The following is a 461,373-nucleotide window of genomic DNA, read 5'->3' on the forward strand; positions in this document are numbered from 1 at the left end:
CCAGCAACACCATTTGATCAATCAACTGCATTACCTGTTCAAGTTTACTTATGGCAAGGTAATGAGTTGCGTAACTTCTTCGAAGGCCGTACTGCCGCTGCGATTATCGTACTACTTGCACTAATGATTGGTTTAAACAGTCTTGCAATTTGGTTACGTAAAAAGTTCGAAGTGCGTTGGTAATAGAGGATAAATAATGAATACTATTGATATTACGAATTCCTTAGAAAAGGATAAGTTAGTGAACACTGAACAATCTCAATTTACAGATAAATCGCAGAATCATGGCACTTCGTATGTTTCGCATTTTGAACCACAAACTTCAAAAAAGCAGAACTCAACTGAAATCAAAATTAGTGCGCAAGATGCCCATGTTTATTATGGTGATTTTGAAGCGATTAAAGGTATTGACCTCGATATTTACAAGAACGAAGTTATTGCTTTTATTGGACCGTCAGGTTGTGGTAAATCGACCTTTCTTCGTACGATAAACCGTATGAATGACACCATTGATGGTTGTCGTGTGACAGGTAAAATTACACTCGATAACCACAATATTTATGATCCAAATCTTGATGTCGTATTATTACGTGCTCAGGTTGGTATGGTATTCCAAAAGCCAAACCCGTTCCCTAAAACTATTTTTGATAACGTAGCTTATGGCCCTAAACTTCATGGTCTAGCACGCGATAAATATGATCTTGAAGAAATTGTTGAAAATAGCTTACGTAAAGCAGGTCTATGGGATGAAGTGAAAGATCGTTTGAATCAACCGGGTACTGGTTTATCAGGTGGTCAGCAACAACGTTTATGTATTGCTCGTACAATTGCAGTAAGTCCTGAAGTGATTTTGATGGATGAGCCATGTTCTGCGCTTGACCCAATCGCAACAGCAAAAATCGAAGAATTAATTTCTGAATTATCAACGCAATATACAATCGTTATTGTGACTCACTCAATGCAACAGGCGGCACGTGTGTCTGATCGTACTGCTTATTTCCATTTAGGTGATTTGATTGAAGTTAACTCAACTGAAAAAGTCTTTACTCAACCTGACCATCAGTTGACGGAAGCTTATATTACTGGACGATTCGGTTAATTAGTCATTCATATAAAAAAAGAGCTATGTGCTCTTTTTTTATTTTATAAATGAAAATGACTCTATTTTGCAAAAACGCTATTGAATTTTAATCAAAACGACCACATCTTAAGGCTATAAAAGATAACTTATGAGCTTAGAATTTTATGTTATTCCATTTGCCTAAACTCCCTGCAGAAATACGTGTTAGTCATTTAAATGCACGTGTAAATGAACAGAGAAAAAAAATTGCACAAACAACTGCAAGCCGTTTAGAACTTTTACAATTGGCTCAACAACTTGCTAAAGAAGCTAAAATTCGCCGTAAAAACAATCAGAAAATCTTTGTTTTAGATTTTAAGGGTGATATCCAAGCCTCAGCAGTTGAAAACTTGCGAGAAGAAATTACCCTCATTTTAGCAACTGCTAAAGCTGGCCGTGACCGTGTTGTGGTTCGCCTTGAAAGCCCTGGGGGCATGGTACATGGTTATGGTCTAGCAGCAGCTCAATTGGTACGCTTACGCGATGCAGGTTTCCATCTGACGATTTGTGTAGACAAAGTAGCAGCAAGTGGCGGCTATATGATGGCATGTATTGCAAATGAAATTATTGCAGCGCCGTTTGCTATTGTGGGTTCAATTGGTGTGGTTGCTCAAGTTCCAAACTTTAACCGTCTTTTAAAACAACATAATGTGGATTTCGAGCTTTACACAGCAGGGCAATATAAGCGTACTGTCACGATGTTTGGTGAAAATACCCCTGAAGGTAAAGCGAAGTTCGAAGAAGAGCTTCAACAAACTCATGTGTTATTTAAGCACTTTGTAGAAAAGTACCGTCCACAACTTAATGTTGATAAAGTCGCTACAGGTGAGCATTGGTATGGTGAAGATGCGCTAGAGCTAAACCTTGTTGATAAATTACAAACATCTGATGAGTATCTATTGGCGTTATTACCACAACATGATGTTTATGTAATTAATACACGTAAGAAAGCGACTTTAGGTGAAAAGTTAGGTTTACAAGCAGCTCAAATGGCAGATAGCTTGATTCCGGCTGTAATGAATAAAGTTGCAGACACGTTGGCCAAAGCCAATTCAACCTTAGTACAAATGCGTGATACTAGATTTTAATTAAGCTAAATTTTGAAATAGAGAGTGCCTGTAAGGGTGCTCTTTTTTTTATGTGAGTGATGAGAGAAATTTGATTAATATTTGTTTAAGTTTCTATTGTAAAAGTTATAGTTAACTTTTCACTTCTGAGTTTTTGTGATGTCAAAAACATGGCCACACATTGATATTCTCATACGTATTTTACATATCATTATTATGCTTGGTTTTATTGGTGCTTATTTCACAGGAGATAATGAAGATCTGCACCAAGTCCATATGATGTTTGGTTACTTACTTCTTATTAGTATTACTGCGCGAGTGATCTGGCATTTTTTGAGTCCACGTATTTCAAGTACAACACCGTTCGGTATTAAAAAGCGAAGTAACATAGCGATAAATGCGATTAAAAAATCCTTAAGTCATTCAAACTTTAAGAGTATTTTTTCTAAAAATTCAATTCATTCAATCAGTGTTGCACTTTTTCAAACTTCAATTGTACTTATATTTCTCGTGATTCCAATTGTGGTGGGGTTAGGGTATGCGACTGAGCATGTTAATTTTTCTTTGAAAGACCTACACGAATTTTTTGCAAACTTGTTTTTAGCTTTGGTTTTATTGCATGTTTCAACTCTTATTCTAAATAGCATTTTTGCAAAACGTTTTCAGGGCTGGAGTATGCTAAAAATGACCTTGTCAGATGCGAAAATAACTAAATTCGCTGCTTTATTTCTTTTGATTGTAATAGGCACTTTTAGCTTCTTTTACTTACAAATGTAAATGATGGCCTTAATATATGAGAGATTTAATAAATAATCGAACAGGGTGAAATTTAAGGTTGATATGGGCTTTATGAGAAATAGATATTTTAATTAAAAGTCAAAAATAATTATTGATAAACATGCTTTTTGAATTGTGATAAACACATGGTTTTGATATTTTAAACAGCAATAAAATAGCTTTTAGATGAATCATTTAAAAAGTTAGACATTTAAAAATATAACTGAAATTCAGGATAGGAAATAATGACAAGAATAATTGTGGCATCCAAAGAGGGTTTGGACGTTCTACAAGATGGTCAGCTCAATAAAGTGGTTTTAAACCAACCAGCAATCATTCAAATTGGTGTAAGTCAAAAAGATATAGCATCGATGGAAAAGCAAGGTGGAAGTCTTATCATCCATTTAAAAAATGGTGAAACCCTTGTTTTAGAAAATTTCTTTAATGAAGCAACAAATACAACAGACCATTCACTTGTTTTTCCGACTGAACACGGAAAATTTGTTGAAGCCCAATTCGACGCACAAGGTAAGGTGATCGACTATACAGGTTTAAACCATGTCACAGATTTAGCCTATACAAGCACTAGCCAACCAGCTTCAACAATGGCGGTTGATGATTCTCCAACTTTTTCGATGGGCAATGTGTTAAAAGCTGGTTTAGCAGTTTTAGCTGCTGAAGGTTTATATTTGTGGGCTTTTGATAAAGATGACAAAGATGATTCTTCAGGACCTGTAGATATCTTGGCACCTGCTGCACCGACTGCTACAGTTGCCGATGATACCGTTACGGTTACTGGTAAAGCAGAAGCAAATGCAAAAATTTATATTAAAGATGCTGCTGGTAATACGGTCGCAACGGGTGTTGCAGATGCAAGTGGTAATTTTACAATTAAACTAGATAAGCCTTTAGCAAATGGAAATAAATTAAATATTTTAGCTGAGGATGCTGCGGGTAATATTTCTAAACCAGGTCTTGTAACTGGTACTAAAGACACAATTGCGCCAGATGCTCCTCAGGCTCAATTAAATGAAGATGGTTCGATCTTAGATGGTAAAACTGAAGCGAATGCTACTGTAAATGTCTATGATGCTAGCGGAACATTATTAGGAACTGTAAAAGCAAACTCAGAAGGAATCTTTTCTTTAAAGCTAACTCCACCTTTGACGAGTGAAGCTGGTGGTAAAGTCATTGCTCAGGATGCTGCCGGAAATAAATCTGAAGCAACACCCATTTTTGCAGGTAAAGATACTATTCCGCCAGCAGCTCCTTTAATTGAAGTAAATAAAGAAGGAACAGTGGTTGAAGGAAAAACAGAGGCTAATGCAAAAGTTCAGATAAAAGATGCTGATGGTAAAGTCATTGGAACTGGTACGGCAAATGCGCAAGGTGAGTTTCAAATTACGCTTTCTTCTGCCTTAAAAGAATCACAAAAGGCGACAATCATTGTTGAAGATGCAGCAGGGAATAAATCTAAGCCTTTAGAAGTCACTTCTGGCTATGACACCATAGCGCCAGATAAACCTACAGCTCAAGTGAATGCAGACGGAACTTCAGTTACTGGTACAGCTGAACCCAATGCAAAAATAGAAATCAAAAACTCAGCAGATAAGGTTATTGGTACTGGAACAGCAGATGCGAATGGAAAATTTACAATCGCGATTTCTCCTGCTTTAACCGATAGCTTAAAAGGTTCAGTAATAGCAACCGATAGTTCTGGAAATAAATCTACTGCGCTGGAAATTGTTGGGAGTGATAAAGATACGATTCCACCTGCTAAGCCTGTGTTAAGAGGTTTAGATGATGATGTAGGGCCTCTAAAAGGAGCAATTACAGCAGGTTCTGAAACCGATGATGCTAAACCAAAATTTACTGTTCAAGTTGAAGCTAACGCAACCTTAACTATTTATGATAATGGAGTCGCAATTTCCATTCTTAAAGTTGGTCAAGTAGATGCAAATAAATATTGGTCATTTATGCTTGATAAAGATTTAGCCATTGGTAAACATACGATTACTTTCGTGCAAACAGATGTAGCTGGGCTGACGAGTGAAGTGAGTTCACCATTTACCTTTTATGTCGTCGCACCAAAAGTGGCGAGTACGAGTGAAGTTGTCAGTAGTGATGTAAATGAAGTGGTTCCTTCTGTGGCGGATAGTGTCGGATTAAATACATTAAAGTTAGCGCAAACTACAACCAATGAAACGACTAGTCAGCAGCAAAAATCTGTGGCATTAGATGATTTATTAAAAAGTTCTTCAACGGATGCTTCTGACCCAATCGCAAAAATTTTATCTGCAACAGACTCTAAACCTGTAGTGAATGAGCAGAGCGAAGTAAATAATACAGCGAGTGATGTCACAACGAATCTAGAACAGCTTCTACCAAATACGACTTCTTCAGATTTATCAAATCTGTTAGATCAAACTTATTCAGTCGTCTAAAAAATTTTTAAAAAAAGCGCTCATTGAGCGCTTTTTTTATTTATGAATTATTTATTTTAGGTGTTTTTATAAGAGCTACGAATCCATAGAGAATTGCACCGATCGTTGCTAATAACATATCTTTATGGGCATCCCACATGTCGCCTTGTTGGCCATTATAATTTTCGGCTTGCTCTGGCGATAAGCCAATCGCAATTACCCACTCAATGAGTTCATAAAAGACACTAGATGCCATGACGAATTGGATCACAAGTAAAAACAGAGTAAAAGGTCGAGCTGTCGGTAACCAAACTTGAAAAACTCGATAAATAAGAGGGTAGAGTAAAACTCCATAGGCAAGATGAACTAAACGATCATACATGTTACGAGACCATCCCATGTATTGATCTAGATTAAAATTGAATATGTATTGAATCCAGTCATTGTATGGAACATATGAGTACAGGTAGTGTGCACCGATAATATGGATGAGCAAAAAACCTAAATAGAAAGTAAAACTTAAATAATCGAGACCAATCTTTTTAAAAATAATAAATAAGAGGACTAACATAAAAATTGTACCCACCTGATGAAGTAAATAAGCTTCAAATTCAAGGGGCTGAATGCCAGACAATATGATGGCAATAAAAATAATGCCAAGAGCAATATAGTGTTTAAGTTTGAATTGTTTTTCGATCATTTTAGAAATATAACTTTATTGTGCTTTATATCAGTGTAATAAAAAAGCGAAGCCGAAGCTCCGCTTTTTATGAAGTTTTTAATTAGATTTTGCTAATTAAATCGTTAATTTGTTTAGCTTGTTCAGCTGCATTACCTGTGTAAGTTGCAGGAGTAAGTTCAGCTAAACGTGCGCGCTCTTCGCTTGGTACTTGAGAAAGTTCATCGCCATTTACGAAGTTAACCATCATGTCGCGAGTCATTGCTTGACCACGAGTTAATGCTTTTAACTTTTCATATGGTTTTTCAACGTTATAACGACGCATAACAGTTTGAATTGGCTCTGCTAAAACTTCTTGAGCTTGATCAAGATCTTCAAGTAAACGGTTTGCATTGAGCTCAAGTTTACCAACACCTTTTAAACACGCATCAAAAGCAATTAAACTTTGCGCAAAACCAACACCCATATTACGAAGTACAGTAGAGTCAGTTAAGTCACGCTGCCAGCGAGAAATTGGTAATTTTTCGCCTAAGTGTGCCAATACAGCATTCGCAATACCTAAGTTACCTTCAGAGTTTTCAAAGTCAATTGGGTTAACTTTGTGTGGCATAGTTGAAGAACCAACTTCACCATCTTTCAATCTTTGTTTGAAGTAACCTAAAGAAATGTAACCCCATACGTCACGGTTAAAGTCGATTAAAATCGTATTAAAGCGACGTAACGCATCAAACAACTCTGCCATGTAGTCATGTGGTTCGATTTGTGTCGTGTACGGGTTGAATGTTAAACCTAAAGATTCAACAAATGCTTGAGCATGTGCAGCCCAGTCAACATCTGGGTAAGCTGAAAGGTGAGCATTGTAGTTACCTACAGCACCATTGATTTTGCCGAGTAGCTCAACATTTTCAAACTGTTTAATTTGGCGAGCTAAACGGTATGCAACGTTCGCCATTTCTTTACCCAAAGTTGTTGGGCTTGCAGTTTGACCGTGTGTACGAGACAACATTGGTTGTTCAGCGTGAGCTGTTGCTAAAGTAGAGATCGCATTTAAAATTTGCTTCATGCTTGATACTAAAACTTCGCGGCCGTTTTTAAGCATAAGTGCATGAGACAAGTTATTGATGTCTTCTGAAGTACATGCAAAGTGAATGAATTCACCTGCATTTTGTAATTCAGCGATACCTGCGATTTTCTCTTTTAAGAAATATTCAACAGCTTTTACATCATGGTTAGTTATACGCTCAATTTCTTTAATGCGGTTAGCATCTTCTTCAGAAAAGTTGCTAACAATTGCATCTAAAGCTGCATTTGTTTCATTTGAAAAAGGAGCAACTTCAACAATTTCTGGACGGTTAGAAAGTGCTTGTAACCAACGCACTTCTACAGTGACACGAGCATGAATTAAACCAAACTCAGAAAGAAAAGGGCGTAGCGCATCACATTTGCTGGCATAACGTCCATCTAATGGTGATAGTGCGGTTAAAGCGTTCATAACGATTCCTTAATGTTGGAATAAACATAAAACAAAAAATAATCTCTTTACAGCCTTAGATGACTTGATACTGTAAACGAGCAAGTGCCTGAATATCCTGTAGCAATTTACGTTTGCTAAAAATCATGTTCCACGAACTACCACCGAGTTGTCGCCATAAATGGGCCATTTGTAAGCCAGTAAACAGACAAGCACGGATGCGGTTAGTATGGTTGGTATCTTTAAATGCTTCTGCATTACCACGAACGAGAATGCGAGGGTTAATCTGCCCAGCAGTATCAACATAGGTTTGAGCCAAATTGGCTAAAATGCTTGGATGTAAGTAGTTATTATCAAAAAAAGAAAGCTGTTTTAAAATCTTTTGCTGAGCTTTTTCAATGATTGCGACGTATTCAGGATTGCTATAGACCTTCTTTTCTAATTGCAAAAGGGACATCGCATATGACATTGGAAGCTTGGCAGTGCCCATTTTTGGAAGACGAGATTTGGGCATATTTGTAAAAGGTTGAGTAATACAATTTTCGAGGGTTTTAAGCCCCAAAGAAATATCTGCCAACTGATTGAAAAAATCTAATGTTTGAACACCATTGTTGACTGTAGGGCGAATATTTAAACTCGCTTTGATTAACAGCTCAAAATAGAAGTTACCACTTTCACCAATACTCTGCTGACCAGTTAAAGCTGTCATGTGCGTGAGCTGGGTAGCCTGGAATACCCCAGCCAAGGCAAGGGCACGGTTTTGGCGAACATTCAAGGCTTGTGATTGTTGAAATGGTAACTCCACCATGTCATTCATTCCCTTAAATAAAATTTGGTGTAGGGGCATTTGTATGGTGAATGACACCCCCGCCTAAGCAAACTTCATCTGAATAAAATACAACGCTTTGACCCGGTGTAACAGCGCGTTGAGGTTCATCAAACTCAACTCGTACACCGTGTTCACTATTTTCATCAATAAAAACTGTACATGCCTGATCAGGTTGGCGATAACGTGTTTTAGCTGTACAGCGTAAACCTTCAACAGGAATATTCTGTTCACCAGCCACCCAGTCAATTGACTCACTCCAAAGCTGCGTGCTTTGCATGAGAGGGTGTTCATGTCCCTGACCAATAACGAGGCGATTATTGGCAATATCTTTATGTAGTACGAACCATGCACCTTCCGCTGCACCTTTCAAACCACCTAGACCAATTCCGCCACGTTGACCGAGCGTATAGTACATCAGACCGTGATGTTCACCAACTTCTTTACCTGTATCAAGTACAATTTTTCCAGGTTGAGCGGGCAAATATTGTTTAAGGAAGTCATTAAATCGACGTTCGCCAATAAAACAGATTCCTGTAGAGTCTTTTTTCTTAGCTGTAGCAAGATCAAGCTCTTCAGCAATTCTGCGAACTTCTGGTTTTTCAATCTCACCTACTGGAAATAGGGTTTTGTTAATTTCTTTACCATGAACAGCATGCAAGAAATAAGTTTGGTCTTTGTTATTGTCTACACCACGTAATAATGGTGCGTATGCTTCGCCTTGCGAGTTGTATGCAGTTTCACCACGGCGAGCATAATGACCAGTCGCGATAAAGTCTGCACCTAAAGTCATGGCATGATCTAAAAATGCACGGAACTTAATTTCTTTATTACATAAAATATCTGGGTTTGGGGTACGTCCAGCTGCATATTCAGCTAAGAAAAGTTCAAATACGCGGTCCCAATATTCCATAGCAAAGTTTGCTGTGTGGAGTTTAATACCGATTTTATCTGCTACTGCTTGAGCATCGGCTAAATCTTCCATTGCCGTACAGTATTCCGTGCCGTCGTCTTCCTCCCAGTTCTTCATGAAAAGACCTTCAACTTGATATCCTTGTTGAAGTAAAAGTGCTGCAGAAACAGAAGAGTCTACACCACCAGACATACCGACGATGACACGTTGTTGCATAGGACTAGGCATCCAAATGAGAAGTTAATGAGGGAGAGAAAGGGTGCTCATAAATAAGCGATAAAGGATAATGGTGACCTTTCATGGCATCTTCAACTGCTTTGAGTACGAGTGGACTACGAGCACGAGCAGATTCTTTGAGCTCATCTGGTGTCATCCACACAGCAGCTACAATACCTGTATCGAGTTGAGGATTATTTTCAACTTGAGTCACATGTGCTAGAAAACAGAAGCGGTAATAGGTACGGTCCGGAAACATGGGCGGGGTATATGTATAAATACCAAGCAAGGCATCAATTTCAACATGATGACCTGTTTCTTCAAGTGTTTCTCTAATGGCTGCTTGAGTTAATGACTCACCGCATTCCACATGACCAGCAGGTTGGTTAAATACTGTGTGTACAAAACCTTCGCTATGTTCTTCTACAAAAAGATAGCGTCCGTCTTTTTCTACGACTGTAGCAACAGTGACATGAGGAGTCCATGCGGCCATAAAAAAGCACCATGATTTAAAAGACGTATGATACGAAATTTAGGGGTTTTTGGCTATGGTGATCTGCTAAACGATATGAGCAATACTACAAAACCATATCGTTTAAAAAATCAGAATTTTATTGCTGATATTTCATAGAGCTAATTAATCTTGCTCGGCTTGAGCCGCTTTATGATTATTTTGTACTTTTACATAATGTCTTGCCGAATAAGGAAGAAATGCTAATTCTTTTTCGGTTAGTGGTCGCACTTGTTGTACAGGGCTTCCTACATATAGGTAACCACTTTTTAAGACTTTACGCGGTGGAACCAAACTTCCAGCACCAATCATTACATCATCTTCAATAATCACATCATCTAAAATAACAGTATTGATTCCGATTAAAACTCGGTTGCCAATGGTACAGCCATGTAAAGTCACATGATGTCCAACCGTCACATCTTCACCAATAATAAGAGGTGAGCCATTAGGTTTTGCATCATTTTTATGGCTAACGTGCAACATACAATGGTCTTGTACATTACTGTTTTTACCAATTTGAATACTATTTACGTCACCACGAATGACGGCAAAAGGCCAGACAGAAACATTTTCGGCTAAGCTGACTTCACCGACTACAACGGCCATGTCATCGACATAACATGTTGGATCAACTTGAGGACGGTGTTCAAGATAAGGACGTATGTTCTTTGCCATGAGTAGTATCAAAATAAAATTTAGATGAATTATAAAATAAAAAAGCACTCAGGCTAAATAGCATGAGTGCTTAATTCAACTATTCAAAAATTAGAATAAGTTGCTGAAGAATTGTTTAACATGGTCGATTAAGCGTGCAAAGAATCCTGCTTCTTCAACTGGTTTTAATGCAACTAATGGCTTTTCAGCAATTACTTTGCCGTCAAGGCTAGCAACAAGTTTGCCCACAACTTGGCCTTTTTGAAGCGGTGCATTTAAGTTAGGTTGAACAACTAACTGTGTTTTAATGCCGTTAGCTTTGCCTTTAGGCATAGTCACACTAAAGTTTTCTGCCAGACCAATTTGAACTTCATCTTCTTTACCAAACCACACTTTTGCTTTTGCAAGAACTTGATTGGCTGGTTGAATATTTGCAGTTTCAAAGTTTGCAAAGCCCCAAGACAATAATGTACGTGTTTGGTTAGCACGTTCATTAACGCTATCCGTTCCGAAAATAACGGAAATGAGACGCATCGGACCACGTTTGCTTGAAGTTGTTAAGCAGTAACCCGCTTCATCTGTATGACCTGTTTTTAAACCATCTACGCTTGGGTCTGTGTAAAGCAAGGCATTACGGTTACCTTGTTTAATACCGTTAAACGTAAATTCTTTTTCAGAGTAGATTGGGTAATATCTTGAGCTGTCTTTAATAATATGTTGCGCTAAAACAGCCATATCTTTAGCTGTTGAATAATGACCTTCTGCCGGTAAACCAGTTGAGTTAATGAACTGGGTATTTGTCATACCGATACGTTTTGCTTCCTGATTCATCATGTGAGCAAACGTGCCTTCATTTCCGGCAATATGTTCAGCCATTGCTTTTGATGCATCATTACCTGACTGGATAATAATACCGCGAAGCATTTCTAGAACAGTTGCTGTACCATTTAAAGGAACATACATACATGATTCAGAGCTACTTCCTTTACACCATGCAGACTCGTTCATACGAACCTGCTCATTTTCAGTCAGTTCACCTTTTAATAATTTTTGTTCAATGATGTAGCTTGTCATCATTTTTGTCATTGAAGCAGGTGCAAGCTTTTCGTTTTCATTTTTAGAAGCGAGAATTTGTCCTGTCTCATAATCCATTAATACATAAGACTTATTATTTAATTCTGGCGGAGCTGATAAGACAGTTGCTGCATAAGAAAAACTTGGTAAGAGGAGGAGTGCAGCAATAGCGCTTTTTCGAGTCATTCTAGGTAATTCCAATATCTTGTATGAAGCAGAAGAACCTAGCATTTTAGGATAAAGCAAAGCCGACTTCTATGGGGGAAGTCGGCTTTTTCAAACAGTATTGTAACTCAAGAGTTTTTTACTAATTTAGTTTTGCGATTGATAAGCTTTCACGTCTTGACAAACTAATGTGTTTTGCTCGTTACCAGCAGCTTTTGCATCATTACGCGCTTCTTTTAGGACTTTCTTGAAACTTTTGTCTTTAGCACGTTTCTCTAAAGCTGCAACTGGATCGGCTTCATTTGGTAAATAGTCTTTTACTAAACGTTCATAACCTTGAGCAAAATCAGCATCTTTTTTCCCAATAAGGCTTGGGCAAATTTCAGAAAGTACTTGAATTGCAGCTAATTCTTCAGGAGTTATAGTTTGCTGTGGAGTTACTTCAACAACATTTTCATTTTCGGTTTTCTTTTCAGCTGTTTTCTTCTTATCAGCAGCAAAACCAACTGTTGCCATGCTCATAAGTAAAACCAAAGAGAGCGATTGAACTAAGCTTTTCTTCATAAACATCGATAACCCAAAATAAAATTTTTAAATATGTCGATAGCTTAACCAATTTACAGGTTAAAAAAATGGAAAAAATGTATTATTATGTTGGTTTTCTGCTTAATACCAAGCAGAAAACCTCAGTAAATAAACTTCTACCCTAAACGAGTAAAAACCTATTCTTTATAGTTGACGATCTCTTCACAGAGTTCGTGTTGTTCATGATGGTCCATTTGTTTTGAAGCTTGACGTGCTTCATTTAACAGGGTTTTAAACTCTGCATCATTTTGTAGAGCAGAGAGGGTAATTGATTTATTCGAATACCCTTGAAGATACGTTGTGATAATTTTTTGAGTATTTGACTCAAGTTTTTTATTTGTCCCTACGAAAGCTGGACAAATTTCCTGTAAGACTTGCGTTGCCGCAATATCATCTTTAATTAAGCTATCAGCTTCTTGTGTTGAGATATCCTCATCTGCAAAAACCGCTTGCGTACACAATGTGATACTGATCCCCAATACCTGAAAAAAAGGAGCAAAAGTTTTCATTTTTTCACAATTTTATAATGCTATGGAGGCATAAATATATATAATTCAACAAATAATTCAATTGTGAAAACCTTTAGGTTTATTTGTAGAGAAAGATTTTAGTGAATATTTTGATAGCGAATGATGACGGTGTTTTTGCGCCAGGTATACAGGCTTTAGCTGAAGCATTAAAACCGCTTGGACGTGTGGTTGTGGTTGCACCAGAAAGTGAAAGAAGTGGTTTTTCAAGTGCATTAACACTAGATCGACCATTGCGCCCAATTCAAATTGCCGAAGATGTATGGGCTGTGAATGGTACGCCAGCAGATTGCGTTTATTTGTCTATGAATGGTTTGTTTGATTTCGAATTTGACTTGGTCGTAAGTGGAATCAATAGTGGTGCGAACTTAGGTGATGATGTTTTATATTCTGGAACAGTCGGTGCTGCATTTGAAGGGCGTTTAATGAAGCAACCTGCAATTGCCGTTTCTTTAGCTGGTCCTGATGTACGCGCTTATAATGTTAAAGAAGATTATGCTCAGGCTGCACAGTGGGTACATGATTTTATTGCAAGCGGTTTACCAGCATTGCCTCCACGACACATCTTTAATATCAATATTCCTGATGTGCCGAAGTTAAAAGGAGCACAAATTACGTATCAGGGACGTCGTGCTCAATCTAAACCTATTACCAGCCATGTCGACCCAAGAGGACGCCAAGTTTACTGGATTGGATTAGCAGGCGAGGCGGTTACAGATCCGGAGCGTGTTTCAAGCCAGATTCAATCAGATTTCTTTGCGGTAGCAAACGGTTATGTCAGTGTTACACCTATTCAAATGGATGCTACAAATTACGCCGTTTTAGAAGACCTTCAGGGCAGTTTGAGTCAATAATTGAGCTCGAATGTTATAACTTTGTGAATAAAGAAAAAGAGGAACGTGTTTCCTCTTACTTTTTTGGTACTCTTAGCCGAAATGATTTGTAGCATTTAGTGAGGGAGATCAATGCATTTAATTGGGCAACAAAACAGAGTGCATATCCAAAAAGACAAAATAATGAAAATTATGTTGTTGTCTGTGGCTGTAGGTTTTACCGTAGCTATGGCAGGCTGTGCTTCTAAACCACAAATTAATAATAGTTCTCGCTATGCAATGGCTCCTAACTATTACACAGTTCGTTCAGGTGATACTTTAAGTGGTATCGCAATGCGTTATGGTCTGGACTACATCAGTATTGCTGAAATGAATGATATTCCTGCGCCATATCGTATTTATGTCAATCAATCGTTACGTTTGAAGAAAGGTTCTTCACCAAGAACGGTATCTACACAAGTCATGGCACAGCCTGAGCAAATTAAGCGTCAAACGATTGCTTTGCCAACTACACAGCCTGTTACTCCAGTAACACAGCCGTCTACTGTACCGTCAACAAATACGACAGTGGCATCAGTTGCACCAAATTCGAGCTTACGTTGGATAAAACCGACGAATGGGCCAGTGATTCAAGGGTTTAATTTGGCAAATAATGTCAAGGGAATCCGTTATGGTGGAAATCAGGGTGACCCTATTTATGCCGCAGCCGATGGTCAAGTTGTCTATGCAGCTGATGGCTTAAAAGAATACGGAAATCTGGTTTTAATTAAGCATATTGATGGATATATCAGTGCGTATGCCCACAATAGCAAGATGTTTGTGAAAAGCGGTGATAATATAACTGCTGGACAAAAAATTGCCGAAATGGGATCTACTGGCGCATCTCAAGTCATGCTCGAGTTCCAGATTCGTTTGGATGGAAAACCGATTAATCCTGTAAATCTTTTACCAAAATAGCTAATGCAAAAAACTTAGGTTTCCTCGTATAATGTAATTGGTTGCTTTCATTACAACAATAAGCATTTTTTATAAATTTAAAATTAGATTTGAGGAAACCTATGTTAGATCAGCTTCGTGCGATGGGTGTTTTCGCTTGTGTGGTAGAAAAAAGTTCATTTAGTGGTGCGGCACGTGAATTAGGAATTACAACAAGTGCGGTGAGTCAGCAGATACGCTCGCTTGAGCATGAAATGGATGTAACTCTATTACATCGCTCCACTCGTAAACTTAGTTTGACAGAAGCCGGACAGGCTTTTTTTTCAAGCTGTCAAGAGATGTTGGCGGCTGCTGAAAGGGGAAAAATCCGAATTAATGAATTGAGGGATGACTTAATCGGGGATTTGCGTATTGCGACAACTCCTGATTTAGCAGTTCAACACCTCATTCCTGCATTATCTCACTGGATGTCGGCTCATCGCGGTTTATCTGTGCATTTCGAAGTTGGGCATCGTTATATCGATTTAATTGAAGAGCGAATTGATATTGCAGTCCGCATGAGTTCTACTCCTGTAGAAGAGAGCAGCTCGATCATTCCGTTGGCTTTTGTAGATCAGATTTTGATTGCTTCTCCTAGTTATCTCAATCAATCTAGTCCAATTGTGCATCCTAATGATTTAAGAGATCATGAATTGTTGTCGATTAATGTCATGAATGACTCACGCCATTTCAATTTTCAACATGTAAAAACAGGTGAAACGCTCAATATTGAAATGCAAAGCCGTTTGCAGAGCAATAATTTACAAGTTGCAAAAGCGTTATGTCAGCAAGGGCATGGTATTGCACGAATTTTATATTTAGATGCTCAGAAAGAACTAAAAAATGGTTCTTTGATTGAACTCATGCCAGATTGGAAATTACCAACGTTTACATTGTATGCAGAGGTTGCCAAGCATGATCAACAACCAATGAAAATTCAACGTTGTGTTGAAGCACTTAAACAATATTTTAGCCAGTTAGCAGGAGGGCGAGCGATTCAAATCGTTCGTTAATTTTGCAAGTCTAAAATAAAAAAGGGCCTGTATTTTACAGGCCCTTTTTTATTACTTCTGTTTTAAGGTAGCAACCTCTTCTGCATTTTCTTGTGGCAGATCGTCAGCTGTAAGTTCTTCATGCTTCTTAATTTTTTTCTTATTTTTCTTTTTCTTTTTTGGCTCTTCTTCAATTTCAGCACCATCTTCAATGGCTTGCCAATATTCAAGTTGTTCCATTACTGCTGCATAAATTGAATTTTTGCTGTATTTACCCTTCTTATCGAGCGTACCGACCGGACGAGCCATCAAAATTTCAAGTGCTTGATCAATCGTATCAATGGCATGGATATGGAATTGACCGCTGCGAACAGCATCAATAACATCTTGACGTAACATCAAATGCTGCATGTTTTGGCGAGGAATAATGACACCTTGCTTACCTGTCAAACCTTGTAGCTTACATGCATCATAGAATCCTTCAATTTTTGCATTTACGCCGCCAATAGGTTGAACTTGTCCTAATTGGTTCATAGAGCCGGTAATTGCCCATGATTGATCAATTGGTATTTGGCTAATCGCAGAAATCAACGCTGAAAGCTCAGCAACAGTTGCACTATCGCCATCCACTTGACCATAGCTCTGTTCGAATGCAAGCGCAGCGGAGAAGTGTAAAATCTGTTCACGGCCAAAGTGAGCTTTCAAGAAGCTAGACATCAGCAGCACGCCTTTCGCATGAAGTGAGCCACCAAGTTCTACACTACGTTCAATATCAAGAATATCGCCGCCACCTTGATAAACAGATGCTGTTAAACGTGAAGGTAAACCAAACTCAACATCCGCATAATGAATGACGGAGAGGGCATTGATCTGACCTAAACGGTATCCCGACGTTTCGATTAATTGTGTACCACGTGAAAGATCTTGCCAGTAAAGCTCTCTTAAATAGCCTAAGCGATATTGGCGATGTTGTAGAGCGAGGTTAATGTGCTGATCGGTTACCAGCTTCTCATTTGCTTTAAATGCATGATGATGTGCTTCACGAATCAGGTCACCTAAGGTTGAAGCATGTAACGACAGTGAACTTTGGTCTTCAGCCTGACGACTTGAATCAGTAAGTAAAGCTGCTAAAGCACTACGATCAAACGGAAGCAATTTATCCGCTTGTACATAGTCAGCAATGAGCTGCATGTAGGCTTGTTCATTTTCGTCATTACGTTGTAATGTATCAGTAAAATCTGCACGAATTTTAAATACACTACCAAGCTCTGGTTCTACTTCTAAAATTTCATAATAAATTTCAGGTTCTGCCATAAGAACCACTTTAATATCAAGCGGAACCGCGGCAGGTTCTATCGAGATAGAGCCTGTTAACGTCAGCATATGTTCAAGAGAAGATAACTTAAGTTGGCCTGATTTTAAGGCTCGCTTTAAACCTTGCCATGCATAAGGCTGTTCAAGTAATTGCTCGGCCTCAAGCATTAAAAAACCACCATTCGCTTGATGTAGAGCACCTGGACGAATGAGCGTGAAATCTGTAGTAATTGTGCCGTTATGGGTGAGCTGTTCAACATGGCCGAGTAAATTATAGTGCGTTGGGAAGTCTTCAAAAATAACAGGAGCGCCACTATTTGGTTTATTTGAAACAATCACATTGGCTTGATAACGTGCTGGAACACGATTGAACATTGATGGAGTAAAATCATCTTCATCTTGTTCTAAGATCAGTTCAACATTATCAATAATATCTTGGGCATATTGTTTTAAGTAATCTTCGAGTCCTTTCACTTGGCCATATTTATTTAAAATAAGCTCCATTCTTGGCATAACAACTTGCGTTGCAATATCCCGATTTAACACAGACACTTTGTCGCGTGCATCATCTTCTAAATCACCTAAATGTAGACCAAGGCGATCCAGCTTTTTATCCATATAGCGAATATTGGCAGCAATTTCAGCGCGTTGCTTACTATTTAATGCATCAATATCTGTTTGGGTAAGTTCTTGAACCTGATCATCTTTGACTTGTACAGGAACAAAACCGTGTTTCTCATTACGAGAAATGAGTTTTAAATCGAGTTCTTCACCTTCTTTGGTTAGTTCAACAAGCGCTTGTTGTTGTACATCACCTGTTTCCTGACGAATACGTTCAATACGATTGTGATAAGTCTCTGCACTGAAACGGCGTTCAAGTTGCTTTAAAATAATTTGCCAAGTTTGATCATGTGCTTGTTGAAACTTAGTTCCTTGACCTGCTGGAAAGCGTAGAGCAATAGGTTGACGTGCTTGTTTGAAATTATAGACATACACCCAGTCATCAGGCGTTGGCATTGTTTTGGCGTGCTGCTGTAACAAACGTTTAATCATAGTACGTTTGCCTAAACCAGCAGTTCCTACTGCAAAAATGTTATAGCCAGAGTAGGGTAAAGAAATTCCCGCCTCTACAGATGCTTTGGCACGATCTTGACCTAAAAAATTATTAAGAGGTTTGATGCGTTTAGTTGAAGCTGGAATTTTTTCAAAATCGGGGATATGTGTAAGTTGTTCAGGTTTTAAAACGGTTTTATCTAAGGTCATTTTTATATCAGGTTGCTCAAAAGCTGAAGGAAATGCATTTACTGTGACGTTTGTGTTGGTTGTTTTAGCGAGTGATAAAGTTGAAATAGTCACTTGATCAAGTTTTTGTGTCACTGTTGATATCCAGCAAAAGAAAACGAAGGTTGAAGCCTAAAGGTATACAGGTTTAGCATAAAATATCAAGCAAACTTGCGGTTTTTATCGCCAAAACAAAAATGTTTGCATAAAGAATCTTGAAAGCAATTGTAAGAAGGGTTTGAATAGGCACATTTATAATTTATGGAAAATAAAAAACGAATGACCACACAAGCTTCGGGTTGGGTCTCGGCTTTTAAAGCATTTTTAGATCGCCGTGCATTAATTATGCTGTTTCTGGGTTTTTCTGCCGGAATTCCAATTTTATTAATTTTCTCTAGTCTCTCTTTATGGCTTGGAGAGGCGGGCATTGATAAAAGTGCAGTCACTTTTTTTAGTTGGGCGGCTTTAGGTTACTCTTTTAAGTTCGTTTGGGCTCCTCTTATTGATGAGTTACCTGTACCAGTCTTAACTAAAATGTTAGGACGAAGACGAGCTTGGTTGTTAATTGCACAGTGTTTGATCGTTCTTGCTATTTGTATTATGGCTTTCTCTGACCCGGCTTTGGGTCAGAGTTATCTGGTTCAAATGGCAGTGGGTGCAGTATTGCTTGGTTTTTCAGCAGCAACACAAGATATTGTAATTGATGCCTATCGTATTGAATTAGCAGAAACAGAAATGCAAACAGTGTTGGCCTCTACCTACAATGCTGGTTATCGAATCGGCATGATTGTGGCTGGAGCAGGGGCATTATTTCTAGCTGCACATTTAGGGACTGCAAAAGGTAATTACATTTACGAAGCTTGGAAAATGACTTACTTAACCATGGCAGCGGTTATGTTAGTCGGTATTGTAACGACTTTGCTCGTTCGTGAACCTCAGGTAAATCGCGTCTATAAAAACTATAAGAGTAGTGATTATTACCGCTTAGTTTTTGTATTTTTTATTGCTGTTATTTCATTTGTAGTCACCTATATTTATTCTGGGCAGATTACAGATGCAATCTCACAAGCTGGAAATATAAAAGACAACGCAGCATTATTTGGTTTAGAAGCTTTAAGATTTTTAACGGCTACCGCTTGTGCCATTTTTGTGGGTTATTTACTGGTTAAATTTGGTGTAGTTAATCAGCAAATGGCGAAAGAAACATGGATTGCACCCATTTTAGATTTCTTTAAACGTTATGGTGTCAAACTTGCATTAGTTTTATTACTTCTCATTGGTTTTTTCCGTATTTCAGACATCATTGCTGGTGTCATTTCCAATGTGTTTTATCAGGATCTGAACTTTAGCAAAGAAGAAATTGCCGAAGCAGTCAAAATCTATGGTGTGTTATTCAGTTTAGTCGGTGGATTCTTAGGGGGACTTTTAGCACAGCGCATAAACATTATGAAGCTGATGTTTGTGGGTGCGGTGTTAGCAAGTTCTACAAATTTAATTTTTATTGGGCTCGTAAAATCTGGTCAGCCATTAGATATGGTTGATGTAAAAGTTGGTGGTCAAAGCTATCAAGTTAAACCAGATGAAGTAGGCTTATGGAAATTAGAAGTTCCAAGTTCTGCTTTTAGCGGAACAAAACAAATTGAAGTGAAAGCTGCTTATGCTGCACAAAATACTGTGCCGCCTGTAGTGCGTACTCAGCCGTTACTAACCACCGAATTGGCAAAATCACCTCTACAAATTTTACCAGTTATGGGAAATGATCAGGTTTCATTAAAAGATGGAGAGGGAAGTGTTGTTGTTCGAGGCCAATACTTTGGGCAAGCTTTAACTCCTGCACAAAAAATCATAATTAGTCTTGATGGACAAAATTTTGATGCAAAAATGACTGACCAAAAAGGTGTTTTTAGTACGACCATCGATGCTAAAAAATTAGTAGCATCAACCAGTAAAGAGCTTAAGGTCGCTGTAGTAGAGGGCGAACAGAAAATACTTTCTGCATCTCATCCATATGCAGTGAGTGCGAATCTAAAAGCGACAAGTGAATTAGATGTGAATATTGAGCCGCTCCCTTACATCGATCCTCTTTCTGGCCAAACAGTTGAAGTCAGCGGTAAGGTAATTAAACCATATAGTTCTTTATGGCTCTATTTTGCCATTATTGTCGACAACTTAGCTTCTGGCTTGGCTGGTGCAGCATTTATTGCATTCCTTTCAAGTTTAACGAGTGTGTCATTTACAGCTGTTCAATATGCGATCTTTAGTTCACTCATGACGCTCACACCAAAACTTTTGGGTGGATATTCAGGTACCATAGTGAGTAATATTGGCTATCCAAAGTTCTTTTTGATGACCACTCTTATTGGTATTCCAATCTTGATTTTAGTGGTTTGGGTTGGAAAGCTTTTAAAAGATCATCAAACTCATGAATCAGAAAAGGCAGGTGAATAAACATGCGAATGCTTCATACAATGTTGCGAGTAGGCAATTTAGAACAATCTTTAAAGTTCTATACCGAAGTATTAGGAATGAAGTTACTTCGTAAGCGTGATTATGAAGAAGGGCGCTTTACACTGGCATTTGTTGGTTATGGTGATGAAGAAACCAATACTGTGCTTGAGCTTACCCATAACTGGGATACATCAAGTTATGAGTTAGGTAATGCCTATGGTCATATTGCGATTGGTGTTGACGATGCCTATAAAGCGTGTGAAGAAATTAAAGCACGTGGCGGCAAAGTTGTGCGTGAAGCGGGCCCAATGAAAGGCGGTGTTACCGTTATCGCATTTGTTGAAGATCCAGATGGTTATAAAATCGAGTTGATTCAACAAGATGCTAATGCGACAAATAACTAAAAATTGACTATGACGCTTTAAGATTTAGGTCTTAAAAGTCTAGCTTTATTTTTTTAGCCCAGTATGATGAACGCTTGACCAGATGGTCAATTTATCAACTGGGTTTTTTATTATCTAAAATAATCATAGGATGTGGCTATGTTGAAGTTATTGGCACTTGATCGATTTACAATTTTGTTAGTTGGAATGGTACTGCTAGCAACATTTTTTCCAGTCAGTGGTCAAGCAGCGCAATATTTCAATACACTGACTACTGTCGCGATTGCAATTTTATTCTTTTTGCATGGTGCAAAGCTGTCTCGTGAGGCTGTAATTGAAGGCGTTTTGCATTGGAAAATGCATTTACTTGTCTTCGCATTTACTTTTTTTATTTTCCCCCTGCTGGGTCTGTTAGCTAAACCGATTCTGTTACCTCTACTCGGCCAGCAGCTGTACTGGGGTTTTCTGTTTATGTGCTTTTTACCCTCTACAGTTCAATCTTCTATTGCATTTACATCAGTTGCAAAAGGGAATGTGGCTGGAGCGGTTTGTAGCGCATCTTTTTCCAATTTGATTGGTATGTTTATTACACCAGTGTTGGTGAGCTTTTTTATTTTAGGCCAAAGCCAACATGGGTTCGATCCGACTGCTTCAATTATACAAATTACATTGTTGCTGTTAGTGCCATTTATTTTAGGGCAAATATTACGTCCTTATATTTTTCCTTATATGGCAAAAGTTCCAAGTATTGTTAAAGCATTCGATCAAGGCTCGATTTTGATGGTGGTGTATGGCGCGTTCAGTGGGGCAGTGGTTGCAGGTCTTTGGCATCAGGTAAACTGGAAAACCTTGCTTATTTTAGTGGTTGCTTGTTCAGTTCTTTTAACGGTCATTATGTTATTAGCACTGTATCTACCTCGTGCTTTTGGATTTAACCGAGCAGATCAAGTCACGGTTTTCTTTTGTAGTTCAAAAAAGACGTTGGCAAGTGGTGTGCCGATGGCGCAAATCTTATTTATTGGTCAGCCTTTAGGCATGATTGTGTTGCCTATTATGATCTTTCACCAAATCCAATTAATGGTTTGTGGGGTAATTGCAAATTACTGGGCTAAATCTAAAGATTAATTCGCAAATAAAAAATATTTGGCGTATAATCTTGTCCACTTGTTGTGCTTAGCTCTAACCCTAGAGGTTTCGGTGGGCCAAAAGAATGGTCTGTTGTGGTGTTGATCTGCTCATTTTGAGCTTTCCTCGATTTATATTGAGAGTGATCAATTGCGATGACAGCTTAAGCCTTTCTACAATTAGGAGTAATCGACGATGCGCGCCGATATTCACCCAAAATATGAAAAATTAGTTGCAACTTGTTCTTGCGGTAACGTAATCGAAACTCGTTCTGCTTTAGGTAAAGAAACTATCTACCTTGACGTATGTTCAGCTTGCCACCCTTTCTACACTGGTAAGCAAAAGAATGTAGACACTGGTGGTCGTATCGACAAATTCAAACAACGTTTCTCTGGTATGTCTCGCTCTATCAAGCGTTAATACTGAAAAACGAAACAAAAAACGGGCTTTATGCCCGTTTTTTGTTTATGAACGACAAGACCATTATTGGTCTTGTACGTCTGTTAATCGATCAAGTCCTTTCTGGAAATAACGACCTTGTAAGAAACGTGCTTCCACATTCCAAGCGTTAGCAAATAAGTTCATATCATTAAGATCGGCAAGTAAAATCCCAACAGGTTTTACAGTCAAATAATTTAGAATCTTTTCTTGTAATTGCGCTAAACCAGCATCTGAGTTTAATAGCTCTGTCTTCTTCGATTGCAATTTTAAATATTGAACATCAAGTTGTTGCAATATCGATTCACTATACATAGAAGATGTGAAATCCCGAATTGAAATTTCTGCTCCGTGTTGGCGTAGGCGGGCTATAAGTTGCTGTGCAATTGCAAGATGTGGCTGAATCGCTTGCTCTGAAAATTGTAAAATCAACGGGCTTTCTTGCTTACTACCAATAATGGTGAGTAATTTCGAAATGAGTTCAGGGGCTGATTTATCTTTGAGTAAGATATCAATATTCAAGTTAATAATCAGCTTGGCTTTCGGGTACTGCGTAATGAAATTATGTAGCTGCTTGCAAGCCTCGACCAAAATCCAACGGTCTAATTGAATCGAAAGTTCACTATCATCTCGCAAAGCGGCTAAATCATTTAAATCATGCCACTGTTCATCTGCAATAAAACCACTCGTCACTTCGTAGTTATGGGTTTCTTGATCATGCTTATCATAAATCTGCTGATATTTTAAATGAATTTCACCCCGTGCTAGCTGTTGCTTTAACTGCTGCAATAACGGTGAGGGCATTGGAGCATCAACATCATGAAGGCTTAAATCAAGTGACAGAGACGAGCTGATAGGTTCAGAAGGGATAAGATCGATTGTTGGCGTTATCTCAATTTCTGGCTTGGCTTTAGGTAAGGCTTGCTGATTTGTGTGATCAAGAAGCTTTGCAAAGCTAGCTTCATTTAATGGTTCTGTAATTTGCGCATAACTCAGTTTGAATTGTACTGAGTAATTAAGTTCATTAACTGTTAATAAATGCTCTTTTTGCAAACTTTGCAGACTAGCCAATTGGGAGTTAAGGACTGTACTGTTTTCGGCTTGCAAAACGCCAAGATAGGCTCCAAGTTCAAGATTGAAAATCGGCATTTGAGCCTGTTCTTTCAGAAAACTTTGCAGCTGATTAAAATATTGCCCTGGTGTTTGCCAGTCTAGTTGAAACACTCGTTCTGGGCACTGATTTAGTCTGAATAAAACCAATGCATTTGCTTGAGCAGGGTGTGTTGATAGTTGTCGATTAATTTGTTGCCAAGGCGCAGTGGACCCGTAACTTTTTTCAGAAAATGCTGTATTTGCAGGTGTTTGTAAATCCAGTTGATAGTCAATGGTTAACTGTACGGCGTCTTCTTCTTGACTCGGAATAAATTCAAGTTTTAAAGCATTATTACCTGAAATTGCTGCATGTTGACTCTGGATTTCAAAACGGGCCTGATCAAATTGACCTAATGAAATCTTCTTAAATCTTTGTTTAAAAATATTTAAATCATTGGGTTGTAAAACATCTAAGATGGGCAGGCCGATAATCTCTTCTTCTTGCTTAAAGCCAAAAAGGTTGAGGTATTCTGTATTTGCCTTAACGTGCATGCCTTCTTGAAAGAGGGCAACTGCTTTATGACTGTTATTAACCAATGTTTGTGTATGAGAATGAATAGTTTCCAATTCATTGGTCAGGCGTTGTTCAGTTTGCAATAAGTGGCTATACGACAAGGTCCGAATAAGCGTGATATAAAAATAATCTAATGGCTCTAATGGAACTACGTCATAAATACCTTTATGAATATAGGCTTGATATTGCTGAGGTTGATAATCTTCAGGTTGCAATAATAAAACAGGTAAATGTGGCTGCTCAGATGCTTGAATAAGGGAGAGTGTTTGTTCAATTTTTAGGTCATAAGCACGACCAAAAATAATAGCATCCCAAGGCGTATTTAACTGTTTTTCGAAACTTTTTAGATCATCAAGTAATAAAGCATGAACTTGATAATTATTCCCCAATAATAAATTTAAAATCTGGTTATAACGTAGCTGGTTGTCATCAATAATGAGTAAACGTGTTTCAGTACGTTTTAACTTTTTAGATAATAAAGAGTTTCTCACTTTAGTGCTTCCCATAAATCTTGACTGCTAGAGTTGCTATTCTTTTTCATCATGAACTGATCAAGCAGATTTTGTTGCTGCTCATTCAGAAGTTCGAAATGAAATTGAATAAAACTTTGAGTAATGAGTTGTGCTTTGAGTAGATACACTTTGATTTCTTCTGTCCCCAATCGTAAATGAATTGTTTGTTGCTCTCTAAAAATTTGTGACCCCGGTAAAATCAACGTATTTTGTATTTCTTCTAGATTTTGTGTTTGTAGTAATAGTGCAGGATGATAATTGCGTGTATGACGCTCAGCTTGAATATGCACTGCACAAGGGAACATCGCCTGTGACAAAATCTCTAGACCTAACTCTAGGGATTTTTCTGTCGACTGTTTAATCCAGCGGATTACGCCACCGCGCCATTGTCCATGCAAAGTTTCTTTAACTAAAATATATTCACCGGTTCTTAGATTTTTCGGTGCTTCCCCAGACCATTTAATACGATATCCATTGACACTAATATCGAGAACAGTGGTTTGATAAATGGTTTTGCTTTCACGACTTAAGCGTTGATAGGATGTGGTTTGTTGTTCTTTTTTCTCTAAATTTGATAAAACTTTAGACTCACTTTGTAAGTTGTAATTATTGTTAAGCTGTAGCGTTTCTTCAAAGTTTTTTGCTTTGGCAAGATAGAAATGAGCTGTACTTAAACCGAAACAAATTTGTAGTTCTGCATTGTATTCATAACGTTCGTGACGACGTTGAGCAGTTGTACCCAAAATCGTTTGAACATGAAACTTTAAAGCCGGGCTTAAATAAAACTTTTCATTTTTAGAAATATATTGCGCATTTTTATGCATGGTTGCAGTGACATGCTCAAGTAAAGCTTGTGTGCCTATGAAAATGCTTGGACTAAAATTAGAGCTGCGTTTGGTGTTATAGACTGGTGGATGGTCTTTACTAGGGTCAACCACATATTTCGTTAAGGCTGTATCTTTCGGCAAAATTTGAATCATTCTTGCCCAGTCAAAACTACATTGAAATAAGGCTTGAATTTCTGATTGGCGAATCTGGTTCGTATTTAAAATATCGAGCAAAATTAGCTGAGCATAAGCTTGGGTAATATTTGCTAGAGGGTGGTGGATACCCTGAATATGATTAATATTGATGAGATGATATTTATGTTGAACAGCGGTTTCGTAGAGCTGATGTGCAACCAGCCACTGTCCTTTAAGAGGCTCACTATAGAGCATATGCTGCTGATATAAGAGACTCGTTAATTGTTGCAGTGCATGAAAAGTTGATAAGGTACGTGCCGTTTGCAAATTCTTTTTTTGCTTATAGGCAAATAGAGAAAACTTTTGATGCTGTAATTGCCCATGGCTATTTTGTGCAATATTTAAATAAATACTGGCGAAATAGCAACGCATCAACATCGCTAACTCAATAATATGTTCGTTACGGTCTGTACTAATCACACCTTGGTTAAAAAAGTTTTTTTCTAGACTCGCAAGAACGTTATTAATGGTGGGATGAAGCGTTTGTATAAGATCAAAACGTAAGGTTTCACTACATTTTAATTCATTGAGCTCTAAAATGGCGGTGAATAATGCTTTTGACGTATCGCCGAGTTGCATAATAGAAAGGGTAGTGACCCATTCATTAAGATCTTTAATATTGGCTTCACAAAAGCTTAACCGCTCACGAGTGAGTTCGGTTTGATTGTGAAAAATGTCCGATAGTGCATTATTCATCATCACTTATTATATAACTCAAAATGTTGTTGCCCCAAAAAGCGGTGTTTTATTCTTTTCGCCCGCAATTTCCCTGACGAGTTTAGGAACCAAATACCCCGGTAGGTTCGCTAACACATCACGATATATATCATCTATCTCAGATGGTATTAAATCAAAATGTTGTGCACCTTTTACTTTATCTAAAACATGTAAGTAATAAGGCATAACGCGAGCTTCAAATAAACGATAACTTAAATCAATTAATGTCTGTGCAGAATCATTAACGCCTTTAAGCAATACTGCCTGATTAAGTACAGTAATGTGCTCGGCAGATAACTGCAACAATTTTGAACAGGTAAAGTCATCGAGTTCAGAAGCGTGGTTTGAGTGTACCACCAGAACTATACGCAGCCTACTGTTTTTTAATAAAGAAATCAGCTCTTCGTCGATCCGGTTTGGAATCACAATTGGAACTCGTGAATGAATTCTCAGAATCTTAATTTGTTTGAGAGATGATAAACGTTCTAGCCAAAGTGCGAATTTACGGTTAGAAAGCGTAAGGGGGTCTCCACCACTTAAAATGATTTCATTAATGTGCGGATTCGCTTCAATGTAATTTTTAATATTTAACCAATCATCATTTTTCGGTAAATTTTCTTGATAGGGGAAATGACGACGGAAACAATAACGGCAATGTACGGCACAAGCACCCGTCAAAGTCAGTAAAAAACGTGATTTATATTTATGTAATACACCAGGTAATTGATTTGCTGCTTCTTCACCCAAAGGGTCTGTTACAAATTCAGGATGTTCTTCAAGTTCTAAATGATGAGGTAAAACCTGTAGCAAAAGCGGGTCAAAAGGGTTTTTAGCGTTCATTTTTCCGACGAACGCGCGAGGAACACGCAATTTAAACTGTTCAGAAGCCAGAATCGCACCTGATAATAGCTGATCAGAGGATAACTCGAGTAGGCTTAGCAACTCCGACGGATCAGTAATAAGGTCACTCAGTTGTGATTGCCAGTTTTGCTCTTGGTATAAATAGTTTATCATTTGACACGATTAAGATAATGCAACAACGCATTATATCGCATAGTTGACTTGTTAAGTTTGGAGTGTGCCTTTCATGGCCTATTATTCTACAAATGATTTTAAAGCAGGCCTTAAGGTTATGCTTGATGGTAACCCATGTTCAATCATGGAAAACGAATATGTAAAACCAGGTAAAGGTCAAGCGTTCAACCGTGTAAAATTACGTAACCTTAAAACTGGTAAAGTATTAGAAAAAACTTTCAAATCAGGTGACTCTTTAGAAGCTGCTGATATTGTTGAAGTTGAAATGGAATACCTATACAACGATGGTGAAATGTGGAATTTCATGGATCCTGTATCTTTTGAGCAAATCGCTGCAGACAAAACTGCAATGGGCGATGCTGCAAAATGGTTAAAAGACGATTCAAATGAAAAATGTACAATTATGTTGTTCAACGGCGTACCTTTAACTGTAAACCCGCCGAACTTCGTTGTATTAAAAATTGTTGAAACTGATCCAGGCGTACGCGGTGATACATCTGGCGGCGGCGGTAAACCAGCTAAGCTTGAAACAGGTGCGGTTGTTCGTGTTCCGTTATTTGTTCAGCAAGAAGAAAGCGTTCGTGTAGATACTCGTACTGGCGATTATTTAGAGCGTGCATAATAGTTAAAAAATACACTATTATCGAAGGGATGATGTAAATCATCCCTTTTTTTATGCGAAAGTATAAGAGGAAAAAAATTAAAGGAGGAGTACAGTCACAAGGATTTGATAGAACAGTACATAACAATATAAAAATGCTGTAGTTATTTATTGAGAGGTTAAGAATGGACACAATGCAAGCGAAATCTACGCTTCCCTCCAAGCTGGTCTGGAGCCTAGTGGCAATTATAGGTGCAATTTCTTTTGGGATGCTGGCACTCAGTCGTGGTGAACATGTTAATGCGGTTTGGCTTGTACTGGCTGCAGCATGTGTATATAGCATCGCATATCGATTTTATAGTCTATTTATTGCAACTAAAGTATTTGAATTAAACCCAAGACGTTTAACCCCAGCCCACCGTTTAGCCGATGGGCTGGATTATGTTCCCACCAATAAATATGTACTTTTTGGTCACCACTTCGCTGCGATTGCAGGAGCGGGGCCATTAGTCGGGCCAATTTTGGCTGCACAAATGGGTTTTTTACCAGGGACAATCTGGCTACTGGTCGGTGTGGTTGTCGCAGGTGCAGTCCAAGACTTTTTAGTTTTATTTATTTCAACGCGTCGAGACGGTCGTTCGCTTGGTGAAATGGCAAAACAGGAACTGGGTTCTTTTGCTGGTATCGTTGTAATGCTTGGTGCGCTTGGGGTAATGATTATTATCCTTGCAGTATTGGCTTTAGTTGTGGTTAAAGCACTTGCCCATAGTCCATGGGGTGTTTTTACGATTGCAGCGACGATTCCAATTGCATTATTTATGGGCGTTTACATGCGTTTTATTCGCCCGGGACGTATTGCTGAAGTTTCGATTATTGGCTTCGTCTTAATGATGCTTGCAATTGTTTACGGTGGACATGTTGCAGCCGATCCTTACTGGGGTGAATTTTTCACCTTAACAGGAACACAGCTGACATGGTGCTTAATCATTTATGGTTTTGTCGCATCAGTCTTACCTGTCTGGTTATTATTAGCACCGCGTGATTATCTATCAACATTCCTTAAAATTGGTGTCATTCTTGGTTTAGCAGTCGGCATTATCATTGCATTACCTGAACTGAAAATGCCAGCAGTGACTCATTTTATTGACGGTACTGGCCCTGTTTTCTCGGGTAGCTTATTCCCATTCCTATTTATTACCATTGCCTGTGGTGCGATTTCTGGTTTCCATGCGCTTGTATCAAGTGGTACAACACCAAAACTCGTCGATAACGAAGCAGATATTCGTGTGATTGGTTATGGCGGTATGCTCATGGAATCATTCGTCGGTATCATGGCGATGATTTGTGCAACTGTCTTAGACCCAGGCGTGTACTTTGCAATTAATGCTCCTGCGGCTGTACTGGGTACAACTGTAGAAACTGCGGCAGAAGCTGTGCGTAATTTAGGCTTTGTCGTTACTCCTGAAATGTTAACGGTGTTGGCACAGGAAGTCGGAGAATCTTCGATTTTATCTCGTACGGGTGGTGCGCCTACCTTCGCGATTGGTATGGCACATATCATTTCGGAAATTTTCAATAGCCGTTCAATGATGGCGTTCTGGTACCACTTTGCGATTTTATTTGAAGCGTTATTCATTTTAACTGCTGTAGATGCGGGTACACGTGCTTGTCGTTTCATGGTGCAAGACACGGTTGGTATTGTTATTCCTGCGGTTAAAGCATCAGGTTCATTCTTTGGTAACTTGGTCGGTACGGCTGTTGCAGTCGGTGGATGGGGCTTCTTCGTCTATCAAGGTGTGATTGATCCACTCGGTGGTGTGAACTCCTTATGGCCTTTATTTGGTGTTGGTAACCAAATGTTGGCTTCAATGGCCCTCATTTTGGGTACAGTCATTTTGTTTAAAATGAAAAAAGAAAAATATGTTTGGGTGACGATCATCCCAACAATTTTCTTATTCATCACCTGTATGACTGCGGGCTGGCAAAAGATTTTCCATGAAAATCCTAAGATTGGTTTTTTAGCGCAAGCACATAAGGTCTCTGATGCGATTGCTCGTGGTGAAATTATTAAACCAGCTAAAAGTATTGCTGAAATGCAAAACATTGTAATGTCGAATCAGATTAATGCTGTGCTTTGTGGTTTCTTTATGATCGTTGCGATTGTGATGGTAATTGCTTCAATTGGTATTATACGCCGTGCTTTAGCAAGCCCTAAACCAACAGTAAATGAAGCACCTGCTGTATATGCCGATCCGGAAGTGGTCACCCCACGAGGAGAGTAATGATGAATTTTAAATTTGCAAAAAATGGAACTGTCATTATTGCGAAAATCATCAAAATGACGGTGCTCTCGCAAAAAGAGCTGTTACTTTCTCCAAAGAACTGGTCGCGTATTGCAACCTTGTGGCAGCGTTTGCAGCAAAGCTTTCGACTGATGGTTGGGGTTCCAGACTATCAGACTTATGTGGAGCACATGAAAGCCCATCATCCTGATTTAACACCAATGGATGCAAAGACTTTCTATCGTCATTGTGTCGATGCGCGTTATCCATCGGCAGGCGGTACTTTAAAGAAATGCCCATGTTAAGTTGAGCTTGATATTCAGCTAAACAAAACGGTATGTGGTTAAACCATGTACCGTTTTTCTTTTTTTGGAAATGAAAAAAGGTTGCTTAAAGTCTGCTCATTTGTATTTTTTTCAATTGAAAATCACTTGTTTTGCTTCTGAAAAATGAATATGATGCTTTCCATTCTAGGTGTATAGCTCAGTTGGTTAGAGCGCTACGTTGACATCGTAGAGGTCTCCAGTTCGAGTCTGGATATACCTACCAAGATTTAAAGTCATATAAACTCGAATAGCTTTACATGACTTAAAAAGCCCTGAACTATAATGGTTTAGGGCTTTTTTTTTATTACTGAATATAAATTTATATAGCCCTTGCATGATTTTAGGGGCCATAAATTCATATGGCTTCAGTCACTTTCTTTCTATAGGAACTTGGAGAGGAACCAGTCCAACGTTTGAATGCACGAGTGAAATTACTTAGATCAGTAAAACCGAGTAAAAATGTAATTTCTGTGACGGATAGAGTGGGTTGCCTTAGATAAGAACAAGCAAGTTCCTGGCGGATGTCATTCAACAGATCATGAAAAGTTGTATCTCGTTGAGTAAGACGGGATTGCAAGGTTGCAGGACTCAGATGTAATGCATTAGCCACTAAGTTTTTGGAGCATTCACCTGAAGGGAGTAGTTCGATAATCTTTGCTCTCACGCCTGCTACTACATCTTGATGATCTAGTTTTGCTAAATAGCTAGCGGCAAGATTGTCATTAAATTGTGCTAGCTCTGGACAAGAGCCCGGTAAAGGTTCATTCATATCAGCTAGAGGTAAAACTAAACACGCATCTACCTGATCAAACATTACTGGAGAACCAAAGAAATTCAGATAGGGTCCATCACCCTGATCTGGTTTTTTGTGTACCAAATCAAGCCTTAATGGTTTGAAATCAGATCGATATAGTAGTCGGATTGTACGTATTAAAAATGCGAACCAGACATCTTGTGATTCGGCACAAACTGGTGCGAGTAAACGTGTAACTAAAAGCAATTCATTATTATTCTGCTTGATTTCTATGCTAGCAGCTTGTGATACAAGTCTGAAATATCTTTGTAAACGTAAACAGAAATCCATCAATGTTGAGCTGGCCAATAGACCATAGCCAAGAGCATGTAAATTAGAAGCATGGATGAATTTAGCTACAGTTAGACCAATGTAAGGGTCGCCAGTCACCTCTACACTAGCTTTAAATAGTCGGGTCACATTATTAAGTGTTAATCGTTGCAATGGATCATTCGCGATTTGCTGATTCACACCTGCAATTTGAAAGACACGATTGCTATCAACGCCCATATATTCTAATGCTTTAGCTAATGCTAAACCGTAACCAGCAATTGATGTTACTGGCTCGATGGAGTCTGAACTATTTCGAGTAAGTTCAGTTGGTATAGCAGACTGGGTATCCATATCCATAATAGGTGCTATTGTTATTGTCTTTTTCATTCTATACGTCGATTTAATTGCTAAGCAACATTTAATGAGTCAAACCGCATCAACGACCTCGTCTATAGCTATATAAATAAATCATCTTTCATTATTAAACAGACCAGCGATTTCATCAAACAGACAAGCATCACTTCAATTGGTTATCTACTATCGTTTAAAAGAGCCCAATCTTGGTTAGGTTTTATACCTGTCGTCAATAATGACGAGCTTTTCAAGCTTTGTAAGGAGACAGCATGAGCGATGAACTTTTGGTTGAGATCACAGGTACTGTGGCTACATTGACCCTCAATCGTCCAAAGGCAATGAATGCCCTTAATCTTGCCGTACTCGGTAAGCTCGAACAAATATTGCCTGAACTAGCAACTAATCAAGATGTACGAGTAGTCGTGCTCACAGGTACTGGTCCAGCATTTTGTGCTGGTGCTGACCTCAAAGAGGTATTGGGAGGACAACAACTTTCTCCTGGTGAGCAGGACTTTCTTGGTCGTGCAGCTGTTGTATTCAATTTGCTACGTGAATTTCCAAAGCCGGTTATTGCTGCACTCAATGGTGTAACGATGGCTGGCGGATTAGAGATAGCTATGTGTGCAGATATAGTTTTGGCAGCAGAGAGTGCCAAGATTGGTGATGCACATTCTAACTTTGGTGTTTATCCAGGCGCAGGCGGTGCAGCAATACTTCCACGTTTAGTCCCACTCAATGTTGCCATGTATTTACTTTACACAGGTAAAACACTTTCTGCTGCTCAGATGTATCAATACGGCTTTGTTAATGAAGTACATCCTGATGATCAATTAACCGATGCAGTTAATAAATTAGCGCAGCAGTTGTCAACCAAAAGCCCGATCGTACTGCAACGAATGAAACAGGTAGCAAGACATACAGCTGATAAAACTCGTGAGGATGCCTTGTTACATGAGCAAGTAATGCTAAGAGAGCACTTACGTTCTTACGATATTCAAGAAGGGTTACGTGCTTTTAGTGAGAAGCGTGCACCAGTATTCAAAGGCTATTAAGGATAAAAGCGATGAGCAATATTTATGTAGTTGGTGTTGGTATGACCCAATTTGGTCGCCTGCTCGATAAAAGTATTTATGACTTAGTGGATGAAGCTGTGGGGTTGGCGATTAAGGATGCAGGTTGTACTACAGGCGATATAGGAACTGCTTTTTATGCAGGTGCTACCAATGGAGCATTACAGGGACAAACATGTATCCCTGGACCAATTGCAATGCGCCGTAAAGGGATTACAGGTATTCCTGTATATAGCGTTGAGAATGCATGTGCATCTGGTTCTTCAGCATTTAATTTAGCTGTTCAGGCGCTTAAAGCTGGTAGCTGCAATGTAGCTTTAGCAGTTGGTGCAGAGAAGATGAACGTAGCGGATAAATCTAAGATGTTCGCAATTTTCGACGGCGGTTGGGATGTAAGTACTGTTGAGCAAAATAAAGAGATTCTATTCGCACTCGGTGAGGGGATTACGCCGCCGCCAGGTTCAATTTCCGAGCGTCCCTACAGTGTCTTTATGGATGTTTACGCAGCCTTTTGCCGAAATCACATGAAGAGATATGGCACAACTCAGCGTCAGATTGCAGCAGTTGCAGCTAAGAATCACCAAAATTCTGTATATAACCCATTATCTCAATATCGTGATCCTTTCACTATTGAGCAAGTATTAGCTTCGCCACCAATTACCTATCCACTGACTATGATGATGTGTTCCCCGATCAGTGATGGCGCCGCTGCTGTAGTGCTGTGTAATGAAGACGGCCTTAAGTCTTTAAAACACGCTGCTAATCGTGCAGTGAAAGTATTAGCTAGCGTCGTGCAGGTAGGTGTTGAACGGACAATAGATGAGCCTGAAAAAATAATTTCTCATTTAGCTGCGAAGAAAGCTTACGAATTAGCTGGGGTATCTCCTTCAGATGTGGATGTAGCGGAAGTACACGATGCTACAGCAATGGGGGAAATCCTAAATGCTGAATCATTGATGTTGGTACCGTTCGGTGAAGGTGGCCCTGCGGCAGAGCGCGGTGATTTCACGGTAGGTGGGCGTATTCCAATCAATCCATCGGGTGGCTTGGAATCTAAGGGACATCCTATTGGAGCAACTGGCTTAGGACAAATTCATGAGTTAGTTACCCAGTTACGTGGTGAAGCAGGACATCGACAAGTGGATCAAGCTCGCATAGCTATTCATGAAAATGGTGGTGGCTTATACGGTATTGAAGAGGCAGTTGTGGCTGTCAATATCTTGGCGAAATAATAAGGAGAAATTCAATGAGTCATGTATTCAAAACTCAAGAGCAAAAATTAGCAGTAGATGGGTTACGTCGTTTTCTAGATGCAGAAATTGAACCTGTAGTGAAGGAATATCGAGATCAGTTTATTCCAAAGGAAAAGATGCAAGAGATCATGCGCCAGTTGGTTCAGTATGGTCTGGTTGGTGGTGTGATTAGTGAGAAAAATGGTGGTTTAGGTGGTAATGGAGATGACTGGCTGACTGGCATGATGTTATTTGAAGAGTTGGCATACACTTCAATTGACTTATCTACTGTGACATTGATCAATACATTCGGTGCTGTTTTGTTGGAATCAGTCGCGCCAGCACATTTACGCGATCGTTACTTGCCTGGCCTACTTAGTGGAGAAACCTTCATCAGTATGGGGATCTCTGAACCAGATGTTGGCTCCAATGTCATGGAGATTAAAACACGTGCCCGTCGTGACGGCGATGATTACATCATTAATGGTGAGAAGACATGGATTAGCAATGGCATGTATTCAGACTTTCTGATTTGTACTTGCCGTACAAGTGATGATCCGAAGAAAGGACTAACACATTTCTTGTTAGACCGAAAAGAACATCCTTATGAAGTGCGTAATATTCACAAAATCGCCATGAACAGTCAGTCGACTTCACAGATTTTCTTGTCAGATGTACGTGTTCCTGCCAGCAATATTATTGGTGGTGAAGGAGATGGCTTGAAAAATACGCTACGTTTATTTGAACGCTCTCGTGTCTATGTAGCAGGTCAGGGATTAGGTATTGCACGACGTTCGCTAGAAGAGTCTGTACGTTATGCGCAGGAACGTCGTCAGCACGGCAAAGTGATTGCTGGACATCAATTAATTGCAAGCATGCTTGCTGATATGGCAACAAAAGTTGATGCCTCTCGTCTCTTGATTCACCGTGCCGCACAAATGATTGATGCTGGTGTTCCTGCTGAAATGGAAGCTGCTATGGCGAAATATTACGCTGCTGAAGCTGCGGTAGAAATTTGTCGCCAAGGTGTGCAGATCCATGGAGCTAACGGCGTAACGACCGAGTTCCTAGTAGAAAAATTAGCACGTGAAGCCATTATTGTTCCGATTCCAGAAGGTACATCACAGATTCAGCAATTGATTATTGCTCGAGCACTAACTGGTGTCGGTGCATTCTGATCCTAAAGGGAATTTAAAGCAAAAATTAAAGGAAATCTAAAATGCAAATTAAAGACAAAGTAATTGTAATCACTGGTGGTGCATCTGGTTTGGGTTTAGCAACGACCCGATACATGGTTGAAAGCAAAGGTGCAAAGGTTGCTATCTTCGATTTGAATGCACAAGCAGGTCAAGTTGCTGTAGATGAATTGGGTGATGCAAACGTACTGTTTGTTGCAACTGATGTTTCAGATGAAACTTCAGTACAAAATGCCGTGAATGCAGTGATAGACAAGTTTGGTGCTATCCATGTATGTATCAACTGTGCTGCTATCCCTACACCAGTAAAAGTATTAGATCGTGATGGCAAGGCCACATCGTTAGCTAAATTTGCTCAAGCGACTTCGATTAACCTTAATGGTGTGTTCAACGTAATGTCTAAGTGTGTTGAGCAAATGGCAAAGAATGAACCAGAAGCTGCTGAAGAACGTGGTGTCGTCATTAATATTTCTTCTGGTGCAGCCTATGAAGGTCAGATTGGTCAATGTGCTTACTCAGCAACTAAAGCTGCTTTGATTGGTATGAATATGCCAGCAGCGCGCGAGTTAGGGGCAATTGGAGTACGTGTAAATACCATTGCTCCAGGACTATTTTCAACTCCTATGGTTCAGAGTTTAGATGAAAAGATTGTGAATGCCTTACTCAGTCAAGTTGAAGCTCCTAAACGCTTTGGCGATATGCGTGAGTTTGCTCACTGCTGTGCTTTCATTATTGAAAATGCTTATGTCAATGGGGAAAGTATTCGCCTGGATGCTGCTAGTCGATTACGTGCTCGTTAGTTAGATACTAGGAAATCATCATGAAAATGGACTTCAGTTGGATTATGCAGCTACTCGCTCAAAGCTATGGCGATCAGCTCGCATTAGTAAATGTAGAGAGAAATCGACGTTTCAGCTACAAAGAGCTGCATCTTGTCACTAATCGTATTGCAAACATGCTACGCGATACTTTGCAGGTGAAATCCGGAGATAAATTATTGTCTATTTTAGACAACGATAATCTCAGCTTGATGCACTTGGCTGCTAGTTTTAAGCAAGAAGGTACATTGGTATTTACGAATTACCGAGATTCGCTTGAAGAACATACTTGGCAGGTAGAGTTAATTAAACCCAGAGTAGTTTTTCTTGAAACAGCTAATCTGGATCGCTATTACGACATGCTACGTCTACATGGTTGCCAGATTATTGTCATGGACTCTATTGTTGAGCCTCGTGAAGGAGTACATGATTTTTGGGCATTATTGGAAACTTCTTCATCAGCTAATACGAATGTGGAATTAGATACACACGATCATTTAGCTTTGATGCGTTTTACCGGTGGGACGACGGGTCGTGGCAAGTGTGCGATGTATAGCATGGATAACTTACTGAGTACATGTGACAGTGTATTTACTCACTCTGAATTTGGAATAAGTAAACATACTCGGTTTTTACATTTTGCCCCACTTTCACATGGCAGCATGTTGTTTTATTTAGCGACATTATTTGCAGGTGGTACTACCTATACACAAAACTTGCCTGATTTGGTGCAATGGCGACGGGTGGTGGAATCTGAAGGAATTACACATTCTTTCTTAGTACCTACCTTGTTATATCGTTTACTTGATATGCAGCGTAGTGATCCGAGAGATCTATCTTCATTGAAGACTATTGTTTATGGTGCGGCTCCAATGAGTCCAACTAAACTTTCGGATTTGGTGGAGTGCTTTGGATCTATTTTTGTCCAAGGATATGCAGCTACAGAGCTGGTGATGTTTATATCGACATTAAGTAAATATGATCATCGGACTGATAATGAAACAAGTATTCGCCGTCTTTCCTCAGCAGGCAGGGTGTCACCTGGGGTAGCTGTATACATTGTAGACGAAACTGGTCGTCCATTACCTTTAGGTGAAACTGGCGAAATCATGATTCGATGCCGCGGAGTGATAAAAGGATATTACCAAAACCCAGAGGGTAACGCTGAATTTGTTAATGGTGCTTGGAAGTCTGGTGATCTTGGTTATATAGATGATGATGGCTATCTTTTTATTGTCGATCGTAAGAAAGACATGATTATTAGTGGTGGTTTTAACATCTATGCAGTCGAGGTTGAAGCTGCTTTAGCATCACATCCAGCAGTATTGATGTCAGCTGTAGTGGGTATTCCTCACGAGGAGTGGGGGGAGGCTGTTCATGCCGAGGTGGTTTTACGTTCAGGTTGTCAGAGTACAGTAGAAGAACTGATTGAACATGTTAAAAATAAGCTTGGTCGCTATAAAGCACCTAAGTCTATTTCATTGGTAGATCAATTGCCTGTTTCGACAGTCGGGAAAGTAATCCGCCGTATAGTGAAAGATAAATACTGGAGAAATTCAGGTCGTAAAGTGAACTAGTTTAAAACAGCAAGTTTTCTGGAAGTCTTTCAATTGATTTTTAGTCTTGTTAATCGAGGTGTCCCATGATTCATCCATTATCACCTTTAGGTGTAATTCATACGGTTATTAGTCTGGTGCCAATCATTGCGGGCATCTATGGTTTTATTCGCTATCACATGATCGATACGTCAAAGCTCTCGGGTAAAATTTATCTTATCAGTCTGGCATTAGCAGTAATTACTTCTTTCGGGGTATCGAGTACAGGCGGTTTAAATGAAGGGCATGCTGTTGGTGTCCTGATTCTTATTATTGCTTTCGGTAGCCTGTTAGTACCCAAAATAAAATTTCTTGGAAAGCTCCGACCATATTTGTCTGTATTGGGGCTATCGTTGAGCTTTTTCTTGTCACTCGTACCTGGTGTAAATGAAACACTGACTCGATTACCTGTTACGCATCCTTTGGCAAGTGCACCGCTGGCGTCTCCGATACCTCAAGTATTATCCGTGCTCTTCATTCTTTTTATTGTGGGGTATATAACGCAGTGCGTAATGATTCATTGGAATAATAGTAAAAAAGTATAGCCATACTGTCGTGGTTTGCGTTGACCAACTATAAGTAAAAGGGACTGAATTCACAGCTTTACGGGCTCAGTCCTATATAAATACTTAATGCGTTGAAAAGGATTTCTTATGAAAATTTCACAAGGTAAGTCTGGTGCGGATTTAAATTATCCGTTTCAGGAAGCTCCTGCACTGGGAGAGATGATAAGCCTTGTACCTAGTGTTCGCTGGATCAGATTACCTGTAATTGGTGAATTGGGTCATATCAACGTATGGGCAATAGCTGATGGTGAAGGCTGGACAATTGTGGATTGTGGGTTGTTCACACCTGAAACAATTGAAGCATGGGAAAAATTACTTGTTCAAGGGTTAGAAGGTCATCCTGTAAAGCGTGTAATAGTGACACATATGCACGTTGATCATATTGGGATGGCAGGTTGGCTCACACGGCGTTTTAATTGCTCACTCTGGATCACCGCACTTGAATATCAAGGGTGTGCTGACTCTTTGAAAGGAGTAGATCTTGATCAGGGAGTCGCATTTTATCGTAAAGCAGGCTGGTCAGATGAAATGCTGGCTGAGTATTGTGAACAGGCGAATGATTTGATTCGTTATGTAGATACGTTACCGCTTCAATTTAGAGCACTAATCGAAAATGAACAGTTAAAAATTGGTGAGTATATTTGGGAAGTTGTGACTGGTAGAGGGCATTCACCACATCACGCATGCTTGTGGTGTAAGGAACTCGGGCTTTTTATTTCTGGTGATCAAGTTTTACCTACTATTTCATCAAATATATCTGTTGTACCAACAAATCCGAGTAATGATCCTCTTGGCCACTGGCTTGACTCAATCGAAAAGCTTAAGAATTACATACCAGATAGTGTTTTGGTTTTACCAGCTCACGGTTTGCCTTTCTATGGTTTGCATTCACGACTGGCACAGCTTGCTGTAGGGCATAAGAATGGTCTTCAACGATTACGCAATGTATTAGATCAGCCTGCTCGAGTTATTGATCTTTTTTCAGTGCTATTCCGATATAGAAAAGAGTATTCGGTTTGGTTATCACAACTTGCTACAGGTGAGTGTATAGCTCATTTAAATCGATTACTTGCACAAGATGACATTGAGGTGATTCAGGATAGTGAGGGCGTTAACTGGTATATAAATCGATTAAAGGGCCAAATTTCTAAATAAAATTAAAACTTTATTTGGATGGTAGGAGGATTATTAATAAGACATAAAACGTAAGGTAGAGAAAAACTAACAGTGAGCTAATTCCAAAAAGAACAGGAAAATTAGAGCTCATGATGCATAAATAAATCCACTTATTTACTTTAAATTTCACGTGAAAATTAATTCATGTGAGGGATAGTCACACTCAATCATATGGATATGGAGTTAATATGAACAGCCAATTATTAAACTGGGATGCAACAAAAAAGTACATTCTATGGGTACGAAAAATAGGAACGAGTTTAGTCTTTATTGTCTCTCTAGCAGATACAAATGCCGCTAGTTTTGAGCTTAATAAAGACTGGAAGTTCGATACAACGACTAATTTGAGTATTGGATCAAGTTGGAGTACGCAAGATGCTGATAACGCATTAGTTTATAAACCAGATGCAAACTCTATTGGAAAAAATGGTTCAAGTATTGATGTTAACGGCGATGGTGGTCGTATTAACTTTGATAAATATGATCCAATTTCACAAATTATTAAAGGTTACACTGAATTTCGTTTAACAGGCCAACAACAAGGAGCAGTGTTAAGTACCAAATATTGGTATGACCATGCTTATGAAACAGGAAAAGGAGATTTAGATCCATTTGATGATTCAGAATGGCCACGACTAGCTAAATTTAAAGGTATAGATCTTTGGGATGCTTATATTTGGAAAAATTTTGCTTTGGGAAATGGCCAAACGGTGAATTTCAAATTGGGTAAACAAGCTTTAAACTGGGGCAAATCTCAATTTTTCCAGAATGGCATAAACTCTGTAAATTCATTAGATTATGCTGCTATAAATCGTCCTGGAGGCGATGCTAAAGAAAGAATCATTCCGACAGAAATGTTTTCTTTTGAAGCTGGAATAAATAAAAATCTCAAACTTGAAGGCTTTTATCAGTTGAAATTTAGACCTTCTGTACTGGATGGTTGTGGAACCTTTTTTGCAACAGCAGATTTTGTGCCTGAACATTGTAGCCCGATTATCATTGCAATTACGCCAGGTGATAAGCTTACGACGACTGCTTTAGAGCAAGGGACTGTTATACCTCGTACCGAAAGCCGTTATGCAAAAAATAGTGGACAATATGGTGTTGCTTTAAAACAAATAATACCTAAATTAAATAATGCCGAACTCGGTGTTTATTTTGCAAATTACCACAGTCGCGAGCCTAATTTTGACGGTACCTCTGTAACTGCACCAGGGGTAACCAATTATGATACGGCACAATACAACTCAATATATCCTGAAAACGTGAAACTATATGGATTGAGTCTTTCTGGAAAAGTTGGGACTACTGCATTATTTGGTGAGTTGAGCCATAAGCCGAATCAACCATTACAATTAAACGGTACTGATATTGTATATGCACAATTATTAGCAAATGACACACCACTAACAGAACCAGGTACAAGGGTTAACTTGGGAGAACATATACAAGGCTATGTACGATTACCTGTAACTCAATTTTCGTTAGGTGCAAGTAATAATATTCCCAATGTTTTAGGTGCTAATGCTTTCTCATGGATGGCTGAGTTAGGCGTTAATCATATTGCAGATATTGGAAACAGCCGTATAAAGAGATCCAGTGCTTTTGGGCGAAGTGAGTTGTCATCAGGTCCGTATAACCCTGAAACTGGCGCGAACAAATGTATTTCTTATGGTATGGGAAATCTTTCGAATGATGTTATTGATAACATGAATCAGAAGTACTGCAATAAAGATGGCTTTTATACAGAATGGTCGTATGGGTACCGCTTACGTGGGGCTCTTACTTATAAAAATTTATTACCTGAAACAGTTATTACACCTAGTTTGACATTTCGCCATGATGTAAATGGTTATGGACAGAATTTTCAAGAAGGACAAATGAGTATCATGGCTGCTGTATCGGCTGTCTATAAACAAAAATATTCTACTGAGCTTGCCTATGTAAACTACTTTGGCTCGAATGATTATAGTGTTATGGATGATAGAGATTTTCTTTCATTAGTGTTTAAAGTAAATTTTTAAACTAGCAAATAAAGAAAATTAAATTAGTAAAACTAGTAATAGTTTCTAGATAGCCCACCTTAAATTGTAACCTCTAAACACTGTAACCTTTCATCCTTTCTGAAAGGTTACACCCTCAAAGCCTTATTGTATAAAGTTGTAACCTCAGTAACCTTTGTAACCTCTAAAATTTAGCTGTTTCTTAAATTAAAGTGAGAAGATAGTTATTGATATAAAGCTGCAGCAAAGACAGTAGGAATATTTTTGTATCATAGCTTGTATCATTAATATTACTTGTTTTTTTAAATGATTAATTATCAACATTTTATGTGGTTGTTTGGTATTGGATATACCTACCAAGATTTAAAGTCATATAAACTCGAATAGCTTTACATGACTTAAAAAGCCCTAAACTATAATGGTTTGGGGCTTTTTTATTGGTTTTATAATTTAATTTCACTTTCTATAATAGTTTAAAAAGAGAAATTTCATTTCCTAAAGCAAAATTGGAAACAATGTTTCACTCTACTACATGAAATAAGAAAAGATAAAAAAGAAATTTTATCTCACTAATAAGGAATTCCCGAAAGTTGATAAGAAATCCCTTATTAAAATTTAGATAATTAATAGAAGGTAAAATAATATTTACTACTAATAAATTCTCAAGTTAATTTTTAAATCATTTGTAATGGTCTCTAAAAGAATTATAAGCTTTTTTAGCATCATAGATTTCAAAGCCTACTTTTTTAGATTCTGTATTTAATTCTTCAGAATTAAATAAGTTAAAATACTGATTAAACCACTTTTTATCCTTTGTATAATTCCAAGATATTTCAGAATTTTCTTTAATATATCGATTAATTAATTCATTAAAAGCAAAAGAATTAAATGCTTTTATACAATTTAAGCATACACTACTTGCTGTCTGTAAAAAATTTACATCTAATGCAATAGGCTTTTCAAAAAAGTTTTTATGTGAATCGATTCCAAGCTTAATAGCATTCTTCGAACCAAGTAAACCAGCTCTATGTACAATGCAATGTCGCAAATGACATAATTGATCAAACATGTCCAGACAGTTACTTAAATCTTTTTGGCTACCACTTGCTTTTTCACTGGTGTTAATAGCAATTCCTAAAAATGAATTAACAGTTTTCTTAATATTATCTTGAGAAATGAAAGAACAATTCTCTAATAAAGCTTCAGGAAGTAATTTACTGTTATGATGAATAGCAGCTGCATAAGTTAATTGTTGCTCTAAACAGTTTTTTAAAGCAATATTATCAATTAAAATAGTACGTCTAATTATTCGCCTAAAATATGATTCTACATTTGATACAAAACCTAATAAAAACAAATTATAAATATCTCTATCATCTTGGTTTGATATATCAAGTATCTCAGCTCTTTCTATTTCACCTAGTTTAATTAAGAAAGATTTATTTTTACGAATATAAATATCGATAGGAGAGAATTTGTCATCATCATGATCAGCAAATAATTTGTCAGTATTAAAAACTGTAGAGCGAGTATCGCCGTTAATTTTAATAAAAAGAGGGGATTGCTTAGCCATTAGTATAAAAACTCCTCCATACCTCTTTTTGCTTCTTCAATAATGATAGAAGCCCTTCTTTCACCAACACCTCTGGCTTTTCTCAACTCTTGTGCAGGATTTGATGATAAAATGATATCAGCTACAGTCTCTATTCTAGTTTCTTCTGCAATTTTACGTTTTAGCCAAGGAGACAAGGGTAAATCAATAACTTTTCTAGATATAAGTTCTTCAAATGTAGATTTATTAATTAGTTCAGATCCACAAAACATGCAAAATTTTTGATCAATATCTCTTCTTGGATTTCCACATTGGCCACAACTAGGCAATTCTAAAGATAGATTTTCCAATTGTTCTTTTGGTATAAATTCAGCGAAAGAATTTTTCCTGTGAGGATGCTTCTCTTTTGGATAATTTATATATTCTGAAAAATTATTAATATAGCCACTTCGACCTAGTTGGTAAGCTCCCTCATTAAGCAATAGGGTAAAATGGGGTATGTAACGTTCATATACTCTTGGAATGTCATCAGCTTGTTTCCCATGTCTCACGGTACCAGCCCTTAATAGTAATCCAGTTTCTTCTAGTAATCTTATAATGATTGATAAGTCCCTATTTACCTTAGTAGAGTCAATATGGTCTTGGAGAATTCCTAGACAAATTTGTTGTTTTTCTTTATTAAGTGCTTCTTTATTAACTCTTGATATTTCTGAAACAATTTTTGTGAATATATCAAAGCCAGCTTGTACATAGTTTTTATACTGGGGCTGTTTCGTCGATAATGCTTTAAATTCTTGTAAAATTGTATCAGCTTGTTCTCGTATTACGGTATTGACTCTACTTTGATTTGTATGTTCATTAGTAAGGTTATAAGTATTTAAAAGATTTATGAACGCTCGGGGTACTCCAAATGCAGCGAACATAAAACATTTCTTTACATCATCTTTAATTTCATTTGAGAATCTTTTTTTATAAATTTCTTCAAAAAGATTTATATACTCATCATCCATTATTGAAGGCCAACAAGAAATACTCTCTGCATCTTGACCCACATGGAATCTAGGTCCAAACTCTGTATTAGGATAAACTGAGGCTTTAGGTGATATTTTTGATGATTTTAATGCTCTGAAAATATCAAAAAATTCAATCATATAATCTTTTGTTAATACGAGTGCCGCATCATCACATAGTAATATACAATGCTTTTTATTAACTTTTTCTAGTATTTTTTCAATGTAATTTGATACAGAGTGCACTGAAATTTTTTCTAAAAGAATATCTTGCCATTCCCTTGTTTGCTGTTTTTCAATTTGCTCACAAAAAATAGAAATATCTTCCCAGTCGATCCCTAAGAAATTATCAGGTTTTGGAGTTTTAATTTGATCTAAAGTCTCATTAATAGCTATTAAAATTTTTGATAAAACCCAACAGTGAAAATATTGGATGGCAATTGAAGTTGAATTTTTGAGAGGTTCAAGTCGTAAATATTTTGAAAAACTAACATAGATAGGAAAGCTTTTTGATTCTTCTGATAGAGATTTTTTATAAGCAATCTTCATATGATGTGTTTTACCAACGCCTCTAGGACCAATAATTAATTTTGATCCTCTCCCAAGTAATTTGTTAACAACATCGTTATAGAATTTTGTTTCAACTGTGATTTTTTCAAGCTCATCAAAAGTCATATGATCAGCTCTATACTCTAACTCTTCATCACTGTTTTGGTTCATAAATTGCCCCCAGATCTATTCTTTACTAATTAATTGATGAAAACAGTGGTACCATACAATGTCTTTAGCTATCATTCCACGTTAGTCAAAGAAGTTACTTGCTGTTATGAATAAAAAAATTGCACTGGGTCAGTTTTATACTCCGTTAACCTTATCTAAGGAAATGGTTAAGCTGGCATTAGAGTTGCTTGATAGTGATCCAAGTGAAGCGATTGAGCTGGCAGCAGGTGAAGGAAATTTAATAGCAGAACTTCGTAAACAAGTACCTTTTTGTAAAATTAGTGCCGTTGATTTAGATTTAGAAAATACTAAACTGTTAAAAAAACATGATACAGAATTTAAAGTTTATAATGCAGATGCATTGATGCCATTAAATTTTTTAGGTGAAGAGAAATTTATTTTAGGACTAGGAAATCCTCCTTTTTTGTCAAATATTCTTGTAGATAAATTTATACAAGAAATATTATCTAAATATTTGAATTTAGATTTTAAGGTTGGTAGTACTGTAAGAGCGGAATATGTTTTTATTTGTCAGTATTTATCTATTATAAAAAATAATGGGTTACTAGCTATTATTTTACCTGAATCAATTATATCTGGTTCTCGTTCTAAAAAGTTTCGCGAAGGTCTTCTGGAAAATTGGAGGATTGAAAAGATATTAGAAATACAAGGAAATCCTTTTGAACAGACTGAAGCAAAAACACATATTCTATTTATTCGTAAAGCTATACCAAATAAATCTAATATAAGTATTCAACGTCTAAATTTTTTAAATAAAGTTGAGGTATTAGGTGATATAAATATCGAACTATTAGAAGAGAGAATGGATTTTTCTTTCTTTATTAATAGTATGAATTATTCAAAACAAAGGAAATTAAGTGATTTTGCTGAAATTTCTAGGGGTAAACGGTCACATAAAGAATTAAAAGAATTAAATCAACCCTATTTACATACAACTAATCTTGACTCGAATCCTAATGAAGCAGTTCAAAAAATTGAGAATAATATAACTTATACAACAAGAGGAGATGTTGTGATGTGTAGAGTGGGCACAAGAATTGTTGGAAAATCTATTGAATATATGGGAGAAAGGATTGAAATAAGTGATTGTTTGTACAATATTAAATTTAAGGAAAATGTTATAAAGAAAGAATTTATGGATTATATTAATTCTCCGTCAGGTCTTGCAAGCCTAAAAGCTATAGCTAAAGGGGTGTGTTCTAGATATATTACAAAAAAAGATCTTGAAAACTTTTTATTCTAAAAATTAATTAAATCTTTAAGAAATTAAGTCGAAATTTCAGAATTTTACTAGAGAACAGTCATTTTATTAGTTCTCAAGTCTTCACATTTATTCTTCTTAAAAATGTTTTCTTCCAGCTACATTTATGGAAGTATTATAATTTTTATAAACCCTCATTTAACAATAACTATCTTATTATTTATCCTTACTTTTTAATGATCTAATTTAAAACAAATGTCATTTTGTGTGCTTGACTGCTAAAGGGCAGAGCACTATCCTTTGCCTGCTGGCCACATTGCCAGCCGGCTTTGACAGGCTGTTCTTCAAGTACATTGAAAAAACTCGTTTTTTTAATGTAGACCCGTTCGTCTCCCTTTTGTTGCGGTAGGACGGAAGGGGGACGCCTTCGTGCGTGCTGGGTTCTTGAAGCCAGTCTGTCAACCCTCTTTCGTTCTGCCACCATAATTCTATCAATGTCTGGCAGAACTCCCAATAAAAAGGAGTTGGCTTTGTACATTCTTAATTTCTTGGCAGCCTTTGCCAAAAGCTATAACGACACGACTTAAATCATATTTATCAGCTTGATTACCTTTAGGGTTTTCAGGCTTTAAGTCATTACGGCTAAAAACTTATTTCAACAATAAAACTTGAGATGTACCAAGCACAGTCTTACGGCTTTGCTATGCCTTTTTTTCTCCCAAAAAGTATCTCATTTAGAAACAACAAGAATTTATAACGGTAAAAATATGCCAAATTTAGAAACATCTTCAAAAAAATTAAAAGTGCTACATACAGCAGTAGATCTATTTAATACCTATGGATTTCACAATACAGGCGTAGACCTAATTGTCAAAAAATCCAAAATTCCCAAAGCCACTTTTTATAACTACTTTCACTCAAAAGAACGCCTTGTTGAAACATGCTTAACCCTTCAAAAAAGCCGACTGAAAGAAGAAGTGCTGGCAATTGTCTATTCACACCGCTACCCAAACACTGTCGATAAAATCAAAGAAATTGTCTGCTTACATGTCGATGTGAATAGCTTTTACCATCTTTTATTTAAAGCCATTTTTGAAATAAAACAGCTTTATCCAAGAGCCTACGGCATGGCAGTTGAATATCGAAAATGGTTGCTTCGAGAACTTTTTGATCTGGTCTTTAGTCTGGAAAGCAGAGCACTCAAACCCGATGCCAATATGGTTCTAAACCTGATAGATGGTTTGATGTTACAGACTTTAAGTTCAAACAGTTTGGATGAAAGAGATATGGTGTTGGATTGGTTTTTAATATGAAACTGCTCAGATTAAACAAGGCATTCCAATACTTTCACCATGTTCTGAAGCAACAACATAAAAAAAGAGTAAGCCTAATGATTACTCTTTTTACATCACAAAGTTTTTATATTCCAATGTATAAAAATAGACCGAAAATAGCTGCCGCTAAAATGACATACATCACTTTTACTTCAAAGTGGAATAGAGCAATGAATGCAGCAATTGCAATTAAAGCCGCTTCATAATTGAAAGATTGGCCAAATCCATGCGGCCATAAAACATGGTAACTAAAGAACAGTGCCAAATTTAAAATCACGCCAACTACGGCAGCAGTAATTGCAGTTAATGGAGCTGTAAACTTAAGCTCGTTGTGCGTTGATTCGATCACAGGCGCACCTGCCAAAATAAATACAAATGAAAATAGAAAGGTAAACCAAGTAACAATAGTCGCTCCGATTGCGCCTGCTAAAAATAAGTGTTCTGAACCTAATAAGGCATGGTTAAAGCCACCAAGAAAACCGACAAAAGCAACGACCATAATTAGAGGGCCTGGTGTACTTTCACCAAGTGCTAAACCATCAATCATTTGTGTTGGACTTAACCATCCATAATAGTTCACAGCACCTTGATAGACATAGGGCAGTACCGCATACGCACCGCCAAAAGTAAGTAAAGCTGCTTTCGTAAAGAACCATGCCATTTGGGTATATGCATGATCCCAACCGAAACAAAGACCAAGCCCCAGCACCGGAATAAACCACAGCAGCGCTGCAATAATCAGAATTTTAGTCAGATGCGACCATCTGAACTTTGCATGATCGGGTGTTGGTGTGTCGTCATCAATTAAAGCAATACCATAATCTTTTTGGCTATTTTTATGTCCAGCATTGCTAGAAAATAGCTCAGGATACTTCTTACTTGTAAAATAACCTGTGAGTCCTGCTGCCAAAACAATAAGTGGAAAGGGTAGATTTAAAATAAAGATGGCAAGGAAAGCGAGAGCAGCAATTAACCACAAAAATTTATTTTTGAGTGATTTACTACCAATTCGATAAGTCGCATGAAAAACAATAGCGACTACCGCGGGTTTAATTCCATAAAAAAGGCCAGCAATGACGGGAACATCACCGAATTTAATGTAGATCCATGATAATCCGATCAAGATAAACAGCGAGGGGAGGACAAATAAAACACCCGCAACTATACCTCCAACGGTACGGTGCATAAGCCAACCAATATAGGTCGCTAACTGCTGTGCTTCTGGGCCGGGTAACAGCATGCAATAATTAAGCGCATGTAAAAAACGTTTTTCTGAAATCCAGCGCTTTTGTTCAACAAGCTCTTGATGCATAACTGCGATTTGTCCTGCTGGCCCGCCAAAGCTGATAAATCCTAATTTGAGCCAAAACAGAAATGCGCGCCAGAAGCTGACAGGTTCAACGGGCGAGTCCAGTGAATTTTCTTTTTCTTGTATCATGAGCATTCTCTTTTTAAGTCGGCATATAAGCCATCAAAGATATAATTGGCCAATTCGAATAATTGGTCGTCGTTGCTGATCTGACTACGTAAACCTTGAATTACTTTTTCTATGCCTATTGCTTCTGGTGGTTCAAAACCGCCTACATCAAGATAGTGCACAATTTCCGCAATCTTTTTTAATGCAGGTGTTTCAAGTTCAAAACTATGCAAGAGAACTTCAAACGTAACGAAGTTATCAATATGCGTGAAAGCGGCACCATCAAAATCATAACCAAGCGCATGTGCGGGGCACTCAGAAGGAGACTCTAACCATATAAGCTGAGAGGATTCATCAATAAAATTTTTGATGAGCCAAGCTGACGCTAATCTGTCTATCCATGGATGCTTGCGGGTAGCCCAGACTCGATTTTGATAATCTTTCTTTAGAAGCCTCTTTATCTTTGCTTGAGTAAAAACGGGTTCATTGATTTCACCAAGGCGAGCAATAGAATGTTCGAGTGAAACCAGTTCATTAAGCGTTTGCCCTTGGATTTCGCTAGGGTAATAATCAATTTCTACAAGAGCATCAAAGCTCTTTCTTAATTTGCGGACTTGTTTAAGTAATTCTTTTTTTTCACTTTCATTTTGATTCTGATTTAAATCAACAAGCTGTTTACGTATAGCTTCATATTCTTCATTACGATTAAAAAGTGAAACAATTTCAAGGTTTAATGGCGCTTCTGTTTGAAAGATATAAGCTGAACCTTGCTCGGAGATTACATCCTGCGCGATAGCTTCAAACTTTTCAGAATGCGTAATGGGTAATAGATACACTCCATCACGAATAGTTGCGGCTCCGCTTGCTTTGAGTGAACGCCAGACTCTCATACGAGCGGTTGAGTTCTGAGTAGGGAGTGAAGATATGAGTAATGATATATTCATGTTATATACTCAACATATTTTGTTGAGTATATAACAAAAATATTTAACTAGTGTTAATCGTGATTAGAGCTTTTTTTATATACTTATAAGAAAAAAAGCGATCTACTGAGAGATAGCTTTGTATGACTGAAAATGCTCTAAGTTTGAAAAATGTTGCCTCAACGACTCTAAGAAAAGTTCAACCTTTTTTGGAATTTTTGAGCCATAGGGGGTGGTTGCATAAAAATGAACCGTTGATGAAAAGATGTCTTCTGAGCAATTAATAATAACGCCAGCATCTTCATATTTTTTTGCTAAGAAATCGGGAATAAACAAAATACTCTGGTTCTTTTGGCAAAAATCTAAAAGAATTTCTATATTATTGCAGATCAGTTGAGGGCTTGAGTTAATAATCTTATCTTTTAAATCTGATCTTGAATATAACGATATATTATGTTTTCTTAGTTCTTCTATGCTTTCAGGTTTTTCATGTTTATTTAAAAATGTCGTTGTTGCATAGAAGCTTCTTTTATAGCTATTTAGAATAAAAATATTTTCCTCTTTAATATCTTCTTCAATTTTTAAAACAATATCGAATTTATTTTCATTAATGTCTATTGATTTCTCTGAAAATAATAGGTCAATTTCGATGTTAGGATATTGGTTTAGAAAATTGGAAATAATTTCTGAAAAGCATGTCTGAATAAAAGCATCTGGAACGTTGATTTTTAATATACCTTCAGGATATTTTTGATCATAGATGAAGTCAATAGCAGCTAAATCTAACTCTTTAACAATAACTTTACACCGTTGATAAAACTTTTCCCCTGAGCGGGTGAGGTCCATCTTTCTAGTGTTACGAATAAACAATGATGTACTGAATAAACTTTCTAAATAAAAAATTCTTTTAGAAACTTGATCTCGAGTAATACCTAATTTTCTAGAGGCATTACTGAAGTTTCCACTTTCAACAACGCTAATGAAAGTATAAATACAGTCTAGTTTATCCATTAAATTTTGAAAGGCTAAATTGGCGTGTAGCTAAACTATATTATGAATTTTTACTTATCAATCATTGTATCTTTTAAGGATACAGTTTGTATTTAAATAGGTGTCTAGTAGTTTACGCTTATTTTTGATTTTATATAGTCTACTTATTAATTTTTTGGTGGATCATATAAATAATCATTTTAAATATCTAAATTAAAATCATGGTTCTTATAAATATTAATATTTTTATAACTTTGTAGGGTTGTTAAAAAATCGAAATACCAATGAGGTAAATAGATGAGTGACTTAATTAATAATAATCCTGTGTGGGTAAAAAAGATCTTATCAATTCATGGATTGCTCCCACTTCTTCGACTTGCATTAGTTTCAGCCTATTTAGTCGGTGGAATGAATAAATTAATTGGATTTCATGCGGCGATTGAAGAGCAAGCGAGTTTCGGTTTACAGCCTGCTTGGCTCTGGGCAGCTGCAGCGATTTTTATTGAAATTGTTGGCTCGCTCTTGGTTATTTTTAATCGTTTTGTCTGGTTGGGAGCGGGGGCTTTAGGCTGTTTAACCGCAATAGCGATGCTGGTTGCCAACGATTTTTGGAATCATACAGGTCCAGCATTTTTTAGCACATTTAATAGTTTCTTTGAACACCTCGGTCTCATTGCCGCTTTAGTGATGGTCACCATTCTTTCTAATCAACAAACAAAGTCACAATAAGTTGTAGTACTTAATTCTTACGGAGTCTTTTATGCGTAAATCATTATCAGCCTTGCTTTTAAGCACAATGCTAGTTGGCACAAATGTTGCCATTGTTCCTCAAGTTTTTGCCAAAACAACAACCAGTGTAAAAAGTGAAGCGCCCGGTGTAGCTCCTCAATACGATACAACGCATGTATATGTTAACCCCGAAGACTTCGATAAATTTACCGATAGCTTAGTCGCGACTTTTGGCGGGACCAAATCTAAACAGGGCGTTTTTCAGGTGACGCCAACACCAAGCCAGACCATTTCCCAGCTTGTACTGACTCCAGTAGGAACACTGTCTGTATTTGGTTTTAAAACTCCAATTCCACATCCTTTTGGCTTAGAAAGAACAGGCTATTTAGTCAAAGATATGGATGCAGCCGTTCAGTCTGCCAAAGCAAATGGGGCAGATGTGATTGTTGATGCATTTCCTGACCCAATCGGGCGTGATGCAGTCATTCAATGGCCGGGTGGGGTAAATATGCAGCTTTATTGGCACACGACTAAACCTAGCTATAACAAATTAGAGACCGTTCCAGAAAATCGTATTTATGTTTCAAAACAAAGTGCAGACTCTTTCGTTAAAAAGTTTGTCAATTTCTCGCACGGCAAAGTGGTTTCAGACAATCCGAAAGCGGCTGGTGTAGAGATTGGACGCCCAAATGAAACGTATAGACGTATTCGCGTTGAATCTGATTTCGGCAAAATGACAGTGTTAGTCACAGATGGTCATCTTCCATATCCATATGGGCATGATATGACGGGTTATGAAGTCAAAAATTTATCTGAGACTTTAGATAAAGCCACAAAAGCGGGTGTATCTGTACTGGTGAATGCCTATAAATCAGAGGGTCGTGAGGCAGCGATGGTGCAGTTCCCGGGCGGTTATATTGCCGAAATTCATGCTGCTACAAAGTAATTTATTCGCTTAATGATTGTTAGAAACTAACGCTCATATTGCCTAGGGGCAGTGTGAGTGTAAAAGACGAAGTCTCTGCAATGACCTGTTTATTACCGTGGATAACCATATGGCTCAGCCTATTTCTAATGATAGAAAATATCGAATTAAGTGCTCAGAAAATTATCTTAAAATTATAAAAATGAGCGTCTTGCTTACGGGTAGTTTATTTCTTTATGAATTTGCTCATGCAGAAAATGAAGCTTCAAACACAAATGCATGTCCAGCTCGCCCAAAAATCTCAACCAATCGTTGGCAAGAAAATTGGGATGTTTTAAAAAACTCGTGTGTACCAAAGAAAATAGGCGATGATTTCAAATATATACCCTTTGGCAATAATAATTATTTGTCATTGGGTGCGAATATTCGTGAGCGTTTTGAAGTCAATAATAATGCGAGATTTGGCAGCGGAAATAATCAAGCCGATCGCTATCTAATTCAAAGATTACAGGTTCATGCCGATGCACGTATTGGTGATCATTTACAATTATTTACTCAGTTAACTGATGCACGAGCGTTTGATAAAAAGAATATTAGTAGTACCGATCAAAATAGACTCGATGTAGAGCAAGCTTTTATTGCGTGGGTGAGTCCTTTAAATAATGGAACTTTTAAATTTAGAGTAGGTCGCCAAGAGATGGCTTTTGACTTACAACGCTTTATTTCAAATCGCGAGGGGCCAAACGTTAGGCAAGCTTTTGATGGCATTTGGTCGGGTTATGAATATGGCGATTGGAGAGTTTTAGGTTATCTCACCAGACCTGTTCAAATTGAAAAAGATTCAACTTTTAACGACCACTCGAAACGTAATTTAAGTTTTAGCGGCTTTCGCGTAGATAAACAAAATGTGTGGGGAGGTGAGTTATCTGGTTATTACTCACGTTATGAACGAGATAATGCATCTTTTACAAGCGTTAAGGGTAATGAAATTCGAGACTTATATGATGCTCGTCATATGGGTAAAAAGAATAATCTTGATTGGGATGTTGAAGGCATGTTTCAGCATGGAAGGATTGGCGGACAAACTATTCAAGCATGGGGACTCAGTAGCATTACAGGATACACGTTCGCTGACCAAGCTTGGTCGCCGCGTTTAGGTGTCCAGTTTGATATTGCCACAGGTGATAAAAACGCCAACGATAATGAACTCAATACCTTTAACCAGCTCTTTGCAAACGGCTCATACTTTACTTTGGCGGGTTACAGTGGCTACAGCAATATTATTCACATAAAACCATCTCTGACACTTAAGCCTTCCGATAAACTTACTCTGTTAAGTGCTTTAGGTTTTCAATGGCGTGAAACCACCAATGATGCAGTTTATTTCCAAGGTAATAACAGCATGGCAAACACAGCAGGCCAAGGCTCTAGCTGGACAGGTGCATATATTCAACTTAGAGCAGATCAAAAAATAAATGCTAATTTGTATGTTGCAGCAGAAGGAGTGCACTTTGAAGTCGGAGATACCATTAAGAAAGCAGGTGGTAAAGACGCAAATTATTTAGGTCTTGAGCTTAAATATGCATGGTAAAAATAGAAGAGAAAAATATGAGCACAGATTTAAAGCAAACTAAAATTGGCCATTATCAAAATCTAGACATCGAACTCGTGACTTGGGATTGCACCAGGGCCGAAGTTGATCTTTCTTGTGCTTGTATTTTTGAACATGAAATGAATAATCGTTCTTTTTCGGGCGGTTTGGCACATTTAGATGATGCTCTAAATGGAAGACTAAATGTAATACGAAAAAATAATTGGTTCAGCGCGAAATTGAATGATGTTCTTTTAATAAATCAAACGCCTTCAACCATACAAGCCTCTAAAGTGTTACTTATCGGGATGGGGGCACCAGAAGAGTTTACGGTAGAGCGAATCGAGATTGCGATAAAAACTGTTGTAAAGACAGCGCATCAACTGGAACTCAATAGTGTGGCATTTGCGCCGAGTATTTTAGATACAGGTCTGAATCCTCCCGCTGGTTTAAATGAACTTATGCTAAGAATTTTAAAAGAAGAGTTAGACAAACATCATCAGCTTTATTTGCAAAAATTAGTCAAAAAATCTGAAATTGAAAGATGGGTTTTTGATTCAGGTTTTCAAAACTATGATGTTAAGGCTGAGCAATATATAGCGTCTTTTACCAAAGTTTTTACTCAAGATTAATTCTGATTTTAAGAAAGAATTCGCAAAGCGTTATCAAAAAAAAGATGTTTTAATTTAACTGCATCAGCCTGAATGATGCAGTTAAAAGTAAAGATTAAGAAATTTCTAAAATTTTCTGGGCGATATATAAATCTTGGATCGATAGCCCTGAACTGTCATAAATTGTGATTTGTTTCTGAGACTGCCTACCTTGGGCATTTGCTAAGAGCACATCACCTATATTTGTTAAAGTTGTAGACTCAGGAGCATGTTGAAATTCACCAATAAGTTTAGACTGTACATCAAGATCACAAAATAAACCACTATGTGCAAATAACTCTGGCGGAAGTTCTTGTTTGCCTTTTTTATCGGAACCCATCGATGAAATATGAGTGCCGACTTTGACCCATTCTGCTTTAAAAAGAGGAGTGTGCGAAGAGGTTGCAGTCACAATAACATCAGCCTGTTCACAAGCTTCTTTTGCATTCGTAATATTAAGCTGAATACCTAAGGGTTTGAGTTCTTCTGCCATTTTTTCAGCTTTACTTGAGTCGCGTCCAACTATCAAAATCTGTTCGAAATTTCTAATTTTTGCTAAAGCCTCGCATTCATATTTGGCCTGATTTCCTGTACCCAATATAGCCAATACTTTTGAATCTTTTCTTGCCAAGATATTGGTCGCAACTGCATTAGATGCCGCTGTACGGAATGTATTGACTTTGCCTGCTTCAATGGCTGCTGCCATTTTTCCATTGGCTTGATTAAATAATAAAATGAGTGCGTTATGTCGAGGCAAACCATTTTTAGGGTTATCTTCCCAAAAAGAACCAACTTTAAGGCCAGCCAAGTGCTGGGTCGCCGATGACTTAACGCTAAAGGTATTTTTACTATTGGAACCTTGACCGTGAACCACAGGAAAACTTTTAGTGTCAGGTTGAATTGCAGCAATTAAAGCTTGGTAAATGGCGTCATAAGCTAGTTCATGATTGATGAGAGCAGCAGATTCAGACTCAGAAATAAATCTCATCATATCTCCAAAAGTTTATTTAAATTAAGACACGAGCAAGCCGAGAGACGAGTAGCATGTAATGCCTATCTATGACGCTTTAAATAACATCATAGATAGGCACTAATTTTTATTAAGCAGATAAAAACTCTACATATTTAGAAATATCGACGTTTCCACCACTAATAATGATGCCTATACGTTTGCCTTTTAACTCGTGCTTTAAATTACGCGCAGCAGCAAATCCGAGACATCCGGTCGGTTCAACGACCATTTTCATTCTTTCAGCGAAGAACTTCATACAGCTAATCAGGTCTTCATCTTCTACTGTCAAAATGTCATCTACATTCTTTTGAATAATAGGGAATGTTAATTTGCCTAAATATTGAGTTTGAGCACCATCAGCAATGGTTTGTGGCGTATCAATATGAACAATTTCTCCTTTTCTTAAAGACATTTGTCCATCATTTCCTAGAGCAGGTTCAACACCATATATTTTACAGTTAGGCGAGAGCTGGCGAGCAGACAGGGCAGAACCTGCCAATAAGCCACCACCACCTAAACATACAAACAGATAATCTAAGTCACCCACTTCTTCAAATAACTCTTTTGCAGCCGTTCCTTGTCCAGCAATTACATGAGGATGGTCATAAGATGGAATGAGTGTCAGGCCTTTTTTTTCAGCTATTTCTTTTCCAATTTTTTCCCGATCTTCTGTATAGCGATCAAATTCAACAATATCGGCGCCGTATTCTCGTGTTGCTGCCATTTTTGCAGCAGGAGCATCTTGGGGCATAACGATTATGGCTGGAATACCAAGAGTTTTTGCTGACAGTGCAATCGCTTGTGCATGGTTTCCCGAAGAGAAAGCAACCACGCCCGCTTTTTTTTGAGCATCATTGAATTGCAAAAGCGCATTCATTGCACCACGAAATTTGAAAGCACCAACACGCTGAAAATTCTCACATTTAAAAAATACTTCTGCTTCAAACTCATTGTTCACAGTACGTGAGGTTAAAACAGGAGTCTTATTTGCAAAACCTTTTATACGTTCAGCAGCGGCTGAAACATCTTCATAAGTGGGAAGGGTTAAATTTTTCATAATTAAACCTAATGCTATTCAATGTTTTTGGATGCAAGATTTACTATTGCTCAAGCAACGCACAATATATGGACCTTGTTTAGATAAAATATATATATTTAGATTAAATGTCTAATTTTATTTTCTAATGTGATAACAATGAGATATAAGATTTTGATTTACATTAAGTTTAAAATTAGATAAAAAGTCTAAATTACTATTGCATGCTTTACGCTAGGGTTTGAAATAGTAACTAAGTCATTTGGAGGAAATACATTGGGCAATCGTGATAAACATTTACTCACTCAGCTAGATACAATTGCAAAGGGATTAAGTGAAACGCTATCTCCTTTTTGCGAAGTTGTGGTCCATGACTTAACAAATCCTGAACATGCCATACTTTCAATACACAATAATTTATCTGGTCGAAAAGTTGGAGATCCAGCAACTGAATTAGGATTGGCTAGAATCATGTCTCCAGAATTTCCAAACCTTATTTCAAATTATGCAAATCAGTTTGCAGATGGCCGTCCCGCAAAAAGCACGTCTATTGGAATTAAAGATGAAGAGGGCCAGTATGTGGCTGCTTTATGCATGAATATTGATTTAACCCTATTTAGAGGGATGCAAAGTGCTTTAGAGCATTTCACTAAAATTGAAACTGATAACATTGTTGAAAATTTGGAGCCGAGTGGCACTGAAGCAATCCGGAAATATATCGATCAATTTGCCTCAAAACATGCCACTACACCGCGTATGCTAAAACTCAATGAGAGAAAAAAATTAATACATGAGTTAAAGAATAATGGTTTGTTAGATATTAAAAAGGCTGTCGAGACAGTTGCGCAACATTTAGGTATATCAAGAGCAAGTGCTTATTTGTATGTAAAGGAAAATTAAAAGATTTTCCATCATTTATAAGATTGAACATAATGTTTTTGAAATTGGTATTGCGTAACCTTTGTGCTTTTTAAAAGGTTATTCTGCCAATTTTTCTGTTTTTATAAGTTGTATCTTATTTATCAAAAAACAACTTGTTTCTTCAGCATGACTCATTTAAATAATGAAATAGGAACACAACACACATCTATGTTGCTTTAGTAGGAGGTCGTTATTTGAAGTTATTTATAATTATATTTATTGCAATTTTTTCTAGTATTGGACTGATCTGCTTAATTGCTCTACTCAAAAATCTAAAAAACAATTCGTCATCTGGCGAACACGATGATTCATCTTCTTCAACACATCATTTTCACGATAATAGTTCTAGTCATCATAGCTCAAGCTATTCAAATGATTGTTCATCATCTTCAGATTCAGGTAGCTGTGATAGCGGCGGCGGTGGAGATTAAAAAAAAGCCCTTTTATGCAAAGGGCTTTTAATGATTTAAGGTAAATCGAACCAGATAAATTGACTATCTTCAGTTGCCTGAATTGTTGCTTTACCTTCAAACACGAAAGCATCGCCTGCTTTGACTTCTTGATCACCAATACGGATTACGCCTGAAATCACGTGAACATAGTTCACTTTTTTAACTGGCTCAACGTTTAGCTCATGTCCTTTTTCCAATACAGCTGACTTTATCTCTGTATTTTGGCGAATATGCATCGGTGCATTTGCATCAGGCCCTGCAATTAAATGCCATTTGTTTGGATCATTACGTGGGTCAAGGCTAATTTGCTGGTAGTTTGGCTCAGCTTCTTTTACGTCTGGAATAATCCAGATCTGTAATAAATGTACAGGCGTATCAGTGTTGTTGATTTCACTATGAGCCACACCTGTACCAGCGCTCATGAGTTGCCATTCACCAGCCTTAATTTGGCCTTCATTTCCCATCGTATCACGGTGTGAAATTGCACCATCTAGCACACAGGTTAAGATTTCCATGTTGTCATGCGAGTGTGTACCAAAACCATTATGTGCATCAATTCTGTCATCATTAATCACACGTAATGCACTAACACCCATATATTTAGGATCGTACCAGCTACCAAATGAAAAGCTGTGATAAGACTCTAACCAACCCGCTTTTACATGTCCTCGATCTTCACCACGATGTAGATAAGTATTCATGATTTAATCTCCCAAATTTTTTATTTATCTCTTGAGAAATATATTAATGTTCTATGGAGACTAGAAAAATAGGCTAACTGCAACATGTCGTTGCATAATTGATATGGTTGTAAAGTTTTTTATTGATCAATTTTTTAAGAATAAAAAAACCTGCCATGAAGGCAGGTCTTTTAAGGAATATATGGATTACTCAAGGAATTTAACAGTTACGCCAGAACGTACTTTATTTCCTAAATCGTTTGCATCCCAGTTTGTTAAACGGATACAACCGTGTGATGCTGTTTTAGAAATTAAAGATGGGTTTGGTGTTCCGTGAATACCGAAAGATTTTTTACTTAAACCAATCCAGATATTACCTACTGGAGCATTCGGGCCAGGTGGTAAAGAAAGAGGTTTTAAGTTTTTACCTTGTACGAAGTTCGAAGGTGAATAGCTATACCAAGGGTTACGAGCCACACCAACTACCTTGTAAGTACCGGCCGGAGAAGGCGTATCAGTACTGCCAATTGTTGCAGGAAATGAGGCAATCATTTGGTTCCGGCTATTGAAGAGATACAATTGTTTTGCACCTTTATGGGCAATAATCAAATGAATATCTTCTGGTAAATCATTGCGTACGTTTGGAACAATGATTTTTTCACCCGCTTTTTTGAATGTCGCAGTTGGGTTAATTTTCTTTAAGAAAGCTTCATCAATATGAAACTTCTCACCCAACATTTCGGTTACACGTGTGTAGTACAAACCTTTCATTTTAGCTTGTAATGCGTAGTCAGAAGGAATCGACTCAGCATATGGGCCTTTTAGGTCAGCATCAGAAATTGTGTATTCAATAAATGCGGGCTTGGTTTGTTTAGCAACCAATGCATCCCAAGTTTCTTTGGTCAGGTCACCAGTAGGTGATAAACCATTCATTTGTTGGAATGAAGAAATTGCTTTTAATGTATTTTTACCGCTCATGCCGTCAATTGCACCTGGCGAAGCATGTGCGTTATTGAGCATTACATGGGCACGGGCATAAACTGGAAGTTGGCCTTTACCAATATTTTCAGACCATTCTGCCGAGTTTAAGCTATCTAAAGTCCATGATGCAGCGGTTGTCGCAGGAGCCGTAGACGCAGCACTGCTTTTAGCAACAGCTGGAGTAGACGCCGCGATGCCTGATTCAGCATTTGGATCTTCAGTTTTCTGTAAATTTTGTAATGTTGTTGACGCTCGGTTTAAGTCATTTTGTTCTTGAGCGGTAATTTGTGTCGAAGCTTGAGCTTTTACAGTTGAAGCTGCATCTACTGCTAAAGGATCAATCGGATCTTCTACAGGAGCTGATACCTTTTTAGGGTTCAGGGGTTGCTCAGTTGTTGAAGCAGCAAAAGCAACATTAGCAATAATACAACTTAAACTCATAGCGAGTAATGAGCGAACAAACATGTAATTCAACCTTAAGAATTTTCATATAAGCAATAGGGGATTGATCTAATCTCAAAGTGCATAAAATTACCATTAACTCATTTCTATGAGCCCAAGATTGGTAATTTAGTGATTAAAAGAATATCCAATGACCCCAATGTAACATGTTGCAAGTATTGCAGAAAACCCCAAGGCTTGCAGTAGACTTTTGTGTAAATATGCATTTTTTAGTAGATTGACGAGTTTTTTGTGTGAAATTGAAATTATAAAAATGTCTCTGTTTTTGATATGATGCTGCCACATAAAGAAGATAGAGATTGGTAATGACGACTTTGAAAAATGATCGTTTCCTCCGTGCTTTGTTACGCGAACCTGTAGATACCACACCAGTGTGGATGATGCGTCAAGCAGGGCGTTATTTGCCTGAATATCGCGAAACACGTTCACAAGCAGGTGATTTCCTATCTTTATGTAAAAATACAGATTTTGCTTGTGAAGTGACTTTACAACCTTTGCGTCGCTATGATTTAGATGCAGCAATTTTATTTTCAGATATTTTAACTATTCCAGATGCACTTGGTTTAGGACTTTATTTTGAAACTGGCGAAGGCCCTAAGTTTCAAAAGACCGTACGTACTGAACAAGATGTCGCAAATTTACCAAAATTAAATGCAAAATCAGATCTTGATTATGTGATGAATGCGGTAAGTACAATTCGTTCTGCTTTAGGTGGTCAAGTTCCACTGATTGGTTTCTCTGGTAGCCCTTGGACGCTTGCAACTTATATGGTTGAAGGTGGTTCAAGTAAAGAATTCCGTTTTACCAAGCAGATGATGTACGCTCAACCAGAAGTTTTACATGCTTTGCTTGATCATTTAGCAGACTCAGTCATTGACTATTTAAATGCTCAAATTGATGCAGGTGCTCAGGCCATCCAGATCTTTGATAGCTGGGGCGGGGCATTAGCACACCGTGAATATGTCGAATTCTCTTTAAACTACATGAATAAAATCATTGCAGGTTTACAACGTGAGAAAGATGGTCGACGTATTCCTATCATCGTGTTCACAAAAGGCGGCGGTCAATGGTTAGAACCAATGATCACAACAGGTGCTGATGCTTTAGGTTTAGATTGGACGACACCATTAAATACGGCTCGAACTACAGTGGCTGGACGTGTCGCTCTGCAAGGGAATCTTGATCCGGCTGTTTTATACGGTTCAGCTGCTTCAATTGAGAAAGCAGTGAAATTGATGATAGACGATGCCTACGCAAATGGCGAAAAGACCGGTTATATTGCTAACTTGGGCCATGGGATTACTCAATGGGTAGATCCTGCGCAACCAAAAATCTTTGTAGATACAGTGCATGAGTATAGTGCTAAATATCTAGGATAGTTTTTGTGCAATATCTAACTTTACCGTTTCAATTTATCGGCAAGGCTGTTTCGGCAGCCTTGTTTGGTATTTTATTGTTAATTGCTTTTGCTTTAACAGCGCCGATGGGAAGCCATGAATACATGGGGTTCTATCGTTATGATTATTTACTGACCTATGCACTTTTAATCCAGATCTGCTTACTCTATTTAAAACTGGAGTCATGGGAAGAAGCCAAGGTCATCGCTTTATTCCACGTTATGGCGATGGTTATGGAAATATTTCTAACGCATCCTGCGATTGCATCGTGGCAATATCCACAGCCCGCCGTATTTAAAATTTTAACTGTGCCTTTATTTGCAGGTTTTATGTATTCGGCTGTAGGTAGTTTTTTTGCACGTTCAATACGACTGTTTCAAGTGTCTTTTGAAAAACTTCCAAGTTTTGGAGCTATGCTCTTACTGGCATTTTTCTCATATATAAATTTTATGAGTAAATTTTTTGTTCCAGACATTCGCTATATTTTATTCGCGATTAGTATTTTTATTTTTTGGAAAACAAAACTTTATTTCCAGTTAAGTGAACATAAATTTAAAATCCCGATGTTACCTGTTTTGTTTACACTCGCGTTTCTGATCTGGATTGCTGAAAATATAAGTACATTTTATAAAATCTGGCTTTATCCAAGTCAGGTCGATGCTTGGCATATGGTCGGTTGGGGCAAGCTAGGGTCGTGGTATTTATTATTACTTTTAAGTTTAGTACTGGTGCTTAAAATACTAGGCAACAGGGATAATCAAGGTAACTGGAATTTAAGATAATTTTTCTTTTGCACTTTTTATCATATTGTTTATTTTTTAATTGCTAAATCACAGCCTTCTAGTTATCTTTAATATCGTGTAATAAGAATTACACATAACAATACAACACATAAGAAACAATCAATAATGATTTTTGGAGATTTACATCTATGTTAAAAAAATTAGCTTTAGCTGCGTTATTAGCAGCTGGTTCAAGTGTTGCAATGGCTGACAACGATGTGGGTTGTGGTGCAGGTACACAAATATGGGCTGGTAAAAAAGGAGTAGCGCCTAAAATTCTTGCTGCAACAACAAACGGTATTTTTACTAACCAATTATTAGGGATCACTTTCGGTACTTTAGGCTGTCGTCAAGGCGGGACAGTAACAGCGCAAGTTGTAACATTCACAAATGAAAATGCAGAAGCTTTAGCACGTGATATGGCTGTAGGCCAAGGTGAAAGCCTAAACGTACTTGCTGAGTTAATGCAAATCAAACCTCAAGACAAAGACCGTTTCTTTAAAGTTTCAAAAGCAAACTTTGGTGAAATCTATTCTGCAAATAACCAAAATACCCTTCAAGTTTTAGCATCACTGCAAACTGTAATGGCTAAAGACGACGTTTTAAAAGCTTACGTATAAGTTTGAAACTGAAAACCCTGTCGTCTGGCAGGGTTTTTCTTATATTTAATGATAAAAATTGATGAGCTTAATGAAGTCATTTGTTTTAGTTTTTGCCTCTTTGGCAGTGAATACTGCATATTCAGCAGATATAAATCCATCTATTCAAAAATATTGGTCAATTGCAGAACAGAAAAACTTAGATCAAGACATTACATGGCAAAGGCTCATGTATGCCAATAAAGACCATAAAAGTGATGTCACTTATTCTGGCTATTTCATGGCAGAAAATGGGAAAAATAATTTAAAAGAAGAACTGAAAGCTGACATCTCGGCATTATTTATGCCTGCTCAAGATAATCAGTCGATTCGCTGTAAATTTCCAGCACGCAGTCAATGGCTCATACAAAAAGTAGGCATTCAAGAAAGTGAATTGCCTCAAGTGAAGTGTTCAGAATTTGAAAACTGGATTGGACAGATTAAGCCTCATAAAGCGACATTAATTTATGCGACAGATTTTATGGGCAATCCGAGCTCCATGTTTGGGCATACTTTATTGCGTTTAGACCCGAAAGATCAGCAACAATTAAATTTAGTTTCCTACGCTGTAAATTATGCAGCAACTGTGGCTGGAAACGACAACTGGTCATATGCATGGAAAGGCTTAACAGGGCAATATCCGGGTGAATATTCACTGATGCCTTATTACCGTAAAGTAAAAGAGTACGGTGATTTTGAAAGCCGTGATTTATGGGAATATGAGCTAAATTTAACACCTGAAGAAACACGGTTTTTAGTAAGCCATATTTGGGAAATGCAACATGTGAGCTTTCCTTATTACTTTGTGAGCGATAACTGCGCCTATCGATTGTTAGGGTTGGTTGATTTAGTAAAACCTGAGTCTCACCTGCAAGAGAAATTCACTCACGCTTCTATCCCGATGGAAACCATTAAATCGATGCAGCAGCAAGGGCTCACCAAAGCTCCTGTATATCGACCAGCTTTGGAAACTCAGCTATTAGCACAAGCTCATCAGCATGGCGAATCTTTGGCGAAGGTAGCTCATCAAATTGCGATGATGCCCACTCAGCAGTCTTCTCAGATTTTAAAATCATTTAGTGAGCAAGATCAGGCTAAAATTTTAGAGATGGCTTATGATGATTTATATCTTCAATTTACGAGCCGTAAAATAGAAGAAAGCGTTGCTCAGCCACAGTTGCGCCAGCTGTTAGCACTCAGAAGCCAAATTGATTTAGACAAACAGCGTCAAGAACCTAAAAGACCAACAAAAGAGCCAACTCAAGGTCACAATGCACGTAATATTTCAGTCAAAGCTGGTGAGGTTCAAGGTGAGAAGTTTATCGAACTTGGTCATCGCCAAGCTTATCATGACTTGATAGATCCTCAAGGAGGATACCGTGCGGGAACTCAATTACTCTTTTTAAATGGTAATGCACAGTGGCGAGATGACCATTTAAAGCTAGAACGTCTTGATCTGCTAGAAGTAAATTCTTATAACCCGATTCAACCTTTTAAAACACCGCTGAGTTGGGGATTTAATTTAGGTTGGCGTCAGGAAGCGATTCATGATGGTACTTTTAGTGAAGAAAAACAGCATGGCGTAGCGAATTTTAATGCTCAGGTTGGATATAGCTTTGCTGACTATGAGCGCAAACATGTTTGCTATGGGCAACTACAAACCTACTTACAAGCCGGTTCAAATCTAGATAAAGGGTGGCGTGTGGGAATGGGCCCGACTTTAGGTTGCATGAATCAGTGGTTTGAACACTTCAACTCTGTAGTGCAAATTGAATTACCCTATTGGGAAGATCAAAACCAATGGAATTTGAGAGTAAATACTCAGTGGCAATATGTGATTAATAGTAATAATACTGTTCGATTAAATTTGGATTATGAACAACAGAATCATCGAGATTGGATGAAATCAAGTCTAGGATATGTTTGGTTCTTTTAAATAGCATTACGAATAAAAAAAGGGAAAAATGAATGAAATCATTTCTCCCTTTTTTGTTTTAGCAAAGGATTATTTCTTTATTGCATTCAATACTGCATACGCTGCTTTAATGCGTTCTTCATTTGGAATACGTTTATTGGTTAACATGACTAAACCAATATTTTCTTTAGGAATAAACACGACATAGGTGCCAAAACCGTTGGTTGAACCAGTTTTGTGGAACATCTTGACTGAAGGTTCTTTTGAAATGGCAGTCACTTTATTAGGCTTCATCACGATTTGTTCTGAATTACTGTCTAATAAAGTCTGTAAAGGTGCTGGATAAGAGAACTCTTCCCAACCTAATGCTTGATACATCGTGCCTACTTGGTAGAAACCTTGATGTGTTTCATTAATTGCGCGTTGAATATCTGCCGGATATTTTTGTGGGTTGAGGTTGGCATTAACGAAACTCAGCATATCCGGTAAGGTCGATTTAACACCGTACGCAGGTGCATCTAGCGGGCCAGGGTTAACTCGAATCGGCTGATTTTCTTGGTTATAGCCAAATGCATAGTTTTGCATTTGAGTCTTAGGCACATTTACATAGCTATGTTTTAAGCTAAGGTCTGGAAAAATGGTTTTTTCCAAGACTTGGTCGAAAGGTTTATTCATAGATAAAGCAACAACTTTTCCAAATAAACCAATGCTTGGATTTGAATATTGTCGATATTCACCGATTGAGTTTTTAGGCTTCCAGTCTTTGAAAAAAGTTAAAACTTGCTGATCTGTTTGGACTTCATCTGGAAACTGTAAGCTAAGGTTGCCACTTGTATAAGTAGCAAGTTGAAGTAAGTTAACTTGATCAATCGGTGTGTTTCTTAATTCTTTCCAATATTTTCCGGGTGTGTCTTTAAAAGAAATTGTTCCTTTTGTTTTGGCATATCCACCAGCTGTAGCAGTAAATAATTTACTAACAGAACCGAGCTCAAAAATGGTACTGTTATTTACGGCTTTTTTATCTTGAACGGATTGTAGACCATAATACGTTTCATACTTTTTATTATTTTGGATGATGCCAACAGCCATCCCAGGCACATCATATTTTTCTAATAACGGTTTAAAATTTTGATCAACCAGTTTATTAATTTCTTGCTCTTTTGGTGTATTCCCTGCATAAATTGAGGTATTAAAAATAAAAAGAGGGGATAAAAGTAAGCAAGAAATTTTGTTAAATTGCATGATTAACTCATAAATTATTTAAAATTAAAGATGTGTACTTTTATAACAAAAATCACATAATTTGATTGTTATGTTTTATAGAGTAAGTGCTTTATCTAAATATAAAAAAAGCCCAACTGAGTCGGGCTTTTTTGCAGTAGTTACCAGATTAGTAGCTTTCTGGTACTGCACTTAAGAATTCACGGCGTGCTTCTTTGTCAGTTTTAAAATCTCCGACAAAAGAAACTGTACGAGTTGTAGATTCCTGTTTACCTACACCACGCATCATCATACACATATGTGCTGAATCGATAACGACAGCCACACCACGTGCGCCAGTCACTTCAGCTACAGCCTCAGCGATTTGCTGAGTTAAATTTTCTTGAATTTGCAAACGACGAGCAAACATCTCGGTAATACGTGCAAATTTAGATAAGCCAAGAACTTTGCCTTCTGGTAAATAGGCAACATGAACACGGCCATAGAACGGGAGGAGATGATGTTCGCAAAGCGAATAGAATTCAATATTCTTCACCAATACCATTTCATGGTTATCTGATGGGAAAACAGCATTATTGGTGACTTCTTCTAAAGTTTTACTATAGCCAGAAGTTAAATATGAAAAAGCTTTAGCCGCACGCACAGGCGTATCTTTAAGGCCGGGACGATTAAGGTCTTCACCGACGGCAGTCAGAATGTTTGCGTACGATTGCTGCATTGACATAAGGCGTATAAATTTACTCTATTAGACAAGCTCGGCATTGTATCAGAAACATGCCCTGATGTTCATAACTCGTCGCACTATATTTATCCTGTTCGGCACGCATTAGATAAATGGTGAATAAATTTCATGTTTTTTATCGTTAATAGTCAATTATTTGAGCATGAAATGTGCAACTAATAGAGGTAAGTTATAAATGATCGCCTGATGGCATCATATTTGCAAATATGCCGTACTATAGAGCATAAGGATAAAACATGTCAGAACGTCCAATCACCTTTTTTTTTCGTGGTAGTCAGCAACAAGTAGAAAATGTATTACCCACCATGACAGTCTTACAATTCTTGCGAGAATATACTCAATCGGGTAAGACTCGGCAGACTGGTACAAAAGAGGGCTGTGCTGAGGGCGATTGTGGTGCATGTACAGTAGTGATTGGTGAGTTGGTCAATGACAATCTGCAATTGCGCAGTGTGAATGCGTGTATTCAGTTTTTACCGACTTTAGATGGTAAAGCCCTATTTACAGTAGAAGATCTGCATAATTTATTGCCTACACAAGATGGAACACTTCACCCAGTACAACAGGCAATGGTGGATATGCATGGTTCACAATGTGGTTTTTGTACGCCCGGTTTTATCATGTCCTTATGGTCAATGTACGAAAATGAACAACATTCTCCAAGCAAAGATAAAATCAGTGATTATCTTTCTGGAAACTTGTGTCGCTGTACAGGCTATCGCCCTATTTTAGATGCAGCACAAAAAGCATATGACTATCCACGTGTTGTATTAGAACGTCAAAAAGTACTTGATGTATTAAAAGAGATCAAAGCATTACCTGCATTGCATTTGAATGATCATGATCAGCAATTTTTTGCACCAAAGACTTTGCAGGATTTTGCCGCTTTACGTTTGCAATTGCCACAAGCGCGCATTGTCGCTGGTAGCACAGATGTCGGTTTGTGGGTAACCAAGCAGGGGCGTGATTTAGGCGATATGCTTTATATTGGTCAGGTGGAAGAGCTTAAAAAGATCGTAGTCGCAGACCATGCTTTAACGATTGGGGCAAATGTCAGTTTGAGTGATGCACTCATCAAAATTTCAGAGTTTTATCCTGACTTTCAAGAATTACAGCGCCGTTTTGCTTCCATGCCGATTAAAAATGCAGGAACCCTAGGTGGAAATATTGCCAATGGTTCGCCTATTGGCGACTCAATGCCGGCATTAATTACCCTAGGTACACACTTGATTTTGCGTGTAGGTAAGCAGACCCGTGAAATCGCCTTGGAAGACTTTTATCTCGATTATCAAAAAACAGCATTACAGCTTGGTGAGTTTGTTGAAGCAGTTGTTATTCCGCTTCGTGAAGGGCAGACGCGTTTTAAATTTGCCAGCTATAAAATTGCTAAACGTTTTGAGCAAGATATTTCTGCGGTATGTGCGGCCATTTCATGTGAGTTAGATACTTATCATGTCGCTCACAATGTCAGAATTGCTTTTGGTGGCATGGCGGCTATTCCCAAACGTGCAAAATATGCAGAAGCCATATTGGAAGGTCAGCAACTTACAGCAGAATTGATAGCTAAGGCTCAAGAGGCATTGTCGCAAGACTATCAACCTTTAGATGATGGACGTGCTAGCTCGGCATATCGATTACACGTCGCGAAAAACTGTTTACAGCGTTTTTATATAGAAAAAGTCCTGTCTCAAACGATTACTCGTGTGAATGACTTGATTGCTATGGTGGAGATCTAACATGAACCAAACCATTGACTTAAATATTTCTAAAAAATCAGCTAAAGCAGGCGACTCGATTCCACATGAGAGCGCACATTTACACGTAACGGGGCAGGCAACTTATATTGATGATTTACCTGAGCTTGAAAATACCCTGCATCTGGCGGTCGGATTTTCAAATTGTGCCAAAGGTAAAATTAGTAAATTTGATTTGGATGCAGTACGTCAGGCTGATGGTGTCCATGCAGTTTTTTCGGCAAAGGATATTGAGGTTGAAAATAATTGGGGACCAATTGTTAAAGACGACCCAATTTTTGCCGAAGAGCAGGTTGAATTTTATGGACAAGCTCTGTTTGTGGTTGTTGCTGAGAGTTATCAGCAAGCGCGTCAGGCAGTTCGCTTAGCAAAAATTGAGTATGTGACCGAAACTCCAATTTTAACGATTCAAGATGCGATTGAAAAAGAATCGTGGGTGTTACCACCTGTTGAATTTAGCCATGGTGAAGTTAAACAGGCATTTCAAAATGCAGCCCATCAACTTTCTGGGGCGATTGAGCTGGGCGGGCAGGAGCATTTTTATTTAGAAGGTCAGATTTCCTATGCGATTCCACAAGAAAATCAGAGCTTAAAAGTCTATTGCTCAACACAACATCCAACCGAAATGCAGCTGCTGATTTGCCATGCATTAGGCATGAATATGCATCAGGTCAGTGTGGAAAGTCGCCGTATGGGTGGTGGTTTTGGCGGTAAAGAGTCGCAGTCGGCACAGTGGGCATGTATTGCATCTTTGGCAGCACAAAAAACAGGCCGTCCGTGTAAATTACGTTTAGATCGTGATGATGACATGAGTGCTACAGGTAAACGTCACGGTTTTGCTTATGAATGGTCTGTAGCCTTTGATGACAGTGGTGTTCTGCAAGGCTTAAAGGTGCAACTGGCTTCAAACTGCGGTTTTTCCGCTGATCTTTCTGGGCCAGTAAATGAACGAGCAATTTGCCATATTGGCAATGCCTATTATTTAAATGCAGTTGAGCTACGTAACTTGCGTTGTAAAACCAATACTGTTTCCAATACGGCATACCGTGGTTTTGGTGGACCGCAAGGCATGTTTGTCATTGAAAATATTATTGATGACATTGCTCGTTATTTAGGTTGTGACCCAGTTGAAATTCGTCAACGCAATTTCTTTGCCGAGCAGTCCGGTTCTGGACGTGACCGTATGCACTATGGGGCAGAAGTCCGTGATAATGTTGCGCCAAAATTGGTGGCTGAATTATTACAAAGTAGTGATTATGCAAAACGCAAACAGAGCATTCATGCCTTTAATCAGAACAATGACATCATTAAACGTGGTATTGCGTTAACCCCATTAATGTTCGGTATTTCGTTTAATGCCGTGCATTACAATCAGGCGGGTGCACTGGTCTATGTGTATATGGATGGTACTGTCTCTATTACCCATGGCGGTACGGAAATGGGACAGGGTTTATATACTAAAGTAAGGCAGGTTGCCGCTCATGAGCTGGGTTTACCAATCGATAGCGTTCGTTTAATTGCAACCGATACTTCTCGGGTGCCAAATACTTCGGCAACTGCAGCATCGAGTGGCGCAGATCTAAATGGTAAAGCTGTTCAAAATGCCTGTATTAAAATTCGTGAACGTCTGGCAAAACTTGCAGCAGAAATAAGTGACAGTGACGCTGACCAAATCCACTTTGAAGATAGTATGGTTTCAACCGCGAATGGTCATTTATGGACTTTTCCTGATTTGGTTCAACGGGCATATATGGCGCGTGTACAACTCTGGGACAGCGGTTTTTATAAAACGCCAGAAATTCACTATGATCAGGTCAACCATTTAGGGCGCCCATTTTTCTATTATGCTTATGGTGCAGCGGTTAGTGAGGTTGCAGTAGATACCTTAACTGGGGAAATGAAAGTATTACGTGCTGACATTTTGCATGACGTCGGGCGGTCAATTAACCCTGCAATTGATATAGGGCAAATTGAGGGTGGTTTTGTTCAAGGGATGGGATGGCTCACGACAGAAGAGTTATATTGGCAGCCACAAGGACCACACGCAGGCCGCTTGTTTACCCATGCACCTTCAACTTACAAAATCCCGACCAGTGTGGATATTCCTCATATTTTTAATGTCAAACTGTTTAATAATCAAAATCAGGCAGACACCATCTACCGCTCTAAAGCAGTAGGTGAACCTCCATTTATGTTGGCATTATCTGTTTTCTCTGCAATTCGTCAGGCGGTACTGGCGGCTATTCCAGAAAATGCACCGCTCGTACTCAATGCTCCAGCAACTGCCGAAGAAATTTTACGTGCAATTGCGATTGGACGAGGACAAGCTTTGGCTGACCGCCCACAGGCTAAAATGTAGAAGATTATGCAACATTTACAATGGTGGACTGATTTTGTGGCGTGGCAAGTCGATGCGTTGCCTATGGTATTGGTCACAGTAGTTCGCGCTGATGGTTCAACACCACGAGAAGTTGGTGCAACCATGTTATTGCGGTTTAATTTGCAAGAGCAATGGCAGCAATCCGATACGATTGGTGGTGGGCATCTAGAGTTTCAGGCTATTGATATTGCTAAAGCAATGTTAAAAGAAACGGAAACTTGTGTGAGGCGTATTGAACGTTTTAACCTCAGTGCTCGGCTTGGACAGTGTTGTGGCGGAGTAATGTGGTTATTGTTTGAAAAAATATCACCTGCTGAGATCGCATCGGATTTATCTGTGAGTTTGCAAGCATGGCGAGCTGGAAAGCAAATATGGCGTACGGTCTCACACCAATATGCGTCTACTTGGCAGACTATGGATAGGGAACAACAACCGAGTTTCGAGTTTCATCCTACCAATAGTGAAGAATGGCAATTTGGCCAGCAGATTCAACCTTATACCATGCAAGTACTGATTTGTGGAGCAGGGCATGTGGGGGAAGCAATTGTTCGCTGTTTATTGCCTATTGGTGTCAGAGTGAAATGGATTGATCCGCGTGATGATATTTTCCCAACAGACTTACTGGAACAGGTGCAATGTTTAACGACTGATACATTAGACGCCGAAATTGAGCATTTTGACCGTTCAGGTGCAGTTTTAATTTTAACTCATGATCATCAATTAGATTTGCAACTGTGTTTTACAGCCTTGAAACCTGCGACAAAACCATTTGCTTATGTTGGGATGATTGGCTCAAAAAGTAAAAGGGCTATTTTTGAGAAACGTATGCAAATACGTGGTTATACTCAGGAAACATTACAACGCTTGGTTTGCCCGATCGGGATAGAAGGGATTTCATCGAAACAACCTGCAACGATTGCAGTTGCAGTGGTTGCTCAATTATTGCAGGTGTTTGATGTAAAGAAATGATCTTTTGAGATCATTTCTTTTGTTCGAACTTTGGATTTTTTTCTGCACGTTTAAGCAGTACGAGAACAGCACCTGTGCCACCTTGATTTTCTGGAGCACTTACAAAAGCCAAAACATCGCGGTGCTGACGTAACCATCCGTTGACATAGGTTTTTAAGACCGCTTCAGGGCCTTTACCATGTACAATCTTGACAACATTTTGATTTTCATCTTTTGCCATCTGAATAACTTGTAAAACTGCGCCACGTGCTTGCTCAATCGTACATCCGTGTAAATCTACCGCTTCAAACCAGCGCATTCTTCCAGCTTTTAAGTCTTCGAAAACTTTATGCTGAAGTGTGGCAATGCGATAGCTTAGCGTTGCTTGACTTGCGACAGGATTTAAAGCAGCTTGTGTATCAGATAGTTCGGCATGCTCAGTGTCACGGCCACCTTCGGCAGCTGCACGTTTAGCTAATGTTTGAGCATCAACTTTTTTTGCACGAGGAACTCTTACATCAGCAATATTACTATTATTGATGGGTTTAACACCTGCTACAGCGCTTTGAAACAGATTTGCATTTTCCAATTCTTCAGACTCAGCCTGAGGTTGTTTGGTCTCAGGCTGACTTGCGATTTTGCTTGAATGAGGATTGGAGATTTGCTTTTTAAATTGCTTCAATAACTTTTGTTGCTCTTTAGAAAGCGATGAATCTTTATTACTCATATATCTTCATTAAACCGTTTGAGGTTGTCCAAAAAGAGCAGTAAAAGCTTGATCTGGACGTGGTTGTTTCATAAAACTTTCGCCCACCAAGAAACTGTGAATATCATGCTCTTGCATCATACGCACATCATCTGGTGTCGCAATACCGCTTTCAGTAATTAATAAACGTGAGGCCGGAAGTAATTTTTTCAAACGGATAGATGTATTTAAATCCACATCAAACGTTTTTAAATTACGGTTATTCACACCTAATAAACATTGCTCAGAAAGCTTTAAAGCGCGTTCCATTTCTTCTTCGTCATGAACTTCAACTAGTACATCGAGTTGATGTTCAAACGCAGTTTTAGACATTTCTTCGAGTTGCTGGTCAGATAAGCAAGCAACAATTAATAAAATACAGTCAGCATGCAAAGCACGTGCTTCAACTACATTATATGGATCGATCAGAAAGTCTTTACGTAAAGCAGGCAGGGCACAATGACTGCGGGCAATCGCAATATTCTCATCTGCACCCTGAAAGAAATCCACATCGGTCAATACCGATAAACATGCTGCTCCAGCTTGTTCATACTGCTCTGCAATTTCGGCAGGATTAAAATCTGCGCGAATAATTCCTTTTGATGGAGACGCTTTTTTGATTTCAGCAATTACACCCGGACGTTTATGTTGCAAAGCATTTGCAAAGCCACGCACTGGAGTCGCAGCTTTTGCTAATTCTTCAACATCTTGCAAATTACGTTGTTTTAAACGCGCAGCAAGTTCCTCATGTTTACGGTCAACAATTTTACCTAAAATGGTATTTTGAATATTAATCATGAGAAGTCCTTAATCTGCCTGACATTGTTTTAATGTTTTGGTAAATTCAGCCAAAACACTCATTTTTTCTAAAGCCTGTCCGCCATAAATAATATCTTGTGCGAATGTAACAGCCTGAGCATAAGTCTTGGTAATACCAGCCACATAAATACCAGCACCCGCATTAAGCGCAATCATGTTTGCAGCTTTTTCACCAATATCGGATTTATTTTTGCTTAAAGCATCTTTAATCAATTTTAGACTTGCCGTTGCATCAGCGACTACCAAACCACTTAAGGTTTGTGACTCAATTCCGACATCTTCAGGATTAAGCGTCCATTCAGTAATTTCGCCGTCTTTCAGTTCGGCAACAGCAGTAGGAGCAGCAAGACTGATTTCATCAAGACCATCTTTTGAATGGACAACCATCACGTGTTCAGCACCGAGTTGCTTCATAACTTCAGCAATTGGGCGGCAAAGTTCATCTGAAAATACACCAATGACAAAGCGTTTCACGCCCGCTGGATTCGTAAGCGGCCCGAGTAAATTGAAAATACTGCGGACACCAAGTTCGCGACGTGGCCCAGCAGCGTATTTCATTGCTTTATGATGGTTTGGTGCAAACAAGAAACCTATACCCATTTCACGGATACAGCGTTCGGTTTGTTGCATATCTAAATCAAGATGAATACCTGCTTGTTCAAGTAGGTCTGATGAGCCTGATTTACTTGAAACACCACGGTTACCATGTTTTGCAATGGTTGCACCTGCCGCCGCAATCACAAAGCTTGAAGCAGTAGAGACATTAAATAAGTTTTGTCCATCGCCGCCAGTACCCACAATATCAACTAAATGTTTGATATCACTGACATCAATTTTAATCGCAAATTCACGCATGACACGTGCAGCTGCAGTCATTTCATCAATACTTTCACCCTTCATGCGTAAGCCCATCATTAAAGCACCAATTTGTGCTTCAGTTGCCTCACCTTGCATGATGCTGCGCATGATGTCTTCCATTTGAGGCTGAGTCAAATGAATGTTTTTGGTAATGTGGTTGAGCGCCTGTTGGATATTCATAGTCATGATTTACAGCATTAATGATTAAAATTTTTAGGTGAAGTTGATCAAGAGTGGAAGGTTCGGCTTGTTGCGTTCCATGATTCACTAGCTACGGGGAGCTATGTTAGCAGAAAATAATCAAAGATTTTTGTTGTTCGATCATAGTTTTAAAAATTTTGCTCGTTTCTTACTTTAGTTTGATTAATAAACAGAATTTATTTATGGAAAAAGGTTTTAGTTTATTGTGAGTTTTTATGATAAATAATTAACCATTTGGTATATATTAAACGCAAATATACCTAGGAAAAATGTGTATAAATCAATCAAATTAAAGTGGATATATTAGGGCAATCTTTATTTTGTCTACTAATAAATATGTATCTAAATAACTTGAAATATCTAGGGACGTTAAAAAATAAGCGCTCATTTATTTTTGTATTTGTTGCACTTTTTCATCCATTAGAAAGCTATGCACAAGAAACTGTAGAGCAACCACAAAACCAAGCTAAACCAGATAAAGTAGTTCGTGTTGCAGTAACAGGCTCAAGGATTTCAAAAGCACAAAAAGATGGCCCGACCAGTGTGACGGTAATCACGGCAGCCGATATTGAAAAACAAGGTTTTAGTAATGCATTTGATGCACTCAATAATTTGACGCAGAACACGGGTTTTGTACAAGGTGCCGATTATGGAAATACTTTTACACCTGCGGCTAACGCTATTAGCTTAAGAGGCTTAGGACCTAATCATACTTTAACTTTGATTAATGGACATCGGGTTGCAGACTATCCTGTACCTTATGATGGCTCTGTCAATTTCGTAAATTTAGCCAATATTCCAACTGCCATTATTGATCGGATTGAAATATTAAACGGTGGTGCCTCTGCAATTTATGGTTCAGATGCAATTGCTGGTGTGGTGAATATTATTCTGAAAAAGAAAACAGACGGCACACAGTTTAATATCAAGGCGGGTGGAACAAAAGAAGGTGGTGAAAACTTACGTTTACAACTGAGTGGCAGTAAGACTTTAGACAAGCTCAGCCTTGTTTATGGGGTTGAACTCAGTGGCCGTGAACCGATATGGGCAGCCGATCGAGATTTTATGAAGAGCCGAACTCGTTTAGGAGAAAAACCAGACACGATTGTGGGTCGTAAAAATGCTGATACTGGTAAATATCTTTCAATTGGTGGGTGTCAGGCCTTTAATGGTTTATTTAACGGATCAGTCAATAATATTGGACAAGCAGGGGCGGACAATTGTGCCAGTGGTTTGGCTCGACCGACTTATTGGACTGTTCAAACTCAAAATCGCAGTCAAAATGGTTATCTCGGTTTAGATTATGAGTTAAATGATAAAACTCAATTATTTGCAGATTTTTTGATTGGGGCAAACCAAATTGAAAATAATACCCGTAGTCCGACATGGACTTCTTTAGCTGCAACGAGTGGTTATTTCCTAAATCAAGACTCGGGAAATTATGAAATTTGGAATCGCCGTTTTGCACCTGAAGAATTAGGTGGGGTAGAACGAATAAATAAAAAATGGAAAGAACTTTCTTCTAACTTAAATTTTGGAATTCGAGGCGATATTGGAGAGACGAGCTGGAGTTATGAAGCAGCCTATAATGGTTCCATTTATACTAGTCAGCTAAACCGCCAAGGCTTATTACGCTCGAATGTTGATGAATATTTCTTAGGTAAGCAACTTGGTACAGATGCAGATGGTATTCCTATTTATTCCCCTCATTTAGATCGTTTAAGTCGACCACTCACAGCAAGTGAATTTGAAAGTATTTCGGGCACAACAAAAGAAAAAGATAAATCGTGGGCACAAAGTTTAACCTTAAGTGCAAATGGTGATGTGTTTAAGTTACCTGCGGGAACTGCCAAACTTGCAGCAGTGGCTGAAATTGGGCGTCAAGGCTTCTCGATTAAGCCAGATGAGGCGATCGAAAATGGTGAATATTATAATTTAAGCTCTAGTGGCGAATATGGAGGAACACGGACCCGCCAAGCACTCGGCGCTGAATTATTTTTACCCTTAGCAAAACCGTTAAATTTAACCCTGTCCGGACGCTATGACCGTTATGCTTTGTCAGATAACAGCATTGATAAGCTAACTTTCGGTTCGGGCCTCGAGTTTAGACCACATCCGACTTTATTGGTGCGCGGTAATTACGCGACCAGCTTCCGTGCACCAGATATGAACTATCTGTTTTTAAACAAGCAAAAAGGTTATTTCGCAAGTACCACCGATTATTTACGTTGTAGCCAAACGGGACAACCTTTAGATAAATGTAGCTTTAAAGATTACGCACCTGGGGCGAACTACACTTTAACCGGAAACAAAGAGCTGAAACCTGAAGAAGGTAAATCTTATGGTGCAGGCTTTGTATGGTCACCCACCAATAAATTTGATATTAGCGTCGATTACTGGGATATCAAAATTGATAATCTTGTGACCAACTTAAGTGAGGACAAAATTCTACGCTTAGAAGCAGATTGTCGTTTAGGTAACCAAGATATTAACTCTGCAGCCTGTATTGATGCATTAGCACGTGTGGAGCGTAACCCTGCAAATGCAGTTGTCGACCCAAATGTGATTAAGAATATAAATATCGTTCCGATTAATGCTGCATCAGACCATACCCGTGGGATTGATTTCACTAGCAGATGGCGCTGGAAAACAGACAGCTTTGGTAACTTTCTCTGGACAATCAATTATAGCCGTGTACTAGAACATGAATATCAACAATCAAAAGATGGCGAGAAAGATGACTACTTAAAAGATTTAACTATTCCGGATTGGCGTGACCGTTTTAATACCAGTCTCAGCTGGAGCTTTGGTGATTGGGCATCAACAGTATTAGTTAATCGTTATGGCAAAATTCCAAACGGCGACCAGACTGCCTATTTAAGCCCAACGTATTTGGTGAACTGGAGTGGTACTTATCAAATCTCTCCAAAAGCTTCTGCTTCAATCATTATTAATAACTTGTTTGACAAAGTGAAACGAGATGACACAGGCGGTTGGCCGTATTATCCGGTAGGATCATATTCGCCATTCGGCCGTCAAGGTTGGTTGGAGTTTAACTATAAATTTTAAGAATGATGTATGGATGCAGCGAAGTGGTACAGCATTTGCTGCATCTTTTTATTTAAAACTACAGAGGATAAAACCCCTTATGTTGGTCAAGCCTTCATTTAAAAAAAGATTACTACTTACAACATTATTATCTTTATCGGCAACACAGATTTTTGCATCGAATAACAGTGAACAAATCCCGATTGGTAAATTACCCGAGTGGGTCATACCCGAATCTTATGATTTATATTTTAAGATTGATCCCGCACAAAAAGGCTATACCGGTAAAACCACTATTCATTTAAAGCTGGCTCAAGCTACAGATCACATCTGGATTCATGGTAAATCTTTGACGGTGAAAGATGTGAATATCACATCGGCTGAGGGTACTAAAACCAAAGCAAAATATGAGCAAGCCTCCGAGGTTGATGGGGTAAGTAAAATTAAATTTGCCAAGACCTTGCCAGCAGGCCAGTATCAACTCGTTCTAGATTTTAATGCGGCGTATGACCAGCAACTTGACGGTATTTATAAAATCGAGTTTGAAGGTAAACCTTATGTCATGACACAAATGGAAGCAATTAGTGCGCGCCAGTCATTCCCATCATTTGATGAACCACGTTTTAAAACGCCGTTTAATATTCGTTTGACGATTCCAAGCAAATATTCAGGTTTTGCCAATACCCAACAAACGTCGGAGCAAGCAGAGAAGTCGGGTTGGAAAACACTCAGTTTTGCACAAACCAAACCACTACCAACGTATTTACTTGCACTGGCTGTTGGACCGTGGCAATTACAAAAAGGGCCAGATATTGGGGCGACCTCATGGCGTAAGCAGCCAATCCAGTTACGTGGTATTGCGCCTGATGCTAAAGCTGAAAAAATGCAGCATGCCTTATCTGAAACGCCAGCCATTTTAAAAACTTTAGAAGATTATTTTGCCTTTGGTTATCCATTTGACAAGTTAGATTTACTTGCAGCACCAGACTTTGCAGCTGGAGCCATGGAGAACCCGGGGCTAATTACTTTTAGAGACTATCTAATGTTATTAGATAAGGACTCACCAGTCTCTTTTGTACAGAATTCATTTAATGTCAATGCACATGAGCTGGCACATCAATGGTTCGGTGATGTCGTCACGATGCCGTGGTGGGATGATCTGTGGCTCAATGAATCCTTTGCCACATGGATGCAAAGTAAAATCACCCAAAAATTACATCCCGAATTTAATGCTGACCTAGAACGTATTGCAGATACTGCTGATGCGATGAAAAGTGATAGCTTGGTGAGTGTACGTCGTATACGTCAACCTATTTTAAGCAATGCCGATATTCAAACGGCTTTTGATGGTATTACTTACCAAAAAGGTGCGGCTGTTTTAAATATGTTTGAAAGCTACTTAGGCGAAGAGAAATTCAAACAAGGCGTACGCAATTATATTAATAAGCACCAATATGGTAATGCGACAGCCAATGATTTAATTAGCGCTTTAGCAGAGCAGTCTGGACAAAGTGAGCGCTTTGCCAAAGCGATGAAAAGTTTCCTTGATCAACCGGGTGTACCTTTAATCAATACTTCACTACAGCAAGAAGGCAATAAAGTCTTTTTAAATGTGAAGCAAACTCGTTATTTACCTGTGGGCTCAAAAGGAGATGTAAGAAGCCTCTGGGGCGTACCGTTATGTGTACGTTATGAAGTTCCAAATGCAGCCAGTAAGGTCCAGTGTGAACTGGTAGACCAAGCAGAAGCCAAGATTGAACTCAACGGCGCTAGCCTTGGCAGTTGGTATATTCCAAATGCAGATGCGGCAGGATATTACCAATTTAGTTTGCCTCAAAAAGAATTTACTCGTCTGACTGCGTCTACAGAGAAGCTTTCTAATAGTGAACAGTTGGCCTATGCCTATGCAATTTCAGCTGCATTTAACCACGGCGATATTAATTTATTGGCTGTCGTAGATGCTGCGAAGAAATTTGCCAATTCGAATAGCCGACAAATTAGTACAGCGCTGTTTTCTCAGTTAAGTACGATTCATCGTCATGTGTTGAAAACGGAAGCTGAACGTGAACATTTTAGAAAAGTCTTGGCCAATTTATATTTACCTAAATTAAATCAGTTGGGTTATGTAAACAAAAAAGATGAATCAGCCGAAGACAGTTTATGGCGTAGTGAGTTAGTTAAGTTTCTTGCTTTAGATATTCAAGTTCCAGAAGTCCGTGCACAACTTTTAAAACAGTCAGATACTCTCTTTGCTCAAAAACAGCTTAACTTTGCGCAAGTAACCCCTGAATTATTACCAACCATTTTAGCTGTACGTGTACAAGAAAAAGGCCAACCTGCTTTTGATCGTTTATCTGGAGAGTTACAACGCGTGACTCAACCTACACAACGTCTTGCGATTCTTACTGCCTTAGGTTCAGCAAATCAAGAAGCAACACGCCAACAAGCACGACAGTTGATTTTGAACCCGCGTGTTAAAGTCGGTGAAGTTCGTACTGTGGTTAACTCAATCAATAATTATGGAGGCGAACAAGGCGGTTTGTGGTCTTGGTTTAAAGTAAATCATGACGCCGTATTTGATCGTTTAGGTAAATCTTCGGCTGGGCGTTTTCCTGCAATGTTTAGTGGTGCGGCCTGTACCCAACAACAGGCAGTCCAGTTAAATGACTTTTTTGCACCACGAACTAAAGAATTGGTCGGGGTAGAAAGAGGATTGAAACAGACCAAAGAACGTATTCAACTCTGCGAATCTTTGGTGGCAAAACAAGATGGATCAATTGTGCAGCAGTTAAAGTTGTAATTGATTCAAGCATGAAAAAAGCCAACTGATCGCAGTTGGCTTTTTTATTCAGGGTTCTTATCAAATTACTTTTAAAACAATCTATTTACGGCAGCCTTATGCATAGATATCTAAAAAGTTTTTAAAGATTTGATGGCCATGCTGACTCAAAATTGATTCAGGATGGAACTGCACACCTTCAACAGGAAGTGTTTTATGTTTAACACCCATAATTTCTTCCATTGAGCCATCTGCTTCATTGGTCCAGCACGTTACTTCAAGGCAATCAGGCAGTGTTTGCTGATCAATCACCAAAGAGTGATAACGAGTTGCCGAGAATGGGCTAGGAAGATTACTGAAAATACCCTTATTGCTGTGGTACATATCAGATAAACGTCCGTGCATCACCGTTTTGGCTCTTACAATTTTTCCGCCAAAAGCTTGCCCAATACTTTGATGCCCTAAACACACGCCAAGCAAAGGAATTTTTCCGGCAAAGTGGTTAATGGCAGGAATTGAAATACCCGCTTCGCTTGGAGAGCAAGGGCCAGGACCAATAACCAGATATTTAGGTTGCCATCGTTCAATATCCTCTAATGTGACTTGATCATTGCGAACAACTTTTACTTCCTGATCCAACTCGCCAAAATACTGGACGATGTTGTAGGTAAAAGAGTCGTAATTGTCGATCATTAGAAGCATGATGAACTTAACCTCATGATAGTTAATATATATTTAATAAGTGACTAGAGATTTACTCACAATATTACTCACTTTTTCAAAAGCACTTTTATTTGATCAAATAAAAAGCCGCTTTCTAAGCGGCTAATATAGCAAAAAAAGAAGTAACCAGTTTAACTATTTCATTCGTTAGAAATTTGCAGAAAAAACGACTTTGAGAAGTGAGCCTTTTTGAAATGATATATAAGTACAACTCAGGCAAAATAAGATTTTTATTAGAAATAGAAAATTATTCTGCCTGAGTTAAAAAAAGAAGATTAAATCGCTCTCGTGTTATAAATCAGCCAGTCTAAAACATCGCCAGATAAGTGTTCAGCTAGTCTTTCCTGAACAGTTTGATGGTAACGATTTAACCAGTCTTTCTCTTCATTAGTTAGCATATCAACAACGATACAATCTAAATGAATCGGGCAAAGGGTCAGCGTTTCAAACTCTAAAAATTCACCGTAAGTTTTTTCAAATCCAGAGTGAAGTTTGTTAGCAACCAGATTTTCAATGCGAATACCATATTGTCCCTCATGGTATAAGCCCGGCTCGTTAGAAATAATCATTCCTTCACGTAACTTACTGTAGGCATGTATAGGCGCGTAATAAGAAAGAACTTGCGGACCTTCATGAACATTAAGCGCAAAGCCTACGCCATGACCTGTTCCATGTCGGTAATCTAGACCATGTTGCCATAAAGTATTACGACAAATTGAATCGAGTAGAGGAGCAGCTAAACCTTCTGGATAAATGGTTTTTGCCAAAGCAATGTGACATTTTAAAACCAAGGTGTAGTCACGTTTTTGTTGTTGTGTTGGCGTGCCTACAGGAAGAACACGAGTAATATCCGTTGTTCCATCTACATATTGCCCACCTGAGTCAATGAGTAAAAGTCCATCACCTTCGATAAATGAATAGTGCTCTTCAGTTGCACGGTAGTGGGGTAGAGCACCATTAGCATTAAAGCCAGCAATCGTTGAAAAACTTGGCCCAATAAATCCATCTTGCTGAGCACGGAAAGCTGTAATCTTTTCATCAATGGTGAGTTCTGAAATACTTTCACCATGATGAAGCGTTTTTTCTAACCAGTGAAAAAAGTGGCAAAGCGCGACTCCATCTTTAACCATTGCATGACGGATATGAGCAATTTCGCTTTCATGTTTACGCGATTTTAAAAGTGTACTCGGGTTGATGTCATATACAACCCGAATATCTTTTGCGATGGCTTGTTCATGAAAAATCGAGACTTTGGCTGGATCTAAAAGTACTGAAGCATCAGAAATATTTGCTAAAAACTTAGCTGTATCTTCGTAGTTACGAATTTCAATACCATCGGCTGCCAAAGCTTGCTGAATGCTTACATCAACTTTTTCAGCATCAATAAAAAGAACAGTTTGTTTTGCACTGATATATAAATGTGAAAGGAACACAGGGTTATATTCTACATCTTGCCCACGTGCATTTAAGATCCATGCAATATCATCTAAAGATGAAATAAAATGGCCCGCAATATTCTTACTATGTAAAGTTTCACGAATAGCCTGAATTTTCTCTTTACGAGATAGGGCATTTAACCCTTCAGGCATGAGATGAATTTTTTTTGATGGAAGTTCTTGGCGGTTTAACCAAATCTCTCCGACTAAATCTTGCTGGGTTTCGAGTTTATAATTATTAACTCGTGCAGTATGTTCGAGTGCCTTAAATTGCTGAATTGATAAAGTATGCCCATTTACCACAATGACTGATTCTGGTTTTAGATTTTTCTCAATCCAAGCGAGATGTGTTGAAGATTCATCACTTGTTAATTTTTGAAGATCAAAGCCAGTTCCAACAAGTTGTTGTTCAGCTTGTACCCAATAGCGGCCATCAGCCCAGAGTCCTGCAAAGTTTTGGGTCACGACGAGCGTACCAACCGAACCACTAAAACCGCTTAACCATTGCCTTGCTTTCCAGTAGTCTGGTAAATATTCTGACATATGCGGATCGGCACTCATCACAATCAAAGCATCAACATGCTGATTGCGCATGAGTTCACGAAGTTTCTCAAGTTTTTCTGGAACAGTTAAAACGCTCATATAGTTTCCAACTCAGGTTGAACTTTACTGGTACTTTTGTTCATTAATCTATTGATAGGTTTCTTTAATAAAAATAACACGATTGCGCCAATCACTAACGCTAAAACACATCGCATAAATAAGGTAGGTAAATGATTAATGCCATCTGCCGATACATGCCCGCCAATTAAACCAGCGATAAGATTACCTAAAGCTGAACCTGTGAACCATAGACCCATAATTTGACCACGTATAACATCAGGTGCAAGTTTAGTCATGGTAGATAGGCCAATCGGGCTTAAGCAAAGTTCGCCGATAGTAAGTAGAAATAAAGTACCTACTAACCAAAATGGTGAAACTAATCCACCTGCAATAGCAAAACGGCTTGCAAATGACATCAACAAGAAACCGCCTGCTGCCAGTAAAAGTGCAATAATAAATTTACTGATATAACTTGGGTCTTTATTTGACTTACCAAGTTTAGCCCAAAGCCATGCTGCAATTGGGGCAAAAATAATAATAAACAGAGCATTAATTGATTGAAACCATACTGCTGGAATCTCAAATCCGAAAACAATACGGTCTGTGTAATCTTGCGCAAATAGGTTAAAAGATGTTGGTTTTTGCTCAAAGGCAGACCAAAAAAGAGCTGATGTTGCTAATAAGACAAAGCAGATAATAATTTTAAATTTTTCATGTTTTTCTAAACCAAGGAAAAATAATAAATAGATAAAATAAGCGATAATTCCAACGCCGATTCCGACTGTTAAATAAGTTGCTACCGCGACTGGATTGATATGAATAACGCCAAAGAAAGTAAGAGCAATAACGAATGCAACAGATAGTAAAAATGAGAAAGCAATTTTTGGCGCATTTCTATTTTCTACAACAGGTTTATTCCAATTGTCAGTTTGCTGACGCAATTGGTTGAATGATTGTAGCTGAGGAATGGCTAATGCACGGAAGAGGAGTAATGCAATCAACATTCCAAGGCCGCCAATCCCAAAACCTAGATGCCAGCCATGATCGCGAGCCAATATACCTGTAATAAGCGGAGCAATAAACGACCCCATATTAATCCCCATATAAAAAATGGAGAAGCCGGCATCTCGTCTACTATCCTGAGCTTTATATAATGTTCCCACAATCACTGAAATACAGGTTTTAAATAAACCTGATCCAAGAACAATAAGGACTAAGCCGAAATAAAAAAAGAATTGATCAAAGATGGGGGTAAGCGCAATTGATAAATGACCTAATGCAATAATGAGGGAGCCATACCAGACGGATCGTGCTTGACCTAACCAGTTGTCGGCAATCCAACCACCTAAAACGGTCATTAAATACATAGAGCCTGCAAATAACCCAACAATTGCGGCGGCAGTAGGACGATCAAGACCTAAACCCCCATCATTGACCATCGCGACCATATAAAGAACGAGTAAGGGGCGAATTCCATAGTAAGAAAAGCGTTCCCATAGCTCTGTAAAAAATAAAGTTTTTAAGGGTTTTGGATGGCCGAAAAAAGCGGTGTCACATTGTTCGAGTTCATGCTTCATTTCAAATCCTTTGAAGATATTTGTAGTTTAATAAGCCAAACTTTTAGTTTGTTTAGTTATAAAAAAAAGTTATGTTTTATTTTTTAGATTTTTTTAAATTGAAAAGCAAGTTGGTCATGTATAAAAAAGGTATATAACAAATGGTAAAAAAACCTTTGGTTTCTTACTGCACCAAAGCTGACCAAAACCTATTTCACGGCAGAGAACTTGATAAGCGAAAGAAAACTAATTTTATAAAACTTCAGTATTTATTGAGGTAAGGAATGATTCGATCGGTGACTTTTTTAAATTTTTGAGAAGTATTTTTTGAAGAGATATTTGCATTAGAACTTTTGGCAAAGGCATGAATAGATATAGAAGAGGCAGCTAAAGGTTAAAATTTTATAAGTCATCTTTTATTATTTTCATTCATTGTAATAAGAAAGTCAGCTTTATATATTAGAAAGTATTATGATCATGAAGGACTGTTAGATATTGATGCGATGATTCATATTGGCGCAACAATTTTGCACTAAATTAGGGCGATTGCGAGCTATTCTTGTATGCCATAATTTGAAAATGTCTGAATATGGTGCATTTAACTATGCAAACAGTATAATGGGTTCAAGACAAGGGACCTAAATCATGGATAGTTATAAGCAATTCAATGTTTTAGGTAAGTCTTATAAAGTTGGTATGAGAATTGCTATATAAATACCAGCAATTAACACGCACTTAACAAGTGCAACAAAATTTCATTGGAGCAAAATGAGCATGGCGAACAAGGTCCTTCAACTCATACAAGAAAGTGGCGCAAAATGGGTCGATTTTCGCTTTACTGATACTAAGGGTAAAGAACAGCACGTAACTTACCCAGCTGATTCTATTGATGAAGATACTTTTGAAGACGGTAAAATGTTTGATGGTTCTTCAATCGCTGGTTGGAAAGGCATTGAAGCATCTGACATGATTTTACGTCCAGATGCAGAAACTGGTTTTATCGACCCGTTCTTTGCTGAACCAACTGTAGTTGTGACTTGTGACGTTATTGAACCTTCAACTGGTCAAGGTTATGAGCGTGACCCACGTTCGATTGCTCGCCGTGCAGAAGAATACTTAAAATCTACAGGTATCGGTGATACTGCATTCTTTGGTCCAGAACCAGAATTCTTTGTATTTGACGAAGTGAAGTGGGACATCGATATGTCTGGCGCTCGTCATACATTAATCGCTGAAGAAGCTGCTTGGTCTACTGGTAAAGATTACGAGTCTGGTAACTCTGGTCACCGTCCACGTGTTAAAGGCGGTTACTTCCCAGTTCCTCCAGTTGATTCTTCACAAGATATGCGTGCAGAAATGTGTGCAAAAATCGAAGACATCATGGGCCCAGGCCGTGTAGAAGTACATCACCACGAAGTTGCTTCTTGCCAGTTAGAAATTGGTGTGAGCTTCAATACACTTGTACGTAAAGCTGACGAAGTTCAACAGTTCAAATATGCTGTTTGGAACGTTGCTCACCAATATGCAAAAACTGCAACCTTTATGCCTAAACCAATGGTGGGTGATAACGGTTCTGGTATGCACGTTCACATGTCTATCTCTAAAGATGGCAAGAACTTGTTTGCTGGTGATGAATATGCAGGCCTTTCAGAAATGGCATTGTACTTCATCGGTGGTGTGATCAAGCACGCTCGTGCATTGAACGCAATCACAAACCCATCTACAAACTCATACAAGCGTTTGGTTCCTCACTTCGAAGCGCCAATCATGCTTGCTTACTCAGCACGTAACCGTTCTGCGTCTATCCGTATTCCATACGTTTCTAGCCCTAAAGGTAAGCGTATCGAAGCTCGTTTCCCAGACCCAATGATGAACCCGTACTTAGGTTTCGCTGCATTGTTAATGGCTGGTATCGACGGTATCCAAAACAAGATCCATCCGGGCGAAGCTGCTGATAAGAACTTGTACGATCTTCCTCCAGAAGAGGAAGCAAAAATCCCAACAGTTGCTCATAGCTTAGACATGGCTCTTGAAGCACTTCAAGCAGATCACGAATTCTTGTTAAAAGGCGGCGTGTTCACTAAAGAAATGCTTGATGCATACATCGAACTTAAAACTGAAGATGTACGTCGTCTTAACACGACTACTCACCCAGTTGAATTCGATATGTACTACAGCTTGTAATACATATTTTCATAAAAAAGCCTGCTTATGCAGGCTTTTTTATTGCTTGGAATGTTGATTGAATTCTCTACGTTTTTTATCAAAAAATTGGGGTAAACTAGGTGCGAGTTTTCATGTGAGCAGATTATGCGTAAACGACAACCAGTACTTAAACAGGAAAAGACTTTAAATCCTGAATTGAAAACATGGTTGTATGCGTCCGGTTCTCTGACTCAACAATTGACTGAACTTGGTGGTGGCCAGTTTAGTGTAAAGCCTTTTCAAGAACATTTTCAGCGTTTAACTTTTGCAGATAGTCAGTGGATGAAGATGTCTCATGCTCACACTTCGTGGGTAAGAGAAACCTATTTATATGGCTGTGAAGCAGAACCATGGGTTAAAGCAAAAAGTATTTTTCCAATTCAAAGTTTACAAAAAAAAGCCCGTATATTTCAGCACATTGGTTCTAAGCCAATTGGCTTTTTTCTATTCCAAAGAACAACACCACTTTGTGACCGTCGTGTCATTCGTTTGCCTGAGGGCTGGACACGACAAAGTTGCTATACTTGGCATGGATGTAAATTTATCGTCCAAGAAACATTCTTACCGGCTTTTGAAGCTTTTTTAAATCAGCAGCACGACAAGGAATTACTATGACGACTGCAACAGGTACAACATGGCGTCAGCGTTTAGAAGCTTATTATTATCTATGTCGATTTGATAAGCCCGTTGGAACAGAACTGGTGTTTTGGCCAACCATGTGGGCACTTTGGATTGCAGCAGAGGGAATGCCACCTCTACATATTCTTTTGGCGATGGTATTAGGTACAATTTTTATGCGTGCCGCTGGCTGTGCAATTAATGACTTTGCTGATCGTAAAGTGGATGGACATGTAGAGCGTACAAAAACACGCCCTTTGGCAACAGGGGTAATCCGTCCAAGAGAAGCGGTGTACGTATTTTTAGCATTAGTATTTGCCAGTGCTTGTACGCTTTTCTTTTTACCTATCGCGACGTTCTACTGTGCATTAGGGGGCTTGGCTTTAGCATTTATATATCCTTTCATGAAACGTTATACCCATTTACCGCAAGTCGTGTTAGGAATGGCATTTTCTTGGGGTATTCCAATGTCATTTACTGCAATGGGTAAGCCTTTAGATATAACGTGTTGGCTAATTTATTTTGGTAATTTGGCATGGACAGTGGCTTTTGACACTCAATATGCAATTACGGACCGTGAATATGATTTAAAAATTGGTGTGAAATCTACCGCTATCCTTTTTGGTCGGTATGACATTCAGATTATTGCGCTTTTACAAGCAACTAGTCTTGTTTTAATTGGCACTGCACTGTATTTAGAAAATATCTTATTTCCATGGGCGATCATTGCTTTAATTGTTGTTGCATTTGATTTTGTATATCAAACAATTAAAACCAAAGACCGTAACCCCCAAGCATGTTTTTGGGCATTCCGTCACAATCGCTGGGTTGGATTAATCATTTTTCTAGGAATATTTTTAAATTTCATATAGTAAAAATGACCGCAAGGTTGAAAAGTGTTCTATGCAGAGCACTTTTTTTATGTCTTAATATTCGTGCATAAAAAATATGCGGAATAAATAATACATAAAAAAGGATATTCTATGAAACGGTCAAAAATTGCTTTAGCTATAACATTATCGGTTTCAACATTATTTCTTGCAGCATGTAATGACAATGATGATGATTATATTGGTGTAAATCCCGATAAAACTTATGTGTCTGAAAAAGCCTATTCTAAAGATAGCTTAAGCGGTGCTTCATCTATAAAAATTATGACTTATAACATGGTCAATGTACAAGGAAAAACAGCTGAAGCAACTGCTTTGGTAATGTTCCCTAAAGTGACTCAGCCGAAAGATGGTTATCGCGTAGTGGTATGGGAGCACGGCACTGTAGGCGTAGGAGATAGTTGTGCTCCAAGCAATAATACGATTAATGCACGCTTCAAAATTCTAGCGGATACATTATTGGCAGCTGGCTATGTTGTGATTGCTCCAGATTATGAAGGTTTGGGTACGCGAGGCATGCATCCATACCTTAATTTAGGAAGTGAGGCTAAATCTGCAATTGCAGCAGTTAAAGCTGCGAAGGATCATTACGGTAGTCAGTTAAATAGTTCATGGATGTCAATTGGCCAGTCTCAAGGAGGCCATGCTTCATTAGGAACAGCTGAATTTGCTAATAACGACACTAACTACAAAGGAGCGGTTGCAACAGCACCAGCTTCTAGCCTTGGCGATATTATTTCTAAAATTGCTCCGCAAGCAATTAAAGACATTCTTGAGAAAGAGCAGGCTGGTACAGCACCTGTTGGTACGGCTGTAGAAGTGTATGCTGAGCTACTCGCGTATGCTGCATATACCACAGTAGGTATTACTGCTTATGAACCTAAATTTAATTATCGTGAAATTTTCCAACAACGTTCTCAGAGTGTAGCTGAGTTCGCAGAAGGCACTACTGGTGAAAATGGCGTATGTTTAACTGATTTGCATAATAAATTTGCAGATGACATTCGAGATTTTCTTGCGACTAATACTGGCAAAACAGTTTTAGATTATCCTGGTTTAGCTGGTAACTTCCAAGAAAACCCAACTGTAAAAAAATTCTTGGCGGATAACCAACCTGCAACCAAAAAAATTAATTCACCGGTCATGATTGTTCAGGGTACTGCTGATATGGCCGTACCATATCCTGTTACTTTTGCCTTACAAGAGGGGCTTAAAAAAATGGGAACTGATGTGACATTTGTGCCTGTTCTAGGGGCTGCTCATACTCAAGCGATTGTATGTAGAAATGCTGAAATTTATCAATTTGTTCAATCTAAGATGCCAGCTAAAACAAATATCGTGCTTGATCCATCAGTAATAGATGCTAGCCAAAGTCCTCACTGCACAGGTAAATTCTAAGATTTAATTATCTAATTAAAAAATTAGCTTTAAAAAAGAGCCACTTTATAGCGGCTCTTTTTGTTATATTGTTACGCATATTAAAATTGATATCGTTTGAGTTTGAAGTTAGTCATGAGCCAGCAACCTGTTGAAAAAAAATCTGTTCCTTGGTTATTAATGGGATTAGGTTTACTTATTCCTTTTTTAATTATTGGAATACTTTTCTTGGCTGCAAAAAGTGATGCTAAGACTAAAAAACAATATGAGCAGCAACGTTTAGAGATGGAAAAAAGAATAGCTGAAAAAGAAGCAGCAAGTTCTGAAAAGAAATAATAACAGTGCTTTTAATGAATATCCTTTTGTAGCTGACGTACACTTGGGATGTTTGTATAACGTCTTACTATATAACCTGCTTCTGTTAGCATTTGATCACGAATACGGTCTTCTTCTGCTTTTTCAAGATGGGTAGGGTCATCTAGCTCAATAATGGCAATTACTTCCATTTTGTCGTTAAGCACAACGAAGTCGGTTACTTTACGGTTGAACTGACTACGAATTTTATAGTCATTGCTGGTAATCAAAGCACTAAAAGCCACTTGTGCTAAAACATGATGACTTGGAAAACTTTGTTTTAAACGAATAAACATCTGAGTTTCAAAGTTTGTAATAACAGGGCGAGCAAAGAATTTTTGTTTTGGAAATAAATAAGGGCGTAAACAAACAACAAGAAAAATGCAGGTGCTTAAGCAACCTAAAACAATAAAAAATAAGTGACTCGATTCGAACATGTGAAGGCATCATACAAATAAAAACCCACTCATGATGAGTGGGTTTTTAATAATCTTGGCTCTCCAACCTGGGCTCGAACCAGGGACCTGCGGATTAACAGTCCGTCGCTCTACCGACTGAGCTATTGGAGAATCTGGAAAAGGATTTTAGGGAGGAAAGAGGGCTGGGTCAAGTCTTAATAACGGAATTAGTCAGAATATCTAATCGTTTGGTTTAAAAATATTCGAAACATTGATTTTATTAAAAATAATAGAAAATTATTAAATGATTAGATAAGAAAAAGCCCGCAATAGATGCGGGCTTTTAGAATCTTGGCTCTCCCACCTGGGCTCGAACCAGGGACCTGCGGATTAACAGTCCGTCGCTCTACCGACTGAGCTATGGGAGATTAGTAGATGGCTCTCCAACCTGGGCTCGAACCAGGGACCTGCGGATTAACAGTCCGTCGCTCTACCGACTGAGCTATTGGAGAATCTGATGCGCATTTTATGGATGAAATCTAAAAGCGTCAATAAGAATATTAAAGAAAATGAATCGTTTGCTTGATTAATATGCTTTTGTGGTATTAAAAATAAAAAAACCACCCAAAATAGGGTGGTTTTTTTAAAGAAATAAAATTATTTCTCTACGCCTGCTGGTTGGCCTGCAAGTTTTGCATTTGCATAGTCCCAGTTTACTAGGCTTTCTAAGAAAGTTGCGATGTATTTAGGACGTAAGTTACGGAAATCGATGTAGTAAGCATGTTCCCATACGTCAATTGTTAATACAGCAATTTGACCATGTGCAAGTGGAGTGTCTGCATTAGAGGTTTTAGTAATAGATAATTTACCGTTTACTTCGTCAGCAACTAACCAAGCCCAACCTGAACCGAATTGAGTTGTTGCAGCAGCAGCAAATTCTTCTGCAAATTTTTCGTAGCTACCAAAAGCTTCTTCAATTTTAGCAGCGATTGCGCCAGTAGGCTTACCACCACCATTTGGCTTCATAGAATTCCAGTAGAATGTATGGTTCCAAACTTGAGCAGCATTGTTGAAAATACCAGCTTTAGATGCATCACCAGCAGTTGCTTTGATGATTTCTTCTAAAGTTTTACCTTCAAGGTCAGTTCCTTTGATTAAGTTGTTTAAGTTAACAACATAGGTATTGTGGTGTTTATCGTGATGGTATTCTAAAGTTTCTTTACTGATATGTGGCGCTAAATCATCATAGCCATATGGAAGTGCAGGTAAAGTAATGGTTGTCATGTTCCTATTCCTTGCATTTGCTGGGTTATACAATATTAAGTGGCTCTATTGTAAATGATTCTGTTCACAATAGGGCATCGTTTTAAAGAACTATACACAATAAAGATCTAATTAATACGCATAACACAGATTGAAAAAAAGACTTAATTAAATCGGATTATTCAATTCAAAATATTCACTTTCAATAGCGAACTGTTGTGAAATTGCTTGTGCCAATCGCTGAACTCCATAGCGTTCAGTTGCATGATGACCACAAGCAAAATAGTGAACACCTAATTCTTTTGCTTCATAGAAAGTTCGTTCACTGACTTCGCCTGAAATATAAGCATCACAATTTTGCAGAGCTGCTTTAGCAATAAAATCTTGAGCGCCGCCTGTACAGAAACCTACTTTTTGAATGCTTTGTTTTCCAGCTGGTAAATGAATTACCTTAAAATCAAAACTGTTTTGTAGTTTTGCTTTAAATTCCGCCACAGAAAGTGCTTGCTCTAAATATCCAATATTACCAATCGGATGTTTCTCGGTTAAATCAAGTGGTTCTAAATTCTGTAAATTTAATTTCTCTGCAATGGCTGCATTATTGCCCAAAGTTGGGTGGGCATCTAACGGCAGGTGGTAAGCGACTAATGAAATATTATTTTGAATGAGTTTTTTAATGCGATTACCACGCATTCCTGTAATTGGATACGGTTCGCCTTTCCAAAAATAACCATGATGTACAAGTAATAGATCTGCATTTTGAGCAATTGCTGCATCAATCGCATCTTCGGAAGCAGTAACCGCACAAACGATACGTTTTACTTCAGTTGAACCTTCAATTTGCAGGCCATTTGGTGCGTAATCTTTAAATTCTGCTGCTTTTAAGGTTTGGTCGCACCACTGAATAATTTCATGCAAATTCGCCATGATATTTCCTGAATTGAGTAGTAAATAATTGCTAAAGCTATAGAAACATATTTTGTTGTGTAACTAAAGCTAGACAAATCTTTTTTGAGTTTTTTGTGTATATCGACATATTTAATTTAAAATGCTTAACTGAAAACTCTTTTTGTTCAATATATTAATTTAATTAAAAACTTCTTTTCGTAGAGGATATAAACGTGCGCCGCACCTTTACATGGTTACCTTGGGTGTTACTTATTATTGTAATTGCCAGTTTTATTGCATGGCAAAAATACCATCAACCGAAACCAACTGTTGCAGTTGATGGGGTACAAATGCCTGCCGAGAAAGTCGAGCCATTGGTTGATACTTCACGAACGGGCGGGGTGGTGTCTTATAGTGCTGCGGTAAAAGTTGCAGCGCCGGCAGTTGTTAATATTTTTACGACCCAGAAAGTTAAACAAAATCATCCATTGTTAAGTGATCCAGTATTCCGCGAGTTTTTTGGAAATCAGGTTCCTGAACAACAACAGCAAAATGAAAATAGTTTAGGCTCTGGGGTTATTGTACGTGCTGATGGTTATATTCTTACTAATAATCATGTGATTGCTCAAGCTGATCAAATTGTAGTGGCATTACGTGACGGGCGTCGTGCAGAAGCAACAATTGTTGGAACGGATCCTGATACAGATTTAGCAGTCATTAAAATCGATTTAGATAAATTACCTGTGTTGCCATTTAAGCTCAGTGGTAACGAAGTGGGTGATGTTGTCTTGGCAATTGGTAACCCATTTGGCGTAGGGCAAACGGTAACTCAGGGCATTATTTCTGCCACTGAGCGCTCTGATTTAGGCATTAATACCTATGAAGACTTTATTCAAACCGATGCCGCAATTAATCCAGGTAACTCAGGTGGTGCATTAATTGATGTTGCTGGTAACTTAATTGGGGTAAACACTGCTATTTTCTCTCAGTCAGGTGGCTCTTTAGGCATTGGCTTCGCAATTCCAGCTAAAATTTGCCAACAAGTATTAAACTCGATTTTGAAAGATGGTCGTGTAGTTCGTGGATGGTTAGGCATTAGTTTAGTACCACCTACACAAGACGATGTCTTGGCACCAAAACAGCAAATTGGTGTAGTTGTTGCTGATGTATTAAAAAGTGGTCCAGCGGCTTCAGCAGGTATAAAAGTTGGAGATAAGATTGTTCAGGTAAATAATGAACCAATCACATCGGCATCTCATTTGATTAATTACGTTGCCTTACAAGCGCCTAATAGCGAAATTAATGTAGTGGTTGAACGAGCTGGGAAGCAAGAAAACTTTGTAGTAACAGTTGGCGAAAGAAAAAACCAAAATAGTCAATCTCAATATATACCGTTACCTAAACAGTAAAATAAAAAAAAGCCTCATTACGAGGCTTTTTTATTGGCTTAAATTAAGAATGTGTCGGTGTCTGATGTTGATGTTTGAACTCAGTTAAAGCATCAATGCGGTACTGAATTAACATTTCGCCAATTTCAGCACCCTTAATATTTTCTGGTAAATCCTGAACTTTAATAGAGCGAACCACTTGCATTGCATCTAACATATATTGAGCTTGAGGATAAGGGCGATCTTCTAGACCTAGTCTTCCTCTAGCATCGCACTCACACGCCTGCACAAAAGCCTCGACTCTTTCAGGACGGCGTAATACATCAAGGCGTTGTAATAAACGCCATACCGTTCCTGGTTTTAAAGACATAATCTGATGACATTTTAAATGCTCTTTACACACCGATAATGCCAACTGTCGAGTTTGAGTTGGAACTTTTAAACGTTCGCATAGTTCGGTAACGGGTTTCACGCCACGTTCTTCATGCATGATATGGCGCGGAAGTTCATTAACTGGCGTTAATGCTTTACCTAAATCATGTACTAAAACAGCAAATCGAACATCAAGCGAGTAGTTTGATTTACATGCTTGTTGTAAAGACATTAGGGTATGTATGCCGCAGTCTACTTCAGGATGATATTCAGGGCGTTGTGGTACACCAAACAATGCGTCAATTTCAGGGAAAAGATGTTTTAACGCACCGCAATCTCGTAATGTCTGAAAATAAATATCTGCATGATCTTCTAGGAGTGCACGTGAAGTTTCTTTCCACACACGTTCTGGTGTTAATGCATCAAGTTCACCTGACTCGGCCATCGTTTGCATGAGTTGTAAGGTTTCAGGTGCAATATGAAAGCCATATGCAGAATATCGAGCTGCAAAGCGTGCGACACGTAAAACACGTAAAGGGTCTTCAGCAAAAGCTTCTGAAACATGTCGTAAGGTTTTATTTTCTAAATCAGTTTGACCGCCATAGGGGTCATATAATTTGCCATCTTGATCCATTGCTATGGCATTGATGGTTAAATCACGGCGAATTAAATCTTCTTCTAAACTTACTGTGGTATCAGTAAAAAACTGAAAACCGTGATAACCCTTACCGGACTTTCGCTCAGTACGTGCAAGTGCATATTCTTCTTTCGTTTCAGGATGAAGAAACACAGGAAAATCTTTGCCTACAGGTTGAAAACCTTGGGCGAGCATATGTTCAGGTGTTGCTCCGACCACAACATAGTCTTTTTCTTGATAGGGATGCCCAAGTAGAGAATCTCGGACGGCACCGCCTACTAAATACACTTGCATGAAAAAACCTCTATTCTTCAAGCAATCATGCTACAGAATAGAGGTTTTCTCAAGTCATTAGACAGGCTTTTCGTAAAAAGCTCTTTCTAAATTACTTTTCTTGTTGTTGGATTTCCGCAACAGTTAAAGCAGTCATATTGATAAGACGACGAGTCGTTGCTGTCGGTGTCAAAATATGAACAGGTTTTGCTGCGCCAAGCAAAATTGGACCAATAGTAACGTTGTTACCAGAAGTCGCTTTCAACAAGTTAAATGAAATATTTGCTGCATCTAGGTTTGGCATAATGAGCAAGTTTGCAGAACCTTTAAAACGTGAACCAGGGAATGCAAATTGACGAATGCTTTCGTCTAATGCTGCATCACCATGCATTTCACCTTCAACTTCAAGCTCAGGAGCTTGCTCAGATAAAATACGATAAACTTCACGCATTTTTTGAGCACTTGAATCAGTTTGGTCACTACCAAAACTTGAATGAGAAAGAAGTGCTACACGTGGAGTAATACCAAAGCGACGTACTTCTTCAGCTGCCAAAATAGTCATTTCAGCAAGTTGTTCAGCAGTCGGGTTAGTATTTACATAGGTATCTGCAATAAACAAGTTACGATCTTCAAGCATTAATGCATTTAACGTGAAGAAGTTGTTCATGCCTTCTTTAAGACCGATAACATTACGTACAAAGTCAAGGTGAATGTTATAGCTGCTGTAAGTACCACATAACATACCGTCTGCTTTACCGAATTTAACCAGTAGAGATGCAATTAACGTTGAACGGCGGCGAGCTTCACGTTGAGCATATTCAACAGTGATGCCTTTGCGTTGCATTGTTTGATAGTAATCTTTCCAAAACTCTTCATACATCGGGTTTTGTTCTTGATCAACAATCTCAATATTTACGCCATGTTGTAAACGTAGGCCTAATTTTTTGATATTTGCTTCAATTACAGCAGTACGACCTACTAAAATTGGTTTAGCTAAATCTTCATCAACAGCAATTTGTACTGCACGTAATACGCGCTCGTCTTCACCTTCCGCATATGCAATACGCTTTGGATCAGCTTTTGCTTGAGCAAAAATTGGTTTCATCAAGAATGCAGAGTTATATACAAACTCAGACAATTTTTGACGATATACAGCGAAATCTTCGATAGGACGAGTTGCTACACCTGAGTCCATTGCAGCTTTAGCAACTGCTGGTGCAATTTCTAAAATTAAACGTTGATCAAGTGGGCGTGGAATTAAATAGTCACGACCAAATGAAGCAGATTTTTCACCATATGTTGCAGCATCAGCTTCAACATGAGCCATACGTGCAATTGCATGTACACATGCAATTTTCATGTCTTCATTAATCGTAGTTGCGCCAACGTCAAGTGCACCACGGAAAATGTATGGGAAACATAATGCGTTATTTACTTGGTTTGGATAGTCAGAACGACCAGTTGCCATAATGACGTCAGAACGTACTTCATGTGCATGTTCAGGTAAAATTTCTGGATCTGGGTTTGCCAAAGCAAAAATAATAGGGTTCTCAGCCATCTGTTTCACCATTTCTTTGGTGAGAATACCAGCAGCAGAAAGACCCAAGAACATATCAGCGCCAGCCATTACTTCATGAAGCTGAGATGCTGAAATATCTTGAACATAACGTTTTTTAGATTCGTCTAAGCCTTCACGTGAAGTGGTTAATAGACCACGAGAATCGGCAACAATGATATTTTCTTTTTTAGCACCAAGCGCGCAAAGCAAGTCTAAACATGAAAGTGCTGCTGCACCTGCACCTGAAGCTACAATTTTGATTTCATCAATTTTCTTATTTACAAGTTGCAATGCATTGAGCAAAGCTGAACCTACAATAATACTTGTACCATGTTGATCGTCATGGAATACAGGAATTTTCATGCGTTCACGAAGTTTCTTTTCAATATAGAAACATTCAGGCGCTTTAATATCTTCGAGGTTGATACCACCGAAAGTTGGCTCAAGAGAGGCAACGATATCTACAATTTTATCTGGATCGTTTTCTGCAATTTCGATGTCAAAAACATCTACACCAGCAAACTTTTTGAAGAGAACGCCTTTACCTTCCATTACAGGTTTAGAAGCCAATGGGCCAATATTACCTAAACCAAGAACAGCTGTACCGTTAGTTACTACAGCAACCAAGTTTCCGCGAGCTGTATATTTAGCAGCTGTTGAAGGATCACGTTCAATCTCTAAACATGGCGCAGCAACTCCGGGTGAGTAGGCTAAAGCCAAATCTCGTTGGTTGACAAGTTGCTTACTTGGGGTAACGCTGATTTTCCCTGGGTTTGGATATTCATGGTAATTTAAAGCGGCCTGTTTTAAAGATTGATCGTCCATCTGAGTCTCTATTTGATACAAAAAAGCAAACTAGTCAAATCACTCATTCAGGGAGAAGGCAACTCAGTTCTTTTACTATGCTTTAATTTTTACCAATTAAGAGAATAGTAGACGAATTGCCAATAGCCCTGTAGTGAGCTAAATGCTAAAGAATATAACACTACTTCTTTATTTCTCACAGTCAAAAACGCTCATTTTTGGAAAAAGCAGCATATGTAAAAATAGAGAGTTGGAACAATTAATAAATATGTGAATCTGTTTGTAGATAAGGAATAATCTGCTCAGCTGGGATAGGGCGGCTAAAGAAATAGCCTTGTAAAAAGTCACATTGCTGTTTTTGTAGATAGGCAACTTGTTCTTCTGTTTCTACACCTTCGGCAACCAATTTAAGACCCATACTTTTACCCATTGCAATCATGGCATTTACAATCGCTTCTTGTTTGTGATCACCAATTTTAGAAATGAAAGCACGGTCAATTTTTAGTACATCAATTGGATATTCAGTTAGGTAAGCCAAAGAGGAGTAACCTGTACCGAAGTCATCTAAAGCAATTGAAATATCTCGTTGTTTTATCGCATGTAATAGCGTTTTGACGTTATCTGTATTGTCTAATAAAGCCGACTCAGTAATTTCAAGTTCAAGATCAGAACCTTGTATATTATACTTTTGCAAAACTTCATCTAGATCATTAAGTAATAAGCCACGATGTATTTGCTGAGCGACAATATTTACAGAGACTTGAACGTTTGTGTAGCCTGCGTTTTTCCATTCTTGTAATTGTTTTCCAACTTTATCTAAAACGACTTTGCCAATATCTGAAATCAGGCTACTACGCTCAGCAAAAGGTATAAACATATTTGGCATGACTAATCCTTTTTCAGGATGTTGCCAACGTATTAATGCTTCAAAACCTATAATAGATTGATCTAGTAGATTAATTTTGGGTTGGTAATAAATGACAAATTCATCATTTTGAATGGCTTTACGTAACTCTTGTTCTAAATCAGCAGTTTTATATGGATGTTCTGCTTTATTGCAATAGTAAGAAATGGTGTTGCCCCCTAAGCGCTTTGCTTCTGAAAGTGCTTGTTCTGCATGGTTATTAAGATGGTCAATTTGCCGACCATGCTCAGGAAAGCATGCCACACCGATAGAAGCTGTAATAAAATATTCGTGATTATCAATATAAAAAGGTGCATTGAGCGCTTGCAGGATGTTTTGGCAATATTGCTCAATATTTGGATGGATTGGAGAGATTTCATAAATAATTGCAAAATCGTCGCTATTTAAATAGGCAACCAAAATTGCATTAATATTGATTAAGCGTAATCGTTGTGCGAACTGTTTAAGAAGTTCATCACCACTATCATTATTTAAAAATTCATTAAAAGCACGAAACCGGTCAATGTTTACTCGTATTAATGCTAAATTTTTAATGTTATATGAAGGGTTTACGAGATATTGATGTAATTGATTGTAATAGTAAAGACGATTAGGCAAGTGGGTGAGACTATCGTAATTTTTTAAATAGGATAGATGTTGTTCCTGACGTTTTTGCTCAGTGAGGTCACGTGCAAATCCAATATAATTTGTAATTTGATGGAACTCATCTTTGACCACATTGATGTGTAACCACAAATAGACGCTTTTGCCAGAACTAAACTTTTCATCAAATTGACCCATATATTCCCCAGTTTCGAGGAGCTGTTGGGTAATTGAGGTGTGAAATTGTTGTTGTAATTCTTTTTGATTAATCGCAATGCTAAATAATTCTTTATTTAGAAGTTCCGATTTAGAAAATCCAGTTAATTTCTCGTAGTAAGGGTTAATATCAATATAGTTTAGGTGTTCATCTAAAATGAATATGCCTTCGGCTGCTTGTTCAAGCACAATTGCCGATAGTCTTAAGTGTTCTTGATCTTTTTTCTCTTGATGTATATCTCGGGTCATCCCAACCATACGAAGCGCTTTTTGTGTTTTGGGATCTCTGGTAATGACACGACCTACATCATGAATCCATCGCCATGAACCATCTCGACGTAAAATCCTGAAATTGATATTAAAATGATCTGTAATTCCTTCCAGATGTTGCTTTAAACGCTCGTTAAACAGTTTCTTATCACTTGGATGTACGCGGTCTAAAATAGTATTGAGATGAATAACGGTCGTTTGAGTCTGCTTTTGTTGATCGAAAAAGGTAATTTCTAATTTTTGATTTTCAATATCCCAGTCCCAAGGTCGAATGCCTGCCGTTTCATTTGCAAAAGCTAAATTGTAGTGGTGGCTTTCAAGTTGCTCATTCATTTTAGTGAGATCGTATGTGCGTTCACGAACTTTTTGTTCTAGTAAATGGTTATTAAATTGGAGTTGGGCTTCAATATCTTTCGATTTATTCACTTCTTGTTGAAGTTGTACACATAACTCTTCAGCCCAATGGGTATGTTGTTCTGAAATTTGAATGAGCTGTTTATTTCTAAATAATAGTTGAGAAATTTTTTGATAGTTACGTTGAGTTGCGTATGCACAGAGTATGGTAGCTATGAAAGCGATGTTATAGGCGAAATAAAAAGGCAGCTGAGTAATGGGTGTATGTGTAAATTGAGCGATTAATAACGGTAATGTACTGGGAATAAATAAGAGATAAAAGTATCGAGGTTGTTGAGTTAAAAAAGTCAGTCCAATGATATGGGCAGAAGTGATAAACAAAGCAATTAAAATATGAGCATCTGGTAGGGTAACTAGCTCTTGAGGAAGATAAAAATGAATAACCGTAACGGTTGCCCCTAATAAAATTCCTGAAATAAAACAAATGCTTTGTAAGATAAGATCAGCTTTTTTAATAAAATTAATAGTACGATAGTGCGTTAAAATATTTGGAACAAATAATAGGCAGATAAGAGATACAATAGTGAGGCCCATGGACCAGTTAAATATTGTTATTGAAGATAAAAAATAATAAGAAAAAATAGCGTATGAGATGAGACATAGCAGTATTAAGCTAACTAAATACCAGCGTATATATTGAATTGAAAGTTTTAGCTGCTCAATTTTTGTTTGATGCTGTAAATATTCTTCCTGAAGCCCAGACATAAGATTTTTCTATCCTATTTTTTTACATATATACAGAAAGAATCTGATTTATCAGTGATAAAGAATTTGAAATTTTATTCATACAATAAAAGTAAATTAACTTTAAATAGCGATTTAATCAATGTTCAATGAACTTAGGTGGATAAAAACCGATAATTTAAAATAGATAAGGCGACGACTGGCGCAGTTTCTGTACGTAAAACACGGTCACCAATACACCAGTTCATAAAACCAGCTTGATTGGCTTGAGTAATTTCATTCTCGCTTAAACCGCCTTCTGGTCCAATTAACAAGGCAAGTTCAGGTTGTATGCCTGCTAATACATCTTTTTGTTCTTTTTCTGGCGCTAAAACGAATTTAGATTGAGGAAGTTCTGAAGAACTTAACCATTCATTAAGAGAAATAGGTGCTAATACTTCTGGGACTAAGTTCAAGCCACATTGTTCGCATGCTGCAATTGCAACAGCTTGCCAGTGATCTAATTTTTTTTGATCTCGGTGGTATTTTAAGCGCATTTCACAGCGGTCGCTTGTAAGTAACTGAATTTGACTTACACCAAGTTCAGTGGCTTTCTGAATGGCATAATCCATTCGGTCGCCTTTACTCATGACCTGACCCAGAACTGCTTTAAATGGGGCATTACGGTTATTAGGGTTGAAATTCTCAATTGTGACAAACGCATTTTTTTTATTAATTTCGCTCAGTGTCGCGAGATATTCGCCACCTTGGCCATTAAAGAGAGTCGCTTGTTCTTGTAATTGTGCACGTAAGACACGCACCCAATGATGAAATACTGATTCAGTTAGTTGAATAGTTGAACCAACTGTAAGTTCAGTTTCGATAAAAAAACGATTCATTGGGTACGCCTTACAAAATTAATTTAAACCAAGATCAACAACGAGTTGACGAGTTGGTTCGACTTGATTCATTGAATAGAAATGTAAGCTTGGTGCACCACCTGCGATCAGGCGTTCACATAGCTTCACAACAACTTCATGACCAAAAGCTTTAATACTCTCGCTGTCATCACCATAGGCTTGTAATTGTTTACGGATCCAACGAGGAATCTCTGCACCAGTACCATCAGCAAAGCGAATTAAATTGCTGGCATTGGTAATCGGCATGATGCCAGGAGCCACCGGAATATTAACTCCAGCTTTTTCCAGACGCTCAATAAAATAAAAGTATGAGTCTGGATTAAAGAAGAATTGTGTAATTCCTGCATTAGCGCCAGCTTGTACTTTTTCAATAAAACGTTGGATATCTGAATCAAGGTTTTCAGCTTGAGGGTGCATTTCAGGATAAGCTGCAACTTCAATATGAAAATGATCACCTGAGTGCTCACGAATAAAACGTACTAAATCTTGAGCATAAGGAAGTTCGCCAAGCCCGACTTGACCAGAAGGTAAGTCACCGCGTAAAGCGACAATACGGTTAATGCCTTGGGTTTTATATAAATCTAGTAACTCAGCAATACGCGCTTTATCATCACCAATGCATGAAAGGTGAGGTGCAACTGGTGTACCTTTACCATTGAAATCGTCAATAGCAGCAAGAGTACGTTCGCGAGTAGAACCACCAGCACCATATGTAATCGAGAAGAAATCTGGATTTAATAGTTGTAATTCTTGATGAACAATACGAAGTTTTTCAGCACCGGCATCAGTTTTCGGTGGGAAAAACTCAAAAGAAATGGGTATACGTTTAGTCATGTCAAATCCTTGTAAACAGCGAAACAATATTTTTAGAAAAAAGGGCAGTCGGTTCACCGTCTGCCCTTAAGTTCTTAGTATTTGTAAGCGTCAGACTTGAATGGTCCCTCAACAGCAACACCTAAATAGCCAGCTTGCTCTTGAGTTAATTGAGTAAGTACACCACCAAAACCTGCAACCATTGCCGCAGCAACTTCTTCGTCAAGTTTCTTCGGAAGAACTTCTACACGAATTTTTGCAGCTTTTTCACTTGCAGGAAGGTCAGCAAATTTCTCTTGGAATAAGTGAATTTGACCTAGCACTTGGTTAGCAAAAGAACCGTCCATCACGCGTGATGGGTGACCAGTTGCATTACCTAGGTTTACAAGGCGACCTTCAGAAAGAAGAATGAGGTAGTTATTTTCATCTTCAGAACGATAAACTTGGTGAACTTGTGGCTTAACTTCAACCCACTTATAACCACGTAAATAAGCTGTGTCGATTTCTGTGTCGAAGTGACCGATGTTACATACAACTGCACCAGCTTTTAAGCTATCTAACATTGCAGCATCACATACGTGGTAGTTACCAGTAGTCGTTACAACAAGGTCAGTGTTGCCAAGTAAGTCGTGGTTAATATCTTCTTTTTTACCTGTTTGTACGCCGTTTTTGTATGGAGATACAACTTCGTAGCCGTCCATACATGCTTGCATTGCACAAATTGGGTCAACTTCAGTTACACGAACAATCATGCCTTCTTGACGTAAAGATTGAGCAGAACCTTTACCAACGTCACCGTAACCGATCACAAGCGCACGACGACCAGATAAAAGCATGTCAGTTGCACGTTTGATTGCATCATTTAATGAGTGACGGCAACCATATTTGTTGTCATTTTTAGATTTAGTAACTGAGTCATTTACGTTAATTGCAGGTACTTTCAAAGAACCGTCTTTCCACATTTCAATAAGACGTTGAACACCTGTAGTCGTTTCTTCAGTAATACCGTGAATGCGTTCTAAAAGAGCAGGGTATTTTTCATGAACAAGAGCAGTTAAGTCACCCCCATCGTCCAAAATCATGTTGGCATCCCAAGGTTGACCATTAACATTCACTTGTTGTTCAAGGCACCATACATATTCTTCTTCAGTTTCGCCTTTCCAAGCAAAAACAGGAATACCGCGAGCAGCAATTGCAGCAGCAGCATGGTCTTGAGTCGAGAAAATGTTACATGAAGTCCAACGAACTTCAGCACCTAATTCAACAAGCGTTTCAATAAGAACCGCTGTTTGAATGGTCATGTGAATACAACCAAGGATTTTTGCACCAGCAAGTGGTTTAGACGCTGCATAACGCTTACGTAAACCAATTAAAGCTGGCATTTCTGCTTCAGCAAGTTTGATTTCTTTACGACCGTAGTCAGCAAGAGAGATGTCAGCAACTTTATAATCTGTAAATGAAGCATTAACCGCGTTCATCAGGATCTCCTAGGGAAAAAATAGTATGGATCGTTCTGTTCGCGGATGCCGTTGTTGGTTAAAACGAGTGTTTAACCGATTGTCGAGCCTGGCAAATTGATCTTTAGTGCCGATCATTTGTCGCAGCATCCCTCGACTAGCGAAACATTGTACTTGGAAAAGCTTTTAGTGCCAATCCAGTTTTGTTTATTATCTGCCTAATTATCCTTATAGATTCAAATTATGGCAGTAAATATTCCCCAAGCTCTAGCAAACCTCGAAGCTAACTGTGGTGTTTTTGCGGTTTGGATGGTGCTTCAACATCATGGAGTACAAATTGATGTTGCTGAGTTGATTAAAGTTTGCCGACACGACGAAGGGGGTACCTATACTATTGCCTTAGCCGTTGCATTAAAGAAATTAGGATTTAACGTGTCATTTCATTCAGATGAAGATCCTAATATTAGCCCAAGTGAACGAATGAGCTATAAAGAAGCAAAGGTATTGAAAATACCGACAGGACCTGCGTTGAGCTATCAAGATATTCAAGCTGAAATTCAAAATGGCAAAATGGTGATTGTCTATTACGATACTTTAGAAGGTGTTGGAAATCAGTCTCTCATCTATTCTATTGACCCAAAAGAAATCTGCTTTTTTGATAATTTTGAACCGATGTCAGCAGCAGTTTTTGAAAAGCAACGTCAAGTAGAAGGGATTTGTTGTCAGGCTATCGTGATTGATGACCGTAATTTTCAGATACATTCGACTAAATTGAATTAGATTAAAAAGAGCCAGTAGTCTGCTGGCTCATATTGAAATTATTTTTGTTGATATTCTTGAATCACTTCTAAAGCAGCGCGAAAAGCTTCTTGAGTAGCAGGTGCGCCACAATATGGAAGGCTGTGCAATAAAGTTTCTTGAATCTCTTCAACTGTACAGCCATTGTTGAGTGCACCACGAACATGGCCTTTGAGTTCTGTGGGTGACTTAAGTGCAGTTAACATTGCCAAAGTAATTAATGAACGATATTTACGTGGTAATACGCCTTCACGCTGCCAAGTCGATCCCCATGCATGCTCGTTAATCCAGTCTTGTAAAGGCTGGGTAAAAGGTATGGTGTTTTCTTGGGCGCGTTTTACAAAAGCTTCTCCCATCACTTCTGTGCGAACTTTTAATCCATTTTCGTAATCTTGCTTAGACATTAATTTCTCCTAAAAATAAAAGCGTCGATTGACGCTTTTATGGCTGTTTATTAATTAATGCGAATCAAGTGTGATTGCAATAGTGAATTAGTGGAGGCATCAGTCACACAATTTGATGAGGGTTCGACAAAGGAAGGTCCTTATTTAAATCTTCATCAAATACATCTGTAAGCATGCTATCGAATCGAATTGCGTTGTATTGCAATAATTGTTGAGCTTCACTTTCAGTAATAAAACCTTCTTTTATTGCTTGTGCAATATTCTCTTCGAAAGTAAGTCCTGTAAATTTGCCTTTAGATTCAGCTTTTTTGAACTTATCCCAAAGTGGTTCAAGGGTTCGTAGAATTTGGAATGTATGTTCTAAACGTCCAGTCACATCATCGGCTTTAGTTGAATAAAATACGTGATGTTTAAGCTGCTCTCTAAAAGGATGCTCTTGCATCATAAGTTCAGCGACTTGCTGTTTTAACTCATCGTCAGGTTTTGAAATGACACGGCCAAGAGGGAAACAGATCCATTTTACAAATGCCGCTGGAAGTTTAGCTGGGAAGTTTTCAAATAATCCCCAAAATGCTTCCTGAATATTCAAGAACGCTTTTTGTAAAGCTAATTTAGCGTGAAGTTGTTCGGCTTCAGTTTTTTGGCCAGCTTCATAAAATTTTAAAATCGCAGTAGAAATAAAGAGGTGCGCGTGAATATCTGCCAAGCGTCCTGATAACATTTCTTTGCGTTTTAAGTCGCCTGCAAGTAAACCAAGTGACATATCCGAAACAAGCGCGAAGTTGGCACTAAAACGGTTAATTGTCTTATAGTAACTAGCAGTAAATTGATCTACTGATTGAGGAGCATCATTTGAGCCACCTGTCCAACCATAAGCAAATGATTTTGCCCCACGATTAAAGGTATAGGCTAAATGTTTAAATAATAAATCATCGAATTTTTGAACTGCATTAGCTTTATCCTCAGATTGAAGGAGTTGTAATTCTTCAAATAGATAAGGATGACAACGCATTGAACCTTGACCAAAAATCATCAATGAACGAGTCAAAATATTTGCGCCTTCTACCGTAATTGCAATTGGAATCGCTTGATAGGTAAGGGCAAGGAAGTTACGTGGTCCAAGTTGAATTGCACGTCCTCCAGCAATATCCATTCCGTGATTAACGACTTTACGCATCGTTTCAGTTGCATAATATTTTGCCATGGCAGTCATTACCGCAGGTGTTCCACCTTGATTTAGGCCACATGTCACTAAATAACGGAATGCTTCAAGCATGTAGGCATCGCTGGCAATTTCACTGGTCGCTTCTTGTACGCCTTCAAATTTACCTACTGAAATATTGAACTGTTGACGAATTTTTGCAAAAGCACCAACGGTTAAATAGCTCATTTCACCTGCTGCTGTTGCTAAAGCTGGAAGGGAAATACCACGACCAACACCTAAGCACTCCATTAGCATTCGCCAGCCCTTACCGGCATTTTCTTGCCCACCAATAATCCAGTCAATAGGAATGAAAACATCTTCTCCTTCTACGGTTCCATTCATAAATGGAGAACCTGGAAAATGACGCGCTCCTATTTTTACGCCTGCATGACTGGCAGGAATGAGGGCACAGGTAATTCCGTATTCTGTTTTGTTTTTATCGCCGAGTAACCCTTCAGGGTCATATAGTTTAAATGCAAGACCTACGACTGTGGCAATTGGTGCAAGGGTAATCCAGCGTTTAGAGAAATTCATACGGAGCCCAAGAACTTGAGCACCTTCATATTCGCCGTAGCAAACAACACCCGAATCTGGAATCGCACCAGCATCGGAACCCGCTTCTGGACTGGTTAAACCAAAACATGGAATTTCTTCACCTTTAGCAAGACCCGGTAAATATTGTTGCTTTTGAGCATCAGTACCGTAGTGCATGAGTAGCTCACCTGGTCCTAACGAGTTTGGAACCATACAACTCACAGCTGTGGTGAGTGAGCGGGAAGCAATTTTGCTCATAATACGGCTTTGAGCAAATGAGCTAAATTCTTTACCACCAAATGACTTTGGAATAATAAGACCTAAGAAACCTTTGTCTTTAATAAATTGCCAAACCTCTGGTGGAAGATCTTTTAAGTGATGATGAATTTCCCACTCATTGAGCATGCTACAAAGTAGCTCAACTTCATTATCAATAAAACTTTGTTCTTCTTCTGACAACGTTGGGTAGGGATATTTCTCAAATTGAGACCAATCAGGTGATCCCATAAACAATTCTTTTTCCCACCAACTGGTACCTGCCTCTAAAGCCTCTTGTTCAGTCGTACTGATGCTCGGCATTGAGTTTGCTAATGTTTTATATGCAGGTTTAGTAATCAGGTTAAGGCGTAATGGTGCAAATAAAATAATGATACTAAGGGCAATGACGGGAATACCTAAAATGAGAGCCCATGGCGTTAATATGAGTGCAGTAAATATAGCTACCGCAATCGTAATTACACTGCCAATGATTCGGTTCAGGTTAAAAAAGAAAATTGCCCATATTGCAAAAAGCTGAATGACAATGCTTAAAACAAAGAGTAGGAAAATCATACTTGCTCCTTGCTAGATAAGCCCTCAAGTTAGAAGTTACGAAAAAAGCGAGGAGAGATTTAAGGCTTAACTAGCTAATTTTAATGCTGTTTAAATTTAATTTTTTATATCGCAATTGATGTATATGCTAGAGCAGGGATATATCGTACTTTTAGGTATAAGATATTTTTCAGTGAAAGTGTAATGGCTTGTTTTATCGATTTGTCAAGAAATGTTATTGATTTTCTTATACAAATAAAAAGCCCTCTGTGTTAGAGGGCTTTTTATAGATATTTAATTTATTAAGCTTCGACGGTTTGAACAGCAATTTTTTTAGCTGGATCTACTTTACGACGAACTTCTGGTACTGGCTCACCGTGGTATTGACGATCAGCAAAATAACTTGAACGAACCATTGGTGCAGACCAAATATTTCTAAAGCCAAGTTTACGACCATGCTCTGCATAACGTTCAAACTCTTCTGGCGTTACAAAGCGGTCGATTGGTGCATGTTGTTTAGAAGGCTGTAAATATTGACCAATAGTCACATAGTCAACATCGTGAGCACGTAAGTCATCAAGCAATGCAATCACTTCTTCTTCAGTTTCACCAATACCGACCATCAAACCACATTTTGTTGGGATATCTGGGCAGTATTCTTTAAACATTTTTAATAAGGTTAAAGAGTGTTGATAGTCTGAACCTGGACGCATTGCTTTATATAAGCGAGGCACAGTCTCAATGTTATGGTTAAATACGTCTGGCGGACATTCAGTCATAATGCGTAAAGCAATATCCATACGTCCACGGAAATCTGGTACTAAAATCTCAAGCAATGTCGTCGGGCTAAGTGCGCGAGCTTCTTTAATACAGTCCACAAAGTGTTGTGCACCGCCGTCAAGTAAGTCATCACGGTCAACTGAAGTAATTACTGCATACTTGAGTTTCAGGTTAGAAATGGTTTCTGCCATGTGACGAGGTTCGTCAGCATCGAGTGCATTTGGACGACCATGTGCTACATCACAGAAAGGACAACGGCGTGTACAAATATCGCCCATAATCATGAATGTTGCCGTACCGCCACCAAAACATTCTGGCAGGTTAGGACAAGCAGCTTCTTCACAAACGGTATGGAGTTTTTGAGCACGTAAAGTCGTTTTAATACGCTGAACTTCTTCTGGTGCCGTCATCTTGACACGAATCCAGTCAGGTTTACGCGGCACTTCAACCGTAGGTACAACTTTTACAGGAATTCTTGCGACTTTTTCTGCGCCACGAAGTTTTACACCCTGTTCAGGTTTACGGTGTTCTGACATATCTAACTTTTCCACTCGTTTATAGAGACATTGACATTGTATTATAGCGAAGTTCTTCAGTTAATAGCGGAAAATAACTATTCATATAATAAATGTGGCTATTCAGAAATATAGGGTTGAGAAATACATAAATTCACCGCATATTAGTCATAATCTATTATAAAATATGGTCATTCAAGAGAGGAAGGAGCTTTCAATGCCACGTAAAAAAGAGGTCGTTAGTGGGAATTTCGTTAAATACGATGCGGTAGTTCTCGGTTCTGGACCTGCGGGTGAAGGCGCGGCAATGAAGCTTTCAAAAGCTGGTAAGCGTGTTGCAATTGTAGATGTGCGTGATCAACTTGGTGGTAACTGCGCACACGTAGGAACGATTCCAAGTAAAGCATTACGTCAAACAGTTTCTAGTATTATTCGCTATCAGCGTGATCCAATGTTTCAAAAAGTAGGTGAATGGAAACAATTCACCATGAAACAGGTTCTGCGTAATGCACACAAGGTGATTCAACAACAGGTTGATACACATACACGTTTTTATGACCGTAACAAGATTGGTGTCTTCCACGGTCGTGCATATATTCAAGATAAAAATACAGTTCTAGTTTTTAGCCATGAAGGTATTAAAGAAACAATTATCTGTAAGCAAATCGTGATTGCGACAGGTAGTCGTCCTTATCATCCACAAGGTCTCGACTTTGATCATCCTCGCGTGTTTGATTCGGACAAGATTCTTGATCTTGATTATTCAATTCAAAAAATTATTATTTACGGCGCGGGCGTTATTGGCTGTGAATATGCCTCAATCTTTATTGGTCTAGACCATAAAGTTGACTTGATTAATACTCAGCAAAAACTATTAAGTTATCTGGATGATGAAATTGCTGATGCTTTGTCATATCACTTACGTGAACAAGGTGTGTTAATTCGTCACAACGAACAAATGGATCATCTTGAAACGTTTGATGACCATGTTGTTTTACACTTACAAAGTGGTAAAAAGATTAAAGCCGATGCCATTCTTTGGTGTAACGGCCGTTCAGGTAACACAGAAGGCTTAGGTCTTGAGAACGTTGGACTAGTTCCAAACAACCGCGGACAGCTTTCTGTAAATGATCAATATCAAACTGAAGTTGAAAACATTTATGCTGCTGGTGACGTGATTGGTTGGCCATCACTTGCTTCTGCTGCTTATGACCAAGGGCGCTGTGCTGGCGCAAACATGAGTGGTGAAGATGCGAAGCCAGTACGTGATATCCCAACTGGTATCTATACCATTCCTGAAATCTCATCAATTGGTAAAAATGAACAGGAATTAACGGAAGAAAAAATTCCGTATGAAGTGGGTCAAGCTTCTTTCCGTCATTTGGCTCGTGCACAAATTACCGGTGATACAGTGGGCGAGTTAAAAATTCTTTTCCACCGCGACACTATGGAAATTTTAGGTATTCACTGTTTTGGTAATAACGCTGCCGAAATTATCCACATTGGGCAAGCAGTTATGCACAGCCCAAATAATACCTTGAAATATTTCGTTGAAACGACCTTTAACTATCCAACAATGGCTGAAGCATATCGTGTAGCTGCACTTAATGGTATGAATCGTTTGTTTTGATTTTAAATAAGTTTTCAATAAAAAAGCCTGCAAATTTGCGGGCTTTTTTATTTTCATTAGATCATAGGTTTTTTATATTTTTATGACAATCCAAAGGATGATTTTAGCTTTTCATCATACTAGTGTGGACAAAATGCTTGGTTAAAATATTCAAATAAATCCGGTGTTTGTTTCCATAGAATGATGGAAAGCACCAAAAGCGTGACTAGGATAAAAGTCATAATTGTTTTCAAAAGTAAGGTATTATGCGTCATGAATAACAGCCTCCTCATTCACAAAAAAGTGTACGATTACACCCACTATACTTAATGCTATAGAACATAGCCAAATTGCATTGTAATTACCTGTTAAATCGTGGTTAACACCGCCAAGCCAACCGCCAAAGAAAGAACCGACTTGATGGGTGAAAAACACAATACCACTTAGCATTGAAAGATATTTAACGCCAAACATATTTGCCACAATGCCGTTCGTGAGCGGAACAGTAGAGAGCCATAAAAGGCCCATAATAATTCCAAAAGCATATACCGTATAAATGCTTAAAGGTAATAACAAGAAGGCAATGATCGCGATGCCACGGCTGCCGTAAAGCGCCATTAATAATTTAGGTTTTGAGAAGCGGTCTCCTAACCAGCCAGCACCATAAGTCCCCACAATATTAAATAGTCCAACTAGGGCTAGAAACACAGTTCCTGTAGCTGCATCAAAGCCGTGGTCGATTAAATAACCAGGTAAATGTACACCTAAGAAAACAACTTGGAATCCACATACTAAGAAACCTAAAGCTAACCACCAAAAGGGTCTATGTTTTCTGGCAATATTCAGCACTTGTTTAAATGTAAGCTGAGGTTGTGCAATTGCTTTTGGTGTTTGATTGCTTGGTCCTTTTAACATCCATGCAAGCGGAATAATAAGAGCAATTAATAGCGCACTGACCATTAGGGCAGCTGACCATCCAACATTCTTGAGTAAGAGAAGGGTAGATGGCAGCATAATAAACTGACCGAAAGAACCTGCTGCACTTGCAATCCCCATTGCCATACTTCTTTTTTCTGGAGGGGCAGCTCGGCCTACTGCACTAAGTAAAACTGTAAAGGAGGTTGCTGATAAAGCTAAACCAATAATAAGACCTAGGCTTAAATTCAAAATGAGTACACTTGAACTAAAAGCCATTAATAGTAAGCCGAGGGCGTAAAGTAATCCGCCAACAGCAACCACAATTTTACTGCCATATTTATCTGCGATTGCGCCAGTAAAAGGTTGAACTGCACCCCAGATCAGGTTCTGCATGGCGATTGCAAGACTAAAAACATGTTGGCCCCAGCCAAACTCATGGCTCATTGGAACCAAATAAAGTCCAAAACCATGCCTAACGCCTAAAGAAAGAGCCAAAATAAGGGCACTACCAATCAGCATATAGATAAGTGGCTGGGAAAAGTTGTGAGCAGTTTTAGTCATCGTTAATGGAAAATTATAATAATGTGGTCATTTATTGTAGAAGATATATCGAAAAATATCGATATAGATGGCAAGAATATTTAAGAAGAATTAAAAAGTGGGTAATGTAAATATTTTATGATAAGAAATTTGAAGAAGCAGAGACCATTTTGATCTCAGCTTCTTATAAAAATTAAGCTGTTGAATTACGTTCAAGTAATGCTTGTTCAAAAAGAACTTGTTCTTTTTCTTTATGTTCAGTTGTGAAGCGAATCAAAATTACGCTACAGCCTGCGACCATAACCAGACCGCCTAAAATAAACAGGCAAGTTTGAACATCGAGTAAGCCTTTAAGTAAGAAACCTGCTGCAACTGCACCAACATTGCCACCCGCACCAATAATTCCTGCGACTCCACCTAATGCAGTGCGATCGATAAATGGTACGAGTGCGTAAGTTGCTCCACATGCCATATGCGTAAACAAAGCAAAAATAGTCATCGAAATAATTGCGAGCGCTACAGCATTCATTTGCGAGAAGAGTATTAAGAATAAACCTTCACCTAAAATCATGAGCACAAGCACTTTCGTACGGCCATCTAAACCTTTTTTGAGTGCGACTTTATCGGAAATGATACCACCTAGTGCACGAGCGAATAATGCCAACAGACCAAAGATTCCGGCAGTTAGTCCAGCCGTTTTTAAATCCATTTTAAACTGATCAACATAATACATTGCTGCAACGTTATGGATAAAAATCTCAATACCAAAACTTGCACCATATGCCAAAAATAAAATCCAGACACGATAGTTGCGAGCGGCTTGCATTAAAATGGCAGTACCACCTTTTTTACCACTTCCGACCTCAATACCTTGCGCGCGAACTTCTTTAAAGTTTCCTTGAGGGCAATCTTGAGTTAATTTCCAATAAAGAATGCCAACAATAACCATCATTACGCCAGGTACGATTAATGCCACGCGCCACCCCATGGTTTGTTCAACACCAAACATCACAATTGCACCGAGTAATAAAGGCATTAAAGCTTGTGTTGCTCCACCGCCAGCATTTCCCCAGCCAGCCGTTGCCGCATTTGCTGTTCCTACAACGTTAGGTGCAAACATGACACTTGTATGATATTGAGTAATGACGAAGCTTGCGCCAATCGCACCAATAAGTAAGCGAAAGAATAGAAAAGATTCATAGCTATTAGCAGCAGCTACTCCAAATACTGGAATGCTGCCAACTAATAGTAGAGTGGTGTACGTAATACGTGGGCCATATTTGTCGCAGAGTGGTCCGACAATAAGCCGCACTAAAATAGTAATAGCAACAGCAGCAATATTAATATTAGCAATTTGATCTTTTGTTAGGCCAAATTCACCTTTAATCACGGGCATTAATGGTGCACACGCAAACCATGCAAAGAAACATACAAAGAAAGCGAGCCATGTCATGTGGAAGGCACGCATTGCTGGAGTTGAAAAACTGAATAATTTAATTTCAGTTGCTTTTTTTGCATCTAATTGGATATTTGAAGACATACGCCGTCCCTCTGAACTGAACGAAATTTAATTTGCATGGCAATTTATTGCCTATCTGCAGACCGATCAGAGCGGACATCGTTGGCCGTCTTTGTTTATTCATTGAATCATCATTGATTCATCATGCTCTGAATAAAGCAAAGCTTGTGCCAAAAAATGAATTTTACTAAAAAGGAAAAATTACTTTCTAATTTTATTGAGTTAGTTTGTGAATAGAAAAATAATAAAAAATTGGAAAAAAATAAGAGGGTATTAATAAAAATTTTAAAAGGTTTCCACAGCTGTATTTTTTATAAAAAATGCTCATTTTTTTAGCATTTTGATTTAAAAAGAAGCAATTTTTAGGAGAAATAGAGTGAAAGAAAGCTATAAAAACTTATACAAGTCTTTATAGCTTTATGCAGGGTTAGAAGCGGTAACCAACACCGGCATAACCTAAAATTGGGTTAATTTCGATATCTGCTTTTGCATTGATTAATTCACCATACTTAGCATCATTTACTGTAATCGTCGTATCTGTTTTTAAGTGAGCATAGGAAACAGAGCCAACGGCATACCATTTATCATTAAAGTCGTAGGTGAAACCTAAAGTCGCTACAGGAGCAATAGCATCTGAAGCTTCAAGTTCTACTTTAGGATCTCCTGAGCTAGTTTTTCTTTCTAAAGCAGCACCAGCTTTACCATCTTTAATATTCACAATCATATGACCAGCATTGACTAAATCTTTCTCAATTTCTGGATTCATTTCTAATTCACTGAAATAAGCGTACATGACCCCTAGTCCAACATAGGGTCTAAATTTATTTACACCAGTTTTGCCGAAGTGATATTGAAATTCAAATGCTGGTGTCCAAGCACGTGCTGAAGCGGCACTCCCATGTCCTTCAAGATCTGTAATGAAAAGATTATTTTCAAGTTCCATAGATCCAAGAATTCCACCAGCAGGTTTAGCTGTGGCTGAAAAAGGCGCATAAATTTTCCCTTTACCTTGCAAGTCAACTTTAGGTGGAATCCCAGCTTTTAACTCTAATGAAAAATTATCTGTAAAAAAGTAATTACTCATTAACCCTAAGGTGGTGACATCATCAGCTTCCAAACCTGTTTTGTCAGCATCCCATTGACTTAGACCACGCACTTCAGCTGTTCCGCTTAGCCAAGAAGGAATCGTATCTGTACCTAAACCAATAACATCAATGAGCTGTTCAAGAACGACATTACTATTACTGTCTGAAATGTTGTCTTGAATCGTTTTAACTTTAATATCTCCGACTTTAGATTGCTCATTTTCTTTAACAGAAGTATTAATTCTAAAAGGCTGAGCATTACCAGTCGGTTTAACATATAAAGGACCAGCAGAGACTGAAAAACGTTTGAAGCCATCACCATCTTTTAAACTAAAATATGGCGAAGCGGCGTTAGTGATTGTTGGCAGGGCAAAACAGGCAGCTGTCATACAAAATAATGACTTTTTCATCATAAAAGGACTCCATGTCCGAACTTTTGTTTACTGATTTTTATTGAGCCAACCATACCGCGTTTTATTAAAATGATTGTTTATTAAAAATTAATAATTGTAATTTTTTTTGAAATAATTGTTTATATTTGGCAATATTTGTTAATTTTAAATACATAATAAATAATAAAAGGCTACATAAAGCAGCCTTTTATTTAAGTTTCTTAAACTATTAATTGAAGCGAGATAAGTCCTCTTCAGGGCGTGCAGTTAAAACTTCAATCCCTGTTTGAGTCACTAAAATAGTATGTTCATATTGAGCTGAAAGTTTATGGTCTTTCGTTACAACAGTCCATTTATCGCCTAATAGTTTAGTTTGCCATACGCCAGCATTTACCATAGGTTCAATCGTAAAAGTCATACCAGCTTCCAGACGCATACCTGTTCCAGCTTGACCATAATGTAATACTTGAGGTTCATCATGGAAAACGGTGCCAATACCGTGGCCACAATATTCACGTACCACACTAAAACGCTCTGATTCGACATATTTCTGGATTGCATGACCAATGTCCCCTAAATATGAACCATCTTTAACAGTTGCCATGCCTCGATACATCGCTTCTTGAGCAACTTTACATAGACGATTGGCTAAAATAGATGTCTCACCACCAACGATATACATCATGTTTGTATCGCCGTGATAACCATCTTTAATCACAGTTACATCAATATTTAAAATATCGCCGTTTTTTAACGTTTTATTTTCAGAAGGAATGCCATGGCAGACAACATGGTTAACCGAAGTACAAATAGAGTGCTGAAAAGCAGGGCGTCCAGGAGCGCCACCATAGCCGACACAGGCAGGAATAGCATGTTGTACATTTTCAATGTGATTACGGCAAATGGTATCAAGTTCAAGTGTACTTACACCCGCCTTGATATACGGCTTGATCATCTCTAGAACTTCAGCCGCCAGTCGTCCTGCAATGCGCATTTTTTCAATTTCATCTGGAGTTTTGATTAATCGACGTGGAGCTGTATAAGTACTGTTCATGATCTCTAAAAACTTTTGGTAATTTACAAGTGTCTATGGTATAAATAGCCGCCCATTTTATCAAATGCTTTTCGTGAATATCTTTTACGAACAAATTTGATAGGTGGAGTAAAAAATCCGCACATATATCGTCACATTACTCTGGGTGCCTGTAAAAGGGTGGAGAATGCGGATATATGGAGGCCTAACCCAACTTTTAAGGTAAAGAAAATGGCAGATTACAACGTAAGCATGCGTGACCTTCTTCAAGCAGGCGCGCACTTTGGTCACCAAACTCGTTTCTGGAACCCAAAAATGCGTCAATACATTTTTGGCGCGCGTAACAAAATTCACATCATCAACCTTGAGCACACTGTTCCTGCGTTAAATGATGCTTTGAACTTCGCTAACCAATTAGCAAGCAAAAAGAACAAAGTTTTGTTCGTTGGTACAAAACGTGCTGCTTCTAACATCATCCGTGAACAAGCTCAACGCGCTGGTCAACCATATGTAGATCACCGTTGGTTAGGTGGTATGTTGACGAACTGGAAAACACTTCGCCAATCTATCAACCGTTTAAAAGATCTTCAAACTCAATCTCAAGACGGTACTTTCGCTAAGCTTACTAAACGTGAAGCTTTAGAACGTGCTCGTGAGATGGAAAAACTTGAGCGTTCTTTAGGCGGTGTTAAAAACATGGGTGGTTTACCTGACGCATTATTTGTAATCGACGTTGATCACGAAGCGATTGCAATCAAAGAAGCGAAGAACTTAGGTATTCCTGTTATCGGTATCGTTGATACAAACTCTAACCCAGACAACGTTGATTACGTTATTCCGGGTAACGACGATGCGATCCGTGCAGTAACTCTATATGCTTCAGCTATGGCTGACGCAATTCTTGCTGGTAAAGAATACGCTCAATCTCAAGCGAACGCTCAAGCAAAAGGCGATGACGCTGCGAAAGACGCTTCTGAGGCTTAATGCGTTTTGACGCAGGCTTGTCATTTTTGCGACATGTAATGGTGGCAAATTAAGCGTCGAGAGTGCAAACGGCCCAGAGTTTCTTTGGGCCGTTTTTGTTGAAAAGATTTATTTTCTACCGATTTTAGGAGATCAACATGACTGCAATTACTGCAAGCATGGTAAAAGAATTACGTGACCGTACTGGTCTTGCAATGATGGAATGCAAAAAAGCATTAACAGAAGCGAACGGTGACATCGAGCTTGCTATTGATAACCTTCGTAAATCTGGTCAAGCTAAAGCTGCTAAAAAAGCTGGTAACATTGCTGCTGACGGTGCAATCACAATCGTTCAAGAAGGCAACAAAGCAATTCTAGTTGAAGTTAACTGTCAAACTGACTTCGTTGCTAAAGACGAAAACTTCTCTAACTTCTCTAAAGCTGTTGCTACTGCTGCTTTAGCTGCTGGTGAAACTGATGCTGCTAAAATCGCTGAATTAAAATTAGCAGACGGTCAAACAGTTGAAGAAGCTCGTATTGCGCTTGTTCAAAAAATCGGTGAAAACATCCAAGTTCGTCGTGCGAAAATCGTTGAAGGCGAAAACTTGGCTATCTACAAACACGGTTTAAAAATCGGTGTTGTAGTTTCTTATACTGGTGATGCTGACACTGGTAAAGGTATTGCAATGCACGTTGCTGCATTCAACCCAGTAGCTGTAAATGCTGAAGCTGTTCCTGCTGACCTTATCGCTAAAGAAAAAGAAATTGCTGAAGCGAAAGCGTTAGAATCTGGTAAGCCAGCTAACATCGTTGAGAAAATGGTAACTGGTTCAGTTGATAAATACTTGAACGAAGTTGCTCTTGATCGTCAAATGTACGTAATCGACAACGACAAAAAAGTTGCTGATGTATTAAAAGCAACAGGTACTACTGTTGCTAACTTCGTACGTTTCGAAGTTGGTGAAGGTATTGAGAAAAAAGCAGAAATGAGCTTCGCTGAAGAAGTTGCTGCTGCTCAAGCTGCTGCGAAGTAATTCGTATCACAATAAAAAAAGCCCCATTGGGGCTTTTTTTATCTCAGTTAAATTAAGGGTAGACAATGACAAATAAAAAAAATCTCAGTATTGGTGGTGTCATAATTTTATTGATTGCTGCATATTTTGGTCTGGATTTATCTGGGCATAAGCAAAATCAATCGCCATCATCAGTCATGCCCGAAGCTCAGCATACTGAAACTACATTTTCAAATAATGGGGTTGATACAATAAAAGCTGCTTATCAGCAGAGACAAAGTAATGTTCAAGTGCAGGGAAGTGGCCGAGTAAAAGCAATTTTAAGAGATGATAATGATGGGTCGAGACACCAGAAATTTATTCTTGTACTAAAAAATGGCCTTTCAATTTTAGTCGCGCATAATATTGATTTAGCACCTAAAATTCCTAATTTGAAAAAAGGTGATGTCGTAGATTTTTACGGTGAATATGAATATAACCCAAAAGGTGGTGTATTGCACTGGACTCATCGTGATCCACAAAATCGTCATGAAAGCGGTTGGCTCAAACATGATGGGCAAATCTACCAATAAAGCCGAATAAACAAATAAAGAGATTGTTTTTATAGAGCAATTTTATTCTATTCAGTTTCTTAAAACATGCTATGGTTTTTTTATTGAATAGATGAGACGTATTTATGCAGCGGGAGCAAGCCGATTATCTGCATGTGCGAGAGCTGGGCGGTTTAGAGTTACTAAAAGCACATTATCACCAAACACAATTTTCGAAGCATACTCATGAAGGGTACTGTATTGGTGTGATTGAAGAGGGAGCACAGTCTTTTTTTAGGACGGGCCAGCTGCATGTAGCTCCTAAAGGCGACATTATTTTAGTAAACGCTGACGAAATTCATACGGGTTCATCTGCGGTAGAGTCAGGTTGGCGATATCGAGCAATTTATCCTACACCTGAAATGTTGGCAGAAGTCAGCCAAGATTTTTTTGAAAATTCACGTGGGGCGCCATGGTTTCCTCAAGCTGTCATTCGTGACTTGGGTTTGGCTCAACAACTATGTTTACTCTTTGATTTATTAGAACAAAAAGATAATTTTTTACTTAAAGAAACGATGTATTTATCGACTTTAGCCTGTTTAATGAAGCGGCATGGTCAATCAAATCATACTTTTTGTGAGTTGCCTGAAGCATATTCAAAAATATTAAGAGTTAAAGAATTACTGGTAGAAATGCCTGAAACAAACTTTTCTTTGCAAGATCTGGCTGACATGGTGGGTCTAAGTGCATGGCATTTCTTAAGACAATTTAAAAAATATGTGGGCTTGCCACCTCATGCTTGGCTTGTTCAAGCACGCTTACAAAAAGCAAGACAATTATTAAAACAGGGTGACCAAATTGCGATGGTGGCACAGCAATGTGGTTTTTCTGATCAAAGCCATTTTAATCGTCACTTTAAAAAAGCAATGGGAGTGACGCCTACTCAATATGTAGCTAGCCTAAATAACTAGATTATTAAAAATTTATTTACAGCAATTTTATCCAATATAAATCAACGCTCATTACGCATTTTATAGAGAGATCTTTTATCTTGGATTTTATATATGAATATTCAGCTTCATCAGTTGGTGAGGTTTCCAAAAAATAAGCCATCCTATCTTTTTTTACATGGTGCAATGGATATTTTGCCCTTGTCAATTTCTGTTATTCCTTGGGCAATCTTGGCAGGCTCTATGGCAATTCATGCAGGTTTATCTTTTTATAAAGCCCTTGCGATGTCGGGAATTGTTTTTGCTGGAGCAGCTCAATTAGTTAGTTTAAGCATGGTAATGGAAGGGGCATCTACTTTTACAATTTATGTGACGATTTTCTTTTTAACGGCTCAGCATTTTATTTATGCACTAACTTTAAGAAATGACATTTCTGCTTTGTCTTTATCGAAACGGTTAAGTTTGGGTTTTTTATTAACGGATGAATTATTTGCGGTGTGTGCATCTGGTGAAAAAAGACAGCCAGAATATCTGTTAGGTGCAGGTCTGTCTTTTTATTTATTCTGGGTCGTTTTTAGCTTGGTTGGAATACTTTTGGCAACAGTGATTCCAGACTTACTAAATTATCATTTAGATTTTTCAATTGTGGCTATTTTTATTGCCATGATCGTGCCGCTATGTAAGGGGCTGCCTGTAGTTGCTGGTGTGCTAATGACTTGTTTAAGCGGGTTTTTCTTTAAATTTTATCAAGTTGAAGGAGCGATTTTACTTTCAGGATTAATCGGGATGTTGGTTGCTGTGTTAACTGAAAAAATAAGTAAGGAGCAATAATATGTCTTGGTTTATGATTTTAGGTTTGGCAGCAATCGTCTTTTTTAATCGTTATTATTTTTTAGAACCCACTGTTAAAATTAAATTACCGCTTATTATGAATAAGATGCTTAATTATTCTGCACCTTGTTTATTAACAGCAATTTGTATTCCAGTTGTTTTTTTTGATGGCGATAATTTAAAAGGAATTATTGATAATCCTTATATTTATGCAGCAATCTTTTGTATTGTGATTGCCCTTTATCTGAAGAAAGTGCTTTTAAGTGTTATCGCTAGTTTGGTTTTTTTCTATTTTATAAATTTTCTAATAAATTACTAAAATGTAAAAGCTGAATCGAGATGATCCAGCTTTAATTCAACAATTAGGATATAGCGTGTTTTTGTCTACTTTTCCATTTGGGTAAGATTTTTCCTAGATAAGCATCCATACACCAGACCGGGCCAATGAGTAAAAATTGTAAATCTTTAAAGAACGATGGCTTTTTACCCTCAACTTTATGGCCATAGAACTGTCCGATCCAAGCAATCACAAAAATAGCAATATAAAATCCTACTCCTACAGGTAGGGTGTAAATGAGCCATGCCATAACAACAAGTAAAGCTGCCATTGCAACAGCAAGTACAAGATCTAAACGAGCATAAAATACTAAAGTGAGTACAAGTAATAGAGCAGTGAGTAAGGTGCTGAAATGGGCAATGATTCCAATAATAGAAAATAAAATGGCAGGAACGCATAGCCAGTGAATTTGTTTATTGGTTGGGTTTTGATGGCTTTCGCTATATTCGTCAAACCATTCTGTAACGGATTTCATTAATGGCACGCTCCTTGTTTTAACTTTGATTTCTTTTTTCTAGATGTATTTTAGCCTGTTCTGGAGAAATTCGACAAGAAACCAACACTATTCAACTATAGCGACTTGGCAGTAAAAACTGAGGAAGGGGTAGAAGAAAAAAATAATGTGGCGCTGATTGAAAAAAGAGTTAATTCGAACTCAAAAAAGGGTGCAATATTTCATAATATTCTTTCTGTGTTGCTCAATGATGAAAACACCAAAAAAAGTGTAATTTTGAGATGGGTGGGAAAATTGTGTGAAAAAGCTCTATTCATCTACTCTAAAAACGCCATAAATAGCCCTTATTTTAGAAAAATGGTACTAGGGTAGCGAAAATTTATTAAAGTCGCTCTAAGCGCAATTTAGAAGCGAAATAGACTTTGATAAAATAAATGCAATTTTTTGTTTGAAAAATAATCAAAAGTGGGGTTGGAGAAGGGTTAAAAAAGATAATTTTTTTACCTTAACCTAGGAATTATTTTCATAGTTTAAAACATAAAAAAGCCGCAGAAAAAATTGCGGCTTTTTACATGAGCTCTAGAGTCTATAACTTATGAAGTTGGACCATCAACGCGCTCAATATTTACTTTTGCAGTTCCAGCATTGGTAATACCAAGACGTTTAGCTGCACCGTAAGATAGGTCAAGTACACGATTGCCATGGAAAGGACCACGGTCGTTTACTTTTACAACCACACTTTTACCATTGTCTTTATTCGTTACTCGAATGTAACAGTTCAACGGTAGGCTACGGTGAGCAGCAGTGAGGGCATTCATATCGAATGTGTCACCACTTGCTGTTTTGCGTCCATGGAATTGACGACCATACCATGAAGCCATGCCAGTTTGGCTAAACTTACGAACAGTGTTTGAAGCTACTGTGTTAAGTTTTTCAATCACTGAAGGCTCATCTTCAGGGATTTCAATTTTTGCTGCGATAGCTTGACGACGGATTTGATCGCCAGAACGTTCAGTGATTGAAAGACTGTTAATATTAGAAAAACGAGAATTAAAATTTTGAGTATCTTTACTCAATACACGAGCTGCTAAATTAGAACCATCTACATCACTATTTAATGATGAAGATTGCACCATTTCAGCGTGCAATGGGGCTATGCTTAAACTAGCCGTCAGTGCAAGAACGTATTTCAGCGATAACTGCATTTGTATAAACTCCTGAGAACATGTACTTTTTTCTTTCAGCGATTGACTGAAATTTAAAGTGAACATGTCTTATTATTCACTTTTGCAATTGCTACATTGGGGTGGATAATATTCATCGCTTACGGAGAGTGTCTAGTCTTTAACGAGAAATAGTTACAAAAAGGGCAAAAACTTACAGTTCTGGGTTAAAAAATGATCAAAAGTGTAACAAAATATTAATTTTGTGCGTATTGTGATCTATTTAACAAAAATATTTATTGACTTTTACATAACTCATAAAAAAGCTAGCCTATCGGCTAGCCACCTCAGTGCCTAATAACCATACAGCAGTAGCATACATACGGCTCTTATTATAGGTCGTAATCACTTGAAAATTCGGGTAAGTCAAATAGTAAATTGGACCATTATAGTCTTGTAATTGAATAACATTCACCATATCCAGATCATCAATTTTAACTAAAGGATTTAAAGGTGAAACCCCGAGTGTCTTTAATGCACCATATGGAAAAGGTTGAGTTAAATCTTTAGCAATAACACTGTCTGGATTTGAACCTGTGTAACGTGCCATAAACCCGATAGGTTGATCGCGTTGCCATCCTTGTTTTGCTAAGTAATTTGCGATTGAACCGATTGCATCTTCTGCAGAGTTTCTTAAATCGATGTGACCATTACCATCATAATCGACCCCATATTTACTAATATTACTCGGCATAAATTGTGGATAGCCAATTGCACCTGCATAGGAACCTACAATACTACTTGTTGGGTAACCTTCTTTATAGGTCCATGCAATAAGAGCAGCAAGTTCATCACCAAAATATTCAGCACGGCGAGGGTAGCCAAAAGCAAGTGTAGCTAATGCATCACGTGTAATAAATGAACCTTTATTTGCGCCATAACCTGTCTCAACACCCAAGATACCTAAAATAACAGCTTGAGATACACCATATTGTTGTTCAGCACGGTTTAAAGCATCTGCATATTGGTTTTTAAAACGGACACCACGTTGAATTGTTCCTTCAACCAAAAACATAGAACGATAGTCATACCAAGGTTTGCTTTCACCTGGACGAGTCATAATATTTAGAATGTTTGGTAAATTTTTTGCACCATTCATAGCTGCATCAACTTGATCGCCACTTAACCCATAAGCGCTCATCGTTTTTTGTTTAAAATTTACATAATCAGGATGTGTTGCAAAATCGTTGGCCTGAGCAAAGTGACTTGTACTGATTAAACCAGTACATAAAGCAAGCATTTTTAAAGTTTTATTTAAGTGTTGAGACAACATATCGTTTTAAAATTCCAGATTATCGATGTGTATGAATGGACATGACTAAACCAAAGGTGGCCATTAAAGTAATAATAGCTGTTCCGCCATAACTCATAAAAGGTAAGGGAACACCTACTACAGGTAAAATACCACTGACCATTCCCGCATTTACAAATACATAAACAAAAAAAGACAAACCAAAGGCGCCAGCAACTAAACGTCCATAGTTATGGAAGCTTTGTAACCCGATTTGGAATGTCCTAAAAATAATAGCAAAATAAAGAATAACTAAAATAAGTACACCGATGAGCCCAAACTCTTCGGAGTATGCAGCAATAATAAAGTCGGTATGACCTTCAGGCAAAAAGTGCAAATGTGATTGGGTACCTTCGAGAAAGCCTTTACCTGAAAAACCGCCAGAACCAATTGCGGTTTTAGATTGAATAATATTCCAACCTGTACCGAGCGCATCTGCCTCTGGATCAAGTAAAGTTAAAACCCTTTGACGTTGATAGTCGTGTAAAAGAAATTCCCAAGCAATTGGAATAACCACTGCAGCACAGGCTCCCGCAGCACCGATCATACGCCACGATAGTCCACTTAAAAATAAAACAAATATACCGCTTGCTAATACTAAAAGTGATGTCCCTAAGTCAGGTTGTTCTGCAATCAGTAAAAAAGGAATACCAATTAACATTAAAGATAAAACAACTTGTGAAAAACTAGGGGGAAGTGGTTTACGTGCTAAAAACCAGGCAATCATCATAGGCATGCCGATTTTCATGAATTCACTGGGTTGAACACTTCCGAAACCAGGAATATCAATCCAGCGCTGAGCACCCATTCGGACTTCACCAAATATCATGACTGCCAAAAGTGAAAATAAGCCAAATAAATAAAAATAGGGTGAAAAAGCTTGATAGACCTTTGGCGGAATTTGGGCTAGACCAAACATCACTAAAAAGCCAATACCAAAACTCATGGCTTGTTTACTCACTAACCCCACATCTTGTGCAGAAGCACTATATAGTACGGTTAAACCTAATAGCGCATTTAAGAGCAGAAATAGGCATAGCCAAGGGTCAACATGGAGTTGTTGCCACTTTGAAGGTTGCATAGCAGTGCTAAGACCATCTCGAGGAGCTTGGCGTAAAAATTTATATTGTGGGCTAGGAGACATGCGGCGTTAACTAAGGTCAATCAGTGCTTGGCGCATGCTAACATAAACTTGGTTAATGGCAATGTATATCAATATTTTGCAATAAAAAAACCTAGCTCGCGCTAGGTTTCCGATAGTCTATTTTTTATTAGTTAAAGAATAAACCATCATGATATTCAGCCATCGCTTTTAGTTCAGTGCGATTTAGGCTTGGAATCAGTTTGTCGATCGCAATGTGAACAGCTTTTGTTACAGCTGCTGCACCAATATCGGCTGCTTTACGCTTAATCATGCCAAGGTCTAATGTTTTATTAAAATCAGACATGAAGTGTTTAATCATGGCATCGCCGAATTGTTTATATAATTCAGCTAAAGCAGCTTTATTAATGTCATTGCCTGCTTCAAGTTCAGTAAAGTTATGCTTAAGGTTAGTCACTAAACCCGCATCTAAATTTACGCCTACTTTATATTGGCCTTGTGGGTCTTTAAATAAGCTTTTTTCAGAAAACTCTACTGATTGTTTAACCACATCATTTGGTGCTTTGCTTAGCAATTGCTTTAAAAGAACAGCAACAGTTGATTTGACATAGCCTGCTAGTTTTTCGGCAGTATCGCGCTTTTCACTTGCAGGAAAATGCTGAACTAACTGAATTAAGACATTATCAATAATCTCTTCATTAAGTTGTAAAGCAATCTTATCGCGAAGTGGATATAAAGGTTCGCTAGAATTCTTATTCGCAATTCCAGTTTGTATATCGTTCAATAAGCCTTCAGAAGGGGTAAAACCAAAAAACGGCATGGTGTATCCTCAAATTATTCGTTTTATTGTCGTGCCAATCGAATCGGTTTTGGCATCCATGAAAGATCCGATACTCGGCAAGGGTTAATATCAAGTCCGCCGCGACGAGTATAAGTTGCATAAACCATCAGCTTCTCAGGCTCTAGATTTTGCCAAATATCGGCAAAGATCTGTTCAACACACTGTTCGTGAAAGCCGTTATGCTGACGGTACGAGATAATATAAGCTAAAACACTACGATAACAAGGTTTTTTGCCTTTAAAACGAATAAAAACTGTACCCCAATCCGGCTGTCCCGTGACTGGGCAGTTACTTCTCAAAAGATGAGAATACAGCTCAATTTCAACTTCTTCACCAGACTCATCTCGTTTTAAAAGAGTTGCATTAGGATGTTGCTCTAAACGTTCTGGAGTAAGGTCATCAATACAAATGCCTTGAGGTTTAGAAATCTCTAAATCATCAACCTGAAATAAGGTTAATTCAACTTTTGCACCCGCAGCAGCTGAGAGATCTTTTTCAACCGTTTCAATGAATGGCTCTTTCGAATCAAATTGAGTGAAATTAAGACTATTGAAGTAAAGTTTTAATGACTTGGACTCAATTAAATTCGGTGAAGAAGCGGGCAGAGTAATTCTGCCAATCGCAACTTGTGGAATATCATGAGCGTTTAACCATGAGATTTCAAAAACATGCCACCAATCTTTACCTTGAGTAATGCCTTCAATATGTGAATAGCTTTCACGAGACTGAGCACGGGCAATTGGAAATAAAACATCAGGTTGATAATTAGTTGGATATTGGGTTTCTTTACCCAATAAAGACTGTTCGACACTCATTCACGCATTCCTGAACCACGAGCAAGTAAATAGTAAGCAATTCCGTAAAGTACAACACAGCATGATGTCACAATGATTAAAGAGAATGAAACATTCACATCACTATGACCTAAGATGCCAAAACGGAAAGCATTAACCATATAAACAATAGGGTTAATTAAAGAAAGTTTTTGCCAAAAAGGACCAAGTGCACTAATGGCATAAAACACACCACCTAAATAAGTTAAGGGTGTAAGAACAAAGGTGGGAATAATAGAAATATCATCAAATGATTTTGCATAGACTGCATTAATAAAACCACCTAATGAGAAAAGAACCGATGTAATTAAGACTGTATATATAGTTACGAACCAGTTGTGTATGAAAAGGTCAGTAAAGAACATGCTCATTGCAGTCACAATTGCACCAACTAATACACCACGGCAAATACCGCCAATTACATAGCCCCATAAAATGATATGGAGTGGAACGGGACTCATGATGAGTTCTTCAATACTTTTTTGGAATTTTACACTAAAGAAACTTGAAGAAACGTTGGCATAACTATTGGTAATGACTGCCATCATAATTAAACCGGGCACGATAAATTGCATATAGCTCACGCCACCCATTTGTCCAATGCGTGAACCCACCAAATTACCGAAAATGACAAAGTACAAACTCATTGTAATTGCTGGTGGCAATAGGGTTTGTGGCCAAATGCGTAGAAAACGGCGTACTTCTTTACGAACGATGGTCCAGAGAGCAATTTGCAGTTGGCTAAAATTCATTTTGCCTCTCCTTCAAGATTTTTCTCGACCATTTTGACAAATAATTCTTCTAAACGGTTCGATTTATTACGCATACTACGAACACGAATACCTTGAGATTCTAATAGCTGGAATAGGTCATTTAATGTATGCGCTCTATCCATCGTTACTTCTAATGTATTGCTATCAATTAAGTTAAACTTTACACCAATAATATTTAACTGAAGCGGCCCAATCGGTTCGGCTAAATCGAAGATAAATGATTCTTCATTGAGCTGATTAAGGAAGTTCTTCATGCTGGTATCTTCTTTAATTACACCGCGGTCAATAATCGCAATTTGACGACACAACATTTCTGCTTCTTCTAAATAGTGGGTCGTTAAAATAATAGAAGTACCGCCTTCGTTCATTTCAGTCAGAAAATCCCACATAGAACGACGTAATTCAATATCTACACCAGCAGTAGGTTCATCTAGAATAAGAAGTTTAGGCTCATGCATCATGGCACGGGCAATCATCAGACGACGCTTCATACCACCAGACAGCATGCGTGCTTGTATATTACGTTTTTCCCACAGGCCGAGCTTTTCTAAATAATGTTCGGCACGTTTTTCTGCAATCTTTTTATGGATGCCGTAATAGCCAGCTTGAGTGACTAAAATATCGAATGTTTTTTCAAACTGTCCAAAGTTAAATTCTTGAGGAACGACGCCAAGCTGCTGTTTTGCCAGAGATGGGTGGGTATCGAGATTGTGCCCAAAAATCTCAACTGTTCCTGAGGTTTTTTTCGTGAGGGAGCTGATAATACCAATGGTTGTTGATTTGCCGGCACCATTTGGGCCTAACAACGCATAAAATTCACCTTCAGGCACAGTGAGGTTAATACCTTTTAACGCCTGAAAACCATTACGATATGTTTTGGACAAATCTCTTAAAACCAAAGCATCAGTCATGAAATTCTCACATTATGAAAGAGGGGTATATTTTGAGCGATAATGATTAATAAACCAAGTAAAATAGTCGGAATTTTATAAAATTGAGATAAATTTATGAAGTTATTATATAAAAGCTGGTGCGCCCGGCGGGGATCGAACCCACGACCCCAGGTTTCGGAAACCTGTACTCTATCCAACTGAGCTACGAGCGCATGCGTGGGGCACATCATAGGAAAAAAACACTGGCAGGTAAAGCACGAAATACGTGCCAAGTGAATTTAATGCTTAATTAAACAGCAAGTTGTTTAATATTTATATACTTTCTTGAAGAAGCTGAATTGAATAGTTAATTGTATGTAAAGCACTGGCAAGTTCCTGAGGCGGAATCCGTGATTCCTGCAAACTGGTAATCCATTGCATTTGACACAGTTTAAGCTCTTGTATTGTTGTGGCTTTCTCTATTTTTTGAACTAGTGGTTTAGTCATTAGTCCACAATAACTGCTAAGCGTTTTCATCATTAATAGTTGTATTTCTTCGAAAGAGAGAATCTGAATGGGCGTTAATGGTTGAAAATATGTAGTACTGGACTGATCTAAAGTTTTTTGCTCGGAAAGCTGGATTTCTCCAACAAGATTCGGGGAATGTGCTATGGAGCTACCAATAATTTCTTTTTGCTTTTCTTCTACTTTATTTATTGGAGATGGGGATGTTTTTAAAATAATTTCTTCATCAGTTAATGTTTCTGTAGAGGCAGCTGGGGCAATGAGCTCTAAGTCGATAAGCTGTTGAATCAATTCTGGAGAAGCAATGCGCTTTTTAAATTCACCATTTAAGTTTTGAAAATCTTCATGGTCTATCAAGAGTAATAAACGTCTTTGTTTTGCATTTAAAACAATATTGCGTTGTTGAAGCGCAACTCTTCCTAAATTGGTTCTATAAAAACCAGCCATGATGTTTCCCCAATATAAAAATAAATCAGACTGTTCAATTTTCTGAGTTGAACAGTGCTGTTTTTAATAAAATATAAATGGGGTTAACCATAAAACTCAAAAATGACAATATGATGAAGAATTGATGAATATCATCTATTTAAGTCATTAAAGTACATTTTCTAATGCTTTGCGAAGGTAAATATCAAGCTCATCTTGGCGTAATAACCATTGAATATAGTCTTTAGGAAGTTCAGCAATTGCTGTGCCTTTATGCTTACCAAAGTTAACCGTTGTGGGGATACGTGCTTCTTCAGAAACTCGGTATAGCTCTTCAATATCTTGAATATTTAAATGATAGACAATATGCATCAAAATATTAGCAGTCAAAATAATATCGGCATCGGCACGGTGTGCACCTTTGAGCAATTCACGAGCTTTACTACTGCCTTGAGAAATCATATAGATCAGTGCTGAAATATTATGTGCTTCCGCTTCAGGCCAAACTTTACGTGCTAAAGCTAAAGTACAAATTGGTTTAATATTCGATACATCTACACCGCAACGTGCAATCGCGGCAATATCGTAATCAATATTGTGACCAATAATATAAGTCGTGCTCTCTGGTAATTTAAACGTTTTATAGTGAGGCTGGTTTTCTAAATCTGATTCTAATATATGGTGAACTGCCATAGCGGCGTAAGAAATAGGGGTACCGACTTGATAGAGCTGATCAAACAATTTGCTTTTATCTAAGGTGAGCTTGCCTTCATTAATTTCAATCGGGGCATACGCAATTTCAATAGGCAAACCATTTAGTGTATGTGTTTCTGTATCTAAAATAATGGTTTGCATAACTGGCCCTTTAAACAATCACGAGTAAGTATAAATGTTAACAGTTGGCTACTTACTTTAAAACATGGACTAGAGTCAGAAATTAGCGAGAATGACAATTCATGCTCAAAAATAGAGTCTTTCATGGATTAATTTTGCTCAAATATGACTTGCCAAACATTAAGTTTAGGCGTAATTGTTTTTAAGGCATTAGAAAATGTTGATTAAAAAACTAAAGCACAACAAAAATGGAACTTAAGGGAAGATATACCAATGAAAATGAAACTGCTCATGACCAGTGTTCTTAGCACAAGTTTATTGTTGACGGCATGTGGTGGAGGAAGTAGCGATGACAGCCCAGTAAGTACTAATCCATCTGGTACTCCAGCCAATAATATTCAAAACCCAGTGGTTAAAGTAGATGCTTACACAAGTACTAACTTAGGATCAGTTGCTGCTGAAAGTAGTATTTTGACCTATAAAATGTTAGGCCAAAGTGGCCAAGAAGTGCAGGCAACCAGTTTAGTATTCACACCAAATACTCCACCACCAACAGGCGGTTGGCCAATTGTAGTCTGGGCACATGGTACTACAGGTGTTGCAGATGCCTGTGCACCAAGTAAAGCAGCTTTAACAGACAGTACAAAAGATTTAATTAGTAAGTTACTTGCAGCTGGTTATGTTGTTGTTGCACCAGACTATGAAGGTTTAGGTACTTCAGGCCTACATCCATTTTTAAATGTTAAAAGTGAGGCTTTCTCAATTACAGATGCTGTGGTTGCAACGCGTAACTATTTATCACAGCGTAACTTATTAACTTCAAAAAAATGGCTTACAGTCGGACATTCCCAAGGGGGACATGCTGCGTTGAGCGCTGCACAATATGCGAGTCGTGCACAGCTAGACTATAAAGGTACAGTAGCCGTAGCACCAGCTTCTAATTTAGGTTTTATTTTAGTTGCAGGTGAACAAGCTGTTGCTAATGCAACTATAGATAAAAAGATTCCGATGTATGCACAGCTTGATACCTATACTGCGTTAGTTACAGCGGGTATTCGAAATACACAGCCAAGCTTTAATTATTCGCAGGTATTTACTTCACAAACAGAAAGTACAGCACAGCAGGCAGAAACGATTTGTGCGGGACCATTAGCCCAAGCTTTGGCAGTTAATATGCAAACCTACGCAGCAACTCATGGCGGCACACTGGACGGTTTTACGCGTACACAACCTAACTTTATGGCAGTACCCTTAGTTAAAACATTCTTAGATAAAGATTCTCAACCTTTACAGGCAAAAGTATCTACACCAATCATCATTTATCAGGGGCTAGCAGATACAACAGTTCCTAAAGTAGCTACAGATATTTTGATATCTAATGCCACTGTCGTAGGTACTAAAATTAATAGTTATGTGACTGGTAACTGGGACCATGGCACGGCGATGAGTAGTAATGTAGACAACATTGTTGGAAATGTTCAGACCTTGCTAACAGCACAATAGAGTTATTGATATTTAAAGTATTTTTAACCTTCTTGTAAGTTAAAGTGAATGAGGAAAAAATTTAACATATAAGCTTTAAAGCAGCTTTTTTATTGATTTATAAACAATGGCTCATTTTTTATAAAACTTGAGCCATTTTTATTTAAAACTGAGCTAACTTCATTCTGTTTAATTATAAAGTTCATGCTACAATATGTCGCAATCTTAGCACGGCTTAAAAGCCCTAATTTTATAGGACCCCCGCTAATGTTTGCCAATATTTCCATTTCTGAATTTGATCCAGAATTAGCTCAAGCAATTGCTTCTGAAGGTGAGCGTCAAGAAGCACATATCGAGTTAATTGCTTCTGAAAACTATTGCTCTCCTGCTGTGATGGAAGCGCAAGGATCAAAACTTACGAATAAATATGCAGAAGGTTATCCAGGTAAACGCTACTATGGCGGTTGCGAATATGTGGATATCATTGAGCAAATGGCGATTGATCGTGCTAAAGAACTTTTTGGTGCAGATTACGCAAACGTTCAACCACACGCTGGCTCACAAGCTAACTCTGCTGTTTATCTAGCACTTCTTAACCCAGGCGATACTGTTTTAGGTATGAGCTTGGCTCACGGTGGTCACTTGACTCACGGTGCTAAAGTAAGCTTCTCTGGTAAAACTTATAATGCAGTTCAATACGGTCTAAACGCTGAAACTGGCGAGATCGATTATGAAGAAGTTGAACGCTTAGCATTAGAGCACAAGCCACGTATGATCGTTGCTGGTTTCTCTGCTTACAGCCGTGTTGTAGATTGGCAACGTTTCCGTGACATCGCGGACAAAGTTGGCGCTTACCTTTTTGTTGATATGGCTCACGTTGCAGGTCTTGTAGCTGCTGGCGTATATCCAAACCCAGTTCAAATTGCTGACGTAACTACAACTACGACTCATAAAACACTTCGTGGTCCACGTTCTGGTTTAATCCTTGCGAAAGCGAATGAAGAAATCGAGAAAAAACTTCAATCAGCTGTATTCCCTGGTAACCAAGGTGGTCCATTGATGCATGCGATTGCTGCTAAAGCAATCTGCTTCAAAGAAGCAATGTCTGATGAGTTTAAAGCTTACCAACAACAAGTTGTGAAAAATGCTCAAGCTATGGCTGAAGTGTTAATCGCTCGTGGTTATGACGTTGTTTCTGGTGGTACAGAAAACCATTTATTCTTGTTATCTTTAATCAAGCAAGATGTAACTGGTAAAGATGCAGATGCTTGGTTAGGTGCTGCTCACATTACTGTGAACAAAAACTCAGTTCCAAATGACCCACGTTCTCCATTCGTGACTTCTGGTATCCGTATTGGTACTCCAGCGGTAACAACTCGTGGTTTCGGTGAAGCTGAAGTTCGTGAGCTTGCTGGTTGGATCGCTGATGTGATTGACAGCAAAGGTGACGAAAAAGTTATTGCTGACGTAAAAGCGAAAGTTGAAACTGTTTGTGCAAAATTCCCTGTATACGCACAATAAGTTGTAAATATAAAAAAAGCGCCGTATGGCGCTTTTTTTATATCAAGTTAATTAGATAAGAATTAACTTTTAAATTTTGCCGATGACTCGGCATCATGCCAGCCACCACCTAATGCACGGATTAAATTTACACTAGCCATCATTCTGGTGCCGTTAAGCTGTGCAGAAAGTTGCTCTTGTTGCAAAATAGTCCGATCCGAGTCAATCACATCAAGATAGCTAATCGCACCTTCTCGATAACGTAAATGAGACAATTGATTTGCATGACGAGAAGAAGATAGCGCTTGGCTTTGAGCCTGAATTTGCTGATCGAGAATTCTTTGATCAGATAAACCATTTTCAACTTCGCGAAATGCATTCAATACAGTTTGGCGATAATTCGCAACGCTTTCTTCATAGGCAGCTCGCGCTTGAGCGACTCCAGCTTTACGTTGCCCGCCGTCAAATAATGGCAAAGATAAAATAGTGCCTGCGACTGGACCAAGTAAGAATGTACGGCTCGACCATTTTCCTAAATCACCTAAAGTTGATGATTCATAACCGAAAGCACCTGTCAGGTCTAGTTTTGGGAAGAAAGCAGCACGTGCAATTCCAATACGCGCATTATCTGCTGCCATCGCACGCTCGGCAGCAGCAATGTCAGGTCGTCTTTCAAGTAAGGCTGATGGTAAACCTGCTGGCAGACGGAGGCTGTTTGCAGTTAAAGGTTGAATTGCCAAGCTAAACTCAGCAGGTGTTTTGCCTAACAATACTGCAAGCGCATGCTCTGCATTGGCTCGGTTACGAGCAATGTTCAGTGCATTGGTTTGGGCGGTGGCCAGTTCAGTCTGTGCGCGAGAAACATCTAATTCACTGACTAAACCATTTCTAAAACGTGTTTGAACTAAGTCACGTGTCTCGCCAAGCAGTTTAATAGTGCGATTATAAATTGCTTGTTCAGCGTCAAGCTGACGAATGAGAAAGTAACCTTGGGCAACATCTGCTTGTAAAGCTAAAAGTGCCGACTGATATAAAGCTTCTTGTTGCTGTACATCAGCTGTTGCTGCATTGACACTACTGGCGATACGACCAAATAAATCGAGCTCATATGAAACATTCGCTTGAGCACGCCATAAGGTTTGTGCAGATGTATGAGCGTTATCATCTAAACCCAATGAAGCAGGAGAGGGTTTTTGACGAGTTGGGCCAAAGCCAGCACCAATACTTGGTAAACGTTCAGCTTGTGCTGCCGAACGTAATGCACGTGAAGCCTGAATATTGGCCGCTGCCGCTTTAAGACTCTGGTTTCCAGAAATGGCTTGTTGTTCGAGCTCATTCAATTGAGCATCATTAAAAACACGCCACCACTCACCTCGAATCTGCTGATCGGCAGGTTGGGCAATTTTCCAATTATTGTCTTCAAGTTTTGGGTCAGACTCTTTAAATTTGACTGGAACTATCACTTTTGCAGGTTGATATTCTGGAGCCAAAGAGCAGCCTGCAAGCAGCAGGCTTCCCATGAGTGAGGACAATAATAGGCTTTGTTTTGCTGTAGCCATCAAATGTCCTCCTTAATGATCATGTGGGGTAGATAAAGGTGCTTCATGAACTGCTGCCGAATGCAATTTATGTTTACTGTTCAATGTGCGAATCAGGACATAAAAGGCAGGAGTCAGGAACAAACCAAACAGCGTTACACCGATCATGCCGAAGAACACCGCAATACCCATGGCATGACGCATTTCAGACCCAGCACCAGTTGAGGTAACAAGTGGGACTACACCCATAATGAATGCAATAGAAGTCATTAAAATTGGACGTAAACGTAGACGACTTGCTTCAACAGCTGCTTTAAAGGCAGTTGCTCCTTGCATTTCGAGTTCCCGTGCAAATTCGACAATTAATATGGCATTTTTACAGGCCAGCCCTACCAGCACCATCAGACCAATTTGGGTAAAGATGTTGTTATCTCCGCCTGTCAGCCAAACACCCGTCAGAGCTGCCAAGATTCCCATCGGTACAATTAGAATTACAGCTAAAGGCAAGGTTAGACTTTCATATTGAGCAGCCAGTACCAAGAACACGAGTAATACACTAATTGGGAATACCCAGAGTCCTGCATTACCAGCCAAGATTTTTTGGTAAGTTAAATCTGTCCATTCAAACTTAATACCACGTGGTAGAGTTTGAGCAGCAATACGTTCAACCGCAGCTTCTGCTTGGCTAGATGAATAACCCGGTGCAGGGCCACCGTTAATATCGGCTGATGTGTAACCGTTATAACGAACTACCATTTCTGGACCATAGGTTTGAGTTACATTCACCAATGAAGATAAAGGCACCATTTGTCCCGCACTGTTTCGGGTTTTAAGCTGCAAAATATCTTCAGGATTAGCACGGAAAGGGGCATCTGCCTGTGCTCGAACCTGATAAACACGTCCAAAGCGGTTAAAGTCGTTAACGTATTGAGAACCTAAATAAATCTGCATGGTGTTGAAAACATCAGTCACAGCAACACCTTGTTGTTTGGCTTTTACACGGTCCAGATCTACGTTCAGTTGAGGTACGTTAATTTGATAACTTGAGAACATTGGACCAAGTTCAGGGGCTGATTGTGCTGCTTTCATAAAGTTTTGGGCAGCATCATTTAAGGCTGAATAGCCTAACGCACCTCGGTCTTCAAGTTGGAGTTTAAAGCCGCCCATGGTGCCTAAACCCATCACGGGTGGTGGTGGGAAAACCGCAATATAGGCATCTTGAATGGCTGAATATTTCTGGTTGAGCGCACCAGCAATTGCATTTGCAGATAAGTCTTTAGCCTTACGTTCATCGAATGGTTTTAAGGTTACAAAGACAATACCGGCGCTTGAGCTGTTGGTGAAACCATTAATTGATAGGCCAGGGAAGGCAACTGCACTTTCTACACCAGGCTGTTTAAGTGCAGTGTCACTCATTTTACGAATGACAGCTTCGGTACGATCTAATGAAGCACCATTTGGTAATTGAGCAAAGCTAATCAAATATTGTTTGTCTTGAGCGGGAACAAAGCCCCCCGGAACAATATAAGAAATACCAACAGTTAAACCTAAAAGTGCAGCATATACACCCATTGCCGATGCTTTATGGGAGATAACACGACTTACGCCTTTACCATAGTTGTCTGACGCACGGGTAAACACACGGTTAAACAGCGCAAAGAAACGTCCGAATACACGGTTCATAATGCGTGTTAATGCATCAGGTTTAGCGTCATGTCCTTTCAGTAACATGGCGGCTAAAGCAGGAGATAGTGTAAGAGAGTTAAATGCCGAAATAACAGTTGAAATGGCAATAGTCATGGCAAATTGTTTATAAAATTGCCCTGTTAAGCCTGTCATAAAGGCAAGTGGAACGAACACGGCAACCAGCGTTAAAGCAATGGCAATAATCGGTCCGCTCACTTCTCTCATCGCGCGATAAGTTGCATCTCTTGGGCTTAAGCCTGCTTCAATATTCCTCTCGACATTTTCGACGACGACAATTGCGTCATCGACCACAATCCCGATGGCAAGTACCATCCCGAACAGTGAAAGCGCATTGATTGAGTAACCAAAAGCAAGCATGAGTGCGAATGTACCAATAATTGAAACTGGTACAGCAAGCAATGGAATGATTGAGGCACGCCATGTTTGTAAGAATAAAATAACAACCACAACAACCAGTGCAATCGCTTCAAGCAAGGTATGAACGACCGCTTTAATACTTGCACGTACGAACTGAGTCGGATCGTAAACAATGTCGTATTTAATTGAAGATGGAAAATCTTTTGAAAGCTCCTTCATCGTGCTACGCACTTGATCAGAAACTTGCAAAGCATTAGCGCCTGGCGCTTGGAAAATTGGAATTGCGACCGCTTGTTTATTATCGAGTAATGAACGTAAGCCATATTGTGAAGCTGCAAGTTCAACACGAGCAACATCACCTAAGCGAGTGACAGCACCATCAGGTGCAGTTTTTAAAATGATATCTGCGAATTCTTGCTCAGTGGTTAAACGACCTTGAGCGTTCACTGAAAGTTGTACAGGAGAATTAGTTGGCGATGCACCAATGGTACCTGCTGCAACCTGAATGTTTTGTTCGCGGATTGCACTCACAATTTCAGTGGCTGTGAGATTACGTTGCGCTACTTTTTGTGGGTCGAGCCAGACACGCATTGCGTAGTCACCCGAACCAAATAAACCGACTTCACCTACACCTTGTAAACGAGCCAAGCGATCTTTTACATTGAGCACTGCGTAGTTACGCAAGTAGGTCATGTCATAGCGATTATCTGGTGAAGTCAGATGCACAACCATGGTTAAGGTAGGTGAACTTTTTAACGTAGTGACACCTAAACGCTGTACGTCTTCAGGCAAACGAGGCATGGCCTGAGATACACGGTTTTGAACCAATTGCTGAGCTTTGTCTGGGTCAATACCGAGCTTAAAGTTCACTGTAATGGTTAAGTTACCGTCACTGTTTGCCTGAGACTGCATATACAGCATGTCTTCAACGCCGTTGATGGATTCTTCAAGCGGAGAAGCAACAGTTTCTGCAATTACTTTCGGGTTTGCACCTGGATATTGAGCACGTACCACCACAGATGGTGGAACAACTTCCGGATATTCTGAAATCGGTAATTTAAATACCGAAAGTAAACCGGCAAGTAGAATCAGTACTGATAACACACCAGCAAAGATCGGCCGATCAATAAAGAATTTAGAAATATTCATATGTGATTAACCTTTTGCCGGAGTTGATGTTTTTTCTGTTGGCTGAGGTTGAGGAGTAGTGCTGCTCGCAGTGATTTGTGCATTTGGCATTGGAACAAGATGCGGGGTCACAGGGTCACCCGGACGAATTCGCTGTAAACCATTCACCACAATACGGTCACCCGCTTGTAATCCGCTATTTACGATTTGCAAGCCATCTTGTTGTGTGCCAAGTTTTACTTCACGGTAAGCGGTCTGATTTTTAGCATCGACTACAACAACAAAGCGTTTATCTTGGTCGACTCCGACCGCAGTTGGACTAATCAGAATTGCTGAACGAGGTTGACCACCACCCAGACGGATTCGAGCATATAAACCCGGTAATAAAACTCCGTTTGGATTGTCGAAAGTCGCGCGAACACGAATCGTACCTGAGGTCGTATCTAGGTTATTGTCGATTGAGTTGATAACTCCTTCACGAGAAAACCCAGTTTCATTGGCAAGTCCCATATAGACAGGAACTTGTGCTGAATTACGTTGATTACTGATGTATTTCAGGTAAGTTTGTTCATCAACATCGAAAGATGCGTAGAGGCGGGATACAGACACTAAACTTGTTAAAACCTGTGCTCCATTACCCGCAGAAACTACGTTGCCCACAGTCACTTCGGCACGAGAAATTCGACCACTGACTGGTGCAGTAATGCGCGTGTACTCAAGATTTAAATGTGCAGATTGAACGGCTGCTCTGGCGGCTTGCAGGTTGGCACTGGCTGAGCGTGCATCATTTTCAGCTAGATCTAACTCTTGACGAGATACAGCATTACTTTGAATTAAACGTTGAATACGAGAAAGATTAGAACCTGTATAAGTCACTTGTGCTTCAGTTGAAGCAAGTTGAGCTTGGGCACGATTGAGTTCTGCTTCGAAAGGACGCGGATCAATGGTAAAAAGTAAATCGCCTTTTCTAACCAGACTGCCATCTTTGAAGTGTACGGAAATGAGTTTACCTGAAACCTGTGGCCGAATATCGACTTGATCAATGGCTTCTAAGCGACCGGAATATTCTTGCCAATCGGTAATGGTTTTGCTGATGACATTAGAAATATCAACAGTAGCAGCTTGTTGAGCTGTGGTCGGTGCAGCTTTTGCATCGGCATTTTCATGTAAAAACATAAAACTGCCACCTGTTGCCAAAATGGCGACAAAGATGGCAGACAGCGCAAACTGTTTGCGGGAAAATGACATGAGGTGCTCCTACTTATTTGGATACCTGTTTTCAGACTTTTAATTATGGTCCGTATGGGAGAAACAGGGTTTATGAGATGAACGGAGCATAAAAGTTTGTCAATTACGAATAAATATATTAAATTCGATAACACTATTCGTATTTTTATAACAATTGATGTGTTTGAATGAAAAAATGCATTAATTGATAGGAGTGTGCGTGTGGATCTATTTCATGCCATGAAAGTATTTAACAAAGTTGTCGAAACAAATAGTTTCAGTTTAGCGGCTGACAGTTTAGGCCTACCGCGTGCTTCTGTGACTACAACCATTCAGGGTTTAGAAAAACATTTACAGGTTCGTTTATTAAACCGAACCACCCGTAAACTCAGTTTGACACCAGATGGTGCGGTTTATTATGAACGTACTACACGAATTTTAGCCGATGTCGAAGACGTTGAATCGACTTTCCATGATTCGGAACGTGGACCACGAGGCCGACTACGTATTGATGTTAAAGCTTCAATCGGACGGCTTATTCTTATTCCCATGCTTTGTGATTTTCATTCCAAATATCCTGATATTGATTTGGTAATTGGAATGAGTGATCGCCCCGTAGATCTGGTACAAGATGCGGTGGATTGTGTCATTCGTATTGGTCAGTTGAAAGATTCAAGTTTGGTGGCACGTCGTATAGGAACAATTCAGTGTGTGACGGTTGCTGCACCCCGTTACTTGGCGGAACATGGCGAACCAAAAACTATTGATGATCTACAAAAACACCAAGTCGTGCATTACTTTAATAGTCGTACCGGACGCAATATCGACTGGGATTTTATGGTTGATGGGGAAATTCACAGCGTTGGCGTGAAAGGGCGCGTTTCTGTCAATGATGGTGATTCATATATTGATTTGGCGGTACAAGGTTTTGGTCTAATTCAATGTCCATATTATATGGTGGCAAAACATTTAGAGACTGGTGCGCTTAGGGAGGTATTGACTGAATGGTTACCAGCACCAATGCCAATATCAGTCGTTTATCTACAAAACCGTCATTTATCGCCTAAAGTCCGTGTATTTGTTGATTGGGTAGCCGAATTATTTGCAGGTTGTCCATTGCTGAGTGGTTGCTCAATGTCATTAGATCAAAAATGTGAATTTGCCAGTGCCAAAGAACATAACCATGAATACACCATCCGGACATTGGTTCAAAATGAAAATATGGCAGAGGCTTACACACTCAAAAACTAACTTAAAATTTGAGTGATTTTTCAACATTTAATGAGGTAATACGACCAGCTGTTTTGACATCTTCATAAATCCTTAATTTACTGGTATAGAAATTGCAATTATTTCGGCAGAAGAGTAATTTAGAAATTACTCAAGTTTTTATCACCTTATTTGGATTTTAAGGAGAAGCTTCAAGATGGCAAGCTTTATGAAAAAAATGTTCGTTTCAACAACCTTAGTTTTGGCTGCTGTTGCAACGAATGTTCAAGCAAAGGATTGGAAGGTGATTCGTTTTGGTACTGAATCCTCTTATGCACCATTTGAATATAAAACACCAGATGGCAAGTTAACTGGTTTTGACGTTGATTTGGGTAATGCTATTTGTGCAAAACTCAAAGCCAAATGTGTTTGGGTTGAAAACTCTTTTGATGGGATGATTCCAGCACTTAAAGCGAAAAAATTTGACGGTATTCTTTCATCAATGACGGTGACTGATGAACGTGCGAAACAAATTTTGTTTAGTAGCAAAATCTACAACACACCAACACGTATGGTTGCAAAAAAAGGCTCACCGTTATTACCAACAGCTGCATCATTGAAAGGTAAGCGTGTAGGGGTACAACAGGGCACAATTCAAGAAACTTATGCTAAAACCTATTGGGCAACAAAAGGTGTAACTGTTGTACCTTATCCAGTCCAAGATTTGATTTATCAAGACATGATGTCAGGTCGTTTAGATGCAACTTTACAAGATGCAATCATGGTTGATGGTGCTTTCTTAAAACAACCAAAAGGCAAAAACTTTACTTTTGTCGGCAGCAATGTGGTTGATGCAAAAACATTGGGTGTAGGCGCAGCGATTGGTTTACGCAAAGAAGATGCAGATTTGAAAGCGAATATTGACAAAGCTCTCGCAGCAATCATTGCGGATGGCACATACAAGAAACTCGAGAAAAAATATTTCTCCTTTAACATTTACTAATGATGTGAAAAATGTCGGCTTAGTGCCGACATTTTAAAATCTATTCTCATCTCATCAATATTAGATATTGTTTTTAAGGAGAAGATGAGTCATGTTTTTATCTGGCTATGGGCCACTCCTTCTCAGCGGAACATGGATGACCATACAGCTTGCGCTGTTGTCACTTTTGCTTTCTGTCATTATTGGCTTAATTGGTGCGAGTTCAAAACTCTCTAATATTAAAGCTTTACGTTATATTGCGACCGCCTATACCACGCTCATTCGTAGTGTGCCTGACTTGGTGATTATGCTGCTGTTATTTTATAGCTTGCAGTTAGGTTTAAACCAAATTACTGAAGCACTGCAAATGGACCAGATTGATATCAACCCATTCGTGGCTGGTGTGATTACTTTAGCGTTCATTTATGGTGCATATTTTACCGAGACCTTTCGTGGTGCATTTCAATCGGTTCCAACGGGTCAAATTGAAGCAGCAAAGGCCTATGGTATGACCCCTTGGCAGGTTTTTCGACGTGTTTTATTCCCTCAAATGATGCGTTTTGCATTGCCTGGCATTGGTAATAATTGGCAGGTTTTGATTAAGGCGACCGCACTTGTTTCTATTATTGGCCTGACTGATATTGTAAAAATTACACAAGATGCGGGTAGAAGTACCATGCAACTGTTCTTTTTCAGCATCGTCGCTGCTGCCATTTATTTGGCAATTACCACCGTGTCCAACCTGATTTTAATGTGGCTTGAACGTCGTTATTCTGCTGGTGTGAGGAAGGGACAATTATGATTGAAATCCTTCAACAATATTGGCAGGCATACCTTTGGACCGATGGCCTACAAATGACCGGTGTCGCGATGACTGCTTGGTTATTGGTGCTTTCTATTGGTATTGGGTTTGTGCTTGCTGTGCCTTTATCACTTGCACGAGTATCAGAAAATATCTGGTTGCGTGGTCCAGTTTGGTTGTTTACCTATGTTTTTCGTGGCACACCACTGTACATCCAATTGCTGATTATTTATTCAGGTATTTACAGCTTTGATTACGTCCATGAACATCAAACACTCGATGCATTTTTTCGAGAGGGCATAAATTGCACCATTTTGGCATTCGCGCTCAATACTGGTGCATATACGACTGAAATCTTCGCAGGAGCGATTCGTTCTATTCCACATGGCGAGATTGAAGCTGCCCAAGCTTTTGGAATGTCAAAATGGAAACTCTACACACGTATTATCATTCCGTCGATGTTACGCCGTGCTTTGCCATTTTACGGTAACGAAGTCATTTTGATGTTACATGCGACAACCATTGCATTTACAGCAACTGTTCCAGATATTTTAAAAATTGCGCGTGATGTAAATGCGGCAACCTATGACACCTTCAATGCTTTTGGGATTGCCGCGGTGTTATATGCGATGTTGGCATTTATTTTGATTTGGATATTTCGTAAGTTGGAAAAACGTTGGTTGGCATTTTTAAAGCCATCGAATCATTAGGAGACATAAATGGAACACGTTGCAAAACTAGTGATTCGTGATTTACACAAAACATTTGGCGATCATGAAGTACTGAAAGGGATATCACTTGATGCAAATGCTGGCGATGTGATTAGTATTATTGGTTCATCCGGTTCAGGTAAAAGTACCTTGCTGCGTTGTATCAACTTTTTAGAACAACCGAGCAATGGCACCATTAAACTCAATGGTGAAAAACTACGCACAGTCTTTGATAAAAAAGGCAATTTAAAAGTGGTTGATCCAAAACAACTACAAAAAATGCGTACCCAACTGATGATGGTATTTCAGCACTTTAATTTATGGTCTCACATGACAGTGCTTGAAAATGTCATTGAAGGGCCAATTCATGTGCTTGGGGTAAAACGTGCTGAAGCAGAAGAGTGTGCACGGAAATATCTACGTAAAGTTGGATTGCCTGAAAGTGTTGAGAATAAATATCCAGCATTTTTATCTGGTGGTCAGCAGCAACGGGTAGCAATTGCTCGTGCTTTGGCAATGGAACCGGAAGTGATGCTATTTGATGAACCCACCAGTGCACTTGATCCGGAGTTGGTGGGTGAAGTACTCAAGGTTATGCAGAGTTTGGCTGAAGAAGGCCGTACCATGATTGTGGTGACACATGAAATGGGCTTTGCACGTCATGTGTCTAATCAAGTGATTTTCTTGCATCAAGGGAAAATTGAGGAACAGGGCCACCCTGATGAAGTACTCAACAATCCGAAAAGTGAGCGTTTAAAGCAATTTTTGACGGGCAGTTTGAAATAAGCTGTTTATACCGAGTAAGGTGAAATTTTTATAAAAGAATTTTCATCTTACTCGGTTGCTTTTAAATTATATTTTATAGATGAGTATTTTTAGAAAACACATTAATAATCACAATACCTGCAATCATCAAAGTAAGACCAATACACGCCGCCAAGTCTAAATGCTGTTTGTAAAATATCCAGCCAATTGCAGAAATTAAAATAATACCCGCGCCCGACCAAATGGCGTATGCGATTCCGATCGGAATCGTTTTTAATGTCAGGGACAGTAAATAAAAAGCAATTGCATAACCCGCAACTGTAATAATGGATGGAATAGGAACAGTAAAACCTTGAGATGCTTTTAAAGCTGAAGTTGCAATGACTTCACAAGCAATCGCAATTGCTAAATAAAGATAAGACATGGGGAGCTGCGCCAGAATGAGTTTTAATCAATCTACATGAAATGTTGAAATGGTTTGGCAGTTTTAACGATTGTTTAATTTTTTTGGTACAAAATTACCAGTAAATCAAACTGAACTGATAAATTGATTTTATCACTAGCAAAGTGTTATCAGCTATTTATTCATTTATTTAATCATTGATCTGCATAGTCATAAAAAGAGGATCAGTAACTTTAGCCTGATCCTCGATAGTCTTTTAAGAAATAGATTCGCCGAGTATATTTAGACCCTTAAATTTCTCTAGCAGTTGCTCTTTATTCTCAATATGCGCAGGGTCTGGTTTTATGCAATCGATAGGGCAAACCGCCTTACATGTTGGCGCATCGTAAAAGCCTACACACTTGGTACAACGAAGTGGATCAATTTCATAAACTTTGCTCCCTTCAAAAATGGCGATGTTCGGGCATTCAGGTAAGCACATATCACAGTTAATGCAGTCACTCGTAATCAAAAGTGCCATGTTTAACTCGCTGAATAAGTCAATGTAGATGCAGTAATACTTTCTTTCGCATGCGGCAAATTGCGTACGAGTAGGGCATAACTGATATCAACATCTTGTGAGAGTGGAATTTCAACGAAATACCCCGAACCTTTAGCATCTGTAATTGGGTTACCTTTTAAATCGCGCATTTCGGTTAAGGTAAAGGTGATGTTGCCTTGAGCTGTCATGAGTTCAAGTGAGTCGCCAACTAAAAAACGGTTTTTAACTTCAATGCGAATATAATCACCGTGACGTTCTAAAACCTCTCCACAAAATTGTTGATAGTCAAAATGTGATGAACCATCAGCATAATTTTGATATTCACTGTGTACATGACGTCTTAAAAAACCTTCGGTGTAACCACGGTTCGCCAACCCTTCGAGCTGAGCCATTAAGCTTGAGTCAAATGGTTTACCTGCTAAAGCATCATCAATGGCTTTTCGATAAATTTGGGCAGTACGGGCACAATAAAAATAGGATTTAGTACGGCCTTCAATTTTCAGTGAGGCGATGCCCATTTTGGTTAAACGATCTACATGTTGTACCGTACGTAAATCTTTAGAGTTCATAAAATAAGTGCCGTGTTCATCTTCTTCAGCCGCAAACATTTCTTCATCATTACGTTGTACAAGCACAGTTTGATTCGAAGTTTTTTCTGATTGTGCTGATGAGCAGCAAGACTTTTCTGATGTGTTGAACTGAGTGAATGGAATCACATCGCCGTTTGCATCTTCTTGGGCTTCATGCAACTTATAGTTCCAACGGCACGCATTGGTACAAGCACCTTGGTTGGCATCACGTTTGTTCATATATCCTGAAAGTAGGCAACGGCCTGAGTAGGCCATGCATAGTGCGCCATGTACAAAAACTTCGAGTTTAATATCTGGTACGTGTTGCTGGATTTCTTCGATTTCTTCTAATGACAACTCACGAGATAAAATGACTCGGCTTAAACCGTAATCTTTCCAAAACTTAACAGTGGCCCAATTAATAGCGTTGGCTTGAACAGATAGATGAATTTGCACATCTGGAAAGTGTTCACGCACCATCATAATTAAGCCCGGATCAGACATAATGAGCGCATCTGGCTGCATCGCTACAATCGGTTCAAGATCACGAATAAAGTTTTTTAATTTGCTGTTATGTGGCTGAATATTTACCACAACATAAAACTTTTTACCCAAAGCATGCGCTTCATCAATCCCAATTTTTAAATTGTCATGATCAAAAGCATTATTACGCACACGTAAACTGTAACGTGGTTGACCTGCATATACGGCATCTGCACCATAGGCAAAAGCATAGCGCATGTTTTTAAGTGAACCTGCGGGAGAGAGAAGCTCAGTTTTCATAAAATAAAAGGCATAAAAAGTATATGGGTTTATTTTATTAACTCCGCATTTGGGATTCAACCTACTGAATTAGTAGGGATTTGACCACTATCCTTTTGTACGGGCAGCATATTTTTTGCTAGCTCTCCTAAGCGCATCAAAGCATTTAACATTTTGGGGTTTAGCTCGAAACACGCAGCTATACGTAAACAATGACTAAATCGTTTATCAGCCGAACACAAAATTCCCGGCATACATAAGATCTTTTCATCGATTGCCTGATGAAACAGTTCTAATGTATCTATTGATTCGGGTAGTTCTAACCATAAAATAAATCCTGCTTGCGGTCGACTGACTCGAGTACCGAGTGGAAAATAACGGCAAATATAAGATTTGATGGTGTCAATTTGTTGTTGATAGCGTTTTTTGAGCTGTCGTAAATGCAGATCATATCCGCCATTTTCTAAAAAAAGTCCCAACGTTTCTGTGAGTAAAGCTGGTTCGGCAACAGTGGTTGTAAATTTAAGCTGCTGCACAATATTACGGAAGCGTCCAGCTTCTAACCAACCAATTCGATAGTCAGGTGCTACAGTCTTGGTATAGCTACCACACACCAAAACCCATCCATTTTGGTCAAATGCCTTAATGTTGGGTAAGAGTGGTTCAGTCAGTTGCAATTCGGCGTACATTGCATCTTCAATGACGGGAACTTGAAATTGATTAGCAAGCTCTGCTAAGCGACGGCGGTTGCTTTCAGGCATGCTAAAACCGAGAGGATTGTGTCCTGTTGGAATAGTTAATATGGCTTGTACACTTTTAGATTTTAAGAGTTCTTCAAGAGCATCCAGGCACATACCTGTGTGCGGCGAGGTCGGCACTTCTACGATTTTTCGACCTAAATTATGAAGGAGTGGGTACAGATTGTGAAATGTAGGGATCTCAAGTGCAATGCTGTCACCCGCTTGAGTTGTTGCCATAATCGCGAGACTTAAAGCCTCCATCGTGCCGTGAGTGAGCACAATATCATCTGCTGAAAGAAACATACCAAGCTGTAAACTTCGCCTCGCAATTTGTGTACGTAAACGTATAGAGCCGGGCGGTAAAGTATAGCTTTTAAAAATGTCTGGCTGCGTCCGTAAAACTTGAGCAGTTAAGCGTTTTAAGCGTTCAATTGGGTAGAAATTTTCACCAGAAGGACAAGCTAAAGCCAAATTGATATAGGCTGGGTCCATTTGCTTTTTAACGATTTGTGCAAGAAAACAGCTAATTCCTGAAAGAGATACTTTTTCTTCACTGACATAACGCTCTTCGAGTTCTAGTAAGTTTGAAGGTGCATGACAAACATAGTAACCAGACTGTGGACGAACTGAAATTAAACCTTGGTCTTCAAGCTGACGATAAGCTTCTTTTACGGTGTTAATGCTGACCTGATAATGATTTGCGCAGTCGCGAATTGATGGTAAGCGTGAACCGATAGGCTGCCTGCCATTCTGAATTTGAAAGGTGAGGTCATCACTCACTTTTTTATATTTGTACATGTCAATTCATTAAAAAGCCAAAGCAATGGATACACTTTATCGTGATCTTTTATTTAACTCAAATATTGTGATTGCTTTTGATTGGTTCATTTAACACAAATCTAAACTTAAAAACTGTGTCTATTATTTTTCATATTAACTGATACTGTGACCATTAAAAATAAATCAGTAAGATCAAAAAATGGTAAGGACTTAAAAGCCATATTTTTTAATTTTAAAATCAGTAGGAGTGGTCTATGTCTGTTGTTGCATTTAAACAAGTTGATGTTTTTACTTCACAAGCATTTAAAGGTAATCCTGTCGCAGTCATTATGGACGCCAGTACCTTAACATCTGAACAGATGCAGGAAATTGCGAATTGGACGAATCTTTCTGAAACGACATTTGTGCTCCCTGCGACCGATTCGCAAGCTGATTATCAGGTTCGAATTTTTACTCCACAAAGTGAGTTGCCATTTGCAGGACATCCTACAATTGGTACTGCCTATGCTTTGCTTGAAGCGGGCCTCGTGACAGCTAAAGAAGGTAAGCTGGTACAGCAATGTGCTGCGGGTTTGGTAACGCTTACCGTAAGTGACTCAGGGCATATTTCATTTGAACTCCCTAAGCCTAAAATTACACCATTAGATGCAATGCACACTGAGAAATTAGCAGAAATTTTAAAATGTAAAATTAATACTCAATGGAACGCCACATTGGTTGATGTAGGCGCACGTTGGATTGTATTACAAGCGGTAAATGCCCAAGCTGTTTTAGATAGCCAACCAGACTTTGCTGCTCTAAAAGAACATGATTTAGAAATGAAAGTTGGTGGAGCGACGGTTTATGGTTTTTATGAAAATAATGATGAGCAAAAACATATAGAAGTCCGCTCATTTGCTCCTTCAATTGGAATAAATGAAGATCCAGTTTGTGGCAGTGGGAATGGCAGTGTGGCGTCTTTCATTCGTCACTATGGTATTTTACCAGCACAAAATGACACAGTTCTTTCTTCACAGGGGCAGGCTTTAGGCCGTGACGGACAGCTTCAACTTGAATTGCATCAGGATAAAATTTTAGTGGGTGGAACGGCTGTTACCTGTATTGATGGCACAATCAAGTTATAAAACACATATAAAAAAACCGAGGACTGTGCCTCGGTTTTTTTAATTAGAAAAATCTTATTTTTCTACGAACGCACGTTCAATTACGTAGTCGCCCATTTCACCCATACGAGGTGATTCAACTAAACCGTGTTGGTCAAGTAACGCAGCAACGTCTTTTAAGAATGCAGGGCTACCGCAAAGCATTGCGCGGTCAGTTTCACGGTTAAAACGTGGTAAACCGATTTTTTCAAATAAAGCACCAGTTTCAATTGCAGTTGTTACACGGCCTTGAGTGTGGAAAGGTTCACGAGTTACTGTAGGGTAGTAAACAAGTTTGTCTTTAATACCTAACTCTTCAAAGAATTCATTTTTTGGAAGCTCATCCAAAATTAAATCTTGGTAAGCTAATTCAGAAATATAGCGTGTACCATGAACAACGATTACTTTTTCAAAACGTTCGTAAGTTTCAGGGTCACGAATAATTGATAAGAATGGTGCAAGGCCAGTACCAGAAGATAAAAGGTACAAGTTTTTACCCGGTAAAAGGTCATCATGAACCAAAGTACCTGTCGGTTTTTTAGAAATTAAGATTTCATCGCCAACTTGTACTTTTTGCAAAATTGAAGTTAAAGGACCATCTTGTACTTTAATTGAGAAAAATTCTAACTCTTCTTCGTAGTTTGCACTTGCAATCGAATACGCGCGCATTAACGGTTTGCCATTCACTTCTAGTCCGATCATTACGAACTGACCATTTTTAAAACGTAAGCTAGTATCGCGTGTAGTTTTAAAACTGAAAAGTGTGTCATTCCAGTGGTGAACATGAGTAATGCGTTCGACGTTAAAAGCAGCCATTAAAGGTCTCGATCACGATTAAAAGAAAACAGATAGCTATTCTAATCTAATTTCATTCCCGATAAACTGAATATATTTAATTGTGTTTATAAGAAAAAGTGATGAACAATTCTGTCACCTTCCCCATAATTGGCCACATGTGTTCCCCATATCGTGAAAAATTTGGTATTCCACGCCAGCCTAATTTGGTAAATATTGAGTCTTATATTGATATGGTAGAACCTTATAATGACTTATTGGCATTTGAGGGAATTGAGCAGTTCAGTCATCTCTGGCTAGTTTGGCAGTTTCATGACAACAAAAATCAGAGGAGTGCCGATAAATTCCGTCCACAGGTTCGTCCGCCACGTTTAGGGGGGAATGAAAAAATTGGGGTGTTTGCTACACGTAGCATGTATCGACCCTCTCCAATCGGGCTTTCAGTTGTAAAACTGAATAAAGTGGAAAAAGTCGGTAAGTCTGTTCGAGTCTATATCACAGGAAGTGATTTATTAAATGGTACTCCAATTTTAGATATCAAACCTTATATTCAATATTCTGATGCAATTATTGATGCAGAAAGTGGTTATGCACATGCAGAACCTGAACGTAAGTCAGTCGTTTGGTCAGAAGCTGCGTTAACAGCGCAAAAATATTTTCTGCAAAATAATGAAATAGATGCTCAATACATTGATGAGCTTGAGCAAGTTTTAGCTTTAGATCCTCGGCCTGCCTATCAAGAAGATGCTGAACGAATCTATAAAATGAAATTTTCAGACTTTGATATTCATTTCAAAGTCGATCAATTTGTAGTTACTGTGATTGATGTGGTGAAGACTTCTTAGCTTGCACAGTAGAAATCTTTAAAACCAATGGATGTTGAGCCAAAGTAAACTAATAAAGATAGCCATATGAATGAGTTGGGCGGGAACGAAAGCAAGGGCATAGCGTAGCCCGCCCGAAATTGCAGAGTTCACACTTTTGGCAAGAGCATGAACTGCAAAGCCTCCTAAAAATGCAATTAATAAAGGTGTCATATGGCTGCTATCAGGTTCACCTTGCACAATGACTGCCGCAATAGCTGCATGTATTTCAAATAAAGATGCGAGCAGAGTACCTGCGATTAACCCAGCATCGCCTAAAGAGATACTTAAGCCATAAACACCAGCCTGAATGAGGGTGAGTGTGCCTACAATAATAAGGGCTTCTTTTAAGCTAAACATTCTTGAATCGAGTTCGGGCGAAGTTGTACTGGGCTCTGCTTTACGTAATAAAATGAAAGCCCAGATTGCTAAAACTGCCAATGCAATAAGGGTAGGAAATATAATCAGCTTAAACCAAGCAAAGCTAATCCCAATCACAATAATTAAAGTTTGAATGAGTGTTGAAACACATGACATTAATGCAGCGCCTGCATTTGTAGTTGCATTGGCTCTGCCAGAGCGTACTTCTAAACCTAAACTGGCAATGGTCGCTGTACTGGAAACAAATCCAGAAGCTAAAGAAGAGAGTAATAAAGCGTTTTTAGATGAGAGTAACCGTTTCGCAATATGGGCGAGTGCTTGTACAAATAAGATCAAAGTGAGTAATTTTAAAATAACATGCGGATTTAAAACTGGACCCCAAAAGGGTTTATTGGGTACTAAAGGCAGTGCTATTAACAGTAAGGCAAGTAGAAAAATACCATCACGCAATTCTGATTCAGTAATCCACTGACTGGCAATGCCATGCATAGACTGCTTTGCCAATAAAATAATGGTCATGATTACGGCGAGTCCAGCGGCCAATGAGATATTCCAAATGCAAAGTGCCCCGATAAAGTAAGTCATAATAAAGGCAAGTTCGGTAGTCACACCGGGGTCATTGGGCTGATTTTTAAGAGATACAATACTAATTGCCCCAATGAGAAGGGCACCTACAATTCCAATTTCAGTGCCGAATAAAAAACAGATGGCGCCTAATAGTGAACTAATTGCAAAAGAACGAAATCCGGCAAACGTTTTGTATTCATGTTTAAGCTTACTTCGTTCACGTTCTAAACCAATTAATAAGCCACAACCGAGCGCCGCAGCAATAACGGTAATGAATTCTTCAAATGAAGTTGTTTGTAATGACATTGTCATTGGAAGCTCCATGTTACTTCCTCTTTGGTTTATTGTTATAAGTAGATTTGAATCGTTTTAAAAATCATATATTCACGTTCAGTTTATGCTTTTTATTATAGTGAGCATAGTATCTTTTTCAGACAAAGCCACAAACACAGTATTTTTATAAATATGAACTATGACGCAAAAAAATATTAAGTTGAGAATTGGTTTAATTATTTGAAGTTAAAGAATATTTAAAATTTAGTTTTAGCAAATTTGTGGTGGGCTAAATTAAAAATATCTCTGCTATATTATAAAAATATATTGGGGATAACGCATGAATGCACATGTACAAATAGATACGTATTGGTGTCTAGAACAATTATTACAAGAAGGCCGTATTACAGAACGAGATAAATTACTGGTACAGTCAAGCCACCGCCAAAAAGACCAGCTAAAGTGGCATCCATTACAGTGGATTGCACATTTTAATTTAAAAGATCAGCAGTACACACACGCTCATTTAAGTTTAAACCGTTTATGTTTATGGTTTGCAGATCTGGTTCAGCTCCCTTTATTTGTGATAGATCCTTTAAAGGCAGATGTTAGTGCTTTAACGCAAGTAATGTCACAAGAGTTTGCTATTCGCAATCATATTTTAGCTGTGGAAATTCATGCTGATCGAATCGTGATTGGAACAGATCAACCATTTCAAACAGATTGGCTAAACAATTTAGAGCGAAGTCTAGCGCCTAAAAAAATTGAACGGGTACTGCTTAATCCCGAACAGTTGCAACGCTATTTGCGTGAATATTATCAGGTCAGTCGTGCGGTAAACTCTGCTCAAAAAGATGCAGCTCATGAACGTGACACTAAAAATGTTGAAGCGCTTTTGCAGCTTGGCGATAGTCAGAATCCAGATGCGAATGATCAGCATATTGTGAAATTGGTTGACTGGATTTTACAATTTGCATTCGAGCAGAGTGCCAGTGATATTCACATGGAACCGCGTAAAGACAATGGTAAAGTCAGGTTCCGTATTGATGGTGTGTTGCACACCATTTATAACATGCCATCAAATACGCTGACTGCCGTAATTTCCCGAATTAAAATTTTAGGGCGTTTAAATGTAGCGGAAAAACGTAAACCGCAAGATGGTCGATTAAAAACACGGACACCTAAAGGTCAAGAAACTGAACTCCGTTTATCAACCTTACCAACAGCATTTGGTGAGAAACTGGTCATGCGTATTTTTGATCCAGATGTGTTAGTACGTTCTTTTCATCAACTTGGTTTTGAAGAGAGTTTATTACAGCAGTGGCAGCAATTAACAAAAAATAGCCATGGGATTATTTTAGTTACTGGCCCCACAGGTTCAGGTAAAACCACAACGTTATATTCATCTTTAAAGCAGCTTGCAACTGATCAGGTCAATGTCTGTACCATTGAAGACCCGATTGAAATGTTAGAGCCTAGTTTTAACCAAATGCAGGTCAATAATGCAATTGAATTAGGCTTTGCAGATGGTGTTCGTGCACTTATGCGACAAGACCCAGACATTATAATGATTGGGGAAATTCGCGATCAAGATACAGCAAATATGGCCATTCAGGCGGCACTTACAGGTCATTTGGTATTATCAACTTTACATACCAATGATGCGCCGTCTAGTTTGACTCGGTTGCATGATTTAGGTGTGCAGCCATTTTTAACGGCAGCAACTATTTTAGGTGTGTTGGCACAGCGTTTAGTGCGACAACTTTGTCCGCACTGCAAGCAACAAACTTATATTAATGAGGATGAATGGCAACATTTAACATTTGACTACATTATGGACATGCCAGAAAAAGTTTATCAGGCAGTTGGGTGTGAACAATGTCGTCATACAGGCTATAAAGGGCGAGTTGGTATTTATGAATTTATGCCAGTCAGTCTTGAGCTTAAGCATCTTATTAGTAGCCATATGACCTTAAATGATTTGAGAACGCAAACTAAAAAAGAAGGTATAGAACCTTTAAGAATTGCAGGTGCTCATAAAGTGATTGATGGTCTTACAACACTAGAAGAGGTATTGCGGGTTGTGCCATTAAATTAACTTTTTCTTAAGATTCACCTCATCTATGCCTGTTGTACTTACGCTATTCCAAGATGTGGTTAAAAAGGTGATCTTATGAAAATGCTTAAAGCGATATTAATGACTACGGGTCTAACTGTTACTGGTGTAGTTATGGCAAATACACCTGTGAATCAGGCAGCAATTGCTCCAGCAACGCTAACAACTGTTAAGCATGCATTAACGGCAAAAGATAATACACCAGTTAAATTACATGGGCAGGTTGTAAAATCTTTAGGCGATGAAAAATATCAATTTCGTGACAAGACAGGTAGCATTACAGTGGATGTAGATGATGAGCTTTGGCAGGGTCGTCCTATTTCAGCAAATACAAATGTCACTCTAATTGGTGAAGTAGACATCGACTATAAACCTTTAAAACGTGTAGAAATTGAGGTCGATCAAGTTCAGTTCTAATTCATTGATCTCTGAATATACTACTTTTAGCCGCATTTAAATGATGCGGCTTTGCTTTTTTTATAAAGGCTTGGCAAGATTAAAACAGCATATAACAGGAAAAATAGATGAGAATTTTGCTTGCAGAAGATGATCGCTCTCAAGCTGAAAGTATTCAATCATGGTTAGAGTTAGATGGTTATCAGGTCGATTGGGTGGAAAGAGGTGATTATGCCCTTACGGCAATTGAGCAGCATGACTATGACTGTATTTTACTTGATCGGGGACTGCCGCAATTAGCGGGTGAGAAAGTTCTAACAACGATCCGTTATAAACAAAAAAATGTTCCTGTTATTTTTATTACCGCACGTGACAGCATTCATGATCGAGTAGAAGGACTAGATTTAGGCGCAAATGATTATTTGGTTAAGCCTTTTAGTTTAGAAGAGCTCTCTGCCCGAATTCGCGCTCAATTGCGTAAACAAACGTTAAGTCAGCAATCGATTTTAACGTGGGGTGATTTGCAACTTGATACACAAGCGAAAGTTGTATTAAGCGCTGGCAAGTCTATTGATTTAACGGCAAAAGAATTTCAAATATTGCGTAAGCTGATGGTTCATCCTGAACATATTATTACCCGTGATCAATTAGAAGAAGCACTCTATGCATGGGGTGAGGAAATTGAAAGTAACGCCATCGAAGTATTTATTTATCAGCTTCGAAAAAAAATCGGAAGTAGCTGCATTAAAACCATACGGGGGCTAGGCTACCGTATGGGAGATTTAAAATGAAATCGAATCGCTCATCCTTGCAGTCGCAACTGGTTAAAACCACCATGTGGAGTAGTGTGGTGGTGGGTTTGGTAGCTTTAAGCTTACTTACCATATTTTCTGTTTATCACAACATGTCAGTGCAAGACGAAATCATGGATGAGATTTCAGATACTTTGCTGGTTTCTGACCTTTCTAAACATTCTATGAAACAGTTTGATCAACTCAGTGATGAATTTGATATTCAGTATGAGTTATTAAGCTCTGGGCAATTACTTACTCATTCTCATAGTTATCAGCATGAACTTTTTGAACAAGGAAAGTTATCTGAAGGTTTTTCATATTTTTGGTTTGATGGTCAATTATGGCGTAGTCTGGCTGCACAACAAGAAGACTCTCAACTAGAAGTTGAAGTCTTTCAGCCAATGAGTACACGTATTGAAGAAGTACTCAAAGCACTTGCAGGATATAGCGGTCTTATGGTGTTGTTCTGGTTGCTGCAATGGGTCATTGTAAGTTGGCGTACCGAGCATCAATTGGCTGCGCTAAATTTACTTTCTAGACGAATTGCTCAAAAAACTGCATCAAATTTAGAGCCAATTCAAGAACCAGATGTTATTACCGAAATTCAGCCTGTGATTGATGCTTTAAACCAATTACTTGCAAGATTGCAAAGAGCATTAGTGGCTGAGCAGCGTTTTACAGCGGATGCTTCTCATGAGCTACGTTCTCCGTTGTCTGCCATACAAATGCGCCTTCAGGTTTTACAGCGTAAATATCAACATGTTCCAGAACTTCATCAAGACTTTGAGCGCATACAAGAAGACGTTTCAAGAAGTACAAAAGTACTTGAAAACTTACTGCTTCTGGCTCGCTTGGAACCCAATGAAGCAGAGCAGCCACAACTTCCTAAAACAGTTATCGATTTAAATTACTTATTGGCTAGAGTCATTGAAACTGTAACTTTAGATGCGAATGCTAAACAGATGTTGATAGAGACAAATACCTTATCGACAGAAACTAAAACCTTTGCGAATGAAGAATTACTGTTTATTGCTTTTAGAAATTTATTTGATAATGCCATTCGTTATAGCCCGACTTACGGTTCTATTCATGTCGAGATTAGTCAGGATGAACAGCAAATTAAGGTCGCTATAGAAGATACAGGAAATGGTGTAGATGACGAGGTATTACAGCGTTTAGGACAGCGTTTTTTTCGAGTATTAGGTACTCAGCAGCAGGGTTCAGGGTTGGGAATTTCAATTACTCGAAAAATTATTGAATTGCATAATGGTGAATTGCATTTTATGCATGCTGAACAGGGTGGTTTGAGGGTAGAGGTTAATCTTCCATTATAAAAAATAGCATGGTTACCCATGCTATCCATTTTTTGTTTTCCCACGAATATTATTGAAACGCGAGTGTATTTTTTATTTAGTTAAAATTAGACGATTGTTGCGAGTGAGGCGTAAACGATATTCCTCGCCAGCATGCATAATGCGGATTTCACGGCCTAATGCAAAGAGGTTGTTAGAATGTAACATTGGTAAGGCATGAGCTGTTTCATTGTTACGAGTAAATAAGCTAAAAGGTGCGTTCATTTGTTGTGCTCCGTGGTATGTTCTTGAACGATTTAAATGATAATCATTATCGAATAGATCTGTCAATGAGATTTTTAAGATTTTATAAAATGATAAAATTTGCTTACACTTGAGAAAAGTTTTAGAGAGTAAAAAAATGCCCAAACCAATCGTCGATGTCGCTATAGCAATCTTGATCCATCGTGGAAAAATACTAGTTGGATGGCGCGAAGAGCAGCAGCATCAAGGTGGAAAGCATGAGTTTCCAGGGGGAAAAGTTGAGCAAGGTGAAACACCCGAAGAAGCCTGTCGCCGTGAAATCTATGAAGAAGTGGGTATTGGTTTAAAAGATTGGCATCAATTTGATTATATTCATCATGAATATGACGACATTATTGTCAATTTACATTTATTCCATAGTTATGTGCCTGATGAACTATTAAATCTTATTCATCAACCATGGGCATGGTACACACGTGAACAATTACTTCACTTAAACTTTCCAAAAGCGAATAAAGACATCATAGAAAGATTGTATTGGCCGCATTTTATTAAAATTAGTCCTACACTGGCACCAGTCGAAAATGATGACACTTTAGTGTATTGGCGTAGTGAAAAAGATAGTTTTGATCAGGCAGATCTAGAAAAGTTAGCTCTTTTAGATACCGATCAGCTTTCAAAATTAATCGTGAATGTCGATGTTTGGCACAAGCTAAAACCTGAGTTAAAAACTCATATAAAAACAGTGCATCTTAAGCAATCCCAATTAATGAGTTTGCATAAAGGCGACTTGGAAGTGGGAGTGCGTTTTATTGCTGCTTGCCACGATGCGGTTTCTTTACAGCATGCTCAGCAAATTGGCTGTGATGCTGTTTTTATAAGTCCTGTCAAAGTAACAGAGACCCATCCAGATGCGAGCGCATTAGGGTGGGATCGTTTAAATGACTTGATTGAGAAATGCCAGATTCCCGTATTCGCTTTGGGAGGCATGAGTCCTGATGATTTAGTCACAGCACAGCAACAGGGTGCGTATGGCTTGGCGGGTATTCGTAATTTTTAATAAGACATAAAAGCATTAAAAGCTAGAGTGCTTTTAATGCTTGCTGTGCTTCTTGAACAGTTTTTTGATTATTACGCTGTTGCCCAGCTTTTAAAATAGTTAGCCAAAGCTGTTTTTTCATTGCTTGGCTCTGAGCAAAGCTTAAACCACGTCGTGCTAAAGACTCAGCATTAGAATATTGCTGTTTATGATTTGCAGTAAGTGCAAGAAATAAATAGGTCTCAGCTGCTTGCGGTGCTAAACGCTGTGCCTGAAGTGCATAGCGTTCAGCTTCTGACCATTGCTGGTTTTTATAAGCCTGCTGTGTTTTTTGCATTAAGACTTTAAATGCAGGTAACTGGCTGCCATCATCACTAAAATGTTGAGGCTTTTTCTGTTGAGGAACGATCACCTGTAAATTTTTGCGTTGAATTTCCGGATGATCATAAGGTGTAATTTTTACACCCGATGGAGTTTCCGTCTTTTTGACTGGAGAAGTAGGTGTTTTCTCTTTGGAGTCAGAATGATCAGGAAAAGTTGTACAGCCGACCATAAGAATAGCACCAATATAAAAAACACCTTTCTTCAACATATCCTAATTTCCTGTTTACGCTTAGTTGTTATAACTACCACTTGAAATCACGTGTGAGTTATTTGACAGATCTTGTTGCATCTGACTTTCACTTTCACGAATATAACTGTCGGTATTATCATCCTGAGAGTCAGGCGTTGTGTTATCACTTTGTGGCGTATATGTTGGATCAACTTGATAATAAGATGCTCCACATGGCGTAGCACGGTGCGGAACCGTATGTGTTAGCATCGGAATATACATAGCACCATCACAAGCCTGAGCAGATAAATCACCCGTTGCACGATCAATCCACTGCCACTGTACAGTGTCTGGTTGACGTATATTCACAGGAGTTTGACGTAACTGTTTCATCACGTTAGTCCATACTGGCAATGCACCAGATGAACCAGTTAACCCTGTTACTTTATTGTCATCTAAACCTAACCATACTACAGCGACATGGTTACCCGAATAACCAGCAAACCATGAGTCACGTGTATCGTTAGTCGTACCTGATTTACCCGCCAATTTTAAAGCTGGAGATAAGCTGCTATAGGCTGAACGACCAGTACCCGAAGACATGACCTGTTGTAAACCATAATTCATGATATAGCCAACAGCCGGATCAATCGTTTGTTGAACATTCAGGCCATAACGGTCAAGTAAACGACCATTCGCATCTACCACAGATCGAATTGCACGAGTTGGATATTTAAAGCCGCCTGTAGCGAAGTTCTCATAGATTCCGAGTACTTCCATTGGTGACATATTGACTGCCCCAAGGAAAATAGAAGGGTAGGCAGGAATCGTTGATTCAACACCAAACTTTCTTAGATTATTGGTAAATGTTGATAAACCAAACTCTTGACCTAAACGTACAGCAGAAAGGTTGTATGAGTTTGCTAATGCTTCGCTCAGACTTACTACACCATGTCCACCACCACTATAGTTTTTAGGTGTCCAGCTTTTACCGCCGTCTACAGGAACACTGATTGGAGCATCTTCAATTTGGCTTGCCCAGTTATAACGTCCAGATTCAATCGCACTTAAATAAATCACAGGTTTCAATAAAGAACCGACTTGGCGTTTTGCATCTAAAGCACGGTTAAAACCAGTAAAGTCTTGTGTAGAGCCAACTGCTGCAACAAGCTCACCATTTTCAGGATGTGCAATCAGTACAGCACCTTGTAGGTTTTTCAAACGTGCTGGGTTGCTGTTGGCTAAGCGATCTACTGAAGCTTTAAATGCGTTTTGAACTTGAGTTTGAGTAATTGGGTCTAAGGTCGTAAAAATACGTAAGCCCTGATTGGTTAAATCACTTTCTTGATATTCTGTACGCAACTGACGACGAACAATATCTAAAAAGTCGGGGAATTTTGCAGGCCCTAAACTTGGTTTACTTAATACATTTAAAGGACGTGCAATTTCATCTTCATATTCGGCTTGAGTTAAATAACCCATCACACGCATGTTGTTTAATACGGTATCGCGGCGTTTTTTTGCACCTTCAGGGTTTTTCCAAGGATTATATAAAGAAGGGCCTTGTACCAAACCTACTAAATAAGCTTGTTGTGCAACGCTAAGCTCACGTAATGGTAAACCAAAATAAAATTGTGAAGCCAAACCATAGCCATTAATTGAGTAGCTACCGTTTTGGCCAAGATTCACTTCATTTAAATAGGCTTCTAAAATTTCATCTTTGCTGTAATGCAGCTCGATGAGCAAAGCCATTAATGCCTCATTAACTTTACGTTTTAATGTACGCTCAGGTGTGAGATAGAAGTTTTTAACTAATTGTTGAGTCAGGGTTGAGCCACCTTGACGCTTTCCACCCGTGATATTACTCACTAGTGCACGAGCCGTACCGCGAATTGAAATACCATGATGATGATAAAAATTGCGGTCTTCTGTAGAAATTAAAGCTTCAATAAGTGGTTTAGGGACATTATTCAGTTTAATGAGTACACGGTCTTCATTGTGTTGAGGATAAATTCCTCCAATGAGTAACGGTTCTAAGCGTGCAACGCCTGTTGAAGAGGGTTTAGTACTTCGAACTTCAACAACTTGATCATTTGCAAAACTTAACTCTAAGACTTGTTCAGGTTCAACACTGTCGCCGTAGTCAAAACCACGTGTGTGAATATACATGTTGCTGCCTTGAGCAACATAACTTCCCGATTTGTCATAATTACTTGAAGTTTTGTAACCCAGTAGCTTCAATTCTTGAGTGAAATTTGCTTGGGAAATAGGCGCGTTGTTATAAATTTCCAGAGGTCGTGCAAACACTTTGGCAGGAATATCCCACCGTTGTCCTTCAAATTTTTCACGGATAATATTATCTAAACGAATCAGATAGATACTAAGAGCAATAAAAGCACCAATGACCAAAATGGAAAAGATTAGTGCAAAGAAACCGATACCACGTTCAAACTTCATAAAAATGAGATAAAACCCTAACAATGCCTGTAATGATGCGATAGCTTGTCATCAATTTGCAATGATAAAACTGTGAATAATTGGAAAACTTAGATTGAATTTTACAGCATCTTGTAGTTATGTTTTTTTAAATTAATCCGGTTAATGTTATTATAGGCAAGTATCGCAGCGGAGCTTACTCATTCGTGCAAATTTCACATAAGTCCTTCAGAAACGTCGGGTTAATCGGTCGACCAGATAAATCATCAGTTGTAGAAACACTATGTTTAATTCATGATCATTTATTGAACCTAGGTTTAAACCCCATTTTTGATCAGGAAACTGCTGAATTAGTGCCTTATGATCATGCACAGGTAGTAAGCCGTCATTTATTAGGTGAAGTTGCTGATTTAGTTATTGTAGTTGGCGGGGACGGTTCTTTACTCCACGCGGCAAGAGCTTTAGTTCGTTACAATACACCTGTTATTGGTATCAACCGTGGTCGATTAGGTTTTCTAACCGATATCAAACCGTCAGAAGCGATTTTTAAACTTGACCAAGTGCTTCAAGGGCATTTTCAACTTGATCGCCGTTTCTTGCTTGAAATGGAAGTGCGAACAAATGGCGAAGTCATTTATGATGCCATTGCTTTAAATGATGTCGTTTTGCATTCGGGTAAGTCGGTACACATGATTGACTTCGAGCTTAATATTGATGGTCAATATGTTTATCGTCAACATAGTGATGGTTTAATTGTTTCGACTCCAACAGGATCAACGGCTTATGCGTTGTCAGGCGGTGGACCAATTTTACATCCAAGTATGGACGCTATTGCATTAGTTCCAATGCATCCGCATACATTGTCATCACGTCCTATCGTAGTCGGTGGACAAAGCGAAATTAAGATTGTTATTCGCGAAAATCGGGTGTTACCGATGGTGAGTGCAGATGGTCAACATAGCATATCGCTCAATGTTGGAGATAGTTTACACATCCGCAAACATCCATTTAAACTAAGTTTATTGCATCCACCAGGTTATGATTTTTATATGGCCTGCCGTACCAAACTTGGTTGGAACCAAGATTTTGAATCTTTCCAAAGAGATGAATCATGAATATTGAACAAATGCTATCTATTTTAAACCCTGAGATTGTAGAGCGTTTAAAAACAGCAGTAGAAATTGGTAAATGGCCAAATGGCGTTGTTTTAACAAAAGAGCAGCGTGAAACTTGTATGCAAGCTGTAATTGCTTGGGAGTTAAAAAACTTACCAGAAGAGCAGCGTAGTGGTTATATTGACCGCGGTACGAAAGAAGAAGGTGAGGTTTGTGAAGATGATCACCACAAACATGAGCCAGAATTTAAACCAATTCGTTTTGTTTAAAACAGCATTTTAGAATAAAAGAATAAATCGTATTAGCATTTGCTATCGCGTCGGCGACATGGATGTCGCCTGTTGAGCAACAGTACAAGAACGTACTGTTTGCTCAACGAAAGATTTTTGTTACTTTTCATCTTTGAAAAGTAAGTATTGCCTATATGTAACCATATCGAAAAGACATAACCTATAAGGCTGCATGAACTAAATTTTATCTTTTAGCCCTGAATTTCTTGTTTCCCACAATACTTTTGCTTTCTGCATTGCCTCTTCAAAACTAGCAACAACGCCCATGGTATATAGCGCAATTCCCATTGTTTCTGTTACTGCCATTTCACCGTATTCATGGTGCTGCTGACCAAGCCATACTGCTTTGAAAGTTGCTAAATCTAATTCTTCTTCAGTTGGACTACGTTCAGGGGTGAGTTTTGGTAACTCGTGTTCATAAAGCTCACCATTTTTAATGCCACAAATGAGTGTTTTTGCATCTGGATTTCGTTCAAATTCACCGCCTTCACCCTTAATCACAGCACTATTTTGATAGCCTAAGCGCAGTGCACTATGTTGATGAGAGGTTCTATACGCTGGATGGAATATAGCTTGTAAGGTAGCTTTAGCATTAAAAGGATTAATGAGACGGGCTAAAGTATGAATCGGTGAGCGTAGGCCCATTACATTCCTTAAAGAAATTAGTTCACTTAAAACTGGTGAAATCACATCTAAAGGTAAGTATGCGAAATTTTGCTCTGCTAGTTGTGTTCGTACTTCTTGTTCAGAATGACAAATTTGATAACCCAGATATTCTAAAACTTGCTCGGTATAGACGCGGTTAAGCGTGTGGCCTGATGCACCATGCATAACAATCTTATAGCCATGCTGGGCAAGTGTGAGAGCTGCTAACAAAAACCATGGGTAATGTTTACGTTTACCCGCATAAGATGACCAGTCTAAATCAACTTCCAAAGGTTGAAAATTGAGTTGATCTCTAGTGGCTTGAACAAATCCCGCGAGTTCATCAATAGATTCTTCCTTAACACGAAGTAGCATTAAAAAAGCACCTAACTGAACATCAAGCACTTCACCTTTTAAAATCATGCTAAATGCTTGATAAGCTTCTTCATAGCTTAAAGAGCGTGAACCACTTTTTCCCTTACCTAAAATACGGACATATTGAGCGAATGGGTGTTCAGCATCTTTATAGATATTACGTTTAGTATTCATCGTGGTTCAAAAACAATAAAAATGATGGGATGTAGGCAGCTCAAAATGAAATGTCCACAAGTATTTAATCAATATGACATAAAAAACTGTCGAAAAAATATCAAAAGTGTTTCTTATACTAAAGTCTTAAGGCTGCATGGGTGTTTTTTGTGCGTATTAGCTAAAAATTTAACCGAATCATTATTTAATTCGAGTACACTTTCTCGTGCTTTTTTGAGCACTCATATCATAATTTTCTGTGATTCTCCTATATCTTCAGCTTTTTATTGAAAAAGTAAGAGGTTATTTCTAACTACTCAAAGTGGTTAGAAACTTCAGGTATTCTCCTGTTTTAGAAAACAACTTTTTTTGTTTTCATTGAGGTAGTAGGAAGGTTTTTTGTTTACAAAGAACCGTTTCCCTTTTGCGGTGTTCATGTGAAAGGTTAGGGCTGTGTATTCGTAAAGAATAGACGTTTCATTTTGGTATTTCCAACGGACTTGGAAATATAGATTGAAGTAAAGTTATGGCTAAAAAACCGATTTATAAATCACTTTATTTTCAGGTGATTATTGCGATTATTGCGGGTGTTTTGGTAGGGCATTTTTCCCCAAGCTCAACGCAAATTGTCAATGGTGTTGAACAGCATATCCCAGGTTTAGGTGAGAAACTCAAGCCATTAGGTGATGCCTTTATTCGTTTGATCAAGATGATCATCGCTCCAGTTATTTTCTGTACCGTGGTCAGCGGTATTGCTGGCATGGAAAGCATGAAGTCAGTCGGAAAAACTGGCGGCGTCGCGTTGTTATACTTTGAAGTTGTTTCAACAATTGCACTTCTGATTGGCCTTGTTGTAATTAACATTGCTAAACCGGGTGTAGGGATGAATATTGACCCTACAACTCTAGACACCTCGGGCATTCAAAAATACGTCAGTTCTGGTGAGTCACAATCTACCATTGATTTCTTAATGCACATCATTCCAGATACGGTTGTTGGCGCATTTGCAAATGGTGAAATCTTACAAGTCCTTCTTTTTGCAATTCTCTTTGGTTTTGCTTTACATAAGTTAGGTGATGCAGGACGTCCAGTTTTAAAATTTATTGATCAAGTTGCACATGTGTTCTTTAACATTGTGAACATGATTATGAAACTGGCTCCGATTGGTGCATTCGGTGCAATGGCATTCACCATTGGTAAATATGGCGTTGGTTCACTTGTACAATTAGGGCAATTAATTCTCTGCTTCTATGTTACGTGTCTACTCTTTATCTTCTTGATTTTGGGTACAATCAGCCGTATGAGTGGATTCAGTATCCTCAAAATGATTCGCATGATTCGTGAAGAGTTATTAATTGTACTTGGTACATCTTCTTCTGAATCTGTTTTACCTCGCATGTTGCGTAAACTCGAAATTGCAGGTTGTGAAAAGTCTGTAGTCGGTTTGGTTATTCCAACAGGTTATTCATTTAACCTAGATGGAACGTCAATTTATTTGACTATGGCAGCAATCTTTATTGCTCAGGCAACGAATACTCAGCTTGATATTCAACATCAGATTACTTTGTTATTAGTACTCTTAATCTCATCTAAGGGTGCGGCGGGTGTAACTGGATCTGGCTTTATTGTTATGGCGGCAACTTTGTCTGCTGTTGGACATATTCCGGTTGCAGGTTTGGCATTGATTTTAGGTATTGACCGTTTCATGTCAGAAGCACGTGCTTTAACTAACCTTGTTGGTAACTCTTTAGCGACAATTGTTGTTGCGAAATGGGTTGGTGCTTTAGATAAAGATAAGCTTAATGATGCTTTAAATAATCCAGATGAAGTCGACAGAAAAATGATGGAACCAAAAAGTCCTCAAGTCGCTGAAGGTTTAGATTAATTCAAAGAAACCTATATAAAAAAGGAAGCTAAAGCTTCCTTTTTTATTGGCTGACTGAAAAGTACAGTTTTAATGAGCAGCTATGCCATGACAGTTGCTAAAAAAATGATTAGCATGCACAGCAATGAGATTCGATAAAACAATAAAGCTGAAGGAAAATATTATGTTGGCATACGATGCAGATTTAGAATTATTCCGTGATAATTTTAAACGTTTTATGAGTGAGCATATTGCGCCTCACTACGACCAATGGGAACGCGAAGGAATCATGCCTCGTTCAGTTTGGAATCAACTGGGTGAAAATGGCTATTTATGTGTGGATGTTCCAGAAGAATATGGTGGTTATGGGGTTCCGACATATTATTCGTTAATGTTGGTTGAAGAGTCTGCACGTGCTGGTTTTTGTGCATTATCAACAGCTATTTCTTGCCACTCTGAAATTGCTGCGCCGTATATTTTACATATTGGGACAGAAGAGCAAAAACAATATTGGTTACCGAAAATGGTAACAGGTGAAGTTGTTGGTGCAATTGGTATGACTGAACCTGGAGCAGGCTCGGATTTACAATCAATGCGTACCAGTGCCATCTTGCAAGACGATCACTATTTATTAAATGGTTCAAAAACATTTATTTCAAATGGACAGCATGCTGATCTTGTCGTGCTTGCAGTAAAAACTGATCCTCAAGCACGGGCGAAAGGTGTGTCATTATTATTGGCAGATACACATTTGGAAGGCTTTAAAAAAGGCACAAATTTAGACAAAATCGGCCTACATTCTCAAGATACATCTGAGTTGTTTTTTGACAATGTGAAAGTACCTAAAAACCAATTACTTGGTCAAGCTGGGCAAGGTTTTGCTTATTTAATGCAAGAGTTACCTCGTGAACGTACTGCAATTGCATCTACTGCAATTGGGGCAATTCGCGGTGCGATTGATTTGGCAACAGCTTATGTAAAAGAGCGTCAAGCATTTGGTCAACCCATTTCACAGTTCCAAAATACTCGTTTTGTTTTAGCACAAGCAAAAATTGATGAGCTTGCAACAGCGGCTTTTTATGAAAGAAACGTTGCCTTATATCAAGAAGGCAAACTAGATGTAGAAACGGCTGCGGCATTGAAAAGTTTCAGTAGTGATATGCAAATGAAGGTTGCAGACAACTTACTCCAACTTTTTGGTGGGTATGGTTATATGACTGAATATCCAATTTCACGTTTCTTTGTAGATGCCCGTATCCAACGTATTTACGGTGGTACAAATGAAATTATGAAAGAAATCGTAGCACGTGGATTAATTGGCAAAGCCTAATTAAGCAGAGAAAAAACAGCCTGTCTTAGAACAGGCTGTTTTGTTTTTAACTATTTGGTCTTTTGTTGAATGACAGGATAGTCTTGTTGTTTCGGCAATTGCTGTAATGCATGATTCATCTTTCTTAAAAACTCATCTGCTTCATCTTGATGAAATGAATCTTCGGTGTATTCACTACGTTCTTGAAAGACGACACCACAACCAGTTATTTTCATATTTTCAGGATTAAATGACCAGTCATTTGGATTCTTTAAGTTAATGTTTAAATCACTTTCACAACTTTTCCATAAACGTAAAAACTCATTTGATAATTCTGCTTTAAATCCTCGTGCTGGATAGACCGAGAAACCTTTCATTTCGGGATTAGAAAACTGTATAAACATGTCTACTGGCATACCGCCCCAAATGATTGCTGTATTTTCTGGTAAAGCAATCCCTGATAAATTTTTCTCTTTTAAAGCATGTGTTTGCTCAAATTTCTGCCTGAAATTTTGGGACTTATAGGTGAGCTTGGTTTTAGGTGGGATTGGAATACCACGAACTTGATTACTGACAGTTGTCATATAGTACGGAGAATTATCCCTACCATTGCATCCTGCGATTAAGGGGCAACCGCCACAAGCCGTTAAACTAAAACTTGTAAGACCCAGTAAGCCTAAAACAATAATTTTATTCATTCTATTTTACTGTTGTTATGACATATTGGGTCAGTATAACCAATCTATGCATTAAGAGGACTATCTTTAAGAACAACGAAATAATCATCTTTAAATGTAATTATGTTTTTACTTGGCTGGCTGCTGTGATGGCCCATCAAATAAAGATTTACAGCTTTCTAGGTCTTTGCACGAAGCAAACATAAGGGCTTTGGGTAGACTTGCATACAAATTTGTAATGTGTTGTTCAGCAGGGTTATAAAAATGCCAATAAGTAAATTGATCTGAACGTTTATTTTCCAGAGCTTTAAAGAAATCTGTTTCGTTAAATTTATTATCAAGTTGAGTGCGAGGCCCACCTTGTTCATGTGTACCGACTGTGGTCAAAAGCATTGGAGAATTACTTTGTTTTTGACTTTGCCAATGATTTAACTGTTGAAATAACATGCCTTGATCAAACCAAAGAGAAGTGCTTGCAGCAAAGTAACGCTGGAATGCATCTGGCTTTTGAAAAAAATGATAAAGAACCAACAAGCCTCCAAAAGAATGTCCATATAGACTCTGTTGTTGACTATTAACTGGAAACTGTTTTGCAATTTCTGGTTTGAGTTCATCATTTAAGAAATTGATGAATTTGTCAGCACCACCATATTTATATTTACCTTGTGCCTGAAATTCAGCGGAAGGTTTTGGTGTGTAATCATAAGCGCGTTTTTGCACATCAAAAGTTTTTTGCTGAGGATATCCAACCGCGACGATCATGAGCGGGTCTAGGCCTAATTTTGCTGAACCTGCACCAATAGACTGGGCAATATTGGCAGCACTTGGGAATGCTGCATTGCCATCTAATATATAAAGTACTGGATAACCATGTTGGGGTGGGGCAACGGGTGGTTTATAAATTTGAATAAGATAATCATGGCCTGTATTTTTAGATTTAATTTGAAATTGCGCCTGATTATTTTGAAAAACGATTTTTGATTGATTTTGTGTAGAAGTTTGAGCCAAAACAGAGCTGCTTATTAATGAACTCAAAAGGAAACAACAAGGTAAAAAGAAAAATGATTTATGCATAATGGGGAATAATAAAATTTATTACACAAATGATAAATGAAAATCATTATCAAATAAAGCAATTCAAGGAATGTGTGCAAAAAGGTTAATGAAAAAAGCTCTTACAGCGATATTGCCTAACAAATCAAAGCAGACTATTGTTATACTCTCGTTCAAAAGATGATTTTACTGAGGCTGCATTCTAATGATCAACGATGATCAAAACAAAACGACTTCTCTTAGTTTAGAACAAATTCGCGAAGATATTGATAGCGTGGATCAACAGATTCAAGAATTATTAAATCGACGTGCAAGCCTTGCTGAAGCTGTTGCGAAAGCTAAATTTGCTTCCGAAGAGAATCCTTTGTTTTATCGTCCTGAACGTGAAGCGCAAGTATTACGCAAAGTAATGGAGCGTAACCAAGGTCCTTTGTCTGATGTAACCATGGCGCGTTTGTTCCGTGAAATTATGTCTGCTTGCCTTGCTTTAGAAGCTCCACAAAGTATTGCATTTTTAGGGCCAGAAGGTACTTTTACTCAATCTGCTGTACTTAAGCATTTTGGTAAAGATGCGGTTGTACGCCCACTTCCAACTATTGATGAAGTTTTCCGTGAAGTGGAAGCAGGGAGTGCGCATTACGGTGTAGTTCCAGTTGAGAACTCATCTGAAGGTGTTGTAAACCATACCTTAGATTGCTTTAAAACATCGAATTTAAATGTGATTGGTGAAGTTGAATTACGTATTCATCATCAATTTCTTGTTTCTGAAAATACACGTAAAGACAGTATTAAGCAGATTTATGCTCATCAGCAAACTTTGGCACAATGTCGCCAGTGGTTAGATGCACATTATCCGGGTGTTGAACGTGTTGCTTTAAACTCAAATGCAGAAGCTGCCCGCCGTATCCGCAACGAATGGCATTCGGCAGCGATCGCCTCTGATATTGCAGCAGGCATGTATAACCTTGAAATCTTACATAGCAATATTGAAGATAATCCGGAAAATACCACGCGTTTCTTAGTGATTGGCCGTGAAAAAATTCCACAAAGCGGCAACGATAAAACATCGTTATTGATTTCAGCACATGACCGTGCGGGTGCTTTACTAGAAATTTTAGCACCATTTGCAAAACATAATATTAGCTTAACAAGTATTGAAACTCGTCCAGCATTACCTGAAAAGTGGGCATACGTATTCTTTATTGATTTAGAAGGTCATATCGAACAAGAGAATGTTGCTGCTGCGATTAATGATATTCGCCCAATGGTGAAAGAGATTCGTATTTTAGGTTCTTATCCTGCTGCTGTTCTGTAATCACTTATGTTGGAATAATGACATGCATCAAGATAAGCATGTCATTATGCTTAAAAACAAATTGCTCAATGGTTTAAATAACTTTGAGCAAAAGCAAAGTTGAAGTTATGTCACAACCCCTATTTAAAAAAGTTGCATTTATTGGTTTAGGACTCATCGGGTCGAGTTTAGCTCGTGTTATTGTTGCAGAAAAGTTGGCCACAACTGTTGTTGCATCTACACGCTCACAGAAAACTTTAGAAGATGCAAAATCACTTGGCTTAATACAAGAAGGATTTTCTGATCCTGTTGAAGCCGTGAAAGGGGCAGATTTAGTCGTTTTAGCCTTGCCCGTACGTGCTACACAAAAAGTGCTTGAGCAAATTAAACCTTATTTGTCAGAAACCACGATTGTAACTGATGTGGGAAGTACAAAAGGTAATGTCGTTGATGCAGCAAAAGCTGTATTTGGTGAAAATTTACCAGCAGGTTTTGTACCGGGACACCCTATTGCAGGTAGTGAACACACGGGTGTTCATGCAGGTAAGGTTGACCTATTTGCAAATCACAAAGTAATTTTAACGCCGTTACCGACAAGTGCAGAATGGGCTGTTGATAAACTGATTCAACTTTGGTCAGCTGCTAAAGCTGAAGTCATTTGTATGGATGTTGCTAAGCATGATGAAGTGCTTGCGCATACGAGTCATCTACCACATTTAATGGCATTTAATCTGGTCGAGCAACTTGCAAACCGTGAAGATAATCTTGATATTTTCCGTTATGCAGCAGGTGGTTTTCGTGATTTCTCACGGATTGCGGCTAGTGATCCCCAAATGTGGCATGACATTTTCTTTGCCAATAAAACAGCGATATTAAATGCTGTAGATGGCTTTGAAAAGCAACTTACCGTACTTAGAAAATTGATTGAAAACGAAGATTCTCATGCATTAATGGGTTTACTCGGCCATGCTCAGGCAGCACGTCAGCATTTCAATCATATGTTAGCCAAAAAACCTTTAATGGAGAAAAATAAGGTGACACAGCAATTCAGTATCTTACCGGGAAATAAGGCTTTTAAAGGTAAATTTACCGTACCGGGTGACAAATCTGTGTCACATCGCTCCATTATGTTTGGTGCTATTGCCGAAGGCACTACGCATGTAACAGGCTTCCTCGAAGGTGAAGATGCTTTAGCAACTTTGCAAGCTTTCCGTGACATGGGCGTAAGCATTGAAGGCCCAAAGAATGGGGAAGTGACCATTCATGGCGTAGGCATGCATGGTTTAAAAGCACCTGCAAGTGCATTGTATATGGGTAACTCTGGTACAAGCATGCGTTTGCTTTCAGGTATGCTATCAGCGCAAAAGTTTGATTCAGTGATGACGGGTGATGCGTCACTTTCTAAACGTCCAATGGAGCGTATTGCTAAACCATTACGTTTAATGGGTGCACAAATTCAGACTACCGGTGAGAAAGGTACACCACCTGTCAGCATTACGGGTAGCCAGCAATTAAAAGGCATTCAATACGATTTACCTATGGCATCTGCTCAAGTGAAGTCGGGTATTTTACTTGCTGGTTTGTGGGCTGAAGGTGAAACTTCAGTCACTGAACCAGAACCAACTCGTGACCACACAGAGCGCATGCTTCGTGCATTTGGTTATGATGTTAAAACCGAAGGCAACAAGATTTCTCTTGTTGGTGGCGGTAAATTAGTAGGTACTGATATTCAAGTACCATCTGATATTTCATCTGCTGCTTTCTTTATGGTGGGTGCTGCAATTACTGAGGGTTCCGATGTTGTTCTGGAAGCTGTAGGTATTAACCCAACACGTACTGGCGTAATCGAAATTTTAAAACAGATGGGTGCTGATCTAACTGTTGAAAATGAACGTATTGCTGGTGGCGAACCTATTGCGGATATTCATATTAAAGGTTCACGCACGCTTAAAGGCATTCATATGCCAGAAGACCAAGTACCTTTAGCAATTGATGAATTCCCAGCTTTATTTATTGCAGCAGCTTGTGCCGAAGGCCAAACGGTACTAACTGGTGCGGCAGAACTTCGTGTGAAAGAATCTGACCGTATTCAGGTTATGGCAGATGGCTTAAAAATCATGGGTATTGACTGCACGCCAACTGATGATGGAATCATTATCGAAGGTAAGGGTAAGTCAGGTGATTGGTCACCAATCTTTGCTGGTGGTGAAATTGAATCACATCATGACCACCGTATTGCCATGAGTTTTAGTATGGCAGGTCTTCGTAATTCTGGTCCGATTACAATTCAGGGTACTGAAACTGTGGCGACAAGTTTCCCAACTTTCACTGAGTTGGCGAATCGTGCAGGTTTAACAATCGAAGTTAGCCAATAACTTTTGACCTAACACATTTTATAATTGCTAACACAATAGCAACGGCAGCAGCGGGCTAAAGGCTTGGCTGCTGTTTGTTTATTGCTTATGCTAAGCGCAGATAATGATAAAAGTGTTAGGACAAAGGATGAAAAAATTACAATTTATTGCCAGTTGCCCACAACATGGGGTGCTTGATCATCCACCAAATGAATGCCATATCACTCAAGAATATGTAGCGGCTTTACTGTTTAAACAATTGGGGCATTATGGTTTTGATGCACAGCACATTGTGCATGAGCATGAAAAGGTAGAAGTCAGTATCGATAATCATCTTTTACCCTTGTCGATTACTTGTCAGAAAACAGACCATGAAGGGCATTTGATGTGTGAAATCTCTGCTAATCCAGATGAAGAGCAAGACTGGTTTGAGAAAATTGAAACACAGAGCATCATTCGTCAGCTTGCACAGGCAGTTGAAAATAGTTTGAAAGCTGATCAAAGCTTTTCAGCATTTGAATGGAAAAACTAAGCAGGCGACTGTTAAGACTTATTCATGAAGTACGGCTTTTTAGAAAGTCGTATTATCTCTTTAGATTAAAGATAAAAATACAAAATCTTTCCTGAAATTCCTACCTATCTTTAATGCATTGTGTATATTGAAATTATTAAGATATTTACATAATTAGAGTGTGGTTTTCATGACACAAGTCAATATTGCAGCATTATCTCCTCAAGTGGTTTGGCAGCATTTTCAAACACTTTGCACTATTCCTCGTCCCTCAAAGCATGAACAGCAGCTTCGTGAGTTTTTAAAAAACTGGGCTGAAAGTCGGAATTTAGAAACATACGTAGATGAAGTCGGTAATTTAATTATCCGTAAGAATGCGACTCTGGGTAAAGAACATGTGTCTGGAGTCATTCTGCAAGGCCATTTAGATATGGTCACACAAGCCAACACTGGCACAGTACATGATTTCTTTAAAGACCCAATTCGCCCAGTTCTTGAAGATGGCTGGTTAATTGCTAAAGATACTACTTTAGGTGCTGATAATGGCATTGGGGTAGCTTTAGCCTTGGCAGTTTTAGACTCAAATGATATTGCTCATGGACCAATTGAAGTTCTTTTAACTGTTGATGAAGAAGCAGGGATGAGCGGTGCACGGCTTTTACAGGCAGGTGTGCTAAAAGGAAAATGGTTATTTAATATTGATACAGAAGAGTGGGGCGAGTTATATCTCGGATGTGCTGGCAGTATTGATGTTGAAGTAGAACAATCGCTCACGTATGAACCAATTTCTGAAAATTTGACGGTTGTAAATATTCAGATTGCTGGCCTTAAAGGTGGTCACTCTGGTGTAGATATTCATTTAGGACGTGGCAATGCCAACGTTATTCTGGCCCGCTTTTTAAATGAGTATTTAGCAAAGCTTGGTGGACGACTTGTTGAATTTACAGGTGGTACGGCCCGTAATGCTTTACCTCGAGAAGCAGTAGCAACCATTGCAATTTCATCTAATCAGTTACCAGAACTAGAAAAATTACTTGATGAATATCAAACAGCATGGAAAAAACAGCTACAAGGTATTGATGACAATCTGCAATTAAGTATTCAACCGAATAGCACGGAAGTAACCGAAGTCATTACTCAACAACAGCAAAACGAGTGGTTACAAGCTTTAGCAACAAGCCCTTACGGCGTTGCAAGTATGAGTCAAGCTTTACCAGACGTAGTTGAAACTTCAAATAATATTGGGGTGGTAAAACTAAATCGAGAGGGTGGAAAAGCTGTTTTAATGGTTCGCTCAATGGTGAACCAAGAAGCTCAAGATTTTGCAGAAAAAATTCAGGCACATTTTAGTCAATTTAATATCGCTTCTGCACTCACGCCCTTAGTTTCGGGTTGGACACCAAATCCTGACTCAGCTGCTCTAAAGTGTTTACAACAAGCCTATCAAAAGGCATTTAACATTGAGCCAAATCTTAAAGTGATTCATGCGGGTTTAGAGTGCGGGATTATTGCTGAACATTATCCAGATTTACAGATGGTTTCGTTTGGACCGGATATTCAAGGTGCACACGCACCGGGTGAACGAGTTAAGGTTGATACCGTAGAGAAGTGCTGGAAGCTACTAGTAACCGCTTTAGCATCTGTAGAGTAATTTTTTAAGAGATAAGAAGCTCAGTTATGAGCTTCTTAAACTTTAACTTTTATATGGAAATGATCTGGATTTAATTCTACAAACTCGATTTCACAATCAATAAATTTTTCAATCATGGCTGCTTGAGTACGAGTGTGTTCGCTAATACATTGTGCGGTGAATTCACCACCTTGACCTAAAGCTAAAGGTAGAAGCAATTGATCTGCCAAATACTCATCTACAACAGCCTGCGAAGATAAATATAGCTTTACATCTTTTGCTAAGTGATCAGCTATTTGCTCCGCACTTTTGCGCATTTCACCTAAAGCTGTAAAAAGTTGAGTGTGATATTGATGAGCAACTTTCACATACATTGTATTGCCTTGGCTAATTCCATTTAAATGAAATTGCTGCTGCGAGCTTAAGTTTAGTTTTTTACTTAATGTGGTTAATTCACGTTGTGCTATCTGTGCTTCTTCTGAAAGATTTAATACAGCTGCAAAAGCTTCATTGCCTTGCAAAGCACCACGATCTAATAAATTTAAGCTGTTTCGATCTTGCCATGGCTGAACAGTAATCTGAATTTCACCAGCACCAATTGGAAAAAAGCCAGCTTTATTTAATCTAAAATCGACGTTAATTCCAATCTTCGCTAGAGCAGGTAAAAAGCAGTGTTCAATAAAATCTGCTGTTGGTGCAAGTGGATTATGTGTACCCCCTGAAATGGTGAGTTCGGTAGCTTCATTTTGTAATAACAAAACAGGTAGAAGCGTTTGTAAAACCAGTGTTGTACTACCCGCAGAACCGATTTGAAATTGATATTTACCACTTTGAACATGCTGAGGTGCGAAATATAAACGTTGGCTATGTAATTCAGCACCTTCCACATAGGCTTGGCTAATTTGTTGAGATGCCTGTACACAGACCAAATGCTGGCGCATTAAACCTGGTTTTTTACGTCCTGCACGTATATTAATTAATTCAAAGGGCTGACCTGTAATCATTGAGAGGGCAAGGGCGGTTCTTAAAATCTGTCCACCGCCTTCACCTTGTGAACCATCAATTTGGATGGTTTTGGGCATATTTGCCAAAGCTTTATTCACTTCTGTTTTCCTTATTTTCTAATTTAATGAACATACTGTCAGTACATGGTAATGCGAAGTAACGTGTGACTTTGCTTTTGACAAAGATTTACTAGGTGCATAGTGCTGAGCCTGATAAGTGAATATCGATGCACGGCTCACATGCTGCCATAGCCGCCTGAATTATTTTCAATCCCTCAGATCGGAGTAACGCAGGATCTTGTACTCGCCCAGTATGTCCAAACTTTGATTGTGAAAATGATTTCACAAAATCTATTGTTTAATCGATTAGATCAATTTGCCAATTAGCAGCCTGAATTTTAACGTTTAAGTCACGGAGTTTCGCACTGATATCATCCGCCTGCTTTTGTAAGCTAGAAACAGGAATGACTTTCTTCCACTTAATTTCACGTGAGCTATAACGATCAGGTTCTCGATGTGTATTGGCAATCGCATCTATTAAAATCTTATGCTGTTCAGCATAACTATCGCGCAAGCTTAATAGGGACAACAATACTTTGCCATCTTCCAGTTTTGCTTGTGCATTGGTCAAATGAATACGACAAATCAATTGATTGCTTTCCTGAGTTAAAGCAAATACCTGTTTGATCAGTTCATTTGGATCTTCACTAGGTTCATCACCATCTTGTACCAATACATTGGCATTAATTCGTTGTTTTAACGAAGCAAGCTTTTTTTGTTGATCGCTTCGAAGTAAAAGTGCTTCTGCGAGTTTCATTTTATTTACCTTTTATTCAATATGTACAATCACTAAGTTTGAAATATCTTCTAATTGAATAGTAGTTTTTGCACATTCAGTAATGTCTTCTAAAGTTTCATCTTCATGCCAAGTTGTCATAAAACAATGATCGGCTGGTGGTTGATAGTTATAAAAAACTAGATATGTTTCATCTAGGACATCATCCCAAATAGAACACTCATATCCTGTAACCATCGCTTGAATACAATGTTTGGAATAGACAATCTTTTCACAAATCCAATTACGCCATTCAGGCAGAATTTGATCGGTTTTCACAACCAAGATGATGTAATAGGGCTGTTCAGGTAGAATCAGATGCTTTTCTTCATTTGCTTTGATTCTATAACTTCGAATATCTAAACAATCTTTTTCCATGATTAACCCTTAACACACACCACTTGTCGTAAGGTATACACTACTTCAACCAAATCGCTTTGTGCTTTCATTACATCTTCAATTGGTTTATATGCCGATGGAATTTCATCAATAACAGCTGCATCTTTACGGCATTCCACACCTTCAGTTTGGGCAATTTGATCTTCCACAGTAAAACGTCGTTTTGCTTCAGTACGACTCATAACACGACCTGCACCATGCGAACATGAACAGAAAGATTCCTGATTTCCAAGCCCACGGACAATAAACGACTTCGCACCCATTGAACCTGGAATAATTCCGTATTCACCTAAGCGCGCACGGACTGCACCTTTACGGGTGACCATCACTTCTTCACCGTAGTGTTCTTCCTTTTCCACATAGTTATGGTGACAGTTCACAGCTTCCAAACGTGCCTGAAAAGGCTTTGGTACAATCGTAGCCAAGGCTTTAATCGCAGATTGCATCATGATTTCACGGTTCTTCATTGCAAAGCGTTGAGCCCAACCTACAGCAAACCAGTAATCATCAAAATGTTCAGTTCCTTCAACCAAGTATGCTAAATCTTTATTTGGCAAGTTAATGAAATGCTTCTGCATGTCTTTACGGGCAAGTTCAATAAAATGATTACCTATAGCATTTCCTACACCACGAGAACCTGAGTGCAACATAATCCAAACATGATCTTGCTCATCTAAACAGATTTCGACAAAGTGGTTTCCAGTACCTAAAGTTCCCAAATGTTTGCGGTTGTTGGTGTTTTTTAAACGTGGGTGTTTTGCGCAAATATATTCAAAATCTGCAACCAGATCGGTCCAAGCTTGATCTACCATTTCTGGTGGAGTTTCCCATGACCCACGATCACGTCCGCGCTTAGTCATTCCATGTGGAATTAATCGTTCTAGTTCAGTACGTAGAGCATGTAAGTTATCTGGTAAATCTGAAGCAGTTAAGCTTGTACGGGTTGCCATCATTCCACAACCAATATCTACACCCACAGCAGCAGGAATAATTGCCCCTTTAGTTGGAATCACGCTACCAATAGTTGCTCCTAAACCGAAGTGTACATCTGGCATGACAGCCATCCACTTATAAATAAAAGGCATTTGAGCAGTTTGCAATAATTGTTGTTTTGAGTTGTCATCAACAAGCACGCCTTTAGTCCACATTTTGACTGGCATACTTTTTTCATTTTGCAGAACTTGATAAGAACGTTCTTGCTGCTTTTGTTCAAATTGAGCTTGTTGGTTAATTTCTTCAATGACAGACATTTTCTTTTCCTTTCAAAGCCTGCCTGCCAAGCGTTTGCAGGCAGGTGTTATTCACAAGATCCCAATGATGTTGTGTGCTCTGTACTATTGCACTGAGTGTGCCAACTTTTTAAAAATAATATAATTAAAATATAAGTTATTGAAAATAATATATAAAAATAATTAGTTTCTCAGTCTGACTAATTTCTTTTGGGGATTTTAATATTTAAAAGATATCTAAAAATATATTTAAATATCTTTTGGGATATATGTATTTAATAGGCCTTACCATTTTTATCGACTTTAAAAAGCTGTCCAGCTTCATTTAAAGTAAATTCATCAAAATCATTGGCTAAATAAAAATGACCTTTATAAAGCTGGCGAACTTCTTCAGTAATAGCTTGCTGCCCAGCTTTATCCTGATGTCGGGGGCTAAAGTGCGTCAGAATTAAATTGCTTAAAGATTGCTGTTCTGCAAATTCAGCCACCATTTTTGCTGAGCTATGCATTGGACCTTTGCCGACTTTCTCTAAAACCGTTTGCAAGTAAGTCGATTCGTGAATAAGGAGTTGAGCATCTTTGCAAGCATCAGCTAATAGTTCAGGTTGGTCATTATCACCACCTATAATTGCATGAACTTCTTGATTTTGTATTTTGATAAAGTCTTGAGCTTTTAAAGTTTGTCCCTCAAATTCAACATTGTAGCCTCGTTTTAAATGGCCCCACATATCACCTTGAGGTACACCAAGCTGAGTTAGAGCTTGGGTATCTAACTTCTTTTGAATCGATTTGATATAAATGCTAAAAGCAAAACTTGGAACACGATGGCTTAGTGGGTGTGCTTGAACAATGAATTCATCAGTGATCTGTTGTGGCTGCATTGCTTCATTTACATCAATAAATTGTAGTGAGTAAGGTAAGTGTAAGTCAGTAAGTTGGGCAGTGATTTCAAACCATTGCTGAATTTCTTTCGGTGCAATCACGATTAATGGTTTGCTACGGGCATTCATGCCTGCACTTGCCAATAAACCAACTAGACCATAACAATGGTCGCCGTGAACGTGTGTAATACAAATGGCAACTAGGTGTTGTAATGAAAGTTTGGCTTGTTGAACGCGGTGCTGTGTCCCTTCGCCGGCATCAATTAAAATCCAGTCCTTATTTTTGCTGTTACGAACTGCTAATCCTGAAACATTACGTGTCAGGGTAGGTACACCCGAAGATGTGCCTAAAAAAGTAAAATGAAGCATATTCTTGGAATTTTTTGGTCAAATGCGTATTGTATATTATAGACACTTATAAAATTTTATAGAAATTATGGCGGATGCAAAGAAAACAGTCGTTATTGGCTTTGTCGGTTCTACACTTGATCAGGGAAGAAAGCCAGATCGATGGCAACGTTGGCGTCCTACGATTAGCTTGTTAATGCATGAAGATTTGCTTATAGATGAATTGGTACTATTACATGATCGACAACATCATAATTTAGTTAAATCTATAGCAGCAGACGCAAAAGAAATTTCTCCACAAACTCAGGTTTCTGGACATAAGGTGAGTATTAGAGACCCTTGGGATTTTGCTGAAGTTTATGGTGCACTTTATGATTTTGTAAAAACCTATCCGTTTGATGTCGAAAAAAATAACTATTTATTGCATATCACAACGGGAACACATGTTGCCCAAATTTGTTGGTATTTATTGGTAGATGCACATTATTTACCTGCTCAACTTATCCAAAGTTCACCTAATCAGCAAAAGACCTCAGAAGGTGAATATAGAATTATTGATCTGGATTTGTCTCGATACGATGTTTTAAAACAGCGATTCGATGATGAACAAAAACAAAATTGGCAACAACTTAAAGCAAATATTTCTACTCATAATAAAGCGTTTAATCAGCTTATTGAGGAAGTTGAATTAGTTGCAACCCGCTCTAGTGCACCTATTTTAATTATGGGTGCAACAGGTGTTGGTAAGTCTCATTTGGCAAAACAGATTTTTCAATTAAAGAAAGATAAATTTCAATTAAGCGGTCGTTTTATCGATGTTAACTGTGCAACCTTACGTGGTGATAGTGCTATGTCGACCTTATTTGGTCACATAAAAGGTGCATTTACAGGAGCAGCTGCATCTCGTGCTGGTTTATTAAAAAGTGCTGACCAAGGCATTTTATTTTTAGATGAAATCGGTGAATTGGGACTTGATGAGCAAGCTATGCTGCTAAAAGCACTAGAGGATAAAAGCTTTTTTCCTGTTGGGAGTGATAAGGAAATTCAGGCCGATTTTCAACTAATAGCTGGTACTAACCGTGATTTGCGTAATGAGGTTCAAGCTGGCCGTTTTCGTGAAGATTTATGGGCTCGTTTGAATACGTGGACGTTCTTCTTACCAAATTTAAAAGACCGTGTAGAAGATATTGCACCCAATATTGATTTTGAGCTACAGCGTTTTGCTGCAATTCATCAAAGACAATTACGTTTTCAACGTGATGCTTTAGAAACATATTTAAAGTTTGCTAAATCAGTAGATGCATCATGGCAAGGAAATTTTAGAGATTTAGCAGCGAGCGTAACTCGTTTGGCAACTTTATCTCATGGTGAGTTAATTCGTCGTGAAGCTGTAGAAAAAGAAATTCAACGCCTAAAGCAACTTTGGATTACTCAGGATGAATCTTACAATGGTAAAAATACAGATATTTTGTTGAACTATTTGAGTCCTGAGCAGCTAGAACAGATAGATGAATTTGATCAGATTCAATTACGAGGTGTGCTCATAGTCTGTGAAAATTCAAAATCAATGGCAGAGGCGGGAAGACAACTCTTTTCAGTATCTCGTCAACAACGTAATACAACGAACGATAGCGACCGAGTGAAAAAATATTTGGCCCGTTTTGGATTAAGTTGGAATAATTTTTAGCAGTTACAGTGCTCATAAGTGATGGACATTGACTCAATCTATGCCCATCACATACACTTTATTTCATGATAATAAAGCGTGTAATGATTTGACGAAGCTGTTTTAAATAACCTGTAAAGAAGTGATTAGCGCCCGGTAAAATCGTAATCGGATGCTTTTGGGGTTTTGCCCATGCAATTGCATCTGAAAGTAAGGTGATGTCATCTTGCTCACCATGGATGAGTAGGATATCACCTTGAATTTCAGGGGTTTTATAGTGGCGTAAACCTACTACAGTAGCCGTTGGTAAACCGCATAAAATTAACTGTATAGGTCGTAATTCAGGATTAAGCTGGGCAAAGCATTTTGCTAGAACATGTGAGCCGAAGCTGAAACCACCTGCATAAAATGGTAGGCCTTCATGAAGCTTACGAACATGTTCAATGACAGCTAAGATATCTTCAGTTTCACCATGGCCTTCATCATGAACGCCTTCACTGCCACCTAGGCCGCGGAAACTTGGGCGGTAAACAATGCAACCATATTCATTAAAGATTTGGGTTAAAAGGGCAGGGACTTTATGTTGAGGGGTTCCACCTTGCAATGGGTGCGGATGACAAACAACCGCAAAGCCTTTGATTTCACCTTCAGGGTGGTCAACGAAAAGTTCAATTTTACCTACTGGACCCTGGATGAAAGTTTGCTCAGACATATAAGAACCGCTAAATAACAATACGTGATGCTATTTTACCGATAGTCGTCATTGAAAACACGAGTTAGCATTAAAAAATATCTACTGTTATAGTTGGTATTAAGAATAATTTTTTCAGGTTATGTATGCTTGCTTTAATTTCTCCTGCAAAAACTTTGGATTATGAAACAGCGTTACCTACAGATGAGTTTACTCAGCCTCGCTTGTTAGAACACTCAGCACAATTAATTGATGTTAGCCGTAAACTTTCTGCTTCGGAAATTGCGAGTTTAATGAGTGTTAGTGAAAAAATTGCCACATTAAATGTAGACCGATTTAGAGATTGGAAGCCCGAATTTGATTTTTCAAATGCTCGTCAGGCAATTTATGCATTTAAAGGTGATGTCTATACGGGTTTAGATGCGTACCATTTAAAAGATAAAGATATTGATTTTGCACAGCAGCATTTGCGTATGCTCTCTGGTCTATATGGTTTGTTACGTCCTTTAGATTTAATGATGCCTTATCGTCTTGAGATGGGCACTAAATTAAAAAATACGCGTGGTCATAATTTGTATGAGTTCTGGGGTGAAATTATCACAAACCAGATTAATGAAGATTTGGCAGCAATAAATTCTGAATTACTTGTAAACTTAGCTTCAGATGAGTATTACAAATCGGTCAATGAAAAGAAAATTAAGGCTGAAATTGTTAAGCCTGTTTTTCTTGATCAGAAAAATGGTAAATATAAAGTCATTAGTTTCTATGCGAAAAAAGCACGTGGTTTAATGGCTCGTTTTATGATTGAAAACCAATTAAATAAAGCTGAGGATATTAAAGCGTTCAACACCGATGGATACTACTTTGATGTTGAGAGTTCATCAGCAAAAGAGTTGGTATTTAAGCGCGATGAGCAAGTGGCTTAGCCTTACTAAAGTTAAACTCTCGTAAGCGGTAACTATCGTGAGGTGGCATGGATGCCACCGTTTCGCTGTATTACATGGATGTAATATCAGCGAAACAAAAGATTTTTGTTACTTTTCATCTTTGAAAAGTAAAATGCCTATACAAGTTGCACTAAAGTTACAACGGTAATTAAAGGCTGTGTTCTTGCAAGAAATAGATTATTTAAAGAAATAACCTGTTTCTGGTGAGCTTGCATTTGCCATACGTTTACGTGGCATACGTCCAGCTAAAAATGCTTCACGTCCAGCTTCAACAGCTTTTTTCATTGCAGAAGCCATCAAAATAGGATTTTGAGCAGCAGCAATCGCTGTATTCATCAGCACGCCGTCACAACCAAGTTCCATTGCAATAGCAGCATCGCTTGCTGTCCCAACGCCTGCATCTACCAAAACGGGTACTTTTGCATTTTCTTTAATAATTGAAATAGTGTGCGGGTTTAAAATACCTAAACCTGAACCAATTAGACTACCTAAAGGCATAATCGCAACACAGCCCATACTTTCAAGTTCTTGCGCAATGATCGGGTCATCAGAGGTATAGACCATAATCTCAAAACCGTCATCAATCAAAGTTCGAGCTGCTTTTAAAGTTTCAGTTACATTTGGATATAACGTCTTTTCATCGCCTAGAACTTCAAGTTTTACTAGGTTATGACCATCGAGTAGCTCACGCGCTAGCATACAAGTACGAACTGCGCTATCAGCATCAAAACAACCTGCGGTATTTGGCAAAATTGTATATTTTTCTGGTGGAATGACAGACAGTAAATTCGGTTGATCTGGATTTTGTCCAATATTCACACGGCGGATTGCGACAGTTACGATTTCTGCACCACTGGCTTGAATAGCTAAATCCGTTTCATTTAAGTCTTTATATTTTCCAGTTCCTACCAATAAACGAGATTGAAAAGAACGTGAACCAATAATGAGAGGGGTGTCTTGCATGGATAACTCCGACTTAGCCGCCGCCAACAGCGTGAATAATTTCGATACGGTCATGTTGAGCAATAGTAATTTGCTCTAATTTGCTTTTAGAAACGATTTGCTGATTGTGCTCGACAGCAAAGCGTTTTCCTTCAAGTGCCATTTCCTGAATGAGTTGCAACAGGTTTTGACAAGGCGTGTCCGTTAATTCGCCATTTAAATAAATTTGCATGATCACATTCCAATTATTTTGCGTATTTGAGAGCATTCCAAGCCAAAACGAGCCATCCAGCTATCATAAATGCTCCACCAATTGGGGTAATTGCCCCTAAAATTCTCGGTAATCCAAGTGCCATGATATAGAGTGAACCACAGAAAAATAAAATACCAATCTGAATCAATATGAATGGCAACTTAATAGGGAACGTCAGGATGACTTTGCCTAAAATACCAAGTGCTAGTAAGCCTAAAGCATGGTAGAAAAAGTAGTCGGTTGCAGTATGCCACCAAACAAGTTGCTCTGGACTCGCATGAGCTTTAAGACCATGTGCTCCAAAAGCACCCAACATGACTGCAAAGGCAAGATTAAGGGCTGAAATGGCAATCCACATAACAAAAAACGCAAATGAATAATGAAGGGCAACGTTATCATAGATTGGGTTGGCTAAACATAGCCAGATAAAACAAAAGGGCTAATCGCCCTTTTATTTTTAAACTTATTTTAGCTTGCAGACATGGCAATTTTAATTTTTTCCATTGCATTCTTTTCAAGCTGGCGAATACGTTCTGCTGATACATTATATTCGGCCGCTAACTCGTGGAGAGTAGACTTGTCATCATCTAACCAACGACGTTGTAAAATATTACGCGAACGATCATCTAACTGATCCATTGCATCATGTAAGGCAGATGTACTTTGCTCTTCCCAGTCTTCATTTTCAACTAAACGAGCTGGATCATAGCGATTATCTTCAAGATACAATGCAGGTGCAGTATGCGGAGTGTCATCGTCGTCGTCGCCTTGAGCTTCGAAAGCAGCATCATAAGCGGTTAAACGACCTTCCATCTCCAGAACTTGTTCTGCAGTAACATTTAAGTCATTCGCAATCGATTGAGCTTCTTCGAGCGTTAATTTTTTACTCGATTTTTTTAAACTACGTAAATTGAAAAATAATTTACGTTGTGCTTTGGTCGTTGCAATTTTGACAATACGCCAGTTACGAATAACGTATTCGTGAATTTCTGCTTTAATCCAATGGACGGCAAAAGATACAAGACGCACGCCCATATTTGGGTCGAAACGCTTCACGGCTTTCATTAAGCCTAAATTACCTTCTTGAATAAGGTCGCCTTGTGGTAGGCCATAACCTGCATAGCTGCGCGCAATGTGAACGACGAAACGTAAATGCGACATTACCAGCATTTTTGCGGCATCAAGATCTTGGTCATAATAATAACGTTCAGCAAGTTCTTTTTCTTGCTCGGCCGTTAAAATAGGAATCTGATTGACAGTACTGATATATGCACCAAGGTTTACACCGGGCGCAGACAATGACAGGGGCATCAATTGATTGCTGCTGTCACTCATGATTTCTCCTTGTAGGATCGGATGGGATAACCAATAAATTCATCTTAATTTGAATCAGCTTCATAATTAAGGAAAATTGGGTAGAGAAATGTAAAATTTTATGCAATTTCTAATCTTTTAGTTTATCAAAGAATCATTGAGTTTCAATTAAATAGTGAAATTCTCTTTCAGATATATGTGTTGTCTGACACATAAAATGATGTAAACCACAGTAACGAGTTACATCTATTTCACTATGAGGGTCAGAAGATTTTAATAAGAATAGCTGTTTACCCGATACTTTTTTGAGTTCGCGTTTTAGCATTAATAAAGGCATCGGACAGGGTTGGCCCAAAGCATTAATTTCAATGGGTGCTGTAGTAGAAGAAGTGTTGGTCATTCATCATCAAAACAACTAAAAAAATTATTCTAACAAATTTTTTTATAAATGCCGCACATTTTATAAAAGAAGAAACAACCAATTACCTATAAAAAATATTGTAATAAGCTGTTTAAAAAAACGACTAAAAATACGGGGAATAATTGAAAAAAATTCTATTAATTGTCATAAACCCGTGGTAAGCTCGAACCGTTTTAAGATTTACCACACACTTAAATTGGTTTAAAAATCTTATAACAAATGGATGTAACCGGAAATTGTTGATAGTTTTACAGAATGATTACAAGCTTTAAGATTATAAATATTTTAAACACTTGTTTGCTCTGCTGTTTGCAACACCGGAAGGTCCTTTTTTCAACATCTGAGGATTGACTTATGACAGCTCGCGAACAAGGCGTAGTAAAGTGGTTTAACGACACTAAAGGTTTTGGCTTTATTCAACGTAACGGTGGTGATGACGTATTTGTTCATTTCCGCGCAATCGTTGGTGACGGTCACCGTTCTTTACGTGACGGCCAACGCGTAGAATTTAGTGTAGTACAAGGTCAAAAAGGTTTTCAAGCTGAAAACGTTCAGCCTTTAGACTAATTCATCTTTTTGATGAATCATGGACGCTCCAATTTTTGAATTGGGGCGTTTTTGTTTATAATGATCTTCTCATTAGAGAGATTGTTTGTTAGAGCACGTATTTATGACATCTGGTTTTGAAACCTTGAATTTACATCCGCAACTTAAAAAGGCGATTGATGCTTTAGGGTTTAAGCAAATGACCCCGATTCAGCAAAAGGTTTTAAAATATACGTTGGGCGGGCATGATGCGATTGGTAGAGCGCAAACAGGAACAGGTAAAACTGCTGCTTTCCTTATTAGTGTAATTAATGACTTGTTACATAACCCGATTCAAGAGCAGCGTTTTCGTGGTGAGCCACGTGCTTTGATTTTGGCGCCTACGCGTGAATTGGCATTGCAAATCGAAAGCGATGCAAAGTTACTCACAAAATTTTCAGATTTACACATCGTGACACTGTTGGGTGGCGTAGATTTCGATAAGCAAAAGAAACAGTTGGATGCTAATTTTGTCGACATCATCGTTGCCACTCCTGGGCGTCTAATTGATTTTGTAGAACAAAAAGAAGTTTGGCTCGATCAAATTGAATTTTTAGTCATCGATGAAGCTGACCGTTTATTGGATATGGGTTTTATTCCTTCTGTAAAACGTATTGTGCGTTATTCCCCACGTAAGGAACAACGTCAAACGCTCATGTTCTCGGCTACTTTTAGTTATGATGTGCTTAACTTGGCAAGACAATGGTTGTTTGAACCAATCACTGTTGAGATTGAGCCTGAGCAAAAAACTAACAACGATGTTGAGCAGCGCGTTTATGTAGTCGCTAAACAAGATAAATATCGTTTACTACAAGATATTTTGCGTGAAGAGCCTATTGATAAAGTTATGATTTTTGCGAATCGACGTGATCAAGTACGCCGTCTTTATGATCATTTAAAGAGAGATGGATATCGGGTCGGAATGCTTTCAGGTGAAATTGCTCAAGATAAACGTTTAAAAATGTTAGAGCAGTTTAAGCAGGGTAAAAATAACGTCATGATTGCAACTGATGTTGCAGGCCGTGGTATTCATGTTGATGGCGTATCTCATGTGATCAACTATACTTTACCTGAGCAATCAGATGATTATGTACATCGCATTGGACGTACAGGTCGTGCTGGCTCACAAGGTGTAAGTATTAGTTTCTTATCTGAAGATGATGCTTTTTACTTGCCGGAAATTGAAAAAGCAATTGGTAAGAAATTGCCATTAACCCGTCTAGACGGTTATTGCTAATAAAAAAATCCCAATCAGTTGATTGGGATTTTTTTTGATTAATTAATTTTACAATAGAAGGTAAGGGTTGTTTGATAATCATCGTCTTTTGCAAGTGATGCATTTTTGCCAGTTAAGGTGCCAATTACACCAGCCGCTGCTTCAACCATTTGGCCAGTTTTTTCGCTTACAACATCTTTTAATACACCGTTGTATGTTGTTTTTTCATCTACCACAACAGGGCTGGTGCTTTTTGAACAAGTTTTTTGAGCGGCAGTAATCGCATTATTTTTTGCAATTAGATTCGTTTTACCAATACCTGTGACTTCAAATTGATTATTTTCTTTTTGAACTGCCAAAGTGTTCTTAGGCGTAGTGGCACAAGCACCTAGCAATAAAACAACACTACTCAACGCACTCGCTAAAATTATTTTTTTCATGTTTCACCTAATATCGCTAATCGTCAAAAGATCTCACTATTTGAACACAAGTTTTCTAATTGATTTTGAAGACGTTGTATAAGTTTTGATGTTTTGTCTTAAAAAAATGTCAAAGCACGAACTCGTTATTTTTATGTTCTAGATACAATGGTGGATTATCTGTAGATTATGCTAATCTATTTTGAATTTTTTGAGTTAGATCAATATTAATGACGGATTCAGCAATACAGATAATTCATCAGAATATTCACCAACGTCAATCTATTGGTCAATTGATTGAGCCTGCTCCAAATGCAGATCAATTAGAGTTGGCTTTTCAAGCTGCGTTAACTGCTCCTGACCACCATAGACTGAAACCAACACGTTTTGTCGTTGTCGAGGCTGAACAACGTGGTGCTTTTGGTGAAGTTTTAGCAAAAGCTTTGGCTGATTTAGGTGAAACCGACTCAGCACAGCTTGAGCGAGTGAAGCAACATCCTTTCCGCGCACCTTTACTCATTTTAGCGCTGACACAATTGCAAGATCATCCTAAGGTTCCACATTTTGAACAGATTTTAAGTACTGGGGCTGCCGTACAAAACCTTTTATTGTCTTTACAAGTTCAAGGTTTTTCTACCATGTGGCGTAGTGGTGCTGTTGTCGAATCAAACTGGTTAAAACAGTATTTAGGATTGCAACCGCATGATTTAATCTCAGGTATTATTTATGTGGGTACGGCAGCTAAAGCGATTGCACCGCGTGCAGATATTGAAAGTAAAGAATTCGTAAAAGTTTGGCAGGCATAAAAGTCTGTAGAAGTAAGAAATAGGATAATAAAGCATGACTGAATTTAAGTTTACAGATTTAGTGGAACCTGTTGCGGTCGATAAAAAAACAGCATTACGTATTACTGTTTTAGGTGGAGGCAGTTTTGGTACGGCAATGGCGAATTTAGCTGCACGTAATGGCTGCGACACCATGATCTGGATTCGTGATGCTGATACAGCTGAAGAAATCAATAAAACCCATATTAATAAACGTTATTTGCCAGACTTTGTTTTAGAGTCCTCATTGCGTGCTGTGTCAGACCTTGAACAAGCAGTATGTGATCGAGATATTATTTTAGTGGCCATTCCTAGCCATTCATTTCGTGATGTCTTAAAACAAATTGCTCCTTTTATTACTGCACAAGCGATTGTCTCTTTAACCAAGGGTGTCGAGGCTAAAACTTTTAGCTTCATGAGCGATATTATTCGCGAAGAATTGCCAGAAGTTCCTTATGGAGTATTGTCTGGACCAAACCTCGCTAAGGAGATTATGGCGGGAATGCCATCGGGTACTGTTATTGCCAGTGATTCTGAACTCGTTCGTTATGCTGTACAGCATGCTCTGCATAGTGCGTTATTCCGAGTTTTTGGTAGTGATGATGTGCACGGTGTTGAACTGGGTGGAGCACTTAAAAATATTTACGCCGTTGCAATGGGAATTGGTGCAGCTTACAAAATTGGTGAAAACACCAAGAGTATGATTTTAACGCGTGCTTTGGCCGAGATGAGCCGTTTTGCAGTTAAACAGGGTGCAAATCCATTAACATTCTTAGGTTTATCTGGCGTTGGTGACTTATTTGCAACCTGTAATAGTCCATTAAGCCGTAATTATCAAATTGGTTATGCTTTGGGTTCAGGTAAAACACTTGACCAAGCGAGTAAAGAATTGGGGCAAACCGCTGAAGGAATTAATACGATTGTTCAGGTGCGCGGTAAAGCAGAAGAACTAGACGTATATATGCCAATTACCAATGCTTTATATGAAGTTATCTTTGAGGGGGCGCCTCCTTTAAATATTGCCTTATCTCTCATGAAAAATGGGCACCGTAGTGATGTTGAGTTTGTTTTACCTCATCATGAAGTCTGAAGAAGAAATGTCATAAATTACGGTTATAATGCAAGAATTATTAACAAGGAATATTTATGCAACTGACATTAGTTCGTCATGGGGAAGCTGCTCCTCCAGTAAATGGTAATGATACTAAACGTCCACTTACTGCTCGTGGGCATGCTCAAGCTGAACAGACAGCAACATTTTTAAAAGATATTGTTAAGCCAGATATTTTCGTGGTGAGTCCGTTGTTGCGTGCTCAAGAAACATTAGCGCATATTCAAACTTATTTTAAAGATGTGCCTGTGCTGTTATGCGATAAAATTAAACCGGACGATAATGCGAAAGAAGCGGTTGAGTGGTTGTCTCAGGTTCCGTATGAGTCAATTGTAGTCGTGTGTCATATGAATGTAGTAGGGCATATTGCTGAACTACTGACTCATGAAAACTTTAATCCATTTGCACTTGCAGAAGCTCGAATTTATGATCAGGCTGTGATTGCTACTGGTTTATCAACACAAAAAAATAGTTTTGTACCCACAATATAATTAAAAAGGTCATTTAGCCCATTATGCTGTATTTATGGATGCCTGAAACCAATGGAATATGGCATTGGTCTAACGGAGAAAACTGGTTGCAGGCAGCAAGTCTTGATCAATTAATACAAGATCTGCAACTACATCAAGGAAAAGAAGCTATCATCTTTTTCCCTAGTCGCCATGCTCAGGTACTCCAGCAGCACATGGCAAAGTCTCATTACAAGCAACTCGGGGCAGATGGTGTTAAATATTTGCTTGAAGAATTTGTGACTTTGCCAATTGATCATATGAAAGTGGTTCATCATTTTCATGCTGATCAATTAACCGTATTGGGGGTGGCAAAAACAACAGTAGAAACATGGCAACATGCAATGGCTTTGCTGCCTATTAAGCTCGTTGCTTTATTGCCAGACTTTTTAATTTTACCGGAACCTCAAGATCAGCAAGTAGTCTTATGCAATATTGACCAGAAATTACTTGTACGTGAAAGTAAATGGGTTGGTAATTCTCTAGATGATCTGGGATTGTTTTTAGAGTTCCAGCCGGTTGAAATACACTATCAATATAGTGGTTTGACAGCAGAACAATTAGAAAGCTTGATGGCAGCATCAAGTGCTGAGCAGCGTTCAGAATTTATTTATCAATTTCAGGCTTTAGATAAACCTAAACAGCATCCTTTTAATGTTCTACCTAAGGCTAAAGGGCAAGAGCAAACGGTTTCAGGTTATTGGAAAGCATGTGCTGCTGTTATTTTAGCAATTATAGTGGTTCAGTTTAGCTATGACTTGTTGCGCTGGGTAAAGTTAAAAAATGTGGCTAATCAAACCGCTGAGCAGACTATAGAACAATATAAATATTGGTTTGGTTCTTCTAGTCGTGTAAATGAGCAGAACATAAAAAGCCAATTTGAAAGTCATTTACGCATGAGTAAGCAAGGTGATACACAAGCACTTTCTTTATTGAGTCGTGTTGGGCCTATTTTAATGCAAAGACAAATTTTAGCTCAGCAGTTAAATTATGATGCATCAATATTAACAATGGCATTAAAAGCAAAGTCCGCAGATGATTTGCAAGCTTTAACTCAGCAACTTAACCAGCAGGGATTCAAAGCAGAGCTCGGTAATGTTCAAGCCGATGGTGGTGGGGCAATCGGGGTGGTGAAAATACAATAATGAAAATGATAACTCAATTGCAAAACCGCTTTGATCAGTGGGTTGAACAGATCGTTCAATATTTGGATCGCTTAACTGTACGTGAACGTATTATGGTGGTCTTTACTACAATCTTTGTCGTTGTGGCTATTGTAGGAGCTTCACTTTGGAAAATGCATTCTTTGGCAGAGCAGCAACAGCAACGATTAAATGATTTAAAAGATTTGATGGTATGGATGCAGAGCAATGCGGTTACCATGAAACCCGCAAATGAACTTGAGTTGGGTCAATCGGAAAAAATACAGCGTGTAGCTCAGCAGCAAGGCTTAACGGTCACTTCTCAACAAAATGGTGAGCAGTTACAAATTGTTGTTACTCATCAGAATTATGCAATTTTAGCGAACTTTTTAACCCAACTTGCACAAATGGGCTTAAGTATTCAAAAAATGGAAATGGTTTCAAGTGACGGACAGATTAAATTAACAGCGACGGTTCAATAACATATTAAAATATGGTGTTCTTAAGCATGGTGTTTTGTGCTGCCTGTGCCTATAATATGCCTACCTAAAATCAGTAGACTGTGATTGGTATGTTATATTCACTTGCTCGCCCGATGTTGTTTAGTTTAGCACCAGAGCGTGCCCATGAATTAACATTATCTATGCTTGATAAAGCACATAAGTTCGGCCTGCTACGTCAAAGCGTAGAATCAAAACCAACAACCTGTATGGGAATTGAATTTCCAAATCCGGTAGGTTTGGCGGCTGGACTTGATAAGAATGGTGCACATATTGATTCTTTAGCCGGACTGGGTTTCGGTTTTATTGAAATTGGAACAATTACACCGCGTCCTCAGTCGGGTAATCCACAACCGCGATTGTTCCGTATTCCTGAAGCTAAAGCCATTATTAACCGCATGGGTTTTAATAATGATGGTGTTGATAAGCTTGTTGAGAATGTTAAAGCTTCGAAATTTAAAGGAATTCTAGGCATCAATATTGGTAAGAATGCAGATACGCCTGTAGAAAAGGCTGTAGATGATTACCTAATTTGCCTTGAGAAAGTTTATAATTACGCTTCTTATATTACTGTTAATATCTCATCTCCAAATACTAAGAACTTAAGAAGTTTACAAAGTGGTGATGCATTAACTGAATTATTGCAAACATTAAAAGAAAGACAACTTGAGCTTGCCGAGCAATATAACCATTATGTTCCTTTAGTTTTAAAAGTTGCACCTGATTTGACAGTTGAAGATGTTGAGTTTATTGCAGCACAATTATTGCAATTTAAGATTGATGGTTTAATCGTTACCAATACGACTTTATCTAGAGACGGTGTAGAAAACCTTCCTAATGGTAACGAATCGGGCGGATTATCAGGTGCGCCTGTTTTTGAAAAAAGTACCGAATGCTTACGTTTATTTGCCCAAACGTTAAAAGGACAAATCCCGTTGATTGGCGTGGGTGGAATTTTGTCGGGTGAACAAGCAGCAGTCAAACAGCAAGCTGGAGCAACATTAGTACAAATCTATAGCGGATTGATTTACACCGGTCCTATATTAGTAAAACAATGTGTTGCAGCCATGACTTAAGTGAATATGAACACAATTGATATCATTATTCTGATACTTTTGCTCATTGGGGGGCTAAACGGTTTGCGACAAGGATTTATCAAAGCCTTTGCGAACTTGGTAGGATGGATCATTGCATTAATTATGGGTGCAAAATATGCTGTCCTTCTTGCGCCGTCCATGTCTGGTTTGAGTCATGATCCGGTTGTTCAAAAAATTGCAGCTTTTGCATTTATAGCACTTCTGATCATTGTTTTAACATGGATCGTCACTGCATTTTTAAATGGCCTCTTGAAAAGTCTGAAATTGGGGCCATTAAATCGTTTAGCAGGTGGTGCTTTTGGTTCCTTAAAGGGCTTGTTGGTTGTGTTGATTACAATGCAAGGCGTTGGGCCTTGGGTTGAAAGTTCACCAAATTGGAAACAGTCCGTACTTATACAATTTTTACTGCCTTATGCACCTTTAGCGACTGAATTGTCTAAAGATGCTGCAAGTGAGGCATTTCATCAAATAACATCTGGAGGTAGTGCATCAAGCACCCCTTCAAAACCAATGGACGAATCGGAAGATTTAGAAAACCGATCCGACCATTCGACAAAGAATCCTTTTTATTAATTCCTAGCTTGTCTGCGAGGTTGCTATGTGTGGAGTTGTTGGTATAGCCGGTAAATCGCCAGTGAACCAAATGTTGTTTGATGCTTTAACGATGTTGCAACATCGTGGGCAAGATGCAGCTGGAATAGTAACCTGCCATGAAGGCCGTCTTTTCCTTCGTAAGGATAACGGTATGGTGCGTGATGTTTTTCATACTCGTCATATGAGAGCATTACTTGGTAATTATGGTATTGGCCATGTACGTTACCCAACTGCTGGTTCTGCTAGCAGTGCTGAAGCACAACCATTTTATGTGAACTCACCTTACGGTATTACACTTGCACATAATGGTAACTTAACCAATGCCGAAGATATTCATGATGACCTGTTTAAAACAGATTTACGTCATATGAATACGGACTCTGACTCAGAAGTTCTTTTGAACGTATTCGCACATGAGTTGCAGAAGAACGGTACTTTAAATCCTACACCAGATGATATCTTTCACACAGTTTCTCGTGTACACGAGCGCTGTCTAGGTGCATATGGCGTAGTGGCAATGATTACTGGTCATGGTTTGGTTGGTTTCCGTGATCCAAACGGTATTCGCCCACTGATTTATGGTTCACGTATGACTGAAAAAGGAGAGATGGAATACATCATCGCTTCTGAATCAGTTGCTATTACAGCACTTGGTTTTAAAATTGAGCGTGATATTGAACCGGGTGAAGCAATTTTCATCAATTCAGATGGTGAATTGTTCTCAAGACAATGTGCAGCTAATCCAAAATACCGTCCATGTATTTTTGAATATGTTTATTTTGCGCGTCCTGATGCCATTATTGACGGAATTTCAGTTTATAAAGCTCGTTTAAAAATGGGTGAAAAACTTGCCCATAAAATTTTACGTGACTGGGGTGAGGACCACGATATTGATGTGGTTATTCCAATTCCGGATACGAGCCGTACTTCCGCATTAGAACTTGCAAATATTCTAGGTGTGAAGTTCCGTGAAGGTTTTATGAAAAACCGTTATATCGGTCGTACCTTCATTATGCCAGGTCAGCAACAACGAAAAAAATCAGTACGCCAGAAATTAAACCCTGTAGAACTTGAGTTTAAAGGTAAGAATGTTTTACTGGTTGATGACTCAATTGTACGTGGTACAACCTGTAACGAAATTATCCAGATGGCACGTGATTCTGGTGCAAAAAAAGTATACTTTGCGTCAGCAGCACCAAAAGTAATGTATCCAAACGTTTATGGTATTGATATGCCTGCTAAAGCTGAGCTTATTGCTTCAGAGCGCAGTGTAGAAGAAATCCAGGAAATTATTGGTGCTGATCGTTTAGTTTTCCAAGAATTGGAAGACTTGAAAAATGCTGTACGTACTAGCAAAGTACCTGATCTAACTGAGTTTGATTGCTCTGTGTTTGATGGCGTTTATGTAACAGGCGATATTGATGGTGCTTATCTAAATAATTTGGAGCAGAAGCGTAATGATTCTGCTAAAAAGAAAAAAGATGGCTACATTGATGTGAATGTTGACGCTGCTTCTGTAGATTTAACAGGCATTAAAGAAGAATAGAAATAGCTGAAAAAAGCGGGTGTTTCCCGCTTTTTTCTTTTATGATGAAAACTAACAATGTAATTGGGAATATTTACATTGAAAGAAGTAAGCCACTATCTAATCGAAAATAAGAATATGGCATGGTCCATCACTATGTGTTTGGTTGCTGTGCTGCTTACTATTTTTATCTTAAATTTAATTTTAGGTTTACTCGTCCATTTTTTTGATTATAGTCAGCCCATTTGGTGGCATACCTTAAGTCCTTATTTCGTCGCGCTATTGCTTTTTATTATGGTTTGGTCGGTAGTTACTGAACTTTATATCTTGCGTAAAGGTGGACATTCTTTAGCAAAACAACTGAAAGCGCGTCGTTTAGTAAAAGAAGAAAGTACACCTGAAGAGCTTGAAGCATTAAAAATTACTGAATATTTGGCGCAAAATTTTTCACTTAAAGTTCCAACCTTATATGTTTTACCTGATGAGGTAGGCGTAAATGCGCTTACGGCAGGTTTTCACCCTAAAGATATTGTGATTATTTTGACATGGGGAGCTTTGCAAAATCTGGATAAACTTGAACTATATGGTTTGTTGGGTCATGAGTTTAATCAGATTTTATCGGGTGAAGCTGTTGAAAATACTAAATTAAAGATTTTATATAGTGGATTAACGACATTTAGTCAGTGGGGCAGTAAATTAGCAAAACAAGGCTTTAAACGATACAGCCCAGGTTATAAACATAAATTTGAAACAGTGTTTGTTGCAGTGGGTGGTGTCATTTGGCTAGCTGGAAGCCTAGGTGTACTAATTACCCGATTTATTAAATATTTAACTTTGAGTGGACGCACATTTCGTAATGACCAAAAAACAGTACGGTTATTAAAAAATAGTGCTAATACTCAGACTTTGTTGCGTATTTATGTCCACCATTCTGGTTCACAAATTCATAGTGCCTATTCTGAATCAATCGCACATATGTGTTTTGCTAACTCACTGAGTCCGCAAAGTTGGATGAATATTCACCCAAGTATTCGTGAGCGTATTTACGAGTTAAATCCGACTTTGCTACAAGATTTACAATTAGAAAATTTAAAAAAGCTTCGCAATCGACCGTTATTTAGTTTATTTCATTTTTTAGAAGAATCTGAAAAAGAGATTTATGTTCCATGGTCATCTCCACAGCCTTTGCCTTTATTAAGGTTGTCACCCATTAGTTTTGCATTAAATGATGCTATTAAGCCTCTTAGTAGTGATGTGCGTCGAAATAAAAAGCGTCCTGAGCTCATTCAGCGTGCACTTCAAACTGCTACGGGTTCACGTGAGGTAATGGTTGCTATTTTGATGATTCGCCAATATCGAGAATTTATCCCAAAAGATGCACCAGTTAGCCATGCCATTATTGATGCCTTATTAAATCTTGATGGACGTATCCATATTCAGATATTTCATGATGCTTGTAAAAACATTGGGCATATGCCAGCAAGCATTGCGCGACAATTTCTAACAAAACTAGCGCTCATTATTCAAGAAGATGGCGAAATTGGCTTGCTAGATGCACTTTTGCTGGAACGGGTTAAATATGAGTTGAATTTAATGCCGTTACATTTGCCAACAGCATTTGAAGAAGTAAAACCTCAAATTGTTCGTTTAATTGATGCCTTGCTTCATGTTCAGCAAATTAATAGTCCAAATCAGTTGGAAGTACGTGAACGTATTTTGCGTTCGCTACTTAATCCCGATGAAATGTATGTCTATGATGAGATTTCAGATGAGCCTTTAGATTTGGCTGAAATTTTAAATGATATTGCAGGTTTATTATTGCGTGACCGTCTTAGTATTCTTGCGATTGCAGAAATGTGCTTGTGGAGTGATCGTATTATCACACAAGATGAACTAGATGTACTCGAATTACTTTATTGGCGATTTGGCTTTGAAACAGAAGAAATTGTTGAGCAAATGCAAAAAAGAAATAGTGTGATGATTATTTAAAAGACATCTACGATTATAAAAACAGCTGAACGAAATAAAAAACTGAAAAAAAAACTCAAGCCCGTTAGAATGTAGCTTAAGCAGAGGTATTGATTCAAACATGATTGGGCAGCAAAGAAATATATTGGCGACTTTAGGAATTGATGTATGGATTCCTAAGACACAGGCGTGCCAAAAAAATAATGCTCAAAGCCTTTGGCGAGATCATGTTGTAGAAGAGCCAGAACCGATCATACTACCCTCTGTAGAACCCATAGTTCTTGAGCAGCAGCCAGCAAAGCCAAAAATTAACGATATTCCAAAAATTGAACCTGAAATTGTGGCGCCAGTTTCAATGCAGGCTCAACCTGTTATAGAACCTCGTAATGAAGTGCAAGCACCTGCCATTAAGATTGCATCATTTGAGTTGCAGGCTTTTTCTCTTGAAAAATGTGTTATTTTTTTAGATGTTACAAATTTAAGTGAAGAAGAAAAACAGCTTTGGAATAACATACAAAAAGCGAAAATAGGGCAATATGCTGAACTAAAATGGCCTTTTCCTTTAGCTGCGTATCAAGATCAGCGGGGAGCTGGTTCATATATACAAGGCTTCTTGGATGCTGTTGCAGCAGATAAAAAGATCTTATGTCTTGGTGAATGTTCTTATATTCAGCATGCCAATATCATCCATTTGGCAAGTTTAAAAGAAATGCTGGAGAAACCACTCCTTAAAAAAAGGTTATGGAAATTAATGCAAGATAACAACGAGTAGTAGGGATTTACATGAAAAAAGTTGTAGTTTTTAGCCAAATTGATGAAGAAATTTTGTCTCGATTACAACAGGATTATCATGTTGTAGTTCTTAACCCAAAACTGGGTGATATTAATGAACAAATAAGACAGCACGTTGTCGATGCCGATGGGATGATTGGTGCGGGACGAGTACTGAATGAAAAGAACCTTGCGCCTGCCCAAAAACTAAAAATTATTTCATCTGTAACAGTGGGCTATGACAATTATGATGTGGCTTATTTAAACCAAAGAAAAATCTGGTTAGCAAATACACCTCATGTTTTAACTGAAACGACAGCTGATCTTGCTTTTACATTATTACTAAGTGCTGCTAGAAAAGTACCTTTTCTGGATCATTGGACTAAACAAGGTGAATGGAAAAGAACGGTAGGGCCTCAGCAGTTCGGTTTAGATGTTTTTGGAAAGACATTAGGTATTATTGGACTTGGTAATATTGGTGCTGCAATTGCACGTCGTGGTTTTTATGGATTTAACATGAATATTGTTTACCATAATCGTCGCGAGAAGCCTGAATTGGCTGAACCATTAAATGCAGAATATCTTGGTCTGGATCAATTGCTAAAGCAGTCTGATTTTGTAGTAACTGCAGTTGATTTAAATAATGAATCGAAAGCCTTAATGGGCAAAGCTCAGTTTCAGCTTATGCAAAAGCACGCTATTTTTATTAATATTGCCCGTGGTTCAGTAGTTGATGAACAAGCTTTAATTGAAGCTTTACAGCAAAATCAGATCTTTGCTGCTGGTTTAGATGTGTATGAAAAAGAACCTTTACAAGATTCGGGTCTTTTTAAATTGCCGAATGTAGTGACTTTGCCTCATGTGGGATCGGCTACTGCTGAAACCCGTAAAAAAATGGCAAATCTTGCCTATAGAAATTTGGTTGAAGCTTTAGAAAATAAAACACCTAGATATTTGGTAAACCAAAACTTTATATAAGTGATTGATAACACTTCATTGCAAAACTAGTCGATTTCGAGTGATATAGTAAAAGTCTATTGATTGAAAACCAATTTTTGTGGTTTACATCAGTAGGCTTTTTTTATGGTTTAATTTTAATAGAGAAAACTTTTGAGATTTTTGCCAGTTATTTTAAGTGCGACTTTTATAGCAAATGCTTCGTATGCACAGTCTTTCGACCCTCAGCCATCTGCGAATCAGGTGGAAATTCCGAATATTGGAAGTGGAATAGGTTTGCTTGATCAACAAAAAGAAAAATTTATTGGTGAAAAAGTTTTCCGTGAAGTGCATAAACAAATGCCCGTTATCCAAGATATCTGGCTCGAAGATCAATTTTTTCAAGTATTTTCAAGTATTTTAAGTGAGACTCAACTGGGTCAGCCTATTGGTCTAGTTGTTATTAAAGATCCACAAATCAATGCATTTGCTGTTCCGGGCGGTCTATTTGCGCTTAATACAGGACTTATTGCTTCAGCTCGCAATATTGATGAAATTGCTGGGGTGATGGCGCATGAAATTGCACACGTATCCCAAAGACATTTTAGTCGTTCAGAGGAAGCCTTTAAGGGGCAAACGTTATTGAGTTTAGCTGGGCTTTTAGCAGGTGTTGCCATAGCTGCACAGGGTGGTGGAGATGCAGGAGCAGCAGTGATGTTGGGAACACAGGCTGCATTAATGGATAGCCAGTTAACATATAGTCGAAATCAGGAGCGTGAAGCGGACCGTATTGGCATGCAATATATGTATGCAGCGGGTTATAATCCGCAAAGTATGGCAGACTATTTTGAAACAATGCATCGTGCGACTAGTCGGGTAAGTTTTTTACCAGATTTCTGGCTGACCCATCCACTGACGACCGAACGCATGAGTGAAGCTCGACTTCGTGCGAACCAAATGCCTAAAGTCAAAAATCGCATATATGATGCTGATTTTGAAATTTTAAAATGGTACACAATGGTAGTTTCAAGTCAGGCTACCGAAAACCAACTACAGAGTTTAGCCTCACAAAAAAATATTGCGGGTCTTATTGCTTTGGCAGCTTTTTATGTAAAACAAGGTGATTATGCACAGGCGCAATCTACTTTAGATCAAGTCAAATCTAGTGGAAAACCTCTTGTTACACTTTTGCAGACCGATATTTATCTGGGGCAAAACAAGTTGGATCAAGCCTATACTTCAATTGCTTCTACACAAATGACTATGCCTGAAAATAGAGCTTTCAGTTATAAGTTGGCTGAAGTGTTGCTGCGCCAAGGAAAATTTTCACAGGTTCAAACTCTTGTTCAACGGTTTATCAATAAAAACCCAAGAGATATCCAAGGTTGGCAATTTTTGCAGCAGGCTGCTAATTTGGACAAGACAGGACCGTTGAGAGCAGTCAATGTTTTACGCTATCGAGCAGAAGCTGAATATTGGTCGGGGAGTGAAGAGAATGCGATTAAATCGATGTTGCATGCTCAGCGATTAGCAAAGGACAATCAAGCAATGTCGGCTAGAATAGACAGTAGATTGAAACAAATGCAAGATGAGCGAAGAATGAAAATTTGAAAATATAGCTTTCAAAAAATTCAAATATATAAACACGCCCAAACTAAAAGGAGCTTTTGTTTGAGGGAATATAAAATTTTAAGAGAAGAGATTAAGCTAATTTAGCTTTAATTTTTGCTGAAACTACAGAAGGATCGGCACGCCCGGCTATGATCGGACGTAGAGAATTCATCACCTTACCCATATCTTTCATGCTAGTTGCTTCTTGAGCAGAAATCGTTTGCTCAATGAGAGAATCAAGCTCTTCCTCAGTCATAGCTTCTGGTAGAAACTGAGATAAAATCTCAGCTTCGGCTTGTTCTTTACTAGCTAAATCATCACGACCAGCACCTTCAAAGGCTTTGATCGATTCTTTACGTTGTTTAATTTGCTTTTCAATGACCGCAAGAACCTGAGCGTCGCCAAGCTCTATGCGCTCATCGACTTCGATTTGCTTAATTGCTGCTTGTAGACTACGCAAAACCGTCACTGTTGCCATATCTTTGGCACGCATAGAAGTTTTTAATGCATCAGTAATTTGGTTTTTTAAAGTAGTCATAATTCAGCAGTCAATCACAAATTAATTAGTAAAGGCGAGTAGTACGTACAGATTCGCGAGCCAATTTCTTTTGGTAGCGTTTAACTGCAGCAGCTTTTTTGCGCTTACGTTCTTGAGTTGGTTTTTCGTAGAATTCACGTTTACGAACGTCAGCTAAAACACCAGCTTTTTCGCATGAACGTTTGAAACGACGGATAGCTACGTCAACTGGTTCGCCTTCTTTCAACTTAACTTGTGGCATGTAAAATCCTCTAGATTATGGATAAGATCAAGCACACTATTGTGCCGGATCACAAGTGAAGGTCAGTATTTTACTCATTTACAACTCATATCACAAGTCTATAATAGCGATTGCAATATTTTGACTCATATAAAAGGCAGTTTTGATGATTGTTTTAGGCTTGGAAACTTCTTGTGATGAAACAGGGTTGGCACTTTATGATAGCGAACTCGGCTTGCGGGGACAGGTTCTTTATAGCCAGATTAAACTTCATGCCGAATATGGTGGAGTAGTACCTGAACTTGCTTCTCGAGACCATGTTCGAAAATTAATTCCTTTAATGAATCAATTACTTGACCAAAGTGGTGTAACGAAACAAGAGATTGATGCTGTTGCTTATACACGTGGTCCTGGGTTAATGGGAGCCTTAATGACAGGGGCTTTATTTGGAAGAACTTTAGCTTTTTCTTTAAATAAACCTGCCATTGGTGTTCACCATATGGAAGGGCATATGTTGGCGCCTTTACTCTCAAGTCAACCGCCTGAATTTCCATTTGTTGCTTTATTGGTTTCAGGTGGGCATACACAATTAATGGCAGCTCACGGTATTGGTCAATATGAACTTTTGGGTGAGTCTATTGATGATGCAGCTGGCGAAGCCTTTGATAAAGTTGCAAAAATGATGAGTTTGCCATACCCAGGCGGTCCTAATATTGCGAAATTGGCTTTAAGTGGTAATCCATTAGCGTTTGAATTTCCACGACCAATGCTTCACCAAGGTCTAGATTTTTCTTTTAGTGGTTTAAAAACAGCTGTTTCTGTGCAATTGAAAAAATTGAACGGTGAAAACAGAGATGCTGACATTGCTGCGTCATTCCAAGAAGCAATTGTAGATACCTTGGTAAAAAAATCAGTAAAAGCCTTGAAGCAGACTGGACTTAAGCGTCTAGTTATTGCAGGTGGAGTAAGCGCAAATTTACGATTACGTGAACAGTTGGAAACTTCATTAGCTAAAATTAAGGCACAAGTTTATTACGCAGAACCTGCTCTTTGTACTGATAATGGGGCAATGATTGCTTTTGCAGGCTATCAACGCTTAAAAGCAGGCCAGCATGATGGTTTGGCTGTAACCACAACACCACGTTGGCCAATGACTGAGTTGTCTATTCCTGAGTAAAACTATTCATCTTCAAAGGTCTGTTGGTTTTCGACATCAATGTATTCGATATAGCCACGGCCTTGAACTTCATTGCCGAAATAATTACCGGTAAATATATAACTACTTGCATATCCTCGCCCATGACCGTAGCGGAGTGGGCAGTCAATTTCTGCCTGAATATTTAAAATAATTTGTTTGGCTTCATTTCGAGCAATCCACGAAAAGAATTTAGGAAGTCGCATCTTTTGCCCAGTCGGTGAGATGTAATCATCAACTTGGTGAGAAATAATATCAAAACTGACATCTGTATAAATTTCTGCCCGTCGATCAAGATATCTAATATGTAAAGTATAAGCTGCTGTCTGACCTGCAATATCTGCTTTGGTAAGAAGAAGTTGAGTGGTCTCATTTAAATTAATAATTTGATAAGTAAAAAAATCAAGCGGCAGTTTATAGGCTTCAGGAATAAGTTTATTTGTGATGGAATGAGCACCAACTGCTCGAGCATATTCATAAGTGCAGAGTCCCTCACTTTCAATACGTTCTGCTTGATAGCTTAAGAAACCTTTAAACTTTGCCAACAAACTAAAATGATCATAAATCGGTGTTTTTATAAACCACGAAACATGTGAGGTAACATCAATATCAAAGTCGAAATCAAGACCCTCGTAGTGCCCATTAATATGAATTTGTGGAAATTTTCCTTGAATTGAAATTTCTTGACCTAGTTCGATTAAGCTTCCATCTTCATTAATTTTTGTATCTTCAGGAATGATATAAGCCTTAAGCAAAGCTTTCTCTACTGCAGCTGTACTTGAAAAGAAAGTCGCTGTTTTTCTGGGATTTCCATGAATTATGTCATCATGATCAAATGCAAGAGCACCGGGTGTGCCTAATAAAATCATAATATTTAAATAGCGATGCGGCTCTGGCAAAAGTGGGAAAAAGATGCCGTAATGAGTCCAGCTATAATATTTTTCATCAACTCGGGGCTGAATAATATGAGACTGTGAAAAAGGAAGAGTTGAGTATTTTTCTGCTTTATCTATAACACTTTGCGCGAGCAATAAGCTTTGACCTAAAACTTTGCTGCCTATAGAAATTTTGGGCAATTGTTTTTTCATATATAAACCTAAATGAGGATAGGACTATCTTTGTTTTAGGTTATGAAAAACAACTATCAAAACTAAGCGGTTTTCAGGCCAAAGCTAAGGCTTTGCGGGACATTTTGTTTAATTGTTAGACAACTCTTTTAAGCCATTTAAACCAATCCAGTGCTTAGAAAACTGATATGCAGCACGTCCTGAGCGTTGACCACGCATTTGACACCAACGCAAACTTTCAGCGCGAACTTCATCATTAAAAGCCATATTTGCTTTATCAAGATAATGCTCTACGATTTCTAAATATAAATTCTGGTCCATTGGGTAAAAAGATAACCACAAACCAAAACGATCTGACAAAGAGATCTTTTCTTCAATCGCTTCTTGTGGGTGTAACTCAGTGTATTGTGGTACATCGACCTTGGTTACAGGTGTGTTTTCATGCATGAACTCTGGTAACAAATGACGGCGGTTACTGGTTGCATAAATAATAAAATTACTTGAACCAGACTGTAATGAACCATCCAATACACTTTTTAAACTACGGTAATTTTCATCTTCAGCATTGAAAGCTAAGTCGTCACAATACACGATGTATTTTTCAGGTCGGTTTTGAATGAGTTTCTGAACTTTAGGTAAGTCTGCTAAGTCATCACGCTCAATTTCAATTAAACGTAATCCTTGTGGGGCATACTCAGTCAATAAAGCACGCACAATAGATGACTTTCCTGTACCGCGCGAGCCAGTTAAAAGCACATCATTTGCGGGTAGACCATTTAAAAACTGCAAAGTATTTTGAATGATTTTCTCTTTCTGACGTTCAATGCCTTTTAAGTCATCCAGATAAATATTTTTGGGTGTATAGATGGCTTTAAGTTGCTGATTTTCCCATCTAAAAGCAGGTGCATTAAAATCTGTTTCTTGTCTAGGTTCAGGTAAGACCTGCTGTAACTGATTTAATACAAGTGATAATGTTTGAACTAAATTATCTGGTAAATCAATGGTAGCCATGGTAAGTCAATCATGTTAAACAGTAATTTACTAGGATACTAACACCGAAATTAACAGGCTGACAAAAAAGTTATTGTCTATACAGTTTATCGGTTTTGCAATTGATTGAAATCTTCAGACCGCGCATAGTGTTGTTGTGTCTATTCAGTAAAATCATCTGTGAAGATGAGGACGAAATATGTTTGAAAAAATACGCAGTGATATGAATCCGCATCAGGCCTACCGTATCAAAAAATTACAACGTCAGTTAGACATGGCTGAATCTTATGAAGAGTGGAAGTCTTTTGCATTAAAACTAGATGAAGAAACAGGGGTGCAAGAGTGGAAATTTGATAATAGTTCGCCTTACTTCGATGCAGAACTCATTTCTTATAGATACACTTTACTGAAAAGATATCGCCAGCAACATCGAACGCTCGATCTTATTTATTTACTCAAAGAAGGTCTAACTTACGATATTGCAAATATTGGTCACCCTATGTTGTTTGCTGCAACGCATGTGGGAACAAAAAAGTTAATTGAAGATTATATTGAAGAAGTTAGCCAAAGCTTGGCCTATATTGCTTCAAGTGAATGTATTACTTTCCAAAGAAAAGAAAAAATTGAGTTTTTTGAAAATTGTGAAAAAGCATATGGACAACCAGCCCTTATGTTCTCAGGTGGAGCAACTTTAGGTCTTTTTCACACTGGAGTCTGTAAAGCTTTAATTGAACAAGATTTAATGCCTAAAGTGTTGTCTGGCTCAAGTGCAGGAGCAATTATGACGGGCATGCTCGGAACTTCTGCCAGTGAAGATGTTCAAAATTTATTAAATGGAGAACAATTCTTTAGTGATGCTTTTCATTTTAGGAAACTTCGTGAACTCATTAAAGGAAATGGTGGAATTGCCGATGTGCACTATTTGAAAAAGTTCCTTGTCGAAAATCTGGGTGATCTCACGTTTGAAGAGGCTTTCAAAAAATCTGGTTTAAACATTAATGTGGCAGTTGCGCCATATGATGCAACAGAAAACCCGCGCATCATGAATGCGATTATGACGCCTAATGTTTTAGTGTGGAGTGCTGTGTTGGCTTCATGTGCTGTACCTGTGTTATTTCCACCCGTGCGTTTAACCAGCAAACGTTATGACGGTGAACACACGCCTTACATGGCAAACACAAAGTGGGTAGATGGCAGTGTAAGAAATGATTTTCCGCAAGAAAGAATGGCTCGACTTTATAATTTAAATTACACCATCGCCAGTCAGGTGAACCCACATATTGTTCCATTTATGCAAAATGATGCAGACCGCTTTCGTAAAGACGTTTTAAGTTGGCCTGAACGGATTTTAAGACGTCAAGGTAAAGTGTTATCCATGGGACTTATGGACTTTACACGTCAAAGACTCGGTTCTATTTCTCCGATTAGACGATTACTCGATCACGGCTATGGAGTAATGGGGCAGCGTTATTATGGTGATGTGAACATCATTGCTAAATATGGCTTGAGTCACTATACCTATACTTTGCAAAACCCACGTCCACATTTGTTTAAACGCTTACAGCGAGAAGGGGAACGTGCGACTTGGCCAAAAATTTCTTCGATTGAAACCCATGCTCGTATTGGCAAGACGATTCAACATTGTTTAGAAGTTTTGCGTTTTGAAGAAAAGCAACAACAGCCAGAGTCTTACTATGCTGAAGCATGATTTTGCTTCGCATATACAAAACTTAAAAAGTGTGACAAAACCTGCGAGTGCCGCTTTAGGGCGGTATCTATGGACATGCAGTATAGATAACAAAGACTATTGGTTAAAATATCATTTACCTGAAACAAATGTTCAAAGTGAGCAAGATTTCATCCATGAACAATTGTTTTACGAAGAAATTACTCATAAAAACTCCGCGTGGCTTTTACCTCATAACTTAATTGAAGTTAGTGCTATTCCTCAATTAAACCATTCTTTAGGTAAAGTTTTAATTTTACCCAATACTGATTTGTGGTTTGGTTCATTGTCTCATGAAGCAGATTTAACTGATGTATATCATAAGATTTGGTCCGCACTAGATAAGCTCGCAGAACTCCATGAATTTGGTTGGATTCATGGAGATATTAAGAAAGAACATTTTCGAAAGTGTGAGCAAAATCCTTATTTGATTGATTTTGAGAAAGCCCGACTTATATCAAGCTCGGATTTAAGAATGGATGCTACACCACGATATATGGCTCCAGAGCTGTTTAGAGGCGTTTCTAAGGATATACAAAGCGATTTATACGCATTTGGTATCGTTCTATATGAATGGTTAACTCAAACTCGCTTAGAAGCAGAGAGTTACTATGAGTGGGCAGTATTGCATTGTCAAAATTTAACCATTCAATTACCCGCGAAATTTATGATTTTCTATCCATTACTTTCGGGTTTATTGCAAAAACAACAAAAAAATAGGTTTGCAAACGTGTTTGAAGCGATGAATTGTTTAAAAGCACATTCAAACTTATAAAAATCATTGATCTAGTATCTGTATACAATTTACACGGTCAGTTTTTTTTAGAAAAAAAACACTTGTCACTGTTAGATCTTATCGCTAATATACACAGCCATCGGGGGCGTGGCGAAATTGGTAGACGCACTGGATTTAGGTTCCAGCGCCGCAAGGTGTAAGAGTTCGAGTCTCTTCGCCCCCACCACTTTAAGTTAAAACTTAAAGGTAATGTAGATGTTAAGTCATCTATGTTTTGGAAGAGGATTGGTGTAATGGTAGCATGACGGTCTCCAAAACCGTTCGTCAAGGTTCGAGTCCTTGATCCTCTGCCACATTTATTTTAAATAAATGTCCCAGATGGGGGCGTGGCGAAATTGGTAGACGCACTGGATTTAGGTTCCAGCGCCGCAAGGTGTAAGAGTTCGAGTCTCTTCGCCCCCACCATTAAAAGAAGCAAGACGATGTTCTTGCTTTTTTTATGATTAAATCATGAGTTGTTTAATCATAAATATAGAGGATTGGTGTAATGGTAGCATGACGGTCTCCAAAACCGTTCGTCAAGGTTCGAGTCCTTGATCCTCTGCCAATCATTTAAAAATGAAGCTCCTGTTTAGGAGTTTTTTTATTGCCTGAATTTCTAAAAGCTAAATTATTTAAAGTCTATTTTCATATTTTTTATTCTGTTACTTAATACGTCATAAGTGATGATCTTTCTATTCCTCAACAATTGATCCAATCGGTTGTAAGTTGTTGGTTAAGTAGGGAATATACTAAGTTTTTAGTTGCGCTATTAAGTTATTGTTTTTTGGTTTTTTATTAGAATTTATAAAATTTTTCTCATAAAAAGCTTGAATAGAAATTTATTTCATGTATCATGCTCTTAACTAGAAAAAAGTCTTGTTAGTAAATCTTCTTTAAAGTATCGTAGTTTTAGTCATAATCCTTCGTTTTTTAAGATCTTAACTCAATTTGTTATTCTTTTTTCAAAGTTATGTTAGTGTCATTATTAAATGATACTAAAATATTAGAAATCAGTAGGATATATCATGTCTAATACAGTAAGCGGTACAGTAAAATGGTTTAACGAAACTAAAGGTTTCGGTTTCATTCAACAAGACAATGGTCCAGATGTGTTTGCACACTTCAAAGAGATCTCTGGTTCAGGTTTCAAAACTTTACACGAAGGTCAACGTGTAACGTTTACTGTTACTCAAGGTCAAAAAGGCCCAAATGCTGTAAATATTATTCCACAATAATATTTCAGTAAGAAAAAAAGCACTATTTAGTGCTTTTTTTATTTTAGTCTTTTAAAAGAAATTTCGTTGTTCTTTTAGAAGCTATAAAAGCCCTCTATAAGAGGGCTTTTTATTTTCTTGTTAATATAAATTATTAGTAATAGAGATATGGTAGATTAAAAAATCTTTAAATAAAGAAATTTTATATTTCACGGAATTGCTAATGAACGTTCGCTTGTGTTATGCCAGTCAACGAAACGAAAAAAATGAAGATTTATTGCAAGATTTACGTGATATTTTGACAGAAGCACGAGATTTCAATGATTTGAATCAAATTTGTGGGGTGCTCTATTATGCAGATAATGCTTTCTTTCAATGCTTGGAAGGTGAACGGGAGGTAGTTGAACGATTATTTGAAAAAATTCAAAATGATCAAAGGCACTACAATGTTAAATGGTTGTGTACATATTCCATCGAGGAGAACTCTTTTCAGCGTTGGTCAATGAAATATGTACAGCGTAATACAAATATTGAATCTTTCTTTTTAAAGATGGGAGAAACTAGTTTTAATCCCATTCGTCTTGATGAGCAAAATTTAAAAATTTTCTTAAATGAATTATTAAGTGCTGAACAAACCAAAATTAATACAGTTAAGAAAGTAGGTATGGTTAAGCGTGGGGTGAACCCTTTTTAGCTATAACACCGATATGGATGGCCTTGAATTTAGGAATCATTTTAGTCATCACTAGGTAGACAATCACTGAACTTGCGAGCATCCATATCACTTCTAAACTTTGACTAATTACAAACATTGCCCAGTAAAAAAAACTAAATAACGCGAGACATAGTCCGCTACCTTTATAATACCAAGTAATAAATATTCCAAAAATTGCTGAAGAGAGCAGCAGGTTAGTCGTCTCATTCATTCCAAGGTAGTTAAAGAAAATAATCAGTAAGCATAAAGCTAACATTGATAGTAAATATACAAATATATTTTTTGCAATAAACATTTTCTATACCCTATCTGATGATTAAAAAAAGATCTTTCCTCTGTTTCCAGAGGAAAGATAGTACATATTAATTTTTTGAGATTCTTTTTCTATTATTAAGAGTTTTTATATTAATAAAGATAACGTTACCGTTTCTCCAGATCTCTTCATTAATATTCAGCTTTCTATTTAATAGTAAAGAGTGCTTATATGTACTGAAATTAATTATAGGAAAAACAATTAGTTGTGTTGTACTCTTTGACTTACATGGTTGTGAGAAATTACCTACATTTGTATAAAAAATATACAAATTTTACAAAATAAAATTAAATAAAAATCATATTTAACAAATAGTTATTTAATTTTATTGTTAAGGTGGGCTTTACATAAATAACAAAAAGTAACATCTACTTGATGAAGATAATTTTAAAAATGAAAAATATTAATTTGATGGCAGATACTTCGTTTGAATAATTTTTAACGATTGATAAAATATTTTATTCTTAAACTATATTTTTAATAAATAAAATTTATATTTTTAGATAATTTAAATACTTTTTTGTGAATTGAAATACTAATATATCTTTATAGTATCTATATATTTTAAAATAAGTTGCTTTTAAAATTTCTTAGAAAAATACGATTCAACATATATAAAGATAAACAGAATAGTTTTGCAAAGTTTGAATATTAACCAGTGTAGATATGACTACACTGGTCTGATGATGTGTGAGTGAGTTAATCTGAACGTGTAGCTAGCCAATGACTCATTTCTGGCCAAACCGCAGTAGGGGCTTGGCTTCCAGAAACGACACCCATATGACCACCAGGAACGACTTTAAAGGTTTTGTCTTGGCTGCTAATCAAAGTCATAAGTGGCTTAACAGCATCAGCGGTCACAATAATATCTGTGCTGCCGCCGACTGCGAGTACTGAACATTGAATATCTTTTAGATAGGCTGTAAGTTCGCCGAATTTAATTACGCCATTGGATAGTTCATTATCAATCCAGAAACGGAGGATAATGTCACGCATGACTCCACCTGGATAGGCGAGCATATTATCGATAAATGAACTTGAGGTTGCATGGTCGACAATAAATTCTCGGTTATCGAGGTTTTTAAAAAGTTCCCAATATGTTTTCAAATTTCCAATCGGGTCCGTTAATTTAAAGCCCAGCGTGTTTTGCCAACCATGAATATGAAATGCCTTACTTGGCACGTGGTGGCGAATACGAAATGGCGTATGTTTACGAACCCATTCGGCAGGTTTAGTCAGACTGCCATAAAGTTTCCCCATATAACCCGCTTTGTGAGTATCGATAGGGGAAGCGAGAATAATTAGATTCTTAATATCTTTATCTTTAAATAATGCGGTATAGCAGAGTGAAAGTGCACCGCCTAAACTCCACCCATGTAAAGAAAGCTGTTGCTGACCACTATGCTCGCGAACCTGCTTTAGCATTTCGGGCATAAAGACTTTAATGTAGGTGCCGAAATTGTATTTTGCTTGGTGATGGGTTGGCACACCCCAGTCAATTAAATAGACATCAAACCCGTGTGCCAAAAAGAAGCGTACAAAACTGCGAGTAGGAAACAAATCATAAATGAGCATGTTCACAGCTAATGGCGGAACAATCACTAAAGGAACACGGTGTTTAGGTGTAGAGATATCGGCTTCGTTTCTATAATGGCGTAAGCTAATAATTTCATGCTTATAGATCACGTCAAAAGGTGTTTTTCCTGACAAGGCAATTTCAGGACCTCTAAAAAATAGATCCGATGCATTGATCAGCATGTGAGGTATTTTTTGACCAGCACGTGTCTGAAGAGATTTTTTAATAGACTGTAGCTGTGGAATGTTCTGACGAACTTTAAGCAATAAACTCATTGAATATAAAACCTATAAAGATGTTGCCCAGAGCAATAAGGAGCTGGTCTTTTCAGGGATATTAAAGGGAATGAGTTCTAAGTTCCGTGACCCAAAAGACAGTATTTTCTGCTTAAGGTGTCAAGGAATAATTATTTTTCATTAAGAATAATTTGCAATAAATATTTGAAATTAATAATGAAATAAATTTATTTAATATTTTTGTATGAAACCTTTAAAAATTTAAGCTTTTTTTAAGAATAGTAAAAAGCCTATTGGTAGGATAGTTTTGTAAAGTTTATTTGTGTTTTTTTTACATATGAAAAAATAAAATATAATTATTTTACAATCCTTTAGGAATGTAATTAGAAAGTAGTTTATATGGAATTTGTTTTTAATGGTTTTTATACGCTAATTTCGGCGGTCATTGTTTTATTGTTGGGCCGCTTTCTTGTTAATCGAATTGATTTTTTAAAACGCTACAATATTCCCGAACCTGTAGCAGGTGGTTTGGTGGCCGCGGTCATTTCTCTACTTGTCCATACACTATGGGGATATAGCATTGTTTTTAGTAGCGAATTGCAAACCAGCTTTATGCTTGTATTCTTTGCTTCTATTGGTTTAAGTGCCAATTTTATGAAGCTTAAAGAAGGCGGTATGGCTTTGGTTATCTTTTTAGTCTGTGTTGCATCGTTCATTGTTGTGCAAAATGCGGTCGGCATGAGCCTTGCAACTTTGCTTGGCCTTGACCCATTAATTGGTTTAATTGCAGGTTCAATTACCTTAACAGGTGGTCATGGTACAGCCGGAGCTTGGGGTGAAATTTTAGAAAGTCAGCATGGTATTCAGGGTGCTTTAGCACTGGGTATGGCGAGTGCGACTTTTGGATTGATTATTGGTGGTGTAATTGGTGGCCCATTAGCGAAATTGCTTATCAATCGTTACAACCTTGCACAACCGAAAACCAATGCTGAAATACAACAGCGTGATGGTCATGTTGAACACAATTCGGATGACCTCGCGCCGTTTGAAAACCCACATCAAGTTCGTTTAATTACTGCTGATAATGCAATTACCACGCTGGGTATGTTTGCAGCGTGTTTAGCATTTGCTGAATTTATGACTGGCTTTAGTAAGGGAACTTGGTTTGAGTTACCAACCTTCGTTTGGGCGCTCGGTGGTGGTGTAATCTTAAGAAATATTTTAGAAAGCGTGTTGAAAATTGATATTTTTGACCGTGCGATTGATGTTTTTGGTAATGCGTCTTTGTCGCTTTATTTAGCAATGGCATTGCTTTCATTAAAGCTTTGGCAACTTGCAGATTTGGCTGGGCCTCTTGTTGTGATTTTAGGTGCTCAAACGATTACGATGGCGTTATATGCAGCATTTGTGACGTTCCGTGTAATGGGCAAAAACTATGATGCAGCGGTGTTGTCAGCAGGGCATTGTGGTTTTGGTATGGGCGCAACGCCAACAGCAGTAGCAAATATGCAAGCGATTACAAACATGTATGGTCCATCGCATAAGGCATTTTTAATTGTTCCGCTTTGTGGTGCGTTCTTTGTCGATTTAATTAATGCAACAGTGATTCAGCTCATGTTGAAATTCGTTGTTTAATCAAAAAAGCCCGTAAGGGCTTTTTTTACGAGTGCTTAATTATGAACATTAAAATAGAGATATATTTTTTTCATATGGGTACTCTAAATTTTCATTTTTGGACGATTTAAGCCATTTTGTTTTTAGGATACTTCTTCTCAAAACTAATAATCGCCCTTAAACCTAGTTTCACATAGAATAAATTGCAGATAAATAAAATGAGAAATGTATGAGCTCAGAAGCACATTCAATTAGCTTGGTTGCCCCCGTAGTTTTATTGGCAGCGGCCGTCATTGCAGTCCCTATTTTTAAACGTATTGGTTTAGGTTCAGTATTAGGTTATTTAATTGCGGGTCTGATTATTGGCCCATTCGGTTTTGCTTTTTTTCAAGATTCCACCGCAATTTTGCATATTGCCGAGTTAGGAATTGTGATGTACCTATTTGTGATTGGTTTGGAAATGCAACCATCGCATTTATGGAGTCTTAGACGCGAAATTTTTGGCCTTGGTACGCTACAAATTATCATTTGTGCGTTGGCTTTGACTGGCGTCGGATTATTATTTGGTTTTACGTGGCAAGTCGCTTTTATTGGTGCGGCAGGTTTCGTACTGACCTCGACTGCTATTGTGATGCAGTTGTTGGGTGATAGGGGTGACTTGACTCAGCCTCGTGGGCAAAAAATTGTAGCCATCTTACTTTTTGAAGATTTACTAATTGTACCTTTGCTGGCTATTGTTGCTTTTATGGCACCAAATCATGTGGTCGAAAGCACATCTGTGCGCCTAGAAAATATAGGAATTGGATTAGTCGCAATTGCAGGTCTGATTGCAGCAGGGTATTGGTTGCTAAACCCATTATTTAGGCTTTTGGCTGCCGCTAAAGCCCGAGAGGTCATGACTGCTGCGGCATTATTGGTAGTGTTAGGGGCAGCGTTACTCATGCAAGTCAGCGGTTTGACCATGGCAATGGGTGCTTTCTTAGCGGGTGTACTTTTATCTGAATCGACCTTTAGACATCAAATTGAAGCTGATATTGAACCATTCCGAGGAATCTTGTTAGGCCTGTTTTTCCTTGGCGTGGGCATGTCACTGGATTTATCAGTTGTCGCTCAGAATTGGCAACTGATTGTGAGTGGGGTAATTGCCCTGATGCTTGCCAAAGCGCTCATGATTTATATAGTCGCCCGAGTAACGAAAAGCTCTCATACTGAAGCGTTGGATCGTGCTTTACTTATGGCTCAGGGTGGAGAATTTGCTTTTGTACTTTTCTCTGCCGCGCTAAGTGCACAAGTTATTGATAGTACGGTTAAATCTAATCTTACTGCTATTGTGGTACTTTCAATGGTGTTGACCCCAATTGTCGGTATTATTTTCAAACGTTTTACTCAAACTAAAGCGGATGTTTCATTAGAAAACGTCAATATTGCCGAGGGTTTAAGCGGTAGTGTTTTAATGATCGGATTCGGACGTTTTGGACAGGTCACCAGTCAATTATTGTTGGCAAGAGGTGTCGATGTCACCATTATTGATAATAATACGGACATGATTCAAAACGCGGAAAAATTTGGTTTTAAAATTTATTATGGCGATGGCTGCCGCCTAGATATTTTACATGCTTCTGGTGCTGCAACAGCACAAGCGATTGTGGTGTGTGTGGACAGTAAAGAAACCACAAATAGAATTGTGGAACTTGTAACTCACGAATTTCCTTTAGCGAAATTATTAGTGCGCTCATATGACCGTGAGCATTCACTGCATTTAGTCAAACAAAAAGTGGACTTTATGATCCGTGAAACGTTTGAATCGGCGATTAAGTTTGGTGGCGTGATTTTGCAAGAACTGGGTGTAGATGAAGACGAAGTAGAACGAATTACCGAGGAAATTCGAGATCTGGATAATGAGCGTTTTGAAACTGAAATCGCAGCAGATGACGTAAATGCAGGGGTTGGTATGCAATATACACATACGCATCATCCAAGACCGACAGCTCCATTGATTCGACCAAAACGGGAAGGGCGGATTTTAAATAAAGAAGATAGCTCAGATAGTGATTCTTAATATATAAAGTTCAGTAGAAGCTCTCTTTAGAAGAACTTCTGCTGAACAATTTTATGATGAAAAGAGCTTCAAGTGCTAAGCTCGACTATAAGTGCTCTAATGCTGTGCCTTTAACTGGGTTTCTGCGCCAGTAATAAGGTTGCAAAAATCTAAGAAAAAGCTTCCATGGCGTGATCCACGCGATGCGTCGGTTGGCTTTTTTGTTTTGCATAATTTGCTTTGCTAAATAGGCACAAACGACTTCTGGTGAGTCAATCACAAAGAAAAATAAGCGCTTCATTTTTTTCCAGTTTTGGACGTTTCCATTGGTCCAAGACGAAACTAATAAATCGGTTGCCACCATGCCTGGGCTTAGTGTGCCAGTTAAAATTGGAGTCGATTTTGTCTCTTTATAAAGTGCTTTACTAAAGTAACTGACTGCTCGTTTGGTGGTTGCATAGGGAGTCATGCCAGCACTCCATTCGCCATTGCTTCCCCAACCTTCCATGTTGAAGATTTGACCATAACCTTGTTTAAGCATGCCTTTTAAAGCGACTTGCGAACCCAGCATCGTACCTAAAATATTGGTTGAAACAGCTGCGTTTAATTCATCAGGTTGAAGGTCAATAAAGTCTTTTGTTGGATGGCAGCTTCCTGCGTTGTTCACCCAAATATTTACATGTCCAAACCGCTCAATTGCACTATTCCATAGGGTTTGTACGTCGGAAATTTGAGTCACATCGCAGCATAGACCCATAAATTTTTCTTTATTGAAATGAGTGTCTAAGTGGGTGAGGGCATGATTTAAGTGCTCAGCGTTACGTCCAGCAATCACAACTGAACATTCCAGCTTTAAAAAAGCTTCGGCGAGTGCTAAGCCAATACCCTTTGTACTTCCTGTAATAACCACACAGTAAACTTCACTTTTAGGTAGACTCATTGAACGCTCTATATAAAATCTTTAAAAATAGTTAAATGAATGGCTGTAAGTTAATTTTGCTCACTTAATAAGATGAGATAAACAATAGATAAACTTATCATTGAAAGATTCATTACGATAGGGTTATAGGGCAAGATCAGGGTAGAAGGTATTAAGAAACCAATTAAAAGAAGTAAGCCAAGCAAGCCCCAAATGCTTAAATAGTGAATATATTTATGTGCAGTAAAAAGAAAACATAAACCAAAAATCATTTCGGCAATACCACTTGCATGGCCTGCAAGTTTTGCATGTTCAAGTGATAGTCCTGCCCATTGCCACACAAAAATTTCATCAGAATTAAGAAATAGGAATTTGGGAACGAGGCCTTGATAGATCCATAAAAAGGCCAGCACAAGGTTTATAAATTTAAAAATATTAATATTTTTCATGAAAATTACTTTAAGAGTTTAAAATTTTCTTTAGATTAGGTTGGAGCTATTATCTTTAGGTTTATTTATTTCTTCAAGCAATATGGATGAAATCTGCTTTTATTTAAGCTTTAATTAGAAATCAATTTTGGTCTATCTATATAACTCATTTTAGAAGTATGTGTTAGGGCTCTTAATTTTTATAACACAACTTTAGGTATTAAATAATGAAAAGAAAAAATACAAAAATTGGAGATTTATTTGCTGTTAAATTAGATAGTGGATGTAAAAAATATTTTCAATTAGTAGGTTTTGACTTAACTCAATTAAATAGTGATGTAATTCGAGTGTTTAAAACAGAATATTCTGCAAATACTGTCCCAGTTTTAACTGAAGTTATTAATAATGAGGTAGATTTCTATGCACATTGTATAACTGTTTTTGGTATTAAATTAGGTTTCTGGGAGAAAGTTGGGAACATGCCAGACGTTGGAAATATTGATGTGTTATTTCGTAGTAGCAGCGATAGTCCAAAAACAAAAATATCTAATAATTGGTGGATTTGGAAAGTTAATGAGCCTCAGCAATATGTAGGAAAATTAGAAGGGGAAAACAAATTTTCAGAAATTGGGAGTGTTATACCACCAGATAGTATTGTTTATAGGATAAAAACAGGTAGGTATGATTTCGTATATCCTGAATTTGAATAAAAAATGTAAAATTTATATTGTATTGATTTAATTTTTATTTTCATCTGGAAGGGCAAACATGACTGATTTTGAAAAGGATATTGAAGGTTGTTATTTGGGGGTAATTCCCATAAATATTTTAAAAGGACGATTAAACTTTAGAGATATTAGCGATTATCTATTTGCAAAAGAAATACTAAACATCGCAGAAAAATCAAAAAATAGCGATGCTGTACATATTGCATTTCTTATATTTGATGAATATGAATTACAAGAAGATGATTTCGGCTTATTGGATATCTTTTTTTCAGATTGGCATGATGCTCATGAAGATATCGTTTTTACAGTTAGTAGAATTAGAAATTGTAAGCTAGTGGAGTTTTTTAAAAACGCTATTAATTTTGTTCCAAGTTATATGATGGAAGATGACTTAAGGGTACTTGCTCGGAAAGCATTTTTTGGTTTAGGTACAAATATAAAATGTCCTAGGTCTCTGGAATATTTAAACCAGTATATTAACTCATCAGATACTATATTAAAAAAATTTGCTGAAGAGCAGCTTGTAATGTTTTATAAAAATAATGGATTTTGATTGTCTAATTAAATGAAAAACAATAATTATTTAACCAATTTCTAGCCAATATCACATTGACACTCTAAACCCTGCCGATTATCCTTTGCCTGCTGACCTACATTGTCAGCCGGCTTTGACAGGCTGTTTTTCATCTAGGGCACCAAGAAAGTAATTTTTTGGTGGCGAACTCGTTCGTCCCCCCTTCGTAGCGGTAGGACGGAGGTGGGACGCCTTGTGCGTGCCGGTTCCTAGATGACTGGTCTGTCAACCCGCCTTCGTTCTGCCACCATAATTATTTGACAGTAATTCGGTAGAACTTCTATTTCATCTAGGAGTCCGCCATGCGTACTATTTCTTCTTATTTTTTGGCCTTTGCCAAGCTCTCTCTATCCATACCACTTAACTGGTCTTTAAAACGGTTTAAACATTTATAGGTTTAGCCTTTAGATCGTTACGACTAAAAAATCATATCAACAATAAAGCTTGAGATAGGTTAGCGCATCCTTTTTGTGCAGCTTTCGCATGCCTGTTTTTAGCACTCATTTTAAGAGTGAAGGCCTTTCTATCTCTTTTATATACAACAAAAAATTATCTTTGAGCAGAATATTTATGCCAAATTTAGAAAATTCATTTAGAGCATTAAAAGTGCTCCACGCGGCAAGAGATCTATTTAATCAACATGGTTTTCATAATGTAGGTGTCGACCGAATTATTGCTGAAGCCAGAATTTCCAAATCCACTTTTTATAATGATTTTCACTCCAAAGAAAAGCTCATCGAGATGAGCCTTGCTTTTCAAAAAGATGCATTAAAAGACGAGGTATTTTCAATTATCCATTCATATCGTGAACTTATGTTGTTCGATAAACTCAAGAAAATTTTCTACTTACATGCAGATTTAGAGGGCTTTTACCATTTGCCATTTAAAGCCATTTTTGAAATTGAAAAGCTTTATCCAACCGCCTATAAGGTCGTAATTGACTATCGAAATTGGCTAATTCAAGAAATTTATAAACTACTTCTAACGTTAAAAGTTACGGCCTCAATTGAAGATGCTCACCTGTTTTTATTTGTTATTGATGGCGCTATGGTTCAGCTTTTAGGGGAAAATCAGGTAGATGACCGAGATAGATTATTAAACTATTTTTTGACTATGGTGTCTTAGGTCTAGCTCATTAAAAGTGAGGCTGTTAGAGCCTCACTTTATATAGGTACTTATTTTCCTTTTTTGGTTTTTAAATATTCTGCATAAGCTTCATCCGCAAAGCGTCTTAGAGAATCACCAATAGCTGCATATTGGTATTCATTCAAGTTAGCTAAAGATGCACGAGCAGAAGGATGCTGCACACCGAAGCCAGAACCCGGTAATAAAACCACACCTGTTTCATCAGCTACTCTAAATAAAAGTTCTGTCGGATTTTTATTTTTCATGACCCAGTCGGCAAACTCATCTCCATAGAGAGTACGTGAAGTGTTTTCAAGGTTAACCAAGGTGTAGTAGTCAACAGCATTTGGATCTGTTGGTACTTCAACACCAAGTTGTCGGTAAAGTGCTGCATCGCGTTCACGCACAACAGACTTGACCGCTTTTTTGTAACTCTGACGTGAGTCCATTAAATTAAACAAGGCAAATAAAACCATTTGAACTTGCTGTGGTGTAGATAGGCCCGCAGTGTGGTTTAAAGCAACATTACGGCTGTCTGCAACTAAACGGTCAATAAACTTAATGCTTGCAGGGTCGGTGGTTAAAGATGAGTAGCGCTCTTCAAGCTCTTTCTTTTCTTTCTTTGATAAGTTCGCAATTTGTTTATCAAGCACATTGTTATTTGAAAGTGCAATGACACCGAGTCGCCAACCAGTCGCACCGAAGTATTTAGAGAATGAGTAAACCAGAATTGTATTATCAGGACAGATTGCAAATAGCGATTTGAAGTTATCTGCAAACGTACCGTAAACGTCATCGGTCAAAATAATCAGATCAGGGCGTTTTTTAACGATATCTGCCAAAATCGCAAGCCCTTCATCACTCATTTTTACAGATGGGGGATTACTTGGGTTGACTAAAAAGAACGCTTTAATAGATGGATCTTCTAACTTTCTGAGTTCCGATTCTGGATATTGCCAACCGAGATTAGGATCTGCCTCAATGAGTACCTCTTCAAGCTGATAGTCATTAAGTTTTGGAATCTCAAGATATGGCGTGAAAATTGGGCTACCAATAGCAATACGGTCGCCATTTTTAATAATTTTATTTTCTTTTAATGAGTTAAAAATGTAGGCCATTGCTGCTGTTCCGCCTTCAACAGCGAACAAATCTAAGTCTCTTTTTTGCATGCCTTGTACGCCCATTTCCTTTAAGACGTACTCTTTAATAATCGTTTCACTCACTCTAAGCATTCTGTCTGGCACAGGGTAGTTACAGCCTAAAATCCCTTCAACCATTTCAAGTAAAAAAAGATCTGGGTCGAGACCTAACTGGTCACGTACATAAGACACGGCTTTACCTAAAAAGACCACACCAGGTTTGTCGCGGTTTTCCAAAATAAAATTATCAAAACGTGACTGGAGTCCAACAGGGCGCGGGAAACCACCTAGACCTTCTGGCATATATGAAAATGAAAATTCGGATTCGGTCGCTGAAAATAGACCGAGTTGAAAGAATGCTCTACGCGGAATAGTGGCAAGAAAGTTCGGATTACCACGCCCAGCATTTAACATCATTCGGTCAGTTCTGCTTTGAGCTAATTCTATTAAATTATCTTTAAGCTCAAATGGGCTGAGTTTTGCATATTTAGAATAATCGACTTTCCCCATGGGACGTCTCCTTAATTATAGTGAGATGAATAAAATTTCTAATTCAATGTACAAAGTTAGGCCAAGCCTACGATCAGTGGTCCGAGTAAGGTCAAGAACACATTTGCTAGGGCATAGGTAATTGCAAATGGAACGGTCGGAATTGAGTTTCCTGCTTTATCTAATATTGCCCCAAATGCAGGGTTTGCACTGCGTGAACCAGATAGCGCACCAGCCATCACTGCAACGTTGTTATAACGCAGAACATAACGAGCAAAGAGCATAGAAAGCAGCAGTGGAACCAGTGTTACGACAACCCCGATCATAAAGAGTGAAAGGCCACTTTCTTTAATGGTTTGAATGGCTTGTAAACCTGATTGTAAGCCGACGGCAGCAACGAATCCTGCCAGACCCAAATCTTTAAGAAGCTGAGAAGCCGCTAGAGGCATATTGCCATGCACCTGATTTCTGCTTCGAATCCAACCAAAAAGCAGTCCTGATAGTAAAGCTCCGCCACCCGCACCAAGCGTTAAGGGCACATCACCTAAACGAATCACAAACAGACCAATCACTAAACCGACTACAAGGCCTGCACCATGGAAAATCCAGTCTGTTTTTAAGCTTTCAGGTAAGGCTTTACCAGCTTCTTTCACTAAACGATCGAGGTCGCTTTTTGTACCGTATACGGTGACGACATCACCTTGGCGTAAAACAGTGTCGTCACTTAAAGGTTGTGGCTCATCGTTATGCTTAATCGCAAGTACATAAATACCGTGCTTTAAATACGCAGGCGTATTGGCCTTAATATCTCCTAAAGTACGGTTGAGGTATTTGGAATTTCTTAGGATGACATCGCTGGTATCCATAATCATTTCCATACCTTGCGATGACTGTAATTCGCTACCGATTTGCTCGGCAACTGAAACTACATTGGCACGGCGACCAACCAGTAAGACGACATCATCAGTTTGTAAGGTCAGTTCGGGAGCAACATCAATAAATTGATCTTTACGTTTCAACCGTTCAATCGTAATACTCGGCTCTTTTGCTTCAATTTCCGCAATAGTGTGTCCATTGGCTTGTTTAACTTTATAAATACGGCCAACAATTTCCGGCATTGCTAGTTCCTGACCCGGTGCAAGTTCAAAAGCACCTTTAAGTCGTTCACTTTGGGCTTTTAAAGCATCGTCGTGAATTTCTTTACCCATAAACTTAGGTAAGATATTCACACAGACAATAATTGCTCCCAATGAGCCGAAAATGTAAGTCACTGCATAGCCAATCGCGACATTAGCTTGAAGTCTTTGAATTTCTGCGAGTGGGAGATCGAGTCTAGAAATGGCATCTCCGGCAGTCCCAATAATGGCTGATTGAGTCATGCCACCCGCAGCGAGACCCGCAGCCAAGCCTTTATCGAGGTGAAAAATTTTAGCCATCACTAAAACAGTGACTAAACCACACACTGCCATGAATACTGCTAATAAAATTTCTTTTATGGACTGTGGACCCAGTGATTTAAAAAACTGAGGGCCACTTTCAAAACCTACTGCATAAATGAAGAGGGCAAACAAAATTGCTTTAACACCGTTATCGACAGGTACGCCAATAAGGCTTAAAACAACTGCGACGAGTAAGGAGCCTGCGACTCCGCCAAACTGAAATTTTCCAAACTGGAACTGTCCAATCCAGAAGCCGATTGCGAGTGATAAGAACAATAATATTTCGGGGCTGTGCTTTAAGACACTTTGTAACCATTCAATCATTTTGATCTCACTTTTATTATTAGATATATCTTTAATATATGAAATTATTTATTTTTCCTTTTTTAAAATACAGTATGAAAATTGCTTAAGCAAACCTTCAAATCTGGTGACTTTCTTAAGTTTAATTGTAGAAATAATATATTTAAAATGCTTGTGATCTAGATATATCGGTAATTCTGAGTGATTAAATCAACTTTTGTTTTTAACTTGGAGTAAAATTTAATTACAATAATATAAAGAATGTTTCATAATGTAAAAGAGCATATATACTAATTTTTGATTTAATTTTTTTATTAAGATATTGATATTTATTGGTAATTATTTTTTATTGTTGTTGGAGTTGTTAATTTATAAAAAATAATCTACTTAAAATTAAATTTTTGTTAATTGTGTCGCATAATTTGGTTTTAAGTGTTTTATGAGTATATTTAATTTAATCTTCATAATAATCTTTAAATTTTTAAATCTGCTTATATTTAAGTGAGTTTTTTTGGTATTTAATTTTTATATTTAAATAAATTTATCATATTAAAAAGAGAGCTTTATTGTAGTTTTAAATTTGAGAGCTAGTTTATCGATACTAACTTTTTTAATAAAAGATCTACTCGTTTGCATGACCAAAGTACCAATCTTCTGCGCTATTTTGCACAATCACAAACATGACATCCTGCTTAGGAATGCTAAATTTTTACAGGAACTGTTCTGTCATATGCTGCGTTAAATCTGATTCTTGTTGTGCCGTTTAGGGGGGCAAAAGTGATCTAGAGCAACATGAACTTTTCAATAGGGAAAGATGTTAAGCAATAGTTAGGGTTTACTCATTTGACGCTCAGATACTTGGGGCAAAAAGTGTATTATCTGAACTTAAGCTTATGACTTTATATAACTATTTTTATTTGATCACCGAATATGTACAGATTATTTAGCAGTTTCAACAATATATTGAACAGTACTTATGGTAATTTCCATTGTCTGATATAGCTTTTAGATTGATTTATATTTTAATTTATCTTAGTAATAAAAAGAGCTTTGTGTGACACAGTAAAACGATAAACCTTAGAGTATAACTATGAAGCTTAAAGAATTAGCAGGTTGTGAGGAGTGCGATACTGTCTATCGTAGAACCCCGCTTGCTTATGGAAAAAGAGCTTATTGCGTATGCTGCGGTGCTGAACTCTATCGGCACACCAAACCTTTTTCGACATTATTGGCTTTGATCTTAACGGCATTAATCGTATTTGTTATTGCCAATAGCTTTCCGATTGTAAAAATTGAATTACAGGGAAACACATCTGAAACCACCTTACTTGGAGCGGTTTGGGTGATGTTTCATTATGATCGGGCCTTTGTTGGTGTACTCATCTTAATCACTACCTTTATTGTGCCGCTTACCTATCTTTTATTACTTTCCTATGTACTGGGTACGGTAAGTGTATTAAAGAAAAGACCAACATTTTTGGTGATTGCCTTACGCACACTTTTTTTTATGAGAGTGTGGGGAATGGTTGAGGTGTTTTTAATCGGAATTTTGGTCACGCTTGTAAAGTTAATGGGAATGGTCTTGGTGATTCCTGAGATTGCGTTATGGGCGTTTGCGATCTTAAGTGTATTGTTGGTCTATATTACTTCCATAAAGGTGAGTGATATATGGAATGAAATTGATAGGTCACTGCCATGAAAACAATAAAAAATGTGACCCAAACCCAAAGCTCGCAGCAAGGGTCAGTGCTTAAGCAATATCCAAGAGCTAAAGATCTTTCATTAATTGTGTGTCACTGCTGTGGTGTTGTAAATTCTGCTCAAAATGAGAAAAGACGACTTAAGCAAAGTCCTCAAGTTTTACGTTGTATTCGATGTAATAGCGTGCTGCACTCACGTAAGCCAGCGAGTTTAAATCGAACTTTTGCTTTAGTGGTGGCTGCAACCATCCTCTATATTCCAGCCAATGTACTTCCCATGACGGTGACTGACTCACTTTTGGGAAGTCAGCAAGATACCATCATGAGTGGGGTTATTTACTTTTGGCAAAGTGGAGACTATCTGGTTTCAGTGGTCATTTTCATGGCCAGTATTTTTATTCCCATGTTGAAGCTACTGATTTTGTATTTTTTATTAGTGGCGGTATATCTTCAACAATCGGCAGGTTGGAAATTTTTACCCGAGCAATGCGTAAAATTATATCGAATTGTTGAGTTTATTGGCCGTTGGTCAATGATTGATGTATTTGTTGTGGCATTATTAACAGCACTCATTCAGATTCAATCGCTTGCTACCATTTTAGCAGGGCCAGGTTCGATAGCTTTTGGCGCGGTTGTAGTCTTAACCATGTTTGCATCGTTAAGTTTTGACCCACGTATTATTTGGGATAATTTCTACGTATCTCAAAATACAAATAAACCTTCTTCTTTTGCTTCAGAAAAACCAAAAATTATTCAGGCAGAACATCCGCCGTTGAATAATGATTCCATTAATCCCAGTCAATAAAAGAACAATGAGTATGTCTGAAAATGAAATAACCACTGGTAACTCAGATCATCGTGATCCGGATGTTGAACTGGATAACATGAATGATTTGCCAGAACCCCAAGAAAAGAAAAGTCGATGGAAGCCTTTATTAATATGGCTTATTCCATTAATTGCTCTTTTAATCGCGCTTTCATTGGCTATAAAGGCGTTACTGTCTCATGGCCCTACCATTGATGTGTCTTTTCGCACAGCTGAAGGGTTGGTTGCTGGTAAAACAACAGTTCGCTATAAGCAGGTCGATATTGGTGTAGTAAGGCAGATTGATCTTTCAGATGATCGTTCACATGTTATTGCCAGAATTGATTTACGTAAAGGCGCCAGTAACTTTGCAGCAAAAGATTCACGATTTTGGGTCGTGCGACCGCGTATTGGGACGAGTGGAGTTTCAGGAATAGACACCTTATTGTCAGGTTCATACATTGAAGTGGATGGCGGTAAATCAGAAGAGGATAAGTTTGAATTTACGGGATTAGAAGTGCCACCAGTCATATCTTCAGATGTTCCCGGAAAAGTATTTTTCTTAAATGCAGATGATTTGGGATCTTTAGATATAGGTTCTCCAATTTATTATCGTCGAATTAACGTAGGGCAAATTACAGCCTATAAATTATCTGATGATGGTAAATCTGTAGAGCTGCAAACTTTTATTCGTGCGCCGTATGACAAGTTTGTCACTACTGATGCACGTTTTTGGCAGGCGAGCGGGATTGATGTAACCTTAAATGCTTCAGGCTTTAATTTAGATACTCAATCTTTGGCAAGTATTGTCGCAGGTGGTATTGCATTTGGATTCCCTGAAAGTTCACATGCCACAATGGCAGCGAATCAGAGTCGCTTTAATCTTTGGGATTCAAAATCTGAAGCATTAAAAGAGCCTGACGGACAACCTCGTGGTGTGATTATGTATTTTGATCATTCATTGCGTGGGCTTTCTGTTGGAGCGCCAATTGATTTCATGGGTATTGAAATTGGTAATGTTAAATCAATTAATGCCGAGTTTTATGACCACTATAAACAGATTCGTATGCGTGTTGAGGCGGTTATCTATCCTTCACGTGTTGAAAATGGCCAAGCGCTTAATCCAAATAGTGAAATTTTCAAAGATTTTGTTGAACATGGCTGGCGTGCTCAAATGAGAACAGGCAATCTGCTCACGGGTCAAAACTACATTGCCCTAGATAAGTTCCCTAAAGCGAAACCAGCGACATTACAAATTTTGAGTGATGGCCGTGTGGTGATTCCGACTACACCAACCGAACTGAGTGGCTTACAAGCTCAAGTTTCTCAGATTGCTGATAAGTTAACGAAATTCCCATTAGTTGAGATTGGGCAAGATGTGCGTAAAACGCTCAACAATATGAACACCGCCATTGCCTCTACAGACAAACTGATTAAACAGTTAGATGGAAAAGTTGCCCCTGGTTTACAAGCAACCTTGGACGATGTTCGTAAAACTGTAAGATCGTCCGAGTCTATTTTGTCGAGCGATGCGCCGTTACAACAAGACGTACGTAAAGCATTGCAGCAAATGACACGTGCGGCAGCTTCACTACAGTTAATGGCAGATTATATTGAGCAACATCCCGAATCAATTATTCGTGGTAAGACACCAGAGGCCGATGATGAAAAATAAAAACACTCTATCTTTTCAACATCCTAAAGCAGCCAAATGGCTGCTTGGGAGCGGCCTGTTTTTAACGGCAGTTGCCATGACGGCATGTTCGAGTTCGCCAACGCCAAACTATTATACGATTTCCCCTAAAATTACTCCGGCAGTTAGCTCGAGTATTCGAGTCATTGAAGTTTTACCAGTTGGACTCCCTGACCGTTTAGACCGTGCGCCTTTGGTGCTGCAAGACAGTAGTGGCAAGTCTACGGTGTTAAACAATGAGCGCTGGACATCAACCATGAGTACGCAATTACGCGATACTTTGTCGGCGGGTTTGCAACAAAAATTAGGCGCAATTGACAGTTATAGCAGCGGCCTAGCTGGAAACAATCAGCCTTTATATCGAGTTTCTACAGACTTTTCTCATTTTGATATTGTAGATAAAAGCTATATTAATATTGCAGTGTCTTGGGTGGTGAAGCGTCAAATACCGCCTAGTCAATTAGAGTCAAATAATGCAAAAGTCATCACGAATGCAGGATCTCAGTTAAATTGTCGAATTGCTTTTCAGCAGCCGATTGATCAAAAAGCTAAAAAGATGGATGCGATTGTGAGTGCTTCAAGTGAGGCAATGACTCAAATAATTAATACGGTTTCTTCTTCAATTGTGGCGTTAGATTCAAATAAAAAATCGGTTATTAGCAATGGTGTTTGTTCGTAAAACGCATCGTTTTTAATCAACCCCTTTATTTGTGCACAACAGATAAAGGGGTTTTATTTTTAGTTGCCTCGATAGGTTGAGTAACCGTAAGGGCTGAGTAATAAAGGAATATGGTAGTGATTTACGCTTCCATCCACTTTAAAAATTACAGGAACCTCGGCAAAAAAAGTTTGTTGTTTGTTCTTTTTAAACCAGTCTTCAGTTTTAAAAGTAACTTTATAAACCCCTTGCTCTAATTTTTTATTTTCTGGATAGAGTGCAGTGATACGTCCATTTGAATTGGTCACTTGCTGATTGAGTTTAACCCACTGGTTATTGGTATTTTTTTCTAAAACCACTTCAACCTGAGAAGAGGGCAAACCCGTCTCTAGATTTAACACATGCACACTTAGCGGATTAGTTTGTGCAAATGTAGCTGAAGCAATAAATAACGAAGATAAAGCAATAAATGATTTAGGCATGTTGAAGCTCCTTATGAATGAAAAACGGTTTCAATGGCTTTGCTTGCGCATTGATTGTCATTTTGTGCGCCGCCAGCACCTGCAACTCCAATCGCTCCAATTACTTGGTTCTCAAAACGAACAGGCACGCCACCGCCTAACAAAAGTAAATTCGCTACGGTGGTTAAATTTTTTGCATCGGGGTTTTGGTTACTGTTTTGGCTTAAAACTAAGGTCGATGTTTTGGTAGATAAAGCGGTATAGGCTTTTTTCTCGGCAGCCATTAAATTATGCGGACCAACTAATTCATGCCGTTCGGCAGTTAAAGGATTACCGCCACGATCTACAACAACGACCGCAATGTTTTGATTTAATTTTTTGCATGCCTCTTTCGCACTGTCGGTCAACAGATGGGCAGTTTTTAGATCTAACGAATAAACTTGATTCAAAGCAGGGGGCTGTGCAAAAGTACTATTACCGAATAGCACGGCTGCTAACATCAGCCAGTTCAATTTTTTCATAATGATTGCCTCTATGTCGCTTTGAAAATCTTAAACAAATTGCTTAACTTCAAGCGTGACAATCACATTACAAAGTTGTCATCTTTCAAATGAGTCTCTACAAAATGCGTATCCTTATTATTGAAGACGAGATCAAGATCGCCACTTATTTGGTCAAAGGATTAAAAGAGTCTGGATATCAAGCGGAGTGTGTTTACTTCGGGCTTCAAGGTTTGGAAATGCTAAAGAGAGATCAATATGACTTACTTATTCTTGATGTGATGTTGCCGGACATAGACGGCTGGAGCGTATTACAAGTATTACGTCAGTTTTCAAAAATTCCGGTGATTTTCTTAACGGCAAAAGATCAGGTGATGGATAGAGTGAAAGGGTTAGAGCTGGGTGCAGATGATTACTTGGCTAAACCATTTTCCTATATTGAACTGTTGGCACGGATTAAAAGTCTGTTAAGAAGACAGCAATATTTGCAAGAAAATGAGCTGTCTGTTAGCGATTTAAAAGTGGATGTGGTCGCTCATAAAGTATGGCGTAATGGAAACTTAATTGAGCTGAGCAAAACCGAATTTAATTTGTTGCGTTACATGTTGCTCAACAAAGAACAAATCGTGACACGCAGACAAATTGGCTCCGAAGTTTGGAACATTAACTTTGACACCGATACCAACTTTATTGATGTCGCTGTACGCCGTTTACGAAGCAAAATTGATGAGGGATATGAATTAAAACTCATTCATACCATACGTGGTTTGGGCTATAAAATTTCGGTTAGCTTATGAACTTTACATTTCTACGTTCTCTTGAAGTCCGTATTACATTACTGGTCACGCTCTGTTCTGCCTTAATTTTATGTTCAGTCGGCTTTATGACCTATTTGGGTATTAACCAGATTTTATTAAAGCAACAAGATAAAGCTTTAGCAGACAGAATTAACCGTTTGGAAATTTTGCTGCAAGATAGCGAAAATGTAGAGCAAATCATTGCGCGTCCTAAGCTGTATCAAAACATGCTTGGCAACCAAGACAACTTGTTTCTGCTTATTCATAAAGATAAAACTTTAATTAATATCAATCCGCTTCACATTCAACTGCCTGAACTTGCACAGCGAGACAGTCTTCAATTTCAAGATTTAGTTAACAACTCATATCCAACACGCATTGCTTGGAAAACCATAAAAATTAATAACGAGCCTTATCTACTCATTGCAGGTAAACAGTGGTCGGAACGCATCAATATTCTTTTACCTTTTCAAGAAAGTCTCTTGATGTATGTGGTCGGCGGCGTGTTTGCAATCTTTGTGCTTTGTATTTTAGCGTGTCATTTAGGTTTACGATCGCTACAACAGCTTCGTAAGCAAACTCATTCTATTAACGTAAATCAGCTCCAGAAAAGATTAAACCTATCAAATTCACCATTAGAAGTTGAGCTACTTTCAAAAGATATAAATCACATGCTTGAGCGTATTGAAAAGGGCTATACACAGCTCAACCGTTTTTCTGAAGATATCGCTCATGAGTTCCGTACGCCTTTAAATAATTTGATTGGGCAAACCGAGATTGCTTTAACTGGCGAACGTTCGATTGAGCAATATGAAGATTTGCTGGTGTCTCATTTAGACGACTACCACAGATTAAAGCGCATGATTGATAGCATGCTTTTCTTGGCAAGAGCCGATCAGAAAATGGTTCTTGTAAACAAACAGGAAATAAACGTTCAAGACGTTATAGATGGCCTATGCCAGATTTTTGAATATCAAGCTGAAGAACAAGAGTGTCATTTTAGGTTTAACTTAGAAGCTCAAACCTTATTTGCAGATCCTGAGTTATTTCAAAGAGCTGTTTATAACCTTGTGTTAAATGCGCTGGTTCACGGTGGCAATAACCGAACTATTTATATCGCAACTAAAAATAAAATGATTAAACATAGGCAATGGGTGAGCCTGACTGTGGTAACGGGAGGTATTTCAATTGCTGAACATCAACTTGAGCATCTTTTTGAAAGATTCTACCAATGCCACTCAAGCCGAAGTGATGAGAATCAGACAGGTGGATTAGGTTTATCGATTGTTGCTTCAATTATGGATCTACACCATGGCCTTTATCGAGTTTATAACACGGTCGAGGGTGTGTGCTTTGAGCTTGATTTTCTGGTTGCAGATGCTGCAAAGAAATACAATTAAATCCTTATTAATGTTCCTTAATTTTTAAAATTCACACTTTGTTCACAGCCCTCTGACGTATGTTTAATCATATGAAATAAACAGAAGAGGGTAGTCATGAAATTATTATTTAAGTCACTGGTCATGAGCAGCAGCCTTGTAGCGGTTAGCTTAATGCTTCCTTTGAGCACTTTTGCCGATACCAATACTAAACCTGTTGCTGTTGATTCTATCGATATTAATAAATACGCGGGTAAGTGGTATGAAATTGCGCATTTACCTATGTTTTTTCAGCGTAATTGTGTAGCTAATACAACTGCAAACTATTCTATTAACGCAGACAAAACTGTTGGTGTTCTAAATAGTTGTACGAATAAAAGTGGAGAAACCATCTCATCTGAAGGTGTTGCTTACTCGCAAAATGAAGGCAACAGTAAATTGAAGGTGAGCTTTTTACCTTCTGGTCTTAGATGGATTCCTTTTACAAAAGGCGATTATTGGGTTTTAAGAGTTGACCCAAATTATCAGGTCGCTTTAGTGGGTGGCCCAAGCCAGAAATATTTATGGATTCTTTCTCGTAGCCCTCAACTTGATGAGGCGACATATCAATCTTATCTGCAAACCGCAAAAAGCTATGGCTACGACGTTTCTAAACTCGTTAAGACAACACAGTCTAAATAGTGAAATGCTGGTTGCGTAGATTCTTATATTTATCTCGTAACCGAGTGAACTTCACATAAAATTCATTGCGCATTTTCTAAATTAGAACCAAAAGAAATGCTTTAGATCAGGAAGAATCAATGTCTAAATTTTTTCTGCGCTGGATCGATAGCTGGTCAGATTCAGAAAATGCGCAAGTGGGTGCTTCTAGCGAATATGTCATTGAAAAGAACATTCAATGGTTAAGAATTATTCCTTTTATTTTATTACATATCGCTTGTTTAGCAGCGTTTTGGGTGGGCGTATCTTGGTTCGCTATGTTCTTCATGCTGGGGTTTTATTTTCTTCGCATGTTTGCAATTACTGCTTTTTTCCACCGCTATCTTTCGCATAAAACTTTTCAGACATCACGTATTGTTCAATTCATTTTTATACTGATCGGGACCATGAGTGCGCAGCGCGGACCTTTATGGTGGGCAGCACATCACCGTTATCACCATCATTTTACCGACACCGATCAGGACCCGCATTCAGCGAAAGCAGGCTTTTGGTATTCCCATGTAGGCTGGTTTTTAAATGAGCAGAATTTTGCTACTCGAAAAAAAGTCATTAAAGACTGGTTGAAATATCCTGAGCTGATTTGGCTGGACCGATTTAATTTACCTATTGTGATTTTGACGGCTTTAGCAATTTATGGTTTCGGTTCATGGCTTGCACAACATTTTCCTGAGTTAGGTACGAATGGCTTACAGCTTTTGGTGTGGGGTTTTGTGATTTCCACAGTTCTATTAACGCATGCAACCTTGTGTATTAATTCACTCGCTCATCGTTATGGCTCACGTGAGTTTAATACCCCAGATGATAGTCGTAATAACTTCCTACTTTCTTTAATTACCTTGGGTGAGGGATGGCACAACAACCATCACTTTTACGCTGGCAGTGTGCGTCAAGGTTTTTATTGGTGGCAGATTGATATCACCTTTTATGTACTCAAAATGATGTCTTTATTTGGTTTGGTGTGGGGGCTTAAGCCCGTACCAGACAAGGTTTATCAATATAAAAAGATTAAAGACTTATCGATAGAGAAAATTGAAAACGGTGAAGTGTTATGAAAATTGCCATTATTGGTTCAGGTATATCTGGACTTTACGCAGCTTGGAGATTGTCAAAACAACATCAGGTCACTGTGTATGAAAAAAATAACTATTTTGGCGGTCATACTGACACTCACGAGCTAGAGATAGAAGGCACTAAAGTCGCGGTAGATAGTGGTTTTATTGTGTTTAATGACTACAACTATCCGTTATTTACCGACATGCTAAAAAAATTAGGTGTAGAAACTCAAAGTAGCGATATGAGTTTTTCGGTGAATAATCTGGTCAGTGGACTTCAATACAATCCTTCAAAAAAATGGTCGCTCTTTACCCGTCCGCAGAACTTTTTAAACCGAAAATTTCTGCAAATGCTCTCAGATTTGCTACGTTTTTATGATGACAATAAAGATATAGATGTTACAGATATTGATCCAAATTTATCGATTGAAGAGTATTTAGACCTCCATAAATATAGTCATGAGTTCCGTTATGAACATCTTTATCCGATGTGCGGAGCCTTATGGTCAGCTCCCGTTGAGCAGGTAGGCCAAATTCCATATCGATTTGTGGTGAGCTTTTTTCAACATCACCGCATGTTACAGCTAAAAGAGCGGCCACAATGGCAAACGGTTAAACACGGTTCAGCAAGTTACATTCGTGCCATTCAAAAGCATTGCCCATCCATTGAGTGGAAGTTTGCAGAAGTAAAAGCTGTGAGCCGTTCACCAGAAACTGTGTTGATCGAAACTGTTGAAGGACAAACCCAATACGACTGGGTGATTTTTGCAAGCCACGCTGACGATAGCCTAAATTTAATTAAAGATGCGTCAGTGCTTGAACAGGAAATATTAAGTCAATTTGGTTATCAAGATAATCGAATGGTGGTTCACCGTGATCTATTAATTATGCCTAAAAGCCGTTTGCAGTGGGCAAGCTGGCATGTACATGTAACACCAAAATCTCAAGTTCAAAACGAATTATCCGACATACATTATGGTTTTACCTACTGGATGAATAATTTGCAGAATTTATCCTGTGCTACTCAGATTTTTTCTACGTTAAATCCGAATATGAAAATTAAAGCCGAAGACATCTTGGTTGAGCGTAAATATCGTCATCCTGTGTTTGATGCAAAAGCGATTCAAGCTCAATCTCGTTGGCACGAAATTAATGGACAAAATCGGACTTCGTTTTGTGGAGCGTATTGGGGCTGGGGGTTTCATGAAGATGGTGCCCGCAGTGCAGCACGTGTTGTAGAGCAACTCTTAGCGTTATAAAAATAGGTAAGGAGCTTTCAAATGTTATTAAATAAACTTGCTATTGCTCCTGCACTTATTCGTCACAGACGCTATAGCCCGAAACCGCATGAGTTTACATCGACCCTAAATTATTTATGGTTCGATCCAGATCAATTAGATGATATTACAAAAGATTGTTCACTTTGGTCGACCGATCATTGGAATGTACTAACACTATCTGAAAAAGATTTTTTAAATATGTATCGCGGTTCTATAAAGGATCGAGTCGAGAAAGCGATACTGCAAAATAACAACTCACATCTTCGGCCAGATTGGCAAATCAGAGTCTTGGCTTTACCTCGTTGTTTAGGTTTTAGGTTTAACTCGGTCGTATTTTATTTTGTTTTAAATAAAACTGGAAAACCCGTATTTATTGTCAGTGAAATTACCAATACCCCGTGGAATGAACGAAAAGTTTATATACACGACTGCTCAAAACAACAAAGAAATATGGGTGATTATCAGAGTTTTGATTTTCATTTTGAAAAATCATTTCATGTTTCGCCGTTCATGCCTATGCAGTTGACTTATCACTGGCGGTTTAGTTTTTCAGATCAGCAAAATGTCATTCACATGCAGCTCTTTGAAGAACAAAAACAACTCTTTGATGCCACTATGCGCTTTGAACTTGTGCCCATCACATTTCCTTCACAGCAATATCGATATGCTCTTATGAACAGCCTAGCGCCTTTTAAAATGTTGTTTTCAATATATTTACAGGCATTTAAGTTGTGGCGAAAAAAAGTTCCATTTTATCGCCATCCTAAAAAGATCAAGGTAGATAAGACATGATAAAAACATTTCTTTATGGTGAAGATGAGTCACTACCATTGTTACTCAAGAGTCTTCTTAAGCTACGTCATGGACAGATTACTTTTCAGGGCGCGTGGAGTGGTACGGTTGGCGAGGTTTCAGACTTACATGCTGTGATTGAAGTTCGCAATCCTTTGTTGATGGATCTGATTTTAAAAAATGGAGTTTTAGGGGCAGCGGAGGGTTATATCCGTGGTGACTGGAGCAGCGAGCAACTTGTAGAGTTGGTGCAGATTTTGGCACGTAATCGAGATGTATTGGACCAGTTCAACCAGAATGTTATTGCACAAGCAAGCCAGCTTTTTCTTAAAGCTTGGTATAAAAATAGAAAGAATTCTTTAAGCGGTAGCCGTAAAAATATTGCCGAGCATTACGACTTAAGCAATGACTTTTTTAAATTATTTCTAGATCCTTCTTTAATGTATTCGAGTGCATTTTTTGAAAATGAAAATATGACACTCGAAGACGCATCTGATTTAAAAAAAGAGCTGATCTGTAAAAAGTTAGATTTAAAACCATTGGATCATTTGGTTGAAATCGGAACCGGTTGGGGCGGTTTTGCTATTTATGCAGCTCAACATTACGGCTGTAGAGTGACCACCATTACCATTTCACAAGCTCAATACGATGAAGCGATTACTCGTGTAAATGATGCAGGCTTAGCTCATCGAATTGATGTGCAATTAAAAGATTACCGCTTACTCGAAGGAAAGTTCGATAAGCTGGTTTCAATTGAAATGGTTGAGGCCGTTGGTGCGCAATATTTATCAACATACTTTGATCAGTGTAAAGCACTATTAAAACCCAAAGGTCTAGCCTTTATTCAAGCCATAACCATTGAAGATTTTCGATATAAAAAAGCATTAAATACAGTTGATTATATTAAGCGCTATATTTTCCCTGGTAGTTTTATCCCTAGCATAAGTGTATTGACTCAAACCGCCTCTGAGAGTGGTTTAAGGCTAAAACAGTTAAATGACATTGGTTTAAGTTATGCACAAACAATTCATCACTGGCGAGCACGGTTTTTAACCGCACGAGAAGAAGTATTGGCTCTGGGTTTCGATGAAAACTTCATTCGCATGTGGGATTTCTATTTATGTTATTGCGAGGGTGGTTTTAAAGAAGGCGTGATAAGCAATGTTCACTTGTTGTTTGAGAGTGCTAGTTACTAACTCAAACAGCTCAAGTAAGGAGACTGCTGATGTTTTTGAATTTACTAATTCTAGATTTAATGATCATGTTGCTGAGCTGGTTACTTGCCACTCTAAATGGCCGAGCTGGAATTGTAGATGCTGCATGGAGTTTCTGTCTGGCAGTCAACATTATTGTGTCTTCTTTACTCATTTCAGTTGCTCCTGTTGAAGTGCGTTTGTTTATCGGTATTTTTAGCGGCTTATGGTTTCTAAGATTATTTTGGCATCTGTTAAGACGTTATCAATCCGAACAAAAAGAAGATGGCCGTTACGCGAGCATGCGTCAAGCCATGGGAAAGTTTCAGCATTTTGGCTTCTTTTTATTTTTTATCTTTCAAACACTTTTAGTGCTTTTGTTCTTCTTACCAATGTGGACGCTACTCAATGCAGAAGCAACTGAATGGAGTAGTGGATATAAAGTCACTTTAGTGATTGCGGCTGTCATCATGGCGATTGCCTTTATTGGAGAGCAGCTCGCTGATCAGCAACTATACCGATTTAAATTAAATCCAGATCATCATGGCAAAACCATGGATCAGGGTTTATGGCGTTATTCACGTCACCCCAATTATTTTTTTGAATGGTTACATTGGTTTGCCTATCCAATCATTGGTTTAGCGGCAGGCCAATATTTATTGTGGATTTATCCGTTACTGATGTGGCTGTTTTTATATTACGTCACGGGTATTCCATTTAGTGAAAAACAAGCAATTAAAAGTCGCGGTCAAAATTATCGTGATTATCAGCAAAAAACATCAATGTTTATTCCGCGAAAACCCAAAAAATAGGTGCGCATATGGATTTTATTGTTCATCAGTCTTTGAGAATTGTTGAAAGTGGTGTGCTTCCAGATCATGCAATTCGAGCTGCAATCCGTGCTTTAAGCAAAAAACGCTTAATTCAAGAAGGCCGTTATGACCCTGAACAAGGGGCACAGCGATATATGGATGTGCTTAATATGCTAAAACGGAGTGAAATCGCCGTTGAAACGGACAAGGCAAATGAGCAGCACTATGAATTACCCACTGAGTTTTTTCAGGCGGTGCTTGGAAAAAGACTCAAATATAGTGCGTGTTATTTCCCGACTAAAACCACAACTTTAGATCAGGCAGAGGAGCTTGCACTTCAGCTTTATTGTGAAAGAGCACAACTTAAAAATGGTCAACACATTTTAGAGTTAGGCTGTGGTTGGGGTTCTTTAACTTTGTGGATGGCAGAAAACTATCCGCGCTCACAGATTACGGCTGTTTCAAATTCTGCAACTCAGAAAAAGCATATTCTTCGGCAAGCAGAGTTGAGAGGTTTAACAAATGTTGAAGTGTTCACCTGTGATGTAAATGTACTTGAATTAGACCAAGCGCAGTTTGATCGTGTTGTGTCGGTTGAAATGTTTGAACATGTTCGTAATTACCAGCGTCTATTTGAGAAAATTCAGGGATGGTTAAAAGCAGACGGCTTACTTTGGTGTCATATTTTTTGCCATCGCTTTTTACATTATCCTTTTGAAGTGAAATCAGATTATGATTGGATGTCCAAGTATTTCTTTACTGGCGGTTTAATGCCGTCGACTTCCACTTTTTTGCATTTTCAAGAGCATTTAGAGTTGGCTCAACAGTGGCAATGGTCGGGTGAGCACTATATGAGAACAGCAAACGCTTGGCTTGAGAATATGGACAACCAAGAAGTCGAACTGAAACCACTGTTTAAAAAAATCTATGGAAAAGATGCCAATATTTGGTGGCAACGCTGGCGTATTTTCTTCATGGCTTGTGCTGAGCTATTCGGTTTTGAGCAAGGACAAGAATGGGTCATTGGTCACTTTTTATTTAAAAAGAGAGCATTGTAATTTCTACAGCCTATCCCGGCGATAAAGATATGATAAGAACTCGAAACGATGGCAAAGCGAGTCATCCATTAGCCCAAATGTTCAATCGATATTACTGGTTGCAGATTGGTCTGATTGCATTATCGATCGTGGTCGGGTTGGCTTGTAGTGCTTGGGTGATTAAGGGCTCTTTACTTAAAACCGCTTTAGAACAGGAAATGGAGCATTACTGGTTACGCATAGAACGTAATCCAAATGCTGATCTACCAGATACCAAAAATTTATATGGATATCGGTGGAATACAGAGGTCGCACCTCAACCTTTTAAAGACATGCGTTTAGAAAGTGGTGTGCATCGAGTATTTGTTGATGGTAAAGAACGGATGACGGTCTATGGTGAGCATAACGGTCAGCATGTTCTATTGGTATTTGGCGAAAGTAATGTCAATAAGCTGATCTGGTTATTTGGACTTGCTCCACTCATGTTCAGTTTATCTGTTCTATATAGCTTTTTATGGTGGTCAAACCGAAGAGCAAGACGCTATTTTTCCCCAATTACGCGTTTAGCAAATGCTTTAGAAAATATTGATTGGGCACATCAAGACACTCAAGCTTCTCCTTTTAAAGATATTAATACTAATGGCAATATGGAAGCAGAATATCTCAAACAAGCCTTGGAAAAATATCATCAGGTTTTAAGTGATTTTATTCGACGCGAAAGGGAGTTTACTGGAGATGTAAGTCATGAGTTACGCACTCCGCTCACAATCTTAAAGGGTAATGTGCAACTTTGTCAGGCGAAATATGGAGAGGATAAAGCCCTAGTTCGACTTCATAATACAATTGAAGATATGCAGTTATTAGTCGACACCTTGCTGGCAATCGCACGTAATACAGTAAAAAGCTTACCGTCTGAGAAGAATTTTTTATCTAGAATTGTGAAGGATTTAGTCGAAAGTTTAGATGCGGTCAGCGAGAGTAAGGGCATACATATTCATATTCAACCCGATCTTTCTGAACAGCCGCGTTGGTTATATCCCTCTATGACACAAATGGTGTTAAGCAATATTTTACGTAATGCGCTTAACTATTCTCAAGGTTCACAAATCGACATTATTCAACAAAAAAACAGCCTGATTATTGCAGATAACGGAATTGGAATTTCTTTACCTAACGATGTAAAGGTGCAAGAGCTCAGCGACACACAACTTTCCTTAAAGGCTAAAGGCCATGGAATTGGTTTGCAATTGGTACAAAAGCTTTGCAAACAATTAGGATGGCGAGTTGAGTTGTTTGATCGACAATATTATTTAACCACTCATCCTGAACTAGAGTTGGAGCCAACCACAGGCTTAATTGTTGTGGTCTATTTAAGTTAAGTCGCGGAATCTTCCAAAGCAATTTTTAAACCGACACCTGCTACTGTATGTAATAGCTTTGGGTCAAAAGGCTTATCAACCATTTTTCTTAGGTTATAGATATGACTGCGTAACGCATCGCTTTCAGGTTCTTCGTCGCCCCATAATTCCATCATCAGCTCTTGCTTGGTCACCACTTTTGGAGACTGACGCATCAAAATTTTTAATAGTTTAAATTGAATAGGGGGTAACTCGATATTATTTCCGGCACGAACCACGGTTTGAGTTGCGCTATCAAGAATTAAGTCGTGAATTTGAATTTTATGATGGGTGACTTCACCAGCTGCTCTTTTTATTAATGCACGAATCCGCATCACTAGCTCATTAAAATCAAAAGGTTTTACCAAATAATCATCTGTGCCAGCAGTAAAACCTTTAAGTTTGTCATCTAAAGTATCTCTTGCTGTCAGCATAAGAACGGGAATATCAACGCCTTGTTCGGTGCGTAGCCAGTTGCATAGGTCATAACCCGAGCCATCGGGCAGATTTATGTCGAGCAGTAAAAGGTGATAATGCTGAGATTTAAGAAAAGTCCGTGCAGCATCTAAATTACGCGCATGATCGACAACATAACCATGTACTTCAAGAAATTCGCAGACCGTTGCTGCAAGTTCGAAATGGTCCTCAACCATGAGGATAAAGTGATTACCCATGAGATTTTATTAAGCCATTAATTTAATAGTTGTTGTTTTAATTTAGCATTAAACGGTTCGCTACCAAACCAGATTTTAAAATATTGATTTGCATTCGGATTATTTAAAGAACCGAGTAGCTTCTGATTTAATTTTAGTTCTAGTTTTTGAGTTTCATGTTGATAGTAGAGACTATAAAGATCTCCACTCTTAATTGGTCTATATAGTTCATTAATATGATTAAGGGGGGATTTTGCATCAAAGCCACTAATATTCTTCTTCAAATAATGGCTTGCTGCACGCTTAAATGCCCATTCGGGAATATCGCGGTTATAGCTAAAGTCCATTTTGATGCTTTGGCTCTGCCAATTTTTTAGGCAATCTTCAGCAAAGTAACTGACATTTCCCACTTTCTTGCTCGTCACCATTAAAGGAGCTGAACTACATTTTTTTAGTTCAGCTGCATTCGCTTGAGATACGATTAAGATTCCAAGAAATATCAAGATTCGACTTTTTTGAACGGTAATATCCATTTATATACTCCTCCAAATATTGGTAAAGAACGGTAAAGGCCATTCGCCGGATCCCAATAATCTTGCTGGAAAATAATTTTTTGTTGCTCATTAATCTTAATTTGACTAATTCCATAAGAAGCCATGGTTTTTGAGCGACCTAACATTTTAAAGTCATAGCTCATGTACCAATGAATGTAGGCTGTATCTTGGTGATGAGTTGCACTAATGAGTTTTACAGTGACATTACTCACTCGGGCATTCATGCCTTCAAAATGCTTAATCAGATCTTTTTTCTGAGAGAACTGCGAGAGTGTATCGTTGATATAAAGTTGATCAGCGTAAAGATGACTCGCGTTATTCACAAAAGAAGGGGTGCCAAGTGTATTAAATGCGGCAACAAAACGATTGCCAATATCTAGCGCCTGTTGGTCATCTAATTCTATACCAGTAATTTTTTGTTCAGCTTTGCCATAGTCACCTGAGTAACTAGGCACACTTTTACATGCTGTTAAACCTACCAAGGTAAATAACCCTAGGGCTGTAGTTATAATTTTCATGTCTATATCCGAACCAACTTTATAAGATTAAATTAAAGAGCTGGTCGTGAAGTTTGCGTGAATTCTTGTTTTATGATTTGGGTTTAATGGAGAGCATTTTCTGTTTTAGAATTTTCATCAATTAGGTCTATTCAACTTAGACGTTTCTTTGGACGTCACACCGTTTAAAATTAATAAATAAGATAAGCTAGAAAAAATTTAATAAAGCAATTTTATTCTAGCTGTGCTTTACCCATAAGAGATATAGATAAGTTTTGCATAAATAGAAGGATTCAATAATGAAAACAATCGGCTTATTAGGCGGAATGAGTTGGGAATCTACAGCGCTTTATTATCAACAAATCAATAAAATGGTTCATCGTAAATTAGGAAAATTGCACTCTGCTAAGGTCATTATTAATAGTGTTGATTTTGAAGAAATAGCAGCCTTGCAAGCGAAGGGTTTATGGCAAGAAGCTGGCGCATATTTAGCTGAGCAAGCACAAAATTTAGAAAAGGCAGGAGCAGATTGTATTTTGGTGTGTACTAACACCATGCATAAAGTTGCTGCACAGATTGAAGATTCAATTACGATTCCGTTCTTACACATTGCGGATGCAACGGCAAAAGAAATTTTGAGTCAAAACATTGGTAAAGTTGCACTGTTAGGGACAGCTTTTACAATGGAGCAAGATTTTTATAAAGCTCGCTTGCAGGATTATGGAATTGATGTCGTTATTCCAAATGAAGCCGATAGAAAGATGGTTCATAGCATTATTTATGAAGAACTTTGTTTAGGCGTGATCAACCCAGATTCTCAGCAACAGTACATCGCTATTGTAGAGAGACTCATAGCTGAAGGCGCCCAAGGCGTTATCTTGGGTTGTACTGAAATTTGTATGTTGATTGGTGAGCTTAAATTCTCAGTTCCTTTATTTGATACGACCACCATTCATGCAAAAGAGGCGGTCAGTTTTAGCTTAAATGAAAATAAAAACTCTAATAGCGCCAATCTACATAAGTCTGCTGCAAATGCTGGGATTATTCTTTAGCAATATTTGGAATATCCTTTGTCATTAAACGTTAAGCTTGTGTCGTGAAATGTAAAGTGGCCCATATCCTAACTGTTGTAATTTTGGTTATTGCTTTTATAGGCACTCAATAAAAAACCAAAATATGGAATAGGACATGACGTTGACGAAAGCTATACGTTTCTATGGAACAGGAACGCCAGAAGTAATGCGCTATGAGGATGTAGAAGTAGGAGATCCAAAAGCTGGAGAAGTACGCCTACGTCATGTGGCAGTCGGTTTAAATTATGCCGATACATATTTTCGTAATGGAACCTATCAAATTCCAATGCCTAATGGCATGGGCGTCGAAGCATCAGGTATCGTTGAAGCTTTAGGCGAAGGAGTCACTCAGCTTAAAGTAGGCGATCGAGTTACTTATACAGGTTTTTTAAATACGTTAGGTGCATATAGTACCCATCGTCTCATTCCAGCAAATGCTTTAATTAAATTACCCGAAGAAATTTCTTGTGAAACAGCGGCAGCCATGACCATGCGAGGGCTGACCGCTGCTTATCTGATGCGCCGCATTTATGACTTTAAAGCGGGCGATTCAATTTTATTACATGCAGCCGCAGGTGGTGTTGGGCTGATCGTTTCTCAATGGGCTAAATTACTTGGCTTGACTGTTATCGGTACCACATCTTCAGAAGAAAAAGCTGCCGTAGCGCGAGCTCATGGTTGTGATCATGTCATTAACTACAGCCATGAAAATGTTGCCGAACGCGTACGTGAGTTAACAGGCGGCGTTGGTGTAAATGTCGTTTTCGATAGTGTCGGCCAAGCGACTTTTATGAGTTCATTAGACTCTCTCAAACGCCGTGGTTTGCTGGTCTGCGTAGGAACAGCATCTGGTCCAATCCCTGCTTTTGACCCAGTATTACTTGCCGTAAAAGGATCATTGTTTGTCACACGTCCAGCTTTGGCAGATTACATTGCAGATCCTGCCGAGAAGAAAGAGCTGGCAAATGAATTATTTGATCATGTTCGACATGGGCGAATCAAAATTGAAATTAATCAGCGCTATGAGCTAAAGGATGCTGTGCAGGCTCATCGTGATTTGGAAGCACGTAAAACAATAGGTTCATCAATCTTTGTAATTTGAAGGGATTTCTTATGCAAATTGAACAGTTAACTTGCAATATTGGTGCAGAGCTCAGTGGCATCAAACTTGCTGATGCGATTTATGATGATGGATTATTTGCTGAAATTCGCACACAACTACTTAAACATCGCGTGTTGTTTTTACGAGATCAGCACTTAACCCGTCAGGATCATGTTGCATTTGCAGAAAAATTTGGACAGTTAGAAGATCATCCTGCTGTAGGCAGCCATCCTGATCATCCGGGTTTGGTGCAGATTTATAAACATCCGGAAAGTCCCGTCGATCGTTATGAAAATGCTTGGCACAGCGATGCAAGCTGGCGCAAGGTTCCACCGATGGGATGTGTGCTGCACTGTGTTGAATGCCCACCAGTGGGTGGCGATACCATGTGGACCAACATGGTGATGGCCTATGAGTCGTTACCCAACGATATTAAGGATAAGATTGCTGACTTACGCGCTTATCACAGCATAGAAGCGAGTTTTGGTGCGGCTATGCCACTTGAAAAACGCTTGGATTTAAAAGCAAAGTTTCCCGATGCAGAGCACCCAGTGGTACGTACTCATCCTGAAACGGGCGAGAAAATTTTATACGTCAACGCGTTCACAACCCACTTCAGTAATTATCACACCAAAGAGCGGGTCAGATTTGGGCAAGATGCTAATCCGGGCGCAGCCGAACTACTGCGTTACTTAATTTCTCAAGCTTATATTCCAGAGTTTCAAGTGCGTTGGCGTTGGAAGCCTAACAGCATTGCCATCTGGGATAACCGCAGTACACAACATTATGCAGTCATGGATTATCCACCTTGCCACCGAAAAATGGAACGGGCTGGCATTATTGGTGACGCAACCTATTAAATCTATAGGTTAATAATTTTATCTAATTGAAAATTCTAAAAATACATAAGGAGATGCACATGCAATTCTTTGACGACTCATTGCACCCGGAAAATATGGAAAAAGTGGTAATCACGGTTGCACCGTATGGACCCGAATGGATGCCGGAAGACTTTCCCGAAGATATTCCAGTGACCATGGATGAGCAAATACAAAAAGCGGTTGAGTGCTATGAAGCAGGCGCTACGGTGCTGCACTTACATGTCCGTGAGCTTGATGGCAAAGGATCTAAACGCTTATCAAAATTTAATGAGCTTATCGCAGGTGTTCGTGAGGCTGTACCTGACATGATTATTCAGGTAGGTGGTTCGATTTCATTTGCACCAGAAAGTGAAGGTGAAGCGGCTCTATGGTTAAGTGATGACACCCGACATATGTTGGCTGAACTCACTCCAAAGCCAGATCAGGTCACGGTGGCAATTAACACCACACAAATGAATATTATGGAATTGCTCTATCCTGAATATTTAGAAGGGACATCATTGGCACATCCAGCGACTCAAGCAGCATATGCAGAAATGACTGTACCGGCAGGACCTGCATGGGTCACTGAACACATCAAGCGCTTATGTAAAAACAATATTCAACCGCACTTTCAGTTAACTGGTATGCATGGTCTTGAGACGCTAGAACGTATGGTGCGTAAAGGATTGTATATGGGGCCGTTAAACTTAACTTGGATTGGAATTGGCGGTGGTTTCGATGGCCCAAATCCATTTAATTTCTTTAATTTTATTCATCGCGTACCCGATGGATGTACTTTGACATCTGAGTCTCTACTCAAAAATGTATTGCCTTTTAATACGATGTCGATGGCAATGGGTTTACATGCTCGAGTGGGTAATGAAGACACGATCATTGATCATCACGGACGCCGTTTTTCATCTGTAGAGCAAATTAAGCAAACTGTTCGGATTGCCCATGAACTAGGCCGTGAAATTGCCTCAGGAAAAGAAGCCCGTGAAATTTATCGTATAGGGGTGCAATACAACAGTATTGAAGAAACCCTAATCGCAAATGGTATGGCACCCAATCGGAAAGCAGGGCAAAAGGGCGTGCCGCAGCGTAATTAATGTGACAAGGTCTAACGGAATTTAGACCTCAAATGTAGTGCAGCTTATTCGCTTTGTTTTTAAAAGTGCGTTGCTGCACTAGCTAAATAGAAATTATAAAAAATACAAGGAGGTCGTATGAATGCACATCAGTATTCAGATCAGATGAGCGATGTTGATACGTCAATCAGTATACCTCGTCGTTATGCATGGCTTGTTTTTGCTTTGACATTTGGTTTGCTCATTTCAGATTACATGTCACGGCAAGTCTTAAACGCAGTTTTTCCTTTACTTAAAAATGAGTGGTTACTCAGTGACAGTCAGTTAGGTTTGCTTAGTGGCATTGTCGCGTTAATGGTGGGTTTATTGACTCTGCCGTTGTCTTTAATGGCAGACCGTTTTGGAAGAGTGAAAAGCTTGGCTATTATGGCGGCTTTATGGAGTTTGGCGACTTTAGGATGTGCACTGGCTGAAAATTATGAGCAAATGTTTATTGCTCGTTTTATGGTTGGTGTGGGTGAAGCTGCTTATGGCAGCGTTGGAATCGCGGTGGTTGTGGCTGTTTTTCCAAGGGAAATGCGTGCAACACTCGCCAGTGCTTTTATGGCGGGTGGCGTATTTGGTTCGTTTTTGGGTGTGGCTTTAGGTGGTGTACTCGCACAGCATTTCGGTTGGCGTTGGGCTTTTGGAGGCATTGCTTTATTTGGTCTCATTTTGGCCTTTCTATATCCAATTTTAGTGAAAGAAAACAGAATAAACGCAACACCTCAAAATAAAATTCGTAGTAAAACCCAGCACATAAAAAGCCCTTTAAAAACTTTATATTCAAGTCGCTCAGTCATTGCCACTTACATTGGTAGTGGTCTGCAATTATTTGTTGGTGGCACAGTGATTGTCTGGATGCCGAGTTATCTCAATCGCTATTACGGCATGAGTACCGACAAAGCAGGTGTGATGGCAGCGGTCATTTTGCTATGTAGTGCAGTAGGCACAATTCTATGCGGCATGTTGTGTGATTATTTGGGTCGTAACTGTCCAGATCGTAAGGTCAGTTTAGCGATTACATACTGCTTGCTCGGTTGTGTTCTTTTATTAATTGCTTTTGCTATGCCTGCGGGACGTAATCAGTTACTTATCATCTGCCTCGGAATGTTTATTGCCCTAGGAACCAATGGGCCATCTAGTGCCATGGTGGCCAATCTCACACATAACTCAGTTCATGGTTCTGCGTTTGCAACGCTTACTCTGGCTAATAATTTTCTTGGTTTAGCGCTTGGTCCTTTAGTGGTTGGCAAAGTGTCTGATGTGATTGGTTTACATAGCGCATTTCAACTTATGCCATTGGTCAGTATTGCAGCAGCGGCCGTATTTTTTTATGCCAAACGCCATTATCACAAAGATATCGCACGCTTTGAACAGCAAGGAATAACTGAGCTTAAAAATCATTCAGGTAACCAAATACAAAAATGCGGGATGAATAACAAATGATAATTCGGCAATTACATATTGATGTATTTTTTGACTTTATTTGTCCTTGGTGTCTGATCGGAAAACGTCAGTTACTGATCGCTATAAATAGATTTTATCAGCTTCACCCAAAAGTCAAAGTTATTGTGCATTGGCGAGGCGTTCAGCTTATACCGGACTTAGCTGTTGAAGGTGTACCGTTTCAAACCTTTTATTTGAAACGGTTAGGTAGCTTGACAGCAGTTCGTATGAGACAAGAACAGGTCAATAAAGCTGCAAATAAAGTTGGGCTCAAGATCGATTTTGAGCAAATTAAACGGATGCCAAATACGGCCAAAGCTCATCGCTTATTTGATAAAGCTTTAAAGATAGGAACTCCTGAGCAGTACAATGCGTTGTTAGAACAACTCTTTGCTGCCTATTTTTATGATGGGTTAGACATTGGAAACACCATTACTTTATCCAGAATAGCAAAACAGTGTGGTTTTTCATCTGAACTTATAAAAAGTGCGCTTATTCAAGATCATCAAGATTTTATCTCTGCAAGTACAGGAGGTAATGGCGTGCCTTACTTTATTTTTGATAGGGCTTCTGCCTTAGTGGGCGCGCAATCAGCAGATGCGCTTTATCAAGCGATGCAAGAGGCAATGCTGGCACAAGGAGAGTTGATATGACCAACCGATTTGAAGTGCCTTTTGAGAAAATTCCCAATTCAGGTGAGCGGGCTTTTTTAAAAATTGGAGATAAAAATCTCGCACTATTTAACGTTGCGGCTCAGTTTTATGCAATCGATGACAGCTGTCCTCATCAGGGGGCATCGCTATTTAGTGGACGTCTAGAAGGACGAGTGATTCAGTGTTGTGCCCATGGTCTACGTTTTGATTTAACAAATGGCTGTTTGGTTAATTCTGCTCATCTTAAAGTTGCGACTTATCCCGTGGAAGTGGCCGAGGACAAGGTATTTATTGTGATGCGTTGTGGGGAAAATCATGAGTAGTTTAGTTTTGAAAAATTTTTCCCAGCGTACAAGAGAATTAGCACCAGGCTTTGTGGTCAGTTCGGTCGTTGCTGCGGCTGCCTGTTTTTTATCAGAGCACTATGGTGCGCCAGTCATGCTATTTGCACTACTGCTCGGCATGAGCGTGAATTTTTTAGCAGCTGAAAGTAAATGCAAGGTAGGTATCGAGTTTACCGCACGTAGTGTGCTTCGGATGGGCATCGCGTTACTCGGCATGCGTATAACTTTGGGGCAAATTACTGCACTCGGTTGGCAGCCTGTTGCGTTAGTCGTTACTCTGGTTATTGTCACAATCGCCGTTTCTGTCATTGCCGCTAAAATTTTAGGTTTCCAAAAACTATTTGGCATGCTCACTGGTGGATCAACGGCAATCTGTGGTGCTTCAGCCGCACTGGCGCTATCGGCTGCTTTTCCGAATCATCCGCAAAAAGAAAAAGCGACTTTATTTACCGTGATTGGCGTATCGGCACTTTCAACATTTGCAATGATTGTCTATCCGATGATTGCGAAGTGGCTAGAGTTATCTCCACAAGCAGCTGGTGTGTTTCTAGGTGCTACGATTCACGATGTGGCGCAAGTGGTCGGCGCTGGTTATAGCATGTCTACTCAAACGGGTGATACGGCGACTGTAGTTAAACTGATGCGTGTGGCAATGCTGCTTCCAGTAATTGTTTGTGCGGCTATGATTACCCGTATGCAAGGTGCAGATTCAACGGGGGAACGACCGCCATTACTACCTTGGTTTGCCGTTGGCTTTCTACTACTCGCTTGTATTAACAGTACAGGATGGGTGCCAACAATGGTTCAAAATGGAATTAATGATTTATCACGCTGGTTTTTAGTCATTGCAATTAGTGCTTTAGGAATGAAAACTCAGTTAAAAGAATTAGCATCTGTCGGCATTAAACCGATTCTTTTAATGATCGGCGAAAGCATCTTTTTAGTGGTATTGGTTCTTGGGCTTATGCGCTTGTGGTTTTAATTTCAAAAATTAGATTTTTAAGGAAGTTCTGGAGTGGTTCTCCAGCTTCCTTACATTTTAAATGACTTCATTTAGCCTCACATAAAGAGAAATTAATTGAGCAGGGCTTTATTATGACTACGCCACGTATTCGGTGACATACCAAATTGGCTAATGAACCAACGCGTAAAAGAACTCGGCATTGAGTAACCTAAAATATCAGACACTTGAGCAAGTGAATAATTTAGATTTTTTAAATAGCGAAATACGAGGTCTTTACGTACTTCATTGATTAAATCACTAAAACTCGTCTGCGCTTCTTCTAAGCGACGCTGTAAGGTCCGGACATGAATACCATGTGTTTGAGCGACTTGATCAATCGTAGCGCGGCCCATTGGTAAAAGAAGATAAATACTTTTACGAATATCAAAAATCATGGTCGACTCATTACTATTCTGTAAAATATCTAAATAACGCTGTGCATGGTTGGCCATAGCCAGATTTGCTTGAGGATTTGTTGTATCAAGTTCGGCCGCCGTACAAACAATGCCATTAAAGTCACTGCCAAATTCTAAGGCACAGCCAAAAATCCTTCGGTGTATGCTTAGATCATTGGGTGGATTATGGGTGAAGTGAACACTTAATGGTCGCCATTTTTGCATCAGTAACGCTGCACAAAAACGATGGGTAATTCCTAAAGCAAGTTCAGTGGCTTGGCGACTATATCCGCAAGTTGTGGTCACAACTTCTTCTCGAATAACCACCGTATCATCAATTTCCTCAATATATATTTCAAGTGAGTTATTGAGTAAATTTCTATAACGAACAATCGTTTGTAAGGCATCTCGTAAAGTATGCTGATAATTTAACAAAAGGCTAATTTCACCAAAATCTGCAATTTCGCGTTGCTCTGCCATATGTAAACCGAAAACATCGCAACTACTCATTTGGGCTGAGTCTTCAAGCAAGGTAATGGCTTTATCTACAGGAATGCGTTGTTTAAGATCATTTAATTGAGCTTGGCTAAGCCCAACACGTGATAATAAATGGTAGGGGTTTAGATCTAATTGTTGAGCAACTGCCAAATAATTTTTTAAAGAGGCCGTATGCGCAAGAGGTACCATTTTATTATCTCCTTGTTCTTAATCAGCCATATTCCTTACAGCTCATATCTAGTTATAACCAAAATATACACATTACAAAAGCTTTTATTTAAGAGCTTAATTGTTAAGTACGCTTAATGTGAAACTTCTTGTTTTGACTTAGTTGTAATTACAAAAATTATTTTAATGAATTTAAGAAATTTTAAAAAGATGTGTCGTCAAATGAAAAGTCCGTGACGCCTTATGTACACCATTAACTGAAATGAGCCTTTATTGTGAATGGAGTTTTATAAAAACTCTTATGCATCCTAGATGGCAAAGTTCACAGGCGTCAAAATGGAAAAAATACAAACCAGAGCAACAATTTTAATTATTCCGGGGTTACGCGATCACGTTCCCGAGCATTGGCAAACGATTTTAGAAACAAGACTAGCGAAGGTTCGCTCTGTACCACCTGTACAAACCAATAAACTCAATTGTGAAAATAGAGTTGCTGCTATACAAAAACAACTCGAACAAATACAAGGTCCTGTCATTTTAGTTGCCCACAGTGCAGGCGTGCTGATGACAATACACTGGGCTGCAAAATATCAAAGACCAATTCAAGGAGCTCTACTTGTGGCTCCGCCTGACTTAAACGAAAGCTGGCCAGAAAATTATCCAAGCCCAACTGTACTTCATCAAGAAGGATGGAGTCCTTTACCAGATCAAGAACTACCTTTTCCCAGCATTTTGGTTGCAAGCACCAATGACCATTTAGCTCGTTATGAAGCTGTCAGTGAAATGGCAGAAAAGTGGGGTAGTCGACTCGTAAATTTAGGTGAAGTGGGACATTTAAACCCTGCATCTGGCTTTGGCTATTGGCCTTTAGCTGAACAATTCATTCAACAGTTAGATCAGGTCGAACAACCTGCCTAGTACAAAAAATACCTGCTTATGTAAACGATTTAAAAGCCAATGGATGGCTTTGATTAATAAGCAATAAATAAAAAATCATATTTATAGGGAGATAATATGATGGGTCATTACGTCTATTTAAATCAAAGAAATAATCACGTTTTATATATTCAAAAAATAGGTGTTTCATTAAGCCTAATTTTATTCATGTTTAAAGCGAACGCAGCCAGTTTTGATATTGATAAAGACTGGAAGTTCGAGACAAAAACGACATTAAGCTTAGGAGCCAGTTGGAGTACGCAAGATCCATCTGTTTCATTACTTTATCGGCCTGACGCAAACAAAATAGGCAAACAAGGCGCTAGCATTGATGTGAATGGTGATGATGGGCGTATGAATTTTAGTAAATATGATGCCATTTCACAGATTATTAGAGGCATAACTGAAGTTAAGCTAAATGGAAAACAGCAGGGTGCGGTCATTAGCACTAAATACTGGTATGACCATGCTTATGAGACAGGACAAGGAGACTTTAAACCCTTTAATGATTCAGCGTGGCCAAGGCTCGCAAAGTTCAAAGGTATCGATTTATGGAATGCCTATATATGGAAAGATTTTGAACTAGGCAGTGGGAAAAGCATCAATTTCAAATTAGGTAAACAAACATTAAATTGGGGGAAATCTCAGTTTTTTCAAAACGGTTTAAATTCGGTGAGTGCCTTTGATTTTGCTGCAATTAACCGACCGGGTGGTGATGCAAAAGAAAGAATCATTCCAACCGAAATGTTTTCGTTCGACACAAGCATTAATAAAAATTTGAAAATAGAAGGGTTCTATCAATTTAAATTTAGACCTTCAGTTGTTGATGGTAACGGAACTTTTTTTGAGATTTCAGATTTTGTGCCCGAAAATGCAGGTCCAGTTCTGATTGCTGGAGGTGGAGATAAATTATCAGATACAGCAATTCGTTTACGTACCTATATTCCACGTGCAGAAAGTAGAAAAGCAAAGGATAACGGCCAATATGGTATTGCTTTAAAACAGACATTACCCAGTTTAAATAATGCTGAGTTAGGTATTTACTATGCGAACTACCATAGCCGTAATGCAAACTTTGATGGAACAGCTGTAACAGCAGCAGGACCTGAACATTTTAATACTGCGAGTTATTTTTCTATCTATCCTGAAAATATCAAAATGTTTGGATTAAGTTTGACTGGGAAAGTTGGAACAACAACCGTTTTTAGTGAATTAACCCACAAACCTAATCAACCTTTACAACTAAACGGCACAGACATTGTCTATGCTCAAGTGCTATCGGAAGGAACACCATTTGCGCCGCCGGGAAAAACTGTTGAATTAGGTCAATATATCCAAGGATATGTACGCTTACCCGTAACACAATTTTCGGTGGGAGCAACTGATAGCTTATTCAATATTTGGGGCGCAAACTCGATGACATGGTCTACAGAGTTTGCCTTAAACCATATTGCAGATATTGGTAATCATCGGATTGGACGGACAGGCGCATTTGGCCGTAGTGAGCTGTCAACAGGGGCTTATAATCCTGAAACAGGCGAGTTTAAATGTACGCCGTATGGTACAGCTCATCTTACAAATGCAGAAATAGACAATTTAAATGAACGCTTTTGTAATAAAAACGGTTTTTTTAATGAATGGTCATTTGGCTACCGATTACGTGGCGCATTAAATTATCAAGATATTTTACCCTCTACAGTGATTACGCCAAGTCTTAGTTTTAGACATGATGTTTATGGATATAGCCAAAACTTTCAAGAAGGGCAAATGAGTATAAGTGCGGCGTTATCTATGACTTATCAGCAAAAATATACAACAGAGATTGCCTATAATAATTTTTTTGGTTCTAATGAATTTAGCACCATAGATGATAGAGATTTTGTATCATTAACATTTAAAGCTAATTTTTAGTTCAATTATTTTATTAAAAAAAATATAGAAAGACTCGTTATAAATGATATTTAGACGTGGAGGATAACTTTTGAAATTTAGATCAAAAATTGATTGGTGGCTTTTATTAATATTTGTTGTTATCACTGCCAATATCCTTATGAAAATTTATGAAGCAAATCATCATTATTCTTTAGCTTCAAATTTTCCACATCTCTTCATTTATAGTTTAATCATTTTTCTTATTTGGCTCCCCATCTTTAATACTTATTATGTGTTAGAAAACAACACTTTAATGATTAAGAGTTTGGTATTCCGATGGAAAATTAATATTAATGATATTACCCAAATAGAGCCTACTCATAATCCACTTTCATCTCCAGCGCTCTCATTAGATCGACTCAAAATTTATTATATGAAAAATGGAGAAATTACTTCAGTGATGATTTCACCAAAAGATAAAGAACGTTTTTTTCAAGCCATAAACAAAAGACTCCATTAAAGTTGCTTGTTTAATTGCAAACATAAATTACGCTATTTCCATGACGACAAAAAAAATGGAGATAACCCATGGCGACACGTTTTTTACTGCCAATTTTTGGCACTACGGTTTTAATTACATTAGCTGGATGCGCTTCATCCTCTCAATATCCAATTACCGACAGTTATGGGCCAGACCCAAAACTTCCTGAACCTAAATCGAGCTTATTACCAACTGTTAATATAGCTCCAGCAGAAGGCTGGCCGAGTGGGGTAATGCCAAAACCAGCAGAAGGTTTAAAGGTCAAAGCATTTGCCAAAGGACTTGAACACCCACGTTGGCTTTATGTATTACCAAATGGCGATGTATTGGTTGCTGAAACGGATGCCCCGCCTAAACCAGAAGACAGCAAAGGGATTAAAGGTAAAATTATGTCTTTTGTGATGAGACGTGCAGGCTCATCTCATCCAAGTGCAAACCGTATTAGCTTACTTCGTGACACCAATGGGGATGGCATCGCTGACCAGAAAACAGTATTTCTTCAAAACTTAAATTCTCCATTTGGTATGGCATTGGTCGGTAATAACTTATATATCGCTAATACAGATGCACTGGTGCGTTTTCCTTATCAGGAAGGTGAAACTCAAATTACGGCCAGTGGAACCAAAGTGTTGGACTTACCGGGTGGCCCTTTAAATCACCATTGGACCAAAAATGTGATTGCTAACCCAGCTGGTACCAAGTTGTACATTACCGTTGGTTCTAATAGTAACGTTGCTGAAAATGGTTTAGATCAAGAAAAAGGCCGAGCACAAATTACGGAGTTTGACATCGCAAGTGGTCAGTCACGCCCATTTGCAACAGGTCTGCGTAATCCAAATGGTATGGCTTGGCAACCTCAAAGTGGAAAACTCTGGACGGTGGTTAATGAGCGCGATGAAATTGGGAGTGACCTAGTACCTGACTATATGACGTCAGTTCAAGATGGAGCTTTTTATGGCTGGCCTTATAGCTACTATGGTCAACATGTTGATGTACGAGTTAAACCACAAAATCCAGCAATGGTTGCCCGTGCAATTAAACCAGACTATGCTCTAGGCAACCATACGGCTTCTTTAGGCCTCACATTTTATGCAGCAGAACTCATGCCGCAATTTAGAGGCGGTGCATTGATCGGTCAGCATGGTTCTTGGAACCGTAAGCCTCACAGTGGTTATAAAGTTATTTTTGTCCCATTTAGAAGTGGTCAACCTTCTGGTCCACCGCAAGATATCTTGACTGGATTCCTCAGTGATAAAGGCAAAGCGTATGGTCGTCCTGTGGGGGTGGCAATTGATTTCTCAGGTGCTGTATTAGTTGCAGATGATGTGGGCAATACGATTTGGCGCGTTTCGCCAGTTGCAGAGACAACTTATGAAGCTCCAATGAAATATGCTATTGGAACCCCGCCAGGCACACCATAAAGTGTTTTAACAATGATTTATTAGCATGGGCGGTCTTTAGGCTTTATAGAGGCTCGCCCAAATGGCAATTATTTAATTTTTAAATAATTGAACAAAAAAAATACTAATTGGACTTTATAAGCCAACTTCTCAAAAATGAATATGTGAAAACGATAATGATGTTTAAGGAACAAACACATGAATACACATATTCGAATTGCCGTGGTCGGTGGTGGTATTGCTGGTCTGGCTTTAGCAAGTAATTTAAGTAAACACGCTCATTTAAATGTCCAAATGTTTGAATCTGCACCTCAGTTTTCTGAAATTGGGGCAGGAATTTCTTTTGGTGCCAATGCAGTCAAAGCCATTGAACTGTTAGGTTTAGCTAACGAATATCATGCAATTGCAGATAAAGTATCGCCACCATTTCAAGATGTTTGGTTTCAATGGCGCAATGGTTATACTGATGAATATTTATCTGCATCGATCGTGACAGGTGTAGGGCAGTCATCTGTTCATCGTGCTGACTTTCTTGATGCCATTATTCCTCACATGCCTACACAAAATGTCCACTTTTCTAAACGCCTAGAGGCTATTGAAGAACAGGATGATCAGGTGATTCTGCATTTTAATGATGGTAGTCAGCATGAGTGCGATTATTTGATTGGGGCTGACGGTATCCGCTCGGTAGCTCGCCAATATGTTTTAGCTTCTCATCATTTACCACCAGTTCATCCACGTTTTTCAGGAACTTGGGCATATCGTGGCATTATTTCTCACGCTTCATTTAAAGAAGCTTTGCAACAAGTAAATGGCGATACAGATTTAGCAGATATTCCCCAAATGCTATTGGGCAAAGACAAACATATTTTAACGTTCCCAATTCGTAAGGGGGAGCAAATTAATATCGTTGCTTTCTGCTCAAATCGCGAAGATACAATACTACCAGCCAATACACCGTGGACTAAGCCTGTCGATAAAGCTCAAATGCTTTCGGATTTTTCAGACTGGAGTGAAAGCTGCCAAACATTACTCGGTTTAATTGAACAGCCTACCATTTGGGCCTTACATGAAATTGAAGAACTTTCGACTTATCAAAGTACCTCAGGTCATGTCATTGTCATGGGCGACGCTGCACATGCCATGTTACCTCACCAAGGAGCAGGAGCAGGCCAAGGTCTTGAAGATGCATTGATTCTTGCGGCCTTATTGTCGACAAAACACTTACAAGCAGATCAGTTAACCGATGTGTCTTCAATATATGAAAAGCTCCGTTTAAAACGTGCTTGTCGTGTTCAGCAAACCTCTCGTGAGTCTGGCGAAATTTATGAGTGTTATTCAACTCAGTACCCAACGTTTGCCGAAATTGGCGAACATCTTGAGCATCGCTTTGATTGGTTATGGCAACATGACCTAGAACAGGATGTTGCAGAAGCACAGCAACAATTACATCAGCTAGGAATGGCAACCATTTAAATAAATTTTTGTTTTACACACAATTTGCTAAGGAAAGCAATTATGGAAAAACTAAATGCAAATCAATTGATTGATGACGCAAGATTAACACCATTACATTGGCGGGTGATCTTGCTGAGTGCGCTCATTATTATTTTTGATGGCTATGACTTAGTCATTTATGGTGTTGCATTGCCTAAGCTCATGCAACATTGGCAGTTAGATAGTATGACTGCTGGATTGCTGGGCAGTGTTGCATTATTTGGCATGATGTTTGGTGCAATGATTTTCGGTAGTTTGGCCGACAAATTAGAGTCCTATGGCTTTAGCCGTAAGCGTTTAATTATGCTGTGTGTCTTTATTTTTAGCGGTTTTACGGTGTTATGTGGTTTTGCCAACAGTCCTAAAGAGTTTGCCATTTATCGTTTTATTGCCGGCCTCGGTTTGGGCGGCGTAATGCCAAATGTTATTGCCATAATGACCGAGTTTGCCCCAAAGAAATTACGATCAACTTTGGTATCGCTCATGTTTAGTGGCTATGCAATTGGTGGCATGAGCTCAGCACTTTTAGGCATGTGGTTGGTTCCTAAATTTGGTTGGCAAATCATGTTTATTTTGGCGGGTATTCCACTCATTTCATTACCTATTATTTGGAAATTTTTACCCGAATCAATCGATTATCTAGTTCGCCAGAAAAAATGGAATGAGGTGCATGATTTACTTCAACAGCTAGCACCAGAACAAAACATAGCTGATCATACAAGCATCGTATTACACCAAGAAAATCAACAAACCGCCGCTCGTCCTTTGGTTGCTCTATTTACCGAGAACCGTGCTTTAGTCACTGTGTTTTTCTGGATGAGTGTATTTATGGCTTTACTGATGGTCTATGCGCTCGGTAACTGGATACCAAAACTTATGGTCGAGGCCGGATATGATTTATCAACCAGTCTGGTCTTTTTATTGGCGCTAAACTTGGGTGGGATGTTGGGTGCAATCGGTGGTGGTTACTTTGCTGATCGTTTTCACCTAGGCAAAGTCATTTGTTTACTCTTCTTAGCGGGTGCAATTTCACTTTACTTGCTGAGCTATGCTTTACCCATGGTCATTTTATATCTCTGTATTGCCATTGCAGGAGCGGCTTCTATCGGCGGGCAAATTTTATTGCTCGCTTATATGGCTCAGTTTTACCCTTCACCAATTCGCAGTACTGGCATTGGTATGGCTTTGGGCGTAGGCCGTATTGGGGCGATTTTAGGTCCGATTTTATGCGGCTGGCTTTTAAGTTTGCATTTACCCATTGAATATAATTTTATCGCGCTAGCCATTCCTTGTGTGCTGGCAACCTTAAGTGTTATTGCCATAAGTATTTGTAATCGAACCAAACGTGTAATGCTAAATTCAAGTATATCTCCATAAGAATTAAGCATTTTCATTCCTGTAAAAGGAACTAAACTCTAAGCAAAGAAGTTAAAGTCTTTGTTTAGAGTATTTAAAGGATCAGAACCATGGATTTAGGTTTGATTAAAGTTTTTGTCTGTATTTATGAGTCTCGGCATATTAGTAAAGCTGCTGATAAATTGAATTTGAGTCAGCCTTCTGTGACTTATAATTTGAACCGTTTACGCCGTCAATTAAATGACGAGTTGTTTACCCGAAGCCGAGGTGGGGTCGAACCTACAAAAGTTGCACATGAGCTTTATCCAATTTTTCATCAAGCGATTTTTAATATTGAATCAGCGATTGCTCAAGCACAGGAGTTTCATCCTGAAAACTCCAATAAAACTTTCCGAATCGGACTCTCTGACGCAGGGGAGATTTGCCTATTGCCTAGTCTTATGGCCTTTTTGCAGAAAACAGCGCCCTATATTCAAATTGAGATTGAAGAGATTCAGTCGTCTAAGGTTGAACAGTGGCTTATTGATGGCTTTTTAGATCTAGCCGTATTTAATAGTACACAGACCATAATGCCTAAAATAGAAACACGTACTTTATTTGAAGAAAGATATGTATGCATTGCTAGAGCTGACCATCCAAGGCTACAGCAGCAACTGACATTAGAGCAATATTTGCAAGAAGATCATGTTGCCATCAAGTCATCGACAGGGCATATCCAAATTGAACAATATCTAAAAACAATGGATTTGAAGCGACGAATTCGTTTAGAGGTTCCACATTTTAGTGTTTTACAAGGTGTTTTGCAGAGTTCAGATATGTTGGTGACACTACCATCGCGAGCAGCTCGACATTATTTAGCACATGGTAATGTCCAAATGTTTGAATTACCTTTCGCTATGGATTCTTTTAAAGTGAGCTTGAACTGGTTTAATCGTAGTGATGATATTATTGCCAGAAAATGGCTGATTCAATCTGTCGGTCAAATATTTGAAGTTTTATAAAAACTATTTACAGCTATTTAAAATTTCATTTTCAGATTAAGCGCTTTGATCTGAGAACTTAAAGTTCTTTCCAATTTATTATTAAATTTTGATAGCATTCGCGTTATACACAATAAGAATTGTATATGAATTATGACAGATCAATTAAGAGCAAAATTTGAGAATTTAGAACTGAACGCAGGTTTAGGGAAAATCAGCGCCTTTATTTCAATGTCACTCAGCTTACTTTGTCTGTTTGGTGCATTATGCTTTTTATTTCCCAGTGTATTAACGACTCCAGAACTCCGTCCTCTTTACGCAAAACATTATCATATTTTTTATTATGGCCTGATTACGGGCATTATTATTAGCGCTGGTTTTGGTGCATTTAGTGCAATTGTCCGTCAAAACAGATATGGCTTTTACGGACTATGTTTTTCACTTGTAGCAGCAGTTTTGGGCTGTGGTGTAATTGAGGCGCCGGTTTTACCAAGTGTACCGTTTTATGCAGGTATCGATTATTTTGTACTAACCTTATTCATTTTAGCGTTCATTTTTATTCCGCTTGAAGGTTTTTTTGCTAAAAATCTTGAACAGAAAATATTAAGGGTGGGCTGGGTGACTGATATGAAATATTTCATGGTCAGCCATGTTGGCATTCAATTATTTAGCTTTTTAACCGTCATGCCGATTCAATATTGGATTACGCATCTACCTGATAATCCAATTGTGCCTTATGTACAAGCTCAGCCAATTTGGCTGCAATTTATTGAACTATTAATTGTGGTCGACTTTACGGTGTATTGGTTGCACCGCGCTATGCATGAAGTTAATTTCTTATGGCGTTTTCACGCAATTCATCATTCGACTGAATATATGGATTGGTTAGCATCTTCTCGTTTGCATATCATTGAAGTGCTAATGACTCGCTTTATTGCGACTTTACCGATTTTTCTGTTAGGTTTTCATACTTCAGCAGTTTTTGCTTATTTAGTTTTTATTTCATTTCACGCTATTTTCATTCATTCTAATGTGCGTTTTCGTTTTCCATATTTGCGCTGGATTATCGCAACGCCAGAGTTTCACCATTGGCATCATTCTTCAGAAAAACCTGCCATTGATAAAAATTACGCTGCGTTTATTCCACTCTATGATGTCATTTTTAAAAGCGTATATATGCCTAGTCATTTGGCGAGTGTATATGGAACCGTGGGCTATAAAATCCCAAATAGTTTTGTAAAACAGTTTACGTGGCCTTTTAAAAAATATGTAAAACGTTTTTTGAAGCCTTGGCGTGATCAGTAAATCTTAAGTTTTAGCTTAATAAATGTAGAATGCTTAAATGATGACATGTTTAAGCATTCCTCTTGGCATCTGCCACTGCAAAATGAGCCATTTGGTCAGCATACGCTTTTTGAAAAGAAGGGCGTATAGTTGCTCTCTGAACATATGCGAGACAATGGGGGAATTCTGTCAACCCATCAAATTTATTCACCAAACGTAATACGTCAGCCATAACAATATCGGCAATAGAAAACGACTGAGCTAACCATTCACGCTCTGCAAGAAATGACTCCATATGTTGAAGGCGAGACTGAAGAAAGGCATCAAATTGTTTGTGTGCGGGACTATCTGTCTGAGCATTAGAAAATCTTAATAAAGCCCAAGGAAGGCTCGCCATTTCTACTGAATTAAGTGCTGCAAATAACCATTCTATAGCTTCATTACGCTGTTTCGGATCTGAAGGTAAAAGTACACGACTACGTTCACCCAAATAAAATAAGATAGCGCCACTTTCAAAAATTGAAATATCACCATTTGTTAACCAAGGAACTTGCCCAAAAGGTTGGTGAGAAAAATGATCAGCTCCTCGTTTATAAAAAGATACGCTATTTATTTGATAGGGCATTTTTGCCTCTTCTAATGCCCATCTTATCCTTATATCTCTTACAAAACCTCGTGGTAATTCTGGAACCCAGTCAAAAGTTGTCAAAATAAAATTATCCATAATAAATTTCCTTATATTTTATAATGATAAATAGAAAATCCTTTTGAGCATTTTATTTATTTAGTATCGAAGTTCAGCTCACGAGTGAATTTTGATATTAAAAATAGTCTAACGAATTTCAATAGACATCAATGTAGTAATCGGAAGTTAAATTATTTATTTAAGTATCATTTGTTTTAAATTATTTAAGTCAGCTTCATTTGAGGCTGACTTTTTAACACATCCTTATTTGCTTTTAATATTTTTAAAAATCATTAGAAGAGCAATTAGTGAAAGACCAATAATTAAACTCATATAAATATTGGCACTATTCATAAGTCCGATTTTACCCACAAAGTAGCCTGCCAGAATTGCTGGAACACTAAAAGCCAAATAGCTTTCAACAAAGAATGCAGCCATTAAACCTGCGCGTTCTTCGGGTAAAGCGAGGGGCATGACAGTACGAATTGCTCCCATGAAAGCTGTACCAAAACCCACTCCAGTAATAATAGAACCAATAAGTAGAACCACAGCACTTGTAAAATTGATCGCTAAAAATAAAACGGTTGCACCAATAATGATGGATAAGGTGCCCGTGAGCAAAATACGAAAATTGGTAGATTTTCTAAGAGTCAGAATCCCTGCCGCACCTGAAAGTGCGAGCGCCATAAACATACTGCCGTTTAGCCAAGCTGAAGATGTCTGAAAAATTTTTGCCAGTAAAGAGGGCATAAGTGATAAGAAAAAACCACTCACCATCCAAAGCGCAATATTAATAGGGCTAATACTTAATAGAGCACCTCTTGCTTGATGAGGAATAGCCATGTTGGGTTTTAAAGAAGCCAAAGCTCCAGATCTTTTACGTACAGTCTCAGGATTAAAGAAACTTAGAATAAGTTCAAATGCAAAGAAAACACATAAGAGTTCAAAAACCAAATGTAAGGGTTGAGCTGAAAATTGCAGAATAAAACATGTAATAAAAACGCCTACTGCCATGCCGACCATTGGAGCAATACTATTAATTAGGGAACCATGATGCTTACTAAAATCTAAAATTGCAGCTCCAATTGCAGAAACGGCAAGACCTGTTGCGATACCCTGTAGGCCACGCGCAATAAATAACATAGAAACATCTGAGGCAAAAAGAAAAAAACTCATTGAAGCGATTTGCAAAAAAATTGCTGAAATAATGACGGGCCGACGTCCGATATAATCAGATAAAGAACCAATAATGAGTAAAGAAGCAAGTAAGGTAAACGCGTAAGTCGCAAAAATTAAAGTTAAGATAACGGGCGAAAATTGCCATATCTGCTGATACAAACGATATAAAGGCGTAGGGGCACTAGACGCCGCCATAAAGGTCATAAGAGTGATTGTGTTTAAGGTCAATGCTACTGTTGAATCTAACTGAAAAAATGATCCAGACCGTTTTGAACTTGAATTGTTCATATAAGATGAATAACATAAAAGCGAATATTTAGCTTTTATACATGATTTTTACACTAAAGCAAATCATTAGCTTTAGTGTATTTTGTATATACAAATATTATTTTAATCGTTTTTATTGAAGTAGAGCTAATTAATGGCAAAAGTTGTTACTGGGTTACGCCCGGGTGGTCGTAGTGAAAGAATTCAAACTGCGGTACATCAAGCAGTAAAAGAGCTTCAAAAAAATCTGGAGCAAAGCCAAATTACTATACCCATGATTGCTGATGAAGCAGGTGTAACACCTTCTACAATTTATCGTCGTTGGGGAGATATCAATCAGTTATTTTCAGATGTTGCTCTTAATGAGCTGAAACCCGATATGGAGCCAAAAGATTTAGGCTCATTTCAGCTTGATATCACGACATGGGTCGAACAATATTTCGAAGAGTACTCTTCTGAAGTAGGGCAAACATTGCTACGAGATTTGCTATATGCAACTGAATCTTCAAACGCTCGAAAGTGCGAAACTTTAATTGTTCAACAACTTGATATTATTCAAGCTAGAGCTAAGGCGCGTAGTGAATTAACGATGGAAAATCAAGAAATTATCGAAGCTGTGATTGCACCTATGTTATTCCGCATCTTATTCACTGATCGTACATTAAGCTTAGACTATGTCCATATTTTATTAGAGCGGTTATTTAAGGCCCACTCTAATTTTAATTAATTTATCACAGCTTATTAGTGTAATTTTTTAACAAGAAATAGACATTTTCTCTTGTTAAAAAATTATATATCAATTTTTCTTATTATTTTTAAATTAAATTTTCATAATTTATAATTTACATGTTTTTAATAAAATCATTTATTTAATAAATGGTGGTCATGAATCAGTTAAACAAGTCCTTAAAGTCGATTTTATTACCTTTAATAGAGTTAAATTTTAATATAAACAATAATTTAATATTTGTTTTAATAAATATTATAATTTTTCAAATCTTAAAATAAAAAGTATTCTATACAAATTAATGCATGATTTTTGAATTTGACATTTTTTAAATTTATAACACAGGGTGTTTTTTATTCTTTACAATGGCTTTTCCTTGTTAAAGCGGCTTGTGGTGCTAGCTTTATATTTTATTTTTTTATCCCCATCGAAAAGGTATTTAGATAATGGATTTCAATACCCTTGACCAAGAAACGGTACAGAAAAAACAGAAATTTCACCAAATTTTGTATGTACAGGTCATTTTTGCAATTATTTTGGGCATTTTAATTGGTCATTTTTACCCAGAACTTGGCGAAAGTTTAAAACCGCTTGGTGATGCATTCATCAAGATCGTTAAAATGATTATTGCTCCCGTCATCTTTTTAACAGTTGTTACAGGCATTGCCAGTATGACAAACATGAGCCGTGTGGGCCGTGTAACTGGTAAAGCGATGCTTTATTTTCTGACCTTCTCAAGCTTGGCTCTTGTGGTTGGTATGATTGTGGCAAATATTATCCAACCGGGTAAAGGCCTTAACATCGATCCTGCTACCTTAGTCAACGACAAAGTAAATACTTATGTTGAGAAGGCACATGCAACAAATATTACCGATTTCTTCATGAATATTATCCCGCAAACCTTAGTCAGTCCTCTGGCTGGTGGCGAGATTTTGCAGGTTCTATTTGTAGCGGTGTTATTTGGTATTTCTTTAGCTGCTTTGGGTGACCGCGCACGCCCAATTACCGATTTTTTAAATAACTTAACAGCTCCAGTTTTCTACTTGGTTGGTATGTTAATGAAGCTTGCTCCAATTGGTGCTTTTGGTGCAATGGCTTTCACGATTGGTGCTTATGGAATCGAATCAATTGGTAATTTATTACTATTAATTATGACATTCTATATTACTGCGGTGTTATTTGTCGTAGTGATCTTAGGTGCAGTAGCTCGTTACAACGGTTTTTCAATTATTCATTTAATTCGTTATATCAAAGATGAACTTTGGTTGGTTTTAGGAACAAGTTCTTCAGAAGCAGCTTTGCCATCTTTAATGGACAAAATGCAAAAAGCAGGTTGTGAAAAATCGGTGGTAGGTTTGGTCATTCCAACAGGTTATTCATTTAACCTTGATGGTACAAATATCTACATGACTATGGCAGCTCTGTTTATTGCACAAGCGTGTAATGTAGATTTATCAATTAGTGAACAAATTGCATTGCTTCTTGTTGCAATGGTAAGTTCTAAAGGTGCGGCAGGGGTGACTGGTGCAGGCTTTATTACTCTGGCTGCAACTCTATCCGTTGTGCCGGCTGTTCCTGTCGCAGGTATGGCTTTAATTCTTGGTATCGACCGTTTTATGTCTGAATGCCGTGCATTAACAAACTTAGTTGGTAATGCTTGTGCAACAATTGTGGTGGCACGTTGGGATAAGGCTTTAGATAAAGATCTTCTTGATAAAGCATTAAAGAACCATAAAGCAGATTAACCTTACAAAATAAAAAATCTGTAGCTAAGGGCAATTTGGGAGAGTAGCCCTGCTACAGATTTTTTATTTAATAACTAAAAAATATATTTTAATTAAGCCATTCTAAAGTTCTGCAACATTACTTGTCTTTCAAGAAAGACCGTACTGTAATTAAAATCAAGTCGTAAAAAATTATGCTTTTAAGTGATCCTCAAACTCTTCACCTAATTGCATAGCTAATGAATTACCTGCTAACTCACAAGTGACCAAACCATATTCTTTTTTAAAACTAAAAGTAAAACCTTTCCCGTCAGCGAGATTTTTAACTGAATACCCTAACTTTTCTAACCAAATACGAAACGCAATCAAATTTTTAGCTTTAACAACCTTTTTCACGTGAGAACTCCTTCTATCCGTGGCATTACATCTTATTTATTAATAGGGTTTTAATTGGATTTTTTAAAGGGGTAAAACTTTTTTTTATTTTTCAACTTGTAAAAAAGTAAGAAAAGATTTCATTTTCATAAAATAATAAATTAATTATATATATGAAAAATAATAACTTTTTATTTAAAGAGCTGTCTTCTTGAGTGTTTTTGAAAATATAAATTCAACGTTATTTTTAGAATAGTGAGCAAATAAAAAACAGAGTAAATGTAAAAAATAATTACAGGCAACAGCTAATAGGCAAAAAGATACAGTTCTTAAAATGAAACCGTATCTTTTTTTTAAAGCTCAATTTTAGAAATTATCTTTAAGAGTACGTATATGTGCAAAGTCTTCAACACTTTCTGCGCGAAGAAAGGGATTGGTTGCCAATTCAAGTTCAATCGTACTTGGTAGCGTGATTAAACCTTGTTTACGTAGTTCTCGGACTTCTTGAGCTCGTTCTGCTAAGGCAAGATTATGCGGTTCTACCGTTAAAGCAAATTCGGCATTTGAAAGCGTGTATTCATGTGTGCAATAAACTTTTGTGTTGGTTGGTAATGCTGCTAGACGACTCAGTGAGTGATACATTTGTTCAGCCGTACCTTCAAATAAGCGACCACATCCCATTGCAAATAAAGTATCACCACAAAATACAGCTTCTAATTCTTCAATAAAATATACAATGTGCCCTAAGGTATGACCTGGAGTTGCAATAATCTCTACTTTTAAATCATTAAATTTTAGATGATCATCATGTTGTAAGGGGTGGGTAATTCCCGGAATCTTTGTGAGCTCATCACGGGGACCATAGACAGTAATATTTTGAGCAGCCGTTAAATCAGCAACACCACCTATATGGTCTTTATGCCAATGAGTAAGCCAAATTTGTTTTAAATTTAACTGATGCTTCTGACAAAATTGGGTGACTAGTTCTGCTTCTGTTGGGTCAACTGCTACAGCTTCTTGGGTTTCAGTATCTTCTAAAATCCAGATATAGTTTTGGAGGGCATTCTGCACATCAATAAAATGAATTCTATAACGCATTGTTTTATCCTGAAACTAAATCCAAAGAGTAAATGAATAATAATGACTAAGTCTGATCATACCAGAAAATGGTATTGAGCCATGTACTCAACTATCTTTAAGAAAAGAGTTGTATAAAACAAAAAAAGCCCTCTAGAAGAGAGCTTTTTTGTATGGATGACTTAACGGAGTTTAGCGAGCCAGTTTCCTAGCGTTTGTACAATCTGTACTAATAGTAATAGGATAATGACTGTTAAAATAACAACGCTGGTATCAAAACGTTGATAACCATAAGAAATCGCTAAATCACCAATACCACCTGCACCAACTGCGCCAGCCATAGCGGTTGCACCGATAAGACTGATTGTCGCTGTTGTAAGGTTTAAAATGAGCGAACTGCGTGCTTCAGGCAAAATAAAGCGATAGATAATTTGCCAAGGTGTAGCACCCATTGCTTGAGCAGATTCAATAATTCCTTCATTGACTTCAAGCAATGAAGTTTCAATCAGACGTCCCATATAAGGACCAACATAAATAGTCAATGGAACAATAGCTGCCCATGTACCAATTGAAGTACCTACTAACAGCTTAGTAAGAGGAATCACTGCAATAAGTAAAATAATAAAAGGGAGGGAGCGTAAAGCATTTACAATTGGATTAAGTAAATGATAAATCACTTTATTCGGTAAAATGCCCTCTGGACGGGTAACTAATAAAATAATTCCCTGAATAAATCCCCAAATACCACCAAACAAAAGTGCGAAGAAAACCATATTAAAGGTTTCTTGCAAAGCTGTAACGAATTGATCAATAGAAAGGGAGCTGTGCCAGAAAGGTTGAGTAAGTTCAGTTAACCATTGTACGATTAAATCTCTCATACTTGATCTCCTGATTGAACTACACCTACTTCATTTTGTTCCAAAAACTCAATAGCTTGTTTGATGAGCTGAGGATCACCTAAAAGCTGCACAAACATTTGACCAATGACTGTGCCATTAATTTCAGTCATATTAGCAAATAAAATATTTAAGCTAATATCGAATTGTTTAATTAGTGACTGAATTACAGGTTCTTGAGCAGAACGTCCTAAAAATTGTAAGCAGTAAATACTATGATGATGCTGGTTTTCGAGCTGATTTAAAATATTTACAGGCAACTGTTGATGTAAAACAGTTTGAATGAAGTTTTTAGTCGTTGGATGTTGAGGTTTACTAAAGATATCAATCGTTGAACCTTGTTCAATGACTTTACCTGCTTCCATCACAGCCACATGATCACAAATAGTTTCAATGACATCCATTTCATGGGTCACCATAACAATCGTGATTTTTTGCTCTTGATTAATTTTCTTCAGCAGTTCTAAAACTGATTTGGTAGTTTGCGGGTCTAGAGCAGAAGTTGCTTCATCACACAAAAGAATTTTTGGATGATTTGCCAAAGCACGGGCAATACCGACACGTTGCTTTTGTCCGCCAGAAAGTTCATCTGGATAAGCATCTTTTTTATGCTTAAGATCAATGAATTCCAATAACTCATTCAGGCGTTTTTCACGTTCTACCTTATTGTAATTCAGTAGGCGCATTGGCATTTCAATATTTTCAGCAACTGTCTTGGTTTGTAGCAGATTGAAGTGCTGGAAAATCATTCCAATACTTGCACGTTCCTGACGTAATGAGCGCGCATCCAAAGCGGTGAAATCTTTCTGATTAATAATGATTTGACCTTCTGTTGGTCGCTCAAGTAGGTTGATCAGGCGGATTAAGGTACTTTTACCTGCACCACTATAGCCAATGATGCCAAAAATACTGCCCTCTGGAATCTCTAAATTGATTTCGTCGAGTGCGCGTATGGTTTGACTTTTGAGCTGATAGTGCTTTGAAATGTTTTTAAATTGAATCATATCTTCAGAAACTATGCTGGAAAGAAAAAACAGGCAAAGAGAATTTGCCTGTTTCACGTTTGGGCTATTATATTACTATTTAGCTTCTGAGAGATAGCTGATTGGTTTGTCTACGTCAACTTTTGTTCCACCAAAGTGTTCTTCAATGTATTTTTTAACAGCTGCATTGTGGTAAAGCTTACCAACTTTTTGCAAGACAGGATCATTTTTACGTGATTCAGCAGTTGCTAGAACGTTGACACTAATTTTTGAGATTTGATCAATAGGTTCATAGAACATAGAATCTTTGAGTACGTTTAAACCTCCCTCGAGTGCTATGGTATTATTTAATACAACTGCATCAAATTCATTTTTAAGACGTAATGCAGTTTCCATTTTGATTGGTTTGATGTTGATCTTTTTGGGATTTTCGATAACATCAATTGGACTGCCCTGAATAGGATTAAAGTCAGCTTTAAGCTTGATTAAGCCAGCAGTTTGTAACAAGAGTAGCGCACGAGATTCGCTGGCAGCATCATCCGGGATTGAAATAATTGCACCTTCAGGAAGTTCTTCAATTTTTTTGTATTTACTTGAATAAATCCCCATTGGCTCAATATAAGTGGTAGAAACCGCTGCAATCTTATCCGGGTTTGAATTATTAAATGCAGTAAGATAAGAATAAGCTTGGAATGCGTTCAAATCTACTTCTTTATTTGCAATTGCTGTATTCATTGAAACGGAGTCTGTGAAGTTTTTCACTTCTAACTTTAAGCCAGCAGCTTGGGTTTCAGGTAAAGATGCGATATAACGCCAAATTTCAGCATCCGAACCTGTAGAGGCAATCACTACCGTTTGTACTTTGGTACTATCATTGTTTTGTTCGGCTTGTTGAGCATTTTCTTGTTTGCTACATGCTGTCAATAATACTACTGACATGCTTAAAAAAAGGCTGATCAGCTTTTTCATTTAAAAAAGTCCTGATTAAGATATAGAACAATAACGATTGATCTATATCAATATGAAAAGAGAGGAGTTGAAATTACAACTAGTCTAAACTCTGTGATCTTTTTCTGGGGTTCCATAATTTGCTTGCATATTTTGGCTATAACAGAGGGTAATTGTTTAATAAACAAAAACTGTTTCCCCAAACAGTTCATCCCCAACAGTAGCCAAACGAGCATTCATAAATTTAGAATATTAAAAAACTCTCTACAGTCATAATGTGTAGAGCAAGTCTTTATGGAAATTATTAAAACAGCAGTGTCTGATGACAGTTACAACGTTATGCTAATGATATCAATAAAAGTATGCTTGATATAGGGGGCTTCTTTTTATTTGTTGATATCTTTAGCAAAATTTTAAAGATTTATACGATTTTCTTATATCGTGATACGTAATAAAAAAGCCTCTATATAGAGGCTTTTTTATTAGCATTTAAACTTGTAGGTTTTTTAAGCTTTTTCACGTGCAATTGCGCGGTAGCCAATGTCATTACGATATTGCATACCAGTAAAGGTAACTTGACCACATACTTCTAGCGCATTAATTTGTGCTTCAAGAACGCTGTCGCCCAATGCTGTTACGCAAAGAACTCGACCACCAGAAGTCACGATATGACCATCTTCACGAGTTGCAGTACCTGCATGGAAAATTTTAGTATCTTCAGGTGATTGTCCGATACCAGAAATTACATCACCTTTGCGTACACTATTAGGATAGCCTTCAGCTGCGAGTACAATACCGATTGACTTGCGTTCATCCCATTCAGCTTCTTTTGGTAAATTACCAGCAATACCAGCTTCTACCAATTCAACAAGAGATGATTTTAAACGCATCATGATCGGTTGAGTTTCAGGGTCGCCAAAACGACAGTTAAACTCAATCACACGTGGTTGGCCTTGCTCATCAATCATTAGACCAGCATATAAGAAACCAGTGTAAACATGTCCGTCAGCAGCCATGCCATCAACAGTCGGACGCATGATTTCAGTCATAACGCGTTCGAAAATGTCAGAAGTTACCACTGGAGCAGGAGAGTAAGCACCCATACCACCGGTATTAGGACCTTGATCGCCTTCAAAAATACGCTTGTGATCTTGTGAAGTTGCCATTGGTAAAATATTTTTACCATCAATCATACAAATGAAAGAAGCTTCTTCACCCGCAAGGAATTGTTCGATTACAACACGTGAACCAGCATCACCAAATTTGTTGCCAGCAAGCATGTCATCAATTGCTGCAAAAGCTTCTTCGTTGGTCATTGCAACGATTACGCCTTTACCGGCAGCAAGACCATCAGCTTTAATTACAATTGGTGCACCATTTTTTTCAACATACGCTTTAGCTGTATCTACTTCAGTGAAAACGTCATAGAAAGCAGTTGGAATGTTGTGACGCTTTAAAAAGTGCTTAGCAAATGCTTTTGAGCCTTCAAGCTGCGCTGCATATTGAGTGGGTCCCCAAATTTTTAAACCTGCTTCACGTGCAGCATCTACTACACCATTAACTAATGGTGCTTCTGGACCAACAATAATAAGATCAACATTATTTTCTTTAGCAAAAGCAATGATTGCTGAGTTGTCTAAAATATCAAGTTGAACATTAACACATTTGTCTTCTGTTGCAGTTCCAGCATTACCTGGTGCAACAAAAACTTGAGTAACATTGGTATCTTGCGCAATTTTCCATGCTAAAGCATGTTCACGACCACCACTACCTAAAACTAAAATATTCATTTTTAATTTGTTCCTTAACTTTAATCCTTTTCATCTCCCTCTATCCCTCAAGTTGGAGAGTTAGCTCCATTATTGTGGAAAACCCTCCTGAATAAAAGGAGGGTTAGGGAGGACTAAATTTAAATTAGTGGCGGAAATGGCGCATACCAGTGAAGACCATTGCAATACCAGCTTCGTCAGCTGCTGCGATTACTTCTTCATCACGCATAGAACCACCTGGTTGAATAATGCATTTAATGCCAGCTTTAGCTGCATTATCAATCCCGTCACGGAACGGGAAGAATGCATCAGATGCCATCACAGCACCTTCAACAACCAAACCAGCATGTTCAGCTTTGATGGCAGCAATACGAGCTGAGTTAACACGGCTCATTTGACCTGCACCAACACCAATAGTCTGGCGATTTTTCGCATAAACAATTGCATTTGATTTTACATATTTCGCAACTTTCCAAGCAAAGATGAGGTCATCAATTTCTTGTTCAGTTGGTGCGCATTTAGTGACTACTTTAAGATCATCTTTAGTAATCATACCTAAGTCTTGATCTTGAACTAATAAACCGCCATTAACGCGTTTGTAGTCAAGTTGTGGTGCACGTGCATCAATTGCAGGTAATTCGCCACATACTAAAACACGTACGTTTTTCTTAGCGCCAGTAACTTCAAGCACACCATCAGCAATACTTGGAGCAATAATCACTTCAACGAATTGACGGTCAACGATTGCTTGAGCAGTTGCAACATCTAACTCACGGTTAAATGCAATAATGCCACCGAAAGCAGATTCTGGATCCGTTGCATAAGCTAAATCGTAAGCAGCTTTAATGCCGTCTAAAGAAACAGCAACACCACAAGGGTTAGCATGTTTTACAATTACACAAGCAGGTTTTGCGAATGATTTAACACATTCAAGTGCAGCATCTGTGTCAGCAATGTTGTTATAAGACAATTCTTTGCCTTGTAACTGTTTTGCCGTAGAAACGGATGCTTCTTTTGCATTTGCTTCAACATAAAATGCAGCAGATTGGTGTGGGTTTTCACCGTAACGTAGATCTTGTGCTTTGTTCAATTGAGTATTGAACGTACGAGGGAATAAATCAGCTTCACCTTCGGTCTTACCAACGCGAGCGCCTAAGTAAGAAGCGATCATGCCGTCGTATTGAGCAGTATGTTCAAATGCTTTAACAGCTAAATCAAAACGTGTTTCATAAGAAAGTGAACCAGCAGTTTTTAATTCATTGATTACGGTGTCGTAATCTGAAGCATTTACTACAATACCTACAGAAGCATGGTTTTTAGCAGCTGCGCGAACCATTGTAGGACCACCGATGTCGATATTTTCGATTGCATCAGGAAGGGTACAGTCAGGTTTTGCAACTGTCGCAGCGAATGGATAAAGGTTTACAACAACTAGATCAATCGGATCAATGTTGTGTTCTTCCATTACTGCTTCGTCTAAGCCGCGACGAGCAAGAATACCGCCATGAATTTTTGGATGTAATGTCTTAACACGACCATCCATCATTTCAGGGAAGCCAGTATGTTCAGATACTTCAACAACTGCGATGTTATTATCTTTAAGCAACTTGTATGTGCCGCCTGTAGATAATAATTCTACCCCTAAAGCTGCAAGGTTTTGAGCAAATTCGACAATTCCTGTCTTATCAGATACAGAAATCAAAGCACGTTTAATAGTCATGATGTTTAATTCAACAATTTCAAGTCTACGGATTAAAACCAATAAGCATAAAAAAATGCCCACGAAGTCGTGAGCATTTTATCATTTATTCACTCATTAAACCGTGAGCTTTTAACTTTTTACGTAAAGTGCCACGGTTGAGTCCAAGAATCTCTGCAGCACGGGTTTGATTACCACGTGTATATTCAAGAACTACAGATAAAAGAGGTTTCTCCATTTCTGCTAGCACCATGTCATATACCTGAGATGGTTGCTCACCTTGCAATTGTGCAAAATAATGACGAACTGCGCGATCCACGTGGATGCGAAGAGCAACATCAGATTGTGCAGTAAAAATAGGAGATTTGCTATTCATGCGAGTTAATCCGAAAATCAAATACTAACTTGGATAAAGTAGTATATAAATGTGGTCTAAAAATACGGAGTCCTGTTTTAGATCCTAAAACAGTGACTCTAAAACATAAGAACAATTAGCTTGCCATATTTCTTCGTATTGAATAAAAAATAAGCGTAACAATAGTTAAATATTTGTTACAGCTCCCTCAAAAACAAAAAAAGTTAGGCTATGTGCTTAAAGTAGAAAAGCACACATGCTTAACAGTATTTTTTTTGGATTGAGAGCGAGGAGTATATGAGTCAAAGCTTTCGTGGCGCGTATCATACCATTGTCTAGGAAAAAGTGAGCAAATTAACTGCATTTTTTTTTATTTTTTTTTCACTTTTTTTACATTTTAGGGGTGGACAATTTCTAATCGATAATTTAATAGGCTTTTTTTGCTTTTGTTTAGCTCAAATTGGAATCGGAAAGGAGTATCAGAGGGGATGCGCTGAATACCTCTTAAGTTTTCAACAAGATATTGTTGAGGAGTCAATATAATTTCTTCTGTTTTATTTGGCTCTGTTGAAAAACTCAACTTTAGGTTGGGAAGTTCAATACTTTTATCATTCTGATTAAGTAATATGCCTGAGAATTGCGTATGACTTGTGTCAACTTTGCGAAGCTTTAACTTTTCTATGTAAATAAGTTGATATTGTTCGGCTGACTTATTGCAGTGCATTATTCCGCAAACATAATTAAACGCATGGCTAACGGTTGGGCTTGCATGCATGAGCTTAGGATTAAACCAGAGAATTTGAAAAGTAAAAACTAAAATTAAAATAAGGTTAGCAGAACTCCAGAGCGTGTAGTACAGCCAACTATGCTTTTTATTATTGTCTTGTTCTTGCGAGGAATTTTGTTCAGCTAAATTAAGATTTGGTAGGGCGTTAATAGGTTCGTTATGAAAATAATTTAAGTTGTTGAGATAGGTTAAAAGATCAATATTCGAATTTTCAACTTTTTGATCAAAGATATCTAGCACGTGTGAATGTGTCATATATCTCGTTTGCATTGAGCCGTTGGCTAATGTAGATGAGTTAACTATGACAGGATTTTCAATATTAATCAGATGGGTGAGTGCATTAAAGCTTGAATCACATTTAGGGCAACAAACCATACCCTGAGCAACAGTCAATTGAGTAAGAGATACTTTATAAACTGTTAAACACTTAGGGCAGCGGGTTTGTTTTTCATTCATGAGTTAAAAGTCTCAATTTATTGTTTTACGTTTTCCTGAAATGCGACACCAGTTCTCTTCGCGCTTTTCGACATCTAATATATCAAAAAATTCAGAATAAACACCTGAAACATCAGCAACTTGCTCTTCAATTACACCTGCGAGTGCGAACTCACCCTCAGATTTAATTAAATTTGCAAACTCTGGTGCAAGTGCCATTAATGGACCAGCCAAAATATTTGCAACTAGAACATCTGCTTGCTGAGGTTTGAACTCTTGATCGAATTCTTCAGGAAGGCCTACATATAGTCCGTCTAATACCCCATTAAGTTCAGCATTTTGTTTTGTTGCTAAAACAGCTTGAGGGTCAATATCTGTGGCATATACTTTTTTTGCGCCTAATAATAAAGCGGCTACACCTAAAATGCCTGAACCACAACCATAATCAATCACGATCTTATCTTTAACGTCAGTTTTACCTAGCCATTGTAAGCATAAGAAGGTACTTGCATGGTTACCTGTACCAAACGCAAGACCTGGATCTAACTTAATGTTAGTTGCATCAGCTTCTGGTGGCTCTATCCATTCAGGTACGATCCAGAACTTTTCCCCAATTTGGATTGGTTCGTAATAATCCATCCATGCGCGTTCCCATACTTGGTCTTCAAGTTCTTCGTGACGTATAGGAGCATCTGGAAGTTGAGCTTTTAAGAAAGCTTCTAAAGTGTCGACATCAATTGGGTCTTGTTCGTCTTGTTGATAGATGCCTGTCACGATTACTTTGTTCCATAAAGGTGTTTCACCTGGTAATGGTTCAAGTAAAGCCTGATCTTCAGCATCATCCAGAGTTACGCTTACCGCACCTAGAGACATTAAAAGTGTTTCTGTGAACTCAACTTGTTCTTGATCAACGGTAATGTGTATTTGTAACCACTTCACGAAAAGGACCTAAAAATTTTATTTAAAGGCGTATTGTAGCGGACTAGATCATTTTAAAAAAGAAAGCGGCTCATCTTTAATGAGCCGTCTTTGAAAATACTGATGAGATGTGGCGGAAAATAAATAACTTCTTCTCTACCTTATTTCAAAACTGCTTAAGGAGCAGGGGCTTTAAATTGTAGTTTACCGTTTTCGTTTGGTTCACAAGTACCATTAAAGGTTACACCATTATGGCTATAAGATACCCATTCACCTTGCTGTTTTTTTACACAAGCTCTAAGTTCTTTTTGCGCAACTGATTTGCTCGAATCTGCAGTATGACTAGCTGTTTTGCTTGATTTAGCCGTATGAGTCGATTTAGCAGTATGATTCGTCGCAGCGTGGGTAAACGTTACGCCTGAAAAACAAAGGAGAGATGCGGTTAAGATTTTTAACATAGTCGTTTTCATTTTGTGTTCCTTCTCGTTGCGTTAATTTTAAAGTCGTAGAAGTGCTGTACATTTTTTATTCTAAGATGAAAAATTCTTAAAAACATTCACTTTGTATTGAATTCATGCAACAAAATGTCAAAACATGTGGAGTACCGTAAACCATGTGAAGACAATTTTGTAATTATGTACATCAATAAGCAGATAATTTTGCTATAATGTTTCGTCTTTTTTTTCTGGTGTTTTGTACTCATGCACTACCCTAAAGTTTATGATGTTATTGTTATCGGCGGCGGTCACGCAGGTACGGAAGCAGCCCTTGCTGCTGCGCGTATGGGACGACAGACTTTGCTTTTGACCCATAACATTGAGACTTTGGGTCAAATGAGTTGTAACCCAGCAATCGGTGGTATTGGTAAGTCGCATTTAGTACGCGAAATTGATGCACTTGGTGGCGCAATGGCGTTAGCTGCCGACAAAGGTGGTATTCAGTTCCGTATTTTAAACTCGCGCAAAGGTGCAGCAGTGCGTGCAACACGTGCTCAAGCTGACCGTGTGCGCTATAAAGCTGCCATCCGCGATACTTTGGAAAATCAAGCAAATCTTGATATTTTCCAGCAAGCAGCTGATGACCTGATTGTTGAAGGTGATACAGTTAAAGGTGTAGTTACCCAAATGGGTATTCGCTTTGATGCTAAAACTGTTGTGTTGACTACAGGTACATTCTTAGGCGGTGTAATCCACGTTGGTTTAGAAAAATCAAGCGGTGGTCGTGCGGGTGATCCACCTTCTATTGCACTTGCTCAACGTTTACGTGAATTAAAACTACCTGTGGGGCGTTTAAAAACTGGAACTCCACCACGTATTGATGCGCGTTCAGTTGATTTTTCAGTCATGATTCCGCAGCCAGGTGATTTCCCGTCTCCAGTCATGTCATTCATGGGTGATGCTTCTATGCACCCAGAACAAGTAAATTGTTATATCACGCATACGAATGAAAAAACCCACGACATTATTCGTGGTGGTTTAGATCGTTCACCAATGTATACAGGTGTTATTGAAGGTGTTGGGCCACGTTACTGCCCATCAATCGAAGATAAAATTCACCGTTTCGCTGATAAAGACTCACATCAAGTATTTTTGGAACCAGAAGGTTTAGATACACACGAGCTTTATCCAAATGGTATTTCGACTTCGCTTCCATTTGATGTGCAGTTTGAGCTTGTTCGCTCTATTCGTGGTATGGAAAATGCGCATATTTTGCGTCCAGGCTATGCGATTGAATACGATTATTTCAATCCGCAAGCTTTGAAATTCACTCTCGAAACTAAAGCGATTAATGGTCTATATTTTGCTGGCCAAATTAATGGTACGACAGGTTATGAAGAAGCTGGTGCTCAAGGTTTACTTGCAGGTTTAAATGCTGCGCGCCGTGCGTGGGAACAAGAAGAGTGGACACCTAAGCGTGACCAAGCTTACATGGGGGTGTTGGTTGATGACCTCATCACTTTAGGAACCAAAGAACCGTACCGTATGTTTACTTCACGTGCGGAATACCGTTTGATGTTACGTGAAGACAATGCAGATCAGCGTTTAACGACTGTTGGCCGTGAACTTGGTCTGGTTGATGATGTTCGTTGGGCTGCTTATTGTGAAAAAATGGAAGCGGTTGAGCGTGAAACCTCTCGTTTACAACATTTGTGGGCAGCACCAAATAACCCTATGGGTAAAAAATTCGTTGAGATGACGGGTGCTGACTTAAGTAAAGAATGTAGCGCAATTGATTTGCTTAAACGCCCTAATATTAGCTTTGGTCAAATTGCAGAACTTACGGGTTCTGAAGTTTCTGAGCAGGTTGGTGAGCAAATCGAGATTGCTGTGAAATACGAAGGTTATATTAACCGTCAGCATGAAGATGTGGCACAGTTAAAGCGCCTTGAAGAAACTAAAATTCCTACCGATTTTGATTATGACGTAGTGTCTGGTTTGTCTCGTGAAATTACCCAGAAATTAAAAACAGTTCTTCCGGAAACATTAGCTCAAGCAAGCCGTATTCCTGGTGTTACACCAGCAGCTGTTCAGCTTGTAATGATCACAATTCGTAAAAACAATATGATTAAGAAAACAGCTTAATCATTTAAGCGTACAAAAAGCCCAGTTAAGACTGGGCTTTTTTATTTTCTGTTCAAAAAATATATGGAAACTTCCTAAGGAAGAAAATAGATTTCGCTTCCTTTTTTTCTTATTTCACATATTTCAGGTAGCCAGTTATATTAAATTCACGTTCAAACAAGAGGGCTTTAACCATGACAATGAAATCAATTCGCTACAATGGATATGAAATGGCATGCCAATGTTCATGTTCAAAATAGCGCAAAAGAAAGAGCAGATCAGTTTTGTAGGGGGAGAACAGGCTGATCTGAAACAACTATAAATATAAGAGCCAATATAAAATTAAGAAAATTATAATTCAAAATCTAAAGAGAACCTTATGGTTCTCTTTTTTATATCTATTTATTCTCAGATTCAATTTCTCGAACAGCGTTGTGTACTTGAATTGGTTCAATATGCAGTAATTTTTTGCCAAAACTACGTAGCCACCACACCAGTTGAGATGTAAAAGGTACTGTTGCGGTAACCTCTACAATATTTTCTTCAAGTGGAATGATAGTTTGGTCCTTACTTAACTGACTTTCATAAAAAGTTCGAGCAGTTTGCTCTGTCATAGTTAATGTGAGCTGGATTGACTCAGTTGGCTGTTTATAGTCCACTCTGAAGCCTAAAGCACCTGAATCGATATAATGATCAATATCAAAATTGACAGGATGCAGTGCTCGACTATCTAAGACTTTTGCTGATTTAAAACGGTGCAAGGCAAATGTTTGAACTTCAGTTTTGTCATGCCGTGTGCAAATCAAATAAATTACTGCACCTTTTTGTACCAAAGCCAAAGGATTTAAAACATAAGTTTTGTCTTCACCTTGATTTACTCGAGCCTGATAAACACATTCAATTTGTTTGTCTTGGAGTAGACCTTCATAAATTGCTTGTTGAGCAGCACGGTCGACTACAGGTGGAATAAGTGGTTGGCTTGCGGGGACAATACGTACTCGGTTAATCCACTGTCTCACATTATTTTGTGTAGAGAGACTGCGTTTAGCTAAATCAAACCAAGGCCCCATCTCATCAAGCAGACTAGGTGGAAGCAAGTGTTTAAGGTGCTCCTCAACCATCATAAAGGTTACTGCCTGAGAGCTCGTCATGTGAGGTAAGCTCTGAATAGGCGCATCAGATTGCCACCGCCAGCCCTGAGGTACGGCCTTATTGCTTTCAATCGGAAAGCGCTGAGCAATTTGATTTAAATCACGCTGAATAGTCCTTAAACTGATATCAATACCTTCACGTTCAAGCATTTCTTGTAATTCTCGTGTTCCGATCCATTTACCGGTTGGAAGGCGCGACAAGATCTGCCATTGGCGATATAAACTATTCGAAGTTTCTTTTTCTATTACAGACATAAGCGTAATACATCTATATCCAATTGCTTTGGTGTCAACACAATAAAAAATCTTTACACATTTAGCAAGTTTGTCAGATTCGGTTTACTTAACCTTTTGGAATCGATGTTAAGATTTAGAAGAAGAAAGCTATAACAAAACACCGTAAAAAAATATTAAACATATATAAATGGCACTGAAATTGCTTATTTAAAAATGAAATATAGATAAATGATAAGACGAGGTGGTTATGTCAGAACAAGAGCATGAATTACATATAGATAATGATTTTTTTATACAAGAGCAGACAACTACGGCACTCATTGACCCAACCTCTTTTTTAGAACATATTTCCGTACAAACCAATTTATTTGAACAGCTAAAATCAGAGTTTTTTAATGAGATGCTGGATGATGTGACATCAAATGGAGCGGCTTCTAAAAAAATTGAACAATGGTTGAGTATTCGTACTTTAGATGAGTTAAAAGAATTAAATGCTCAAGCGAAGCAGCATTTTCTTTATCATGGAATTACTTTTAACGTATACGGTGATAAAGAAGGTACAGAGCGAACGATTCCTTTTGATTTAATTCCCCGGGTAATTGAAAAAAAACAGTGGGAGAAAATAGCTTCGGGCTGTGCGCAGCGCGTTAAAGCATTAAATTATTTTCTAGATGATATTTATCATGGACAACATATTTTAAAAGAACAACTGATTCCCGAAGATCAAATCATGGGGAATGAGGCTTTCCAACCCCATATGCTCAAACATGCTTTGAAAGGTAAAATTTATTCACAAATTAGCGGAATTGATATTATTCGTGATGGTGAAGGAGAGTTTTTTGTATTGGAGGATAATTTAAGAACACCTTCAGGTGTCTCTTACATGATCGAAAGCCGAAACATTAGCCAACAATTGATGCCGGAGCTATGTGCAGCTAATAATTTACAGGGAATTGAGCATTATCCAAAACTTTTAAAAGAAATCTTGCAGGAGAACTCACTTGCGGACCAGCCTTTTGTGGTGGTACTAACACCGGGACGTTTTAACAGTGCTTTTTATGAGCATGCTTTTCTAGCACGTGAAATGGATGTACCGCTGGTTACAAATCGGGATTTATTTGTAGAAAATGATCAAGTTTTTGTCAAAACTATTCGTGGGCGTCAAAAAGTAGATGTAATTTACCGCCGTTTAGATGACGATTTTCTAGATCCTTTAGCATTCCGACCAGACAGTGCATTAGGCGTGGCAGGTCTTATGTCTGCTTATTTGCAAAAAAATGTGGTGATTGCAAATGCGCCTGGAACAGGGGTGGCTGATGATAAATCTATTTATCCTTACGTAGACCAAATGATCCAATATTATTTGGGTGAAACCCCAATTCTAAAAAATGTACCTACTTATCAGTGCCGTAAAGATGAACATTTAGATTATGTGCTGTCTAATTTAGATCAATTGGTTATTAAAGAAGCACAGGGTTCAGGTGGTTATGGCATGTTAATTGGGCCTAAAGCCAGCTCGTGTGAAATTGATGACTTTAGAAAAAAATTGATCGCTACGCCTCATATGTACATTGCACAACCTACCTTAGCTTTATCTGTTGCTCCCACTTTAACGACAGGAGGGGTAGCTGAACGTCACATCGATTTGCGTCCATTTGTATTGAGCTCACCTTATCGTACAGAAATAGTACCGGGTGGCTTAACACGTGTGGCGATGCAGGCTGGCTCTCTAGTTGTAAATTCGTCCCAAGGTGGCGGTATAAAAGATACATGGGTTGTCGAAACATTACATTCCTGATTGTGGGTTAAAGAGGAACTTTATGGTTTTACTCAATTCGAGTGCGCATCAAATATATTGGTTGGGTCGATATTTAATGCGAGTTAAATTCGCAGCCTCTCATTTACCCTTTACACAAGATGAGAAAGCAACAAAATTTGCAGCAGCATTTGGTTTGGTCATAGAAAATGCTGAATTACTAAATCACTATATGTTAGACAAGAAGCAAACATTTTCATTACTGAACCAGTTCATTATTGCTAAAGATAATATTCAGGGACTAAGAGGTATATTGTCATCAAAGGCTTATGCAGAATTAAATCATGTTATTAACACACTTCAAGCTCAACCTGAAATCTTGAGAAATGCGGTTGGACAATGTACCCAAATACTAGAAGCGGAAAATGAAGATGTTTGTTTATTTCTGCATTTAGGTCAAAAAATAGAGCAATTTGATATTGAGTTACGTTTTGGGCAAGATTTATCAGCTCTGGTGTTGGAGCTAGATATTTTGGTGAAACGGCTTGCTGACTTAGGTTGGGAGACTATAGATCAAAATTGGCAAGTGCTGAAACAGCAACTTACGTGGGACGCTTATTATACTTTTACGCAGCAGTTGGAAAATATGTTTGAGGTCTAATTATGAAATTGATGGTTAATCATCAAACGCATTATAGCTATACGGAAACTGCTCAAAACAGTATTCAGTATATTAAAATGATGCCTCAAACATCGCCACATCAACATGTTATGAATTGGGCAATTAGCGTGCCGGGTGACAAAACGATCAAAAGGGACATATTTAACAATGTCTGGATGACGGCTAGTCAGCGCTATCAATACCAACATCTTACATTTATGGCTCAAGGAATTGTTGAGCTTCAAGATGTAGAGCTGGGTTGTGTAAATCTATCTACACCTACAAATTTGTTTTTGCAGATGACAGGTGCAACACGATGTGATCCAGAAATGTTGGATTTTGCTAGAAATATTGTAGTAGTCAAAGATCGAGAGCATATTGCATTGTTAAGTGAATATATTTTGCAGAAAATACTTTATCAGCCTGAAAGTACTTCAGTTCAGACAACTGCAACTGAAGCCTTTCATGCTGGAGAAGGTGTATGCCAAGATCATGCTCATGTTTTAATTGCAATGTGTCGTGCGCTACAATTACCAGCACGTTATGTCTCTGGTTATCTATTTGATCAAAACTATCCGCACCTTGCCAGTCACGCTTGGGCGGAAGTATTTGTAGAAAATCAGTGGTATTGTTTTGATGTAAGCAATCAGTTGTTTACACCCAAACATCATATCTACCTTGCAGTTGGCCGTGACTATCTCGATGTGGCACCTATTCGTGGTGTAAGAGAGCAAGGTGGAGTTGAGAACATGATGTCTGTGGTTCAAGTGTTGGCATGTTGAATGTAAAGAGAATGAAATGACTTATTGTTGTGCGCTAAGATTGGAACAAGGTTTAGTGTTTATTAGTGACACGAGGACTAATGCAGGAGTTGACCATATTTCTGTGTTCCGAAAATTGCATACTTTTGGCGTTACCGGAGAACGTTTTATTGCCTTGCAAACAGCCGGTAATTTAGCCACAACGCAAGCTGTTATAGGTCATTTGCAAAATGCGCTTACTTTACAGCAAGAGCCTAATTTATATAGTGTTAATACGATGTTCGAGGCAGCAGAACTCATTGGTAAAACTTTAAAAGCTGTTTTAGAGGATATTAGTTCGGACACTCAAGAACAAATGAATTATGCCTGTAGTATTTTGGTGGGTGGACAGATTAAAGGTGGTGATATGCAACTTTATAATGTCTATCCGCAAGGCAATTTTATTTGTGCAACGACGGATACACCTTATTTTCAAATTGGTGAAAGTAAATATGGCAAACCGATTCTGGACCGAGCTTTATATTATGCAATGCCATTAGATGATGCATTACGTTGTAGTCTAATTTCTTTTGATTCGACTTTACGTTCAAATGTTTCTGTCGGTTTACCTCTGGATGCGTTGATTTATATGAAAGATAGCTTTGTTATTCCGATGGGAAAACGAATTACAGAAGATGATCCTTATTTTTCACAAATCAGTAGGCAATGGTCGGATACTCTACGCCGCGGCTTACAAGAAATGCCAAAACCAACGGATGATTACTGGCGATAAAATTTTGAGTACATAAATAAAAAATCCAAGCATGCTTGGATTTTTTATATTTTATTATTTAACTGCTTTTACGACTAGGGCGATTACTTAGGCGACAGAGTAATTCATATCCTATTGTTCCGTTTGCATCTGCAACATCATCTACTAAACGGTGTGTACCCCAAAGTTCGACTGGCGTACCTAATTTTACTTGCATACCTGTCACATCGATTGCAAGCATATCCATGCTCACCCGGCCTACAACTGCACAGAGCTGTTTATCAATAGCGACATAGTTCTGTTTAATATAAGCTCGTGGATAACCATCACCATAACCTATAGAAACAATCGCGATATCCATTGCTTGCTTTGCACAGAAAGTAGAACCATAACCGACATGCTCATCAGGTTGAATATGGTTTAGTGCAATGACTTCTGCTGAAAAAGTCATGACTGGTTTTAAGTCAAGATCATGGACTATTTTATCTGCAAAAGGTGAAGCGCCGTAAAGCATAATACCTGGACGAACATAATCAAAATGTAATTCGGGCCATTTATAAATAGCAGCAGAGTTACAGCAAGATGCTAAAACTGGATCACAAGCTTGTTTAACTTGTAAAAATTGTTGCTTTTGTTGTTCGTTAAGCGGGTGCTCTACATCTGCATTTGCGAAATGCATCGCTAGCACACAGGTAAATCCTTCGGCTTTTAAAGTTTTAATAACTTCAATAATTTCAGTAACTTTAAAACCTAAACGGTTCATGCCGCTATTAAGCTTAACCCAGACTTTTAAACCTTGAGCGATGTATTTTTGCTTATGTTTAATTAACCATTCAAATTGTTGTTGATGGTGAATCACACATTCAAATTTTTGTTCAATTGCAATTGGCATTTCATCTTCAGAAAATACCCCTTCAATTAAAGTAACAGGTTGTTGAAATCCGAGTTCACGAATTTCTAAACCTTCTTGTAGGCAGGCGACACCAAAGGCATCTGAGGCATTTAAGGCTGCTAAACAGTCTTTGATTCCATGTCCATAAGCATTAGCTTTCACCATACTTACAATTTTTGAATTTGCTGCGAGTTGTTTGACACGGTTTAAATTATATTGAAGCGCATTGCGATCAATATAAACTGTTGCTTGGCGCACCCTCATTTACTCCTTTGGGCTAGAGATAGAGTTTATTCTTCATCATCATATTGGCTGTAATACTCAGGAGAGAGATTACTAAATCGAGTATATTGACCTTCAAAGGCAAGTCGAACTGAACCAATTGGACCGTTACGCTGCTTACCAATAATAATTTCTGCAGTGCCGGCTTCTTTGGACTCTTTGTTATAAACCTCATCACGGTAAATAAACATAATTAAGTCGGCATCCTGCTCGATCGCACCAGATTCACGTAAGTCGGACATTACTGGGCGTTTATTTGGACGGTTTTCCAGACTTCGGTTGAGCTGGGAAAGTGCGATAACTGGGCATTGCATTTCTTTTGCTAATGCTTTCAAACTACGTGAAATTTCAGAAATCTCACCTACACGGTTATCACCCATGCCAGGAACTTTCATGAGCTGCAAGTAATCGACCATGATACAACCAATTTTGCCATCATGCATTTTGGCAACGCGTCGAGCACGGGCACGAAGTTCCGTTGGAGGTAGGGCAGATGAGTCATCAATATACAAATGCATTTGTTGTAGTTGCAAAATGGTACCAGTCACTTTGGTCCATTCATCTGCATCTAAGTTACCCGAACGTAAATGTCCTTGGTGAACTTTACCCATTGCAGAAATAAGACGCATCGCAATCGAGTCTGCTGGCATCTCCATTGAAAATACTAGAGCGGGTAGCTTGTTATATTGCAAAACGCTTTCAACCAAATTCATGGCAAAAGTAGTTTTACCCATCGATGGACGTGCGGCAACAATAATTAAGTCGCCAGGCTGCATACCTGATGTTTTATTATCAAGTTCTAAGAAGCCGGTGGTTAAACCTGTAATATTGCCATCGAGTTTTGAGAGTTCATCAAGTTTACTAATTACATCGGCGGTAACAGAGCTAATAGATTTAGGACCTGCATCCTTTTTATTGTTATTGTGCTGTTCTGCTAAAGAGAAAATACTTGTTTCGGCCAAGTCTAGAATTTCACTAACACCACGACCTTTTGTGTCATAAGCATTTTGTAAAATTTCAGTACTGACTTTAATCATGCTGCGAAGCGTAGAGAACTCTTTAATTTTACTGGCATACGTTTCTAAGTTATAGAAACTTGATGGTGAATCAGCCATAAGCTGCATTAAATACTCTTCGCCACCAATTGCATCGAGTAAATTTTGTTTTAAGAGCCAGTCACTTACTAATACAGCATCATAAGGAGAGTTTTCTTGTGCTAGTTTCTCAATGGCACGATAGATATATTTGTGACGTGTTGCATAAAAATCATTTTCTTTTAATAAGTCGCTGACTTGTTCAAAAGATTCGGCAACTGTCATTAAGGCCGCAAGAACAGCCTGTTCAATGGCTAAATTGTGTGGGGGAGTGCGAAACTCTTTAAGTTGGCCTGATTCACTCGTCTTATTTTCTGTTGGAGATGAAAGAGTTAAAGAAGTGGCATTCGCCTGAGACATAATTAGACCTGATGATAAAGAAAGATGTACGCAAATAGCCTGTGAGGCCGAGAACTATCTTAAAACAAAATGAAATAAACTACCTAATTAAAAAACCAATTAAACTAAAGAACTGATCAGGAATTAATATATCTTATTTTAAAAATAGGGCACATAAAAAAAGAGCATGCAGAAGCATGCTCTTTTTTTGGTGAGAAATTACTCAGATACGATAGTAACGAGAACTTCTGCAACAACATCATGGTGCAATTGGATTGCGATGTTGAATTCACCAGTGTGACGAAGCGCGCCATTCGGTAAACGAACTTCTGCACGGTCAACTGTAAGACCAGCATTCGTTAAAGCGTCAGCGATGTCACGAGTACCGATAGAACCGAAGAGTTTACCTTCGTCACCAGCTTTAGCAGTGATAACGATGTTAACTTCATTCAATTGTTCAGCACGTGCTTGAGCAGCAGCTAAAATTTCAGCTTCTTGCTTTTCAAGTTCAGCGCGACGAGCTTCGAAAGCAGCAGTGTTAGCTTCAGTAGCTGCAACTGCTTTACCTTGAGGGATAAGGAAGTTACGGCCGTAACCAGCTTTAACTGATACTTTATCGCCTAATTTACCAAGGTTCTTAATGCGTTGTAATAAGATAACGTCCACAGATCACCTCACTTATGGTTGTCAGTGTACGGAATCAAAGACAAGTAGCGAGCTTGCTTGATAGCAAGAGCTAATTGACGTTGATAACGAGCTTTAGTACCAGTGATACGGCTAGGAACAATCTTGCCGTTTTCAGTGATGTACTGTTTTAAAGTATCGATATCTTTGTAGTCGATGTACACAACATTCTCAGCTGTAAAGCGGCAGAACTTGCGACGACGGTAAAAACGTGCCATTGATGTTCTCCTTATTCAGCGTCTTGAGCAACTTGCTGTGCTTCTTCACGTTGAGCTTTACGCGCACGCTTTTCTTCAGCACTTTTAGCAAGCAATGACTCTTCAGTGATTGCGTGTTCACGACGAATGATAAGGTTACGAATGATCGCGTCATTATAACGGAACAATTCTTCTAACTCATCAAGTGTAGTTTGACCACACTCAACATTCATAAGAATGTAGTGCGCTTTGTGAATTTTGTTAATTGGGTAAGCCAATTGACGACGGCCCCAATCTTCTAAACGGTGAATTTGACCTTCAGCTTCTTTGATCTGAGAGATATAGCGTTCAACCATACCTACAACTTGATCGCTTTGATCTGGGTGTACTAAAAGTACGATTTCGTAATGACGCATTGTCAGCTCCTTACGGTTTAAACAGCCCCTAATAAATAAAAAATTAGAAGCAAGGAGTCATAACTTGAAAGTTATGTCGCAAAATTTGCGAAGGCTGAATTATAAGTAAAAGTTCGACTAAAAACAAATCTTTTGATGAGAAAAGTAAAACTTCTTTAATATCGAGGAGGAAATCCTCCCTTATTTAAAAGAGAGGAAGATTTGGAGCAGGGGATTGATAGGTAAAGCTAAAGCTCAAACTTAACAGGGTAATTAATATGACCGAGTAAAGGAAAAAACGTTTAGCCCAAAGTTGGTCATTTTCAGCTTTAAAGCCAATAATTGATAAATAGAACCAATATGCTGTTAATGCATTAAAAGTTACTAGAAAAAATATATTGGTATAGCCAAAACAATATAAACCATTCAATACGGCTGCAAACAACACAATATAAATGACACACTCTACTTTCGTACGATAAATAGAACGTGCAACAGGCAGAATGGGGATTCCCGCATTTTTGTAATCGTCAAAACGATAAATAGCAATTGCCCATGAATGTGGCATTTGCCATAGCGCGTAAGCTAAAAACAAAAGTAAAGCGGCTACATCAAAATGATGAGTTACTGCTGTATAACCAATAACAGGAGGGCTCGCTCCGGAAATACTACCAATGACGGTTTGATGGATTGAGGTGCGTTTTGTCCACAAACTATAAAAACCGACATAGACAACAAAACCAATCATTGCAAACAAGAAAGCGTAAGCATTTACACCGAACCACAAAATACTAAAACCGATAAGTCCAAGAACAAATGCATATATAAGTGCAACAGTAGGAGAGATGGTTTTTTTGACTAATGCACGGTTTTGCGTGCGCTGCATTTTTGTGTCGATGTCTTGGTCTATCACATTATTTACAACACAACCAGAAGCGACAACTAAAGTTGTTCCAAGTAAGGTGAGTAGTAATAATAAGATGTCTATAGAGCCTTGGGCGGCTAAGAAAAAGCCGCCCAAGGTGGTAATGAAATTACCGAAGAGAATTCCTGGTTTAGTCAGGAATAGATATTTTTTCAACATGACAATCAGTTTAGATCATCATATTGTAGTGAAGGTAATTCATAATCCACACAGAACCGATTAAAAGCACAGCGATACATAAGATTGTGTAGATGAATGCAATCATATTCCAGCGTTGTTCAGATGATGTATTCATGTGTAGGAAGTACACAAGTTGTACAAGAACCTGAGCAACAGCAGCGATAGCAATTACTGTAACTAAGATGCCACGACTGAAACCACCCGCCATCACCATCCCGAACGGGATGATGGTGAGGATAACAGAAAGGATAAATCCAACAGTGTATTGCTTAAAGTTACCGTGTGACGCACCTGCAGCATTATGGTCATGACTACTCATTAGAGAACTCCCAGTAAGTAAACGACGCTGAATACACAGATCCAAACGATGTCAAGGAAGTGCCAGAACAAGCTTAAGCAAGCTAGACGACGTGTATTCGGTAATGTCAAACCTTTAGTTTTGATTTGATACATCAATACCAACATCCACACTAAACCAGAAGTTACGTGGATACCGTGTGTACCAACCAAAGTAAAGAACGATGATAAGAATGCACTGTGAGTTGGACCATGACCTTCTTCTACAAGGTGATGGAACTCATAAAGCTCCATTCCAATGAACGTTGCACCAAAAAGGAATGTAATAAATAACCAAGTGATAACTTGATTCACATTCTTTTTATAAGATGCAAGTACAGCAAAACCGAAAGTTACCGATGAAATCAATAAGGCAAATGTTTCAGTTAAAACGTAACCTAATGAATCATGGAACAGGTCATATGCACTTGGAGTTCCTGGTGGAATATGACTGCTTAATACAGCGAACGCAATGAAGAGTGATCCGAAAAGAATCAAGTCACTCATCAAGTATGTCCAGAAACCAAAGACCGTTAAGTCAGTATCATCATGTTCATGATGACCATCGTGGCCGTGGTTGTCGTGATGAAGTACTTCAGCCATTTCCTTAGTCCTTCTTCAAGTGTTTTTCAAGTAAAGCATAGCGTTCGTTTTCAATACGCTCAACTTCAGCAGCAGGAACGTAGTAATCAACATTCTTAGTGAATGAGCTTACGATCAAGCTAACAACAGCTGAAACGAATGAAACAACAACGAGCCACCAAATATGCCAGATGAGTGCAAAGCCAAGAAGAGTAATGAACATTGCAATGACAAAACCAGCAGCACGATCAGTCGGCATGTGGATGTCTTCATATTTAGTATTACGTGCGTATGCTACACCATTTTCTTTGTCAGTCCAGAAACGGTCAATACCGCTTGCATCTGGTTCATGCGCAAAGTTATAGAACGGAGCAGGGGAAGAAGTCGCCCATTCAAGCGTACGTGCATCCCATGGATCGCCTGTAAGGTCCATGTTGTCTTTGCGTTGTAAGAAACCAACAATGATTTGCATTAAGAAACATGCAATACCAATCGCAACGAGAACAGCACCAAATAATGCAATTGCAAGGTAAGGGTCCCATTCTGGGTTGTCATATGTATTCAAACGACGAGTCATACCCATGAAACCAAGGATATAAAGTGGCATGAATGCAAAATAGAAACCGAAGAACCAGAACCAAAACGCAGCTTTACCCCATGCTTCATTGAGCTTCCAACCAAACATTTTTGGCCAGTAGTAAATGATGCCGGCAAACATACCAAACACCACACCACCGATAATTACGTTATGGAAGTGAGCGATCAAGAATAATGAGTTGTGTACAAGGAAGTCCGCAGGTGGAACAGCCATAAGTACACCAGTTAAACCACCGATACCAAATGTAATAAGGAAGCCAAGCGTCCATAACATTGGAGTAGTAAAGGTGATGCGACCTTTATACATGGTGAATAACCAAGAGAAGATTTTCACACCAGTAGGAATCGCAATAACCATGGTCATGATACCGAAGAACGCGTTAACGTTCGCACCAGCACCCATGGTAAAGAAGTGGTGAAGCCATACAACGAACGCAAGAACTGTAATCGCGATAGTTGCATACACCATAGACTTGTAACCGAACAACGCTTTACGAGAGAAGGTTGCAACGATTTCTGAGTATAGACCAAATGCTGGTAATACTAAGATATATACTTCAGGGTGACCCCATGTCCAGATCAAGTTCACATAAAGCATTGGGCTACCGCCAAGCTCATTTGTGAAGAAATGGAAACCGAAGTAACGGTCTAGAGTTAACATTGCAAGTGTACCTGTTAATACAGGGAACGATGCAATGATTAATACAGCCGTACAAAGTGAAGTCCACGTAAAAATAGGCATGTCCATTAATTTCATGCCAGGTGCACGCATTTTGATGATGGTAACGAAGAAGTTAACACCAGATAAAAGCGTACCTAGACCAGAAACCTGAAGTGCCCAGATATAGTAGTCAACACCTACACCAGGAGAATATTGAATGCCAGACAGAGGAGGGTAAGCCATCCAACCAGTCGCAGCAAATTCACCTAATACAAGTGAAAGCATCATCAAACCAGCAGCACCAGCGAATAACCAGAAGCTTAAAGAGTTCAATAATGGGAATGCAACGTCACGAGCACCAATCTGTAATGGTACAGAGATGTTCATCATACCAACAACCAGACCCATTGCTACGAAGAAGATCATGATTACACCGTGTGCGGTGAAGATCTGGTCGTAATGGTCTGGGTGTAGATAACCTTCGCCGCCGCCTTTAGCGAGGAAAAGTTGTAGACGCATCATAATTGCATCGGCGAAACCACGCAAAAGCATGACCACAGATACAAGAATGTACATGATACCAATTTTTTTATGGTCTACCGTAATAAACCACTCATTCCACAAGTATCCCCATTTTTTGAAATAGGTGATACCGCCAAGCACAACAATTGCACCAAGTGCCATAAGGACCATGGTGACAAGCACGATTGGCTCTGTCGGGATAGAGTCCCAACCCAGTTTACCAAAAATCATATCCATGTCTTATTCCCCTTGAGCAGCGTGTTCAGCTGTTGCATGCGCAGCAGAGTGGTCAACACCATGATAGTTACTCATATAATGGTTGATAATTGTTTCAAACAATTGTGGTTCAACTGAAGAGTAATAAGTCACAGGGTGTGGCTTAGTCGGGAACGGTTTCATAGCTTCAGCTTTAGCAAGCGCTTCTTGATCACCAGCAGCTTTAGCACGATTTACTAAATGCTCGATCTGGTGCTTAGAACGGTCACCATCACGTAAGGTTGCTAATTCAGCTTGGTCAAGCGTAGTTTTTTGAACTGCTTCTGGGTTAATAGTAGAACCATTACCCGCTTTTACAGCTGCTACCCATTCGTTGAACTGTTGCTCTGTAACACTATGCGCCTTGAAACGCATTTGAGAGAAACCGTAACCTGAGTAGTTAGAAGAGAAACCACGATATACGCCAGTTTCATTTGCTAACAAATGAAGGTGAGTTTGCATACCTGCCATTGCATAAATCTGGCCGCCTAACTGTGGAATGAAGAAAGAGTTCATTGTAAAGTTAGAGGTGATTTTAAAGCTTAACGGAGTTTTTTCAGGGAAACGTACTTCGTTAACAGTTGCAATGTTTTGTTCAGGATAAATGAAGATCCACTTAAACTGTTCTGCAACAACTTGAATAGTTAAAGGAGCTTTATCTGATTCTAAAGGACGGTATGGGTCATACTTGTGGGAACCCCACCAAGTTAACCAAGCTAAAATACCAATAATAATGACAGGGATACCCCATACTACAACTTCAATTGTAGTTGAGTGTGCCCATGTAGGTTTATAGTCTGCATCTTTATTTGACGCGCGATATTTCCAACCAAACCATAATGCCATGATGATTGAAGGAATCACCACAAGTAACATTAAATAGATCGCAGTCATCATAAGGTCACTTTGACCTTGACCAACTGGACCTTTAGAGTTTAGAAGTACCATATCACCACCACACCCAGTCAAAAGTGCGGCAAGCGTTGATAAAGACAATACAGCTAAAATCGTTTGTCTCATTTTACAACCTCGGTGAAGAGTCCCATTCCCTAATTAAATATGGGATAGCGATTAAAGTGTCGCATGATTGAGAACGCTAATCCTTAAATTTAGACTTCTCAATTATATGACACCGCTACGTTGTAGGGCATTATGCCTCATATCGACAAACTAAGCTATACATAAAGTAGTCTGAAATAATTGTTTTAAAACCCGATTTTTTTTGTAGGGTATCGAATCAATAGGTAGCTTTTATTTAAATATCAACTCTCTATAGAAAAAAGGAGGCGGGGTGCCTCCTTTTTTTTTAGACCTTAAATGAATGAGTCATTCACTATCATTTGATCACTTTTGTTCTTGCAATTTTATCATGTAGCGCCTGTCTCTTTTGCCCTAATGCAAAAGCATAGTCAATAATTGTACTAATAGGCATAAACAACAAGTTGAGTATGATGAAAACAACACTTCTTAATAAGAAGATGCGAGTTAAATTAACTTTACCATTGCTTTCGGCATCTACGATTTTAATTCCAACAATTTTCTTACCTATACTTTGCCCGTATTTTGTTAAAAGAAAGGCTTGAATTGCAAGCATGATTACGACGTAAGCAAGCATAGAATGCCAAGCTTCAATAGGAATTAAAGTAAAAAGTTGATGTTGTAGCTCTGCTGCTTTAGTTGAAGCAACTTCAGCTGATTGCATTTGTTTTTGCAATTCAAATAATTGCTTATATTGAGATTCATTAAAGAAAAAAGAAGGAATCGCAGCTATTGGTAACCAAAGCAATAAATCAATAATTTTTGCCAAAGCTCGAGATTGAATAGAGGCAAGTTCGTGAATTTTAGGTTCTACACGAATTTGACGAATAGTTTCATTAGGTGAGCTATTGGTGTTTATGACAGGTGCAGAATAACCGATAGGTTGATATACAAGTTTACCTTGGGTTAATTCTCCTAAAGCTTTCCATTCTGTCATGCCTTCATGCCAAGCTAAATCAGTTAACAAAATTTGTTGGCTAGCCAACATTTGATTTACTTGTTCTAAGGTGTAAGGCCCAGCTTGTTGATTATTACGTGCCAAGTAAATTTGCATAAATAAAAATTCTCTATTCTAAAGATGAAAAAAGACCCACGGATGGGCCTTTTTTTATAACATATTAGATTTGCTTGATTTTTTCTTCAGCAAGGAAGAACCATGTATCTAAAACTGAGTCTGGGTTAAGAGAGACAGACTCAATACCTTGTTCCATTAACCATTTTGCAAGATCTGGATGGTCTGAAGGACCTTGACCACAGATACCTACATATTTACCTGCTTTACGGCAGGCATGGATTGCCATTGAAAGAAGGGCTTTAACTGCTGCATCACGTTCATCAAATAGGTGTGAAACAATGCCAGAGTCACGGTCAAGACCGAGCGTTAACTGAGTTAAGTCATTCGAACCAATAGAGAAGCCATCAAAATGCTCTAGGAACTGTTCAGCTAACAAAGCGTTAGTTGGTAATTCACACATCATGATTACTTTTAAGCCGTTCTCACCGCGTCTCAAACCATTTTGTGCAAGTAACTCAATAACACGTTTTGCTTCAGATACAGTACGTACAAAAGGAATCATGATTTGAATATTGGTTAAACCCATTTCATCACGAGCTTTTTTAAGTGCACGGCATTCTAATTCGAAACAGTCACGGAAGTTATCAGATACATAACGGCTTGCACCACGGAAACCGAGCATCGGGTTTTCTTCTTCAGGCTCGTATAACTTACCGCCAATCAAGTTTGCATATTCATTTGATTTGAAGTCAGACATACGAACGATAACAGGCTTGTCACCGAATGCAGCAGCAAGAGTCGCAATACCTTCAACCAATTTTTCAACATAGAAATCTACTGGTGAAGCATAACCCGCAGTACGAGTTAGAACCGCCGCACGAGTTTCACGCGGTAGGCTATCGATGTTGAGTAGGGCTTTAGGATGCACGCCGATCATACGGTTAATAATGAACTCAAGGCGAGCAAGACCAATACCTTCATTTGGAATTTGAGCAAAGTCAAACGCGCGGTCAGGGTTACCTACGTTCATCATAATTTTGAACGATAGCTTAGGCATAGATTCAATTGAGTTACGTTGAACTTCGAAATCTAAAGCACCTTCATAAATGAAGCCAGTGTCACCTTCAGCACAAGAAACTGTTACTTCTTGGCCATCAGTCAATACTTCTGTTGCGTTACCACAACCGACAATAGCAGGTACACCAAGTTCACGTGCAATAATTGCCGCGTGACATGTACGACCACCGCGGTTAGTAATAATTGCCGCAGCACGTTTCATTACCGGTTCCCAATCAGGATCGGTCATATCTGATACAAGAACGTCGCCTTCTTGAACTTTGTCCATTTCTTTAATTGAATTAATGATACGGACTTTACCAGAACCAATACGTTGACCAATTGAACGGCCTTCACAAAGAACAGTACCTCTTTGTTTAAGAAGGTAGCGCTCCATTGTGCCTACATTTTGACGGCTTTTTACTGTTTCAGGGCGAGCTTGAACAATGTAAATTTGACCATCATCGCCATCTTTCGCCCATTCGATATCCATTGGCGCACCGTAGTGCTGCTCAATAATAAGCGCTTGTTTAGCTAGCTCTTGTAACTCATGATCATTTAAAGCAAATTGTTGGCGCTCTTGTTTCTCAACATCAACAACGACAACTGATTTACCAGCAGAACCTTCTTCACCATAAATCATTTTCTGGTGTTTTGAACCAAGGTTACGGCGTAAAACTGAATGTCTACCAGCATTTAATAATGGTTTAGATAAGTAAAATTCGTCTGGGTTAACGGCACCCTGTACAACCATTTCACCTAAACCATAAGATGCTGTAATAAATACGACGTCGCGGAAACCAGACTCAGTATCAAGTGTAAACATTACACCCGCAGCACCAGTTTCAGAACGAACCATACGCTGAACGCCTGCAGAAAGTGCAACGACGTCATGGTCAAAACCTTGGTGTACACGGTAAGAAATCGCACGGTCATTATATAAAGAAGCGAATACTTCTTTAATTGCAATAAGAACGTTATCAATACCGCGAATATTCAAGAAAGTTTCTTGCTGACCTGCGAATGAAGCATCTGGTAAATCTTCAGCAGTTGCAGATGAACGAACGGCAACCGCGATTTCTGGGTTGCCGTTAGAAAGTGTTGTAAAAGCGGCGCGAATTTCTTGTTCTAGGTTTGCAGTGAGTGGAGTCTCTACAATCCATTGACGAATTTTAGCACCTGTTTCTGCAAGGGCATTTACGTCATCAACATTGAGTTGAGCAAGTTCTGCTTGAATTCGAGCGTTAAGACCGCTTTGATCTAAGAACTCACGATAGGCATCAGCAGTAGTTGCAAAACCGCCAGGTACCGATACACCAGCATTTGATAAATGGCTGATCATTTCACCCAAAGATGAGTTTTTCCCACCTACGAGTTCGACATCGTGTTTCCCTAATTTTTCTAGACCGATTACGCGCGCTTCCAAAGTTTTCACTCCACTTTTGCAGTATTAATGTCTATCTTGGCATGAAATTATAAAAATAAAGTGCTTAGTTGAGAATTATACTAAGCGACAGTCATGTAAGATCAGTTTACTATAAAGATTATATAGCACTAAGACAAATGTTTAAGGAGAATTTTAATGTCAGAAAGTAAACAGTTTAGACGGAGCGTTTTTTTTATTTCTGATGGAACTGCAATTACTGCCGAGACTCTTGGACATTCGTTATTAGCACAATTTCCCAATGTTGATTTTGATATTCATATCATGCCGTATATTACAACTGAAGAGGCGGCAATGGATGTTGTGATTGAAATTAATAGATGTCAAACCAAAGATGGTTGCCTACCTTTAGTCTTTGATACTTTAGTTGATCCACACGTACGAGAAATCATTAATACTGCTAAAGCAGTTAATCTTGATGTGTTTGAAGGTTTAATCAGCAAATTGGAACAAGAGTTAGGTACGCCTCCTACGACATTAGTTGGGCAGACACATGCCGTAACCGATTCTGAATCTTATAAAGCTCGTATTGATGCTGTTCATTTTGCGCTTGATAATGATGATGGAGCGCGTACTCGTCATTATGATAAAGCGGATTTAATCTTAATTGGCGTTTCTCGTTCGGGTAAAACACCAACTTCTATTTACTTATCTCTTCAATTCGGTATCCGTGTTGCAAACTATCCTTTAACAGAAGAGGATTTAGATGATAACCGTTTGCCCGCAGTACTAAGACCGCATCGCAGTAAATTGTTTGGTTTAATGATTGATGCTGAGCGATTAGTTGCGATTCGTAGTGAGCGTAAAGCGAATAGTCGTTATGCAAGTTTTAGCCAATGCCAAATGGAACTCAGAGCAATTGAAGGAATCTATATTTCAGAAGGGATTAAATATTTAAATGTGACTGAAATGTCGATTGAAGAAATTTCAACGCGCGTTTTACAAATGACAGGATTAAAACGTCGTATTGGTTAATTTAATCAAATCTTTATTTTAACCATTCAAATTTTTTATATTAATTTATAGATAATTTGAATGGTTTTAAATATAAAACATGAGAAAAATAAAAGTTTTAAATATAAAACAAAAAGTTATTAAAACGTTTTTATTAGTTATCAGCCTGTAAGGTTTTTATAATTCAATTGTGAAATAAAATAAGAATATTGAAAAGAAATGTATATATTGGAGTAAGTTTAAAAATTCTAATTATTTAATTTTGCTAAATATTTTTAAAAATCATGTAAAAATACATTAAATATTTAAAAATGATAAATAGATCACATTATTTTTGTGTTGTGTGATTGATTTTTGATTTTAATTATACTTTCCCACCTCGATATGGGACTATCCGATTATCAAAATGCTAAAAAAATGTGTTTTTTCATTGGTATACATCTTGCCTCTCAATTTATATGCTGCTCAAGTGGATGAATTGAGAGAGCAGGCTATTCACACCTACAAAACTGGACAAACTCACCAAGCAATATTTCAACTGGATCAATTGCTAAAAACCTATCCGTATGATCAAAAATTGCTAGCTGATTATTTAGTTGTAATGTCAAATGAAAAAAAAGATCTAGTAACTTTTTCTCAGCATTTAGCGAATATTAATTTAGTTACTTTTCCAGAATATGGACAGCTACCTTTAATACGTAATTTTCGTGATTTTAAACACTTTAAAGATGCGATAGCTTGGTCAAATAAATTTAATATTCAAAAGACGCCTGATGGACAGATTCTGTTAGCAGTTTTATATGCGGAAGCTAAAGATGTTGTAAATGGCAAAGTACAACTAGCCAAGATTAATACTAAAAATCTGAAGACGGATCAACTTGTACAAATCGCCTATGCATATCGACTTATCAATTCGCCTGTAGATGCTTTATCTGTAATCGAACAAGCATATAAGCAGCAGCCGAAGTCTTTCGCAGTTTTACAAGAATACAGTTATGACTTAGCGGCTGTAGGGGGCTATAACAAGGCTCAGCAGTTATTGCTTGCTAGCGATAAAAATGCACAAACAGAATCTTTACAACACTGGCTACAAGTGAGTGAATTTTCTCAACGTGTAAATAACGCAATTACTCGTTATAAATATTTGAATCGGGAAGGCATGGCGGATAGTGAAGCTTTTGCTGAGCTTGATGCTGTGTTGAAGCAAGGCGAGCAAATGCAACCTTTGATTCAACCGTCAGATCCTAATTATTTAAGATTCCATTATGACTATATATATGCGTTAGATTTCCGCGGGCGTAGCCGTACGGTATTAGATCAATTTACTAAATTAAATGTGCCTTTAGAAAAACTACCAGCCTATATTCGTCATGCGATCGCTGATAGTTATTTGACTGAAAGACAGCCGCAACAAGCTGAGCTTGCTTTTAAAAGCTTGCTTACTGAAAAAAACTATTCAGATATGACGGTATATACTGGACTGTATTACTCATATATTGAACAAGAAAAATATAAACAAGCTGAACAACTTTTAAGTGATGTTGATCGGTTAATCCCTACGTATAAATATAGTCAAGCGAAAGGAGTAGATAAATCAAGCCATCCTGATCGTGATGATTATATTGCTTTACAAGGTATGCATTTAGCCTATGCAAATCATTTGGATCAATCAGAAAAACACTTCCAGAAACAAGTAGATCTTGCACCTGCCAACGAAGGCTTAATTAATAACCTTGCTCGTGTTGAGCGTTGGAGAGATAAACCTCTACAGTCCAGACAAACAATTGCTCGTTTAAATGGTTTAACACCAGTTGCCAAAGATACTCGAATTAACCAGATGCAAAATGCTCAGGCTTTAGGGGATATTCCTGAGTGGCGCAAAAGCACAGAAACTCTTTTGCAATATTATCCTGAAGATAGCGGCGTAGTTAAAAGTCGAAAGGAGTTGGATGATCGTGATAGAGCAACCATATCGCACTCAACGACTTGGGGCCAAAGTAAAGCAGAGAATAGCGATTCTGTGAGTGGGCAAAATGGTTTAAAAGACCGCGAAATGGAAACTCGTCTTAATAGTCCGTGGATTAAAGATAATTATCGTCTATTTGCTTGGCATCAAGATCGTTTCGGAGAATATCGTTTTGGTGATGTGCATGACCAACGTTATGGCGTCGGTGCTGAGTGGCAAGCGAACCGTAAGGCATTGTCGGCAATTTTTTCGCAAAGTACGGATGGTGGACAAGCAGGAGTTCGTCTTGATTGGTCGCAATGGTTAAACGATCACTGGCAATATCAATTGCAATATGACAGTCAAGCTAATATTCCATTACAGGCAATTGACGCTGGTGAGGATGGGCAAGCTTACCGTGCCGCTTTGACATGGCAAAAAGATGAGTCACGTCAAATTGGGGCGAGTTATGGCTTAACCGATATAAGCGACGGTAATAAACAACAAGAATTTTCTACTTTTTGGCGCGAGCGATTATTTGATGCGCCTCACCATGTTACCTACGGAACCGTTCGTGGATTTTATGGCAGCAATAGCCAAGATCAGACAGCTTACTTTAGCCCAAGCAATCACTACAGTGCTGAGTTGAATTTAAGCCATGACTGGGTCACTTGGCGAGAATACGAACGCTCATTTAAACAGCATTTTGAAGCTGGAGTCGGGCTTTATAAACAAGCAGATTACTCAGCTCGACCAACATATTCTTTGCAATATCAACATCAATGGCAGCTCTCACGGACTTGGCAACTTAATTATGGAATTGGTTGGCAATACCATCCATACGATGGTCATGATGAACAACATACCTACGGTATTTTCGGATTTGAAGGGCGTTTTTAATGAATAATATGAAGTCAAAAATGTTGAGCTGTGTACTTGCTTCAACATTATTACCCGTACAATTTTCTCATGCCCGCATTGAAACTGAACTACCAAAAAATCATACAGTTTCTTTAACTTTTCATGATGTACGAGATGACGTACTAAAGGAAGGCGACCGTGATGTTTATGCGATTCAGACCAATAATCTGGCGCAATTTCTTGATTGGCTCAGTCAGTCTGATTGGAAACCGATTCGCTTAAAAGATATTGAAGAGGCTCGTAAGCAAGGTAAAGAATTACCTCATAACTCTATTCTACTTACCTTCGATGATGGTGCGTTGAGTAGTTATAGCCGAGTATTTCCTTTACTTAAGCAATATAAAATTCCAGCAGTTTTTGCTCTTCCAACCAGTTGGTTAAATGGCAATACTCAGGCAGGTTATGAAGCGTATGGGCAGGGTAACTTGGTGAACTGGGCTCAAGTTCGTGAAATGCAAGCATCGGGCTTAGCCGAGTTTGCAAGCCATAGTGATGATTTACATCATGGTGTATTGGCAAATCCTCAAGGTAATGAGCAACCGGCTGCAACTTCTTATGCTTATTTAAAATCGCAATCACGTTATGAAACAGATGCAGAATATCAACAACGTATTTTGCAGGATTTGAAAAAATCCTATGCCGTTTTGAAAAAAGAAGTTGGTGTTAATCCGAAAGCAATTATTTGGCCTTATGGCGCTGTGAATGAGCAACTGGAAAAACTAGCACAGCAAGCAGGCTTTGAGTTTTCTTTCAGTTTGGGTCGTGATGGTATGAATCGTGTGAATGATTCAACATTTAAACGAAGCTTGGTTATAGGTAACCCTACAGCTGAACAGCTCACCGAAGGTATGTTAAATATTCTGAATTTCGAAGAGTCAGATTTATTTAAGCAACCTCGTCATTTTGTGAGTATGGATTTAAAGCAATTAGCAGCTCAACAAAATGTTCAGACCGATGAAAAACTAGGGCAGTTGTTATCAAAACTATATAGCCTAAAAAACAATGCTCTAATCTTAAAGCCTTTGGAAGATAAAGACGGAGATGGGCAATACGATGTTGCTTATTTCCCTACAGATAAAATGCCACTTCAACAAGATATTTTAAACCGTAGTTTATGGCAGGCTCAAACTCGGGCTGGTCAATCGGTAATATTAGAATTGCCAGCTTATCCTCAAAAAGATAAGCCATTTTTAACAGTAGATTTGGCTAAAGATATCGCACGCTTTAACAGTAATTTAAGCGGTGTTCAGCTCAATGCAGCAACAGCTTTAAACTGCGCAATGCAAAAAATAACAGTCCAAGAAAATAGTTGTATTGAGCAATCAAAACAGCTCGCACAACTGAGTCAAATGACTAAAAAAGCGGTCAAACCTTATTTAAATATGAGTAATCAGGCACAGTTTAGTTTATTGCTTACACCTGATTTAGATCATGTGGAAAAGCTACCTGAGCTTATCAAAACGCTTTTATTACAACATGATTTAGTCAATTTGAAGTTCGATGTGATTGGTAAGAAAAAGCAATTTAATGAGTTGTTAATGCTTTTAAATACACTTGATGAAAATGATAAGCAAAGAATAATGCTGACTTTAGAATTACCAGAAAACTCGCAAAAAACTGCTTGGGAAGAAGTACAGCAGGGACTTTTTTCGATTCAGCGAGTAGGAATCCAGAAATTCGGTATCGATGGCTATGATTTTGAAAAATCAAAAGATGTTCATCAATATTTATATAATCCGATTAGTCTGAATGCTAGTCCTGTGATGTATCAGCCTTTTGCTGAATTGGTAGAGGGGAAAAAGTAATGAGAGTATTACTTGATATTCTATTTGCTTTTGCATTTTTATATCCCTTACTGATGGCTTGGACATGGATGGTAGGAGGACTTTGGTTCTTCTTTAAAAGAGAATACCGTGAACAAGCACTTCCTGAACCGACCAGCGAAGGATGCAGTATCATTATTCCGTGTTTTAACGAAGAAGCTCAAGTACGCCAAACAATTCGTTATGCACTGCAAACCAAATATCCTAATTTTGAAGTGATCGCCGTTAATGATGGAAGTAGTGACAGGACAGCTGAAATTCTCGATGAATTGTCAGCGCAAGATTCACGACTTCGGGTTGTGCACCTAGCAGAAAATCAGGGTAAAGCCGTAGCTTTAAGATCGGGCGTATTAGTTAGTAAATACGAATATCTTGTTTGTATCGATGGCGATGCATTGTTACATCCACATGCCGTACTTTGGTTAATGCAGCCATTTATTAACTTCCCGCGAATTGGGGCTGTAACGGGTAATCCACGAATTTTAAACCGATCTAGTATTTTAGGAAAATTACAGGTTGGTGAGTTTTCTTCGATTATTGGTTTGATCAAACGTGCGCAGCGTACATATGGCCGTATTTTTACAGTGTCGGGTGTGATTGCAGCATTCCGTAAAACAGCACTCGTTCGAGTCGGTTTTTGGTCAGACGATAAAATTACCGAAGATATTGATATTTCATGGAAGCTACAGCTCGACCATTGGGATATTCAGTATATTCCACAAGCGCTTTGTTATATCTATATGCCTGAGACATTTAAAGGGTTATGGAAGCAACGCCTTCGTTGGGCACAAGGTGGGGTAGAGGTTCTTATCGAATATATTCCACAAATGTTCAAACTGCGTGTTCGCAGAATGTGGCCTGTCATGATCGAGGCGCTAGTCAGTATTATCTGGTCTTATGTCATGATTCTGATCTTTACGCTATTTTTTGTCGGATTATTTATTGAGTTGCCTCAGCAATGGCAGATCAAAACACTTATGCCGCAGTGGTACGGTGTAATACTCGGTGGCACATGTTTAATCCAGTTTTTGGTGAGTCTGTGGATTGATCAACGCTATGACCGTAGTCGCTTCTTTAGAAATTATTTTTGGGTCATTTGGTATCCGTTATTTTTCTGGCTACTGACTTTGTTTACAAGTGTTGTTGCGGTTCCAAAAACTTTATTTAACACTAAAAAACGTGCCCGCTGGGTAAGCCCAGACCGAGGCTTCCGTGGAGATAACCCATGAAACCTGAGGAAAATAAGGATATCGAAATGTTAGATATCCCTGAATATATTGACCAGCCAGAATACGTCAAAAATAAAACAGCAAACTATACATTACAAACCATCGGTTGGTTTTGTTTGATGTGGTTGCTATTTCCCTTGGTTTCACTGTTTTTATGGGTTTTTGAAGGACACTTAATTTATGATTATGTCTGGGTTGATCATATATCAGAAGTTAAGACCTTATTACATTTAGCATTACTCATCGGAATTAGCGCGCTCATTTTAATTTTATGGGCGAGTTATAACTGGATCAGGTTTAGTGGTGAGGACCGAAGAGCTAAGGCGCCTAATAGTTCTGTTGAACTGTTAGCAGCCCAATTTTCGGTTAGTTCCGAGATGTTAAGTGAATTGCAAAAGAAACAACGTGTCATTTTGCATTACGATGATCATGGCAATTTACAAAAGTATGAGTAAATAAAAAAGCATGGCTTAAAAACCATGCTTTTTTATTTTTATACGGTTGTTCTAATAATGATATCAACAGGTTGTTCTATGCCGTCCATACTATGAATTGACTTATGGTTAACTTTCACAATGGGCCAAGTTTGTAATTTACAGTTGGATTTTTGGAGTGCTGCATAATAACTATCAGATTTAAAAAATACCTTTTTAGCCGTTGCCATATTGGGGGTTAAAAGGCGCTTAAGCCATGTTTCACTCACCTGAGTATCAAGAAAACGTAAAGCCAAAAGACCTTTTACTCGATTGTTAAATAATCTCCGGTTTTTGATAATGAGAGGATGGGTAATTAACTTATTTGTGACCATTTGACTGTGGGGCAAAATAAAGTGAGGTGTGATTTGAAATACGGTCACAAATTTTGCTTGTTGACAGATTTTTTCAAGATGGGTCACGGTATCTTGATTTGTACCAATAATCGCGACAGATGAATGTGTAAAATCAAATTCTTTAATTGAGGTTGACGGAATCACTTGACCAGTAAAATCTTCAAAATCTTGAGAGGTATTTTGAAAAATTGCTGATTTTGAAGTGTTATTTTTAATATTAATACTCATTTTTCCAAAAGTCCTTTTGGTTTTTAAATCATGATGTTTTTATCGTTTTAATATAAATAACCAAGCAGGAAGTCGGGGTAAAGTCTTTTCAGATAGATGGTCATCCCATACTCGAAATCAATTCAAGTATGGGCATGCGAAGCGGAGTTTAATGTTCTGTTTTTACATTCATTAGTTGTGTAAAGCTTTCTAAACGTTTAGCTGTATCGTATACATCGCATGTGAAAATAAATTCATCAACATCGTATGTCGCTAAAAGTTTTTGTAAACCAGAGCGAACTGTATCTACAGAACCAATTTGCGCCATTGCATAGAAGTTTTCAACAGAAAGCTGTTCTGCTGTATTCCATAATCCCTGCATTGATTCAACCGGCGGCTTAAGCTTTAAACTTTCGCCACGAATTAAACCTAATACACGTTGGTACGCACTCGTTGCTAAGAACTGAGCTTCCTCATCTGTATCTGCCACAACAACAGGTACACCCATTGAAACATAAGGTTTATCTAAGTACTCAGAAGGCTCAAAGTTCTCTCGATAGAGCTGAATTGCTTGACCTAACATACGTGGGGCAAAGTGAGAGGCAAATGAGTAGGGAAGTCCAAGTTTTGCCGCCAGTTGCGCACTAAAAAGACTAGACCCAAGTAACCAAACAGGAACATGGGTATTTTGTCCTGGTGTTGCAATAATCTTTTGTCCTGCCTGAGGCGCGTCAAAATATTTTAAGATTTCGACAACATCTCTTGGAAATTGATCTTCTGTTTCTTGATGACCACGACGTAAAGCTCGCATGGTAAGTTGATCTGTACCAGGAGCACGTCCTAATCCAAGTTCAACACGGTTTGGATATAACGTAGCAAGTGTTCCAAATTGTTCTGCGACAACTAAAGGAGCATGGTTAGGAAGCATAATACCGCCGGAACCTAAACGAATATGCTGTGTATGTGCTGCAATAAAACCGAGTAAGACCGCTGTAGCAGAGCTCGCAATTCCATCCATGTTGTGGTGTTCTGCAAGCCAGAAACGTTCATAACCTAATTTCTCTGCATGTTGAGCTAACTCTAATGCATGACGTAACGAAAATTCGATGGTTTTATCATTACGAATGGGAGCAAGTTCCAAAATTGAAAACTTGGTATCTTGAAGTGATCGCATGCGATATTCTCGAATAGGGGTATATCGAAATACTACGATATATGAGGGGTAATGTATATCGTTTTTTTTCGATATTGGCTTTCATATCTCAATAAAAAAGCACCCGAAGGTGCTCTTTTTTTCATATGTGTATTAGCGATTTTTATACCAACCGCGGTGTAAACCATTGTCATGACGGCGATGGCCACCTTTACTATAGTAACGACGGTCACCATCGTCATATCTACGATCATCTCGATCATAACGGCTACCACGATCATAGCGATCATCGTAGTTACGATCTTCAGAAACTTTACGACCTAGCGCTGAACCACCCGCCGCACCTACCGCTGCACCGATGTAACCACCGTTGGTACCACCCATGTTTTTACCGACGGTATAACCAGCACCACCACCTAAAGCACCACCAATGGCAGCTTCGGTACGATTGCGACGGTCACTCGCTGCGGCTGCACCACCAGCACCGCCTAAAGCAGCACCAATTGTTGCGCCTGTTGTGCCACCCATGCTTTTACCAATTGCTGTACCAACAACACTACCTAATGCAGAGGTTGCAGCAACACGAGTACCATTATCTGCATGTGCAACTGTCACCATAGACGATGTTGCAATTAATGCACTAGCTAACCAAATATTCATTTTCATCTTGCAGCTCCATGTCCTTTTACTGAGAAGGACAGTATTTTTATCTTGAGATAAATGTAATAAAAAATTTCGTGATAATTATGGAGAACCGCAAAGGAGATACGTTAGTTTTGTGTCTGTTTGTATGGTTTCTATTAATTTATGGATAAATCCTGAGCAAGCGAGAGGTTATGAATATTTATTGATCTTAATAAAAAAGCACCCGAAGGTGCTTAGAGACGTTTCATCAAATTTGATTAGTGATGACGACGGTGTTTTTTCTTCCAGTGTTTAGAAGAGCGATCATAATCGCGGTCTTTAGAAATTTTATTACCTAAAGCAGAACCACCCGCAGCACCTAAAGCAGCACCAATGTATCCACCGTTTGTACCACCCATGCTTTTACCAACAGTATAGCCAGCACCACCACCTAAACCACCGCCAATTGCAGATTCTGTACGGTGACGACGGTCACTTGCAACTGCTGCACCACCAGCACCACCTAAAGCAGCACCAATTGTTGCGCCAGATGTACCACCCATGCTTTTACCAATTGCAGTACCAGCAACACTACCTAAAGCAGAAGCAGCTGCTACATGTGTTGTGTTGTCAGCATGCGCTACAGTAACCATAGAAGTTGCTAAAACAGCACTACATAACCAAGCATTTAATTTCATTTTCTACTCCGTGTCCTTAGCAGCAGGACGCTATATCTTTTGTTACGGCAAATGTAACAAAACACGTTTCTCAAAATATGGAGAACCATCAATTCATTATTGTAGTTTAGTGTCTGGTTTGTATGTTTTCTATTAAAATAGAATATTTAATACCCATATAAATAAATATGAGTCTCATTTAATTTTAATGAGTTAATTACTCGCGATCTGAACAGAGAAAATTGATCAAAGCTCTTGTCGCAGAAGACATATGTTTATGTTGTGCATACAGTAAAGAGAAGGGGCGTGAGTGACCTGCAAATCTCATCTGAAATCATTACATTGATAAGTCGCTATTTACAGTGAAAGTTGATGAATTGGTTGATTATATATGTCATTTAAGCTGCATAATCTGTAAACTATGCGCTATTTTTACGATTTTGCTTATCTTCTATTTATATAGCATTTGATAAGCTTTTTGGACTTTTGAGATATTTCCTCTTATGAAAGCGTCACTCCGTTTACGACTTGATCAACTCTGTGATCGACATGAAGAACTTACCGCGTTGCTTGCAGATGTGGAAGTCATCTCCGATAACAAACGTTTCCGTAAATTGTCTCGCGAACATAGTGATTTATCTGAAATTACCGAAGTTTGGGGCAAATACCGTCAAGCAGAAGAAGACATTGAAACTGCTGAAATGATGAAGTCTGATCCTGACTTTAAAGATATGGCAGAAGAAGAAATTCAAGCAAATAAAGATTTGCTTGTAGAGTTAGAAAGCCAGCTCAATATTTTGATGATTCCAAAAGATCCAAATGACTCTAATGCAGCTTATTTAGAAATTCGCGCTGGAACGGGTGGTGACGAGGCTGCAATTTTCTCTGGTGACTTATTCCGTATGTACAGTAAATATGCCGAGACACAAAATTGGCGTATTGAAGTACTTTCTGAAAATGAAGGCGAGCATGGTGGCTTTAAAGAAGTTATTTGCCGTGTAGATGGTGATGGTGTGTATGGCCGCTTGAAGTTTGAAAGTGGTGCGCATCGTGTACAACGTGTGCCAGCCACTGAATCACAAGGCCGTGTTCATACTTCTGCTTGTACAGTTGCAATCTTGCCTGAAATTGATGTTGATACTAACGTTGAAATTAACCCGGCAGATTTGCGTATTGATACTTACCGTGCATCTGGTGCAGGTGGTCAGCACATTAACAAAACCGATTCGGCGGTACGGATTACCCACATTCCAACAGGTACAGTAGTTGAGTGCCAAGAAGAACGTTCACAGCATAAAAACAAAGCTAAAGCGATGGCTCTTTTGGTATCACGTTTAGAAAATGCAAAACGTGCGGCAGCCGATGCAGCGACTTCTGAGATGCGCCGTGATTTAGTTGGTTCTGGTGACCGTTCTGAGCGTATCCGTACTTATAACTATCCACAAGGTCGGATGACTGACCACCGTATTAACCTAACTTTATATAAATTAGATGCAATTATGGAAGGCGATTTAACTGAATTGCTCGATAGCTTACATCGTGAATATCAAGCAGATCAGCTTGCGATGCTTGCACAGGAAAATGGCGGCTAATGAATATTGCTCAAGCGCTTGCAATTCGTGGTGAGCCTGACAGTTATGAACGACAAGAAAATGCTTGGTTACTTGAGCATTTTCTAAAAATCAATTCGCTTGAATTAAAGTTTAGACTTGAGCAAGAGTTAACTGCCCAACAAGAGCAAGACTATGTAGCTGGTCTTGAACGTATTCAAAAAGGTGAACCTTTAGCTTATGTAACGGGTTCACAGCCATTTTGGACGCTCGATTTAAAAGTAACATCTGATACTTTAGTGCCACGACCTGATACTGAAATTTTAGTTGAAACCGTTTTAAATCTAAATTTACCAAATAATGCAAATATTGTGGATTTGGGAACGGGGACAGGTGCAATTGCGCTTGCGTTAGCGAGTGAACGTCCAGATTGGTTCGTCACAGCAACTGATATTTATGCACCTACTTTAGAAGTCGCAAAAGAAAATGCACTAGCTCATAATTTGCAACGTGTAAAATTCGTTTGCGGCGCGTGGTTTGAAGCACTAGAGCCACAAAAGTTTGATTTAATTGTTTCTAATCCGCCGTATATCGATCCTGAAGATGAACACATGCAAGCTTTGGCTACAGAACCACGCCGTGCATTGGTTGCAGACCATCAGGGACTAGCTGATATTGAAATTATTATTGCTCAAGGTAAGAACTGGTTAAAACCACAAGGCTGGATTGCACTAGAGCATGGTTATGATCAGGGGCAAGCTGTTCGAAATATATTTGCTGAGCATGGTTTTAGTGAGATTAAAACTATTCAAGACTATGGCCAAAATGATCGAGTCACTTTGGCATGCTGGATTTAAAATTACTTTTGTAGTGTATCCCGCCAACGTAATAACCAGTTTTCAATAAGTTTCATTAAGGTATCGGTTACTTTACCCAATAGGGCTAATAAAATAATTGCAATGATAACAATATCTGGGCGAGAGGTTTCTCGGCCATCAGAGAGTAAATAACCAATCCCTTGAGTAGCTGCAATCAGTTCAGCTGCAATCATAAACATCCAAGATAAGCTTAAGCTGTTGCGTAAACCCGTTAAAATGCCCGGAGAGGCTGCCGGTAAAATAATAGATATAATCCGCTGAAAAGCATTAAGCCGATAAACTTTTCCAACTTCAATGAGCTTTCTATCTACATTGTGAATTGCTGCAACTGTATTGGTATAGGTTGGAAAAAAAGCTCCAATTGCAATCAATGTAATTTTTGAACCCTCATCAATTCCTAACCAAAGTAATAGCAGTGGGATCCACGCAAGACTTGGAATTGATTTAATTGCTGAAAAGGTCGGTTCTAAATATGCTTCTACCTCTTTACTTAATCCAACCCAAATTGCAAAAATTAAACCCAAACCGCTTCCTATAATAAAGCCCAACAGAACACGCCATGTACTAATATAAATATGGGCAAATAGGTCGCTATAAGCTAAATCTAAAAAAGATTGCCATAAACTAGAAGGTGCAGGGAGTAGATAAGCATCGATATAACCATTTCTGACTAAAAACTCGCAAGCCGCTAAAAAGATGAGTGGAATGAGTAGCGCTTTAAACCAACGTGTAAATTTATTGTTTAAATGCTTTTTCTGAGATTTTAAAGCCTGCTGAGCTAAGAAGTGATTTAGCTCAGCTTTGTTAAGTGAATCACTCATATACTATTTCACGACTTTTTGAGCAAAGCGAGGATCTAACAACTGATCAACCACTTGATTGACATTGGTACCGTTTCTAACCAAGTCTTCTTCTGTCAAAATTTTTCCAGAACGTTTTAGCGCTTGTGCTTGAGTTGCTGATGGAATGCTTTGATCAAAGTTGGTTCGGCTTAGTTGTAGTTTAGCCACAGGTAGAGGGAGTTTTGATTCTTGAGCTAAAAGTGCTGCCACTTTATCTGGATTGGCTTTTGCCCATTTTCTAGCTTGTTCGTAGGCTTTAATAACGGCTTCAACCGCTTCAGGGCTTTGCTTTGCAAAGTCTTCTTTAACACTCAATACGCTATAACTATTAAATGCTACATTACGATAAAGCAATTTGGCACCCGATTGAATTTGAGCTGAAGCCATTAATGGATCAAGCCCCGCCCAAGCATCTACTTGACCGCGTTCTAATGCAGTTTTTCCATCGGGGTGCTGTAAATGAACCAGCTGTACATCGCGTTTACTCAAGCCTACAGTGTCTAGTGCTTGTAGTGTAAATAAGAATGGATCTGTGCCTTTGGTGGCTGCAATTTTCTTACCTTTTAAGTCTTTTAGGCTTTTAATTGGTGAGTCTTTTGCAACAACAAGAGCGGTCCATTCCGGTTGGTTTTGTACATACACAGTTTTAATTGGGCTACCATTTGCTCGGCTTAATACAGCTGCTAATCCAGCGGTAGAAGCAAAATCGATGCTGTTACTATTGAGGTATTCTAATGAGCGGTTGCTACCTTGACTGAAAACCCATTTAATTTGAGTATTTGGGAGTGCTTTCTCAAGAAGTTTTTGATCTTTGACGACTAAACTGGTTGGTGCGTAGTAAGCATAATCAAGTTTAAGTGTAGTCGGAACGGCTGCAAAAGCAGATGAAGCAAATACAAACCCCAATGTTGATGCCAACAAAGTCTTTGATAAAGAAAATTTTGATTTTAAAGACATGATAAAAATAGAACCGAAATGAAATAAGAGATTATCCTTTCATGCGTTTGATGGCTTACAAACTTAGTTATTTTGATTTATAAATCAGTTTGAAAGATAAAAGTTTAGAGAAAATCATAAGTTGATGTTTTATAGTGATTATTAAGTTTTAAGTAATACACTTATCTGAAATATTGAATTTAAAAGACATAAATATCATAAGCTTAAGGTTTTATGTCTTAAGCTTCGTTGAGTATGGATTTTATTGCTTGTGTGCAGTTAAATTATCTCGATACGCACCTGGACTGACGCCAGTCCATTTTTTAAAGGCACGGTGAAAAGCGCTAGGGTCTTGGAAGCTTAAATTTTCACTAATATCTTGAATTGAATCATTCGTTCTACTTAAACGTTCAACCGCAATATCACAGCGGATTTCATTTTTAATTTGTTGATAACTGACTCCTTCATGTTTCAGACGGCGTTGAATGGTGGCTTCTGAAATATTGAGTTGTTTTGCAACATCTTTGAGTTCGGGCCATTGGGCGGGGTGGAGTTTCAATAAATGACGACGAATAAGAACGCTCAAGGCATTTTCATTTTTAAAGCGAACTAAAAGATTTTGTGGGGTTTGTTCTAAAAAATCATAAAGCGCTTTTTTATCTTTTTTAATTTTAATATCTAAATAGTGGGCATCGAATTCAACTCGATTTATCTCGGCATTAAATTGAATATCTTCACCAAAACGTACGAGATAATCCTGAATATCGTTCGGTTTAGGACAACGTACTCTAATACTATTTAAGCCAATTCGTTGGTCTACTAACCAGCACATAAGTCCGTGTACTAATATTAAAAAGGTTGCATAGCTAAACATGCGTTTAGGTTGTTCACGATCATGAATCACCAAATAAGCTTTTTCTTGATCTCGTATTAATTCTCCGCGCATGTCATCAAGCACAAAGTTAAAAAACTTCAAAATATCGTAGAGTGCTTTTTCTAAAGTTTCGGCCGTACTGACGAGTTTAGTCAATAACTTATAGCTGCCACGACGCATGGGATGACTATCCATACCAAAAAACTCATCGTTCATGGCGTTGGCAAGCTCTATCCATAATTGGGCATATGTCGTAACAGGCACACGAGCCTTTGGAGACATTAGTAATTCAGCGGGAATGCCTGCTTTATTTAGAATTATTTGTGTATTTAGGCCTTTGGCATAAGCTGCACTCAGTGCTTCATGTACTAGTGCAATCGAAATTGTGCCTTTACTTAAAGAAGATTGGACAACCATGTCAAAGACTCATATTTTCTTCATATATTTCAAGTGAAATATTTCATATTTAAAATTTGGATTGATCAAAAGCTGCAAGCATATTGAGGCTTTTTGAAATTGTATCGGAAAACAACAACTTTTACTCTCACAACTAAAGTTAAAGAACATTTTTATAGGATCGTAAATAATGAAAATTCAAGGGAAACATTTCGTGATTACAGGTGGCGGCTCTGGTTTAGGAGCTGCTACAGCTGAGTATTTAGTCCAGCAAGGTGCTTCAGTCACATTGGTCGACATGAATGTAGAAGCAGGTGAGCAGCAGGCGAAACAATTAGGACCAAAAGCTGATTTTGTAAAACTTGATGTATCCGATGAAGTTGCTGCTGAACAGTTCTTTAAAGATATTTTAGTAAAACATGGTCGTTTGCATGGCTTAGTAAACTGTGCGGGTATTGGCCCTTCTGCAAAAGTAGTTGGCCGTGAAGGTGTTCATGATTTAGCGTTATTTTCAAAAACACTTCAAATTAATGTCACAGGTACATTTAACATGCTGCGTTTTGCAGCAGATGCAATGAGTAAAAATACGGTTGAATCAGGTGAAGAAGACCGTGGCGTTATTATAAACACTGCTTCCGTTGCAGCATTCGACGGTCAAATTGGTCAGGCAGCTTATTCAGCATCTAAAGGCGCTATTGTTGCCATGACATTGCCGATTGCTCGTGAGCTTGCGCGACATGCCATTCGTATTATGACCATTGCGCCAGGAATTATGGAAACTCCAATGCTTAAGGGCATGCCACAAAATGTTCAAGATGCTTTGGGACAAATGGTGCCATATCCATCTCGTTTAGGAAAACCCGAAGAATTTGCTCGTTTAGTTGGGCATATTGCTGAAAATTCATATTTAAATGGTGAAGTCATCCGTTTAGATGGTGCAATTCGTATGGCAGCAAAATAATAAAAATAAGGATGTTGAAATGATCTTAAATGCTGAACAAAGTATGGTTCAGGAGATGATGCGTAACTACTCGCAGAATCAGTTAAAACCAACAGCCGCACATCGCGATAAAACCCATGAGTTTCCTGCTCAGGAATTAAAAGATTTAGGGGCACTAGGTGCTATGGGCATGACCGTTCCAAATGAATGGGGCGGTGCGGGAATGGACTATGTATCTTTGGTGCTTGCAATTGAAGAAATTGCCGCAGGTGATGGTGCTATTTCGACTATCGTAAGTGTTCAAAATTCATTGATTTGCGGTATTACACTGGCATACGGTTCAGAACAGCAAAAACAAACCTATTTGCCAAAATTTGCATCTGGTGAATGGCTAGGATGTTTTTGTTTAACTGAGCCACATGTTGGTTCAGATGCGAGCGCGATTTTATGTAAAGCCGAGCGAGAAGGCGACCATTGGGTACTCAATGGCGTAAAGCAATTTATTACCAGTGGCAAAAATGCCCAAGTGGCTTTGGTATTTGCGGTTACAGATAAACAAGCTGGTAAAAAAGGCATTTCGTGCTTTCTTGTACCCACCAATACACAAGGTTATTTGGTAACTCGTATTGAAGACAAAATGGGGCAACATGCTTCCGATACAGCGACCATTACGCTTGAAGACTGCCGAATTCCTTTAGAAAATTTGGTGGGACAAGAAGGTGAAGGTTATAAAATTGCATTATCTAATTTGGCAGCTGGACGTATTGGTATTGCTGCTCAGTCTGTCGGTATGGCAAGAGCGGCTTTTGATGCTGCTGTCCAATATGCAAATGAACGTAAGGCCTTCGGTGTAGAGCTGGTTCAGCATCAGGCGGTTGGTTTTCGCTTAGCCGATATGGCAACCCAGATTGAAGCTGCACATCAGTTGGTTTTACATGCTGCAACTTTAAAGGATACGGGATTACCTTGTTTAAAAGAGGCCTCAATGGCAAAGCTGTTTGCATCTACTATGGCTGAACGGGTGTGTTCGGATGCGATCCAGATTCATGGTGGTTATGGCTACGTCAGTGATTTCCCAGTTGAGAGAATTTATCGTGATGTTCGTGTAAGCCAGATTTATGAAGGTGCTTCCGATATTCAACGTTTAGTGATTGCTCGTGAAGTTGCGCAAGTTTAAATATGAGATTTTAAAAAATAGTTACTGATTGCAAAAGACCGCAATTATTATGCGGTCTTTTGCCATTGAGCAGAGATTTTCTAGGTTGAATTCTTCGATTCAATACACTTCAAAAATTTAAATGAAACTCGCTTTTTGATGATTAAAGCTGTGCTTTGACTTCTTCACCAATTAAATAAAAGGTTCCTCCAGCAATATAGTGCAGACTTCGAAGTTCTTTCGGTGCATCTTGAAAATGCCAGTGCCCATCTCTAAAAACGCGGCTATCTGCCCATGCACCCACAACAGAACCAATAAATAAATCATGAGCTGACTGATTATGGGGTTCTGGAATAAGTTTACATACGAGCCATGCAATGCAACCTGATACAAGCGGGCTGGTAAGACCTTCTTGATAAAATAGTTCAACACCACAATGCTCAAGTTTTTGTGGATCATCCAACTTACTAATGGTTCCAAGTTGATGAGTAAGATCGAGCTGTGCATAGCAGGGAACTTGTAGTGTGAAATAGCCACTTTGCTCAACGAGCTGTCGGGTTTTAGTACTTTTATCGAGAACCACGGACACTTTGGCTGGTTTGAACTCTAAGGCACATGCCCAAGCGGCAGCCATTACATTGCGGTCATCACCATGTTGTGCAGAAACTAGGACAGTTGGACCATGATTTAATAAACGATAAGCTTTTTCTAACTCTACAGGTGCAATATATGATTGCGTCATATTTAGCCTAAGTAATAAAGAAAATAGATATTTCTATTGTTGCAGAAAGCTTGATAGATGCAATGTTGGTAAATCAGCTTTATTAGAATAAAAAAGTTGTTTCTATTTTATAGCTTTCATAATGACGAACTTAGTCATAAAATCATTTCGCTTCTAAGTGAAAGGATTAACGCGTGACCGAGCTTCAAGATATCGATTTTGTAGAGTTAAGTGATGAAGAAATGCATCTCTATAGCCGTCAGATTTTACTTGATGGATGGGATATTGAAGCTCAGGAAAAACTCAAACTTGCTAATGTGCTGATTGTAGGTGCTGGTGGAATAGGCTGTAGCAGTGCAGAACTACTTGCGCGAGCAGGGGTTGGGAAAATTACGCTGATTGATGCAGATACGATTGAGATAAGTAATTTACAGCGTCAAATTGCATTTGGTCATGAAGATATCGGACGTTATAAAGCAGAAATTTTGGCTAAACGTTTACAGAAAATTAACCCTTATATCTGTGTTGAATACTATAACGAACGGTTAGACGAACATAACATTGATAGACTGGTTGAACACCAAGATGTGGTTCTAGATGGATGTGATAATTTTACAACTCGCTATTTAGTAAATGCAGCTTGTAAGAAGCATCAGGTCGCACTAATTAGTGCTTCAGCAATTGGTTTTCAGGCACAAATGTTTATGGTTGAAGGAGATTCAGCTTGTTATGAATGTCTTTTTCCGAAAGAACAACATAGCAATGAAGGACTGCGCTGTGCAGAATCAGGGGTGCTTGCGACTACTCCTGTAATGATAGCGTCATTACAAGCACATCACACTTTGCTATATTTAGGTTTAAATCGTACACCTTTAAAGCAGAAACTATTATTGTGGGATGGTTTAAATATGACACAACGTATTGTTAGTTTTGATAAAGATGTAAATTGTCCACTTTGTCAGGCAAGCTAATCAGTAAATGAAACAAAATTTGCTACACTCAACCTGAATGATTTGGTTTTGAAGAAATATGAAAAAAAATATTTTGTTTGATGGATTACGTTCCGTCGCCCGCATTGGTGAAACAGCAGTGGTTGCGGCCAAAGCTGGAATTAAATACGCAACTGAAAAACCAAGTAATGCCAAACTCATGCGAGAGACTTTTGAGTCACTTGGTTCAACTTATATTAAGCTTGGTCAGTTTATTGCGAGTACACCATCGCTTTTCCCGCGAGAATATGTAGAAGAATTTCAAGGTTGTTTAGACCAGACACCAACTCTGCCATTTAGTTATATTCAAGGTGTGCTTGCATCTGAATTTGAAGGGCGTGATTTAAGCCAAATTTTTAGCTATATCGATGAAAAACCATTAGCTTCTGCTTCAATTGCTCAGGTTCATGCAGCTAAGCTGACCACAGGTGAAGATGTTGTTATTAAAGTACAAAAGCCTGGCGTTGAAACCATTTTATATACAGACTTAAGTGTGGTGCATTGGGCTGCCAAGCTACTTGAACGTGCTGTACCTAAAATCAAATTTGCTGCACTTTCTGAAATTGTCGATGAAATTAAAAGCCGTATGGTTCGGGAAGTCGATTTCATTGAAGAAGCACAAAACTTAGATGACTTTATTGAATATCTGAATATTTCACAAAACAAAGCTGCGACTGCACCTAAGGTTTATCATCAGTTTTCTACACGTCGTGTTTTGACCATGCAACGCCTATACGGTGTGTCATTGACTGACTTTAGTGTTGTAAAACAATATGCTAAAGATCCATCGCAAGTACTGATTACTGCCATGAATACATGGTTCGGTAGTTTAATGCTATGTAAGAGTTTCCATGCAGATTTACATGCTGGGAACCTAATGCTTCTTGAAGATGGTCGAATTGGTTTTATCGATTTTGGTATAGTGGGGCAGTTAAAGCCAGAAGTTTGGACAGCATGTATGGCCTTTATGGATGCATTGCAAAAAACTGATTATCAGGCAATGGCTGAAAATATGCTGAAAATGGGTATGACTCATAACAAAGTTGATGTTGATGTATTGGCACAAGATTTAGAGCGCTTGTTTAACGGCGTATTAATGGCCGATCCACAGCAGATTCTGTCTACTAATCCTGCCGATTTAAACGATATTATGATGGATATGGTAGGGGTTGGTGAGCGCCACGGTATTAAATTCCCACGTGATTTTGCCTTGTTATTTAAGCAAATGCTTTATTTCGATCGTTTTATGCGCGTACTCGCACCATATACTGATATTTATGCAGACCAACGTTTGAAAATGGTTCAAAATATGGAACCTGCTTCGTTGTTAAAGCACTAAGGTCAGTTTAAATTTATGGATGCCATTATTATTGAAGGCTTGAAGGTTGAGACAGTGATTGGCTGTTTCAACTGGGAAAGACAAATTATTCAACCTTTAATGTTGGATTTAACCATCCATAATGATTTGAGCCGAGCAGCAGAGTCTGACAAACTTGAGGACACACTCAACTATGCCCAGATTTGTGAGTTATCGGCTCAAACTATTCAACAAGCTAAACCTGAATTAATTGAACATGCAGCACATCTTGTTTTGAAATGTTTGTTTGAAACCTTTTCAACAATTGAAAAAATTACCATAACCATCCGTAAGCCCGCCATCATTGCAGAAGCTAATGCTGTAGGAATTCGTCTTGAACGCACCAGAAACAATTTTTGCGCTCGCCCTAGCGAGTAATTTAGACGCAGATCAGCACTTTACTTTTGCGTATACGCAATTAGCAACTTTGGGGAAAGTGCAGTTTTCATCTGTTTATCAAATTCCATGCCGAGATGGTATTGGAGATGATTATTGGAATTCAGCATGTCTATTAAAAAGCACTTTATCGTGTGACCAAATAGAATCTTTTTTAAAGAAACTTGAGTCAGATTCGGGACGTGTTCGTCCATCGCATCATATTTCTTTAGATGTAGATTTGATTGCATGGGGAAGTGATCTGGAACATATGCAATTTAATTCTAAAAAATTACCTTTGGCGCTTGATGTAAAAATTCCTTTATATGAACTTTGGCCTTGTGAAACCTTAAAGGCTGATAGCATGCTTTATCCAGTCGTTAATTTTAAAGTTTAAAGGCTTTCACACTAGATTTTACGCAAACTTTACGCGGTCTTTAATTTCCTCAATAGAGAATTTACGGGCATTTTATCCATACTGAAATTCACTAAATTAGTGTTATTTCAGGACAATAAAGATGCTTATAAATTCTCAAATGCGCATCTTGCATCAGTCTGGCATTGTCTTATGCGGACTTAAAACAAATGATATTTCTTCATCTCTCCTTATTTCCAGTTTGGCAAATCAAGCCAAGGGGTATAGAGGAGAATAGCCATGTTAGAACTTATACTTGTTTTATTTATTGCTATTTTTCTAGCATGGTGCCTCGGTAAATATCTATCCAAAGTGATGACAAATCAGCCGATGTGGGGTGATGGATTATTTCGCTGGATTGAAAATCCTGTTTATCGCTTGTTAGGTATATCTCCACAACAAAAAATGAACTGGAAACAATATTCGCTAGCATTTGTTGTTAGCTGTGTTTTTCTAGCTGTGGCCGTTTTTGCTATTTTTATGACGCAAGCATGGCTACCATTAAATCCAAATCATGCACCAAATATGAGTTGGGATTTAGCATTACACACGGTTATTTCATTTTTAACTAATACCAATCAACAGCATTATTCTGGTCAAGCTCAGTTATCTTATTTGTCGCAAATGACAGGTATTGTGGGCTTGCAAGTCATTACTCCAATGATGGGGTTGGCTTTAGTTGTCGCGACCTTAAGAGCTTTCTTTTATCAGCGTCCAAGCCATATTACAGCCGATGTTGCCGAGCAGCCAGACCAAATTTTAATTGGGAACTATTGGGCAGATGTAATTCGCCCTACAGTCCGATTCTTGCTTCCGCTCTGTTTTGTCTGGTCTTTATTGCTCAACAGCCAAGGTGTACCAGCGACTTTCCAAGGCGGGCCAGAAGTACAGCTGATTGATAAAGCCAATACAGTTCAAACCCAAAAAATTCCTTTAGGTCCAGTTGCACCAATGGTAGCGATTAAGCAATTGGGAAGCAATGGTGGCGGTTGGTATGGTCCAAATAGTAGTGTGCCTTTAGAAAATCCGACACCACTTTCTAATTTATTAGAAATGATTGCGATATTACTTATTCCACTTACCGTGATTTTTATGGTTGGGCATTTTACCCAGCGTAAAAAGTTTGCCTACTTTGTGTTTGGTAGCATGCTTTTCATGTCGCTTATTTCAGGTGCAGCCGCCGTTTGGTCTGAGAGTATGTCATCGACAGCATCTCAGCTTGCCGTAATGGAAGGTAAAGAACAACGATTTGGACCAGCTGCATCAGCAGTTTGGGCAGCGATCACTACGCAGGTGAATAACGGTTCGGTCAATATGATGCATGATTCTTCTGCGCCGCTTACTGGTTTAGTCGAACTCATCAATATGTTGATTAATGCGATTTGGGGTGGTGTGGGCTGTGGTCTGCAACAGTTTATGATTTATCTATTACTTGCAGTATTTATTGCAGGTTTAATGACAGGCCGTACCCCTGAATTGTTTGGGCGCAAGATTGAAGCAGCAGAAATTAAATTGCTCGCGATTATTATCTTGATTCAACCTTTAGTCATTCTTGCATTCACAGCATTAAGCCTCAGCGTTCCAGGCATATCTGGAATTAGTAATCCGGGACCACATGGTATTAGCCAAGTGTTCTACGAATATGTTTCTGCATTTGCCAACAATGGTTCAGGTTTTGAAGGTCTTGGAGACAACACTGTATGGTGGAATGTCACTTGTAGTATCGCTCTACTGTTAGGACGTTTTCCGACATTAATTTTGCCATTAATGATTGCGACACGTTTAGCAGCAAAAAGAAAAGCACCCGAAACAGCAGGTAGTCTTCAAGTTGAAACTCCAACCTTTGCTTTAACGCTGATTACGATTGTTGTGTTGCTTACCTTATTACAATTTATGCCAGTTCTTGTCCTTGGGCCTATTGCCGATCAACTTTTGTTGGTTAAAGGCTAAGGAGGCGAGTGAAAATGAATACACAAACTCATGTAAATAGCCATAAACAAACCATGGCAGTGCCAAATTTTGAAGTTTGGAAAAATGCATTTGTGAAACTGCTACCGCAGCATGCAATTAAAAACCCTGTGATGGCAATTGTATGGCTTGGAACAGTGGTTACAGGCATTAGTACAATCTTAGGTTACACCACGCTGTTATTTGGTTTCGCGGTTACAGCAATTCTGTTTATTACCATTTTATTTGCTAACTATGCTGAAGCAGTTGCAGAGGCCAGAGGTCGTGGACAGGCATCTTCATTACGTGCAGCAAGAGAAAATTTAACGGCTCGAAGACTCAACTCTTTGACAGACCGTCAAGCGACTCAAGTTGCAGCTACTGAACTTCATTTAAATGATTTTATTGAAGTACATGCAGGTGAGCTTGTTCCAGCCGACGGTGAGATTGTAGAAGGCTTTGCCACTATTAATGAATCGGCTGTTACAGGTGAGTCAGCACCTGTGCTACGTGAAGCTGGAACAGACCGTTCAGGTGTTATTGGCGGAACCAAAGTTCTGACAGATCGTATTGTTGTGCAAGTGACTGCTGAATCTGGTCAAAGTTTCTTAGACCGTATGATTGCTTTGGTTGAAGGCTCAAATCGGCAAAAAACACCGAATGAGATTGCACTTGGCTTCTTGTTAATGGTGATGACAATCACGTTTTTAATTGTCGTGATTAGCTTGCCATTTATTGCCAAGTATTTGCATATTGAACTTGATCCAGTTGTGCTCGTAGCATTATTGGTCTGCTTGATTCCCACAACCATTGGTGGCTTGTTACCTGCGATTGGTATTGCGGGGATGAACCGTGCACTCAAAGCCAATGTTTTGGCAAAATCAGGTAAAGCGGTAGAAGTTGCGGGTGACATTGATGTGCTTTTACTCGATAAAACAGGAACCATTACTTATGGTGACCGTCAAGCGACTTCTTTTTATCCTTTAACTTCGGTAACCGAGTCTGAGTTGAGAGCTGCTGCTTGGGTAAGTTCACTAGCCGACCCAACACCAGAAGGAAAGTCGATTGTTAAGTTAGCAAAAGAGCAAGGTTTAAAACAGCAAGAACCTGAGCAAGCCGAATTTATCTCTTTTAGTGCTTCAACTCGAATTTCCGGTGTGAATTTACCGAATGGTGACCAAATTCGTAAAGGTGCTTTAGATGCAATCTTAAAGTTTGTAGATGAAGACTATTCTCAAGATTTAGAGTTAAAAGCACGTGTTGAACAAGTTGCTAAAAAAGGTGCAACACCATTGGTTGTCGCAAATCAACATCATGTATTGGGCGTAATTGAACTCTCAGATGTAATTAAACACGGCATTAAAGAGCGTTTTGCTCGTTTAAGAGAAATGGGTATTAAAACCGTTATGGTCACAGGTGATAACCCATTAACTGCCGCCGCGATTGCTGCTGAAGCTGGTGTAGATGATTATATTGCCGAAGCAAAACCAGAAGACAAATTGGCTTGTATTCGCACAGAACAACAACAAGGTCGTTTAGTTGCGATGGTCGGTGACGGAACCAACGATGCACCAGCACTAGCACAAGCCGATATTGGCTTAGCCATGAACTCAGGTACACAAGCTGCAAAAGAAGCTGGCAATATGGTCGATTTAGACTCTGACCCAACCAAACTACTTGCTGTGGTTGAAATTGGTAAACAGCAGTTGATTACTCGTGGTGCTTTAACAACGTTTTCTTTAGCAAATGACGTCTCTAAATACTTTGCCATCTTGCCTGCATTGTTCGCTGCTGCGATTCCACAAATGCAAGTATTGAATGTAATGCACTTAGCAAGTCCAAGCAGTGCGATTTTATCTGCATTAATTTTTAACGCGATTATTATTCCGTTATTAATTCCAATTGCACTCCGAGGCGTGAAATTTAAACCTTCAACTGCAACTCAGTTACTACGTCGAAATATGTTGATTTATGGGGTGGGCGGTGTGGTTCTACCATTCATTGCCATTAAAGCGATTGATGTTGTGATTGTTCAACTATTTGGTTTGTAATCTGGAGTTTGAAATGAAAACTTATGTACAAAATTCAGAAGCAAATTTGGGTCAGACCTTAAGAGCATCTTTGGGATTATTAATTTTTACTTTAGTTGGCTGTGGTGCTGTTTATAGTGCGATTGCTACAGGTGCGGGACAGGTGCTATTTAACAATCAAGCGAATGGTAGTTTGATTGAAATAGATCATAAAGTTTTAGGGTCAAAATTAGTCGCTCAGCCATTTGTGGGAGAGGCTTATTTTCATCCGCGTCCTTCAGCAGTCGCTTATGACCCGATGGCTATGGCAGGTACAAACTTAGCTCGTACTAATCCTGAACTACAGCAACAAATTGATGCTCAGATTCTTGCGGTAAAAAAACAAAATCACACAGGTAATGCACCGATTCCAAGCGATTTGGTGACTAAATCGGGGAGTGGTATTGATCCGCATATTAGTCCTGAATCTGCTCAGTTACAGGTTGCTCGAGTGGCTCAAGCGCGTCATTTAGAGCCTAAGATTGTGGAAGAGCTTTTGCAAAAGCATATTGAACCGAAGCAGTTTGGTGTATTGGGGCAAGCTCGTGTTAATGTATTACAGCTCAATATTGCTTTAGATCAATTACAATCTACACATTAACTTAAAAATAAAGTTGTTAGTTTACCGGATGATATCAAGTGCAAAGCAATCGCGAAAATCAGGCTGAGGCCTTATTAAATCATGTCAACAGATATCAAGCCGGTCGACTAACGGTCTTTTTAGGTGCGGCACCTGGTGTTGGAAAAACCTATGCCATGCTTGCCCGCGCCAAAGAGTTATTTCAACAGGGCACAGATGTTGTTGTAGGTATTGTTGAAACTCATGGACGAATAGAAACTCTAAAAATTTTGGAAGGGTTGCCCCAAATTTCTAGAAAGGAAATGCAATATCAGGGGCATACTTTAGAAGAAATGGACCTCGATGCTATTTTGCTTAGGCATCCAGAAATTGTTTTGGTTGATGAGTTGGCTCATCGCAATATACCCAATAGTCGTCATGAAAGACGGTGGCAAGATGTCAATGAATTGCTAGACGCAGGTATTGATGTATTTACCACCATGAATATTCAGCATTTAGAAAGCCTAAATGATGTTGTTTACCAGATTACGGGGATTCGAGTAAATGAAACGGTACCAGATAGAGTGTTTGATCGTATTCGAGACATTCGCTTAATTGATTTACCTGTCAGTGAACTGATCGAAAGGCTCCATCAAGGAAAAGTCTATGTGCCAGAGCAAGCAAATCTGGCGTTACAAGGCTTTTTCAGCATTTCAAACTTAACTGCCTTACGTGAACTGGCAATGCAATGCGTTGCTGAACATGTCGATTCAGATTTAAAAGAGAGCTATGCCTCTAAAGGTTTGAAGTCTATCTCGTTGCAAAATGAATTAATGATTGCGATAGACGGACAAGGTTCTTCTGAATATTTAGTACGAGCAGGTTGTCGGCTAGCTGAACGCTATGGGGCAACATGGACTGTAGTGAATGTTGCTAAAAGTTTGAACTTTGGACAGAGTTCAGGAAACTCATATAAAAAAGAATATATTGAGATTGATCGTGCATTTGAATTGGCTCGGCAACTCGGTGGTCGAACAGAGGTTTTATATGGGCATCGAGTTGCGTCAGTATTAATGGATGCCGCCGTTGATCGAGGTATTTCCAATCTAGTCATTGGTAAAAGTATTTCGCCGTGGTGGTTAAAGTTATTTAAGAAAAATTTAGCTCAACAATTATTAAATCAAGAAAACTCGATTGCTTTAACCATTTTGCATCCAGAACAGGGTACTAAGAAGATCAATCAGATTGAAAAGCCGTCATTTTTATCATTAAAAGAAAGTATTTTTGTTCTAGCTGTTACATGTGCCAGTATTTTTATCGCTCACTTTGCCGAAGTTCTCTTAGGTATTGAAGATTTTTCTGTCATTTTTATTATTTCAGTTTTAATTGTAGCAACGAAAACTAGAATGCTTGCTGCGGTAGTAGCTGCTCTTATTTGTTTCTTGGCCTATAATTTTTTCTTTATTGCTCCACGTTTTACCCTACAAATTTCAGCACACCAAGGTGTGGTTACTGTTGTGGCTTTTTTTGCGGCAGCTTTAATTGCTGGGCGTTTGGCCTCTCAATTACGTCAGCAGGTTTTATCCTTAAAAGCTGCCAATGCTTACACTACGGTAATGCAAGATTTAGCGCGTAAGCTTTCTAGTGCAGTAAACCTTGAAGAAGTTATGCAAACAGGCCGAATGACTTTAGAAACCCAACTTCAAACGAAGGTGTGGATTTCTATTCAAGATAGAGTCATTTCATCTGATATAGAGCTAAGCGATAAAGAAAAAGTCGCTGCAGATTGGTGCTTAAAACATCAACAACCGTGCGGACGTTTTACCGATACACTCAGTCAGTCAAACTGGTGGTTTTTACCTCTTCTAGAACAGAAAAATAGCCTAGGTATAGTGGGAATTTACTTTAAGGATGATGTGGTTTCTCTAAATTTTGAGCAAAAGAAACTGACGGAAAGTGTAATTGAGTATATTGCACAAGCAGCTCTTCGCACCCAATTGGTCAATGAACTTGAACAAGCAAAAGTCACCAGTGAAACAGAGCGATTACGTTCTGCTTTATTATCTTCGGTATCGCATGATTTACGTTCACCGCTTGCTTCTATTATTGGTGCAGCAGACACACTTGCCCATTTTAAAGCTGATATGTCAGAACAAGACCAGCAAGATTTACTCGAAACCATCCATTTAGAGGGCGAACGCTTAGACCGTTATATTCAAAATCTACTTGATATGACACGTTTGGGGCATGAAGGTCTATCTTTAAAAAGAGACTGGATTGGTGTGGATGAATTGATTGGTTCTGCAACCCGCCGTTTAAAGCGCTATAAACCAGATACTCAAGTGTCGGTTGAATTACCTGAACAAGCGATTAGTTTATATGTACACCCAGCACTGGTAGAGCAAGCCATTTTTAATGTTTTAGAAAATGCGGCAAACTTTTCACCTCCAGATGAACCAGTCATGATTCGTGCTCATCTTTCATCAGAAGATGAAGTAAAAATAGAAATTGAAGATAAAGGTACAGGAATTCCTGAAGCCGAAAGAAACCGCATTTTTGATATGTTTTACACCATGGAGCGCGGAGACCGTGGAAAATTTGGTACAGGTTTAGGGCTTACAATCGTAAAGGCAATTATTGGTGCTCATATGGGTACAATAGAAGCATTTTCAGGGCGCCAAAATAAAGGTACTTTAATTCAAATTAGATTACCCATTCATCCCGTAAAAGAATAAGTTGTAAAGTCATGATAACTTCAGAAACATCTCCTGTAGAAACACGTATTGTGATTATTGATGATGAGCCTCAAATCCGTAAATTTTTAGACATCGCCTTAAGAACACAAAAATACAAAACCACGCTCTGTGAGACTGGTTACAAAGGCCTAGAAACTTTGGCGACCCAAGGTGCTGATTTGGTTATTCTTGACCTAGGCTTACCTGATTTAGATGGTAAAGAAGTACTCCAAGAATTACGTAGCTGGTCGAATGTGCCTGTTATTGTGTTATCTGTACGTGCCGATGAATATGAAAAAGTTGCTTTGCTCGATGCTGGCGCAAATGACTACATGACCAAGCCTTTTAGTGTGCAAGAGCTTTTAGCGCGCATACGTGTCATTTTAAGAAACCAACCGATTCAGCAAGAAGCACATGTGTATGACGATGGCTACCTTAAAGTCGATGTCACGCAACGTTTAGTTTGGGTTGAGCAACAGCCAATTACTTTAACTCGAAAAGAATTTCAACTTTTGACACTATTAATGCGCTATCAAGGACAGCTTTTAACACAGCCACAGCTTTTAAAAGAACTTTGGGGGCCAACCCATCAGGAAGATACTCACTATTTACGTATTTTGGTGGGTAAGTTACGTAGTAAACTGAGGGATAACGCGATTCAACCACGCTATATTGCTACTGAACCTGGTGTTGGATTACGTTTTTTAGCTCAACAGAAAAATCATTAGATATAAAAAAACCTTAGGGTATTTCTCCCTAAGGGTTTGCAAAGTGATTTATAGTTTTTTTGCTTTTTTTATTTATATATCCCAATGTTGTTCTGCTTCAGTCATTTGGCTGTAAATATTTTGATATTCAGCCTGTTTCACTGTGTACCAATGTTCGACAAAGTCAGCGCCTAAATATCCTTTTAAAATAAGACTTCCTTTAAATATTTTTAAGGCTTCTGGTTGGTTGTTAGATAATAAAATGTGCTCGTCTTGAAATTTTAAAAGATGTGCAGGTTTTGGCAGCGGTAACTTATGAGATAAGCCATAAGACACGCCAGCTAAAATAGTCGCTGCAACCAGATAGGGGTTACAGTCGGCTCCAGCAACCCGATATTCTAAACGTTGATTTTGTACATCTGAGCATGGAATTCGGATTGCGACATTACGATTATTGGTATCCCAATTGGCTTCTAATGGCACATGATGACCAATTTTAAAACGTCTATAAGAATTAATATTAGGCGCTAAAATCGCCATGGATGCAGGCATTAACTCAATGAGTCCACTAATCGCGTTTAGTAATTTGACGGAAAGCTCATCTTTTTCTACTTCTGAGCTAAATATATTTTCATGGTATTGATTAAGCAGACTCATATGAAAATGCATGCCGCTTCCAGCCTTTGCTAAGTTGGGCTTTGCCATGAAACAGGCAGTTAAGTCATGCTTTCTTGCAACTTGCTTTACAATTCTTTTTAAGGCATTAATTTGATCACAAAGTTTTAAAATATCATGGCTGTGTTGAAGATTTAATTCATATTGACCTGGTGATGACTCCGCAACAATAGCGGTAATTTCAATCGATTGTAGTAGAGCGGCTTTTTCAACTTCTTCTAAAACTTTTTGATAGTTATTTGGTGCATCTATATCAAAACATTGGTTTTCTAAACATGTTTCAGATTGATGATGAGGTGAGAAAAGATAAAACTCTAGTTCAGCAGCCATGACAGGAAAATAATTGGTAGCATGTAACTGATTTAATAATTTTTTTAATATATTGCGTGGTTCATAGGGACAATCTGAACCATCTTCTTCTTGCATGGATAGGTAAAGCTGGGCATGCGATTCAGGAGATAATGCACTGGGTTGCAAGCTGCCTAAAATGGGCAAGCAAAGTCTATCTGGTTCACCAATATATTTTCCTAAACCTGTCTCCTCAATTACTTTTCCATCTAGGCTCATGGCATAAACAGAAAGTGGAAAATAACATCCACTAGAGAGATTCTTTAAACTTTTAACATCAATCCGTTTGCCACGAATATGTCCGTTTAAGTCGTGCAGACAAATATCAATGTGTTGGGTATGAGGATATAAATTTAAATAATCATCAACCTCTTTTAAAAAAAGCTCGGAATTGAAAATATGAGGTTGTGTTGGTGGAATAAAATCATCTGATATTTTAAATGCCTTAAAGTGAGGATTTTGTAAGTTTAAACTTGGGTAAATATGCGTACTCATTATAAAAAACCTTGGTGGTTATTTAGCTAAAATCCTACCTTAGCCTTGGAAGTTAATCGCGTAAAAAAAGAGTAAAATGATTAAAGAGTAATTCATGAGTGGTTTTGGTTTTTTATTTTAATAATCATAAGCTTGTAATTAATTTTTGAGGTAATTGTTTTAAGTAAAATTAGTGTATAAAGGTCGTTTAAGAGTGAGCAAATTTCTGCGAATTTGCTTTTTTAAATTAAACAATATTAACAATTATGACCTTTCAATTTGGTGAGAGGGTCAAACTGATTTAAACTTAAGACTTATCCAGTGAATCACTTATTTTTGAAGTTTTGAATAGAGCAGGACCTTTTAGGGTGTTTACTGGAATTTTATTTTTGCGTTTTTTTAAATTTATTTTTTGAGTTCTCTTAATATGAAAAATATCGGTTTAGCCATTCTAGCAATCAGCCTTTCAGGTTGTGCTGCAATGAGCGTAGAAGAATGTAAGACTGCGAATTGGTCATTAGTGGGTGAGAAAGATGGTTCGAAAGGTTCATCACCACGTTTAGATCAATATTATAAAGCGTGCGGAAAAGCTAACGTTGTTCCAGATCAAAAGTCATATGAACGTGGATATAAAGAAGGTCTAAGGTATTATTGCCAGCCATCAAACATTTTTTATAGCGCTTTAGAGGGTAGTGGCAATATCAATGTGTGCCCAGTTGAGCAGCGTAATCGTTTAAGACCGTATTATCAGGCAGCTTCCGATTACTATAATGCAAAAAATGAATATGACCGTTATGACGAAAAGTTTAAGCAATATTCTGACAGTGCTTATAACGAAAAATTAAAGCCAGAAGAGCGTGAACGTTATCGTAAGCTTTTAAGAGAATTACAAAATGATCGTGACCGTATTAATCGAAACTATTGGAACTCAATTCGAGATATTGAGCGTTTTAAATACGATCATGGCTTAAAATAATATTTAAAAAAGGATTGATCCGATTTGGATCAATCCTTTATTTTTTTTAAAGATAATAACTAGTTTTTGTCATTAGCTTTGAAATAGCAGTCATCGTAATTTTTACTGCATATGGTAATTCAACACCACCTGCTTCAAGCGCTGTATGGCGATGATGTAATTCATCTTCATTCATTTGCTCTAAAATTTTACGAGAACGATCATCTTGAGCAGGTAACTGGTTTAAATGATCTTGTAAATGAAGGCTGACTTGACGTTCAGTTTCGGCCACAAAACCTAAGCTATATTTGTCACCCGCAATACCAGCAAGTGCGCCCATGCCATATGAAAGCCCATACCAAATTGGGTTTAATAAACTGGTATGACTATTTAGCTCTTTTAAACGAACTTCACACCATGCTAAATGATCTTGTTCTTCAATTGCTGCTTGTTGCATTTCTTTGCGTACATTTGGTAATTTCGCCGTTAATGCTTGTCCATGATAAAGGGCTTGTGCGCATACTTCACCACTATGGTTAACACGCATTAAGCCTGCAACATGACGAGCATCTTCTACACCTAGTTTTGCTTCAACCGATTCGGCCGGATTTTGGCGCTGTGCTGCTGTTGCACCCGGAACAAGACTACGTAATGCTTGATCAAAAGAGTTAATGAGCTGATCAATTCCAGTATAGTGGCGCATAAATTAGTCCTCCAAAGAAAGATGTGCTGTGGCAAGCATTGGTTTTAGACGTGCTAGAAGCCAAATACTAAAGATTGCACTAAGTACAGCTGTAATAATAAATAGTATTTTAATATCAATTTTTAAAACACTTAAGATTAAGATTGAAAAAATTGCAGATGAAACCATAAAAACGGCATTTAAAATGTTGTTTGCTGCTACAACACGAGCACGATGTGAACGTGGTGAATAAGCCTGCATCATGGCATATAAAGGAACAATATAAAAACCACCGCTAATTCCCAGTAAAGTCACCGCTAACATGACGTGATAGTAAACCCAACCTTGGGTAAAAATATCTTTTAACGTGAGTAATGCGCCAGTTCTTTCAGGTACAAAAGCTAAACTGGCAGCAAGGTAAAGCGCAAAAAGGGTAAGGCCAATCGCACCAATTGGTACCATTTTAATATTAATTTCTGAGCCACCAATTTTACGGCAAAGAAGAGACCCGACGCCAATACCGACTGAAAAGAAAGTCAGCAGAAGGCTAACGACATTTTCTGATGCATGCAGATTTTGTTGGGTAAGCTGTGGAATTTGCGTTAAATAAGTAGCGCCATAAAACCAGTACCACGAGTTACCTAACAAAATGGTGAACACTAACGGTAAGCTTTTAGCATATTTAATCGTTTGAAAACTTGTGCGAAGAAAATTCCAATCAATCTTTAAATCGGGAGCAGCAACTTTCTGTGGCAAGATGAAGCGACTACATAAATAGCCAATGCAAGCAATAATTACAACAGTAAGACTAATCCACAATAAGTTCCCATGCGATGATGCAATTACAGCACCACCTAAAATCATCCCGAATAAAATTGCCATTGATGTGCCTGACTGAAACAGAGCATTACCAGACATTAATTCTTGTGGTTTTAAAATTTCAGGCAAAATTGCGTACTTGATAGGACCAAAGAACGTTGAATGTGTCCCCATCAAAAATAAGGCAAAAAGAAGTAACCATAAGTGCCCCAACAGGAAACCCGCAGTACCGATGAGCATAATAATAATTTCTAAAATTTTTATGCCACGGACGAGTTGAGAGCGCTCATATTTATCTGCAATTTGTCCAGCAGTGGCCGAAAAAAAGAAATAGGGCAAAATAAACAAGAGAGCTGCTAAATTATTGAGAGTACTTACAGGGGCAGATTGCTGTTGAATCAAGCCATAAGTAATCACTAATAATAAAGCTTGCTTAAAAACGTTATCATTTAATGCGCCAAAAAACTGGGTAAAAAACATCGGTACGAACCGACGTGATGTCATCAGGTGCTCATCTTGTTTCATCATGTGCAAACTTCATTGTGTTTTATAAAAAAATGTGACCGATTGTTAATTTGCATCGAAAACCATGTATGATATTTTTAACGCTTGATTAAATGAAAAATCAATGGTTTTGAGTGAGTTTTACACTTACCTTGGTGCGTTTTATTAAAAAATAAGTCTAGAGTTTTCTATGCCTTCTAAAATTAAGTTTAAACAGTCAACTCTCTCTCATTCTATGCATTTAATTTTAAAAATGCAGGGGATTCCTAAACTTATTTGTAGCAGCTTGTTGTTCACGGTTTGTGTAACACAAAGTTTTGCTCAAACTTCAGTTGATAGTGACACTTCAACTTTAAATCAAACGGTGCCTGATGCATCAACTGAACAATCAGTTCCAGTGAATCAGCAAACAACTGCTCCAATCACAGATATTGCTACTCTTGTGACCCAAGCTCAGCAACAACAAGATAGCTTGGCTATATTGCAACAACAAGAACAATTTCCAAATCAAATTGATGAATTTAAGCCAATTACGCTTGATAATCTTGATGATTTACCGGACATGCCTGTTGATCAAAACATGGCAAACGAGATTTATAAAGTCGCTGAAGAAGCTAAAAGTGAGGCGCAAAACTTCCAAAATGGTACTCAGAAGCTACCCGAAGTTACAGTCAGTGATGCAACTCAGTCTGAGTTAAATCAGATTAATCAAGCGCCTGTAAATATTGATCAGCTTATGCAAGAGATTAAATCTGATAGTCAGATTGTAGTCGAAGCCAATGAAACTGGAAAAACTTTACCTGAATTAACTCCGGAGGCTGAGCAGCCACCTGAGCAGGCTGGTTTCTTTAAACGTATTTTAAATAAAGTGCGCCCTCCACGTGCAATTCCGATGGAACAAGTTCCGCGTATTAGTGCAGATGTGGACGGTGCTTCAGATGCACTGGCTAAAAATATTAAAGGGAAATTATCAACCTTCACTCAAGAATCATTTGAAGATTTTAATGCGGCTTTACCTCAGCTCAGAACATTAAGTAATCAGGCAGCTCAAGCAGTTGGTTATTATAATGCTGAGTTTAAATTTGAAAAATTAAGTCCGAGCCGAGTTCGCGTTAAGGTTACCCCAAATGAACCAGTGCGAATTAATGAGCAAAATATCGAATTTACTGGTGCTGGTGAAAAACGCCCCCAGTTTCAGGTTATTCGCTTAATTCCTGATCAGGATGTTGGGGATATCTTTAACCATGGTTTATATGAAACCACGAAAACCCGAATTGTTAACGCAGCCACTGATAACGGTTATTTTGATGCTTATTGGCGACTGCACGATGTGAAAGTAAGTCAGCCTGAAAACAAGGCTGATATCAATTTGCGCTATGAAACAGGTGAGCGCTATAAATTAGATAAGGTTGAGTTTCGCATGAGCGATCCATCGAAACCCTTGCCTTTGAACCAAAATATTTTAGAAAGTATGGCCCCTTGGAAAGAGGGTGATGACTATGCATTTTGGCGTGTAAATACTTTAGCAAATAACTTAACCAACTCCCGTTATTTTAACTACACCTTAGTTGATAGCATCAAACCCGATCCAATTGAAAAGCCACTTGAACTACCACCAGATTTGCAAGCTTTAGTCGATGAGCAAAATATCGATGTGGATGAATCTAATTTACTTTCACCTGAAGAAAGACAACTTGCTAAAGCACGTCAATTAGCCACATCTAATAAAGAAGTTACACAAAACGTAGTAGATGAAAAACAGTTTGCTGGAACACAAAAAGTAAAAGAGGGAGAACCTCAAACAGCAATGTTGCAAAGTGCTCCAAGTCAGCAGGATGACAAAGAAACTGAACAAGATCGTTTACAAGCTCAAGCGCGTGAAACGAAAAGAATTCCAGTCATTGTGACTTTAAATGCGGATAAGCTAAATAGTTTAGAAACGGGTATTGGTTATGGAACCGATACAGGTGCACGTTTACGTAGTCAGTATCGCCGCTCTATTGTCAATAAATATGGTCATTCTTTTGATGCCAACTTAGAAGTCTCACAAATTCGTCAATCTATTGACGGCCGATATAGTATTCCCTATAAGCATCCGTTAAATGACTATTTTAATATCGTGGGCGGATATGAGCGTGAAACCCGTGATGACATCGGTCCAGATGTAAGTTTGCTTACTGAATCCGCTGTTGTTGGTGGTGAGCGAATCATTAAGCGCCCACTAGGGAACTGGCAACATACTTTTGGTGTCCGCTACCGTTTAGACCGTTTGACTCAACAAGGTAATGTTGATATTTCTGAGCTACCAGATGCATTTAAAACTGCGGCATCAGAGCAAGAAGCATTATTGTTTAGTTATGAAACCTCAAAAACTTCGAGTAATACACGGTTAAACCCAACGAAAGCTTTTAAACAAACCTATAAATTAGAATTAGGTAGTGAGAGTTTACTGTCCGATGCCAATATGGCTATCGCAAGTGCAGGTTGGAGATTTATTTATTCTCTTGGTGAAAATGATGATCATCAATTCGTTGGAAGATCTGACCTTAGCTACATTTTTACCGACGATTTTGACAAAGTTCCGTACAATCTTCGATTCTTTACTGGTGGTGACCAGACAATTCGTGGTTTTGACTATAAGAGTCTTTCTCCAGAAGTAGATGGATATAAAATTGGGGGGCAAGCTTTGGCTGTAGGTTCTTTAGAATATAACTATCAGTTTAAAGACGGTTGGCGAGCCGCTGTTTTCTCAGACTTTGGTAATGCCTATGATAAAGACTTTAATAATCCAGCAGCTTATAGCGTTGGGGTTGGAATTCGCTGGAAGTCTCCAATCGGACCAATCCGTTTAGATGTCGCATCGGGTATTTCAGATGAAAACCATCCGATTCGTTTACATTTCTTTATAGGCCCACAACTTTAAAAATAAAATTTTATTAGGTTTATTTTATGGCGGATGTAGAACAGCAGCCAACTTCGGCACCTCGCTCACCTAAGAAGCGGCGCATTTTGCGTAGTTTCCTGCTGACGATATTGATCATATTTTTATTATTAGCGTCTTCGTTAGTCATCATGATGTCAACAGATCGTGGAAGTCGTTTTTTATTAGATCGGGTTTTAGAAGCTCAGAAAATAATTAAATATGAATACGAAGGCGGAAACTTACTGCGCGGAATTATTCTTAAGAATGTTTTGGTGCAATTAACGGAAGTTGATGTTTCATTAGACAGAGCTGACGTAGGCTTAGGTTGGCGCTCTTTATTATTAGAAAAAGAAGTACATTTAAGCCATGCAGATGTGCGTAATTTACGTATTATTAATAAAACACCGCCGTCTGGTAAGGCATTCGAATTTAAGCCAATTAAATTACCATTTGTTCTACGCGTCGATGAAGCTGATGTTGATCATTTAGAAATTAAGCTAGCAACCTCAGATGTAAATTTCCATGATGTTCACTTGCAAGATGCACTTTGGTCAGAGACTAAACTGGAATTTGAAAAATCCAGTATGGATATGGGGTATCTTTCAGTCCACAATGCCACAGGAAAAATGGATTTCAGTGGTAAATATCCATTAGATGCTACAGCAGATTTAAGAATCCCATCTTTAAAAAGTTTAAATATTCAAAATATTAAAGTCGTTGCACGCGGAAGTTTAGATACTTTAAAAGCTGGGGTTGCAACAACAACTCCTGATTTGTTAACGGGTTGGGTGGTATTGCATCCTGTTCGTGATGAAGTTCCAATGCAAGGTGAGTTACTACTAAAAAATTATCACTTACCTTTATTAGTTGAACAAAAATTATTTGCAAAAAATGGTGTAATTAAGTTTCAAGGTGATATTAAACAACTTAATTTGGCCGTTGATACAGATTTAAAAGGTGAGAATTTACCTGAAGGTCAATACAACGCTTTAATGAATACTGATTTGGTTCATCAGTTAAATATCACTGATTTTAATGGCCAAGTCATGAAAGGCGCTGTTAACCTGAAAGGTTTAGTCAGCTGGAAAGATCATGTTACTTGGGATATCAAAGGCCGTTTAGACCATATTAATCCGAAGGACAAAGCCATTCCTCAGGTTGTACAAGACTTTTTACCGCCAAGTTTAGATGCTGCTGTTGCCTCAACCGGTTCTTTGGAAAAAGGTACAGAAGTATTTGCTAATGTTGATTTCGACCGTTATGAGTCTTGGAAGCTTAAGTTTAATCAGGCTCCTGAAAAAAATAATAAACCTCAACCAATGCTCATGAATGTAGCTTGGACGAAAATAGATCGTGCAATGCCTTATATTGGGTGGTTAAGTAGTGACAGTGGTCAGGTCGATTTAACGTTACGTGATGGTCAGCAAGATATTAAAGTTGCAACAAAAGTATATCAGCATGAAAAAACTTTATTGCCAGCAGGACAATATCTAGCGAATTTGAATGTTAAAGATAATATTTTAAATGTTCCTAATTTTAGTTTTGCTGCTGAAAAAGGTAGCTTAACTGGTCAGGCTAAAGTATTTCTTCCGACTGAAAAACGTCAGTTGGTTTGGAATGCATTATTAAATGCAAAAGATTTTAATCCACAGAGTATATATGCGGCAGCACCTGTCAATCTTTTAAATGGTTCGATTAAAGCAAATGGTTTTGCTAAACCAAATCAGCAAATCATTCAATTTGAGAAAATTGATTTAACTGGTCGACTGGCTCAAGCCGGTCAAGAGACTGTTAGTTTGGGTGGGAAAAGTACCGCAGCACTATTATTCCATGATGTAAAAGCTGGTGGTGGCTTTAAAGGTTTTGCAGTTAATTATGATGGATCTTTAAAAGCTCTAAAACAGGCAAATGGTTTATTAAAGTTTTCTATAGCGGGCACACCAGATTTTATTCGAATTAACCAGTTACAACATGATGGTGTCGCTGGGAAAATCTATGCAACAGGTTCTGTAAATTTGAAAGATCGCATTGCATGGGATATTAATAGTTCGTTGGTGCGCTTTAAACCTCAATATTTTACCTCAGCTGTAAAAGGTGAAATTTCAGGTAATCTGAAAACTCAAGGGGTTTGGTCAGATCATTTAAAACGAATTAATATTCAACAACTGAATCTTGCTGGCTTTATAAATAATAAACCTGTTCGAGGTAAGGGTAATCTATCTTTATTGATGGACTCTAACCAAAACGGTTTTTTACCTCAGCAATTTGAAGCAAATAATTTATTTTTAGTCTATGGGCAGAATCAGCTACAAGCGACAGGTAATGCTCAAAATCTAAAAATCAAGCTCAATGCACCAGCACTTTACGAGTTATACCCAGGATTACGCGGTCGAGCTTATGGTGATCTGAATGTACAATCGCAGCCACGTTTAAAAGCAACAGCAAATATTGCCGTAGATGATTTTGCTTTTAATACTTTAGTGAGCGTGAAGAGATTGAGTATTCAGGGTGAACTTCCAACATCGGAAACAACGCCAACTCAATTAACCGCAAAATTAGATAATTTACGTAGTGGAAATAGACAAATTCAGTCCGCTGAAGTGAATTTGACAGGAACGAGAAAAGCGCATTTATTGAAAGTACTTGGCAATAATAGTATTTCTAAGTTCTATGTTCAGTTAGCAGGTGGGTTTAACCAAAACAATGATTGGTTAGGTCAAATTCAGAAAGGAAGTTTTGATTCAAGACGTATTCGTCTGGCACAAAATCAAAATGCTCCAGTGATTTATTCTTCTGCAAGATCTGAGCTATATGTAGGTCAACATTGTTGGCAAAGTGCGAATAGCCAGCTCTGCTTTGATCAGCCAGTACGAGTAAGTAAGGCTCGCGGTAATATTTCGTTTGTAACTCAAAACATGGATTTAAGTGACTTCGCGGCATTTATGCCAGAAGGTTTGGCGATGACTGGGCAACTAAATGGTTATGCCAAGGCAGCGTGGGTAAATGGTGGACATCCAAAACTTGATGCACGTTTAATTACGCGTAAAGGTGAAATTGGTTTAGCTGCTGAAGATCCACAAGACCCTGCAACGACTCTGGCTTATGATGAGCTGGGTGTGATTGCAAAAAGTGTATCTGAAGGACTGTTATTCCGTGTTGATGTGAAAACACCTGATATTGGTACGGGTTATGCGAACGTCATTATCAATCCATTCCAGCCATCAATGCCAATGCATGGTGAAATCGCATTTAATGATGTGCAATTAAAAGTCTTAAAACCATTTATTCAAGATGTCCGCAAACTGAGTGGAACCTTAGCCTTAGCTGGTAAAGTCAACGGTACTTTAACTCAGCCACAATTTACTGGTGAAATGCGTTTGAAAAATGGCGCAATCAGTATGATTTCGCTTCCAGTTAATTTAACGAATGTTCAGGTTTACTCATCAATTCGTCAGGACATGGCAACAATTGATGGTGCGTTTAACAGCGGTCAAGGTGTAGGGCTTTTAAAAGGTAGTTTTGAATGGAAAGATTCGCCACGTCTTCAATTAAACCTCAAAGGTGATAATTTACTTGTACGTCAGGCTCCATTAATTACTGCAATTGCTAATCCAAACCTTACACTTGATATGTATCCTTTCGATAAGCGTTTAAGCTTAAAAGGATCGGTAGATGTTCCTCGTGCACGTATTTCAATGCCAGAAACAACTGCTCCAGTCATTAACACCTCATCAGATGTCCGCATAGTTCGACAAGGCCAAGATCCGCTTGCAATTCTACGAGCTGCTAAACCTTGGGATATTCGAGCTGATATTGCTGTTAATATTGGAAACCAAGTCATATTCCAAGGCTTCAACAGTAATATTCCTTTAGTTGGTCGTTTAAACTTAAGTCAACGTGGCTACGAGACTGCAATGCGAGCTAACGGAGCAATTGGTGTCAGTCAAAAAGTGAAAATCGAAGCCTATGGACAAAGTCTAGATTTGAATCGAGCAATTGCGCGTTTTAATGGTCCATTGGCAAATCCTACTTTAGATATCGATGCAAACAAAAATGTTCAGGGCAGTATGGTTGGGGTACGTGTTACAGGTACTGCAACATCGCCAAACATTCAGGTTTACAATGATGCCGGACTATCTGAGCAAGAAGCATTGAATGCGCTCGTTACGGGTCGTATTAATGAAGGTTCAAGTGGTTTAAGTAATGCGGAAGGATTTAAGTCCGATGTAAATAACACCATTGCTGCCGCAGGGATTAGTATGGGCTTGGGTGGTACACGTGCTTTAACGAATCAGATTGGACGTACTTTCGGTTTGAGTGGCTTAGCTCTAGATGCACAAGGTACGGGTGAAGATACGCAGGTGAGCTTAACGGGCTATATCACACCTGATCTATTTATTCGTTATGGTGTTGGCGTATTCACTCCAGTGAACAAACTAACTTTACGTTATCAAATGAATCGACGTTTATACTTAGAAGCAAGTCAGTCTTTAGAAAGAGCAATCGATTTATTCTATAACTGGCGCTTCTAGTAGGCGGAAATTAAACATTAGGAAAGTACTTTAGTACCTATAATGATTTGATTAGTCTCAAGTAATAACGAAATAAAAGCTCACTTCTTAGTGGGCTTTTATTTTAAGTATTTCTATATGAATTAAAAAATTGAATATTTATCGATATAGAGTCTTAATTCTCTTAAAAAGAACTAAAGCTTGAACAGGCTTTTAATTAAAGAAAACTCACTTGAAAATTACTATTTTATAAATTAGTTTTCAGAATCATTAAATGAAACTAAATTGATAATACCTTGTTGATAAGTGCAAATAAGGTGGTTTTTTCCAAGGATATAGCAGTGAAAATAGATACTTCTGTTGAAATTAAATATGACAAGGAAAACGATACAAATATTAAATATCGTGGGCTAATTCAAAAGTTAACCGCAACATTGTCGATGACGCTTTTGTCATTTGGATGGGGCTCTACCGTAAATGCTGCACAACAACAAATTGCTTTAGTAGGAACATGGACATCGATCCCTAACGCGCCACTTGCGCAAAAACCAAAACAAGCCAGTGAAGGTTTGTACCAGCTTAAAGTGAATAGCGATGGAACCTTAACTCCTGTTAATGTCTTGAAAATGAAAAGTCCTTCTTGGATTGTGAAATCGAAAGATGGCCGCTTTGCTTATACCACTAATGAAGAAAATGAAGGGGCGGTGACTGCATTATCAATTCAAAATGGAAAGGTGGAAGTATTAAACACAGTGGATAGCCATGGTGGTCATCCAACACATGCATCAATCAGTTTAGATGGCAAATTCCTATTTGTGTCGAACTATTCGGCATTTGATAAAGGTCGTGGTGGGGTAGCTGTTTTTCCAATTTTGCCAAACGGTCATTTAGGTGAAAAAGTACAAAATATTGTTTTTAGCGAAGGTTCTGGTCACGTCAAAGGTCGGCAGGACAGTGGTCATGCGCATTCGACTACATTTAGCCCAGATGGTAAGTATCTATACGCAAGCGATCTTGGAAATGATAAAGTCTATACTTTTCACTATAACCCGAATAAACCACAACCACTCGAAGCAGACAATAGCCGAGATGTGACTTTTAGGCATGGTTCCGGCCCGCGTCATATGGTCTTTTCACCAAATGGCAAACATGCATACGTTACCGCAGAAATGCGAAGCGAAATTGTGACATTTAATGTGCAAGATGGTCATTTGAAAAAAGTGGCTGAGTTAAAACTAATTCACGAAGACAAAACACCTGAATTTAAGAGCGCGAGTGGAATTATCCTCAGTCCAAATGGCAAATATGTGATTGCTGCCAATCGTGGTGCAGACAACAAACTTTTGGTATTTAAAATTCAGCAGAATGGATTGCTAGCTAAACCAGTAGTTTATAATGCTAATGGGATTGAACCACGTGCTTTCTCATTCGATGCATCTGGTAAATATCTGTATGTAACCAATGTTTATAGTAATAACATTAGCTTGTTCCGTTTTGATGCCAACAAAGGCACCTTAAAACCCGCTGGTGATGCAGCAAAAATATCAACACCGACTGATATCAAATTTTTTAATTAACTCAAACTAGCATTTCTAATGCTTGATATAAAAAAAACCGAGGGCAAATCATCTCGGTTTTTTTGACTGTTTTTGCAAAAATGATGATTTTCCGTATGATATGGGCAGCAATAATTAGTGTAGTGAAATGATGAAAAAGATTTTATTGATTGCAGTGAGTTTATTTTTTGTTGGTTGTTCAGAAAAGAAGCCATTAACACCTGAAGAGCAATGGCATGGCTTTTGTACTAGCGTAGGAAATGCGGCTAGAAGCATTGTTTTTGATCGCCAGCAAGCAATTGAAAAAACTCAGGCCGTTGAGCATGCAAATAAAATTGAAGATGACATTACCAAAAAGTTCATTCTTAATATTATTGATAAAGTCTATGCGATTCCAAAAGAAGAACTAACTCAAGATTCTCAAGCACTCCAAGAAAAAGTTAGAAAGCAAGCGATGGATGAATGTTTGATAACGCCTCATGACAAAATGCCAAAATATAAATCGTTCTAATTGTGTAAGGTTATTGAATTTCCTCTCTTGAGGGGTGTTTTTGCTCAAAAATAATCCGAATTTGGCTAATTTGTTCGTTATTTATACACAGGTATTTAGATACAAAATAATGGGCATCACGGAGAAACACCCCGTTTTCATTAACTTTTACCTTGAACTCTAGTAAACTTTTGTAGTCCATATTACTTGTGAAGCTTTTTTACAAAGCTGGAATTTGCAAGTAATTTTTCAAAAAAAGAGGAATGAACACCGTGCTAGAAGCTTACCGCCAACACGTTGAAGAACGTGCCGCACTCGGAGTCCCACCGAAGCCACTTGATGATGCTCAAACAGCTCAGCTTGTTGAACTATTAAAAAATCCACCAGCAGGCGAAGAAGCGTTCTTGGTTGATTTGCTTGAAAACCGTGTTCCTGCAGGTGTTGACCAAGCAGCTTACGTAAAGGCAGCGTTCTTGGCAGCGATTGCAAAAGGCGAAGCAACTTCACCACTCGTTTCTAAAGAACGTGCAGTTTACTTACTTGGCACAATGCTTGGTGGTTATAACGTAGCACCACTTGTTGAGCTTCTTGACGATGCTGAACTTGCAAACCTAGCTGCTGAAGCATTAAAGAAAACACTTCTTGTATTTGATGCATTCCATGACGTAGCAGATAAAGCAAAAGCTGGTAACGCTGCGGCTAAAGCTGTTTTACAATCTTGGGCAGAAGCAGAATGGTTCACTAGCCGTCCTGATGTTCCAGAAGAAATCAAAATCACTGTGTTCAAAGTAACTGGTGAAACAAATACTGATGACTTGTCTCCAGCTCAAGATGCTTGGAGCCGTCCAGATATCCCATTACATGCAAATGCAATGTTGAAAAACGAGCGTGATGGTATCAACCCTGAAAAACCAGGTGAAGTTGGTCCATTAAGCCAAATCAAAGAACTCATCGCGAAAGGCAACCAAGTTGCTTATGTTGGTGACGTTGTTGGTACAGGTTCTTCTCGTAAATCTGCAACTAACTCTGTACTTTGGTTCTTCGGTGACGAACTTCCACACATTCCAAACAAAAAAGACGGTGGTGTGTGCTTAGGTTCTAAAATCGCTCCAATTTTCTTTAATACAATGGAAGACGCAGGTGCATTACCTGTAGAAATCGACGTTGCTAACATGAACATGGGCGACGAAGTTGTATTGAAAATTGACCACGCTGCTGCAAAAGTTACTGCTTTTAAAGATGGCGTACAAATTTCAGAAGCAGAACTTAAAACTCCAGTACTTTTAGACGAAGTACGTGCTGGTGGTCGTATTAACTTGATCATTGGTCGTGGTTTAACTGCTAAAGCACGTGAAGAATTAGGTCTTGCACCTTCTACATTGTTCCGTACACCTGTACAACCTGCTGACACTGGCAAAGGCTTCACGCAAGCTCAGAAAATGGTTGGTCGTGCATGTGGTTTAGCTGAAGGTCAAGGTATCCGTCCGGGTACTTACTGTGAACCTAAGATGACTACAGTTGGTTCTCAAGATACAACTGGTCCTATGACTCGTGACGAGTTAAAAGACTTAGCTTGCTTGGGCTTCTCTGCTGACTTGGTAATGCAGTCTTTCTGTCACACTGCTGCGTATCCAAAACCAGTTGACGTAACAACTCACCATACATTACCTGACTTCATCATGAACCGTGGTGGTGTATCGTTACGTCCAGGTGACGGTATTATCCACTCTTGGTTAAACCGTATGTTACTTCCAGATACAGTAGGTACTGGTGGTGACTCACATACTCGTTTCCCAATCGGTATTTCTTTCCCAGCGGGTTCTGGTCTTGTTGCGTTCGCAGCTGCAACTGGTGTTATGCCACTTGATATGCCAGAGTCTGTACTTGTTAAGTTCAAAGGTAAAATGCAACCTGGTATCACTTTACGTGACCTTGTACATGCAATTCCTTACTACGCAATTCAAGCGGGTGACTTAACTGTAGAGAAGAAAGGTAAGAAAAACATCTTCTCTGGTCGTATCCTTGAGATCGATTTGTCAGAAATGGAAAATGACTTGACTGTTGAGCAAGCATTCGAACTTTCTGATGCTTCTGCTGAACGTTCTGCAGCTGGCTGTTCAATCACACTTTCTGAAGAGAAAGTTGCTGAATACTTGCGTTCTAACATCACCATGTTGAAGTGGATGATCGCAGAAGGTTATGGCGATGCTCGTACTATGGCGCGCCGTGCTGAAAACATGCAGAAGTGGTTAGACAACCCAAGCTTGTTAAAAGCTGATGCTGATGCAGAATACTTAAAAGTTTACGAAATCGATCTTGCTGACATCAAAGAACCAATTCTTTGCTGCCCGAACGATCCAGACGACGCGAAGCTTCTTTCTGACGTTCAAGGCGACAAAATTGATGAAGTATTCATCGGTTCTTGTATGACGAACATCGGTCACTTCCGTGCAGCTGGTCAGTTACTTGATAAAGTACCTGGTGGTTCATTGTCTACTCGTTTATGGTTGGCTCCACCAACTCGTATGGACGAGCACCAATTAATGGAAGAAGGCTTGTATAACATCTATGGTCGTGCTGGTGCGCGTACAGAGATGCCAGGCTGTTCATTATGTATGGGTAACCAAGCACGTGTAGCACCGAACACAACATGTGTATCGACTTCTACTCGTAACTTCCCGAACCGTTTAGGTCAAGGTGCAAACGTTTACTTAGCTTCTGCTGAGCTTGCATCTGTAGCTGCGGTTCTTGGTAAGTTACCAAGCCCAGAAGAATATCAACAGTACGCGTCGCAAATCGACAGCGCTTCTGCTGACATCTACAAATACTTAAACTTCGACAAGATGAGCGAATATACTAAAGAAGCTGATCAAGTTGATACTAAGAAAATCCAAGCTGCTCAATTGACTTAATGAGCTAGGATCAAGAAAAGCCGAAAGGCTTTTCCCTAGTGCAAGAGCAAATCTATGATTTGCTTGAGCAAAAAGCTAGAATAAGGGCTGATTAATCAGCCCTTATTTTTTATAATGAAAAGCATTTTAAATATAGAAAAAAATATTTTTGAATTAGAAAATATTTTGAATAAAAAACAAAAAATTGAAGAGTTGGAAAGCTCAATTCAGCAATTATTCTCCATAATATTAAAAGATTACCCTTATCTAAAATTACCGACGTTTTCAATAATTCCAACAAGGGCTCTAGAGTTTATTGTTTGGTATCAAGACCCAAATGCCATTACTGAAACCTTATTAATTAAGCAAAATAGTTTTACTGCCTATTTATGGAGATGTGATGATGGAAAATGGTATTTAGATGATTTATATTCTGAACCGCGCGAAATCGCCTCTAAATTAATCAAAAATATACCTGTCTTTTATTCAATTCCTGAGAATCCTAAAGAGGTGAAGCATTTACTTGAAATTGGAATAATGCATTTTAACGAGATTTTATTTCCCATTTTTTCAAACAGAACATTAGAGGACAGTAGAGAAGTATTGACATGGGATGATCACTTTTTATTAGTGGGTACCCAATTGACCAATCTTAAACTTTATAGTCATGAAGAGTGGAATGCCTTGATCGATAGAGAGAATTCTTATTTAAATTAAAATTAGGCAAAAGATTTTTAAGATTAAGAGATATCTATACTGATGGTAATATTATTTATACATTGGCATTTAAATTTAGAGAAACATTCCTATTAACATAACAATGTTCCTCCATATTTATAAAATCACCAATAACCCAACACTTTCCACCAAAGTCCGCCAATCACCACAAAGATGATGATATTAACCACGCTCATGACAAAGCCAGCTTTCCACCATTCACCAAGTGTGGTGTAACCCGAACCGAACACCACAGGCGATGTACCCGTTGCATAATGGGTTAAGGTCATCATGATGCTAGAAGCTGCTGCCATCATTAAAGCAAACAACATTGGCGGTGCACCAAGTGCAAGTCCTGCCGTATAAAAGGCTGCAAACATAGCGGTAATATGCGCCGTGGTGCTAGCAAACATATAATGTGCATACAGATAAGCAAGCATTAATAATAGACAAGCAGGCATCCAGCTTAGACCTAAATGACCAATACTGGTTTCTAAAACACTCGAGAACCACGTGATTAAGCCAAGCTTATTTAAATAAGTCGCCATCATGACTAATGCTGCGAACCAAGTAATCGTATCCCACGCATTCTTTTGCGTCAGAATATCATCCCAAGTTAAAACACCTGTAAGTAGCAATAATCCTAAACCAATAAAGGCAGTCGTCGTTGGGTCAACAGCCCAAGCAGAGCCCAAAATCATGGCGGGAATCCCTGCCCATAGCATCAATAAAATACCGAATACACCAAGCATGATGATTTCATTTTTACTGACTGGGCCCATTTCTTTTAATTTACTTTTAGCAAACTGAGCTGCATTAGGCGTTTCTTTGACTTCGGGTGGATACATCAAATACATAATCAAAGGCATAATAATTAATGCAATCAAACCCGGCAGCAACATTGCCAGTGCCCAAGTACTCCAACTTAAAGAAATTTCACTATTGGTCGCCTTTGCCACTAAATCAACGACTAATGGATTAGGGGCAGTTGCCGTAATAAACATTGCAGAGGTAATCGGGTTGGCTTGGTAGTTAACCAATGACAGATATTTTCCCATCCGACCTTCGGTACCTTTAGCAGGATCAGAATCATAACTAGTAGAAATTGCTAGTACAATCGGATGAATTATTCCGCCACCACGAGCCGTATTACTTGGCGTTACAGGGGCGAGAATGAGTTCTGAAAGTACCATGCTATAGCCAATCCCAATGGTTTTCTTGCCCCAAACTGCGATGAATAAATACCCTAACCGTGCACCCAATCCGGTTTTTTGCAAACCTTTAGAGATCATAATGGAAATACCAATCAACCAGATTAATGGGTTAGCAAAGCTACTAAGGGCATCTTGAATTGCACCGCTTGGGCTCGTGTTAGTCACACCAGTAATAGCGACTAAAGTTATTGCAATAATGGCAATGGCACCAATTGGCATCGCTTTACCGATGATTGCGGCAATTACACCGACAAACATCGCTAACAAATGCCAAGCATCAGGATCAACACCATTTGGTACAGGAATAACGAACCAGATTAACAATGTAATAAATAAAGAAATAAGTGTAGGGAGGGCTTTAAATCCCATGTAATTTCCCCTTGTTTTCATATGATTAAAAATTAAAGTTCTTTATGAGTAAATCGCTAAAGACATAAGTATTAAAGTTCTATTATCGATTAAATGATTCAAGAATTCAAAAAATCACAAGCAATAAGTACTAGCTTTCATTTCTATGAAAAACGTCATTCTTTTAAGTTAAATATTTCTTAATTTAAACATAAATTATTAAGTTTTACTGAACTTTTAACTCTGAAATGGATGTCAGAATGATAAATTCTCTGTATAGATATCAGTCTAATAAATAGTACTTAGTATGGTTAATTTTAAAAAAAGCTATAAAGATATCTAATTAAATTAATATATTCTAATACTAATTTTTAGAAAATATTAAAGATCAAAAAATAAATTATATATCTAGATTAAGGTATAACAGGTGTAAAAAATTATTAAATAAAATAACTTAGATATAATATTGGATAAAAATTGATCTTTTTGAGTTATTGATTTTATTAAAAGCGTGAAATGAGTCAAGAGTTTATTTAAAAACGTTAAATATATCATTTTAAAATTTGATATATATAAAATTGAATATAGTAGTAGTAATTAACTGGTTTTTTGTTTTAAAATAATTAAACGAACTTAAAAATAATTAAAAAAAATATGGGTATTTTATATAGGGAATTTGAGAATGCTAAAGACAATAGTTGAATTTAAATTTGATGATTATCAACTATATGAACAAAAAATGCACTCCACCGAAGGAGGGATTTTAGTTCAAAAAACTGAAGACATTGCGCAATATATTTTTAGTATATTGAGAAATAGGTATCATTTAAATGTAGAACTATATAGTGAAAATTGGGGATGGCAAATTGAAATTCCATTGCCTGAAATAACGATGTATCTTGGAATAAGTGTCTATGAAGAATATAGAAACGGATTCGCAATTTTTATTTCACCGAATACACCTATTTTAAGAAAATTTTTATTTCGAAAAATTGATATTACCCATCATATTATGGTGCTACAAAATTATATAAATATTATCTTAAAATCACATCCAGGAATCTATGATGTGATGTGGTGGAAAGAAAATGAATTCCGATGTGTAGTGGCGAGCTGAAGTAGAAAAATATAAAATTTCAATTACCGAAGCGTGTTAAGGAAAATTTATTAAAGACCATATTGGTGAATAGGCAGTGAGAGCTTACTATATCTTCAATATCAAGTGGTCAGATCAATATGCAAAATTCAGCGTTGAAGAGATTACGTAAGTTTTTCTATAATAATCTTCATAATCATGACTATGAAACTACGGTAAGTAGATGTATTAATTATTTTTTAGTTGTTTTAATTGTTGGTAATGTCGCTGCCGTTTTATTAGAAACAGTAAATGATTTGTACACAAGCTATCGTGTTTGGTTCGATTATTTTGAAGTTATTTCAATTGCAATTTTTAGTATTGAATATTTATTAAGATTGTGGAGTGTTGCAGATCGAGATACAACACAATCTGCATGGAAAATTCGCTTGAACTGGATGAAAAGCGGGGAAGCAATTATTGATTTGATGGCAATTTTACCTGCCTATCTCAATTTCTTTGTACAAATTGATCTTCGTATGCTCAGAATCTTACGTTTGCTTCGTTTATTAAAATTAACGCGGTATTTTATCTCACTACAGATATTGTTATGCGTGATCAAGCGGGAGAAAGGTTCTTTTCAGGCAGTTATCTTTATTTTAATCATTATGATTATTATGACTGCTTCAGGAATTTATGTGGTTGAAAACAAGGCTCAGCCAGAAGCTTTTAGTTCAATACCTAAATCTATGTGGTGGGCTGTAGTGACTTTAACCACAGTGGGCTATGGCGATGTAACACCAGTGACCAGTTTAGGAAAGTTACTGGGGGCACTCATTACAATTTTGGGTGTTGGTATTGCGGCTTTACCAGCTGGTATTTTGGCATCGGGGCTTGCAAATGAACTTAACCAGCGTAATCAAAGGCTAGAGCAAGAATTTCGTGAATTACTTCAAGTACGAGGTATTGATATTTTACATGATGAAGTTGAAATAGAACGAATCCGTCAAAAAGTTGGTCTACCCAAAGAGCAGGCGCATAATCTGATTGTTCAAATTATGCGAGAAAAAGTATTAGAACAAGAAGAGTCTGTTAGAGAGAAAAAATGTTATTGCCCACACTGTGGTGGAAAGCTAACTGATTAGAAATAATAAGTTAGCATTTTCTTTGATTAAATTTACTTACTGGCTTTTTCAACAGCAAATGCAATAAGTAAAATGATAAGACCACCGAGACTCAAAACAAAACCTACCCAGATTGGCGCGATCCAACCCATTTGGTGGCTGAGTACCCATCCCCCTAAAAATGCACCTAATGCATTGGCCATATTAAAGGCAGAGTGGTTGAGTGATGCTGCTAATGTTTGGGCATCGCCTGCAACATCCATTAGACGGGTTTGCAAAGCTCCGCCTAATCCCATTACAGTGAGACCAATCAAAAATAACGAAGCAATAGCACTATAGATATTACTCATTAAGAAACTGGCAACAACAAAAGCAATAGCTGAACTAATTAGTACACCTACAATCGTTTTGTTTAGGTTTTTATCTGCAAGCCATCCCGCTGCTAAGCCACCAATAACCATACCGATACCCCAGATAGCTAAAGCAATAGGGACAATTTGGATATTAACTTTTGTATATTCAGTTAAAATTGGTGAGACATAACTATAAACAGAAAACATGCCTCCAAAACCGATAGCACCTACCGCTAGTGTTAACCACATATTGATATTTTTAAGACCAGCTAATTCTGTTTTTATACTGGCAGTAGCTTGGACTGGAATATTGGGTACAAAGAAACCAACAGCAATTAAAGTGACGAATGCAATGGTTGCTGAAAACTCAAAACCAGCTCTCCAGCCAAAATTTTGACCTAACCACGTTGCGAGAGGCACACCAATTACAGTTGCCACTGTAAGACCCATCATCATTTGGGCAACCGCAGAAGCTCTTCTTGATGGACCCGCTAGTTCTGCTGCAACTAAGGCACCGACTCCAAAATATGCTCCGTGTGGTAAACCTGCAATAAAACGTGAGATTAAAACAGTTTCAGGTGTATGAGCTAAAGCAGTACAGGCATTAGCTACACCATAAAAAAGCATTAAGCCAAGTAGTAAAGTTTTTCTAGGTATTTTGGCTCCGAGAATAGCAATGATAGGAGCACCAATAACTACACCCAACGCATAGGCACTAATAAAGTGGCCAGCTTCAGGAACTGTAATATTTAAATTATTTGCAATTTCTTGAATCAGTCCCATTGCGACGAATTCGGTAGTTCCAATACAAAAACCACCTACAGCGAGAGAGAAAATTGCTAAAAAAAGAGAATAGTGTTGATGTGTAGAAAGGGGAGATTGTGGGGACGCCATAATAAGTTGAGGAAAGACACAAAAAAGAGAAGTATAAGGGAAAAGAGAACAGAATAATAAAAAACTAAAATATTGAGATAAGGATTACATATTCAAATGAAGTGAATTTAAATTTTTATATGAAATAATTCATCGAAAAACTTTTAAAAATTATATATGATTAGCGCGTAATACTTTAAGCATTACAACAAGTTGTATAAATATCTAAAAAAAGAGATGCTAAAACGTGAGAAAATTATTTATTACCTGCCTTATGGGTATGGCTATGTTATCTATGCCTGGTTGCGCAGTATTTATGGCGGGTAATCAACCAAGTAAAAAAAATTTAAATGTTCTAAATCCAGGCAGTTCTCGTAATTATGTGATTGCTGAGTTTGGTGCGCCTGTACTTTCAGAATACCGTGATGGAACACGCGTTGAGATCTATACTTTTCAGCAAGGTTATTCAAAGTGGGTGAAAGTCGGCAGAGCTTTTGGTCATGGTGTGGCAGATGTGGCTTCAATCGGCCTTTGGGAAGTATTTGGGACTCCGACAGAAGCATATTTTAATGGTAAAGAAACTTCATACGAAGTATCTTACGGACCAGATGATTTAGTGAAAAGCTATAAGCTAATTGATTTCGAGCAGACATTTCCAAAGATGAAACAGCAATAAAATCAAATTAAATAAGAAAAGGCCTTCGGGTCTTTTTTATGTAAAATTAAATTTATTAATGATAATAAGAATTATTTTTATTTGTGTATACTGTATTCGCTTATATTTTGTCTGATTTTTTAACTTTGCATACAACAGGATTTTGTAATAATGAATAGATTTCTAATGACCTCACTTGCATTGATATGTACAACGGGCTTTGCCCATGAACCTTATGTAGCACCTGTAGCTTATAAAACTGAACAGACTCAAGTACCTGTAATTGCTGGTTATGCTGAAGAAGCATTAAATAGTGAATATGCTTTAAAGGATGCCAAGCTTACTGTAATTACACCTAAAAATGAGCTTAAAACGGTCAACTCAGAAGCTGTGCATAAGTCTGTAACTGTCTTTGATGTAGATCTACCTGAAGAAGGCACATATATTGTTCAAACTCAGGCGAGTTACCCTTTAAAATATGTATTTGACCAAAAAGAATGGCATCTATTTTTTGATATGCCAGCTGATAAAGCTCCACCGAAAGCAGAACGTGAATATTTGATTCCGACTGACCTTAAAACAAAAATAATTAAAACAGAACAAGTAGCACGTGAGTGGATATTGCAGAGTTATCTTTCTAAGGGAAAAATTTCAGATGTTCAGCTTCCTAATACACCGATTAAAGTTAGTTTCTCTGTGCACCCAAACCAGATTAAAGCTACTCAACCTATTAAATTAGCCATAACTGAAAAAGGGCAACCTTTAGCTTATGCTGAAGTTAATTTGAGAGAAAAAGGTGCAACTGATAAACAAGTACAACCATTTAAGGCAGATAATCAAGGGCAAGTTGAGCTCAAATTTCCAAAAGCTGGCGAGTACTTAGTAGAAGTAACTGCACCACTAAATTTGAAGTTAAAACCTAAAAATCAAAGCTATACAATTATTAGTTTAAATGTATTGGCACAGTAGTTTTTAGTTTTTTATAAAAATAGACCTAATAAAGGTCTATTTTTGTCTTATGCTTTTTAACCACTTTTAAAATTTTTATAAAATCGTTTTAATTTTCCTTAATTTTTGAAGATACCTACATTCATCCCATGTAAAAATAGTGAAATAAAATTCATGTTGAGACAAACTAACTAATTTTGTGTTAAAGTGAATATAATTCATTAATGAAGATTTATCGAAAGTTTTATGTAAAAGCAAACATGAGCTTTTTGCATTTATAGATAAATCTCTTTTTTAGGCTTGGGCCCATGTTAGAAATACGCCACCTTAAAACTCTAGTTGCTTTACGCGAGCATGGTTCATTAGTTTCGGCAGCAAATGACCTTTGTTTAACGCCATCTGCCATTTCCCATCAATTAAAAGAATTAGATCATTGGTATGGGGTAGAGGTTGTTAATCGTCGAAGCAGACCTGTTAGTTTTTCTAATGTTGGACAGCGCTTATTAAAGTTAGCCGATGATGTTTTGCCCCAAATTCAGATTACCCACAGTGATATCACGCGTATTGTGCATGGACAGACAGGCAGAATTATTTTTTCATCGGAATGTCACAGTTGTTTTGACTGGTTAATGCCTTTATTAAATCAGTATCGCCAGCAATATCCAGATGTCGATTTAGACTTTGCTTCGGGGTTTGAAGCTAATCCACATGAACTCTTACAAAATGCAGAATTTGATTTACTGATTACAGCTGACCCAATTGCGTTAAAAGGAATTGAGTATTTTCCGATTTTTGAATACGAATCCCGTTTAGTCTTATCAAATACGCATCCTTTGGTACGGGCTGAAAATATTACAGTTCAAGAGTTAGCCGAAGAGGTTTTAATTACTTATCCGGTTGATAAGCACCGTTTAGATATTATGTCTAAACTTTTCATTCCTGCGAATATTCAGCCTAAACAAATACGAACAACTGATTTAACTCAAATGCTTATTCAGCTTGTTGCAAGTGGACGAGGTATTGCTGCTTTACCTGATTGGGTAGTAAATGAATATGAACAAAAAGGTTGGGTTACAAGCCGCCGTTTAGATTGTGTTTCTCCTACAGGTTTAAGACGAACTTTATATGCGGGTTATCGAACTGAAGAAAAAGAGAAAAGTTATTTTGAAGGATTTTTAAAGCAGTTAGAAAAGTTCTCTTTAAAACGAAACGCTTATTATTCTGGCTAAAAATAAAAATTTAGCCTAAGTGTTAAAAAGGTGCTTAATTGCACCTTTTTTATATCGACTTCTTATTTACCAATAAATAAAGAGAGTAAGCCTGCTGCAATCAGAGGGCCGACTGGTACACCACGAAGTAAAGCAACACCAGCAACCGTACCAATCAGTAAACCTGCAACCACATCAGGTTGGCTTGACATTAGTTTTACTCCACGACCACCCAACCAAGCGACTAATAAGCCAATTGCAATAGCCAAAAGTGATTTAAAACTAACAAATGATTTTAAAATACTCTCCCCACTGAGCTTCCCACTGGCAATGGGAGTAAGGACACCAATCGTTAAAATAAGAATTCCTAAATTAAGACCGTGAGCTTGAATATAGGGGAAAAACTCATTTAATGGCGTAATTTTAACGACAATGAGCACACCGGCTGCAATCGTTACAGCTGCATTTTGACTTAATAAGCCGCAGATCAACAGAACGAGTAGAACAACTAAATTAACATCAAATTGGGCAAGCATGGGGAGTGCGGAGGAAGTAAATAAATGGAATTGTATAATATTTAAGACACGTAATGTGAACGCTTTAAAAGATATAGCCGATTTTAAATCTTATTTTTAAGAATAAATGATTGTATATCTCTCAATCCTAAAGAGTTTTAATTTCTGGTTACGCTTGGAAACAATGTTATATAAATTAACAAGTTAAAAATTTTAGTTTTTTAAAATTGTGATATAAAAATAGTCATTACTCATGAGTACAGGACAGATTTATGGACATTATAGATATCAAAATCAAAGATCAGTTTGACCAGATTCATGATGCAAAAGCGCAACTAAAGAAAAATTTAGTTGAACATGAGAATGCATCGTTAAAGCTGAGCCAACGTATTGAACATATTATTGTTGATAATGAAATTATTTTGCCTACTACCGAATTATTATTTGAAAGTGAACAGAACGAAAATATTTATCGAGTAGTCGAAGAATAAAGTGTGTCTTGAATGAAGTAAATGTAAAGAGCTGCTCGTAGCGTTTAGTAAAAAGTGGAAACTACGTTAAAATAACAGCTTAGTTCTAATGAGAAAACTTCATGCTGCTGGAAAAAATTTTACAATCACAAGGGTTTGGTTCTCGTAAATATTGTCAGCAGTTAATAAAAAACGGATCTGTAAGTATTGATGGAGAGGTTGCAGATGATCTTAAAAAGCAATTCTCTCCAGAAAATTTAGAGTTTTCTCTTTTTGGAGAAACTTATCAATATCGAGAAAAAGTTTACCTTGCTCTAAAAAAACCAAAAGGTTTTGAGTGTTCACACCAGCCCCATCATCATCAAAGCGTATTTAGCCTTTTACCAGAAATCCTGATTCAACGTGGTGTGCAAGCCATTGGTCGCTTAGATCAAGATACAACCGGCTTACTTTTACTTACTGATGACGGTAAATACCTTCAAGCTTTAACTCATCCTCGTAAACATGTACCTAAGGTTTATCATGTTACGACTATAGATCCGGTGACACCTGAGCAAATTGAAATGTTGAGCCAAGGTGTAAATTTGCATCAAGAAAAAGGTATTTTTGCTGCAACAGATGTGGAGATATTAGAAACGCATCAATTAACCATGACGATTCATCAAGGTGTTTATCATCAAGTAAAAAGAATGATTGCAGCTGTAGGAAATAAGGTAGAAGCATTACATCGCCATCAAGTAGGGCAATTGGTTTTACCTGAACTTGAAGATGGAGAGTGGGTTTATTTATCTGAACAACAAAAACAGCTCGCTCAAAATATCATTTGAGAAAACAATGGAAGGTTTGGAACTCACTATCTCGAATAAATCCCATTTGTTCATATAAACGATGAGATTCATGGTTGTTACTTTGAGTTTCCAAACTAATCCGCAAAGCATTTTCTTGTTTTGCAAATAAGATTGCTGTATCGATTAGCTGTTTAGCAGAACCTTGACGACGAAAAACGGGCGTAACATATACATCATCTAAAATATAATAAGTTGAACAAGCAACTGAAGAAAAACCTAAATAGAGTAAAATAAAACCCGTGATTTTATCGTCTTTAATATGAATGAAGAACACACTTTCTCTATTCTCAAAACGTTGTTTAAGGAAGTGAAGTGATTCATTAAAATTAGAAGAGGCCCCATAAAATTGGCGGTATTCATCAAATAAAACGGCGAGTTGCTCTAAATCTTCAAAAGTCGCTCGTCTAACGATCATTTGGCACTCCTTGTAACTTATCATTATGTTTTTACAAAGAGAGCATAACGAAAAAAACAGCTTTTTGACGTTAAAACTTGTTTATAAATGCAACAGTGTTAAGTTTTGTCGCTTTCACCAAGAAGTGCATTAAGTTCTTCAAATAAATCTTCATGGTCATCATCTTCAGTTAAAGTTGATGGATTTTGGTTCAATGAAGATGCTTTTGCTTTTCTCAGCTTTAATAATTGTTCCATATTAATATTCTGATTTTCGATAGCAAAAGGAATAGATTTAGTTAATACGACCTGTTTAAAAAAAAGTCGTACTGCTTGGGCAGGGGTAATTCCCAGTTGTTTAAAAACAGCAAAAGCCTGCTTTTTTTCTTGGGAGTCAAGTCGAACCTGATAAACTTCTGTTTTTCGCATGAATAACAAAACCAAATGATTTTTAATTTTTAGGAATTTATTTTAAACCATCGCAATGTAATTTCAATGCTTTTTGGCATAAAAAATAATCTTTTTGTCATTACGGTTACATTACAATGTCAATTCAAACTCCGAATTAATAGACATTCCCTCTTTTGTGAGGGGATCTATAAATGAAATGTGCTTAGCGAGTAGCTGTAATGGTTCAGAGAAATCATCTTCAGCCTTGTGTTGAACTACGGGATAAAATGGATCATTTTTAATCGGAATTTCTAAGTAATTAAGATGCACGCGAAGTTGGTGCTGTTTGCCCGTTGTCGGTGTTAAGCGATATTTTGCCCAAATCTGGTTATACTCGATAAGCTCAATATAAGTCTCGGTATTTGTTTTTGCATTTTCTATAACTTGCATAGTGTAAAAAGGATGACCTTTATCTAAATGCAAGTGTAATGTCTGAGGAAAATTTAAATCTTTTTTATAAGGTGCAACAGCGTGATAAATTTTATTGACTTGGCGCTCTGCAAATAATTGTTGGTAAATACCACGCGACTCAACCCGTTTGCAAAATAGAACAACACCAGCAGTTTCACGATCTAGACGATGAATAGGGGTTAAAAATTCATTTCCTGTTTGTTTTTTTAGACGGACTAAAAGCGTCTCTTGAACATATTGTCCAGTCGGGCTAATCGTTAGAAAATGGGGTTTATCGACCACCAGTAAATCATCATTCTCAAATAAAATCCGATGTTCAAATGGAACATGTGGCTCATAAGCCAGAAATCGATAATAAAAAATATGGGTATTACTTTGGTATGGACTGTCTAATGTTAGTTTTTGTCCATTTGCCCCATAAATAAGTCCATCTTGAAATCGTTGTTGCCACTCTTGCACTTTAATATGTTGGAAATGTTGGCATAGATACTCATAAATAGTTTGAATATTTGTGTGTGCAGGAAGATAGACTTGGCTTGCGCTCACACCATCAATCATAGGTGGCAAAAAATCGTTCGGACTAGACATAAAAAAGTGTAAATATGTAAGAAAATTGATATAAAAAAAGCCAACTTCTAGGGCTTAAGTAGGCTTTTAAGGCAGGGCAATGTTATCATATCGATTATTTCGAATCATGTTATGTGTGCTATGTCGTATTCATTGAAATTGGTCTTAAATCATGAAGAAGATACTGAGCGTTTAGCTCAAGCTTTGGCGCAGCATGTTCAGTCGGGTATAATTTATTTAATTGGGGATCTAGGTGCGGGTAAAACCACACTTACGCGCTATTTCTTACAGGCTTTGGGCCACAAAGGCTCTGTTAAAAGTCCAACGTATACACTCGTTGAGCCATATAAAATTAATGATAAAGAAATTTTTCATTTTGACTTATATCGTTTGAATGATCCGTACGAACTTGAATTAATGGGAATCCGTGATTATTTAGATATCGCAGACGCATTATTTTTATTTGAATGGCCATCAAAAGGTGGCGATGAAATTCCAGAGGCAGATATCATTATTGATATTCAAAAGTCAGATGATGAGTTGAGCCGTTTAGTAACCCTAACTTTACCTACAGAACATTTGTATCAGACTTTGCAGGAACAGCTTCATGACTGATGAAAAGCTAACACAACGTCGTATCCATACATTAGACGCAGCGTTAGCCAACCAGATTGCTGCTGGTGAGGTGATTGAGCGTCCCTCATCTGTTGTTAAAGAATTATTAGAAAACTCTATCGATGCCGGTGCAACTGAACTCATTGTACGTATTGCTCAAGGTGGTTCGACCCTAATAGAAATTATTGATAATGGGCATGGCATTCATTCTGAAGATTTAGCATTAGCGGTTATGCGTCATGCCACAAGTAAAATTAAAACGGCAGAAGATTTACACGCTATTGTAAGTTTAGGATTCCGTGGGGAGGCACTTGCTTCGATTGCTGCTGTTTCAAGATTGACATTAACGAGTAGCCAAGATGAAAGTGGTATTGGCCATCAGGTTGAAGTAAACGGCACAGCATTTGATCATCAAGAAGTACAAGCTGTTGCTGCTCAAAAGGGAACCCATATACGTGTTCAGGACTTATTCTTTAATGTTCCTGCACGCCGTAAATTCTTAAAAAAACCAACCACTGAATTTGGGCATATCGAAGAGATTGTTCGCCGTCTGGCCCTAACACATTTCGATATACGTTTTGTGCTTGAGCATAATGATAATATTAGAATTAATTTACCTATAGCGGATAGCGGCGAGCTGCGTTTTCAGCGGGTACAGCAATTATTAGGTTCGCAATTCGTACAAAATGCATATTGGATGGATGCTGAAAGTATTAGCATGCGTTTATCGGGTTGGCTTGGCCATCCTTCTGATGCACGTGCGCAGGCTGATATGCAATATGTCTATGTAAATGGCCGTATTGTCAAAGATAAAACAATTTCGCATGCGTTACGCATGGCATATGACGGTATTTTACATGGTCATCAACATTCATCTTATCTACTTTTCTTAGAAGTCGATCCTGAAAATATTGATGTCAATGTTCATCCTACAAAACATGAAATTCGCTTTTTAAATCAAAGAGAAGTGCATGAGTTTGTAAGGCATTATGCAAAAGAAACTCTATCGCAATTTCAGACAGCGAGTGCTGATTTAGCTCAAGCGATGAAAGTAGATGAACAATCAGATTATTCAGTACAGCCGCAGCCTAAATATCAAGAACAATTTTCATTGCACAGAGCAAATGAAAGTTTAAATGCAGATAGTGAGCCACAGACTCAGCACGCATCAACAGAGTTATTAACCGATTTTAATGCTAGTCGTCCGAAAGCTGTTCACTATGCAGATCAAACGCCAAAATATAATGGTTCTGCTCAATTAAATAATGCGTTAAAGACATATTTAGCGCCTCTACGTGACCAACCTGCTACTTTTTCATTAAATGAAAATATTGAACCATTAACTAAAGTTGATGAATTTCCTTTAGGTATCGCAATTGCTCAACTTCATGGAATTTATATTCTAGCGCAGAATACCGAAGGGCTTATTATTGTTGATATGCATGCGGCACATGAGCGTATTTTATTACAACAAATGAAAAATGCTTGGGATAAACCTGAATTTTGGACATCTCAGCGGTTACTTATACCTAAAGTCATTTCTATTAGCCGTATGCAGGCTGTTAGGGTAGAGGAGTTAAAACCTCAACTTGAGCGCTTAGGTTTGGAAATTGATTTATATGGCGATGAGCAAGTTATTGTTCGTGGTGTGCCTGCCATATTACAAAAAGCAGATTTTGAAAATCTTATTCCAGAACTTTTAAATGATTTAGATCCAAATGATGAAGCCCAAGGGTTACTTCAAAAAAGAGACGAGTTATTAGCTGGAATGGCATGTCATGGGGCAGTACGTGCACATCGACAACTCAGCCTTTCAGAAATGAATGCTTTACTTCGTCAAATGGAACAAACTGAATTTGCGAGCCAATGTAACCATGGACGGCCAACTTGGCGTGCGTTTCCATTATCTCAATTAGATAAATTATTTGCTCGAGGAGAGTAGTTTTACATGTCAAATCAATTGCCCGTCATCAATTTAATGGGACCAACTGCGAGCGGAAAAACCGCTTTGGCATGTGAATTATACGAGCGTGGAAATTTTGAGCTAATTTCTGTTGATTCTGCACTCGTCTATAAAGATATGGATATCGGCACGGCTAAACCAACGCGTGAAGAGCAAGCGCTCTATCCTCATCATCTGATTGATATTATTACGCCTCTTGAAGTTTATTCAGCTGCTCAGTTTGTTGAAGATGCATGTAAGTTAATTGATGATATGCATTCACGTGGTAAAACTCCTATTTTGGTAGGAGGCACGATGTTGTACTTTAAAGCATTATTAGAAGGGTTGTCTGGTAATTTACCGAGTGCGGATGCAAATGTCCGTGCAGCAATTGAAGAAAAAGCTTTAAATGAAGGGTGGAAGGCCGTTTATGATGAATTGGTTTCTGTAGATCCTGCTGCTGCTATAAAATTTAATGTGACTGATAAGCAAAGGATTATTCGAGCATTAGAAGTTTATAAGATTACGGGCGAACCAATTACTAAATTGCAGGCAGAACAACCAAAAAACGTACCATATCGATACATATTTCATAATTATGCTTTACTTCCAGATCGGGTAGAATTACATAAACGCATTGAGCAAAGATTAAGCAAAATGTGGGATATCGGTTTTTTGAGTGAAGTTGAAGCTCTAATTGAAAAATACGATTTAGATGAAAATTTACCCTCAATGCGTTCAGTGGGTTATCGACAAGCACTAGAATTTCTATTAAAAAGTGACTTAAGTCTCAAAAGTAAACGTGAAATGGAGGATAAAGCTTTATTTGCAACACGACAACTTGCCAAACGTCAATATACGTGGTTACGTTCTTTGCAAGAAATACACGATTTTAAAACTTACTTGACGATAAAGCAGGCGAAAGAAGACTTGCGAAACTCTTATGGATAAAGCAAAATTTGCACACTGTCTTTTTATAATTTTTAGTTGAAAAATAAAGATAGTTTTTTTGCGCTGATTTAAAAATTTTTTTTGGAGTTAAAAATGTCTAAAGGTCAAACTTTACAAGATCCGTTCTTAAATTCTCTCCGTAAAGAACGTATCCCTGTTTCTATTTTCCTTGTGAACGGTATTAAATTACAGGGTCATATTGAATCTTTTGACCAATATGTTGTTTTATTAAAAAATACAGTAAGTCAAATGGTTTACAAACACGCTATTTCAACTGTTGTTCCAGCACGTAACCCACGCCCAGCAGGCGCGCAAGGTACAGGCTTCCCAGCACAAGGTGGCACACAAGGCGGCTTCGGTGGTCAACCTACTGGTGGTTTCGGTGGCGGTCAAGGCGGTGGCTTTGGTGGCGGTCAAGGCGGTGGCTTTGGTGGTAGTCAAGGCGGCTTCGGTGGTCAAGGCGGCTTCGGTGGTCAAGGCGGCGGCTTCGGTGGTCAAGGTGGCTTCGGTGGTCAAGGCGGTTTTGGTGGTCAAGGCGGTTTCGGTGGTCATCAAGGTGGTTTTGACAACGATACTAAATTTGAAGATGGTCAAGAAGACGAAAATAATCGTTAATTGAAATCTAAAAAGAAGCCAGTCAGATAATGACTGGCTTTTTTTATGTTTATTTATAAATTAATTTAAAATATTTAATTCAACAGCAGTCGTAATGTGATCATTATGGCTGATATATCTAAATAAATAGAGTTTTAATCGATGCTATTAATATTAGCTGCTGCTTTAAGCAGTGTTTTGGTGTCCATCCTATTAAAAAACTTAAAGAAAAAAGGTTACCAGCCGCTACAAATGATTGCATGGAATTATGCGAGTGCAAGTCTTCTTTGCTTTTGGTGGTTTCAGCCGGATATTCAACATATTTCAATAGAAAAGACGCCTTGGTGGTTAATTGTTGCACTAGGAATGATTTTGCCCAGTATTTTTCTATGTTTAGCTAAATCATTAGAATATGCAGGAATTGTTAAAACTGAGGTTGCACAACGACTTTCCGTGGTACTTTCTTTACTCGCCGCTTATTTCATTTTTAATGAGCAATTTAATGCATTAAAGCTGTGGGGAATAGGTCTAGGAGTTTTTGCAGTCTTACTCGTCTTATTTGGACAAATGAATACTTCTTCGAATCATCAATCTCGAAAAGCAATTGTTGCTCTATTAAGTGTTTGGTGTGGATATGCCGCGGTAGACATTCTCTTAAAATATACGAGTAGTTTAGGTCTTCAATTTACACTCACGTTGAATCTTATTTTTATTACATCTTTTATATTATCAATTTCATATTTATTGGTGCAGAAAACTCAAAAATGGCAGCTTAAAAGTGCTATAGCTGGTTTAGTATTAGGTGTGATTAATTTTTCAAATATTGCTTTATATGTGAAAGCTCATATCCTTTTAAAGGATTCACCTGCAATTGTTTTTGCAAGTATGAATATTCTCGTTGTGTTATTAGGAATTGCAAGTGGCGTTATTTTATATAAAGAAAAATTAAAATGGCCTACCACTTTGGGTATTTTATTGGGGATCAGTGGTGTAATTTGTTTAGCTAGGGCAATGAGTTTATAGTTCAAGAGAGTTGAATCTCTTGAACTATTTTCATTTTATAAATAGGTAAAAATAACTTCATCTGGTAGGCGCGATTTAGGAAGTTTTGCATTGAAATCGTTTTCACTGCGATAACCTAGAGAAACAATGACTGAACTACGCAGGCCTTTTTCAGTTAACCCAAGCTCAGTATTTAAAATATCTTCATCAAAGCCGCCCATTGGCGTAGCATCAATTCCTTCTAAACCAGCAGCAAAAAGTAGTTGCCCTAAAGCAATGAATGTTTGATTTTCCATCCACCCAAATAAATTTTTCTGCTCATTTCGATAGAATTCAACATAGCCATGGCGAGTATCTTTTTGGCCGAGCTTTGCTTTTTCATCTTTAAAACGACCGTTCAAATCATCTTGTTCAAGCAATTGATTTAAGTATTCAGCTGAAATATCTGTTCTTGTGCAAAATATAAGTGTGTGTGATGACTCGAGTACTTTTGGAGCGTTGTAGGCATATTTACCTGTTAAGGCTTTTGCAATTCGTTCTTTAGCTGCCTCATTATCTGCAACTACGAAATGCCAAGGCTGAATATTTACTGAAGAAGGGGTAAAACGTAAAATTTCTAATAATTTATTAAATTTTTCTTGAGGAATTTTCTTTTCAGAATCATACGCTTTTGTTGTATAGCGACTTTTAACAGAATTCAATAGGTCCATAGGTGTGCTCCATATCAATCTTATGGCAATTGAGAGAATTTAATCTTTGCCATCATACGCTATTTTATTCAAAAACATTTCCTATGTAATTTGATAAAGAAATATAATGTTTATATAAAAGTTTAGTAATTTATTGAAAATGATTGATTTAATGCCAACAAATGCAAAGAGTAAGTTACGAGAAATTAGAATTGTTAAAGCCTTTCTAATTTTTGCATTTGTATTGTGTCTTTTAATTTTATACATCGAATATCAAAAATATGCACATATAAGCTGGAAATTTATATTTATTGCCAGCATGTGTGTAATTTACGATTCTGATTTAAATAAAAAAATTAAAGAATTGAAAGTTGAAATAAAAAGTGACTAATTTCTAGTTAATAATTCCAGACAATCAATTCGAGCTGTTGCGTATTTGAAGATGGATCAATTTCCAAAATATAAGCCTGATCTTCACGCCAATCACCCAGAACAATTCGTTGTTTAGCTTGTACCTGATGAATTGAAGGGCGGTGAGTATGTCCATGAATCAGTATATCTACATCTTCTAAAGCAGAAATAACAGCTTGTTCATTTACATCCATAATTTCATAGCTTTTTTGCTGTTTATCAGCGGAGCTTCTTTTGCGAAAGCCATTCACTAGTTTAGTGCGAAAACTGAGAGGAGTCCGGCGTAAAAGAGCAATTAAGAGCGGATTTCGAATAATCTTTTTAAATCTTTGATAAGAAATATCATCTGTACATAATGCATCGCCGTGTTCTAGACGATATTGATGTCCTGCGATATTGAGGGAATAAATGTCAGGGAGTAATACGCCATTAAATTTATTGAGAAAAACTTGATTAAGCGCAAAATCACGATTACCGACTTGAAAGTAAACCCGATTCCCTTTTTGATTAAAGTCTTTTAAGGCCTCAACAATTTCATCAAGCCATGGTGCTGAATAGTCATCTCCAATCCAGGCATTAAACCAGTCGCCTAAGATGTAGAGTTGAGTATTTTTATGTTGGTAATGTACCAATAAGTCTAAAAACCCTCGAACGAGTCGAGGGTGTTCAGGTGACAAATGTAAATCTGAGATAAACAGATAAGTCACAGCTTTATCCTAAAATTATTCAGAAATAATTTTAGCAGATTCGATTACTACATTTTCTAAAGGAACGTCAGCGTGATAACCGCGGTTGCCAGTACGAACACCTTTGATCGCTTCAACAACATCTAAACCTTCAACAACTTTACCAAATACAGCATAACCCCAACCTTGAGCAGTTTTAGAAGTATGGTTCAAGAAAGAGTTATTTTTTACATTGATGAAGAATTGAGCAGACGCTGAGTGAGGAGCTTGAGTACGCGCCATTGCAATCGTACCTTCGTCGTTGCTTAAACCGTTATCAGCTTCGTTTTCAATTGAATCACGTGTCGCTTTTTCTTTGAAGTTTTCATCCATACCGCCACCTTGGATCATGAAACCATCAATGACGCGGTGGAAAATAACGCCGTCATAAAAACCGTCACGTACATATTCTAAAAAGTTTGCTACTGTTTTAGGTGCTTTTTCAGCATTCAGTTCAAGAACAATACGACCTTTATTGGTGTTTAATTCGACTTGAGGAAAACTCATTACATTAATCTCCTAAACATGGGCTTATGACCATGGGTTTTTGGTTGAGAGAAGCATAAGCAAACTGTAAACTACAAGGCAAGTAAAAAACGTTAAAATCTTTGTGAAAAATGAAGATAGCGTTTAAATTTTTCGAAATTTTATCTACAAAGAAGTGATTGATACACTATGAAGCCTAATGATGTTGTCTCGAGCCTGCCAAATAACCCGACACCGAATACTCATGCCTCTGTCGATTCTGCGCAGCAAGAACAACAGGCTGGCTTAGATTTCGTTCGCCAAGTCATTACAGAAGACTTGGCTGCTGGGCGTGCAAAGCAGATCGTAACGCGTTTTCCACCAGAACCAAATGGCTATTTACATATTGGTCATGTAAAAGCAATTTGCCTGAACTTTGGTGTGGCTGAAGAATTTGATGGGTTATGTAATTTACGTTTTGACGATACAAACCCTGATGCTGAAGAACAAGAGTATGTTGACGGTATTGCTAATGATGTGAAATGGCTTGGTTTTAACTGGAATGGTGAGCCGCGCTATGCATCGGGTTATTTTGATCAATTATATGCATGGGCTGTTCAACTCATTGAGCAAGGCGATGCTTATGTTGATTTACAATCTCCAGAAGAAATTAAGTTAAACCGCGGTAGTTTTGTTGAACCGGGTAAAAACTCACCATACCGTGATGCATCTGTTGAAGAGAACCTTGCGCGTTTTGAAAAAATGCGTAGTGGCGAATTTAAAGAGGGTGAAGCTGTTTTACGTGCCAAAATTGATATGGCAAGTCCAAACGTACACATGCGTGATCCAATTTTATACCGTGTATTGCATTCAGAACATCACCAAACAGGTGATAAATGGAAAATCTACCCAATGTATGACTATGCTCATCCATTGTCTGATGCAATTGAAGGAATCACTCACTCACTTTGCACATTGGAATTCCAAGATCACCGTCCGTTTTATGACTGGATTGTAGAAAAGGTTAAATCTAAAGCCGTTCCACACCAATATGAATCTTCTCGTTTGAACGTAGACTACACCATTACTTCTAAACGTAAATTACGTAAATTGGTGGAAGGTGGTCATGTGAATGGTTGGGATGACCCGCGTATGCCGACTGTAGTGGGTATGCGTCGTCGCGGTTTCACACCAGAAGGCTTACGTGAGTTTTGTAAGCGTGTAGGTGTATCAAAAACTGACGGTATTGTAGATGTTGCAATGCTTGAGTTCTGTATTCGTCAATCTTTGGAAAATACAGCTGCGCGTGGAATGGCTGTTTTAAGTCCACTTAAAGTGACTTTAACTAATTTACCAGAAGATATGGATCTTACACATGCTCGCCATCCTAACGTGGATATGGGTGACCGTGTGATTCCTTTAACTAAGGAAATCTATATTGACCGTAAAGACTTTGAAGAAGTACCACCAAAAGGCTTCAAGCGTTTAGTTCCTGACGGTGAAGTGCGTTTACGCCATGCTTATGTCATTAAATGTGATGAAGTTATTAAGGATGCGAATGGTGAAATCATTGAACTTAAATGTTCAATTGACCCAGAAACCTTAGGTAAAAACCCTGAAGGCCGTAAGGTGAAAGGCGTAATTCACTGGGTATCTGCAACAAAAGGTATTCCTGCTGAAGTACGTATTTATGATCGTTTGTTCACAGAAGCAGATCCTGAAACAGGTGATGATTTCTTGGCGAACTTAAATCCGGATTCATTGCAAGTGTTAGAAGCTGTAATTGAACCTGCTTTGGCACAAGCGAGTCCAGAAGATCGTTTCCAGTTTGAACGCGAAGGTTATTTTGTGGCTGATCAACATGATCATTCACCTGAAAAACTAGTGTTTAACCGTATTCTCGATTTAAAAGATAGCTTTAAGCCTGAGAAAAAGTAAGACGCGTAAAATATTTTTGAGCAAATAGCAGATATAAAAAAAGCCCAACTGAGTTGGGCTTTTTTTTATATCTATTTTCTTACATATATTATGCTTTATAGTGCTTTTGCAAATAAGCTAAGCTGGCTTAACCACGTAGAAATAAAGAACAATGATGATAAGAAGAATAGATGCTAGCGTTAAATAAGTATTCACTGTATTAAAGCTTTTAAGAAATTTCAGGATTTCCATAGTAAATCAGCGTTTATTTTATGTTACAAAGTTAATAAATTAATAATACACGGAAATTAATTATAAAGGTTCCCAAACACAGATTAATAATCCATCTTTGGGTGAAAAATAAGCATTTAGTTTTATGGATATACTTTAACTAATATATTGAATTAAAGATTAACCACTATATCCAATTCGTTTAAGGAATTTTTGAATAACATCAAAAGCAGCATGTTCGAGGTTTTGAGCATATTGCTGATTTTCTTTGCGAAGTTTTGGAATTGAAATATTTGCATGGCGAAGTTCACATGTATGACCAATGAGCCATTTTTCAAAATGTTCTTCAGTCGTTTCAATGTGGAACTGCAAGGCAAGAATATTATTACCGACTTCAAATGCCTGATTGGTATAAACATCGGAACTGGCTAATAGCACCGCATTTTCAGGAAGATCGAAAGTGTCGCCGTGCCAATGTAGAACATGAACATTGTTAAGCAAACCAGATAAAACCTGATTAGCACGTAAGCTTAAGCTGAGTGGACCCCAGCCAATTTCTTTTTGATGTCCTGCATATACTTTTGCACCAAGTGCATGAGCAATAAGCTGTGCACCTAGGCAAATACCAAGTGTAGGTTTGTCAGCTGCTAAACGTTGTTTGAGTAAAGCGATTTCATCTTTTAAGAATGGATAATCGTCAGTTTCATAAACTCCGATTGGACCGCCTAAAATAATGGTTAAACCTTCATGTGAAAAAGCAGGGGTTAAATCATCAACACCTGCCTCAAAATAACGGACGCGAAATCCGAGTTGATAAAAGACATCTTCTAATGAACCTAAGTCTTCGAAAGCAAGATGCTGAATGGCATAAATAGTTTTTGGGAAGGCGTTTGTTGTGCTCATACAAATGATTCATAGAAGATCAATAGGTGGAGTATAGCGATAAATATAAAGAAGAAAATATCTGTATAAATCGTCAATACCTGAAAATTGATATTTTTCGTTAAAATGATGTTGTTATGCAAAGGATTATCTATTTATGAATAAATCCCTAAACATATTTTACTGTTTAAAATAATAGCTTTTGAGTTCCCTCAAGACCTATATCTGAAAGTTGATGCTCATCTTTTAAATTAACTCCTGAAAAGCCGAGCTGTTTTGATTTTTTCATTAATGTCATTAAACGTTGTACCGCAACAGGAATACTTAAGCCTGCAGACCGGACATTAGAAATACAATTACGTTTAGCATCAAGACAGCCTGAATATGCATTCCACGTGTAGTAAATTCCCATACTGTCAGGAGAGCTTAGACCAGGGCGCTCACCGATGAGCATCACTAGCATGGGTGCCTTAAAGATCTCAGCAACCTCATCACCTAAAGCAACCCGACTGCCTGTCGCCAGTGCAATAGGCGCAAGAGTCCAGTTTTCTTGCTGAACTTGCTCACTTAGCGCGGTAATGAATGGGATAGCATTCGCTTCAATTGCTCTTGCAGAGAGCCCATCACCGACCACAATACAAACATCGTATTGTTGAATGTCTTCTGCATACTTCTTAATTAAGACATCTTTTGATTGATCTGAAAGCTGACGTCCTAAATCAGGACGTTTAAGATAGACTTCCTTATTAGAGGCGTTGCTTTGAACATGAAGACTTTGCAGCTGTCTTTGCGCTAATTGCTCAGATAAATAGGTAACATCCATGTCTTGATAAACCGCATCTTTTGCTTGTGCATGCGATAACTGAAATTCAAGTAAGGCTTGTGTTGGGATGCTACAACCTGCACGGCCCAGAGCAATGCGGGCATCGGTAAACTGTTTAAGTTTTTCCCACTGATCTTGATGGGTAGAAGATGGATATTGAATATCACGGTTCAGTTTCATGGTGTTCTCCCTAGTTCATGAGCAGACGAGAGAATTGGTCAGGCATGTGGTCTGCCCAACAAATTTGAGAGTTTTGCTGTTTAAAAATACCTTGCTGTTCAAGCCAAGCTGAAAACTCAGGAGCGGGTTTTAAACCTAAGAGTTGTCTTAAATAGAGGGCATCATGGAACGAGGTCGTTTGATAGTTCAGCATGACATCATCTGAACCCGGAATTCCCATAATAAAGTTAATGCCCGCGGCACCAAATAGAGTAAGGAGAACATCCATATCATTTTGGTCGGCATCCGCATGGTTGGTATAGCAAATGTCGCAGCCCATTGGTACTCCGAGTAACTTGCCGCAGAAGTGGTCTTCTAGTCCTGCACGTATAATTTGTTTACCGTTAAAAAGATATTCGGGACCAATAAAGCCAACGACTGTATTCACTAAAAGCGGATTGTATTTACGAGCTACTGCATAAGCACGCGTTTCTAATGTTTGCTGATCAACGCCGTGATGTGCATTGCTGGATAAGGCACTGCCTTGGCCCGTTTCAAAGTACATTACGTTTTGACCAATGGTTCCGCGTTTGAGTGCGAGTGTGGCTTCATATCCTTCTTGTAGTAAATCGAGTGAAATTCCAAAACCTTCATTAGCCAGTTGGGTGCCAGCGATTGATTGAAACATTAAATCAATTGGCACATTTTTTTCAGCAAGTTGAATGCCTGAGCTGATATGGGTAAGTACACAAGATTGTGTTGGAATCTGATATTCCTGAATGACATGATCAAGTAATTTTAGTAGCTCTGACAAATTATGAAGGTTATCCGTGGCGGGGTTAATGCCAATCACTGCATCGCCATTGCCATACATCAAACCATCTAAAATACTGGCAGAAATACCGAGCACATTATCGGTTGGGTGGTTTGGTTGTAAACGGGTAGAAAGATGGCCTTTTAAACCAATCGTGTTACGAAATTGGGTGACTACTTCACATTTGCTGGCGACATAAATCAAATCTTGATTGCGCATAATCTTGCTGACAGCAGCCACCATTTCTGGAGTTAAACCTGATGCTAATGCTTTTAAACTTTGAGCAGTTGCTTCTTCTCCAAGTAACCAATTTCGAAAATCACCTACTGTAAAGTGTGAAATAGGGGCAAAAGCTGCCAGATCATGTTCATCAATAATTAGTCGTGTAATTTCATCAGTTTCATAATCGACCACAACTTCATTCAAAAAGGTTTTAAGCGGTACATCGGCCAAAGTCATTTGTGCCGCAACATGTTCGGTTGCATCTCTGGCCGCTACACCTGCTAATTCATCGCCAGAACGTAACGGCGTTGCTTTCGCCATCAAGGTCTTCAAGTCAGCAAAATGATACTGTTGATTGGCGACAATATTGCGATAACTCATAGTTGCATCCTTTTTTATAGTTCTTGTTCTGCGGCTTTAATATTTGCGAACTCTTCTTCTGGTGTACCTTTCACTAAATGATAACGGCTATAGAATAAAAAGTAAGCAATAAATACGACATAAATAGCGGCAGCAATAAACCAAACTTTCGGATTAACAACAAAGCCTGCGACCACAGCAGCGACTGCTAGAACCAGTGCAATGCTTGATGTAACGATTCCTCCAGGAGTTTTATAAGGACGAGGCATGTCGGGTTTAGATAGGCGTAGTTTGATGTGGGATAAAAGAATCAACACATAGGAAATTGTGGCACCAAAAACCGCGATTAAAATCAGTGAATCACCTTCTTTGGTAAGTGAAAGCAAGAACCCAATAATGCCCGGAATAATAATTGCAAGATAAGGGGCTTTATTTTTATTGGTTAAAGAGAGTGACGTAGGTAAGTAACCAGCACGAGAGAGTGCAAAAATTTGACGTGAATAGGCATAGATAATTGAAAAGAAACTCGCGATTAAACCTGCTAAACCAACAAAGTTAACAAAAGTCGCAAGCCAAGTATTGGAGCCATAAACTTTAACCAGAGCATCGACAAGGGGAGCGCCAGAATTTTGTAAAGTACTTGCACCAGCTGCGCCCGCACCCAAGAATAAAATGAGCATGGCAAACGCCGTTAATATAAGCATTGCACCGATTAAACCGCGTGGGAGAGATTTTGCTGGATCTTTTGCTTCTTCGGCGGCTAATGGCACACCTTCAACTGCAAGGAAAAACCAGATTGCAAAAGGAACAGCGGCCCAGATGCCTAAATAGCCATGAGGTAGAAAACGACTTGCGCCAGCTGCTGTGCCAACGGGAATATCAAACAAATTTTGTGTATTAAAATGTGGAATCATTGCGACAATAAACACAACTAGAGCAACAGCTGCGACAAGTGTAATTGCGAACATAATTTTTAAGGCTTCGCCGGCACCTTTCAGATGTATGCCCATAAAAATGGCGTAGCAAGCGAGATAAATCATCCAGCCATTAATACCAAATAGAGATTCGCAATAACCGCCAATAAATACGGCAATCGCCGCAGGAGCAATTGCGTATTCAATTAAAATAGCTGTTCCTGTTAAATAGCCCCCAAAAGGGCCAAAGGCAGCACGTGCAAAACTATAACCGCCACCTGCTGTTGGCATCATGGTGGACATTTCTGACATAGAAAGACATAGGCACAGATACATGATTGCAGCGAGTGCAGTGGCAATAAACATACCACCCCAACCACCTTGAGCAATACCAAAGTTCCAGCCAGCAAAATCACCTGATATCACATAAGCTACGCCTAAACCAATCAGGAGTAACCAACCAACCGTACCTTGTTTAAGTTGACGCTGAGCAAAATATTCTGCTGATGAGACTTCGGTGCTTGAAGAAATGACGGAAGCTGTTTCTGGTTGATTCATACAATACTCCTGCGAGTGGGTTTGTATGAATCAATGCAAAAGCAATGCCTAAATGAAGCACTTTAAGAGGGTAGATGGAGTTTTTTTATTCTAAATGATAAAAATTCAAGCTTAAGAATCGGAAATAAAGAAGCCAGCAATCTAAATTACTGGCTTTTTATATAATTAGTCATCTTACTTCTTTCTAGTGTTGATAGTTTGGTATCAACTTGGTGCGAAACTTAGAAGAAGCCCATTGGTTTAGTTGAATAACTCACCAACAAGTTTTTAGTTTGTTGATAATGATCTAGCATCATCTTATGGTTTTCGCGGCCAATACCAGACTTCTTGTAGCCACCAAATGCAGCATGTGCAGGGTAGATGTTGTAGCAGTTTGTCCAAACACGGCCAGCTTCAATAGCACGACCAGCACGATAAGAAATGTGAGCTGAACGTGACCATACACCTGCACCTAAACCATACATGGTGTCATTGGCAATTTTAATTGCATCGTCAAAGTCTTTGAACGTTGTTACAGCAAGTACAGGTCCAAAAATTTCTTCTTGGAAAACTTGCATGCCATTGTGACCTTTAAAAATAGTCGGATCGACATAGTAACCATCGCCTACTTCTTTACGGCCGCTACCACCAAGTAAGAGTTCTGCACCTTCTTCACGACCCGTGTTAATACAACGTAAGATTTTCTCTTGTTGTTGTAGCGATGCTTGAGCACCAATCATCGTTTCTGTATCAAGTGGATGACCAGTTTTAATACGTTTTACACGCTCGACGGCCATTTCCAAGAACTGATCAGCAATGCTTTCTTGTACTAAAGCACGAGAAGGGCAAGTACATACTTCACCTTGGTTTAACGCAAACATCGCAAAACCTTCAAGCGTTTTTTCTAAGAAGTCATCTTCTTTATCCATGATATCTTCAAAGAAAAGGTTTGGTGACTTACCGCCAAGTTCTAATGTCACTGGAATAATATTTTCAGTCGCATATTGCATCACCATTTGTCCAGTTTGAGTTGAACCTGTGAACGCGATTTTTGCAATACGTGGGTTTGTCGCTAAAGGACGGCCGACTTCTGAACCGAAACCATTGACAATATTGAGTACACCCGGTGGTAAAATATCTTGGATGAGTTCAGCCACCAACAAAATACCCACTGGAGTTTGCTCAGCTGGCTTAATCACAACACAGTTACCAGCCGCTAAAGCAGGTGCAAGTTTCCATGCTGCCATCAAAATCGGGAAGTTCCACGGAATGATTTGGCCCACTACACCGAGTGGTTCGTGGAAATGATAGGCAATAGTATCTTCATCAATTTCAGAGATACCACCTTCTTGAGCACGAATACATCCAGCGAAATAACGGAAATGGTCAATCGCAAGCGGAAGGTCAGCTGCTAAAGTTTCACGGACTGCTTTACCGTTATCCCAAGTTTCTGCAACAGCAAGCATTTCAAGATTTGCTTCTAAACGATCAGCAATTTTTAAAAGTATATTTGAGCGTACCGTTGGTGATGCTTTATTCCATGTCGCTTTTGCTTTGTGCGCTGCATCTAGAGCGAGCTCAATATCTTCGGCACTAGAGCGTGGAATACGTGTAAAAGCTTTTCCGTCAACAGGAGATACATTGTCAAAATACGCACCCTTTACAGGTGCAACCCATTCACCGCCAATAAAATTTTCGTATTGTGATTTAAATTGAACTTTTGAGCCTGGTTGATTTGGATCGATATAGCGCATATAAATATTCCTTTGCTTTTTAGGACTAAAGACTAACAAGAACCCTGTCAGTAGGTACTTTCGTACTTTGTATAATTAGGATATAAAGAAGAAGGTTGGAGAAAGGTTGGAATAGAAATGTGGATATATAAGGAATTTACAAATGTTCACAAAAAAGGATTTATTGCAGCAACGAACGTTGATTGATGAACTGCGCACGCAAAATAGTCTCTCTCCTCAGAATGCTGCCAAACTCGGCCAAAGTATTGCAAGCTCATGGGAACGGTCAGCTTCTGCTGCGATTCCTAAAGAGCGTTTTGCGGCTCCTTTAGTCGAGAAAAAAACTGCTTCACAAAATGCTTTAGATATGGCTTTAAGTCAGTGTGCTGACGATTTACGTCATATTGCAGAGCAATCTTCAATGGTGATTGCTGTCGGTGATATCGGTAGTACCATTATCTGGACGGCACCAAGTCCTCAAATGCAAAGTGCTGCTGAACGTGTACATTTTGTGCAGGGTGGTCAGTGGCGTGAAGAATTTGTGGGCACAAATGCCTTGGCTTTATCTTTAAAAACTCAACAATCAAGCTGTGTTTTTTCAAATGAACATTACATGGAATCGATTCATGAATGGGTGTGCTATGCCGCACCGATTATCGATCCATACTCAAAACAAACCCTTGGTGTCGTTGATTTATCAACAACATGGAAGAATCATAATAGTTTAGGAATATTGGCAGCTGAACGTTGTGCATCCATTATTCAGTCTGCTTTGCTAGAGCAGCAGCGCCAGCAATTACATATTCGTGCTTTTTCGACACCGCAAGTTAAATTTAATGGCAAAAGTTTATTATTAACACCGCGTCAAATTGAGATTTTAACCATATTGGCGTTATGTCCTCATGGTTTAACTTTAGAGCATCTTTATCAGGCACTCTATGGCGAACGTAAAGTCAGTATGGGTACGCTTAAAGCTGAAATGTCTCAACTACGAGATATTTTGGGCGGTTTACTTGGTTCACGCCCATATCGTTTGCTGGTACATGTTGAAGCCGATTTTTTACAAGCGGAACAAGCACTGGATGCAGGATATGCAGCCTCGGCTTTGCAGCTTTACACAGGCGTGTTTCTGGCAAAAACGGAAAGTCCATTTTTATGTGCATGGCGTGACTGTCTTGAATCACGTTTAAGTGATGCAATTTTTAAAACACAAGAAACAGATTTATTACTTAAGCACTTAGCTCATTTCCCTGAAGCAATTGATGCGGTAGAACGTCTTATGGAGTTAGTACCGAGCGAACATCCTGCGCATCAATTGCTGATGAAATACCTTGACTCACCTAAGCTCAGTTAAGTGATTTTTTGATCCAGCCACTGAAACAATTGTTGATAGACTTGTTCTCGTACTGGCTGGGCCGAAAGGACTAAATCATGCAACCCATTGTGAATAGAGACAACAGCCACATCGCCTTTGATTTTTTTACCAAATTTTTCAATGTCTTTAACGTCTAAAATTACATCGCTTTGAGTCGCATCTGTTCCCCATTTTTTAGGGTTTTTAGTCTGATGAGAATGCATAATTAGTGCGGGAACATTGAGTTTAACCCCGCGATGTATTTCTTTTTGTGCCGTATGAATCGCATGTAGAAAGCTGAGTTGAACCGTAGGGGCAGAGGTAGGTTTCCAGTCCAGATTAAAGTCCCATTCGCCCTTGAGCTGTTTGTGAAGGCTCGCGGTGTACCACTTGTTTAATTGACTTGGGAATTTAACTTTTGGCAGATATTTTCCTACTCGACTAAGTACTGGAATACCAAATTTCTTTTCGACTAGACTTAAATTGAAGTCATAAAACGGGCTGTTTGCCCATAGCGCTTTAATCAGAGGGTGGTTTGGGTTATGGGCAGCATAAAGCGTTGCTGTTAAACCGCCAGTCGAATGCCCTGCAAGCAAGACTTGGGTGTGCTGTTCTTTGCCAATAATCTCTAATGCTTGTGTAATTTCAGCATCGTATTCATTTAAATCAAGCACATTATAGAAAATTTGATGAGGCAGCTTTGAACGGCCGTATTTTCTTAAATCTAAGGCATAGAAGTCATAACCATGAGCATTGAATTGCTCAGCCATTTGGGTTTGAAAGAAATAATCTAAAAAACCATGAATATACAGCACGGCTTTTTGAGTCGATTGAGCAGCCTTTTTACGCACTAATGTAGCTACAACTTTTCCTTCGTAATCATTAGGAAAATTGAGTGTGAGCTGTCCGTAGCCAGTACCTAAAATATCTGGAACATAATTTTGATTAGCTGAAGATGTATTCATTTTTATCGAGCTATTGTAATTAAGACATGCTGAGTATCCTTCAATGAAATGGGCGAATTGTCAATCAGGTTTAGAGAGGGTTGGAATATAGTTTCTAAAAAAAGGGAATACCGCTGGAGCTAAGTATTCCCGAAAAAAGTAAGTCAACGGTCGGAGGGATTTGACTTACTAGAGGGATATGCGATTACATCAGTACTAAAGTGCTGCTTTGAAAATCTCCACAACTTGTGCATGGTTTGCTTTACGAGGGTTAGTGAGCATACACGCATCTTTTTGAGCATTATCTGCCATGACTGCAAGGTCTTCAGTTTTTACACCTAGCTCTGTTAAACCTGATGGAATACCAATCGATGAAGACAGTTTACGAATGGCATCAATAGCAGCATAGGCAGCTTCCATAACTGTTAACCCGTGAGTTCTCACACCCATTAATTCCGCGATTTTTGCGTAACGATCTGGGCAAGCAATTAAGTTAAACTCACACACGTGTGGTAACAAGATTGCATTACATACGCCGTGAGGTAGGTTGTAAAAACCGCCCAACTGATGAGCCATTGCGTGGACATAACCTAAAGATGCGTTGTTAAATGCCATGCCCGCTAAGTACTGTGCATAGCTCATCGCATCACGTGCTTCGATGTTTTCACCATTTGCGACAGCAGGTTGGAGCCACTGGCTAATCATCGTAATCGCTTTTTCTGCACACGCATCGGTAATTGGGTTGGCCGCCGTAGAAACATAAGCTTCAACCGCATGAGTTAACGCATCCATACCTGTTGCCGCTGTTAAACCAGCCGGTTTTGCGATCATGAGTTTCGGGTCATCAATGGCAATGAGTGGGGTACAACGCCAGTCGACAATCGCCATTTTTACATGAGTGTCTGTATTGGTAATAATACAAAAACGGGTCATTTCAGATGCAGTACCAGCAGTTGTGTTCACTGCAATCAGTGGTGTCATTGGCACTTTGCTTTTATCAATACCTTCGTAGTCACGAATATGACCACCACCAGCAGTGACTAAACCAATCCCTTTTGCACAGTCATGAGATGATCCGCCACCTAGAGAGACAATAAAGTCACAGCCATTTTCGTTATAGGCATTTACACCGTTATGAACATTAATATCGGTTGGGTTAGGTTCTGCACCCGGAAAAATATGGCTCGCAACGCCTGCTTCAGTTAAATAGTTTGCGATAAGATCTGCGACACCAAATTTAAATAAGCCTTCATCGGTCACAATTAATGCTTTTTTTGCGCCGAGGTTTTGTGCCTTTGTACCAATTTCTTTGGCACATCCTGGTCCAAAGAGTGATACGCATGGAATATAAAAACCGTTTGTTTGATCTGCAATATTTTTAAAAGCCATGGAGTGATTCCTTCTTCCATAAATCCATTGTTTGTTATTACAGGTGAGCCTCACCATGGGCTTAGTATTGTGATGTGAAGATTATTTTCCTACCTACCAAAAACCTACCAAATATTATTTTATTATTAGTTATTGATTTATAATGATTTTACAGAAATTCTGGCGCATTCATTTAATTTTTTCGGGAAAGTCGTTAAGCTATGGGCTGTTGAAGATGTACTTATGAGATTATGAAACAGGAAACTGCGCTTAAACTGCTTAAAGCAGGTGAAAATGTCTTTTTAACCGGTTCGGCTGGTGCAGGGAAAACCTATACACTTAATCAGTACATCCAATACCTAAAAGCACGTAAAGTGCCTGTGGCAATTACGGCATCTACAGGTATTGCTGCAACACATATGAACGGCATGACCATTCATACATGGGCGGGCATCGGTATTAAAGATCAGTTGACTGACGATGACCTAAAACGTATGAAAGAGCGTAAATATCTCAAGGAACACCTTGAAAATGCGCAAGTTCTCGTCATCGATGAAATCTCGATGCTCCATGCTAAGCAGCTTAATCTGGTCAATCAGGTTTTAAAATATTTTAAAGAAAGTGATGAAGCTTTTGGCGGTATTCAAGTCATTGTTGCTGGAGATTTCTTCCAGTTACCACCCGTTGGGCGTAATAGTGAAGCCAACCGTGACAAGTTCTGTTTTATGTCTGATGCATGGGTCGAAGCCAAATTCCGCGTATGTTATTTAACAGAACAACACCGTCAAGATGATGAAATTCTTAATCAGATTTTAAATGCCATTCGTGCGCAGAATATTCAATCAGATCATTTACACGCATTACGTCAATCACGCTCGCATGATATTGGTGAGACCTTTACTCGTCTTTATACGCACAATATGGATGTCGACAATATCAATTATCAGCACTTAAATGAAATTGATAATGAAGGGCATCAATTTAATGCAGTTTTAGACGGTAATGAAAAACTGGTAGAAACTTTAAAATCTTCGGTACGCGCACCAGAAGAACTCACCTTAAAGAAGCATGCAAAAGTCATGTTTGTAAAAAACAACTTTGATATGGGATATATCAATGGGAGTTTAGGTGAAGTTATTGGCTTTGAAGAAGATGATGAAAACGGGTTACTGCCAAAGGTAAAACTAACTGATGGCACCACTTTACTAGTTGCCCCTGAAACATGGTCAGTCGAAAACGAAGCGGGCAAAGTGATTGCCAGTTTTCAACAAATTCCGCTTCGTTTAGCGTGGGCAATTACCATTCATAAAAGCCAAGGCATGACTTTAGAAGCTGCTGAAATTAACCTCACGAATACCTTCGAAAAAGGTCAGGGTTATGTAGCATTGTCGCGTTTAAAATCTTTAACAGGCTTAAAGTTATTAGGGATTAACGAGCAAGCTTTAGAGTTAGACAGTTTAGCTGTCAAAGCTGATCGTCGTTTCCAAGAGCTTTCTAAAGAAGCTGAAGACAACTTTGCAGATGTAGATTTAACTGCTCAGCACAAAGCCTTTATTCGTCACTGTGGCGGTACCTTAAATGAAACTGAGATTTCTCGTAATGAGAAGAAACTCGCAAAAGGTGGAAAGCAAAATTATGCTACGGCAACGCTAGACGAGACACGTGCGTTGTTTGAAGAAGGCTATGAAATTGAAGACATCGCGCATGAGCGTGGTCTGACACCAGCAACCATCATTAATCATTTGGCTCGACTTCATAAAGAACAAAAGCTGGATATTTCAGTTGCTCATCCAGGTGAAGAAGTGGTCGAAGAAATTCGTAAAATTTATAAGAAGCTGAAAAAACGTCAAAATCCAGATCATTTTTCTGATGATGGTTCGATCAAACTAAGACCAATTGTTGAAGCAACCAGTCCTCGAATGGGATATGATCAGGTTCGATTAGCTTTATTATTTATTGAGTAAAGTTTAATTGGCTTAATTACTTATTACATAAATTGAGGTGGCTATGCCGCACGTTGTAGTTGATTATTCAGAAAACTTAACTGGATTAAACGCAAAACAATTACTTGAAGAAATTAATACCACACTGATTGAGACAGAGCTATTTAGTCCAGAAGACATTAAAAGCCGTGCGCGTAAAGACGAGGTTTTCCTCATTGGCTTAGGGGTTGATCAAGCTTATATTCATGTAAAAGTTTATATTTTGTCGGGAAGAACTGACGAACAAAAACAGCTAATGGGTGACCAGCTATTAACGGCGCTCAGCAATAAAAATTATCTACAGCAAGAGTTTAATAAAGAAATTCAATTGTGCGTTGAGCTTGTCGATATGCCAAGAGAAGATTATTTCAAGCAAGTTGTATAACACTAAAAAGCGCAATTTCGATCAAGAATAGAGATCAGCACTATGTAAAAGTAGTGCTATCGAATGAACAGACATAAATGTATGGCTGTATATATACAAAAGCTGCAACTGGTTTGCGATTATATTCAAAGACATTTAGATGAAGATTTAGATGTTGACCGATTGAGCCAGATTGCGGCCTTATCTAAGTTTCATTTTCATCGTATTTTTGCCATTCATATTGGTTTAAATGTGATGAAGTTTATTCAACTTTCTCGTTTAAAGCGGGCCTCTTTTCAATTGGCTTTTGAACCAGATCTCAAAATTATTGAGATTGCATTGCAAGCAGGGTTTGATAGTCCCGAGGCATTTACTCGTGCATTTAAGCGTTCATTTGATCAAACTCCTCGGGCTTTTAGAGATAAACCGGACTGGGAATCTTGGCACCAGAAGTTTGTTTTTACACTTCCAAAAAGTGAGCTAAAAATGAATGTAAATATTGTTGAGCGTCCTGCTGAAAAGATTGCCTATCTATCGCATTTAGGCAGTCCAGATAAAGTCTTTGAAACCGCTGCACGTTTTATTGCTTGGCGTAAAGAAACAGGTTTGTCGCCTGTGACCAAGTCTAGAACTTATGGTATTCCGTTTGCTGACCCTGAGCAGACTCCGTCTGACGAGTTTCGATTTGATATTGCTGGTTCAATTGAAAAGGCTGTACCCGAAAATCGTTACGGCGTACAAACAGGGGAAATTCCTGCGGGTCGTTATGCGACCGTAAGACATTTGGGTAGCCACGACCAGATTAAAGATAGTGTTTATTACATCTTTAGAAACTGGTTACCTGAGCAACCGGAAGAAGCAGGGGAATATCCTGTTTTCTTTCACTATCATAACTTTGTGCATGATGTGAAAGAATGTGATCTTATTACAGATATCTACTTACTTTTAAAATAAGAGTAGTTTGATAAAGGCATAACTTGCGGTTATGCCTTTAAACCTAATAGCTTTATATTTGCATATTGCTCAATCAGGTTGGCATCTAACATATGGATATAATCCATAAAGATGTTACTAAAGCTTCCCATAGTTTGTGCTTGATTCGCAGCAAGTTTACCTGCAATTGCAAAATGCACATGGGCTGAAAGCGCTGCAATGGTTGGAGTCGTTACCGCACTATATGCAGCGATTAATGCGCCCAAAGCACAACCCGTTGCCGTAATTTTAGGCTGTAACGGACTACCACCGTTCACTTGGATAACGACATCTAGTTCTTTAGATAAAATGTAATCTGACTCACCTGAAATTGCGATACAGTCGGTATGTACTAATAGCGCGTAAGCTTGTCGATAGGCATCATCACTGCTTAGCGTACTATCAACACCTTTAGATTGAACTTGATTACCTGCAAGCGTACTGATTTCTGAAGCATTACCACGAATAACACTCGGCTTAAACTGTAAAAGCTCATCTGTCATTTGACTGCGCCAAGCTAAAACTGGCCCATAGCCCACCGGATCAAGCACCCATGGAATGTTATTAAGCTGTGCTGTTTTTGCAGAGATTTGCATGGCTTGCATTTGCTCTGAAGTAGGTGTCCCCAAATTAATGCTTAAAGCCGATGAAATTTTGGTAAAACTTTCTGCTTCATAAGGATTATCAATCATCGCAGGGGAAGCACCAGAAGCAAGTAATACATTGGCTGTATAGTTAGCCGCAACGCTATTGGTAATACATTGCACAAGAGGCGTTTTTGCCTGCATGCTTTGCCAAGCTTCAATGACCTGTTCAATCAAACTAGATGTCGATGTCATATTATTATCCCTAATAAGCTAAAGTGATATAGATTTAGTGGGTAAAATAGTGATCTTGATGCTTACATTTTTGGCAAATCAAAGAAACATAATCTGCCGCATCATAATCAACGGTTAAATCATTTGAACCACAATGCATACAACGTTTGACAGAATAAAAGTTTAAACGTGGTTCAATTTTGCGCCATGCTTTCCATACAGGTTGTACAAATATCTGTTCGTCATAACCTAAGAAACGGTTAAGCAAAATATAACTCATTTTACTATAGGGAATATTATGAGGACGAGGCAGCCTGGAGGTTTCCCACTTTTCAGTTAAGGCTCTCTCACGATATTGCTCTAATGTTTTCTTTAATAAATTGGTGTTAATAAATTTATCATTGCGAGGCTGCAATGCTTTTTGTTTATAAAGGTATTCGAGTGCCGTCTGAATTAGATAATAGATCTGTCCAATCGCCAATGATTCCATTAAGCGGTAGCAAAAGCTTTGGAAATTTGAATTCCCAGCAATCTGGATGCCCCAAGTTCGACAATAAAATTGCATGAACTGAATAATTTCTTGATAGAGCACCTGAAAAAGTACATCTTTAACTTCATCTGCACTACGAAAGGGAACGCCGTAACTTAAATTTTCATAAAACCAATTACGTAGTTGCTGAGCCACACTAAATAAACTTGGATCGCTGTAGCCATCTAAACGAATATTTAAATAAAAACACTGTGGATCTTCAGTTTGATCATTTGCATTCAAAATGCCATCTTTATGTAGCTGTTTAATTAAATAGCTCTGAAACATCCAGTTAGGAGTGATGTGATGATATTTGATTTTGTCCCAATGAATATATTCATCATGAGTGATTTCTTCACGTGCATATTCATCTAAAAGACTCAGCAAGAAAAGCTTATGCAAAAAACTGAGCTGTTCCAGACTGCGTTGTGGTTGTTCTTTTGATTTAAATTGGCGTTGTTCTTGTAAGCGTGTTTGCTGTAAAAGCTTTTTCCGTTGTTTTGTGCATGTCTCACAGTGGCAAGTCATTTTTTCATCTTTAAATATGCGGTGCTGACAATGACTGCATTCATGAAATTGAATGTCTTGTTCAAATTGCTCGGCATCTACCCAGTACATTGAAGCTTGGCAGAGAGGACAATGGCTACTTTCATCCAGTTGTTTCTGTAGAATTTGTAAGGCCATTTTGCTCCGAACATAAAATAAAAAATGATGGGGGCTATTATACACAGCCGTACTGTATATGGCTGAGATTGCGAGTTCCGTTTGTTGTTAAAATAAAAAGACCTAAAATCTATGTGAGAATTTTAGGTCTTTATCTCGAGTTAAATTGTTGATTAAACAGGGCACGGCAAGTTCTCATCATTCTGTCCAAGTTTTTTGGCATTAATAAGTGCCTGTACTTTTTTACTTGGTAATTTTACTTTGCCTAGTGCATCGTAAGTATTCACAATGGAGCTAACCTCCTGAGTCGTCATAGAAATGCCTTCCGCAGTTAAGAACACCGCAATCACATGGTGATCGAGTCCAGCTGCGTGTAAATCATGAATCGCTTTAATATTTTCTAAACGATGAAAATGTGCTTTTAATTCCATATTGACACCTCTTGCTCTTATTGAAATACCCATATTGGCCTATTTAAATAGGCAAGAACCATGCCCAAAATGTAAGCTGACTCTAAAAAATGTTAAAAGCTAAAGGTGTTTTATTTTTATTGTATAGATTGCTTATATAAACAACGATTATCGTAAATTTGGTCTAATCTGTGCTAATAAAACCAGATTCTAATTTGAAATGTATCAATGAAGTCCCATTAATTTTATAAAGGTAAGCAAATACAGTATGTATGACTTGGCGTATGATATTTCATGGCGACTCATACTGCCGTTTTAGACGAGTATATAAGGAATAAAGATGAATATTGCGGCGCAGCCTCCAGTTCAGGCAGATCAAACAGTTTATTTAAAAGATTATCAAAAACCTGCGTTTTTAGTTGAATCAATTAATCTTGATATTCAAGTATATGATGATAAAACAATTGTTGATTCAACGTTGGTGATGAAGCGCCAAACTGAGGGCGATCTGGTTTTACTTGGTCGTGATCTTGAGTTGCAATCTGTTCAGTTAAATGGACAAACTCTTACTTCTGCACAATATTTACTCGATAGTGAGCAATTGGTGATCACTAACGCACCAGCTGAAGTCATTTTACAAACACAGGTCATTATTCATCCGGAAACCAATACTCAATTAGAAGGTTTATATAAAGCTGATGAGTTGTTTGTAACCCAAAACGAACCTGAAGGTTTCCGCAAAATTACGTTCTATCCAGACCGTCCAGACGTACTTTCAGTCTTTACTACACGTGTAGAAGCAGACAAAAAATATCCAGTGTTACTTGCCAATGGTAATTTGCTAGAAACAGGTGAAGTTGGCGAAAACCGCCACTTTGCCATCTGGCAAGACCCGACTAAAAAACCAAGCTATTTGTTTGCTTGTGTCATTGGTGATTTAGCTGTACTTAAAGATCGCTATACGACCTCTGAAGGGCGCGATGTTGCTTTAGAAATCTATGCGATTGAGAAAGATATTCCAAAATGCCATATCGCGATGGAAGCATTAAAGCATTCAATGCGTTGGGATGAAGAACACTATGGCCGTGCCTATGACCTCGACAACTATATGATTGTTGCGGTAAGCCAATTCAACATGGGTGCAATGGAAAATAAAGGTTTAAATATCTTTAACACGTCATGTGTACTTGCCGACGAAGAATATACAACCGACGCAGCGATTATGCGTGTCCAGTCTGTGATTGCCCATGAATATTTCCATAACTGGACAGGGAACCGTATTACTTGCCGTGACTGGTTCCAACTTTGCTTAAAAGAAGGCTTAACGGTATTCCGTGATCAATCTTTCTCTGAAGATTTACAATCTGCTGCGGTTCAACGTATTGATGATGTCGCTGTGCTTAAATCTCATCAGTTCCCTGAAGATGCAGGTCCATTGTCGCATCCGCCACGTCCAGACCACTTCGTAGAAATTAATAACTTCTATACGGCAACTGTTTATGAAAAAGGTGCAGAAATTAACCGCATGATGTCGACCTTACTCGGTAAAGAAAAATACCGTCAAGGAACCGACGAATATTTCCGCCGTCATGATGGGCAGGCTGTAACTGTAGAAGATTGGGTTGCTGCTTTAACTGCGGGTTCTGGTGTAGATTTATCTGCATTCTTAACTTGGTATAACCAACCAGGTACACCAAAGCTTGAAGCAAAAGGTGAATATGATGCAGCAGCACAAACTTACCGTTTAAGCTTTAAACAAAGCCTAAAAGCACATCCTAAATACCCAAATTTAAAAGCTGTTCCGATTCCTGTGGCTTTAGCGCTATTTAATGCTAAAACAGGCGAGCAATACACATTGCACAGTGACAGCCTATTTGTAAACGATGTTAAAGATGGCGTGTACCTGTTTGATCAAGATGAGGCAAGCATTGAATTTACTGGCGTGACTGAGCAACCAGTGGTGTCGCTACTTCGTAATTTCTCAGCTCCTGTAAATCTTGTATTTGATTATACCGATGAAGAATTAGCTTTCTTAATTCAGCACGAAACGAATGGCTTTAACCAATGGCAAGCAACGCAAACCTTGCTTGAGCGTATTTTGCTAGAAGACCATTCAGCTGATGCTTACATTCAAGCTATTCAAAGCACTTTACCTGAGCTAGTTGGCCGTGACCCGCTTTTAGCATCGCGTTTGTTTGATGTACCAAGTGAAGGTTATTTAGGTAGTCGTATCGATCAGAACTATGCACCATCCGATATTCATGTAAAACGTGAAGCCTTACTGAATCGTTTGGCACAAGAGTTAGGTTCATTCTGGAAAGATACTTACCTTACGCTTGACCCAGACTTGCAAAAAGAGTTTTCTTTGGCAATGGGTGTGCGTGCGTTAAAGAACATCATGCTGATGATGATGGCTCGTCAGGGCGATCAAACTGCATTTGAACTTGCACACGTGCAATATCAAAATACAGGTAATATGTCTGAACGCTTAGGGGCATTACGTGTATTGGTTTGGCAAAATGCACCTCAAGCTCAAGATGCACTTGCTGATTTCTATGACCGCTTTAAAGATGAAGCTTTATCTTTAGATCAATGGTTCATGATTCAGGCAGCAAACCCAAATGCGACAGCAGAAACAATCGAGTACCTGACTCAACATCCTGACTATGATTTAACAACGCCAAACCGTATTCGTGCGGTGAGTGGAGGGCTGTCAAATAACCCTGAAAACACTTGGGGATTTGGTGTAGCTCACTTTATTAACCTTGCACAATATCTAGATGAAAAGAACCCAATTTTAGGTTCACGTCTGTTACAGGTATTGTCACGTTGGTACACACTTGCTGAGCCGCAACGTACTCAAGTGCAACAGGCTTTACAAGCATTGCAGCCTAAAGTGAAATCGAAAAACGTTTCTGAAACTTTAAATAGTATGTTAAGCGTTTAATTAGATTTAGAACCATAAAATAAAGGTCTCGTAAGAGGCCTTTTTTTATATTTCTTTATCAAAAAATGAAGTTTTAAAGAAAGAAAATTATTTTATCGGAGTGAACTATTGTTCCTCTACTCATCAATTTTCTTTTTGTTTAAATTGTAATAATTAATGGCTGATTGTGAATATATCTTTAAATGAGATGTGTAAAACTAAAATTTAGATAGAATAATAATATAAGAAATAAAATTATTAGCTTCGTAAATAACCTTAGCTACTTACATAATTGACTACATTTATTGACATATTTATTTAAAATTTTTTAAATAAATTTTATGACGTATTTGCTAATTTTTTTTAAATCAATAGTTTAATTTTTTGTAAAATTACAAAATGTGTATTGAGTGTTAATATTGGTAACTTGGTGTTATTTTTTGAAATTAACATGATAATGCTCGAATGATTTTTAATTATTTTTATGTATGATGTCTAAAATAGGGTAAAAAAATAAACTTTAAAAAGGAGCAGTCAAATAAAAAATGATTGTAAGAATAAATGTTAAATTTTTTATATCTATTAGTTTTTATAACTTAATTTAAAAGGTTTTGACTATGAAAAAGACTTTTTTTCATTTATCACTCATTGCTGTAGGATTATTTTCTATTAACGCAGCAAATGCAGCAACAGCAACAGGTACATTAACTGTTAAGGCAACAGTAACGAACAGTTGTGTATTAAATACCTCTGCAACAGGCACTACAACAAATGCCGTTTTAGATTTTGGTACGTTAAGTTCACTTGCTAGCAACGTAGATGCAGATACCACAACAACAGGTGGTACCTCAATCAAAGTTCTTTGTAACAATACTGTGCCGTGGACTTTAGCTTTTGATGCCGGCAAAAATGCTCAAACGACTCAACGTCGTATGATTGGTGGTGCAACAAGCAACGAATATATTCCTTATAACCTCTTCTCAGATACTGGACACGCCACAGCAATCGGCATTGCAACGACTGCTTATAGTGGAACTGGAACCGGTAATGTCCAAACCGTTAACGTGTATGGTCGTATTCCAGCAGGTTCAACACTGCCGAGTGCGGGTAGCTATGTCGATACAGTAACAATAACAGTAACTTATTAATTTTATAAATTAGAAATATTGTTAGCCCTTTTGAAAGGGCTAACACATTAAAAAAGTTATATTTGAGTAAATCATGAAAAAAAATATCTTTATTATTACGGGATTATTCTTATCGTTATCTAGCACTATTAACGCCGCTACAATCCGTCTTTCGCCTGTGAATGTGGAAATATTAAGTAATCAAAATGCTTCATCAATTAGTTTATTTAATCAGTCAAATGAAAGTACTGATTTGCAGATTCGCGTATTTGAATGGACTCAAAAAAATGGACAAGATCAGTTAACACCTACAGATGAGATTGCCATTAGTCCACCATTTTTAAAATTACAGTCTAATGATTCGTATAACTTACGTGTAGTCAGAATTAATCCAACACCTATTTCTGGTGAAAAAACCTATCGTATTATTATTGATGAATTACCAAAACCAATAGATAGCCGTAAAACTGCTCAGGGCGTAAATGTATTACTTCGCTCATCATTACCCGTATTTGTGGTCAATAAAGATGCCATTACGAAACTTAGTTGGAAAATTGATACAAATCAGGAAGCACCTTCCTTAAACATTAGTAATATTGGAAACAGACATGCTCTCTTAAATAATTTAATGCTTGTTGATACAACAGCGAATAAAAGTTACCCGATTAAAGTAAATACCGTAAATGGTTATATTCTTGCGGAGCAGGCACGAAGCTACTCTATTCATAATTTTACATATCAGCCAAATCATAAATACAGTGTATCTCTGACAGTTAACGGTAAGAAAACCACACTTTAAGAGGCTTATATGAAATATATTATAGGTGTCTTATGTGTGGCATATCTTCCGGCGTATTCTTTTGCCGAGCAACTACAAGATAATACGAATACTGTAATGCCGAGTGTTCCCGAATCTATAGATAGTAATAAGAAATATGCACAGGGAAATACAAGTGACGATAAGCAAAATATTAATTTTACCCAGCTTTTTTTAGTTGTTTCTATTAATTCTAATTCCTCTGAAGACTTAGTTGCTGTGAAGCAATCTAAGGATGGAAAGTTATATATTCGCTCTAGTGCCTTAAAAACTTTAAGGGTGAAAATGGATGAGCAAACTCCTGATAGCCAATGGGTGTGTATTGATGAATTAAAAGGAATCCGGTTTAAATATTTAGAGAATGAACAGGCTCTAAATTTACAAGTTCCGTCGAACATGTTGACGGATTATTCAGTTGACTTAAATGGTCAGCAGATTACCAGTCCTCATTTGCTCAAAATGAAACCCTTAAACGCAGCGATTCTGAACTACAGTCTGTATAACACCATAACCAATGACGAGAATGTTTTCTCAGGTTCGGCAGAAGGGATCTTTAACAGCGCAATCGGTAACTTTTCTTCAGGCGTTTTATACAACGGTAGTAATGAAACGAGTTATAGCCATGAAAAATGGGTGCGCTTAGAGAGTAAGTGGCAATATGTAGACCCTGAAAAAATCAGGATATATACCTTAGGGGACTTTATTTCCAATAGTTCTGATTGGGGTAGTAGTGTACGTCTGGCGGGTTTCCAGTGGTCAAGTGCTTATACTCAACGAGGTGATCTTGTTACCTCGGCGCTACCGCAATTTTCCGGTTCGGCAGCACTTCCTTCAACACTAGATTTATACGTTAACCAGCAAAAGATTTATTCAGGGCTTGTGCCATCCGGTCCATTTGATATTAAACAACTTCCGTTTATTTCAGGCAATGAAGTCACGCTTGTGACTACCGATGCAACGGGTCAACAGAGCATTACTAAACAGGCTTACTATTTTTCATCTAAAATTCTGGCAAAAGGCATTAATGAATTCTCAGTAGATGTGGGTGTTCCACGCTATAACTATGGACTGTTTTCAAACGATTATGATGATGCCACTTTTGCTTCGGGAGCGATTCGATATGGCTACAGCAACTCACTGACCTTAAGTGGTGGTGCAGAGGCTTCAACAGATGGCCTATCAAATCTAGGCACTGGTTTTGCCAAGAACCTATTTGGCTTTGGGGTGATTAATGCTGATATTGCAGCGAGCCAGTATAAAGATGAAAACGGTTATTCTGCTTTGCTTGGATTAGAAGGGCGTATAAGCAAGAATATTTCGTTTAATACTAGTTACCGTAAAGTATTTGATAATTACTTTGACCTTGCCCGCGTGTCTCAAATTCGATATTTAAAAGATAACCAGATGACTTCTGAGCCGCAGAACTACCTGAGCTACAGTGCACTGGCAGATGAGATTTTTAGGGCAGGAATGAGCTATAACTTTTACGAAGGGTATAGCGCCTATCTGGGTTATAACCAGATCAAATATAGCGACAATGCTAATAAATTAGTATCTGCCAATTTAAGCGGAACTCTGAACAATAACTGGGGCTTTTATGCATCAGCTTATAAAGATTATGAAAACCATAAGGACTATGGCATTTACTTTGCGCTGCGTTACACACCGTCTACCCGAGTGAATGCGATTACAAGTGTATCTAATGATGCTGGCAGGCTGAGTTACCGCCAAGAAATATTCGGTTTATCAGAACCTCAAATCGGTTCATTTGGATGGGGAGGTTATGTTGAGCGTGATCAGGATGCGAATCAAAACAATGCCTCAATTTATGGCTCTTATCGTGCTCGTGCAGCTTACCTGACAGGTCGATACAATCGAATTGGGGATAACGACCAAGTTGCAGTTTCAGCTACAGGATCATTGGTTGCGGCAGCAGGACGAGTCTTTGCAGCCAATGAAATTGGTGACGGCTATGCAGTTGTGACCAATGCTGGGCCGCAAAGTCAGATTATAAATGGCGGGGTAAATTTAGGCGTAACCGATAATTCTGGAAGATTTTTGATTCCTAGTCTAATGCCATACAAGGAAAATCATATTTATTTAGATCCATCGTATCTGCCTTTGAATTGGAGCGTGAAGTCTACAGATCAGAAAACAGTTGTAGGTTATCGCCAAGGTGGTCTTATTGACTTTGGTGCTCATCAGGTCATTTCTGGATTAGTGAAACTTGTTGACCAGAATAATTCACCTTTATTACCGGGTTATACGGTTCGAATTAATGGTCAGCAAGAGGGTGTAGTTGGCTACGACGGTGAAGTATTTATTCAAAATCTATTAAAACAAAACAAGCTTGAAGTCGATCTTCTGGATCATGGTTCATGCCAAGTTGATTTCACATATAACAGTAATCAGTACTCAACTAAAAAATTGGGACCTTATGTATGTCATTAAATATTATGAATAAGGCTCAAATAGAGAGCTATAGGAAATTTTCATTGTCTTTAAAATACCTTATAGGCATTTGCTTATTTTATATCGCTTATGCTTTTTTTAGTCCAGCACATGCTGCTTGTACGGTAAGTGGAACTACTAATAGTACTTTTACTTACACGGCAGCAAATATTAATAGTGATGCAACTGTAAACCTTTCAGGCACAATTACTTGCACGAATTTAGGACTTCCCCAGATTTCTAATTTCATGTGTATGAAAACCGTATTTACGGGAAGCACAAATGCAATTAACAATGTTTCATTACCTTACACCGTCACAGCAACTGTAGGTGGAGCGGGGTCTTCTACCACGAATCAAACTTCCAATGTGTGGTATGGTCCAGTAGCAACAATCGCATCAAATAATATTGTGAGTTACTCAGTAAGTGTGAAAGTACCAGCTCGAACGGGGTCACTCATTGCCTATCCTCAAGGAACATATACGGCTTCGGTTCGGTTGTATTGGGATATGGATCTTTTGGGTTTATCGTGCGGTGATTTACTTGGTGGCTGGGATTCAGGTGATACATTACTAACAGCAAACTTTGTAGTACCAAGTTTGTGCCAATTAAATTCAACCTCAACTGTAGATTTCGGCAATATTGATGATACTGGTACGGCTAATCGTGATTACACAGCGCAAGGAGCTATAAATTCGACTTGTAACTATGGAACGCCATATAGCATTTATTTAGGTGATGGAAACAATCGTATTGTTGGGGGCTTTAGGCGTATGAAACATGACAATAATGATTATGTTCCCTATCAGTTATATAAAGATTCTAACTATAGTACGGTGTGGGATGCCACAGGAGGCGTAACCAATGTTGGGGGAGCTGGTGGGGTGTCAGGTACAGGAACCGGCACTGCCCAAACCACCCCAGTTTATGGAAAAATTCCGCAAGGTACCTCCATTTCAACTAAACCTGGTGTCTATTCTGATAGTGTTGTTGTTACAGTGACTTATTAATTTATTAAATATACGCGGTTTTATGTTAGTCGCATGGTTCCGCGTAATTTGAATTACATTCAGTAAAAATGGCTAAACATAAAACGATATAAATCAATTAATTTTAGCTTTTTAATACTTATTCGTCCTCAAAAACAGTTTGACTTAAAAATACATTCTGTATATTTATTGAATAGTTCTAAAAAAGAACTAGTGAGCAAAACAAGCAATTAAAATAAAGGTGAATAAATGTCGGATATTATTTTGCATCAATGGGAAATTTCCCCATTTTGTCAGAAAGTTTCAAGAATTTTAAAATTTAAAGGAATTTCATTTGAAACAGTTAACTATAACGGCATTTTGGGGGCTAAAGTTCCTTTGCTTAGTAAAGTGGGTAAAGTACCTGTAATTGACCATAATGGACAGCGAATACAAGACAGTACCCGAATCGCTCGCTACCTAGAAGAAACATATCCAGATACACCACGGCTTTATCCAGAAGATCCAAATCAAAAAGCACTTGCAGAGCTGTGGGAAGACTGGGCAGATGAAGCTCTCTATTTTTATGAAGTCTATTTACGTGTAAACGACCCAGATGCGCTAGACGAAGCAATTCGTATTAGCAGTATTGGCCGCCCAGCGTATGAAAGACCAATGGTAAAAGGATTTATTTTAGCCGAGTTAAAAACACAGCTTTTCTTTCAAGGTCTAGGCCGAATGAAAGCTGAAAATGTTGAAGCAGAGTTTAGAAGACACCTCGACCGTATCGAACAAGTTTTATCGCAAAGTGAATGGCTAGTTGGAGACTCTCAAACAATTGCCGACATTGCTGTGGTCGCCCAACTTGGTGAAGTGGTTCGCACAAGCAAAAAATTTAGTAAAGAAATTTTGGATCGTCCGTTTATTGCTTTATGGTATAAAAAACAAACAGGGTGAAATGACCATGACATTAGCAACACCAGATAAAAAATTAGATTGTGCAGTTGTCATTGGCGTTGGTGCATTACAAGGTATTGGCGCAGCTGTGTGCCATCGTTTTGCAAAAGAAGGTTTAAAAGTTTATGTCGCTGGACGCACTTTCCAGAAAATTGAAGCAGTTGCTGCCGAAATTCATTCGAAAGGTGGGGACGCTGTCGCATTTCGTCTAGATGCAGAAGATATAAAGCAAGTACAAGCTTTGTTTGACACAATCACCAGTCAAAATGAGCGTATTACTGCTGTCATTCATAACGTAGGGGGAAATATTCCCTCAATCTTTTTACGAAGTCCGCTGTCGTTTTTTACGCAAATGTGGCAATCCACTTTTTTATCAGCTTATTTAGTTTCTCAAAGCTGTATAAAAATTTTTAAAGATCAAAACCACGGTACGCTTATTTTTACAGGTGCGAGCGCTTCTTTGCGAGGGAAACCTTTTTTCGCAGCTTTTACCATGGGTAAATCTGCTTTGCGGGCTTATGCACTCAATCTTGCTCAAATTTATAAAGCACAAGGCATACATATTGCTCATGTGATTATTGATGGAATGGTCGATGGCGATAGAGTAAATAAAGCATTATTTGGTCTGGGGCGGTTAGCCCGTCTTACACGTGGCACTGGTGGCCTCAATATTGATGCCATTGCAGAAAATTATTGGATGCTTTACCAACAAACGCCGAAGCTTTGGACACATGAACTCGATTTACGCCCTTACCAAGAAAAATTTTGAGAGAGACTAAAATGCTAAAAAAAATATGTCAGAGATTTCAAAAAAAGCAGGGTTGTGTTGTTGTTGCTGGTCATGATTTACACCTAATCGAACGTGATTTTGTAATTCTAGATAAAAATACACAATTTCCATTACACCTTTATCAAGTTGTCCATGATTCAGCTGCGCAAAAAATCCAAGTTCACTCCATCAACGATGGCGTAACAGCAGTTCATTTGAACTTAGTAAATGCAGATCATTTAAAAAGCTTGGTGCGTTATATTTCCAATCAAAGACATAGAATTGAACTCTGTGTGTTTCAGCCGAATTTTTCATCTTCGCCAAATATTGAGGCTTTATCTTTAGAAGAGATTGAACACAATTGGCAGACCACAGGTTTAAGTGCAGTGAGTGTGGCGCAAGCTGTGATTAAGCCGATGTTAAAGCAGCAGCGGGGCACTCTTATTTTTCTTGGTGCACCATTTAACAACTCGACCCATTACGATGTGTTAAGCCAAAGCATGTTTGCAGGTATTCGTGCTTTAGCGCAGTCATTAGCAAGAGAGTTTCATCCTAAAGGCATTCATATTAGCTATTGCATGGTCGAAAAATGGGATGGGCAGGACCAACACTTTATTTCATCTGTTAAGCAAGTGTGCCAACACATCTATCAGCAGCCTAATTCGGCATGGAGCCAAGAACTTAGCCTATCTTGAAATTTTACTTTCGCATGTTGTTAAAATACAGTACTGATCTGGAATGACGACAGAACAATAATTTCGATAGGTATTTACATGACAAAAATTAAGAGTGCTCAGCCAGCTGTTAAAGTGGTTTGTACGTTGACAGCTTTCATGTGTGTTTCTTCATTAGCGCAAGCATATCAATATGATCAAACTGCTCGTTTAATTAACGAGCGTTTATCTTATATGAAAGATGTCGCGGGTTATAAAGCAGAACAGCATTTACCGATTGAAGATTTAACTCAAGAAAAGAAAGTTCTTGATCAATCACTTTCTGAAGCCGATTCTTTTGGCCTAAATAGTGAAACAGTTAAGCCATTTATTGTGACTCAAATGAATGTTGCGAAGGCAATTCAGTACCGATATCGCGCAGATTGGTTGTCGAGTCCAGAAACCAATTGGAAACCGCAAGATTTAGCTGAAGTACGTTTAAAAATTAGTACGCTAAATACTGAGCTTTTAAAAAATATTGCCTATGAGCTCAAGAAAAGTAATAACAAAGCACCTCATAGCTGTAGCTACATGTGGTCTGTACAGCACCCTCAAATTAAAGAGGCCGATAAAAAAGCTTTATGTATGACATTAAATAAAATTAAGTTAAAAAAATGAATTTATTTAAGATAATTAAAGCATTGAATTTGTTATCAGGAGAGTTTTTATGAAAAAAAACTCTTCAATATCTTTTCTTTTTAAGAAGAGGTATTTACTGATACTTTTGTTAGTTGCACTCTTTGGTTATGGCAAATACCACAATTACAAAGAAAAGATTTTATTTAGGGAATATTATTTACATCCACCATTGTATAGAGAGATTTGGCCATCTGAATTTGATCCTAATGGAGTCACATTAGATATTCCAGCAAATTATCTTATGGATGCAACTGCTATTTCTGAATCTTCACGAAAGAAAGATCTTGAATTCAGAGAAAAGCAACGATATGAGAGTAATAAGCCCTTATGTGATAGATTTCAATGTACTGAACTTTTTCAAGTTCTTTTACCTGATTACAAAGGAAAAACATTAGAAAATTTACATATTTTTAATCCTGAATCAATAAGAGCTGAGTATGAAATACCTAAGGACTGGCAAGAGTTTCATAAGTATGTAATTTGGTTTTCCTTAAATAGTTGGATATATAAGAACATAAATGCTAGTGCCGCAGAAATTAAAATGGGTATAAATTTAAGTTCAGTGTTTCATCCGAAGGATTATTTTGAAACACCAAAATTAATTAAATATATACAAACTAAACCAGCTCCAGAATTAGGCTTAACAGAAGTGGTATCACTAGATCCTAATTTACCAGGCGGGTTCTATAAAGTTCTTGTTTATAAGGATTGGCGAAAGAAATATCCTGATGATGTAACAGAGGATTATAATCATTATAAGATTTATTTTAAAAAAGATGCTGATGGAAATATAGTCTCTTATATTAGTTGTAGTACTTTTGCTCGAACTTATTTATTAAGTAAACCAGATCCTGAACAGGCTATTCTAGAGGACTATGCTAAACCAAATCAGCAATACTATTGTAGTCATACTTTTAATGTGAAGGGACTGCCGCTGAGTATTACTGCACATTACAGTGATATGCATTTAGCTGATTGGCAGAATATAGAAAATAATTTAACTCGGCTTATACATTCATTTCATGTTAAAGAGACTAAGTGAGTTTCAATATTTAAAGCTCTTGTTATTTAAAGAGCTTTTTTATATCAAATGTTTTTATTCTTTCTTTTTGAACATTGACACCCAAAATCTCTCCGATTATCCTTTGCCTGCTGGCCACATCGCCAGTCGGTTTTAGCAGACCGTTTTCATCTAGGACATCAAAAAAGTAATTTTTTGGTGTCGAACTCGTTCGTCTCCCTTCGTAGCGGTAGGACGGAGGAGGGACGCCCTCGGGCGTGCCGGTTCCTAGATGACTGGTCTGCTAACCCTTCTTCGTTCTGCCACCATAATCATTTAGCAGTGATTTGGCAGAACTTCTATTTCATCTAGGAGTTCGCATATGCGTACTATTTCATCTCTCTCATTGGCAGTCCTTGCCAAAGTCTTTACGTCTATACCTCACTGGCATTTAAAGCAGTTTAATCGACTATAGGTTTTAACCTTTAGATCATTACGACTAAAAAATCATATCAACAATAAAGCCTGAGATATGTAAGGCAGGATTTGTGCTGCCTTGATGTGCCTGTTTTTAGCACTCAATTTAAGAGTGACGGCATTTTTATCTCATTTATATACAACAAAAAATTATTTTAAACGGTATGTCTATGCCAACTTTAGAAGCATCATTTAAAGCACTGCGAGTGCTGCACATGGCAAGAAATTTATTTAATCAATATGGCTTTAATAATGTCGGTGTAGACCGAATTGTTAGCGATGCCAAAATACCCAAAGCCACTTTTTATAACTGCTTTTCATCTAAAGAAAAACTTATTGAGATGTGTCTGACTTTTCAAAAAGATGCGTTAAAAGACGAGGTGTTTTCTATTATTCATTCGTACCGTGAACTTATGGTTTTCGATAAATTAAAGAAAATCTTCTTTTTACATGCTGATTTAGAAGGGTTTTACCATTTGCAGTTTAAAGCTATTTTTGAAATTGAAAAGCTTTATCCCGCCGCCTACAAGGTCGTCAGTGACTACCGAAATTGGTTCATTAAAGAAATTTATAAGCTGATTTTAACCGTAAAAGTTACCGCTACACTTGAAGACGCCTACATGTTTTTATTTGTGATTGATGGGGCAATGGTTCAGCTTTTAAGTGCAAATAAGATCGATGAAAGAGATAAGTTATTAGAATATTTTATGTCGATGCTTACTTAAATTGGCGAAGACTTTAATGCTTAAAGAAAAGCCCTCCGAAGAGGGCTTTTTGTTCAATTTAATTGGGTTTTAGAAGTCAAAAGAGGTTTGTAGATAGAAAGTACGTGGCAGTCCTACATATTTACCGCCAGTAGAGTCTGTTGAGCGCGTAAAATATTGCTTATCAAAGACATTCTTGATGCCGCCAGCGATTTTTAAACCTTTAACTTGTGAACTTAAGTCATAAGAGGTACGTAGCGCAAAAGTGGTATAACCCGGAATATCTCCATATTTACCATCAGCAGTTTCTTCTGTTTGATAGACATTACTATCAGGAAGATCTGGTGAATGCTGCTTAGACTGCGCAAACATGTCAGCATTTAAAGACCATTTATCCACGGTATAACCTAACCCAACATTACCGACATGACGTGAGTAAAATGGTAGGTCTTTATCTTTAAACTGACCAGCTTCAGCTACTGCTTTGGTGAAAGTATAGTTGCCATATACTTTTAAGCCTTCTAATGCATCTGTTAATTGACCGAAATCATAGCTAATACCCGTTTCGATACCTTTATGGCTGGTTGCCCCTAAGTCTGTCCAGATCCCGTTATTACCAGCATCACGTACTAGAGAAAGCTCTTTATCAAAGTCTAGATAGAACACTGTAAATTCAGCATTTAAACCATTGCCTAGATATTTGGTTCCGATTTCATAGTTATTCGATTTTTCAGGATGTAAGCCTTCGGTTGTAGCCGTTGCGGTTGTTCCTTCAAGACGTGCTAATTGGCTGTATTGCTGTGGACCGAAAGATACACCAGCGTTTGCAAATATATTCCAATTTTCATTTGCCGAGTACATCACAGATAAACTTGGCAAAAATTCGTCTGAATCAATTTTTGGATAAACAGTATTAGGTTGTCCTTTGTTATAACCGGTGAAGTTATTATAGGTTTCAATTGATTCGAATCGAACGCCCGGTGTGATGGTCCAACGGCCCAATTCCATACGGTTGTCGATATATACAGCATGCGCTTTTGTACCACCTTCGCTACTGCTACGTGGAGCAAAATCTGGAGCTGATGAATCTGCTGCATAAGATGCAGTACGTCCAGCAAACTCAGAACTTTCTTCTTTTAAGTAGCGATAGCCTACCGTTACTTCGTTTTGAGTATTACCTAGTTGATAAATACGAGAGTAACGCGGTTCAATTGCATAGACTTTATAATCACGTGGAGCAGAGTCGAGGCGCTTATCACCACTCGCTAACACGGTCTCAAGATTACTAGTGCGGAAAGAGTCGATGTAGTAGCTTAGAACTTCGAAGTTATTTTTTTCATCTTTATGGTTATAACGTAAAGAGACATCAGTACGTCGACCTGCAAAATAGTTTTTTTCACCAGAAGATTGATACGGATTTTCTGCGTATTGGGCTTGAGTTAAACCCTCTGGCATTTCGCCTCGACCTTCATAATGATGCAGATTTAAAGCAACTGAATCTTTATCATTAAATTGATAAGCAGACTTTAACATTACATCATCGATATCAATCTTGTTATTTGCTTCTCGATAATTATTTCCTTTAGTCCCTGAATACAAGAGGGCAAGGCCTAATCCGTTATCTAAAGTTCCACCCACAAATAGATTAGGGCTGAACTTTACTTGGTCAGTGCCAGATGCGTATTCTGAAGTTAGGCTAACAGTTCCACTAAAATCTTGAGGAATTGATCGGGTCGCAAAGTTAATAATTCCGCCTACGTTTTGAGGCCCAAAACGGACAGATCCTGCACCACGTACTACGTCAACCGACTCAATATTACCAATTGAAACAGGTGCTAAAGATAATTGTGGCTGGCCATAAGGTGCAAATGAAAGCGGAACACCATCAACAAGAACAGTTGAGCGAGGTGATAGGCGAGATGCTAAACCACGAACCCCAATATTGAGAGACACATCACTACCACCTGTTCCACTACTGTCTTGCGCCTGAACTCCGGGAACTTGTTTTAGAGCTTCTCGAATTGAGGTTGCTGCTGTTTCATCTAAACGCTTGCGGTCAACAATAGTTCGAGCGCCAGCATGTTTGTGAACAGTTTCAGCATTTGCTTCTTCTAACCAGTTACCTTGAGCCTTAATGGTGATGGTCGGTAATGCACTGGTCGTTGTATCTTCGGCATGTGCAGGAAGTGCTAAATAAGTACAAGCCAGTCCGATTGCATAGCTTAGCGTAGAAACTTTGAACTTGAAATTTGGGAGTGAAAGAGGGGTTGAGCGGTCCATGTTGATGTATCGACATCCTAAACGATAATTATAATCATTATAGCGAAAAAGTAACAAAATTTTATAAATGTTATTTAATTTTTTTAGAAAAACTAAACATCGCTTGTATCTAATCATTTTATTAAAAAGCCCTCAAGTGAGGGCTTCTAACTTATCTAATAGAAGGTTGGCTTAAGATTTTGTAGACCTTTTCTTTATATACATCATTTGAAATCACGCCTTTATCGCGCTGTTGTTTTAGCGATTTAAACTGCTGACCATTAAATTCTCTTTGAATGCCAACATTATCATGATTTCTAATGTAGTAAAGACTACGCTCATGATCACTCATATTGACTGTTTCTTCAGTAGAGTAAGATGGCTTAGTTTCCTTTTCTTGATATTGTTTTGCAATTTCAAAAAAATCTACATTTTGATGATTAGTGCCAGAATTAGAAAACTCTTTTGGGTGCCCATTAAATTTATGTTCTTGAGAATTTGCGTTTACTGCAAGCATGCTCTTATGCTGATTAAAGTTAGTAGGGTTATATTCTTGTTTCATTTGAAATGTGTTTGTTTCAGAAAAAGCTACGGGAGAAAAAAGACTAATATTTAAAGATAAAAAAATTAATAACAATCTATTCATTTCTTTTGAAGTCCAATTGAAATTGAGTAAATCACTGTATTGTAACATTAAAGTTGATTTTTTGGAGATTAAATTTTGAATGGATTTGATCATCTAGTAAATAATAAGATGTATAGGCGAGTGTAAAAGCCAAGTTGAGAAGGCTTTTTACACTCATTTTTTTAATGTTGTTTTGAGTATTCTTCTTTCAGTTTATCCAGAAAAATAAAGAGGTTTTGATTCATCTCTTGGTAATCGTGATTTCGTAATTCTTCACGACTATTCACGAATTTATAATGTTGAGCCTGATTTAACTCGGCTTCTGAATGTTGAATCAGCAATTCAACAACTTCTGTAGTTAATTCCATATGACATTGCAATCCATACACTAATTTTGAATATTGAATAATTTGTCTTGGACAACCTGCGCTAAAAGCAATGATTTTTGCGTTGGGAGTTAAACCCGGCATATCATTATGCCAATGCCCAACTTCGGTCATTTTTCCTAAGTGTGAAAACTTAGAGTTTGTTATGCCATATTCTGTAAGCATAATTGGAAATTTGCCAATTTCTCTTTCAGGGCTATGCTCAAATTTGGCCCCTAAAGCTTGACTTATCAATTGCGATCCTAAACATACCCCAATAACTACTTTATTTGCTTCAATGGCTTTTCTAATGATTGATTGTTCAGCTAATGAATTAAAGTGAGGGCACATCTCTAGTGTCGTATCTGGATCTTGTGGACCACCCATCACAATAAGGAAATCTATATCTTCAGCAGAAGATGGCAAAGCTTCATTTAAATATACTCTTGAATATGTAGTTTTGAAGTCATTATTTTGAGCCCATATTTCATATGCACCGGGTGCTTCAAAATCTTCATGAACAATAAAATGTAGGCGCATGTTAGTCCTCAAAATCTAAGCGTTAATTAATAAATCATTCGTGATAAATCGAGGATAGATTAAGAGTGGTAGGCTTTATCTAATACATCCAGTTTTTAAAAGTTATATGGTCCAGATGTATGGGTTTTTATATGATTTAAATAGAGTTACTTATTTTATTAATGCGGGTCTTATTGGTTTATTATTAAGTATTACTAAATAGTTGCGGTGTGACAATAGCTATTCAATTTGTTAAGTTGTGTGGTTTTTATAACGGTAGTCAAAATTTATGAAGACATTTCTACTTATATCTTTATTGGGTTTTGGGCTGATTGGCTGTGCTTCATCTCCATATAATTCTCAAGAAAACTATTTAAATAACGCTCCAACTGTTCCAGTTAATAAGGCATTTAATAGTTTTAAAACACCTGAACACGGAATTTTTACTGATCAAGATGTCTATAATGTGCCGGAAAATTCAAATATGAATTTTCGTTATGAAGTCCCTTTTTAAAGAAAAATAAAACATTAATTTAAACAAAGGTAGATCAGGATGGCCGACTACCTTTGCTGATTAGGGATAATCAGTGATTAATACCGCCTTCGGGTAGTTTTTTAAAACTTAAACTGTTAAATTTTAATTATTGAAAAAAGGTATTTTAAATGAAAAACTTCACTATTATTGCTTCTTTATTTTTATTAGTTGGGTGTGCGACTGGCCACAAACAGGTTGCTCCTGTTCAAGTGACCGATAATAAAATTACTTCAGAAGCTGAAAAATATAAAAAGCAATATCAAAAGAAAATTTATAAAATATGGGATATTCCAGCGTCTTCAGCTGGTATGAGTGCAAGTGTTAAAGTGTTTTTAACTGACAGTGGAGAAATTGAGCAAATCATCTTTTTAGATAAAGAAGAACAAAAATTTAAAACAAGTATTGAAAAGGCGATCTGGCGTGCAAGCCCATTTGCTTTGCCTTCAAATCCTGAAGTAAGAAAGCAAGCAAGAAAATTCAATATGAAATTTCAGGCTAAATAAGTAAATTCTTCAGCATGGGGAGTAAATTTAAAACTGTTAATTTAATAAATTTACTCTCTTATCTTATAAAACAGCAGATGGTTAGTTTAATGGGTATATAGATTTCTTTCAAAAAAGTAAAAGCAACATATCATTTTAAATTGAAAATAAGACAGTTGATGAAGAGGTAAACAAAATATAAAAATTAGTTACATTGCTATCAAAACATAACATAAACAAAACTTTAAATAGGCATTAAATTAATATAAAAAAATAATATGAGCCCTTAAATGTGATAAGAAAAAGTATGAGCCAAGCAAACAAATCCCATAGTGAAAGTAAGGCAACCTCAGTTGTCGCGTGGGGCGTAATTTTATTTGGAATTGTTTTGGGAATAGCCTTTATTTTGTCATATGGGCAAGTTGAAACAAGAAACGATAATTTAGACATTATTCAAGTCTGGTCTAAAGAAATGGTTACATTCGGTCTTTTCATTATATTTAATGGGCTACTGTTTGGTTACTTACTTTTAAAAATTAGTAGTATTTTGAACCATCTTGAAAATAACAAAAACTAAAACGTATCCGAAAATGTCAGTTACACAAATGATGATGGTTTGGTGTTGAATGTAGCCGTTAATTATTTAAGCATGGAATGACACAAGTTAAGTAGAGGATGAATCTCATGATAGATGAAGAAAAACCCTTAAATTTTGACGATGATGAAGAGCCTCTCGATTTTGCCGATGAAGAATTTATCGATGATAAAAAAGAGGATGAGTTATATAACAGCATTACCAAAGATGGCTCGAGTGTAGATCCGGCCGATGATGGTGAGCGACACATTCGCCCTGAAGATGGCGATCCCATCGAAATTGAAGAATAATTTAAAGCCCAATTCAATATTGGGCATTTTTAATATATTAGGCTTTATATTTGAGCAGTATGGTAGGTTCTAGATTATTTAATCATTATCATTAATGACTCAAAAAATTGAAAACTAAGCAATGAGTGTAGAAGTGGGTACATATATATTTATTGAATGATTTATTCTCGAATTGAAGAAAAACTATGAGTAATTATATTTCTACATTTACCAACAAAATCAAAAATAGAGCTGTTCCACCAGTCAGTGATGTTCTGCTCGCATTTAAGACTTTGAAAAATGTACCGGGTGGATTAAAGCTATTATCAAAGATTGTTAGTCGAGTTGCTCCATATTTTCAGACTGTAAATCCAATGATTCAAAAATTAGATTTGAACCTGTGCGAAGCCTCAATCAAAAAAAATAAATCAATCGAAAATCATATCGGGACTGTACACGTTATTGCCATATGTAATGGGCTGGAATTTGTCATGGGTGTATTAGCTGAAGCATCAGTACCTCAACATTTAAGATGGTTACCTAAAGGTATGAGCGTAAATTATGTAGCTAAGGCCGATTCTGATATTAAGTTAGTAGCAACTATTGATGACGAGTGGAAAGTTGGAGATATGCAAGTAAAAGTTAATGCTTATAGAGCGGATGGACAGCCTGTAGTTCAAGGGTATATTACGCTTTGGGTTACAGAGAAAAAGTAAATAACAGGGCATTAAATGCAAAAAATATTGGATTATCTCCGCAAATTTTTTACTGCTAAGCCTCAGCAAGATGCAGCAGTGGATCAGATTGCTACAGCAACTGATTATGGTGATGAATTGATAGGTGTCGCTCTTGATGAGATGTCTCTTAGTTTAGAAGGTGTAAACCTAATTTGTAATTTTGAAGGATTAAAACTTAGTGCTTATGACGATGGTACTGGGATATGGACTATTGGATATGGCACGACGCGATATCCTAATGGCCAGCGTGTAAGTGAAGGAGACCGATGCACACTTGAACAGGCTAAAGCTTATATGCAACATGATTTAAAGATATTTGAGCGCGCAGTAAATAGTGCTGTAAAAGTGCCTTTAAAACAGAATCAATTCGATGCATTAGTCTCTTTAGCTTATAACATTGGAGTAGGGGCTTTTAAAAACTCGACCTTACTCAAAAATTTAAATTTAGGTGATTATAAAGAAGCTGCTAACCAGTTTGATGTCTGGGTCAATGCTGGTGGTAAGCGGTTGCAGGGGCTAGTGAATCGCCGAGCAATCGAAAAGAAATTATTTTTATCGTCAAAATAGTGCTTTCAATTTTTATTAAACTTTGTCAAAAAATCATTAAAAGCCCCGAATAATTAGGGCTTTTTCATATTAGGAAGAAAATAGATTAACTTTTATCACCTAAAGTGATTCTAAGCCGGTTTAAAGCCCCCATGAGTGAAATGCTGGTTGTTAACTCTACAATCTCTCTTTCACTAAAATATTCAGCTAAATGAGCTTTTACAGTTTCAATTTTGTCAGATAGAAAAGTGACTGCCTCCGCAAGTTCAAGAGCAAGATGTTGTTTCTTTGAAAAGGCATTCGAATGTTTATAGCCCGGAATTTTATCAATAACTTCTTGGCTTAGTCCCATATCTCTTAACTCCTGAGCATGAAAAGCGCAGCAGTAAGCACAGCCGTTGATTTGGGACACATACAACTCAGCTAAAGCAATGATTTGAGGGTCGATGCCTGAGGTGCGGATAGATGCATGTGCTGAGTACAAATGATTAATCGTTTTTTTAGCAACTTCTTTATATTCCATAATATAGGCCAGTCTTTTGGTGATAAAAAAACTATTATTTACCACTAGGTATAGATTGTAAATTAGGCACTATTTTGTTATATAGGTATATTTTTTATACCTAATTAAACAATGAAAGATAATATTTCTGGCTGTTCTGTAGAAGAGGCAATGACAGTATTGGGTGGCCGCTGGAGAATGTTAATTATTTCATTTCTCATCGAAAGACCCATGCGCTTTAATGAACTCAGACGCGCAATACCTAATATTTCTCAAAGAATGCTAACTTTAGAATTGCGTTTTCTTGAAGAAGAAGGGTTTATTAACAGAGAAGTTTTTGCGGAAGTTCCTGTTAAAGTTGAGTACTCACTAACCGAAGATGGCAAGAAATTAAACGGTTTAGTTGATGTGCTAAAAGAAGTAGGCACTTGGCTAAAAGTAAGATAAGGCTAGTTAATTTTATAGTTTGATTTACGTTGTTTCAGATCGTACCGAGATCGCATGTCATCATTTTGGTAGGATCATTTATATAAATTTTAGGCATAAAAAAAGCCTGATGCTACGAATCAGGCTTCAGTATTCATCGACAATAGGAGTTGATGAACAAGACCAATCTAACAGACCTGATCTATAAAGGCAAACCAATGGCCGACCAGACAGTTCATATAAGTATAAGTTTTCTCAAATTTTAGGCATTAAAAAAGCCCTTGCTCGAAAGCGAAGGGCTTAGTCGTTCATTGATCTAGCAATGAACTATATAAGGCTCATCTCATACTAAGTTCAGTATATCTGAAATTGAAACAACAAAGAAGAAAACATTCTAAATATCTTCATCACTCTATTTAAACTCAATTTATTCATTCCTATAGCAACTTACATGTTTGATAAATCAATACACAAAATTTGCACTTTGCATTTTTGAAGGCATGTTATTTGTGTGTAGCCCTAAGTGGATCGGTTTAGGGAATAAACAATAGCCGTCTATAGATTATTCAAAATTAAGCTTTATATGAATCAATTGAAGAGTGAGGACGCTAGAGGGAAGTAAGGAAGTAGAGATGAACTTGATTAGATTAGAAGAGCTTTCATTGGTAAGTAATGCTGTTTTGACACCCCAATTAAACAATTGGCCGTGTGTACGATCTGAAAATATGCGTGATGCTTCCTATAACAAGTCTAGAGATAACTTTTCGGAACAATCTGATCAAAAATTTTATAAAGAATGGCTGAGACAACAAAAGAAAATACTTAAAAGTATTCCGAGTAATGCTGTTTTACTCAGCAGGAAAGATCCTATTTAGATGAGGTTTAAGGTACGTTTATAAAAAATGCATTACAAGGATGAGCATCTGTTTTACAAAAAATCTAGTTTTAACCAAATATACACACTTAAACAATTAGTTAAAAAAGTTTCAGTAATCTAGCCCGATAGCATGTTAAGTTTTTCTCAATCATAAAAATTTAGAAAGGATTAAAACATGAAATTTTCCTACCAAGATCTTGCCGGAAATAATGTTGAAGTAGAATGTGAAAGTTATACTCATATACCCTCAGGAACAGCAGCAAAATCTACAGAAGGGGGTAATTATCATCTTAATGAAAACTTCAGTTTCTTTAAGAAAACTGAAGCTGATTCTATGCCTATCTATCGATTTGCTATTGACCGTAATTCTAATGTTTTTAATAGTGATGAGCTTCCAGCATTAGCTCAAATTGGTACAGACTGGAAAAATTTAGATTAATTTTTTACTCAAAATAAGACCCTCAGTTGAGGGTTCTATATTTTTCTATGAGTTATCTCTTTTTAAATACAAGCAATAAGCCTAGTAAAATTGCAATCATTCCAATTAAACCTGCCAGAGGTAATGTATTTTTTAAAATTAGAAAATCTAAGAGTGCAGTAACAATCGGAACCAAATAGAACAGGCTTGTCACGTTGACAATATTGCCCTGACTTAAAAGTCGGTAAAGTAAAAGCTGCGCAACTACAGAAATTAAAATTCCAAGAAATAAGACTGAAATAATCAGTTGCGAATTCCACGTTATTTCAAAATGTTCAAAGGGAACTATAAATAGGCAAACTACAAGGCTAACTACATATTGTAGTGGTAAGACATCTTTCGGAGCCTGTTGAATGTTCTTTTGCATGATAGCCCCAAAGGTTATACAGATCAGGGCAGCCAAGGCAAAGAATATGCCGATTGGCGCAATAAACGCCATTGTTAGGCTTTTCCAGACTAAAAGAATGAGTCCGGCTAAAGCAATGAGTAAACCGAAAAGCCTTTCTTTTTGTAAACTCTTTTCTAGAAGGCAAAGTGTTAAAATGGGTTGTATTCCCATTATTGTGGCCATCAAACCAGGCGTGACCCCATGAGCCATCGCTTTAAAATAGCAGATTGAATAACCTGCAATCATGAGTAGGCCCGTTAGTAAAACTTGCTTACGGGTTCCATGCTTCGGTAACAGCCGTTTTCTAAAAATAGCCAGTAGCGACAGAGCAATTAAAGCAGTTGAAAAGCGCAGAATTAATAATGCTATGGGTGAAGCACTATCGAGTCCCCAACGAGTAAAAATTGCGGCACTTCCCCAAAGTAAAACGAAAATAGATGTCGCACTTTGTGATGCAAGCATCTGTTTATTTAGGCGCATAAAACCTCCTCCTAGTGCGTAATACCTAAGAAATACGAAGTGTTGAAATTGATAGTAGATGTCGCTATTAACGTTTTATTCAGACATTAATCAATTCACGGAGAGCTTTCTTTCAGAAATATGAATTGTTTTAACTTCTTCTAATTTCAGTATGGGAGAGAGAATAGATAAAGAAAAGCGCATAATTCTTTTATATACTATTTGAAAATCGAATAGATAAATCGTAATGAATATAAAAAACTTACAGATTGATTGGTTAAAGTGTTTTGTCACTGTCGTTGATACAGGCTCATTGTCGAATGCAGCCCCTGAGTTATATCGCTCACAGTCTGCGGTTAGCATGCAACTGAAAAAACTAGAAGAAGCGCTACATTGCCAACTTTTAATACGAACACATCGACAAATTGAATTAACGTCGCAAGGACAGTTACTTTTAGGTTATGCACGCCGTATTTTAGATTTGCATGCTGAAGCCCAAATGGCATTTCATGGAGATGAATTAAAGGGCCGTATACGTCTTGGTGTACCTGATGACTATGCTGCTAAATATTTAACACCTGTACTTAAACGCTTTGCACCACGTTACGGAGGGGTTGAAATTGAATTGATTTGTGAACAATCGACTTCTTTAATTCCACGAGTAGAAAGTGGTGATATAGACTTGGCATTAATTTCAAGAGATAACGCTCGTCAAGGAACACTGTTATTTCATGAACCAATGGTATGGGTTGGCTCTCCACAATTTGAACTCTGGCGAGAAGACCCGCTTCCAATTGCAGTTTACGAAAGTACCAGCCAAGCCAAAAAGAGCGCCATTCATTCTTTGGCATTACAAGGGCGCCGTTACCGTGTGGTGTACAACAGTTCAAGTTTGGCTGGTCAAATTGCAGCAGTTGAAAGCGGTTTAGCAATCGCTGTGTTCACACAATGCAGTGCACCTGAGCATTTAACCATATTAGGTGCAGATCATGGACTTGGGCCATTAGAACCAATGGAGGCTGCTGTTTATCGGAGTAGATCTTCTTTAGAGTCAAAAGCTGTAGACCACCTATATGAATTACTCATTAAAACGCTCAGACACTCAATTAATGTTTAATGACTAAATTTTAAGTCGATATTTAAAGGTGAAACTAAAGCGCTTTACATTTTTGCGTTAAATCTACAAAAAAGCCTAGAAACCTATGCTGATCGTAAAACTAATAAAAAGTATTTATTAACTCACTATTTGAATAATTCATGAGGTGAAATATGACAAAAATTATGGCTACCTTAGGTTTAGCTGCCATTATTTCTTTAAGTGTGAGTGCCTGCCAAGGTGAAAATGATACAAAGCAGCAAGATAAAACGACTACTCCTCATTCAATGGACAAAGATTCATAATCCAGATGAATTTCGAAACCCATCGTAAGATGGGTTTTTTTATTTTAAACTTAAAGTGTGATTTGTAACTCGAAATATTTATTTTTAATGGCGCTGTTCAAAATATGTTGACTAATATACTTGGTTTTAAATATATTTAATTCAACAGGAATCACTTTAAATATAACTCTATATTTAAAGTGAATTAGTTACACTATCAGATCAGAAATTTAACCTTTAAATTTGATTATAAAAATATTAATTAATCAAGGAGGTAAGTATGGACGCTAAATTTCATTCTGAAAATGAATATGGTTTTATTCTAGATATTTTGAACACTTATATGGTGATAAAGAAGACATTAAAAGATGATCATTATCCTTATGATTCATTTGGTTATCTTCTTGCTCTTTATCAACCGCTCAAAGTTTATATCCCTCAGCTTCCTCATCCAAAAATTTATATTGAGATTGGCGGAATTTCATATGACAGAATGATTGTTGGGCAAACAGAGGATGAGTCAGAAGCCATAAATATTTTATTGAATTTAGGCCAACTTGTTGCTTAACAATTAAATGATATTTTAATGCTGAGTTTAATTTACTTAAGAAACACGCTTTCTTAAGTAAATTCATGACAAAACTAAAGACTATAAAATTGTTTATGGAAAAGAGAACCTAAAGAAATTCTTTGGTGTTTCTACATGACATGATTAAAGAAACTCTCTTATAAGATACAAAAAACCACAAAAGCTAAATCTATAACTTTAAAAGAATTTGTTTATATAACTAAGAACATTAAAATTAGGTCATCGTAATGAAAAAAATATTCTTAGCAACATTCACTGGGTTAGCTTTATTGGTTAGTAATGCGGTATTGGCTAAACCGGATGCTACATTGATAAAAGAAGCGACAAAAAATGTAGTCACAGTATCTAAAGCAAAAACTTTGGCTGATGAATCTGGAGTAACTTTGACGGGTACGATCGTAAAGCATATTGCTGGTGATCATTTCGAGTTTAAAGATGCTACGGGTTCGATTGTAATTGATATTGATGATGACTTGTGGAAGCCTCTACAACTAAAAGCTGGCGATAAAGTGCGTGTTGTAGGAGAGGTGGATACACATCGAGTTAAGCCTACCGATATTGAAGTTTTTAAGATTGAGCGTATTAAATAAAACTAGATTATTTATATTGTTCAAAGCAAACAAAAAAGAAAACTTCTATTTTTAGGAGTTTTCTTTTGAAAGACGATAACTTTTTATTATTGCGTTGCATTAAATGCCTCATGATAGCTTACATAGCCTTTAGCAAAATGACCTGAGAAGCTTATGGCTTGGAAATACTCACTCGGTACATCAGGTAAAATTAGCTTAGGATTGTTTTTAAAACCAAAGCGGCTGTAATAGTTGGGATCACCTAATAAAACACATCCTTTTGCACCTAAGTTTTTTAATTTTTCTAGTGATTTATTCATCAAACGGGAACCAATACCCAGCCCTTGTTTATCTGGATGAACTGAAATAGGGCCTATACCATACCAACCTATTTCCCCTGAACTGATTTGAACTGGAGAAATAGCAACATGTCCAATAATAGAACCATCTTCAACTGCCACTAGAGAAATAGTCAGTTGTCCGTGGTTTCTTAAACTATTCACAATAAAATGTTCGGTATGACTCGTGTGCTCGGCATTTTGAAAAGCTGCTTTAGTTAAGTGTTCGATGGCTTTTATATCTTCAACTTGCTCATCACGAATAATAATATTCATTAAAAATTCTTCCAGATTTATTGATTAACTATACGATGTAAATTCTTTAGTTAAATTCCCTTCGTTGGTTTTTATGAAATGTCTATGAACGAAAATTAAATGTCTAGTTAGATTCTAATTTAAATAACTCAATCATGATAGCTAGCCCATATAAGACAAATTTTATTTGGTTATTTTACCGTTCGTTAAATTGTTTTTTAATTTTAATTATGTCATTCGTCAGAAAATTTAGATAACTATTTCATGTAATTAATTAGATAAATTGATAGATTTATCTAAATTAATTTTGTTTAAAAATTATACCGATTGATAAAAAAGGCAACTTGGCTATATTCCATATCTATATTGCAAAATCAGCAATATATTTCTAGGATGGAATAAAAATGAAAAAAAGAGTAATAAAAATAGCAATATTGAGTTCATTATCTGTAATCACAAGCATGAGTTATGCGCAGGAATTTAAAAGATTCTCTGTCTCTGCTGGTTGGCTACATGTAATGCCACAGGGTAAAGCTAATCCATTTAATATTAATACCGCTGTTAAAAATGGAACAGAAGCTAAAGTCGGCACTATTTCAACAACCAGTTTTTTAAACTCTATTGATCCCAATGCCACTATGACTGATATGGGTGGAGAGATTTGGAATTTAAAAGAAACCCTTACAGAGTTTCTAGCCCAACCCGAAATCCAAGATCAACTTACCGATGGTAAGGGTAATATTCTAGCTGAAGTTGCTGGTACAGCACGAATTGAGGGATTGGAAAATTGGCAACAGCAAGATGCGGGACTAGAAGTCGATGATGTAGACACATTAGGCTTAACATTTAATTATTATCTGAATGACAATGTGTCTTTACAATTTATTGGCGGAATTCCACCTAAAGTTGATGTTAAAGGAAAAGGAGAAATCTTAGCACCATTAAGCGGAGTCGCAATGTCTCCTCATGACTTAGTGAAATACCTTTTCCCTGACGGCTTTACCCTAGGACAGGCGATTCCAATTACCAACTTAGGCAATAAATCTAAAGCTGCATCTATTCGCGCATGGACGCCAACTATAGAAGCACAATATCAGTTTGGTAAAAGTGGGGTAAATAAGTTTAGACCCTATGTTGGATTGGGCTTAATGTATGCTCATTTTAATGATATTAAACTCAACGATGGAATTCGTTCTGATTTAGTGTCCGCAGGCCATATGATCCAAAATGTGTTAGATGGCAAAGCTGGAGCGGCTTTAGACCGGAAAGAGTCGAGCGGAAAAATGGTTGTTAATGTCGATGCAGATGATGCGATAGCGCCTATTTTTACCGCTGGTTTTACCTATGATTTTAATGATTCATGGTATACGGTAGCTTCTGTGTCTTATGCAAAGTTAAGCAACAATGCCCAAATTGATGTCGTCAATCAAAATACGGGGACTCGCTTAATACATGCCACAACAAAAGTTGATATTGACCCACTGATTACCTATTTAGGGGTAGGTTATCGATTCTAATATTTTTTAAAAAGGGTATCTCGGAGTTAATCATATTTAAACTTTGAGATACCTTATTTGTTACTAATTATAAAAAACAACTATTACTTGTTAAACTCATACATAAAGTAAAATTTTATAAAAAATATTTTTAATATAATAAATTAAAAATATTTTTTGAGGATGGAAAATTGAAAAAAATCATTAAAACTTTATTATTATCTACACTAATTTCAACTGCATCATTCACAGCTTTAGCTAAAAATGTTGAGCAAAAAGTTAATTTTTTACAAGGTTCTACTTATACCACATTAACTGGGAAATTTCAGGGTTATGATGATGTGAGATATAGACTTTATGCAAAGAATGGACAAATATTGAAATTCAATATTAATAGTCTTGGTAATTTAGCCTATGTTAATATTTTTGCCCCAGGTAAAAAGCCAGGTAAGGATAAGGCATTATTAATTGGTTCAACTATAGGATCTAAAGGAGAACTTACTTTACCAGTTGATGGTGATTATATTGTTCAGGTTTACCAAATGCGAAATAGTGCTCGTAAAAATAAAACTGTGAAATATAGTTTAGATATTGAAATATTAAATAAAGTAAAAAAGTAATGATTGCTAAAATTTACTAGCTCTCAAAAGAGAACTAGTAAATTTGAAAAAGATATCAATAAAGATTAATCGGTTAAAGAAAAAGACTCATGAATAGCACAACTTTCAACAAAAGTTTGATCATGTGAAATGAGCAATACAGCGCCTTCATAGCTTTGAATAGCGGTAGCTAATAGTTCTCTAGATTCAATATCTAAATGATTTTCTGGTTCATCTAATAACAAGAGTTCAGGGAGAGGATGTATTTGGCTAAGCGCTAATAAGGCTACTTTGAGTTTTTCACCACCACTGAGCTGAGATAAAAGTTGTGTACCTTTATCACCTCGAATTCGAAGTTGACCTAATAGATTTCGCCATTCTAGTTCTGAAAGCTCACTATTCATGTGGGTTAGATTTTCAATCACCGTCATTTCATCACATAAAAAGCTAAAGTTCTGGTCCAGATAAAAGCACTCTACAAATAAGTGAATGCTGTCACATGGCTGTTTGTTTTGAGCATGAATTGCTTTAAGTAGTGTCGATTTGCCAATACCATTTTGACCCGTTATGTGAATTTTTTCGGTTGCCTGAACCGCTAAATCTATGGGTTTTTGCGTTCCATATTTCAGTTTAAGTTTTTTTATGCGAAGGATTTCTCCAGATTTCTTATGAAAAGTAGGGAAGACAAACTGTTGTGGCTTGACTGTTTCAAGACGCATTTTTTTGTCTATTAAATCATTTTGACTGTTCGAAATTTGTCGTTGGTGCTGAGACTGTATGGCAGCAATACTTTGGCCTGCTTGTTCTTTCTTAAAATCGAGCAAAATTTTGGCTTGAGAATTTGATTCGCGTAATTTATTTCCAGCACGTTCACGTTTTTGAGCTTTCATTAATACTTCATGTTGCTTTTGCCTCATGTTTTTAACGTCGCGTTGGCCTTGCTGAACAGATTGCTCCAAAGCTGCAACATGAGTTTGATATTGGTCATAAAACTTTTCATAGTTTCCCGTTGTGTGATGTAAACCATGTTCATTCAAGTGATAAATATGATCTACTTCATTCAGTAAACTACGATCATGACTAATGATAAGAGCACCTGCTGGGTGTTTCCTCAAATGATCAATTAACCATTTTCTAGATTCCTGATCTAGATGATTACTAGGTTCATCAAGTAGCAAGTAATGATCTGATTTTAGAAATAAACAGCTTAATGCCAATTTAGTTTTTTGACCTTCGCTTAGATTTTTCACTCGAAAGTCTAAATCTGTTGGTAAACCCGCAGACTCCAATAAATTATTCCATAAGGTGGGTAAGTCCCATTTACCTTCTAACAAATCATAATCATCAAAGTTGGCAAGACCTTGTTCAACTCTTTTAAAAGCTTGATAAATATCTAGGATATCTAATGCTTCGGCAATGGTCTGGGCTGATAAACGATGCAACTGAGGTAAATATGCATGCTTTACATGCCAAGATATTTGCCCAGACGCCAGAATTGAATCTGATTTAAGTGTCTGATTTAACATTTGCATAAGCAAAGATTTGCCTTGACCATTACGGCCAATTAAAGCAGATACTTGATGCGATTCAAGGTTAAAATTTAGTTGTTGAAACATGACTTTAGATGAAAATTCTAAAGAGAGTTGTGATATTACACATGCCTGCTGAGTCATAAAAAACCTCATAAATACAGGATGTACAAAATAGGAAAAGTAGTTTTAAGCAGAGACGTTAAATCACAAAAAAATAGTCTATTTTGCACATCAAAAAAAGAAAAATTGATGAGAAAAAAGACTTACTTCATTGGCGTGACTCACGAAATTGGAAGAATAAGAAACTATTCTAGCTGGATTTTTGATTAGTGTAAAATTTATGCAATTTATTTTATTAAAAAACCCAATCGTTGGATTGGGTTTTTTGCATCTAAAAAAGTTTATTCTTTTACAACCAATACCTGAATTTTGGTACTGTTTAAAACATCTTGAGCAAAACTACCCAAAATAAGTTTTTGGAAGCCTTTGCGACCATGGGAACCAATCACAATCAAATCAGAACCTAAGTCTTCTACAGCTTTCAAAATACCGTCTGAAGAAATTTCACCTTGGATGATTTGAGTTTCGGCATCAATACCTTCTTCGGCACATAAAGCTTTTACAGTTGCGAGTGTTTTTTCTGCATTTGCTCTTGCTTCAACAAAATAATCTTTTACAACAGGTGAGATGTAATAAAAATCTACACCGCTAAAAGGATCTACCGCAACTAAGCTAATAGCGGTCAATTTGCTCCCAAAAGCTTTTGCAATATGAGCTGCTTGTCTTGCTGCCGCTAACGAAATTTCCGAACCATCGACTGGTACAATAATATGTTGGTAATTCATAATGTTATTCCTCTTATTTACAGTTGTTATATGTATGAAGCATTTATTAATTAAAGATTAACATATTTCATTCACGGTAAACATCTATTCGGCCATAGGAAAGAAAAATTAAATAAATTTATTTTAAATCATGGGTTTGTGTTTATTTTTCTATTGGTTGAGATGGTGTTTAGGTGGTATTGCTAAATAATTGATAATATTTACATGAAAATTACAAAAAATTACTGTTCATATTTCTGTCATATAGAAAACGTATAACAAAATAATGAATTAAGGGGAGAGTGAGGAAGATGGCTGATTTAACAGCAAAGAAAGTTAATAAACTTATTGAAGAGTTCCGTCAAACAGGTAAAGAACCCGAAAAGTTAGTTATTGGCTATAAAACTTATGCCAGACTGATGACCGAAGATAAATTTGCAGAAAAAGTTGTCCCTTCACTTGAAGACTCAAAAGAACGCTTATATAAAAATCTAAAAATTAAACTCGTCACTGAAAAACATTATTTTGAAATTAAATAAAAAATTATGTGAACTACATCACTTGTTATTAAAGCAAAGTAACACTAAATAAATTTAATAACATGATTATTGTATGATGATACAAATTAATAGTGTAGCCAACATTTGAAAACAGCAATCGTTTATAAACTCGATAGAATAAATTGCTTTTATTTTAAGTAGTGGAATAAATTGAAATGCCGACATTCAGTGTAATTATATTTTATGTTTTAGCTATATTAGGCAGTGTAGCTATTGTTTATGGAGTAATCAGTTTAAGTGTTTTTTTGATTGTTATTGGATTAGCTCTATTATTTGCAGCATTATTATTAAAGAAAGAGTTTAAATTAGATATTTTATTTTGGAAATAAATATAATATGAGTTTGTATTTTAATTTCCTGTAAAAATTTTCTCAATAGAGCTGAAATGAAAAAGTTCAGTTCTAAAAATATGAGTTTTTATGATGAATAGTGATGCAATAACGTTCTTTAGATTAGAATTATTACAATAAAATATAAAAGTAGAATATTTTAAATTTATTTAAGTATTTAAAAATAAAAAAGTTTCATTTAGGATAAAAGTAAAATTGTAAAAGCGTTTTTAGCTATTAAACAATAACAAAGCGAGGTAAGCATGACTTATAAGTATGAGTATGCAGGGTTCTGGTTAAGATTTGGTGCAATGATCATTGATACTCTTATTCTTTTTTTGGCTGTTATTCCTGCAGCATGGATTTTTTATCAGGGGGATTACGACTTAGTCTTTGCTACAGGTTTAAGTGCTAAGCCACAAAATTATTGGTTCGATTTGATCGTGAACTATGTATTTCCTTTATTGTATTCAATTTTATGTTGGTTGTATTTTGCAGGAACGCCAGGTAAACGATTGATGCGATTAAAAGTTTTAGATGAAAAAACAGGTAATAAGCTAACAGTCACGCAGAGTATCATTCGATATGTTGGCTATATTCCGTCAATTTTAGTGTTTGGTATTGGTCTTTTTTGGGTCGCATTTGATGCTAAAAAACAAGGCTGGCATGACAAAATGGCAAAATCAGTGGTAGTAAGAGAACTATAAAAATAAGACTAAAAAGCGTTCATAGCATTGAAAAAGGCGCTATGAACGCTTTTTTTATTAACTTTTTTTGACTTTAAATTTAAGTACTAAAAACACAATAAGACCGACAATAAGTCCCCAAAAGGCTGAGCCAATACCAAAAAATTGAATGCCCGAAGCACTGCATAAGAAGGTAAATAATGCAGCTTCACGGTCTTCAACAGGACCAAAGGCAAGCGCAATGTTATGGCTAATGGTTCCAAGTAATGCGATACCAGCTAAAGCTACAATAAAGATATGGGGAAAAGACATGAGCAAGCTTGTCAGTGTTGCTGCAAATAGTCCCATCAATGCATAGAAAAAACCAGAGCTTATGCCAGCAATATAGCGTTTACTTGGGTCAGGATGAACTTGATCGTCAAGGCATACAGCTGCACTAATCGCAGCAATATTAACGCTATAGCAACCAAAAGGTGCAAGCAAAACTTGGGTTAAACCTGTCCAGCCAATGAGTTGGTTAACATGCGGTTTGTAACCATAACTTTTGATCATGGCAATACCGGGTAAATACTGCGAAGCCATACTAATCACAAAAAGAGGTAAGGCTAAGCCTAAAAGAGCCGACCAGCTAAAGACAGGACTAATCCAAACAGGTTTAGCCAAAGACCAGTGAAGCGTAGGCATATGAAAGTCTAAAAATACAGGGCAGAGCACAACACCAGCAAGAGCTGTGAACACGATGCTATAACGCGGCCATAATCTTTTTGTAATGATATAAATGACGAGTAAAGATAAAACGAATGTCCAATCATTTTGTAAACTTGCGAAAAGTGAAATACCAAATTTAAGTAAAACGCCTGCAAGCATGGCACTGGTCAAGCTTTGCGGAATATATGAAAGTGCTTTTTGAAAAATTCCAGAAAAACCTAAAATCGCTGTCAGTACACCAACCACTAAAAAAGCACCAATTGCTTCATTTATGCTATATCCACCGCCAGTTGCAATAATTAAAGCGAGACCAGCGGTTGACCATGCAGTTGCTACAGGGTATTTAAATTTCCACGAAAGAATAAGTCCTGATAAACCAAGACCCAAACCTAAAGCCCAAAACCATGAGGTGATTTGTTCAGGTGAAGCACCTAAAGCTTGGGCAGCCTGAATTACTAAAATAGCCGAAACACTAATACCAATAAGAAAGGTAATGAAACCCGCGAATACGGCTGGAATAGAAAAATCTTGAAGAATCTTTTGCATAGCTAAATGTTCTAAATCCCTGAAAAATTAATATGTTTCTGCCTTTGCTTTCAGCTCGCTAAATCTAACAATTTTTTTAAAGAAGGTGCTTTCTATTTTTAGTCTAAAATGGAAATAATATTTTTAAAATATTGAATAATGATATTATTCCTTCCATAAATAACACTAAATTTGGAATATTGTTTTATGGAAGAGCAAGCTGAAAATTTATCACCACTCGAATTGAAAATTATGCGTGCATTACAAGAAAATGGACGCTTAAGTAATGCCGAATTGGCTAAGCTCGTAGGCATAAGTACGTCATCTTGTTGGAATCATACTCAGCGTCTTTTTAAGATTGGGGCAATTTTAGATGTACGCGCTAGGATCAATCCAAGCATGGTGCAGCGTGATACGGTGGTACTCGTTGGTGTGGTTTTAGACCGCTCAACCCCAGACAGCTTTCAGGCATTTGAACAAGCATCAGGTGATTTGGAAAATGTTTTAGAGTGCTATCTGGTGGCGGGAGAAGTCGATTATTTTCTAAAAATTCGTGTTAAAGATTTAGCTGCGTTTAACCGATTCCATAGTGAAAAGATTATTGCTTTACCTGGAGTAAGACAAGTCAGAACATTTTTTGTGCTCAATGAAGTTAAAACAGATGGAATGCTGGCATTTTAACAGCTCATCATGTTTTAACTTTATAGTGCAAAAACCGATAGGTAAAGATGATTAGATTGTTGAGGTTGCTAGTTTTAGACCAAATCCGAAGAATAGAATTCCGACTAAAAAAATACTACTTGCTGCAATTTTATGGTTTTGTTTAAAAAATGCTGAAAGTTTAATTCCAGAGAAGATTAATGCCGTTAAATAGCTAAAACTAATCATCTGCAAAATAACCGCTAAAATTAAAAAGCTTAGAGCGGGATAGGCATAGTCGGGTTCAACAAATTGAACAAAGAAAGATAGGAAAAATAAAATCGCTTTAGGGTTGAGTAAACTAATACTAAGTGCTGTTTTATAAGGATGAACTTTATCTAAAGCAGGTAAATCAGCCATTTCTGGTTGTGGTTGATTACGTTGTTTCCAGCGTTGAATACTGCCTTGTAAGAGTTTAAAGCCTAAATAAGATAGGTAAAGTGCACCTGTTAATTTAAGAATAACAAATACCCATGGAAATGCTTTAAGTAGAGAGGCTGCTCCTAGTACGGTACACAGCATTAAAATGAGATCACCAGTAAAAATACCTAATGCGCCCATATATCCGGTTTTAATCCCGTAACGTGAAGCAATTGACATCACATATAGAGAGTTGGGTCCTGGCAATAACACAATTAGGAATGTACCAATAATATATGTTGTTATATCTGTTATGCCGAACACGAGAAACCCAATAAAAAACCGATTTTTGCCATGATAACAAAAATCGGTGATTTTGTATGAAAAGTGCAGTTTTTTAAGGTTTAATTTCCGCATCAATTCCGAAAGATTGACGTAATAAAAAACTTAATTGGTCACGGGCTTTAATAAAGCCATCAACACCACCTTGTAAAAGTTGGAATGCCATTAAGTCATGATTAAGTTCATCTTTAAAACTTTGTTCATTTTGAGCTGGTCTAACAATAGCCTCTGCTTGCTTTGATTTAGTCGCATCAAGAGCTGCATCAACTGTACGTGTATCTTGCTCAAGCTGAGTAAGTAGACCAGGAGAGATCGTTAGCAAATCACATCCTGCAAGTCCAAGCACTTGATCAATGCTACGGAAGCTCGCACCCATCACTTGAGTTGGAATATTTTGCTGTTTGTAGTAAGTGTAGATTTTTTTAACTGAAACCACACCCGGGTCTTTTTCGATTGGGTAAGCGTCTACACCTTCGGCTTTTTTGTACCAGTCTAAAATACGGCCTACAAATGGTGAAATTAAAGTTACTTTAGCATCTGCACATGCCTGAGCTTGGTGCAAACCGAAAAGGAGAGTGAGGTTACAAGCAATCCCTTCAGCTTCAAGTACTTTAGCAGCTTGAATACCTTCCCAAGTTGACGCGATTTTAATCAGAATGCGTGACTGATCAATACCATAACCTTTGTAAAGTTCACATAATTCATGGGCTTTTTGAATGGTGGCTTCAGTGTTGTATGAAAGGGCAGCATCAACTTCTGTAGAAACTCGGCCTTCAATGAGTTTTAAAATTTCTACGCCAAATTTTACAGTCAAAATATCAATGGTTCTTTCGATTAACTCATCGTTGCTATAGCCTTCTTCTTTGGCTTGATAATAAGCATCTTCAATCAGCTCTTTACTTTCAGGTTGTTCTGCTGCTGCCGTAATTAATGAAGGGTTTGTCGTGGCGTCTAATGGACGAAATTTACGAATTGCATCAAGGTCACTACTATCGGCAACAACGGTCGTTAATGTTTTTAATTGGTCAAGTGCTGTATGAGTCATTGATATTCAACATCTTCAGTAATAAATCTTATGTTTTCTTTTATAGCACAAAGTCTATTCATGCTGTCGATATATCAATTGTTATATTTCAAAGAAAAACGTTTAGGTTCTGCATCTCAATTGAAATAATTTTAAGGAACCTGCTGCATTCGTTGCTTACGGATATATTCAATTAGAAATCTGGCAGCCGCACCGAGTTCACTTTCACGGCTCCACACTAAGTCGACGTAATATTCAAATCTTGGCGTGAAATCTAATAAATCCAATACTTTAAGCTTGTTTTTTAGTTCAGGGTTTTCTTTAAACATTTCTTGAGGAAGAACACCCCAACCTAGATTGCGTAAAATCATTAAACAAGCAGAGTGGTGGTTGTCTGTACGCCAGTAATGTTTCGAAAATAGCAATTCAGGTTTTAAAGTCTCATCTCGACTTGCAACTACAATTTGTCGTGTAGTAAGGATTTGTTCATAAGAAACCTGATTTTGACTTGCGAGGGGATGGCTATTTGAAATAACCGGAATTAAAGCCTCACGTTTAAGTTCTACAAATTGTTCTCTGTTATCTAGGTGTTCGCGTTCAAACATGAGTGCTAGTTGGGCAGAGCCATCTAATAACATTTGAAGTGCATCTTCTTGAGGGGCAGACACAATATTAATTTGTAAGTCTGGAAAACGACTTTCTAAAAGACAAATATAGTCGGTCCAATTGGTGTGTAAAAGTTCAGAGACAATCACAAGAGTTAAATTGGCTTCTAATCCTGTACTTAACGCGTGAGCATGCTGTTTCCATTGATTCATCTCAATTAAAAGCTGAGATGTCTTTTCGTATAATACCCGTGCTTCGTCAGTAGGGATGGGTTCACGGCCTTTACGGTCAAATAAAGTCAGGTTCAGATCAATTTCTAAGTTGGCAATAGACATGCTTACAGCCGAAGGAACTTTTCCAAGTTTACGTGCTGCTGCTGAAAAAGAGCCGGTTTCAATCACGGCCTGAAACATGAGTAGTTGTTCTTGATTAATATTCATCTGTCAAAAAAACTGAAAGAACCTGATTGGATTAATCAATATTATAAAAATAAAATGCACATTATCCAAGTTATTATTGAGTATTTAAAAATGTTGATTTCCAAGAGAAGGCTCATTCATGCAATCAGTTATGAAGGAATTTTATTGGTCATCATTGCGATTGCATTAAGTTTTATTTTTGATATGCCGATGGACGTAACCGGAACACTCGGTGTGTTTATGGCAGTTGTTTCAGTTTTCTGGAATATGATTTTTAACCACTATTTCGAAAAAGTAGAGCATAAATATAATTGGGAAAGAACGATCCCTGTACGGATTTTACATGCGATTGGTTTTGAAGGTGGCTTGTTGATTGCAACAGTACCGATGATTGCATATATGCTCCAGATGAGTGTCATTGATGCACTTATTTTGGATATTGGTTTAACTTTATGTATTTTGGTTTATACCTTTATTTTCCAGTGGTGTTATGACCATATCGAAGACAAATTTTTCCCTGATGCTAAAGCAGCATCACTTCATTAAAAATTAAGTTATTAAACTAAAAAAGCACCCATCAGGGTGCTTTTTTTTAAAGGTGAATAGTAAAATTATTTCTCTACGATTGCTACAACGCCTTCACCACCTGCTGTACAGATTGAGATTAATGCGCGGCCTGAACCTTTTTGATTAATCAATTTAGCAGCAGTTGCCAAGATACGACCACCAGTTGCAGCAAATGGATGGCCTGCACCTAAAGATGACCCATTTACGTTCAGTTTAGAGCGATCAATTGAACCTAAAGGTGCATCTAAACCAAGACGTTCTTTACAGAACTTTTCATCTTCCCAAGCTTTCAATGTAGACAACACTTGAGATGCAAATGCTTCATGGATTTCGTAGAAATCGAAATCTTGAAGTTTAAGGTTTGCACGCTTAAGCATACGAGGCACTGCATAAGCAGGAGCCATTAACAAACCTTCTTTAGGGCCGTTTTTACCAATGAAGTCCACAGCTGCTGTTTCAGAGAAAGAAAGGTAAGCTAAAACTTCATGACCGTTTTCTTTTGCCCATTCTTCAGAAGCAAGCAATACAACAGAAGCACCGTCAGTTAACGGAGTTGAGTTACCTGCTGTCATTGTTGCAGTTTCGCCTTTACCGAAAACTGGCTTCAATTTAGCAAGTTTTTCAACTGTGCTGTCTGCACGTAAGTTGTTATCACGGTTAAGACCTAAGAATGGAGTGATTAAGTCGTCAAAGAAACCACGTTCATACGCAGCAGCAAGTTTTTGATGGCTGCTTGCAGCTAACTCGTCTTGCGCTTCGCGAGTAATACCCCATTCTAAAGCAGTAATTGCTTGGTGCTCACCCATTGAAAGGCCAGTACGTGGTTCACCGTTGCTTGGTGCATCAAGAAGCTTTTTAAAATCAATTTTTGTTAATGCTTTAAGACGGTCTTTACCAGTCTTAGCAACATTGAGTTCAAGTAAAACTTTACGTAAACCATCACCTACAGCAATCGGCGCGTCAGAAGTTGTGTCTACACCACCTGCAATACCTACATCGATTTGACCAAGTGCAATTTTGTTTGCAACAACAAAAGCTGCTTGTAAACCTGTACCACAAGCAATTTGAATGTCATAAGCAGGAGTTTCAGGAGCAAGATCTGTGCTTAATACAACTTCACGAGTCATGTTGAAGTCACGGCTATGTTTTAAAACAGCACCCGCAACGACTTCACCAATACGCTTACCTTGTAAGTTAAAGCGCTCAACCAAACCATTCAATGCTGCTGTCAGCATGTCAGAATTAGACGCTTTAAAATAAGCAGTATTTGAACGTGCAAATGGAATACGGTTGCCACCAATAATTGCAACGCGGCGAACAGTGTTTTGGCTCATGGTTTTATCCTGTTGAACAGAAGTTTTGGTTTTTGTTGCTTTTGTTGCTGCAACTACATTATTAGAAGATGTAGATGGGGTTGCTGTAGCAGCGCTCTTATTACGAGGGCTACGTGCAGGTGCAGTCGTTGAACGAGTACGTGTCGTTTTTGGAGTATTAGTTGCTGCTTTAGGAGTTGTGCTGTTACGCTTAGCCGTGTTAGAAGCCGGCTTTGATGTATTTGACACTTTTTCCTCAGCAGAATTCTCGACTGCTGGATTTTCTTGAGTTGTCTTGCTCATAAGGCTTTTCCAAGCATATTAACGATATTCTTATAAGCTACATTAACACAATTCAAATAGACCTGTATTGACTAGAATGACATTGTAGATAGCATTCAGGTCAAGACATCCAAAGATGAACTCAAGTATGATTTGGAGTAACTCTAATGAACGACTGATTTCATATTGTTGCTATTCATCTCATAACATAATGAAGCCTGTCGTAGAAAATTCATTTCTTTGAGAGATAATAATCATGACTGATCAATACCAAGCATTTACACAATCTCCTATTGGTAAATTTGTTGTTAAAAATCTGGGTTTACCATCACCAGTTGCATTAGAGCGTTTTGAAAGTGCTCAGCCAGTAGTGAATGGTGCAGTATTGGTTGGCGCAGCGCCGTCAAGTGTATTGTCTGGTGCGATTGCACAAGTACTTAGCAATATTCATGCTGACAGCTATGTAGGCAATAATGTTGCATTACAGCAAGAAGCTGCAAAAGTTGGTTTAAATTTACGCCCATTCAATGCGGGCGACAAAGAATCAAAATTCAAAGCAGTAGTATTTGATGCTTCTGGTATTCAAAACTCAGAACAGTTAAACGAACTTTATAAATTCTTTAACCCGATTGCACGTCAAGTTGCGACTTCTGGTCGAGTGATTGTGATTGGTACAACTCCTGAAACTGCAAAAACTGTAAAACAAGCGATTGCTCAGCGTGCACTTGAAGGCTTTATCAAATCTGTAGGTAAAGAATTTAAAAAGGGTATTACTGCTCAAGTTGTCTATGTTGATGAAGGTGCTGCTGCAAACCTTGAATCAACTTTACGTTTCTTGCTTTCTCCACGTTCAGCTTATGTGTCTGGTCAAGTTGTTCGTGTGTCTAAAGCAGATGTGGTTGATGTTGATTGGGCAAAACCGCTTGCTGGTAAAACTGCATTAGTAACTGGTGCGAGCCGTGGTATTGGTGAGGCAATTGCACATGTGCTTGCACGGGATGGCGCTCATGTTATTTGTTTAGATGTACCACAACAACAAGCTGACCTTGACCGTGTGGCTGCTGACATTGGTGGTTCTACATTGGCAATTGACATTACTGCTGCTGATGCGGGCGAAAAAATTAAAACTGCTGCGGCAAAACAAGGCGGTTTAGATATTATTGTTCATAACGCAGGTATTACACGTGACAAAACTTTGGCAAACATGAAGCCAGAGCTTTGGGACTTAGTAATTAACATTAACTTGTCTGCTGCTGAACGTGTAAATGACTACTTGTTAGAAAACGATGGTCTAAATGCAAATGGTCGTATTGTTTGTGTATCATCTATTAGTGGTATTGCTGGTAACCTTGGTCAAACAAACTATGCTGCATCTAAAGCTGGTGTGATTGGTCTAGTTAAATTTACTGCGCCTATCTTAAAAAATGGTATTACCATTAACGCAGTAGCACCGGGCTTCATCGAAACACAAATGACTGCTGCGATTCCATTTGCAATTCGTGAAGCTGGTCGCCGTATGAACTCAATGCAACAAGGCGGTTTACCTGTTGATGTAGCAGAAACAATTGCATGGTTTGCATCAACTGCTTCTACAGGTGTAAACGGCAACGTTGTACGTGTATGTGGTCAAAGCTTGTTGGGCGCTTAAGCACTTTTAGCTAAAAAGGGGTGCTTGTGCATCCCTTTTTTATTCAAGAATCTATAAATTATAAAAGGTTAGGTATGAATACTCGTCATTTTAGCCAGCTACCAAAAGCGGCATTAGCTTACCCAAAAGTGGTACAAGGTTTAATTTTTAAAAAGCCGAAAGGTCCAAAAATCTTACCGCAAGTTGAATATGTAGTAGATACTCTAGAAATTGATCAGAGTCATCTCAAAGCTTATAACGAAGTATGTAGCTTTCAAAATAATGGCTTTGTACCGGCAATTTATTTGGCTGTGCTTTCTCAAAGTTTGCAAATGCACATGATGACAGCAGAAGCCTTTCCATTTCCGATTTTAGGTTTAGTTCATATCCGTAACCAGATTAAACAAACCAGACCAATTGGTGTGACTGAAAAACTAACCTTGTCATGCAAATTTGGGGAATTAAAACCGCATGATAAAGGTGTTCAGTTTGACTTTATTACCACGGCAAAAGTTGGCAATGAAGTGGTGATGGAAGGCTTAACGACTTATTTATCTCGCCAAAAAGTCGAGAAAAGAGTTGGTGAGAAAGCCAAAGAAGAACAAGCGCCAGCTTATGTTCCAAAGGCAGAGTGGGATATTTTAGAAAACACAGGCCGCCGTTATGCGAAAGTGTCTGGTGATTTTAACTTAATTCATATTCATGCTATTACAGCAAAAGCATTTGGCTTTAAGCAAGCCATTGCACATGGCATGTGGAGTAAAGCTAAAGCACTAGCGAACCTTGAATTACCAAATGCTTATGAAGCAGATGTGTGGTTTAAGTTACCAATGTTCCTACCTTCAAAAGTTGAGTTTTTAACTGCCAATGCAGATAAAAAGACTGATTTCTTGATTCGTAATGCGAAATCACAAAAACCGCACGTTGCAGGAACTGTAAAAGCATTATAAAAATATCAGCAGCCTGAACAGATGTCTGGGCTGCTTTTGAGCAAAATAACAAAAAATGCAAGGAACTTCATGTGATTAAAGAGATTTTACTGGCCGATACCCATAACTATCACGGTATTTTAGATGAACGTTTTATTGATTTAGCCCACCAATTTAGCCGTCTTCAAGATGCTAGAACAGGACAAGGTGGAGCTGCATTAGCGGTTTATTTTAGAGGCCAGAAAGTTGTAGATATCTACACCGGTCTAAAATCACAAAATGAAGCATGGCAACCTGACACTTTGGCTGTTTGCTACTCTACAGGTAAGGGTGTACTTGCAACTTTAGCGCATATTTTAGTAAGTAAAGGTTTTTTAGAATACGACAAACCGATTGCGACTTATTGGCCTGAGTTTGCTCAAAATGGTAAAGAGCAAATGACTTTGCGCCATGTTCTAAGCCATCAAAGCGGCATGTTTGATGTTCGAAATATTATCGAAAGTGCGAGGGAAATGCTCGACTGGTCACATATGTTAAATGTGATGGCGGCGACTAAGCCTAGATTCCTTGCAGGAGAGGGCAATGCTTATCAAGCTTTAACATTTGGTTGGCTGGTGAGTGGTGTACTTGAAAAAGCAACTGGTCAATCTTTAGATGAGCTCATGCAAAAATATCTCGTTGAGCCTTTGCAGTTAGACGGCGGTTATTTTGGTACGCCTGCAAGTGAGCTAGACCGTGTAGCACGTTTAATAATTCAACCAAAACCAGAAAAACCAGCGGCTACCCAAGTTGAAAAACCTAAAAAGCCTCAAGCACGCAAAAGTTCACTTTCTGAAAAAATGATTACATGGACGGGGCAAGACCCGCAAGATTTTCAGGATGCGATGATTCCAAAAGGAATGAAGCATTTTAGTTTCTTTAGTGATGAAGGATTGCAAGCAGTCATTCCAGCGGCGAACGGTACGTTTACTGCAAATAGTCTTGCTAAAATTTATGCAATGCTGGCAAATCAGGGTGAATGGGATGGACAGCAATTTATTCGCCCAGAAATATTTAAAGAGCTCAGTACTATTCAAAGTTATGCACGTGATCGTGTCATGCCAATTCCGATGAATTGGCGTTTAGGATATCATCGCATTATTACCATGGGTAAACGCGCTAAAAATGGCTTTGGGCATATTGGTTACAATGGTTCAGGGGCGTGGTGCGATCCTGAGCGCGACCTGAGTTTTGCCTATACTCATAACTTTCAAATTGGTTCAATCACGGGTGATTACCGTTTGTGGGGGCTTACTCAAGAAGCCTTACGTTGCACTGACCAAATTTTAAAAGGCCGTAAAGGTTGGTTCTAATTTTAGTGTAAGCTGGTATTCTAATGAATGCCAGCTTCTATATTTATAATAATTCTAGGCGAATAATTGCTTCAGTATGACGCTTAAAGTCTTCTTCAGCTAAACCTTGTAAACCAAGTTGATAAATACCTTCTAATCCGCATACAAAGGCAATGAGTCGCCAAGCTATGTCTGTTGAATTAGATATATTTTTAAATTCACCTTCTTTTTTACCACATTCAATTGCTTGCACAATTGTTTGATGCCAATTCTGCATGGCAAGGTTATAAGCCTTTCGTATTTCCGCATCTTGTTCAATTAAGAGTTCAGCCTCATTCCATAAGCGTAAGTAGGGCTGAAGTCTATCTATGTTTTCTGCGCCTAATAAGATGAATAGCCTTTGAAATTGGCTAGTGGTTTTTAGAGTTTGTTCAATTTCATCAAGCTGTTCCATGAGCTTTAAAAAAGCTTCAGCTTTTAAATGAGATGCCGACGAAAAGTGGTGGTGAACTTGTCCGGTAGAGGTTTGTGCTTCTGTTGCGATTCGGCGTACCGTCATGGCTGTAAAACCTTCAGCCAAAGCAACTTGCATGGCTGCTTGCAGAATCATTTCTCTGCGTTGATCGCGATTAAGATAGGCCATGTTTCTTTCACCTGACTGAATTCGACACAAATTACATTAAAACTAAAAGTTGGACAAGTGTCCAATTGTGTATATAATAACCATGATTTGAACACGTGTCCAAGTTTTGGATATTGAAGAGCGTTATGCAAAAAAAATGGTTAATCCTGACAATTATCGTCCTTATATATTTACCAGTTACGATTGATGCAACGGTGATGCATGTTGCAACACCGACTTTAAGTGAAGCATTGAATTTAACTGCCAATCAGCTTTTATGGGTCATTGATATTTATTCACTGATTATGGCGGGTTTGATTTTGCCGATGGGTGCACTTGGTGATCGTATTGGCTTTAAAAAATTATTATTTATTGGAACTGCAATTTTTGGAATCGGTTCTCTAGCTGCGGCCTTTTCTCCAACAGCTTACGCGCTAATTGCTTCCCGAGCAGTTTTAGGTTTAGGGGCAGCGATGCTTATTCCTGCCACTTTATCAGGTATACGTAATGCCTTTACCGAAGAAAAGCAGAGAAATTTTGCACTCGGTCTTTGGTCTACAGTGGGTGGTGGTGGAGCAGCTTTTGGTCCATTGGTTGGTGGTTTTGTGCTAGAACACTTCCATTGGGGAGCTGTATTCCTCATTAACATTCCGATTATTTTAGTCGTTCTAGTCATGATCGCGATGATCATTCCAAAACAACAAGAGAAAACTGATCAGCCAATTAACTTGGGGCAAGCTTTAATTTTGGTTGTAGCCATTTTAAGCCTCATCTATTCAATCAAATCGGCGATGTACAACTTCTCGGTACTTACAGTCGTGATGTTTGTGGTGGGTATAAGTACTTTAATTCACTTCATTCGAAGCCAAAAAAGAATGACCACGCCAATGATTGATCTGGATTTATTTAAACATCCAGTGATTTCTACCAGCATTGTGATGGCGGTGGTTTCCATGATTGCTTTGGTTGGCTTTGAATTACTCTTGTCTCAAGAGTTGCAGTTTGTGCATGGGTTTTCTCCATTACAGGCAGCCATGTTTATTATTCCATTCATGATTGCAATTAGTTTAGGTGGCCCATTAGCTGGTATTTGCTTGAATAAGTGGGGGCTTAGACTTGTATCAACTGTTGGTATTTTAATAAGTGGATTTAGTCTATGGGGGCTTGCCCAGCTTAACTTTTCGACCGATCACTTTTTAGCGTGGACGTGTATGGTCTTTTTAGGCTTTAGTATTGAGATTGCCTTACTGGCTTCAACTGCTGCGATTATGTCATCTGTTCCACCACAAAAAGCAAGTGCAGCAGGTGCGATTGAAGGTATGGCCTATGAACTTGGAGCTGGTTTAGGCGTCGCTATTTTTGGGTTAATGTTGTCTTGGTTTTATAGCCGCTCAATTATTTTACCAGCAGAGCTTCCATCGAACTTAATTGAAAAAGCGAGTATCTCGATTGGTGAAACCATGCAATTAGCTTCTAAGCTTGAAAGCCCTTTGGGAGGGCAATTAATTGCAGTTGCTCAGCAAGCTTTTAGCTATGCGCATAGTTGGGTACTCACTATTTCAGCTATTTGTTTCTTCCTTTTAACTGTATTTGTCTGGTTTAGCTTTCCTAAGAAAGTAAACTAAAATAAAGGGTAAAAAGAGAGATTTATCTTTCTTTTTACCCTCAAATGTCTTTTTTAATATTTTCTTTATAATAAATTTAGTTATTTAATTCTCATAAACAACCCATTCTTTAATAAATTTCATGTTTTTATTTCAAAATGATTCAATATTCATGTAATTGAAATTTAATGAAAAATTGATTGATCGAAAATTGACTGTAAAAAAATGGTTTGTTAACCTGCTATTCGAAAATCTAAAAACAAATAAAAGAGGCCGCTGTGAATTTTAAATTAAAAACATCACTCATTATTGGAGCAATTGTTGCGTCTTCACTTGTGTATGCCGCAACTGTACTTTCACCAAATCAGAATAATAATAGTGGATCAATACCATCTGGTTATTCAGATCTAGAATTTTCTTTAGCAAATGGGAATTGGGTCAAAAATCTCTCTTTACCGGCACGTGCTAATAATTCGGACAAGATTACAGTTCGTTCTAGTGCCGCCTATAGTAGTTATTTAGATACTTCTAATACGAATATTCCGTTAGAAGTATTGAAGATAAATAGCGGAGATGTTTATCAATTCATCTTTAATAGCAGTCAAAATAAATGGATTGCTCAGTTAGCGACGGTTAGTCCTACCAATGGTACTAACTATGAGGTTGTACCTTTAACAACCGCATCAATGCAAAAAGTACTCATTCAAAATGACAAATGGGCACAAACCATTGCTTTACCAAGTGACGTACGTGACGGAACAACCGTACAAGTTGTTTCTACAGCAAGTGCAAGCTCAGAGATTGATAAAACAAATTTACTTTTCCCGAGCAGTTTTACATTAAAAAATGGTTCGGAATATTGGTTTAAATATTATTCTGCTTTAGGAAAATGGGTTCCAGAATATATAAAACCTCAGAAGCTAAATGTTCAGCAAATCGGAACATCTTTAGCCGCGGTAAGTAGTCCGCTTACCGAAATTGCATTTGGAGATGGGAACTGGGTTTCCAATTTTACTTTGCCTACCACTGCAAGTGATCGAGATAGAATTATTATTAAGTCTACAGCGACTTGGTCTGCAAAAATTAATAATACCAACATTAATAGCCAAGCGACCTTAACACTTAAAACAGGCGATCAATATGAGTTTATGTATGTAAGCGACAAAGGATATTGGCAGCTGATCTCTTCACCAACAAAGGTGATTGATTCATCGGCAACAATCCCTACAACTTTACCGAATATGACTCAGCCCACTTTAAAGGTGAAACTGTCTACATCAAATTGGCAGCCAACCTTGCAGCTACCCGCTAAAGCTCAAGTCGGGGATAAGGTGGTTATTGTGTCGAATGCGTCGGCAGACACCTATATTAATGCCGCTAATGGCTTATCTACTGCAATTAAAAATGGTGAAAATCGCCGTTTTATTTACACCGCTCAAGGTTGGACAGTAGATAGTTATACAATTGATATGTTGTTAGTTTCTAGTCCAGAAGTAAATACAATTTTAGGTGAGAGCGCTGCAAAACTTAGAATGATTGAAGGCGTAAATTTAACAAATTTAACTGCTGAAAATTCGAATGCACGTTTTTACTTAAGAGATGTGGGCTATTTAACTTATAAAATCCCTGCTACTACTTTAAAAGAAGCAATTTCGACTGGACGAGATGACACGACGGTACAAAATGAGCGAAAACGTGTATTGGCAGACGGTGTTTATTATCAAGGTAATGAACCTGGTGACGGTGGCTGTGGTTGGGCTTGGATCAATGCTTCTGCATATAATATGATTGGTGCAAATGATATTGCAGGTTGTTCTTTTGCCGCTATGCGCCATGAAGTCGGGCACAATCTTGGTCTGTACCATAATGGTTCAACCAATATTGGCTCAGGCTTTGCTCATCCGTTAGGAAGCACCGCAATGGGTGGCAATAATATTAATTTTTATTCGAGTCCATACCTATACAACCCTAAATATGGTGTACGTTTAGGGGAAGAAGGAAAAATTGATGCTGTCAGCGTCATTAACCTGAACGCACAGAAAATTTCTCTATATAACTAATCTCTATTTTTAGCTGTAAATAATGAAGAAAAATAAATTGTTAATAGGAACTGCTATCGCTTGTGTGGCGTTAGCAGTTTTAATCTGGTTTGCTTTTTCACAGCAAAGCTCTTCTGCTTTAACGTCGCCTTTAGAAAGTCGACAAGAGTCTGGGCCAAAAGTGGCAGATCGTCAGAATGAATTTGCTCGTCAAAATATGCTGAATTTGAGTCCATCAGAAAAGGAAAAGTTGTCTCAGCAACAGATTGTTTTTAATGAAATAGAAAAAGATCAGCTTCCTTCTAATGTTAATTTTCCGCTACTTAAAAATGCTAAAGGTATGATCATTAAATATGATCCAAATGTGATTGAACTTAAAAAAGTGGGTGACACTGTTAAGTTTCAAATGTTGGAATATGACATTAATCGCACAGGGAAAATTGTAGAGATCGAACCTGTTGACCAAGATATTGTTCGGTGGACTGGAAAATTTGATCAGGGCGATCCAAATCAGAATTTCTTTACCATTACTCAAAGTCAAAAAGACCATTATACGATCATGCAGATTTTTACCGAGAAAGGAAATTATTCGGCTGAAATTAAGGATGGTGTAGGGCTAGTGCAAACCATGGATGAAGGTGTAACTGATCAAGAGCTTCATCATGATCATCCTTAGACAAATAAATGGTTCTGGTAGAGAAAAGAAGTCAGTTCGCAGTTTATCTGTACGGATATGAGCTTTATGCGTTCACACTCTTTTAAAAACAAAGTATGCTTATGCCTGTAAAAAGGAGCATACATGTATCAAGTACTTGCTAGAAAATACCGTCCACGTAACTTCAATGAGTTAGTGGGACAAAACCATGTTTCTCGTGCATTAAGTAGTGCATTGGAACGCGGTCGTCTGCACCATGCTTATTTATTTACAGGAACGCGTGGTGTAGGTAAAACTACAATTGCACGTATTTTAGCCAAGTGTTTGAACTGCGAAACAGGTGTGACTTCAACGCCGTGTGAAGTCTGTGCAACGTGTAAAGCGGTAAATGAAGGCCGTTTCATTGACCTGATCGAAATCGATGCTGCTTCAAGAACAAAAGTAGAAGATACACGTGAACTTTTAGACAACGTTCCTTATGCGCCAACGCAAGGTCGTTTTAAAGTTTATCTGATTGACGAAGTGCATATGCTTTCTACGCATTCTTTTAATGCGTTATTAAAAACACTAGAAGAACCACCAGAACACGTTAAGTTTCTGTTTGCTACGACTGACCCACAAAAGCTACCGATTACGGTCATTTCACGTTGTTTGCAATTTACTCTACGACCTTTGGCCGTCGATGAAATTACCAAGCACCTTGGCGCTATTCTTGAAAAAGAGCAAATTAATGCTGATCAAGATGCAATTTGGCAAATTGCTGAATCTGCTCAAGGTTCATTACGTGATGCCTTATCTTTAACTGACCAAGCGATTGCTTATGGTCAAGGTTCTGTACATCATCAAGATGTTAAAGAAATGCTTGGCTTGATTGACCGTACGATTATTTATGATTTGATTTTAGCGATTCATCAGAACCAACGTGAGAAAGTAAGCCAGCTTCTATTGCAATTTAGACATCAAGCTCTAGATGTTTCACTTGTGCTTGATCAGTTGATTTCAACATTGCATGAATTAGCAATTTTGCAATATCTACCTGATTTGAGTTTGAAATATAGCGATGAAATCAATCGCAAAATCATGCAACTGTCTAAGCTGATTTCTGCGCAAGATTTGCAGCTTTATTACCAAATCGCATGTAAAGGTCGTTCAGACTTGCAACTTGCTGTAACGCAAGAGCAAGGTTTTGAAATGTGTGTTTTACGCTTATTAGCATTCCGTCCTTTAGCGCCAAATGAAATTTTAGTATCAGAGCCTGTTCAACAAAATGGACAAGCAGTGGTGATGAATCACCAAGTCCAGCAACAAGTTCAAGATATTGCTCCTGTAAATGCTATTCAGCCTGTTGAAGTTATTAGTCAACCCGCTATGGTTAAACCTGAACCTGAACCTGAACCTGAACCTGAACCTGAACCTGAACCTGAACCTGAACCTGAACCTGAACCTGAACCTGAACCTGAACCTGAACCTGAACCTGAACCTGAACCTCAGTCTAATCAGGATTTAATGGTATTTGATCCAAATCATCATGAGTTGATTGGGCTTGAGTCAGCCGTTGTTCAAGAGACGGTTAGTGTTATTGAAGAAGATTTCATTCCGGTACCAGAACAAAAGTTAGTACAAGTTCAGGCAGAAGTCCAAACTAAAAATATTGAACCTGAACCAGCTTTCACTGCTGAACCTATGGGTTTATTTGAAACGCCTAACGCTGAATTTTCGTTGGCCCAAGATACGCCTGATCTTGCTTCTGAACCTGTTATTGAACAACAGTCATTTGTACAAGCCGAAGTAATGGTTCAAACAGAAACAGTTGCCATTGTAAAAGAGCCTAGTGCAACTGATAACGGTCAGTTGATGCCTCAAGATATCTTGAAGCTTTCTCCTCAAGTTTTGGAAGGTGAGTGGACACTCGAAAAGTGGGAATATTGGTTTAGAAATAGTCAGCTTTCTCCAGCCGTTCAAGAACTTGCTCAACATGGTGTGATGACTGGTGAAATTGGTGGCAATACTATTTTCCATATTCCTCAAGAATATGAAAATATGCTGACCCAATTGCAGCAAGGCCTTATTGATGCATTAAATGAGCAATGGCCGAATACTCAATTTACAGTTGAATATGGTGCTTTGAATACATCTACTCCCTATACCATTCAAAGTGCACGTAAAGAAAAAGCCTTTCACCGAGCAGCCGAGCTATTACAGCAACAGCCAGTTATTAAGAGTCTCATAGAAACTTTTGATGGCGAGCTACAAAATATTCAATTAAAGCCTTAGATTCATCTGATTTTTGATCTGGTGCAGAATATGAAAATAATAGACTTTTCATATTTTTCACTGGATTGAAATATTGGGGTCATGCCACTGTCATTGTACTTTTCTATGTTAGCCATTTTAGATTTTAAATGGATTGTACATAGCAATGAAAAGGCAATGCTCAGGAATAACTTCTTTTAAATATTCATATTTTTTATTAATCGGCGCGATTCTGCTGAGTGGTTGTAACGACTCGGTAAATGATAATTCAAATACAACAGATACAGGGAAAAAACCTGTAATGCGCTGTGCTCCATAAACTTAAATAATAAAAAGAACCTAATCATGATTACACGTCGTAAATTTTTAAATTACTCTTTAAATATGGGTTTTGGTGCTGCGGCATTGGCAGCGTTCCCATCTAGTATTCAAAAAGCTTTAGCAATTCCTGCAAATAATAAAACTGGAACCATTCAGGATGTTGAACACGTTATTATTTTAATGCAGGAAAATCGATCTTTTGACCATTACTTCGGAACATTAAAAGGCGTTCGAGGGTTTGCTGATCGTTTTACGATTCCTTTGCCAAGTGGCCGCCGTGTTTGGGAGCAGCTTAGAAGTAATGGGCAAGTTCTAACGCCTTTTCACTTAGATGGTACAGCCAATAATGCACAGCGTGCAGATGGTACTCCGCATACGTGGAACGACAGTCAGTTGGCGTGGGACAATGGGCGTATGACGAATTGGCCAGCCCATAAAACTGATATATCCATGGGTTATTTTAAAGAAAAAGAAATTCCATATCAGTTTGCACTCGCCAATGCCTTTACGATTTGTGATGCCTACCATTGCTCTATGCACACTGGAACAGATGCAAACCGTTCTTATCATTTAACGGGTACAAATGGTGCAACACCGACCAAGCGTTCATTTGTAAACAATGAGTGGGACTGGATTGATGGTAATCCAGCTACGGCAGATCGCGGTTATACATGGAAGACTTATGCGGAGCGTTTAGAAGAAGCAGGGGTAAACTGGATTTGTTATCAAAATATGCCGGATGAATGGGGCGATAACATGCTTGGGGCATTTCGTTCATTTAGAAAGGCGAACATTGCTTCTGGTTATCCGGTTGCAAGTGGCGGCGAACCGAATAAACCTTATGCGGATACGGGCCAAAAACTACCATACAAAGCCTATGATGCTGCAACGGATAATGCCAAAAATCCATTATATAAGGGCATTGCAAATACGCTACCGGGCAATAAACCAGAAGAATATCTTGACGCTTTTAAACGCGACATTCGTGAAGGGAAGTTACCTCAAGTGTCTTGGATTAATGCACCATCGATTTACTGCGAACATCCTGATCCTTCAAGTCCTGTCCAAGGGGCATGGTTTATTCAAGAAATTATTGATGCATTAACTGCTGTGCCAGAGGTTTGGAGTAAAACAGCACTCATTATCAATTTCGATGAAAATGATGGTTACTTTGACCATGTACCGTCACCATCAGCACCATCTCGACTCAAAAATGGCCAGTACGCAGGCAAATCGACATTAAGCAGTGCCGATATGCAGGATGAATATTTTGACCACGCAGCGCCTGAAGGAAGCCATTCTCAGCCTACCCCTGATGGACGAGTTTATGGTCCGGGCCCTCGTGTTCCGTTATATGTGATTTCACCTTGGAGCCGTGGTGGTTGGGTGAATTCGCAAGTGTTTGACCATACGTCTGTGCTCATGTTTTTAGAAAAACGTTTCGGTGTAAAAGAGCCGAATATCAGTCCATACCGCCGTGCAGTGTGTGGTGATTTAACCAGTGCGTTTAACTTTAAAACACCAAATGCAGATGTTTTACCGCAGCTGAATGGTAAACAAACACGTATGCAGGCCGATGAGCTAAGAGAAAATCAAGAAGCTTTACCAGCTGTTCCTGTACCCACGGATATAAAGTTACCGATTCAGCAAAGTGGTATACGTCTGTCGCGTGCGCTACCTTACGAGCTGCACACCAGCGCGCGCTGTAAAGCCGATGGTAAAGTGCAATTGATTTTCTCTAATACGGGGAAACAGGCAGCAGTTTTTCATGTCTATGACAAGCTCAACTTGGATCGTATTCCAAAGCGTTATATTGTTGAGCCGAATAAGACTCTAGATGATGAATGGGACGCTTTTAAAGATAATCTAGGTCGTTATGACCTATGGGTACTTGGTCCAAATGGCTACCATCGTCACTTCAAAGGCGACACTCAACGTATGCTTGATAGTGGTGTTAAACCTGAAATTCGAGTGTGCTATGACATTGCCAATGGCGATGTTTATGTTGAACTCGTGAATGATGGAACTAAGGATGCAATATTGACGGTAAAACCTTGTGCATATCGACAAGATGCGCCTTCACAATTTACCGTAAAAGCGGGTCAAGTCGTTAAGCAACATTGGGCTTTGGCCGATGTCGGGCATTGGTATGATTTTGAAATCACCAGCCAGAGTGATCCGTATTATTACCGACGTTTTGCTGGCCGAGTTGAAACGGGTGAAGACTCTTTTAGTGATCCCGCAATGATGTAAGTTTAGGTGGGCAAAAAGAAAAGATCATTTTCTTTTTGCCTCGTTTTTTATAATAAATAACTTTTTAAAGCTTCACGAACTGACTCAGAAATGGGCACAGTCTTACGCGTTTCACGATCTACAAACACATGCACAAAATGTCCTTGAGCTGAGGCTTGATCTTGGCCTTGTTTAAAGATCGCTAATTCATAACGTAGAGAAGTCGTACCAATTTTACCAATCGCAACACCTACTTGAATAATTTCTGGAAATGATAACTCTTGTAAAAAGCTACACGCTGAATCAACCACTAACCCAATTGATTTTGCTTCATGAATATCAAAACCTGTTTTTTGAATGAGTAAAGCATTGGCTGCTGTATCAAAGTAACTATAGTAAGTCACATTATTCACATGACCATAGATGTCGTTATCTGCCCAACGCGTTTGAATGTCTAAAAAGAACTTAAATTGATCTCGGTTTTTTAAAACTGGTTTAGTCATTAATGAATCGCCTGATAAATTGCCAAAGCAGCGGCTTCTGTCATGTCTCGTGGGTTATTTTGTAGTAAGCGAGTTTGCAACATAGCATCTTGAGCAAGTCGGGGTAAACTCGACTCATCAATACCCAAATCTCTAAGTTTTAAGGTCAAGCCACTACGGTCTAAGTGGTTCTGCATATGGTCAATGAACAGATCACACAAGCCATCAGTGCTGCCATTGCTATATGGGTCTAACCATTGCATAAGCTCTGCATAGTATTTTTTTGCATTCGGCGCATTAAATTTTAAAACTTCAACCAGAACTAAGGCATTGGTATGTCCATGCGATAAATGAAAATGTCCACCCAATGGGTAAGCTAAAGCATGTACAGCGGCAACAGGCGAGTTTGCAAATGCTTGACCTGCGAGCATTGAACCGAACAGCATGTTTTGACGTGCTTCTAAATCATTACCATCTTTAAGAACTTTCGGTAAGTTATGGTTTAGTAGCTTCAAAGCATTCTTAGCTAAAATATCGGTGTATATATTCTTCTTGTATTTAGATGTATATGCCTCAATAGCATGTACCATCGCATCAATACCTGTTGCAGCAGTAATATGTGCTGGAAGGTTTTGAGTAAAAGTAGCATCAAGAATCGCAGTGTCTGCGTACAGTACTGGAGAGACAATCCCCATTTTTGTTGTCTCGCCAGTCGTCACAATTGAAATAGGTGTTACTTCTGAACCTGTACCAGCTGTGGTCGGAATTAAAATAAGTGGAAGGCGAGCTGTGGTGACTTGGTTTACGCCATACATGTCTTGCAAACTTTGAGTCTGGTCGGGGTGGGCGAGTAAAGCGATTACTTTTGCAACATCTAAAGAACTACCACCACCAAAGCCAATAATGGCATCTACATTTTGCTGCTTTGCATAATTGGCTGCATCTAAAACAACTTGTTCTGGTGGGTCAGCCTGAACATCTGCATAAATGACATATTCAATATTGAGCGTATCTAAAATTTGAAGAATGGGCAGGTGTAATTGATTTTTGACCATGCCTTCATCTGTGACTAGCAATAGCTTACGGTAAGCTTTTGAAGACAAAATATGCTGTAATTCTTGTATAGAGCCTAAGCCAGAGATGATATTTGGAACGGTTTGAAATTGAAAATGGCTCATATACATTATTTCCTTATTTTTGAAAATTATTGTTGAACGGTTCTATAAGATTCAATCTTTAAATAACTTAGCATAAGACACCTTAAAATAAAGTAGTTCTGGGGCAATTATGTTGAGTGTTATATGAGATACTCACTACTTTCATGCGGTCAGAGTCAGACGATAGACGGAGATCATGCAAGTAATTTAAAAGATCATCGAAAGGTGGGCTTTTTGTTATTTATAGGGTTCTGTAGATTTTCCTGAAGGCTGCTAATTCATATAATGTCTTAACAATTTATAATTTTATTCGGTTCAAAAAGTGAAAATTTCTAAAACTTTACTTAGTGTTATTGGATGCACTTGTTTCATGCTGAGCTCCGCAGTAATGGCTAAAACTAGCTCTAGCGTCTATTCACCAAAAAATGGTGTAATTTGTGACAAATATATTTGTGCTGACAAGAAGGGTGTATCTAAAAAACTTACAGCCAAATACTTAGGAACTCACAAAGCCAACAGAGCATTCTCTCAAGGCGATTTTGATACTTCAGCATTTACACTCTCAAATGGTGTGTTCTGTGATACCAAAACGAAACTATGCCATGTCGATCGATATTTTGAGAATGGGCACCGTAGCAAGATTGATAGAACTATGACTGATAAACTTTTTAAAAATAAATGATTTTTGTCTTCATGTTGCTTAAAAGCCCATAATATTTGGGCTTTTTTTATATCTAAATAAAAAGTTATTCCTTATTTCTGCGAGGAATGAGTTTCAGTTCCAGATTATTAAGATCTATGACTTGATTAGATGAATCAACAAGCTTTAATTTGAGTTGATCATCTGAATTCTTCTTAAAAACTTTCACAGCATCTTTATCTGTTTCAATAAAATTACTACCAGATTCAAGCATAGCAAGCAAAACAATATTTAGACTTTTACCTTTTTTTGTGAGTAAGTATTCTTTGCGCTCTCGTACACCCACTTCCTTATAAATTGATAGTTCAAATATCTCTAATTGGATGAGATGTTTTAGACGATTAGATAAAATTTGCTTCGATATACCTGTATTTTCTAGAAAATCATTAAATTTCGTTACGCCGTAAAAAGCTTCTCTCAACAATAGGATCGTCCAACTATCGTTCAATATCTCAGCAATTTTGAAGATTCCACACACATCTACTGAAAATCTCTGATCTGGAATAATATTTGACATTCTAGGGAGCTCCAATTAACATGGGTCTATAATTTAGACCTAGACTTAATTCAGGTAGCATTATGCCATTTATAAATATACAAACTATAGAGGGTTTACTAGATAAAGATAGTAAAGCCGAGCTTTTTAAACGAATAACAGATTTATTTGTAGAGATAGAAGGAAAGGGAAATCCAGCTTTTCAAGAGCATGTCTGGATTCGAATTGATGAACATCCACCTGAACAGTGGCAATTAGGTAGCTTAAGGCCAACGAAGGAAATGATTGAGTTAATTAGTACAGTTAAATGATTGTTTTGAGCCTTTTACTAAAGCTGTATTAGTAAATCATAAGTTGTACATTAAGTAGTTGCTATCCTGTTTTAGGATTTAAAGCTCATATAATTATTAATAATGTGAGTGTCTGCTTTGCTGTAAAAGCTCTCTTCGGAGGGCTTTATTATTTTATTCAAAATTAGTAGGTCAGCTACTTTGTCGACTGATTTATCAACTTTTAATCTATTGATAAACATTATTTTCCTTTTCAAGCCATGTGAGTTTTGACAAAATGCAACACGTCACAATGGTCAATTCGATTCTGACAATAATTTATAGTTTTGTCAGGGTTTTACATGCTCCATATTAATTTTTATTTAATTCAAATGTTTGGAAGTAGTTTCTAATGGAAACACAATATAAGGTGTTATGCGTCTGTTTAGGAAACATTTGCCGTTCTCCCACGGCTGAAGTGGTTTTCAGACATTATTGTGATGCACATCAACTTAATGTCATTGTCGATTCAGCTGGAACGAGTAATTATCATCCAAATAAAGCACCTGATCAGCGTAGTCAGTTGCACGCTAAAAAAAGAGGTTATGACTTGTCGTCTTTACGTGCAAGGCAGCTTTCAACACAAGACTTTTTAGAGTTTGATTTGATTTTGGCAATGGATCACCAAAACTTTGATGATATTCATGACATGCTACAAAGCGCGGTTTCTCAGTTTGGTACTCATCAAATTCGTGCAAAAGTAGCTTTAATGAGTGAGCATGATCCTCAATATCTACAACAAGCCTTACCTGATCCTTATTATGGCGGTGCTGATGGCTTCGAGCGCGTACTTGACCAATGTGAGTCTAGTAGTTTGGCGTGGATTAATATTTTAAAAAAACAATTGAATGTTTAAGAATAGGTTTTTCAACACAATGCAAATTCAAAATCAGGTACAGCTTAAGCCATTCAATACATTAAGTTTAGATGCAACAGCTTCACATTACACAAAAGTCGGTAATATTCAGGATATTGAAGAAGCTTTGGATTTTGCTAAGCAGCATCATTTAAATGTACTTGTGTTATCGGGCGGTAGTAACATGTTGTTGCCGCAGCAGATCAATGCCTTAGTGATTCACCTTGATATTCAAGGAATTGAAGTTTTATCAAATGATCATGATTTCGTTCGGGTTAAAGTAGGTGCAGGTCAAGTCTGGCACGATTTTGTTTTATATAGTACAAAGCAAAATTGGTTTGGTTTGCAGAATCTAGCGCTTATTCCAGGTTTAGTAGGTGCTTCACCCGTACAAAACATTGGTGCTTATGGCGTAGAGGTCGGTGAGTTTATTGAGTCGGTACAAGTGTATGACCGTAAATTAAAAGAAACTCAAACAATTTTAGCCGCAGAATGCCATTTCGCTTATCGCCATAGTATTTTTAAAGATGATCCGAACCGTTACATCATCACGCATGTCACTTTTAAATTACTTAAACAGCCACATTTAAAACTTAACTATGGTGATTTGAAGCAAGCAGTGGGAGACAATCAGACTGCTGAGAACTTACAAAATCAAGTGATCCATATTCGCCAAAGTAAACTCCCTGATCCAAAAGAGTATCCAAATGTAGGTAGTTTCTTTAAAAATCCGATTGTTAATTCTCAAGAATTTGAACGTCTAATCACACAATTCTCAACAATTCCACATTATCCTCAAGCCAGTGGAAACGTTAAAATTGCAGCAGGATGGTTAATTGATCAGGCGGGTTGGAAAGGGAAGCAACTCGATATGGTGGGGATGTTTCATAAACAGGCATTAGTTTTGGTGAATTATGCCAATGCATCTCTTACTGATGTAAAGAAAACTTATCAGGCTGTACAACATGATGTTGAACAGCGTTTCCATATTATGTTAGAACCAGAGCCTGTGCTTTATAACAGTTTAGGTTTAATTGAAAATCATACGGAATAGTTTTATGCCAAAAGTACACTTAATGGTACGTTTAGTACAAGTAGTCACCGTGCTATTTGTACTATTAGGCTGTTTCGTGGTTTTTTTATATTCGCCGTTTTATTCAAAATTAATTGTAGCTGGACTTAATTATTTTGTACCGGTTGATGTGAATCAAGTCGCCGCTGAAAGTCAGAGACAAGCTGCATTAAGTGAACATGATAATTTAGAGCCAGGTTCAAATCTATGGATTGCTCGTCAAGCATATTTAAAGCTGACTGAAAAAGCTTTACGTGAAAAAAAGACAACAGATCTGACCTATCTTCAAGAAAACTATAAGGCTTTGCAGCAAATTATTCTTTTAGAAGAAAAGGAACAAGATTCAGAGGCAGCCGCTTCTGTAACGGTTCCTTTAGTCGTGAAAAACTCAGAAATTGATGCTGCTGATGAAGCAAGTAGCCCAATTGATGAAGCACTCTTTATTAATAGTTCAGAAAATAAGGCCCTTACAGAGCAATATACCGAGTTTTTAGCACGAAAACCTGTAGTGCCAGAACACCAGAAAGCTGTGAGCGAACCTGAACAGAAAATCGAGTATGTTCGTAAAAATCCTTTACCAGCTCCATCTAAAAAGTTATCACAACCTTATGCAATTGTTGTTTTAGGTGGTGGTTTGACTCTTGATAAAAATGGAAAAGATATTGTAGTTAATGGCTATACACGCTTGAGACTAGAAAAAACCTTAGAAGTTGAAAAACAAAATCAGCTTCCTATTGTACTGAGCGGTGTTGAAGCGCCTTATATGCAAGCTTGGTTAAAAGAGCGCGGCGTTGATGCAAAGTTACTAGAAAAACGTAGTATGAATACTTGTGAGAATACAAGATTTAGTTCTCTATTACTTCAGAAAAAGGGTGGAGCACCGACGGTCATGTTGGTTACAGATGAATACCATATGCCGCGTACTCGTCGACTATTTGCTTTAAATGGTATTGAAACCATTCCTGTTGTGGCTCCAATGCCAACACCACTGACACGCTGGCAACCAAGTGTGCAAAATTACGATCATAGCCGTCGTGCAAATTATGAATTACTTGCGACAATTCGCGACATGTTGTTTGGCTCAAGTGATTGTCGAGAGGTACCTTAATGTCAGATATCCCATTTCTCAATCCTGCCGTATTAAAACAATTAGATTTGCCGGTTCCTAACCGTGATCTTACGCCACAGGTTTTAAGTCCACTTAATCTAAATACATTAGAAGAACCATCACGAGATTTATTAGCTTACCGTAAGTTGTATGGTTTGCATTTACTTGAATGTGATCATTGGCAGGGCTATGTTCAAATGCCTTTGTTTCGATTACATGTGCAAGTTTTCAAGCCTAAAATAGAAAAAATACAAGGTACTGTCTGCTTATTACATGGCTATCTTGAGCATAGTGGTATTTATCAGCCCATTATTCGTGAAATTCTTGAACAAGGCTTTAGTGTCATTACATATGACTTACCAGGGCATGGTTTAAGCAATGGCTCACCAGCAAGTATTCAAAATTTTGATCACTATCAACAAGTTCTGATGGCTGTTTATCAATATGTAAAACATGCAGATCAGTTACCAAAACCTTGGGTGGGAATTGGTCAAAGTACGGGTGGTGCAATCTGGATGCATCACTTATTGGAATATGCTGAAAAACGCCAAGATCCGATTGTAGATAGAGTTTTGTTACTTTCTCCTTTGATTCGTCCTGCAAAAACAGCATGGTGGCATAACCCAGTTGGATTGGGCATTATTCGCCGTATTAAGCGCCAAGTACCAAGACACTTTAGACGTAATAATCATAATCCTGAATTTTTACGTTTCATTCGTTTAAAAGATCCTTTGCAACCTCGAATGATGGGTATGGACTGGATTTTGGCAATGTCTAAATGGATGCAAGAAATGGAAGAGCGGCCAGCTTGTCGTATTCCCGTCTGGCTTGCACAAGGTGCTCTCGATCAGACGGTTGATTGGCGTTACAACATTGAATTTATTCGTCGTAAATTTAGACTGCAAACGTTATTAATGCTAGAAGAAGGGTCTCATCAATTAATTAATGAGCGTGCGGATATACGTGCAGCTTTAACGGGATTGATTCCAGCATTTTTACATGCGAAGCCAAAACATTTTTATTATTAAAAAAATAATGCATCTATCCAAAAAATTGGATAGATGCATGACTTAATCTTTGTACTTTATTTTGAATTTTGATAAAGCTGCATAAAGTTTTTATAAACCGAAGACTGCTTTTGTGGACTATACATATTGCGTTCGATTGTTCCCTTATCCGTTTTTATCAAAACGTTTACATTTTGAGCACTTTTAAACTCTTGCAAGAATTTACTTGGAATAATAAAGAACGTTGTAGAATGTTTAGGAACTAATCGACTCACATTCGTTTTTTCAGTTGATTGAGCGGGTTGATAGTTAAATCGTTTCCCATCAATATCAAATGTTAACTCGTTAATATCATAAAAGTTATAACTACTACTTAAATGAACATCTACACGAAGCTGATCTTTTTGATTCTCGTTCCATTTCACGAGCAAGCTTGGGCATAGTTCAGTTGGTGAGCAGTTTAGCTGACCCGCTGTCTTTACCTCTTTAGGAGCTGTTGTACTAACCTGTGTGGTGCTACAAGCCGCTGTAAGTAGACATGAACCCAATAAGAGTAGAGATTTCTTCATCATATAAATTCCAAGAGAGTATGCTTAATATTATTTATGTTAAGTGTAGTAAATTTTGACATAAATTAACGCATAGATGGGCTTAAAAATACAAATGGTTTTGCAATTTTAAAAGAAGAAGTGGCATCACCTGCATATATATGGCTTTGATCGGGGCCTAAATCTAGTCTACGAGTTTTACCATCTTTAAAATTAATCTTTTTCAAATCAACCCAAAATACATTTGGTGATAGTGCTGACTCGAAAAAGTAAAGCATCTGTTTATGATCGGCTACAGTTCGCCAGCGAGTAGAAGAGATGTTTGGTTCTTCTTGTGTATTGAGTCCATAGGGAACAGAAGCATTTCGAATGACACTAAATACAGAGGCTTGCGCTTGTTTACTATCATCATTTTTAGGAATTGCATTAATGTAAAAAGATGCACGTGCAAAGCGATCGGATGCTCGATTTGTACCGGGAAGCATGATTGTTCCACCAATTTGTTTCCAATATTCGGCAAGTGCGAGTTGCTTATCGAAAGTAGGCGAGTTAGTCATGACTTGATAGCTGCGACTATGATGAATCACTTGTTTTCCACCAATATATTCAATAATTGCACTATCACCTGTTTTGTCAGAAATAGATAAATGTAGGGTAGTGAGGCGTGTTTCGCCTGGAACATTATCGGTCACAATCGTGTAAGGTTCTTTTTCTAATGCTTTAACGGCTTCATCGACAGTTGCGAAATTATCAAGTACATATTGAGCCCATGCCGCAATACTGAGTAAAGGCTTATCCGCTTTTTTCACATCTGGATATTGAGATTCCACTAACCATAAAATATTAGCAACCAAGCCAGCTTCATTCATTCCATCTGTTGTGGAAACTTCATAGCCTGTGGCAATTACACTTCCATATTTAGACGTCCATTTTATTGAATTGGAACCTGCGCTACCGTCACGACTAACCCCGCTTGGCATAATCCACAAATTTGTACCCGTATCAACTTTCCAGTCCATTGAGCGAGCAGTAATAATATGTTGGTTATTGCCTAAATATACGGCACGTGTACAAGCAACAGCATAGCTACTCAAACCTACTGCTAGTGCGACAAAAGAAGAGATGAATGTTTTTTTCAACATGATGAGATACCTTCTTGTTATAAGCATTAAAAAATTTTTATTAAATAAAATTAAAGTGTGTACGTTATTTATACTTTTATATTAGGTGAAAAATCTATTAAAGACAAATTAAAAGGGGAATGAAATTTAAAGGGAAATCACATATTCATTTCAAATATAGAAGAGCATCACACTCTAAATGTAATGCTCAATCTATCAAGTTAATATAAATTAAAAGTGATTAGCATCCGCCATATTCCACATTCGATAATAAAAATTATCATCGTCATTATTAAGTTCAGACTGTAAAAGTTCCCCTTCTTTTAAGAAAAAATGCAATTGAGCATAGTTCTTAATTTCACGGTCATTTACTCGCTGAGCCAAATGATGAGCTTTAATATCAGAAGGGTGACGTAAACCAGCCGCAGCAATCATTTCTGATAATGCATGCAATGTATTTTTATGAAAATTAAATACTCGTTCTGATTTAGTGGGTACATCAATTGCTTTTTGACGGTCTTTATCTTGGGTTGCAACACCTACAGGACACTGGTTAGTGTGACAGCTTTGTGCCTGAATACATCCAACAGCAAACATGAAACCACGTGCTGAATTAACCCAATCTGCACCTAACGCAAAAGTACTGGCAATATCGAAGGCACTAATGATTTTACCACTTGCACCAATCTTAACTTGATCTCTTAGTCCTGCACCCACAAGGGTGTTATGAACAAAACGTAAGCCTTCACGTAATGGAGTACCAATATTGTCGCTAAACTCAATCGGTGCTGCGCCTGTACCACCTTCAGACCCATCAACGACTATAAAGTCAGGAACAATTTTTGTTTCTAGCATTGCTTTAACGATACTCATGAATTGCCAAGGTTGACCAATACATAGTTTAAAACCAACTGGTTTACCGCCAGATAATGTGCGCAATTTCTGTAAGAAATGCATCATTTCAATAGGGGTAGAAAAACTAGAATGCTTTGCTGGAGAAATACAGTCATGATCGCGAGAAACCCCACGGATTTGTGCAATTTCTGCGGTAATTTTATGTTTAGGTAAAATACCACCATGACCTGGTTTTGCACCTTGGGAAAGCTTCAGCTCGATCATCTTGATCTGTGGTAATTGAGATTGCTTGGCAAATTTCTGTTCGTCAAATTTCCCATCTAAGGTACGACAGCCAAAATAACCGCTGGCAATTTGCCAAACAATATCACCGCCATTTTCCAGATGATAAGGGCTTAAACTACCTTCGCCAGTATCATGATAGAACCCGCCTAACTGCGCACCTTTATTTAACGCACGAATTGCATTAGCACTTAAACTACCAAAGCTCATGGCAGAGATGTTCATAATTGATGCACTATACGGTTGAAGGCATTGTGCATTACCCACCTGAATACGAAAGCTCTTTGGATCTGCTGGTGGGCAAGGGCTTATTGAATGGACAATGAATCGATAATTTTCTTGATAAACGTCAATGATTGAACCAAATGGTTTATCTGCATTTTCATTTTTAGCACGCTGATAAACTAGACTTCTTTGCATACGCGAAAAAGGTAGAGCATCTTGATCCGCTTCAATAAAGTATTGGCGAATTTCTGGGCGTATATCTTCAAACAAAAAACGGAAATGCCCCATAATTGGGTAGTTTCTTAGAATTGAATGTTTATTCTGCAAAACATCATAAAGGCCTAATAAACTTAGTGCACCTGTAAGCACCCATAACCCGTTAAGGAGAGTATCAGAAATAAAATAATAGATACTATGAGGGGTGTATACGGTTCGAAACCATGTAATGCTCAGTGCAGTAAAAATACATAAGAACCAGAGAGAATGGCGCGAAAAGAATGTATTGAGAAATTTATGTCGAATGATTTGTGCTGGACTCGCCATATTGGAACAAATTCCTAATGTTTTACTGGTACATACCTTGCCAAGAAGCAAGTGAAACTACAAGTGTGGAATTGTTAGTTTCAATAGAAAATAAACAGTACAGCTGTGGCTCACTCAATTTAGAAATAGATTTTTAAAGAAAGTATTTAAGCGATTATTAATATCTAATTTGGAGGTTTAGGAGATTAAATAAATTATCAAATACTTAATTATTAAATTGATATATTTTATAAATTTTTAGCTGTAATAAAGAATATTTCTATTAAGTATTTTCATCGAAAGGGATGTGAATTAATTAAATTTAACTTTAGATTTAATTAATAATAACTTTTTTATTTGTATGTTTTTTGATTTAATTAATGTTGTGCTATTTAATTATTTTTTGCTAATATAAATAAATTGAAATATTTTTTTAATACACATTACTACAACTATATAAGATTCTAAAAAAATCATTTAAGGACTGAAATGAATTGGAAACTATTAATCTGCTCCGTTTTTCTCACAGGGTTTTTTTTCTTAACTTTAATGTTCTATCTCGGTTTTGATCTAGATACTTTTAAAAAAGTCGCTCTAGTACAAAGTATATTAGTTGCTGCAACTTTAATATTCGACTCTATGGAAAGGAAGAATAATCCTATTTTTCCTGGATTTATCGTTTATCCCTTACTGGGTGTTTTTTTTGTTTTTGGGTTTACACCTATTCTAGATTTTTTTGCAGAAAGACCTAAAGGATTCCATAGCTGGGACATTAAAAATATTTTACTAATGGGGTCGCAAAATACAGATTATCAATTCAGAGAGTTGGCTTGGTACGGTAAAGCCTATATACAGTTAGGTTTTGCTATGGGAGGTGGTTTTATTGGCTTGATTTTTCATTTAGTTTTTAGAAATAGTTAAGCTCACACGATTTTCTTCTGATAGAGGGAAATTGTGTAATTGCTGAAAATTCTTAAAAAAATCCTGAAAGTATCTATAAGTTACTTAGATTTCTTATTCATAAAATATTCTTTTCTTATTCATTTAAAATATATAGAACAATCAGTAGCTTACTTTTTGTTCATTATTTTTTTACCAAAAATTAAAAAAATATAAAATACTAAAAGTGATGGTAAACTTTAACTAATGAAAATATATACTTTTTTTAGTAAAACTAACAAAAGCTAGATAGAAGTATCGAAAATCGATAGAAAAAGCATGATAAACCATAAAAATTTTTATAATTGAGAAATTCATCAGAAGTTGAATTATTAATTGATATTTAGAATGAAAGTTATGTTAGTGTTTTTGTTGTTTTTTTGTATTATGCGCCGTAAGTAGAGTAAAAAAATAACGCTTTGAAAAAACAATCAGAAAAGCTAGTGATTGTGATGGGGAAGGCTAGTTTTTACATCTATTAATTTTATTGGCGTAATGTAAAAAGGTTTTTAACCATGAAAAAGTCTCTCATTTTATCAGTAATTACTTTGGGTTTAATGTCTATCAATGCGGCAAATGCTGCAACTGCAACAGGTACTTTGACTGTTAAAGCAACAATTACAAATAGCTGTGTATTGAATACTTCAGCTACAGGTACAACAGCTAACGCAGTTTTAGATTTTGGTACTTTAAGTTCTCTTGCGAGCAACGTAGACGCAGACACCACAACGACAGGTGGTACTGCAATTAAAGTTTTATGTAACAACACTGTGCCATGGACTTTGGCTTTCGATGCCGGCAAAAATGCTCAAACGACTCAACGTCGTATGATTGGTGGTGCAACCAGCAACGAATTTATTCCCTACAATCTTTTCTCTGACACTAACCGTGCAACAGCAATTGGTATTGCAACCTCTGCTTATAGCGGTACTGGTACTGGTGCGCCACAAACAGTTAACGTCTATGGTCGTATTCCAGCTGGCTCAACTTTACCAAGTGCTGGTAGCTATGTTGACACAGTAACAGTAACAGTGACTTACTAATTTTTAATAAGTTTTATTGTGTCATTGCTAGCTCTTGATTTAGAGAGCTAGCCTAATTTGAGAAAAGTCGTTCTGGGCAAATCATGAGAAAAAATATCTTTGTTACTACAAGTTTATTGTTATTTTTGCCTAGTATGCTGAATGCTGCATCAATTCGTCTTTCGCCTGTAAGCGTTGAAATATTAAATGATCAATCGGCTTCTTCAATTAGTTTATATAACCAGTCAAATGAAAGTAGTGATTTGCAGGTACGTGTATTTGAATGGCGCCAAAATGCTGGGCAAGATCAATTAATACCTACAGATGAGATCGCGGTTAGTCCACCATTTTTAAAATTACAACCTAATGATTCTTATAACTTACGTGTAGTTAGAATTAATCCAGTACCAGTTTCTGGTGAACAAACCTATCGTATAATTATTGATGAGTTACCAAAACCGATTGATAACCGTAAAGTGGATCAGGGAGTTAGTGTACTACTACGTTCGTCATTGCCTCTATTTGTAGTCAATAAAGATGCAATTACTAAACTTACTTGGTCAATACAACAAGAGCAAAATAATTCCTCTCTTATAATTAATAATGTTGGAAATCGACATGCACTTTTAAGCAATTTAACGCTTGTTGATATAACAGCGAATAAAAGCTATGCCATTAAAGTAAATACAGTGAATGGTTATATTCTTGCTGGTAAAGCAAGAAATTTTAATATTAGCCCTGATTTTAAATTTCAAACGGATCATAAATATAATATTTCATTGAATATTAACGGTAAGCAAACATCTCTTTAAAGAGGCACACATGAAATATCTCGTAAGTGCCTTATGTGTTATGTACTTGCCGATTCATGCTTTTGCTGAATCATTGCAAGATAGCACCAATGCTGCTTTACCAAGTATTCCGGAAGTTACAAACTCTTCTCATCAGGTATTCATCTCTGATAAGGCGTATACACAGCTTTTCTTAAAGATTTCTATTAATTCGAGTATTTCAACAGATTTGATCTCGGTGCGCCAAGATCAAGATAGAAAGCTGTATATCCGTTCTCGTGACTTGAAGGTTTTAAGGGTGAAAATGGATGAGCAGACTCCTGATAACCAATGGGTCTGTATTGATGAGCTAAGAGGTATCCACTTTAAATATTTAGAGAATGAGCAGGCTCTAAATTTACAAGTTCCCTCGAACATGTTGACGGATTATTCAGTTGACTTAAATGGTCAGCAAGCCACCAGCCCTCATTTGCTAAAAATGAAGCCCTTAAACGCGGCTATTCTGAACTATAGTTTGTATAACACCATAACCAACGACGAGAATGTTTTCTCAGGTTCGGCAGAAGGGATCTTTAACAGCGCAATTGGTAACTTTTCTTCAGGCGTTTTATACAACGGTAGTAATGAAACGAGTTATAGCCATGAAAAATGGGTACGACTAGAAAGTAAGTGGCAATATGTAGACCCTGAAAAGATCAGGATATATACCTTAGGGGACTTTATTTCCAATAGTTCTGATTGGGGTAGTAGTGTACGTCTGGCCGGTTTCCAGTGGTCAAGTGCTTATACTCAACGAGGTGATCTTGTTACCTCGGCACTGCCGCAATTTTCGGGTTCAGCAGCACTTCCGTCAACACTAGACTTATACGTTAACCAGCAAAAGATTTATTCAGGGCTTGTGCCATCAGGTCCATTTGACATTAAGCAGCTCCCGTTTATTTCAGGCAATGAAGTCACGCTTGTGACTACCGATGCAACAGGTCAGCAGAGCATTACTAAACAGGCTTACTATTTTTCATCAAAAATTCTGGCAAAAGGCATTAATGAATTCTCAGTAGATGTTGGTGTTCCACGCTATAACTATGGGCTGTTTTCAAACGATTATGATGATGCCACTTTTGCTTCGGGTGCGATTCGATATGGTTACAGCAACTCGCTGACCTTAAGTGGTGGCGCAGAGGCTTCAACAGATGGCCTATCAAATCTAGGCACTGGTTTTGCCAAGAACCTGTTTGGTTTTGGGGTGATTAATGCTGACATCGCAGCGAGTCAGTACAAAGATGAAAACGGTTATTCTGCTTTGCTTGGATTAGAAGGGCGTATAAGCAAGAATATTTCGTTTAATACCAGTTACCGTAAAGTATTTGATAACTACTTTGACCTTGCCCGCGTGTCTCAAGTTCGATATTTAAAAGATAATCAATCCGATGATGAACCCAAAAATTATTTAAGCTACAGTGCGCTGGCAGATGAGATTTTTAGGGCAGGAATTAACTATAATTTTTATGCAGGCTATGGCGTTTATTTGGGCTATAACCAGATCAAATATAGCGACAACTCTTACAAGTTAGTGTCTGCCAATTTAAGCGGAAGCCTGAACAAAAACTGGGGCTTTTATGCATCAGCGTATAAAGATTATGAAAACCAAAAAGATTATGGTATTTACTTTGCGCTGCGCTATACACCATCTAGCCGAGTCAATGCGATTATAAGTATTTCTAATGAAAGTGGTAAAACAACCTATAGACAAGAAATAAATGGATTTAGCGATCCACAAATCGGTGCATTTGGATGGGGAGGCTATGTTGAGCGTGATCAGGATGCGAATCAAAACAATGCATCGGTCTATGCCTCTTACCGTGCTCGTGCAGCTTACCTAACTGGTCGATACAACCGAATTGGGGATAATGACCAAGTTGCAGTTTCAGCGACCGGATCATTGGTTGCGGCAGCAGGGCGAATTTTTGCGGCCAATGAAATTGGAGATGGTTACGCTGTTGTAACCAATGCTGGGCCACAAAGCCAAATTTTAAATGGCGGGGTAAATTTAGGAGCAACTGATGGAACCGGGCGATTCTTAATTGCAAATTTAAGACCCTATCAGCTTCATCATATCTATCTAGATCCATCATATTTACCTTTAGAGTGGGATGTTAAATCCACTAACCAAACAGCATTTGTAGGTTATCGCCAAGGAGCTTTGATTGACTTCGGCGCTCATCAGGTCATTTCCGGATTAGTGAAACTTGTTGATGCGAACAATTCACCTTTATTACCGGGTTATACAGTTCGCATTAATGGGCAGCAAAATGGGGTAGTTGGCTACGACGGCGAAGTATTTATTCAAAACCTATTAAAGCAAAACAAGCTTGAAGTCGATCTTCTGGATCATGGCTCATGCCAAGTTAATTTTGTGTATGAAAATAAGCAATACAGTGCTAAAAAATTGGGGCCTTATCTATGTCGATAACTACTGCGAGTCATAGTTTTTGGATGAAGAGTGAAAAGTTTTCATTGGCCATAAAGTATATTTTAGCACCTGTTCTGTTTTTTATATTATATGCATTTTTTAGCTCTGCACATGCGGCTTGTACGGTAACGGGAACAACTAATAGTACTTATACCTATACGGCTGCTACCATTAATAGTGACGCAAACATCAACTTCTCTGGCACGATTAGCTGTCTTGGAGGGCGTACTACTCCTGAAATTTCAGGTTATATGTGCATGAAAACCGTATTTACGGGAACCACAAATACTAATAACAGCGTTTCATTACCTTACACCGTCACAGCAACCGTAGGTGGTGCTGGATCTTCTACCACCAACCAAAGTTCAAATGTTTGGTATGGTCCAGTGAGAACGGTCGCTTCAAATAATATTATTAGTTACTCGGTAAATGTAAAAGTCCCAGCCCGCACAGGGTCTCTTATTGCCTATCCTAAAGGGACATATACGGGTACGGTTCAACTTTTTTGGGATATGCAAGCAAGCTCTAGCACTGTCTGTGAAGGTGATAGCGGAGGCGGATGGGACTCAGGCAATACTACTATCACTGCTAATTATGTTGTACCGAGTATGTGCCAATTAGATTCCACATCAAATGTGGATTTTGGCAATATCAATGATATTGGTACGACGAGTCGTGATTACACGGCACAAGGTGCAGTGAATACGACGTGTAACAATGGAACCTCATATAGTATTTACTTGGGTGATGGAATTAACCGTATTGCTGGAGGCTTTAGACGTATGACAAATGGTAGTAGTCAATATATCCCTTACCAGCTATATCAGAACTCGACTTATACTACGGTATGGGATACTACTGGTGGTGTAGCCACGGTTGGAGGTTCTGGAGGTGTTTCTAAAACAGGCTCAGGCACTGCCCAAAGTACAAATGTCTATGGAAAAATTCCGCAGGGTACAGCTATTTCAACGACACCTGGTAATTACTCAGATACGATAGTTGTTACAGTAACTTATTAATAATCTGTTGGAATTTGATATTGAGTCCGTTTTATATTCGGTTGCTCATGCAAATAGTCATGAGATTTAGATTTGATTTTTTAATTGTTCTAATTTGAAGATGGTGTAAAAGCTTTTAAAGAAAAGATAGATGTAAAAAGGTGATCAACGGTAATGTTGTTTTAGAATAAGTAAAAATAGAAAAAGACAAATTAAAAAAATAAGAAAAAACATCTGATGAATAAATACCTTATGAATATTAAATGTATTTTTACACAAGTTAACAGATTGTACAAATTAAATTACAGTTGTCTTATATTCATTTAGTCTTTCTTATCAATAAAAAAAGCTTTTAGAGGCGAAGTTGGTTATTAATAATTTAGTTATTTGTATTGGAAAACAAAGTGTTAAAATTATGGGGTTGGGATGCTTTGAATATACAATTATCTCGAATTTTAACCTATTGAAACTACTAAGGTTTACAACTTGTTCCAACCACTTACAATCCAAACCAGACTCGGCGGATTCTACTTTTTTTACTATTCCATTGTTGGTACGTTCATGCCTTATTGGAATTTATATCTTCAAGATCAAGGGTTTAATTATCAAGAAATAGGTGTCTTATCATCAATCGCGATTGTAACTCGTTTTTTTGCGCCGTTAGTGTGGGGATGGGTTGCCGACAAATCTGGTAAGCGAATGCTGTTAGTGCGGCTAGCAACTTGGATGGAATCATGTATATGGTTAGCTATTTTTATAGTGCCAAATACGTTTCAATCTATAGCTTTACTCATGCTTATTTTTAGCTTCTTCCAAAATGCTATTTTAGCTCAATTTGAAGGGGTTACTTTATTTTGGTTGGGTGATCAAAAAGCTAAACTTTATGGCAAAATTCGTAAGTGGGGATCTGTTGGATTTATTGTTGGTGTTTTTGTTATTGGTGCACTTCTGGAAATAGTACCTATTTCGATGCTTCCAATTTTATTATTAATTATTGCTTCATTAGCATTTATTTGGTCTTTTACCATTCGAGAACCAGATGGTGCACCTACCTCACAGAAAAAGTTAGAGCCTTTATTTCCAGTATTAAAGCGCCCGACAGTAGCTGCATTTTTCATAATTGAATTTATTTTACTTTTTTCACATGCACCTTTTTATAGTTTTTATAGTAACTTTCTGAAATCTTTGAATTTCAGTACAACTGAAATTGGATTTTTATGGGCAATGGGGGTTTTTGCTGAAATTTTTATGTTTTCAATTGCCTCAAAGATTTTTCAACGTTTTTCGTGGCATAGTTTAGTCATTGTGTGTTTGCTTGTGACGAGCATACGTTGGATGCTTGTTGCACTATTTTCACATTACTTTGTTGGTCAGCTTTTTGCACAGTGTTTGCACGCTTTTAGTTTTGGTTTATTTCACTTAATTGCAATGAGAGTTATTTTTCAAAACTTCTCTGCTGGACAGCAAGGGCGTGGACAAGCTCTTTACAGTACCATGTGGGGACTGGGTGTAGCTTTTGGTAGTGTTCTGGCTGGGCATTTCTGGAAAATTCTTTCAGGTGAACTCATCTTTATGTGTGCCAGTGTGATTGTGCTCTTAGGTTTGTGCTTTGTAATGTGGCTTCCCAAACAAGTCGATTCTTCAGCTGCTTAAGCTTTAGATAATATAAAACAAAGAATTTATATTGAAAAAAGCAAGTAAATATAAAATTGTTTGATGACTTGTTGTAGCACGTTACAGTTGAAAAATATTGTTTTTATATGGTTATGGAGCAGTGATTTTGTCAAAAAATATGCTAACTTAACTTCATGCGTTTAATGATTAATAAATCTATGAAAAATATTTATATTATTGGATTATTGTGGGCTTGTTCTGGTTTAGCTGTGGCAGAAACGGCTACTCAACAGCCAGCCGAACAACCCGTTCGGACTGCAAGTAATCCTAATGCTATACGTATTGTTACGCGTCCTGAAATTATGGGATTATGGGGAATGGAAATTCCAAATAATAAGAAATGTGTGGAATATTATAACTTCCGTAGTAGTAATGATGTAGTGATCAAAAGTGGTCAAGAGTGGTCATACGGTTTATATGAATATCAACCATCTGATGACCCTAAAGAGCAGTTAGCTGCTTTAGTGATGCAAATTAAATTTGATAATAATAAAGTAGATTGTTCAGGTCAGAAACAAGATCAAACAGGTGATGTTTCTCAGTATTTTGTACAGTGGAAAAATGACCATACTATCAACTTCTGTTCAACTGCTAAGGGGGAACAGTGTTTTGCGACTTTACGTAGAGTCCTACCATAAGGTAATAGATATAAAAAAAGCCTCTTAAGTATAAGAGGCTTTTTTATTATGCAGTTTCAGCTTTCTTCTTTTCTTCCAATTGCTTTAACAAGTGCTTTTCAAGGTAATGGATGTCCATTGCTTGAGAACAGAAGCTCTTATCTTGCAAAATGAGATCTTTATGCAGAGGAATGTTAGTTTTAATTCCTGTAAGGATCATTTCATCTAACGCTTGACGCATACGAGCAAGTGATGTTTCACGGTCTTTACCATGAGAAATCAGTTTAGCAATCATAGAGTCATAGTAAGGTGGAATGCTATATTCTGGGTAGATATGAGAATCTAAACGAATACCAGCACCGCCTGGCGCATAGAAACTTTCAATTTTACCTGGTGAAGGTAAGAAAGTTGTTGGATCTTCCGCATTGATACGACATTCGATTGCATGACCATTAACTTTGATGTCTTCTTGTTGAAGCTCTAGTCCTAGGCCGCCTGCAATACGTAACTGTTGTTCAATAATATCAACACCAGTAACCATTTCAGTAACAGGATGCTCTACCTGAACACGGGTGTTCATTTCGATAAAGAAGAATTCACCATCTTCAAATAAAAATTCAAACGTACCAGCGCCACGATATTGCATTAACTGACATGCATGAACACATGCTTCTAAGATATCAGCTCGAGCTTGCTCTGGTAGATTTGGAGCAGGTGCTTCTTCTAACACTTTTTGGTGACGACGTTGTAATGAACAGTCGCGGTCATATAAATGAATCGCATGGCCATTACCATCACCAAGAACTTGCACTTCAACATGGCGAGGTTTCTGTAAGAAGCGTTCCATGTAAACGGTATCATCACCAAACCACATTTCTGCATCGCGCTGAGCTGCTTGAACTGATTCAAGTAGTGTATCTACACGTTCAACAATACGCATACCGCGTCCACCGCCACCAGATGCCGCTTTAACAATAAGCGGGAAACCGATTTCTTTAGCTTCTGCAAGGGCATTGTGGATGGTTACAGCATGGTCACAACCAGGTACAGTAGGTACACCAGCTTTTTTCATGGCAACAATCGCAGAAACTTTGTTGCCCATAAGGCGAATGTGTTCTGGACGCGGACCAATAAAAGTAAAACCTGAACTTTCTACAATTTCAGCAAATTCAGCATTTTCTGAAAGAAAACCATAGCCAGGATGAATAGCATCGGCACCGGTAATTTCTGCAGCAGTAATAATTGCCGGGATATTTAAATAGCTATCACTACTTGCACCGGGACCAATACATACTGCTTCATCAACAAAACGTAAATGCATCAAATCTTTATCAGCATCTGAATAGATACCAACAGTCTTGATTCCTAATGTTTTACAAGCCCGGGTAATTCGTAAAGCGATTTCACCACGATTTGCAATTAAAACTTTTTGCAACATAGACGTCCCCGAGGTAATTACGCGCGATAACGGAATAAAGGTTGACCGAATTGGATTACATCGCCATTTTTCACTAAAATTTCTTCAACCACGCCACTTTGAGTTGCTTCAATTGGGTTCATGATTTTCATTGCTTCAATAATACCCAAAGTTTCACCAGCAGATACAGTTTGACCTACTTTAACAAATGGTGCTTCGCCTGGGCTTGGAGCAGCGTAGAACACGCCAACCATTGGAGAAGTTTCAACTGCTCCGCGTGGTGTTTTTGCAACTGGTGCTGCTGCAACAGGAGCTGCCGGAAGTGCTACACCAGCCGCAGCAACGACTGGACTACGGCGAGTTAAAGCGATTGATTGATCACCTTCTTTAACTTCAATCGCTTGCAAGTCAGACTCAATCATTAAATCGATGAGTTTCTTAATTTTGCGGATATCCATGGGCGACTATTCCTAAACTAGTTTGGGTTAGATGGTTGAATTTTTTCAATAGCGTAATCGAGTGCAAAACTATAACCTTTTGCACCAAGACCACAGATCACGCCAATTGCTTTATCGGATAAATATGAATGATGTCTAAATGCTTCTCTTGCATGGACATTCGACAAATGTACTTCAATAAATGGAATGGCAACGCCGAGTAGGGCATCACGTAGAGCAACGGAAGTATGGGTGAGGGCCGCAGGATTAATAATAATAAGTTTTACGCCTTCGGTTTGTGCCTGATGAATACGGTCAACAATGGCACCTTCCCAATTGCTTTGAAAAGTATCTAATGTAATTGATGCGTTTTGAGCTTGGATAACGAGTTGTTGGTTAATATCACCTAAGGTAAGATGACCATATACTTCTGGTTCGCGTTTTCCCAGCAAATTCAAATTCGGTCCATGAATCACCAAAATGGTCGAACTCATTCAGATTGCTCCAGCTCTAAAGTTGCAAATATTCTTTGCAAGATGTCTGCAAAGTTTGCTTATTATGGCATATGTTTCTACAATTTTTTTATAATTTGTTTTAATTGTCGCAGAAAGGGTATACCAAATTCGGCTTATATATTGTAAATTTTGCGATGATTTAGCAATGTTAAAAAATGACAAAATTTCAAGTAATTTAATGAAGCTCATTTTAAACTGAATTGACAAAAACAGTTCATGTATTTTGTGTAACGGCTGTAGAATTCTCTCCAATTACAAGTAGCTCATTCCATCGAGTTAGATAGTTTTTTGAACGGTGACATTGTTTCATATGCCAAGATGGACTACGGGAATGATAACCGACTTGTAGATAGTGACTGCCGAATCGATTACGAACTGTACTTAGGGTTTTCATGAGTTGTTGTCTTTGCTGAATTAACTCAAGAGGTTGCCATAAGTCATTAATGTGATGTTGACGGGCATGCAAACCACAAAATAAGACTCCAATCTTAATATATTTTTTATTTTCTTTATATAAAACATCAATTTGTTGCATGGCTGCTTTAGTTAATATGCATAGATCATCTGTTGCATACGTTAAACCTATCGCTTGAGATGATGCTTTTTTATAAGGTGGTTTATCGGTTTTTTCATAAAGCATGACTTGAATACAGGCACACAGCTGTTCCTGTTTCATTAAACGCCGGTGAGCACGATTGAGATGAAAGATAAGCGCTTGTTTAATAATCTCAATGCTGGATAAAGCTTGAGCGAAACTTCGTGATGCTAAAATTCGTTTTGTTAAGATGGCAGGATCATCAAGTTGGATACAGGATTGGCCTTTTAGCTCACGAATAGTACGTGCCATAACCACAGAGAAAGCTTTTGCGAGATGGTGTTCATTGGCAAAAGTTAAGTCTAGGCATGAATAAATTTCATAGCTTCGTAGTTGTTTGACCAATTGGTAGCCAATTCCCCACACTTCTTTGACGGAAGTTTGTTGCATGAGGTCTTCAAGCAGTAGGGGATCTAAGGTAGTGAAATTACAAATTCCATTAAAGCTTTTAATTTTTTTAGCATAGTGATTGGCTAACTTGGCCTGAGTTTTTGAATATCCGATGCCAATACAGCAAGGTAAGCTTAACCATTTTTCTAGGGTTTCTACTGCTTTGGCACAATGAGAATGGATATCTAGAGATTGAAGATAAGGGGTTAAACGGATAAAGCATTCATCAATTGAATAAGCTTCTAAATCATCGGGTGAGAAGAATTCACCTAAAACCGAAAAAAAACGACGAGACATCTCGGCATATAAAGTGTAGTTACTTGAATAGACGTGTACGCCTGCTTGGAGAGCTTCTTCTTCAATTTGGTACCATGGGATTGCCATCTTTATACCCATGTTTTTTGCTTCTTCACTGCGTGATACAACACATCCATCATTATTAGAAAGCACGACAACTGGCACACCAATAAGTTTGGGGTCAAATAGTCGCTCACAACTGACATAACAGTTATTAATGTCTACAAGCGCGTAAATTTCGCGGTGTGAGATGTCCATTCTGACTTGCCCCATTAAAAATATTGGTAAAACTACATATTAGTATTGGCTAGAAAGCTGTATTTTGAATATGTAACAAAATCAAGTTAACAAAATTTCTGTAAGAAAGCTAGGGGAGTTCCGACAGCCGGCTTTTAGCTAATAATGCAAAGAAAATAAAACTTTATTTTTTATTTAAAAAAAAAGGAGATCAGCACGATCTCCTTTTTTGTGAATCATTCTATGTCAGTTTTGATTACCACTTGTGACTATAAGTCACTTTAAGCGTTGCACCATTTGCAACTAAGTGGCTGGTGTTATCACTTGTTCTTAATAATTGGCTATAAAGAGGATAGTATTTACGGTTAAACATATTCTCTAAACCAATTGTCACAGTGTCTTTTTTGTTAAGCGCAAAGCTACTGATTAAATCTGCTGTTGTATATGTTTTTACATCGTAGCGACCAAAACCATTTACACCATTTAAGCGGTAATCTTCTGCACCGAAGTAAGTTGCTTGTAGGCGGTTCGTCCAAGTTTCTGTTGGACTATAAGAAACGTAAGCTGTTAGTTTTAATGGTGGAATACGGAAACCTGTCATGTCTTGTTCAGAACCGTTTTGAGGTTTTTCACGGCCTTTCATCCAAGTAACGCTACCACCAGTTCCCCAAACATTTGCATCGTCAAGGTAGTCAAAAGTTGCCTCTACACCAGTTACTTTTTCTTTGGTTCTAGCCAGTACTAAACCATTGTTAAAAGACTGCACAGCACCAAGGTCAGAAGTTGAGTGGAATACAGCTAAACTTGATGAGATGTTATTGAAGTTTCCTTTCCAGCCGAGTTCATAGTTATCTACTTTTACTGGCTCTAAGAATGATGAACCAAGGTTAAAACCTTCACCAGCATTACGGATAATCAAACCAACATCAGGTAATTGGAAACCTTGGTTAAACGATGCATAGATCGAGTTTTGATCATTTGGAGAGAAAGTTACATTAGCATTGTATAACCATGCATCAGCTTTCACTTTTCCGCCCGGAACAGTGTAAGGGTTAGTCTTGCCTAATTGTGATAATGGAACAAAGCTATCAATTTGGGCATAGCTGTCTTCATAGCGTGTACCAGCTTCTGCTGACCATTGGTCATTAAAGCGGTGTTTTAACTGCACAAAACCACCGACACTTTGCGTGGTCAGTTCAGGTAAATAAATCAGTTTTCCGATTTTTACAAACTCTAAACCGCCAGATTGGTCATAAATATTAGGGTCGAAAATATCTAAAGGCATTTCGCTTTTTTCGCGGCTAAAGTCACCACCCCAAACCAATGATGTATCACCTAAAAACTCAAGGGGAGTGGTCACGGTTAAGCGGCTACCGAGTACGTTATTTTCTTGATAAATCTGGTCGACTTGTTTACCACGGTTGGCATTTGCACGGGCATCAAACGGTGAAAAACGGGTAAAGAAGTCACGGTAATAAATTTGAGCATCAACTTTATTACCAAAAAAGTCTTTATGGTTATAGGTCAAATTGTAGATCTGGTTTTCGTTTTTATTTTGGTCTTTGAGCTTTAGCCCTTTAATGGCTTTGGCTGGGACAGTTCCTGCTGGAGCTTTTTTTACACTTGGGTCAGATGCATAGTCTGAGTCTTGCTCTGCATTATAATAATTTGCAGCAAACTGTAGATATTGGTTGTCATCAATGTGATAACCCAGCTTACTACCGATGCTATATCCATTTGAGTCGTAAAGGTCGCCCTGACTTGGTTCAGGTGCAACACGGTCACCACTTGCATCGTATGGGCTACCAATACGTTGATAACCAAAGTCGAGCGCATAGTCAAAAGCGTTAAAACTGCCCGTGAAATATTGGTGAATATCGCCACTTAAAGCATTAGAACGCAGATTTGTAAGTGGTGTTTGTAGGCCAACGACCGTTTTAGCCGTAGGCTCACCGCCGGCAGCTTTTGTAGTAATTGAAATAATACCGCCCGCTGCGCCGCCACCATAAATTGCGTTACTACCACGAATCACTTCAATGTTGGCAATACTTTCAGGGTCAATGGCTGAAAGTCCTCTCGCTGTATCACGTGTAAGGTTCATAGGAACGCCATCGACTAAGATAAGCGCATTACGGCCACGTAAAGTTTGACCATAATCGGTAATGGTTCGGCTTGAGTCCGATAGGCCCGGTACGGCTTTGGCTAAAACAGTCGCAATGTTTCCAGACGATCCATTTTTCAAAAGCTCAATTTGTTTTTCATCTAACTTGGTGACTTGTTTGGCAGAGGTAGAGAGTTCATCTGCACGTGTAGCTGCAATAGTAATGGTAGGAAGGGCTTCAGGCTTTTTTTCTGTTTCTGTGGTATCAGAAGTTGAAGCTGCAAATGCTGAGTTTGAAAGAATAATGGCTCCACCAAGTGAAAGAAGTGGAATGATATTTTTAACTTCAGATTTCCTCGTTAAAAGCTTATTACTTTTCTTATTTCCCATTGTCTCGCCCTGAGAGTGATTTTAAATTGACCGAATTATAAATGAGAATCATTGTAATTAACAATATTATTAATTGCTTTAAAATAATATATTTGAAATTTATTCAATGAATTAGGGGAATAGGCTTTTATTCCCCTAAAAGATGTGAGCAGTTATGAAATGCTCTTAAAGGTATTTAGATGGTTTTGATGGGCACGGCGTATAATGCTGCGGTCATCCCCGAGTACAAAAAGCTGAACGGATTGTTGTTTCCACGCTGCAATATCTTCAGGTTGTCGAGGAATAGCACAGAAATACTTTTGACTATTTTTAGTCTTTAAATACATCTCTTGAACTTTTTCTTTCACTTTTGGATGGCTAGTTTGCCACGGCATTCCCATCGATTGAGAAAGGTCGGCAGCACCTTCAAGAATAATATCAATACCTTCTACTTTTAAAATTTCATCTAGTTGTTGTAGTCCTTCTAAGCTTTCAATCATAGCAATGACAACCGTTTCGTTTGCTGCATGTTGAACAAAACTCGCTAAATCATCCATGCCGTATCGATTTAACCTTGTCGAGTTGAGTCCTCTTTGCCCAAGCGGCATATAGTGGCAATAGTTCACCGCCTGTTGAGCCTGCTCCGCATTTTCAATACGCGGAAACACAATGCCCGTTACCCCTGCATCGAACAGAGGTAGAACTAAATGGTTCGCGTTTAACGGCACTCTTACAAACACATCAAGAGGCATGGCTCTAGCAGCTAAAATCATGGTCTCGACTTGAGACGTACTAAATAAAGTATGTTCCAAGTCGATAATAATAAAGTCATAGCCCGCAAGTGCTAGTTGCTCGACATTAATTGGCGAAGCTACGGAACAAAAGATTCCGTAGAGCGTCTCGCCATTTGCTATTCGTTTCTTAAAAGAAATCGAATGCTTATTCATATTCAATTTCCTTAATAAGGCTGAGCGGGTTTGGTGTAGTTTGTACTCTTAAGCGAATTTCCGGAAGGAAACGGCGGCTTGCGAGTTGTTCAATATCAATGGTGTCATCTGTAAAGTTAAACAATTCATATCGTTCGCTAAACTCTGGATGAGCTTCTTTATGCTGATTGATGATGGTTCTTAACATGGTCCAGAATTTGATTTCATCGAAGTCATAATGTTCATTTAAGAAAATTGCTAACTCAGCCAGATTTACAAACCACAGCGCATCTTGAGTAAAGTCTCTTAACTCATTTGGAGAGTGGGTTTCTAAGAATGAGTTCGGGTTAATTTTGGCATGTTCTTTTGGCGCATCTTGCAAGTTAGGTAAAAGCTCTGGCTCACGTAAAAGATGACGACTAAAACGGATTCCATCGTGGAAATCTTTCAAGGCCGCTTTAACTGGTAAGCCATTTTTATGAATCAGTACCATGTTTTGCGCATGTGATTCTAAAGCGAGACCGTGGCACCACAAAATATGCATGATTGGTAGATAAGCATTGGTGAGTAATTTTTCTAACCAGAACTCGATACCATACTCTTGAATCCACTCATCAATGAGAGGTTTTTGGTCAATATCGAGTTGCATCAAACCTGTTACTGGCGTGGCCGATTCACCTTCTTTTAAGTAGCTGTAAATACTTTCGCGCCAAATGCAGGCGAGTGCGCCGTATTGAACAGGTAGCGCAATCGGCTGGTTAACTGAAAGACCGCCAATCTCTCTTAAAATAACTGGCTTACGCTGTTTCTCTAAAATATGGTCCTGCTCAACAATGTTATACAACCAGTCACTCATTTTTGCCGCATTTTGAACGGTATGCGGTGCCAATACACGAGAGGTTGAAGTATTGACCAAGTTCATTGCCAACTTGAGAGAAAGCGCCGAAATATCACTAATATTCGACAAGGTTCGAATCGACTGCTGTGGTAAGTAAGTTGGACCTTCAATATCTAACGGAATGATCAGTTGGTTGCTGATTGCATCTTGATAATATAATTCAATAATTTTATCCCACTGCCATGGGTGAATTGGGGTAAGAATATAATCTTTAAAATCTACATGTTGCTCTTTCAATTGATTGTTAATGGCTTGTAGATCTTTTTCTGAAAAATGCTGTTTATAAAGCTGTTCTAAGTTAATGGTTTCACTTAAAACCAGTTTGCATAAACTATTATGAGTTGCCGCCCATTGGACTGTAAAACCTTCAGAAAGCTCGGGTGCATATTTTTGGTTTTCTTTTAAATCGAAGCCGATACGAGATTTAAAACTTGGATGATATAAATGCGCATTGGTAATTCGTGCTTCTTGTTCTAGGTAAGGCAAAGTTCTTAAAGGTTGAGCAGGTGCTTGGCTTAAAGTTTGCGCATGTTTAACATAAGTTAAATAGAGTTCATCATTAAAGTTTTGCCATTTAACTGGGTCTGCTTCAATAATATTTTTTAGGTCGGCAAGTAGTATTTTTAAGTTAGGGCGAGTTTCAGCGTCTAACGTAATATTAGAACGGATTAAGCTTGAAGGATCTAACTTAATTCGTTTAAAACTAAAGTGTCGTTTAGCCGCACAAGTATAGAAAACAGTATCGGAAATATAGAACTTGATCTGACCTTTAGAAAACTCGTATTTAAAAGTATTTTCAAAAATAAGCGCTTCTAGTAATTGGCCCATCACGCGATTTTCTGCGAGGGTTTTATAATTGGTTTGTTGTGTTGGTTGAAGAGGGCAAAGCGCGTCTGCACCGCGATATTTATAAATAGGGTTTTCAACTTCAATCCAGATTGGATTGCCACCACTGTGGTAGAGCGTATTTAACATATTTGCCTTGATTGGTAATGTGAGTGAATGAATTAATAAATCGCTATACTGTTGGCCTTTGGCGCTAAAGTTTTCTTGCGTGAGCGTAAGACGGGTCGCTTGCCAAAGTTCAGATTCTTCAATGGCTGTAACGCGTGCAATTGCACTGATGAGATGAGCAATGTGATTGATCACGAGATAATATTTTAAAAAGGTCCAAGCATCTTTTTGAGAGAACCAAACGGTACTATCTTCAGAAATAGATGAGTCATCTTCTATCATTTCTGGAACAATGCTAATACCTTCCATATCTCGAAGAATAAGGCGATGTGGATAGCCGTTTTTAAATTCCATTAAGCTGTTTTGCATATGCGCTTCTACGCTAATGCCTTTGTTTGCAAACAACTCAACTAATGGAATAAGCGAAACTTTAACGTACTGTTTCCACCAAAAAGTAATGAAGTCTTTGGCATCGTTCGATTGTAAGTTTTGATTCGGTGCAGCTTGCTGAATAAAGCTTAAAAGAGGGATTTCATGGTTTTCGTTTTCTTCAACCAAGCCGCCCAGCATTCGGGTATTTTCTAATACATCTGGCGTGAGTCCTGCTCTATAAATAATGCCAAATGAACTTTCAAGCTCAGGAATTTTGACTGTTTTAGCCTCTAACTCTGGCAGAATCACAAGGTCAGGATATTGTTCATTAATCTTGTGATTAATAATAATTTTGCTCGCATCAATCGCGCGTTCCATCTCATCCATTGGGTTATTACGAATGAAACTGGTAATTCGTACATCAATAGAGAGTTTTAAGAAAAGATTCGATTGAGGTAGCCACACCGTGCGAACGGATGAGGTCGGCCATACCGTTTGACCTAAAGCGCCCAGATAGATTACGTCTTGGCTGTCTAAATGTTTCTTTAACGATGGATGTTGAAGTAAGAAATTGGCTTGCCACGGATGGGTTGGCATAAGCTCATAATTGGTGAAATTCTCTTGTAAATGGTCTTTTGTTGCGTCTAAAACTTCCTCTTCAATACGGTAAGATGGCTGTTCTTCACTGACCAGTTTTTGGATTAAAGACGAATGAACCGCAAAGTAGTGAAGTTGGAAACTTGCGCCTAACTCGGGGCTATACTTTTTCATGTCCTCTTTAGAAAAACCTAGATTGGCTTTAGAGGTCACATGAAAAGGGTGCCCATATAGCATGCCTTGTTCAGTAGCCTGAAAACTACTCAATGCTTTAGTTGCTGTTTGGGAAGGCTTATTTTCTAAAAAGAATTTTGTGTTATCGATACTATTGGCAATATCGGAGTACAGATTTTTATTTTGGTTTTTATCTTTAAATAAGCTATTCAGTTCATCTGTAATCAGCTTCACTAACTGTTTAGGGTCGGTGAGCGAGTCAAACGTATTGTCGTTCAAATTTTGCAGAACAAAACCACGTTGATATCTGTGATAACCCGTAGTTGATAAGTGCTGAACTGCGCCATAAATAACCGTGTTAAATATGTTAAACGTATAAGCAAAATACAGTGTGTCTGGTTGCTCCGCATATAGGGTGAATAAAGGAGAATCTTGAGCTGAGATAATGTGCTTTTCAAGATTTACTTTGAGTTCACGAAAGAAAGTATTTAGGTACTGTTCGAAAAGTTTATAAGACCATGCATCTGTTGTAATAATTGAGTTCATTCTTGTGCCTCTTCTAAAATTGTATCCATTAAGAATCTGTTCAAAATCACCACTAATCCCGCACCGATAAAAAATAGTGAGGTGCAGATTAATGCCGCGGTAATATTGAAAAATGAGTAAGTGAGCGTGATGGTGATTGGGCCAATAAGCTGTCCTAAGACAAAGGCACTGTTAGAAATGCCAATCACTTTTCCTTGGCTTTGAGCGCCAGCTTTTAGAGAAATGGTGTGTAAGATCGAAGGAATCAGGGCTGCAAAGCAAAAGCCTTGTATGAGTCGTAATACAAGAACTAGCCAAATATTTGAAACCCAGATCAATGCGAAAATTGTGATGCCGCAAATTAAAGATGCGTAAACGAAGTTATTAAAAGAATCTCCTTTATCATCATTTCTTTTTCCCCAATAGGTCGCAGCAATAAAGGCTGCTCCCCATGAAAGCGCATGAATGGTTCCTGTTAAGCTTGCTGCAGATAACGAAGAGTGAGTGCTTTGGCTTATTTCGCTAATGTATAAAACGAAGCAAGACACCAAACCAAAGCCGCCCGCTTGAACCAAAATGCCAGCGCTTAACCATGAAAAAATCGTTCTATCAAAGAAAGCTGGAAGCTTGGATTTCTCTTTGGTTTTTGGCGCCTCAGTTTTAACAGTAGTGGTTAGTACAAATGACGCAATTACAATGAGTGTCATCACAACAAATGCTGTTGCATTAAGTAATACTTCAACCCGCCATTGATCCATAAATATCCCGCCGAGTACGGGACCACATAGGCAAGCGAGCGCGACACTACTTTGTAGTTGCCCAAAAGCGGCACCACGTTGTTGCTCATTGGAAAGATATGAAACATAGGCATTTAAAATGACTGAGAGACCGCAAAAACCGAGTAAAATTCGCGCGAAAATAAATAGGTATAAATGCTGGGCGCTCGCCATAAGCAGTATTGAAATACAGAAACCAGCCAGTGAAAGTAACAAGGCTTTTTTATGACCGAATGTGTCGGATAGATGACCCACAATCGGTGCTGTAAATAAGCTGCCAATGGCTGGAGCCGCGAGTGCCAAACCTGCCCAGATAGTGGGAGCACTCATATGCGCCGTCAGTTTTTCCATATAGAGCGGCATGATTGGAATCAGCACCATAAGCCCAAAAGTGGAAAAAAACTGACAGAGCAAAATAATGAAATGATCTAGGCGAGATGAGCGCATGATTTAGATATCCATGATCTCATAGCTAGAAACAGATAAG

At 38.1% G+C, this 461,373-nt stretch carries 420 protein-coding genes, 9 tRNA genes and 3 pseudogenes (2 of these 432 only partly in view); 240 read left to right on the top strand and 192 right to left on the bottom strand.

The window, feature by feature from the left end:
- From pstA to blp2, 5 genes are all read left to right on the top strand, one after another.
- Positions 1–183 carry the 3' portion of a phosphate ABC transporter permease PstA gene (gene pstA, locus K6I41_RS05105; RefSeq protein ID WP_250375321.1) on the top strand. Its footprint begins 1,215 nt before the window's first position, so only the last 183 of its 1,398 coding nucleotides appear in the window; its start codon lies off the left edge, out of view; it ends in the stop codon at positions 181–183.
- A 13-nt stretch (positions 184–196) separates the two neighbouring features.
- Positions 197–1,099, top strand: a complete 903-nt coding sequence (gene pstB / locus K6I41_RS05110; protein WP_005307307.1) for a phosphate ABC transporter ATP-binding protein PstB — start codon at positions 197–199, stop codon at positions 1,097–1,099.
- 146 nt (positions 1,100–1,245) lie between these two features.
- Positions 1,246–2,208 (top strand): protease SohB, encoded by a 963-nt coding sequence (gene sohB, locus K6I41_RS05115; protein ID WP_049837203.1) that lies wholly within the window; start codon positions 1,246–1,248, stop codon positions 2,206–2,208.
- Between the two features lie 138 nt (positions 2,209–2,346).
- Positions 2,347–2,964, top strand: a complete 618-nt coding sequence (locus tag K6I41_RS05120) for a cytochrome b/b6 domain-containing protein (protein ID WP_250375322.1) — start codon at positions 2,347–2,349, stop codon at positions 2,962–2,964.
- 245 nt (positions 2,965–3,209) lie between these two features.
- On the top strand, positions 3,210–5,408 hold the full coding sequence (gene blp2 / locus K6I41_RS05125; protein WP_250375323.1) for an Ig-like repeat protein Blp2: 2,199 nt from the start codon (positions 3,210–3,212) through the stop codon (positions 5,406–5,408).
- 40 nt (positions 5,409–5,448) lie between these two features.
- On the opposite strand, the gene K6I41_RS05130 is transcribed toward blp2, so the two are convergent.
- The 9 genes from K6I41_RS05130 to K6I41_RS05170 form a co-directional block, all read right to left on the bottom strand.
- On the bottom strand, positions 5,449–6,087 hold the full coding sequence (locus K6I41_RS05130) for a DUF2238 domain-containing protein (protein WP_199944339.1): 639 nt from the start codon (positions 6,085–6,087) through the stop codon (positions 5,449–5,451).
- An 82-nt stretch (positions 6,088–6,169) separates the two neighbouring features.
- Positions 6,170–7,558 carry an adenylosuccinate lyase gene (gene purB, locus K6I41_RS05135; protein ID WP_250375324.1) on the bottom strand — a complete coding sequence of 463 codons (1,389 nt, stop codon included), beginning with the start codon at positions 7,556–7,558 and terminating at the stop codon, positions 6,170–6,172.
- Positions 7,559–7,613: 55 nt separating this feature from the next.
- Positions 7,614–8,345 carry a high frequency lysogenization protein HflD gene (hflD, locus tag K6I41_RS05140; RefSeq protein WP_004643577.1) on the bottom strand — a complete coding sequence of 244 codons (732 nt, stop codon included), beginning with the start codon at positions 8,343–8,345 and terminating at the stop codon, positions 7,614–7,616.
- Between the two features lie 13 nt (positions 8,346–8,358).
- Complete coding sequence (mnmA, locus tag K6I41_RS05145) at positions 8,359–9,492, bottom strand: tRNA 2-thiouridine(34) synthase MnmA (protein WP_250375325.1); 1,134 nt, start codon at positions 9,490–9,492, stop codon at positions 8,359–8,361.
- Positions 9,493–9,496: 4 nt separating this feature from the next.
- Positions 9,497–9,985 (bottom strand): NUDIX hydrolase, encoded by a 489-nt coding sequence (locus K6I41_RS05150; RefSeq protein WP_005307298.1) that lies wholly within the window; start codon positions 9,983–9,985, stop codon positions 9,497–9,499.
- A 144-nt stretch (positions 9,986–10,129) separates the two neighbouring features.
- The gene (locus K6I41_RS05155; protein WP_005307296.1) at positions 10,130–10,681 is read right to left on the bottom strand and encodes a gamma carbonic anhydrase family protein; all 552 of its coding nucleotides are present in this window, start codon (positions 10,679–10,681) and stop codon (positions 10,130–10,132) included.
- A gap of 90 nt (positions 10,682–10,771) precedes the next feature.
- The gene (gene dacC / locus K6I41_RS05160) at positions 10,772–11,920 is read right to left on the bottom strand and encodes a D-alanyl-D-alanine carboxypeptidase PBP5/6 (protein WP_005307294.1); all 1,149 of its coding nucleotides are present in this window, start codon (positions 11,918–11,920) and stop codon (positions 10,772–10,774) included.
- 126 nt (positions 11,921–12,046) lie between these two features.
- Positions 12,047–12,469, bottom strand: coding sequence for an MCR_0457 family protein (locus K6I41_RS05165; protein ID WP_004790891.1), 423 nt, complete (start codon positions 12,467–12,469; stop codon positions 12,047–12,049).
- A gap of 152 nt (positions 12,470–12,621) precedes the next feature.
- The gene (locus tag K6I41_RS05170) at positions 12,622–12,993 is read right to left on the bottom strand and encodes an MCR_0457 family protein (RefSeq protein WP_005307290.1); all 372 of its coding nucleotides are present in this window, start codon (positions 12,991–12,993) and stop codon (positions 12,622–12,624) included.
- A 101-nt stretch (positions 12,994–13,094) separates the two neighbouring features.
- Here K6I41_RS05170 and surE point away from each other — a divergent pair, with 101 nt between their 5' ends.
- From surE to K6I41_RS05185, 3 genes are all read left to right on the top strand, one after another.
- Positions 13,095–13,865 (top strand): 5'/3'-nucleotidase SurE, encoded by a 771-nt coding sequence (gene surE, locus K6I41_RS05175; protein WP_192833904.1) that lies wholly within the window; start codon positions 13,095–13,097, stop codon positions 13,863–13,865.
- 111 nt (positions 13,866–13,976) lie between these two features.
- Entirely contained in the window at positions 13,977–14,801 is an 825-nt protein-coding gene (locus K6I41_RS05180) for a peptidoglycan DD-metalloendopeptidase family protein (protein WP_198306985.1), read from the top strand.
- Between the two features lie 101 nt (positions 14,802–14,902).
- Positions 14,903–15,832, top strand: coding sequence for a LysR family transcriptional regulator (locus K6I41_RS05185; RefSeq protein WP_004790899.1), 930 nt, complete (start codon positions 14,903–14,905; stop codon positions 15,830–15,832).
- 51 nt (positions 15,833–15,883) lie between these two features.
- On the opposite strand, the gene K6I41_RS05190 is transcribed toward K6I41_RS05185, so the two are convergent.
- Positions 15,884–18,502, bottom strand: coding sequence for a Lon protease family protein (locus K6I41_RS05190; protein ID WP_250375326.1), 2,619 nt, complete (start codon positions 18,500–18,502; stop codon positions 15,884–15,886).
- A gap of 165 nt (positions 18,503–18,667) precedes the next feature.
- Between K6I41_RS05190 and K6I41_RS05195 the strand changes: the two genes are divergently transcribed.
- The 4 genes from K6I41_RS05195 (at position 18,668) to rpmE (ending at position 22,782) form a co-directional block, all read left to right on the top strand.
- The gene (locus tag K6I41_RS05195) at positions 18,668–20,854 is read left to right on the top strand and encodes an AmpG family muropeptide MFS transporter (protein WP_250375327.1); all 2,187 of its coding nucleotides are present in this window, start codon (positions 18,668–18,670) and stop codon (positions 20,852–20,854) included.
- A gap of 2 nt (positions 20,855–20,856) precedes the next feature.
- The gene (gloA, locus tag K6I41_RS05200) at positions 20,857–21,258 is read left to right on the top strand and encodes a lactoylglutathione lyase (RefSeq protein ID WP_005307276.1); all 402 of its coding nucleotides are present in this window, start codon (positions 20,857–20,859) and stop codon (positions 21,256–21,258) included.
- A 132-nt stretch (positions 21,259–21,390) separates the two neighbouring features.
- Entirely contained in the window at positions 21,391–22,362 is a 972-nt protein-coding gene (locus tag K6I41_RS05205; protein WP_250375328.1) for a bile acid:sodium symporter family protein, read from the top strand.
- A 195-nt stretch (positions 22,363–22,557) separates the two neighbouring features.
- On the top strand, positions 22,558–22,782 hold the full coding sequence (rpmE, locus tag K6I41_RS05210) for a 50S ribosomal protein L31 (RefSeq protein ID WP_004652835.1): 225 nt from the start codon (positions 22,558–22,560) through the stop codon (positions 22,780–22,782).
- A gap of 63 nt (positions 22,783–22,845) precedes the next feature.
- Here rpmE and K6I41_RS05215 read toward each other — a convergent pair whose 3' ends face one another.
- Genes K6I41_RS05215 through epmB form a run of 3 tightly spaced genes read right to left on the bottom strand, consistent with a single transcriptional unit; the run spans position 22,846 to position 27,731 of the window.
- Positions 22,846–24,957, bottom strand: coding sequence for an EAL domain-containing protein (locus K6I41_RS05215; protein WP_250375329.1), 2,112 nt, complete (start codon positions 24,955–24,957; stop codon positions 22,846–22,848).
- Positions 24,954–26,699: a cyclic-di-GMP receptor FimW-related protein gene (locus K6I41_RS05220; protein ID WP_151766909.1), complete on the bottom strand. Its 1,746-nt coding sequence runs from the start codon at positions 26,697–26,699 to the stop codon at positions 24,954–24,956. The genes K6I41_RS05215 and K6I41_RS05220 overlap by 4 nt, the downstream gene beginning before the upstream one ends.
- 15 nt (positions 26,700–26,714) lie before the next feature.
- The gene (epmB, locus tag K6I41_RS05225; protein WP_005307267.1) at positions 26,715–27,731 is read right to left on the bottom strand and encodes an EF-P beta-lysylation protein EpmB; all 1,017 of its coding nucleotides are present in this window, start codon (positions 27,729–27,731) and stop codon (positions 26,715–26,717) included.
- Between the two features lie 73 nt (positions 27,732–27,804).
- Here epmB and efp point away from each other — a divergent pair, with 73 nt between their 5' ends.
- The 4 genes from efp to K6I41_RS05245 all read left to right on the top strand — a co-directional run bounded on the left by efp (position 27,805) and on the right by K6I41_RS05245 (position 31,184).
- Positions 27,805–28,374, top strand: coding sequence for an elongation factor P (efp, locus tag K6I41_RS05230; protein ID WP_004790907.1), 570 nt, complete (start codon positions 27,805–27,807; stop codon positions 28,372–28,374).
- Positions 28,375–28,538: 164 nt separating this feature from the next.
- Positions 28,539–30,635 carry a carbon starvation CstA family protein gene (locus K6I41_RS05235; RefSeq protein WP_250375330.1) on the top strand — a complete coding sequence of 699 codons (2,097 nt, stop codon included), beginning with the start codon at positions 28,539–28,541 and terminating at the stop codon, positions 30,633–30,635.
- A complete protein-coding gene (locus K6I41_RS05240) occupies positions 30,635–30,940 on the top strand; it encodes a YbdD/YjiX family protein (protein ID WP_004790909.1) in 306 nt (101 codons plus the stop codon). The genes K6I41_RS05235 and K6I41_RS05240 overlap by 1 nt, the downstream gene beginning before the upstream one ends.
- A 167-nt stretch (positions 30,941–31,107) precedes the next feature.
- Positions 31,108–31,184, top strand: a tRNA-Val gene (locus tag K6I41_RS05245).
- Between the two features lie 132 nt (positions 31,185–31,316).
- Here K6I41_RS05245 and K6I41_RS05250 read toward each other — a convergent pair.
- Positions 31,317–32,384, bottom strand: a complete 1,068-nt coding sequence (locus K6I41_RS05250; RefSeq protein WP_250375331.1) for an AraC family transcriptional regulator — start codon at positions 32,382–32,384, stop codon at positions 31,317–31,319.
- Positions 32,385–32,650: 266 nt separating this feature from the next.
- Between K6I41_RS05250 and K6I41_RS05255 the strand changes: the two genes are divergently transcribed.
- The 8 genes from K6I41_RS05255 (at position 32,651) to K6I41_RS05290 (ending at position 42,058) form a co-directional block, all read left to right on the top strand.
- Entirely contained in the window at positions 32,651–33,433 is a 783-nt protein-coding gene (locus K6I41_RS05255) for an enoyl-CoA hydratase/isomerase family protein (protein WP_250375332.1), read from the top strand.
- A gap of 11 nt (positions 33,434–33,444) precedes the next feature.
- The gene (locus K6I41_RS05260) at positions 33,445–34,683 is read left to right on the top strand and encodes a thiolase family protein (RefSeq protein WP_250375333.1); all 1,239 of its coding nucleotides are present in this window, start codon (positions 33,445–33,447) and stop codon (positions 34,681–34,683) included.
- 14 nt (positions 34,684–34,697) lie between these two features.
- A complete protein-coding gene (locus tag K6I41_RS05265) occupies positions 34,698–35,861 on the top strand; it encodes an acyl-CoA dehydrogenase family protein (protein WP_250375334.1) in 1,164 nt (387 codons plus the stop codon).
- 41 nt (positions 35,862–35,902) lie between these two features.
- Positions 35,903–36,679 (top strand): SDR family NAD(P)-dependent oxidoreductase, encoded by a 777-nt coding sequence (locus tag K6I41_RS05270; protein ID WP_250375335.1) that lies wholly within the window; start codon positions 35,903–35,905, stop codon positions 36,677–36,679.
- 20 nt (positions 36,680–36,699) lie between these two features.
- Positions 36,700–38,274 (top strand): class I adenylate-forming enzyme family protein, encoded by a 1,575-nt coding sequence (locus K6I41_RS05275; protein WP_250375336.1) that lies wholly within the window; start codon positions 36,700–36,702, stop codon positions 38,272–38,274.
- A gap of 65 nt (positions 38,275–38,339) precedes the next feature.
- Complete coding sequence (locus K6I41_RS05280; RefSeq protein ID WP_250375337.1) at positions 38,340–38,837, top strand: hypothetical protein; 498 nt, start codon at positions 38,340–38,342, stop codon at positions 38,835–38,837.
- 108 nt (positions 38,838–38,945) lie between these two features.
- A complete protein-coding gene (locus K6I41_RS05285) occupies positions 38,946–40,013 on the top strand; it encodes an MBL fold metallo-hydrolase (protein ID WP_250375338.1) in 1,068 nt (355 codons plus the stop codon).
- A gap of 209 nt (positions 40,014–40,222) precedes the next feature.
- Positions 40,223–42,058: a DUF1302 domain-containing protein gene (locus K6I41_RS05290; RefSeq protein WP_250375339.1), complete on the top strand. Its 1,836-nt coding sequence runs from the start codon at positions 40,223–40,225 to the stop codon at positions 42,056–42,058.
- A gap of 658 nt (positions 42,059–42,716) precedes the next feature.
- On the opposite strand, the gene K6I41_RS05295 is transcribed toward K6I41_RS05290, so the two are convergent.
- Together K6I41_RS05295 and K6I41_RS05300 are read right to left on the bottom strand one after the other, a co-directional pair.
- Positions 42,717–43,610: a hypothetical protein gene (locus tag K6I41_RS05295; protein ID WP_250375340.1), complete on the bottom strand. Its 894-nt coding sequence runs from the start codon at positions 43,608–43,610 to the stop codon at positions 42,717–42,719.
- The gene (locus K6I41_RS05300) at positions 43,610–45,319 is read right to left on the bottom strand and encodes an ORC-CDC6 family AAA ATPase (protein WP_250375341.1); all 1,710 of its coding nucleotides are present in this window, start codon (positions 45,317–45,319) and stop codon (positions 43,610–43,612) included. Before K6I41_RS05300 ends, K6I41_RS05295 begins: the two co-directional genes overlap by 1 nt.
- Positions 45,320–45,425: 106 nt before the next feature.
- Between K6I41_RS05300 and K6I41_RS05305 the strand changes: the two genes are divergently transcribed.
- Both K6I41_RS05305 and K6I41_RS05315 read left to right on the top strand, forming a co-directional pair.
- The gene (locus K6I41_RS05305; protein WP_250375342.1) at positions 45,426–46,583 is read left to right on the top strand and encodes an N-6 DNA methylase; all 1,158 of its coding nucleotides are present in this window, start codon (positions 45,426–45,428) and stop codon (positions 46,581–46,583) included.
- A 725-nt stretch (positions 46,584–47,308) separates the two neighbouring features.
- The gene (locus tag K6I41_RS05315) at positions 47,309–47,854 is read left to right on the top strand and encodes a TetR/AcrR family transcriptional regulator (protein WP_250375343.1); all 546 of its coding nucleotides are present in this window, start codon (positions 47,309–47,311) and stop codon (positions 47,852–47,854) included.
- A 106-nt stretch (positions 47,855–47,960) separates the two neighbouring features.
- On the opposite strand, the gene chrA is transcribed toward K6I41_RS05315, so the two are convergent.
- From chrA to K6I41_RS05330, 3 genes are all read right to left on the bottom strand, one after another.
- Positions 47,961–49,313 (bottom strand): chromate efflux transporter, encoded by a 1,353-nt coding sequence (gene chrA, locus K6I41_RS05320; RefSeq protein WP_250375344.1) that lies wholly within the window; start codon positions 49,311–49,313, stop codon positions 47,961–47,963.
- Positions 49,310–50,236, bottom strand: a complete 927-nt coding sequence (locus K6I41_RS05325; RefSeq protein ID WP_250375345.1) for a chromate resistance protein ChrB domain-containing protein — start codon at positions 50,234–50,236, stop codon at positions 49,310–49,312. The genes chrA and K6I41_RS05325 overlap by 4 nt, the downstream gene beginning before the upstream one ends.
- Before the next feature lie 102 nt (positions 50,237–50,338).
- Positions 50,339–51,226: a LysR family transcriptional regulator gene (locus K6I41_RS05330; RefSeq protein WP_250375346.1), complete on the bottom strand. Its 888-nt coding sequence runs from the start codon at positions 51,224–51,226 to the stop codon at positions 50,339–50,341.
- A 276-nt stretch (positions 51,227–51,502) separates the two neighbouring features.
- Here K6I41_RS05330 and K6I41_RS05335 point away from each other — a divergent pair, with 276 nt between their 5' ends.
- The 4 genes from K6I41_RS05335 (at position 51,503) to K6I41_RS05350 (ending at position 55,082) form a co-directional block, all read left to right on the top strand.
- The gene (locus K6I41_RS05335; RefSeq protein ID WP_250375347.1) at positions 51,503–51,934 is read left to right on the top strand and encodes a DoxX family protein; all 432 of its coding nucleotides are present in this window, start codon (positions 51,503–51,505) and stop codon (positions 51,932–51,934) included.
- A gap of 31 nt (positions 51,935–51,965) precedes the next feature.
- Complete coding sequence (locus tag K6I41_RS05340) at positions 51,966–52,880, top strand: VOC family protein (RefSeq protein ID WP_250375348.1); 915 nt, start codon at positions 51,966–51,968, stop codon at positions 52,878–52,880.
- 109 nt (positions 52,881–52,989) lie between these two features.
- On the top strand, positions 52,990–54,450 hold the full coding sequence (locus tag K6I41_RS05345) for an alginate export family protein (protein WP_350028592.1): 1,461 nt from the start codon (positions 52,990–52,992) through the stop codon (positions 54,448–54,450).
- A gap of 17 nt (positions 54,451–54,467) precedes the next feature.
- Entirely contained in the window at positions 54,468–55,082 is a 615-nt protein-coding gene (locus K6I41_RS05350; protein ID WP_250375350.1) for a M17 family peptidase N-terminal domain-containing protein, read from the top strand.
- Between the two features lie 94 nt (positions 55,083–55,176).
- On the opposite strand, the gene K6I41_RS05355 is transcribed toward K6I41_RS05350, so the two are convergent.
- Both K6I41_RS05355 and K6I41_RS05360 read right to left on the bottom strand, forming a co-directional pair.
- A complete protein-coding gene (locus K6I41_RS05355) occupies positions 55,177–56,088 on the bottom strand; it encodes an ornithine cyclodeaminase family protein (protein WP_250375351.1) in 912 nt (303 codons plus the stop codon).
- A gap of 112 nt (positions 56,089–56,200) precedes the next feature.
- A complete protein-coding gene (locus tag K6I41_RS05360) occupies positions 56,201–57,169 on the bottom strand; it encodes a threo-3-hydroxy-L-aspartate ammonia-lyase (RefSeq protein WP_250375352.1) in 969 nt (322 codons plus the stop codon).
- A 255-nt stretch (positions 57,170–57,424) separates the two neighbouring features.
- Here K6I41_RS05360 and K6I41_RS05365 point away from each other — a divergent pair, with 255 nt between their 5' ends.
- Positions 57,425–58,048 (top strand): helix-turn-helix transcriptional regulator, encoded by a 624-nt coding sequence (locus tag K6I41_RS05365; RefSeq protein WP_013197177.1) that lies wholly within the window; start codon positions 57,425–57,427, stop codon positions 58,046–58,048.
- A 215-nt stretch (positions 58,049–58,263) separates the two neighbouring features.
- Positions 58,264–58,500, top strand: a complete 237-nt coding sequence (locus K6I41_RS05370; protein ID WP_250375353.1) for a hypothetical protein — start codon at positions 58,264–58,266, stop codon at positions 58,498–58,500.
- Positions 58,501–58,535: 35 nt separating this feature from the next.
- Here the strand turns inward: K6I41_RS05370 and K6I41_RS05375 are convergent, their stop codons facing one another.
- Together K6I41_RS05375 and K6I41_RS05380 are read right to left on the bottom strand one after the other, a co-directional pair.
- Positions 58,536–59,222, bottom strand: a complete 687-nt coding sequence (locus K6I41_RS05375) for a pirin family protein (protein ID WP_013197179.1) — start codon at positions 59,220–59,222, stop codon at positions 58,536–58,538.
- Positions 59,223–59,408: 186 nt separating this feature from the next.
- Complete coding sequence (locus tag K6I41_RS05380) at positions 59,409–60,647, bottom strand: L,D-transpeptidase family protein (protein WP_013197180.1); 1,239 nt, start codon at positions 60,645–60,647, stop codon at positions 59,409–59,411.
- A gap of 302 nt (positions 60,648–60,949) precedes the next feature.
- Here K6I41_RS05380 and hemE point away from each other — a divergent pair, with 302 nt between their 5' ends.
- The 4 genes from hemE (at position 60,950) to K6I41_RS05400 (ending at position 65,397) form a co-directional block, all read left to right on the top strand.
- On the top strand, positions 60,950–62,023 hold the full coding sequence (gene hemE, locus K6I41_RS05385; protein WP_005307229.1) for a uroporphyrinogen decarboxylase: 1,074 nt from the start codon (positions 60,950–60,952) through the stop codon (positions 62,021–62,023).
- A gap of 5 nt (positions 62,024–62,028) precedes the next feature.
- The gene (locus tag K6I41_RS05390; protein WP_151768152.1) at positions 62,029–62,823 is read left to right on the top strand and encodes a DUF817 family protein; all 795 of its coding nucleotides are present in this window, start codon (positions 62,029–62,031) and stop codon (positions 62,821–62,823) included.
- 149 nt (positions 62,824–62,972) lie between these two features.
- Entirely contained in the window at positions 62,973–63,443 is a 471-nt protein-coding gene (locus tag K6I41_RS05395; RefSeq protein WP_005307224.1) for a DUF3015 family protein, read from the top strand.
- 70 nt (positions 63,444–63,513) lie between these two features.
- On the top strand, positions 63,514–65,397 hold the full coding sequence (locus K6I41_RS05400; protein WP_502800632.1) for an Lnb N-terminal periplasmic domain-containing protein: 1,884 nt from the start codon (positions 63,514–63,516) through the stop codon (positions 65,395–65,397).
- 69 nt (positions 65,398–65,466) lie between these two features.
- Here K6I41_RS05400 and blaADC read toward each other — a convergent pair whose 3' ends face one another.
- Together blaADC and folE are read right to left on the bottom strand one after the other, a co-directional pair.
- Positions 65,467–66,618 (bottom strand): ADC family extended-spectrum class C beta-lactamase, encoded by a 1,152-nt coding sequence (gene blaADC, locus K6I41_RS05405; protein WP_250375355.1) that lies wholly within the window; start codon positions 66,616–66,618, stop codon positions 65,467–65,469.
- A 148-nt stretch (positions 66,619–66,766) separates the two neighbouring features.
- Entirely contained in the window at positions 66,767–67,315 is a 549-nt protein-coding gene (gene folE / locus K6I41_RS05410; protein ID WP_001187844.1) for a GTP cyclohydrolase I FolE, read from the bottom strand.
- 260 nt (positions 67,316–67,575) lie between these two features.
- Here folE and xdhA point away from each other — a divergent pair, with 260 nt between their 5' ends.
- Genes xdhA through xdhC form a run of 3 tightly spaced genes read left to right on the top strand, consistent with a single transcriptional unit; the run spans position 67,576 to position 72,442 of the window.
- The gene (gene xdhA, locus K6I41_RS05415; protein ID WP_250375356.1) at positions 67,576–69,075 is read left to right on the top strand and encodes a xanthine dehydrogenase small subunit; all 1,500 of its coding nucleotides are present in this window, start codon (positions 67,576–67,578) and stop codon (positions 69,073–69,075) included.
- 1 nt (position 69,076) lies between these two features.
- Positions 69,077–71,452 (top strand): xanthine dehydrogenase molybdopterin binding subunit, encoded by a 2,376-nt coding sequence (xdhB, locus tag K6I41_RS05420; RefSeq protein WP_250375357.1) that lies wholly within the window; start codon positions 69,077–69,079, stop codon positions 71,450–71,452.
- 6 nt (positions 71,453–71,458) lie between these two features.
- Positions 71,459–72,442, top strand: a complete 984-nt coding sequence (gene xdhC, locus K6I41_RS05425) for a xanthine dehydrogenase accessory protein XdhC (RefSeq protein ID WP_250375358.1) — start codon at positions 71,459–71,461, stop codon at positions 72,440–72,442.
- Positions 72,443–72,452: 10 nt separating this feature from the next.
- Here the strand turns inward: xdhC and K6I41_RS05430 are convergent, their stop codons facing one another.
- The 3 genes from K6I41_RS05430 to trpD are packed head-to-tail and all read right to left on the bottom strand — an operon-like array spanning position 72,453 to position 75,023.
- Positions 72,453–73,148 carry a Smr/MutS family protein gene (locus tag K6I41_RS05430; RefSeq protein ID WP_250375359.1) on the bottom strand — a complete coding sequence of 232 codons (696 nt, stop codon included), beginning with the start codon at positions 73,146–73,148 and terminating at the stop codon, positions 72,453–72,455.
- 9 nt (positions 73,149–73,157) lie between these two features.
- Complete coding sequence (gene trpC / locus K6I41_RS05435) at positions 73,158–73,964, bottom strand: indole-3-glycerol phosphate synthase TrpC (protein ID WP_250375360.1); 807 nt, start codon at positions 73,962–73,964, stop codon at positions 73,158–73,160.
- Between the two features lie 9 nt (positions 73,965–73,973).
- Positions 73,974–75,023 carry an anthranilate phosphoribosyltransferase gene (gene trpD, locus K6I41_RS05440; protein WP_128825213.1) on the bottom strand — a complete coding sequence of 350 codons (1,050 nt, stop codon included), beginning with the start codon at positions 75,021–75,023 and terminating at the stop codon, positions 73,974–73,976.
- Positions 75,024–75,380: 357 nt separating this feature from the next.
- Between trpD and K6I41_RS05445 the strand changes: the two genes are divergently transcribed.
- The gene (locus tag K6I41_RS05445) at positions 75,381–78,113 is read left to right on the top strand and encodes a TonB-dependent receptor plug domain-containing protein (protein ID WP_250375361.1); all 2,733 of its coding nucleotides are present in this window, start codon (positions 75,381–75,383) and stop codon (positions 78,111–78,113) included.
- A gap of 13 nt (positions 78,114–78,126) precedes the next feature.
- Entirely contained in the window at positions 78,127–80,892 is a 2,766-nt protein-coding gene (locus K6I41_RS05450; protein ID WP_250375362.1) for a M1 family metallopeptidase, read from the top strand.
- Between the two features lie 96 nt (positions 80,893–80,988).
- Here K6I41_RS05450 and K6I41_RS05455 read toward each other — a convergent pair whose 3' ends face one another.
- The 3 genes from K6I41_RS05455 to K6I41_RS05465 all read right to left on the bottom strand — a co-directional run bounded on the left by K6I41_RS05455 (position 80,989) and on the right by K6I41_RS05465 (position 85,228).
- Positions 80,989–81,573, bottom strand: a complete 585-nt coding sequence (locus K6I41_RS05455) for an anthranilate synthase component II (protein WP_005307201.1) — start codon at positions 81,571–81,573, stop codon at positions 80,989–80,991.
- A gap of 296 nt (positions 81,574–81,869) precedes the next feature.
- Entirely contained in the window at positions 81,870–83,672 is a 1,803-nt protein-coding gene (locus tag K6I41_RS05460) for an aminopeptidase P family protein (protein WP_250375363.1), read from the bottom strand.
- Positions 83,669–85,228 carry a peptide MFS transporter gene (locus K6I41_RS05465; protein WP_250375756.1) on the bottom strand — a complete coding sequence of 520 codons (1,560 nt, stop codon included), beginning with the start codon at positions 85,226–85,228 and terminating at the stop codon, positions 83,669–83,671. The genes K6I41_RS05460 and K6I41_RS05465 overlap by 4 nt, the downstream gene beginning before the upstream one ends.
- Before the next feature lie 729 nt (positions 85,229–85,957).
- On the opposite strand from K6I41_RS05465, the gene glnA reads away from it, so the two are divergent.
- The 5 genes from glnA to K6I41_RS05490 all read left to right on the top strand — a co-directional run bounded on the left by glnA (position 85,958) and on the right by K6I41_RS05490 (position 90,615).
- Positions 85,958–87,373 carry a type I glutamate--ammonia ligase gene (glnA, locus tag K6I41_RS05470; protein WP_171056845.1) on the top strand — a complete coding sequence of 472 codons (1,416 nt, stop codon included), beginning with the start codon at positions 85,958–85,960 and terminating at the stop codon, positions 87,371–87,373.
- Positions 87,374–87,499: 126 nt separating this feature from the next.
- Complete coding sequence (locus tag K6I41_RS05475) at positions 87,500–88,009, top strand: chorismate--pyruvate lyase family protein (RefSeq protein WP_004790961.1); 510 nt, start codon at positions 87,500–87,502, stop codon at positions 88,007–88,009.
- A complete protein-coding gene (gene ubiA, locus K6I41_RS05480; RefSeq protein ID WP_250375364.1) occupies positions 88,006–88,884 on the top strand; it encodes a 4-hydroxybenzoate octaprenyltransferase in 879 nt (292 codons plus the stop codon). Before K6I41_RS05475 ends, ubiA begins: the two co-directional genes overlap by 4 nt.
- Positions 88,885–88,995: 111 nt before the next feature.
- Positions 88,996–90,300, top strand: a complete 1,305-nt coding sequence (locus tag K6I41_RS05485; protein WP_250375365.1) for an alpha/beta hydrolase family protein — start codon at positions 88,996–88,998, stop codon at positions 90,298–90,300.
- Between the two features lie 114 nt (positions 90,301–90,414).
- A complete protein-coding gene (locus K6I41_RS05490; RefSeq protein ID WP_151766924.1) occupies positions 90,415–90,615 on the top strand; it encodes a hypothetical protein in 201 nt (66 codons plus the stop codon).
- Between the two features lie 11 nt (positions 90,616–90,626).
- Here the strand turns inward: K6I41_RS05490 and K6I41_RS05495 are convergent, their stop codons facing one another.
- The 6 genes from K6I41_RS05495 to K6I41_RS05520 form a co-directional block, all read right to left on the bottom strand.
- Complete coding sequence (locus K6I41_RS05495; RefSeq protein ID WP_013197195.1) at positions 90,627–91,070, bottom strand: DUF2726 domain-containing protein; 444 nt, start codon at positions 91,068–91,070, stop codon at positions 90,627–90,629.
- Positions 91,071–91,126: 56 nt separating this feature from the next.
- Positions 91,127–91,202 (bottom strand) — tRNA-Asn (locus tag K6I41_RS05500).
- 181 nt (positions 91,203–91,383) lie between these two features.
- Positions 91,384–91,459, bottom strand: a tRNA-Asn gene (locus K6I41_RS05505).
- 8 nt (positions 91,460–91,467) lie between these two features.
- A tRNA-Asn gene (locus K6I41_RS05510) sits at positions 91,468–91,543 on the bottom strand.
- A gap of 145 nt (positions 91,544–91,688) precedes the next feature.
- On the bottom strand, positions 91,689–92,315 hold the full coding sequence (gene sodB, locus K6I41_RS05515) for a superoxide dismutase SodB (RefSeq protein WP_003650584.1): 627 nt from the start codon (positions 92,313–92,315) through the stop codon (positions 91,689–91,691).
- A gap of 147 nt (positions 92,316–92,462) precedes the next feature.
- Complete coding sequence (locus tag K6I41_RS05520; RefSeq protein ID WP_250375366.1) at positions 92,463–93,221, bottom strand: Nif3-like dinuclear metal center hexameric protein; 759 nt, start codon at positions 93,219–93,221, stop codon at positions 92,463–92,465.
- A gap of 194 nt (positions 93,222–93,415) precedes the next feature.
- On the opposite strand from K6I41_RS05520, the gene K6I41_RS05525 reads away from it, so the two are divergent.
- Positions 93,416–94,591 (top strand): S1C family serine protease, encoded by a 1,176-nt coding sequence (locus K6I41_RS05525; protein ID WP_013197197.1) that lies wholly within the window; start codon positions 93,416–93,418, stop codon positions 94,589–94,591.
- 43 nt (positions 94,592–94,634) lie between these two features.
- On the opposite strand, the gene K6I41_RS05530 is transcribed toward K6I41_RS05525, so the two are convergent.
- The 6 genes from K6I41_RS05530 to ahcY all read right to left on the bottom strand — a co-directional run bounded on the left by K6I41_RS05530 (position 94,635) and on the right by ahcY (position 104,495).
- A complete protein-coding gene (locus K6I41_RS05530) occupies positions 94,635–95,873 on the bottom strand; it encodes a multifunctional CCA addition/repair protein (RefSeq protein ID WP_005307166.1) in 1,239 nt (412 codons plus the stop codon).
- A 91-nt stretch (positions 95,874–95,964) separates the two neighbouring features.
- Positions 95,965–98,235, bottom strand: a complete 2,271-nt coding sequence (locus tag K6I41_RS05535) for an NADP-dependent malic enzyme (RefSeq protein WP_111854390.1) — start codon at positions 98,233–98,235, stop codon at positions 95,965–95,967.
- Positions 98,236–98,473: 238 nt separating this feature from the next.
- Entirely contained in the window at positions 98,474–101,326 is a 2,853-nt protein-coding gene (locus tag K6I41_RS05540; protein ID WP_250375367.1) for an EAL domain-containing protein, read from the bottom strand.
- 134 nt (positions 101,327–101,460) lie between these two features.
- Entirely contained in the window at positions 101,461–102,183 is a 723-nt protein-coding gene (locus tag K6I41_RS05545; RefSeq protein WP_250375368.1) for a 16S rRNA (uracil(1498)-N(3))-methyltransferase, read from the bottom strand.
- 18 nt (positions 102,184–102,201) lie between these two features.
- Positions 102,202–103,038, bottom strand: a complete 837-nt coding sequence (gene metF / locus K6I41_RS05550) for a methylenetetrahydrofolate reductase [NAD(P)H] (protein ID WP_004790980.1) — start codon at positions 103,036–103,038, stop codon at positions 102,202–102,204.
- A 74-nt stretch (positions 103,039–103,112) separates the two neighbouring features.
- The gene (gene ahcY, locus K6I41_RS05555) at positions 103,113–104,495 is read right to left on the bottom strand and encodes an adenosylhomocysteinase (protein ID WP_005307152.1); all 1,383 of its coding nucleotides are present in this window, start codon (positions 104,493–104,495) and stop codon (positions 103,113–103,115) included.
- 222 nt (positions 104,496–104,717) lie between these two features.
- On the opposite strand from ahcY, the gene K6I41_RS05560 reads away from it, so the two are divergent.
- Positions 104,718–105,254: a cysteine peptidase family C39 domain-containing protein gene (locus tag K6I41_RS05560; RefSeq protein ID WP_250375369.1), complete on the top strand. Its 537-nt coding sequence runs from the start codon at positions 104,718–104,720 to the stop codon at positions 105,252–105,254.
- Between the two features lie 38 nt (positions 105,255–105,292).
- Here the strand turns inward: K6I41_RS05560 and K6I41_RS05565 are convergent, their stop codons facing one another.
- From K6I41_RS05565 to lipA, 3 genes are all read right to left on the bottom strand, one after another.
- Positions 105,293–105,676 carry a carboxymuconolactone decarboxylase family protein gene (locus tag K6I41_RS05565; RefSeq protein WP_250375370.1) on the bottom strand — a complete coding sequence of 128 codons (384 nt, stop codon included), beginning with the start codon at positions 105,674–105,676 and terminating at the stop codon, positions 105,293–105,295.
- A gap of 103 nt (positions 105,677–105,779) precedes the next feature.
- The gene (locus K6I41_RS05570) at positions 105,780–108,245 is read right to left on the bottom strand and encodes an acyl-CoA dehydrogenase (protein ID WP_250375371.1); all 2,466 of its coding nucleotides are present in this window, start codon (positions 108,243–108,245) and stop codon (positions 105,780–105,782) included.
- Positions 108,246–108,526: 281 nt separating this feature from the next.
- The gene (lipA, locus tag K6I41_RS05575) at positions 108,527–109,540 is read right to left on the bottom strand and encodes a lipoyl synthase (protein WP_004790988.1); all 1,014 of its coding nucleotides are present in this window, start codon (positions 109,538–109,540) and stop codon (positions 108,527–108,529) included.
- Positions 109,541–109,736: 196 nt separating this feature from the next.
- On the opposite strand from lipA, the gene sthA reads away from it, so the two are divergent.
- On the top strand, positions 109,737–111,149 hold the full coding sequence (sthA, locus tag K6I41_RS05580) for a Si-specific NAD(P)(+) transhydrogenase (protein WP_004790990.1): 1,413 nt from the start codon (positions 109,737–109,739) through the stop codon (positions 111,147–111,149).
- Positions 111,150–111,392: 243 nt separating this feature from the next.
- On the opposite strand, the gene K6I41_RS05585 is transcribed toward sthA, so the two are convergent.
- From K6I41_RS05585 to map, 4 genes are all read right to left on the bottom strand, one after another.
- Positions 111,393–112,607, bottom strand: coding sequence for an MFS transporter (locus K6I41_RS05585; RefSeq protein WP_250375372.1), 1,215 nt, complete (start codon positions 112,605–112,607; stop codon positions 111,393–111,395).
- Positions 112,608–112,779: 172 nt separating this feature from the next.
- On the bottom strand, positions 112,780–114,126 hold the full coding sequence (locus K6I41_RS05590) for an MFS transporter (protein WP_004790995.1): 1,347 nt from the start codon (positions 114,124–114,126) through the stop codon (positions 112,780–112,782).
- Positions 114,127–114,532: 406 nt separating this feature from the next.
- Positions 114,533–115,603 carry an OmpW/AlkL family protein gene (locus K6I41_RS05595; RefSeq protein WP_151988446.1) on the bottom strand — a complete coding sequence of 357 codons (1,071 nt, stop codon included), beginning with the start codon at positions 115,601–115,603 and terminating at the stop codon, positions 114,533–114,535.
- Between the two features lie 208 nt (positions 115,604–115,811).
- Positions 115,812–116,636, bottom strand: coding sequence for a type I methionyl aminopeptidase (gene map / locus K6I41_RS05600; protein WP_004790999.1), 825 nt, complete (start codon positions 116,634–116,636; stop codon positions 115,812–115,814).
- 210 nt (positions 116,637–116,846) lie between these two features.
- On the opposite strand from map, the gene rpsB reads away from it, so the two are divergent.
- From rpsB to K6I41_RS05630, 6 genes are all read left to right on the top strand, one after another.
- Positions 116,847–117,599: a 30S ribosomal protein S2 gene (gene rpsB / locus K6I41_RS05605; protein ID WP_002118204.1), complete on the top strand. Its 753-nt coding sequence runs from the start codon at positions 116,847–116,849 to the stop codon at positions 117,597–117,599.
- Positions 117,600–117,736: 137 nt separating this feature from the next.
- Positions 117,737–118,612, top strand: coding sequence for a translation elongation factor Ts (tsf, locus tag K6I41_RS05610; protein WP_004791001.1), 876 nt, complete (start codon positions 117,737–117,739; stop codon positions 118,610–118,612).
- A gap of 65 nt (positions 118,613–118,677) precedes the next feature.
- Positions 118,678–119,163, top strand: coding sequence for a DUF3465 domain-containing protein (locus tag K6I41_RS05615; protein ID WP_151766938.1), 486 nt, complete (start codon positions 118,678–118,680; stop codon positions 119,161–119,163).
- A gap of 104 nt (positions 119,164–119,267) precedes the next feature.
- A complete protein-coding gene (locus tag K6I41_RS05620; protein ID WP_013197211.1) occupies positions 119,268–120,092 on the top strand; it encodes an AraC family transcriptional regulator in 825 nt (274 codons plus the stop codon).
- Positions 120,093–120,185: 93 nt separating this feature from the next.
- Positions 120,186–120,902, top strand: coding sequence for an AzlC family ABC transporter permease (locus K6I41_RS05625; RefSeq protein ID WP_250375373.1), 717 nt, complete (start codon positions 120,186–120,188; stop codon positions 120,900–120,902).
- Position 120,903: 1 nt separating this feature from the next.
- Positions 120,904–121,221, top strand: a complete 318-nt coding sequence (locus K6I41_RS05630) for an AzlD domain-containing protein (RefSeq protein ID WP_013197213.1) — start codon at positions 120,904–120,906, stop codon at positions 121,219–121,221.
- A 43-nt stretch (positions 121,222–121,264) separates the two neighbouring features.
- Here K6I41_RS05630 and K6I41_RS05635 read toward each other — a convergent pair whose 3' ends face one another.
- From K6I41_RS05635 to K6I41_RS05685, 11 genes are all read right to left on the bottom strand, one after another.
- Positions 121,265–121,714, bottom strand: coding sequence for an Mpo1 family 2-hydroxy fatty acid dioxygenase (locus tag K6I41_RS05635; RefSeq protein ID WP_004791012.1), 450 nt, complete (start codon positions 121,712–121,714; stop codon positions 121,265–121,267).
- A gap of 572 nt (positions 121,715–122,286) precedes the next feature.
- On the bottom strand, positions 122,287–122,898 hold the full coding sequence (locus K6I41_RS05640) for a septal ring lytic transglycosylase RlpA family protein (RefSeq protein ID WP_004791014.1): 612 nt from the start codon (positions 122,896–122,898) through the stop codon (positions 122,287–122,289).
- A gap of 289 nt (positions 122,899–123,187) precedes the next feature.
- A complete protein-coding gene (gene mltB / locus K6I41_RS05645) occupies positions 123,188–124,189 on the bottom strand; it encodes a lytic murein transglycosylase B (RefSeq protein WP_004791015.1) in 1,002 nt (333 codons plus the stop codon).
- Positions 124,190–124,208: 19 nt separating this feature from the next.
- The gene (rodA, locus tag K6I41_RS05650) at positions 124,209–125,351 is read right to left on the bottom strand and encodes a rod shape-determining protein RodA (RefSeq protein ID WP_005307110.1); all 1,143 of its coding nucleotides are present in this window, start codon (positions 125,349–125,351) and stop codon (positions 124,209–124,211) included.
- A 127-nt stretch (positions 125,352–125,478) separates the two neighbouring features.
- Complete coding sequence (locus tag K6I41_RS05655) at positions 125,479–126,129, bottom strand: hypothetical protein (RefSeq protein ID WP_005307108.1); 651 nt, start codon at positions 126,127–126,129, stop codon at positions 125,479–125,481.
- Between the two features lie 23 nt (positions 126,130–126,152).
- Positions 126,153–126,965 (bottom strand): NADPH-dependent 7-cyano-7-deazaguanine reductase QueF, encoded by an 813-nt coding sequence (gene queF / locus K6I41_RS05660; protein WP_250375374.1) that lies wholly within the window; start codon positions 126,963–126,965, stop codon positions 126,153–126,155.
- Positions 126,962–127,735 (bottom strand): ABC transporter permease, encoded by a 774-nt coding sequence (locus tag K6I41_RS05665; protein WP_004791025.1) that lies wholly within the window; start codon positions 127,733–127,735, stop codon positions 126,962–126,964. The genes queF and K6I41_RS05665 overlap by 4 nt, the downstream gene beginning before the upstream one ends.
- The gene (locus K6I41_RS05670; protein ID WP_250375375.1) at positions 127,732–128,667 is read right to left on the bottom strand and encodes an ABC transporter ATP-binding protein; all 936 of its coding nucleotides are present in this window, start codon (positions 128,665–128,667) and stop codon (positions 127,732–127,734) included. Before K6I41_RS05670 ends, K6I41_RS05665 begins: the two co-directional genes overlap by 4 nt.
- A gap of 117 nt (positions 128,668–128,784) precedes the next feature.
- Positions 128,785–128,861 (bottom strand) — tRNA-Arg (locus tag K6I41_RS05675).
- Between the two features lie 100 nt (positions 128,862–128,961).
- Positions 128,962–129,600 carry a hypothetical protein gene (locus tag K6I41_RS05680; RefSeq protein WP_250375376.1) on the bottom strand — a complete coding sequence of 213 codons (639 nt, stop codon included), beginning with the start codon at positions 129,598–129,600 and terminating at the stop codon, positions 128,962–128,964.
- Between the two features lie 147 nt (positions 129,601–129,747).
- On the bottom strand, positions 129,748–130,434 hold the full coding sequence (locus K6I41_RS05685) for a 3'-5' exonuclease (protein ID WP_250375377.1): 687 nt from the start codon (positions 130,432–130,434) through the stop codon (positions 129,748–129,750).
- Positions 130,435–130,686: 252 nt separating this feature from the next.
- Between K6I41_RS05685 and K6I41_RS05690 the strand changes: the two genes are divergently transcribed.
- Complete coding sequence (locus K6I41_RS05690; RefSeq protein ID WP_151988452.1) at positions 130,687–131,916, top strand: alpha/beta hydrolase; 1,230 nt, start codon at positions 130,687–130,689, stop codon at positions 131,914–131,916.
- Positions 131,917–131,939: 23 nt separating this feature from the next.
- Here K6I41_RS05690 and K6I41_RS05695 read toward each other — a convergent pair.
- Positions 131,940–132,101 (bottom strand): annotated as a pseudogene (locus tag K6I41_RS05695) (hypothetical protein).
- Positions 132,102–132,162: 61 nt separating this feature from the next.
- Here K6I41_RS05695 and glyA point away from each other — a divergent pair.
- On the top strand, positions 132,163–133,416 hold the full coding sequence (glyA, locus tag K6I41_RS05700) for a serine hydroxymethyltransferase (protein WP_032052288.1): 1,254 nt from the start codon (positions 132,163–132,165) through the stop codon (positions 133,414–133,416).
- 62 nt (positions 133,417–133,478) lie between these two features.
- On the opposite strand, the gene K6I41_RS05705 is transcribed toward glyA, so the two are convergent.
- The 3 genes from K6I41_RS05705 to adeF are packed head-to-tail and all read right to left on the bottom strand — an operon-like array spanning position 133,479 to position 139,373.
- Entirely contained in the window at positions 133,479–134,954 is a 1,476-nt protein-coding gene (locus tag K6I41_RS05705) for an efflux transporter outer membrane subunit (protein WP_250375378.1), read from the bottom strand.
- A 12-nt stretch (positions 134,955–134,966) separates the two neighbouring features.
- The gene (adeG, locus tag K6I41_RS05710; RefSeq protein ID WP_107882658.1) at positions 134,967–138,146 is read right to left on the bottom strand and encodes a multidrug efflux RND transporter permease subunit AdeG; all 3,180 of its coding nucleotides are present in this window, start codon (positions 138,144–138,146) and stop codon (positions 134,967–134,969) included.
- 6 nt (positions 138,147–138,152) lie between these two features.
- Positions 138,153–139,373 carry a multidrug efflux RND transporter periplasmic adaptor subunit AdeF gene (adeF, locus tag K6I41_RS05715; protein ID WP_250375379.1) on the bottom strand — a complete coding sequence of 407 codons (1,221 nt, stop codon included), beginning with the start codon at positions 139,371–139,373 and terminating at the stop codon, positions 138,153–138,155.
- 201 nt (positions 139,374–139,574) lie between these two features.
- On the opposite strand from adeF, the gene K6I41_RS05720 reads away from it, so the two are divergent.
- The 5 genes from K6I41_RS05720 (at position 139,575) to K6I41_RS05740 (ending at position 143,841) form a co-directional block, all read left to right on the top strand.
- Positions 139,575–140,603, top strand: a complete 1,029-nt coding sequence (locus K6I41_RS05720; protein ID WP_151743281.1) for a LysR family transcriptional regulator — start codon at positions 139,575–139,577, stop codon at positions 140,601–140,603.
- 175 nt (positions 140,604–140,778) lie between these two features.
- Positions 140,779–141,564 carry an ABC transporter substrate-binding protein gene (locus K6I41_RS05725; protein WP_005307073.1) on the top strand — a complete coding sequence of 262 codons (786 nt, stop codon included), beginning with the start codon at positions 140,779–140,781 and terminating at the stop codon, positions 141,562–141,564.
- Between the two features lie 91 nt (positions 141,565–141,655).
- Positions 141,656–142,345, top strand: coding sequence for an ABC transporter permease (locus K6I41_RS05730; protein WP_087399935.1), 690 nt, complete (start codon positions 141,656–141,658; stop codon positions 142,343–142,345).
- Positions 142,342–143,055 (top strand): ABC transporter permease, encoded by a 714-nt coding sequence (locus tag K6I41_RS05735; protein WP_151826455.1) that lies wholly within the window; start codon positions 142,342–142,344, stop codon positions 143,053–143,055. The genes K6I41_RS05730 and K6I41_RS05735 overlap by 4 nt, the downstream gene beginning before the upstream one ends.
- A 9-nt stretch (positions 143,056–143,064) precedes the next feature.
- Complete coding sequence (locus tag K6I41_RS05740; RefSeq protein WP_013197223.1) at positions 143,065–143,841, top strand: ABC transporter ATP-binding protein; 777 nt, start codon at positions 143,065–143,067, stop codon at positions 143,839–143,841.
- Between the two features lie 73 nt (positions 143,842–143,914).
- On the opposite strand, the gene abeS is transcribed toward K6I41_RS05740, so the two are convergent.
- The 4 genes from abeS to K6I41_RS05760 form a co-directional block, all read right to left on the bottom strand.
- Entirely contained in the window at positions 143,915–144,244 is a 330-nt protein-coding gene (abeS, locus tag K6I41_RS05745; protein ID WP_250375380.1) for a multidrug efflux SMR transporter AbeS, read from the bottom strand.
- Positions 144,245–144,479: 235 nt separating this feature from the next.
- On the bottom strand, positions 144,480–144,743 hold the full coding sequence (locus tag K6I41_RS05750; protein WP_250375381.1) for a YfhL family 4Fe-4S dicluster ferredoxin: 264 nt from the start codon (positions 144,741–144,743) through the stop codon (positions 144,480–144,482).
- A gap of 2 nt (positions 144,744–144,745) precedes the next feature.
- Positions 144,746–146,116 (bottom strand): prephenate-dependent tRNA uridine(34) hydroxylase TrhP, encoded by a 1,371-nt coding sequence (gene trhP, locus K6I41_RS05755; protein ID WP_250375382.1) that lies wholly within the window; start codon positions 146,114–146,116, stop codon positions 144,746–144,748.
- A 56-nt stretch (positions 146,117–146,172) separates the two neighbouring features.
- Positions 146,173–147,639, bottom strand: a complete 1,467-nt coding sequence (locus K6I41_RS05760; RefSeq protein ID WP_250375757.1) for an aminotransferase-like domain-containing protein — start codon at positions 147,637–147,639, stop codon at positions 146,173–146,175.
- 230 nt (positions 147,640–147,869) lie between these two features.
- Here K6I41_RS05760 and K6I41_RS05765 point away from each other — a divergent pair, with 230 nt between their 5' ends.
- Positions 147,870–148,739, top strand: a complete 870-nt coding sequence (locus tag K6I41_RS05765; protein WP_250375383.1) for a PhzF family phenazine biosynthesis protein — start codon at positions 147,870–147,872, stop codon at positions 148,737–148,739.
- Positions 148,740–148,793: 54 nt separating this feature from the next.
- On the opposite strand, the gene K6I41_RS05770 is transcribed toward K6I41_RS05765, so the two are convergent.
- Positions 148,794–149,573 (bottom strand): ferredoxin--NADP reductase, encoded by a 780-nt coding sequence (locus K6I41_RS05770; RefSeq protein WP_005307052.1) that lies wholly within the window; start codon positions 149,571–149,573, stop codon positions 148,794–148,796.
- Between the two features lie 101 nt (positions 149,574–149,674).
- On the opposite strand from K6I41_RS05770, the gene tsaA reads away from it, so the two are divergent.
- Positions 149,675–150,397 (top strand): tRNA (N6-threonylcarbamoyladenosine(37)-N6)-methyltransferase TrmO, encoded by a 723-nt coding sequence (gene tsaA / locus K6I41_RS05775; RefSeq protein ID WP_250375384.1) that lies wholly within the window; start codon positions 149,675–149,677, stop codon positions 150,395–150,397.
- Between the two features lie 18 nt (positions 150,398–150,415).
- On the opposite strand, the gene K6I41_RS05780 is transcribed toward tsaA, so the two are convergent.
- The gene (locus K6I41_RS05780) at positions 150,416–151,687 is read right to left on the bottom strand and encodes an MgtC/SapB family protein (RefSeq protein WP_250375385.1); all 1,272 of its coding nucleotides are present in this window, start codon (positions 151,685–151,687) and stop codon (positions 150,416–150,418) included.
- Positions 151,688–151,976: 289 nt separating this feature from the next.
- Between K6I41_RS05780 and tfpB the strand changes: the two genes are divergently transcribed.
- From tfpB to K6I41_RS05800, 4 genes are all read left to right on the top strand, one after another.
- Positions 151,977–153,734 carry a type IV pilus assembly ATPase TfpB gene (gene tfpB, locus K6I41_RS05785; protein ID WP_250375386.1) on the top strand — a complete coding sequence of 586 codons (1,758 nt, stop codon included), beginning with the start codon at positions 151,977–151,979 and terminating at the stop codon, positions 153,732–153,734.
- Positions 153,735–153,809: 75 nt separating this feature from the next.
- Positions 153,810–154,169 (top strand): NirD/YgiW/YdeI family stress tolerance protein, encoded by a 360-nt coding sequence (locus tag K6I41_RS05790; protein WP_151988462.1) that lies wholly within the window; start codon positions 153,810–153,812, stop codon positions 154,167–154,169.
- 107 nt (positions 154,170–154,276) lie between these two features.
- The gene (locus tag K6I41_RS05795; RefSeq protein ID WP_005307039.1) at positions 154,277–154,939 is read left to right on the top strand and encodes a response regulator transcription factor; all 663 of its coding nucleotides are present in this window, start codon (positions 154,277–154,279) and stop codon (positions 154,937–154,939) included.
- Positions 154,936–156,276, top strand: coding sequence for an ATP-binding protein (locus tag K6I41_RS05800; RefSeq protein ID WP_250375387.1), 1,341 nt, complete (start codon positions 154,936–154,938; stop codon positions 156,274–156,276). The genes K6I41_RS05795 and K6I41_RS05800 overlap by 4 nt, the downstream gene beginning before the upstream one ends.
- A gap of 72 nt (positions 156,277–156,348) precedes the next feature.
- Here K6I41_RS05800 and hemP read toward each other — a convergent pair whose 3' ends face one another.
- Positions 156,349–156,519: a hemin uptake protein HemP gene (hemP, locus tag K6I41_RS05805; RefSeq protein WP_004643472.1), complete on the bottom strand. Its 171-nt coding sequence runs from the start codon at positions 156,517–156,519 to the stop codon at positions 156,349–156,351.
- Positions 156,520–156,655: 136 nt separating this feature from the next.
- Here hemP and K6I41_RS05810 point away from each other — a divergent pair, with 136 nt between their 5' ends.
- Positions 156,656–157,558 (top strand): NUDIX domain-containing protein, encoded by a 903-nt coding sequence (locus tag K6I41_RS05810; RefSeq protein ID WP_250375388.1) that lies wholly within the window; start codon positions 156,656–156,658, stop codon positions 157,556–157,558.
- Positions 157,559–157,580: 22 nt separating this feature from the next.
- On the opposite strand, the gene K6I41_RS05815 is transcribed toward K6I41_RS05810, so the two are convergent.
- A complete protein-coding gene (locus tag K6I41_RS05815) occupies positions 157,581–158,129 on the bottom strand; it encodes a tetratricopeptide repeat protein (protein ID WP_250375389.1) in 549 nt (182 codons plus the stop codon).
- A 21-nt stretch (positions 158,130–158,150) separates the two neighbouring features.
- Entirely contained in the window at positions 158,151–160,547 is a 2,397-nt protein-coding gene (gene mrcB / locus K6I41_RS05820; RefSeq protein WP_250375390.1) for a penicillin-binding protein 1B, read from the bottom strand.
- Positions 160,548–160,732: 185 nt separating this feature from the next.
- Here mrcB and K6I41_RS05825 point away from each other — a divergent pair, with 185 nt between their 5' ends.
- Both K6I41_RS05825 and K6I41_RS05830 read left to right on the top strand, forming a co-directional pair.
- Positions 160,733–161,641: an NAD(+) kinase gene (locus K6I41_RS05825; protein ID WP_004791221.1), complete on the top strand. Its 909-nt coding sequence runs from the start codon at positions 160,733–160,735 to the stop codon at positions 161,639–161,641.
- Positions 161,638–161,910 carry a YeaC family protein gene (locus K6I41_RS05830; protein WP_004791223.1) on the top strand — a complete coding sequence of 91 codons (273 nt, stop codon included), beginning with the start codon at positions 161,638–161,640 and terminating at the stop codon, positions 161,908–161,910. Before K6I41_RS05825 ends, K6I41_RS05830 begins: the two co-directional genes overlap by 4 nt.
- Positions 161,911–162,108: 198 nt before the next feature.
- Here the strand turns inward: K6I41_RS05830 and K6I41_RS05835 are convergent, their stop codons facing one another.
- Positions 162,109–163,125 carry a glycosyl transferase family protein gene (locus K6I41_RS05835; protein ID WP_250375391.1) on the bottom strand — a complete coding sequence of 339 codons (1,017 nt, stop codon included), beginning with the start codon at positions 163,123–163,125 and terminating at the stop codon, positions 162,109–162,111.
- A gap of 505 nt (positions 163,126–163,630) precedes the next feature.
- On the opposite strand from K6I41_RS05835, the gene K6I41_RS05840 reads away from it, so the two are divergent.
- A complete protein-coding gene (locus K6I41_RS05840) occupies positions 163,631–164,989 on the top strand; it encodes a dicarboxylate/amino acid:cation symporter (RefSeq protein WP_005307027.1) in 1,359 nt (452 codons plus the stop codon).
- Positions 164,990–165,152: 163 nt separating this feature from the next.
- Positions 165,153–166,298, top strand: coding sequence for an acyl-CoA dehydrogenase family protein (locus tag K6I41_RS05845; protein ID WP_004791229.1), 1,146 nt, complete (start codon positions 165,153–165,155; stop codon positions 166,296–166,298).
- A 50-nt stretch (positions 166,299–166,348) separates the two neighbouring features.
- On the opposite strand, the gene K6I41_RS05850 is transcribed toward K6I41_RS05845, so the two are convergent.
- Positions 166,349–166,975: a hypothetical protein gene (locus tag K6I41_RS05850; protein ID WP_023274164.1), complete on the bottom strand. Its 627-nt coding sequence runs from the start codon at positions 166,973–166,975 to the stop codon at positions 166,349–166,351.
- Positions 166,976–167,083: 108 nt separating this feature from the next.
- Positions 167,084–168,028: an alpha/beta hydrolase gene (locus tag K6I41_RS05855; RefSeq protein ID WP_250375392.1), complete on the bottom strand. Its 945-nt coding sequence runs from the start codon at positions 168,026–168,028 to the stop codon at positions 167,084–167,086.
- A 184-nt stretch (positions 168,029–168,212) separates the two neighbouring features.
- Between K6I41_RS05855 and pheA the strand changes: the two genes are divergently transcribed.
- The 4 genes from pheA to K6I41_RS05875 all read left to right on the top strand — a co-directional run bounded on the left by pheA (position 168,213) and on the right by K6I41_RS05875 (position 173,817).
- Positions 168,213–169,322 carry a prephenate dehydratase gene (gene pheA, locus K6I41_RS05860; protein WP_003650703.1) on the top strand — a complete coding sequence of 370 codons (1,110 nt, stop codon included), beginning with the start codon at positions 168,213–168,215 and terminating at the stop codon, positions 169,320–169,322.
- A gap of 107 nt (positions 169,323–169,429) precedes the next feature.
- The gene (locus K6I41_RS05865; protein ID WP_013197238.1) at positions 169,430–171,676 is read left to right on the top strand and encodes a bifunctional prephenate dehydrogenase/3-phosphoshikimate 1-carboxyvinyltransferase; all 2,247 of its coding nucleotides are present in this window, start codon (positions 169,430–169,432) and stop codon (positions 171,674–171,676) included.
- 127 nt (positions 171,677–171,803) lie between these two features.
- Positions 171,804–172,187 (top strand): hypothetical protein, encoded by a 384-nt coding sequence (locus tag K6I41_RS05870; protein ID WP_016140494.1) that lies wholly within the window; start codon positions 171,804–171,806, stop codon positions 172,185–172,187.
- A gap of 169 nt (positions 172,188–172,356) precedes the next feature.
- Positions 172,357–173,817, top strand: coding sequence for an aminoacyl-histidine dipeptidase (locus K6I41_RS05875; RefSeq protein ID WP_199986737.1), 1,461 nt, complete (start codon positions 172,357–172,359; stop codon positions 173,815–173,817).
- A 35-nt stretch (positions 173,818–173,852) separates the two neighbouring features.
- Here the strand turns inward: K6I41_RS05875 and rtcA are convergent, their stop codons facing one another.
- From rtcA to K6I41_RS05900, 5 genes are all read right to left on the bottom strand, one after another.
- Positions 173,853–174,899: an RNA 3'-terminal phosphate cyclase gene (gene rtcA / locus K6I41_RS05880; RefSeq protein ID WP_199986738.1), complete on the bottom strand. Its 1,047-nt coding sequence runs from the start codon at positions 174,897–174,899 to the stop codon at positions 173,853–173,855.
- A gap of 259 nt (positions 174,900–175,158) precedes the next feature.
- The gene (locus K6I41_RS05885) at positions 175,159–175,617 is read right to left on the bottom strand and encodes a DIP1984 family protein (RefSeq protein ID WP_033847602.1); all 459 of its coding nucleotides are present in this window, start codon (positions 175,615–175,617) and stop codon (positions 175,159–175,161) included.
- A gap of 12 nt (positions 175,618–175,629) precedes the next feature.
- Positions 175,630–176,013: a DUF7684 family protein gene (locus K6I41_RS05890; RefSeq protein ID WP_199986739.1), complete on the bottom strand. Its 384-nt coding sequence runs from the start codon at positions 176,011–176,013 to the stop codon at positions 175,630–175,632.
- A gap of 2 nt (positions 176,014–176,015) precedes the next feature.
- A complete protein-coding gene (locus K6I41_RS05895) occupies positions 176,016–177,284 on the bottom strand; it encodes an RtcB family protein (RefSeq protein WP_199986740.1) in 1,269 nt (422 codons plus the stop codon).
- A gap of 254 nt (positions 177,285–177,538) precedes the next feature.
- Positions 177,539–178,513 (bottom strand): ribonuclease Z, encoded by a 975-nt coding sequence (locus tag K6I41_RS05900; RefSeq protein WP_151988476.1) that lies wholly within the window; start codon positions 178,511–178,513, stop codon positions 177,539–177,541.
- 67 nt (positions 178,514–178,580) lie between these two features.
- On the opposite strand from K6I41_RS05900, the gene rtcR reads away from it, so the two are divergent.
- Complete coding sequence (gene rtcR, locus K6I41_RS05905; protein ID WP_250375393.1) at positions 178,581–180,179, top strand: RNA repair transcriptional activator RtcR; 1,599 nt, start codon at positions 178,581–178,583, stop codon at positions 180,177–180,179.
- A gap of 58 nt (positions 180,180–180,237) precedes the next feature.
- On the opposite strand, the gene K6I41_RS05910 is transcribed toward rtcR, so the two are convergent.
- Positions 180,238–180,870 carry an alpha/beta hydrolase gene (locus K6I41_RS05910; RefSeq protein WP_151821317.1) on the bottom strand — a complete coding sequence of 211 codons (633 nt, stop codon included), beginning with the start codon at positions 180,868–180,870 and terminating at the stop codon, positions 180,238–180,240.
- A gap of 125 nt (positions 180,871–180,995) precedes the next feature.
- Here K6I41_RS05910 and yaaA point away from each other — a divergent pair, with 125 nt between their 5' ends.
- Positions 180,996–181,775, top strand: a complete 780-nt coding sequence (gene yaaA / locus K6I41_RS05915) for a peroxide stress protein YaaA (RefSeq protein ID WP_005306994.1) — start codon at positions 180,996–180,998, stop codon at positions 181,773–181,775.
- A 198-nt stretch (positions 181,776–181,973) separates the two neighbouring features.
- Here yaaA and K6I41_RS05920 read toward each other — a convergent pair whose 3' ends face one another.
- From K6I41_RS05920 to K6I41_RS05940, 5 genes are all read right to left on the bottom strand, one after another.
- Positions 181,974–182,759, bottom strand: coding sequence for a thiazole synthase (locus K6I41_RS05920; protein WP_001154366.1), 786 nt, complete (start codon positions 182,757–182,759; stop codon positions 181,974–181,976).
- A 13-nt stretch (positions 182,760–182,772) separates the two neighbouring features.
- Positions 182,773–182,970 carry a sulfur carrier protein ThiS gene (gene thiS / locus K6I41_RS05925; protein WP_004791249.1) on the bottom strand — a complete coding sequence of 66 codons (198 nt, stop codon included), beginning with the start codon at positions 182,968–182,970 and terminating at the stop codon, positions 182,773–182,775.
- Positions 182,971–182,983: 13 nt separating this feature from the next.
- The gene (locus K6I41_RS05930) at positions 182,984–183,349 is read right to left on the bottom strand and encodes a DUF423 domain-containing protein (protein ID WP_199942760.1); all 366 of its coding nucleotides are present in this window, start codon (positions 183,347–183,349) and stop codon (positions 182,984–182,986) included.
- A 110-nt stretch (positions 183,350–183,459) separates the two neighbouring features.
- Entirely contained in the window at positions 183,460–184,326 is an 867-nt protein-coding gene (gene rpoH, locus K6I41_RS05935; protein ID WP_004791254.1) for an RNA polymerase sigma factor RpoH, read from the bottom strand.
- 133 nt (positions 184,327–184,459) lie between these two features.
- Complete coding sequence (locus tag K6I41_RS05940; protein WP_004791256.1) at positions 184,460–184,705, bottom strand: sulfurtransferase TusA family protein; 246 nt, start codon at positions 184,703–184,705, stop codon at positions 184,460–184,462.
- A 375-nt stretch (positions 184,706–185,080) separates the two neighbouring features.
- On the opposite strand from K6I41_RS05940, the gene K6I41_RS05950 reads away from it, so the two are divergent.
- Together K6I41_RS05950 and rhlB are read left to right on the top strand one after the other, a co-directional pair.
- Entirely contained in the window at positions 185,081–185,293 is a 213-nt protein-coding gene (locus tag K6I41_RS05950) for a cold-shock protein (RefSeq protein ID WP_000126912.1), read from the top strand.
- 103 nt (positions 185,294–185,396) lie between these two features.
- Entirely contained in the window at positions 185,397–186,548 is a 1,152-nt protein-coding gene (gene rhlB / locus K6I41_RS05955) for an ATP-dependent RNA helicase RhlB (protein ID WP_004791258.1), read from the top strand.
- Between the two features lie 38 nt (positions 186,549–186,586).
- Here rhlB and K6I41_RS05960 read toward each other — a convergent pair whose 3' ends face one another.
- Entirely contained in the window at positions 186,587–186,967 is a 381-nt protein-coding gene (locus K6I41_RS05960) for a hypothetical protein (RefSeq protein WP_003650739.1), read from the bottom strand.
- 209 nt (positions 186,968–187,176) lie between these two features.
- On the opposite strand from K6I41_RS05960, the gene K6I41_RS05965 reads away from it, so the two are divergent.
- From K6I41_RS05965 to K6I41_RS06020, 12 genes are all read left to right on the top strand, one after another.
- Positions 187,177–187,752: a nitroreductase family protein gene (locus K6I41_RS05965; protein ID WP_192454138.1), complete on the top strand. Its 576-nt coding sequence runs from the start codon at positions 187,177–187,179 to the stop codon at positions 187,750–187,752.
- A 34-nt stretch (positions 187,753–187,786) separates the two neighbouring features.
- Complete coding sequence (locus K6I41_RS05970) at positions 187,787–188,860, top strand: NAD(P)H-dependent glycerol-3-phosphate dehydrogenase (RefSeq protein ID WP_005306983.1); 1,074 nt, start codon at positions 187,787–187,789, stop codon at positions 188,858–188,860.
- Between the two features lie 56 nt (positions 188,861–188,916).
- The gene (locus tag K6I41_RS05975; RefSeq protein WP_004791265.1) at positions 188,917–189,372 is read left to right on the top strand and encodes a SixA phosphatase family protein; all 456 of its coding nucleotides are present in this window, start codon (positions 188,917–188,919) and stop codon (positions 189,370–189,372) included.
- Positions 189,373–189,395: 23 nt separating this feature from the next.
- Positions 189,396–190,535 (top strand): type II secretion system protein GspL, encoded by a 1,140-nt coding sequence (gene gspL, locus K6I41_RS05980; RefSeq protein WP_250375394.1) that lies wholly within the window; start codon positions 189,396–189,398, stop codon positions 190,533–190,535.
- Positions 190,535–191,014: a type II secretion system protein M gene (locus K6I41_RS05985; protein WP_049837084.1), complete on the top strand. Its 480-nt coding sequence runs from the start codon at positions 190,535–190,537 to the stop codon at positions 191,012–191,014. Before gspL ends, K6I41_RS05985 begins: the two co-directional genes overlap by 1 nt.
- 89 nt (positions 191,015–191,103) lie before the next feature.
- Positions 191,104–192,108 carry a quinone-dependent dihydroorotate dehydrogenase gene (locus K6I41_RS05990; protein ID WP_107882607.1) on the top strand — a complete coding sequence of 335 codons (1,005 nt, stop codon included), beginning with the start codon at positions 191,104–191,106 and terminating at the stop codon, positions 192,106–192,108.
- Positions 192,109–192,114: 6 nt separating this feature from the next.
- Complete coding sequence (locus tag K6I41_RS05995) at positions 192,115–192,702, top strand: CvpA family protein (RefSeq protein ID WP_049837082.1); 588 nt, start codon at positions 192,115–192,117, stop codon at positions 192,700–192,702.
- A gap of 25 nt (positions 192,703–192,727) precedes the next feature.
- On the top strand, positions 192,728–194,269 hold the full coding sequence (gene purF / locus K6I41_RS06000) for an amidophosphoribosyltransferase (RefSeq protein ID WP_005306965.1): 1,542 nt from the start codon (positions 192,728–192,730) through the stop codon (positions 194,267–194,269).
- A 78-nt stretch (positions 194,270–194,347) separates the two neighbouring features.
- A complete protein-coding gene (locus tag K6I41_RS06005; RefSeq protein WP_005306963.1) occupies positions 194,348–196,237 on the top strand; it encodes a M48 family metalloprotease in 1,890 nt (629 codons plus the stop codon).
- A gap of 100 nt (positions 196,238–196,337) precedes the next feature.
- Positions 196,338–196,988 carry a hypothetical protein gene (locus K6I41_RS06010; RefSeq protein WP_250375395.1) on the top strand — a complete coding sequence of 217 codons (651 nt, stop codon included), beginning with the start codon at positions 196,338–196,340 and terminating at the stop codon, positions 196,986–196,988.
- Positions 196,989–196,999: 11 nt separating this feature from the next.
- A complete protein-coding gene (locus tag K6I41_RS06015) occupies positions 197,000–197,965 on the top strand; it encodes a 2-hydroxyacid dehydrogenase (RefSeq protein ID WP_250375396.1) in 966 nt (321 codons plus the stop codon).
- Between the two features lie 141 nt (positions 197,966–198,106).
- Positions 198,107–199,534, top strand: coding sequence for a M48 family metalloprotease (locus K6I41_RS06020; protein WP_250375758.1), 1,428 nt, complete (start codon positions 198,107–198,109; stop codon positions 199,532–199,534).
- A 91-nt stretch (positions 199,535–199,625) separates the two neighbouring features.
- On the opposite strand, the gene K6I41_RS06025 is transcribed toward K6I41_RS06020, so the two are convergent.
- Both K6I41_RS06025 and rpsU read right to left on the bottom strand, forming a co-directional pair.
- Entirely contained in the window at positions 199,626–200,072 is a 447-nt protein-coding gene (locus tag K6I41_RS06025) for a GatB/YqeY domain-containing protein (protein ID WP_004791284.1), read from the bottom strand.
- A 25-nt stretch (positions 200,073–200,097) separates the two neighbouring features.
- Positions 200,098–200,313 carry a 30S ribosomal protein S21 gene (gene rpsU, locus K6I41_RS06030; RefSeq protein ID WP_001136722.1) on the bottom strand — a complete coding sequence of 72 codons (216 nt, stop codon included), beginning with the start codon at positions 200,311–200,313 and terminating at the stop codon, positions 200,098–200,100.
- A 145-nt stretch (positions 200,314–200,458) separates the two neighbouring features.
- On the opposite strand from rpsU, the gene tsaD reads away from it, so the two are divergent.
- Entirely contained in the window at positions 200,459–201,469 is a 1,011-nt protein-coding gene (gene tsaD, locus K6I41_RS06035) for a tRNA (adenosine(37)-N6)-threonylcarbamoyltransferase complex transferase subunit TsaD (RefSeq protein ID WP_199986751.1), read from the top strand.
- 2 nt (positions 201,470–201,471) lie between these two features.
- Here the strand turns inward: tsaD and K6I41_RS06040 are convergent, their stop codons facing one another.
- On the bottom strand, positions 201,472–202,575 hold the full coding sequence (locus tag K6I41_RS06040) for a DUF6670 family protein (protein ID WP_198306916.1): 1,104 nt from the start codon (positions 202,573–202,575) through the stop codon (positions 201,472–201,474).
- Positions 202,576–202,683: 108 nt separating this feature from the next.
- Positions 202,684–203,565: an ATP-binding protein gene (locus K6I41_RS06045; RefSeq protein ID WP_198306915.1), complete on the bottom strand. Its 882-nt coding sequence runs from the start codon at positions 203,563–203,565 to the stop codon at positions 202,684–202,686.
- Positions 203,566–203,743: 178 nt separating this feature from the next.
- On the opposite strand from K6I41_RS06045, the gene K6I41_RS06050 reads away from it, so the two are divergent.
- The 8 genes from K6I41_RS06050 to K6I41_RS06085 all read left to right on the top strand — a co-directional run bounded on the left by K6I41_RS06050 (position 203,744) and on the right by K6I41_RS06085 (position 207,956).
- On the top strand, positions 203,744–205,252 hold the full coding sequence (locus K6I41_RS06050; protein ID WP_005306944.1) for a DUF3336 domain-containing protein: 1,509 nt from the start codon (positions 203,744–203,746) through the stop codon (positions 205,250–205,252).
- On the top strand, positions 205,239–206,045 hold the full coding sequence (locus K6I41_RS06055; protein ID WP_250375397.1) for a protein kinase domain-containing protein: 807 nt from the start codon (positions 205,239–205,241) through the stop codon (positions 206,043–206,045). Before K6I41_RS06050 ends, K6I41_RS06055 begins: the two co-directional genes overlap by 14 nt.
- 102 nt (positions 206,046–206,147) lie before the next feature.
- Positions 206,148–206,232 (top strand) — tRNA-Leu (locus tag K6I41_RS06060).
- Positions 206,233–206,285: 53 nt separating this feature from the next.
- Positions 206,286–206,359, top strand: a tRNA-Trp gene (locus K6I41_RS06065).
- A 27-nt stretch (positions 206,360–206,386) separates the two neighbouring features.
- Positions 206,387–206,471, top strand: a tRNA-Leu gene (locus tag K6I41_RS06070).
- A 68-nt stretch (positions 206,472–206,539) separates the two neighbouring features.
- Positions 206,540–206,613, top strand: a tRNA-Trp gene (locus K6I41_RS06075).
- Positions 206,614–207,073: 460 nt separating this feature from the next.
- Positions 207,074–207,283, top strand: coding sequence for a cold-shock protein (locus K6I41_RS06080; protein WP_003650775.1), 210 nt, complete (start codon positions 207,074–207,076; stop codon positions 207,281–207,283).
- Between the two features lie 202 nt (positions 207,284–207,485).
- Positions 207,486–207,956 carry an AnBLUF65 family BLUF photoreceptors gene (locus K6I41_RS06085; RefSeq protein ID WP_151826864.1) on the top strand — a complete coding sequence of 157 codons (471 nt, stop codon included), beginning with the start codon at positions 207,486–207,488 and terminating at the stop codon, positions 207,954–207,956.
- Here the strand turns inward: K6I41_RS06085 and K6I41_RS06090 are convergent.
- Complete coding sequence (locus K6I41_RS06090; protein ID WP_013197260.1) at positions 207,931–208,272, bottom strand: hypothetical protein; 342 nt, start codon at positions 208,270–208,272, stop codon at positions 207,931–207,933. The genes K6I41_RS06085 and K6I41_RS06090 overlap by 26 nt on opposite strands.
- A gap of 717 nt (positions 208,273–208,989) precedes the next feature.
- Positions 208,990–210,141 (bottom strand): alpha/beta fold hydrolase, encoded by a 1,152-nt coding sequence (locus tag K6I41_RS06095; RefSeq protein ID WP_250375398.1) that lies wholly within the window; start codon positions 210,139–210,141, stop codon positions 208,990–208,992.
- 360 nt (positions 210,142–210,501) lie between these two features.
- On the opposite strand from K6I41_RS06095, the gene gltS reads away from it, so the two are divergent.
- Both gltS and K6I41_RS06105 read left to right on the top strand, forming a co-directional pair.
- Positions 210,502–211,737 carry a sodium/glutamate symporter gene (gltS, locus tag K6I41_RS06100; protein WP_005306928.1) on the top strand — a complete coding sequence of 412 codons (1,236 nt, stop codon included), beginning with the start codon at positions 210,502–210,504 and terminating at the stop codon, positions 211,735–211,737.
- 208 nt (positions 211,738–211,945) lie between these two features.
- Positions 211,946–213,775: a monovalent cation:proton antiporter-2 (CPA2) family protein gene (locus tag K6I41_RS06105; protein WP_013197278.1), complete on the top strand. Its 1,830-nt coding sequence runs from the start codon at positions 211,946–211,948 to the stop codon at positions 213,773–213,775.
- Positions 213,776–213,860: 85 nt separating this feature from the next.
- On the opposite strand, the gene K6I41_RS06110 is transcribed toward K6I41_RS06105, so the two are convergent.
- Positions 213,861–214,694, bottom strand: a complete 834-nt coding sequence (locus K6I41_RS06110; protein WP_199944391.1) for an SDR family NAD(P)-dependent oxidoreductase — start codon at positions 214,692–214,694, stop codon at positions 213,861–213,863.
- Between the two features lie 50 nt (positions 214,695–214,744).
- Positions 214,745–215,122 (bottom strand): DoxX-like family protein, encoded by a 378-nt coding sequence (locus K6I41_RS06115; protein ID WP_151828283.1) that lies wholly within the window; start codon positions 215,120–215,122, stop codon positions 214,745–214,747.
- 206 nt (positions 215,123–215,328) lie between these two features.
- Between K6I41_RS06115 and K6I41_RS06120 the strand changes: the two genes are divergently transcribed.
- The 3 genes from K6I41_RS06120 (at position 215,329) to K6I41_RS06130 (ending at position 217,528) form a co-directional block, all read left to right on the top strand.
- Entirely contained in the window at positions 215,329–215,811 is a 483-nt protein-coding gene (locus tag K6I41_RS06120; RefSeq protein WP_250375399.1) for a hypothetical protein, read from the top strand.
- A 58-nt stretch (positions 215,812–215,869) separates the two neighbouring features.
- The gene (locus tag K6I41_RS06125) at positions 215,870–216,382 is read left to right on the top strand and encodes a hypothetical protein (RefSeq protein ID WP_250375400.1); all 513 of its coding nucleotides are present in this window, start codon (positions 215,870–215,872) and stop codon (positions 216,380–216,382) included.
- A gap of 591 nt (positions 216,383–216,973) precedes the next feature.
- A complete protein-coding gene (locus K6I41_RS06130) occupies positions 216,974–217,528 on the top strand; it encodes a TetR/AcrR family transcriptional regulator (RefSeq protein ID WP_250375401.1) in 555 nt (184 codons plus the stop codon).
- 50 nt (positions 217,529–217,578) lie between these two features.
- Here K6I41_RS06130 and K6I41_RS06135 read toward each other — a convergent pair whose 3' ends face one another.
- Both K6I41_RS06135 and aspT read right to left on the bottom strand, forming a co-directional pair.
- Complete coding sequence (locus K6I41_RS06135) at positions 217,579–219,177, bottom strand: bifunctional aspartate transaminase/aspartate 4-decarboxylase (RefSeq protein WP_013197283.1); 1,599 nt, start codon at positions 219,175–219,177, stop codon at positions 217,579–217,581.
- Positions 219,178–219,233: 56 nt separating this feature from the next.
- Entirely contained in the window at positions 219,234–220,919 is a 1,686-nt protein-coding gene (aspT, locus tag K6I41_RS06140; RefSeq protein WP_250375402.1) for an aspartate-alanine antiporter, read from the bottom strand.
- Between the two features lie 1,069 nt (positions 220,920–221,988).
- Between aspT and K6I41_RS06145 the strand changes: the two genes are divergently transcribed.
- Genes K6I41_RS06145 through K6I41_RS06160 form a run of 4 tightly spaced genes read left to right on the top strand, consistent with a single transcriptional unit; the run spans position 221,989 to position 225,775 of the window.
- Entirely contained in the window at positions 221,989–222,597 is a 609-nt protein-coding gene (locus K6I41_RS06145; protein ID WP_151767877.1) for a paraquat-inducible protein A, read from the top strand.
- Positions 222,594–223,403 (top strand): paraquat-inducible protein A, encoded by an 810-nt coding sequence (locus K6I41_RS06150; RefSeq protein ID WP_151827393.1) that lies wholly within the window; start codon positions 222,594–222,596, stop codon positions 223,401–223,403. Before K6I41_RS06145 ends, K6I41_RS06150 begins: the two co-directional genes overlap by 4 nt.
- A gap of 7 nt (positions 223,404–223,410) precedes the next feature.
- Positions 223,411–225,078, top strand: coding sequence for a PqiB family protein (locus K6I41_RS06155; protein ID WP_250375403.1), 1,668 nt, complete (start codon positions 223,411–223,413; stop codon positions 225,076–225,078).
- Positions 225,068–225,775: a PqiC family protein gene (locus K6I41_RS06160; RefSeq protein ID WP_250375404.1), complete on the top strand. Its 708-nt coding sequence runs from the start codon at positions 225,068–225,070 to the stop codon at positions 225,773–225,775. Before K6I41_RS06155 ends, K6I41_RS06160 begins: the two co-directional genes overlap by 11 nt.
- Before the next feature lie 59 nt (positions 225,776–225,834).
- Here K6I41_RS06160 and uraH read toward each other — a convergent pair whose 3' ends face one another.
- Positions 225,835–226,236 carry a hydroxyisourate hydrolase gene (gene uraH, locus K6I41_RS06165; RefSeq protein ID WP_250375405.1) on the bottom strand — a complete coding sequence of 134 codons (402 nt, stop codon included), beginning with the start codon at positions 226,234–226,236 and terminating at the stop codon, positions 225,835–225,837.
- A gap of 11 nt (positions 226,237–226,247) precedes the next feature.
- On the bottom strand, positions 226,248–226,715 hold the full coding sequence (locus tag K6I41_RS06170; protein ID WP_250375759.1) for a GlcG/HbpS family heme-binding protein: 468 nt from the start codon (positions 226,713–226,715) through the stop codon (positions 226,248–226,250).
- 125 nt (positions 226,716–226,840) lie between these two features.
- Between K6I41_RS06170 and K6I41_RS06175 the strand changes: the two genes are divergently transcribed.
- The 10 genes from K6I41_RS06175 (at position 226,841) to K6I41_RS06220 (ending at position 237,156) form a co-directional block, all read left to right on the top strand.
- Positions 226,841–227,512 carry a heavy metal response regulator transcription factor gene (locus K6I41_RS06175; RefSeq protein ID WP_250375406.1) on the top strand — a complete coding sequence of 224 codons (672 nt, stop codon included), beginning with the start codon at positions 226,841–226,843 and terminating at the stop codon, positions 227,510–227,512.
- Positions 227,509–228,912 carry a heavy metal sensor histidine kinase gene (locus K6I41_RS06180; RefSeq protein WP_250375407.1) on the top strand — a complete coding sequence of 468 codons (1,404 nt, stop codon included), beginning with the start codon at positions 227,509–227,511 and terminating at the stop codon, positions 228,910–228,912. The genes K6I41_RS06175 and K6I41_RS06180 overlap by 4 nt, the downstream gene beginning before the upstream one ends.
- A gap of 96 nt (positions 228,913–229,008) precedes the next feature.
- Entirely contained in the window at positions 229,009–229,572 is a 564-nt protein-coding gene (locus K6I41_RS06185) for a lipocalin family protein (protein ID WP_250375408.1), read from the top strand.
- A gap of 119 nt (positions 229,573–229,691) precedes the next feature.
- Positions 229,692–230,663 carry an acyl-CoA desaturase gene (locus K6I41_RS06190; RefSeq protein ID WP_250375409.1) on the top strand — a complete coding sequence of 324 codons (972 nt, stop codon included), beginning with the start codon at positions 229,692–229,694 and terminating at the stop codon, positions 230,661–230,663.
- Positions 230,660–231,922, top strand: coding sequence for an NAD(P)/FAD-dependent oxidoreductase (locus K6I41_RS06195; protein WP_250375410.1), 1,263 nt, complete (start codon positions 230,660–230,662; stop codon positions 231,920–231,922). Before K6I41_RS06190 ends, K6I41_RS06195 begins: the two co-directional genes overlap by 4 nt.
- Before the next feature lie 21 nt (positions 231,923–231,943).
- Entirely contained in the window at positions 231,944–232,735 is a 792-nt protein-coding gene (locus tag K6I41_RS06200; RefSeq protein WP_250375411.1) for a DUF1365 domain-containing protein, read from the top strand.
- A complete protein-coding gene (locus tag K6I41_RS06205) occupies positions 232,732–233,931 on the top strand; it encodes an SAM-dependent methyltransferase (RefSeq protein WP_250375412.1) in 1,200 nt (399 codons plus the stop codon). Before K6I41_RS06200 ends, K6I41_RS06205 begins: the two co-directional genes overlap by 4 nt.
- A gap of 29 nt (positions 233,932–233,960) precedes the next feature.
- Positions 233,961–234,740, top strand: a complete 780-nt coding sequence (locus K6I41_RS06210; RefSeq protein WP_250375413.1) for a DUF1295 domain-containing protein — start codon at positions 233,961–233,963, stop codon at positions 234,738–234,740.
- 8 nt (positions 234,741–234,748) lie between these two features.
- Positions 234,749–235,798 carry an SAM-dependent methyltransferase gene (locus K6I41_RS06215; protein ID WP_250375414.1) on the top strand — a complete coding sequence of 350 codons (1,050 nt, stop codon included), beginning with the start codon at positions 234,749–234,751 and terminating at the stop codon, positions 235,796–235,798.
- 29 nt (positions 235,799–235,827) lie between these two features.
- On the top strand, positions 235,828–237,156 hold the full coding sequence (locus K6I41_RS06220) for a sensor histidine kinase (protein WP_250375415.1): 1,329 nt from the start codon (positions 235,828–235,830) through the stop codon (positions 237,154–237,156).
- Here the strand turns inward: K6I41_RS06220 and K6I41_RS06225 are convergent.
- Genes K6I41_RS06225 through K6I41_RS06235 form a run of 3 tightly spaced genes read right to left on the bottom strand, consistent with a single transcriptional unit; the run spans position 237,153 to position 238,899 of the window.
- Positions 237,153–237,848 carry a response regulator transcription factor gene (locus K6I41_RS06225; protein ID WP_000526530.1) on the bottom strand — a complete coding sequence of 232 codons (696 nt, stop codon included), beginning with the start codon at positions 237,846–237,848 and terminating at the stop codon, positions 237,153–237,155. The genes K6I41_RS06220 and K6I41_RS06225 overlap by 4 nt on opposite strands.
- Before the next feature lie 17 nt (positions 237,849–237,865).
- Positions 237,866–238,360, bottom strand: a complete 495-nt coding sequence (locus K6I41_RS06230) for a chalcone isomerase family protein (RefSeq protein WP_250375416.1) — start codon at positions 238,358–238,360, stop codon at positions 237,866–237,868.
- The gene (locus K6I41_RS06235; RefSeq protein WP_250375417.1) at positions 238,327–238,899 is read right to left on the bottom strand and encodes a nuclear transport factor 2 family protein; all 573 of its coding nucleotides are present in this window, start codon (positions 238,897–238,899) and stop codon (positions 238,327–238,329) included. The genes K6I41_RS06230 and K6I41_RS06235 overlap by 34 nt, the downstream gene beginning before the upstream one ends.
- Positions 238,900–239,177: 278 nt before the next feature.
- Between K6I41_RS06235 and K6I41_RS06240 the strand changes: the two genes are divergently transcribed.
- From K6I41_RS06240 to K6I41_RS06275, 8 genes are all read left to right on the top strand, one after another.
- Entirely contained in the window at positions 239,178–239,930 is a 753-nt protein-coding gene (locus tag K6I41_RS06240; protein WP_250375418.1) for an aspartate/glutamate racemase family protein, read from the top strand.
- A gap of 136 nt (positions 239,931–240,066) precedes the next feature.
- Complete coding sequence (locus K6I41_RS06245) at positions 240,067–241,053, top strand: quinone oxidoreductase family protein (protein WP_023274173.1); 987 nt, start codon at positions 240,067–240,069, stop codon at positions 241,051–241,053.
- An 11-nt stretch (positions 241,054–241,064) separates the two neighbouring features.
- Complete coding sequence (locus K6I41_RS06250) at positions 241,065–241,913, top strand: TauD/TfdA dioxygenase family protein (protein ID WP_013197304.1); 849 nt, start codon at positions 241,065–241,067, stop codon at positions 241,911–241,913.
- A gap of 59 nt (positions 241,914–241,972) precedes the next feature.
- Positions 241,973–243,025 carry a beta-keto acid cleavage family enzyme gene (locus K6I41_RS06255; RefSeq protein ID WP_004791385.1) on the top strand — a complete coding sequence of 351 codons (1,053 nt, stop codon included), beginning with the start codon at positions 241,973–241,975 and terminating at the stop codon, positions 243,023–243,025.
- Between the two features lie 117 nt (positions 243,026–243,142).
- On the top strand, positions 243,143–244,492 hold the full coding sequence (locus K6I41_RS06260) for an MFS transporter (protein ID WP_250375419.1): 1,350 nt from the start codon (positions 243,143–243,145) through the stop codon (positions 244,490–244,492).
- Complete coding sequence (locus K6I41_RS06265) at positions 244,489–245,145, top strand: DsbA family oxidoreductase (RefSeq protein WP_250375420.1); 657 nt, start codon at positions 244,489–244,491, stop codon at positions 245,143–245,145. Before K6I41_RS06260 ends, K6I41_RS06265 begins: the two co-directional genes overlap by 4 nt.
- A 14-nt stretch (positions 245,146–245,159) precedes the next feature.
- Positions 245,160–245,468, top strand: a complete 309-nt coding sequence (locus K6I41_RS06270) for a Rieske (2Fe-2S) protein (RefSeq protein WP_198072744.1) — start codon at positions 245,160–245,162, stop codon at positions 245,466–245,468.
- The gene (locus K6I41_RS06275; RefSeq protein ID WP_013197308.1) at positions 245,461–246,471 is read left to right on the top strand and encodes a YeiH family protein; all 1,011 of its coding nucleotides are present in this window, start codon (positions 245,461–245,463) and stop codon (positions 246,469–246,471) included. Before K6I41_RS06270 ends, K6I41_RS06275 begins: the two co-directional genes overlap by 8 nt.
- A 92-nt stretch (positions 246,472–246,563) precedes the next feature.
- On the opposite strand, the gene K6I41_RS06280 is transcribed toward K6I41_RS06275, so the two are convergent.
- Positions 246,564–247,574, bottom strand: coding sequence for an AraC family transcriptional regulator (locus tag K6I41_RS06280; RefSeq protein WP_250375421.1), 1,011 nt, complete (start codon positions 247,572–247,574; stop codon positions 246,564–246,566).
- Positions 247,575–247,865: 291 nt separating this feature from the next.
- On the opposite strand from K6I41_RS06280, the gene K6I41_RS06285 reads away from it, so the two are divergent.
- The 8 genes from K6I41_RS06285 (at position 247,866) to K6I41_RS06320 (ending at position 257,440) form a co-directional block, all read left to right on the top strand.
- The gene (locus K6I41_RS06285) at positions 247,866–248,471 is read left to right on the top strand and encodes an RBBP9/YdeN family alpha/beta hydrolase (RefSeq protein WP_250375422.1); all 606 of its coding nucleotides are present in this window, start codon (positions 247,866–247,868) and stop codon (positions 248,469–248,471) included.
- 99 nt (positions 248,472–248,570) lie between these two features.
- Positions 248,571–250,400, top strand: a complete 1,830-nt coding sequence (locus tag K6I41_RS06290) for a DUF1302 domain-containing protein (RefSeq protein WP_250375760.1) — start codon at positions 248,571–248,573, stop codon at positions 250,398–250,400.
- Positions 250,401–250,470: 70 nt separating this feature from the next.
- A complete protein-coding gene (locus K6I41_RS06295; RefSeq protein ID WP_192835468.1) occupies positions 250,471–250,881 on the top strand; it encodes a PH domain-containing protein in 411 nt (136 codons plus the stop codon).
- Between the two features lie 68 nt (positions 250,882–250,949).
- Positions 250,950–252,323: a PQQ-dependent sugar dehydrogenase gene (locus tag K6I41_RS06300; protein WP_198308522.1), complete on the top strand. Its 1,374-nt coding sequence runs from the start codon at positions 250,950–250,952 to the stop codon at positions 252,321–252,323.
- A gap of 177 nt (positions 252,324–252,500) precedes the next feature.
- The gene (salA, locus tag K6I41_RS06305; RefSeq protein ID WP_250375423.1) at positions 252,501–253,778 is read left to right on the top strand and encodes a salicylate 1-monooxygenase; all 1,278 of its coding nucleotides are present in this window, start codon (positions 252,501–252,503) and stop codon (positions 253,776–253,778) included.
- A gap of 42 nt (positions 253,779–253,820) precedes the next feature.
- A complete protein-coding gene (locus tag K6I41_RS06310; protein WP_005306808.1) occupies positions 253,821–255,176 on the top strand; it encodes an MFS transporter in 1,356 nt (451 codons plus the stop codon).
- Positions 255,177–255,265: 89 nt separating this feature from the next.
- Positions 255,266–256,156, top strand: coding sequence for a LysR family transcriptional regulator (locus tag K6I41_RS06315; RefSeq protein WP_151827850.1), 891 nt, complete (start codon positions 255,266–255,268; stop codon positions 256,154–256,156).
- Positions 256,157–256,288: 132 nt separating this feature from the next.
- Positions 256,289–257,440 carry a sterol desaturase family protein gene (locus tag K6I41_RS06320; protein WP_250375424.1) on the top strand — a complete coding sequence of 384 codons (1,152 nt, stop codon included), beginning with the start codon at positions 256,289–256,291 and terminating at the stop codon, positions 257,438–257,440.
- Positions 257,441–257,489: 49 nt separating this feature from the next.
- Here the strand turns inward: K6I41_RS06320 and K6I41_RS06325 are convergent, their stop codons facing one another.
- Both K6I41_RS06325 and K6I41_RS06330 read right to left on the bottom strand, forming a co-directional pair.
- Positions 257,490–258,143, bottom strand: coding sequence for a glutathione S-transferase family protein (locus K6I41_RS06325; protein WP_250375425.1), 654 nt, complete (start codon positions 258,141–258,143; stop codon positions 257,490–257,492).
- A gap of 225 nt (positions 258,144–258,368) precedes the next feature.
- Entirely contained in the window at positions 258,369–259,571 is a 1,203-nt protein-coding gene (locus K6I41_RS06330) for an MFS transporter (RefSeq protein ID WP_250375426.1), read from the bottom strand.
- Between the two features lie 133 nt (positions 259,572–259,704).
- Between K6I41_RS06330 and K6I41_RS06335 the strand changes: the two genes are divergently transcribed.
- Positions 259,705–260,277, top strand: coding sequence for a TetR/AcrR family transcriptional regulator (locus K6I41_RS06335; protein ID WP_250375427.1), 573 nt, complete (start codon positions 259,705–259,707; stop codon positions 260,275–260,277).
- 446 nt (positions 260,278–260,723) lie between these two features.
- Entirely contained in the window at positions 260,724–262,022 is a 1,299-nt protein-coding gene (locus K6I41_RS06340; protein ID WP_004791418.1) for a dicarboxylate/amino acid:cation symporter, read from the top strand.
- A 171-nt stretch (positions 262,023–262,193) separates the two neighbouring features.
- On the opposite strand, the gene K6I41_RS06345 is transcribed toward K6I41_RS06340, so the two are convergent.
- The 11 genes from K6I41_RS06345 to K6I41_RS06395 all read right to left on the bottom strand — a co-directional run bounded on the left by K6I41_RS06345 (position 262,194) and on the right by K6I41_RS06395 (position 272,713).
- A complete protein-coding gene (locus K6I41_RS06345; protein ID WP_003652518.1) occupies positions 262,194–262,397 on the bottom strand; it encodes a hypothetical protein in 204 nt (67 codons plus the stop codon).
- Positions 262,398–262,742: 345 nt separating this feature from the next.
- Positions 262,743–263,474, bottom strand: a complete 732-nt coding sequence (gene gloB, locus K6I41_RS06350; protein ID WP_049837023.1) for a hydroxyacylglutathione hydrolase — start codon at positions 263,472–263,474, stop codon at positions 262,743–262,745.
- A gap of 161 nt (positions 263,475–263,635) precedes the next feature.
- A complete protein-coding gene (locus K6I41_RS06355) occupies positions 263,636–264,331 on the bottom strand; it encodes a methionine ABC transporter permease (protein ID WP_004791423.1) in 696 nt (231 codons plus the stop codon).
- Positions 264,328–265,353, bottom strand: a complete 1,026-nt coding sequence (locus K6I41_RS06360; RefSeq protein ID WP_005306792.1) for a methionine ABC transporter ATP-binding protein — start codon at positions 265,351–265,353, stop codon at positions 264,328–264,330. Before K6I41_RS06360 ends, K6I41_RS06355 begins: the two co-directional genes overlap by 4 nt.
- A gap of 75 nt (positions 265,354–265,428) precedes the next feature.
- Positions 265,429–266,301, bottom strand: a complete 873-nt coding sequence (locus K6I41_RS06365) for a MetQ/NlpA family ABC transporter substrate-binding protein (RefSeq protein WP_192835474.1) — start codon at positions 266,299–266,301, stop codon at positions 265,429–265,431.
- Between the two features lie 485 nt (positions 266,302–266,786).
- A complete protein-coding gene (gene purD, locus K6I41_RS06370; RefSeq protein WP_250375428.1) occupies positions 266,787–268,070 on the bottom strand; it encodes a phosphoribosylamine--glycine ligase in 1,284 nt (427 codons plus the stop codon).
- Between the two features lie 124 nt (positions 268,071–268,194).
- Positions 268,195–269,769 carry a bifunctional phosphoribosylaminoimidazolecarboxamide formyltransferase/IMP cyclohydrolase gene (purH, locus tag K6I41_RS06375; RefSeq protein ID WP_013197325.1) on the bottom strand — a complete coding sequence of 525 codons (1,575 nt, stop codon included), beginning with the start codon at positions 269,767–269,769 and terminating at the stop codon, positions 268,195–268,197.
- An 85-nt stretch (positions 269,770–269,854) separates the two neighbouring features.
- Positions 269,855–270,124, bottom strand: coding sequence for a DNA-binding transcriptional regulator Fis (gene fis / locus K6I41_RS06380; RefSeq protein ID WP_001086304.1), 270 nt, complete (start codon positions 270,122–270,124; stop codon positions 269,855–269,857).
- Positions 270,125–270,500: 376 nt separating this feature from the next.
- Positions 270,501–271,346 carry a DUF3426 domain-containing protein gene (locus K6I41_RS06385; protein ID WP_250375429.1) on the bottom strand — a complete coding sequence of 282 codons (846 nt, stop codon included), beginning with the start codon at positions 271,344–271,346 and terminating at the stop codon, positions 270,501–270,503.
- A gap of 12 nt (positions 271,347–271,358) precedes the next feature.
- Positions 271,359–272,264, bottom strand: a complete 906-nt coding sequence (prmA, locus tag K6I41_RS06390; RefSeq protein WP_250375430.1) for a 50S ribosomal protein L11 methyltransferase — start codon at positions 272,262–272,264, stop codon at positions 271,359–271,361.
- Positions 272,265–272,419: 155 nt separating this feature from the next.
- Positions 272,420–272,713: a lipase chaperone gene (locus tag K6I41_RS06395; protein ID WP_013197328.1), complete on the bottom strand. Its 294-nt coding sequence runs from the start codon at positions 272,711–272,713 to the stop codon at positions 272,420–272,422.
- Between the two features lie 231 nt (positions 272,714–272,944).
- On the opposite strand from K6I41_RS06395, the gene mnmG reads away from it, so the two are divergent.
- Positions 272,945–274,825 carry a tRNA uridine-5-carboxymethylaminomethyl(34) synthesis enzyme MnmG gene (mnmG, locus tag K6I41_RS06400; protein WP_013197329.1) on the top strand — a complete coding sequence of 627 codons (1,881 nt, stop codon included), beginning with the start codon at positions 272,945–272,947 and terminating at the stop codon, positions 274,823–274,825.
- A gap of 377 nt (positions 274,826–275,202) precedes the next feature.
- Here the strand turns inward: mnmG and K6I41_RS06405 are convergent, their stop codons facing one another.
- Positions 275,203–276,210 carry a helix-turn-helix transcriptional regulator gene (locus K6I41_RS06405; RefSeq protein WP_004791440.1) on the bottom strand — a complete coding sequence of 336 codons (1,008 nt, stop codon included), beginning with the start codon at positions 276,208–276,210 and terminating at the stop codon, positions 275,203–275,205.
- Positions 276,211–276,439: 229 nt separating this feature from the next.
- On the opposite strand from K6I41_RS06405, the gene K6I41_RS06410 reads away from it, so the two are divergent.
- The 4 genes from K6I41_RS06410 to K6I41_RS06425 are packed head-to-tail and all read left to right on the top strand — an operon-like array spanning position 276,440 to position 280,142.
- Positions 276,440–277,990, top strand: coding sequence for a circularly permuted type 2 ATP-grasp protein (locus tag K6I41_RS06410; protein ID WP_250375431.1), 1,551 nt, complete (start codon positions 276,440–276,442; stop codon positions 277,988–277,990).
- Between the two features lie 22 nt (positions 277,991–278,012).
- Entirely contained in the window at positions 278,013–278,609 is a 597-nt protein-coding gene (locus K6I41_RS06415; protein ID WP_250375432.1) for an alpha-E domain-containing protein, read from the top strand.
- Between the two features lie 2 nt (positions 278,610–278,611).
- Positions 278,612–279,391: a transglutaminase family protein gene (locus K6I41_RS06420; RefSeq protein ID WP_250375433.1), complete on the top strand. Its 780-nt coding sequence runs from the start codon at positions 278,612–278,614 to the stop codon at positions 279,389–279,391.
- Positions 279,392–279,407: 16 nt separating this feature from the next.
- On the top strand, positions 279,408–280,142 hold the full coding sequence (locus tag K6I41_RS06425) for a proteasome-type protease (protein WP_004791447.1): 735 nt from the start codon (positions 279,408–279,410) through the stop codon (positions 280,140–280,142).
- A 58-nt stretch (positions 280,143–280,200) separates the two neighbouring features.
- Here the strand turns inward: K6I41_RS06425 and alr are convergent, their stop codons facing one another.
- The 12 genes from alr to ppsA all read right to left on the bottom strand — a co-directional run bounded on the left by alr (position 280,201) and on the right by ppsA (position 292,606).
- On the bottom strand, positions 280,201–281,271 hold the full coding sequence (gene alr / locus K6I41_RS06430; RefSeq protein ID WP_250375434.1) for an alanine racemase: 1,071 nt from the start codon (positions 281,269–281,271) through the stop codon (positions 280,201–280,203).
- A 32-nt stretch (positions 281,272–281,303) separates the two neighbouring features.
- Entirely contained in the window at positions 281,304–282,749 is a 1,446-nt protein-coding gene (gene dnaB, locus K6I41_RS06435; protein WP_004791451.1) for a replicative DNA helicase, read from the bottom strand.
- A gap of 198 nt (positions 282,750–282,947) precedes the next feature.
- Positions 282,948–283,394 (bottom strand): 50S ribosomal protein L9, encoded by a 447-nt coding sequence (gene rplI / locus K6I41_RS06440; RefSeq protein ID WP_004700828.1) that lies wholly within the window; start codon positions 283,392–283,394, stop codon positions 282,948–282,950.
- A gap of 8 nt (positions 283,395–283,402) precedes the next feature.
- Entirely contained in the window at positions 283,403–283,630 is a 228-nt protein-coding gene (gene rpsR / locus K6I41_RS06445) for a 30S ribosomal protein S18 (protein ID WP_004791454.1), read from the bottom strand.
- Positions 283,631–283,641: 11 nt separating this feature from the next.
- Positions 283,642–284,025 carry a 30S ribosomal protein S6 gene (gene rpsF / locus K6I41_RS06450; protein ID WP_004791455.1) on the bottom strand — a complete coding sequence of 128 codons (384 nt, stop codon included), beginning with the start codon at positions 284,023–284,025 and terminating at the stop codon, positions 283,642–283,644.
- Positions 284,026–284,209: 184 nt separating this feature from the next.
- The gene (cyoE, locus tag K6I41_RS06455; protein WP_005306754.1) at positions 284,210–285,088 is read right to left on the bottom strand and encodes a heme o synthase; all 879 of its coding nucleotides are present in this window, start codon (positions 285,086–285,088) and stop codon (positions 284,210–284,212) included.
- Positions 285,089–285,098: 10 nt separating this feature from the next.
- Positions 285,099–285,428: a cytochrome o ubiquinol oxidase subunit IV gene (locus K6I41_RS06460; RefSeq protein ID WP_004643325.1), complete on the bottom strand. Its 330-nt coding sequence runs from the start codon at positions 285,426–285,428 to the stop codon at positions 285,099–285,101.
- A complete protein-coding gene (gene cyoC / locus K6I41_RS06465) occupies positions 285,428–286,048 on the bottom strand; it encodes a cytochrome o ubiquinol oxidase subunit III (protein ID WP_005306751.1) in 621 nt (206 codons plus the stop codon). The genes K6I41_RS06460 and cyoC overlap by 1 nt, the downstream gene beginning before the upstream one ends.
- A 4-nt stretch (positions 286,049–286,052) precedes the next feature.
- Positions 286,053–288,044: a cytochrome o ubiquinol oxidase subunit I gene (gene cyoB, locus K6I41_RS06470; RefSeq protein ID WP_004791462.1), complete on the bottom strand. Its 1,992-nt coding sequence runs from the start codon at positions 288,042–288,044 to the stop codon at positions 286,053–286,055.
- Positions 288,045–288,047: 3 nt separating this feature from the next.
- Complete coding sequence (gene cyoA / locus K6I41_RS06475; RefSeq protein ID WP_004791463.1) at positions 288,048–289,082, bottom strand: ubiquinol oxidase subunit II; 1,035 nt, start codon at positions 289,080–289,082, stop codon at positions 288,048–288,050.
- Positions 289,083–289,398: 316 nt separating this feature from the next.
- Positions 289,399–290,154: an RDD family protein gene (locus K6I41_RS06480; protein ID WP_013197337.1), complete on the bottom strand. Its 756-nt coding sequence runs from the start codon at positions 290,152–290,154 to the stop codon at positions 289,399–289,401.
- Between the two features lie 64 nt (positions 290,155–290,218).
- Positions 290,219–292,606 (bottom strand): phosphoenolpyruvate synthase, encoded by a 2,388-nt coding sequence (gene ppsA, locus K6I41_RS06485; protein WP_171056848.1) that lies wholly within the window; start codon positions 292,604–292,606, stop codon positions 290,219–290,221.
- Between the two features lie 147 nt (positions 292,607–292,753).
- On the opposite strand from ppsA, the gene ppsR reads away from it, so the two are divergent.
- The 5 genes from ppsR to pgaD all read left to right on the top strand — a co-directional run bounded on the left by ppsR (position 292,754) and on the right by pgaD (position 299,942).
- The gene (gene ppsR / locus K6I41_RS06490; RefSeq protein ID WP_004791471.1) at positions 292,754–293,590 is read left to right on the top strand and encodes a posphoenolpyruvate synthetase regulatory kinase/phosphorylase PpsR; all 837 of its coding nucleotides are present in this window, start codon (positions 292,754–292,756) and stop codon (positions 293,588–293,590) included.
- Positions 293,591–293,975: 385 nt separating this feature from the next.
- Positions 293,976–296,414 carry a poly-beta-1,6 N-acetyl-D-glucosamine export porin PgaA gene (gene pgaA, locus K6I41_RS06495; protein ID WP_250375435.1) on the top strand — a complete coding sequence of 813 codons (2,439 nt, stop codon included), beginning with the start codon at positions 293,976–293,978 and terminating at the stop codon, positions 296,412–296,414.
- Entirely contained in the window at positions 296,414–298,240 is a 1,827-nt protein-coding gene (gene pgaB / locus K6I41_RS06500; RefSeq protein WP_250375436.1) for a poly-beta-1,6-N-acetyl-D-glucosamine N-deacetylase PgaB, read from the top strand. The genes pgaA and pgaB overlap by 1 nt, the downstream gene beginning before the upstream one ends.
- Entirely contained in the window at positions 298,240–299,487 is a 1,248-nt protein-coding gene (gene pgaC / locus K6I41_RS06505; RefSeq protein WP_004791476.1) for a poly-beta-1,6-N-acetyl-D-glucosamine synthase, read from the top strand. Before pgaB ends, pgaC begins: the two co-directional genes overlap by 1 nt.
- Positions 299,484–299,942: a poly-beta-1,6-N-acetyl-D-glucosamine biosynthesis protein PgaD gene (pgaD, locus tag K6I41_RS06510; RefSeq protein WP_192835483.1), complete on the top strand. Its 459-nt coding sequence runs from the start codon at positions 299,484–299,486 to the stop codon at positions 299,940–299,942. Before pgaC ends, pgaD begins: the two co-directional genes overlap by 4 nt.
- Before the next feature lie 38 nt (positions 299,943–299,980).
- Here pgaD and K6I41_RS06515 read toward each other — a convergent pair whose 3' ends face one another.
- The 5 genes and pseudogenes from K6I41_RS06515 to K6I41_RS06535 all read right to left on the bottom strand — a co-directional run.
- Entirely contained in the window at positions 299,981–300,544 is a 564-nt protein-coding gene (locus K6I41_RS06515; RefSeq protein WP_250375437.1) for an NAD(P)/FAD-dependent oxidoreductase, read from the bottom strand.
- Between the two features lie 148 nt (positions 300,545–300,692).
- The gene (locus tag K6I41_RS06520) at positions 300,693–301,697 is read right to left on the bottom strand and encodes an LLM class flavin-dependent oxidoreductase (protein WP_192835485.1); all 1,005 of its coding nucleotides are present in this window, start codon (positions 301,695–301,697) and stop codon (positions 300,693–300,695) included.
- 132 nt (positions 301,698–301,829) lie between these two features.
- Positions 301,830–302,342: a glycine zipper domain-containing protein gene (locus tag K6I41_RS06525; protein ID WP_192835486.1), complete on the bottom strand. Its 513-nt coding sequence runs from the start codon at positions 302,340–302,342 to the stop codon at positions 301,830–301,832.
- 236 nt (positions 302,343–302,578) lie between these two features.
- Positions 302,579–302,998, bottom strand: a complete 420-nt coding sequence (locus K6I41_RS06530; RefSeq protein ID WP_005306721.1) for a glycine zipper domain-containing protein — start codon at positions 302,996–302,998, stop codon at positions 302,579–302,581.
- Between the two features lie 196 nt (positions 302,999–303,194).
- A pseudogene (locus K6I41_RS06535) lies at positions 303,195–303,299 on the bottom strand (LysR family transcriptional regulator); the annotation flags it as partial.
- A gap of 181 nt (positions 303,300–303,480) precedes the next feature.
- Here K6I41_RS06535 and prfA point away from each other — a divergent pair.
- Both prfA and prmC read left to right on the top strand, forming a co-directional pair.
- Complete coding sequence (gene prfA, locus K6I41_RS06540) at positions 303,481–304,569, top strand: peptide chain release factor 1 (protein ID WP_005306718.1); 1,089 nt, start codon at positions 303,481–303,483, stop codon at positions 304,567–304,569.
- Complete coding sequence (gene prmC / locus K6I41_RS06545) at positions 304,569–305,384, top strand: peptide chain release factor N(5)-glutamine methyltransferase (RefSeq protein ID WP_250375438.1); 816 nt, start codon at positions 304,569–304,571, stop codon at positions 305,382–305,384. The genes prfA and prmC overlap by 1 nt, the downstream gene beginning before the upstream one ends.
- Positions 305,385–305,386: 2 nt before the next feature.
- On the opposite strand, the gene K6I41_RS06550 is transcribed toward prmC, so the two are convergent.
- The 3 genes from K6I41_RS06550 to K6I41_RS06560 all read right to left on the bottom strand — a co-directional run bounded on the left by K6I41_RS06550 (position 305,387) and on the right by K6I41_RS06560 (position 308,474).
- Complete coding sequence (locus K6I41_RS06550; RefSeq protein ID WP_250375439.1) at positions 305,387–306,226, bottom strand: ABC transporter permease; 840 nt, start codon at positions 306,224–306,226, stop codon at positions 305,387–305,389.
- A 3-nt stretch (positions 306,227–306,229) separates the two neighbouring features.
- Complete coding sequence (locus K6I41_RS06555; RefSeq protein ID WP_250375440.1) at positions 306,230–307,204, bottom strand: aliphatic sulfonate ABC transporter substrate-binding protein; 975 nt, start codon at positions 307,202–307,204, stop codon at positions 306,230–306,232.
- 241 nt (positions 307,205–307,445) lie between these two features.
- Complete coding sequence (locus K6I41_RS06560; protein ID WP_250375441.1) at positions 307,446–308,474, bottom strand: AraC family transcriptional regulator; 1,029 nt, start codon at positions 308,472–308,474, stop codon at positions 307,446–307,448.
- Between the two features lie 169 nt (positions 308,475–308,643).
- Here K6I41_RS06560 and K6I41_RS06565 point away from each other — a divergent pair, with 169 nt between their 5' ends.
- Both K6I41_RS06565 and K6I41_RS06570 read left to right on the top strand, forming a co-directional pair.
- A complete protein-coding gene (locus tag K6I41_RS06565; RefSeq protein ID WP_250375442.1) occupies positions 308,644–309,414 on the top strand; it encodes a 3-hydroxyacyl-CoA dehydrogenase in 771 nt (256 codons plus the stop codon).
- Between the two features lie 19 nt (positions 309,415–309,433).
- The gene (locus K6I41_RS06570; protein WP_250375443.1) at positions 309,434–310,570 is read left to right on the top strand and encodes an acyl-CoA dehydrogenase family protein; all 1,137 of its coding nucleotides are present in this window, start codon (positions 309,434–309,436) and stop codon (positions 310,568–310,570) included.
- Positions 310,571–310,712: 142 nt separating this feature from the next.
- On the opposite strand, the gene K6I41_RS06575 is transcribed toward K6I41_RS06570, so the two are convergent.
- The gene (locus tag K6I41_RS06575) at positions 310,713–311,291 is read right to left on the bottom strand and encodes a flavin reductase family protein (RefSeq protein ID WP_191900061.1); all 579 of its coding nucleotides are present in this window, start codon (positions 311,289–311,291) and stop codon (positions 310,713–310,715) included.
- A gap of 173 nt (positions 311,292–311,464) precedes the next feature.
- Between K6I41_RS06575 and K6I41_RS06580 the strand changes: the two genes are divergently transcribed.
- The 9 genes from K6I41_RS06580 (at position 311,465) to K6I41_RS06620 (ending at position 322,444) form a co-directional block, all read left to right on the top strand.
- Positions 311,465–312,241, top strand: a complete 777-nt coding sequence (locus K6I41_RS06580) for a HesA/MoeB/ThiF family protein (RefSeq protein WP_004791496.1) — start codon at positions 311,465–311,467, stop codon at positions 312,239–312,241.
- Between the two features lie 58 nt (positions 312,242–312,299).
- The gene (locus K6I41_RS06585; RefSeq protein WP_250375444.1) at positions 312,300–313,598 is read left to right on the top strand and encodes an ABC1 kinase family protein; all 1,299 of its coding nucleotides are present in this window, start codon (positions 312,300–312,302) and stop codon (positions 313,596–313,598) included.
- A 15-nt stretch (positions 313,599–313,613) separates the two neighbouring features.
- Positions 313,614–313,994 (top strand): dihydroneopterin aldolase, encoded by a 381-nt coding sequence (gene folB, locus K6I41_RS06590; RefSeq protein ID WP_250375445.1) that lies wholly within the window; start codon positions 313,614–313,616, stop codon positions 313,992–313,994.
- Entirely contained in the window at positions 313,951–314,388 is a 438-nt protein-coding gene (locus K6I41_RS06595) for a 2-amino-4-hydroxy-6-hydroxymethyldihydropteridine diphosphokinase (RefSeq protein ID WP_250375446.1), read from the top strand. The genes folB and K6I41_RS06595 overlap by 44 nt, the downstream gene beginning before the upstream one ends.
- Before the next feature lie 258 nt (positions 314,389–314,646).
- Entirely contained in the window at positions 314,647–316,356 is a 1,710-nt protein-coding gene (gene kdpA / locus K6I41_RS06600) for a potassium-transporting ATPase subunit KdpA (RefSeq protein WP_250375447.1), read from the top strand.
- Between the two features lie 8 nt (positions 316,357–316,364).
- Entirely contained in the window at positions 316,365–318,404 is a 2,040-nt protein-coding gene (kdpB, locus tag K6I41_RS06605; RefSeq protein WP_250375448.1) for a potassium-transporting ATPase subunit KdpB, read from the top strand.
- Between the two features lie 13 nt (positions 318,405–318,417).
- On the top strand, positions 318,418–319,023 hold the full coding sequence (kdpC, locus tag K6I41_RS06610) for a potassium-transporting ATPase subunit KdpC (protein ID WP_005306678.1): 606 nt from the start codon (positions 318,418–318,420) through the stop codon (positions 319,021–319,023).
- A gap of 38 nt (positions 319,024–319,061) precedes the next feature.
- Positions 319,062–321,716 carry an ATP-binding protein gene (locus tag K6I41_RS06615; protein WP_250375449.1) on the top strand — a complete coding sequence of 885 codons (2,655 nt, stop codon included), beginning with the start codon at positions 319,062–319,064 and terminating at the stop codon, positions 321,714–321,716.
- 11 nt (positions 321,717–321,727) lie between these two features.
- Positions 321,728–322,444 carry a response regulator gene (locus K6I41_RS06620; RefSeq protein ID WP_199942705.1) on the top strand — a complete coding sequence of 239 codons (717 nt, stop codon included), beginning with the start codon at positions 321,728–321,730 and terminating at the stop codon, positions 322,442–322,444.
- A 72-nt stretch (positions 322,445–322,516) separates the two neighbouring features.
- Here the strand turns inward: K6I41_RS06620 and K6I41_RS06625 are convergent, their stop codons facing one another.
- Positions 322,517–323,941 carry a glutamine synthetase family protein gene (locus K6I41_RS06625; RefSeq protein WP_250375450.1) on the bottom strand — a complete coding sequence of 475 codons (1,425 nt, stop codon included), beginning with the start codon at positions 323,939–323,941 and terminating at the stop codon, positions 322,517–322,519.
- Between the two features lie 406 nt (positions 323,942–324,347).
- On the opposite strand from K6I41_RS06625, the gene K6I41_RS06630 reads away from it, so the two are divergent.
- Positions 324,348–324,896 carry a DUF2799 domain-containing protein gene (locus K6I41_RS06630; RefSeq protein WP_199987745.1) on the top strand — a complete coding sequence of 183 codons (549 nt, stop codon included), beginning with the start codon at positions 324,348–324,350 and terminating at the stop codon, positions 324,894–324,896.
- A 46-nt stretch (positions 324,897–324,942) separates the two neighbouring features.
- Here the strand turns inward: K6I41_RS06630 and coq7 are convergent, their stop codons facing one another.
- Positions 324,943–325,578: a 2-polyprenyl-3-methyl-6-methoxy-1,4-benzoquinone monooxygenase gene (gene coq7, locus K6I41_RS06635; protein WP_004791519.1), complete on the bottom strand. Its 636-nt coding sequence runs from the start codon at positions 325,576–325,578 to the stop codon at positions 324,943–324,945.
- Between the two features lie 3 nt (positions 325,579–325,581).
- Positions 325,582–326,904, bottom strand: a complete 1,323-nt coding sequence (locus K6I41_RS06640) for an MFS transporter (protein ID WP_081402187.1) — start codon at positions 326,902–326,904, stop codon at positions 325,582–325,584.
- Between the two features lie 166 nt (positions 326,905–327,070).
- Here K6I41_RS06640 and K6I41_RS06645 point away from each other — a divergent pair, with 166 nt between their 5' ends.
- The 6 genes from K6I41_RS06645 (at position 327,071) to K6I41_RS06670 (ending at position 339,968) form a co-directional block, all read left to right on the top strand.
- Positions 327,071–329,803 (top strand): autotransporter assembly complex protein TamA, encoded by a 2,733-nt coding sequence (locus K6I41_RS06645; RefSeq protein WP_250375451.1) that lies wholly within the window; start codon positions 327,071–327,073, stop codon positions 329,801–329,803.
- A gap of 26 nt (positions 329,804–329,829) precedes the next feature.
- Positions 329,830–334,335: a translocation/assembly module TamB domain-containing protein gene (locus tag K6I41_RS06650; protein WP_250375452.1), complete on the top strand. Its 4,506-nt coding sequence runs from the start codon at positions 329,830–329,832 to the stop codon at positions 334,333–334,335.
- 320 nt (positions 334,336–334,655) lie between these two features.
- The gene (locus tag K6I41_RS06655) at positions 334,656–335,891 is read left to right on the top strand and encodes a lactonase family protein (protein ID WP_250375453.1); all 1,236 of its coding nucleotides are present in this window, start codon (positions 334,656–334,658) and stop codon (positions 335,889–335,891) included.
- Between the two features lie 127 nt (positions 335,892–336,018).
- The gene (locus tag K6I41_RS06660) at positions 336,019–336,381 is read left to right on the top strand and encodes a hypothetical protein (RefSeq protein WP_004791531.1); all 363 of its coding nucleotides are present in this window, start codon (positions 336,019–336,021) and stop codon (positions 336,379–336,381) included.
- Positions 336,382–336,632: 251 nt separating this feature from the next.
- A complete protein-coding gene (locus K6I41_RS06665) occupies positions 336,633–339,272 on the top strand; it encodes a bifunctional aconitate hydratase 2/2-methylisocitrate dehydratase (RefSeq protein WP_005306651.1) in 2,640 nt (879 codons plus the stop codon).
- 114 nt (positions 339,273–339,386) lie between these two features.
- A complete protein-coding gene (locus K6I41_RS06670; RefSeq protein ID WP_151988553.1) occupies positions 339,387–339,968 on the top strand; it encodes a hypothetical protein in 582 nt (193 codons plus the stop codon).
- Between the two features lie 125 nt (positions 339,969–340,093).
- Here K6I41_RS06670 and K6I41_RS06675 read toward each other — a convergent pair whose 3' ends face one another.
- Entirely contained in the window at positions 340,094–341,551 is a 1,458-nt protein-coding gene (locus K6I41_RS06675) for a DASS family sodium-coupled anion symporter (RefSeq protein ID WP_250375454.1), read from the bottom strand.
- A 661-nt stretch (positions 341,552–342,212) separates the two neighbouring features.
- Between K6I41_RS06675 and K6I41_RS06680 the strand changes: the two genes are divergently transcribed.
- Both K6I41_RS06680 and K6I41_RS06685 read left to right on the top strand, forming a co-directional pair.
- Positions 342,213–342,647, top strand: coding sequence for a hypothetical protein (locus K6I41_RS06680; RefSeq protein ID WP_250375455.1), 435 nt, complete (start codon positions 342,213–342,215; stop codon positions 342,645–342,647).
- A gap of 119 nt (positions 342,648–342,766) precedes the next feature.
- Positions 342,767–343,750, top strand: coding sequence for an ion transporter (locus tag K6I41_RS06685; protein ID WP_250375456.1), 984 nt, complete (start codon positions 342,767–342,769; stop codon positions 343,748–343,750).
- Between the two features lie 32 nt (positions 343,751–343,782).
- On the opposite strand, the gene K6I41_RS06690 is transcribed toward K6I41_RS06685, so the two are convergent.
- Positions 343,783–344,976 (bottom strand): MFS transporter, encoded by a 1,194-nt coding sequence (locus K6I41_RS06690; protein WP_250375457.1) that lies wholly within the window; start codon positions 344,974–344,976, stop codon positions 343,783–343,785.
- A 226-nt stretch (positions 344,977–345,202) separates the two neighbouring features.
- Here K6I41_RS06690 and K6I41_RS06695 point away from each other — a divergent pair, with 226 nt between their 5' ends.
- The 3 genes from K6I41_RS06695 to K6I41_RS06705 all read left to right on the top strand — a co-directional run bounded on the left by K6I41_RS06695 (position 345,203) and on the right by K6I41_RS06705 (position 347,787).
- Positions 345,203–345,631 carry a hypothetical protein gene (locus tag K6I41_RS06695; protein WP_250375458.1) on the top strand — a complete coding sequence of 143 codons (429 nt, stop codon included), beginning with the start codon at positions 345,203–345,205 and terminating at the stop codon, positions 345,629–345,631.
- Positions 345,632–345,781: 150 nt separating this feature from the next.
- Entirely contained in the window at positions 345,782–346,579 is a 798-nt protein-coding gene (locus tag K6I41_RS06700; protein WP_250375459.1) for a DUF4198 domain-containing protein, read from the top strand.
- A gap of 287 nt (positions 346,580–346,866) precedes the next feature.
- A complete protein-coding gene (locus K6I41_RS06705) occupies positions 346,867–347,787 on the top strand; it encodes a LysR family transcriptional regulator (RefSeq protein ID WP_002122195.1) in 921 nt (306 codons plus the stop codon).
- Positions 347,788–347,849: 62 nt separating this feature from the next.
- Here K6I41_RS06705 and K6I41_RS06710 read toward each other — a convergent pair whose 3' ends face one another.
- Complete coding sequence (locus K6I41_RS06710) at positions 347,850–348,302, bottom strand: DUF441 domain-containing protein (protein ID WP_004791554.1); 453 nt, start codon at positions 348,300–348,302, stop codon at positions 347,850–347,852.
- Between the two features lie 251 nt (positions 348,303–348,553).
- Between K6I41_RS06710 and K6I41_RS06715 the strand changes: the two genes are divergently transcribed.
- Positions 348,554–348,772, top strand: coding sequence for a hypothetical protein (locus K6I41_RS06715; RefSeq protein WP_250375460.1), 219 nt, complete (start codon positions 348,554–348,556; stop codon positions 348,770–348,772).
- A 101-nt stretch (positions 348,773–348,873) separates the two neighbouring features.
- The gene (locus K6I41_RS06720; RefSeq protein WP_250375461.1) at positions 348,874–349,578 is read left to right on the top strand and encodes a pseudouridine synthase; all 705 of its coding nucleotides are present in this window, start codon (positions 348,874–348,876) and stop codon (positions 349,576–349,578) included.
- Here K6I41_RS06720 and K6I41_RS06725 read toward each other — a convergent pair.
- From K6I41_RS06725 to K6I41_RS06735, 3 genes are all read right to left on the bottom strand, one after another.
- Positions 349,571–350,014 (bottom strand): GNAT family N-acetyltransferase, encoded by a 444-nt coding sequence (locus K6I41_RS06725; RefSeq protein WP_002122286.1) that lies wholly within the window; start codon positions 350,012–350,014, stop codon positions 349,571–349,573. The genes K6I41_RS06720 and K6I41_RS06725 overlap by 8 nt on opposite strands.
- Positions 350,015–350,112: 98 nt before the next feature.
- A complete protein-coding gene (locus tag K6I41_RS06730; RefSeq protein WP_004791563.1) occupies positions 350,113–350,421 on the bottom strand; it encodes a type II toxin-antitoxin system RelB/DinJ family antitoxin in 309 nt (102 codons plus the stop codon).
- Between the two features lie 111 nt (positions 350,422–350,532).
- Positions 350,533–351,441 carry a pseudouridine synthase gene (locus K6I41_RS06735; RefSeq protein ID WP_250375462.1) on the bottom strand — a complete coding sequence of 303 codons (909 nt, stop codon included), beginning with the start codon at positions 351,439–351,441 and terminating at the stop codon, positions 350,533–350,535.
- A gap of 120 nt (positions 351,442–351,561) precedes the next feature.
- Between K6I41_RS06735 and tsaE the strand changes: the two genes are divergently transcribed.
- The 5 genes from tsaE to K6I41_RS06760 all read left to right on the top strand — a co-directional run bounded on the left by tsaE (position 351,562) and on the right by K6I41_RS06760 (position 356,545).
- On the top strand, positions 351,562–352,035 hold the full coding sequence (gene tsaE / locus K6I41_RS06740) for a tRNA (adenosine(37)-N6)-threonylcarbamoyltransferase complex ATPase subunit type 1 TsaE (RefSeq protein WP_034591353.1): 474 nt from the start codon (positions 351,562–351,564) through the stop codon (positions 352,033–352,035).
- A complete protein-coding gene (gene mutL / locus K6I41_RS06745) occupies positions 352,028–353,977 on the top strand; it encodes a DNA mismatch repair endonuclease MutL (RefSeq protein WP_250375463.1) in 1,950 nt (649 codons plus the stop codon). Before tsaE ends, mutL begins: the two co-directional genes overlap by 8 nt.
- A gap of 6 nt (positions 353,978–353,983) precedes the next feature.
- A complete protein-coding gene (miaA, locus tag K6I41_RS06750; protein WP_250375464.1) occupies positions 353,984–354,928 on the top strand; it encodes a tRNA (adenosine(37)-N6)-dimethylallyltransferase MiaA in 945 nt (314 codons plus the stop codon).
- Positions 354,929–355,021: 93 nt separating this feature from the next.
- Complete coding sequence (hfq, locus tag K6I41_RS06755) at positions 355,022–355,543, top strand: RNA chaperone Hfq (RefSeq protein WP_004791573.1); 522 nt, start codon at positions 355,022–355,024, stop codon at positions 355,541–355,543.
- A 141-nt stretch (positions 355,544–355,684) separates the two neighbouring features.
- Positions 355,685–356,545 carry an EamA family transporter gene (locus K6I41_RS06760; RefSeq protein ID WP_199944428.1) on the top strand — a complete coding sequence of 287 codons (861 nt, stop codon included), beginning with the start codon at positions 355,685–355,687 and terminating at the stop codon, positions 356,543–356,545.
- 35 nt (positions 356,546–356,580) lie between these two features.
- Here K6I41_RS06760 and nfsB read toward each other — a convergent pair whose 3' ends face one another.
- Positions 356,581–357,234, bottom strand: a complete 654-nt coding sequence (nfsB, locus tag K6I41_RS06765; protein ID WP_151988562.1) for an oxygen-insensitive NAD(P)H nitroreductase — start codon at positions 357,232–357,234, stop codon at positions 356,581–356,583.
- 139 nt (positions 357,235–357,373) lie between these two features.
- Here nfsB and K6I41_RS06770 point away from each other — a divergent pair, with 139 nt between their 5' ends.
- On the top strand, positions 357,374–357,604 hold the full coding sequence (locus tag K6I41_RS06770; RefSeq protein WP_250375465.1) for a hypothetical protein: 231 nt from the start codon (positions 357,374–357,376) through the stop codon (positions 357,602–357,604).
- A 7-nt stretch (positions 357,605–357,611) separates the two neighbouring features.
- Here K6I41_RS06770 and K6I41_RS06775 read toward each other — a convergent pair whose 3' ends face one another.
- Positions 357,612–358,331, bottom strand: a complete 720-nt coding sequence (locus tag K6I41_RS06775) for a UDP-2,3-diacylglucosamine diphosphatase (RefSeq protein WP_151988564.1) — start codon at positions 358,329–358,331, stop codon at positions 357,612–357,614.
- Positions 358,332–358,346: 15 nt separating this feature from the next.
- Entirely contained in the window at positions 358,347–358,856 is a 510-nt protein-coding gene (locus K6I41_RS06780) for a peptidylprolyl isomerase (RefSeq protein ID WP_004791583.1), read from the bottom strand.
- 168 nt (positions 358,857–359,024) lie between these two features.
- Here K6I41_RS06780 and K6I41_RS06785 point away from each other — a divergent pair, with 168 nt between their 5' ends.
- Positions 359,025–360,752, top strand: a complete 1,728-nt coding sequence (locus K6I41_RS06785) for a glutamine--tRNA ligase/YqeY domain fusion protein (RefSeq protein WP_250375466.1) — start codon at positions 359,025–359,027, stop codon at positions 360,750–360,752.
- 117 nt (positions 360,753–360,869) lie between these two features.
- Here K6I41_RS06785 and K6I41_RS06790 read toward each other — a convergent pair whose 3' ends face one another.
- The 6 genes from K6I41_RS06790 to exaC all read right to left on the bottom strand — a co-directional run bounded on the left by K6I41_RS06790 (position 360,870) and on the right by exaC (position 367,427).
- Positions 360,870–360,983: a hypothetical protein gene (locus K6I41_RS06790; protein ID WP_250375467.1), complete on the bottom strand. Its 114-nt coding sequence runs from the start codon at positions 360,981–360,983 to the stop codon at positions 360,870–360,872.
- A 159-nt stretch (positions 360,984–361,142) separates the two neighbouring features.
- The gene (locus K6I41_RS06795; protein ID WP_151822627.1) at positions 361,143–361,865 is read right to left on the bottom strand and encodes a glutamine amidotransferase; all 723 of its coding nucleotides are present in this window, start codon (positions 361,863–361,865) and stop codon (positions 361,143–361,145) included.
- A 166-nt stretch (positions 361,866–362,031) separates the two neighbouring features.
- Positions 362,032–362,847, bottom strand: a complete 816-nt coding sequence (gene eutC, locus K6I41_RS06800) for an ethanolamine ammonia-lyase subunit EutC (RefSeq protein ID WP_250375468.1) — start codon at positions 362,845–362,847, stop codon at positions 362,032–362,034.
- A 10-nt stretch (positions 362,848–362,857) separates the two neighbouring features.
- Positions 362,858–364,243: an ethanolamine ammonia-lyase subunit EutB gene (locus tag K6I41_RS06805; protein ID WP_250375469.1), complete on the bottom strand. Its 1,386-nt coding sequence runs from the start codon at positions 364,241–364,243 to the stop codon at positions 362,858–362,860.
- Positions 364,244–364,257: 14 nt separating this feature from the next.
- Positions 364,258–365,694, bottom strand: a complete 1,437-nt coding sequence (gene eat / locus K6I41_RS06810) for an ethanolamine permease (RefSeq protein ID WP_250375470.1) — start codon at positions 365,692–365,694, stop codon at positions 364,258–364,260.
- A 221-nt stretch (positions 365,695–365,915) separates the two neighbouring features.
- Positions 365,916–367,427 (bottom strand): acetaldehyde dehydrogenase ExaC, encoded by a 1,512-nt coding sequence (exaC, locus tag K6I41_RS06815; RefSeq protein WP_004791594.1) that lies wholly within the window; start codon positions 367,425–367,427, stop codon positions 365,916–365,918.
- Positions 367,428–367,569: 142 nt separating this feature from the next.
- Between exaC and K6I41_RS06820 the strand changes: the two genes are divergently transcribed.
- Complete coding sequence (locus tag K6I41_RS06820) at positions 367,570–368,760, top strand: helix-turn-helix domain-containing protein (RefSeq protein ID WP_250375471.1); 1,191 nt, start codon at positions 367,570–367,572, stop codon at positions 368,758–368,760.
- On the opposite strand, the gene K6I41_RS06825 is transcribed toward K6I41_RS06820, so the two are convergent.
- Together K6I41_RS06825 and mdh are read right to left on the bottom strand one after the other, a co-directional pair.
- The gene (locus K6I41_RS06825; protein WP_250375472.1) at positions 368,757–369,725 is read right to left on the bottom strand and encodes an alpha/beta hydrolase; all 969 of its coding nucleotides are present in this window, start codon (positions 369,723–369,725) and stop codon (positions 368,757–368,759) included. The genes K6I41_RS06820 and K6I41_RS06825 overlap by 4 nt on opposite strands.
- Before the next feature lie 195 nt (positions 369,726–369,920).
- Positions 369,921–371,093: an iron-dependent methanol dehydrogenase gene (gene mdh, locus K6I41_RS06830; RefSeq protein ID WP_004791599.1), complete on the bottom strand. Its 1,173-nt coding sequence runs from the start codon at positions 371,091–371,093 to the stop codon at positions 369,921–369,923.
- 230 nt (positions 371,094–371,323) lie between these two features.
- Between mdh and K6I41_RS06835 the strand changes: the two genes are divergently transcribed.
- From K6I41_RS06835 to K6I41_RS06845, 3 genes are all read left to right on the top strand, one after another.
- Positions 371,324–373,036, top strand: a complete 1,713-nt coding sequence (locus K6I41_RS06835; RefSeq protein ID WP_107880918.1) for a DEAD/DEAH box helicase — start codon at positions 371,324–371,326, stop codon at positions 373,034–373,036.
- A 43-nt stretch (positions 373,037–373,079) separates the two neighbouring features.
- Positions 373,080–373,439: a 5-carboxymethyl-2-hydroxymuconate Delta-isomerase gene (locus K6I41_RS06840; RefSeq protein WP_250375473.1), complete on the top strand. Its 360-nt coding sequence runs from the start codon at positions 373,080–373,082 to the stop codon at positions 373,437–373,439.
- A gap of 81 nt (positions 373,440–373,520) precedes the next feature.
- Positions 373,521–374,372 (top strand): AraC family transcriptional regulator, encoded by an 852-nt coding sequence (locus K6I41_RS06845; RefSeq protein WP_250375761.1) that lies wholly within the window; start codon positions 373,521–373,523, stop codon positions 374,370–374,372.
- Between the two features lie 29 nt (positions 374,373–374,401).
- Here the strand turns inward: K6I41_RS06845 and thiM are convergent, their stop codons facing one another.
- From thiM to K6I41_RS06860, 3 genes are all read right to left on the bottom strand, one after another.
- Positions 374,402–375,229, bottom strand: a complete 828-nt coding sequence (thiM, locus tag K6I41_RS06850) for a hydroxyethylthiazole kinase (protein ID WP_250375474.1) — start codon at positions 375,227–375,229, stop codon at positions 374,402–374,404.
- Positions 375,230–375,263: 34 nt separating this feature from the next.
- Complete coding sequence (locus K6I41_RS06855) at positions 375,264–376,421, bottom strand: hypothetical protein (RefSeq protein ID WP_250375475.1); 1,158 nt, start codon at positions 376,419–376,421, stop codon at positions 375,264–375,266.
- A gap of 152 nt (positions 376,422–376,573) precedes the next feature.
- Positions 376,574–376,831 carry a hypothetical protein gene (locus K6I41_RS06860; protein WP_013197392.1) on the bottom strand — a complete coding sequence of 86 codons (258 nt, stop codon included), beginning with the start codon at positions 376,829–376,831 and terminating at the stop codon, positions 376,574–376,576.
- 319 nt (positions 376,832–377,150) lie between these two features.
- Between K6I41_RS06860 and pepN the strand changes: the two genes are divergently transcribed.
- From pepN to K6I41_RS06915, 11 genes are all read left to right on the top strand, one after another.
- Positions 377,151–379,757 carry an aminopeptidase N gene (gene pepN, locus K6I41_RS06865; protein ID WP_250375476.1) on the top strand — a complete coding sequence of 869 codons (2,607 nt, stop codon included), beginning with the start codon at positions 377,151–377,153 and terminating at the stop codon, positions 379,755–379,757.
- A gap of 596 nt (positions 379,758–380,353) precedes the next feature.
- Positions 380,354–380,884 carry a Csu type fimbrial protein gene (locus K6I41_RS06870; protein ID WP_151988575.1) on the top strand — a complete coding sequence of 177 codons (531 nt, stop codon included), beginning with the start codon at positions 380,354–380,356 and terminating at the stop codon, positions 380,882–380,884.
- A gap of 73 nt (positions 380,885–380,957) precedes the next feature.
- Positions 380,958–381,662: a fimbrial biogenesis chaperone gene (locus K6I41_RS06875; protein ID WP_151988576.1), complete on the top strand. Its 705-nt coding sequence runs from the start codon at positions 380,958–380,960 to the stop codon at positions 381,660–381,662.
- 9 nt (positions 381,663–381,671) lie between these two features.
- The gene (locus K6I41_RS06880) at positions 381,672–384,131 is read left to right on the top strand and encodes a fimbria/pilus outer membrane usher protein (protein ID WP_250375477.1); all 2,460 of its coding nucleotides are present in this window, start codon (positions 381,672–381,674) and stop codon (positions 384,129–384,131) included.
- Positions 384,122–385,141 (top strand): Csu type fimbrial protein, encoded by a 1,020-nt coding sequence (locus K6I41_RS06885; RefSeq protein WP_250375478.1) that lies wholly within the window; start codon positions 384,122–384,124, stop codon positions 385,139–385,141. The genes K6I41_RS06880 and K6I41_RS06885 overlap by 10 nt, the downstream gene beginning before the upstream one ends.
- 228 nt (positions 385,142–385,369) lie before the next feature.
- Positions 385,370–386,056: a glutathione S-transferase gene (locus tag K6I41_RS06890; RefSeq protein WP_250375479.1), complete on the top strand. Its 687-nt coding sequence runs from the start codon at positions 385,370–385,372 to the stop codon at positions 386,054–386,056.
- Between the two features lie 7 nt (positions 386,057–386,063).
- Complete coding sequence (locus tag K6I41_RS06895) at positions 386,064–386,825, top strand: SDR family NAD(P)-dependent oxidoreductase (RefSeq protein ID WP_250375480.1); 762 nt, start codon at positions 386,064–386,066, stop codon at positions 386,823–386,825.
- Positions 386,826–386,836: 11 nt separating this feature from the next.
- Positions 386,837–387,520 carry an SDR family NAD(P)-dependent oxidoreductase gene (locus K6I41_RS06900; RefSeq protein WP_250375481.1) on the top strand — a complete coding sequence of 228 codons (684 nt, stop codon included), beginning with the start codon at positions 386,837–386,839 and terminating at the stop codon, positions 387,518–387,520.
- A 78-nt stretch (positions 387,521–387,598) separates the two neighbouring features.
- The gene (locus tag K6I41_RS06905; protein WP_250375482.1) at positions 387,599–388,156 is read left to right on the top strand and encodes a chorismate mutase; all 558 of its coding nucleotides are present in this window, start codon (positions 387,599–387,601) and stop codon (positions 388,154–388,156) included.
- Between the two features lie 49 nt (positions 388,157–388,205).
- Positions 388,206–389,219, top strand: a complete 1,014-nt coding sequence (locus tag K6I41_RS06910) for a hypothetical protein (protein WP_250375483.1) — start codon at positions 388,206–388,208, stop codon at positions 389,217–389,219.
- 605 nt (positions 389,220–389,824) lie between these two features.
- Complete coding sequence (locus K6I41_RS06915; protein ID WP_250375484.1) at positions 389,825–390,379, top strand: TetR/AcrR family transcriptional regulator; 555 nt, start codon at positions 389,825–389,827, stop codon at positions 390,377–390,379.
- Between the two features lie 69 nt (positions 390,380–390,448).
- Here the strand turns inward: K6I41_RS06915 and K6I41_RS06920 are convergent, their stop codons facing one another.
- From K6I41_RS06920 to K6I41_RS06930, 3 genes are all read right to left on the bottom strand, one after another.
- Positions 390,449–392,638 (bottom strand): TonB-dependent receptor family protein, encoded by a 2,190-nt coding sequence (locus K6I41_RS06920; RefSeq protein WP_250375485.1) that lies wholly within the window; start codon positions 392,636–392,638, stop codon positions 390,449–390,451.
- A 151-nt stretch (positions 392,639–392,789) separates the two neighbouring features.
- Positions 392,790–393,311: a hypothetical protein gene (locus K6I41_RS06925; protein WP_250375486.1), complete on the bottom strand. Its 522-nt coding sequence runs from the start codon at positions 393,309–393,311 to the stop codon at positions 392,790–392,792.
- Between the two features lie 113 nt (positions 393,312–393,424).
- Entirely contained in the window at positions 393,425–394,147 is a 723-nt protein-coding gene (locus K6I41_RS06930) for a type 1 glutamine amidotransferase (protein ID WP_250375487.1), read from the bottom strand.
- 268 nt (positions 394,148–394,415) lie between these two features.
- On the opposite strand from K6I41_RS06930, the gene K6I41_RS06935 reads away from it, so the two are divergent.
- The 6 genes from K6I41_RS06935 to K6I41_RS06960 all read left to right on the top strand — a co-directional run bounded on the left by K6I41_RS06935 (position 394,416) and on the right by K6I41_RS06960 (position 397,311).
- Entirely contained in the window at positions 394,416–394,640 is a 225-nt protein-coding gene (locus tag K6I41_RS06935) for a hypothetical protein (protein WP_004791641.1), read from the top strand.
- 149 nt (positions 394,641–394,789) lie between these two features.
- Complete coding sequence (locus K6I41_RS06940; RefSeq protein ID WP_198307727.1) at positions 394,790–395,164, top strand: TonB C-terminal domain-containing protein; 375 nt, start codon at positions 394,790–394,792, stop codon at positions 395,162–395,164.
- Positions 395,165–395,450: 286 nt separating this feature from the next.
- Entirely contained in the window at positions 395,451–395,720 is a 270-nt protein-coding gene (locus K6I41_RS06945) for a hypothetical protein (protein WP_151822791.1), read from the top strand.
- A gap of 107 nt (positions 395,721–395,827) precedes the next feature.
- Positions 395,828–396,028, top strand: a complete 201-nt coding sequence (locus K6I41_RS06950) for a hypothetical protein (protein ID WP_004791647.1) — start codon at positions 395,828–395,830, stop codon at positions 396,026–396,028.
- Positions 396,029–396,213: 185 nt separating this feature from the next.
- The gene (locus tag K6I41_RS06955) at positions 396,214–396,723 is read left to right on the top strand and encodes a hotdog fold domain-containing protein (protein WP_250375488.1); all 510 of its coding nucleotides are present in this window, start codon (positions 396,214–396,216) and stop codon (positions 396,721–396,723) included.
- Positions 396,724–396,738: 15 nt separating this feature from the next.
- Positions 396,739–397,311: a lysozyme gene (locus K6I41_RS06960; protein ID WP_250375489.1), complete on the top strand. Its 573-nt coding sequence runs from the start codon at positions 396,739–396,741 to the stop codon at positions 397,309–397,311.
- An 85-nt stretch (positions 397,312–397,396) separates the two neighbouring features.
- On the opposite strand, the gene K6I41_RS06965 is transcribed toward K6I41_RS06960, so the two are convergent.
- Entirely contained in the window at positions 397,397–397,813 is a 417-nt protein-coding gene (locus tag K6I41_RS06965) for a carboxymuconolactone decarboxylase family protein (protein ID WP_250375490.1), read from the bottom strand.
- A 111-nt stretch (positions 397,814–397,924) separates the two neighbouring features.
- Between K6I41_RS06965 and K6I41_RS06970 the strand changes: the two genes are divergently transcribed.
- From K6I41_RS06970 to K6I41_RS06980, 3 genes are all read left to right on the top strand, one after another.
- Positions 397,925–398,239, top strand: coding sequence for a winged helix-turn-helix transcriptional regulator (locus K6I41_RS06970; RefSeq protein WP_004791654.1), 315 nt, complete (start codon positions 397,925–397,927; stop codon positions 398,237–398,239).
- A 611-nt stretch (positions 398,240–398,850) separates the two neighbouring features.
- Positions 398,851–399,093 carry a hypothetical protein gene (locus K6I41_RS06975; RefSeq protein WP_151827996.1) on the top strand — a complete coding sequence of 81 codons (243 nt, stop codon included), beginning with the start codon at positions 398,851–398,853 and terminating at the stop codon, positions 399,091–399,093.
- Between the two features lie 177 nt (positions 399,094–399,270).
- Positions 399,271–399,534: a hypothetical protein gene (locus K6I41_RS06980; RefSeq protein WP_192835162.1), complete on the top strand. Its 264-nt coding sequence runs from the start codon at positions 399,271–399,273 to the stop codon at positions 399,532–399,534.
- A 52-nt stretch (positions 399,535–399,586) separates the two neighbouring features.
- Here the strand turns inward: K6I41_RS06980 and K6I41_RS06985 are convergent, their stop codons facing one another.
- A complete protein-coding gene (locus K6I41_RS06985) occupies positions 399,587–400,441 on the bottom strand; it encodes a DMT family transporter (RefSeq protein ID WP_250375491.1) in 855 nt (284 codons plus the stop codon).
- Between the two features lie 226 nt (positions 400,442–400,667).
- On the opposite strand from K6I41_RS06985, the gene K6I41_RS06990 reads away from it, so the two are divergent.
- The 4 genes from K6I41_RS06990 (at position 400,668) to K6I41_RS07005 (ending at position 402,979) form a co-directional block, all read left to right on the top strand.
- Positions 400,668–401,537 carry a LysR family transcriptional regulator gene (locus K6I41_RS06990; protein WP_151988594.1) on the top strand — a complete coding sequence of 290 codons (870 nt, stop codon included), beginning with the start codon at positions 400,668–400,670 and terminating at the stop codon, positions 401,535–401,537.
- 152 nt (positions 401,538–401,689) lie between these two features.
- The gene (locus tag K6I41_RS06995) at positions 401,690–401,821 is read left to right on the top strand and encodes a hypothetical protein (RefSeq protein WP_004643213.1); all 132 of its coding nucleotides are present in this window, start codon (positions 401,690–401,692) and stop codon (positions 401,819–401,821) included.
- A 259-nt stretch (positions 401,822–402,080) separates the two neighbouring features.
- Entirely contained in the window at positions 402,081–402,368 is a 288-nt protein-coding gene (locus K6I41_RS07000) for a hypothetical protein (RefSeq protein ID WP_005306484.1), read from the top strand.
- Between the two features lie 248 nt (positions 402,369–402,616).
- On the top strand, positions 402,617–402,979 hold the full coding sequence (locus tag K6I41_RS07005) for a NirD/YgiW/YdeI family stress tolerance protein (RefSeq protein WP_151988595.1): 363 nt from the start codon (positions 402,617–402,619) through the stop codon (positions 402,977–402,979).
- 86 nt (positions 402,980–403,065) lie between these two features.
- Here the strand turns inward: K6I41_RS07005 and K6I41_RS07010 are convergent, their stop codons facing one another.
- Entirely contained in the window at positions 403,066–403,572 is a 507-nt protein-coding gene (locus tag K6I41_RS07010) for a GNAT family N-acetyltransferase (protein WP_250375492.1), read from the bottom strand.
- A 383-nt stretch (positions 403,573–403,955) separates the two neighbouring features.
- Between K6I41_RS07010 and K6I41_RS07015 the strand changes: the two genes are divergently transcribed.
- From K6I41_RS07015 to K6I41_RS07020, 3 genes and pseudogenes are all read left to right on the top strand, one after another.
- On the top strand, positions 403,956–405,068 hold the full coding sequence (locus K6I41_RS07015; protein ID WP_250375493.1) for an OmpW/AlkL family protein: 1,113 nt from the start codon (positions 403,956–403,958) through the stop codon (positions 405,066–405,068).
- A 47-nt stretch (positions 405,069–405,115) separates the two neighbouring features.
- A pseudogene (locus K6I41_RS19225) lies at positions 405,116–405,202 on the top strand (hypothetical protein); the annotation flags it as partial.
- Positions 405,203–405,238: 36 nt separating this feature from the next.
- A complete protein-coding gene (locus tag K6I41_RS07020) occupies positions 405,239–405,667 on the top strand; it encodes a DNA breaking-rejoining protein (RefSeq protein ID WP_250375494.1) in 429 nt (142 codons plus the stop codon).
- Between the two features lie 65 nt (positions 405,668–405,732).
- On the opposite strand, the gene K6I41_RS07025 is transcribed toward K6I41_RS07020, so the two are convergent.
- On the bottom strand, positions 405,733–407,319 hold the full coding sequence (locus K6I41_RS07025; protein ID WP_250375495.1) for an ATP-binding cassette domain-containing protein: 1,587 nt from the start codon (positions 407,317–407,319) through the stop codon (positions 405,733–405,735).
- A gap of 260 nt (positions 407,320–407,579) precedes the next feature.
- Positions 407,580–408,023 carry a universal stress protein gene (locus K6I41_RS07030; protein WP_005306472.1) on the bottom strand — a complete coding sequence of 148 codons (444 nt, stop codon included), beginning with the start codon at positions 408,021–408,023 and terminating at the stop codon, positions 407,580–407,582.
- Positions 408,024–408,313: 290 nt separating this feature from the next.
- Between K6I41_RS07030 and K6I41_RS07035 the strand changes: the two genes are divergently transcribed.
- From K6I41_RS07035 to K6I41_RS07045, 3 genes are all read left to right on the top strand, one after another.
- Positions 408,314–408,541 (top strand): hypothetical protein, encoded by a 228-nt coding sequence (locus K6I41_RS07035; protein WP_004791683.1) that lies wholly within the window; start codon positions 408,314–408,316, stop codon positions 408,539–408,541.
- Positions 408,542–408,717: 176 nt separating this feature from the next.
- Positions 408,718–408,891 (top strand): hypothetical protein, encoded by a 174-nt coding sequence (locus tag K6I41_RS07040; RefSeq protein WP_005306470.1) that lies wholly within the window; start codon positions 408,718–408,720, stop codon positions 408,889–408,891.
- A gap of 263 nt (positions 408,892–409,154) precedes the next feature.
- Complete coding sequence (locus K6I41_RS07045; protein WP_013197421.1) at positions 409,155–409,598, top strand: RDD family protein; 444 nt, start codon at positions 409,155–409,157, stop codon at positions 409,596–409,598.
- A 57-nt stretch (positions 409,599–409,655) separates the two neighbouring features.
- On the opposite strand, the gene K6I41_RS07050 is transcribed toward K6I41_RS07045, so the two are convergent.
- The gene (locus K6I41_RS07050) at positions 409,656–410,831 is read right to left on the bottom strand and encodes a benzoate/H(+) symporter BenE family transporter (protein ID WP_151988598.1); all 1,176 of its coding nucleotides are present in this window, start codon (positions 410,829–410,831) and stop codon (positions 409,656–409,658) included.
- A 186-nt stretch (positions 410,832–411,017) separates the two neighbouring features.
- Between K6I41_RS07050 and K6I41_RS07055 the strand changes: the two genes are divergently transcribed.
- A complete protein-coding gene (locus K6I41_RS07055) occupies positions 411,018–411,491 on the top strand; it encodes an Lrp/AsnC family transcriptional regulator (protein WP_004791690.1) in 474 nt (157 codons plus the stop codon).
- Between the two features lie 51 nt (positions 411,492–411,542).
- Here the strand turns inward: K6I41_RS07055 and leuE are convergent, their stop codons facing one another.
- The 3 genes from leuE to aceR all read right to left on the bottom strand — a co-directional run bounded on the left by leuE (position 411,543) and on the right by aceR (position 414,281).
- The gene (leuE, locus tag K6I41_RS07060; protein ID WP_034591201.1) at positions 411,543–412,193 is read right to left on the bottom strand and encodes a leucine efflux protein LeuE; all 651 of its coding nucleotides are present in this window, start codon (positions 412,191–412,193) and stop codon (positions 411,543–411,545) included.
- A gap of 73 nt (positions 412,194–412,266) precedes the next feature.
- On the bottom strand, positions 412,267–413,256 hold the full coding sequence (gene tal / locus K6I41_RS07065) for a transaldolase (RefSeq protein ID WP_151822813.1): 990 nt from the start codon (positions 413,254–413,256) through the stop codon (positions 412,267–412,269).
- A 131-nt stretch (positions 413,257–413,387) separates the two neighbouring features.
- On the bottom strand, positions 413,388–414,281 hold the full coding sequence (aceR, locus tag K6I41_RS07070; protein ID WP_060466579.1) for an HTH-type transcriptional regulator AceR: 894 nt from the start codon (positions 414,279–414,281) through the stop codon (positions 413,388–413,390).
- Between the two features lie 90 nt (positions 414,282–414,371).
- Here aceR and aceI point away from each other — a divergent pair, with 90 nt between their 5' ends.
- Positions 414,372–414,806 carry a chlorhexidine efflux PACE transporter AceI gene (aceI, locus tag K6I41_RS07075; protein ID WP_005073799.1) on the top strand — a complete coding sequence of 145 codons (435 nt, stop codon included), beginning with the start codon at positions 414,372–414,374 and terminating at the stop codon, positions 414,804–414,806.
- Positions 414,807–414,871: 65 nt separating this feature from the next.
- On the opposite strand, the gene K6I41_RS07080 is transcribed toward aceI, so the two are convergent.
- On the bottom strand, positions 414,872–416,443 hold the full coding sequence (locus K6I41_RS07080; RefSeq protein ID WP_250375496.1) for an acetyl-CoA C-acetyltransferase: 1,572 nt from the start codon (positions 416,441–416,443) through the stop codon (positions 414,872–414,874).
- A 235-nt stretch (positions 416,444–416,678) separates the two neighbouring features.
- On the opposite strand from K6I41_RS07080, the gene K6I41_RS07085 reads away from it, so the two are divergent.
- The 3 genes from K6I41_RS07085 (at position 416,679) to K6I41_RS07095 (ending at position 420,330) form a co-directional block, all read left to right on the top strand.
- On the top strand, positions 416,679–418,070 hold the full coding sequence (locus tag K6I41_RS07085; protein ID WP_060466581.1) for a 3-oxoacyl-ACP reductase: 1,392 nt from the start codon (positions 416,679–416,681) through the stop codon (positions 418,068–418,070).
- A gap of 74 nt (positions 418,071–418,144) precedes the next feature.
- Positions 418,145–418,999 carry a MaoC family dehydratase gene (locus tag K6I41_RS07090; protein ID WP_250375497.1) on the top strand — a complete coding sequence of 285 codons (855 nt, stop codon included), beginning with the start codon at positions 418,145–418,147 and terminating at the stop codon, positions 418,997–418,999.
- Between the two features lie 71 nt (positions 419,000–419,070).
- On the top strand, positions 419,071–420,330 hold the full coding sequence (locus tag K6I41_RS07095) for a serine hydrolase domain-containing protein (protein WP_250375498.1): 1,260 nt from the start codon (positions 419,071–419,073) through the stop codon (positions 420,328–420,330).
- Between the two features lie 43 nt (positions 420,331–420,373).
- Here K6I41_RS07095 and K6I41_RS07100 read toward each other — a convergent pair whose 3' ends face one another.
- On the bottom strand, positions 420,374–420,952 hold the full coding sequence (locus K6I41_RS07100; protein ID WP_250375499.1) for a TetR family transcriptional regulator: 579 nt from the start codon (positions 420,950–420,952) through the stop codon (positions 420,374–420,376).
- A 125-nt stretch (positions 420,953–421,077) separates the two neighbouring features.
- Here K6I41_RS07100 and amvA point away from each other — a divergent pair, with 125 nt between their 5' ends.
- The 5 genes from amvA (at position 421,078) to K6I41_RS07125 (ending at position 430,056) form a co-directional block, all read left to right on the top strand.
- Positions 421,078–422,556, top strand: coding sequence for a multidrug efflux MFS transporter AmvA (amvA, locus tag K6I41_RS07105; RefSeq protein WP_250375500.1), 1,479 nt, complete (start codon positions 421,078–421,080; stop codon positions 422,554–422,556).
- Between the two features lie 257 nt (positions 422,557–422,813).
- Positions 422,814–424,595: a metalloendopeptidase CpaA gene (cpaA, locus tag K6I41_RS07110; protein ID WP_250375501.1), complete on the top strand. Its 1,782-nt coding sequence runs from the start codon at positions 422,814–422,816 to the stop codon at positions 424,593–424,595.
- Positions 424,596–424,617: 22 nt separating this feature from the next.
- A complete protein-coding gene (gene cpaB / locus K6I41_RS07115; RefSeq protein WP_250375502.1) occupies positions 424,618–425,250 on the top strand; it encodes a metalloprotease secretion chaperone CpaB in 633 nt (210 codons plus the stop codon).
- 123 nt (positions 425,251–425,373) lie between these two features.
- Positions 425,374–427,503, top strand: coding sequence for a DNA polymerase III subunit gamma/tau (locus K6I41_RS07120; RefSeq protein WP_250375503.1), 2,130 nt, complete (start codon positions 425,374–425,376; stop codon positions 427,501–427,503).
- 324 nt (positions 427,504–427,827) lie between these two features.
- Positions 427,828–430,056: a phosphocholine-specific phospholipase C gene (locus K6I41_RS07125; protein WP_192454025.1), complete on the top strand. Its 2,229-nt coding sequence runs from the start codon at positions 427,828–427,830 to the stop codon at positions 430,054–430,056.
- A gap of 47 nt (positions 430,057–430,103) precedes the next feature.
- Here the strand turns inward: K6I41_RS07125 and K6I41_RS07130 are convergent, their stop codons facing one another.
- Both K6I41_RS07130 and K6I41_RS07135 read right to left on the bottom strand, forming a co-directional pair.
- The gene (locus K6I41_RS07130; protein WP_031983137.1) at positions 430,104–430,538 is read right to left on the bottom strand and encodes an acyl-CoA thioesterase; all 435 of its coding nucleotides are present in this window, start codon (positions 430,536–430,538) and stop codon (positions 430,104–430,106) included.
- Entirely contained in the window at positions 430,538–431,695 is a 1,158-nt protein-coding gene (locus K6I41_RS07135) for an iron-containing alcohol dehydrogenase (protein WP_250375504.1), read from the bottom strand. Before K6I41_RS07135 ends, K6I41_RS07130 begins: the two co-directional genes overlap by 1 nt.
- A 349-nt stretch (positions 431,696–432,044) precedes the next feature.
- On the opposite strand from K6I41_RS07135, the gene K6I41_RS07140 reads away from it, so the two are divergent.
- On the top strand, positions 432,045–432,356 hold the full coding sequence (locus K6I41_RS07140; protein ID WP_192454023.1) for a YcgJ family protein: 312 nt from the start codon (positions 432,045–432,047) through the stop codon (positions 432,354–432,356).
- 64 nt (positions 432,357–432,420) lie between these two features.
- Here K6I41_RS07140 and K6I41_RS07145 read toward each other — a convergent pair whose 3' ends face one another.
- Positions 432,421–432,891 carry a winged helix-turn-helix transcriptional regulator gene (locus tag K6I41_RS07145; RefSeq protein WP_192454022.1) on the bottom strand — a complete coding sequence of 157 codons (471 nt, stop codon included), beginning with the start codon at positions 432,889–432,891 and terminating at the stop codon, positions 432,421–432,423.
- Positions 432,892–432,953: 62 nt separating this feature from the next.
- On the opposite strand from K6I41_RS07145, the gene K6I41_RS07150 reads away from it, so the two are divergent.
- The 5 genes from K6I41_RS07150 to K6I41_RS07170 all read left to right on the top strand — a co-directional run bounded on the left by K6I41_RS07150 (position 432,954) and on the right by K6I41_RS07170 (position 437,263).
- The gene (locus K6I41_RS07150; protein WP_013197442.1) at positions 432,954–433,181 is read left to right on the top strand and encodes a tautomerase family protein; all 228 of its coding nucleotides are present in this window, start codon (positions 432,954–432,956) and stop codon (positions 433,179–433,181) included.
- Positions 433,182–433,551: 370 nt separating this feature from the next.
- Positions 433,552–434,055 carry a low molecular weight protein-tyrosine-phosphatase gene (locus K6I41_RS07155; protein WP_005306419.1) on the top strand — a complete coding sequence of 168 codons (504 nt, stop codon included), beginning with the start codon at positions 433,552–433,554 and terminating at the stop codon, positions 434,053–434,055.
- Positions 434,056–434,074: 19 nt separating this feature from the next.
- Positions 434,075–435,109 carry a UDP-N-acetylmuramate dehydrogenase gene (gene murB / locus K6I41_RS07160; protein WP_250375505.1) on the top strand — a complete coding sequence of 345 codons (1,035 nt, stop codon included), beginning with the start codon at positions 434,075–434,077 and terminating at the stop codon, positions 435,107–435,109.
- Between the two features lie 4 nt (positions 435,110–435,113).
- The gene (locus K6I41_RS07165) at positions 435,114–436,235 is read left to right on the top strand and encodes a YdcF family protein (RefSeq protein ID WP_107880867.1); all 1,122 of its coding nucleotides are present in this window, start codon (positions 435,114–435,116) and stop codon (positions 436,233–436,235) included.
- Positions 436,235–437,263 (top strand): alpha/beta hydrolase, encoded by a 1,029-nt coding sequence (locus tag K6I41_RS07170; protein ID WP_005306414.1) that lies wholly within the window; start codon positions 436,235–436,237, stop codon positions 437,261–437,263. The genes K6I41_RS07165 and K6I41_RS07170 overlap by 1 nt, the downstream gene beginning before the upstream one ends.
- Before the next feature lie 56 nt (positions 437,264–437,319).
- Here the strand turns inward: K6I41_RS07170 and K6I41_RS07175 are convergent, their stop codons facing one another.
- From K6I41_RS07175 to K6I41_RS07185, 3 genes are all read right to left on the bottom strand, one after another.
- The gene (locus K6I41_RS07175; RefSeq protein ID WP_005306413.1) at positions 437,320–437,814 is read right to left on the bottom strand and encodes a hypothetical protein; all 495 of its coding nucleotides are present in this window, start codon (positions 437,812–437,814) and stop codon (positions 437,320–437,322) included.
- Positions 437,815–437,876: 62 nt separating this feature from the next.
- The gene (locus K6I41_RS07180) at positions 437,877–438,932 is read right to left on the bottom strand and encodes a linear amide C-N hydrolase (protein WP_250375506.1); all 1,056 of its coding nucleotides are present in this window, start codon (positions 438,930–438,932) and stop codon (positions 437,877–437,879) included.
- A 210-nt stretch (positions 438,933–439,142) separates the two neighbouring features.
- Entirely contained in the window at positions 439,143–440,816 is a 1,674-nt protein-coding gene (locus K6I41_RS07185) for an FMN-binding glutamate synthase family protein (protein WP_004791750.1), read from the bottom strand.
- 468 nt (positions 440,817–441,284) lie between these two features.
- On the opposite strand from K6I41_RS07185, the gene K6I41_RS07190 reads away from it, so the two are divergent.
- The 7 genes from K6I41_RS07190 (at position 441,285) to K6I41_RS07220 (ending at position 449,327) form a co-directional block, all read left to right on the top strand.
- A complete protein-coding gene (locus K6I41_RS07190; protein ID WP_250375507.1) occupies positions 441,285–441,716 on the top strand; it encodes a hypothetical protein in 432 nt (143 codons plus the stop codon).
- Between the two features lie 533 nt (positions 441,717–442,249).
- Positions 442,250–442,777, top strand: coding sequence for a Csu type fimbrial protein (locus K6I41_RS07195; protein ID WP_192835187.1), 528 nt, complete (start codon positions 442,250–442,252; stop codon positions 442,775–442,777).
- Between the two features lie 83 nt (positions 442,778–442,860).
- Positions 442,861–443,568 (top strand): fimbrial biogenesis chaperone, encoded by a 708-nt coding sequence (locus K6I41_RS07200; protein ID WP_250375508.1) that lies wholly within the window; start codon positions 442,861–442,863, stop codon positions 443,566–443,568.
- A gap of 40 nt (positions 443,569–443,608) precedes the next feature.
- Positions 443,609–446,017 carry a fimbria/pilus outer membrane usher protein gene (locus tag K6I41_RS07205; RefSeq protein ID WP_250375762.1) on the top strand — a complete coding sequence of 803 codons (2,409 nt, stop codon included), beginning with the start codon at positions 443,609–443,611 and terminating at the stop codon, positions 446,015–446,017.
- A complete protein-coding gene (locus K6I41_RS07210) occupies positions 446,008–447,036 on the top strand; it encodes a Csu type fimbrial protein (protein ID WP_404798173.1) in 1,029 nt (342 codons plus the stop codon). The genes K6I41_RS07205 and K6I41_RS07210 overlap by 10 nt, the downstream gene beginning before the upstream one ends.
- Positions 447,037–447,501: 465 nt before the next feature.
- On the top strand, positions 447,502–448,668 hold the full coding sequence (locus K6I41_RS07215) for an MFS transporter (RefSeq protein ID WP_250375509.1): 1,167 nt from the start codon (positions 447,502–447,504) through the stop codon (positions 448,666–448,668).
- A 155-nt stretch (positions 448,669–448,823) separates the two neighbouring features.
- Positions 448,824–449,327: a hypothetical protein gene (locus tag K6I41_RS07220; RefSeq protein WP_004791762.1), complete on the top strand. Its 504-nt coding sequence runs from the start codon at positions 448,824–448,826 to the stop codon at positions 449,325–449,327.
- A gap of 46 nt (positions 449,328–449,373) precedes the next feature.
- Here K6I41_RS07220 and accC read toward each other — a convergent pair whose 3' ends face one another.
- The 9 genes from accC to K6I41_RS07265 all read right to left on the bottom strand — a co-directional run.
- A complete protein-coding gene (gene accC / locus K6I41_RS07225; protein ID WP_004791764.1) occupies positions 449,374–450,744 on the bottom strand; it encodes an acetyl-CoA carboxylase biotin carboxylase subunit in 1,371 nt (456 codons plus the stop codon).
- A gap of 17 nt (positions 450,745–450,761) precedes the next feature.
- The gene (locus K6I41_RS07230) at positions 450,762–451,181 is read right to left on the bottom strand and encodes an acetyl-CoA carboxylase biotin carboxyl carrier protein (RefSeq protein WP_004791766.1); all 420 of its coding nucleotides are present in this window, start codon (positions 451,179–451,181) and stop codon (positions 450,762–450,764) included.
- A 17-nt stretch (positions 451,182–451,198) separates the two neighbouring features.
- Positions 451,199–451,654 carry a type II 3-dehydroquinate dehydratase gene (gene aroQ / locus K6I41_RS07235; protein WP_004791768.1) on the bottom strand — a complete coding sequence of 152 codons (456 nt, stop codon included), beginning with the start codon at positions 451,652–451,654 and terminating at the stop codon, positions 451,199–451,201.
- A gap of 235 nt (positions 451,655–451,889) precedes the next feature.
- Positions 451,890–453,215, bottom strand: coding sequence for a Y-family DNA polymerase (locus K6I41_RS07240; RefSeq protein ID WP_250375510.1), 1,326 nt, complete (start codon positions 453,213–453,215; stop codon positions 451,890–451,892).
- Positions 453,216–453,450: 235 nt separating this feature from the next.
- Positions 453,451–455,685 carry a TonB-dependent receptor gene (locus K6I41_RS07245; protein ID WP_250375511.1) on the bottom strand — a complete coding sequence of 745 codons (2,235 nt, stop codon included), beginning with the start codon at positions 455,683–455,685 and terminating at the stop codon, positions 453,451–453,453.
- A gap of 152 nt (positions 455,686–455,837) precedes the next feature.
- Complete coding sequence (locus tag K6I41_RS07250; protein ID WP_013197456.1) at positions 455,838–456,611, bottom strand: HpcH/HpaI aldolase family protein; 774 nt, start codon at positions 456,609–456,611, stop codon at positions 455,838–455,840.
- Positions 456,604–460,131 (bottom strand): IucA/IucC family protein, encoded by a 3,528-nt coding sequence (locus K6I41_RS07255; RefSeq protein WP_250375512.1) that lies wholly within the window; start codon positions 460,129–460,131, stop codon positions 456,604–456,606. Before K6I41_RS07255 ends, K6I41_RS07250 begins: the two co-directional genes overlap by 8 nt.
- Complete coding sequence (locus K6I41_RS07260) at positions 460,128–461,333, bottom strand: MFS transporter (protein ID WP_250375513.1); 1,206 nt, start codon at positions 461,331–461,333, stop codon at positions 460,128–460,130. The genes K6I41_RS07255 and K6I41_RS07260 overlap by 4 nt, the downstream gene beginning before the upstream one ends.
- 3 nt (positions 461,334–461,336) lie before the next feature.
- Positions 461,337–461,373, bottom strand: the 3' end of a protein-coding gene (locus tag K6I41_RS07265) for an IucA/IucC family protein (protein WP_250375763.1). It continues 1,604 nt past the right edge of the window; the window shows 37 of its 1,641 coding nt (coding positions 1,605–1,641); its start codon lies off the right edge, out of view; the stop codon is at positions 461,337–461,339.

The sequence above is a fragment of the Acinetobacter sp. AS23 genome (genome assembly GCF_023612055.1).
In the GTDB taxonomy this organism is placed as follows: domain Bacteria; phylum Pseudomonadota; class Gammaproteobacteria; order Pseudomonadales; family Moraxellaceae; genus Acinetobacter; species Acinetobacter oleivorans.

Coding starts and splice junctions, on each gene's coding strand:
- pstB (WP_005307307.1), top strand. CDS start 197: ATGAATACTATTGATATTACGAATTCCTTAGAAAAGGATAAGTTAGTG.
- sohB (WP_049837203.1), top strand. CDS start 1,246: ATGTTATTCCATTTGCCTAAACTCCCTGCAGAAATACGTGTTAGTCAT.
- K6I41_RS05120 (WP_250375322.1), top strand. CDS start 2,347: ATGTCAAAAACATGGCCACACATTGATATTCTCATACGTATTTTACAT.
- blp2 (WP_250375323.1), top strand. CDS start 3,210: ATGACAAGAATAATTGTGGCATCCAAAGAGGGTTTGGACGTTCTACAA.
- K6I41_RS05130 (WP_199944339.1), bottom strand. CDS start 6,087: ATGATCGAAAAACAATTCAAACTTAAACACTATATTGCTCTTGGCATT.
- purB (WP_250375324.1), bottom strand. CDS start 7,558: ATGAACGCTTTAACCGCACTATCACCATTAGATGGACGTTATGCCAGC.
- hflD (WP_004643577.1), bottom strand. CDS start 8,345: ATGGTGGAGTTACCATTTCAACAATCACAAGCCTTGAATGTTCGCCAA.
- mnmA (WP_250375325.1), bottom strand. CDS start 9,492: ATGCAACAACGTGTCATCGTCGGTATGTCTGGTGGTGTAGACTCTTCT.
- K6I41_RS05150 (WP_005307298.1), bottom strand. CDS start 9,985: ATGGCCGCATGGACTCCTCATGTCACTGTTGCTACAGTCGTAGAAAAA.
- K6I41_RS05155 (WP_005307296.1), bottom strand. CDS start 10,681: ATGGCAAAGAACATACGTCCTTATCTTGAACACCGTCCTCAAGTTGAT.
- dacC (WP_005307294.1), bottom strand. CDS start 11,920: ATGACTCGAAAAAGCGCTATTGCTGCACTCCTCCTCTTACCAAGTTTT.
- K6I41_RS05165 (WP_004790891.1), bottom strand. CDS start 12,469: ATGTTTATGAAGAAAAGCTTAGTTCAATCGCTCTCTTTGGTTTTACTT.
- K6I41_RS05170 (WP_005307290.1), bottom strand. CDS start 12,993: ATGAAAACTTTTGCTCCTTTTTTTCAGGTATTGGGGATCAGTATCACA.
- K6I41_RS05180 (WP_198306985.1), top strand. CDS start 13,977: ATGCATTTAATTGGGCAACAAAACAGAGTGCATATCCAAAAAGACAAA.
- K6I41_RS05185 (WP_004790899.1), top strand. CDS start 14,903: ATGTTAGATCAGCTTCGTGCGATGGGTGTTTTCGCTTGTGTGGTAGAA.
- K6I41_RS05195 (WP_250375327.1), top strand. CDS start 18,668: ATGGAAAATAAAAAACGAATGACCACACAAGCTTCGGGTTGGGTCTCG.
- gloA (WP_005307276.1), top strand. CDS start 20,857: ATGCGAATGCTTCATACAATGTTGCGAGTAGGCAATTTAGAACAATCT.
- rpmE (WP_004652835.1), top strand. CDS start 22,558: ATGCGCGCCGATATTCACCCAAAATATGAAAAATTAGTTGCAACTTGT.
- K6I41_RS05220 (WP_151766909.1), bottom strand. CDS start 26,699: ATGATGAATAATGCACTATCGGACATTTTTCACAATCAAACCGAACTC.
- epmB (WP_005307267.1), bottom strand. CDS start 27,731: ATGATAAACTATTTATACCAAGAGCAAAACTGGCAATCACAACTGAGT.
- efp (WP_004790907.1), top strand. CDS start 27,805: ATGGCCTATTATTCTACAAATGATTTTAAAGCAGGCCTTAAGGTTATG.
- K6I41_RS05235 (WP_250375330.1), top strand. CDS start 28,539: ATGGACACAATGCAAGCGAAATCTACGCTTCCCTCCAAGCTGGTCTGG.
- K6I41_RS05240 (WP_004790909.1), top strand. CDS start 30,635: ATGATGAATTTTAAATTTGCAAAAAATGGAACTGTCATTATTGCGAAA.
- K6I41_RS05250 (WP_250375331.1), bottom strand. CDS start 32,384: ATGGATATGGATACCCAGTCTGCTATACCAACTGAACTTACTCGAAAT.
- K6I41_RS05255 (WP_250375332.1), top strand. CDS start 32,651: ATGAGCGATGAACTTTTGGTTGAGATCACAGGTACTGTGGCTACATTG.
- K6I41_RS05260 (WP_250375333.1), top strand. CDS start 33,445: ATGAGCAATATTTATGTAGTTGGTGTTGGTATGACCCAATTTGGTCGC.
- K6I41_RS05265 (WP_250375334.1), top strand. CDS start 34,698: ATGAGTCATGTATTCAAAACTCAAGAGCAAAAATTAGCAGTAGATGGG.
- K6I41_RS05270 (WP_250375335.1), top strand. CDS start 35,903: ATGCAAATTAAAGACAAAGTAATTGTAATCACTGGTGGTGCATCTGGT.
- K6I41_RS05275 (WP_250375336.1), top strand. CDS start 36,700: ATGAAAATGGACTTCAGTTGGATTATGCAGCTACTCGCTCAAAGCTAT.
- K6I41_RS05280 (WP_250375337.1), top strand. CDS start 38,340: ATGATTCATCCATTATCACCTTTAGGTGTAATTCATACGGTTATTAGT.
- K6I41_RS05285 (WP_250375338.1), top strand. CDS start 38,946: ATGAAAATTTCACAAGGTAAGTCTGGTGCGGATTTAAATTATCCGTTT.
- K6I41_RS05290 (WP_250375339.1), top strand. CDS start 40,223: ATGAACAGCCAATTATTAAACTGGGATGCAACAAAAAAGTACATTCTA.
- K6I41_RS05295 (WP_250375340.1), bottom strand. CDS start 43,610: ATGGCTAAGCAATCCCCTCTTTTTATTAAAATTAACGGCGATACTCGC.
- K6I41_RS05300 (WP_250375341.1), bottom strand. CDS start 45,319: ATGAACCAAAACAGTGATGAAGAGTTAGAGTATAGAGCTGATCATATG.
- K6I41_RS05305 (WP_250375342.1), top strand. CDS start 45,426: ATGAATAAAAAAATTGCACTGGGTCAGTTTTATACTCCGTTAACCTTA.
- K6I41_RS05315 (WP_250375343.1), top strand. CDS start 47,309: ATGCCAAATTTAGAAACATCTTCAAAAAAATTAAAAGTGCTACATACA.
- chrA (WP_250375344.1), bottom strand. CDS start 49,313: ATGATACAAGAAAAAGAAAATTCACTGGACTCGCCCGTTGAACCTGTC.
- K6I41_RS05325 (WP_250375345.1), bottom strand. CDS start 50,236: ATGAATATATCATTACTCATATCTTCACTCCCTACTCAGAACTCAACC.
- K6I41_RS05330 (WP_250375346.1), bottom strand. CDS start 51,226: ATGGATAAACTAGACTGTATTTATACTTTCATTAGCGTTGTTGAAAGT.
- K6I41_RS05335 (WP_250375347.1), top strand. CDS start 51,503: ATGAGTGACTTAATTAATAATAATCCTGTGTGGGTAAAAAAGATCTTA.
- K6I41_RS05340 (WP_250375348.1), top strand. CDS start 51,966: ATGCGTAAATCATTATCAGCCTTGCTTTTAAGCACAATGCTAGTTGGC.
- K6I41_RS05345 (WP_350028592.1), top strand. CDS start 52,990: ATGGCTCAGCCTATTTCTAATGATAGAAAATATCGAATTAAGTGCTCA.
- K6I41_RS05350 (WP_250375350.1), top strand. CDS start 54,468: ATGAGCACAGATTTAAAGCAAACTAAAATTGGCCATTATCAAAATCTA.
- K6I41_RS05355 (WP_250375351.1), bottom strand. CDS start 56,088: ATGAGATTTATTTCTGAGTCTGAATCTGCTGCTCTCATCAATCATGAA.
- K6I41_RS05360 (WP_250375352.1), bottom strand. CDS start 57,169: ATGAAAAATTTAACCCTTCCCACTTATGAAGATGTTTCAGCCGCTGCT.
- K6I41_RS05375 (WP_013197179.1), bottom strand. CDS start 59,222: ATGAATACTTATCTACATCGTGGTGAAGATCGAGGACATGTAAAAGCG.
- K6I41_RS05380 (WP_013197180.1), bottom strand. CDS start 60,647: ATGTTTGTTCGCTCATTACTCGCTATGAGTTTAAGTTGTATTATTGCT.
- hemE (WP_005307229.1), top strand. CDS start 60,950: ATGACGACTTTGAAAAATGATCGTTTCCTCCGTGCTTTGTTACGCGAA.
- K6I41_RS05395 (WP_005307224.1), top strand. CDS start 62,973: ATGTTAAAAAAATTAGCTTTAGCTGCGTTATTAGCAGCTGGTTCAAGT.
- K6I41_RS05400 (WP_502800632.1), top strand. CDS start 63,514: ATGAAGTCATTTGTTTTAGTTTTTGCCTCTTTGGCAGTGAATACTGCA.
- blaADC (WP_250375355.1), bottom strand. CDS start 66,618: ATGCAATTTAACAAAATTTCTTGCTTACTTTTATCCCCTCTTTTTATT.
- folE (WP_001187844.1), bottom strand. CDS start 67,315: ATGCAGCAATCGTACGCAAACATTCTGACTGCCGTCGGTGAAGACCTT.
- xdhA (WP_250375356.1), top strand. CDS start 67,576: ATGTCAGAACGTCCAATCACCTTTTTTTTTCGTGGTAGTCAGCAACAA.
- xdhB (WP_250375357.1), top strand. CDS start 69,077: ATGAACCAAACCATTGACTTAAATATTTCTAAAAAATCAGCTAAAGCA.
- xdhC (WP_250375358.1), top strand. CDS start 71,459: ATGCAACATTTACAATGGTGGACTGATTTTGTGGCGTGGCAAGTCGAT.
- K6I41_RS05430 (WP_250375359.1), bottom strand. CDS start 73,148: ATGAGTAATAAAGATTCATCGCTTTCTAAAGAGCAACAAAAGTTATTG.
- trpC (WP_250375360.1), bottom strand. CDS start 73,964: ATGATTAATATTCAAAATACCATTTTAGGTAAAATTGTTGACCGTAAA.
- trpD (WP_128825213.1), bottom strand. CDS start 75,023: ATGAATATCCAACAGGCGCTCAACCACATTACCAAAAACATTCATTTG.
- K6I41_RS05445 (WP_250375361.1), top strand. CDS start 75,381: ATGTATCTAAATAACTTGAAATATCTAGGGACGTTAAAAAATAAGCGC.
- K6I41_RS05450 (WP_250375362.1), top strand. CDS start 78,127: ATGCAGCGAAGTGGTACAGCATTTGCTGCATCTTTTTATTTAAAACTA.
- K6I41_RS05455 (WP_005307201.1), bottom strand. CDS start 81,573: ATGCTTCTAATGATCGACAATTACGACTCTTTTACCTACAACATCGTC.
- K6I41_RS05460 (WP_250375363.1), bottom strand. CDS start 83,672: ATGAGCGTTTTAACTGTTCCAGAAAAACTTGAGAAACTTCGTGAACTC.
- glnA (WP_171056845.1), top strand. CDS start 85,958: ATGAGCATGGCGAACAAGGTCCTTCAACTCATACAAGAAAGTGGCGCA.
- K6I41_RS05475 (WP_004790961.1), top strand. CDS start 87,500: ATGCGTAAACGACAACCAGTACTTAAACAGGAAAAGACTTTAAATCCT.
- ubiA (WP_250375364.1), top strand. CDS start 88,006: ATGACGACTGCAACAGGTACAACATGGCGTCAGCGTTTAGAAGCTTAT.
- K6I41_RS05485 (WP_250375365.1), top strand. CDS start 88,996: ATGAAACGGTCAAAAATTGCTTTAGCTATAACATTATCGGTTTCAACA.
- K6I41_RS05490 (WP_151766924.1), top strand. CDS start 90,415: ATGAGCCAGCAACCTGTTGAAAAAAAATCTGTTCCTTGGTTATTAATG.
- K6I41_RS05495 (WP_013197195.1), bottom strand. CDS start 91,070: ATGTTCGAATCGAGTCACTTATTTTTTATTGTTTTAGGTTGCTTAAGC.
- sodB (WP_003650584.1), bottom strand. CDS start 92,315: ATGACAACCATTACTTTACCTGCACTTCCATATGGCTATGATGATTTA.
- K6I41_RS05520 (WP_250375366.1), bottom strand. CDS start 93,221: ATGGCGAATTTGCATGAAATTATTCAGTGGTGCGACCAAACCTTAAAA.
- K6I41_RS05530 (WP_005307166.1), bottom strand. CDS start 95,873: ATGCAAGTGTATTTAGTAGGCGGTGCCGTCCGAGATTCTCTACTTGGG.
- K6I41_RS05535 (WP_111854390.1), bottom strand. CDS start 98,235: ATGGACGATCAATCTTTAAAACAGGCCGCTTTAAATTACCATGAATAT.
- K6I41_RS05540 (WP_250375367.1), bottom strand. CDS start 101,326: ATGTCTGGGCTTCAGGAAGAATATTTACAGCATCAAACAAAAATTGAG.
- K6I41_RS05545 (WP_250375368.1), bottom strand. CDS start 102,183: ATGAATCGTTTTTTTATCGAAACTGAACTTACAGTTGGTTCAACTATT.
- metF (WP_004790980.1), bottom strand. CDS start 103,038: ATGACTAAACGTATACCCATTTCTTTTGAGTTTTTCCCACCGAAAACT.
- ahcY (WP_005307152.1), bottom strand. CDS start 104,495: ATGAACGCGGTTAATGCTTCATTTACAGATTATAAAGTTGCTGACATC.
- K6I41_RS05560 (WP_250375369.1), top strand. CDS start 104,718: ATGGCAGTAAATATTCCCCAAGCTCTAGCAAACCTCGAAGCTAACTGT.
- K6I41_RS05565 (WP_250375370.1), bottom strand. CDS start 105,676: ATGTCTAAGCAAGATTACGAAAATGGATTAAAAGTTCGCACAGAAGTG.
- K6I41_RS05570 (WP_250375371.1), bottom strand. CDS start 108,245: ATGATTTTCCTACTCTTTGTTTTAAGCATTGTCATTCAGCTTTTTGCA.
- lipA (WP_004790988.1), bottom strand. CDS start 109,540: ATGTCAGAACACCGTAAACCTGAACAGGGTGTAAAACTTCGTGGCGCA.
- sthA (WP_004790990.1), top strand. CDS start 109,737: ATGCCACGTAAAAAAGAGGTCGTTAGTGGGAATTTCGTTAAATACGAT.
- K6I41_RS05585 (WP_250375372.1), bottom strand. CDS start 112,607: ATGACTAAAACTGCTCACAACTTTTCCCAGCCACTTATCTATATGCTG.
- K6I41_RS05590 (WP_004790995.1), bottom strand. CDS start 114,126: ATGTCTTCAAATATCCAATTAGATGCAAAAAAAGCAACTGAAATTAAA.
- K6I41_RS05595 (WP_151988446.1), bottom strand. CDS start 115,603: ATGATGAAAAAGTCATTATTTTGTATGACAGCTGCCTGTTTTGCCCTG.
- map (WP_004790999.1), bottom strand. CDS start 116,636: ATGAACAGTACTTATACAGCTCCACGTCGATTAATCAAAACTCCAGAT.
- rpsB (WP_002118204.1), top strand. CDS start 116,847: ATGGCAGATTACAACGTAAGCATGCGTGACCTTCTTCAAGCAGGCGCG.
- tsf (WP_004791001.1), top strand. CDS start 117,737: ATGACTGCAATTACTGCAAGCATGGTAAAAGAATTACGTGACCGTACT.
- K6I41_RS05615 (WP_151766938.1), top strand. CDS start 118,678: ATGACAAATAAAAAAAATCTCAGTATTGGTGGTGTCATAATTTTATTG.
- K6I41_RS05620 (WP_013197211.1), top strand. CDS start 119,268: ATGCAGCGGGAGCAAGCCGATTATCTGCATGTGCGAGAGCTGGGCGGT.
- K6I41_RS05625 (WP_250375373.1), top strand. CDS start 120,186: ATGAATATTCAGCTTCATCAGTTGGTGAGGTTTCCAAAAAATAAGCCA.
- K6I41_RS05630 (WP_013197213.1), top strand. CDS start 120,904: ATGTCTTGGTTTATGATTTTAGGTTTGGCAGCAATCGTCTTTTTTAAT.
- K6I41_RS05635 (WP_004791012.1), bottom strand. CDS start 121,714: ATGAAATCCGTTACAGAATGGTTTGACGAATATAGCGAAAGCCATCAA.
- K6I41_RS05640 (WP_004791014.1), bottom strand. CDS start 122,898: ATGCAGTTATCGCTGAAATACGTTCTTGCACTGACGGCTAGTTTAAGC.
- mltB (WP_004791015.1), bottom strand. CDS start 124,189: ATGTTGTCTCAACACTTAAATAAAACTTTAAAAATGCTTGCTTTATGT.
- rodA (WP_005307110.1), bottom strand. CDS start 125,351: ATGTCTCCTAGCCCACAATATAAATTTTTACGCCAAGCTCCTCGAGAT.
- K6I41_RS05655 (WP_005307108.1), bottom strand. CDS start 126,129: ATGCCGTTTTTTGGTTTTACCCCTTCTGAAGGCTTATTGAACGATATA.
- queF (WP_250375374.1), bottom strand. CDS start 126,965: ATGAGTGTCGAACAGTCTTTATTGGGTAAAGAAACCCAATATCCAACT.
- K6I41_RS05665 (WP_004791025.1), bottom strand. CDS start 127,735: ATGAATTTTAGCCAACTGCAAATTGCTCTCTGGACCATCGTTCGTAAA.
- K6I41_RS05670 (WP_250375375.1), bottom strand. CDS start 128,667: ATGACTGATGCTTTGGTTTTAAGAGATTTGTCCAAAACATATCGTAAT.
- K6I41_RS05680 (WP_250375376.1), bottom strand. CDS start 129,600: ATGGCTGGTTTTTATAGAACCAATTTAGGAAGAGTTGCGCTTCAACAA.
- K6I41_RS05685 (WP_250375377.1), bottom strand. CDS start 130,434: ATGCAAACCATTATTTTAGATACAGAAACACATACACTAAATGGTTTG.
- K6I41_RS05690 (WP_151988452.1), top strand. CDS start 130,687: ATGAAAATGAAACTGCTCATGACCAGTGTTCTTAGCACAAGTTTATTG.
- glyA (WP_032052288.1), top strand. CDS start 132,163: ATGTTTGCCAATATTTCCATTTCTGAATTTGATCCAGAATTAGCTCAA.
- K6I41_RS05705 (WP_250375378.1), bottom strand. CDS start 134,954: ATGGCTACAGCAAAACAAAGCCTATTATTGTCCTCACTCATGGGAAGC.
- adeG (WP_107882658.1), bottom strand. CDS start 138,146: ATGAATATTTCTAAATTCTTTATTGATCGGCCGATCTTTGCTGGTGTG.
- adeF (WP_250375379.1), bottom strand. CDS start 139,373: ATGTCATTTTCCCGCAAACAGTTTGCGCTGTCTGCCATCTTTGTCGCC.
- K6I41_RS05725 (WP_005307073.1), top strand. CDS start 140,779: ATGGCAAGCTTTATGAAAAAAATGTTCGTTTCAACAACCTTAGTTTTG.
- K6I41_RS05730 (WP_087399935.1), top strand. CDS start 141,656: ATGTTTTTATCTGGCTATGGGCCACTCCTTCTCAGCGGAACATGGATG.
- K6I41_RS05735 (WP_151826455.1), top strand. CDS start 142,342: ATGATTGAAATCCTTCAACAATATTGGCAGGCATACCTTTGGACCGAT.
- K6I41_RS05740 (WP_013197223.1), top strand. CDS start 143,065: ATGGAACACGTTGCAAAACTAGTGATTCGTGATTTACACAAAACATTT.
- abeS (WP_250375380.1), bottom strand. CDS start 144,244: ATGTCTTATCTTTATTTAGCAATTGCGATTGCTTGTGAAGTCATTGCA.
- K6I41_RS05750 (WP_250375381.1), bottom strand. CDS start 144,743: ATGGCACTTTTGATTACGAGTGACTGCATTAACTGTGATATGTGCTTA.
- trhP (WP_250375382.1), bottom strand. CDS start 146,116: ATGAAAACTGAGCTTCTCTCTCCCGCAGGTTCACTTAAAAACATGCGC.
- K6I41_RS05765 (WP_250375383.1), top strand. CDS start 147,870: ATGTCTGTTGTTGCATTTAAACAAGTTGATGTTTTTACTTCACAAGCA.
- K6I41_RS05770 (WP_005307052.1), bottom strand. CDS start 149,573: ATGGCTGCTTTTAACGTCGAACGCATTACTCATGTTCACCACTGGAAT.
- tsaA (WP_250375384.1), top strand. CDS start 149,675: ATGAACAATTCTGTCACCTTCCCCATAATTGGCCACATGTGTTCCCCA.
- K6I41_RS05780 (WP_250375385.1), bottom strand. CDS start 151,687: ATGGAGCTTCCAATGACAATGTCATTACAAACAACTTCATTTGAAGAA.
- tfpB (WP_250375386.1), top strand. CDS start 151,977: ATGAATGCACATGTACAAATAGATACGTATTGGTGTCTAGAACAATTA.
- K6I41_RS05790 (WP_151988462.1), top strand. CDS start 153,810: ATGAAAATGCTTAAAGCGATATTAATGACTACGGGTCTAACTGTTACT.
- K6I41_RS05795 (WP_005307039.1), top strand. CDS start 154,277: ATGAGAATTTTGCTTGCAGAAGATGATCGCTCTCAAGCTGAAAGTATT.
- K6I41_RS05800 (WP_250375387.1), top strand. CDS start 154,936: ATGAAATCGAATCGCTCATCCTTGCAGTCGCAACTGGTTAAAACCACC.
- hemP (WP_004643472.1), bottom strand. CDS start 156,519: ATGAACGCACCTTTTAGCTTATTTACTCGTAACAATGAAACAGCTCAT.
- K6I41_RS05810 (WP_250375388.1), top strand. CDS start 156,656: ATGCCCAAACCAATCGTCGATGTCGCTATAGCAATCTTGATCCATCGT.
- K6I41_RS05815 (WP_250375389.1), bottom strand. CDS start 158,129: ATGTTGAAGAAAGGTGTTTTTTATATTGGTGCTATTCTTATGGTCGGC.
- mrcB (WP_250375390.1), bottom strand. CDS start 160,547: ATGAAGTTTGAACGTGGTATCGGTTTCTTTGCACTAATCTTTTCCATT.
- K6I41_RS05830 (WP_004791223.1), top strand. CDS start 161,638: ATGAATATTGAACAAATGCTATCTATTTTAAACCCTGAGATTGTAGAG.
- K6I41_RS05835 (WP_250375391.1), bottom strand. CDS start 163,125: ATGAATACTAAACGTAATATCTATAAAGATGCTGAACACCCATTCGCT.
- K6I41_RS05840 (WP_005307027.1), top strand. CDS start 163,631: ATGGCTAAAAAACCGATTTATAAATCACTTTATTTTCAGGTGATTATT.
- K6I41_RS05845 (WP_004791229.1), top strand. CDS start 165,153: ATGTTGGCATACGATGCAGATTTAGAATTATTCCGTGATAATTTTAAA.
- K6I41_RS05850 (WP_023274164.1), bottom strand. CDS start 166,975: ATGAATAAAATTATTGTTTTAGGCTTACTGGGTCTTACAAGTTTTAGT.
- K6I41_RS05855 (WP_250375392.1), bottom strand. CDS start 168,028: ATGCATAAATCATTTTTCTTTTTACCTTGTTGTTTCCTTTTGAGTTCA.
- pheA (WP_003650703.1), top strand. CDS start 168,213: ATGATCAACGATGATCAAAACAAAACGACTTCTCTTAGTTTAGAACAA.
- K6I41_RS05865 (WP_013197238.1), top strand. CDS start 169,430: ATGTCACAACCCCTATTTAAAAAAGTTGCATTTATTGGTTTAGGACTC.
- K6I41_RS05870 (WP_016140494.1), top strand. CDS start 171,804: ATGAAAAAATTACAATTTATTGCCAGTTGCCCACAACATGGGGTGCTT.
- K6I41_RS05875 (WP_199986737.1), top strand. CDS start 172,357: ATGACACAAGTCAATATTGCAGCATTATCTCCTCAAGTGGTTTGGCAG.
- K6I41_RS05885 (WP_033847602.1), bottom strand. CDS start 175,617: ATGAAACTCGCAGAAGCACTTTTACTTCGAAGCGATCAACAAAAAAAG.
- K6I41_RS05890 (WP_199986739.1), bottom strand. CDS start 176,013: ATGGAAAAAGATTGTTTAGATATTCGAAGTTATAGAATCAAAGCAAAT.
- K6I41_RS05895 (WP_199986740.1), bottom strand. CDS start 177,284: ATGTCTGTCATTGAAGAAATTAACCAACAAGCTCAATTTGAACAAAAG.
- K6I41_RS05900 (WP_151988476.1), bottom strand. CDS start 178,513: ATGCTTCATTTTACTTTTTTAGGCACATCTTCGGGTGTACCTACCCTG.
- rtcR (WP_250375393.1), top strand. CDS start 178,581: ATGGCGGATGCAAAGAAAACAGTCGTTATTGGCTTTGTCGGTTCTACA.
- K6I41_RS05910 (WP_151821317.1), bottom strand. CDS start 180,870: ATGTCTGAGCAAACTTTCATCCAGGGTCCAGTAGGTAAAATTGAACTT.
- yaaA (WP_005306994.1), top strand. CDS start 180,996: ATGCTTGCTTTAATTTCTCCTGCAAAAACTTTGGATTATGAAACAGCG.
- K6I41_RS05920 (WP_001154366.1), bottom strand. CDS start 182,759: ATGCAAGACACCCCTCTCATTATTGGTTCACGTTCTTTTCAATCTCGT.
- thiS (WP_004791249.1), bottom strand. CDS start 182,970: ATGCAAATTTATTTAAATGGCGAATTAACGGACACGCCTTGTCAAAAC.
- K6I41_RS05930 (WP_199942760.1), bottom strand. CDS start 183,349: ATGTGGATTGCCATTTCAGCCCTTAATCTTGCCTTTGCAGTCATGTTG.
- rpoH (WP_004791254.1), bottom strand. CDS start 184,326: ATGAGTGACAGCAGCAATCAATTGATGCCCCTGTCATTGTCTGCGCCC.
- K6I41_RS05940 (WP_004791256.1), bottom strand. CDS start 184,705: ATGACCAACACTTCTTCTACTACAGCACCCATTGAAATTAATGCTTTG.
- K6I41_RS05950 (WP_000126912.1), top strand. CDS start 185,081: ATGACAGCTCGCGAACAAGGCGTAGTAAAGTGGTTTAACGACACTAAA.
- rhlB (WP_004791258.1), top strand. CDS start 185,397: ATGACATCTGGTTTTGAAACCTTGAATTTACATCCGCAACTTAAAAAG.
- K6I41_RS05960 (WP_003650739.1), bottom strand. CDS start 186,967: ATGAAAAAAATAATTTTAGCGAGTGCGTTGAGTAGTGTTGTTTTATTG.
- K6I41_RS05965 (WP_192454138.1), top strand. CDS start 187,177: ATGACGGATTCAGCAATACAGATAATTCATCAGAATATTCACCAACGT.
- K6I41_RS05970 (WP_005306983.1), top strand. CDS start 187,787: ATGACTGAATTTAAGTTTACAGATTTAGTGGAACCTGTTGCGGTCGAT.
- K6I41_RS05975 (WP_004791265.1), top strand. CDS start 188,917: ATGCAACTGACATTAGTTCGTCATGGGGAAGCTGCTCCTCCAGTAAAT.
- gspL (WP_250375394.1), top strand. CDS start 189,396: ATGCTGTATTTATGGATGCCTGAAACCAATGGAATATGGCATTGGTCT.
- K6I41_RS05985 (WP_049837084.1), top strand. CDS start 190,535: ATGAAAATGATAACTCAATTGCAAAACCGCTTTGATCAGTGGGTTGAA.
- K6I41_RS05990 (WP_107882607.1), top strand. CDS start 191,104: ATGTTATATTCACTTGCTCGCCCGATGTTGTTTAGTTTAGCACCAGAG.
- K6I41_RS05995 (WP_049837082.1), top strand. CDS start 192,115: ATGAACACAATTGATATCATTATTCTGATACTTTTGCTCATTGGGGGG.
- purF (WP_005306965.1), top strand. CDS start 192,728: ATGTGTGGAGTTGTTGGTATAGCCGGTAAATCGCCAGTGAACCAAATG.
- K6I41_RS06010 (WP_250375395.1), top strand. CDS start 196,338: ATGATTGGGCAGCAAAGAAATATATTGGCGACTTTAGGAATTGATGTA.
- K6I41_RS06015 (WP_250375396.1), top strand. CDS start 197,000: ATGAAAAAAGTTGTAGTTTTTAGCCAAATTGATGAAGAAATTTTGTCT.
- K6I41_RS06025 (WP_004791284.1), bottom strand. CDS start 200,072: ATGACTACTTTAAAAAACCAAATTACTGATGCATTAAAAACTTCTATG.
- rpsU (WP_001136722.1), bottom strand. CDS start 200,313: ATGCCACAAGTTAAGTTGAAAGAAGGCGAACCAGTTGACGTAGCTATC.
- tsaD (WP_199986751.1), top strand. CDS start 200,459: ATGATTGTTTTAGGCTTGGAAACTTCTTGTGATGAAACAGGGTTGGCA.
- K6I41_RS06040 (WP_198306916.1), bottom strand. CDS start 202,575: ATGAAAAAACAATTGCCCAAAATTTCTATAGGCAGCAAAGTTTTAGGT.
- K6I41_RS06045 (WP_198306915.1), bottom strand. CDS start 203,565: ATGGCTACCATTGATTTACCAGATAATTTAGTTCAAACATTATCACTT.
- K6I41_RS06050 (WP_005306944.1), top strand. CDS start 203,744: ATGTTTGAAAAAATACGCAGTGATATGAATCCGCATCAGGCCTACCGT.
- K6I41_RS06055 (WP_250375397.1), top strand. CDS start 205,239: ATGCTGAAGCATGATTTTGCTTCGCATATACAAAACTTAAAAAGTGTG.
- K6I41_RS06080 (WP_003650775.1), top strand. CDS start 207,074: ATGTCTAATACAGTAAGCGGTACAGTAAAATGGTTTAACGAAACTAAA.
- K6I41_RS06085 (WP_151826864.1), top strand. CDS start 207,486: ATGAACGTTCGCTTGTGTTATGCCAGTCAACGAAACGAAAAAAATGAA.
- K6I41_RS06090 (WP_013197260.1), bottom strand. CDS start 208,272: ATGTTTATTGCAAAAAATATATTTGTATATTTACTATCAATGTTAGCT.
- K6I41_RS06095 (WP_250375398.1), bottom strand. CDS start 210,141: ATGAGTTTATTGCTTAAAGTTCGTCAGAACATTCCACAGCTACAGTCT.
- gltS (WP_005306928.1), top strand. CDS start 210,502: ATGGAATTTGTTTTTAATGGTTTTTATACGCTAATTTCGGCGGTCATT.
- K6I41_RS06105 (WP_013197278.1), top strand. CDS start 211,946: ATGAGCTCAGAAGCACATTCAATTAGCTTGGTTGCCCCCGTAGTTTTA.
- K6I41_RS06110 (WP_199944391.1), bottom strand. CDS start 214,694: ATGAGTCTACCTAAAAGTGAAGTTTACTGTGTGGTTATTACAGGAAGT.
- K6I41_RS06115 (WP_151828283.1), bottom strand. CDS start 215,122: ATGAAAAATATTAATATTTTTAAATTTATAAACCTTGTGCTGGCCTTT.
- K6I41_RS06120 (WP_250375399.1), top strand. CDS start 215,329: ATGAAAAGAAAAAATACAAAAATTGGAGATTTATTTGCTGTTAAATTA.
- K6I41_RS06125 (WP_250375400.1), top strand. CDS start 215,870: ATGACTGATTTTGAAAAGGATATTGAAGGTTGTTATTTGGGGGTAATT.
- K6I41_RS06130 (WP_250375401.1), top strand. CDS start 216,974: ATGCCAAATTTAGAAAATTCATTTAGAGCATTAAAAGTGCTCCACGCG.
- K6I41_RS06135 (WP_013197283.1), bottom strand. CDS start 219,177: ATGGGGAAAGTCGATTATTCTAAATATGCAAAACTCAGCCCATTTGAG.
- aspT (WP_250375402.1), bottom strand. CDS start 220,919: ATGATTGAATGGTTACAAAGTGTCTTAAAGCACAGCCCCGAAATATTA.
- K6I41_RS06145 (WP_151767877.1), top strand. CDS start 221,989: ATGAAGCTTAAAGAATTAGCAGGTTGTGAGGAGTGCGATACTGTCTAT.
- K6I41_RS06150 (WP_151827393.1), top strand. CDS start 222,594: ATGAAAACAATAAAAAATGTGACCCAAACCCAAAGCTCGCAGCAAGGG.
- K6I41_RS06155 (WP_250375403.1), top strand. CDS start 223,411: ATGAGTATGTCTGAAAATGAAATAACCACTGGTAACTCAGATCATCGT.
- K6I41_RS06160 (WP_250375404.1), top strand. CDS start 225,068: ATGAAAAATAAAAACACTCTATCTTTTCAACATCCTAAAGCAGCCAAA.
- uraH (WP_250375405.1), bottom strand. CDS start 226,236: ATGCCTAAATCATTTATTGCTTTATCTTCGTTATTTATTGCTTCAGCT.
- K6I41_RS06170 (WP_250375759.1), bottom strand. CDS start 226,715: ATGTTAGCAGCCGTGCTATTCGGTAATAGTACTTTTGCACAGCCCCCT.
- K6I41_RS06175 (WP_250375406.1), top strand. CDS start 226,841: ATGCGTATCCTTATTATTGAAGACGAGATCAAGATCGCCACTTATTTG.
- K6I41_RS06180 (WP_250375407.1), top strand. CDS start 227,509: ATGAACTTTACATTTCTACGTTCTCTTGAAGTCCGTATTACATTACTG.
- K6I41_RS06185 (WP_250375408.1), top strand. CDS start 229,009: ATGAAATTATTATTTAAGTCACTGGTCATGAGCAGCAGCCTTGTAGCG.
- K6I41_RS06190 (WP_250375409.1), top strand. CDS start 229,692: ATGTCTAAATTTTTTCTGCGCTGGATCGATAGCTGGTCAGATTCAGAA.
- K6I41_RS06195 (WP_250375410.1), top strand. CDS start 230,660: ATGAAAATTGCCATTATTGGTTCAGGTATATCTGGACTTTACGCAGCT.
- K6I41_RS06200 (WP_250375411.1), top strand. CDS start 231,944: ATGTTATTAAATAAACTTGCTATTGCTCCTGCACTTATTCGTCACAGA.
- K6I41_RS06205 (WP_250375412.1), top strand. CDS start 232,732: ATGATAAAAACATTTCTTTATGGTGAAGATGAGTCACTACCATTGTTA.
- K6I41_RS06210 (WP_250375413.1), top strand. CDS start 233,961: ATGTTTTTGAATTTACTAATTCTAGATTTAATGATCATGTTGCTGAGC.
- K6I41_RS06215 (WP_250375414.1), top strand. CDS start 234,749: ATGGATTTTATTGTTCATCAGTCTTTGAGAATTGTTGAAAGTGGTGTG.
- K6I41_RS06220 (WP_250375415.1), top strand. CDS start 235,828: ATGATAAGAACTCGAAACGATGGCAAAGCGAGTCATCCATTAGCCCAA.
- K6I41_RS06225 (WP_000526530.1), bottom strand. CDS start 237,848: ATGGGTAATCACTTTATCCTCATGGTTGAGGACCATTTCGAACTTGCA.
- K6I41_RS06230 (WP_250375416.1), bottom strand. CDS start 238,360: ATGGATATTACCGTTCAAAAAAGTCGAATCTTGATATTTCTTGGAATC.
- K6I41_RS06235 (WP_250375417.1), bottom strand. CDS start 238,899: ATGAAAATTATAACTACAGCCCTAGGGTTATTTACCTTGGTAGGTTTA.
- K6I41_RS06240 (WP_250375418.1), top strand. CDS start 239,178: ATGAAAACAATCGGCTTATTAGGCGGAATGAGTTGGGAATCTACAGCG.
- K6I41_RS06245 (WP_023274173.1), top strand. CDS start 240,067: ATGACGTTGACGAAAGCTATACGTTTCTATGGAACAGGAACGCCAGAA.
- K6I41_RS06250 (WP_013197304.1), top strand. CDS start 241,065: ATGCAAATTGAACAGTTAACTTGCAATATTGGTGCAGAGCTCAGTGGC.
- K6I41_RS06255 (WP_004791385.1), top strand. CDS start 241,973: ATGCAATTCTTTGACGACTCATTGCACCCGGAAAATATGGAAAAAGTG.
- K6I41_RS06260 (WP_250375419.1), top strand. CDS start 243,143: ATGAATGCACATCAGTATTCAGATCAGATGAGCGATGTTGATACGTCA.
- K6I41_RS06265 (WP_250375420.1), top strand. CDS start 244,489: ATGATAATTCGGCAATTACATATTGATGTATTTTTTGACTTTATTTGT.
- K6I41_RS06275 (WP_013197308.1), top strand. CDS start 245,461: ATGAGTAGTTTAGTTTTGAAAAATTTTTCCCAGCGTACAAGAGAATTA.
- K6I41_RS06280 (WP_250375421.1), bottom strand. CDS start 247,574: ATGGTACCTCTTGCGCATACGGCCTCTTTAAAAAATTATTTGGCAGTT.
- K6I41_RS06285 (WP_250375422.1), top strand. CDS start 247,866: ATGGCAAAGTTCACAGGCGTCAAAATGGAAAAAATACAAACCAGAGCA.
- K6I41_RS06290 (WP_250375760.1), top strand. CDS start 248,571: ATGGGTCATTACGTCTATTTAAATCAAAGAAATAATCACGTTTTATAT.
- K6I41_RS06300 (WP_198308522.1), top strand. CDS start 250,950: ATGGCGACACGTTTTTTACTGCCAATTTTTGGCACTACGGTTTTAATT.
- salA (WP_250375423.1), top strand. CDS start 252,501: ATGAATACACATATTCGAATTGCCGTGGTCGGTGGTGGTATTGCTGGT.
- K6I41_RS06310 (WP_005306808.1), top strand. CDS start 253,821: ATGGAAAAACTAAATGCAAATCAATTGATTGATGACGCAAGATTAACA.
- K6I41_RS06315 (WP_151827850.1), top strand. CDS start 255,266: ATGGATTTAGGTTTGATTAAAGTTTTTGTCTGTATTTATGAGTCTCGG.
- K6I41_RS06320 (WP_250375424.1), top strand. CDS start 256,289: ATGACAGATCAATTAAGAGCAAAATTTGAGAATTTAGAACTGAACGCA.
- K6I41_RS06325 (WP_250375425.1), bottom strand. CDS start 258,143: ATGGATAATTTTATTTTGACAACTTTTGACTGGGTTCCAGAATTACCA.
- K6I41_RS06330 (WP_250375426.1), bottom strand. CDS start 259,571: ATGAACAATTCAAGTTCAAAACGGTCTGGATCATTTTTTCAGTTAGAT.
- K6I41_RS06335 (WP_250375427.1), top strand. CDS start 259,705: ATGGCAAAAGTTGTTACTGGGTTACGCCCGGGTGGTCGTAGTGAAAGA.
- K6I41_RS06340 (WP_004791418.1), top strand. CDS start 260,724: ATGGATTTCAATACCCTTGACCAAGAAACGGTACAGAAAAAACAGAAA.
- gloB (WP_049837023.1), bottom strand. CDS start 263,474: ATGCGTTATAGAATTCATTTTATTGATGTGCAGAATGCCCTCCAAAAC.
- K6I41_RS06355 (WP_004791423.1), bottom strand. CDS start 264,331: ATGAGAGATTTAATCGTACAATGGTTAACTGAACTTACTCAACCTTTC.
- K6I41_RS06360 (WP_005306792.1), bottom strand. CDS start 265,353: ATGATTCAATTTAAAAACATTTCAAAGCACTATCAGCTCAAAAGTCAA.
- K6I41_RS06365 (WP_192835474.1), bottom strand. CDS start 266,301: ATGAAAAAGCTGATCAGCCTTTTTTTAAGCATGTCAGTAGTATTATTG.
- purD (WP_250375428.1), bottom strand. CDS start 268,070: ATGAATATTTTAGTTTTAGGTAGTGGTGGTCGTGAACATGCTTTAGCA.
- purH (WP_013197325.1), bottom strand. CDS start 269,769: ATGACTATTAAACGTGCTTTGATTTCTGTATCTGATAAGACAGGAATT.
- fis (WP_001086304.1), bottom strand. CDS start 270,124: ATGAATAGCAAATCTCCTATTTTTACTGCACAATCTGATGTTGCTCTT.
- K6I41_RS06385 (WP_250375429.1), bottom strand. CDS start 271,346: ATGAATGAAAAACAAACCCGCTGCCCTAAGTGTTTAACAGTTTATAAA.
- K6I41_RS06395 (WP_013197328.1), bottom strand. CDS start 272,713: ATGAAAACGACTATGTTAAAAATCTTAACCGCATCTCTCCTTTGTTTT.
- mnmG (WP_013197329.1), top strand. CDS start 272,945: ATGCACTACCCTAAAGTTTATGATGTTATTGTTATCGGCGGCGGTCAC.
- K6I41_RS06405 (WP_004791440.1), bottom strand. CDS start 276,210: ATGTCTGTAATAGAAAAAGAAACTTCGAATAGTTTATATCGCCAATGG.
- K6I41_RS06410 (WP_250375431.1), top strand. CDS start 276,440: ATGTCAGAACAAGAGCATGAATTACATATAGATAATGATTTTTTTATA.
- K6I41_RS06415 (WP_250375432.1), top strand. CDS start 278,013: ATGGTTTTACTCAATTCGAGTGCGCATCAAATATATTGGTTGGGTCGA.
- K6I41_RS06420 (WP_250375433.1), top strand. CDS start 278,612: ATGAAATTGATGGTTAATCATCAAACGCATTATAGCTATACGGAAACT.
- K6I41_RS06425 (WP_004791447.1), top strand. CDS start 279,408: ATGACTTATTGTTGTGCGCTAAGATTGGAACAAGGTTTAGTGTTTATT.
- dnaB (WP_004791451.1), bottom strand. CDS start 282,749: ATGTCTCAGGCGAATGCCACTTCTTTAACTCTTTCATCTCCAACAGAA.
- rpsR (WP_004791454.1), bottom strand. CDS start 283,630: ATGGCACGTTTTTACCGTCGTCGCAAGTTCTGCCGCTTTACAGCTGAG.
- rpsF (WP_004791455.1), bottom strand. CDS start 284,025: ATGCGTCATTACGAAATCGTACTTTTAGTACACCCAGATCAAAGCGAT.
- cyoE (WP_005306754.1), bottom strand. CDS start 285,088: ATGTTGAAAAAATATCTATTCCTGACTAAACCAGGAATTCTCTTCGGT.
- K6I41_RS06460 (WP_004643325.1), bottom strand. CDS start 285,428: ATGAGTAGTCATGACCATAATGCTGCAGGTGCGTCACACGGTAACTTT.
- cyoC (WP_005306751.1), bottom strand. CDS start 286,048: ATGGCTGAAGTACTTCATCACGACAACCACGGCCACGATGGTCATCAT.
- cyoB (WP_004791462.1), bottom strand. CDS start 288,044: ATGGATATGATTTTTGGTAAACTGGGTTGGGACTCTATCCCGACAGAG.
- cyoA (WP_004791463.1), bottom strand. CDS start 289,082: ATGAGACAAACGATTTTAGCTGTATTGTCTTTATCAACGCTTGCCGCA.
- K6I41_RS06480 (WP_013197337.1), bottom strand. CDS start 290,154: ATGCAAATTTACTTGGCACGTAATAATCAACAAGCTGGGCCTTACACC.
- ppsR (WP_004791471.1), top strand. CDS start 292,754: ATGTCAGAAAGTAAACAGTTTAGACGGAGCGTTTTTTTTATTTCTGAT.
- pgaA (WP_250375435.1), top strand. CDS start 293,976: ATGCTAAAAAAATGTGTTTTTTCATTGGTATACATCTTGCCTCTCAAT.
- pgaB (WP_250375436.1), top strand. CDS start 296,414: ATGAATAATATGAAGTCAAAAATGTTGAGCTGTGTACTTGCTTCAACA.
- pgaC (WP_004791476.1), top strand. CDS start 298,240: ATGAGAGTATTACTTGATATTCTATTTGCTTTTGCATTTTTATATCCC.
- pgaD (WP_192835483.1), top strand. CDS start 299,484: ATGAAACCTGAGGAAAATAAGGATATCGAAATGTTAGATATCCCTGAA.
- K6I41_RS06515 (WP_250375437.1), bottom strand. CDS start 300,544: ATGAGTATTAATATTAAAAATAACACTTCAAAATCAGCAATTTTTCAA.
- K6I41_RS06520 (WP_192835485.1), bottom strand. CDS start 301,697: ATGCGATCACTTCAAGATACCAAGTTTTCAATTTTGGAACTTGCTCCC.
- K6I41_RS06525 (WP_192835486.1), bottom strand. CDS start 302,342: ATGAAAATGAATATTTGGTTAGCTAGTGCATTAATTGCAACATCGTCT.
- K6I41_RS06530 (WP_005306721.1), bottom strand. CDS start 302,998: ATGAAATTAAATGCTTGGTTATGTAGTGCTGTTTTAGCAACTTCTATG.
- prfA (WP_005306718.1), top strand. CDS start 303,481: ATGAAAGCGTCACTCCGTTTACGACTTGATCAACTCTGTGATCGACAT.
- prmC (WP_250375438.1), top strand. CDS start 304,569: ATGAATATTGCTCAAGCGCTTGCAATTCGTGGTGAGCCTGACAGTTAT.
- K6I41_RS06550 (WP_250375439.1), bottom strand. CDS start 306,226: ATGAGTGATTCACTTAACAAAGCTGAGCTAAATCACTTCTTAGCTCAG.
- K6I41_RS06555 (WP_250375440.1), bottom strand. CDS start 307,204: ATGTCTTTAAAATCAAAATTTTCTTTATCAAAGACTTTGTTGGCATCA.
- K6I41_RS06560 (WP_250375441.1), bottom strand. CDS start 308,474: ATGGTTGTCCAATCTTCTTTAAGTAAAGGCACAATTTCGATTGCACTA.
- K6I41_RS06565 (WP_250375442.1), top strand. CDS start 308,644: ATGAAAATTCAAGGGAAACATTTCGTGATTACAGGTGGCGGCTCTGGT.
- K6I41_RS06570 (WP_250375443.1), top strand. CDS start 309,434: ATGATCTTAAATGCTGAACAAAGTATGGTTCAGGAGATGATGCGTAAC.
- K6I41_RS06575 (WP_191900061.1), bottom strand. CDS start 311,291: ATGACGCAATCATATATTGCACCTGTAGAGTTAGAAAAAGCTTATCGT.
- K6I41_RS06585 (WP_250375444.1), top strand. CDS start 312,300: ATGAAAAAAAATATTTTGTTTGATGGATTACGTTCCGTCGCCCGCATT.
- folB (WP_250375445.1), top strand. CDS start 313,614: ATGGATGCCATTATTATTGAAGGCTTGAAGGTTGAGACAGTGATTGGC.
- kdpA (WP_250375447.1), top strand. CDS start 314,647: ATGTTAGAACTTATACTTGTTTTATTTATTGCTATTTTTCTAGCATGG.
- kdpC (WP_005306678.1), top strand. CDS start 318,418: ATGAAAACTTATGTACAAAATTCAGAAGCAAATTTGGGTCAGACCTTA.
- K6I41_RS06620 (WP_199942705.1), top strand. CDS start 321,728: ATGATAACTTCAGAAACATCTCCTGTAGAAACACGTATTGTGATTATT.
- K6I41_RS06625 (WP_250375450.1), bottom strand. CDS start 323,941: ATGAGTACGCATATTTACCCAAGTTTAAACTTACAAAATCCTCACTTT.
- K6I41_RS06630 (WP_199987745.1), top strand. CDS start 324,348: ATGAAAAATATCGGTTTAGCCATTCTAGCAATCAGCCTTTCAGGTTGT.
- coq7 (WP_004791519.1), bottom strand. CDS start 325,578: ATGCGCCACTATACTGGAATTGATCAGCTCATTAACTCTTTTGATCAA.
- K6I41_RS06640 (WP_081402187.1), bottom strand. CDS start 326,904: ATGATGAAACAAGATGAGCACCTGATGACATCACGTCGGTTCGTACCG.
- K6I41_RS06645 (WP_250375451.1), top strand. CDS start 327,071: ATGCCTTCTAAAATTAAGTTTAAACAGTCAACTCTCTCTCATTCTATG.
- K6I41_RS06650 (WP_250375452.1), top strand. CDS start 329,830: ATGGCGGATGTAGAACAGCAGCCAACTTCGGCACCTCGCTCACCTAAG.
- K6I41_RS06660 (WP_004791531.1), top strand. CDS start 336,019: ATGATGAAAAAGATTTTATTGATTGCAGTGAGTTTATTTTTTGTTGGT.
- K6I41_RS06670 (WP_151988553.1), top strand. CDS start 339,387: ATGAAAAGCATTTTAAATATAGAAAAAAATATTTTTGAATTAGAAAAT.
- K6I41_RS06675 (WP_250375454.1), bottom strand. CDS start 341,551: ATGGGATTTAAAGCCCTCCCTACACTTATTTCTTTATTTATTACATTG.
- K6I41_RS06680 (WP_250375455.1), top strand. CDS start 342,213: ATGCTAAAGACAATAGTTGAATTTAAATTTGATGATTATCAACTATAT.
- K6I41_RS06685 (WP_250375456.1), top strand. CDS start 342,767: ATGCAAAATTCAGCGTTGAAGAGATTACGTAAGTTTTTCTATAATAAT.
- K6I41_RS06690 (WP_250375457.1), bottom strand. CDS start 344,976: ATGGCGTCCCCACAATCTCCCCTTTCTACACATCAACACTATTCTCTT.
- K6I41_RS06700 (WP_250375459.1), top strand. CDS start 345,782: ATGAATAGATTTCTAATGACCTCACTTGCATTGATATGTACAACGGGC.
- K6I41_RS06705 (WP_002122195.1), top strand. CDS start 346,867: ATGTTAGAAATACGCCACCTTAAAACTCTAGTTGCTTTACGCGAGCAT.
- K6I41_RS06710 (WP_004791554.1), bottom strand. CDS start 348,302: ATGCTTGCCCAATTTGATGTTAATTTAGTTGTTCTACTCGTTCTGTTG.
- K6I41_RS06715 (WP_250375460.1), top strand. CDS start 348,554: ATGGACATTATAGATATCAAAATCAAAGATCAGTTTGACCAGATTCAT.
- K6I41_RS06720 (WP_250375461.1), top strand. CDS start 348,874: ATGCTGCTGGAAAAAATTTTACAATCACAAGGGTTTGGTTCTCGTAAA.
- K6I41_RS06725 (WP_002122286.1), bottom strand. CDS start 350,014: ATGATCGTTAGACGAGCGACTTTTGAAGATTTAGAGCAACTCGCCGTT.
- K6I41_RS06730 (WP_004791563.1), bottom strand. CDS start 350,421: ATGCGAAAAACAGAAGTTTATCAGGTTCGACTTGACTCCCAAGAAAAA.
- K6I41_RS06735 (WP_250375462.1), bottom strand. CDS start 351,441: ATGTCTAGTCCGAACGATTTTTTGCCACCTATGATTGATGGTGTGAGC.
- tsaE (WP_034591353.1), top strand. CDS start 351,562: ATGTCGTATTCATTGAAATTGGTCTTAAATCATGAAGAAGATACTGAG.
- mutL (WP_250375463.1), top strand. CDS start 352,028: ATGACTGATGAAAAGCTAACACAACGTCGTATCCATACATTAGACGCA.
- miaA (WP_250375464.1), top strand. CDS start 353,984: ATGTCAAATCAATTGCCCGTCATCAATTTAATGGGACCAACTGCGAGC.
- hfq (WP_004791573.1), top strand. CDS start 355,022: ATGTCTAAAGGTCAAACTTTACAAGATCCGTTCTTAAATTCTCTCCGT.
- K6I41_RS06760 (WP_199944428.1), top strand. CDS start 355,685: ATGCTATTAATATTAGCTGCTGCTTTAAGCAGTGTTTTGGTGTCCATC.
- nfsB (WP_151988562.1), bottom strand. CDS start 357,234: ATGGACCTATTGAATTCTGTTAAAAGTCGCTATACAACAAAAGCGTAT.
- K6I41_RS06770 (WP_250375465.1), top strand. CDS start 357,374: ATGATTGATTTAATGCCAACAAATGCAAAGAGTAAGTTACGAGAAATT.
- K6I41_RS06780 (WP_004791583.1), bottom strand. CDS start 358,856: ATGAGTTTTCCTCAAGTCGAATTAAACACCAATAAAGGTCGTATTGTT.
- K6I41_RS06785 (WP_250375466.1), top strand. CDS start 359,025: ATGAAGCCTAATGATGTTGTCTCGAGCCTGCCAAATAACCCGACACCG.
- K6I41_RS06790 (WP_250375467.1), bottom strand. CDS start 360,983: ATGGAAATCCTGAAATTTCTTAAAAGCTTTAATACAGTGAATACTTAT.
- K6I41_RS06795 (WP_151822627.1), bottom strand. CDS start 361,865: ATGAGCACAACAAACGCCTTCCCAAAAACTATTTATGCCATTCAGCAT.
- eutC (WP_250375468.1), bottom strand. CDS start 362,847: ATGAAACTGAACCGTGATATTCAATATCCATCTTCTACCCATCAAGAT.
- K6I41_RS06805 (WP_250375469.1), bottom strand. CDS start 364,243: ATGAGTTATCGCAATATTGTCGCCAATCAACAGTATCATTTTGCTGAC.
- eat (WP_250375470.1), bottom strand. CDS start 365,694: ATGAATCAACCAGAAACAGCTTCCGTCATTTCTTCAAGCACCGAAGTC.
- exaC (WP_004791594.1), bottom strand. CDS start 367,427: ATGCGCTATATCGATCCAAATCAACCAGGCTCAAAAGTTCAATTTAAA.
- K6I41_RS06820 (WP_250375471.1), top strand. CDS start 367,570: ATGTTCACAAAAAAGGATTTATTGCAGCAACGAACGTTGATTGATGAA.
- K6I41_RS06825 (WP_250375472.1), bottom strand. CDS start 369,725: ATGAATACATCTTCAGCTAATCAAAATTATGTTCCAGATATTTTAGGT.
- mdh (WP_004791599.1), bottom strand. CDS start 371,093: ATGGCTTTTAAAAATATTGCAGATCAAACAAACGGTTTTTATATTCCA.
- K6I41_RS06835 (WP_107880918.1), top strand. CDS start 371,324: ATGAAACAGGAAACTGCGCTTAAACTGCTTAAAGCAGGTGAAAATGTC.
- K6I41_RS06840 (WP_250375473.1), top strand. CDS start 373,080: ATGCCGCACGTTGTAGTTGATTATTCAGAAAACTTAACTGGATTAAAC.
- K6I41_RS06845 (WP_250375761.1), top strand. CDS start 373,521: ATGGCTGTATATATACAAAAGCTGCAACTGGTTTGCGATTATATTCAA.
- thiM (WP_250375474.1), bottom strand. CDS start 375,229: ATGACATCGACATCTAGTTTGATTGAACAGGTCATTGAAGCTTGGCAA.
- K6I41_RS06855 (WP_250375475.1), bottom strand. CDS start 376,421: ATGGCCTTACAAATTCTACAGAAACAACTGGATGAAAGTAGCCATTGT.
- K6I41_RS06860 (WP_013197392.1), bottom strand. CDS start 376,831: ATGGAATTAAAAGCACATTTTCATCGTTTAGAAAATATTAAAGCGATT.
- pepN (WP_250375476.1), top strand. CDS start 377,151: ATGAATATTGCGGCGCAGCCTCCAGTTCAGGCAGATCAAACAGTTTAT.
- K6I41_RS06870 (WP_151988575.1), top strand. CDS start 380,354: ATGAAAAAGACTTTTTTTCATTTATCACTCATTGCTGTAGGATTATTT.
- K6I41_RS06875 (WP_151988576.1), top strand. CDS start 380,958: ATGAAAAAAAATATCTTTATTATTACGGGATTATTCTTATCGTTATCT.
- K6I41_RS06880 (WP_250375477.1), top strand. CDS start 381,672: ATGAAATATATTATAGGTGTCTTATGTGTGGCATATCTTCCGGCGTAT.
- K6I41_RS06885 (WP_250375478.1), top strand. CDS start 384,122: ATGTCATTAAATATTATGAATAAGGCTCAAATAGAGAGCTATAGGAAA.
- K6I41_RS06890 (WP_250375479.1), top strand. CDS start 385,370: ATGTCGGATATTATTTTGCATCAATGGGAAATTTCCCCATTTTGTCAG.
- K6I41_RS06895 (WP_250375480.1), top strand. CDS start 386,064: ATGACATTAGCAACACCAGATAAAAAATTAGATTGTGCAGTTGTCATT.
- K6I41_RS06900 (WP_250375481.1), top strand. CDS start 386,837: ATGCTAAAAAAAATATGTCAGAGATTTCAAAAAAAGCAGGGTTGTGTT.
- K6I41_RS06905 (WP_250375482.1), top strand. CDS start 387,599: ATGACAAAAATTAAGAGTGCTCAGCCAGCTGTTAAAGTGGTTTGTACG.
- K6I41_RS06910 (WP_250375483.1), top strand. CDS start 388,206: ATGAAAAAAAACTCTTCAATATCTTTTCTTTTTAAGAAGAGGTATTTA.
- K6I41_RS06915 (WP_250375484.1), top strand. CDS start 389,825: ATGCCAACTTTAGAAGCATCATTTAAAGCACTGCGAGTGCTGCACATG.
- K6I41_RS06920 (WP_250375485.1), bottom strand. CDS start 392,638: ATGGACCGCTCAACCCCTCTTTCACTCCCAAATTTCAAGTTCAAAGTT.
- K6I41_RS06925 (WP_250375486.1), bottom strand. CDS start 393,311: ATGTTACAATACAGTGATTTACTCAATTTCAATTGGACTTCAAAAGAA.
- K6I41_RS06930 (WP_250375487.1), bottom strand. CDS start 394,147: ATGCGCCTACATTTTATTGTTCATGAAGATTTTGAAGCACCCGGTGCA.
- K6I41_RS06935 (WP_004791641.1), top strand. CDS start 394,416: ATGAAGACATTTCTACTTATATCTTTATTGGGTTTTGGGCTGATTGGC.
- K6I41_RS06940 (WP_198307727.1), top strand. CDS start 394,790: ATGAAAAACTTCACTATTATTGCTTCTTTATTTTTATTAGTTGGGTGT.
- K6I41_RS06945 (WP_151822791.1), top strand. CDS start 395,451: ATGAGCCAAGCAAACAAATCCCATAGTGAAAGTAAGGCAACCTCAGTT.
- K6I41_RS06950 (WP_004791647.1), top strand. CDS start 395,828: ATGATAGATGAAGAAAAACCCTTAAATTTTGACGATGATGAAGAGCCT.
- K6I41_RS06955 (WP_250375488.1), top strand. CDS start 396,214: ATGAGTAATTATATTTCTACATTTACCAACAAAATCAAAAATAGAGCT.
- K6I41_RS06960 (WP_250375489.1), top strand. CDS start 396,739: ATGCAAAAAATATTGGATTATCTCCGCAAATTTTTTACTGCTAAGCCT.
- K6I41_RS06965 (WP_250375490.1), bottom strand. CDS start 397,813: ATGGAATATAAAGAAGTTGCTAAAAAAACGATTAATCATTTGTACTCA.
- K6I41_RS06970 (WP_004791654.1), top strand. CDS start 397,925: ATGAAAGATAATATTTCTGGCTGTTCTGTAGAAGAGGCAATGACAGTA.
- K6I41_RS06975 (WP_151827996.1), top strand. CDS start 398,851: ATGAACTTGATTAGATTAGAAGAGCTTTCATTGGTAAGTAATGCTGTT.
- K6I41_RS06980 (WP_192835162.1), top strand. CDS start 399,271: ATGAAATTTTCCTACCAAGATCTTGCCGGAAATAATGTTGAAGTAGAA.
- K6I41_RS06985 (WP_250375491.1), bottom strand. CDS start 400,441: ATGCGCCTAAATAAACAGATGCTTGCATCACAAAGTGCGACATCTATT.
- K6I41_RS06990 (WP_151988594.1), top strand. CDS start 400,668: ATGAATATAAAAAACTTACAGATTGATTGGTTAAAGTGTTTTGTCACT.
- K6I41_RS06995 (WP_004643213.1), top strand. CDS start 401,690: ATGACAAAAATTATGGCTACCTTAGGTTTAGCTGCCATTATTTCTTTA.
- K6I41_RS07000 (WP_005306484.1), top strand. CDS start 402,081: ATGGACGCTAAATTTCATTCTGAAAATGAATATGGTTTTATTCTAGAT.
- K6I41_RS07005 (WP_151988595.1), top strand. CDS start 402,617: ATGAAAAAAATATTCTTAGCAACATTCACTGGGTTAGCTTTATTGGTT.
- K6I41_RS07010 (WP_250375492.1), bottom strand. CDS start 403,572: ATGAATATTATTATTCGTGATGAGCAAGTTGAAGATATAAAAGCCATC.
- K6I41_RS07015 (WP_250375493.1), top strand. CDS start 403,956: ATGAAAAAAAGAGTAATAAAAATAGCAATATTGAGTTCATTATCTGTA.
- K6I41_RS07025 (WP_250375495.1), bottom strand. CDS start 407,319: ATGACTCAGCAGGCATGTGTAATATCACAACTCTCTTTAGAATTTTCA.
- K6I41_RS07030 (WP_005306472.1), bottom strand. CDS start 408,023: ATGAATTACCAACATATTATTGTACCAGTCGATGGTTCGGAAATTTCG.
- K6I41_RS07035 (WP_004791683.1), top strand. CDS start 408,314: ATGGCTGATTTAACAGCAAAGAAAGTTAATAAACTTATTGAAGAGTTC.
- K6I41_RS07040 (WP_005306470.1), top strand. CDS start 408,718: ATGCCGACATTCAGTGTAATTATATTTTATGTTTTAGCTATATTAGGC.
- K6I41_RS07045 (WP_013197421.1), top strand. CDS start 409,155: ATGACTTATAAGTATGAGTATGCAGGGTTCTGGTTAAGATTTGGTGCA.
- K6I41_RS07050 (WP_151988598.1), bottom strand. CDS start 410,831: ATGCAAAAGATTCTTCAAGATTTTTCTATTCCAGCCGTATTCGCGGGT.
- K6I41_RS07055 (WP_004791690.1), top strand. CDS start 411,018: ATGGAAGAGCAAGCTGAAAATTTATCACCACTCGAATTGAAAATTATG.
- tal (WP_151822813.1), bottom strand. CDS start 413,256: ATGACTCATACAGCACTTGACCAATTAAAAACATTAACGACCGTTGTT.
- aceR (WP_060466579.1), bottom strand. CDS start 414,281: ATGAATATTAATCAAGAACAACTACTCATGTTTCAGGCCGTGATTGAA.
- aceI (WP_005073799.1), top strand. CDS start 414,372: ATGTTGATTTCCAAGAGAAGGCTCATTCATGCAATCAGTTATGAAGGA.
- K6I41_RS07080 (WP_250375496.1), bottom strand. CDS start 416,443: ATGAGCAAGACAACTCAAGAAAATCCAGCAGTCGAGAATTCTGCTGAG.
- K6I41_RS07085 (WP_060466581.1), top strand. CDS start 416,679: ATGACTGATCAATACCAAGCATTTACACAATCTCCTATTGGTAAATTT.
- K6I41_RS07090 (WP_250375497.1), top strand. CDS start 418,145: ATGAATACTCGTCATTTTAGCCAGCTACCAAAAGCGGCATTAGCTTAC.
- K6I41_RS07100 (WP_250375499.1), bottom strand. CDS start 420,952: ATGGCCTATCTTAATCGCGATCAACGCAGAGAAATGATTCTGCAAGCA.
- amvA (WP_250375500.1), top strand. CDS start 421,078: ATGCAAAAAAAATGGTTAATCCTGACAATTATCGTCCTTATATATTTA.
- cpaB (WP_250375502.1), top strand. CDS start 424,618: ATGAAGAAAAATAAATTGTTAATAGGAACTGCTATCGCTTGTGTGGCG.
- K6I41_RS07120 (WP_250375503.1), top strand. CDS start 425,374: ATGTATCAAGTACTTGCTAGAAAATACCGTCCACGTAACTTCAATGAG.
- K6I41_RS07125 (WP_192454025.1), top strand. CDS start 427,828: ATGATTACACGTCGTAAATTTTTAAATTACTCTTTAAATATGGGTTTT.
- K6I41_RS07130 (WP_031983137.1), bottom strand. CDS start 430,538: ATGACTAAACCAGTTTTAAAAAACCGAGATCAATTTAAGTTCTTTTTA.
- K6I41_RS07135 (WP_250375504.1), bottom strand. CDS start 431,695: ATGAGCCATTTTCAATTTCAAACCGTTCCAAATATCATCTCTGGCTTA.
- K6I41_RS07140 (WP_192454023.1), top strand. CDS start 432,045: ATGCTGAGCTCCGCAGTAATGGCTAAAACTAGCTCTAGCGTCTATTCA.
- K6I41_RS07145 (WP_192454022.1), bottom strand. CDS start 432,891: ATGTCAAATATTATTCCAGATCAGAGATTTTCAGTAGATGTGTGTGGA.
- K6I41_RS07150 (WP_013197442.1), top strand. CDS start 432,954: ATGCCATTTATAAATATACAAACTATAGAGGGTTTACTAGATAAAGAT.
- K6I41_RS07155 (WP_005306419.1), top strand. CDS start 433,552: ATGGAAACACAATATAAGGTGTTATGCGTCTGTTTAGGAAACATTTGC.
- murB (WP_250375505.1), top strand. CDS start 434,075: ATGCAAATTCAAAATCAGGTACAGCTTAAGCCATTCAATACATTAAGT.
- K6I41_RS07165 (WP_107880867.1), top strand. CDS start 435,114: ATGCCAAAAGTACACTTAATGGTACGTTTAGTACAAGTAGTCACCGTG.
- K6I41_RS07170 (WP_005306414.1), top strand. CDS start 436,235: ATGTCAGATATCCCATTTCTCAATCCTGCCGTATTAAAACAATTAGAT.
- K6I41_RS07175 (WP_005306413.1), bottom strand. CDS start 437,814: ATGATGAAGAAATCTCTACTCTTATTGGGTTCATGTCTACTTACAGCG.
- K6I41_RS07180 (WP_250375506.1), bottom strand. CDS start 438,932: ATGTTGAAAAAAACATTCATCTCTTCTTTTGTCGCACTAGCAGTAGGT.
- K6I41_RS07185 (WP_004791750.1), bottom strand. CDS start 440,816: ATGGCGAGTCCAGCACAAATCATTCGACATAAATTTCTCAATACATTC.
- K6I41_RS07190 (WP_250375507.1), top strand. CDS start 441,285: ATGAATTGGAAACTATTAATCTGCTCCGTTTTTCTCACAGGGTTTTTT.
- K6I41_RS07195 (WP_192835187.1), top strand. CDS start 442,250: ATGAAAAAGTCTCTCATTTTATCAGTAATTACTTTGGGTTTAATGTCT.
- K6I41_RS07200 (WP_250375508.1), top strand. CDS start 442,861: ATGAGAAAAAATATCTTTGTTACTACAAGTTTATTGTTATTTTTGCCT.
- K6I41_RS07205 (WP_250375762.1), top strand. CDS start 443,609: ATGTACTTGCCGATTCATGCTTTTGCTGAATCATTGCAAGATAGCACC.
- K6I41_RS07210 (WP_404798173.1), top strand. CDS start 446,008: ATGTCGATAACTACTGCGAGTCATAGTTTTTGGATGAAGAGTGAAAAG.
- K6I41_RS07220 (WP_004791762.1), top strand. CDS start 448,824: ATGCGTTTAATGATTAATAAATCTATGAAAAATATTTATATTATTGGA.
- accC (WP_004791764.1), bottom strand. CDS start 450,744: ATGTTGCAAAAAGTTTTAATTGCAAATCGTGGTGAAATCGCTTTACGA.
- K6I41_RS07230 (WP_004791766.1), bottom strand. CDS start 451,181: ATGGATATCCGCAAAATTAAGAAACTCATCGATTTAATGATTGAGTCT.
- aroQ (WP_004791768.1), bottom strand. CDS start 451,654: ATGAGTTCGACCATTTTGGTGATTCATGGACCGAATTTGAATTTGCTG.
- K6I41_RS07240 (WP_250375510.1), bottom strand. CDS start 453,215: ATGGACATCTCACACCGCGAAATTTACGCGCTTGTAGACATTAATAAC.
- K6I41_RS07245 (WP_250375511.1), bottom strand. CDS start 455,685: ATGGGAAATAAGAAAAGTAATAAGCTTTTAACGAGGAAATCTGAAGTT.
- K6I41_RS07250 (WP_013197456.1), bottom strand. CDS start 456,611: ATGAATAAGCATTCGATTTCTTTTAAGAAACGAATAGCAAATGGCGAG.
- K6I41_RS07255 (WP_250375512.1), bottom strand. CDS start 460,131: ATGAACTCAATTATTACAACAGATGCATGGTCTTATAAACTTTTCGAA.
- K6I41_RS07260 (WP_250375513.1), bottom strand. CDS start 461,333: ATGCGCTCATCTCGCCTAGATCATTTCATTATTTTGCTCTGTCAGTTT.